At 50.1% G+C, this 461,373-nt stretch carries 355 protein-coding genes, 10 tRNA genes, 3 rRNA genes, 1 other RNA gene and 7 pseudogenes (2 of these 376 cut by a window edge); 164 read left to right on the top strand and 212 right to left on the bottom strand.

Annotated features, from left to right (window positions below; translation table 11 throughout):
- Both HRU79_10220 and HRU79_10215 read left to right on the top strand, forming a co-directional pair.
- Nucleotides 1-1,114: the 3' portion of a hypothetical protein gene (locus HRU79_10220; GenBank protein QOJ26998.1), read on the top strand. 95 nt of this gene lie to the left of the window's left edge; 1,114 of the gene's 1,209 nt are visible here — the last part of the coding sequence; the start codon falls outside the window, past its left edge; its stop codon occupies nt 1,112-1,114.
- A 3-nt stretch (nt 1,115-1,117) separates the two neighbouring features.
- A complete protein-coding gene (locus tag HRU79_10215) occupies nt 1,118-1,357 on the top strand; it encodes a hypothetical protein (protein ID QOJ26997.1) in 240 nt (79 codons plus the stop codon).
- Between the two features lie 23 nt (nt 1,358-1,380).
- On the opposite strand, the gene HRU79_10210 is transcribed toward HRU79_10215, so the two are convergent.
- From HRU79_10210 to HRU79_10190, 5 genes are all read right to left on the bottom strand, one after another.
- Nucleotides 1,381-1,890: a hypothetical protein gene (locus HRU79_10210; protein ID QOJ26996.1), complete on the bottom strand. Its 510-nt coding sequence runs from the start codon at nt 1,888-1,890 to the stop codon at nt 1,381-1,383.
- 68 nt (nt 1,891-1,958) lie between these two features.
- Nucleotides 1,959-5,684 (bottom strand): chromosome segregation protein SMC, encoded by a 3,726-nt coding sequence (smc, locus tag HRU79_10205; protein ID QOJ26995.1) that lies wholly within the window; start codon nt 5,682-5,684, stop codon nt 1,959-1,961.
- A gap of 103 nt (nt 5,685-5,787) precedes the next feature.
- Nucleotides 5,788-6,285: a rod shape-determining protein MreD gene (gene mreD / locus HRU79_10200; protein QOJ26994.1), complete on the bottom strand. Its 498-nt coding sequence runs from the start codon at nt 6,283-6,285 to the stop codon at nt 5,788-5,790.
- A 51-nt stretch (nt 6,286-6,336) separates the two neighbouring features.
- Nucleotides 6,337-7,191, bottom strand: a complete 855-nt coding sequence (mreC, locus tag HRU79_10195) for a rod shape-determining protein MreC (protein ID QOJ26993.1) — start codon at nt 7,189-7,191, stop codon at nt 6,337-6,339.
- Complete coding sequence (locus HRU79_10190; protein ID QOJ26992.1) at nt 7,191-8,216, bottom strand: rod shape-determining protein; 1,026 nt, start codon at nt 8,214-8,216, stop codon at nt 7,191-7,193. The genes mreC and HRU79_10190 overlap by 1 nt, the downstream gene beginning before the upstream one ends.
- A gap of 108 nt (nt 8,217-8,324) precedes the next feature.
- Between HRU79_10190 and HRU79_10185 the strand changes: the two genes are divergently transcribed.
- A complete protein-coding gene (locus tag HRU79_10185) occupies nt 8,325-9,695 on the top strand; it encodes an MATE family efflux transporter (protein QOJ26991.1) in 1,371 nt (456 codons plus the stop codon).
- On the opposite strand, the gene HRU79_10180 is transcribed toward HRU79_10185, so the two are convergent.
- From HRU79_10180 to HRU79_10170, 3 genes are all read right to left on the bottom strand, one after another.
- Nucleotides 9,646-10,215 carry a DNA-3-methyladenine glycosylase gene (locus HRU79_10180; protein ID QOJ26990.1) on the bottom strand — a complete coding sequence of 190 codons (570 nt, stop codon included), beginning with the start codon at nt 10,213-10,215 and terminating at the stop codon, nt 9,646-9,648. The two genes, HRU79_10185 and HRU79_10180, sit on opposite strands and share 50 nt — an antisense overlap.
- A gap of 66 nt (nt 10,216-10,281) precedes the next feature.
- Nucleotides 10,282-11,604: a hypothetical protein gene (locus HRU79_10175; GenBank protein QOJ26989.1), complete on the bottom strand. Its 1,323-nt coding sequence runs from the start codon at nt 11,602-11,604 to the stop codon at nt 10,282-10,284.
- Nucleotides 11,605-11,687: 83 nt separating this feature from the next.
- Complete coding sequence (locus tag HRU79_10170) at nt 11,688-12,731, bottom strand: glycosyltransferase (GenBank protein ID QOJ26988.1); 1,044 nt, start codon at nt 12,729-12,731, stop codon at nt 11,688-11,690.
- A gap of 24 nt (nt 12,732-12,755) precedes the next feature.
- Between HRU79_10170 and dusB the strand changes: the two genes are divergently transcribed.
- The 5 genes from dusB to HRU79_10145 all read left to right on the top strand — a co-directional run bounded on the left by dusB (nt 12,756) and on the right by HRU79_10145 (nt 18,426).
- Nucleotides 12,756-13,733, top strand: coding sequence for a tRNA dihydrouridine synthase DusB (gene dusB / locus HRU79_10165; protein ID QOJ26987.1), 978 nt, complete (start codon nt 12,756-12,758; stop codon nt 13,731-13,733).
- Complete coding sequence (tilS, locus tag HRU79_10160) at nt 13,699-15,093, top strand: tRNA lysidine(34) synthetase TilS (GenBank protein ID QOJ26986.1); 1,395 nt, start codon at nt 13,699-13,701, stop codon at nt 15,091-15,093. Before dusB ends, tilS begins: the two co-directional genes overlap by 35 nt.
- Complete coding sequence (hpt, locus tag HRU79_10155) at nt 15,090-15,662, top strand: hypoxanthine phosphoribosyltransferase (GenBank protein QOJ26985.1); 573 nt, start codon at nt 15,090-15,092, stop codon at nt 15,660-15,662. The genes tilS and hpt overlap by 4 nt, the downstream gene beginning before the upstream one ends.
- A 77-nt stretch (nt 15,663-15,739) precedes the next feature.
- On the top strand, nt 15,740-17,755 hold the full coding sequence (locus tag HRU79_10150; GenBank protein QOJ26984.1) for an ATP-dependent zinc metalloprotease FtsH: 2,016 nt from the start codon (nt 15,740-15,742) through the stop codon (nt 17,753-17,755).
- Between the two features lie 56 nt (nt 17,756-17,811).
- The gene (locus HRU79_10145) at nt 17,812-18,426 is read left to right on the top strand and encodes a hypothetical protein (protein QOJ26983.1); all 615 of its coding nucleotides are present in this window, start codon (nt 17,812-17,814) and stop codon (nt 18,424-18,426) included.
- A gap of 534 nt (nt 18,427-18,960) precedes the next feature.
- On the opposite strand, the gene HRU79_10140 is transcribed toward HRU79_10145, so the two are convergent.
- From HRU79_10140 to HRU79_10045, 20 genes are all read right to left on the bottom strand, one after another.
- A complete protein-coding gene (locus HRU79_10140; GenBank protein ID QOJ26982.1) occupies nt 18,961-19,110 on the bottom strand; it encodes a hypothetical protein in 150 nt (49 codons plus the stop codon).
- Nucleotides 19,111-19,215: 105 nt separating this feature from the next.
- Complete coding sequence (locus HRU79_10135) at nt 19,216-19,977, bottom strand: hypothetical protein (GenBank protein ID QOJ26981.1); 762 nt, start codon at nt 19,975-19,977, stop codon at nt 19,216-19,218.
- Between the two features lie 499 nt (nt 19,978-20,476).
- Nucleotides 20,477-21,097, bottom strand: a complete 621-nt coding sequence (locus HRU79_10130; GenBank protein QOJ26980.1) for a hypothetical protein — start codon at nt 21,095-21,097, stop codon at nt 20,477-20,479.
- Nucleotides 21,098-21,110: 13 nt separating this feature from the next.
- Nucleotides 21,111-21,920, bottom strand: coding sequence for an RHS repeat-associated core domain-containing protein (locus HRU79_10125; GenBank protein QOJ26979.1), 810 nt, complete (start codon nt 21,918-21,920; stop codon nt 21,111-21,113).
- Between the two features lie 442 nt (nt 21,921-22,362).
- On the bottom strand, nt 22,363-22,968 hold the full coding sequence (locus tag HRU79_10120) for a hypothetical protein (protein ID QOJ26978.1): 606 nt from the start codon (nt 22,966-22,968) through the stop codon (nt 22,363-22,365).
- Nucleotides 22,965-24,308: a hypothetical protein gene (locus HRU79_10115; GenBank protein ID QOJ26977.1), complete on the bottom strand. Its 1,344-nt coding sequence runs from the start codon at nt 24,306-24,308 to the stop codon at nt 22,965-22,967. Before HRU79_10115 ends, HRU79_10120 begins: the two co-directional genes overlap by 4 nt.
- A 339-nt stretch (nt 24,309-24,647) precedes the next feature.
- Nucleotides 24,648-25,256 carry a hypothetical protein gene (locus tag HRU79_10110; protein QOJ26976.1) on the bottom strand — a complete coding sequence of 203 codons (609 nt, stop codon included), beginning with the start codon at nt 25,254-25,256 and terminating at the stop codon, nt 24,648-24,650.
- Between the two features lie 13 nt (nt 25,257-25,269).
- On the bottom strand, nt 25,270-26,085 hold the full coding sequence (locus HRU79_10105) for a hypothetical protein (protein QOJ26975.1): 816 nt from the start codon (nt 26,083-26,085) through the stop codon (nt 25,270-25,272).
- Between the two features lie 474 nt (nt 26,086-26,559).
- Nucleotides 26,560-27,102 (bottom strand): hypothetical protein, encoded by a 543-nt coding sequence (locus HRU79_10100; protein QOJ26974.1) that lies wholly within the window; start codon nt 27,100-27,102, stop codon nt 26,560-26,562.
- 368 nt (nt 27,103-27,470) lie between these two features.
- Nucleotides 27,471-28,862 (bottom strand): hypothetical protein, encoded by a 1,392-nt coding sequence (locus HRU79_10095; GenBank protein QOJ26973.1) that lies wholly within the window; start codon nt 28,860-28,862, stop codon nt 27,471-27,473.
- A 200-nt stretch (nt 28,863-29,062) separates the two neighbouring features.
- Nucleotides 29,063-30,001 (bottom strand): hypothetical protein, encoded by a 939-nt coding sequence (locus HRU79_10090; GenBank protein ID QOJ26972.1) that lies wholly within the window; start codon nt 29,999-30,001, stop codon nt 29,063-29,065.
- Nucleotides 29,998-30,855, bottom strand: coding sequence for a hypothetical protein (locus HRU79_10085; protein QOJ26971.1), 858 nt, complete (start codon nt 30,853-30,855; stop codon nt 29,998-30,000). The genes HRU79_10090 and HRU79_10085 overlap by 4 nt, the downstream gene beginning before the upstream one ends.
- A 123-nt stretch (nt 30,856-30,978) precedes the next feature.
- Nucleotides 30,979-31,641 (bottom strand): hypothetical protein, encoded by a 663-nt coding sequence (locus HRU79_10080; protein QOJ26970.1) that lies wholly within the window; start codon nt 31,639-31,641, stop codon nt 30,979-30,981.
- Nucleotides 31,642-31,892: 251 nt separating this feature from the next.
- Nucleotides 31,893-32,738: an RHS repeat-associated core domain-containing protein gene (locus HRU79_10075; GenBank protein ID QOJ26969.1), complete on the bottom strand. Its 846-nt coding sequence runs from the start codon at nt 32,736-32,738 to the stop codon at nt 31,893-31,895.
- Between the two features lie 123 nt (nt 32,739-32,861).
- On the bottom strand, nt 32,862-33,518 hold the full coding sequence (locus HRU79_10070; GenBank protein QOJ26968.1) for a hypothetical protein: 657 nt from the start codon (nt 33,516-33,518) through the stop codon (nt 32,862-32,864).
- 251 nt (nt 33,519-33,769) lie between these two features.
- Complete coding sequence (locus HRU79_10065) at nt 33,770-35,128, bottom strand: RHS repeat-associated core domain-containing protein (protein ID QOJ26967.1); 1,359 nt, start codon at nt 35,126-35,128, stop codon at nt 33,770-33,772.
- 7 nt (nt 35,129-35,135) lie between these two features.
- Nucleotides 35,136-36,146: an IS3 family transposase gene (locus HRU79_10060; GenBank protein QOJ26966.1), complete on the bottom strand. Its 1,011-nt coding sequence runs from the start codon at nt 36,144-36,146 to the stop codon at nt 35,136-35,138.
- A complete protein-coding gene (locus HRU79_10055; protein ID QOJ26965.1) occupies nt 36,143-36,547 on the bottom strand; it encodes a transposase in 405 nt (134 codons plus the stop codon). Before HRU79_10055 ends, HRU79_10060 begins: the two co-directional genes overlap by 4 nt.
- A 102-nt stretch (nt 36,548-36,649) precedes the next feature.
- Complete coding sequence (locus tag HRU79_10050; protein QOJ26964.1) at nt 36,650-37,111, bottom strand: hypothetical protein; 462 nt, start codon at nt 37,109-37,111, stop codon at nt 36,650-36,652.
- Between the two features lie 144 nt (nt 37,112-37,255).
- A complete protein-coding gene (locus tag HRU79_10045; GenBank protein QOJ26963.1) occupies nt 37,256-44,638 on the bottom strand; it encodes a hypothetical protein in 7,383 nt (2,460 codons plus the stop codon).
- 290 nt (nt 44,639-44,928) lie between these two features.
- On the opposite strand from HRU79_10045, the gene HRU79_10040 reads away from it, so the two are divergent.
- The 4 genes and pseudogenes from HRU79_10040 to HRU79_10025 all read left to right on the top strand — a co-directional run bounded on the left by HRU79_10040 (nt 44,929) and on the right by HRU79_10025 (nt 49,074).
- Nucleotides 44,929-45,255 (top strand): helix-turn-helix transcriptional regulator, encoded by a 327-nt coding sequence (locus HRU79_10040; protein ID QOJ26962.1) that lies wholly within the window; start codon nt 44,929-44,931, stop codon nt 45,253-45,255.
- Nucleotides 45,245-46,546: pseudogene (gene dcm, locus HRU79_10035) on the top strand (DNA (cytosine-5-)-methyltransferase). The gene HRU79_10040 and the pseudogene dcm overlap by 11 nt, the downstream one beginning before the upstream one ends.
- Nucleotides 46,522-47,690, top strand: a pseudogene (locus HRU79_10030) (hypothetical protein). The pseudogenes dcm and HRU79_10030 overlap by 25 nt, the downstream one beginning before the upstream one ends.
- Nucleotides 47,683-49,074, top strand: a complete 1,392-nt coding sequence (locus tag HRU79_10025; protein ID QOJ26961.1) for a DNA mismatch repair protein — start codon at nt 47,683-47,685, stop codon at nt 49,072-49,074. Before HRU79_10030 ends, HRU79_10025 begins: the two are co-directional and overlap by 8 nt.
- Before the next feature lie 431 nt (nt 49,075-49,505).
- Here the strand turns inward: HRU79_10025 and HRU79_10020 are convergent, their stop codons facing one another.
- The 3 genes from HRU79_10020 to HRU79_10010 form a co-directional block, all read right to left on the bottom strand.
- A complete protein-coding gene (locus HRU79_10020) occupies nt 49,506-50,141 on the bottom strand; it encodes a hypothetical protein (protein ID QOJ26960.1) in 636 nt (211 codons plus the stop codon).
- An 8-nt stretch (nt 50,142-50,149) separates the two neighbouring features.
- Nucleotides 50,150-51,082, bottom strand: a complete 933-nt coding sequence (locus HRU79_10015) for a T9SS type A sorting domain-containing protein (GenBank protein QOJ26959.1) — start codon at nt 51,080-51,082, stop codon at nt 50,150-50,152.
- An 882-nt stretch (nt 51,083-51,964) separates the two neighbouring features.
- The gene (locus HRU79_10010; protein QOJ26958.1) at nt 51,965-52,285 is read right to left on the bottom strand and encodes a transposase; all 321 of its coding nucleotides are present in this window, start codon (nt 52,283-52,285) and stop codon (nt 51,965-51,967) included.
- Between the two features lie 195 nt (nt 52,286-52,480).
- Here HRU79_10010 and HRU79_10005 point away from each other — a divergent pair, with 195 nt between their 5' ends.
- Complete coding sequence (locus tag HRU79_10005; protein ID QOJ26957.1) at nt 52,481-53,302, top strand: hypothetical protein; 822 nt, start codon at nt 52,481-52,483, stop codon at nt 53,300-53,302.
- Between the two features lie 3 nt (nt 53,303-53,305).
- Here the strand turns inward: HRU79_10005 and HRU79_10000 are convergent, their stop codons facing one another.
- The 7 genes from HRU79_10000 to HRU79_09970 all read right to left on the bottom strand — a co-directional run bounded on the left by HRU79_10000 (nt 53,306) and on the right by HRU79_09970 (nt 59,749).
- Nucleotides 53,306-54,076: an SDR family NAD(P)-dependent oxidoreductase gene (locus HRU79_10000; GenBank protein QOJ26956.1), complete on the bottom strand. Its 771-nt coding sequence runs from the start codon at nt 54,074-54,076 to the stop codon at nt 53,306-53,308.
- Between the two features lies 1 nt (nt 54,077).
- Entirely contained in the window at nt 54,078-55,370 is a 1,293-nt protein-coding gene (locus tag HRU79_09995) for an FAD-binding oxidoreductase (GenBank protein ID QOJ26955.1), read from the bottom strand.
- Nucleotides 55,367-56,245: a UbiA family prenyltransferase gene (locus tag HRU79_09990; GenBank protein QOJ26954.1), complete on the bottom strand. Its 879-nt coding sequence runs from the start codon at nt 56,243-56,245 to the stop codon at nt 55,367-55,369. The genes HRU79_09995 and HRU79_09990 overlap by 4 nt, the downstream gene beginning before the upstream one ends.
- A complete protein-coding gene (locus tag HRU79_09985; protein ID QOJ26953.1) occupies nt 56,242-57,960 on the bottom strand; it encodes a DUF1957 domain-containing protein in 1,719 nt (572 codons plus the stop codon). Before HRU79_09985 ends, HRU79_09990 begins: the two co-directional genes overlap by 4 nt.
- 132 nt (nt 57,961-58,092) lie before the next feature.
- Nucleotides 58,093-58,165, bottom strand: a tRNA-His gene (locus tag HRU79_09980).
- Between the two features lie 38 nt (nt 58,166-58,203).
- Complete coding sequence (locus HRU79_09975; protein ID QOJ26952.1) at nt 58,204-59,274, bottom strand: leucine-rich repeat domain-containing protein; 1,071 nt, start codon at nt 59,272-59,274, stop codon at nt 58,204-58,206.
- Nucleotides 59,275-59,326: 52 nt separating this feature from the next.
- On the bottom strand, nt 59,327-59,749 hold the full coding sequence (locus HRU79_09970; GenBank protein ID QOJ26951.1) for a hypothetical protein: 423 nt from the start codon (nt 59,747-59,749) through the stop codon (nt 59,327-59,329).
- Nucleotides 59,750-59,844: 95 nt separating this feature from the next.
- Between HRU79_09970 and HRU79_09965 the strand changes: the two genes are divergently transcribed.
- The 6 genes from HRU79_09965 to HRU79_09940 all read left to right on the top strand — a co-directional run bounded on the left by HRU79_09965 (nt 59,845) and on the right by HRU79_09940 (nt 68,245).
- A complete protein-coding gene (locus HRU79_09965) occupies nt 59,845-61,632 on the top strand; it encodes a chloride channel protein (GenBank protein ID QOJ26950.1) in 1,788 nt (595 codons plus the stop codon).
- A 136-nt stretch (nt 61,633-61,768) separates the two neighbouring features.
- Complete coding sequence (locus HRU79_09960) at nt 61,769-64,042, top strand: hypothetical protein (GenBank protein ID QOJ26949.1); 2,274 nt, start codon at nt 61,769-61,771, stop codon at nt 64,040-64,042.
- Nucleotides 64,043-64,334: 292 nt separating this feature from the next.
- Entirely contained in the window at nt 64,335-65,762 is a 1,428-nt protein-coding gene (gene rho, locus HRU79_09955) for a transcription termination factor Rho (protein ID QOJ26948.1), read from the top strand.
- Between the two features lie 30 nt (nt 65,763-65,792).
- Nucleotides 65,793-66,308, top strand: coding sequence for a hypothetical protein (locus tag HRU79_09950; protein ID QOJ26947.1), 516 nt, complete (start codon nt 65,793-65,795; stop codon nt 66,306-66,308).
- Between the two features lie 75 nt (nt 66,309-66,383).
- Complete coding sequence (locus HRU79_09945; GenBank protein QOJ26946.1) at nt 66,384-67,259, top strand: cation transporter; 876 nt, start codon at nt 66,384-66,386, stop codon at nt 67,257-67,259.
- The gene (locus HRU79_09940) at nt 67,256-68,245 is read left to right on the top strand and encodes a glycosyltransferase family 9 protein (protein QOJ26945.1); all 990 of its coding nucleotides are present in this window, start codon (nt 67,256-67,258) and stop codon (nt 68,243-68,245) included. The genes HRU79_09945 and HRU79_09940 overlap by 4 nt, the downstream gene beginning before the upstream one ends.
- On the opposite strand, the gene HRU79_09935 is transcribed toward HRU79_09940, so the two are convergent.
- The 5 genes from HRU79_09935 to HRU79_09915 all read right to left on the bottom strand — a co-directional run bounded on the left by HRU79_09935 (nt 68,214) and on the right by HRU79_09915 (nt 72,807).
- A complete protein-coding gene (locus HRU79_09935; protein QOJ26944.1) occupies nt 68,214-68,921 on the bottom strand; it encodes a DNA alkylation repair protein in 708 nt (235 codons plus the stop codon). The two genes, HRU79_09940 and HRU79_09935, sit on opposite strands and share 32 nt — an antisense overlap.
- Complete coding sequence (locus tag HRU79_09930) at nt 68,893-70,071, bottom strand: pyridoxal phosphate-dependent aminotransferase (protein ID QOJ26943.1); 1,179 nt, start codon at nt 70,069-70,071, stop codon at nt 68,893-68,895. The genes HRU79_09935 and HRU79_09930 overlap by 29 nt, the downstream gene beginning before the upstream one ends.
- Nucleotides 70,072-70,144: 73 nt before the next feature.
- Nucleotides 70,145-70,600 carry a tRNA (adenosine(37)-N6)-threonylcarbamoyltransferase complex ATPase subunit type 1 TsaE gene (tsaE, locus tag HRU79_09925; GenBank protein QOJ26942.1) on the bottom strand — a complete coding sequence of 152 codons (456 nt, stop codon included), beginning with the start codon at nt 70,598-70,600 and terminating at the stop codon, nt 70,145-70,147.
- Between the two features lie 115 nt (nt 70,601-70,715).
- The gene (locus HRU79_09920) at nt 70,716-72,284 is read right to left on the bottom strand and encodes a response regulator (GenBank protein ID QOJ26941.1); all 1,569 of its coding nucleotides are present in this window, start codon (nt 72,282-72,284) and stop codon (nt 70,716-70,718) included.
- Between the two features lie 73 nt (nt 72,285-72,357).
- Nucleotides 72,358-72,807 (bottom strand): PaaI family thioesterase, encoded by a 450-nt coding sequence (locus tag HRU79_09915; protein QOJ26940.1) that lies wholly within the window; start codon nt 72,805-72,807, stop codon nt 72,358-72,360.
- A gap of 119 nt (nt 72,808-72,926) precedes the next feature.
- Between HRU79_09915 and HRU79_09910 the strand changes: the two genes are divergently transcribed.
- The 3 genes from HRU79_09910 (at nt 72,927) to HRU79_09900 (ending at nt 75,054) form a co-directional block, all read left to right on the top strand.
- Nucleotides 72,927-74,231 (top strand): AAA family ATPase, encoded by a 1,305-nt coding sequence (locus HRU79_09910; GenBank protein ID QOJ26939.1) that lies wholly within the window; start codon nt 72,927-72,929, stop codon nt 74,229-74,231.
- A gap of 144 nt (nt 74,232-74,375) precedes the next feature.
- Nucleotides 74,376-74,642, top strand: coding sequence for a type II toxin-antitoxin system prevent-host-death family antitoxin (locus HRU79_09905; protein ID QOJ26938.1), 267 nt, complete (start codon nt 74,376-74,378; stop codon nt 74,640-74,642).
- A 1-nt stretch (nt 74,643) separates the two neighbouring features.
- Nucleotides 74,644-75,054: a type II toxin-antitoxin system VapC family toxin gene (locus HRU79_09900; GenBank protein ID QOJ26937.1), complete on the top strand. Its 411-nt coding sequence runs from the start codon at nt 74,644-74,646 to the stop codon at nt 75,052-75,054.
- 207 nt (nt 75,055-75,261) lie between these two features.
- On the opposite strand, the gene HRU79_09895 is transcribed toward HRU79_09900, so the two are convergent.
- The 5 genes from HRU79_09895 to ruvA form a co-directional block, all read right to left on the bottom strand.
- On the bottom strand, nt 75,262-75,762 hold the full coding sequence (locus tag HRU79_09895; GenBank protein QOJ26936.1) for an NADH-quinone oxidoreductase subunit I: 501 nt from the start codon (nt 75,760-75,762) through the stop codon (nt 75,262-75,264).
- Between the two features lie 48 nt (nt 75,763-75,810).
- A complete protein-coding gene (gene nuoH, locus HRU79_09890) occupies nt 75,811-76,860 on the bottom strand; it encodes an NADH-quinone oxidoreductase subunit NuoH (GenBank protein QOJ26935.1) in 1,050 nt (349 codons plus the stop codon).
- A gap of 5 nt (nt 76,861-76,865) precedes the next feature.
- Entirely contained in the window at nt 76,866-78,647 is a 1,782-nt protein-coding gene (locus HRU79_09885; protein ID QOJ26934.1) for a (2Fe-2S)-binding protein, read from the bottom strand.
- Nucleotides 78,648-78,792: 145 nt separating this feature from the next.
- Nucleotides 78,793-79,641, bottom strand: coding sequence for a hypothetical protein (locus tag HRU79_09880; GenBank protein QOJ26933.1), 849 nt, complete (start codon nt 79,639-79,641; stop codon nt 78,793-78,795).
- A complete protein-coding gene (gene ruvA / locus HRU79_09875; GenBank protein QOJ26932.1) occupies nt 79,638-80,231 on the bottom strand; it encodes a Holliday junction branch migration protein RuvA in 594 nt (197 codons plus the stop codon). Before ruvA ends, HRU79_09880 begins: the two co-directional genes overlap by 4 nt.
- Nucleotide 80,232: 1 nt before the next feature.
- On the opposite strand from ruvA, the gene HRU79_09870 reads away from it, so the two are divergent.
- Genes HRU79_09870 through HRU79_09860 form a run of 3 tightly spaced genes read left to right on the top strand, consistent with a single transcriptional unit; the run spans nt 80,233 to nt 82,752 of the window.
- Entirely contained in the window at nt 80,233-80,610 is a 378-nt protein-coding gene (locus HRU79_09870) for a YraN family protein (protein ID QOJ26931.1), read from the top strand.
- Between the two features lie 16 nt (nt 80,611-80,626).
- Entirely contained in the window at nt 80,627-81,709 is a 1,083-nt protein-coding gene (locus HRU79_09865; GenBank protein ID QOJ27316.1) for an ABC transporter permease, read from the top strand.
- Nucleotides 81,706-82,752, top strand: a complete 1,047-nt coding sequence (locus HRU79_09860; protein ID QOJ26930.1) for an ABC transporter permease — start codon at nt 81,706-81,708, stop codon at nt 82,750-82,752. Before HRU79_09865 ends, HRU79_09860 begins: the two co-directional genes overlap by 4 nt.
- Nucleotides 82,753-82,938: 186 nt before the next feature.
- On the opposite strand, the gene HRU79_09855 is transcribed toward HRU79_09860, so the two are convergent.
- The 3 genes from HRU79_09855 to HRU79_09845 all read right to left on the bottom strand — a co-directional run bounded on the left by HRU79_09855 (nt 82,939) and on the right by HRU79_09845 (nt 91,602).
- A complete protein-coding gene (locus HRU79_09855; protein QOJ26929.1) occupies nt 82,939-88,827 on the bottom strand; it encodes a T9SS type A sorting domain-containing protein in 5,889 nt (1,962 codons plus the stop codon).
- An 18-nt stretch (nt 88,828-88,845) separates the two neighbouring features.
- A complete protein-coding gene (locus HRU79_09850) occupies nt 88,846-90,354 on the bottom strand; it encodes a hypothetical protein (GenBank protein ID QOJ26928.1) in 1,509 nt (502 codons plus the stop codon).
- Between the two features lie 777 nt (nt 90,355-91,131).
- Nucleotides 91,132-91,602, bottom strand: coding sequence for a nucleoside deaminase (locus HRU79_09845; GenBank protein ID QOJ26927.1), 471 nt, complete (start codon nt 91,600-91,602; stop codon nt 91,132-91,134).
- A gap of 158 nt (nt 91,603-91,760) precedes the next feature.
- On the opposite strand from HRU79_09845, the gene HRU79_09840 reads away from it, so the two are divergent.
- Nucleotides 91,761-94,169, top strand: coding sequence for a heavy metal translocating P-type ATPase (locus HRU79_09840; protein QOJ26926.1), 2,409 nt, complete (start codon nt 91,761-91,763; stop codon nt 94,167-94,169).
- Nucleotides 94,170-94,200: 31 nt separating this feature from the next.
- Here the strand turns inward: HRU79_09840 and HRU79_09835 are convergent, their stop codons facing one another.
- The gene (locus HRU79_09835; protein ID QOJ26925.1) at nt 94,201-94,779 is read right to left on the bottom strand and encodes a hypothetical protein; all 579 of its coding nucleotides are present in this window, start codon (nt 94,777-94,779) and stop codon (nt 94,201-94,203) included.
- Nucleotides 94,780-95,075: 296 nt separating this feature from the next.
- Here HRU79_09835 and HRU79_09830 point away from each other — a divergent pair, with 296 nt between their 5' ends.
- The gene (locus tag HRU79_09830) at nt 95,076-95,294 is read left to right on the top strand and encodes a heavy-metal-associated domain-containing protein (GenBank protein ID QOJ26924.1); all 219 of its coding nucleotides are present in this window, start codon (nt 95,076-95,078) and stop codon (nt 95,292-95,294) included.
- Between the two features lie 23 nt (nt 95,295-95,317).
- Here HRU79_09830 and pdxH read toward each other — a convergent pair whose 3' ends face one another.
- The 4 genes from pdxH to HRU79_09810 are packed head-to-tail and all read right to left on the bottom strand — an operon-like array spanning nt 95,318 to nt 100,212.
- Entirely contained in the window at nt 95,318-95,959 is a 642-nt protein-coding gene (gene pdxH, locus HRU79_09825) for a pyridoxamine 5'-phosphate oxidase (GenBank protein ID QOJ26923.1), read from the bottom strand.
- 20 nt (nt 95,960-95,979) lie between these two features.
- Complete coding sequence (locus tag HRU79_09820) at nt 95,980-98,022, bottom strand: hypothetical protein (protein QOJ26922.1); 2,043 nt, start codon at nt 98,020-98,022, stop codon at nt 95,980-95,982.
- The gene (locus HRU79_09815; GenBank protein QOJ26921.1) at nt 98,012-98,905 is read right to left on the bottom strand and encodes a S9 family peptidase; all 894 of its coding nucleotides are present in this window, start codon (nt 98,903-98,905) and stop codon (nt 98,012-98,014) included. The genes HRU79_09820 and HRU79_09815 overlap by 11 nt, the downstream gene beginning before the upstream one ends.
- Nucleotides 98,902-100,212 (bottom strand): amidohydrolase family protein, encoded by a 1,311-nt coding sequence (locus tag HRU79_09810; GenBank protein QOJ26920.1) that lies wholly within the window; start codon nt 100,210-100,212, stop codon nt 98,902-98,904. The genes HRU79_09815 and HRU79_09810 overlap by 4 nt, the downstream gene beginning before the upstream one ends.
- 139 nt (nt 100,213-100,351) lie before the next feature.
- Here HRU79_09810 and HRU79_09805 point away from each other — a divergent pair.
- Nucleotides 100,352-100,426 (top strand) — tRNA-Pro (locus tag HRU79_09805).
- Nucleotides 100,427-100,580: 154 nt separating this feature from the next.
- Here HRU79_09805 and HRU79_09800 read toward each other — a convergent pair.
- From HRU79_09800 to HRU79_09790, 3 genes are all read right to left on the bottom strand, one after another.
- Nucleotides 100,581-101,459: an IS3 family transposase gene (locus HRU79_09800; protein ID QOJ26919.1), complete on the bottom strand. Its 879-nt coding sequence runs from the start codon at nt 101,457-101,459 to the stop codon at nt 100,581-100,583.
- Nucleotides 101,359-101,754: a transposase gene (locus tag HRU79_09795; protein QOJ26918.1), complete on the bottom strand. Its 396-nt coding sequence runs from the start codon at nt 101,752-101,754 to the stop codon at nt 101,359-101,361. The genes HRU79_09800 and HRU79_09795 overlap by 101 nt, the downstream gene beginning before the upstream one ends.
- A gap of 5,134 nt (nt 101,755-106,888) precedes the next feature.
- Nucleotides 106,889-107,524 (bottom strand): hypothetical protein, encoded by a 636-nt coding sequence (locus tag HRU79_09790; protein ID QOJ26917.1) that lies wholly within the window; start codon nt 107,522-107,524, stop codon nt 106,889-106,891.
- A gap of 314 nt (nt 107,525-107,838) precedes the next feature.
- Here HRU79_09790 and HRU79_09785 point away from each other — a divergent pair, with 314 nt between their 5' ends.
- Genes HRU79_09785 through HRU79_09765 form a run of 5 tightly spaced genes read left to right on the top strand, consistent with a single transcriptional unit; the run spans nt 107,839 to nt 113,130 of the window.
- Nucleotides 107,839-110,016, top strand: a complete 2,178-nt coding sequence (locus tag HRU79_09785; protein ID QOJ27315.1) for a bifunctional (p)ppGpp synthetase/guanosine-3',5'-bis(diphosphate) 3'-pyrophosphohydrolase — start codon at nt 107,839-107,841, stop codon at nt 110,014-110,016.
- Between the two features lie 22 nt (nt 110,017-110,038).
- Nucleotides 110,039-110,569: an NADH-quinone oxidoreductase subunit J gene (locus HRU79_09780; protein QOJ26916.1), complete on the top strand. Its 531-nt coding sequence runs from the start codon at nt 110,039-110,041 to the stop codon at nt 110,567-110,569.
- A 14-nt stretch (nt 110,570-110,583) separates the two neighbouring features.
- Complete coding sequence (nuoK, locus tag HRU79_09775; protein QOJ27314.1) at nt 110,584-110,883, top strand: NADH-quinone oxidoreductase subunit NuoK; 300 nt, start codon at nt 110,584-110,586, stop codon at nt 110,881-110,883.
- Nucleotides 110,884-110,888: 5 nt separating this feature from the next.
- Nucleotides 110,889-111,392: a hypothetical protein gene (locus HRU79_09770; protein ID QOJ26915.1), complete on the top strand. Its 504-nt coding sequence runs from the start codon at nt 110,889-110,891 to the stop codon at nt 111,390-111,392.
- Nucleotides 111,393-111,423: 31 nt separating this feature from the next.
- On the top strand, nt 111,424-113,130 hold the full coding sequence (locus HRU79_09765) for a hypothetical protein (protein ID QOJ26914.1): 1,707 nt from the start codon (nt 111,424-111,426) through the stop codon (nt 113,128-113,130).
- A gap of 33 nt (nt 113,131-113,163) precedes the next feature.
- On the opposite strand, the gene HRU79_09760 is transcribed toward HRU79_09765, so the two are convergent.
- The 4 genes from HRU79_09760 to HRU79_09745 all read right to left on the bottom strand — a co-directional run bounded on the left by HRU79_09760 (nt 113,164) and on the right by HRU79_09745 (nt 115,063).
- Nucleotides 113,164-113,251 (bottom strand) — tRNA-Leu (locus tag HRU79_09760).
- Nucleotides 113,252-113,259: 8 nt separating this feature from the next.
- Nucleotides 113,260-113,337 (bottom strand) — tRNA-Val (locus HRU79_09755).
- Nucleotides 113,338-113,721: 384 nt separating this feature from the next.
- Nucleotides 113,722-114,015, bottom strand: coding sequence for a NifU family protein (locus HRU79_09750; GenBank protein ID QOJ26913.1), 294 nt, complete (start codon nt 114,013-114,015; stop codon nt 113,722-113,724).
- Complete coding sequence (locus tag HRU79_09745) at nt 113,978-115,063, bottom strand: Mrp/NBP35 family ATP-binding protein (protein QOJ26912.1); 1,086 nt, start codon at nt 115,061-115,063, stop codon at nt 113,978-113,980. Before HRU79_09745 ends, HRU79_09750 begins: the two co-directional genes overlap by 38 nt.
- Before the next feature lie 193 nt (nt 115,064-115,256).
- Here HRU79_09745 and HRU79_09740 point away from each other — a divergent pair, with 193 nt between their 5' ends.
- From HRU79_09740 to HRU79_09725, 4 genes are all read left to right on the top strand, one after another.
- Nucleotides 115,257-117,314 carry a T9SS type A sorting domain-containing protein gene (locus HRU79_09740; protein ID QOJ26911.1) on the top strand — a complete coding sequence of 686 codons (2,058 nt, stop codon included), beginning with the start codon at nt 115,257-115,259 and terminating at the stop codon, nt 117,312-117,314.
- A gap of 66 nt (nt 117,315-117,380) precedes the next feature.
- On the top strand, nt 117,381-118,730 hold the full coding sequence (locus HRU79_09735) for a hypothetical protein (GenBank protein QOJ26910.1): 1,350 nt from the start codon (nt 117,381-117,383) through the stop codon (nt 118,728-118,730).
- 8 nt (nt 118,731-118,738) lie between these two features.
- Nucleotides 118,739-120,121: a hypothetical protein gene (locus HRU79_09730; GenBank protein ID QOJ26909.1), complete on the top strand. Its 1,383-nt coding sequence runs from the start codon at nt 118,739-118,741 to the stop codon at nt 120,119-120,121.
- A gap of 86 nt (nt 120,122-120,207) precedes the next feature.
- Nucleotides 120,208-121,596 (top strand): hypothetical protein, encoded by a 1,389-nt coding sequence (locus tag HRU79_09725; GenBank protein ID QOJ26908.1) that lies wholly within the window; start codon nt 120,208-120,210, stop codon nt 121,594-121,596.
- Between the two features lies 1 nt (nt 121,597).
- Here the strand turns inward: HRU79_09725 and HRU79_09720 are convergent, their stop codons facing one another.
- From HRU79_09720 to HRU79_09705, 4 genes are read right to left on the bottom strand one after another with little or no spacing between them, the layout of a single operon-like run.
- A complete protein-coding gene (locus HRU79_09720; protein ID QOJ26907.1) occupies nt 121,598-122,587 on the bottom strand; it encodes a fumarylacetoacetate hydrolase family protein in 990 nt (329 codons plus the stop codon).
- Nucleotides 122,588-122,590: 3 nt separating this feature from the next.
- Nucleotides 122,591-124,048 (bottom strand): glycosyltransferase, encoded by a 1,458-nt coding sequence (locus HRU79_09715; protein QOJ26906.1) that lies wholly within the window; start codon nt 124,046-124,048, stop codon nt 122,591-122,593.
- A 58-nt stretch (nt 124,049-124,106) separates the two neighbouring features.
- Entirely contained in the window at nt 124,107-124,643 is a 537-nt protein-coding gene (locus HRU79_09710) for a hypothetical protein (protein ID QOJ26905.1), read from the bottom strand.
- Nucleotides 124,640-125,275 carry an MBL fold metallo-hydrolase gene (locus tag HRU79_09705; protein QOJ26904.1) on the bottom strand — a complete coding sequence of 212 codons (636 nt, stop codon included), beginning with the start codon at nt 125,273-125,275 and terminating at the stop codon, nt 124,640-124,642. The genes HRU79_09710 and HRU79_09705 overlap by 4 nt, the downstream gene beginning before the upstream one ends.
- A gap of 59 nt (nt 125,276-125,334) precedes the next feature.
- Between HRU79_09705 and HRU79_09700 the strand changes: the two genes are divergently transcribed.
- The 4 genes from HRU79_09700 to HRU79_09685 all read left to right on the top strand — a co-directional run bounded on the left by HRU79_09700 (nt 125,335) and on the right by HRU79_09685 (nt 128,558).
- Nucleotides 125,335-125,691 carry an NADH-quinone oxidoreductase subunit A gene (locus HRU79_09700; protein ID QOJ27313.1) on the top strand — a complete coding sequence of 119 codons (357 nt, stop codon included), beginning with the start codon at nt 125,335-125,337 and terminating at the stop codon, nt 125,689-125,691.
- Complete coding sequence (nuoB, locus tag HRU79_09695; protein ID QOJ26903.1) at nt 125,682-126,212, top strand: NADH-quinone oxidoreductase subunit NuoB; 531 nt, start codon at nt 125,682-125,684, stop codon at nt 126,210-126,212. The genes HRU79_09700 and nuoB overlap by 10 nt, the downstream gene beginning before the upstream one ends.
- Nucleotides 126,213-126,215: 3 nt before the next feature.
- On the top strand, nt 126,216-127,334 hold the full coding sequence (locus tag HRU79_09690; protein ID QOJ26902.1) for an anhydro-N-acetylmuramic acid kinase: 1,119 nt from the start codon (nt 126,216-126,218) through the stop codon (nt 127,332-127,334).
- Between the two features lie 78 nt (nt 127,335-127,412).
- Nucleotides 127,413-128,558 carry an acyl-CoA dehydrogenase gene (locus tag HRU79_09685; GenBank protein ID QOJ26901.1) on the top strand — a complete coding sequence of 382 codons (1,146 nt, stop codon included), beginning with the start codon at nt 127,413-127,415 and terminating at the stop codon, nt 128,556-128,558.
- A 55-nt stretch (nt 128,559-128,613) separates the two neighbouring features.
- Here the strand turns inward: HRU79_09685 and HRU79_09680 are convergent, their stop codons facing one another.
- The 3 genes from HRU79_09680 to HRU79_09670 are packed head-to-tail and all read right to left on the bottom strand — an operon-like array spanning nt 128,614 to nt 135,847.
- The gene (locus HRU79_09680; protein ID QOJ26900.1) at nt 128,614-133,233 is read right to left on the bottom strand and encodes a hypothetical protein; all 4,620 of its coding nucleotides are present in this window, start codon (nt 133,231-133,233) and stop codon (nt 128,614-128,616) included.
- Between the two features lie 33 nt (nt 133,234-133,266).
- Nucleotides 133,267-134,649, bottom strand: coding sequence for an NAD-dependent isocitrate dehydrogenase (locus HRU79_09675; GenBank protein ID QOJ26899.1), 1,383 nt, complete (start codon nt 134,647-134,649; stop codon nt 133,267-133,269).
- A 25-nt stretch (nt 134,650-134,674) separates the two neighbouring features.
- Nucleotides 134,675-135,847, bottom strand: coding sequence for a thiolase family protein (locus HRU79_09670; GenBank protein ID QOJ26898.1), 1,173 nt, complete (start codon nt 135,845-135,847; stop codon nt 134,675-134,677).
- A gap of 203 nt (nt 135,848-136,050) precedes the next feature.
- Here HRU79_09670 and atpD point away from each other — a divergent pair, with 203 nt between their 5' ends.
- From atpD to HRU79_09645, 5 genes are all read left to right on the top strand, one after another.
- A complete protein-coding gene (atpD, locus tag HRU79_09665; GenBank protein ID QOJ26897.1) occupies nt 136,051-137,460 on the top strand; it encodes a F0F1 ATP synthase subunit beta in 1,410 nt (469 codons plus the stop codon).
- Between the two features lie 3 nt (nt 137,461-137,463).
- Nucleotides 137,464-137,883 carry an ATP synthase F1 subunit epsilon gene (atpC, locus tag HRU79_09660; protein QOJ26896.1) on the top strand — a complete coding sequence of 140 codons (420 nt, stop codon included), beginning with the start codon at nt 137,464-137,466 and terminating at the stop codon, nt 137,881-137,883.
- Between the two features lie 127 nt (nt 137,884-138,010).
- Entirely contained in the window at nt 138,011-139,480 is a 1,470-nt protein-coding gene (gene guaB / locus HRU79_09655) for an IMP dehydrogenase (GenBank protein QOJ26895.1), read from the top strand.
- A gap of 2 nt (nt 139,481-139,482) precedes the next feature.
- On the top strand, nt 139,483-140,583 hold the full coding sequence (locus tag HRU79_09650; protein QOJ26894.1) for an aminopeptidase P family protein: 1,101 nt from the start codon (nt 139,483-139,485) through the stop codon (nt 140,581-140,583).
- A gap of 5 nt (nt 140,584-140,588) precedes the next feature.
- Nucleotides 140,589-141,890: a glycosyltransferase gene (locus tag HRU79_09645; protein QOJ26893.1), complete on the top strand. Its 1,302-nt coding sequence runs from the start codon at nt 140,589-140,591 to the stop codon at nt 141,888-141,890.
- A 44-nt stretch (nt 141,891-141,934) separates the two neighbouring features.
- Here HRU79_09645 and HRU79_09640 read toward each other — a convergent pair whose 3' ends face one another.
- Entirely contained in the window at nt 141,935-143,980 is a 2,046-nt protein-coding gene (locus tag HRU79_09640; protein QOJ26892.1) for a 4Fe-4S dicluster domain-containing protein, read from the bottom strand.
- 73 nt (nt 143,981-144,053) lie between these two features.
- Here HRU79_09640 and HRU79_09635 point away from each other — a divergent pair, with 73 nt between their 5' ends.
- Both HRU79_09635 and HRU79_09630 read left to right on the top strand, forming a co-directional pair.
- Nucleotides 144,054-145,337 carry an acetyl-CoA hydrolase/transferase family protein gene (locus tag HRU79_09635; protein QOJ26891.1) on the top strand — a complete coding sequence of 428 codons (1,284 nt, stop codon included), beginning with the start codon at nt 144,054-144,056 and terminating at the stop codon, nt 145,335-145,337.
- A complete protein-coding gene (locus tag HRU79_09630) occupies nt 145,324-146,658 on the top strand; it encodes a GWxTD domain-containing protein (protein QOJ26890.1) in 1,335 nt (444 codons plus the stop codon). Before HRU79_09635 ends, HRU79_09630 begins: the two co-directional genes overlap by 14 nt.
- A gap of 140 nt (nt 146,659-146,798) precedes the next feature.
- Here the strand turns inward: HRU79_09630 and HRU79_09625 are convergent, their stop codons facing one another.
- From HRU79_09625 to pyrF, 19 genes are all read right to left on the bottom strand, one after another.
- Nucleotides 146,799-149,210: a choice-of-anchor D domain-containing protein gene (locus HRU79_09625; protein QOJ26889.1), complete on the bottom strand. Its 2,412-nt coding sequence runs from the start codon at nt 149,208-149,210 to the stop codon at nt 146,799-146,801.
- A 190-nt stretch (nt 149,211-149,400) separates the two neighbouring features.
- A complete protein-coding gene (gene yidC / locus HRU79_09620; GenBank protein QOJ26888.1) occupies nt 149,401-151,272 on the bottom strand; it encodes a membrane protein insertase YidC in 1,872 nt (623 codons plus the stop codon).
- Between the two features lie 3 nt (nt 151,273-151,275).
- Nucleotides 151,276-151,527 carry a membrane protein insertion efficiency factor YidD gene (gene yidD / locus HRU79_09615; protein ID QOJ27312.1) on the bottom strand — a complete coding sequence of 84 codons (252 nt, stop codon included), beginning with the start codon at nt 151,525-151,527 and terminating at the stop codon, nt 151,276-151,278.
- Nucleotides 151,527-151,922: a ribonuclease P protein component gene (locus HRU79_09610; GenBank protein QOJ26887.1), complete on the bottom strand. Its 396-nt coding sequence runs from the start codon at nt 151,920-151,922 to the stop codon at nt 151,527-151,529. Before HRU79_09610 ends, yidD begins: the two co-directional genes overlap by 1 nt.
- Before the next feature lie 20 nt (nt 151,923-151,942).
- Nucleotides 151,943-152,089: a 50S ribosomal protein L34 gene (rpmH, locus tag HRU79_09605; GenBank protein ID QOJ26886.1), complete on the bottom strand. Its 147-nt coding sequence runs from the start codon at nt 152,087-152,089 to the stop codon at nt 151,943-151,945.
- Between the two features lie 58 nt (nt 152,090-152,147).
- Entirely contained in the window at nt 152,148-152,462 is a 315-nt protein-coding gene (locus HRU79_09600) for a DUF3467 domain-containing protein (GenBank protein QOJ26885.1), read from the bottom strand.
- Nucleotides 152,463-152,489: 27 nt separating this feature from the next.
- Nucleotides 152,490-153,992 carry a hypothetical protein gene (locus HRU79_09595; GenBank protein QOJ26884.1) on the bottom strand — a complete coding sequence of 501 codons (1,503 nt, stop codon included), beginning with the start codon at nt 153,990-153,992 and terminating at the stop codon, nt 152,490-152,492.
- Between the two features lie 67 nt (nt 153,993-154,059).
- The gene (locus HRU79_09590; protein QOJ26883.1) at nt 154,060-154,779 is read right to left on the bottom strand and encodes a hypothetical protein; all 720 of its coding nucleotides are present in this window, start codon (nt 154,777-154,779) and stop codon (nt 154,060-154,062) included.
- Nucleotides 154,780-154,898: 119 nt separating this feature from the next.
- Nucleotides 154,899-155,603: a septal ring lytic transglycosylase RlpA family protein gene (locus tag HRU79_09585; GenBank protein QOJ26882.1), complete on the bottom strand. Its 705-nt coding sequence runs from the start codon at nt 155,601-155,603 to the stop codon at nt 154,899-154,901.
- 174 nt (nt 155,604-155,777) lie between these two features.
- Entirely contained in the window at nt 155,778-157,232 is a 1,455-nt protein-coding gene (locus HRU79_09580; GenBank protein ID QOJ26881.1) for an OmpA family protein, read from the bottom strand.
- 2 nt (nt 157,233-157,234) lie between these two features.
- Nucleotides 157,235-158,605 carry a hypothetical protein gene (locus HRU79_09575; GenBank protein ID QOJ26880.1) on the bottom strand — a complete coding sequence of 457 codons (1,371 nt, stop codon included), beginning with the start codon at nt 158,603-158,605 and terminating at the stop codon, nt 157,235-157,237.
- Between the two features lie 141 nt (nt 158,606-158,746).
- Nucleotides 158,747-159,295: an adenylate kinase gene (locus tag HRU79_09570; protein QOJ26879.1), complete on the bottom strand. Its 549-nt coding sequence runs from the start codon at nt 159,293-159,295 to the stop codon at nt 158,747-158,749.
- A 93-nt stretch (nt 159,296-159,388) separates the two neighbouring features.
- Nucleotides 159,389-160,135, bottom strand: coding sequence for an RluA family pseudouridine synthase (locus HRU79_09565; protein ID QOJ26878.1), 747 nt, complete (start codon nt 160,133-160,135; stop codon nt 159,389-159,391).
- A complete protein-coding gene (gene folD, locus HRU79_09560; GenBank protein QOJ26877.1) occupies nt 160,135-160,992 on the bottom strand; it encodes a bifunctional methylenetetrahydrofolate dehydrogenase/methenyltetrahydrofolate cyclohydrolase FolD in 858 nt (285 codons plus the stop codon). The genes HRU79_09565 and folD overlap by 1 nt, the downstream gene beginning before the upstream one ends.
- 10 nt (nt 160,993-161,002) lie before the next feature.
- The gene (locus HRU79_09555) at nt 161,003-162,463 is read right to left on the bottom strand and encodes an O-antigen ligase family protein (protein ID QOJ26876.1); all 1,461 of its coding nucleotides are present in this window, start codon (nt 162,461-162,463) and stop codon (nt 161,003-161,005) included.
- Nucleotides 162,463-164,469 carry a thioredoxin domain-containing protein gene (locus HRU79_09550; protein ID QOJ26875.1) on the bottom strand — a complete coding sequence of 669 codons (2,007 nt, stop codon included), beginning with the start codon at nt 164,467-164,469 and terminating at the stop codon, nt 162,463-162,465. Before HRU79_09550 ends, HRU79_09555 begins: the two co-directional genes overlap by 1 nt.
- Nucleotides 164,470-165,477: an NAD-dependent epimerase/dehydratase family protein gene (locus HRU79_09545; GenBank protein QOJ26874.1), complete on the bottom strand. Its 1,008-nt coding sequence runs from the start codon at nt 165,475-165,477 to the stop codon at nt 164,470-164,472.
- Between the two features lie 61 nt (nt 165,478-165,538).
- Nucleotides 165,539-166,531 carry a DUF2851 family protein gene (locus HRU79_09540; GenBank protein QOJ26873.1) on the bottom strand — a complete coding sequence of 331 codons (993 nt, stop codon included), beginning with the start codon at nt 166,529-166,531 and terminating at the stop codon, nt 165,539-165,541.
- Between the two features lie 65 nt (nt 166,532-166,596).
- Nucleotides 166,597-167,364 (bottom strand): orotidine-5'-phosphate decarboxylase, encoded by a 768-nt coding sequence (gene pyrF, locus HRU79_09535; protein QOJ26872.1) that lies wholly within the window; start codon nt 167,362-167,364, stop codon nt 166,597-166,599.
- A 333-nt stretch (nt 167,365-167,697) separates the two neighbouring features.
- On the opposite strand from pyrF, the gene HRU79_09530 reads away from it, so the two are divergent.
- Entirely contained in the window at nt 167,698-170,151 is a 2,454-nt protein-coding gene (locus HRU79_09530) for a zinc-dependent metalloprotease (GenBank protein ID QOJ26871.1), read from the top strand.
- Between the two features lie 284 nt (nt 170,152-170,435).
- Here HRU79_09530 and HRU79_09525 read toward each other — a convergent pair whose 3' ends face one another.
- Nucleotides 170,436-170,861: a signal peptidase I gene (locus HRU79_09525; GenBank protein ID QOJ26870.1), complete on the bottom strand. Its 426-nt coding sequence runs from the start codon at nt 170,859-170,861 to the stop codon at nt 170,436-170,438.
- Nucleotides 170,862-170,947: 86 nt separating this feature from the next.
- Entirely contained in the window at nt 170,948-171,394 is a 447-nt protein-coding gene (locus HRU79_09520) for a signal peptidase I (protein ID QOJ26869.1), read from the bottom strand.
- A 78-nt stretch (nt 171,395-171,472) separates the two neighbouring features.
- Between HRU79_09520 and HRU79_09515 the strand changes: the two genes are divergently transcribed.
- From HRU79_09515 to HRU79_09465, 11 genes are all read left to right on the top strand, one after another.
- Nucleotides 171,473-171,922, top strand: coding sequence for a DoxX family membrane protein (locus tag HRU79_09515; protein QOJ26868.1), 450 nt, complete (start codon nt 171,473-171,475; stop codon nt 171,920-171,922).
- Complete coding sequence (locus HRU79_09510) at nt 171,919-173,736, top strand: bifunctional homocysteine S-methyltransferase/methylenetetrahydrofolate reductase (protein QOJ26867.1); 1,818 nt, start codon at nt 171,919-171,921, stop codon at nt 173,734-173,736. The genes HRU79_09515 and HRU79_09510 overlap by 4 nt, the downstream gene beginning before the upstream one ends.
- Before the next feature lie 32 nt (nt 173,737-173,768).
- Nucleotides 173,769-174,356, top strand: a complete 588-nt coding sequence (locus HRU79_09505; protein ID QOJ26866.1) for an RDD family protein — start codon at nt 173,769-173,771, stop codon at nt 174,354-174,356.
- A 72-nt stretch (nt 174,357-174,428) separates the two neighbouring features.
- Complete coding sequence (locus HRU79_09500) at nt 174,429-175,190, top strand: ComF family protein (GenBank protein ID QOJ26865.1); 762 nt, start codon at nt 174,429-174,431, stop codon at nt 175,188-175,190.
- 65 nt (nt 175,191-175,255) lie between these two features.
- On the top strand, nt 175,256-176,572 hold the full coding sequence (locus HRU79_09495; protein QOJ26864.1) for an NAD(P)/FAD-dependent oxidoreductase: 1,317 nt from the start codon (nt 175,256-175,258) through the stop codon (nt 176,570-176,572).
- Nucleotides 176,556-178,043, top strand: a complete 1,488-nt coding sequence (locus HRU79_09490; protein ID QOJ26863.1) for an aminopeptidase P family protein — start codon at nt 176,556-176,558, stop codon at nt 178,041-178,043. Before HRU79_09495 ends, HRU79_09490 begins: the two co-directional genes overlap by 17 nt.
- Before the next feature lie 17 nt (nt 178,044-178,060).
- Nucleotides 178,061-179,416 carry a phosphoglucosamine mutase gene (locus tag HRU79_09485; GenBank protein ID QOJ26862.1) on the top strand — a complete coding sequence of 452 codons (1,356 nt, stop codon included), beginning with the start codon at nt 178,061-178,063 and terminating at the stop codon, nt 179,414-179,416.
- Complete coding sequence (locus tag HRU79_09480) at nt 179,413-182,148, top strand: hypothetical protein (GenBank protein ID QOJ26861.1); 2,736 nt, start codon at nt 179,413-179,415, stop codon at nt 182,146-182,148. Before HRU79_09485 ends, HRU79_09480 begins: the two co-directional genes overlap by 4 nt.
- Nucleotides 182,149-182,220: 72 nt before the next feature.
- Nucleotides 182,221-183,252 (top strand): DNA-protecting protein DprA, encoded by a 1,032-nt coding sequence (dprA, locus tag HRU79_09475; protein ID QOJ26860.1) that lies wholly within the window; start codon nt 182,221-182,223, stop codon nt 183,250-183,252.
- A 106-nt stretch (nt 183,253-183,358) separates the two neighbouring features.
- A complete protein-coding gene (locus HRU79_09470; GenBank protein ID QOJ26859.1) occupies nt 183,359-184,027 on the top strand; it encodes an MgtC/SapB family protein in 669 nt (222 codons plus the stop codon).
- Between the two features lie 49 nt (nt 184,028-184,076).
- Nucleotides 184,077-184,904, top strand: a complete 828-nt coding sequence (locus HRU79_09465; protein ID QOJ26858.1) for a sulfite exporter TauE/SafE family protein — start codon at nt 184,077-184,079, stop codon at nt 184,902-184,904.
- Nucleotides 184,905-185,012: 108 nt separating this feature from the next.
- Here HRU79_09465 and HRU79_09460 read toward each other — a convergent pair whose 3' ends face one another.
- Both HRU79_09460 and HRU79_09455 read right to left on the bottom strand, forming a co-directional pair.
- Nucleotides 185,013-186,143: a hypothetical protein gene (locus HRU79_09460; protein ID QOJ26857.1), complete on the bottom strand. Its 1,131-nt coding sequence runs from the start codon at nt 186,141-186,143 to the stop codon at nt 185,013-185,015.
- A 133-nt stretch (nt 186,144-186,276) separates the two neighbouring features.
- Nucleotides 186,277-187,305: pseudogene (locus HRU79_09455) on the bottom strand (sulfite exporter TauE/SafE family protein).
- 698 nt (nt 187,306-188,003) lie between these two features.
- On the opposite strand from HRU79_09455, the gene HRU79_09450 reads away from it, so the two are divergent.
- Both HRU79_09450 and HRU79_09445 read left to right on the top strand, forming a co-directional pair.
- Entirely contained in the window at nt 188,004-192,332 is a 4,329-nt protein-coding gene (locus tag HRU79_09450; GenBank protein ID QOJ26856.1) for a CusA/CzcA family heavy metal efflux RND transporter, read from the top strand.
- Nucleotides 192,332-193,459, top strand: coding sequence for an efflux RND transporter periplasmic adaptor subunit (locus tag HRU79_09445; GenBank protein QOJ26855.1), 1,128 nt, complete (start codon nt 192,332-192,334; stop codon nt 193,457-193,459). Before HRU79_09450 ends, HRU79_09445 begins: the two co-directional genes overlap by 1 nt.
- Nucleotides 193,460-193,544: 85 nt before the next feature.
- On the opposite strand, the gene HRU79_09440 is transcribed toward HRU79_09445, so the two are convergent.
- Nucleotides 193,545-194,816: an asparagine synthetase B gene (locus tag HRU79_09440; protein QOJ26854.1), complete on the bottom strand. Its 1,272-nt coding sequence runs from the start codon at nt 194,814-194,816 to the stop codon at nt 193,545-193,547.
- Between the two features lie 98 nt (nt 194,817-194,914).
- Between HRU79_09440 and ybeY the strand changes: the two genes are divergently transcribed.
- The 5 genes from ybeY (at nt 194,915) to HRU79_09415 (ending at nt 198,032) form a co-directional block, all read left to right on the top strand.
- Nucleotides 194,915-195,319: an rRNA maturation RNase YbeY gene (gene ybeY / locus HRU79_09435; protein ID QOJ26853.1), complete on the top strand. Its 405-nt coding sequence runs from the start codon at nt 194,915-194,917 to the stop codon at nt 195,317-195,319.
- Nucleotides 195,316-195,774: a DUF494 family protein gene (locus HRU79_09430; protein ID QOJ26852.1), complete on the top strand. Its 459-nt coding sequence runs from the start codon at nt 195,316-195,318 to the stop codon at nt 195,772-195,774. Before ybeY ends, HRU79_09430 begins: the two co-directional genes overlap by 4 nt.
- Before the next feature lie 36 nt (nt 195,775-195,810).
- A tRNA-Arg gene (locus HRU79_09425) sits at nt 195,811-195,884 on the top strand.
- Nucleotides 195,885-196,857: 973 nt separating this feature from the next.
- Nucleotides 196,858-197,148 carry a transposase gene (locus HRU79_09420; GenBank protein QOJ26851.1) on the top strand — a complete coding sequence of 97 codons (291 nt, stop codon included), beginning with the start codon at nt 196,858-196,860 and terminating at the stop codon, nt 197,146-197,148.
- On the top strand, nt 197,145-198,032 hold the full coding sequence (locus HRU79_09415) for an IS3 family transposase (GenBank protein QOJ27311.1): 888 nt from the start codon (nt 197,145-197,147) through the stop codon (nt 198,030-198,032). The genes HRU79_09420 and HRU79_09415 overlap by 4 nt, the downstream gene beginning before the upstream one ends.
- Before the next feature lie 318 nt (nt 198,033-198,350).
- Here HRU79_09415 and HRU79_09410 read toward each other — a convergent pair whose 3' ends face one another.
- The 5 genes from HRU79_09410 to HRU79_09390 all read right to left on the bottom strand — a co-directional run bounded on the left by HRU79_09410 (nt 198,351) and on the right by HRU79_09390 (nt 207,118).
- Complete coding sequence (locus HRU79_09410; protein QOJ26850.1) at nt 198,351-198,797, bottom strand: RHS repeat protein; 447 nt, start codon at nt 198,795-198,797, stop codon at nt 198,351-198,353.
- A gap of 51 nt (nt 198,798-198,848) precedes the next feature.
- Entirely contained in the window at nt 198,849-203,468 is a 4,620-nt protein-coding gene (locus HRU79_09405; GenBank protein QOJ26849.1) for a hypothetical protein, read from the bottom strand.
- A gap of 205 nt (nt 203,469-203,673) precedes the next feature.
- Nucleotides 203,674-205,257 carry a tetratricopeptide repeat protein gene (locus tag HRU79_09400; GenBank protein QOJ26848.1) on the bottom strand — a complete coding sequence of 528 codons (1,584 nt, stop codon included), beginning with the start codon at nt 205,255-205,257 and terminating at the stop codon, nt 203,674-203,676.
- A 166-nt stretch (nt 205,258-205,423) separates the two neighbouring features.
- Complete coding sequence (locus HRU79_09395; GenBank protein QOJ26847.1) at nt 205,424-206,605, bottom strand: alpha/beta hydrolase; 1,182 nt, start codon at nt 206,603-206,605, stop codon at nt 205,424-205,426.
- Between the two features lie 99 nt (nt 206,606-206,704).
- Nucleotides 206,705-207,118: an OsmC family protein gene (locus tag HRU79_09390; GenBank protein ID QOJ26846.1), complete on the bottom strand. Its 414-nt coding sequence runs from the start codon at nt 207,116-207,118 to the stop codon at nt 206,705-206,707.
- Between the two features lie 307 nt (nt 207,119-207,425).
- Between HRU79_09390 and HRU79_09385 the strand changes: the two genes are divergently transcribed.
- Complete coding sequence (locus HRU79_09385) at nt 207,426-208,796, top strand: DEAD/DEAH box helicase (GenBank protein QOJ26845.1); 1,371 nt, start codon at nt 207,426-207,428, stop codon at nt 208,794-208,796.
- A 599-nt stretch (nt 208,797-209,395) separates the two neighbouring features.
- Complete coding sequence (locus HRU79_09380) at nt 209,396-210,340, top strand: DUF1801 domain-containing protein (GenBank protein QOJ26844.1); 945 nt, start codon at nt 209,396-209,398, stop codon at nt 210,338-210,340.
- A 36-nt stretch (nt 210,341-210,376) separates the two neighbouring features.
- On the opposite strand, the gene HRU79_09375 is transcribed toward HRU79_09380, so the two are convergent.
- Both HRU79_09375 and speB read right to left on the bottom strand, forming a co-directional pair.
- Nucleotides 210,377-211,141, bottom strand: a complete 765-nt coding sequence (locus HRU79_09375; protein QOJ26843.1) for a 2,3,4,5-tetrahydropyridine-2,6-dicarboxylate N-succinyltransferase — start codon at nt 211,139-211,141, stop codon at nt 210,377-210,379.
- A complete protein-coding gene (gene speB, locus HRU79_09370; protein QOJ26842.1) occupies nt 211,134-212,036 on the bottom strand; it encodes an agmatinase in 903 nt (300 codons plus the stop codon). The genes HRU79_09375 and speB overlap by 8 nt, the downstream gene beginning before the upstream one ends.
- Before the next feature lie 86 nt (nt 212,037-212,122).
- Here speB and HRU79_09365 point away from each other — a divergent pair, with 86 nt between their 5' ends.
- Nucleotides 212,123-213,415: an MFS transporter gene (locus tag HRU79_09365; GenBank protein ID QOJ26841.1), complete on the top strand. Its 1,293-nt coding sequence runs from the start codon at nt 212,123-212,125 to the stop codon at nt 213,413-213,415.
- Between the two features lie 48 nt (nt 213,416-213,463).
- Nucleotides 213,464-213,694: a hypothetical protein gene (locus tag HRU79_09360; GenBank protein QOJ26840.1), complete on the top strand. Its 231-nt coding sequence runs from the start codon at nt 213,464-213,466 to the stop codon at nt 213,692-213,694.
- 133 nt (nt 213,695-213,827) lie between these two features.
- Here HRU79_09360 and HRU79_09355 read toward each other — a convergent pair whose 3' ends face one another.
- The 4 genes from HRU79_09355 to HRU79_09340 all read right to left on the bottom strand — a co-directional run bounded on the left by HRU79_09355 (nt 213,828) and on the right by HRU79_09340 (nt 218,187).
- Nucleotides 213,828-214,409, bottom strand: a complete 582-nt coding sequence (locus HRU79_09355) for a hypothetical protein (GenBank protein ID QOJ26839.1) — start codon at nt 214,407-214,409, stop codon at nt 213,828-213,830.
- A gap of 260 nt (nt 214,410-214,669) precedes the next feature.
- Nucleotides 214,670-216,121, bottom strand: coding sequence for a cell division protein FtsZ (gene ftsZ, locus HRU79_09350; protein ID QOJ26838.1), 1,452 nt, complete (start codon nt 216,119-216,121; stop codon nt 214,670-214,672).
- Between the two features lie 21 nt (nt 216,122-216,142).
- A complete protein-coding gene (gene ftsA, locus HRU79_09345) occupies nt 216,143-217,417 on the bottom strand; it encodes a cell division protein FtsA (protein ID QOJ26837.1) in 1,275 nt (424 codons plus the stop codon).
- A complete protein-coding gene (locus HRU79_09340; GenBank protein QOJ26836.1) occupies nt 217,414-218,187 on the bottom strand; it encodes a hypothetical protein in 774 nt (257 codons plus the stop codon). Before HRU79_09340 ends, ftsA begins: the two co-directional genes overlap by 4 nt.
- A gap of 779 nt (nt 218,188-218,966) precedes the next feature.
- On the opposite strand from HRU79_09340, the gene HRU79_09335 reads away from it, so the two are divergent.
- The 6 genes from HRU79_09335 to HRU79_09310 all read left to right on the top strand — a co-directional run bounded on the left by HRU79_09335 (nt 218,967) and on the right by HRU79_09310 (nt 225,025).
- Nucleotides 218,967-219,051, top strand: a tRNA-Ser gene (locus tag HRU79_09335).
- A 54-nt stretch (nt 219,052-219,105) separates the two neighbouring features.
- The gene (locus tag HRU79_09330; protein ID QOJ26835.1) at nt 219,106-219,351 is read left to right on the top strand and encodes a hypothetical protein; all 246 of its coding nucleotides are present in this window, start codon (nt 219,106-219,108) and stop codon (nt 219,349-219,351) included.
- A gap of 9 nt (nt 219,352-219,360) precedes the next feature.
- Nucleotides 219,361-219,894, top strand: coding sequence for a hypothetical protein (locus tag HRU79_09325; protein ID QOJ26834.1), 534 nt, complete (start codon nt 219,361-219,363; stop codon nt 219,892-219,894).
- 144 nt (nt 219,895-220,038) lie between these two features.
- Nucleotides 220,039-220,590: an RNA polymerase sigma factor gene (locus HRU79_09320; protein ID QOJ26833.1), complete on the top strand. Its 552-nt coding sequence runs from the start codon at nt 220,039-220,041 to the stop codon at nt 220,588-220,590.
- A gap of 16 nt (nt 220,591-220,606) precedes the next feature.
- Entirely contained in the window at nt 220,607-221,692 is a 1,086-nt protein-coding gene (locus tag HRU79_09315; protein QOJ26832.1) for a T9SS type A sorting domain-containing protein, read from the top strand.
- 15 nt (nt 221,693-221,707) lie between these two features.
- Nucleotides 221,708-225,025 carry a DUF2135 domain-containing protein gene (locus HRU79_09310; protein ID QOJ26831.1) on the top strand — a complete coding sequence of 1,106 codons (3,318 nt, stop codon included), beginning with the start codon at nt 221,708-221,710 and terminating at the stop codon, nt 225,023-225,025.
- A gap of 60 nt (nt 225,026-225,085) precedes the next feature.
- Here the strand turns inward: HRU79_09310 and HRU79_09305 are convergent, their stop codons facing one another.
- The 7 genes from HRU79_09305 to HRU79_09275 are packed head-to-tail and all read right to left on the bottom strand — an operon-like array spanning nt 225,086 to nt 231,754.
- Nucleotides 225,086-226,057 carry a PD40 domain-containing protein gene (locus HRU79_09305; protein QOJ26830.1) on the bottom strand — a complete coding sequence of 324 codons (972 nt, stop codon included), beginning with the start codon at nt 226,055-226,057 and terminating at the stop codon, nt 225,086-225,088.
- A gap of 15 nt (nt 226,058-226,072) precedes the next feature.
- On the bottom strand, nt 226,073-226,777 hold the full coding sequence (locus HRU79_09300) for a radical SAM protein (protein ID QOJ26829.1): 705 nt from the start codon (nt 226,775-226,777) through the stop codon (nt 226,073-226,075).
- Nucleotides 226,731-228,959, bottom strand: a complete 2,229-nt coding sequence (recG, locus tag HRU79_09295) for an ATP-dependent DNA helicase RecG (GenBank protein ID QOJ26828.1) — start codon at nt 228,957-228,959, stop codon at nt 226,731-226,733. Before recG ends, HRU79_09300 begins: the two co-directional genes overlap by 47 nt.
- A 14-nt stretch (nt 228,960-228,973) precedes the next feature.
- Entirely contained in the window at nt 228,974-229,408 is a 435-nt protein-coding gene (locus tag HRU79_09290) for an META domain-containing protein (GenBank protein ID QOJ26827.1), read from the bottom strand.
- Between the two features lie 3 nt (nt 229,409-229,411).
- Nucleotides 229,412-229,891 (bottom strand): hypothetical protein, encoded by a 480-nt coding sequence (locus HRU79_09285; protein ID QOJ26826.1) that lies wholly within the window; start codon nt 229,889-229,891, stop codon nt 229,412-229,414.
- 9 nt (nt 229,892-229,900) lie between these two features.
- On the bottom strand, nt 229,901-230,959 hold the full coding sequence (locus HRU79_09280; GenBank protein ID QOJ26825.1) for a branched-chain amino acid aminotransferase: 1,059 nt from the start codon (nt 230,957-230,959) through the stop codon (nt 229,901-229,903).
- Nucleotides 230,960-230,983: 24 nt separating this feature from the next.
- Entirely contained in the window at nt 230,984-231,754 is a 771-nt protein-coding gene (locus tag HRU79_09275) for a hypothetical protein (GenBank protein QOJ26824.1), read from the bottom strand.
- Nucleotides 231,755-231,805: 51 nt separating this feature from the next.
- Between HRU79_09275 and HRU79_09270 the strand changes: the two genes are divergently transcribed.
- Nucleotides 231,806-232,663 carry a pantoate--beta-alanine ligase gene (locus HRU79_09270; GenBank protein QOJ26823.1) on the top strand — a complete coding sequence of 286 codons (858 nt, stop codon included), beginning with the start codon at nt 231,806-231,808 and terminating at the stop codon, nt 232,661-232,663.
- A 229-nt stretch (nt 232,664-232,892) separates the two neighbouring features.
- On the opposite strand, the gene HRU79_09265 is transcribed toward HRU79_09270, so the two are convergent.
- Nucleotides 232,893-233,348, bottom strand: a complete 456-nt coding sequence (locus HRU79_09265; GenBank protein QOJ26822.1) for a GNAT family N-acetyltransferase — start codon at nt 233,346-233,348, stop codon at nt 232,893-232,895.
- A complete protein-coding gene (locus tag HRU79_09260) occupies nt 233,345-235,405 on the bottom strand; it encodes a thioredoxin family protein (protein QOJ26821.1) in 2,061 nt (686 codons plus the stop codon). Before HRU79_09260 ends, HRU79_09265 begins: the two co-directional genes overlap by 4 nt.
- 56 nt (nt 235,406-235,461) lie before the next feature.
- Here HRU79_09260 and HRU79_09255 point away from each other — a divergent pair, with 56 nt between their 5' ends.
- The 6 genes from HRU79_09255 to HRU79_09230 all read left to right on the top strand — a co-directional run bounded on the left by HRU79_09255 (nt 235,462) and on the right by HRU79_09230 (nt 240,242).
- Complete coding sequence (locus HRU79_09255; GenBank protein QOJ26820.1) at nt 235,462-236,889, top strand: glycine--tRNA ligase; 1,428 nt, start codon at nt 235,462-235,464, stop codon at nt 236,887-236,889.
- A gap of 163 nt (nt 236,890-237,052) precedes the next feature.
- Entirely contained in the window at nt 237,053-237,916 is an 864-nt protein-coding gene (locus HRU79_09250; GenBank protein QOJ26819.1) for a sigma-70 family RNA polymerase sigma factor, read from the top strand.
- A 13-nt stretch (nt 237,917-237,929) separates the two neighbouring features.
- A complete protein-coding gene (rimM, locus tag HRU79_09245) occupies nt 237,930-238,496 on the top strand; it encodes a 16S rRNA processing protein RimM (protein ID QOJ26818.1) in 567 nt (188 codons plus the stop codon).
- Nucleotides 238,497-238,546: 50 nt separating this feature from the next.
- The gene (gene trmD, locus HRU79_09240; protein QOJ27310.1) at nt 238,547-239,224 is read left to right on the top strand and encodes a tRNA (guanosine(37)-N1)-methyltransferase TrmD; all 678 of its coding nucleotides are present in this window, start codon (nt 238,547-238,549) and stop codon (nt 239,222-239,224) included.
- 13 nt (nt 239,225-239,237) lie between these two features.
- A complete protein-coding gene (locus HRU79_09235) occupies nt 239,238-239,819 on the top strand; it encodes a hypothetical protein (protein QOJ26817.1) in 582 nt (193 codons plus the stop codon).
- Between the two features lie 3 nt (nt 239,820-239,822).
- On the top strand, nt 239,823-240,242 hold the full coding sequence (locus HRU79_09230; protein ID QOJ26816.1) for a hypothetical protein: 420 nt from the start codon (nt 239,823-239,825) through the stop codon (nt 240,240-240,242).
- 6 nt (nt 240,243-240,248) lie between these two features.
- Here HRU79_09230 and HRU79_09225 read toward each other — a convergent pair whose 3' ends face one another.
- Nucleotides 240,249-241,586: a T9SS type A sorting domain-containing protein gene (locus HRU79_09225; protein ID QOJ26815.1), complete on the bottom strand. Its 1,338-nt coding sequence runs from the start codon at nt 241,584-241,586 to the stop codon at nt 240,249-240,251.
- Nucleotides 241,587-241,739: 153 nt separating this feature from the next.
- Here HRU79_09225 and HRU79_09220 point away from each other — a divergent pair, with 153 nt between their 5' ends.
- The gene (locus tag HRU79_09220; GenBank protein QOJ26814.1) at nt 241,740-243,161 is read left to right on the top strand and encodes a UDP-N-acetylmuramate--alanine ligase; all 1,422 of its coding nucleotides are present in this window, start codon (nt 241,740-241,742) and stop codon (nt 243,159-243,161) included.
- A 2-nt stretch (nt 243,162-243,163) separates the two neighbouring features.
- On the opposite strand, the gene HRU79_09215 is transcribed toward HRU79_09220, so the two are convergent.
- The 7 genes from HRU79_09215 to HRU79_09185 form a co-directional block, all read right to left on the bottom strand.
- Nucleotides 243,164-247,417 (bottom strand): S8 family serine peptidase, encoded by a 4,254-nt coding sequence (locus HRU79_09215; protein ID QOJ26813.1) that lies wholly within the window; start codon nt 247,415-247,417, stop codon nt 243,164-243,166.
- A complete protein-coding gene (locus HRU79_09210; GenBank protein QOJ26812.1) occupies nt 247,414-250,038 on the bottom strand; it encodes a RecQ family ATP-dependent DNA helicase in 2,625 nt (874 codons plus the stop codon). The genes HRU79_09215 and HRU79_09210 overlap by 4 nt, the downstream gene beginning before the upstream one ends.
- Nucleotides 250,039-250,047: 9 nt before the next feature.
- Nucleotides 250,048-251,037 (bottom strand): phosphoribosylformylglycinamidine cyclo-ligase, encoded by a 990-nt coding sequence (locus HRU79_09205; GenBank protein QOJ26811.1) that lies wholly within the window; start codon nt 251,035-251,037, stop codon nt 250,048-250,050.
- A complete protein-coding gene (locus HRU79_09200) occupies nt 251,037-251,810 on the bottom strand; it encodes a glycosyltransferase (protein ID QOJ26810.1) in 774 nt (257 codons plus the stop codon). Before HRU79_09200 ends, HRU79_09205 begins: the two co-directional genes overlap by 1 nt.
- The gene (locus HRU79_09195) at nt 251,807-252,835 is read right to left on the bottom strand and encodes a DUF2279 domain-containing protein (GenBank protein ID QOJ26809.1); all 1,029 of its coding nucleotides are present in this window, start codon (nt 252,833-252,835) and stop codon (nt 251,807-251,809) included. The genes HRU79_09200 and HRU79_09195 overlap by 4 nt, the downstream gene beginning before the upstream one ends.
- Before the next feature lie 73 nt (nt 252,836-252,908).
- Entirely contained in the window at nt 252,909-254,267 is a 1,359-nt protein-coding gene (locus HRU79_09190) for a DUF1446 domain-containing protein (protein ID QOJ26808.1), read from the bottom strand.
- Between the two features lie 18 nt (nt 254,268-254,285).
- A complete protein-coding gene (locus HRU79_09185; protein QOJ26807.1) occupies nt 254,286-254,846 on the bottom strand; it encodes a hypothetical protein in 561 nt (186 codons plus the stop codon).
- 59 nt (nt 254,847-254,905) lie between these two features.
- Between HRU79_09185 and HRU79_09180 the strand changes: the two genes are divergently transcribed.
- A complete protein-coding gene (locus HRU79_09180) occupies nt 254,906-256,018 on the top strand; it encodes a DUF4115 domain-containing protein (GenBank protein QOJ26806.1) in 1,113 nt (370 codons plus the stop codon).
- A 61-nt stretch (nt 256,019-256,079) separates the two neighbouring features.
- On the opposite strand, the gene HRU79_09175 is transcribed toward HRU79_09180, so the two are convergent.
- The 5 genes from HRU79_09175 to HRU79_09155 all read right to left on the bottom strand — a co-directional run bounded on the left by HRU79_09175 (nt 256,080) and on the right by HRU79_09155 (nt 267,197).
- Complete coding sequence (locus HRU79_09175) at nt 256,080-257,066, bottom strand: KpsF/GutQ family sugar-phosphate isomerase (GenBank protein ID QOJ26805.1); 987 nt, start codon at nt 257,064-257,066, stop codon at nt 256,080-256,082.
- A gap of 107 nt (nt 257,067-257,173) precedes the next feature.
- Entirely contained in the window at nt 257,174-261,943 is a 4,770-nt protein-coding gene (locus HRU79_09170; protein QOJ26804.1) for a T9SS type A sorting domain-containing protein, read from the bottom strand.
- 195 nt (nt 261,944-262,138) lie between these two features.
- The gene (locus HRU79_09165; GenBank protein ID QOJ26803.1) at nt 262,139-262,735 is read right to left on the bottom strand and encodes a phosphoribosylglycinamide formyltransferase; all 597 of its coding nucleotides are present in this window, start codon (nt 262,733-262,735) and stop codon (nt 262,139-262,141) included.
- Between the two features lie 86 nt (nt 262,736-262,821).
- Nucleotides 262,822-266,442 carry a methionine synthase gene (gene metH / locus HRU79_09160; protein ID QOJ26802.1) on the bottom strand — a complete coding sequence of 1,207 codons (3,621 nt, stop codon included), beginning with the start codon at nt 266,440-266,442 and terminating at the stop codon, nt 262,822-262,824.
- Nucleotides 266,436-267,197 carry a hypothetical protein gene (locus tag HRU79_09155; protein ID QOJ26801.1) on the bottom strand — a complete coding sequence of 254 codons (762 nt, stop codon included), beginning with the start codon at nt 267,195-267,197 and terminating at the stop codon, nt 266,436-266,438. The genes metH and HRU79_09155 overlap by 7 nt, the downstream gene beginning before the upstream one ends.
- A 73-nt stretch (nt 267,198-267,270) precedes the next feature.
- On the opposite strand from HRU79_09155, the gene HRU79_09150 reads away from it, so the two are divergent.
- From HRU79_09150 to HRU79_09120, 7 genes are all read left to right on the top strand, one after another.
- Complete coding sequence (locus HRU79_09150; protein ID QOJ26800.1) at nt 267,271-268,047, top strand: Nif3-like dinuclear metal center hexameric protein; 777 nt, start codon at nt 267,271-267,273, stop codon at nt 268,045-268,047.
- A gap of 34 nt (nt 268,048-268,081) precedes the next feature.
- Nucleotides 268,082-268,828 (top strand): hypothetical protein, encoded by a 747-nt coding sequence (locus HRU79_09145; protein QOJ26799.1) that lies wholly within the window; start codon nt 268,082-268,084, stop codon nt 268,826-268,828.
- Nucleotides 268,829-268,841: 13 nt separating this feature from the next.
- An RNA gene (gene rnpB, locus HRU79_09140) (RNase P RNA component class A) lies at nt 268,842-269,236 on the top strand.
- Nucleotides 269,234-269,560 (top strand): Hpt domain-containing protein, encoded by a 327-nt coding sequence (locus HRU79_09135; GenBank protein QOJ26798.1) that lies wholly within the window; start codon nt 269,234-269,236, stop codon nt 269,558-269,560. The genes rnpB and HRU79_09135 overlap by 3 nt, the downstream gene beginning before the upstream one ends.
- Before the next feature lie 30 nt (nt 269,561-269,590).
- Entirely contained in the window at nt 269,591-270,097 is a 507-nt protein-coding gene (locus HRU79_09130; protein QOJ26797.1) for a hypothetical protein, read from the top strand.
- On the top strand, nt 270,094-270,963 hold the full coding sequence (lipA, locus tag HRU79_09125) for a lipoyl synthase (protein QOJ26796.1): 870 nt from the start codon (nt 270,094-270,096) through the stop codon (nt 270,961-270,963). The genes HRU79_09130 and lipA overlap by 4 nt, the downstream gene beginning before the upstream one ends.
- On the top strand, nt 270,963-271,736 hold the full coding sequence (locus tag HRU79_09120; GenBank protein ID QOJ26795.1) for an MBL fold metallo-hydrolase: 774 nt from the start codon (nt 270,963-270,965) through the stop codon (nt 271,734-271,736). Before lipA ends, HRU79_09120 begins: the two co-directional genes overlap by 1 nt.
- Here HRU79_09120 and HRU79_09115 read toward each other — a convergent pair.
- The 6 genes and pseudogenes from HRU79_09115 to HRU79_09090 all read right to left on the bottom strand — a co-directional run bounded on the left by HRU79_09115 (nt 271,726) and on the right by HRU79_09090 (nt 279,665).
- On the bottom strand, nt 271,726-274,050 hold the full coding sequence (locus tag HRU79_09115; GenBank protein QOJ26794.1) for an exo-alpha-sialidase: 2,325 nt from the start codon (nt 274,048-274,050) through the stop codon (nt 271,726-271,728). The genes HRU79_09120 and HRU79_09115 overlap by 11 nt on opposite strands.
- 1,274 nt (nt 274,051-275,324) lie before the next feature.
- Nucleotides 275,325-275,855, bottom strand: a pseudogene (locus tag HRU79_09110) (hypothetical protein).
- Between the two features lie 58 nt (nt 275,856-275,913).
- Nucleotides 275,914-276,759, bottom strand: coding sequence for an SMC-Scp complex subunit ScpB (gene scpB / locus HRU79_09105; GenBank protein QOJ26793.1), 846 nt, complete (start codon nt 276,757-276,759; stop codon nt 275,914-275,916).
- Nucleotides 276,756-277,532 (bottom strand): segregation/condensation protein A, encoded by a 777-nt coding sequence (locus tag HRU79_09100; GenBank protein ID QOJ26792.1) that lies wholly within the window; start codon nt 277,530-277,532, stop codon nt 276,756-276,758. The genes scpB and HRU79_09100 overlap by 4 nt, the downstream gene beginning before the upstream one ends.
- Before the next feature lies 1 nt (nt 277,533).
- Nucleotides 277,534-278,664: an alanine racemase gene (alr, locus tag HRU79_09095; protein QOJ26791.1), complete on the bottom strand. Its 1,131-nt coding sequence runs from the start codon at nt 278,662-278,664 to the stop codon at nt 277,534-277,536.
- Nucleotides 278,664-279,665 (bottom strand): asparaginase, encoded by a 1,002-nt coding sequence (locus HRU79_09090; protein QOJ26790.1) that lies wholly within the window; start codon nt 279,663-279,665, stop codon nt 278,664-278,666. Before HRU79_09090 ends, alr begins: the two co-directional genes overlap by 1 nt.
- Nucleotides 279,666-279,708: 43 nt before the next feature.
- Here HRU79_09090 and HRU79_09085 point away from each other — a divergent pair, with 43 nt between their 5' ends.
- The 3 genes from HRU79_09085 to HRU79_09075 are packed head-to-tail and all read left to right on the top strand — an operon-like array spanning nt 279,709 to nt 283,477.
- Entirely contained in the window at nt 279,709-280,815 is a 1,107-nt protein-coding gene (locus HRU79_09085; GenBank protein QOJ26789.1) for an aminotransferase class I/II-fold pyridoxal phosphate-dependent enzyme, read from the top strand.
- A 44-nt stretch (nt 280,816-280,859) separates the two neighbouring features.
- Nucleotides 280,860-281,957: a 4-hydroxyphenylpyruvate dioxygenase gene (hppD, locus tag HRU79_09080; GenBank protein QOJ27309.1), complete on the top strand. Its 1,098-nt coding sequence runs from the start codon at nt 280,860-280,862 to the stop codon at nt 281,955-281,957.
- A 53-nt stretch (nt 281,958-282,010) separates the two neighbouring features.
- Nucleotides 282,011-283,477 carry a Glu/Leu/Phe/Val dehydrogenase gene (locus HRU79_09075; protein ID QOJ26788.1) on the top strand — a complete coding sequence of 489 codons (1,467 nt, stop codon included), beginning with the start codon at nt 282,011-282,013 and terminating at the stop codon, nt 283,475-283,477.
- 113 nt (nt 283,478-283,590) lie between these two features.
- Here HRU79_09075 and HRU79_09070 read toward each other — a convergent pair whose 3' ends face one another.
- Entirely contained in the window at nt 283,591-284,478 is an 888-nt protein-coding gene (locus HRU79_09070) for an IS3 family transposase (GenBank protein QOJ27308.1), read from the bottom strand.
- Between the two features lie 1,163 nt (nt 284,479-285,641).
- Between HRU79_09070 and HRU79_09065 the strand changes: the two genes are divergently transcribed.
- The 7 genes from HRU79_09065 (at nt 285,642) to HRU79_09035 (ending at nt 288,405) form a co-directional block, all read left to right on the top strand.
- Nucleotides 285,642-285,929 (top strand): transposase, encoded by a 288-nt coding sequence (locus HRU79_09065; protein ID QOJ26787.1) that lies wholly within the window; start codon nt 285,642-285,644, stop codon nt 285,927-285,929.
- Nucleotides 285,930-285,934: 5 nt separating this feature from the next.
- Complete coding sequence (locus tag HRU79_09060) at nt 285,935-286,183, top strand: transposase (protein QOJ26786.1); 249 nt, start codon at nt 285,935-285,937, stop codon at nt 286,181-286,183.
- Complete coding sequence (locus HRU79_09055; protein QOJ26785.1) at nt 286,152-286,376, top strand: hypothetical protein; 225 nt, start codon at nt 286,152-286,154, stop codon at nt 286,374-286,376. The genes HRU79_09060 and HRU79_09055 overlap by 32 nt, the downstream gene beginning before the upstream one ends.
- Nucleotides 286,376-286,720: a DDE-type integrase/transposase/recombinase gene (locus HRU79_09050; protein QOJ26784.1), complete on the top strand. Its 345-nt coding sequence runs from the start codon at nt 286,376-286,378 to the stop codon at nt 286,718-286,720. Before HRU79_09055 ends, HRU79_09050 begins: the two co-directional genes overlap by 1 nt.
- On the top strand, nt 286,656-286,808 hold the full coding sequence (locus tag HRU79_09045; GenBank protein ID QOJ27307.1) for an IS3 family transposase: 153 nt from the start codon (nt 286,656-286,658) through the stop codon (nt 286,806-286,808). Before HRU79_09050 ends, HRU79_09045 begins: the two co-directional genes overlap by 65 nt.
- A 434-nt stretch (nt 286,809-287,242) precedes the next feature.
- Entirely contained in the window at nt 287,243-287,857 is a 615-nt protein-coding gene (locus HRU79_09040) for a transposase (protein ID QOJ26783.1), read from the top strand.
- Nucleotides 287,858-287,883: 26 nt separating this feature from the next.
- On the top strand, nt 287,884-288,405 hold the full coding sequence (locus HRU79_09035; protein QOJ26782.1) for a transposase: 522 nt from the start codon (nt 287,884-287,886) through the stop codon (nt 288,403-288,405).
- Between the two features lie 703 nt (nt 288,406-289,108).
- Here the strand turns inward: HRU79_09035 and HRU79_09030 are convergent.
- The 4 genes from HRU79_09030 to HRU79_09015 all read right to left on the bottom strand — a co-directional run bounded on the left by HRU79_09030 (nt 289,109) and on the right by HRU79_09015 (nt 293,656).
- Entirely contained in the window at nt 289,109-291,535 is a 2,427-nt protein-coding gene (locus tag HRU79_09030) for an immunoglobulin domain-containing protein (protein QOJ26781.1), read from the bottom strand.
- Nucleotides 291,536-291,602: 67 nt separating this feature from the next.
- Nucleotides 291,603-292,250 (bottom strand): YceI family protein, encoded by a 648-nt coding sequence (locus HRU79_09025; GenBank protein QOJ26780.1) that lies wholly within the window; start codon nt 292,248-292,250, stop codon nt 291,603-291,605.
- A 27-nt stretch (nt 292,251-292,277) separates the two neighbouring features.
- Nucleotides 292,278-293,411 carry a cysteine desulfurase gene (locus HRU79_09020; GenBank protein QOJ26779.1) on the bottom strand — a complete coding sequence of 378 codons (1,134 nt, stop codon included), beginning with the start codon at nt 293,409-293,411 and terminating at the stop codon, nt 292,278-292,280.
- Nucleotides 293,408-293,656 carry a hypothetical protein gene (locus HRU79_09015; protein ID QOJ26778.1) on the bottom strand — a complete coding sequence of 83 codons (249 nt, stop codon included), beginning with the start codon at nt 293,654-293,656 and terminating at the stop codon, nt 293,408-293,410. The genes HRU79_09020 and HRU79_09015 overlap by 4 nt, the downstream gene beginning before the upstream one ends.
- A 71-nt stretch (nt 293,657-293,727) precedes the next feature.
- Between HRU79_09015 and secA the strand changes: the two genes are divergently transcribed.
- Nucleotides 293,728-296,883 carry a preprotein translocase subunit SecA gene (gene secA / locus HRU79_09010; protein QOJ26777.1) on the top strand — a complete coding sequence of 1,052 codons (3,156 nt, stop codon included), beginning with the start codon at nt 293,728-293,730 and terminating at the stop codon, nt 296,881-296,883.
- A 47-nt stretch (nt 296,884-296,930) separates the two neighbouring features.
- On the opposite strand, the gene HRU79_09005 is transcribed toward secA, so the two are convergent.
- Nucleotides 296,931-297,998: a methylamine utilization protein gene (locus HRU79_09005; protein ID QOJ26776.1), complete on the bottom strand. Its 1,068-nt coding sequence runs from the start codon at nt 297,996-297,998 to the stop codon at nt 296,931-296,933.
- Entirely contained in the window at nt 297,967-298,806 is an 840-nt protein-coding gene (locus HRU79_09000; protein ID QOJ26775.1) for an FAD-dependent thymidylate synthase, read from the bottom strand. Before HRU79_09000 ends, HRU79_09005 begins: the two co-directional genes overlap by 32 nt.
- A gap of 89 nt (nt 298,807-298,895) precedes the next feature.
- Between HRU79_09000 and HRU79_08995 the strand changes: the two genes are divergently transcribed.
- Nucleotides 298,896-299,339: a D-tyrosyl-tRNA(Tyr) deacylase gene (locus HRU79_08995; protein ID QOJ26774.1), complete on the top strand. Its 444-nt coding sequence runs from the start codon at nt 298,896-298,898 to the stop codon at nt 299,337-299,339.
- Here the strand turns inward: HRU79_08995 and sucB are convergent.
- The 4 genes from sucB to rpsF all read right to left on the bottom strand — a co-directional run bounded on the left by sucB (nt 299,336) and on the right by rpsF (nt 302,964).
- Nucleotides 299,336-301,138 (bottom strand): 2-oxoglutarate dehydrogenase, E2 component, dihydrolipoamide succinyltransferase, encoded by a 1,803-nt coding sequence (gene sucB / locus HRU79_08990; GenBank protein ID QOJ26773.1) that lies wholly within the window; start codon nt 301,136-301,138, stop codon nt 299,336-299,338. The genes HRU79_08995 and sucB overlap by 4 nt on opposite strands.
- Nucleotides 301,139-301,210: 72 nt before the next feature.
- Complete coding sequence (locus HRU79_08985) at nt 301,211-302,083, bottom strand: TIGR01777 family protein (GenBank protein ID QOJ26772.1); 873 nt, start codon at nt 302,081-302,083, stop codon at nt 301,211-301,213.
- 3 nt (nt 302,084-302,086) lie between these two features.
- Nucleotides 302,087-302,533, bottom strand: coding sequence for a 50S ribosomal protein L9 (locus tag HRU79_08980; GenBank protein QOJ27306.1), 447 nt, complete (start codon nt 302,531-302,533; stop codon nt 302,087-302,089).
- The gene (gene rpsF, locus HRU79_08975) at nt 302,533-302,964 is read right to left on the bottom strand and encodes a 30S ribosomal protein S6 (GenBank protein QOJ26771.1); all 432 of its coding nucleotides are present in this window, start codon (nt 302,962-302,964) and stop codon (nt 302,533-302,535) included. The genes HRU79_08980 and rpsF overlap by 1 nt, the downstream gene beginning before the upstream one ends.
- Nucleotides 302,965-303,239: 275 nt before the next feature.
- On the opposite strand from rpsF, the gene HRU79_08970 reads away from it, so the two are divergent.
- The 3 genes from HRU79_08970 to HRU79_08960 are packed head-to-tail and all read left to right on the top strand — an operon-like array spanning nt 303,240 to nt 308,401.
- Nucleotides 303,240-304,805: a 30S ribosomal protein S1 gene (locus HRU79_08970; GenBank protein ID QOJ26770.1), complete on the top strand. Its 1,566-nt coding sequence runs from the start codon at nt 303,240-303,242 to the stop codon at nt 304,803-304,805.
- 8 nt (nt 304,806-304,813) lie between these two features.
- Nucleotides 304,814-305,482, top strand: a complete 669-nt coding sequence (locus tag HRU79_08965; GenBank protein QOJ26769.1) for a hypothetical protein — start codon at nt 304,814-304,816, stop codon at nt 305,480-305,482.
- 30 nt (nt 305,483-305,512) lie between these two features.
- A complete protein-coding gene (locus tag HRU79_08960; protein QOJ26768.1) occupies nt 305,513-308,401 on the top strand; it encodes a S8 family serine peptidase in 2,889 nt (962 codons plus the stop codon).
- Here HRU79_08960 and rlmD read toward each other — a convergent pair.
- A complete protein-coding gene (rlmD, locus tag HRU79_08955; GenBank protein ID QOJ26767.1) occupies nt 308,398-309,822 on the bottom strand; it encodes a 23S rRNA (uracil(1939)-C(5))-methyltransferase RlmD in 1,425 nt (474 codons plus the stop codon). The two genes, HRU79_08960 and rlmD, sit on opposite strands and share 4 nt — an antisense overlap.
- A gap of 40 nt (nt 309,823-309,862) precedes the next feature.
- On the opposite strand from rlmD, the gene HRU79_08950 reads away from it, so the two are divergent.
- The 3 genes from HRU79_08950 to HRU79_08940 are packed head-to-tail and all read left to right on the top strand — an operon-like array spanning nt 309,863 to nt 313,895.
- On the top strand, nt 309,863-310,897 hold the full coding sequence (locus HRU79_08950) for a magnesium transporter CorA family protein (protein ID QOJ26766.1): 1,035 nt from the start codon (nt 309,863-309,865) through the stop codon (nt 310,895-310,897).
- A 46-nt stretch (nt 310,898-310,943) separates the two neighbouring features.
- Complete coding sequence (locus HRU79_08945; GenBank protein ID QOJ26765.1) at nt 310,944-312,038, top strand: N-acetylmuramoyl-L-alanine amidase; 1,095 nt, start codon at nt 310,944-310,946, stop codon at nt 312,036-312,038.
- Between the two features lie 45 nt (nt 312,039-312,083).
- Entirely contained in the window at nt 312,084-313,895 is a 1,812-nt protein-coding gene (locus HRU79_08940) for an ABC transporter ATP-binding protein (GenBank protein QOJ26764.1), read from the top strand.
- A 9-nt stretch (nt 313,896-313,904) separates the two neighbouring features.
- Here the strand turns inward: HRU79_08940 and HRU79_08935 are convergent, their stop codons facing one another.
- Genes HRU79_08935 through rlmB form a run of 4 tightly spaced genes read right to left on the bottom strand, consistent with a single transcriptional unit; the run spans nt 313,905 to nt 318,999 of the window.
- Entirely contained in the window at nt 313,905-315,596 is a 1,692-nt protein-coding gene (locus HRU79_08935; protein QOJ26763.1) for a glycosyltransferase family 39 protein, read from the bottom strand.
- 32 nt (nt 315,597-315,628) lie between these two features.
- Complete coding sequence (locus HRU79_08930; GenBank protein ID QOJ26762.1) at nt 315,629-316,654, bottom strand: site-2 protease family protein; 1,026 nt, start codon at nt 316,652-316,654, stop codon at nt 315,629-315,631.
- Nucleotides 316,641-318,170, bottom strand: a complete 1,530-nt coding sequence (lysS, locus tag HRU79_08925) for a lysine--tRNA ligase (GenBank protein QOJ26761.1) — start codon at nt 318,168-318,170, stop codon at nt 316,641-316,643. The genes HRU79_08930 and lysS overlap by 14 nt, the downstream gene beginning before the upstream one ends.
- A gap of 40 nt (nt 318,171-318,210) precedes the next feature.
- A complete protein-coding gene (gene rlmB, locus HRU79_08920; GenBank protein ID QOJ26760.1) occupies nt 318,211-318,999 on the bottom strand; it encodes a 23S rRNA (guanosine(2251)-2'-O)-methyltransferase RlmB in 789 nt (262 codons plus the stop codon).
- Between the two features lie 51 nt (nt 319,000-319,050).
- Between rlmB and HRU79_08915 the strand changes: the two genes are divergently transcribed.
- On the top strand, nt 319,051-319,497 hold the full coding sequence (locus HRU79_08915) for a hypothetical protein (protein ID QOJ26759.1): 447 nt from the start codon (nt 319,051-319,053) through the stop codon (nt 319,495-319,497).
- 24 nt (nt 319,498-319,521) lie between these two features.
- Here HRU79_08915 and HRU79_08910 read toward each other — a convergent pair whose 3' ends face one another.
- The 3 genes from HRU79_08910 to HRU79_08900 form a co-directional block, all read right to left on the bottom strand.
- Nucleotides 319,522-320,757, bottom strand: coding sequence for a PD40 domain-containing protein (locus HRU79_08910; protein ID QOJ26758.1), 1,236 nt, complete (start codon nt 320,755-320,757; stop codon nt 319,522-319,524).
- 141 nt (nt 320,758-320,898) lie between these two features.
- Nucleotides 320,899-321,423, bottom strand: a complete 525-nt coding sequence (locus HRU79_08905) for a M15 family metallopeptidase (protein ID QOJ26757.1) — start codon at nt 321,421-321,423, stop codon at nt 320,899-320,901.
- Between the two features lie 125 nt (nt 321,424-321,548).
- Complete coding sequence (locus HRU79_08900) at nt 321,549-321,860, bottom strand: hypothetical protein (GenBank protein QOJ26756.1); 312 nt, start codon at nt 321,858-321,860, stop codon at nt 321,549-321,551.
- 527 nt (nt 321,861-322,387) lie between these two features.
- On the opposite strand from HRU79_08900, the gene HRU79_08895 reads away from it, so the two are divergent.
- Nucleotides 322,388-322,744 carry a helix-turn-helix domain-containing protein gene (locus HRU79_08895; protein QOJ26755.1) on the top strand — a complete coding sequence of 119 codons (357 nt, stop codon included), beginning with the start codon at nt 322,388-322,390 and terminating at the stop codon, nt 322,742-322,744.
- 124 nt (nt 322,745-322,868) lie between these two features.
- The gene (locus tag HRU79_08890; protein QOJ26754.1) at nt 322,869-323,558 is read left to right on the top strand and encodes an IS3 family transposase; all 690 of its coding nucleotides are present in this window, start codon (nt 322,869-322,871) and stop codon (nt 323,556-323,558) included.
- A gap of 412 nt (nt 323,559-323,970) precedes the next feature.
- Here HRU79_08890 and HRU79_08885 read toward each other — a convergent pair whose 3' ends face one another.
- From HRU79_08885 to HRU79_08875, 3 genes are all read right to left on the bottom strand, one after another.
- Nucleotides 323,971-326,511, bottom strand: a complete 2,541-nt coding sequence (locus HRU79_08885) for a T9SS type A sorting domain-containing protein (protein QOJ26753.1) — start codon at nt 326,509-326,511, stop codon at nt 323,971-323,973.
- A gap of 404 nt (nt 326,512-326,915) precedes the next feature.
- On the bottom strand, nt 326,916-328,403 hold the full coding sequence (locus HRU79_08880; GenBank protein ID QOJ26752.1) for a hypothetical protein: 1,488 nt from the start codon (nt 328,401-328,403) through the stop codon (nt 326,916-326,918).
- Between the two features lie 100 nt (nt 328,404-328,503).
- Nucleotides 328,504-328,971, bottom strand: a complete 468-nt coding sequence (locus HRU79_08875) for a hypothetical protein (GenBank protein ID QOJ26751.1) — start codon at nt 328,969-328,971, stop codon at nt 328,504-328,506.
- Nucleotides 328,972-329,243: 272 nt separating this feature from the next.
- On the opposite strand from HRU79_08875, the gene HRU79_08870 reads away from it, so the two are divergent.
- The 7 genes from HRU79_08870 (at nt 329,244) to HRU79_08840 (ending at nt 336,533) form a co-directional block, all read left to right on the top strand.
- Nucleotides 329,244-329,459 carry a hypothetical protein gene (locus HRU79_08870; GenBank protein ID QOJ26750.1) on the top strand — a complete coding sequence of 72 codons (216 nt, stop codon included), beginning with the start codon at nt 329,244-329,246 and terminating at the stop codon, nt 329,457-329,459.
- 1,411 nt (nt 329,460-330,870) lie between these two features.
- Nucleotides 330,871-331,266, top strand: coding sequence for an aspartate 1-decarboxylase (locus HRU79_08865; GenBank protein ID QOJ26749.1), 396 nt, complete (start codon nt 330,871-330,873; stop codon nt 331,264-331,266).
- On the top strand, nt 331,266-332,015 hold the full coding sequence (locus tag HRU79_08860) for an NTP transferase domain-containing protein (GenBank protein QOJ26748.1): 750 nt from the start codon (nt 331,266-331,268) through the stop codon (nt 332,013-332,015). Before HRU79_08865 ends, HRU79_08860 begins: the two co-directional genes overlap by 1 nt.
- Nucleotides 332,008-332,415, top strand: a complete 408-nt coding sequence (mce, locus tag HRU79_08855) for a methylmalonyl-CoA epimerase (protein ID QOJ26747.1) — start codon at nt 332,008-332,010, stop codon at nt 332,413-332,415. The genes HRU79_08860 and mce overlap by 8 nt, the downstream gene beginning before the upstream one ends.
- A gap of 17 nt (nt 332,416-332,432) precedes the next feature.
- Nucleotides 332,433-333,044: a 2,3-diphosphoglycerate-dependent phosphoglycerate mutase gene (locus tag HRU79_08850; GenBank protein ID QOJ26746.1), complete on the top strand. Its 612-nt coding sequence runs from the start codon at nt 332,433-332,435 to the stop codon at nt 333,042-333,044.
- On the top strand, nt 333,001-334,737 hold the full coding sequence (locus HRU79_08845) for an acyl-phosphate glycerol 3-phosphate acyltransferase (protein ID QOJ26745.1): 1,737 nt from the start codon (nt 333,001-333,003) through the stop codon (nt 334,735-334,737). The genes HRU79_08850 and HRU79_08845 overlap by 44 nt, the downstream gene beginning before the upstream one ends.
- Nucleotides 334,734-336,533, top strand: a complete 1,800-nt coding sequence (locus HRU79_08840; protein ID QOJ26744.1) for a hypothetical protein — start codon at nt 334,734-334,736, stop codon at nt 336,531-336,533. The genes HRU79_08845 and HRU79_08840 overlap by 4 nt, the downstream gene beginning before the upstream one ends.
- A gap of 9 nt (nt 336,534-336,542) precedes the next feature.
- Here HRU79_08840 and HRU79_08835 read toward each other — a convergent pair whose 3' ends face one another.
- Nucleotides 336,543-337,031, bottom strand: coding sequence for a hypothetical protein (locus HRU79_08835; protein ID QOJ26743.1), 489 nt, complete (start codon nt 337,029-337,031; stop codon nt 336,543-336,545).
- A gap of 869 nt (nt 337,032-337,900) precedes the next feature.
- Here HRU79_08835 and HRU79_08830 point away from each other — a divergent pair.
- From HRU79_08830 to HRU79_08820, 3 genes are all read left to right on the top strand, one after another.
- The gene (locus HRU79_08830; protein QOJ26742.1) at nt 337,901-340,384 is read left to right on the top strand and encodes a hypothetical protein; all 2,484 of its coding nucleotides are present in this window, start codon (nt 337,901-337,903) and stop codon (nt 340,382-340,384) included.
- 47 nt (nt 340,385-340,431) lie between these two features.
- A tRNA-Val gene (locus HRU79_08825) sits at nt 340,432-340,506 on the top strand.
- A gap of 138 nt (nt 340,507-340,644) precedes the next feature.
- Nucleotides 340,645-340,917: a hypothetical protein gene (locus HRU79_08820; protein ID QOJ26741.1), complete on the top strand. Its 273-nt coding sequence runs from the start codon at nt 340,645-340,647 to the stop codon at nt 340,915-340,917.
- A 204-nt stretch (nt 340,918-341,121) separates the two neighbouring features.
- Here HRU79_08820 and HRU79_08815 read toward each other — a convergent pair whose 3' ends face one another.
- Nucleotides 341,122-342,408: an IS256 family transposase gene (locus HRU79_08815; GenBank protein QOJ26740.1), complete on the bottom strand. Its 1,287-nt coding sequence runs from the start codon at nt 342,406-342,408 to the stop codon at nt 341,122-341,124.
- 398 nt (nt 342,409-342,806) lie between these two features.
- Between HRU79_08815 and HRU79_08810 the strand changes: the two genes are divergently transcribed.
- The 6 genes from HRU79_08810 to HRU79_08785 all read left to right on the top strand — a co-directional run bounded on the left by HRU79_08810 (nt 342,807) and on the right by HRU79_08785 (nt 350,620).
- Nucleotides 342,807-343,511, top strand: coding sequence for a T9SS type A sorting domain-containing protein (locus HRU79_08810; GenBank protein ID QOJ26739.1), 705 nt, complete (start codon nt 342,807-342,809; stop codon nt 343,509-343,511).
- Nucleotides 343,512-343,550: 39 nt separating this feature from the next.
- On the top strand, nt 343,551-345,245 hold the full coding sequence (locus HRU79_08805) for a T9SS type A sorting domain-containing protein (protein ID QOJ26738.1): 1,695 nt from the start codon (nt 343,551-343,553) through the stop codon (nt 345,243-345,245).
- A 259-nt stretch (nt 345,246-345,504) separates the two neighbouring features.
- Nucleotides 345,505-345,666 (top strand): hypothetical protein, encoded by a 162-nt coding sequence (locus HRU79_08800; GenBank protein QOJ26737.1) that lies wholly within the window; start codon nt 345,505-345,507, stop codon nt 345,664-345,666.
- Nucleotides 345,667-345,952: 286 nt separating this feature from the next.
- Nucleotides 345,953-346,621, top strand: coding sequence for a hypothetical protein (locus tag HRU79_08795; GenBank protein ID QOJ26736.1), 669 nt, complete (start codon nt 345,953-345,955; stop codon nt 346,619-346,621).
- A 30-nt stretch (nt 346,622-346,651) separates the two neighbouring features.
- A complete protein-coding gene (locus HRU79_08790; protein QOJ26735.1) occupies nt 346,652-347,050 on the top strand; it encodes a hypothetical protein in 399 nt (132 codons plus the stop codon).
- A gap of 192 nt (nt 347,051-347,242) precedes the next feature.
- On the top strand, nt 347,243-350,620 hold the full coding sequence (locus tag HRU79_08785) for a T9SS type A sorting domain-containing protein (GenBank protein QOJ26734.1): 3,378 nt from the start codon (nt 347,243-347,245) through the stop codon (nt 350,618-350,620).
- A gap of 140 nt (nt 350,621-350,760) precedes the next feature.
- Here HRU79_08785 and HRU79_08780 read toward each other — a convergent pair whose 3' ends face one another.
- From HRU79_08780 to HRU79_08700, 17 genes and pseudogenes are all read right to left on the bottom strand, one after another.
- Nucleotides 350,761-352,782, bottom strand: coding sequence for an exo-alpha-sialidase (locus HRU79_08780; protein QOJ26733.1), 2,022 nt, complete (start codon nt 352,780-352,782; stop codon nt 350,761-350,763).
- 90 nt (nt 352,783-352,872) lie between these two features.
- Nucleotides 352,873-353,697 (bottom strand): IS3 family transposase, encoded by an 825-nt coding sequence (locus tag HRU79_08775; GenBank protein ID QOJ26732.1) that lies wholly within the window; start codon nt 353,695-353,697, stop codon nt 352,873-352,875.
- Nucleotides 353,691-353,954 (bottom strand): transposase, encoded by a 264-nt coding sequence (locus HRU79_08770; GenBank protein QOJ26731.1) that lies wholly within the window; start codon nt 353,952-353,954, stop codon nt 353,691-353,693. The genes HRU79_08775 and HRU79_08770 overlap by 7 nt, the downstream gene beginning before the upstream one ends.
- 475 nt (nt 353,955-354,429) lie before the next feature.
- Nucleotides 354,430-356,043, bottom strand: a complete 1,614-nt coding sequence (locus HRU79_08765; GenBank protein ID QOJ26730.1) for a B12-binding domain-containing radical SAM protein — start codon at nt 356,041-356,043, stop codon at nt 354,430-354,432.
- 2,066 nt (nt 356,044-358,109) lie between these two features.
- Nucleotides 358,110-358,376 (bottom strand): helix-turn-helix transcriptional regulator, encoded by a 267-nt coding sequence (locus tag HRU79_08760; protein ID QOJ26729.1) that lies wholly within the window; start codon nt 358,374-358,376, stop codon nt 358,110-358,112.
- A 3-nt stretch (nt 358,377-358,379) separates the two neighbouring features.
- On the bottom strand, nt 358,380-358,916 hold the full coding sequence (locus tag HRU79_08755; GenBank protein ID QOJ26728.1) for a DUF2975 domain-containing protein: 537 nt from the start codon (nt 358,914-358,916) through the stop codon (nt 358,380-358,382).
- 1,139 nt (nt 358,917-360,055) lie between these two features.
- Nucleotides 360,056-360,460, bottom strand: coding sequence for a hypothetical protein (locus HRU79_08750; protein ID QOJ26727.1), 405 nt, complete (start codon nt 360,458-360,460; stop codon nt 360,056-360,058).
- 86 nt (nt 360,461-360,546) lie between these two features.
- On the bottom strand, nt 360,547-360,870 hold the full coding sequence (locus HRU79_08745) for a hypothetical protein (GenBank protein QOJ26726.1): 324 nt from the start codon (nt 360,868-360,870) through the stop codon (nt 360,547-360,549).
- A complete protein-coding gene (locus HRU79_08740; protein QOJ26725.1) occupies nt 360,867-361,250 on the bottom strand; it encodes a hypothetical protein in 384 nt (127 codons plus the stop codon). The genes HRU79_08745 and HRU79_08740 overlap by 4 nt, the downstream gene beginning before the upstream one ends.
- A gap of 261 nt (nt 361,251-361,511) precedes the next feature.
- Nucleotides 361,512-362,819 (bottom strand): T9SS type A sorting domain-containing protein, encoded by a 1,308-nt coding sequence (locus tag HRU79_08735; GenBank protein ID QOJ26724.1) that lies wholly within the window; start codon nt 362,817-362,819, stop codon nt 361,512-361,514.
- A gap of 3 nt (nt 362,820-362,822) precedes the next feature.
- Complete coding sequence (locus HRU79_08730) at nt 362,823-365,084, bottom strand: M4 family metallopeptidase (GenBank protein ID QOJ26723.1); 2,262 nt, start codon at nt 365,082-365,084, stop codon at nt 362,823-362,825.
- On the bottom strand, nt 365,081-366,229 hold the full coding sequence (locus tag HRU79_08725; GenBank protein ID QOJ26722.1) for a hypothetical protein: 1,149 nt from the start codon (nt 366,227-366,229) through the stop codon (nt 365,081-365,083). The genes HRU79_08730 and HRU79_08725 overlap by 4 nt, the downstream gene beginning before the upstream one ends.
- 660 nt (nt 366,230-366,889) lie before the next feature.
- Nucleotides 366,890-367,567, bottom strand: a complete 678-nt coding sequence (locus HRU79_08720; protein QOJ26721.1) for a transposase — start codon at nt 367,565-367,567, stop codon at nt 366,890-366,892.
- A 922-nt stretch (nt 367,568-368,489) separates the two neighbouring features.
- Nucleotides 368,490-369,035, bottom strand: coding sequence for a hypothetical protein (locus tag HRU79_08715; protein ID QOJ26720.1), 546 nt, complete (start codon nt 369,033-369,035; stop codon nt 368,490-368,492).
- Nucleotides 369,036-369,199: 164 nt separating this feature from the next.
- The gene (locus tag HRU79_08710) at nt 369,200-369,511 is read right to left on the bottom strand and encodes a transposase (protein QOJ26719.1); all 312 of its coding nucleotides are present in this window, start codon (nt 369,509-369,511) and stop codon (nt 369,200-369,202) included.
- A 410-nt stretch (nt 369,512-369,921) separates the two neighbouring features.
- Nucleotides 369,922-370,857, bottom strand: a pseudogene (locus HRU79_08705) (IS3 family transposase).
- Nucleotides 370,806-371,096 (bottom strand): helix-turn-helix domain-containing protein, encoded by a 291-nt coding sequence (locus tag HRU79_08700; protein ID QOJ26718.1) that lies wholly within the window; start codon nt 371,094-371,096, stop codon nt 370,806-370,808. Before HRU79_08700 ends, HRU79_08705 begins: the two are co-directional and overlap by 52 nt.
- 598 nt (nt 371,097-371,694) lie before the next feature.
- Here HRU79_08700 and HRU79_08695 point away from each other — a divergent pair.
- From HRU79_08695 to HRU79_08685, 3 genes are all read left to right on the top strand, one after another.
- Entirely contained in the window at nt 371,695-371,985 is a 291-nt protein-coding gene (locus tag HRU79_08695; GenBank protein QOJ26717.1) for a transposase, read from the top strand.
- Between the two features lie 5 nt (nt 371,986-371,990).
- The gene (locus HRU79_08690; GenBank protein QOJ26716.1) at nt 371,991-372,560 is read left to right on the top strand and encodes an IS3 family transposase; all 570 of its coding nucleotides are present in this window, start codon (nt 371,991-371,993) and stop codon (nt 372,558-372,560) included.
- A 152-nt stretch (nt 372,561-372,712) separates the two neighbouring features.
- Entirely contained in the window at nt 372,713-372,820 is a 108-nt protein-coding gene (locus HRU79_08685; GenBank protein ID QOJ27305.1) for a hypothetical protein, read from the top strand.
- A gap of 907 nt (nt 372,821-373,727) precedes the next feature.
- Here HRU79_08685 and HRU79_08680 read toward each other — a convergent pair.
- The 8 genes from HRU79_08680 to HRU79_08645 form a co-directional block, all read right to left on the bottom strand.
- Nucleotides 373,728-373,982 carry a hypothetical protein gene (locus HRU79_08680; GenBank protein QOJ26715.1) on the bottom strand — a complete coding sequence of 85 codons (255 nt, stop codon included), beginning with the start codon at nt 373,980-373,982 and terminating at the stop codon, nt 373,728-373,730.
- A 93-nt stretch (nt 373,983-374,075) separates the two neighbouring features.
- Complete coding sequence (locus tag HRU79_08675) at nt 374,076-375,023, bottom strand: hypothetical protein (GenBank protein ID QOJ26714.1); 948 nt, start codon at nt 375,021-375,023, stop codon at nt 374,076-374,078.
- 780 nt (nt 375,024-375,803) lie between these two features.
- Nucleotides 375,804-375,920 (bottom strand): 5S ribosomal RNA (gene rrf, locus HRU79_08670).
- A gap of 165 nt (nt 375,921-376,085) precedes the next feature.
- Nucleotides 376,086-378,884, bottom strand: a 23S ribosomal RNA gene (locus HRU79_08665).
- Nucleotides 378,885-379,135: 251 nt separating this feature from the next.
- A tRNA-Ala gene (locus HRU79_08660) sits at nt 379,136-379,208 on the bottom strand.
- A 28-nt stretch (nt 379,209-379,236) separates the two neighbouring features.
- Nucleotides 379,237-379,310, bottom strand: a tRNA-Ile gene (locus HRU79_08655).
- 104 nt (nt 379,311-379,414) lie between these two features.
- Nucleotides 379,415-380,908 (bottom strand): 16S ribosomal RNA (locus HRU79_08650).
- Together the 16S, 23S and 5S rRNA genes with 2 tRNA genes alongside form the textbook arrangement of a ribosomal RNA operon.
- 524 nt (nt 380,909-381,432) lie before the next feature.
- Entirely contained in the window at nt 381,433-382,161 is a 729-nt protein-coding gene (locus HRU79_08645) for an SIMPL domain-containing protein (protein QOJ26713.1), read from the bottom strand.
- Between the two features lie 153 nt (nt 382,162-382,314).
- On the opposite strand from HRU79_08645, the gene HRU79_08640 reads away from it, so the two are divergent.
- The 3 genes from HRU79_08640 to HRU79_08630 are packed head-to-tail and all read left to right on the top strand — an operon-like array spanning nt 382,315 to nt 386,230.
- A complete protein-coding gene (locus HRU79_08640; GenBank protein QOJ26712.1) occupies nt 382,315-383,796 on the top strand; it encodes a glycogen/starch synthase in 1,482 nt (493 codons plus the stop codon).
- A 2-nt stretch (nt 383,797-383,798) separates the two neighbouring features.
- Nucleotides 383,799-385,004, top strand: coding sequence for a hypothetical protein (locus HRU79_08635; protein ID QOJ26711.1), 1,206 nt, complete (start codon nt 383,799-383,801; stop codon nt 385,002-385,004).
- Between the two features lie 26 nt (nt 385,005-385,030).
- Nucleotides 385,031-386,230, top strand: a complete 1,200-nt coding sequence (locus HRU79_08630; GenBank protein ID QOJ26710.1) for a hypothetical protein — start codon at nt 385,031-385,033, stop codon at nt 386,228-386,230.
- Here HRU79_08630 and rfaE2 read toward each other — a convergent pair.
- Both rfaE2 and HRU79_08620 read right to left on the bottom strand, forming a co-directional pair.
- Entirely contained in the window at nt 386,208-386,675 is a 468-nt protein-coding gene (gene rfaE2 / locus HRU79_08625) for a D-glycero-beta-D-manno-heptose 1-phosphate adenylyltransferase (protein QOJ26709.1), read from the bottom strand. The genes HRU79_08630 and rfaE2 overlap by 23 nt on opposite strands.
- The gene (locus tag HRU79_08620) at nt 386,672-387,688 is read right to left on the bottom strand and encodes a bifunctional hydroxymethylpyrimidine kinase/phosphomethylpyrimidine kinase (protein QOJ26708.1); all 1,017 of its coding nucleotides are present in this window, start codon (nt 387,686-387,688) and stop codon (nt 386,672-386,674) included. The genes rfaE2 and HRU79_08620 overlap by 4 nt, the downstream gene beginning before the upstream one ends.
- Nucleotides 387,689-387,991: 303 nt before the next feature.
- On the opposite strand from HRU79_08620, the gene folB reads away from it, so the two are divergent.
- From folB to HRU79_08600, 4 genes are read left to right on the top strand one after another with little or no spacing between them, the layout of a single operon-like run.
- Nucleotides 387,992-388,375 (top strand): dihydroneopterin aldolase, encoded by a 384-nt coding sequence (gene folB, locus HRU79_08615; protein ID QOJ26707.1) that lies wholly within the window; start codon nt 387,992-387,994, stop codon nt 388,373-388,375.
- Nucleotides 388,372-388,893: a 2-amino-4-hydroxy-6-hydroxymethyldihydropteridine diphosphokinase gene (folK, locus tag HRU79_08610; GenBank protein QOJ26706.1), complete on the top strand. Its 522-nt coding sequence runs from the start codon at nt 388,372-388,374 to the stop codon at nt 388,891-388,893. The genes folB and folK overlap by 4 nt, the downstream gene beginning before the upstream one ends.
- Entirely contained in the window at nt 388,824-390,794 is a 1,971-nt protein-coding gene (gene dnaG, locus HRU79_08605; protein QOJ26705.1) for a DNA primase, read from the top strand. Before folK ends, dnaG begins: the two co-directional genes overlap by 70 nt.
- Nucleotides 390,761-391,675: a hypothetical protein gene (locus tag HRU79_08600; protein QOJ26704.1), complete on the top strand. Its 915-nt coding sequence runs from the start codon at nt 390,761-390,763 to the stop codon at nt 391,673-391,675. The genes dnaG and HRU79_08600 overlap by 34 nt, the downstream gene beginning before the upstream one ends.
- Here HRU79_08600 and HRU79_08595 read toward each other — a convergent pair.
- On the bottom strand, nt 391,618-392,886 hold the full coding sequence (locus HRU79_08595) for an S-adenosylmethionine:tRNA ribosyltransferase-isomerase (protein QOJ26703.1): 1,269 nt from the start codon (nt 392,884-392,886) through the stop codon (nt 391,618-391,620). The two genes, HRU79_08600 and HRU79_08595, sit on opposite strands and share 58 nt — an antisense overlap.
- Before the next feature lie 74 nt (nt 392,887-392,960).
- On the opposite strand from HRU79_08595, the gene sppA reads away from it, so the two are divergent.
- The 6 genes from sppA to HRU79_08565 are packed head-to-tail and all read left to right on the top strand — an operon-like array spanning nt 392,961 to nt 399,172.
- The gene (gene sppA / locus HRU79_08590; GenBank protein ID QOJ26702.1) at nt 392,961-394,934 is read left to right on the top strand and encodes a signal peptide peptidase SppA; all 1,974 of its coding nucleotides are present in this window, start codon (nt 392,961-392,963) and stop codon (nt 394,932-394,934) included.
- Between the two features lie 11 nt (nt 394,935-394,945).
- Complete coding sequence (queF, locus tag HRU79_08585) at nt 394,946-395,281, top strand: NADPH-dependent 7-cyano-7-deazaguanine reductase QueF (GenBank protein ID QOJ26701.1); 336 nt, start codon at nt 394,946-394,948, stop codon at nt 395,279-395,281.
- A gap of 5 nt (nt 395,282-395,286) precedes the next feature.
- A complete protein-coding gene (locus HRU79_08580) occupies nt 395,287-395,709 on the top strand; it encodes a 6-carboxytetrahydropterin synthase (protein QOJ26700.1) in 423 nt (140 codons plus the stop codon).
- A 55-nt stretch (nt 395,710-395,764) separates the two neighbouring features.
- The gene (locus tag HRU79_08575; GenBank protein ID QOJ26699.1) at nt 395,765-397,225 is read left to right on the top strand and encodes a glutamate--tRNA ligase; all 1,461 of its coding nucleotides are present in this window, start codon (nt 395,765-395,767) and stop codon (nt 397,223-397,225) included.
- On the top strand, nt 397,222-397,698 hold the full coding sequence (locus HRU79_08570) for a hypothetical protein (protein ID QOJ26698.1): 477 nt from the start codon (nt 397,222-397,224) through the stop codon (nt 397,696-397,698). The genes HRU79_08575 and HRU79_08570 overlap by 4 nt, the downstream gene beginning before the upstream one ends.
- Before the next feature lie 31 nt (nt 397,699-397,729).
- A complete protein-coding gene (locus HRU79_08565) occupies nt 397,730-399,172 on the top strand; it encodes a sigma-54-dependent Fis family transcriptional regulator (GenBank protein QOJ26697.1) in 1,443 nt (480 codons plus the stop codon).
- A gap of 36 nt (nt 399,173-399,208) precedes the next feature.
- Here HRU79_08565 and folP read toward each other — a convergent pair whose 3' ends face one another.
- The 6 genes from folP to HRU79_08535 are packed head-to-tail and all read right to left on the bottom strand — an operon-like array spanning nt 399,209 to nt 404,913.
- Nucleotides 399,209-399,997 (bottom strand): dihydropteroate synthase, encoded by a 789-nt coding sequence (folP, locus tag HRU79_08560; protein QOJ26696.1) that lies wholly within the window; start codon nt 399,995-399,997, stop codon nt 399,209-399,211.
- A 12-nt stretch (nt 399,998-400,009) separates the two neighbouring features.
- On the bottom strand, nt 400,010-400,888 hold the full coding sequence (locus HRU79_08555) for a 4-hydroxy-tetrahydrodipicolinate synthase (protein QOJ26695.1): 879 nt from the start codon (nt 400,886-400,888) through the stop codon (nt 400,010-400,012).
- The gene (locus tag HRU79_08550; protein ID QOJ26694.1) at nt 400,885-401,781 is read right to left on the bottom strand and encodes a DUF58 domain-containing protein; all 897 of its coding nucleotides are present in this window, start codon (nt 401,779-401,781) and stop codon (nt 400,885-400,887) included. The genes HRU79_08555 and HRU79_08550 overlap by 4 nt, the downstream gene beginning before the upstream one ends.
- A gap of 42 nt (nt 401,782-401,823) precedes the next feature.
- Entirely contained in the window at nt 401,824-402,516 is a 693-nt protein-coding gene (locus HRU79_08545) for a response regulator transcription factor (protein QOJ26693.1), read from the bottom strand.
- Nucleotides 402,517-402,541: 25 nt separating this feature from the next.
- Nucleotides 402,542-404,491 (bottom strand): NAD(+) synthase, encoded by a 1,950-nt coding sequence (locus tag HRU79_08540; protein QOJ26692.1) that lies wholly within the window; start codon nt 404,489-404,491, stop codon nt 402,542-402,544.
- On the bottom strand, nt 404,491-404,913 hold the full coding sequence (locus tag HRU79_08535) for a hypothetical protein (GenBank protein QOJ26691.1): 423 nt from the start codon (nt 404,911-404,913) through the stop codon (nt 404,491-404,493). Before HRU79_08535 ends, HRU79_08540 begins: the two co-directional genes overlap by 1 nt.
- A 160-nt stretch (nt 404,914-405,073) precedes the next feature.
- Here HRU79_08535 and HRU79_08530 point away from each other — a divergent pair, with 160 nt between their 5' ends.
- From HRU79_08530 to HRU79_08510, 5 genes are all read left to right on the top strand, one after another.
- Nucleotides 405,074-407,896, top strand: coding sequence for a TonB-dependent receptor (locus tag HRU79_08530; protein ID QOJ26690.1), 2,823 nt, complete (start codon nt 405,074-405,076; stop codon nt 407,894-407,896).
- Nucleotides 407,897-407,954: 58 nt separating this feature from the next.
- Nucleotides 407,955-408,028: transfer RNA gene (locus HRU79_08525), tRNA-Pro, on the top strand.
- Nucleotides 408,029-408,909: 881 nt separating this feature from the next.
- Complete coding sequence (locus HRU79_08520) at nt 408,910-409,461, top strand: hypothetical protein (protein ID QOJ26689.1); 552 nt, start codon at nt 408,910-408,912, stop codon at nt 409,459-409,461.
- Between the two features lie 83 nt (nt 409,462-409,544).
- Nucleotides 409,545-412,649, top strand: coding sequence for an N-6 DNA methylase (locus tag HRU79_08515; protein ID QOJ26688.1), 3,105 nt, complete (start codon nt 409,545-409,547; stop codon nt 412,647-412,649).
- Nucleotide 412,650: 1 nt separating this feature from the next.
- A complete protein-coding gene (locus HRU79_08510) occupies nt 412,651-413,082 on the top strand; it encodes a hypothetical protein (GenBank protein QOJ26687.1) in 432 nt (143 codons plus the stop codon).
- Nucleotides 413,083-413,269: 187 nt separating this feature from the next.
- Here HRU79_08510 and HRU79_08505 read toward each other — a convergent pair whose 3' ends face one another.
- The 8 genes from HRU79_08505 to HRU79_08470 form a co-directional block, all read right to left on the bottom strand.
- Nucleotides 413,270-414,451, bottom strand: a complete 1,182-nt coding sequence (locus HRU79_08505) for an alpha/beta fold hydrolase (protein ID QOJ26686.1) — start codon at nt 414,449-414,451, stop codon at nt 413,270-413,272.
- Between the two features lie 20 nt (nt 414,452-414,471).
- Nucleotides 414,472-415,587, bottom strand: a complete 1,116-nt coding sequence (locus HRU79_08500) for a hypothetical protein (protein QOJ26685.1) — start codon at nt 415,585-415,587, stop codon at nt 414,472-414,474.
- A complete protein-coding gene (locus HRU79_08495; protein QOJ26684.1) occupies nt 415,587-416,270 on the bottom strand; it encodes a hypothetical protein in 684 nt (227 codons plus the stop codon). The genes HRU79_08500 and HRU79_08495 overlap by 1 nt, the downstream gene beginning before the upstream one ends.
- Nucleotides 416,271-416,442: 172 nt before the next feature.
- Nucleotides 416,443-416,637 carry a hypothetical protein gene (locus tag HRU79_08490; GenBank protein ID QOJ26683.1) on the bottom strand — a complete coding sequence of 65 codons (195 nt, stop codon included), beginning with the start codon at nt 416,635-416,637 and terminating at the stop codon, nt 416,443-416,445.
- 22 nt (nt 416,638-416,659) lie between these two features.
- Nucleotides 416,660-417,955 carry a hypothetical protein gene (locus HRU79_08485; GenBank protein QOJ26682.1) on the bottom strand — a complete coding sequence of 432 codons (1,296 nt, stop codon included), beginning with the start codon at nt 417,953-417,955 and terminating at the stop codon, nt 416,660-416,662.
- The gene (locus HRU79_08480; GenBank protein ID QOJ26681.1) at nt 417,955-418,338 is read right to left on the bottom strand and encodes a hypothetical protein; all 384 of its coding nucleotides are present in this window, start codon (nt 418,336-418,338) and stop codon (nt 417,955-417,957) included. The genes HRU79_08485 and HRU79_08480 overlap by 1 nt, the downstream gene beginning before the upstream one ends.
- A gap of 806 nt (nt 418,339-419,144) precedes the next feature.
- Complete coding sequence (locus HRU79_08475) at nt 419,145-421,349, bottom strand: hypothetical protein (GenBank protein QOJ26680.1); 2,205 nt, start codon at nt 421,347-421,349, stop codon at nt 419,145-419,147.
- Nucleotides 421,350-421,375: 26 nt separating this feature from the next.
- On the bottom strand, nt 421,376-422,038 hold the full coding sequence (locus HRU79_08470; GenBank protein ID QOJ26679.1) for a hypothetical protein: 663 nt from the start codon (nt 422,036-422,038) through the stop codon (nt 421,376-421,378).
- A 978-nt stretch (nt 422,039-423,016) separates the two neighbouring features.
- On the opposite strand from HRU79_08470, the gene HRU79_08465 reads away from it, so the two are divergent.
- The 5 genes and pseudogenes from HRU79_08465 to HRU79_08445 all read left to right on the top strand — a co-directional run bounded on the left by HRU79_08465 (nt 423,017) and on the right by HRU79_08445 (nt 427,381).
- A complete protein-coding gene (locus HRU79_08465) occupies nt 423,017-423,202 on the top strand; it encodes a hypothetical protein (GenBank protein QOJ26678.1) in 186 nt (61 codons plus the stop codon).
- Nucleotides 423,203-423,212: 10 nt separating this feature from the next.
- Complete coding sequence (locus HRU79_08460; GenBank protein ID QOJ26677.1) at nt 423,213-423,611, top strand: adenylate/guanylate cyclase domain-containing protein; 399 nt, start codon at nt 423,213-423,215, stop codon at nt 423,609-423,611.
- A gap of 1,284 nt (nt 423,612-424,895) precedes the next feature.
- Nucleotides 424,896-426,260 carry a hypothetical protein gene (locus HRU79_08455; protein QOJ26676.1) on the top strand — a complete coding sequence of 455 codons (1,365 nt, stop codon included), beginning with the start codon at nt 424,896-424,898 and terminating at the stop codon, nt 426,258-426,260.
- Between the two features lie 19 nt (nt 426,261-426,279).
- Nucleotides 426,280-426,990, top strand: a complete 711-nt coding sequence (locus tag HRU79_08450; GenBank protein ID QOJ26675.1) for a hypothetical protein — start codon at nt 426,280-426,282, stop codon at nt 426,988-426,990.
- A 190-nt stretch (nt 426,991-427,180) separates the two neighbouring features.
- A pseudogene (locus tag HRU79_08445) lies at nt 427,181-427,381 on the top strand (hypothetical protein).
- Between the two features lie 18 nt (nt 427,382-427,399).
- Here the strand turns inward: HRU79_08445 and HRU79_08440 are convergent.
- The 3 genes and pseudogenes from HRU79_08440 to HRU79_08430 form a co-directional block, all read right to left on the bottom strand.
- Nucleotides 427,400-428,197, bottom strand: coding sequence for a DDE-type integrase/transposase/recombinase (locus HRU79_08440; GenBank protein QOJ26674.1), 798 nt, complete (start codon nt 428,195-428,197; stop codon nt 427,400-427,402).
- Nucleotides 428,194-428,445: a hypothetical protein gene (locus HRU79_08435; protein ID QOJ26673.1), complete on the bottom strand. Its 252-nt coding sequence runs from the start codon at nt 428,443-428,445 to the stop codon at nt 428,194-428,196. Before HRU79_08435 ends, HRU79_08440 begins: the two co-directional genes overlap by 4 nt.
- Nucleotides 428,445-428,755, bottom strand: a pseudogene (locus tag HRU79_08430) (transposase). The gene HRU79_08435 and the pseudogene HRU79_08430 overlap by 1 nt, the downstream one beginning before the upstream one ends.
- A gap of 70 nt (nt 428,756-428,825) precedes the next feature.
- On the opposite strand from HRU79_08430, the gene HRU79_08425 reads away from it, so the two are divergent.
- Nucleotides 428,826-429,215, top strand: coding sequence for a transposase (locus HRU79_08425; GenBank protein QOJ26672.1), 390 nt, complete (start codon nt 428,826-428,828; stop codon nt 429,213-429,215).
- A 76-nt stretch (nt 429,216-429,291) separates the two neighbouring features.
- Here the strand turns inward: HRU79_08425 and HRU79_08420 are convergent, their stop codons facing one another.
- From HRU79_08420 to HRU79_08400, 5 genes are all read right to left on the bottom strand, one after another.
- Complete coding sequence (locus HRU79_08420; GenBank protein QOJ26671.1) at nt 429,292-430,887, bottom strand: hypothetical protein; 1,596 nt, start codon at nt 430,885-430,887, stop codon at nt 429,292-429,294.
- Between the two features lie 510 nt (nt 430,888-431,397).
- Nucleotides 431,398-431,853: a hypothetical protein gene (locus HRU79_08415; protein QOJ26670.1), complete on the bottom strand. Its 456-nt coding sequence runs from the start codon at nt 431,851-431,853 to the stop codon at nt 431,398-431,400.
- Nucleotides 431,854-433,076: 1,223 nt separating this feature from the next.
- Nucleotides 433,077-436,538, bottom strand: a complete 3,462-nt coding sequence (locus HRU79_08410; GenBank protein ID QOJ26669.1) for a T9SS type A sorting domain-containing protein — start codon at nt 436,536-436,538, stop codon at nt 433,077-433,079.
- Nucleotides 436,472-438,418 (bottom strand): hypothetical protein, encoded by a 1,947-nt coding sequence (locus HRU79_08405; GenBank protein QOJ26668.1) that lies wholly within the window; start codon nt 438,416-438,418, stop codon nt 436,472-436,474. The genes HRU79_08410 and HRU79_08405 overlap by 67 nt, the downstream gene beginning before the upstream one ends.
- Nucleotides 438,415-439,764, bottom strand: a complete 1,350-nt coding sequence (locus HRU79_08400; protein ID QOJ26667.1) for a T9SS type A sorting domain-containing protein — start codon at nt 439,762-439,764, stop codon at nt 438,415-438,417. Before HRU79_08400 ends, HRU79_08405 begins: the two co-directional genes overlap by 4 nt.
- 1,169 nt (nt 439,765-440,933) lie before the next feature.
- Between HRU79_08400 and HRU79_08395 the strand changes: the two genes are divergently transcribed.
- From HRU79_08395 to HRU79_08385, 3 genes are all read left to right on the top strand, one after another.
- On the top strand, nt 440,934-443,249 hold the full coding sequence (locus HRU79_08395; GenBank protein ID QOJ26666.1) for a tetratricopeptide repeat protein: 2,316 nt from the start codon (nt 440,934-440,936) through the stop codon (nt 443,247-443,249).
- 773 nt (nt 443,250-444,022) lie between these two features.
- Nucleotides 444,023-444,691 (top strand): hypothetical protein, encoded by a 669-nt coding sequence (locus HRU79_08390; GenBank protein ID QOJ26665.1) that lies wholly within the window; start codon nt 444,023-444,025, stop codon nt 444,689-444,691.
- Nucleotides 444,692-444,894: 203 nt separating this feature from the next.
- A complete protein-coding gene (locus HRU79_08385) occupies nt 444,895-445,752 on the top strand; it encodes an alpha/beta hydrolase (GenBank protein ID QOJ26664.1) in 858 nt (285 codons plus the stop codon).
- A gap of 103 nt (nt 445,753-445,855) precedes the next feature.
- Here HRU79_08385 and HRU79_08380 read toward each other — a convergent pair whose 3' ends face one another.
- Entirely contained in the window at nt 445,856-446,029 is a 174-nt protein-coding gene (locus HRU79_08380) for a hypothetical protein (GenBank protein ID QOJ26663.1), read from the bottom strand.
- A gap of 200 nt (nt 446,030-446,229) precedes the next feature.
- Between HRU79_08380 and HRU79_08375 the strand changes: the two genes are divergently transcribed.
- The 4 genes from HRU79_08375 (at nt 446,230) to HRU79_08360 (ending at nt 456,065) form a co-directional block, all read left to right on the top strand.
- On the top strand, nt 446,230-448,800 hold the full coding sequence (locus HRU79_08375) for a hypothetical protein (GenBank protein QOJ26662.1): 2,571 nt from the start codon (nt 446,230-446,232) through the stop codon (nt 448,798-448,800).
- A gap of 134 nt (nt 448,801-448,934) precedes the next feature.
- A complete protein-coding gene (locus HRU79_08370) occupies nt 448,935-449,372 on the top strand; it encodes a hypothetical protein (GenBank protein ID QOJ26661.1) in 438 nt (145 codons plus the stop codon).
- Nucleotides 449,373-449,583: 211 nt separating this feature from the next.
- Nucleotides 449,584-452,697, top strand: coding sequence for an immunoglobulin domain-containing protein (locus HRU79_08365; GenBank protein ID QOJ26660.1), 3,114 nt, complete (start codon nt 449,584-449,586; stop codon nt 452,695-452,697).
- 245 nt (nt 452,698-452,942) lie between these two features.
- Nucleotides 452,943-456,065, top strand: coding sequence for an immunoglobulin domain-containing protein (locus HRU79_08360; protein QOJ26659.1), 3,123 nt, complete (start codon nt 452,943-452,945; stop codon nt 456,063-456,065).
- A 116-nt stretch (nt 456,066-456,181) separates the two neighbouring features.
- Here HRU79_08360 and HRU79_08355 read toward each other — a convergent pair whose 3' ends face one another.
- From HRU79_08355 to HRU79_08345, 3 genes are all read right to left on the bottom strand, one after another.
- Nucleotides 456,182-456,847, bottom strand: a complete 666-nt coding sequence (locus tag HRU79_08355) for a rhomboid family intramembrane serine protease (protein QOJ26658.1) — start codon at nt 456,845-456,847, stop codon at nt 456,182-456,184.
- 99 nt (nt 456,848-456,946) lie between these two features.
- Complete coding sequence (locus HRU79_08350; protein QOJ26657.1) at nt 456,947-460,024, bottom strand: DUF2723 domain-containing protein; 3,078 nt, start codon at nt 460,022-460,024, stop codon at nt 456,947-456,949.
- A gap of 585 nt (nt 460,025-460,609) precedes the next feature.
- Nucleotides 460,610-461,373, bottom strand: the end of a protein-coding gene (locus HRU79_08345; GenBank protein ID QOJ26656.1) for a hypothetical protein. 772 nt of this gene lie beyond the right edge of the window; only the last 764 of its 1,536 coding nucleotides appear in the window; the start codon falls outside the window, past its right edge; it ends in the stop codon at nt 460,610-460,612.

The raw sequence follows: 461,373 nt of genomic DNA, 5'->3' as shown, positions 1-461,373 counted from the left end.
AAAACTCAGACTGCACGGTCTGCAGGTAGCGGCGCCGGCGGGTGGACGCTTGGTTGTGGTCGTGTCGGCCTTCGCAAATACAACCCGTACCCTGGAAACGGCATGCCGGCTTGCCGAGTTGGGAGACATTCAGGGGGCTTTAAGCGGCTGCTCCGAACTAATGCTGCTGCACCGCAGTCTGGTGCAGGAGCTGATGCCGGAATCTGCTGCAGGCGAAGCTCTGATTACACTTCTGGCGTCGGTGGAAATGGAAATCCGACAGGTTCTGCGCGGTATTGCAACAGTTCGGCAATGTACACCGCGCTCGCTGGACAGGGTGCTGGCAATGGGTGAACTGCTGGCGTTGCATATTTCGAAACATGTAATCTCCGATAGCGGTATCAATGCGGGGTGGGCAGATGCGCGCAGATTCGTGGTAACCTCAGGAACGTTTGGTGCTGCTGAACCACTTGTTGAGAGGACGGGAGCAATGGTGCGCACACACGTATGGCCACTGTTGCAGACGTTTGACTGTCTGGTTACTCAGGGGTTTGTGGGTGCTACAAGCGATGGGATAGTTACAACGATGGGCAAGGAAAGCTCGACGCTGACAGCAACGTTACTTGCAGAACTGCTAGACGCTACGTCCGTAACATTATTTACTGATGTGAACGGTGTACGCAGTGCCGACCCAAAGGTAGTTGACTCCACAATATGTCATCACCGTTTGTCGTTCCAGCAAGCCGAACTGGCAGCACACCATGGGCTGAAACTTCTCTACCCAACAACAATCGGACCTGCGTGGCGTGCCGCGATCCCGGTCAGCATCGTAAACGCATTTCATCCCTCTGGTGAATCAACCACCATAAGTTCAGATGGACCGACCCGGGCACCAATCGTTATTATTAAACACGTTGAGAATATGTTGGCAAGAGTTACACTATGTCTGGCCTCTCCGCGTGAAGCTCTGATCGTACTGGGCCAACTGGCCACTGAGTTCGACACCGCAGGCACGTGGCACGTTACGGCCAACCCTACCGAACCCATTGTTTCGGTTGCCCTCCCACACGATCAGGCGGTATCCGTAGCTTTGCGGATGCATGAAATGATCCTATCACCATTGCGTCAGGACTAAACCATGATACAACACACCAAGATCCCTGTTACCGAATTTGTTCCGGGTGAAACCTATAAATTCAGCATGAATGGTATCGACCTGTACTCAGCTACGGTCACGAAATTCCACGGCGGTTGCTGGGCAACCGTGCGGGTGGAGTCGTGCCTGTATGAACCGATGAGTGCACACTACCAACCGGGAACCGAGCTCGACATCAAGGTGGCAATGTATGAAGTTACACAGTTACCTCAGCAGGTGTAGCACGTTAGGAGCTACTGCAAGACTTATTCGGAAGCTGCTTTAATCTTCTTTAAAATGGCATCCATCATCTGACGGTCCAGAAGACCGTTGCCATACCAGAAGTGAACCTGGTTTGTAATGAACTCCTCAAACCCGCTGAGCTCAGAACGAAGGATGATCTTGGTGTTCCGTACGCCTTCTTCCTTAACGTTTACCTTGAACTGGATGCGTCCAGTAATCCAGATCCCCCCCCGAATTCGGGGTATTTCACCGTACTTCTCCATTCGATAGCGTGTGCTGTCTTCACCGGTTGACAAAATACAGTAGTCGCTCACATATACACCACGGTAAAACCCAGTTTCCTCTACCGGTTCAATGACTTTATCGGTTTGTGGCTGTGGGCATCCGAATTCGGTCATTGACTCCTTAATCGCGTCCCACACCTTCCCAAAGGAAACATCAACTGTTTCGGTAAGCACGATTTGTTCCTGCTCATTCTTGGCAAAAACGGTAACGGCACCAAGGACGAGAAATATTAAAAGTAACTGCTTCATTGCTCTGTATTGATGAATGGAACTTTACTAACAAACAATAACGATGTTCAATGTCCTCGGATATTGCATTACACGGCTACCGGCTGTTTATTTGAGTTGATTTGTACGCTCACAACTTTCGAGACAGCGGGCTCTTCCATGGTAACGCCATACAGCGTGTCAGCAGCTTCCATCGTACGTTTATTGTGTGTAATCATTAGGAACTGCGTGTTTTCCGAAAACTTACGAATGATTTTTAAATACCGGTCAATATTGGCATCGTCGAGCGGGGCATCCACTTCGTCAAGAATACAGAACGGACTTGGCTTAACCAGGTAAATCGAAAAGAGCAGGGCAATGGCCGTGAGGGTTTTTTCGCCACCGGAAAGCATTTCGATGCTGTGAGGACGTTTACCACGCGGCTTTGCAATGATCTCGATCCGTGAGTCCAGCGGGTCGTTATCCTCGGTTTCTACCATCGTCAGATCCGCTTCGTCGTCCTCACTGAACAAGAGCTTGAATAAGTCGCCGAAGTTAGCCCGAATTCTGTCGAACGTGCTTACAAACAGTTCACGTGCCGTCTGGTTGATTTCCAAAATCGTCTGTAGCAGCGTTTTCTCGCTCTCGAGCAAGTCCTGAAGTTGGGCCGACATGAACTGGAGCCGCTCGTTCTCGCGCTGGTGTTCTTCCAGTGCAAGAAAGTTCACGTTACCCATCATTGTTAGCTTCTTCCGAAGTTCCTGACTTTGCTGTACGGTCTCTTCTTTGTTAAACGAGTCGTACCATTCCTGGCTGACCTCTTCGCCTGTGGATGTTTCAGACTTTTCAACGTCCATTTCATCCACCACACCGTTATCACTAACCGGTTGATGCAGCATACCGGTTTCATCACCGGCGGGGCCTGTTCCTTCTGCATCGGAACCCGCTCCATTTTCCGGGATCTCAGCAGATCTGCCGTCGCCATGTACCACCAACTGGGCTCCGGATTCCGGCGTGGTTTCGGCGGGCTCTGTAAGCAAGGCAATATGTTGTTCAAGCGTGTTTTTCTTTAACTCAACTTCGTGAATATCGCGAATGATGCTGTCAGAGATTTTTCGCTGATCGCGAACGATTTCGTTACAACGGAGTACTGTTTGTGAGCTCTCCTGCAATTCTTTCTCAATCTGTACACGACCGGCAACCACGTCGGCAACCTGCGCCGCAATTTTCTCTGCCTCAGCTTCCTTGGTCTGCAACTCTGCGTTAAGAGCGGCGATGGTAGCGATGAGCTGTTCTTTTTCGCGCGAGCGGTGTTCGTTGCGCTGACTGATGGTGAGCTTGTAATCGGTAAGGCGACGTTGCTCTGAGTGTAATGACTGAAGTTCGCCTTCCAGACGCACCACTTCGATATCAGCCTGGCGTGCAGCCAGAATGCACTCAGCATGCAAAGACTCGGCACGCAGTACCTGCTCGTCCGCTGCCGATAGCTCGGAGGCCAGAGCAGTGATTTGCTCATCATGGCTGGCAAGTATCTGAACTGTATGAGCAATGTTCTGCTCCAGAGTAACCATATCATCCTGCAGTGACGCAGCTTCCTGCCCATAACCTTGAGCCGCTGATTCAAGTTCGGCCAGTTGCGCGGAGTACGCATCAATTTTCTGCTGAACCGCATTGCGGGAAACCGTTGCCTGCCGTACAATTTCTGACAATTCAGCCAGGTTGATGGAGGCGTATTCGGAGCGGTACGTGGCTGCAAGACCGGTTGCATCGGCAATCTGTTGATCAAGTGTCTCAATCCGCTTGCCCAACTGTTCAATCCGTTCACGCCGCCCTACTCGTACACCTTCCGTCTGCGTAGTACTGCCTCCACGTACAGCTCCGACCTTATGAACAACTTCACCGGAGAGAGTAACTACACGGTCAGCAACACCATTGCGAATTGCTTCCCATGCTGCACTAATCGTAGAGGTAATCAACGTACTCCCAAGAATGCCACGCACTGCGCTACGCAGCTGATCATCGGCAATCACCAGTTCACTTGCCCAGCCAACCACTCCGTGCTCAGAAGTAATTGTAGGGGGCTGAGGCACAACCGGAATGCTGTCCCGGCACAAGAATGTTGCCTTCCCTACCTTGTTTCGCAGTAGTGCTTCAATTGCCTGGTCGGCCTCCGGCCGGGACGAGACAACAAAGTATCGTGCCGCATCACCCAGCGCTGCTTCGATGGCTACACGGTGTTCATCGGCTGTATTCAATGCTTCCGCCAGTGTGATTTTGTCGGTACTGGGCTTCCACTCCTGGGTTTTCAGCAGGAAGCCGGAGCTTTCGGCGGTATCAACCAGGCCCACAAGAAACTCAAGCGAAGCCTGGGTATGGGCTTTGTCGGCACGGAGTGTATCTAATGAAACCTGAATTTCATCTTGTTTAGTTTGCAACTCATCACGCCGGCTGTGCGCCTGCTTCAGTTGCTTCTCTGCTGCTTCTAAAGCATGTTGCAGGTCAGGCAGCAACCTTCCCTGTTCAGAAGCAACGGCAGTTATCTCAGCAATTCGTGCATGATGTCGTTCTGCCATGGCACGTAGTTCGTGCCGACGGCGGCTGCTGTTTTCGTACCGTACTTTTAAAACGTCGTGTTCGCGCTTGGCAGCCCCGGTTTCACGTTGAAGGTTTTGTTCACGCGCCCGGATTTCAGCAACTGCTCGTCTGGCCTCTTGCACGGTATACAGTGCACTATCGACAATGTTCTGTTTTTCATCCTTTTGATTTCGTGCGTCGCGCAATTGACCTTCAGCCGCTGCAGCCTGCGAAAGAACGTGGTGGAGTTGCTCACTCGTTGTTGACTGCTCGCCGGTGCTTTCATCATGTTCACGGGCAAGACGGGCTACTGACCGTTCGGCGGCAGTGATGCGCTCACGGCACACCGAGAGCTCACCACTAATGGTACCGTGGTATGTTTTCAGATCGCCTTCACGTTGCATAGCCTGCCGTGCAGATTCTTCCGCAGCACCGTGCCGCGTTTCGGCTTCCATCAACGCTGCCTCGGAATTTGTCAGTGACAATGCTGATTCCTGTTGCCGGCCCAGAAGCTGTTCCAGCGATGCAGTAACAACCGCATGCTCGCTACGCAGGCTAAACAGTTCGTACAAAAACAAATCATGCTCCAGTTGCCTGAGTGTACCCGAGATCTCCTGATGCTGCCGTGCTTTTTCGGCCTGGCGTCCAAGGGAGTTAACAGTTTTTTGCACTTCCCGCACAATGTCCTGCACCCGCGCGATATCACGCTGTGCTGCTTCAAGTTTACGTTGTGCTTCCTTGCGCCGAACCTTGTACTTGGTTACCCCGGCAGCCTCTTCAAATAAATGTCGACGCTCATCTGCTTTATCACTGAGAATTGTTTCTATCATCTTCAGCTCGATCACCGAGTAGGCGTTGGCGCCCACACCGGTATCCATAAACAATTCTACGATGTCTTTCAGCCGGCAGACCGTACGGTTCAGTAAATACTGACTTTCACCGCTTCTGAAGAGGCGACGTGTAATGACGACCTGTGAATACTCCGTTGGCAGAACCTGCTTGTTATTTTCAATCGTAAGGCTTACTTCAGCCATGCCCAATGGCTTGCGCGCCTTGGAACCGTTAAAGATGACCTGCTCCATGTTATCGGCCCGGAGCATACTTGTTTTTTGCTCTCCCAGCACCCAACGGATAGCGTCCACGATATTGGTTTTGCCACACCCGTTTGGTCCAACAATCGCTGTAACGCCATCGTTAAATGACAGTTCGGTCTTCAAGCCAAAGCTCTTGAAGCCAACCATTTCAAGTTTACTTAGATACATGACCTACAATTTCGGAATATCGGGTTAGATTCAGCGCAAAAAGCCGAAAAAACGTTTTCATCAGTTATCCACAGGGTGGTTGTCCAAGCCCAGCCCAAGCCCCCTACCATTCCTTTTTTCTGTTTACGTATAGCATGGGGAAGACGGCTACAACCGTGGTATAGAAGGTAGTGGCAAAGCCAAAGGTGATCACGAACTGCCAGAAACTTACCTGCATGGGCTGCACGTAGAGCGTAAAGTAGAGCAGGTTATGGACCAGGCCGGCAGCAAAAACTATGAGCAGAAAGCGGTAGCTGCCAATGGTGGTGCGGCCCATACCCGGACGGTAGAAGTAGCCTGCCGCGAAACCGGCGGCAGTTTTTGCCAGTGCGTTCGACCCCAGCACGTCGGCACCGGCAGCGTCGTAGAGTAAGCCAATAGCAAAGCCGGCGATGGTGGCAGTGAACTGTCCTTCTTCAAGGGCAATCCACACCACAAGAATCATCAGCAGGTCCGGGGTCACGATGCCAAAGGCAACAAAGCCCAGAAAAACAACATGGATCACCGTCAGCACCAGGGCTACGGTGGCGTACAACAGACCGCGCATGGCAGGACTTGCCATTATGTTCCGTTGATGTGTTCCTGCCGTCACAGCCTCTCCTGCATCATACACCTACCTCGAACCTTCCTTGGAAACATGTTCAGTTATAATACTATCTTCAAGAAGTAACCTTTCTGAACTTGGCAACCTGTCAACCACAAACACCTGCTCCAGCGTTCCAAAGTTGACAGCAGGTTTAACCTGAATATTCAGGAAGAGCGAATTTGCTTCCTTCCCAACATGCTGGATGGTTCCGATAATGATATTGGGCGGAAAGAGGACGGAGTATGACGATGTAACCACCTCGTCGCCCTCCTTTACATCAAACGCCAGTGGCACATCACGCAACACCAGGTATTCATCCCCTTGCCACGTGAGCAAACCATCCACATTGCTGCGATACACCTTACTGCTGATTCTGGTATCGCGATTCAGCAGCAACTGGATCACGGCATAATGTTCCGACACACCAACAACATTCCCTACCAGTCCGGCATCGGTAATAACGGGCTGTCCCTCCTTAACACCTTCGGCCCTGCCGCGGTTGATGGTTGCGTAACTGCGCAGTTCAACGGTTGTTTTTCCTACCACATCAGCGGCAATCAGCTTATCATCGGTGTAGGCAGGCAGCTCCAGCATGTTTCGGAGTGACGTGTTTTCAACCATTGCCTGCCGGAACCGCGAGCTCTCGATACTGAGCTGCAAGTTTAACTCTCTCAGGGCTGTATTCTCGCTTTTCAGTGCAATCGGGTTGGGAACCCAGGCGAACATTGACTGAATCCATCCCATTGAGCCAACGATGACGGCGCGAAAGCCCCCAAGCTGTGAGAGCGATCCAATGCTCATCAGTGAAAAGCTCATCACCACCAGGGCTGTCAGGGTGATGTAGTTCTTATAACGAACAACAAAGTCGACAAACCGACGCATTAATGTCGCTTACTTTTTAACAGAGCCGATGAATACGAGGTTAAATCTTCGAGTACCTTACCAGTACCACGGACAACGGCCGTCAGTGGGTCTTCGGCAACCAATACCGGCAGATTTGTTTCGCGGCGCAAACGTTCATCGAAGCCCTTTAACAAGGCACCGCCACCGGTAAGAATAATTCCTCTGTCGTAGATATCGGCAGCCAGCTCGGGTGGTGTTCTGTCCAGCAAGTTCAGAACAGCTTCTACAATGACGGTAACATTCTCGTTAAGGGTTTCCCGAATTTCTTCACTGCTGACCACGATGCTTTTGGGAATACCACTGATCATGTCGCGACCTTTGACTTCAATCTCAAGCTCCTGTTGCAGCGGCCAGGCGCTTCCCACGTTTACCTTGATCAGCTCGGCAGTCCTGTCACCGATAAGCAAACTGTGGTGACGTTTAAACCAGTTCACCACGGCAGCCGTCAGCTCGTCGCCTGCAATTCTAATACTCTCGTCTTCAACAATACCAGACAGGGCGATGATGGCGATTTCGGTGGTACCACCTCCAATGTCAACAATCATGTTGCCCTTAGGCTCGTGAACATCCAGGTTTACGCCAATGGCTGCTGCCATTGGCTCTGCAATCAAGTGTACTTCCTTTGCGCCTGCATGTTCGGCACTATCGCGCACCGCCCGTTTTTCCACCTCGGTAATACCGCTTGGCACACAAATGACCATTTTCCGTGCAGGCTGCCAGTTGGCACTGGTTTTGCGGATGAAGGCGCGCAGCATGCCTTCGGCAATTTCGAAGTCGGTAATCACACCGTCTTTTAATGGACGAACGATACGGATATCGCGGTGAGTTTTCCCAACCATTTCCTGCGCCTCATGTCCGATCGCGATTATTTGCCTCGAGCTACGGTCAAACGATACGATTGAGGGTTCGTTAAGTACAATCCCCTTACCTTTTTGCCAGATAAGGGTGTTGGCCGTCCCGATGTCGATGCCAACGTCGTTAGAAAAAAAGCCGAAGAGAGCCATGCTGGTAATATAGTGTTCTTGACGTGTGTGCAGGACGTTCCTGACCATCAGAGATTCCTGCCTGCACAACAAAGTTAACATGACTCTGCGGTTTCGAACGAACTTTTCATGAAGAGCACAAAATCACATATTCGCCCCCTACTCTCGCTGGCACTGCCGGTAGCGGCTTCGCAGGTGAGCGATATGCTGGTGATGGTGTCTGACGCCATCATGGTAGGCCCTCTTGGGGCAGTACCGCTTGCCGGTGTTTCACTCGCAGGCGCTGTTTCGGCAATCGCAATGCTGTTTGCCGTTGGGTTCACCGTGGCAATCACACCGCTGGCCGGCGAGGCGTACGGACGCCGATCAATGGCCGACGTAGCATTATACGTCCGCATGGGCACCATCTCCAGCATTGCTATCACCATTATCCTCACGGGATTGTTGCTGGTATTCAGTACACGTCTGGATCTGCTTGGTGCTTCGGCCGACGTCACAGCCCAGGCAGTACCGTACTTCCGATGGATAATTGCCTCTGTGTTTTTCAGAATCGTTTTTGGCTGTTTTAAGCAGACCGCCGAGGCAATGGCAAATACACGCGTATCAATGATCATAAATGTTGCTACCAATGTCATCAACATTTTCCTTAACTGGGTGTTTATTTACGGAGAACTTGGGATGCCCGAAATGGGTGCCGAGGGTGCGGGGTTTGCAACCTTCCTTGCCAGAGGGCTTGCCGCCTTTGCCGCTATTGCACTGTTTATCACGATGCCGTTTTTTAAACAGTTGCGCAGTGCCGCACACCAGAAGGTGGGCTGGGCTACACAACGGAAGGCGCTTCTGGAGTGTTTGAGCAACGGATTAGGCATTGGCGTTCAGATCCTGGTTGAAGTTCTTGCGTTCACGTCCGGCGTGTTTATGCTCGGAAGGATAAGTGCTACTGCTGTGGCTGCTCATCAGATTGCCATGAACCTTGCATCAACAACATTTATGGTTGCCCTTGGCTTAGGCAGCGCAGCAACAATCAGGGTCAGCAATTTCCTTGGCAATTCGCGTCCGACCGACGCTCGTCTAACATCGGTCGTGGCTCTGGGACTTGTAACCGTGTATATGGCCTGTTCTGCCGTTGCCTATCTTCTGCTGCGCCATCAGCTGCCACATCTGTTTGTAAACGATGATGCTGTTATTGATCTTACGGCCAGATTACTGCTGTTCTGCGCAGTGTTTTCGGTGTTCGACGGACTTCAGGTGGTAAGCATGGGCATACTCCGTGGGTACAATGATATCCGGGTGCCCGCCATGATCGCCACGGTTGGATACCTTGTTATCTCAATTCCGGTGGGGTATGTGTGCACCTTTGTTCTCAACCTTGGAGCGCAAGGGATTTGGATCGGCTACGTAGTTGGACTGTTCCTTGCCAGTTTCGGCTACCTGCTCCGCCTCCGATCTGTCATGAACCGTCAACCACAAACCGCAGCAAGTGCTCACGTCCATGCGTAATACCAATGCGCGGCGTAGCCTGAATGTGCTGCTGATACGTGTCGGTATGAATATCGCGCTGTACTGAAAAACCCGCTGATCCAAGTACGGATACACAATTCTGCCGTCCGTCCAGCCGTAGGTGTCGGGTAAGCCGTCCGGGCCCGGATATCAGCCGCGTGGCCGCACCAGGCCCCGGTACCAGGTCAGCCAGTGTTGTGCCAACAATTCCTGCACGCAACAGAACTGCCGCACCAAGTCCGGCAGGCTCGGTGACAATATTGCAACACCAATGCAGACCATAAATCAGATACAGGTATAGAATGCCGCCGTCGTTAAACATCGGTGCGTTCCGCCTGGTTATTCCCCGCGAGGCATGGCAGGCCGCATCGTTGGCCGGTAGATATGCTTCGGTTTCAGTGAGGCGCACATGATAGCCCGGGACAGATAGGATGCATCCTATGAGCTGACGGGCAACGTATTCGGTGTTCTGAAGATAGAACTCCTTGGGAAGGGGCTCAGGCATACACAATGTTACCAAACGGCACCTCAGTACGATGTTTAATGGGGAGGAAGCAACATGGTACCGATGTGTCAGAACAGGTAACTAACGGACAATTCGTACAGTAACGGCAGGTGTACCGTTGCGAAATGCAACCAAGTAAACACCCGATGCTAAGCCTGCAGCCGAAAACCTGGATGAGTCTTCAGGAAATTCACCAACAACCGTCCCATGAATATCCACAATGTATGCTTCTTGATTTTCTCGGAGCATAATACTTTCTGTTGACGGATTGTACCATGCCCACTGTTTCGTCACAGGTTCACTGGCAACCTCCGATATTACACTGTTGGCTACAACCTGACAAATGAAATCGCCGGCTTCTGCATCGCTGAGTACCGTTACAGTGGCTGTAAAAGGTCCCACCTGGTTTCCCTGGTAGCACAGATCCGTTACCAACACGGAATCACTCGGCGGAAGCACATACGGGTTTGATGCAGATATTGATGATGTGATTGCAACATCGGGATCGGACGATGTAAAGCCGGTTATGGTTGCAGGTGCCGAACCGCGGTTCTCAATACTAAAACCACCATCCTTACAAATTCGCTGCTGCTGCAGAACCGTCCCTGCATCCCAGTCCTCAGTTTGAAGATCAGCGTACAGGCTCTGTCCGGACAGCGGAACAGTAAAACTTCCACAGTCGGTAGTTACCGAAAGAACTGCCCGCTCGGGGGTGCTTGAGGGGTCCGTCGGTGAAAATGCTATCTCAACCGTACGTGTCTGCCCCGGAGCAATCGTGGTTGGCAGCGGTAAACCACCTGATGCAACCGTAAACACTGCGCTTCCGGTAACTGCGATGTTTGTAACCGTCTGCACCTCGGACGAGGAATTCTTAAGGGTGACCAATGATGCAGACGACTTCCCTACCCGGGCCGTGGATTCAACACTCTGTGGCTGCCACAGGGGCATGGTCGGACCCATCGTGAGGAGCTGTACGGCTTGATTTCCACTATAGTCGGTAACGTAAACGTATGCCCATGCGGGCTTTGATTTGTCAGCCGGTTCAATCCGGAATACGAAACGGTGGTATGGCGTCTCACGGGGGAAATACTGGTCCGTAACCAATGTTAATTTTGTGTTTACGGATGACAGAGTGCCCTGAAGCGATACTGATGCAATACCACGTTCTACCTGATCCATTGGCAGAGGTGGAACGCGAGGCGGGTTCGGTGAATTCCGGTCATCTACTGCGGTAAATTCATAAACGCCGCAGCCAAGGTATTCATACGATAGAACGGGCGGGAGTGTATCAATCCCCGATGGGATATTCATAGCCACTGGTTCATTTTCACCCTCATGCGTGCTGGCACCAGCAAGTACAGAGCATCCCAGCATGATGCCACCGAGCAACATACACTTAAACATAAACTACCCTTTAGTAAAATTTTTGATGGTTGAGTAATGTTGAAGTACTTCACTCTACCAAACAACACTGCGGGGGAAAAGTTTCAATGTTTACGTACTACACGCTGATAAATATTGATAAGCAATCGGGCTACCTCGTCCCAGTCATTTAAAAGGAACGACGGGATTGTTTGCGATCCCCGAGGGGCAGAAAGCTGCCGAACAATTGCCGCCCGTAGCTCGCCAATGCTGGTAGGCTTAGCATAGTCAACAGTGTCGCCGTACAGCGTCCGCTGCGTTGGAATATCACTGACTACAACATTTGCCCCCGCGGCTGCGGCTTCGATCGTTACCATGCCATGCGCTTCAACAACGCTGGCAAGCACGTGAACCTTGGCTGCAGCAAAGGCGCTGGCCAGGAAGGGGTCAGTATGCGGTGTTGTTCTGAACCAGTGAATGGAATTGTTGGCCTTTACTTCGCGTTCAAATGCATCAAAAAACTCCTTTTGTTTACCGTAATATTCAACGCCCGGATTTCCAATAAATACAAGTTCAGCGCCCAAGCCCCTTACAGCCTCTATCACTCGCAGCTGATTTTTCCGTGGTTCGATAGTGCCCACACACAGTACAATATTGTCTGACATGATGCCGGTACGCCGTCTGAACTCGTCTGCTGTTGTCGTAAAAAACTGCGGACTCACTGCATTCGGAACCATGTGAATCACGTCGGCCGGCAACCCAATAAACTGTTGTAGCAGTTCAACTTCCACCGGTGAGATTGCAACGACCGCGGAGCTTTTCTGAAGAAGTTCACGCCTGACGCTCATGGTTGACTTTGTTCGTAGGAGCGGAATGGCCCAGGCAACTTTATACAACCACAGTGGATGGATGGGGGTAAACATTGCCGTGGTTACAACCGGAATGCCGAGTCCGTATAACTTGCTGACAATGTGGGCCACGCCAAGCTCACTTCCAAACACATGAGCCACGTTAGCCGTAAGTTTGGGATTCCAGTAATCAAGCTTTTCAACGTAAACTCCGGCTTTTTCAAGTGACTCGGCAACTCTGTCCTGAGTAACCTCCATTCCCCCGCTCGCCATTGAATAGGGTGCCTGGGGGACCATGAGAATTCGAAGTGGTTGTTCCATTACTAACAAATTTAGTTTTGTACAATGAACATAGGTACCATAACCGTAAATCAAGGTGTTTTGCTGGCCCCAATGGAAGATGTTACCGACCTGCCGTTTAGGTTGATCTGCAAACGCTTTGGTGCCGACATCGTTTATACCGAGTTCATATCCAGCGATGGTCTTATCCGTGATGCGCGCCGCTCCCTTGAAAAACTACAGCTGGCTGCCGAGGAACGCCCGGTGGCAATTCAGATTTTTGGTGGCGAAGTTGACGTTATGACATCGGCCGCACGAAAGGCCGAGGAATTCGAACCGGATTTTATCGATATCAACTACGGCTGCTGGGTTAAAAATGTTGTTGCCAGGAACGCCGGTGCCGCCTTACTAAAAGACCCGCAGCAAATGGAAATGCTAACACGCGAGATCGTAAAAAGCGTTAATATGCCGGTAACGGTCAAAACCCGCCTCGGATGGTCGAAAGACAGCATTGTCATCCTTGACGTTGCCCGACGCCTGCAGGATGCGGGTGCGGCTGCGCTAACCGTTCACTGCAGAACGCGCGATATGGGGCACACCGGTGAGGCTGACTGGAGCTGGATACCCCGGATCAAGGAAGTGCTGTCGATCCCCGTTATTCTTAACGGCGATGTTAAAACCGCCGATGATGTAGTCCGGGCATTTGCCGAGACCAACGCTGATGCCGTCATGATTGGACGGGCCGCCATTGGTAATCCGTTCGTGTTTGCCGAGGCCAGGCAAGCTTTGCTGGGTACGCCCGCACCCGAGAGCACGGTACAAGCGCGAATTCAGGTATGCCTGGAACACTTGTCGCTGGAGCTGCTGCACAAGCCTGAACGACGTGCCATTCACGAATTCCGGAAACATTACAGCGGCTACCTTAAAGGTCTGCCCTTTAACGCACAGGTTCGCCAGGATGTTGTCAGGATGGAATCTTACTCCGAAATCTCGGAACGACTGCACCGGTATGCTGAAGATTCGGAGAATGTACGTTGTGACTAATCTGGAAAGTTCGGCCGCCAGCGTTATCCGCGATAATAAACTTATCAACAGCACCATCGTGGTTGCAGTCAGTGGCGGACTGGATAGCATCACGTTGCTGCACGTTCTCCTGTCGCTACGCACGACGCTTTCGCTGACGTTGATTGTAGCCCACGTAAACCATGGTCTGCGAGGCCCGGAATCAGATGCCGATGAACAGTTCGTTAGAAACATAGCCCACGCCCATGGCCTTCCGATATATTCAACAACACTCAACGTCCTGCTTCAGGCACAGCAGACCGGTTCCGGTATTGAAGCGGCTGCACGTAAACTTCGTTATGATTATTTGATACACGTTGCCCGCCAAACCGGTGCCCGTGCAGTGGCAGTTGCTCATCACGCTAACGATGCCGCTGAATCGTTCCTGCTGCACCTTGCCCGCGGGAGCGGAATTCATGGACTGGCATCACACGCACCGGTCAGAGACCTGACTAACCATGTACTCCTTGTTCGTCCGCTCCACGGAGTACTTAAAACAGAGATTCAGCAGTATGCCATTAGCAACACCCTGCAGTGGCGAACCGATTCGTCCAATACCAACCGACAGTTCCTGCGCAATGAGATTCGTCACACCCTAATTCCTGCTCTTACCAGCGTGTTTGGATCAGATATCTGCACCCGCATCTCACGATCGGCAGGGCTCCTGCGCGAAGCAAACGAAATTGTACAACGAACAACACATGATCTTGTCAGCAAAATAGTTGTTGATGACAACACCTACCGCATCCCAATAGTAATGACCGAGGCGTTGGGACAGGCGCAAACCCATGAAGTATTCAGGGCAGTGATTGCAACTCTCACGGGTAATTTGCCCGGGTATTCAACCATACAGCGGGTGTGGGGCCTGGTTGCGGCAGAACCCGGACACAGTGTTGAAATTTCAGACATGCATACGGTTTGGCGCGACCGGGACCACCTCACATTTTCTAAGAATATTCAGCACCATGAAACGGTGGTAACGATAACTGCCGACGGCGAATATGTTCTTGGAAAGAGAACGCTGCTGGTAGAGACAAAAAACCATTGCAAGGTTACCATTACCCCAAACCCGAATATTGCGTATGTTAATAGCAACGCAATCGTATTCCCCTTGGTTTGGCGCACCTGGAAACATGGCGACCGTATGGTTCCGTTCGCAAAGAACACGTCGGTACTCGTATCGGACTTACTTACGAATGCACATGTACCCAGCTCGCAGAAACCGTACGTCCACGTCATTGCAGACGCTGAAGGCCTGCTCTGGATATGCGGAGTACGTCCGGCCGAACGAACGCGAGTACACCCTACCGATCAATCCATAACTATTTTTACATACCTATGATCCGTCAGGAAACAGACCGTATCAGAGTTGTTGACAAAACATTTAAGCCCCTTATCCCCCCCGAGGAGGTACAACGAATAGTTCAACGCATTGCAGCCACGATCAATCAGACCTTCCAGGGTAAGGAAGTAAGCCTGTTGGTCATTCTGAAAGGGGCTATGCCGTTTGCGGTTGACCTTATGCGGCACCTATCCCTGATGGTTCAGGTTGAAACATTACGGGCCAGCAGCTACCACAACAACCTGACCTCTACAGGTATTGTTACCGTAGAAGACAGTCTCCCCGACATGCGTGGCAAACACATCATCATCGTTGAAGATATTGTTGACTCCGGGAATACCATCCGTGAGCTCATTAAGCGGCTCTCGAGTCAGGAACCGGCAAGTATCTCGATCGCCGCCTTCCTTAGCAAGCCTGCCGTACACGCCAACGATATATCGATTGACTTTGTTGGCAAGGAAATCGGAAGGGACTTTGTGGTGGGGTATGGTTTGGATTATGCCGGGTACGGACGTCAGCTCCCTGGAGTGTGGACGCTTGCCGATGACAATGCCCCCCCCAATACATGAACAACCGAGTAGATACGTCGTATAGCACCGTATTTTGAATCTGACTAACTTCGCTTTCTTATTCTTACGACTGAATTATGCCCCCAACGCAACGCCCTAACGACGACGAGAACAGTGAACTTACCTTAAGCCGTGTTTTACGCAACGTACTGATTTGGGTTGCAATCCTGGTAAGCCTTATCGTTGTTGGCCTTATGATGACCGGCACTCAGCATAATGAGTGGCCGTTAACGTACAATGAGTACCTGAATACCGTCAAGAGTGGTAACGTAAAGTTTGCCCGAATCACGAAGTCTCAACTCAACGACTTTGACTTCCACGCCGAGCTCGAGAAGCCAATAACCATTGAACGTGACGGAAAGGCAATCCCAAACGTAAAAGCTATACGCACCAAACTTGGTGTCGTGGATTCGCAGACAGAAAGTTTCTGGCGGGAAAATGGTATTAACTGGACGTACGAGAGTGCCGATGCCCCCTGGTGGATGTCGGTAATCCAGTTCCTGCCGTGGATTATTCTTCTCGGTGCCTTCCTGTTTATTTCGCGACGTGTTCAGGTTGGGGGCAATGGAACCAAGGGCATATTCTCGTTTGGAAAAAGCAGAGCCCGGATGTTGTCAGAAGGACAGACAAAGGTTAATTTCCAAGATGTAGCCGGTGCTGAAGAAGCAAAGGAAGAACTGAAAGAAATAATTGACTTCCTGAGAGATCCCACAAAATTTACCCGTCTTGGCGGTAAAATTCCGCGCGGCGTACTGCTGCTAGGCCCTCCCGGAACCGGCAAAACTCTCCTTGCCCGCGCCGTTGCCGGTGAAGCAGGCGTACCCTTTTTTAGCATCAGCGGTGCCGACTTTGTTGAGATGTTTGTAGGCGTTGGAGCCAGTCGTGTTCGGGACCTGTTTGAACAAGCCAAGAAACATTCGCCCTGTATTGTTTTTATCGACGAAATTGATGCCGTTGGACGTCAGCGGGGTGCAGGGCTGGGAGGGGGCCATGACGAACGTGAACAAACACTGAATCAGCTCCTGGTTGAAATGGACGGCTTTGAACAGAACAGTGGTGTAATCATCATTGCTGCCACCAACCGTCCGGATGTACTTGACCCTGCCCTGCTCCGTCCGGGAAGATTCGACCGGCAAGTTGTTGTGGACAGGCCTGATGTTAACGGTCGGAAAGGAATCCTTACGGTCCACGTGCGCAAACTCCCGGTTGCCAAGGATGTGGATCTGGAAGTCATCGCCAAGGGTACCCCCGGTATGAGCGGTGCCGATCTAGCCAACCTGGTAAACGAAGCTGCCCTGCTCGCTGCACGAAGAAACAGCCAGGAAGTAACCATGTGGGATTTTGAAAACGCTAAGGACAAGGTGCTGATGGGCGTGGAGCGCAAGAGCATGGTGATGAGCGAAAAGGAAAAAGAAACCACAGCCTACCATGAAATTGGCCATGCCCTGGCAGGCAAACTCATGCCACACAGTGACTCGGTTCACAAGGTTACCATTATCCCACGCGGCCGGGCCCTGGGGGTAACCAGTTACCTGCCGAACGAAGAAATGCATACCATGAGTCTTGACCAGCTTACGTCCCGTCTGGTAGTTCTGCTTGCCGGACGCGCTGCCGAGAAGGTGGTATTTGGCCAACTGAATACCGGCGCATCAAATGATCTGGAACGGGCCACAGCGATCGCCCGCAAGATGGTGTGCGAGTTTGGTATGAGCGAGGTTGTTGGCCCGGTACGCTATGCTGCCCAGCACGATGAGGTGTTCCTCGGACGTGAGATTTCTCAGCCCAGGGATCATAGCGAAGAGACGGCCCGCACAATTGATGCCGAGATCCGGCGGATTATTATCGATGCCGAACACCAAGCTGAAGAACTAATGCGTAACAACCTGGAACTGCTTCATACACTGTCGAAAGCACTCATCGAGCGCGAAGTCCTGGATACCGACGAACTTGACGTCCTGATTTCCGGAGGCGAACTCCCGCCAATGATAAAGGATGTTGACGCACTGCGCCAAAAAATCCATTCCAGCGCTCAAAAGAAACCCAATACCCCACCGGAGCCTGGTACACAGGGGCTAGCGTTGAATCCGTCATAGTTTATTGTATCTTTGAATAAATTACTTCGGATTTCTTCACACTCCAAGGCACAATAATGCGCCGAATCAACATACTCCGTGTACTTGCTGTCCTGATTGCCGTTATATCAGCTCCGCTGTTCATTAATGGCTGTGACTTGCTTGCCGATGCAACAACCATTAATGTCCCAATTACGGTAACCATCAACCCGGCATCGGACAAGCCGTCGCTTCCCAATGTCAGCGAAGATTGTGTGGACCTGAGTACCAACCAGGACTATATCGACAATAAGGATAAGTTTAAGGGCGCCACGATAAAATCAATCGCAGGTATCATCACCAACCTCAACAACCCGGTATTTACTGCGGGTACCCTTGCCGAACAGAAACTCTCCTTCATCAAGGTGCATCTTGTCTTTGATCCGATTTATCAGGATAACAAGGTGTACGAGATAGCCTCTGTCTCCAATGTGGCGCTACGCGATGTTCTGGCGTCCGAAGGTGCCGCACCAATGAATATTGCTGTAACTCCTGACGCCAATTCCGCAGCCCGCCTAATTCTGGAACGCCCCAAATTCTGTTTCCGAATTTCATACGGTACAATGAATACGGGTCCGGTTACCGCCGATTTCATTAAAAGCAAGTTTGATATCATCATCAACTTCGAGGCTGACGGGACAAAGGCAATCTAACAGATTGTACAGTGCTCAGATTCTCATTTCAACGATCATAAAATGAAGGAAGGGTACGATAGCGTACCCTTTTTTCTTTATGCACCAAACTGTCACGAAACCATCTGTACTTGTTTGTATTCAACAATTAGGATGTTAGACAATTCGCTACTCAGAATGGCGCTAACCGATATTTCTTTCGTTTAACCCTCTGCTGACAGTACCGTCTGACTGCTGTAATTCCGTTCGGGTGCAGCAATCATGAGCATACTCATTGTAACCATTACGCCGGTACCGCCTGAGATGTGGCTGCAGGCAGCGTTCCGGGTAGATACCGATATTAACAGGATTACCCATTGGGTTAACGGTTTCGGGCTTGATACAGTGACGGTTTAGAAGCAATTACCTGTCTCCAAGTGAGCAGGGTCGATTATTCTGACCATTCTTATCGTTGAGACAGATGTCTCAACTTAAGACTGGTCAGATTTATTTACCCCACTCCACTCCCACCACCAGAACTATATCACCATTTTTGCTCATCAGACACCAATGCTTCTATGAATGTCTCCAGCGGGAGAACCGATCTGCATCATTATCAAGTTCACGAGTACCCAGCGTAACGATTCTTCCTTCGTCCTGCGTTCCTATACGTGACCTTTCAATCTCGTCATCAAATACTCCAGACTCTCTTCGTTTTTCACTCACTCAATATGATTACAATTATACTGGGCACCATACTGTATCAGCCAATAAACAGCAATCAGAGCCCCTTTCAATAATATATTCACGATATCGGTCAACCTGATATGATTAAGGGACATAATTAACCAGGATCATGCCCACAAGCCTCTCCTTGATAAAATACATTACTACATGATATCCGTAGCTGTTTTCTGCAATTGGTTTATTGTGATGCTGGGCATCCATATCAGCATGAAAGCTCCCGGCAAAGTCCCATTCAAGTTGCTCACCTTCATGTACTATTGCTGACGAATCAGGTGCACCATAAACCCCGACTGCCTTCTGCTTAGTATCACCCAGCCTGAGCTTCTTATCTGTAGCAAAGTAGGACGAATGAATCCTATCTGCCTGCTCAATAAAGCCGCCAATGTCATGCAATTTCTGAGATTCCGATACTAATTCACCTTTCGCATCATGCAGTTCAATTTTCGCAACAAGGTCCGCCGGAATCCCGTTATTGTAAAAGTGATATGTAACCATCCGGTGAAAGTCAGTGTACAGCTCAAAGACTAGGGTTTGTTGAATTGAGTCGTTGGTAAACCACACCTTGTCAAAGGACAGCGTCTGTCCGCTCATCATCTTCAGTGAACTCTTGCGTTCGACTTGCCCGGCAAGCATTGAGTCTGTAACTGGATAGCCGTCCACCGTTATCTTCCGGACAATCCCTACCCTATCAAGGTCCAAACCTAAATTTACTTGTTCATCCTGAAACAGTACAGTGACATACCCTATTTCTTTAGGTTCACTACTACCCGCCAAAGCATCCCCTGGATTACCGCTTACTATCAGTCCGAACAGTACGCTTTGGACAAGAGCTGCAGATTTTATCATGTTGGTCTACCCATCGTTGGTTTGTACGGAACGTGTTAACTGTAGCCGGTGCGCTGTCCCGTGCCTGTGCTGGAAAGCACAGAGCCGTAGGGGGCGTAGGTGGTGTGGTAAGAAGAAACAACCATGATGTAAAATAAGACATAATTGTGCTGGTTGTGAATGATGTGGGCGAATATTCATTCGCCCCTACCGCACATTTGTGTGGTACGTGCTTGAATGTGCGCGCGTCACATTTCACACGCTATGCTTCACCTACCCAGAAAAAACTGGCGGGCGGATGTCACATTGAATCCCCCGGGTGGGGATAGGGGTGGTGTAGGGGGCTGGGGCATGGGGTACGTGTGGTTACGTCCAAGATGTAGTAATGGTGAGTGAATTGCCGTAACACCATGCCAAAGCCCCCTGCATAAGTCTTAACGGATGTCGACCCGAATACCAACATCCTTTGTTGATGCTAGTGGTCCGGGAGTATACAGAAATTATAATATCGCTGCCATGCTTAGTATGAGTATTCAATCTTTTGAAGTCTTAGAACCCCAACACGATGAAACGGCTTTTTCATCCACATAACTGTATCTTGATATTTCATCGATGTGTCGGCTGTTCTCTTATACACAGGGAACTCATAGTCTATTAGAACTTCTTCCGTATATGTTTTTAATATCATGATATTATTATCTTGACTTACGCCCATAGCACTATGTTCGCCCGAAGTAGATTGTTCAAGTACAAACCATTCCTCAAAATAATTTTCTTGATCCTCTCCATGGTAATCAATTGCTATTTCATACCAATTAAGATCGTGCTGTACTGTTGGAAAGAAAGTGCTATTCCATGCCCCTTGTACAGTAGCATATGCATCTGTTGCCATGCATGCAACAGTATCGCCTTGATCAATCATCTTTGGATCAAAAATAAATTGTGGCTTGTACCTTGCCACAAGCAAATTTAAAGCCTCTGCTTCAGAAATATTATAGATAAAAACAGGATCGTTTCTTAGGATAAAGCGTAGTGGATTAAATCCAAGAACACCAAACAAACAATATCCGCCAAAGAGAACCGAAACGATCACCAATGCGATAGTTGTGTACTTGCAGAATGTTGACTTAGATTCAGACATTGCCGTTTGTTAATTAATGAGCACTTATGATTTGGAACGACTCCTCCTTCACGTCAGAACTGTCACCTGACTTGGTGTCTCCTTGAGCTTTCTTCTTCGGATTCAACGTATCAACTGTAACACCGGCTTTATGAAGACTATTTAATATCTGATTTATTCGAATGAGTGGAATATTGGTCCTCCGATTTCCACCCCAGTATCCTGCCGCTTCTAATGTTCCTGATACCACATCTATACATGAGTGCGTGAATATATCGTAGTCTTTAGACTTATCAGTTTCACTTTGAGCACCTGAGCGAAACTTTTCATCTGTAAGCTTATCTGCTGCAATTCTATATGCAATGTCGTATCGTTCTAACTGTTTCTCCTTGCGTCCTTTATCCACGAATTCAGATAAAGTGGTAAATGACAGCGGGGGATCTACCTTCGCCGGACCATGAAGAGGATTCCATCCTTTTGAACCGTCAAGTGAAAAATAATCCCATCCAGTATTATCATTACCAATTAGTACTGCTACATGTCCAAGACTATGAGCCCCTTCTTTATCAACAAGTATTATCAAATCAAGACCACTAGCATCAGTTGATGTAAGTGGCATATTAAGGCAATAATGATACGGATTTGCATAGGCTCTTTTTTCCCACAACACATCCACACTCATAAACCGTCCGTACTCCGGTTCGTAGAGGCGCACGCCGTAGTTGCCGAGGCCAGTTTCGTTGTCGGCTTCACGTCCAATGTAGCCGGTGCGTTGTCCTGTGCCGGTGCTGGAGAGAACCGAGCCAAAGGGGGCGTAGGTGGTGTGGCAAGAAGAAACAACCATGATGTAAAATAAGACATAATTTGGCTGGTTGTGAATGATGTGGGCGAATATTCATTCGCCCCTACTACACATTTGTGTGTTACACGCTTGAATGTGCATGCGTCACATTTCACACGCTACAAATCACCTACCCAGAAAAAACTGGCGGGTGGATGTCACATTGAATCCCCCGGGTGGGGATAGGGGTGGAAGGGGGCTGGGGCATGGGGTATTGGCAGAGTTTTTACCTTGGTGACTCATCATCATTCGTTCTGTTGCGCGCTGTCGTCACTTATTTTAAAATCAATGCAGCTAATCATTGAAACACTTTGTATGGAAGATTTATTGGTTGCACATACTAATGAGCCCCTTACCATTTTGATTGAATGAGCAATTAGGAGTCCTTCTATGGTTAATTGGATGGGTAGAAAGCCGTGCACTTAAATGTTTCTAGTACCTGGATTCAAAGACCTGGCAATTTCGTTATAACAGTAAATCCACCAACTGGATACTTACAATTTGTAATACAGGTGACGACCGTGAAGTACAGATCGTATTTGAAAACGTTCTTATTATATGGGGCAAGGAGGTCAAAGAATGAAACTTCATCATCGTATGGACAGTCCGCAGCTCTTTGCAGGTATTCTCTTGTGAGTGGTCCTCTATATCCAGGTGCGGTGACATCATAGAAACTCCATTTCCTGATAGCAGCATGAACACTATCTGCGCATTGCTTCCAAATTGAATCTGGGCGCACGACGCGCGATATCTCATTCAAGGCTTGAAGTTTATATTCTTTGATCTTTCCTGAAAAGTACACGGTAAGTCTGACTGCAAACACCATATCTTCGTACCACAATTGCTCGTTCACTTTAAATAGTTCCATGGGTATGTTAACAGGTTCAAATGTCTTGAAATCCGCAGTATCTACAAAGACCTCGGTACAGCCAGCATTTAGTACCACAAAAAACTTAGCATAGCAATACTGCGAGCAGAGTGCTATTATAACTGTTAAAGTAAGAAGCTTTGACACATTTACTTGATAGTTATACATTCGTTGCCGCTTCATTTGCTAGCACCCTCCTTTATCTCTGTTCCATAATCCTGAATTTTAACTTGCAGGACTGCCTTCTCTACAGCTGTGAGATGTAATAGACCGGCTTTATACTCCTTGCTAAGCAATGAGTATAGAAGTTTGTGGTCAGAATTGAGTTCATTTCTGATCTCGGAAGTGTAGATCGTTGATACTGCATGAAATAGTTCGTCTATCAAGACCAGTGTTGCTCCTGTTTCTTCACCGTCCATCGAGGTGTTAAACAAATCTTTCTCAAAGACAATATCGGCTAGCATGTCGCACGGCTGTACAGAACTTACTGTTATAGCATTTGAATACCAGCGAACATTAAATTCATATTGTAGGTTAGTTAATTGCGATATGTCGGAGAATACAGCACCTGTCCCTGGATTCTCTAAAAGGTAAAAATGAATCGTTGACTCATTGCCAAGTGCGGCTTCCAATACTCGATTAATGGTTGGAGAGCCGATTGCCCGTGCCCTATCCAATAGTATACCCAAGTGCGAAACCTGCTCATCACTTAAATTCTTAGGAAAGATCTCCCGCCCATTATTGTCAACCATAAACGTTGGCTGATTCAACCCATACTGATACGCCTGCCACCCTTCATACTCCCCCCACAACACATCCACACTCATAAACCTGCCGTATTCCGGTTCGTAGAGGCGCACACCGTAGTTGCCAAGGCCTGTTTCGTTGTCGGCTTCGCGGCCGATGTAGCCGGTGCGCTGTCCCGTGCCGGTAGTTGTTAGCACCGAGCCAAAGGGGGCGTAGGTGGTGTGTTGGAGGATTGCTCCTTGGTCGTTGACGGTGATGCGAGGTGACCCCAAGTGGTCGGCGATAACGTATTCCTTTGTCCCGTTGGGCCTAAGTATTACGCGGGTGTTCGCCGGACCATAGCTGTTGTACTCCACAGGCCACATCCACACAGACGGCTGACCGCAGAACGCGCCTTCGATTCCGTTATACGTAGCCAGTTGCTTGGTGTCTGCACCAAGCAAGGTGTACGTCCATGCAAGTCCGTCACGCACTACATTACCCGAGGTAATCTCTTGCCGCTTCTGCTCTCTCTCTTGCATCGGGTTAAACCTGTAACGCCATACATCGGCAGGCATGGTTGTAGCATCCGGCTCGCAGCCTGGTCCGCCGCCTTCGGCAACAGCATCGGTACGCACAGTAAACTGCTCAAGCAATTTGAATGCATTCCACGCATACTCTTCGATTCGCTGGAATCCCAAGCCCCCTTCCACCCCATCGCGCTTGCGATAGACCATGGCGCCGTCGGGGTCGTAGGAGATGAGAAACGGAGCGAAGATGTGGTGGCGTGCAACCATGACCTAATTTAATACATAATTGTGTTGGTTGTTATCGAGCGTTGGGCATGATTATGCATTCGCGCGTCACATTTCACAAGCTACACATCACCTACCCGGAAAAAACTGGCGGATGGATGTCACATTGAATCCCCCGGGTGGGGATAGGGGTGGTGTAGGGGGCTGGGGCGTGGGGTACGTGTGGTTACGTCCAAGATGTAGTAATGGTGAGTGAATTGCCGTAACACCATGCCAAAGCCCCCTGCATAAGTCTTAACGGATGTCGACCCGAATACTAACATTCTTTGTTGATGCTATGTGGTCCGGGAGTGTACAGAAGGTAGAACAACGTTGCCATGCTTAGTATGAGTATTCAATCTTTTGAAGCCTTAGAACTCCAACACGGTGATATAGTTCTTTACGCCAAATACAAGTGTCCTTATAGTTTGTGAAGTTTCCAACTGTATTCTTATATACAGTGCACTCATAATTTTTAAGAACTGTGACAATACCGCTGTGTAGTTCGTCAACACCACCTCTCATAGTAGTAAAATCACCTGCATCGTCGGGTTCACGTACGAACCACTTGGTTTGATTACCTTTTGCATCACTCTCATACATTTTAACAGTCAAATTAAACACACCTGTATGACGCTCTACTGATGCGAAGAAGGCACTGTTCCATGTTGCTTGCATCGTAATAAATGCGTCGGTTGCTACACATGCAACGGTATCTGCTCTTACTACGGCTATAGAATCGAAAACGAACTGTGGCCTATACCGTGCCACAATTAGGTTTAGACTCTCTGCCTCGTGAATACCTGATAAAAAAACAGGGTTGTTCTTTACTACAATGTGTGTCGGATTAAAACGAAGGACACCGAACAAACAATATCCGGATAGTAATACAGAGACCACCACCAATGTAATCGATGTGTACTTGCGGACCTTTGAATTGGATTCAGACATAGCCGTTTGGCAATTAATGAGCAGTTATGATTTGGAACGGCTCCTCCTTCACGTCAGAACTGTCACCTGATTTGGTGTCTCCTTGAGCCTTCTTTTTAGGATCCAACCGGCTAACTTTAACATCGGCTTTATTAAGACTACGTAATATCTGATATATTCGAATGTGTGGAATATCAGTACTCCGATCTCCACCCCAATATCCTGCGGCTTCAAGTGCTCCTGACACCACATCAATGCATGAGTGTGTGAATATGTCGTAGTCCTTCGACTTGTCTGTTTCAAATTGAGCACCTGCGAGGAACTGCTTGTCTGTTAAAGCATCCTCTGCAATCTGATATGCAATGTCGTATCGCCTTAGCGCTTTCTTGTTTCGTGCCATATGAGCTTTATCTACAAATTCAGATAGCGTAGAAAAAGAACGGGAATCTACATTCGATGGACCATACAATTTATTCCAGCTCAATGAGCCGTCAAGCGAAAAGTATTTCCATCCAGTATCATCATTACCAATTAGCACTGCCACGTGCCCCAGATTTTGTGCCCCTTCCTTATCAACAAGTATTAACATGTCCAGACCGCTTGCATCAGTTGATACGAGTGGCGAGTTAAGGCAATAATGATACGGATTAGCGTAGGCTCTTTTTTCCCACAACACATCCACACTCATAAACCTGCCGTATTCCGGTTCGTAGAGGCGCACGCCGTAGTTGCCGAGGCCAGTTTCGTTGTCGGCTTCACGTCCAATGTAGCCGGTGCGTTGCCCCGTGCCGGTAGTTGTTAGCACCGAGGCAAAGGGGGCGTAGGTGGTGTGGTAAGAAGAAACAACCATGATGTAAAATAAGACATAATTTGGCTGGTTGTGAATGATGTGGGCGAATATTCATTCGCCCCTGCCACACATCTGTGTGTTACGTGCATGAATGTGCGCGCGTCACATTTCACACGCTATGCTTCACCTACCCAGAAAAAACTGGCGGGGGGATGTCACATTGAATCCCCCGGGTGGGGATAGGGGTGGAAGGGGGCTGGGGCATGGGGTATTGGCAGAGTTTTTACCTTGGTGACTCATCATCATTCGTTCTGTTGCGCGCTGTCGTCACTTATTTTGAAATCAATACAGCTAATCATTGAAACACTTTGCGTAAAAGATCGCTGTGTTGCCCACACTCACAAGCCCCCTTCCATTATCATTGAATGGAGATTCAAGCGTACAAATAAAGCTTTACTTGAGGTATAGAAACCCGTAATCTCTTTGTAGATGAATAGAATTCTAACCGAAACACTTTCTGCAGAGAGATTGGCTCTAATCAGGAATCAACACCATTGAAGGGCCAGGTAATATCGGATATCCGTGAGAGATAGTTTTCATGTCGTGGTTAGACAAATCATAGATGACGAAGTACATTTCAGCCACACTGTCCCCTTGGGACTCCATTTGTAACCTTTGTACTGTAATGTCGAGTGCAACATAGCCGTTGACAGCATTACTTACTCCCTCTATGTGCTGAACTACAATTTCGTCTTCAGTTCTCGCAATTGCGGAAGTACTAAGACGAACGTTAAGAGTATCTAGCTGGTAATCTGTCCGCACGATTATCGCCTGCTCATGGACTAGATTACCCACATAGGTAGTCTGATTGTGAAGTTGTCGGTGTACTTCTTTCTGTTTACTGCGCGTAAAACTGTTGTACATTGAATCCAGTACGATGCTATCAGTGGCCGAAGCGATAATGCTGCAGTAATATGGAAGGTATTCAACGTCGATGTCGGTAGCTACAAGACTATCAACAAGTACCGAATCAACTACCATGGCGTAGTTCTCGCCATGTGGACCATGATCACGCATTGGTATTATAAGTGCATCTGTCCCATAAAGGCATGGGCTACGAGTGTTGTGCTGCTTGATAGGAATCGTGATAAATCTTCCAGTGTTCTGTATTATATCGTCGTTAGTAATAAACTTTATCCTTAGGCCTTTTGACTTGCTACTTGTAAGTGCATATAATCCGGATCTAGCGGGTTTAACACTATAAACATACTCATCGTCTGCGTCCAGAACATTGTAATCATTATAGACATTACTTCGTAAATTCAAAAACGCGACTCGGTAATTCTTCATAAATGCCAAGCCTGCAAGACCGGTAAATGCATAGCTTCCCCCAACTACAGAGAAGCAACAGAGTAGAAGAACGAATATCTTTATACAATACTTTGTCATGGATAGTACACGTTAAAGAAATAACTATTTCTAATAACTGTCCGACCAGATAGGGTATTGTCGCGAAATGGATCCATATGCATTTCTAGGCCTTGATATCTTTCTCTAACCCAATTTATACCGGTATAATCAGGATGTGCTACCACTTGATTCTTATATGCTTCATTCTCTAGCTCAATTGAATTATTATAAGTTTTCCATTTACCATCAATGAACGCAAATCCCAAACTGCCATCTTCAAACTGCTCTGCATGTACCAACTCATGTGTTCCTTCTCTTGAGTAGGTAGAGCCTTTGGATCCGTCAATGTCTATAAACACCACTTGCCCGTCTGAGGATAATGTACCGACTCTCTCGATGTTAAGTTGTTCTGAGTTTGATACTGAAACGTTCCGCACTCGGTAGGTAATGTCGCTTAAATTCAGCTTGTCATACCGACGTCTATAATCAACGTTAACAAAATTGCCATCTGTGTTAATCGCCGAATATATCATTGCATGCTCTGCTTGAAATTCCGGATTTTCAAACTCAACAATCAGATCACTCGGATCTTTTGAACTACAAGGATCGCTTAGTGCATACTGATACGGCTGCCACCCTTCATACTCCCCCCACAACACATCCACACTCATAAACCGTCCGTACTCCGGTTCGTAGAGGCGTACACCGTAGTTGCCCAGGCCTGTTTCGTTGTCGGCTTCACGGCCGATGTAGCTGGTGCGTTGGCCTGTGCCTGTGGTTGTTAGCACCGAGCCAAAGGGGGCGTAGGTGGTGCGTTGGAGGATTGCTCCTTGGTCGTTGACGGTGATGCGTGGTGACCCCAAGTGGTCGGCGATAACGTATTCCTTTGTCCCGTTGGGCCTGAGTATTACGCGGGTGTTCGCCGGATCGTAGCTGTTGTACTCCACGGGCCACATCCACACAGACGGCTGACCGCAGAATGCACCTTCGATTCCGTTGTACGTAGCTAATTGCTTGGTGTCTGCGCCAAGCAACGTGTACGTCCATGCAAGTCCGTCACGCACTACATTACCCGAGGTAATCTCTTGTCGCTTCTGCTCTCTCTCTTGCATCGGGTTAAACCTGTAACGCCATACATCAGCAGGCATGGTTGTAGCATCCGGCTCGCAGCCTGGTCCGCCGCCTTCGGCAACAGCATCGGTACGCACAGTAAACTGCTCAAGCAGGTTGAATGCATTCCACGCATACTCTTCGATTCGCTGGAATGCCAAGCCCCCTTCCACCCCATCGCGCTTGCGATAGACCATGGCGCCGTCGGGGTCGTAGGAGATGAGAAACGGAGCGAAGATGTGGTGACCAAGCATAACCCAATCTAAGGCAGGAATTGACTCGTTGTTATCGAGTGTTGAGGGATCAATGTTGTGCATGAATTCACATGTGCGCCTCACACTGTGCATACGCGCGTCACATTTCACACAACTCACAGCACTTACCCAGAAAAAACTGGCGGGCGGATGTCACATTGAATCCCCCCGGGTGGGGATAGGGGTGGTGTAGGGGGCTGGGGAGTGGGGGGCATGGATTTGCTTTAGTTAGATGCCCAACAATTCAGCGGCATATGCACAACCTATTCTTTACGTGTTGAGCGAAGCGTATCGCTGTACTCAATATTTATAAGAAATCTATCGCGCAATGTGCCACTGTATTTGTATTTACCTGCAACTAGGAGGACTCCATCGTCTGTACATCGGACAACATTGTAATGGTATTCTTTCCCCTTTTGGTAAACGTAGGTCGAATCTTGCATCATGCCTTTTGCTATCAGCCCGCTAACGATCTCGTTCACGGTTGGGTCACGAAGAGTTACGTTCAGCTTTGCACTTTCAAATGCTACTGTATCTACACTAACATTGGGGCGGCCGGTTTCTCTAAAGTCTTCACCAACTCTAACCCCTCTTGATTCGTAGTGTTCAATCACCTGCTGGCTCGTTGCTGCATAATCGGTTGAGTCATAGCAATCTACTGTAGTGAATGTGTTTATACTTTCTGTCGCATACGCATTAAGTGTATGGCATTTGTTCGTTGAAAGAAATCTCAGTGACGGCATTTCGAAAATCCACGCCGGCACTGGTCTTTGCTCGCTGATAAATAATCCCAGCATTCTAACGCGTGCTACATGCAGCAACTGACTGCGCATGGAGTCTATACCCGGAAGAATAAGGTCTAGGTCGATAAGCGTTAATGGTCGGTGTAAGGCCGATAGAACTGCGTTTGCTCCTGACTGTGTTTCTCCGGTCAATACCAATGACTCAAGTCCAGTTTGGCGTGATAACAATTCTATCAGTTCGCATGTCGGCTGCCGATCTCCAAGTGTAATGATTAGATCAGCATACTGGTAATTGAGCGCAATGTGTAAGTCGTTGTTTGAGGCGTTTTTTGTTGCATCATATTGATATCCATGCCCATGTGGTCCAACATACTCGTATTTGGGTTTTTCTTGTCCATATAGCCAAAAAGCATCTATTAGGGATAGAAAAAACCAAAATGTCCAAGTACGAACGTTCATTTGGTACCTTCTGCAATGGTTTTTAGGACTTTGAATGTGGTGCTGAATTGGCTGCCGAATTGATTGTAGAAGGTGACAATATTCAAATTCAAATTCACTGGATACAACACAATACCTGATGCGTCCACAGCACCCTCTATGTCTGTATCTGACGGAACGCCACTCGCCTGTATACTGCTCTGCATACCCGAGTAGAGGTCTCCGAAATTCGGGTGCGAGTGAACTTTAAGTGCAGCAGATACTCCATGAAGTTCTAACAACCTAGATGATTCTGACAGAGTCATTTCTGCGCGGCCTGTCTCAGAGTATCTACCTCCAGGTGGTGATGGGTAGAACACTCCATCGGTGCCAACAATGCCTCCGTGTTCTCTATCGTTTTGTATTGGATTTGTCGCCTGATAAATAACATGCCTTTCAATCGCATTCAGAGTTTCCATAGACGGTACTAACAATGCCATTTGGCTCTCGATGAGATAATTGTAGTCTAGTTCAGCCTTGCCTAGGGCAGCATAAAACTCGCGACTGGAGATGTATCTCTTGTCATCATTAACGCCGTCAGTCCCTACTTTCTTTCCATCTTGGTCAAAGAAGTCTGCAAACCCAGAGCCATCTTTACGTACAATTGGGCTGGCGTGTGAGTAATGGTAAGGATTCCAATCTCCCATTGCCCCCCACAACACATCCACACTCATAAACCTACCGTACTCCGGTTCGTAGAGGCGCACGCCGTAGTTGCCGAGGCCTGTTTCGTTGTCGGCTTCACGGCCAATGTAGCCGGTGCGTTGGCCTGTGCCGGTAGTTGTTAGCACCGAGCCGAAGGGGGCGTAGGTGGTGTGTTGGAGGGAGATGGACATTTCCAAACTTATCACATTGTTCTGTGGTGTTGAAGAAATACATCTTCATGATTTGCTCCTACAATATAACAGCCGGTTATGTATTCTATGATTCATTCTTCATTTTGCCAATAAGAATGCTTGTTACGGTCGAGCCTCCCGTTCTGCTTTGGCGGCCGCCTTGTTCACTTCTTCGTTTATTATGTAAGCTGGAGTCACGTGATTCGGGCTGCGTGGCTGTACTTGGCCTTTGGAAACAACCATCATACTTTCTGCTGCTGAGTCAACCACGTTTCCGACTTTCGAAGCTCCCAACCGGTAGAAGTCTTGCTCTGATATTTGGATGGCCCACTTCCACGACTCAGTGCCCACGTTCACCACCCAAGGATCTGCAAACTGAGTACCATTATTGGGGGTGTGTACGCCATCGAACACAAACTCACTGCCCACTAGCGTGTTGGTGGCAATTTGTTGTATGAGAGTATCTTCTGCGTCCCAGGCTGGGAACTCTAGGCCGTGCATGTATCGAATGCTCCGTAATTTCCTCGCTTGATACGCGTTCATCGGCACCTTGTACGTGAATGCTATCATGCTGTCTTTCTTGAATTGCACAAACTGCAATTGGTATTGCCAATCGAAACCAAGAGGATCGTCCCAACCAGCTTTCCAGTGCTGTATCATCCCGTAGAACATTACCCCCATCGCATCAGTTCTTGGTACGCTGAGCGTGCTGTCTCCTACATTTACATCCAACAACGATGGCAGGAGGATAAGGTCTTTGCTAGTTGTATTGCGCATCTGCACCATAACCGAGAGTGTGTCCCTCCAGATATGTGCAGAACTCCGTACGGGTACCTCCAACCTATTCCATTGGGTAAGTCGAGCATCAACCTTGTCCTTTGCCGATGCTTTGATCATCGCCATGTCATCGTTAGAAGCTCGATCTCTGGAACAGCCTGTTGTATGTAGAAAACTGGCAACTATTAGTATCCCAACGATGCCCCTACTACAAGAGCGCAGCCCTGTATGTAGATGCTCTACGGAAAACAACGACGAATTCATGGTGATACGCCTAATTCAGCTGCCCTACAGGCATCATCAACTTGCTTGTTGGGCAAGCCGTCACTTGTTTGATGTGCTGCGCCAACCGCCTTCCCTTGCTTTGCTAACAACAAAAACCTGAAGTGGCCGAACAACTCATGGGCAGTCGTTTGGCCCTTCGAAAGTCCCTTAACTAGGGGGCTCGGATTTATAACGACTTGAGTGACACCATTGGTAGATACTGGCATATTTGACGGCACGTTCGCTGCTTGTCTGTCCTTTTCCGGTAGAAGTGTGATACCGTATTCCGGAACATCACCATAATGATAGCTTGAATTCTCCGAAAACTTCCTCGTCTGCACTTCTCCCGTTTCGACATCCTTCCACTGGAACTCATCGGTGACAGTGACTTGCACCGTCTGCTCATTCTCCGCCAACCTGCTAAGTATCGCAACGTTCGAGTTTACGTCCTGACCCCGCGCCGCAGCTAGGAGTGGTTCCTTAAGAACGACACCACTTTCGCTAAACTGCACCGCTGATCTAAACTTTGCCGGTACAGATTCACGAATTGCTTGGCGCGCCGCTTCATTCATCGCTTGCACCCACATGCCTCCTTCATCACGGAAACTTAACGGTGCATTTAACGCATACTGATACGGCTGCCACCCTTCATATTCCCCCCACAGCACATCCACACTCATAAACCTGCCGTACTCCGGTTCGTAGAGGCGTACGCCGTAGTTGCCGAGACCTGTTTCGTTGTCGGCTTCACGGCCGATGTAGCTGGTGTGCTGTCCAGTGCCAGTGGTTGTTAGCACAGAGCCAAAGGGAGCGTAGGTGGTGTGTTGGAGGGAGATGGACATTTCCATACTTATCACATCATTCTGTGGTGTTAAAGAAATACATCTTCATGATTTGCTCCTACAATACAACAGCTGGTTATGTATTCCATGATTCATTCTTCATTTTGCCAATAAGAATGCTTGTTACGGTCGAGCCTCCCGTTCTGCTCTGGCGGCCGCCTTATTCACTTCTTCGTTTATTATGTAAGCAGGAGTCACGTGCTTCGGGCTGCGTGGCTGTACTGGGCCTTTGGAAACAACCATCATACTCTGAACAGACGCGTCGCCAACATTGCCTGCCTTCGATGATCCCATTTCATAGAAATACTTTTTGGATATATGGATGGCATCGCGCCACGACTCTGTACCTAGATTTATCACAAACCAGTCTCGAAAATGATTCCCACTGTCCGGAATCTGTACGCTAGTAAACTGAAACTCGCTTCCATCCATTGCATACTTTGCAATTCGTTTCACAATAGAGTCGCGAGCATTCCATACAGGAAATTCCAGACCCAACATATACCTAATACCATTCAGCTTACGAGCCGGAAAAAGGTCCATTGGTACCTTGTAGGTAATTGTTAACGAGCTGTCGTTGGGGAAAGAGAGAATTTGCAAAAGATATTGAGCATCGTAAAATGTCACATTATCCCCAGCACCTGCCCTCCAATGTTGTTTCATTCCATAAAACATCACGCCCATGGCATCATAGCTCGGAACGAACGATGTACTGTCAACAATGTTAACATAGAGAAGTGATGGAAGAAGTATAAAATCATGACCCGTAGTGTTACGCATCTTCACCGCAACAGTAAGTGTGTCTCTCCACAAATGGGCGGAACTTTGCGTGGGTATTGTCCACCGTTCCCAAGTAGCGCGTTGCATAGCACCGTTGCCACTCGGGCTTAACCTTGATTCAAAGTCATGTGAGACTTCCTCATGAGAACAACCTATTACCGCGGAAAGTATAATCACAAGAATCCATAATCGTACACCATTATAAGTGTACGTTTTCATGCACACGTGTTGATGATAATACGCTGTTACTTTCATGGATTAACGCCTAGTTCGGCCTTTGCACAGGCGTCATCAACTTGCTTAACTGGTTCCCAGTTTCTATCAAAGTGTCCAGCACCGATTGCTTTACCTTGCTTTGCCAACAGCAACATCCTGAAGTGTCCGTAAAGCTCATGTGCTACTACCATTCCAGGAGTTCTCAAGTGCTCTTGCGGTTCGGGATTTAAAACAATCAGTGTCTTTCCTGTAGTCGAGAACCATGTCTCTGCAGGTACATTCGCTGCTTGCCTGTCCTTTTCAGGGAATAACGTCATACCATATTCTGCAACGTCACCGCCGTAAAAGCTTGAATTCTCCGAAAACTTCCTCGTCTGCACTTCTCCCGTTTCGACATCCTTCCACTGGAACTCATCGGTGACAGTGACTTGCACCGTCTGCTCATTCTCCGCCAACCTGCTAAGTATCGCAACGTTTGAGTTTACGTCCTGACCTCGTGCTGCTGCAAGGAGTGGTTCCTTGAGAACAACTCCACTTGCGCTAAACTGTATTGCTGACCTAAACTCCGCAGGAACAGAATTGCGAATGGCATCCCGCGCTGCTTCGTTCATCGCTTGCACCCACTTGCCTCCTTCATCACGGAAACTTAACGGTGCATTAAGCGCATACTGATACGCCTGCCACCCTTCATACTCCCCCCACAACACATCCACACTCATAAACCTGCCGTATTCCGGTTCGTAGAGGCGCACACCGTAGTTGCCAAGGCCTGTTTCGTTGTCGGCTTCGCGGCCGATGTAGCTGGTGCGCTGTCCAGTGCCAGTGGTTGTTAGCACAGAGCCGAAAGGGGCGTAGGTGGTGTGTTGGAGGATTGCTCCTTGGTCGTTGACGGTGATGCGAGGTGACCCCAAGTGGTCGGCGATAACGTATTCCTTTGTCCCGTTGGGCCTGAGTATTACGCGGGTGTTTGCCGGACCGTAGCTGTTGTACTCCACGGGCCACATCCACACAGACGGCTGACCGCAGAATGCACCTTCGATTCCGTTATACGTAGCTAATTGCTTGGTGTCTGCGCCAAGAAGTGAGTACGTCCATGCAAGTCCGTCACGCACTACATTACCCGAGGTAATCTCTTGCCGCTTCTGCTCTCTCTCCTGCATCGGGTTAAACCTGTAACGCCACACATCAGCAGGCATGGTTGTAGCATCCGGCTCGCAGCCTGGTCCGCCGCCTTCGGCAACAGCATCGGTACGCACAGTAAACTGTTCAAGAAGGTTGAATGCATTCCACGCATACTCTTCGATTCGCTGGAATGCCAAGCCCCCTTCCACCCCATCGCGCTTGCGATAGACCATGGCGCCGTCGGGCGGAATCTGCCAACGAATTTTGGACACGTAGTGCTCATGAATTTACGATGCCAGTTGGTTCATTCTCTGGCCTGTTGATGTAGACCGCTGATGGGAGCAACGGATGCTTGGGAGCACCGTTGACAAATCTCTCAGGATGTCTGTCATATGCTTCTGTTAGGACGACTTGCCGTTGCGCGATGATCTCCGATGCCAGGCCGTGATGAACCATGGCAGGTGTGAGCATGGCAAGCCCCGAATGGTACATGCGGTAGTTGTAGTCCTTGAAGAATTCCTTGCAAAAGCTACGTGCGTGCTCGATGTCCGAGAACCGTGTTGGATACCCGGAAGCATACTTCATCGTTTTGAATTGGCTTTCACTGTAAGGATTGTCGTTGGAGACGTGTGGCCGAGAGTGACTCTTCCTCACATCGAGCTTGTCGAATAGTTCGTAGAGCGTGTTGGACCGCATCACGCCTCCATTATCGGCATGGATGGTGAGTTGGCCGCGTCCAACCGCTTCGCGCTTGCACGCTGTGTCGATCAGTGTTCTTGCGAGATCGTCATTCTCATGCGTGGCCAGCAGCCAACCAACGATGTAGCGACTGTACATGTCAAGAACCACGTACAGACTGTAGACGACGCCTTTCTGAGGTCCCTTGAGCTTCGTGATGTCCCACGTCCATACCTCACGCGGTTTCGTTGCCATCAGCTCTGGCTTGCTGTACACCGGGTGCCTGGCAATGCTGCGGCGCTCCTGTACCATCTCTTGCTCATGCAGCAGGCGATAGAGCGTGCGCTCACTGCAGAGATACTCGGCCCGATCCAACAAGTCGGCCACGATCGCAGCAGGCGCCTTGTCGACGTATTCCTCACTCGTTGCAATCGCGATCACGCGCTCACGCTCTGCTGGGCTGAGAGCACGCTTGGGAGTGGGTCTCTGCACTCGCACGCGCGTGGTACGTGGCCGAAGACGTGCATAGTACGTTGAGCGTCCAAGGCCTAGGCTCTCACACGCACACCGCACGCCTACGTGCTCACTCAATCGTGTGACCTGCTCCATCACGATGGCTCCTCGGTCTGATCCGTCGATCGCAGCAGTAACGCTACTTTTTTTTGAACATCGATGATGATCTCTGCCTGCTCCAGCTTACGCCGCAGACGAGCTATCTCTCGCTCCCGGGCTGCAAGCTCTTTGCGCATGTCGACACTTGACTTCGACCTAGGACCGCGTTTTACCTTGCTGCCACTCTCGCGCTGTTTCCTCCAAGATGTCACTTGTTTGCTAAACAGACCTTCCCGGCGCAGGATCTTCCCTTTCTCTCCATGCGCCGCAGTGTCGAGCTCTTTCAGAATCGCATCAATGTACGCTTCTGAGAACCGTCGTCTCTGTGGCTTGACGATCACTTCTGTGCTGTTCGACGCAACTTCTTTCACCAGACCATTCATTCCAATCTCTGCTCTCATCTCCAGCTCCTCCGCACCCTCGTTTTGTACCTTAAATTACACCACGAATTATGTCCAATGACTTGTTGGCAGAGAGGGATGGACTACTGGCGGCCACAAAACCTACTTCATATCTTGTGCAGGGTTACATATCGCTAGGATTTCACGAGCTAACTGTTCGGGTAGCAAATCTATGAGCCGCTGCAGTTCTTTTTTCGTGTTGCTGACATAAACCGAGCCTTTACAGATCGTACAAGAGTTTCCGGATATAGTTGCAACAACCGCGTAATAGTTGTCACTTCTGACTTTGAGAATCACCAGAATAGGTCGCAGCGGATCGCATGCAACATCCATGGTATCTATGTTGTTTGACCACGACAATATCTTGCCCACTGTAACAGAATCTTTAATAACGTACGTCTCTAATGCCTCCTTCCTTGGGTCAGTCTTAGAAAGTTGAATCCGGAACTCCTTCCATAAATTCAAGTCAGAAAAAAAGGCAAGTTCAATCCATGATTCCCACTTTATCTTGTCATTTGTCGCTGCAGTCTGACTGACTGCGGAGCATGACAGCAGACAAATCATACTAGCCCATAGGGCCACATACATATAAGAGTCGCACCTAGTACACTGCTTCACTACTACCGTTGAACTGTGGTTGATCACTGCATGCAGTTTATATGGATCGGCTACAATCAAACCGTTTTCGGTTTTGTGTATATCAGAACGTTAATTGGGTACTTTGTCTGGTGACGATACTCGGACTGGTTCACCTGAATGATTACTTCTTGAGTACTCATAATCATCATTGTAGAACTCTCCTAGAATCTTAGCTGTTACTGACTCAATGCCCAGAATTGTCCATCGCTCAACTCCGTCACCCCATCCATAACTTTCATATCGCGTATCGTTCAAGTAACCATATACATCGTCATACTTCAAGGAGTAGAACTGATCATGGTCCGGACTTCTGTGATACAGCCAAGCATGCGATACTTCATGCAACAGAACATCGAACGGTGACAATGCAACATTATCACCAATCACTGCAAGGTATGGATCCCAGAACAACGTGTTTCGCAGTGGAACACTAAAATTAGTTTGGGACCTGTAGCCTATTGGAATGAAGCCGGTGGGTGGCAAATCAAAGCATCCATCTCCATCAATGTCAATGCCACCATAGCTATCTTTAGTTAGCATCAAGTTGAATGAATAGTTAGGATTAGTAAGAGCATCAGCCATTATGCAAAATGCCGGGTATGCCCCCTTATCGTAGTATCTGTACATTGCTTGTGTGTATAACTCTTTTGCCCACGCAACCTCCTGATCTGTTCCGACAAACGTTATGTGCAATCCATTTGCATCTTTAACATTAACTGGAGTATTCGCTCCATACTGATACGCCTGCCACCCTTCATACTCCCCCCACAGCACATCCACACTCATAAACCTGCCATACTCCGGTTCGTAGAGGCGCACGCCGTAGTTGCCGAGGCCTGTTTCGTTGTCGGCTTCGCGGCCAATGTAGCCGGTGCGCTGCCCACTGCCGGTGCTGGAGAGCACAGAGCCAAAGGGAGTGTAGGTGGTGTGTTGGAGGATTGCTCCTTGGTCGTTGACGGTGATGCGTGGTGACCCCAAGTGGTCGGCTATAACGTATTCCTTTGTCCCGTTGGGCCTGAGTATTACGCGGGTGTTTGCAGGACCGTAGCTGTTGTACTCCACTGGCCACAGCCACACAGACGGCTGACCGCAGAACGCACCTTCGATTCCGTTATAGGTAGCTAGTTGCTTGGTGTCTGCACCAAGCAAGGTATATGTCCATGCAAGTCCGTCACGCGCTACATTACCCGAGGTAATCTCTTGCCGCTTCTGCTCTCTCTCTTGCATCGGGTTAAACCTGTAACGCCACACATCAGCAGGCATGGTTGTAGCATCCGGCTCGCAGCCTGGTCCGCCGCCTTCGGCAACAGCATCGGTACGCACAGTAAACTGCTCAAGCAGGTTGAATGCATTCCACGCATACTCTTCGATTCGCTGGAATGCCAAGCCCCCTTCCACCCCATCGCGCTTGCGATAGACCATGGCGCCGTCGGGGTCGTAGGAGATGAGGTCGCCACCAGCGGGGTAGGTAACGTTTATTAGTTTGTTACTACCACCTGCACATGTGTAGCCTGCCAGTTGCAGACCGGTGCTAGGATCCCTGAGTTGCGTACGGTTGCCTACAGCATCATAACTATAGCTTTCGTAGGACAGTGGTATATTATTCCCCGTACTCAGATACCAGAATACTAAACGGTTGGCATGATCATAATCGTATGTATCATGTTTCCACGCACCTGCCGATGCGACATGCTGCTCTTTTATTGCTCCATCTAGCCGGTAAGACAGTCGCTGTTCCAGTAGAGGTGCTACGGATGTTATTGACTCAGTAACGCTCTTCATCAGCATCCCCATCCCGTTATACGAATGGGTAGTTGTAAGACCGGCATCCGGATAGGTAATTACAGCAGGAGCATCTGCTACATCGTATTGCACAGTTACATCCAAAGCGCCTGTGGGCATAGTGAGGAGTTGTGGTAATACAGGTGCCATAGATTGGTTAAAACCATCTTGTGAGCGAGCAGACCAGGAGCGTGTTGGTCGGCCACTTCCATCGTAGCCATACCATGTAGCGTTCTGACCCGTTACATCAATGGTACGAACTGAAGTAAGAAGGTTCCGTGAGTTGTACGTGTAATACACAGCATCAAAACCAAGGTTCTCCGTAAAACGCAGTTGCGCCTCAACTCTTCCGCGCTCGTCGTACGAATTTATGATGAAATGGAATGGTTCGCCACCATGCGTTCGATATGCAACAGCAGCCATACGCCCCTTCAGATTCCTTACTGAGCCGTACGGTGCCATTGCATTCCACACTGTTGCAGGTGGCATGGCGCCCCAAACCGAGCCTGCTTGTGGAGGCATATCGTCGTACCACATGGCCTGTAGTGTGAACTCGGGGAAGTCGGCAGCGTTCTCGAACACATTATCGGGTGCCACAACAATTGGTCGCATATAATGGTTAGCTGCATGAGACAGTACTTGGGTGAGATTGCCAGGTGGGGACGCTGGATTAAATCGCGATGAAAGGCTTGCTGATACGGCTTGTGGGCACATTGGCATTTTTTCAACTAGGTTCTGTGGTGACCCCGGCGGCGGATCTTCAAGATTTATCCCCACGTGGTATATAGAGGGAACCAATCGAACCGGTGGGAGGAGAAGCGTCTGGTTGGCGGTTAGCAGTGCGTCAACACCAGTGTGGAGAATTTCCGGATCCAGAAGGGTTGGTAGTGGTGGTTCGGGAAGCGGACTACCCGGTATCGGCAGTAGCTCTGCCTCGCCTACAACGGTCGGTCTGCCTACATCGTCATACTGCCGATATGTTACCCTTCTCTTCTCGAATTGGTCTGCCGTTTGAGAAAAACGCAGATGGCCTAATTTATCATAGCGAAAAGTCGTCGTCTCTTCGTCAACCTGGTATGTCGAAGCAACACGCCCATGCTCGTCGTACGTGTATGACATTTGTTGGCCCTTAGGGTTTGTTACCGATATCACCCGTCCGAGCACGTCGTAAGAATACCAGGTAGCAAGGTTGCGGGCATTTAATTCTGCATCTTGTGGGTTTACCATATCGCTGGCAAACGTCGATTCAACATAGTTCTGCACACGCCCACGTACTCTACCTAATGCGTCTTTAAACGTTGCATTATGGGTTGTTTCAAGCGGAGTACTAATCGTAACAACAGAATTTGTTATGCGCTCGCAAAACCCACCGTATGTGCTAGCTTGTAGGGCAGGTATAGAAAAATCTTGGGGCAATCCAACCGCGTATGAAGCTTCTGACTCTGATACGTCGTAGGCTCCTAGCAGCGGATTCTCTGCATTTATATCTGTCCAATCGAACTGTTCAGATCCGTTAGTCGAATTCGTTACTCGCCCCCTTGCATCATACGTAGTACTAACCTCGTGGCAACGCGGGTCAACAGATGACACCACATGGCCATCTCCATCATACTCGTACGTGCTTACTGATAGACCACCAAGGTTATAGTCAAAAATGCTTGTGGCATTGGAGTTATAGTTTACCGACAACTCTTTGAGCCATCCATCTGTAGTGAACTTTGCTAAGGCTTTTGAATGCCTGGATTTTATAATACTACCGGTTGGATACAAGTCTGCGTCATTGGTACTACTTCTATCGTCAATCTTGGCATACATTGCTGAACATTGGTCTGTTCCATCCTTGTGTACGAACCCAACTGTAAAGTCTTTCGAGGCATCATCGTCAAGGTTTACAAACGTACCGTCCATTTCAAGCCATATACGGGAAAAGTAAACGTTGCCATATGTAGATGATGATGATGTTGGGTAGATATGTATTGACAAAACTCTGTCGTCCATCGTGGTAGAAGATGGATCTGCAGTGAGCAGTGCCAGGTTCTGGGAAAGATCTAAATTGATGACCGAGCAGGTAAGCTCTGTTTGGCTTGGATTAACCTCTAATGGATCTATAATAAAGTCTTCATTATAGATGAGCGTATTGTCTGCGTCACGTACTTCTATTGTAAATGTGAATCCCGCTCCAAACGCTGCAGACACTTGCGCTTTTATTGCTGCTGACTCAACGGATTGATTTTCAGAACGACTATAATGTAAGTACGCGTTATATGCCACATACCACTCATACCTGAATGGAATACGCAATGGATCTGTGTTGAATGGATCATAAATGTTCTGGGTTTGATCTCCTAAATCATCTTTCTTCATGGCGGAGGTTTGATAACAAGGGCACTCAGGAACTTCGTCTCCGCCTACACTAATGGTACCAGGATAGCTATTGCTACCCCAATCGGGGATGTTTATTGGATCTGTATATGGACTGGTGACCTCTCCATTGTCGTCACAATTCGCTCTGCAAACTCGGCTTTTCCATGTTGTACTGATATTCCATATGCCAATGCTTTCAATCTCACGATGGGTCTCCACCATGTCGTACGGTGGCCATTCGTAACCGTCGAAAATGGTTGGAAAATCATGTGGCAGCCATGCCATAACAAGTCTGCCGATATTATCGTATTTGTACTCGCTCAAGAACCCATTCATATCAACGCTGTACATGTTCTCGCCGAATGGCGTGTAAGCAGTTGCAGTCCGCAGACCAATTGATGTTAGCTGTGGAATTGAATTTTCCAGTGTATAACGCCGTACCGTACGTTCGGATTGTGTTGGCTTCTCCCATAGCATGGAACCATTACTAGCCAGGTTTATCGTAGCAGTTTCATGCTTCTCGCTGATACTTTCACCAGGTTGGAGAATCTTGTTAAGAACCTTTGTTGCATCTACTGTATGTTCAGTTGTGACCCAGGTATCAACGGACTCTCCATTAAACCACTGGTACTGTTCTGCGCCGTATGTATCAGTAATCGTTGTTGGTAGCGACTTAAAACCATTTTGAAATCCTGTAGTGAGTGAATATTTAAGTTGACTCACTATTGGAGCTTTGAGGTCTTCGCCATAGACCGTCGTACTTACCTTTTTACCAAAACTTGGGTTAGGTATGTCCGGATCTATTTCATTGAAGGGATTAACAACTTTGGGTTCTAAATCATACGTATATTTAGTCCAAGACTGCAATGCTGATTGCTGGGTAATGTCGTATATGGTCGATGACTGAACTAACTGGAAGTGCGGAGCGGTTTCCTCTGTTGACGTTGTCATGTCGTCATCTGTGGTAGTAGAGTCACCAAATACAATCCATGAGTCTTCCAATTTTGAATTATAATACCGTTGTTCCCAATCTTTGAAATCCCAATTAGAGTCTATTGCACACTCCCGGAATTTTCTCCACGTCGCTATCTTATTTATGGGTGCGTAGTGCCGGGCAAGGTACTCTACCCGATCTAAGTTGAGAAGGGTATCAATCGTAAGAAGCTGCCCAACCCAATTCGTTCCTTCCTTAATGTTTAGTGTTGAGCGTCGTACATGCAAAGGTTTACCGTACACTGCCTCGAAGGATTCGGTTCTACCGGTACTCGGGCTTGCGTATGGTATGAGAGTCTCCGTTTCGAATTCATATTCAAATACTGTTTTTGTTCTCTCTATGTCAATCAAACCATTATTAACCGTTACAAGCTCGTATTCAGGCAACTGCATATTGCCGTGTATCCCAAAGCCGTCTTGTTCGGATGGGTAAACCCTGAGTATAGTTTCCGTCACCCCATCGGCAATTGTCTGTTCCTTTGTTACCGAATAATTTGCGCTACTAGCAGGCTCCCACCGATACGAATTCGGAATTTCGAATCGTGTGGTTACGGTTTTTGAAGTCAGGGTTCTGTTTGTTCTTGCATCCACATGATCTACTGTCGACACCCACTCTAAAGACCCAGTCCCTCCGTTGTTGGCTTTTAGAGGTATATCGTAGTTCTCCGTCCATAACAATGGAGAACTACCATCATCGGATGCGGCTATATCAGCTCTGTCGTACTTCTTTAGGGTGTTGGCAATGGTATTATACTCCGGGTAAACTACTGGTCGGAAATTTGCGCCGACTTCAATCGTAAAATTAATATCATCAATTATAAGTTCGGCGCCAGGCCGAGAATCTAATGTATTCTGTTCAAATGTAACGTCCATTTTGTAGTCCAACGTATAGCGGGAAGCTGGTTCCTTTACTTCTGTCAAAGTCTTTACACTTAATTGCAGTTCAGTATCGCTCGAGTAGGGCTGGGATGGATCAGGAGTACCTGTTGCTTTGGTATAGTATGGGAAATACGACTGAAGGAACACCCTATCGTAATCGGTGTATGCGAAGTTCGTTTCTCGCCCAATTGGATCAGTTATTTTTGTAACCAATCCTGTCCAATTCCAATACTCTGATTGAGCGTTAAATGTGCTGTTCAACCAACTGAGCGGAATCATCTTAGCATTTCTGGCCCATTCGGGAGCGGAACCAGAATACATGCCGTCAGCAAACTCAAAAGTGTGTCTTCGGCCACAAGCATTAATGGTCAGTGAGTTTGCACCCCAATGCAATGTGTGGTTGTCGAACCCAAGGAGGACGTCTCGGCCACGGTTTATCAGCACTCCGTTACTGCCGTCCACCTGAGCAATTTCAGTCACCTTGTTTCCTTCGTCACCGTATAGGAAAGTAACAAGGTCTGTCTTGTTGTATCGTATAGCTACGAGGTAGAAAATTGTTGGTGATGCATCACGCCACCCTATTAGCACTGGCCCCTTGCACTCTGGTGCTGGGTACTGAGTATCAACTGAACCGTCGCCATCCAGGTCGTTCGTATAGGGTTCAACACCATATGGGGCAATGTCTTCTCTAAAAACGTATGAAGTTCCATCCCCCGGGAAATATTCAACTTTCCGAGGGAGCACGTACTTTTTCTGGGCATCACTTAGGTTTCTTACATTTGCATTAATGGCCATACTAACTACTGTGGCAACATTGTCAGGTAGATAATTAGGCTCGGTAGTAACTATGGCATAGGCCATTGAATTTGGCTCTGCCGGCACAAACACACCGCTATAGATATGCTCTTCAGAGTTCGTTGCTCCTGCAGCTTCCTGCTGATTACTAAAGTAGTCGCTCCTATACAGCTCAAGAATGCTGCCGTCTTCGCGAAGTAGCCGTATTACATCTGTTGCCCTTTGAGTATCATTCCAAGGAGTGTTATCGAGGTCGTCTCTCACCGATGGATCCATACTTTGCATCCGATTACAGTAGTCGTACCCATCTAGTACCCAAACTAGATCTGCATCTGTAAACAGAGTTTGCGGATCGCCATTGCCAAGTTTCGCGCTTTCTTCGCGCAGGTCCGGTCTGGCTATGTATCGGGGAGACTTAGTAAGAGCCTGAACAGCAAATCCATTAACACCAAGGATCCAAACCGGCCTATTCATGGTCTTCTTTGTCCAGGTTGCCCCATCGTCCGTTGTACACGCCCAGTTATAGCGAAGAAACGATGTCCATGATGCGTTTTGGTTATACGACATCGAAACCTTTATTGGTACTTGGTTTACCTCGAACTCCGAAATGTCGTAACGATACTGCACGTTACCGTTCATTCGAGAAACAGACAGGTTGTTATGAACATTGCGTGATTTGTCACTCAGATACCCACGTTAGCACTCACCCTAAAAGACCGACACAAACGACAACAAACGAACAGAAAAATCCCAACGCTTCGCAAAATTAAAAGAGCTGTTTTCCCTTCCACAAGCCGACTCAAAACAGCACATTTAATTTTGCCCGACACACCCAAGCCCACCCACCACCCAAACATTGTTGAAAACTTTTTTGGACTTTTTTTGTCCATAAAATTATTCTACTTATTTTTGGACAATATTTGACCAATATGGCGACAATTAAGAAGACAAAATCATTTGGAGAACATCTTAGACATTTAAGAGAGGAAGCAGGTTTGACTTTAAAATTTGTTTCAGAACAAATTAGCATTGACACTTCACTTCTTGCTAAGATTGAACGCAACGAAAGACAGCCGACAAAGCAAATTATTAAGCAAGTTGCCGACTTCTTTAAAGTTGACGAAAAAGAATTGCAGAATGACTTTTTAAGTGATCAAATCGCTTACAAAATTCTTGACGAGGAAGCTGATTTAAGTATCTTAAAAGTTGCTGAGGAAAAAGTGAAATATCTAAAAACTGTTCACAATGGAAAATGAAATTAAAGTCGTAGAATTATTTGCTGGCGTAGGTGGCTTTCGTCTTGGACTTGAAGGATGGAATGGAAAATCTGCATCATCAGGATATAAAAAAACGCTTAAATCACCTTATAAAGTGGTCTGGAGCAACCAATGGGAACCATCCACAAAAACGCAACACGCTTCATTAGTTTATGAAAATCGTTTTGGGAAAAACGGACATTCTAATGAAGACATTGCACAAGTTGATGTTTCTAAAATTCCCGACCACGATTTATTAGTAGGCGGTTTTCCTTGCCAAGATTATTCAGTTGCCACAACGCTAAAAATTCTAAAGGACTAATCGGAAAGAAAGGTGTTTTGTGGTGGAGTATTCACAAAATAATTTCAGAGAAAAGAATAAACCAAAATATTTATTTCTTGAAATGTTGATAGGCTTCTCATTTCCCCATCGGGACAACGAGGACGAGACTTTGCTATTATATTACAAAGTTTAAATGAATTAGGTTATGCAGTAGAATGGAGAGTAATAAATGCAGCAGATTTTGGTATGCCACAAAGACGAAGAAGAATATTCATTTTGGCTTATCTGAAAGGAACTAATATTTATGAAAGCATAAAAGAAGTTGCTCCAACTGAATGGATTTTGGAAGAAGGAACTTTGGCAGAAGCATTTCCTGTAACATCAGAAAAGACATTGTTTCCAACAGAATTCAAACTTAAAGGAGATATTGTTTCAATTTCTGAAAATTTCAACAAAGGAGGAACAGCAGGACTTTTGAAAATACAGGTTTAATGATTAATGGTTCAGTTACAACCCTTAAAACGCAACCAAACTATGATGGAAAGTTCACGATTTTGAGAGACCTTATTCAAAATGGAGAAGTAACATCAGAGTTTTATATTGACAAGAACGACCTTGACAAATGGGCTTATTTAAAAGGTCCTAAAAAAGAAATGCGGACAAACGCACAAGGTTTTGAATACAATTACAGTGAAGGTGGAATGATTTTCCCCGACCCATTAGACAAACCTTCAAGAACAATTATAACAGGGGAAGGTGGAAAATCTCCATCAAGATTTAAACACGTTATTCAAACCCCGAAAGGCTACAGAAGACTTTCACCTGTTGAACTTGAACGCTTAAATATGTTTCCAGACGACCATACAAAACATGAAGGAGTATCTGATACCAAAAGAGCTTTTTATGGGCAATGCATTGGTAGTTGGGGTAATCGAAAAAATTGGTATATCATTAAGAGACAAAATTAAACAAGCAACAAAAGAATGGCAGGATTCCTTTTCAGTTTAGATAGTGAAGAATCCCTGATTGATTCAATCAGTAAAGGAATTTATTCAACTAGATTATCAGCTCCGAATAATGTTTGGCGTATTCATCACGAGGAACTTTTGCAGATTATTGTTCTATGAGAGAAGGCGATAATGTATATTTTTTCATTGATAGGAAAATTTATGGCATTGGCACATTGACCAACATAAATGGAGAGTGTAAGTTTTTAAATTATCCAAATGCAAATTTGCCTACAGTTCAAAACTATGATGCAATTCAAAATCAATTGTTATTAGACATTGGTTTAGAAAGTATTAATATGCGTTTCATTTGCACATTTATTCCATATCCCGTTTTTTTTAGAAATGGAATTGATATGGATGAAATACTTTCTTCTTCACCAAATAGCTTTAAAATATTAAGGGCATTTTGGAAATTAAGTTTTATTAAGTTTTCAGATGAAGAGAATCAAGCTTTCAAAAATATACTGCTAAGAAGAAATATTGAAGCTATTGATAATCCAAACAACGAAAACACTTTCGACACAAACTTTCAAGAGTTTCACAATGTAATCAATGAAAGAACTGCGAATAACGATCTATATTCATTGTCAATTGCACCATTTTTAAACACAATTGTAAATGAAAACGGAAGCTTAAGACACGAAATGGCAGTTGAAGCTGCAATAATTTTCCAACTCACAATAAATCATCCACAAACAACTAATATTTTTGGTAATTGGGATTACTTGACTCATCAAGTTATTGCATCACCATTCAAGCCAATTGATTACATTGATAAAATGGATATTTTTGGTTATCGCTACATTGAGAATCAAAAACCAACATTAAGTAATTACTTGGTAATTGAAATCAAAAGAAGCACTGTTAACGCACAAGATGTGTTGCAATTAATGAAATATGTAGATTGGGTGAAAAATGAATATGCGTTTGGCGACTATGGAATGATTAAGGCATTTATTGTAGGATTTGAATTTACGGATGATGCTTTGGCAGAATTTGAAAATATTGTTGAGAGGAAATTTATTTATGGGGTTCGTCCTTCTGTTTCTGCAACGTGGAATGACGTTAAACTAGTAAGTTATTCATTTAACGCACAAACTAACTTGTTGGATTTTGAAATTGTAGCTGAAGTAAATGGATAAGAAAAGGCAATATAATCCTAAAGATAAAAAATCAGTAGTTGATTACGCTAAACTGCTTGAAGGAAAAACTTTAAGAGAGATTTGTGACCCTGAAGTATTAAAGCATAACTACACAGGTAAAGGTAACTTCGGACAGATACTTGAGAAGTTTTATTTTGGTTATGATCCAAACTCCAAATCAGAAGCAGATTTCTTTGAAATTGGTATGGAACTCAAAACTTCTCCTTTAAAGCAGTTGAAGAACAATGAGTATCGTTCCAAAGAAAGATTAGTATTAAACATCATCAATTATCTTGAAGTTGTAAACCAACAATTTGAGAACAGCGACTTTTGGAAAAAGAACGCAAACATTCTTTTAATTTTCTATTTGCATCAAGCAGGTTATGACATTTTAGATTATCTCATAAAACTTGTTGACGAGTGGAATTTTCCAAACACAGACTTGGAAATAATAAAGAAAGATTGGGAGTTAATTAAACAAAAAATTGCTGATGGAAAAGCACACGAACTTTCAGAAGGTGATACTTTTTATTTAGGTGCTTGCACCAAAGGTGCAAACGCTTCATCAGTGCGGAAACAACCTTTTAGCAACATTCCTGCTAAACAAAGAGCTTACTCACTCAAACAAGGGTATGTAAATCATATTATTGCTTCAATTGCAAATGATGCAACTGGTGTTTATGGCAAAATAATTCCATCTGTAGCGGTTGCAAAAAAACAGACCCTTGAAGAAATAGTAATTTCTAAATTCAAACCATATTACGGTAAGACAATTGAGCAAATACTTAAATCAACAGGAGTCGAGCTAAATACAACTGCAAAAAGTTTTTACGCCAATCTTACAAAAGCAATTTTAGGCATTGAACTCGACAAAGAAATTGAAGAGTTTGAAAAAGCTGAAATCATTGTAAAGACAGTAAGAATAAAGGAAAACAATTTGCCAAAAGAAGATATTTCGTTTCCAAATTTCAAATACGAAGAAATAGTATATGAAGAATGGGACGACTCCAATTTTAAAGACATTTTGGAACACAAATTTTTGTTCGTGTTTTTTCAATTTGAAAACGAGCAATTGGTTTTGAGAAAAGTTAAGTTCTGGAATATGCCATATTCTGACATTCTCGAAGCGGAAAAAGTTTGGGCTAAGACTAAAGACATTGTTTCAAAAGGCAAAATTGTAAAGGAAGTTATTGGGACAACTCGTTACAAAAATTTTCCAAACAAATCTTTCAATTCAGTATCACACGTTAGACCACACGCAACGAACGCAGCAGACACCTATCCTTTGCCAACTAAAGACAAATTGACGAAAGCAAAAGAATATACGAAACATTGTTTTTGGCTTAATAACACTTATGTAAGAGACGAAATTTATTTAAAATAGCCAACGCTTTTGGTGGCACATTTGCAGTTTTTCCAGCCGCACAAAGCCAAGCTAAAAACAACAAAAGAGCCACCAAGACAACGCACCAAGACAGACACGAAATGACAACTAACAAACACGACAGAAAAGAAGGGCGAAGTGCTAACATGCGTTTGGCGTCATGCGGGGTGAAGTGCTTAAATTCAAGTGCAGTTTTTCAAATCAACTTTAGTGCTGGGTTGACAGTTTTGTGCTCCGAAATCCCGCACGAACGCCAAGCGCAAAAACGATAATTGTACATTGCCGCAGGAGACTGATCCGTCAATGTCATATACACTTGAGCATGCAGTGTAGGGACTGCCAGACTATATAACACGAAAAGTAGTACCGTTTTCATACAGCGTTGTATCGGTCTAGTGTAAGTATATACTGGTGTGTTCGTTATGCAACTGCTATTTCCTTAAAATCGGCACCAAATAAGCACATGCACTTGTACATAGTTCGGGTGCCTGCTCTCCACCGCCAGGATCAATTGCAACATCCGGACACACTCGCCATGGTAGCGTGGCAGACTCAGACACGAACTCCCAATAATCGCACCCTTGCCGTTTGCGGACATTGATGTAGTTCACACAGCATTCATCCGAGCATGGGATTAGTGGTCCAGACGGAGGTGACCCAAGCCTTTTCCAGCAAGCATTCCTTGAGATACGCCATGTCCATGACCCCTCGTTGCTGCCTGCATACGGTGGGAAATTCATCTGGTTCTGGGTAACAAGTAACTGCAAGGCAACCTGTAATGCACCAGAGGGCAGCATGTCAGCACATGGGCCTACCACATTTACGGCGTCAACAATCATTTCGGAGATTCCGGCACACACCCTCGTGCGGTACTGTATGGTTACTAGGCATCCGGGCGCAAACTCAATCGTAAAGGCGGCTGTCTCGTATGGGCTGGTTGCTGTATCGCAATCCGTCTCGCACGGCTCTTGAGACCTGACTACAGCTACGCTCACCAACAGTATAGCCATTGCAATGTATGTAACCTTTAGAGCACTGCTCATAATCCGTACTGTGTGCATACTCATACGATTCTCTATCTCACAATTGCAAAGTTTGACGTACCTATTCGCCCACCGTCTTCGATAACAAGTACCCGGTACATGCCCACCGGAAAGTCGAATACGTCCAACATCACATCAGTCTCTCCGGTACCTTCGTAGCTAGTGGTCCAAACCCTTAATACTTGACCCACTTCATCAAACACTCTCACCGTTCCAACTCCTGTTAGATTCTTGACGCCAACTGTCACCTCATCTGCACTGGCAGGATTCGGAAACACCCTAACAAGAATTGGTGCAAGCGCGGTTTCAGGTGTTTCGATTCTTGAGACCACCGTACCTATCAACGCCCCACCGGCATCGTCGTTGAGTGCTACTTGTATGTTCTTACGCTTTATTTTATGGATTACGGTTAGATCGGCACTCGTAGCAACACTATCTAAACCGTTGCTTGCCTTAATCCTTCGCATAACAATAGGGCTGGTTATTAGCCCGCTAAAAACATTAATGTTCAATGTATCAAGCGTATCAATTCCACGCTGCGCAGGTATAACAAAAACAAATGATTTGTTTGCACGGCGCATCTTGCGGCTGTTTGCTGCAGTGTCGGTTGACCACGAAACATTAATTAACAAGTCTTTCGCATCGTCTTGATTGAACCGCAGAATACTATGGCCTGTTGATAGTAGATCAGCTTTGGCGAACCTGATTATTGTTACTGCGTGATATTTTACCGACGTGTCTGAGTAGTAATTTGAATCGCAGTATCCCCTACCAGACCTGCTACCCCACCGTATCTCTCGAAGCAATACTTCCGACCTACCTACACGCTCTACCATGAGTGTGTCGAGTACGCAATCTCCATTGAGATCAACAGTATCACAACGGCGGAGATTTGCAGAGACTACGACGGCACTAACAACCATCAGTATGGTAACTAGCCCACATCGTATAAGTGTCACTGTCATTATTACCTCCTTTTGTGGTTCCGTTTGCAAGCAGTATCCTAACACTGCTGCATGATCGAACGGTCACATGTCCGAGTAAACGATTATTAGTATTCTACGCTGGCCCGCACTAGACATCTACTGCCGTACATTGTGTATTTGCTGCTCCTTCTAGACTGTCATTGTGTAGTGAGCTCAATCATGTATGTCCAATTGTTGTGAGCTGTAGCAATGTTGTCCATTGACTAAACATCAAAGCATATTCGTCGGCTATTTTTGTAAGAACGTTGTCGATATCCTACATGATTAGTACCAACACTCAAGCCTCCTACCCACCCGTGGAATCAAACGTAGTACTGTGGGTATGACAAATACGGTCATACCCAATGCTGAATGAAAATTATTTTTTGCCACTCTAGCAGGCTGTAGAGAATTTTCCCTGCTATAGGGGGATACAGTCTCAGTTCAAGATTTTCCTCTTTGGTATGCGTATGCACGACACATGCGTCAATACGTAGGGGCGAAGCAACATGGGCCCCATTTGCATGGGTGCATGTATGGTACATGCGTCACCACGTAGGGGCGAAGCAACATGCGTTCCCGATTACATGGGCACATGCGTCAACACGTTAGGGCGAATATTCATTCGCCCCTACCACATCCTCCTGACCCAAACGCGTTCCCCACGCGTGGATGGGTTGTAGGGGGCTGGGGAGCGTTAGTCATCACAATACTTCTTTCAATGGCTGGTAGTCCTTGCATGCTGCTGAGGCAAATATGGCGAACAGGTAACCAAGCCGAAGCAAGAACAACACATGATACTACCAATGTAGTAATGCAATGCCTCTGTGATCCATCAATGCAAATGGAGGTATTAGCGTTCGCAGGATTGAGTAGGGTCGATTATTCGGACCAGTTTGTGGTTACAAAACAGTGGTTATCCTGCCTTGTTGTAGAATGCCATTGCAGGTGGTCGGTCGTTGTGTTTGCTGTGTGGACGTTGTGGGTTGTCCATGTGTAGCCACTGGTTTGAAAAAAAAAGCGAGCTTCATTGAGCGAGAAAAAGACTTCTGCATTGAGAACTTCTCTGCGAAATGTGCCAACAAAGCTCTCTGCAAAGCTGTTCTGCCATGGTTTTCCGGGTTGAATGTACGCTCGTGTGATCCAGCGTCTCTGAGCTCGGCGTTGCACCACATGGGCGATGCCGCCGCTTCTGTCCGCCATTGTCGGAACGAATGTACTTCGGAGTTCCGTACTGAGCAACTAGCGTATCCACGACGGTTTCGACATCGACCCCCTTCAACGATCGCTGCACGGTGATGAGTAGCCCAAACGATGTAGCCTGATCTTTGACCAGCAACACCGAGAGTTTTCTTTACTTAAGACTGGTCCGATTTTTCACACCACTCCAACACGAATGTGTCCATTGTTATCGGACTACTCCAACCGTTCTGCTTCTTAATTTTCTACGGTCCGCCCAACGCCGGTACGGCAAAGATTGCTATAATTGCGTCAGAAACCACCATCGTCATTAACGATACAGCAAATGCTGACACTGCGAAAGCTGCAGTTGAAAGGCCACATGGTATGCACACGTTCTTACGGTACAGTTTGTTCAGTTGTTCGCTGCCCCATCTGAGTTGCGCTACATGCTCTTTAATGATTGCGGCTGCTCTTGCGGCTGTTTTTTCAGGGTGTACACCTGCTACACAGCCTTCCACTCCCGTTCCTACAACCTCAGTGCTTGCCTATGTTTCAACCATCTCTTCTGCTCCCAACAGCACGATACCGTGTCAGTTGGCTGACACGGTTGACCTTAATGACAATCCCGTCTATTCAAAGTATGCCGGAAAAATCGCAGGCATAAAACTTGAACGCACCGAGGGCTGGATTGGCAGGCTTACCAGACCGCAGTTTACATCCGGCTTCGCCAGTGACCAGATCCTTTCGTTTGTAAGGGTAGTTGTACAATTTCACCCGGAGTACGGTGACAACAAGTCGTATGAGCTTGCGCACCTGTATTCTGTTCCGATTGCTACCTTCCTTGCCGATAACTGTGCCGAAATGACTCAGCTGCAGGCGTCGCCTGAAGCCCCTTCCATAGTGTCATTGTTTAAGAGTCGTCCACGGTTCACGATTCACGTTCTTTGCGGCGATCTTAATACCGGCCCTGCTACCGTAAACTTTATTAGCACAGAAATCAACCTGCTGCTTACACTGGAAGTTGAAACACCGTTGTGACGGTTACCAGGGAATACGCCGAAAGATCCACTGAGGCAAACTGCGAACTACCATCATGATCCACCGCCAGTACCAGGGGGTGTAAATCACCGATTTTCCCCTTGCAATACCGTGAACGATATCATCTGCAACGGTGCGTACGGAGGCTAGCAACGGCATCTGAATGTGCTTGGTAAATGGTGTTGCTACCGGTCCGGGCTTCACTGTGATTACACGGATACCGTTACGAACCAGTGCGGCACCCAAACCCGATGCAAAGGCTGTTACTGCACTTTTAGCACTTCCATAAGCGTAATTCGTTTTCCGCCCCCGATCCCCCGCTACCGATGATATCACAACCAGGCGTGGTACAAAACCCGATGTGGTGTTCCGGGCGCGCTGTTGCTGCAGTACCAGTGCAAACCGGTGCATAAACGAAATCGGACTCACCGCATTTGTAATAAGACTGTCAAGAGTCAGATTTACGTCGGCCGAAGCAGTTTCCTGCTCCGGATAAACGCCATGCGCAATAAGCACAATATCAATTGACGACAGATATTCCGTTGCTTTGATTACTATTTCCTGGTGCAAATCCCTTTGTCTGAGATCGGCAACAAACACGGCAATATCCTGTGCACCACGGGTCCGCAACCGTGTGCTAAGCCCCGCCAGCCCCTCCTCGTTCCGGCCAGCAAGAAAAAACCGTGATCCTGACGATGCATAGTGGAGGGCAACCTCGCCGGCAATAGCACTTGTTGCGCCGATGATGACAATATTACGCGCCTTTTGCATCATATTAAGCTTCCCTCCATACTCGACGCCAGAATGAGTTTGAATACCGCTTATCGCGATATGTCAGTAATTCATGTAATTTACTACCATACATTCGGTAGAAGGCAGATGAGCTCATTCGGGCATCCTTGGCAATATATACCCTGCCACCTGCATCAGCTACAATGGTATCACAAAGGTCAAGCACTTCAAACAATGATGCGCTGCGGACAGGTAAATCCATCGCAACGGTGAGCCCGCCCATTGGGAACGATAGCAGGCCACCTGATGCCACCGACCCAAACCGTTTCAGTACCGTAAGATACGAGGTGTGCCCTGCCCTGCCGAGCAACTCGCTAACCTGCGTGGTTATCGCAACTCCGGCGTTATGAGGCACCACAAACTGATACTGAATCAACCCCTGTTTGCCGTAAAACCGGTACCATTTTCGTACAACATCTAGCGGGAAGAAAAACGAATTCATCGCCAACCGATGTTGTTTTGGGGCAGCCATCATAGCATAATACGCCCTGTTAAACAATCGTACATTTAACGGTGAATTACCAATGCGCGCAATCCGTGGCATAGTCAGCGTACGCTGTCTCCGTCGCTCATACTCTCCGTCGGCACAATGATCGCCCACGCTGCACAGTCCACGTCCGGAAAAGCTGTCAATCCATGCAACCGAATACTCATGGATAGCGTCTGCCTCAGCCAGCATATCTACAGCATCGGCGGTGCTACGGCAAGGTACGGTGCGGGTATTCAGATATGCCGAGCCCACCCGAAGCAACCGGAGCGTGGCACGAAGGATACAGCCCGTAAGCCCGATACCACCGATAGTTGCATAGAACAGTCCGGGGTTTTCGGACCGGCTGCAGGTTTGAACTCTACCGTTATGAATAATGATGATCTCGTCCACAAAACAGCAGAATGACCCCCGGTGCCAATGGTTCTTGCCGTGCACATCGTTTGCAATAGCACCACCTACAGTTACATGCCTTGTACCAGGAAGTACCGGAACGCACCATCCATGCGGCAAAACGCGGGTCAGAATTTCATCAAGTGAAACACCTGCCTGCACCGTTACGACCCCACGGTCTGCATCGAAATGCTCGATAACGTTTAATTGTCTATTCCAGGCAACGGTACCGCCGGAATTCAAACAAACATCGCCGTACGAGCGTCCAAGCCCGCGAATCATCACCGGTGCCGTTGCCTGTTCCAACTGCTCACAGGCCTCCGTATCGTTCTTCAGAGTTACGTACGATGCCGGATGGGGCTCAGGGAAATGTCCCCATGACGCAACCCTGCTCATAGTGAAGCAACCACCAGGATCATGACGGCCACAGCAAGCACGATATAACTATTTTTATCTTTTAGCGCATAGATTACCGGATCTTCGTGAACAAGACCGCGATGAGCCGACATCCACACGTGACCTATCCAATACAGCAAAACCGGTGCAAGTGCCCAAAGCCTGTCGGGATGGTTGTAGAGCGACGCAACGTTCGGACTGTGCACGTACAATACAAAAACAAGTACCGCCATAAAGCCAATGCTGGGGCCGAGAACAAGGACAAGTGATGCGTCGGACGCCTGATAGCCACGTCCGCTGGATGCAGCCTCGGTTGTTGTTTCAGTAACGTCGCGTAATTCAGTGTACCGCTTCAGGAGCGCCAGGCTCAGAAACAGAAACAACGAAAATGCAAGCAGCCAGGGCGACAGAACAACCGCGACCACGGCACCACCGGCAAGCAGACGTAATGAATACAGCATGCTTAGCACAACCACATCAAGCATGACAATACTGCGTGCCCATACACTGTACAACGTTGTTACTGCGGCATAGAGGGCCAGGTAATTAACGAACTGTACAGAGCCAACAAACCATGCCAGGAGTAACGAAAGAAGCACGAGCACCATCACAAGTCGGAAAGCTGACGGAACGGATAACAGACCCGAAGCGATCGGCCTGTTCTTTTTATATGGGTGCTGCTGATCGTTCTTCCTGTCAGCCAAGTCATTCACAGTGTACACCGCACTGGCAAGAAGCGAAAAGCTGGAAATAGCCAAAAACAGCCTGATCCATGCGGTGGAATCCTGCAGGTCATGTGATAAAAGCAATGGCACGGCAAGAAGCAAATTCTTTACCCACTGGTGAATCCGAAGCTGGCGTAACAGCGTTGTCATTGTACAGTAACGCCCTGTCGTGTAAAGAACTGCTCTAATTCGTGAATAAAGATCCCGTCACGCTCTTCACATGCCGAACAGAGTTGCTCATCGTGTACGGTAACCGAGCCATTGGTTGCATAGCGCTCTGCCGCATCACACAGCTTTAGTGCGTCCGACGCATGACTGTGGAAACGTGCTTCAGCGTATTCCCTCGACGCAAAGGTGCTTATCAGAAACTGCCAGTCTGAGGCCTGAGCCAGAAGCATTTGCCGAAATGCGTTACGTACAAACCTCAGCATGGTTGAATCCCAGCCGGGAGCACTGTGCTTGGTGAGCAGCATTTGCATTCGGTGCTCCAACAGATACTCACGTTCCCACGTCCACTGAACATCCGGGTTCATCCATACCTCGTGGTTTCCGTTTCGACCCCATGAACTTTCGGGCAGGGCTATCTCACACCGAGGCTGCAGCGCATCATACTGCATGCCCAGGGTGGTTGTGCGGAGTATCGGCGACGTATGGATTTCACGGAGCAGATGTTCCAGGAACAATGGTCCCTCGAACCACCAGTGTCCGAACAGTTCCGTATCGAATGGCAGACATATTGTTGGTGGCGGCCCGGTCTCTCCTGTGTCCATCATCCGATGTCGGAGCGTTACTTCCAGAATCTCACAAAAGTGTGCAGCGTGCTGCCTTGCCTTGTTTTCGGCCCACTCGGGAACGTACGGTTGTTTCCACTGCATATCGGCCTTGTTATCGGTAACACGCCAATACCTCAGTGCTGATCGATAATACTTTTTATGAAAATCAAGATAATCCGGATCACCCGGATAGCCTGATTCGCCACTCCACACCTGCAGGGCAATACGGCGGTGCCTGGTAAAAACAGCAGCCGATTCCCTGTGGTTCTCACCACTCACCAGGAACACGTCCATCACTGAACGCTCGTCCAGCTGCTGTCTGATACGTCCATAGGTATCATGATAAGCAACCCGAAGGTTATTGGAATCACGGACACCCAGCGGAATTGCCGAGGTAAGAGCCCCTTCGTCCGTAACAAAATACCGTAGATGGTACTGTTGCAGGAACTGCTCTACACCTTTACGCGGGCGTGCAATGCTGTACGGGGCTACCGGCAGATAGGTACGCCATGAATATGCCGGCCGGTAGGCACACTCCGGAAGCCAAATCCCGCGTGGTGCACGCTGAAAATGACGCTGATAATTTTCGACGGCCATTCCAATCTGTTGTTCTACACTACTGTCTTCGGCCAGCAGTGGAAGATAACCATGAGTAGCACCGCAGGTAATAATTTCAACCAGACCACGGTCCTGCAAACTCCGGAATGCACCGATGATATCCGAATTAAATGTTGATTGGAACTGCTCCCATTTGGTTACGTACCATTCTGACCAAACGCCTGCAAGCTCAGCAAAATCCTGAGCCCCTTCATCAGTAAATTTCTTTCGATCGCCCTCGGCTAGTTTGGCGTGTTCAGTACAGTACGTATGAAACACCTTCGGGAAATCGGGGTGTGCCAGCTGTTCGCAGAGTACCGGTGAAATGTCGAATGTAAGTCCGGGAATAATCCCTTCGGCCGACAGTGTATTACACATCATCAGCAGCGGCAGGTAGCACTCGGCTACTGCTTCACAGAGCCAGTCACTGCCGTGGGGCCAGTTACCGTGGTGCAGCACGTATGGCAAATGTGTATGGAGTACAATGCAAATCACTGGTGATCCAACTGCAAAAGTTTGCCAAAGCTACGATATCCGGAACTTACCCAACCACCTCACCACCAAACACGACCAGTGCCACCTACAAACAAAAACGCCATGGCTATACACCATGGCGTTCATTTACCGGGCGAGTGACGGGGCTCGAACCCGCGACAACCAGAGCCACAATCTGGGGCTCTACCTACTGAGCTACACCCGCCGTTGGAATTACAAGTTTACCGCTTTTTACCGAATTATTTATCTGCGAATGTTTGGCACCACATCCGGAGAGTCAGGAGCCTGCGGATTTCGGGCTATTTTAAGCGTCTGAAGTACCGGCAGGTCCACAAGCTCAGAAACCGGTAAATCCAGGAGGTCATTACCCGAAACGTCGATCAACTGTAGCTGTTTGCATTGCCCGATCTCGCGGGGCAGACTCCGGATTCGGTTATGAGCCATACTCAGCCGGACGAGTTTACTGCACGCTGCGATTGACGCAGGGATAGCCGTAATCTGATTCGTGTCGGCATTCAGACTCAGCAAATCCGGATTGTCCATCCTGGCAGGCAGTGCGGTTAACCCGTTCCCGGCAATCACCAGTTCCTGCAAACCGGGCTTGTTAAAATCAGTGGCACGTAAACTGTCAATGTGATTAAAACTGACATTAATGTTTTTTAGCGATTCAATTCCCGTTAGGATCGATGGATACTCCGTTAGCCGGTTGTGAGCAACCGAAATACTTTCCAGCTTGTCCAACTGCGCAATATCAGGATCAATCCGACCAAGCGAATTGTCGTCAAGGGTGATTTCCTTAAGCTGTCTGCAGGCTCCGATTCCGGATGGTATTCGTTCAAGCCGACACCGATCAAGCGTCAGCCTCTCTAAAGCTGCAAGTTCCGGTATGCTTGCAAATCCACCGTCGTTGTCGGAGAGTATGATCACCTTTAGCTTCGGCAGTTTTGATAATATGGCAGGAACTTTTGTAATTCGGTTATTTCGAAGATCCAGAATTTCCAAAGCCACGCACCGTTCAAGTGATGCGGGTATTTCGGTAAGCCCACACCCCACTAAACGCAGATGCTGCAGATTTACCAGTTGACCCAGAAACGACAAGTCCGTAAAACCTGTCTGTCCTGATAAGTCAAGCCGAACTACTGCTTCGGGGTTTTTGACGGCTTCGTCAACAGTACGAACCGGCATTCCCGGGACCCTGATGGGACGCATTCCATCAGGATGCACCGGTCGCGCCTGACGCAGGCCGGATGGCTGTGCAAATGATATGCTGATTACCGCAAAGAGTCCGGAAAGGACAAGCATGCTTCGTGTCATCCTGCAAAATAGCGGAATTCGCGGTACCAGACCGGACAGATTGCCATCCGCCCTACCTGGTCAGAAGAAACGTAACCCGTTCTGCAATCACACCGTCAACAAGCACCTCCAGCAGGTAGAGTCCGCTGCTTCCGCACCGGTCAAGTCTGCAAAACACGGCTGATGTATCCTTTACGACCAGGGTGGCTTGGAATTCATCTGCAACGCGACCATCCACGGATGAACAGCGTACCTCCGATACCGCACCTCTACGTACGTGCAGACGGATGTTATCGCCACAACTGACGGCAGGCCCCGGGTATCCGGCAACCGGATGCATTGTGAATCTGGCAGGGGGCTTTGGCATACCGATAACAGCCGACACTGACCCCGATGCAGCACGGCCACCCGCAGGCTGCAGTATCGGAGGCACCTGAAGCTGACACCACGCACGAGGAACAGATGCCAGAACAACGAGAATGACGATGTAGCTCATTCATACACTGTACAATCAGAGCAGGAATTTGTGACACTGATGGAAAAAACGTCCAGTACACCATCGCATATCGTTATTTTGAGAATTCAGAGCGTATGACGGGAACTGTACTCCGATATATTATTCTTTTCAACCGGTGGCGTAAGGAGCGGATATCACAGACAACATTTCTGCTTATTGCTGCCGCTGTTGTTGGCGTGCTGGGGGGCGCAGCCGCCTCGGTAATAAAAAAAGCAACTCACCTGGTTGCCGAATCCCTCCAGAATGAAATTGCCGGTACCTATAAGTACGCACTGTACTTTGTACTGCCGATTCTGGGCTTAATACTCACAACAGGGTATGTAAAAATATTTCTCAGAAAGCAGGTTTTTAAACAAGGGATTGTTCCCATTATTCGTAATATTTTATACAATCGGAGCAGGGTTGATTTCCATAACAGCTACAGCCAGATCATCACCAGCGCGTTAACGGTTGGAATGGGCGGCTCCGTTGGCCTTGAATCACCATCGGTAGCCAGTGGTGCCGCACTGGGTTCGAATGTTGGACGACTGTTCGGGTTAAGCTATCGCGACACTACGCTCCTGCTAGCCTGTGGAGGGGCCGCAGGGATTTCCGGCGCCTTTGACAGTCCAATTGCCGGTATGCTCTTTGCCCTGGAGGTTCTGCTCCCCTCGTTTTCAATACCGGCAATCACGCCGCTGTTAATTGCATCGGCCGTAGCCTCCGTGATCTCCTGGATGGTGTACAACCAGCCATTGTTTGTGTATGTAGCGGATTCCTGGACGCAGGACGGTTTCTGGATCTACATTCTTTTTGGCATCCTGAGCGGAGCCTATACCGTGTACTATGCCTCGGCAAACGAACGCATAAACACCTGGCTGGGCGGAATTAAACGTACCTGGGTACGCATTGCCGTTGGTGGCATCAGTCTCGGAACTATGATTGCGCTATTCCCTGCACTCTATGGTGAAGGATATATTAACATTCAGCCACTACTGGATGGTAATTATACTTCGTTAATAGCCAATAGCATGTTCTCGGCGTACCGGGAATATGCCTGGGTTCTTATTGCATACGCAACCCTCACAGTGATTGCAAAAACGGTAGCATGCTCGGTAACGCTGTCGGCCGGCGGGAATGGTGGCATGTTCGGACCAAGCGTGGTGATAGGAGGGCTGTTGGGGTTTATCTTCTCCTACGGTCTGAATCAAACCGGGCTGACCGATGTGAATGTGACACACTTTATTGTAGCCGGCATGGCTGCCTCGATCAGCGGAGTAATGCACGCCCCTCTCACCGGTATTTTCCTGAGTGCAGAAATCACCGGAGGATATTCGCTGATGGTTCCGCTCATGATGGTCTCAGCTATTTCATACTTTATCAACAAACACTTCAGAAAGTATTCAATTTATACCAAACCCATTGCTCTGCAAGGTAACGATTACAAGGATGAAGTTGATGATAACAGGATCTTATCCGGACTCACCGTTCGTGAGGTCTTAGATCATGGCTTTGTAACTTTATTTGCTGACGAAACCGTTGAAAGCAGGCGCACTGACATCATGCAGTCGGCCAGATCGGTATTTCCGGTAACCAACAGGAACGGCAAGCTGGTTGGGACACTTGGTATCGAACATTTGATGGAATCGCTGTTACACACACCCGACAGCAAGAGTCACCAAACCGTAGCCGAAATTGTACAGCCTGTAAAAAACGTTGTCAACATCACGATGCCGATGTCTGAAGTTATGCAGCACATGGACAAGCTGGGTCGGCATTTTCTGCCAGTTGTTGACGATGACGGCATGTATTGTGGTTACGTAACCAAGGACAGTGTGTTTACAGCCTACCGTCAGCGCCTGAACGAGAAACTAACTGTGTAGGAACATGCGCTGCGGAACCAACGTCACAGAGCCCGTGGCACCACATCATCTGACGCACGGAGCTGATGCCTGAAAAACAATTCCTTGGTACATTTGCTTTCAACCTGCTACACGGTGAGTCGCAGAAGAATTACCAATGAAACATCTACTTTTCTGTGGATTATGTGTTGTTGTTTACGTTGGCAGTATCCATCGGGGTATTGCACAACCGGCAGTTATCTATGTCAGGGCCGACAGTCTGGTTACCACAACGGCATCGGGCAGTGTGAACAGTTGGCAATCTGTCTCGGGCCGTGTCACATTCCTCCCTGGTCTGACTGGTGAAGCACCGTTGCTCGTACACGATGCCATGAATGGCAGGCCTGCAGTGCGGTTTTCGAATAACGGATATCTTATAGGTCCGTCGATATTTCCAACCATGTCGGACTACACCCTCTACGTCGTCGCGCGTTGGGATGGCAAGGCAGCATCGAACAATCTTTTTTCTGGTATCAGCCGTGCCCTCTACCTGGCCAACACACCATATCCGCGAGTTCTTCATGGTGGTAATTTCTCGCTGCAGGGAATTAGCAGTATTGCCATGACGGGGCCTTCGGTAATCCGTGTAGAGTATTCGGCAGAGCCTTCCATGGTGCGCATCAGTATTAACAATAAGCTGGCCGACGCTACGGAAATCCCCGTCAACACTGACTCGGTTTGCTATATCGGTGCGTACGCGGGTGCAAACTTTTTTTGGGGCGACATCGCCGAGGTTGTGCTTTACAATCGGCTTCTTACTGAGCAGGAACGAAGCAAACTGGAATCCGATATCCATTCCAGGTACTCCATCCCGCATGCACCCAACCCACCCGCTCCGGTTGTTCTTTGGGAGTGGGAACCAAGGCCGTACGAGTTAATTCCCGTTGGCGAGAATCTTCGTGTTAAGGGCCGTATCATTGATTCTACCATACACAAAATCGTGTTTACTCTTGACAGTACCGGTATTCCGATTGAATCCTGGACATTCGCGTTGGACACCAGTGCCGAATTTGATTTCGAACGCACACTTGCTGCCGGCCTGCATGACTATCACCTGGTAGGCATGGCTGTGGGGTCGGACTCTCTGCAGCGTATCATCGATGCTGATCACATTGTTTGTGGAATTCCGATGGCAATCGAAGGACAGTCGAATTGTATTTATAGTGATCTGACCCAAGTACCCTCGGCCTTTGTGCGCACGTTTGGCATGAACTTTAGCCAACGTCGTGCCGATACACTTTTCTCGGTCAGCCAGTCAGCTTCGAACGGGCGTGGCGGTCATGTAGGATCCTGGGGTTTGCGCTTACAGAACAATATCGCCGGAAACATGAACCTGCCAACATGTGTAATTAACGGGGCTGTTGGCGGTACCCGGATTGAGCAACACTTTCCGAATGAAGAAAACCGCTACAACATGAATACGATTTACGGATCTTGGTTGTACCGGCTTGAAAAAAGCAGGATGCGAAATCACATACGGTGGCTGTTCTGGTATCAGGGTGAGTCAAACAGTGGCTCGGACGACTATTCCGCCCTCTTTAGTAAACTATATGACGAATGGAAAAAGGATTTACCCAATCTGGAACACATCGTTGTTGTACAGATTCACACCGGGTGTGGTGGAACAGAACACGCCAGGCTGCGCGACGATCAGCGGAAGTTGCAGCAGCGTTATTCAGATATCATCGTCCATTCTGCATGCGGGTTGCCAGGACACGACAATTGCCATTACCGCAATGATGGATACTGGGAGCTGGGCGATCAGCTGTTCAGGTTGTTTAGGGACATTGAGAACGGAATTACCAGCCCTGCATCGCGTGCCCCCGATGTACGGCGTGCCGTTATTGACCCCGAAACCAACACTGTTACCATTACCACTGATTATGCCGTCATGCTGGTGCCATCTGTTCCCGGTGCCGACAGTCTTCCATCAGCATTCTTCTTTAACGGTAACGAAGCCGTCCACCCCGATACCGTATGGCTGACCGGTAACAATATTCATTTAGATCCGCCGGACAGTATTCGGGTATCCACTGTAAGCTACATACCGGACAGGTTTAACGATAAAAATGAATACTATCAGGGGCCGTGGATTTACGATGAAACCGGTGTTGGCGTCCTTACCTTCCACAATATACCCGTTATCCCTTCCGGTGTTGATGAAGATGCTGAACGCTCACCAATGGAGTTCGTGCAGGTACGGAGAGGCGGACGTCTAAGCCCCCTACCCACCGGACAGGCATGGCTGATCAGCGCTACCGGTGAGCGCATCGGTATTGGCATGTGTCAGCAAGAATATACCATACCGCCCACTATAGCCGCAGGCCTATACTGTCTGCAAATACAAACCGGCTCAACGATGACCACCCGCTATTTCCTGGTTACGGACTAAGATCCCGGCTGGTTTTCCGGCTCGCCCGTGGCGTGATTTTCCAGGGGGCTATGGCAAAGTGTACAGCGTTATGGGTCTTGTACCCGTGGTTGCGCTATCATGGTTCACGTATCAGTCAACGCCATCAGTAAAATTTTCTTCTTGCAGGTTACACTTCTTCTTGGCATTTTCGTACCGGTCCAAAACGGAGCACCATCAGAGCTGGCTCCGCAAGCAGCAATCCCATACCCTACCCCTAAGAACACTCCATTTTTCTTATTAGTTGTTTTTATTAATTCTGCATTAGGAATGCATGGCACAACGGCAATATCCGTATCGTGGTAACCGTGGACGCGGTTATCGCGACCAGCGTGGCTACCGTGATCAAAGAGATCAACGGGACCAAAGAGAGCAAAAAGAACTGGCACAGGAAACACCTGAATCCATCACCCCCGAGCCCCCTGCAATTGCCATTGATCTGGCAGGCCTCAAATCCAAGAAAATTGCCCAGCTCATCGAGATAGCCGCTCAGATTGGCATTGAATACACCAGTGATCTTCGTAAGCAGGACCTCATCAATAAAATCACTGAGGCTGAGAATGCACGACTGATGAAAGAAGCTCAGCGTGATGCAACACAGGTATTTACCGGTGTTATCGAGGTGCTGCCTGATGGATATGCCTTTTTGCGATCGCCGGCATACAACTACCTACCGTCCACTGAAGATGTGTACGTAAGCCCCTCAGCCGTGCGACGATACGGACTTCGTACCGGCGACACGCTCAAGGCTCATATACGTCAGCCACGGGACGGTGAGCGGTTTGCCGCCATGGTTCGTATTGAGGCAATTAACTACGAACCCTTCACTGAGCAACGCACCAAACGTGTCTTTGAATCACTGACACCGTTGTACCCACAGTCGCGCCTGAAGCTTGAAACAGCACAGAACGAGTTTAGTACCCGCGTAATTGACCTTATTAGTCCAATCGGGAAGGGACAGCGGGGTCTCATCGTAAGCCCCCCAAAGGCAGGTAAAACCATCCTGCTGCAGAAACTCGCAAATGCTATATCCCGGAACCACCCTGAAGTAAAGCTGATTGTTCTGCTTATTGATGAGCGTCCGGAAGAAGTGACCGATATGCAGCGATCAGTAGCTGCCGAAGTCGTTGCGTCCACGTTCGATGAGCCGCCGGAGCGGCACGTGCACGTTGCCGAGATTGTTCTGGAAAAAGCAAAACGGCTGGTAGAAACCAAACAGGATGTTGTAATCCTGCTGGACTCTATTACACGTCTGGCACGGGCACACAATACCGTGATTCCCCAAAGTGGCAAACTGCTATCGGGTGGCGTTGATGCAAACGCACTGCACCGGCCAAAGAGGTTCTTTGGCGCTGCCCGGAACGTGGAAGAAGGAGGTTCGCTAACCATCATTGCAACTGCACTTGTTGAAACAAACTCACGGATGGATGAGGTTATTTTTGAAGAGTTTAAGGGTACAGGCAATATGGAACTTGTGCTGGACAGGAAGATAGCAGACAGGAGGATCTACCCGGCAATTGACGTGAACAGGTCCGGTACCCGCCGTGAAGAACTACTGCTTACGCAGGATGAACTCAATAAGGTTTGGATACTGCGCAAGGTGTTAGGCGACGATCCCCCCGTGGAAGCCATGGAGCGTCTGCTGGAACACATGCGCTCAACCAGGAACAACGAAGATTTTCTAAAGACATTTAATTCCTGATTCGACGAAATTACTTCAGGGGAACTGACAGTGCAACGTTTCTTTTATACCCTGGCCGCATCTGTGCTCCTTTGCCTGGTTACCGCAACCACAGTAATGGCGCAGGGACCTCGCAGAAAGAGCTTTGGAATTGGAATCGTTCTTGGCGACCCGCTTGGACTTACTGCAAAGTATTGGCTTAATCGCGAAGAATCGATTGCTGCCAGCCTTGGAACCTCGTACTTTGGTTGGCCACGAGTACAAGTTGATTACCTGCAACAGATAAACACCTTCCGATCAAGAGTCACAACAACCTACATTGGTGGTGGTGTTGGTGTGGGACTTGGAAGTGGTCATGACTGGTATATCGCCGGTGATGATTCAACTGCCTGGTATAAGCGTGAACAAAGTAAAACCGGCATTGCTGTGCGTTTTGTAGCCGGTATAAACGTTATTCCTCGCAGATCTCATTTTGAGTACTACGTGGAAGTAGCGCCTAATCTTGGACTGCTCTCTGGGTTTGGTTTAGCGCTTGACGCAGGTCTGGGTGTCCGGTATTACCTATAACAACATCCTGTTGCACAGCAAGGCTGTGCACGTCTCTGCAGCGCAGGTAAAAATGTCTTGGTTGTAGTTTGCGTTATGCTGAAACATGCAATGAACATATCACTTGCCGTTGGCGTTGTCATGTTGGTGGCAAAGTGGATAGCATGGATGCTTACCGGATCAAGTGTAATCTTCTCCGATGCTGCCGAGAGCGTGGTTCACATTGTTGCCGTCTGGTTTGCGTGGTATGCGCTTAGGATGACGCTGCGTCCGCCGGATTCTGACCACCACTACGGTCATCAGAAAATGGGTCTGATCAGTGCAGCGGTTGAGGGTGGCCTAATTTGCATTGCCGGCATCGTCATTATTTTTACTTCTGTGCAGCGTATGTTTACCGGCATTCAGCTTGAGAAGCTCGACGTCGGGATTGCGATAACAGCAGGGGCAGGCATGGTGAACGCACTTTTAGGCTTTTTTCTTGTGCATACCGGCAAGAAAAACCATTCACTTGTTGTTGAAGCAAATGGTAAGCACGTGTTAACTGATGCCTGGACGAGTGCCGGTGCGGTCTTGGGGCTGTTTCTGGCATCCGTAACTGGATGGTACATTCTTGACCCCCTGCTGGCAATCGTCTTTGGCGGGAACATCATGCGCGAAGGCATAAAGCTTGTCAGCATGTCGGTTACCGGGTTAATGGACAGTGCCGATCCCGTCATTGAGCAGCAGGCACGGCAGGCACTTTCGGAATTCGTCCGGCAACACAACATTACCTTTCACGAGTTCCGATTGCGCAGTTTTGGCAATCAGGCAAGCGCAGACTTTCATCTTCTGTTTCCGGATACCACACCAATATGGCAGGCACATAAGCTGGCAACAGAGGCTGAGCACATTGTACGAAAAGCAATTGGTTTAGAACAGGTGGACGTTATTTCGCACCTGGAACCGCAATCGCATCCGGCGGACCATCCATGAGAGCGCTGGTGATTCAAACGGCGTTTATTGGTGACGTGGTGCTCGCCAGTGCAACGGTGGAGTCACTCCACTCTGCCGGGTTCGAGGTCCACATCATGGTTCGCAAGGGCAATGAACAGCTTTTTGCAGATCATCCATTTATTCGGCACATTTACGTCTGGGACAAACGTCATAAGTACATCTCGCTACTTTCGAACCTTCGGTACGTTCGTTCAATCGGGTTCGACGTTGTTATCAACCTGCAGCGATATGGAACAACTGCCTGGTTTACTCTTGCATCGGGCGCCCGCATCAAGGCTGGATTTCGAACTACCATTGCATCCCGATTCTACACCCATTCAATTTTGTACTCAACAGCAACGCCGGAACATGAAGTTGAGCGGAACTATCGATTGTTATCATCGGCAGTACAAGCTGACGCGAAACCACCACGCCTGTATCCGTCGGCAGCAGACTACGAGGCCATAGCCCCTTTCACACATCAGCCTTATGTATGCATTGCACCTACATCGGTTTGGTACACCAAACAGCTTCCAATGGAGCAGTGGCACGACGTTATTCGGGCGCTCAACACCAACGTGTATCTTCTTGGCAGCGATGCCGACTCACCGGTATGTAACCAGCTGGCAGCAATGGCCGGAAGTCTGACTACCAATCTTGCCGGCAAGCTCTCGCTGCTGGAGAGCGCTGCTTTAATATCACGTGCATCATGTACAATTGCGAACGATAGTGCTGTAACGCATATCGCATCGGCAATGGACGCTCCAATCGTAACGATTTTTTGCAGTACAATTCCGGAGTTTGGTTTTGGTCCATTGAGTTCCGTAGCGGCAATCGTGCAAACAACGCAGACGCTGTCATGCAGACCCTGTGGTATTCACGGGCTTGCACAGTGTCCGGAAAAACATTTTTTATGTGCCCGCAGTATTGGCACCAGCCAGATACTCTCTGCTGTTAACAGTATTTCGACGCTTCGCGGTATGTGAGGGGGCTAAGGCTTGATTTATTACAATCAAGGAATCCACGTACTGCCTGAGGATTAGTTTTCGAGTATTCCCGCAGAGCCCACCCTGCGGCTTTTCGGAGGAAGAACTCCCGACTGTCCATCACAGCCCGAACAAGTGAAAACAGTAACTCGGCATTCGTACGATCCTTATACGCCAACTGTACAATGAGTGCTGACCTTTGAATCCACATGTTGGGATGCTGTATCCAGCGTCCCGTAAGCGCAGTAAGATTCACCGACGGAGATCGTAGGGCAATGATGCCCGCAACCCGTGGTGCCAGACAATCAACGCTGTCCCACCACGAGTTTGCCTGAATCAGGAGTTCACATCGCCTGAGCAGTATATCGGGATTGGGGATGGACACCGACTTTGAGGCAACAAGACGTTTGAGCATATCCAGTGCTGTGTAATGCAGCTCCCGTTCAGCATACTCCCATAACCGTTCTGCAACGTCGAAACCCGTTGCAACATCGGTGATGCTCCGTACAAAGTGATACTGCAGCTGACGGCGCAGTGATGTTTGAAGACCAAAAAACTCAAACTGATTGCGCATATATGCACTCATGCCAGCCGCAATCTGCGGCTGGCCATGAGTGCGAAATGCTGATCGCAAATCTTTAAGGCTCTTAACCCAGTTTACGTTCGATTGCTGCATGAACCCGGTTCATGGCTTCGTTGATGTTATCCAGGCTGTTTGCATACGAGAACCGTACAAAGCCCTCACCGTAGGCACCAAAAGCAGCACCCGAGAGGCAGGCCACACCTGCATCATTGAGCAGGTACGATTCGATTTCGGCGCTCGTCATGCCAGTTCCTGTGATATTCGGAAACACATAGAAAGCCCCATGCGGCTTATGGCACCGAACACCAGGGATTTGGTTAAGGCGTTCTACAATCAGGTCACGGCGCTGCCGGAACTGATCTACAAAGTATCCCACTCTGTCTAAGGTCCTGTCGCTCAGTGCCTCGATACCGGCAAGCTGCGTAAACGTTGCCGTACACGACGTACAATTTGTTTGCAGTTTAGCAACCTGTGCCGCAACATCCTTGGGGAAGAGGCCGTATCCCAAGCGCCATCCAGTCATAGCAAACGTTTTTGAGAAACCATCCAGAACCATCGTGCGTTCCGGCATTCCCTCGATATTCGTAATTGAATGGTGCTTGAAGTCGCCGTAGGTTACCTGCGAATAGATCTCATCACTAAGCACCATCAGGTTATGTTTAATGGCCAGTTCTGCAATTTGTTCAAGATCTTCGCGGGTAAGGATACCGCCCGTAGGATTTTGAGGCGTGTTAATAATAACCATTTTTGTTTTCGGGGTAATGCGTGCTTCAAGATCAGCCACATTCATCCGAAATTCATTTTCTTCGCGTAAAGGCAGCGGTACCGGCTTGGCACCCAGGAAATTGATGACTGATTCGTAGATCGGGAAGCCTGGATTCGGGTAGATAACTTCGTCACCTTCGTTAATTACGGCCATCATTCCAAAGAACATGATGGGCTTCCCTCCGGGCGTAACAACCACGTTATCCGGTTCGTACACCGAGTAGCCTCTTGTTTTATTCATGTAGTTCGCAATAGCAGCCCGGGCTTCCGGGAGGCCGGCGCTTGGCCCATAATGGGTAAAGCCGTTATCGAGTGCAGTTTTTGCTACATCGATGATGTTTTGTGGAGTATCAAAATCGGGTTCACCGATCTCGAGGTGAATAATGTTTTTACCTTGTGCTTCTAAGGCACGGGCTTTTTGAAGTACTACAAAAGCAGTCTCAGTACCAAGACGCGACATGCGTTGGGCAATATTCATAGCTACAACTGATTACGAAAAAGTTATTGAATGGAGAGTGTGAACTCTGTAACCGTGGCAAACATACGGCTTATTACTCTCCCTTACGGTTAATTGATATGCGTCGCTGTGTTTCTTTATCGGGAACCGTGCTGATAACAATATCCCAGTACTTTGCCGGCATCATAGTTGCGGCATGTTCAGGCCATTCAATCAGTTTCATGGCATCATGGGCAAAAATCATGTCGTCGAATCCAATCTTGGCAAGTTCGTCCGGGTTTTCGATTCTGTACAGATCCACATGGAAGATAATTAAATCTCGACCGTCCGGGCATTTTCCTTTGTACTGATTAATAACGCTGAACGTTGGGCTTGTAACCAGGTCTTCGACCTGAAAATACTGACAGACACCCTTGATAAACTCCGTTTTACCGGCTCCGAGTTCGCCGGTACAGGCTACCACGTCACCCTTAACCAGACCGGCTGCAAATTGTTCGCCTGCCAGTATCGTCTCGGATTCTGAATGAGTAACCACAACCTTTTCCCTCATGTATTCACGACCAGAGTACTGAAACAAAGAACACAACAATACGGTTTTTTGGGTCATAGCGGTATGACATTGGCGCACCCCATTGAATTCCGGTTGGTTTAACGCTTCACCAGTGTTAACGCGGCGTTAAAACCGCAACCGGTAAAACCATTTCCTCGAGTGAAATGCCACCGTGCTGGAACGAGTCGCGGTACTTCTGGAGGTAGTAATTGTAGTCCGTAGGATACACAAAGTACCGATCTTCCTTTGCAATGATACAGTTTGTGGCAACACCGGGTGCGGGAATTCGCCAGGACAGCGCATCACGGATGATCACGGCATCACGTTCGTCGGCTTTAATGTTCCTGCCGATTTTATAGCGAAGGTTGGCCGTCGTCTCTTTATCTCCAAACACTTTTGCGCCGCGCAGACACCGCACGCTGCCGTGGTCTGTTGTTACCACGATCTGCACGTCGGGTATCGTTGCAAGGCTTCGCATAATCCCGTAGAATGAGCTGTGCGTGAACCAGCTCTTCGTTAGGGTTCGGTATGCGCTTTCGTCAGGAGCAATTTCTTTCAGGATCGGATAGTCGGACCGTGAATGGGCTATCATGTCCACAGCATTAATCACGATAGCCGTCAGCTGATTTCTGGCGTACCTCATGATGTCGGCTTCGATCCGTTTACCAAACTCGGTATCAATGATTTTAATGTACTGCAGATCTCCCTTCAGCTTAATCCGTTTTCGTTCAAGGAAAAGCCGGAGTAGATCCTTTTCATACCGGTTTAATACGTGTTCGTCAGAGCCCCTTTCATCAATAGCGTACTCAGGATAATGCCTATTGATTTCGGTGGGATAGAGCCCGGCAAATATCGCATTACGCGCATACGGTGTTGCCGTAGGCAGGATGCCGCAGTAGTAATCGCGCTGGATGGTGTACAGTGAACGCAGGAATTCTTCCATAACCATCCACTGATCAAGTCGCATGCAATCCACCACAATAAAAAAGGTAGGCCGCTTATTCTGCAGCAGCGGTACGAGCCACTGGTCAAGCACATGCGGCGACAGGAAGGGTGCACCGTCGGCACGCGACGCACGGTCAGTGAGCCAGCCCTGATATTCCGATTCAATAAACTTACTGAATTCCGAATTGCATTCGCGCCACTGGTCGCGCAACGACTGTTCCAGACCACTATCGGGATGAGCGTCGAGGGCGATACTGCGTTGAACCATTTTCAGATACACGTCCAGCCATTCTGACCACTCCATTTGGTTGAGCAGCCTTCGCGAGATCTGACTGTACTCCTGGTGAAAATCCTGTGTAAGTTTACTTTCGGTGATGCGACCTTTTTCGAGAAATTTTTTACAGGCTGCCAGAATCTGGGTCGGGTTAACCGGTTTGGTCAGATAGTCGTCGATCTTATTTCCGATGGCTTCTTCCATGAGTGTTTCCTGCTCGTTCTTGGTAACCATCACCACCGGCAGCGTTGGATCCAGATCCTTGATAACGCTCAGGGTTTCCAGACCGGAAATGCCAACCATCATCTCGTCCAGGAAGACCAAATCAAATCTGCCGTTCTGCACCAGTTCAATGGCGTCTTCACCATTCGTTGCCGTAGCAACCTCATAACCGCGCTGCTGCATCAGTATAACGTGTGGTTTTAGAAGCTCGATTTCGTCGTCAACCCAAAGGATTTTTGCCATGTGAGTGTATGTAGTTGGTGAAAACAGAATGTAGTAACGTCTGAACCCGTTGGTGAATTGTTTTAAAACGGGGCTATGACGTTTTCCCGGGTGTAATAACAGCCATCGTGGTTGTTGCTCTTGCCACAAGGACCTCCTCTCCGTCAAACGCGGTACAGAATACGTCGGCTTCGCAGAAGTGCATCGAACGTCCGGCACGCACTACCGTTCCAACGGCACGAAGCCGGGTACCAACGGCCTTACGGTAGTACGATAATTTAATTTCTGCCGTCACCGTCTGATCCCCTTCTGCTACCAGCGTAAAGCCGGCAAAACCGGCTGCAACATCTGCAATTGTTGCAATTACGCCGCCATGCACAAGGCCCATTTGCTGGAGGTGTTGTTCGCTGACGTCGAGGACGGCTTCTACGTAGCCCGGCCGGATGTCGGTGAGGCGGCATCCGATATGCTTCATGAAGTGCTGTCGTTCAAGATGATTGAGGATGATCTGCTTGTAATTGTCGGATTTGGGTATGAACTGCATAGACAGCAAAAATATCCTGCTCTGCCTGAACCAATAGACTTTGGTTGTTACCGCTGTTGTCAAAAGCGATAAACGGGCCCCTTTTTCGTCTATACCGTTAGTTTAAACCGGAGTTTACCATGAACCTTAACAAGCTTACCATTAAATCCCAGGAAGCACTGCAAACGGCTCAGTCAATAGCTGCCAACAGCCAGCACCAGGCTATCGAGCCGCTGCATGTTCTATCTGCCTTGCTCTCTGATGCTGAGGGAATCATTCCGCCTATTCTAAACAAGCTTGGCGTGAACGTTGATTTCCTGAGTACCAAGGTGCAGGATGCGCTCAACGCAATGCCCACAGTTTCAGGTTCAGCAGGAGCACATTTAAGTTCTGACATGCAGCGGGTTCTCCAGGATGCATTTACGGAAGCGGCACAGCTGAAGGACGAGTACGTGTCAACCGAACATATCCTGCTGGCCCTGGTTAACACAACGTCAAAAGCGGCTTCGCTGTTAAAGGACAGAGGTGTGAAGCACGAAGGAATTTTAAAGGCTTTGGCCGAGGTTCGCGGAACACAACGGGTAACTGCACAGAACCCGGAGGATGCCTATCAGTCACTTCAGAAGTATGCCCGAAATCTGAACGAAGAAGCTCGAAAAGGAAAAATCGATCCAGTAATTGGACGCGAAGACGAGATCAGGCGGGTGCTCCAGGTTCTTTCACGACGGACCAAGAACAACCCTGTTCTAATTGGTGAACCCGGTGTTGGCAAGACGGCAATCGTGGAAGGAATCGCCCAACGAATAGTTTCGCAGGATGTTCCGGAGACGTTGCAGACAAAAACTGTGTACTCACTGGACATGGGTGCGCTGATTGCGGGAACACAATACCGAGGTCAGTTCGAAGAACGCCTCAAAGCCGTTGTGAAAGAAGTAGCCGACTCCAACGGCGAGTTTATCCTGTTTATCGACGAGCTGCATACTCTGATTGGTGCAGGAGCTACGCAAGGGGCTATGGATGCCGCTAATATTCTAAAACCTGCCTTGGCACGGGGTGAACTCCGCGCCATCGGTGCCACAACACTCGACGAATACCGCCAGCACATCGAGAAAGATGCTGCTCTGGAACGGCGCTTCCAGAAGGTGTTTGTGGCTGAGCCTACCGTTGACGATACTATCAGCATCCTGCGTGGACTAAAAGAGCGCTACGAGGTCCACCACGGCGTTCGGATTACCGATGGAGCCATTGTGGCTGCTGCCCAGCTAAGCAACAGGTATATCACCGACAGATTCCTGCCCGATAAGGCTATTGATCTGGTGGACGAAGCAGCCTCCAAACTGCGTATCGAGATCGACTCGATGCCCGAGGAACTCGATACCGTTGAACGCAAAATCCGTCAGCTCGAAATCGAACGCCAGGCACTCCTTAGAGAAGTCGGTCTGTAAACTTGTTGGACCTCAGAAAACGCTCCGCCAGAGAAAAAAGTAGTTTATTGTGTATTAGCTAAGTCTGTTTATCCTTGACTAAGCTGGGTAAATTTATTAATTTTGTTTCAACATTAGTCACATTTTCACCACCCGGAGGTACCAATGGCTAAAGTCGTAAACATGCACGAAGCCAAAACTCATCTTTCCAAGATTGTGGAGGAAGCAATGAACGGAATCACCGTTTACTTAGCCCGCAACGGCACGCCGGTGGTACGCCTTGTACCACTTGTATCGGAGCAGCTGGTACGCCCGGTTGGTCTTCACGAAGGTACGTATTCCTGGTCGGAGCAGGACACCAGGGAATTGCTGGCCTCTGAATTCACTACCGAAGACCTCACTGCCCTTGAAACTAAGCCATTGGAGCCATAAGATGGCTGGTGCAAGGCCGCTATTACTGGACAGCCATGTTCTTATCTGGCTTGACTCAGACGTTGGCAAAATACCAATACGCATCATCAAGCTGATTCAGGCTACCGAAGCGGTGTATGTATCAGCGATAACAGCGTATGAGTTAGGCTTAAAGTACCATCGCGGAATGTTACCTGCATTCGAACCCTTTGCTCAGGATTTTGAAAAGGCTTGCAGGATGTATTCAATCAGCATCCTGCAGGTTGATCCTGAGTCGGCTGCACGGGCTGCAGTGCTTGAGTGGGAGAACAGAGATCCGTTTGACAGGGTGATAGCAGCGCAGGCAATCATGTATCGATGCCGGCTCGTTACGTCCGACACTGCATTTACCCGGCTTGTTCAGGGCCCGGAAATCCTGTGGGACAACAGGTAGTGTCGCGCGTCCCAACGCAATTTTCCGGACAGACAAGGGACAACGATTTTTCTGAAGTAGTTTGCGTTGAGTGGATTACGGCGTAAAATTCAGTTTACTCAGGATACTGCACACCATGCGACGGACGAACGAAAACAGTATTCGCCAGACATTGACATCGTTGCATGAATCACATCCGCATCCCATTGTACGAGTTCCTTTGAAGAATTACCGCCACTGACGCAGAAATTCCAGACGATCCTGCAGTTGCGCCATTGGTACAAGGAGTTTTTCCTTACCAAGAATTGCTTCATCCTGAGAACCAAATACCAATTCGTAATCCTTACTCATTACAATTGCCTCTTCCGGGCAGACCTCTTCGCAAAAACCACAGAAGATGCAGCGCAGCATATTAATCTCAAACTTCACCGGGTAGCGTTCTTTTTCCTGGTCGGTTTCGCTGGCACGAACCTCGATTGCCAAGGCCGGGCATACACGGGCGCACAACCCACAGGCTACACAGCGTTCACCCTCTTCCTCTTGCACCAGCACCGGGCGTCCGCGGTAGGATCCCTCCGGCGTCCACCGTTCCTCGGGATACTGCCGAACGAAGGTAGGACGGAACATTTGCCGGAAGGTAAGCCCAAGCCCCCTGGCAATCTCTTTAAGATAAATTCTTTCCCAAAAGTTTAATCGTTGAGCTTCGGTATTAGTGGTAACGTTTGCCATGACTTCGCTGTGAGGTAAGGAATATTAACAAAGTATAAAAGTGTGATATTACTCCAGAAGGAGAACGACGAACCCGGTTACGGCCAGGTTGGCAAGTGCGAGTGGCAGCAGAACCTTCCAGCCCAGGTTCATAAGCTGGTCGTAGCGGAACCGCGGAAGGGTCCACCGAATCCACATAAACACAAACACAAACAAAGCTGCCTTGCCGGCGAAAGCGCCAAAGCCTATCAGCGCCATTGGAACTGAATATGGTTCAAGGCCAAACAGGGCCGCATCATCAACGAATGGAATCAGGTCCCATCCGCCAAAGAACAGTGCAGCGATAATGGCACTGCTGGCCAGGATGTGAGCATATTCGGCAAGGTAGAGTAATCCGAACTTCATACCGCTGTACTCGGTGTGGTACCCGCCTACCAGCTCAGGCTCGGCTTCCGGCAGGTCGAACGGTGCACGATTTGTTTCGGCAAGAGCACAAATAAGGAAAATCACAAACGTCACCGGCTGATAGAAGATATTCCAAGCACCGGCTGTTTGCGTCTGAATAATGCTCACAAAGTTTAGCGATCCGGCAACCAAAACAACGGTTACCACCGACAAGCCCATGGCAAGTTCGTACGAAATCATCTGTGCGGAAGCGCGCAGGCCTCCAAGCAACGAATACTTGCTGTTGCTTGACCATCCGGCAAGAACGATGCTGTACACCGCAACAGACGTCATAGCCAGAACCACCAGAACTGCAATGTTCATGTTGGGAGCCATGGTGAGTCCGTAGCGTTGCCCGTCGATCTCAACAAACGGACCACTCCAAGGAATAACCGCGTACACCGTAATGGCTATTGCGATGGCAATCATCGGGGCAAGCGCATGAAACTTATAGTGAGCGGCCGCCGGAACGATATCTTCCTTGAGGTATAGCTTAAACACATCTGCGAACGACTGGAGGAGTCCCCACCAGCCAACGCGGTTGGGTCCGACACGGTTTTGTATCCACGCAGCTATTTTCCGTTCGGCCAGAACCATGTATGCCGCGCTCAGCAGCATCACGTTTACAAGTATTGCCGCCTGAATAACATAGATGATCAGTTGTGTCCAGTTCATACACTCTATCCTACTTGCGGTTTCATGAAGTTACTAACATAAATTACTTGTTCCGGTTCAGGCTGATCTGCCTTATTGAGAATCAGACCCATGTGTTTATCGAGCAAGGCATACGACATTCCTTTAAAGCCTTCAACATGGGCGGCAATATCGTTAAAAACGTTTTCACTCGAATCGTAGCCCCACTTGAAGCCCATTCCTTCTGCTATTGCCTGCATGACACGCCATGCACTCCTGCAGTCGCGGCGTTCGCCATGGGTCCACCGGTCATTTGGCGCACCAAACTTATCCCACCGGCTCATCTTTAGTCCCATATAACGTTCGTTTTCAGCAGTAACGACTGCCGGACGGAACCGTTGTACCCGATTGTTTATGTTGGTAAAGGTGCCTTCGGCTTCGGCAAACGTTGCAATGGGCAGCAGAACACTTGCCTGCTGTGCAACGACAGTTGTATGGGCAGATAGTACAATCAGATTAGGTAGAGCCGCAAAGGCTTCGGCTAGAGACTGGCTGTGAGATAGTGCATCGTCTTCCAGCACAATAACGGTTTGGATTTCGCCCGACGTGATGCGCTTCGCCAGGTGGTGTACTGATTTCGAATCATTGCCAGGCACAATTCCAACAGCGCGGGCACCGGCGGAGTTCGGAGACACATCGGCTACGCGCAGCATATCATCGGCAAACTCCGGATTGCTGTGTGCAATACAATCAATGTTCTGTGATTTCAGAACTTCACGGGTGAGTTTGGCAAGCACAAAGTTGTCTTCGTTAGAAGCATGCGAACTCCCCAACACATACACCTTTGAAGCCGGCGTATCCCTAATGATGGTGACTGCCGCTTCGATAGCATCGGTCCATGAGGCCGGCGTTAGCTCACCATTAACACGAATCTGCGGACCGGACAACCTGTTTTTGTTAATCAGATCTGGTGTTTGCAGACGTCCGGGATCACACATCCAGTACGTATTTACATGGGGATTCGTACGGGGCTCAAGGCGGAGGACTTCGTTGTTCATTACACCCATGTGGATATTGCATCCGCGGGCGCAGCCGGGACAGATGGTATCGGTAAAGCTCATCTCCCACACGCGGGCACGGAACCGAAAGTCAATGCTTGTAAGTGCACCAACCGGACAGATGTCGATAATATTCATCGAGTACGCATTATCGAACTGCATACCAGGGAAGGTTCGAATCGATACCGAATCACCACGTTGATAAAACGTTAACGCCGGTTGTTTTGCCACTTCGTTTGCAAAGCGAATGCAGCGAGAGCAGCTAATACACCGTTCGCCGTCGAACATAACATTCGGACCAAACGGCAGGCGTTTAATCTTATGAACTTTTTCTTCGTCGAATCTGCTTTTTGCATTACTGTGAGTAAAGGCATATTCCTGGAGTTTGCACTGACCGGCTTCATCACAGATCGGACAATCCAGCGGGTGGTTAATCAACTGGAACTCCACCACGGCATTTTGTGCCGTTACAGCCTTCTCGCCAACCATATCAACAAACATTCCGTCGGCAACCGGAGTGGCGCATGCGATCTGGAGTTTTGGTATCCAGCTAATCACCGGCTTGCCTTCGTCATCAAACACCAGTGTACCATCGGCATCTTTTTTCTGCGAACCTACCTGAACCAGGCACATCCGGCAATTCCCGGCAATACTCAATGCCGGGTGCCAGCAGTAATGAGGAACAACAATGCCGCTGTCCATCGCAGCTTCAATGATCATTTGTCCAGGCTTTGCTTCAACAGCCTTACCATCGATATAAATTATTGGCATGGAATACTACGATAATTTTGGAACAATGCAAACATAACCATGAAGCACGAAGACGTGGCTGAATCAAGGTTCTGAAAAATCAAAGTCATACATTCTTTAATCTTGGAACACGGGGTAACGGGTGGTTGTACGGCAAACACAAATGCTATGTAGGGGGCTGGTCACTGCGTTGAGTACCCGCCGTTTTATCGAGCTTGCTAATCGAACTTTGGCGTCCGTCTTCCAGTTGATTTTGCAAGTCAGGCTCGAGTACGGCCTCAGCACTTCGCCAGATCTGCTGACACGGGAATCTGTTTTCGTACAATGCCCTGCCAATCACGACACTATCCACATTCTGCGGAGCAATACGCTGGAGTTCCCACAGTTGTTCTGAGTTGGCGATACCGCCCGCCATGGTATACCGCGCCGGTGCAGCCGATGCTACCCGTTCGATAACAGCAGGGTCCTGGCCTGCCAAAGCCCCTTCCCACTTCTTCTCGCCGTAGATAACACGGCGGATGCCCAGAGCATAGGCCTGCCGAATCAGTTGTTGATCTTCGACCGAGGCCATATCCCGGAAATGAACAAATCCATTCTCGGCTCTGATACCAAGGGCAACTCTGTTATTGCCGTAATCGGCAACCAGCCGGTGCACTTCCTCAGGGTCGGTAACGATAAGGGCGTTTACGGCAACCCGGTACACACCTGAATCCAGGAGGTGGCGAAGCACTACAGAATCGTACTGCAGTGAGACAAACTGAATAGGGATGTCAACGGCCTGCTGCATGGCAATGGCCGCCTTCACCGATGCGGTATTATCGGCTCCCGAAAATGAATCATTATCGCGGACATGAATACACTTAGCATTTTCCCGCCGCCATAACTGAGCCATCTGAACCGGATTATTGCTCATTCCACGGTACAAATTCTCGGTGCCCGGCTCACCAAGAACGCAACGGGCGCAATGTCCGTCCGACAAGTCAATGGCCGGTATGATCAGCAGAGCCTTGGTCATATTCCACGCAGCGCAGTCCGAATAAGTTGTTCACTGGATTCCGAGAGTTCAGGGCGAGCTGTTATCGCCTGTTTTACAGCCTTTTCGGCCGCCTGACGCGTAAAGCCAAGTGCCTGAAGAGCACTGATGGCATCGGCAACCTGCTGGGTATGGCCAACCGCCGGTATTTCGTGCGGCTGAGCTGCCACAGTTACCATCTTGTCGCGTAGCTCAACTACCATTCTTTCTGCGGTTTTCTTTCCGATACCGGGTAAACGCATCAGGGCGGGGATATTCCCCTGCATGATTGCAGCCTGCAAGTCTGAAATAACTGCTGACGATAAAATGCCCAGTGCTGTCCTGCCACCAATTCCCTGAATGGTGGTAAGCAGTTTGAATGCTTCGCGCTCCGGTTCGGAGGCAAAACCAAAGAGTGAGAATGCATCTTCACGGACAGTAAAAACCGTGAACAGCGTCACGCTTTCACCTACTGCGGGTACAACATCCATGGTAGAGAGTGGTACCATCACGGTGTATCCAAGGCCACCGCAGTCAACCACTACTTCCATCCCTGTCTTGCTCAGCACTGTGCCACGAACTCTGGAAATCATAATGCAAAACTCTGAAAGCTTTCCACTCTCAACAAGACAAATCGGTAAAAAGGCCGAGGAAATTGCAGAAGAATTTCTGTTGAACCGTGGGTACGCCTTGCTTGACAGAAACTATACATTTAAGAAGTACGGCGAGATTGATCTGGTGATGAAGGATGGCCAGACCATCGTGTTTGTAGAAGTCAGACACCGGCGAAGTCTGCAATACGGTACACCGGAAGCCAGCATCGGATACCAGAAAAAACAGAAACTCCGCCGCACTGCCGAAGGGTATTTGCTTACGCATGGTTTGCGGAATGTTATGTGCCGGTTTGATGTGATTGCTATCGATCTTGTTGCCGGGACTCCGGTTCTCCGACATCTGCCGGATGCCATTTAGCCGTTATCTTCGCTGTATGTGGACGTACATACTACGGCGTATCCTGCTGTTTATACCTACCCTGATCATTATCACCATGATCAGTTTTGGTATTAGCAGAATGGCTCCCGGCGACCCCGCGGCAATGAAGGTGGGCGTGAGTGCCGAGGGTGGTATGGGTACTCGTGCAAATCTAAATGCTAAACAAATTGAGATGATACGGGAACAATGGCATCTGGATAAACCAGTATGGCAGCAGTACATGATATGGACAGGTGGCTTACTTGGCTTTAACATGCAGACGGTGTTTGACAAGGATGGGATGCACATGTCGAACATTAGGTTCACCGGGGTTCCGGATCTTGGTAATTCGTTTAAGGATAACCGACCGGTGTTTGACAAGATGCTTGAACGGGTTCCGGTTACCATCATCATGAATTTATTCGCACTGCTGATAGCGTACGGAATTGCCGTCCCCCTGGGCGTGTATAGTGCCACACATCCGGGTACGTGGTTTGACAAATCGTCAACATTTACAGTATTTGCACTATACTCACTGCCATCGTTCTGGGTGGCCACCTTAGCCGTTACGTTTTTGTGTAATCCTGAATTCTTATCGATTTTTCCCAGCGGCGGACTTCGTTCCATGGCAGCTACCATGTCGTGGAATTTCTGGCAGCGGCTGGCCGACTTTGCGTGGCACCTGACGCTTCCCATGATTGTGTACGTATATGCTGACTTTGCGTTTATCTCCAGGCAAATGCGCTCATCAATGCTGGAGGTGATCCGACAGGATTACGTGCGTACCGCTCGCGCCAAGGGGCTCAACGAACGATCGGTGATTTACAAGCACGCCTTACGCAACGCCCTGATACCGTTAGTAACACTTGCTGCAGCTATCCTTCCTCACATGATAGGGGGCTCTGTTATCGTTGAAACGATTTTTAGTATCCCGGGGATGGGCTTGCTATCATACGAAGCATTGCGCGCTCTGGATTACCCGATGATCATGGCTGTATTTACCATCAGTGCTATCCTCACACTGGTGGGGATGCTGATAAGCGACATTTTGTATTCTGTAGTTGACCCCAGAATTTCGTACGGAGCCAAGAAGTCATGACCGACAGCATTACTGCACCCAAGGATGCTCATGCCGGCGAAAGTTATAGCAGGTTTGTGCGACGTCAGTTTAAGAAGTCCACCTTTGGAATGGCAAGCATCTGGCTGGTGATTGTGTTGGTATGTGTTGCTATGTTTGCCGATTTTCTTGCCAATAACAAGCCAATTGCTTGCTCGTACAAAGGGAGCATTCAGCTGCCGATTTTCAAGGAATACCTTGTTGGCCTTGGTTTGTCAAAGTGGACTGCGGAAGAAGCCACCAGGGAATGGTCAGACGTAACGTACGACTGGAGTATATTCCCGCCAGTACCGTACGGGCCAAGCACGACCGACAAAACACTTATTGCGTTAAAAGACCGTGCACCATCGTCCAGACACTGGCTGGGCACCGACGACGTAGGGCGCGACGTATTTGCCGGTATTATTCACGGCTCCAGGTATGCATTATCCATTGGTCTTGTTGCAATGTCGATAGCACTTGCTCTTGGCATCGTGTTAGGTACTCTTGCCGGATATTACGGTGGAACCGTTGACCTGCTGATATCGCGATTAATAGAAATCGTTATAACCATGCCCAGTCTGTTCCTTATCCTGACAATATCGGCAATGGTTGAGGAAAGCTCTATTTGGTTAATCATGTTACTCATTGGTTTAACTGGCTGGACCAGTATTGCTCGGTTCATGCGGGGCGAAGTGTTGCGGGTACGCAACCTTGACTACGTTAGTGCCGCTACCTCGTTAGGTTACAGTACACGGCGGATTATGTTCAAGCATGTATTGCCTAATGCTATTGCACCCGTATTGGTATATGCTGCCTTTGGTATTGTAGGAGCCATCCTCCTGGAGAGTGCATTATCGTTCCTTGGCTTTGGAGTCCCCCCCACCGTTGTCACCTGGGGTTCCGTTCTCTACAAAGCCCGCAGCAGCACCTATGCCTGGTGGCTGGCTGTCTTTCCCGGGTTAACAATCTTTATCACGGTGGTGGCATTCAACTTCATCGGCGATGCGTTACGTGATGCTACCGACCCGCGGCTGAGAGGGTAGAACCTGACCGCACCATCCTCTGATACTTTTTTTAAAGTAAGTGTACATCTATTTTTATAGCATCACTTATTGTAAATGCAAGGGATGTTTGCATGGTATTCACTTCATGTACGGGTTGCAGGGGGTATGCCCCCGGTGACAGCACGCCGATATGCAGAACCGCAATACCCTGGTATTAGGAATGGGTTAGCGTACAACCACAAAGAACCCCGTTGCCCCTACGGTGTTTGGCTGTGTGCCGGCGGCGGTAAGCATGACGCTGTAGCTGCCGGCGGCTAATCCGTGCAGGGTGATCACCTGTCCATCGCGTACTGTCCGTGTTGTCAGGGGACTGCCCAGCGCATCGGTAACGGTGAGCAGTGCCTGATGGTCGGGGTGCTGACGCAGTATGCCGGTGGTCAGGATTGTGACCGTTCCCTCCGAGGGATTGGGGTAGATGTGCAACCGTGCGGCAGTGTCGGCGGCGAAGGCCGTACCGCGGCGGAGGTTGATAACCTGAATGGTGTTGCTGGCACTCTTGCTGTAGGATTCCGCTGCCGGATCAATGTCGGTATCTTCACGCATGACGGAAGAGCTGCTGCCATGATACTGCAGGCGCAGACGATAATAGCGCTCATCGCCTTCGGTAATATAGTACCGGCACTCCAGTGGATCTTCATAGCTGTTATTGTCGGCATCTGCCAGAGTTAACAAAGCTGAGTACCGTGCCCCTGCAGGCGCGGTGGTGTCAGGGTCATGGTTTTTGTTCCGGGCACCAGCGGCTGACTCCACGGCCTCAATCGTTAGCGATATCTCTGAGCGCAGTAACCCCATACTCAGCACCTTGAGTTCTTCAAACGAGCCCACAGTAAAGGGGTCAGACACCCAGCCGGATACCGGAGAGGTCATGGCGGCCATCTGCAGAGCACAGGCTGAGCCTGCACTGCCATCATCAGTTTTGAGAGATTGATAAACAGGTGTAAAAATGATTTGTTTAGTATCGCCACGAAGCCCGCGCATGGTAAAACTGCCGGCAGGCGTCTGGAAACCGCAATAGGTTACCGGTGCGGCGCTCTGTACGTCAGGAGTTTCGTCGGTGCTTTCATCGGTGGCCTCTTTGTAAAATTGCTCGGCCGAGAACAGCAAACTCGGAGCATCCGACGCGGAGTACTGCAGGCTTCGTCGCAGCGTGTGCAGTCCGCCCGTCTCTTCCTTCTGCCGCAGCGACACGTGTGGCCAAGCCCCTTTGCCCCGCAGCACATCGTAGTGATAGGTGATGGCCGGTGAGCCCGGCAGTGCCGGCATCCGGCGCAGGTAGATTTGCTGGCTACTGAGGCTGGCAAACTCACCGAGTCCCGTCCAGTAGGCGGCATAGCTGTTCTGTTTATGCGCTCGCAGCTGCTGGTAGGCGCTTTGTGGCAGGATGCTATAATTGGCAACCAGCGCCGAATCGGACACATTGCCGCTCAGAATGTGCATACTGTCGGCATAGGTTACCAGCGTATCATCGGCCACACCCTGCCAGGTGAGCGAATCCATGCGTACGGCTCCGGAGGCAAGGACAGGATGAAATAAACTGCTGCCACCGGTACTCCCGGTCGTATTAGCCCACCAGTAATGAAGTTCGTTAGCTCCTGATCCGGACATGTCAATAAAATGATTATACCGGATGCGACTACGATTCACCGACGGAACCCATTCGGCCCAGCAGACGGTTTCATGATTGTAATGAAACAGACCGTTAGTGCCGGACGTGTCGTGGTCGCGTATGTAGATCTGCATGGCGCTGTCCTGCAGGCTTCTGACAACCACCGGCAGCTCTGCCTGTTCACCGGGCGAGGTGCCGCCGACAATGGCGATTCTGTTTGCCGGGTCCACGGGTATCGCCGGCGGCGTGTCGGTGGTATATGACAGTTCAACAAAGGTAGGAAGCAGGCGTTCTATCTCTCCATTCGTGCCGGGTCGCTCACGTAACCGCGTGTAGCGGATATGACGATTGGCTGCCGGGCCTTCCTCCCAGACCAGTGTAGAGGTGGTCTGATGCTGCTCCAGGTTGCTGTACACGTTCAGCGACGGATAGAGAGCATCTCCGCCTTCAATGTGGACTGTGTCGCTCCCGCCACCTGGTTGCACGATGATGTTCGGTATCGTTGGCATTGGCACCACAGCCAGGGATTGATCGCTCGGCAGCCACGCCTGTGTACTTGTCTTGGTGGCAATGCCGATACCCTGGCCTGCCGACGACCAGGCATAAAACAGACGGTTCTCGGCCGAAGCATTGACAACCGGCGTACCGTACCGTGCCAGGCTCCCAAGAGTGTCGGCCGGTGAATCCGCAGCTCCCGGCGGCACGTCGTGCCCTATATCTTTATACGCCACCACCAGTGACTTACCGTTCACCTCCAGTGCTGCAGGGTTGAGAATACTGACATCAGGAAAGGCATTCTCAACAATATGAAAGTAATTATTATTTGCATACTGGTTTGTGGCCCACATGTCCTCACAGGCATAGACAACAAATATCATGGGAGTATCCTGTACGGTCTCGCGAATAACGATTGACGGGAAACCGCAGCAGCAGTCCCGCATGTGGCTTGCTGTGTCAGGTACTGATTGCAGGTATGCGTAGGTATCCTGAACACTGAGGCGGGTGCGTTCGACAGGATTCCATTGGTTGCCAAAGGGGAGATGGGCGGTTGTTACTCGGCTTAACCGTACGGGAGGCTCCCACTGCATCTGCTCTATGCGGTAGAGAGAATCCTTGTGGTAGGCATGCGAGCGCCGGTAGTACACCGTCCATGGACCGTTTCTGGCAGGATCGGTATCACGCCGGTGAAACACCATGTGATAACGGACCGAATCACCGTAACCGCCGCCGGCACGCCGTACGGGGTACACAATCATTTTGTTTTGAGTGTTAAAGGCCAGATATCCGCTGCCAACAGTATCTGTTGCCGGCAGGCGCTGCACGCGGAGGTAGCGTGTCTCACCCGGGCGCAAGAATAACGCTAAGGTGCTATTCCAGTTTATGATTGTATCGATGGCATAGAGTGAGTCAGCAGCAGGGTGCATCTCCCGGATATGGAGTAAGTATGGTTTTCCAGGATCTACACTGTAGGCAAAGGGTAGTGTTATGCGCCTGGCGCCTGTCTGCTTGTAGCGCAAATCCGGACGGCTGTTGCGCGTTAGCGTGTCATGCTCGTAGCCGGCGATCCATTCTACCGAGTCCGTCAGTGACGTGTTAAACAGAAAGGGGCTCGTGCGACGATTGGTAACAGCGATAACACAATTATCATCCGACAATCCAGTTTCGGATGTATCGAGCAGCACGATGTCATAGAGCCGCTCACCCGCCGGCTCGGTCTCTAAACGCAGTGTGGTGTCGGTGGGTGATGTGCGTGCCCACCGCTGCACCGCAACAGACGAATCAGAAGAGACGGTGAGCCATTTCCGGAGCCGCGACATGGCACCATTCTCCCAGATCTTGTAGCCATGCGCGTACCAGGCCACAGGACGTGTTTTCATAAATAACGATGCATTCGACTCATGCGGGCCGCGACGTCCGCCAGTAACCGTATCGGTAACCAAATCATGCCACCACCGGGTTTCGCTGCGCACCGAGAGGCGGCCTACATACACATGCGATGCCGGAGTACCGCTGATGAAGCGACTAAGCTCCATTTGTTTTGCTAACGAATCCAACGGTGCCCACGGGTGAATGCGAATACTATCATTTTCTGTATAATAATCGCTGCCAAGATGATCCGAAAAGAATACACTGTCGGCAGTAACCGTACTATCGTCCTCCCATGCCCAGGCGGTACCATCCTCGGTAACATAACCCGGATAGTACTTGTCAAAGTAGACAAGCTTCCCGGCGGCCGTATTCGTGAACGTGTCCGGCAGCGGTGCCGGCGCATACTCATGTTTCCATTTGTCGTAGAGAAAGCCCCGCGTGCCCAGGTTTAGTTGTGTGCCGTGACCCAGGCGCACTTCTTCGGCAGTGAGCGGACGAAACTTCTCGTAGCGCACATACGGGCGCATATTCTTATCGAAGCCGAATTTCGGGTCTAAGTGATAAAAGAAATTACTCCAGAAGTAGCGGCGCCGGGCAAAATACCAGTCGCCATTTTGCCAGATATGGGTATAGACAGAGTGCTCCTGCATTGCCGCAGGGCCTACACCGGCATTGTTGCTGTGGATTAACACTTCGTAGTTTTTTATCAACGAATAGTCACCCGTTAGCGGCAAACCTATCGTCTCCCAACTTTCATGATTAATAACATTGGTTTGGATATCTGTTTCATAACCACGGTAGGGGGCGTTGGTACCAGTGCGGCGATAGCCGTTTTTAATGCTTAGAATCGGAGCCGGGATCGGTTGATTGCCATCAACGTTCCACTCGTCCACATAGGTGCGTGCAAGGTACGGTGCCGCTGTTGCCCGTGACGGCATCGTAGCGCCGGCTGTCCACGGGAATTTCGAGGGAAAGCCATGGAACTTTAAACGTCCATATTCGCTGAGGTCATCGCCCGAAACAACACGCGAGCCGCCATAGCCCGTTTCACTCGTGAGCCGGCCATCTACAAAGTTGCACCGATAGCGCATGCCCCACAGATGGTCCATATCGAACTCATCGTGCAGGTAAAACGACAAGGCGCGGACACGATGACCTGAGAGTGCTTGTACAGTATCGAACCTCTGTTGCATCGCCGTGCGATGTGCTGCAAACGCCTCGTGCCATGACGAATCATACCACCCGCTGGTGGCACGCCTGGTGAGCGGGGTAACAAGCATCACCGACCGTAGTGCCACTGGCGAGGTGCCGTGATACCACAGCGTAACACCCAACGAGTCAATCGCATGGTAGCGCATATTGTACTGCGACGAGTCACGCGTCGTGTCGCCACTACTATTAACAACGATGTTTATCAGCGTACTGTCTGCCTTATCAGGGTTAGGAAACTTGAAAATTCCATTCTTGAGAATATGGGGACGGCGATAAGGGTATGGCGTCCCCCAAACATCTCGCATTTCCCAAATCGTATCGGTACGAAACTCCGCCACAATGGTAATATCCGGTCCGCCGGGGTCGCTGTGGCGCGGCAGCATGGCTCGGGTAATCACAATAGAGTCCACATACTCACTCGCGATATCGATAGCGTGCATCGTCCGCTCCAGGCCTCGGCCATGCGGTAATGTATCAACACTGCCTGCAGCCCCCTGCGGTACGTACCGGAAGGGCATACGAAGTCTTTTAGGCATATAATCATCAGGTTTACTGCTATCTTGGTCCTTCCAGCGCATCTGGTACGGTACCACAACCGAGAGTACCGGCGTAGAGTCACGGATGGTGTCAGTCTCTGAGGTCCGCCGCAGGTTGATTACCAGTTGCAGACGGCGGCAGTCCATGGTGTCATCATGAAATGTGATATGGTTACCATTAGAATCTGCTATGAATGCCTCTTTGTAATACAAATTCCAATCAATATCCCGATGGATGCTCGTGTAGTTGCGCAGCTCAGCCACATCTAACACCCTCTGTGGGTTGGAGTCCATAGCGGCAGTATCCAACACAAAGCGCCGGTAGTTGGTATCGGTCGGCAATGCTGGGACGGTGCCGTGGCTCTTGTAGCCAAAGGTCATCGGCCACGACTGAGCATCGCGGGGCTGCCACTGCCGGTCAACGCCGGCATTCTCTGCCGGATCCCACCGCAGGCCATACCACGGCTGCAGAAAGTACCGCGAGTCCGGGTGGCTGCCACCCATGGTGATCAGCGGCGAACCCCAGGTGAGATACTGCCTCACCGTGGTATCGGTGCCAAGCTTGCACATCAGCTGCAGACTGTTGGGATCCAGCCAGCCCCAATTACTATTGGTAACATTGGTCCGCAAAGCTGCATTCACCTTACTCAGCGGTGAGGCCCCCCACTGGTGTCCCAGCACAAACTCTGGCACCGTATCGGCAAACACATCATTATCCCAAAAGGTGGAATCCCACTGCCGGAGTGACGTGGGCGCATAGGTGTTCTGGGCCGGGCACACGGTTGCAGCCACAAACAACAGCATAATAATGTATATTATCTTGGTATTCATCACTCATTCCTCCCTCTCCTACAGCACAAGACTGAGTGTCACAAAGGTTTCACCGGTCCGTACGCGCAGCAGGTAGGCACCGCGGGGCTGGCGGCTGAGTACTGAGCTGAGATCGTAGCGGTTAAGGCCGGCAGTGCCGGCGCTGGCGGCAAGAACGGCATACGTGCGCCCGTCGGTGGTGACCAGCTCCGCAGATACCGTACACGGATCGTGAAGACGGACCTCGAGAATACTGCCGTGAAGCGTGGCCAAGACAGTATCTGTCAGGAACAGTCCACTTTCAACATTCGTTACAGTTGAATCAAGTGTTAGTACAAGGATTACTCCGTCACCGCCAGATAATACAAATTCTGGCTTACCGTCTCCGGTCTGATCGTTGATGGCAGTATAACCGGCTGCAGGTTGAATGCCCGTACCTTGAGGTTTGAAAGAAGCAAATGGGTGAGTCAGGTCATCGACTAGGCAAAATACCTGTCCGAAGCCTCCAATATGAAAAGCAACGACCGGCTTTTCTGTACCCAGTATGTGCCCGATATTCCAGGGATTATAAAACACCGTCCCTCGCACCCGTTCACCGGAGTGGACAAAGCGGCTGCCGGTAACATCGAACCGCTCTAAAACACCGGTGTTAAGCTCACTGTCGAGCTTGTAGATCAAAAACCAGTCACGCCTGGCTATCGTGTCCTGGACAACGGCTATGCAGGATTGCCCCGGAAAGCCATCGGCACGAATCGAATCCAGGGGCGTATAGCTAATCTCGACGCTGTCGGCAGTGCGATGCACCTGCAACTCACTCATCACCACCCAGGTGCGCCATACATCGGTATATTCATAGCTTACGCGATAGCCGCCGGCCGCCGTGCGCCACAGGGCTACGATACCGGTCACATCATTGCCCTGCGGGTCTTTGACCATCGGCAGGTACAGGATCCGCTCGCAGCCACGGCCCGCAGCAGGGCCACCACGGATCACACGCGCCGTGTAGCCACCTCCGCCAATATCACACACCAGGTCTTCGTAGCCGTCTCCATCGATGTCGCCAGAGAGATCAATGTTGATCCCACGTTCACCAGCTCCCCAGCAATTAATTTTATCGATTTCACGTTCAAGCTGAAATGGATACGTGTCGGAAAGACACCGATCAACGCGACCAGCCCAATCTATGTACTCTTTTGGTGGAATCCCGTCGTAGTCGAATAGGTCGAAGGATGCGCTCCACCCTATTACCGGACGCGTAGTATCAATACGGGGATAGGTAAAACAACCAAACCCACCTGAAGTAGTGGGGACAGCCAAAATGTTCATTCCGCCAACTCCACATGGGGAGACGAGGTATAGTGGTGGTCCAGCATTCCCCCCCACGACTTTTTTCCACAGCAGGGTAAACTCCCGGGCGCGGGATATATCTATGGGGGTAACCGGCTGTGCCACCAATGGCACAAGGGGCAGTAGCACGAGCAGAAAGCCTAAAGCACTACGGCGCAAGCCGTGAATAAAACGTCGGGCGGGAGTGTATCGATAAGTCATAAGAACTCCTGATAGAATATGTACCACATAAAGTAACACATAATTTCCTAATAACACGACATACAAATTTCTTGTCGCCCCACCTCCGGCCCCACCCCCGGCCCCCTCCCAAAACCCCTTCGGGCTTTAGGGAGGGGGAGCCAGATTCATAAGAGTTTTTGATAATAAATGTTGGGGCGCACGGCCGTGCGCGCGATATAAACAGACACATCTGTTCTTATCGTTATTATCGATATTATCGTTATTATCGTTATTATCGTTTTATATGATGTTTCGTAGGGGCGACCACGTGGGGCCGCCCCTACGGCTCATGGTATTGTTTATAATGGTTTGTACGGGCGGGTTTCCCACCCATACGGTATTGTATTGTTTTTTATCGTATTTCGTGTGGGCCACGTGGGAGCGTCCGTTCAATATCGCATCCATGTTTACAGGTTTACACAAACCTCCTGCACCCCCGAACCACGTCATCTTTCCGGGCGGACGCACTTCGGCCCTTCGGGCCCCTCCCCCACCTCCACCACCTTCGTGCTTTACCACCTACCACTGCAGCTCGGCCGGTCGGCTGTGGTGCGCAGCCTACACATAGATCATTTTGGATTTCCGGAGCAATTGCTATTGGGGATAGTACACCTATGCTACCAAAACGTGACCGGTTTTTACACGGTGGGTTGGTACCTGAGCTTGCCGAAAATCAACAGGCTCAATCACCTCTGCTCCCAGCAAATTCTTAAATCCTGTTAATTCGTGCCTGACATACTCCCGTACTCCCAGTCTCTAATACTGCGTCCTATCTTCCTTCTTTCGCCACTCCCCAAACAGGTCTTGTTGAAGGGTCAGATCTATCTTCTCTATTTTAATGCTATGTTCACCTTTCGCCTTCGCGATTTCCTCGTAAATGAATTTATCACTAAAGCCGATTTCGGCGGCATCCGCTTTGGTGTAGTAATAGTACACGGTTTTGATCCGTGCCCAGTAGATGGCGGCAAGGCACATCGGACATGGCTCGCAGGTTGTGTAGATAACGGCATCGTCTAAATGAAAGGACTGTACCTCGGCACATGCATTTCGTATAGCAACAATCTCTGCGTGCGCCGTTGGATCATGGTGTTTCGTGACCATGTTATGTCCTCTGCCTATGATCGTAGTGTTTGCAACTACTATCGCTCCAAACGGACCGCCCTCATTCGCACGCATTCCTGAAAAGGCTTCAGTAAATGCTTCATTCATAAAATGATGGTGGATCATGATGATGTCTCCATGAGTGTATTCATCAAAAGTACACCGGCTCCGCCCTTTGTCCATCGCAAAACACGGCAGTGTTTAATAAGGGGTCGTGAATCCACGATGCCCTACACCTCAAGCCCCCTTCATTCGTCTTTGCGTAGGTTTACAGAAAGACTTGTATGAGTACGAATAATGATCTGAAGGTTTACCTGCCCCTGGAGGGCGTCGACAGTGAGCACTGCGCCATAATTGTTGATAAGGGACTTTCTACTGTTCAAGGTGTAACGGCACATGCGGTTGAATTGAATAACCGTCGTGCGGTGCTTAGTGTGGCGTCGAATGACGCGATTTCTGCTGCTGTGCAGGCTATTACTAATCTTGGTTATGGTGTAACTGTAGTCCACAAGCAGTTTCCGGTGCTCGATCTGAGTTGCGCTTCCTGCGCGGTAAGTGCAGAAACCCTGGTGAAGGCGGTGCCGGGTGTGGTAAGGGCTGCTGTGAATTACGGGAATGCGATGCTCACGGTTGACTACCTGCCCAATATGACTAACCCGAATGCTCTACAAGCGGTTGTTCAGGCAGGGGGCTATGACTTGCTGATAGAGTCCGATGAACCAACGGAGACGCTTGAAGAAATCCACACCAGGAAACTTACAGCGATCAAACGCAAAGCCGTGTGGGCGATGATTTTTGCAGCTCCGGTATTCGTCATTGGAATGTTCTTTATGGACATGCCGTTCGCAAATGAACTGATGCTGCTGTTTACTACGCCGGTAGTGCTGTGGAGCGGACAAAGCTTTTTTACAAACGCATGGAAACAACTCCGCCACCGTTCGGCCAATATGGATACGCTGGTGGCTCTCAGCACCGGCATTGCCTACGTATTTAGCATCGTTGCAATGCTGTTTCCGGAGTGGTTCACGAGCAGCGGGCTCCACGCACACGTGTATTTCGAGGCTGCGGCGGTGATCATTGCATTTGTTCTGCTTGGGAAACTATTAGAAGAAAAGGCAAAGTCGAACACGTCATCTGCTATTTCGAAGCTTATTGGTCTGCAACCGAAAACGGTGACGCGACTCGCTGCCGACGGCTCGGAACAGATTGTTTCGATTGATACTGTTGGAATGGGTGACTTGTTGCGTGTAAAGCCCGGCGAAAGTATTGCGGTTGACGGAGTGGTAACCACCGGTTCTTCATACGTGGATGAAAGCATGCTCAGCGGCGAGCCGGTTCCAGTTCTGAAGGAAACCGATAGTCAGGTATTCGCCGGAACGATTAACCAAAAAGGAAGCTTTATCTTTAAAGCGCTAAAGGTTGGCAGTGAAACCATGCTTGCAAACATCATCAAGACCGTGCAGGATGCTCAGGGAAGCAAGGCACCGGTACAGCGGTATGTTGATAAAGTTGCAGCAGTCTTTGTGCCCGCAGTTCTTGTGATTGCCATTGTAACTTTTTTTAGCTGGTTGATTTTTGGTGGTGCAAACAGTATAACCTATGCGTTGCTCACCTCAATCTCAGTACTGGTGATTGCATGTCCGTGTGCTCTGGGACTTGCCACGCCGACAGCAATCATGGTCGGCATCGGCAAGGGAGCCGAAAATGGCATTTTAGTAAAAGACGCTACTGTTCTTGAAACTGCAACCAACGTCTCTGCAGTCGTACTCGACAAAACCGGTACTATCACCGAAGGTAAACCGTGTGTTACCAACCTCCGCTGGCATTCGGACGATACCTGCGCCGGTATTTTACTTGCCATCGAGATGCACTCGGAGCATCCGCTGGCCACCGCCGTCACCGAGCACCTCTCTGCCATAGCCCCCTCCCCAATCACCCGGTTTGAAAGTATTACCGGGAAAGGGGCTTTGGCATACGCCGATGATGAGCTGTACCTGGTTGGAAACACAGCATTGTTGGAGTTACACAACGTTTTTATTTCAGACGAACTTAAACAGCAGGCGGACGTATGGAGTGCAGACGCCCAAACCGTCATCTGGTTTAGTAATGGCATTATGGCACTGGCTGCCATTGCCATTGCCGACACCATCAAGAGCAGCTCAGGGCAGGCGATTCGCACATTGCAAACGATGGGGATTGAAACCTACATGCTTACCGGCGATGCGCAGGCAACTGCACAGGCAGTAGCCACCGCGATCGGAATCAAACACTATCGGGCCAGCATGCTCCCCGACCAAAAGGCTGAGTATGTAGCAAGGCTTCAGGAGCAGGGACAGGTCGTAGCAATGGCAGGCGATGGCATTAACGATAGTACAGCACTCGCTACGGCCGACATCAGCATCGCCATGGGCAGCGGTAGTGGCATCGCAATGGACGTCGCCAGAATGACCATCGTTTCATCCGACCTAACGAAGATTCCTGCAGCACTTCGCCTGTCGAAGCTCACTGTTAGCACCATCCGTCAGAACCTCTTCTGGGCTTTCTTCTATAACGTCATCGGCATACCTATCGCCGCAGGAATCCTTTACCCATTCACCGGCTTCCTGCTCAACCCAATGATAGCCGGTGCTGCAATGGCCTTAAGCAGCGTCAGCGTGGTAAGCAATAGTTTACGTTTGAAGTGGCGGCGATAACTGAGATAGAGTAAAGAATGTGTGCGGATAACTATTGCAGTCCATTATTCACTGCTATTGAGATTGCTTCGCGAATACCGTCGTATGGTACTGAAATAGCAAAGTCTTCTAACGCTTTTAAAGTGTATGTTTTCTGATCACCTTTCAATCTATATAGTTCGTTTGTTGCAACAACATAGAAACGCCATTGTTCTATTTCCAGCGGGTTTACAGTCGCCTTGTTAGTATGCTGGAGTAAACAAAAAATATACACATCTGAGTCACGCACTACAACTTCGGAATACTCATGAGTTGATTCAATCCATTTACGAGCCGGTTTGATACTGAAGATTACCGAAGACAGGCTGGTCTGTGCCCGCGATTGTAGGAAAGTTGAGCATTTAACCTCGATCCTAACACCCTCAGGTGTCATTAAATCATACGAACCCCATTCATCACGCGGCTTTGCTAAATCAATGCCCATTGCAGTTGCAACGATAAATTCTGCCAGAATGCCCCGCGTAGCATTTGAGACCAGGTCTGATGCACTCCACTTCCAAAAATCAAGCAGGTCATAGCTGATCGGCTTTTGGTTTTTACAGAACTGCTCTTTACCGGTTTTTGCAGTCACTTCAAGTTAAAACAATTCCATTTCTTCACCTGAACTAAGGTTCAAGCACAGTACAATGATACGCCTAATTCGAAGCGGACCACCAACACACTGGTAGCAAACAACTAAATTCGAGTTGACACAATGGCACCTACCTTCCCTAAATATCGTTCAGATGGTTATGCCATGTTTGTTGTGGTGTTTCTGCCCGATATAATCAATCGCTCCACATTGAGTTTTTTTTGACAGCCACAACCGCGGGCAACCTGGTTTACCAGCCTGTCAGAGACTTCCCCACAGTACCGTATTTTTGCACAATGGATTCTCACATCACACTTCAATTCAAAACCAATATCAACTGTGACGGCTGTATTAAGTCGGTAACTCCATTTCTGGACAAGGTGCAGGGCATCACCAAATGGTCGGTAGACACAGATACTGTGGATAAGATTCTCACGGTAAATCTGGAAGGGGCTTCCGGCGATGATGTTCAGGAAGCCGTTAAAAAAGCGGGCTTTACCATCGAGCCGGTGTAGGTGGTAACCTGACCCTGAAGGGATTACGGACTCAGCCGTTCCAGCAGCCAGTCATCATTTTGTTTACGGAAGCGGAGGCGGTCGTGCAGCCTGCTAGGCCTGCCCTGCCAGAACTCGATGGTATGCGGAATCACTCTGAAGCCACCCCAAGTATCGGGTCGGGGAATATCCTGCTGATCGAACCGGGCATGCAACAGTGCGTAGTGCTCGTCGAGCTCTTCACGTGATTGAATAACGCTGCTTTGCGCCGAAGCGTGAGCACCAATCCGGCTATCACGCGGACGGCTATCGAAGTATGCTGTACTCTCTTCTGCTGTGGACTTCTCAACGATGCCTTCGATACGTACCTGACGTTCAAGCTCAGGCCAGAAAAATAGCAGAGCAGTATTGTGGTTGCCAAGAAGCTCAGTCCCTTTTCTGCTGTTGTAGTTAGTGTAGAACACAAAACCATGGTCAACTCCTTTTAGCAGTACCATACGGACAGATGGTGCGCCACCATCATTGACACTGGCCAAAGCCATTGCCGTTGGCTCTGGCAGTGAGGCGGCAACAGCTTCATCAAGCCAGACTGAAAATTGCTCTAACGGATTGCGGAGCACCGTATGCTCATTGAGTAAGGCTTTGGCGTATTCCTTTCGAAGCGCCGCAATGTCTGCCGATTTCATAGGTTGTCCTTTGGATGTTCTTAGTCAACAACAATAAATTTGAGCACCGTTGGCAAGCCCCCTTCAACATACATAGCGTAAACGCCAGGTCTCCATCCACGAGTGTCAAAAACAAGTCTGCCTGTGCTTCCCTTTAGTACTGATATTCTTCGACCGTCAATGGAATATACTGACGCGCTGACATTCCCGTCTGCCAGCAGAACAAGGGGCACGCCGGCCTGATGCGGAGTACTGCCAGCAATGCGCACGTTGGCTTCACGATGCTGGTCATCCCTAATCTTGGTTACAATCTCTACCGTGCTCTCCAGTAACACATCATTGTCCGGGTCAAGAGCAACGGAATCAACCGGGAAAGCAACGGTAACATCAACTTTTTCTTCGCGATTGCGAACGATGATCGTGGTGTCTACAACCTCGGCAACTCCCATAAACCGAAGCCCGAGTGGAAACTGAAAAACCGTTGGAATATTTAATGTATCCTGAACTTGCGTCAGCCACACGGTTGCCTGAGTTGTTCCATGTTGGCTACGTAACTCGGCGGTTGCAAGGACTTGAGGGTGGAATTTCTGGATAAGCCACTGATCAAAGAACGTATCCCATGGAATAATCGGATCAGATATCTGCTGTTTTAAAAAGTTTACAAATTCATAGGTTTGTTTACTTGTTGGTATTGGATGGCTGAGCCACTCCTGAAGTGCTGAAATAAACACATCCCCGTACATCCGGTACAGCATGTGATACACCCAGCCTGATTTGCAGTACGTAGTTCCTTCGTTAAAAATCAGGTATGGTGGCGGATCATAGATGGACGGATCTGTTTTTGAAGTTTTCAGATACCGAATCTTTCGGGCCATCATCTGATTGTTATATCCCGTACGTCCGTAAACTTCGCCACTCCATAGAGCTTCACCCCATGATGCTCCGCCTTCGTTAAGCCAGATATCAGACCATGTACCACAGCTAACGATATCGCCCGTCCACTGATGTGCCAGCTCATGAGCAAGCCCTGCCTCAGCCTGACCGTTCAGCCATTTCCTGTTGGCAAGGGTCATGGTCTGATGCTCCATTGCGCCAATTGTAAGCGGTGCTGCAAACACATGTCCGTAGCTGGCAAATGGATATCTGCCAAAATACTTCTCCAGTCCGGGGATCATCTTGGGCATTGATTTCAAGGCATTCACAGCACTATACGGACTACTGTCCCGATCCATCGGCCAAAAGAAATTATATATCGGTATTATTCTACCATCGATGCTGGTAGCCTGTTGATTCAGCGTATCAAACACACTGGCGGCAACACTGAACAGGTAGGTTGGCATTACATTGTTTTCCTGCCAGGTAAACCATACCGATCCATCGTCTTCATTTTTAACATCTTTCAGGAGTCCGTTCGACACACCGGTGTAGCCTTCGGGTACCCGAATGTGGGCTGTAAACATTGCCTTGTCATGCGGTGCATCGTGGCACGGATATGCATACCGAGAATCCGTGGGTTCGGTAAAAACGTAAGCAATGCCAAACGGATAGGCTGCAGATGTATCGATTTCACCAGGACTATATCCGTACATTCCGCGCCGACTCTGCTCGCCGATAAACACCAGGGTAAGTGTATCAGTCTGACCTGTCTGAAGAGTGTGGCCCAGATTCACCGTCACGCCCCCTGCAGATTTTTCGACTTCGGTAAGCTGATTATTAACAGAGGCTACCAGGACAGAAATTTTCTCAGCGTCCAGGGTAATTCTGTCAACGGGCTTGGTAACCGTAAATACAATATGGACAATGCCGGAGAAGTGCATCTGTCCGCGTTCGGAATGCGGGACAGTTACCAACCTGCGCAAATCAAACCATAGCTCGTAGCTCTTCACATCAAGGGTACTGTCAACCTCCTTTCCCGGGAAGTCAAGTATAGCACCTGAGTGGTCGTGCAATGGGTACATACGTTCGTAGAGTACCGGGTTCTCAAAGATTTTCTCAACGATCTGCGAAGACACGTAGGACGGCAGAAGAGCAAATGCAACAACAAGTACGGAGTAGAACGTGCGTACGGAGAATTTATGCGCCATGGGGTCCGGTTTTAGGTAAAGGATTTTTATGGAAAACATACGTATCTAACCACCAGCGAATATCGGCATTACTTTCTTCACGTCTGCCTGCAAGAACATGGTCGGCATTGTCGTACATGATCAGCTTATACGGATGCTGCAATTTTTGCAGCTCTTGAGCCATCAGCAGCGAATGTTCCGGAGCAACCCGTCGGTCACCCGTCCCGTGCAGAAGCAGCAGCGGCGTTGTCTTGCACAATTGATCGGCAAAGGTCAATGCACTTCGTTTTTGTGCTTCTGCTTGTTGTGTGGCCTCATCGGATAACGATTTAGCCATCATCTTCCAAATGAAACTTTTTTTATCTTCGTGATGCAACGCCGTTGGTGCTCCAAACGTTACGGCGGCTCTGAACCTATTGGTCCTGGTTAACATCATCAGCGTAATCATACCGCCGCGCGAGCCCCCTACCACACCAATCCGGTCTTGATCAACGTAGTTTAACTGTTCCAGGACACGCAGACTGTTCATGGCATCATTAACATCGGCACCACCGAACTCTTCGATGCCTTCGGAGCCGCCCTGACCGCGGTAATTCGACGCAATGCTAACGTAGCCCCATGATGCGTAGAGTGCAACATAGGCGGCAGCACCAACATCGCTGAGCGCACCACGCGGACCTATGCCGCCGCGATTAAACATGACTGCCGGTAACGGATCTTGATATGTCCCGGGTAGTGCCAGATAGCCATGGATCCGAAGACCATCGGATGCATAGACGATACGATACATCGCTACTGAGCGGTAGCGTTCGAACTCTTCGGACGTCATTGCCCTGCGTGCCATATTAAGCGACGTTGCAGGCAGCGCAACTGCTGAACTTTCAAGTATGGTGCCGTTAATCAATGCTGGTATCGGGAGCGGTATTTTTTTGATAAGCGTTTATGCCTGTTGTCAAGGTCCACAGGTCTACCGTCAATCCACGCATGGGTAACCTTGTTACTCCGCACATCCAGTGCATCACCATCGCTAATGAACAACGTGGCACTCTTCCCTACGTCAATCGATCCATACCTGTCGGCAATACCAAGAATATGCGCCGGCGCAATTGTAATGGCAGCAAGTGCTGCCTCGGGCTGCAGACCGTAAGCTATAGCCGTACCTGCCTCGAACGGGAGAGAGCGGACGCTCCAATAGCCCGGTTCGTTGATGCAGAACCGTATGCCGGCAGCCTGTAGGCGGGCAGGGAGTGTGTACGGGTCATCATAGCCGTCTTCGGCACGGCCTGGCAGACGATGTACGCGATCCAGGATCACCGGTACATTCTGCTGCTTCAGAAGTTCGGCAACAGTACCGGCTTCAGCGCCACCCGCAACAATACCATTTATTCCAAATTCTTTTATAAAATCCAATACTGCAAGAATCTGCTGACGCGACTGAGCGCCAAAGATCACAGGGAGTGATCCGTCGAAAACACTGCGCATTGCCTCTAACCGCAAATTCCGTTTAGCGGTATCCAGGCCGGCATCATCCATCACCGCGTACGCACGGGCATCTTCGAATATTCTGCGTATCTCATCCAGTTGTTTTTGCTGATCCTTGCGCTGCTCTTCCGGACTCCGTTTTTCCCACCACGACGTACTTACCGACATTGATGGCCAATTAACCACCAGTGCACACCGCGGTTCGATTGCAATATCTTCTCGCGTCCACCCATCAAGCCGCATCACCGAACACAACCCACTGATCAAGCCCCCTTCCGGACTGACGTTGGCAATCAGGATACCGTTTGACCGTACGGTAGGGATAATGTCGCTGTCGGGATCGTACGCCGTTTCAGCCCGCACATTAGGATTAAACCTGCCCACTTCTGCAGCATCACGCGTAGCACGTACAGCTCCAATTTCATTTAAGCCCAGGGTTGTCTGTGCCCCAATAAAACCAGGGTACACATGCTTGCCACGCGCATCAATGACCGTTGCACCTTCCGGAACATCCACCAGCTCACCCACGGCGGTAATCGAACCATTGGTAAAAACAACTGTGCCATTACGCATTGTGCCCGACGTTACCGTATGTACAGTTCCCCCCGTGATCGCAATCGGGCCGGTAACAACCCGTCCGGGAATCTCGCTTCCTCCATACGCAATGAGGGATGGGAAGGGGCTAAGGCCCACAAGAAGAAATACAACCAGAATGAAACGATGTAGCATATCTGCAAAACTAACTGTTTCGGTGCTACACCAAATGACGCTTCAGCCAGGCACATCACCGTGGTACAACAAATAAATTCACCGAAAATGAAGATATTATTTGGTGCTTAACGCCGTGGTGTCGAACTTTGCACCCCCGCGGGGTGTAGCGCAGCCCGGTTAGCGCGTCTGCTTTGGGAGCAGAAGGCCGCAGGTTCGAATCCTGCCACCCCGACTTTTTTCTTGTCCCCATCCCATGATCTCTCTCCAACCATGTGTGTTTTTCACATAGGACATGAATTCAAGATTTACGGGACTTATTGCTCCCAGACAGTAATTGAATCATGAAATTGCTGATCGGGTGGAGTGGTCCCATAAAAATGGACACATTAGGGTAGGTGTTTTTGGTTACGAAAGTAGTTGTTTTCAAAGTCAACGGGGGTTGTATATCCAAGTGTTGAATGCAGTCGTCTGCGATTATAAATGTTCTCGATGTAGTGTGCTGCCTGACGCTTCAGGTGCTCGAGATCGACGAAGTTGATGTCGTTGAATTCTTCGGTCTTGAGCGTGGCAAAAAAGGATTCTACTGGTGCGTTGTCCCAGCAGTTTCCCTTGCGGCTCATGCTCTGCGTTGCTTTACAGTAGTCAGTCAGAAACTGGCGATAGCCTGCCGCAGCATACTGCGAACCGCGATCACTATGAATGAGCATGCCGGTGGCATAAGAACGGTTCTTCCAGGCCTTCCAGAGTGCCGTGATGGTGAGCTGTTGCGTGATCGTCTCTGACAGATGCCAGCCAATGATGCGACGCGAGAACAAATCCATCACCACCGCCAAGTACACATAGCCAGCGTTGGTCTGTACATAGGTGATGTCGGCAGCCCAGACGGTGTTCGGTTTCGTGACGGTAAAGTTGCGATTGAGCCGATTGTCGGCCACCGGGTGCTGATGTTGCGAGTCGGTAGTTTGCACCAACGCACGCCTGGGCGTGCGCTTGACACGGATGCCGTCTTCCCGCATCAGCCGGCGCATTTTGTGACGGCCTGCCACAAGGTTGCCTCGCCGCAGTTCCTTGTACATCCGGCGGCTGCCGAAGGTATGGTTGGACTTCTCATCAATCTCGCGCATGGCACGCACCAGCTTGCGCTCATCGTCACTAAGCTGAGGTTCAGGTCGCTTTAACCAGGCATAGTAGCCGCTGGCACTCACCTGCAGCACATGGCACTGCAGGCGCACCGGCCAACAGTGCCGGTGGTTGTTGATAAACATGTATTTCAGTCCCTTCCCGGCGGAGCGGCAAAGATCGACATCGCTTTTTTAAAATGGCCAGTTCCATTTCTGCACGCTCAGCGCGCTTACGCAAGGCTCGTACTTCGGCGGCAAGCTCGTCAGGTGTCTTCTGCCCGGCAGCTGCTGCAGCTCCAAGCGTACGCTTCCAGTACGATAGTCGCTTGACGTCGATGCCAAGCTCACGGGCCACCGAGGCCAGCGTACGTCCCGCAGCTACCATCTCCAGGGCGCGACGTTTAAATGCTTCATCATAAATGCGAGGTGGATGTTTCATTGCTCTTTCCTTAGATTTTTGGAAAATTACACCTTCCCCGTAGTGTCCACTTTTTCAGGACCACTCCACGGGTGTACAGAATTTACGTTTCGTGGTTTCGGTATACTGCATGTCTGCTCGGTGTCTGAATATGTCGATCGCCGGGCCCCAACCACCACCGCACGCAGCATGCCCGTCGCTTCGCTCCGGGCCGCCCACCCCGCCTCCACCACCAGACCATTGCCAGGTCGCCACACACCTTTTCTGTTTCGGTCGGCTGGGCCGACCTCTGGTGAGAATGAGTACATCCGGATGCAATTGCTGATAGAATGTATAGGTGTAAGATAGAAATGTGACGCAATCGACAGGCATAATTCTAAAACCAAAACGACGGATTACAACGGTCTTGTCCGAGCCTGCATTGCCATGCCTCCATCGTAACACCGTGCGGACGGTGCCCGTCGCTTCGCTCCGGGCTGCCCACCCCCGCCACCACCACCAGACCATTGTCACCGCATTACACACCTTTCCCGTCTCGGTCGGCTGGACCGACCTCCGGTGAGAAATGAGTAAATCCGAATGCAATTGCTGATAGAAAGTGTGTGGATGGGGTTGGAATGTGACCGAGAATGGTAATTCTTCCCGTCACGTTTATCCTTCGTCGAGGTACGTATTCCGAATGTGATCGCATCGGAATTCCTAAGGTTATTTATGTAAGCTGCGCAACACAGCCGAACGGCCGAGCTGTAGTGGTTGGTGGTGATGCACGATGGTGGCGGAGGTGGGGGTGGGGCCCGAAGGGGCGTAGTGCGTCCGTCCGGAAAGATGACGTGGTTTGGGGGTGAAGGAGGTTTGTGTATAACTGTAAATATGGATGTGATATTGTACAGACGCTCCCACGTGGCCCACACGAAACACGATTAAAAACAATACAATACCGTAGGGGCGGGAAACCCGCCCGTACAAACCATTATAAACAATACCATAAGCCGTAGGGGCGACCCCACGTGGTCGCCCTTCACGAAACCATATATCAATCGATAAACCGCTATCAGAGCGGATGGCATCCGTCCACGCATTAGCAATAAGGTCTGGGGCAGGGCCATGGTCACATATTCTAGGGAAATCCCCACTATACGTAAAAGCAATTGCTCCGGAATTCCTACGGTTCTTTACGTAGGCTGCGCAACACAGCCGAACGGCCGAGCTGTAGTGGTTGGTGGTGATGCACGATGGTGGCGGAGGTGGGGGTGGGGCCCGAAGGGGCGTAGTGCGTCCGTCCGGAAAGATGACGTGGTTTGGGGGTGAAGGAGGTTTGGGTATAACTGTAAATATGGATGTGATATTGTACAGACGCTCCCACGTGGCCCACACGAAACACGATTAAAAACAATACAATACCGTAGGGGTGGAAACCCGCCCGTACAAACCATTATAAACAATACCATAAGCCGTAGGGGCGACCCACGTGGTCGCCCTTCACGAAACAACATAAAAACGATGATTCCGTTAGGGCGACCCCACGTGGTCGCCCTTCACGAAACTCATATATCAATCGATAAACCGCTATCAGAGCGGATGGCATCCGTCCACGCATTAGCAATAAGGTCTGGGGCAGGGCCATGGTCACATATTCTAGGGAAATCCCACTATACGTAAAAGCAATTGCTCCGGAATTCCTAAGGTTCTTTACGTAGGCTGCGCAACACAGCCGAACGGCCGAGCTGTAGTGGTTGGTGGTGATGCACGATGGTGGCGGAGGTGGGGTGGGGCCCGAAGGGGCGTAGTGCGTCCGTCCGGAAAGATGACGTGGTTTGGGGTGAAGGAGGTTTGGGTATAACTGTAAATATGGATGTGATATTGTACAGACGCTCCCACGTGGCCCACACGAAACACGATAAAAACAATACAATACCGTAGGGCGGGAAACCCGCCCGTACAAACCATTATAAACAATACCATAAGCCGTAGGGGCGACCCCACGTGGTCGCCCTTCACGAAACAACATAAAAACGATGATTCCGTTAGGGCGACCCCACGTGGTCGCCCTTCACAAAACCATATATCAATCGATAAACCGCTATCAGAGCGGATGGCATCCGTCCACGCATTAGCAATAAGGTCTGGGGCAGGGCCATGGTCACATATTCTAGGGAAATCCCCACTATACGTAAAAGCAATTGCTCCGGAATTCCTAAGGTTCTTTACGTAGGCTGCGCAACACAGCCGAACGGCCGAGCTGTAGTGGTTGGTGGTGATGCACGATGGTGGCGGAGGTGGGGGTGGGGCCCGAAGGGGCGTAGTGCGTCCGTCCGGAAAGATGACGTGGTTTGGGGGTGAAGGAGGTTTGGGTATAACTGTAAATATGGATGTGATATTGTACAGACGCTCCCACGTGGCCCACACGAAACACGATAAAAAACAATACAATACCGTAGGGGCGGGAAACCCGCCCGTACAAACCATTATAAACAATACCATAAGCCGTAGGGGCGACCCCACGTGGTCGCCCTTCACGAAACAACATAAAAAACGATGATTCCGTTAGGGCGACCCCACGTGGTCGCCCTTCACGAAACCATATATCAATCGATAAACCGCTATCAGAGCGGATGGCATCCGTCCACGCATTAGCAATAAGGTCTGGGGCAGGGCCATGGTCACATATTCTAGGGAAATCCCCACTATACGTAAAAGCAATTGCTCCGGAATTCCTACGGTTCTTTACGTAGGCTGCGCAACACAGCCGAACGGCCGAGCTGTAGTGGTTGGTGGTGATGCACGATGGTGGCGGAGGTGGGGGTGGGGCCCAAAGGGGCGTAGTGCGTCCGTCCGGAAAGATGACGTGGTTTGGGGGTGAAGGAGGTTTGGGTATAACTGTAAATATGGATGTGATATTGTACAGACGCTCCCACGTGGCCCACACGAAACACCATATAAAACGCAATAAAACGATAAGAAACGATAAAAACGATAAGAACAGATGTGTCTGTTTATTTCGGGCGCACGGCCGTGCGCCCCGACGTCCAGTACGTTGCATACATCTGATAAATCTGGCTCCCTCCCTAAAGCCCGAAGGGGTTTGGGGAGGGGGCCGGGGGGAGAGGCCGGGGAGGGGGCCGTAGAGGCGACCCCACGTGGTCGCCCTGTACGAAGCACCATATAAAACGCAATAAAACGATAAGAAACGATAAAACGATAAGAACAGATGTGTCTGTTTATTTCGGGCGCACGGCCGTGCGTCCCGACGTCCAGTACGTTGCATACATCTGATAAATAGGCCCCCCTCCCTAAAGCCCGAAGGGGTTTGGGAGGGCCGGGAGAGGCCGGGAGGGGCCGTAGGGGCGACCCACGTGGCCCACACGAAACACCATATAAAACGCAATAAAACGATAAGAAACGATAAAAACGATAAGAACAGATGTGTCTGTTTATTTCGGGCGCACGGCCGTGCGCCCCGACGTCCAGTACGTTGCATACATCTGATAAATCTGGCTCCCCCTCCCTAAAGCCCGAAGGGGTTTGGGGAGGGGGCCGGGGGGAGAGGCCGGGGAGGGGGCCGTAGAGGCGACCCCACGTGGTCGCCCTGTACGAAGCACCATATAAAACGCAATAAAACGATAAGAAACGATAAAAACGATAAGAACAGATGTGTCTGTTTATTTCGGGCGCACGGCCGTGCGTCCCGACGTCCAGTACGTTGCATACATCTGATAAATATGGCTCCCCCTCCCTAAAGCCCGAAGGGGTTTGGGGAGGGGGCCGGGGGGAGAGGCCGGGGAGGGGGCCGTAGGGGCGACCCCACGTGGCCCACACGAAACACCATATAAAACGCAATAAAACAATAAGAAACGATAAAAACGATAAGAACAGATGTGTCTGTTTATTTCGGGCGCACGGCCGTGCGCCCCGACGTCCAGTACGTTGCATACATCTGATAAATCTGGCTCCCCCTCCCTAAAGCCCGAAGGGGTTTGGGGAGGGGGCCGGGGGGAGAGGCCGGGGAGGGGGCCGTAGAGGCGACCCCACGTGGTCGCCCTGTACGAAGCACCATATAAAACGCAATAAAACGATAAGAAACGATAAAACGATAAGAACAGATGTGTCTGTTTATTTCGGGCGCACGGCCGTGCGTCCCGACGTCCAGTACGTTGCATACATCTGATAAATATATCCCCCTCCCTAAAGCCCGAAGGGTTTGGGAGGGCCGGGGAGAGGCCGGGAGGGGCCGTAAAGCGACCCCACGTAGCCCACACGAAACACCATATAAAACGCAATAAAACAATAAGAAACGATAAAACGATAAGAACAGATGTGTCTGTTTATTTCGGGCGCACGGCCGTGCGCCCCGACGTCCAGTACGTTGCATACATCTGATAAATCTGGCTCCCCCTCCCTAAAGCCCGAAGGGGTTTGGGGAGGGCCGAGAGAGCCGAGGAGGGCCGCAGAGGCGACCCACGTGGCCGCCCTGTACGAAGCACCATATAAAACGCAATAAAACGATAAGAAACGATAAAAACGATAAGAACAGATGTGTCTGTTTATTTCGGGCGCACGGCCGTGCGTCCCGACGTCCAGTACGTTGCATACATCTGATAAATATGGCTCCCCCTCCCTAAAGCCCGAAGGGGTTTGGGGAGGGGGCCGGGAGGTGGGGGTGCCAGAGGGCCGTAGTCCGCCCCCTCGGAAAGATGACGTGGCACGGATGTGCAGGTGGTTTGTGCATAACCGCAATGTGGACATCCGTGGGGGCGACTGGTATGGTTGCCCTCAACAAAACGTCGTTATCAAAACCATGATATCGTAGGGGCGACCCCACGTGGTCGCCATGCACGAAACCATTGTAACGGCGGATGGCATCCGCCCTCCACGAAACATCATAAACAATATCACGAAACCGTTGGGACGGAAACCCGCCCGCACACATCAACGTTGAACACAGCGCATAACTGTAGGGGCGACCCCACGTGGTCACCCTACACCACGTGGTCGCCCTACACATGATCACCCCTCGCACAGCTGAGTGCCAGAATCAGTGCAGAATTTTACGATTACTATGATTCATGAGGAATTTCTGTTTATCCCCAGATCCTGAAAATCCTGATTCTGACATAATGCGCAGATGGGTTAGACTATTGAAGTCCACAATACCCTCTTACATGGCTGCGAGTTTGGCAATCCCCATGTTTTCCGCTACGCTCTTGAGCCAGTCAGTATTTTTCTGTTTCTCCGCCTTCATGATAACGATAAACCTGCCCCCCAGTGCATAGGTGACTTCAGCCTGTCCGGACTGTTTGTAAAACGTCTCGTAACCGTTGATCATCTCGTCGGACGTTTGGAACGTACCCTCCGTTTTCTCAGCATTATCAGTGCGGATTTTAATTCCAAACATCATAGTCTGGAAACCGTATTGAGCCATACTTGCATTGTAGTCGGCAAGCTGAATGTCCACCGTTCCTTTGTCGGGAGAAGTGTAGCTGCGCGAAACCTGGGAGTACGACATCCCCTCAACATTCACTGTTTCATACGCGGGCTCTTCGGCTGTATAGCCCGCTAACGAAGATGGCAGATACTTCATAAGCTCGTCTGTAGAGAGCGCAAGAGTGTCGCCTTTTTCACGGCGCTCCTTTTGCCGCTGTTCTATCTTCGAGATCGTGGTTTGGGCATCTTGAGCAGATTCAGCTATATTTTTAATGTTCTCAACCTGCTCCGACACTTCCTTGAGCTCTCCCCCACAGCCATATAATGCCAAAACACCACTAATACTTGCTGTTAACAGAACCCTACGCATAGTAATCATGTCCTTGCTTTAATATGAAAATGATATTTCGGTGTAATATACGAATGCTACTGTGCAACAACTATGATTGATTTTTGTATTTTCAGATGTTGCCGGGAAGTAAAGGCTACAGGTGCGGAAACAAATTCATGGCTTACTCATTAACAAACAATTGGCTCGGATCCGGACTGTGCATCGCAGCCAAGCACTGAGTACGGATTTCATTTAAACGATGGACATTCAACGTGGCTAGTTCGATATTTCGCAGGTTTACCGGCGACAAAACACAAAAAGACCATGTTTTTGGAGTTGATGTTGAGGCTGACCTGCGCTTGCTCCTTGACGAAGGGAAACGCTCACTGCCAAAGTTTAACAGCTCTGCTGTCGAAAAAGCCTTCCGCTTCTGCGTAAATGCACACATTAACGACTTGCGTGTGTCGGGCGAACCGTATTATACCCACCCCCTTCAGGTTGCGCTCATCGTCATCCGGGAAATCCCGCTTGATGATATTAGTGTTATGGCAGCGCTGCTCCACGATGTTGTCGAAGACACCATGTTTTCGCTGAAGGACATCGAGTCTGAGTTCGGCTCTGAAGTTGCAGCCATCGTTGATGGCGCTACTAAAATCAGTGATGTTTTCGCAAGCCGTGAAATCACACAGGCCGAGAATTACCGCAAGTTGCTTCTCTCCCTTGTAAATGATGTACGGGTTATCCTGGTCAAGTTTGCCGACCGCCTGCACAACATGCGCACGATTGATGTTCTGAGTCCGGAACGTCAAACTCGGATGGCCCGTGAAACCATGGAACTCTACGCACCCTTTGCTCACAGGTTCGGACTTGCCAACATAAAGTGGGAGCTCGAAGATTTAAGCTTTAAAGTACTAAACCCCACTGCTTACAACCAAATTAAATCGGGATTGAACAGCACCCGTGAAGAGCGAACCGAACTAATTGAGCGCTTTGCCCAGCCAATAGCCGAAAAACTCCAGGTCGAAGGCCTGAAGTTTGAAATTAACGGTCGGCCCAAACATCTGTATTCCATTTATCAAAAAATGGTTTCGCAGGGCAAGCAGCTCGACGAATTATACGACCTGTTTGCAGTTAGAATCATCCTGGACACCAACGATGATAACGACTGTTTTCTAGCCTACGGAATCGTTTCTTCTATCTACCGGCCTGTTCCTGAACGGTTCAAAAACTATGTTAGCATCCCTAAAAAAAATGGATATCGCTCTCTGCACACAACCGTCATCAGTAACGACGGGAAGCGTGTTGAAGTGCAGATACGTACCCGCGCCATGCATGAATTCGCTGAACGCGGAGTTGCTGCACACTTCCGGTATAAAGCTCAGAAAGGGGCTACATCTTCGTGGATTAACAGTACCGATTTGGAAGAGTGGGCATCGTGGGTGCGCGACATTTTTGAAAGTGCAGGTGACGATGCTGCGCATCAGATACAGGAAAGTTTTAAACTCAATCTGTATCAAGACGAGATCTACGTTTTTACGCCTACCGGTGAGCTCCGTATTCTGCCAAAGGGTGCCACACCGATTGACTTTGCTTTCGACATTCATTCGCAGGTAGGGGCCCGGTGTATCGGCGCCAAGGTTAACAACCGCATTGTCCCCCTAAGCCATGAACTGCAAACCGGCGATCAGGTTGAGATCCTTACTTCAAAGAATCAAACGCCCGGTAACGACTGGCTGAAAATTGCTGTCACCCATAAAGCCAGAACCCATATCCGACGTATCCTGAACGAAGACCGTCGAGGAATGGTTGCCCGAGGCAGGGAACTCTGGGAAAAGCGTGCAAAGAAACTTAACATCTCCGTTAACGATGATGATCTCGAGCGGATAACTGCTCAGCTGAAATACCAAAACCGATCAGACTTCTTCTATGCCATTGCGTCTGGCGACATTACCATCGACGATGCAGTCACTACCGTGCTTGAGAAGCTCCAGCCCAGGGCTGCCGAGGCGGAAGCTAGGTCTGACCAAGCCCCCTCCTTTGAAAAATTCAGCTCGACTGCTCGAAGTGATGTGGGAGGCGTTTACATCGTTGGTGATAGCAGCCGAAATACGAATGTGCAGTTCAGTTACGCCAGGTGCTGCAACCCGGTTCCGGGAGATGACATTGTTGGGGTTGTCACCGTGGGCAGCGGGATTAAAGTGCATCGGTCCAGTTGCTCAAACATCCAGGATTTAAAAACAAAGCTCGGGTCGCGTATCCTTGAACTGCAATGGAGCATCACAAATCGTGGTGAATTTCTTGCGGGAATCAAAATTACCGGCGATGACAGACCCGGAATGCTAAGTGAAATCACAAGTGCTGTTAACGCTGTTCAGAGTACAAATATCCGGGGTGTTGATATCGATGCCTATGACTCGGTCTTTGAAGGTACCCTGACAGTCTATGTTCAAAACACCGATCATTTGCAAAAGATATTCGATAAACTTCACCGTATCCGGGGAATTCGGACCGTAGAGCGGTTCGAGGGTTAATTTACTCCCCTATATTTGCGATATGATGACTTTAAGCACAAGTACAATTTTGTTCACGCTGTTTGCCGTTGGAGCCGTTACAACCGCGTTACTTACCATCACGCGCAAGAACCCGGTAACCTCCGCAATCAGTCTGGTAGCCCACTTTTTCATGCTTGCCGGACTCTACCTTACCCTGCAGGCACAGTTTGTTGCCGCAGTTCAGGTCTTGGTCTATGCCGGTGCCATCATGGTCCTGGTTGTTTTCGTAATTATGTTGCTCAATCTGGGCAGAGAACAACAGGCACGCGAACGGGGTAGCATCCTGCGAGCTACCGCAGGTATAGCAACCGGAGCCATATTTATCGTATTGGTTGTTATGGCACTGATCGGACGCCCGACGGGAAAAGCTGAACTGGATCCGGCTGCTCTTCAAATTGGTACGGCAGAGTCGATAGGACAACATCTGTTTACCAATTACCTGTTTCCATTTGAAGCGGTAACTCTTCTCCTTCTTGCTGCACTCATCGGTGCAGTGGTTTTAGCCCGAAAACATCAAGCAACCGAAGAATAATTATGCTGCAATCAATACCCTTAGACTACTACCTTATCCTCTCTGCCGTCCTGTTTGTAATTGGAGCGGTTGGAGTTATTACCCGCAGGAATGCAATCATCATCTTCATGTCGATCGAGCTCATGCTGAACTCGGTGAACCTTTCAATGGTGGCTTTCTCTGCATTCTCCGGAGATATTGCAGGACAGTTGTTTGTGTTCTTTATCATGGCTGTGGCGGCCGCAGAAGCTGCAGTTGGCCTGGCCATTGTATTGGCTCTCTTCAGGAATAAGCAAACCGTTTATGTTGACGAAGTAAATATCATGAAGTGGTAAAACCTATGAAACGCATCCTGTCTGCCATTGCCCTCCTTTCCCTGGTGTTTGCTGTTTTATACAGTTGCGACACCACCACGCCAAGTACCGAAGCAGAACGCATCAGCATCAGTGACCTTGGCAATAACCCCGGTTTCTCTTGGTTCCAGGGTGAAGTTGCAGCCTATACACCTGATTCCAATATGGTAAAGGTGGTGGCTTCGGCATTTCAGCCGGACAGACAGAGGGTCTGCATCTTCGTGCGGCCGTCTTGCGGATGCCGCGGCACTCAAAAGCTGTTCCCCCAGATTATGAAAACCCTTATGGCTGCAAACATTGATATGAGCCTGATCGAAGTTTGGGGTATGCGTAATCCTTCAGATAATAACCCCTACACGTCAGTGTACCAGCTGCAGTCGCTGCCAACCATAGTTGTAATGCGGAGTGGCGGAGAAAGCGCCCGCATAATTGATGCAGACTATAACGAGGTCAATGCCGATTCGCTGATTGCTGCTGCTGTTTCACGATAAGGGCATTTCCCTTTTTTACGCAGGAGGAAAAGTGAAGCTTTTTCGTATGGCAGGAGTGCTGGCGCATATTCTGCTTGCCACCATTTGTTCGGCGTCTCCAAGTATTCAGGTTGTTCATAATTGTGCCGACCCATCGCTGCAGACCCTGGATGTGTGGATCAACAATTCACAACTGATAAATGATGTTAAATTCCGCAGTGCTACACCATACACTGAATTCAACGGTACCGGCACGGTAACCATCGGGTTTGCACTTGCTTCTTCTGCTTCTGCTGACGAGTGCCTTGTCCGCTTTGATATTGCAGTTGCCAACAATGAACGCATGGTGGTCGTGTTGAATGGTGTTGGTTCGCCCGACAACTTTCTGCCAAATCCTGATGGAGCCGGTACTGAATTATCCCTGACTACCGTTCACAACATCCCTGAACCGGGTACTGAATCCTCAGCCACCCTCGGTGTGGTACATGGTACAGCCGATGCACCATCGTTTGACATTCGGATTTCTGGTATGGGGCTTATACCTGCCCTTGGTTACACTGCTGTAAGCCCCCTTCGTCCTACCACAGCCAACAACCATGTGCTGACAATTTCACCTGCAGGCAGTCAGCCACAGTTTGCATATACGGCCGACCTGTCTGACTATGGCGGCACTTGTGCCCTTGTAGTCATCTCAGGCTTCCTGTCTCCGCAGTTCAACCAGAATGGTCCTGCAATGGGCCTGTTCCTTGTCCCGACTGCCGGCGGTGACCTTGCAGTCCTGCCTCTCACTGCAGTACAGGCAACAGCAGCAGTGCAGATTATTCATAACAGCCCTGATACCACACTAGGTGTTGTTGATATTTATGCAGCAGGCCAGCTTATTGCCGATGATTTGCCGTTCAGAAATGCTACAGGTTTTCTTGACCTGGATGCTGCGTCAGACGTTCCATTTGCGATTGCACCGGCATCAAGCACCTCTGTTGCACAGGCCGTTGCCACATTCAATGTTAGCATAACCGAAGGCCGGCACGTTCTCATTCTTAACGGTATCGTTGATACCACCGGCGTACAACCCAATCCCGATCACAGAGCAGCAGGTATTTCGCTTTCACTGGACCATGTCAGCGGGATCCGCGAAGTCGCACAGAGTCCGGGTACTGTTGATATCGTATTTGCGCACGGTGTAATTGACGCTCCTGCAGTAGATTTCAAAATCGAAAGCATATTAAATGCAAAAGATATTTATTACCGGACATTCTCTGATTACCTGTCGGCCGAAGCAACATCAACCAGGGTAGCACTTCTCAGTACCGGAGGACATCCCTTAACAAGCGGTACTGCCAACCTTGGTCTGCTATCAGGATCAGCTGTTGTATTCGTTTATTCAGGCATCGAACGTCTGGCGTTCACTCCATACGACGCTGCTCTACTGGTGGCAATACCTGCCGGCGGCAAGCTGTTGCAACTGGGCGAACTCACCGATGTCCGGGAACACGCGGCCAATACACCGATCGGTTTTTCGATTTCACCCAACCCTGCCTCGACCCGTACCCGAATTACATTTTCTGAAAGGGGCTATGCCAGGCATAGCTCTGTACGGATTATCTGCGCCAACGGAGCTGAAGTACCAACACCCATCCGTTGGCTATCAGATACCGAGGCCGAAATTGATCTGCACCACCAGAGTGCCGGAGCATATATGGTACTGATTCAGGACGTCGAAAAGATGGCGGCAATGAAGCTGCTGATCCTACCGTAAAGTAGAAACGGCCCGCAGCAGAGCTCGAGCCGTTGGTGCAAGCGGCGGGAGTCGAACCCGCACGGGGGTTGAGCCCGCCGGATTTTGAGTCCGGTGCGTCTGCCAGTTCCGCCACGCTTGCGGTGGTGGTGGTGGGCGGTGAGGGATTTGAACCCCCGACATCTTGCTTGTAAGGCAAGCGCTCTGAACCAACTGAGCTAACCGCCCCTGTCCGTAAAACGAAGCTTCAAATATACACAGAATTCTGTTACCACGCTATACCTGTGCTATAACAGCGTCGAGACCAATGACGGAGGTTGGCACCGCTTCCGCTATTCCATGTAAAGGCTGCATGGCTTACCTACTCTGTCTTCTCCGCCATCCATACCATAGCCGTGCGTCATACACAACAGATTTCAATATATTTTTTTATATTCAGTGCAGAGGACCATGCACAGACTGTGGCAGTTTACCAATAACTCCTGCAGGGTCAGCCTGCATTCCTGCCATCGCCATGCCGTAAGCCCCTTCTCAGCTTCTTGCATCTATTCGTTATCACAAACATCATTCGTACTGGTCGCACACAAACGCGTACTGTTCCGACACAAACAATTACGGTACTGCTTCAACCCGGCGGACTTCCGGCACAGCCGCGCGCACCGTGCGTTCTACACCGGCGCGTAGCGTCATTGGCAGCATGGCACATCCAACGCACGAGCCCTTAAAACGCACCTCGGCAACGCCAGTTTCGGGATTAAACGACACAAACTCGATATCTCCGCGATCCAGCACCAGATAGGGTCTGACGCTTTCCAACGCTTCCAGGATATGTTGTTCAACCTCGGTCACCGGATACTCTTGGTCAGCATTAAATCTGAATATTAACCGTTGGTTGCAGCTTCTCATGGTTCTGCACCCTGATGGCACTCAGCACGCGGTCGGCCAGCACTTGATACGCTTTTGCCGCTGCATCGTTAAGTGGTTCGAGCACCGACGGAATGCCAGCATCGCTACCCTCGCGGATTCTGATCGTGAGTGGAATTTCTCCAATCAGCTGCACTCCAAACTCATCAGAGACACTAGCTCCGCCGCCTTGCCCGAAAATGTAGTATTTCTTGTCTGGTGCATCATCAGGAACAAAATAACTCATGTTTTCGATCACGCCCAACACGTCCACCTTTACCTTGCGGAACATCTGGATTGACCTGCGGACATCGGCGAGCGAAATCTCCTGTGGCGTTGTAACAATTAGGGCCCCCGTTAACGGTATGCGTTGAGTAAGGGTAAGCTGGATGTCACCCGTACCAGGTGGCAAATCAAACAACAGCACATCAAGCTCGCCCCACTGGATCTGGTCAACCAGCGTTGTAAAATACCCGGCGAGCATAGGCCCCCTGAGAATAGCAGCCTGGTCGCGTTCCATTACAAACCCGATTGATGCAATTTTCACAGCATACTGCTCGTTTGGATAGCCCAGAATCTTCCCGTCCTCCGTCTTCTCGGCACGCATGCCGGCAGTTGTTAACCCAAACATCGTGGGCTGCGACGGACCATACACGTCTGCATCCAGCAAACCAACGTTCAGACCCTTTTGTGCCAGTGCTACTGCAAGGTTTGCAGCGGTCGTGCTTTTACCTACCCCACCCTTGCCTGATGCTATTGCAACAAGGTTTTTAACTCCGGCCAGTGCAGCGCTGCGTGGCGTTTGCGGAATGCCGGTTTCACGAACTAAGACCGAAACCTCGGCATCCGGGTAGCTTGCGTGAATAGTGTTTGTAATGTGATGATCAACACGCCGTGCAACTCCGTGAATAGGCTGTACCAACTGCAGGTACACCCTGACGGTATTACCATCAACCTCTACGGAGTGGATTGCCTTGAGTGAATCAAGTGATTGCAAAATATCGGGATCCTGGATTTCTCCAATCAAATTTTGGATATCGGTAGATGTCATAGTACCAGCAATTGTAACATGTAACAAGATTATAATGTCGTACACCCGGAACGAATCCGGAGCTGAACAGATATATTGTATGAGTGCAAAATTACAGCAGACGGTACCCATGGGGTTCCATGCTTAAATTTGCGCTCTTGTTTTTGACTTAGACACAATTACTTATTCACATTTTGAACTAACGGAGTTCGCGATGAAGTTATCGCTACACGTGCTGGGTGGCCTTCTGTTGGCAGCAACAGTACTGCAGGCTCAGCAGACCTTTAAGTTATTTACGAATCCGGAGGCCGACAATCAGCGTCCCCTGTTTCGTACCATGGAAACCAACATCACCATCCCTCCTGCCGAGGTTCCGGTGATTTCAGCCAAGTCTGGATCGGAAGTACAGGCTCTTACCTACACCGCAATGTATGGCACTGACTTTTACCCTTCCTGGGAAGCTGGCGACAATACGGTTTTCCTGTATGATCATGCAACCAACGCTACATTCCTCTTCCGTCCCCGTCGCGTTTTTAATCCCAGTGGCCAGCTCACCGGCGGTAGAATTGATGCCTACATCACAACCGACGATGGTGCAAACTGGGCAACGATGGAGTTGTATAATAAACCAGACCGGTTCCTAACGTTCCCACGGGTTGGCCTGGTAAACGCTAACAATGCGCAAACCGACCCATCGAAGCTGGAGTACATTGTTTTTTGCTCATCGTTCGAAAAACGCGGTGCAGAATGGCCGCTTATCGGCGGCTTCGGGCTATTCTTCCCGGCTTCAGGCGCGTTTGATTACGAAATGGTGCAGCCTGAAAATGCACCGGCAGACCTGGGTTGGGCCACTACGGGGTCAATTGTCAGTGTTTCGTCGCCTAATCCCGGCGTGTACTATGCGGATCTTTTGGACAAGAAGGACCAAAACGGAAGCAGCCAATGGGGTGCCTATGGTACATGGGGCTACGATTTCGAGGTTAATGACTTTACAGCCAGCACCATGCCTGATGCCTGGAGAATTTCGCAATTCCGTGTACCGTCACCAACAAACCTAAACTCGCGCATGAACAGTGAAACGAGTCTGGATGCCGATGCCGATGGGAAGTTGTATATGGTCGTAAATAACATCCTGACAAGCAATCCGGAAGTTCGTGTTCCAATGGTAAGCACCTCCGAAGATCAGGGTTCAACGTGGACTGAATTCACGGTTATGCCGGAGGCTCTGTTTAGTGACTATCAGCAAACGCAAGGATGGGGATCAGTTGTCATCTTCAGACAATACGATTCGTACGAACTCCTCGTCACCGGAAGAAATCGTTTTTCATACTTCCTGCGCCTGGCTGATTACGGCGTCAATCGCGACAGTCTTACCAATCTCCACATTGTTGAAGTGGGATATGACAACGGTGCATGGTCTTTAACCAAGGTCGCTGACCTCAATGGTATTCCGCTAGAATTCTTCCGCCAGGATTCGGCCTCGGGCGGAGCACAAACGCCTAACTGGATACCGTCATATCAGGTAAATCCTCGCGGACATGAAATTCAGGCTGCTCTAACTGCTGATGGTCAAAATATTCTGCTTAAGTGGATCGACGAAAACCCCGATCTTCTGGAAGATGGATTTTCACAGATTGCACTGTTCAACGCTGGCGGTAGCACGTTTACTGAAAATGAAATCACCGGGCTCTTCTATACCGATATTTACTTCTGTCATCGTCCGGTTAATTCATCGGCATGGAGCTCAAAGGTGAACATTACAAATGACCGCGTTTACGATCACGGTACGTTACTTCCGCCGGTTATCAAGAGCCTTGAGTCTGTCCCGATTGTGAACCTGCTTGGCTTCAAGAAAAACACGATTCCGGCACAAAGTACATGGCGTGCACCATTGAGCAATCTCCCGGAAGTTATCCTGAACGCCACCGTTGACTATCGCACACCCAACGTGGTTCAGACAGCCTTCTTTAATGCTCTTAACCCGTCATCGGTGAACGAACAGACAGCCCCGGCATTCCATATAAACACCATCGCACCAAACCCGGCCACAACAGCCGCGGAGGTTACGTTTACGATGGATCAGCCTGCACCGGTCCGCGTTGAAGTTTACAATGTGAATGGAGAACTTGTTCACACCGCTTATACCGGATCACTTGATGCAGGCATACACGGTATATCAGTGTCAACTGATTCGCTTCCGGCTGGTGCGTATGCCGTTGCCATCACCGTTGGCAGCAAGCGTAGCACACAAATGCTTTCAGTTGTCCGCTAAATTTACTTTTTATAGAAATTCAGCTAAGGGGAGCGCTTAAGGCGCTCCCTTTGTTATTTTCGGGGTATGAAACGCTTTCTCATCCCCATCACGATGGTCATGTTGGCGTGCAGTTCGTTGCATGCTCAGCAATGGACACCGTCAATTGCTAATCGAGCAATCTACTCGGTTGTTACCAACCCTCTAAACCCCGGAACACTCTATGCCGGTAACATGGCCAGAATGTTTTTTAAAAGCACTGACGCGGGTGTCACCTGGGAAGAGCTCACTATTGGTTCCGTTGGTGGCGAATCCCGTATTGTGTTATTGGCAGTTCATCCTAGGGATACAACCGTGGTGTTTGCCGGAGGAATTGGATTAGCCGGTCTGCAACGAAGCACTGACGCTGGTTACTCCTGGGAACCGGTGTTAACAACACCGGATGGATACCGGTTTGAATTGGGCGGTTCGAGTGCACTTGCTTTTGATCCGCAACACCCTGATACTGCGTACTGTATCCGGTACCAGCAGGGTGAAGTGTACTGGTCAACCAACGCAGGCGCAACCTGGGAGTTACGTAGCACAATTCCAGATATCGAGTCATCCGACAATCTTCGCGCGATTACCGTGTGTCCGGATAGCTCAAACATTGTCATCGTTTCCGGCAGAAGATGCAGAATCCATCGCTCTACTGATTTTGGTGTAACATGGACGGTACACGATTCGTTAAATAAGACCCGTGATACCGATGTGGGCAATTTTGTGTGGAGTCCTTCCAATCCCGCAGTTCTCTACGCCACGACCCAGAAATCACTGTTCTATAACGCACAAAATTGCGGACTCTATAAGAGCACAGATCGCGGCATTTCCTGGAATCTCCATGCTCTCACCGATACGTCGGTCTATGCCCTACTGATTCATTCAACACCGAAGGGCGAAGAGCTCTACGTTGGTGGTAATCAAATTGAATATCCTGCCGATGCAGCAGGCAAAATCAAGGGTGACTCGATTGTGGTACGATCATTAGCTGGTCTGGACACTGTCTATACGGATCTCAGTGAAATTCCCTGGATGGAAAGCGAAATTGGCGATACTGTGTACAACGTTTGGGGCTTTGCCGTAACACATCGCAATGGGTTCCCGGTCCTTATCATGGCTACCCAGGGTGGCCTTATGGAGTCCACCCACATCACGGATGTTGCCGACACGAGAATTTTCCCGGGGCCGCAAATACTGCGTACCGGTGTTGATGGCTTTTATGCACCTGACTGCACGGGTAATGCCATGACGTACAGAGTAACCGACCTTCTGGGATGTACGGTTGCTGCCGGTACAGTTGCCGGCGGACAATACACCGAAGTTCCGCGAACTGTCGGACGCCCCCTCTTCATTACTCTGGAATGCTCCGGCATCAATTTTAATGCTGTCCTCCGTTAGTACGTTCTATGAATTCGTCAACCCGTTTACTATTCCTGCTGACCGCTTTCAGTATGGTACCATCTGCTTCGGGCATTGTTGCTCAGCCACTTGGTACATGGAAACTGCTTAATCCGATTCAGTCTTTTACGGTGCGTACCAATCCGCTCGACGGCAAGAAGATTCTTGTTGGTAACTCGGCAAACAGGTTATATCGGTCGGACGATGGTGGAACAACCTGGTACGTAGTTGAAACCGGCTCAACTTCGGCTACCAACTTTTTAACCAGCGTACACATCCCATCACGTGATACCAGCATTGCCCTGGTTGGTGGCTTTGCGTTTACCGGCATAAAACGCGGGATAAGTAACGGCGAATTCGCAACCGTCCTCTCCGATCCATCATTCCGCCGAATGATTTTTGTTTCTGAAGCCATCACCGAAGATGCAGATGGCAATCTGTTTGCTGCTCGTGGTTCTACCTACAACTCCATCTGGAAGTCAACCGATAACGGTGCAACCTGGGACTCAATTGCCGTCATTCCAACCAACGAAACCTCGAAACTCTTAACGATCAGAGCTCATCCCACTATCCCCGGCTTACTGTTCGTTGGTGCCGCCAATGCCCGCATTTACCGGTCATCCGATGGCGGCCTTACGTGGGCTTCTGTTCCGGTACTGAATGGCAAACACACCATGTTCCCGGGTACCGAGGTTTCTCAAATTGCATTTTCAACTATAAATCCTGAGGTTGGATACGCAGCTGTAACTATCATTGACCGCGGTACCACAAACGATGCCGGCATACTAAAAACATCGAACGCCGGATTAAACTGGGACAGAGTGGCTTTTCCAGATACCAGCTTCTGGGCCGTAAGCGTTCGCACGCTGCCGGGTGGCAAGGAAGAAGTGGTTGCAGGGGGCTTCAGGCAACGTACCATCCCGTCAAAAGAATGTGTTGGTGACAGCCTGGTGTTCAGGTCGGTTGACGGTGGTCAGACCTGGGAACGATATCAAAATATACATTGGGTTATCTCCGATCCTGACAGCCCGATTAAAAACGTTTGGTCGCTCCACGTAGCACCTGCAGACAACAAGCTTTACATGGCAACCGAGCAGGGTGTGTATGTAATGGATGATGTTCCCCTCTCGGTTTCTTGTTCAGCCACCGCGAAAGGCGGCTTATCAATATCTCAGCATTCAGGTGCACTGTTTGTATCGGATATGTTCCCATCACAGGAACCACAAGCCTGGTCAATATACACCACCGATGGTACACGTATTGCAGGTGGCAAAGTGCATTGTTCACAGCACCAACAAATCAGCCTTGGTCATTGTGCTACCGGCACCTATATCCTGGTCTGGGGCTCTGGGCGATCATACAGAACAGTTCCGTTCATGTTTACCCGCTAAGCACCCTCAGAGCATCATGTTGTGTTAGCCCCTTACACTCCGTAGCTTTGTGCTGTATAACATCCAACAAGTCGTCAGGAGCTACCATGAATACTACAAACAAGCTTATTGTAATCTATTGTGCTATCGTGCTGACTGCCATTGGAACAAACAGTGGGATTGCGCAGCCTCTTGGACAATGGCGTTTGCTGAATCCGGCTGCTGCGTACACAGTGCGCACAAACCCGTTGGATGGCAATAAGATTTTGGTTGGCAACTGGGCAAACCAGCTGTACCGATCGGACGATGGCGGAACCACCTGGTACATTGTTGAAACCGGTGAAACATCGGCAACGAACTGGTTGTCGAGTGTTTGTGTTACTCGTCAGGACACCAGCGTTGTTATCGTCGGCGGCTTCCAATTCACAGGCCTTAAGCGCGGTGTGAGTAACGGGAAGTTCGAAGTCGTGCTTATCGACTCCAATTTCCGGCCAATGATGTTTATTGCCGAAGCCATTGTTGAAGGTTTAAATGGAACATTCTATGCGGCACGCGGTGCTACGTACCACTCCGTGTGGCGCTCTACAGATATAGGAAACACATGGGACTCAATAGCTGTCATTCCAAAGGACGAAACAACCAGACTGCTGTGCATGGCTGCACACCCAACAATTCCAGACCTGCTGTTCATCGGCGGAACCAAGTGCAGAATCTACCGCTCGTCCGATGCCGGCATCACCTGGGAATCTGTTCCCGTTTTAAACGGTGAAAAAACGATGTATGACGGGACAGAAGTCTCGATGATCCGGTTTTCACCCACCAACCCGATGGTTGGGTATGCAGCAATTACCATCATTGACCACGGTACCAAGAATGATGGCGGAATCTTGAAAACCACCGACGGTGGATTAAACTGGGACAGAGTAGCATTCCCCGACACCAGTTTCTGGGCTGTAAGCGTTCGGACTCTGCCGAATGGGAAGGAAGAGGTCGTGGCAGGGGGCTTTAGACAACGCACCTCGCAACCCGGTGAAGTGATCGGTGACAGCCTGGTATACAGGTCACTTGACGGTGGTGCAACCTGGGAACAATATAAAAATATTGAATGGGTGATTTCTGACCCTTCAAGTCCGATATGTAATGTGTGGACGCTGCATGTTGCACCTGCCGATAACAAGCTGTACATGGGGACGGAGCAAGGTATCTACGTTATGGATGACGTTTCTGGTATCGCCCAGGAACATCGCTCTGCTAAGGCAGGATTATCTCTTTCTTCACTTCCAGGCAAACGCATTCGGATTTCTGATTTGTACCCTCAGGCTTCCGATGCAACGTGGTCTGTATATTCAATGTCGGGCACCAAGGTTGCGGCAGGCACAATCGATGTTGGCCAGGCTCAAACGCTATCACTGCCCAACTGTGCAGCCGGCATGTACATGCTTGTTTGGGGTTCCGACCGTTCATACCGAACGGTACCGTTCATGCTGGAGCAATAAGTCAGGGACGGGTTAGCTCAACAGTGTTGGTAAGCGTGCCCAGCATGCTGATTGAACATTCCACAACATCACCGTTTGCAAGCCACCATGCAGGGTCGTACACCTTGCTACCATTAAGCTCAAGAAAGCACCCTGTCCCGCATGTGCCGCTACCAATAACGTCACCCGGATATAGCGTTACACCGTAGCTGGCACGCTCGATAATCTGAGCAAACGTCCACGTCATATCCTTTACGTTTCCTTCAGAAACCTTGGTCCCGTTTACAAAGGCCGTCATTTCCAGGTCGTACGTTTCGCCGTTTGGCGTCTCAATTCGCCTTGAAGCAAGCTCATCACGAGTAACCATCCACGGTCCAAGTGAGGTTGCAAAGTCTTTCCCCTTTGCCGGACCCAGATTCAGTTTCATTTCCTGCATCTGCAGTTCACGCGCGCTCCAGTCATTCATCACCATGTAGCCGGCAACGTAGTCATCAGCATCTTGTGCCGAAATATCCCTGCCCTCCTTACCAATGACAATGGCGCACTCCAGCTCAAAGTCAAGCTTCCCCAGGTGGAGTTCACGTACCGGTATTGCTCCCGGACCAAATACAGCCTGATGGTTGGTAAAGTAAAAAATCGGGATCTCGTAGAATTCGGGTATCATCTCTACACCGCGGTTCCGGCGTGCTGCCTCTACGTGCTGCTTAAATGCGTAGCCATCGCGCATTGACGACGGCCGGGGTATCGGCGAAACCAGGGTCACCTCGGAAAGTTTCTTGCCTATCTGAACCGTATCTCGGTTACTGGTAAACCACTGTTCAATAAGCCGGGCATCCGCCATGGCAGCCTCGCCCATCCGCAGAAACCGAACCATGTCGGACTCTGCACTGTTGAGCGTGAACCGGACCGAATCTTTAGCTGCATGGTAGGCATGCTCAAGGTCTATCACAATATCATGAACTAACAAGGCAAGGCGGGTTGCCTTGCCCTCTTTATACGATACAAACTTCATAATCTATCTGGTAATCGCGTGATGAAGTGAGAGTGCTCCAACCGTTCCGAAGCCGACCAAAAACATAAGCTGGAACGGTATAGCCGCAATTTCGGAATACGATATCGATGTTGCAATACCAAAAACAAAGTAGGCGGCCAGGGCAAGTTCAACCAGAACCATCCAGCCAATCCGTTTTTGTGAATAGCGCTTTTTACGCCAGTCATCACCGGCTTTTTCGATCTTATATTTTGGCGTACGTTTAAACTCGGATTTCTTTCCAACCAGTGCCTCAAGAACAGCCTTGGTGTTGTTCACAGCCAACCCCATGGAACCTGCCATAAATACAGGGAAGAGCAGCAGCCTACGCTGCCAGTCAGCGTGAATACCGCGCTGTGCGTACATGTAGAACAAGAACGTGCTGATACTTGCCAAAACAAAAACGCTCATCAGACTAAAGTACACATCAAAACCCTGCGTCTGGTTCTTGATGATCACCAGCGGAACGTTCAGGAATGCAACAATGATGATAAACGGAAAAACAATGTTGCTGGTAAGGTGTACCGTGCTTTCTAATTTTGTTGACAATGGGAGGCTGCTGCGCCAAACCTGCGGCAACAGCTTCTTGGCCGTTTCCACAGCACCCTTCGTCCACCTGAACTGCTGTGTTTTCAAGGAGTTGATGTCCGCCGGGAGCTCTGCCGGTGACGTAACGTCGTTCAGGAAGATAAATCGCCATCCGCGCAGTTGAGCTCTGTATGACAAATCAAGGTCTTCCGCCAGCGTGTCGCTGTCCCAGTTTCCTGCATCTTCGATTGTACGCTTACGCCAAACGCCTGCTGTACCGTTGAAGTTAATAAAGAAACCTGCACGATGCCGGATCTGCTGTTCTACAACAAAGTGACCATCCAGAGCCAGAGCCTGTGCGCGGGTTAAAAACGAGTAGTCTTCGTTGAGGTGTTCCCATCGGGTTTGAACCATTCCAACCTTTGTATCGGCAAAATGTGGAATCGTTTTCATTAAAAACTCTTTTCTGGGAACGAAGTCAGCATCGAAAATTGCAATGAACTCACCTCGGGCAACAGCCAGACCTTCCTTCAGGGCTCCTGCCTTATAGCCCGATCTGTCTGTCCTGTGAATATGTTTGATATCAAAGCCCAAAGCCCGGTATTCTTTGGCAAGTGACTTCGACAGTTCAACCGTTTCGTCGGTACTGTCGTCAAGAAGCTGAATCTCGAGCTTTTCCTTGGGATATTCCATTTCGCAGACCGACCGCACCAGACGTTCAACAACATACAGCTCGTTGTAGAATGGTAACTGCACGGTTACAACGGGGAGGGCATCACTGGGGAAGACATCGGCGGCTTTTTTTGCCAGTTTTTGAGTCTTATGCCAGAAATAAATCATCACCAATCCGTGCAGCCCAAATGCAAACAAAACAGTAAGGGCCAAGATATACGCAACAAGTAAAAAAGTCTCCATTGAACCTGAAGAATAACTGACAAAAGAGTTTAGGAATTTTGTTCGCTGCAAATAACTGCTACCAGTCAGACACAACTGCAAGCAGTATGTCATCCACAATGCGGTCAATGGCTACTCGTGCGGCACGGGTTCTGTCTTCAGTGGCGTTTGCCACATCATACACATCGAAGTTTTCGAACGTGCGTGTCCACACGGTACGATGCTTTACAGCATCAGTATATTCAACTTCGACGGATACTATCAGTTTACGCTGGTTTTCCAGGTCGGCCTGCTGAACGTTCAGCATTTGATCCTGAACCCGGATTAAAACCGGTGTAAGCCGTATATCGCCATTTTCGTCCACCAACTGCAACGTATTGTCTGTCCGAAAACGTGATACCAACATCTCATTACAGTATTCACGAAGTGTTGCATCTCCATAACCACTGCGGTCTGTTACCGGACTAATCGATACAGAATGCAGATGATCAGGTATTGCACCCCCCCGGAATGAGTAACAGGCTGTCAGCAGGACTGCCGTTGTCACACAAACAATATGCGAAACTATGGTTCTTAACAATGCAGTATCATGAAGGTTGTATGAATAAACTTTCACTCTGCGAGGAATGGATTGGTCTGTGTTTCGATGTCGATGGTAGAAGAGGGTCCGTGTCCGGGAAGAATGATATAGTCAGGTGGCAGCGACAGCAACTTACTACGGATTGATTGCAGCAACTGCTCGGTATTTCCGCCGGGCAGATCAGTGCGTCCGATACTTGAGTTAAACAGCGTATCGCCAACAAAAACACGTCTGCGCGCTGCGTCGGTATAGCACACGCCGCCTTCGGTATGGCCGGGCGTAAACAACACGCCCAGCTGGATGCCAGCAACGGTTATCGTACTACCATCATCGACCAGGACATCCGGACGAACCGGCTGCAGATCGAACGGGAGTGGCCACACGGTATGGGCATTAGGGGCTTCAATCCGATACGAATCCGCAGGATGCACGTACACCCGGGCACCTGTTCTGCGCTTAAGGTCTGCACAGTCGCCCGTATGGTCCCAATGGGTATGGGTAAGCAGAATTGCGGTAAGGGTACAGTTATGGTGTGTTACTGCCTTCAGGATTTCGTCCATGCTTTCCAGCGGAACATCAACACAAAAAGCTTCCCCAAGCGTAGTATTGCACACCACATACGTATTGGTGGCTACCGGACCGCATTCAAAACATTGCGTTTCTACCATGTGCGAAGATAGTGCTAATGGTGCTTTTTGGTAACTTTGCCCTGAACCGGAAAACAAATATGTTAGAGAACTACCTGCCCTTGATTGTAATGATTGCTGTTGGACTGATTTTTGGTCTCAGCAATATTTTTCTTGCCCAGTGGCTTGGGCCACGGCGCACCACGCGCTCCAAGCTAACAACCTATGAGTCGGGCATGGAGCCAATTAAAACTGCACGCGAACGCTTTACCATAAAGTTCTACCTTGTGGCAATGATGTTCATCCTTTTCGACATTGAAATTATTTTCATGTATCCCTGGGCGGTTCAGTTCAGGGAGTTGGGAATGAACGGCTTTATTGCAATGATCCTGTTTATGGTTTTACTGTTTAGCGGCTATATCTACGTTTGGAAGAAAGGAACTCTGGAATGGGATTAGGAGAAAACATTGCCCGTGACGGCTTTATCACTACAAAACTTGAGGCAGTTGTCACATGGGCACAACGGAACTCACTCTGGCCAATGCCGATGGGCATCAGCTGCTGCGCCATCGAGATGATGGCGTTTGGCGGACCCCGGTCCGACTCTTCGCGATTTGGCTCGGAGCGATTCAGCTTTTCGCCTCGTCAGGCAGACCTGATGATAGTTGCCGGAACGGTAACCTACAAGATGAGCTGGGTTGTTAAAAAAATATGGGATCAAATGCCCGACCCCAAGTGGTGTATCGCTATGGGCGTGTGCGCCAGCGCTGGTGGCATGTTCAGGTCGTACCCCGTTGTTCAGGGGATTGATCAGTTCCTCCCGGTCGATGCATACGTCGCTGGGTGTCCGCCCCGCCCTGAAAACCTCATGAAGGCTCTTCTCTACATCCAGGAAAAGGTTGCCAACTCAAAGCCGGTCCTTGCAAACTTCGGCAAGGACACCGGAGCTGTTAAACGAAGCGACATTATCAGGGTTTAACATGTGATTATTGCCGGCATCATGACCGGCACATCGGTGGATGCCATCGATGTAGCCATTTGCGACATTACTGCTCAGGGAGATCGTCACACGGTCTCCCTGATTCACTATGTACAAGCCCCCTACCCCCCAGACCTCAGCGAGCTGATTCACAAAGCACTGAAGCAGGAAGCGTCAATGGAAGAGCTGTCCGATCTGCCGTTTGCTCTTGCCCAGGCCTACGCAGAGGTGGTGAAAGGGGCTTTGGCCCACGCGGGGCGTCCGGCTCAGGCTGTGGGTGTGCACGGGCAGACCCTGTGGCATCACCCGCCGCACAGTACGTGGCAGGCTGTGTCGGCCCCGGCTCTTGCTGCCCTGCTTGATCTTCCCGTTGTGTCGGACTTTCGTTCTGCCGACGTAGCAGCAGGCGGCCAGGGAGCTCCGCTTGTACCGGTTTTTGATTTTGCGTTGCTTGCCGGACCGGTCAGCCGGGTTGCAGTTAACATTGGCGGTATGGCCAATATTACACTACTGCCGGCAGATGCCACCCGCGAGATGGTCACAGCGTTTGACTGCGGACCCGGCAACATTTTAATTGATGCTGTTTGTGAACGGTGTTTTGGTAAGCATTTCGATACTAACGGGGCAATTGCGGCAGCCGGCGTTGTTCTGGACAGAGTTGTCCGTGAACTTCAGCAGCATCCGTTTTTTGCAGAACACCCGCCAAAATCTACCGGTCGCGAAGTATTTGGCACAGCCCTGGCCGATGCACTGGTACGGAAGTACGCACACCCCTCTATACCGTCAGAAGATCTGGTACGATCCGTTACCAACGTCACTGCCTGGTGCATTGCCGATCATATCATTCGGTTTCAGCCCGATACCAGGGAGGTGATCGTAAGCGGTGGTGGCGTACATAACGCCACACTGATGTCCACTCTATGCGGGCTGCTTCCCGAATGCTCAGTGGAGTCCAGTGCCTCCTACGGGATCGATCCCGATGCTAAGGAGGCCATGGCGTTTGCCTACCTGGCGTGGCTGAGTATCAACGGACTACCCGGGAATCTTCCAACCGTTACTGGTGCACGCTCATCCGTCGTTCTTGGTTCATTAAGTCCTCCTCAAAGCTTTAGGATACCGTAAGTTTGCAGCAGATTTTATTTCTGCAGTTTCACCTTTGTAAACCAACAATTCAATTTCGTTAACATACTGTACCAAGCCATGTTTGATCTGACTTTTTCCGAAACCCATCAAATGATTCGCGATACGGCTCGTGATTTTGCCCAGAACGACGTTTTCCCTACTGCTGTGGAACGTGATAAAAGCGGTGAGTTCCCAGCCGAGATTGTTAAAAAAATGGGTGAGCTTGGTTTCATGGGTATGATGGTAAGTCCGGAATGGGGCGGCTCGGGACTGGATGCCCTAAGCTACGTTATCGCAATGGAAGAAATCAGTGCCGTCGACGCATCAGTTGGCGTTGTGATGAGCGTGAACAATTCACTGGTGTGCTGGGGTCTGGAGGAATACGGGTCTGCCGACCAGAAGGCAAACGTGTTAACTCCGCTTGCTCGGGGTGCGGTACACGGTGCATTCTGCTTGTCGGAACCCGAAGCGGGCAGCGATGCCACACAACAGCACACTACGGCAACACGGGGTGACGGCGGCTGGATTCTGAACGGTACAAAGAACTGGATTACCAACGGTACCACCGCTTCCTGGCATCTGGTAATGGCGCAAACCGACCGCGACCTTCGTCACAAAGGCATTACCTGTTTCATCATTCCTTCCACTGCCGAAGGATACGAGCCAGGGCTGAAAGAAGATAAACTTGGCATTCGTTCCAGCGATACGTCGTCAATTGGTTTAACAAACGTGTTTGTACCTGACTCAATGATCCTTGGTGATGTTGGCCAGGGCTTCCGTATTGCAATGGAGTCACTCAATGGCGGCCGGATTGGTATTGCGGCTCAGGCACTGGGAATTGCCAAGGGGGCGTTCGAGGCTGCACTGGCATACTCAAAGCAGCGGAAGGCATTTGGTAAGCCCATCAGTGACCTACAGGCAATTCAGATGAAACTGGCTGACATGGCCACACGGTTAGAGGCAGCCCGTATGCTTGTGTACAAGGCCGCATGGCTCAAAGATCAGCATGGCAACTATATCAAGGAAGCTGCACAAGCAAAACTTCTGGCGTCACAAACTGCTGTTCATGTTGCACTGGAAGCTATTCAGATTCACGGTGGTTACGGCTATGTACGCGAGTATCTGGTGGAACGATATCTGCGCGATGCCAAAATCACTGAGATCTACGAAGGTACCAGCGAGATCCAGCATATTGTGATTGCACGGGAATTACTCAAGGCATAAGATGCCTGCACCATCACGTTGCCGTAGCCCCTTACAGTCTTAATATTCTTTTTGTTTACTGAATACGCGCGCCAAGCCTGATTTCCCACAATCGGGTTTGGCGCGAAATGTTTCCGGAGTTATTCACCGAGTGCGACACATCGGCCTGGAATAAACGCATTGCCTCGGCGTCACTGAGAATACTTAATGGTATGCTGACGGTGAAGGTGCTGTTGCCGGAAAAATCCGAGAACTGACCGCTGACGCGGTACGAAACATCACCAAAGAGCTGCCCGCTAAGCGTAAGCCGGCTCTGCGACAAGTCGCTGCCAAAATCAACCTGGGCATTTTGCACAAATCCAAGCTCGCTGACAACATCCGATAAGGCACTTGTGGCAACAGCCGAAAATGCCGAGTTCACCTGCCCCACAAGGTCACCCTGACCGGATGACAGTAATTCGTCTGAGGTTCTGCCCAGCAGGATCAGCATAAGTGCGTCGCTGGCAATCTTCGCACTGTCACCAACAGCCTCCCGATCATTACGCCATACCCTGTAGGCTACCTTTGGTTTGTTCTTGGTCCCGGTTATGGTTAGCTCTACCTTATACTCTTCAAATTTATTATCGCCAACCAACCGCCTGTCCTGATACACGGCTGTCAACGCTAATGCCGGGTTAGTAATGCCGGCACCCTGCGAAAATTTCAGCAGTCCACCGGTACGGAAGGGTTTGTAAAACTTGTATGTGCTTGCACCTTCACGCAAACGCAGTGTACCGCGCAAGTCAGTGGAGTTATCCGCAAACTTCCCGGTAAAGGTCAGCGGTTCATCCGGATCTTCAAGCTCAAGGTCGGCTACCAGAATCTCGAACGTCCCAAGGTTCATTGTTATCAGCGTTCGTCCCCGCAGGTAGATTTTAAGGTTGTACTTAATGATGTCAACGAATGAGGGGCTCATGGTTTGAACAACCTGCTTAACAGCATTGGCTGTTGCTTCGGTGGCAGATTGTGCTGTCGCTGCTGAATCCTCATCCGGTTTTCGACGTTTGGTCTGGACAATATCAGCCAGACTTGGGGCGTGCCCATCGGTGGGACGCACATACTCAACGCTGGAAACCGTTACCCTGGTTGCTGACCGCTCCTTGGGATATGTAAGATCCGAATAGTACACCATGATATCACCCGAGAGACTGGGGCGGTCAGGCTTACCCGACAAACGGATGGGATCTCTGCCGGATCCGATGATAAGGTCGCCGTAAACGTTTGGGCTGCGCGCCTGTGATGATGAGTTCATCACCATCAGCCCCCGCTTGTCTTCGGTAACAACGGTAAAATCAATTCGGTCTACATTAAGCCCCTTAAACACTACCACTCCCTGAGCCCGCGCCATACCTCCGCGCAAATCCTTGGTCCGATTCCGAACAAGTATGGTATCCAGCCGGAGCTCATTGCCTTCCAGGCTTACCCACCCTTCGGATTCATAACCAATGTTCGTAGCAGAAGCCAGGAAGAAGCCGTCCAAATATCGTGCGGCACCCTGAAGTTTTATATCGTTCAGCCCAGGACCCGATGCGGTAATTCGTGCATCAGCCTTTCCCCTAACACGCTCTACCGCCGGCAGGAAGGGCTCGGCAACAGTAAGTGACAGGTTGTTGGCCATGAGCGCAATGTCCCACGGTTTACTTTCATCGATGCGCTGAGCAACACTCGTAAATGCAGCGTCAAACGGAATCGATCCGATGTCGAGATTTAAGGCCTGGTAGGTTTCGGTTCCGGCAGATGACGTAACCGTTGCGATCCCTCTGACGGTTTTGTTTTTGTGGTAGAGTTTACTGGAAAGATCGCCGATAATAGCCCTGTTATACGACAGATTCGCAATATTCAGCGATGCATTAATCTCGGGCTTTGTCCACGTTCCATCGATCTGTGCTACCAGTTCAGTAACCAGTCCGTCAGCAAGGCGCAACGGATGATTTGCTTCAAGCTCTACAAAGCGTGGCACATCGGTGAGTGGGAAATTTTCAATGCGGACGGTCAGGCCGTGAAAGATAGAGTCCGAAAGGATGCCGCTGAGCGAGACTGTTTCGCGCCATGGACGTTGGACAACCAGCTTTTCGATGTTCACGACCCCTTTACTTACTGTAGCCAACGCCGGCATGGTTGTACCCCACTCTAACTTCCTGACAGAGTCAACAACAACGTGAGCAGAGTCAAGCCTGATTACCGTTGCATCAGTGTGTGGTGTTATCTCTCCGGCAACAGTAATGCCAACGGTGTTAATCGCTGACCGGGCAGAAAATGTAATCCCGTTACCATTATGGTGAAACTGAAGTACCGGCTGTTTAATCGTAAGCCCGGAGATATTGAGAATACTATCGATGGTAGCACTGAACGTTGCCTCGTGAATGTGTGGTAGTGTAGAAAAATCATCAAAATCAATGTTTCCGTTTGCCACAACAGGATCGATGATGATATCACCACCGGCATTCGACACATGAACCTGGTCAGTCCGTAGAGTGTCAACCAGAAACTGCACATGGTCATCAAGTACAGTCAGTCGCGAATGTAGGACTCCGGAACCCGAGACATACATATCCGGCAAAAGGATATTTAAAACTGAAAAATCTTTAATAGTAGCCTGAAGCAGTACATCCGATTCCAAAAGCGTTGTACCTGTCTGCCGGGTTACATCAGAAGCCGGAACAAAGTTTTGTGCAATGTGCTCGGAGGTTCGGAGTACCGCATTGGCGCTTGCCGATACTGCCTCAATCAGGCTGGACGGCACAAAGCGTCCCTCAAGCAGGATATTGGCAAAGTCAGTGTACAGTCGCAGACTGCTGTGGTGTGTGCTTCTGGAAGCGCTCATGCTGAGTGAGAACGGCAGGAATGCCCTGTCATCCAGCACCATTTCTGAAACGGTCCCGCCAAGGGTTCCCCGAAGACTGTCAATATGGAATCCTTCAGCATGGACCGTGAACTGCGTGGTTAACCGCTGGGGAAGTCCCTGAACACGCAGTGTTCGTTCCAGATCCAATGCCTTTGTGGTAATCTGTGCTGAATAGATGGGGCGCTCGATCTCGGCCAGGTTGAGTGTTCCTGCCACAAGCAACTCCTGAAAATCCGCCTGATCCAGAGTAGCTGATTGGCTGTTTTCGGGCGTAAAGCCGGCGTACAAGGTGTCTATTGTGTACACTCCGCTACCGTCAGCACGAATCTCTGTATTAAGCCGGCGTACACTTCTGCCCAGAATAACAGAATTCTCGAGCGCTACCGACGCCTTTGCCTGCATTGTTCGTGGGTTAAACCCTATTCCTTCTACCCTGACGGTACCGTTTAACAAAACGGGCTCTTCCAGAGCAACGAATGCGGCAACGTCACCAGCCGTAACTCTGAGGTCTGCAGCGTATCCTAATTCCGATTTCGATAAATCCAGGGCTACGTCACCCGCAACTGCTCCCGGTTTGTCGGCACCACGCACGGTTATGTTCAGGATACTGTCTGGTCTGCCCCGTAGCAGGAGGGTATCAAGTGTTGTGAACTGCAGGAACGGCAACTCAGGTAAGGGAACAAACACCAGGCGTCGCCGCACGTCGGAATACTGTGCAACGCTGTTAAACAAAGCTATATCTAACGTTAATGGTTTCCGTCCGTACAGCTCGTCCACACGTACAGCACCACGCAGACGTGTTGCACCGGCTTCCAGGTTCATGTTGGTAACGTGAACGGAATTGCCAGTGTACTCAACATCTGCATCCAGCGAATAGTTATCCGCCATATTCACTTCGGGAATAAAATAATGCAGGTCGGGTCCATGAACCAAATGTCCTTTCACCGTAGCACGCAGCGGGTGATGAACAAGAACGTCATCCGAAAACTCTGTCATGAAATCAACGTCCTGCACCGATGCTTTTAGGTCAATCTGTGTGCGTGGCATCTGCAAACGAAGCAACGGTACGTCTAAACCCTGGGGAGAAAGCAAAACAATGCACTGGAGCATTGTTACGGCAAGTGGTCCTCCGCGGTTATCACGGCACGACAAACCGTTTACGGCTATACTGGCATGGTGACTGTGCAGGTTAACACGTAGCCCCATATCCAGTCGTACATCAGTGAGTGCCATGTGCATTGGATCAAAAATACTGTCGGTGCGCAACGTTGTCTGATCATCCACGGAAATGGTGCCATCCGATATCCGCAGTCGTTTCACGACAACGGTACCCCGCGGTGGCTCAGATCGTGCAGTGTCGGCAGGGGGCTTTGCAATGCGCTCAACATTCCACACACCGTCCGTGGAGCGAACAATTGCGATTGCCGGTTCTTCAAGATTCAGATTTGTTATCGCGGCAACTCGCACAAACAGCGAGGCGGGGTCGTAATTCACCGTCAGCCGTTTTGCGTCAAGAACAGTTGTTCCATTTGCGTATAATCGGGGGTGCTCAATAACAATTCCGCGGAACAAACTCACCTGAATGTCATCAATAACCACCTGCCCCTGAATCTGTTCATTCAGCAGCTCAACTCCGCGGTTGCGCAGCCAGTCACGGAACACCTGTGTTTGTGAGAACACGATGAATGCGGCCGTCGCAACCACGAACACAGCTGCAGCACGCACGGCGTACAGCGCAACCCGCTTAACAAGCCGCAACAGCCATGACTGTGGCACAGGTTCAGAGTTTGCTGTTGGTTGCTGAAACTCCATGGTCAGATGGTATGATTGCAAAGAGCCAAACTATTATTCCCCCTGTGCTTTCGAGTACCGGGGTTCCGAATCCGCAACATGTAGCTGTTCTACATGACGCCACGGAATTCCTGCAGCATCAAGGAATGCCAGTAGCCCTGTGATGTGTGTTGCCGAGATGTCATCTCCGGTGTATCTGCAGTGGTGAACGTCAACAAGCATAACATCTGGCATACTGCCCGGCCACACTTTTGTTCCGCGATTACTAATCATTGTTAGCATCAGTGGACCAACCTGGTCAGGAACGGGGGGAAGCTCCTTTTGCCATTCAACAAACACATCAGCCCCTACTAACCTCCATACTTCCATTCGATGGTCAGGGGCCCGCGGGGCTATTCGCGGTGGCACATCAGGAGAATCTGTAACAACGCTGGCAACATCCGGGCGGAGTTTTTGCGCCACAGCGTTGGCAAACTCCGTAGTGGAAGCCGTACCATGCAGGTCGCGAGTTTTGATACCGGAAGCCAGAGTATTGGCTAACGCTTCGGCAATGGCATCGGCATGAGCCATTAGCCCCATATACTGCAGCATTTGAATACTGCTCAGCAGAAGTGCCGTCGGATTTGCGATACCCAGTCCCGCAATGTCGGGGGCTGATCCATGAACAGCTTCGAATACGGCACAGTCCTTACCGATATTTCCTCCCGGTGCCACGCCCAAGCCCCCTACCAGACCTGCACAGATATCACTCACGATATCACCGTACAGGTTTGGTAAAACCAGAACATCAAACTGTTCCGGACGTGTAACGAGCTGCATACAGCAATTATCAACAATGATATCATCGGCTTCGAGATCTGTATATTCAGCGGCCACTTGCCGGAATACCTCCAGAAACAAGCCATCGGTAAGTTTGTGGATATTGGCTTTATGGACGCAGGTTACCTTCCGGCGTCCCAGTTTCCTGGCCTCTTGAAAAGCATACCTGATTAGTGCCGTGGAACCCTGCCGGGTTATAAGTTTAAGACCCTGTGCAACATTGGCAGACTGGAAGTGTTCAATGCCTGAATACGTATCCTCAAGATTTTCGCGGTACACCAGGATATCCACTCCATCAAACTTTGTCTGGATAGCAGGCATCGTGCGGGCACGCCGCACGTTGGCGAACAACTCAAGTGATTTTCGGATCGTAACGTTGACGCTTTTATGTCCGCCCGCAACCGGTGTGGTGGTCGGACCCTTCAGTGCCACACCGTTTCGTTTAATGCTTTCGATAGTCTCTGCAGGCACACCGCTACCGTACTGATGAATAGCTGTCAGGCCAGCCTGTGCTTCCTCCCATACAATTGGCACACCTGCTGCTGAGAAAATTCTCACTACGGCATCGGTAATTTCGGGTCCAATGCCATCCCCTTTAATCAATGTTACTGTACGCATTCACCATTTCTCACATCAACAACATTTACCCTATCATTTCTACAACAACCGCGCTGGCTTCACCGCCGCCAATGCAGAGCGTTGCCAGTCCACGACGGAGACCGCGGCTTTGTAATGCATATAGCAGTGTAGTAAGTACCCGGGCACCGCTTGCGCCAATCGGATGACCAAGAGCGACGGCACCACCATGAACATTCACCTTTTCGTGCGGAATCCCAAGTTTTTGTTCAGCCACCAGCGTAACAACCGAGAAAGCCTCGTTAATTTCGAACAAATCAATATCGGGTAGTGTTAACCCCGCCTTGGCAACAACTGCGTTGATGGCTTCTACCGGCGATGTTGTAAACCACAGCGGATCGTGGGCATAGGATGCCTGTGCAACAATGCGTGCCATCGGCCTGAGACCATAGCGGCTGACGGCGGAATCCGAAGCTATCACCAGTGCCGCAGCACCATCGTTTATGGTGCTGGAATTAGCTGCCGTAACGGTTCCGTCTTTTTTAAACACCGGCTTCAGCGTGCGGATTTTATCAAACACAACTCTGCCCGGCTCTTCATCTGTGTCCACTACAATATCACCTTTTTTCCCCGGAATCGTTATTGGTACGATCTCGGGCGCAAACTTCCCTTCTGCCTGGGCTGCCTGTGCTTTTTTGTATGAATCAATGGTAAACGTATCCTGCAAATCGCGGGTAATGGCACACTCGCTGGCACAGAGTTCTGCAGCATCGCCCATCGGCACCTGGTTGTACACATCCCACAACCCGTCCCACTGCATCAGGTCAACCATGGCGGTGTTACCAAATTTTACACCCTTCCTGCTGTCGAGCATCGCATGCGGTGCATTGGTCATGCTTTCCTGTCCGCCCGCAACTACAACGTGGGCATCACCGCATCGAATAGCCTGATCGGCAAGCATGACTGCCTTCAGTCCGGAGCCGCAGACCTTGTTGATCGTCATACATGCAGTATGACTGGAGAGTCCGGCATAAATAGCAGCCTGGCGGGCAGGTGCCTGGCCAACGCCACCCGTAAGAACATTCCCCATAATCACTTCGTCAACTGCATCGGTGGCAAGCCCTGCCCTCTCTACGGCAGCCTTGATTGCCACAGCTCCAAGCTGCGGAGCGCTAAAGCTGCTTAGTGAACCAAGGAGTGAACCAATGGGAGTGCGTGCGGCCGAGATGATATAGCTCATAAGTAAGATTACAGTATCATGAAAAAAACCGGAAATAGATGTGCAAAATACCACTTTAACCGACTGTTTTTTGACGACGGACAGCGTTTGGAGACCCAAAATCTGTGCTCGCAGAGCCCACGGACGTAGCTGATTCGATATACATCTGTATTTTTGAAGATTGAAATTCGGAATCTCTTTCACGCCTCATTCTAACAAGCACTATGAATAAAGGAAAAATCGTCCAGGTTGTCGGTCCGGTTGTTGACGTTGAATTTGCCGAAGGTGGAATACCACCAGTACTTTCTGCTCTCCATATTCCCCGCACGTCGATGGATACCGGAAAGGAAGAAATTCTGATTTGTGAAGTCCAGCAACACCTTGGCGAAGATCGTGTCCGCTCGGTAGCGATTGACAGTACCGACGGCTTGGTCCGAGGCATGGAAGTACTTGATACCGGCGGTCCGATTTCGGTGCCGGTCGGGCCCGGCGTCCTTGGAAGACTTATCAACGTAACCGGTGCAGCCATCGATGGTAAGAGCGGTATTAAGGCCGACAAATCGTGGAGTATCCACCGTCAGCCGCCATCCTTTGCCCAGCTTTCTACACAGAAGGAGATGTTTGAGACGGGTATTAAGGTTATTGACCTTATCGAGCCCTTCACGAAGGGTGGAAAAACGGGTCTGTTTGGTGGTGCAGGTGTTGGAAAAACCGTTATCATTCAGGAGCTCATTCACAACATTGCAAAACAGCACGGCGGCTATTCAGTGTTCGCAGGTGTTGGCGAACGTACCCGTGAGGGCAACGACTTGTACCTTGAAATGACTGAGTCGGGAGTGATTGATAAAACAGCTCTGGTATTCGGACAGATGAATGAGCCCCCGGGAGCACGTGCCCGCGTTGCCCTTACGGCACTGACCATGGCTGAATATTTCCGCGATGAAGAAGGCAGAGACGTACTCTTGTTCGTTGACAATATCTTCCGGTTTACACAGGCCGGATCGGAAGTATCGGCCTTGCTTGGACGGATGCCTTCGGCTGTTGGATACCAGCCTACATTAGCAACGGAAATGGGTGTTCTGCAGGAACGAATCGCGTCAACCGACAAGGGGTCGATCACATCGGTTCAGGCAGTGTATGTACCTGCTGACGACTTAACGGACCCCGCTCCGGCAAACACGTTTACCCACCTTGACGCTACGACGGTACTTTCGCGGCAAATTGCCGAGCTGGGCATCTACCCTGCCGTGGATCCGCTCGACTCCACCAGCCGTATTCTTGATCCGCTGGTTATTGGTAACGACCATTACAATACGGCGATGAGGGTGAAGAAAATTCTGCAGGCTTACAAGGACTTGCAGGACATTATCTCGATTCTTGGTATGGACGAACTGAGCGACGAAGACAAGCTCACGGTATATCGTGCCCGCAAAATTCAGCGGTTCTTCTCACAGCCATTCCACGTGGCCGAGCAGTTTACAGGTTTTGCAGGCAGATACGTAAAGGTAGCCGATACCATTGCCGGGTTTAAGGCAATCCTGGATGGCGAGGTTGACAATGTACCTGAAGGATTCTTCTCCTATAAGGGTACGCTGGATGAAGTATTGGAAGCCTACAACAAGTCACAGAAGTAAGATATGACAGAGCACGTTCTCTCCGTTAGCATTGTAACCCCACAGCGCGTTGCCTACGAAGGCAAGGCACTGGCCGTTAGTGTTCCCGGATCGCATAGCCCCTTTCAAATTCTATTTAATCACGCACCCATCATCTCGTCGCTCGACATTGGTGTGCTCCGTATCGAAGACCCCAATAACAACATTACTGTTTTTGCATCGCGCGAGGGTTTCGTTGAAGTGCTGCGCAATACGGTGAATATTGTTGTCGACGAATTGCTGCCCGCCGAAACCATAAGTTCCGAGCGTGCCGCTGCCGAGGTTTCTGTTGCTCGGGAACGCTGGAACGCGGCTACCGAAAAAGCCGAACGCATACAGCGTCTCACCGAACTGCACTGGGCAGAAGCACAAGAGCGGGCTGCCAGGTTGCATCAGGACAAGTAGACCAACACCACTTGGCCTTTCATTAAACATTCATTGCCGGGAGTCTTGTAGAGCGTATCGTGCAACAGGCTACCGGCATCTGTTTTTTTTTGAAAGCACATCAGTGGTTCAGTCTGTATTTTTGCCCATGCCAACGCCTAAGATACTTCAGGAAGGCATCACCTTCGATGATGTTCTCCTTATACCGCGATATTCCGAAACGCTTCCCCGTAACACCGATACCTCAACCAGGCTTACACGTACGCTGCGTTTACGAGTACCAATTATCAGCGCAGCCATGGATACCGTGACCGAATCGGCAATGTCGATCGCCATTGCCCGTGAAGGTGGTATTGGAATCATTCATAAGAATATGTCGGTTGAGCGGCAGGTTGAAGAGGTTGACAAGGTAAAGCGCTCCGAAAGCGGCATGATCCGTAAGCCGATAACATTAAATAAAGATGCTACCATCGATCACGCCCGCGAGCTAATGGCGCGATACAAAGTCAGTGGCTTCCCGGTTGTTGACGAAGCCATGAAACTTGTAGGAATCGTTACTAATCGTGATATGCGATTTGCGGCGAGCGGTACAATGCCGGTAAGTAAGGTGATGACATCCGAGCATGTTATCACTGCTACCCTTGGAACCACACTCGACGATGCAGAACGCGTGCTGCAAGAACACAGGATTGAAAAGCTGCCAATTGTGGATAACAGCGGACGGCTTGCGGGACTTATGACGGTAAAGGATATCCAGAAAAAGAAACGCTATCCCAATTCTGCAAAGGATGACCTGGGCCGGTTACTGGTCGGTGCCGCCGTAGGGATAGCCATTGACACAATAGACAGAGTATCGGCACTGGTTGACGCCGGTGTTGACGTAGTAATCGTTGATACGGCCCACGGCCACCACAAAGGCGTTATTGAAATGGTGGCCAACATCAAGTCAGCCTTTCCCGCTCTTCAGGTGATTGGCGGCAACGTGGCTACATCGGAAGGGGCTCAGGCACTGATTGATGCCGGTGCCGATGGAGTAAAGGTTGGAATCGGACCCGGAAGCATTTGTACTACCCGCATTGTTGCCGGTGTGGGAGTGCCACAGATTACTGCCATCTTAAATGTTCTTGAAGCTGCCGGAAAACACGATGTGCCTGTTATTGCCGACGGTGGTATTAAACAAACAGGTGATATTGCAAAATCAATTGCAGCCGGAGCCGATGCAGTTATGATTGGCGGACTGCTTGCCGGACACGACGAGAGTCCGGGTGAGAAGGTTCAGCTTGAAGGCAGGGTGTATAAAATTTATCGAGGCATGGGATCGCTTAGTGCAATGGGCCAGGGTAGTGCCGACAGATATTTCCAAGACGCCGAAGACGAAATCGCTAAACTCGTTCCCGAAGGTATCGAAGGCAGGGTTCCGTTTAAGGGTACCGTCAGCGATACCTTGTACCAGCTGATTGGCGGGCTGAGAGCAGCCATGGGGTACTGTGGTGCCTCGACGATTGCCGAGATGCAATCCGATGCACGGTTTGTGCGCATGACGTCGGCAGGCCTTCGTGAATCTCACCCCCACGATGTTATCATCACAAAAGAATCACCGAATTATTTCATGAGGTAAGAATGCCATCCCGAGCCATGACAGCAGCAGCAGGGCTGCGCATTGCCGATATCCGTAAGCAGATGAAACGTGCCGGCATTGATGCACTTGTAGTTACCCGTGCAGCCGACATTCGGTACCTTACCGGCTTCAGCGGCTCGTCGGCATTGGTTGTCATTACCAAAAAGCACATCGACTTTGTTACTAACGATCTATACGATGTACAGGTTAAGTCCGAATTGCACCCGCTACACGGATTACGTACCCATATTGCTCGCAATTTCATCGAGGCCATTGCCCAAAGTGGTATTATCACGCGTGGTTTAACCATAGGCTTTGTTGCTGCTCATACTACGGTAAGCGCACTAAAATCCATGAAGAAGGGCTGGAAACCCGCTGTCCTTATAGAGGTCGATGACCTGTGTTCAGGCGTTACCGAAGCAAAAACACCATCAGAGCGAGCCTCGATTTCCAAGGCCGCTTCAATTGCTTCGGCAGCGTACGAGAAACTGCTGGGTACTGTTCGGGCTGGCATGACTGAAATTGACGTAGCCAACTTCCTTGCCACTACAACCCGCGAATTAGGATCTGAGCGGGATGCATTTGACATCATCGTTGTCTCTGGCGTACGCAGTGCCATGCCACACGGCCGGGCATCGAAACAGAAGCTTAAGAACGGCAGTGTTGTTACTGTTGACTTTGGATGCTGCGTTAATGGTTTGTACAGTGACATGACGCGCACCTTTTGCCTTGGTAAACCAAAACCAAAAGTTGAAGGAGTTTTCGCTGTGCTGTACGATGCTCATCACACTGCGCTTGACGTTGTAAAGCCCGGTTTAACAGCCGGTGCATTAGATGCCGCAGCCCGAACAGTGATTGAAAAGGCTGGTTATGGCGGATATTTCCGACATTCACTGGGCCACGGTCTGGGTTATGAGGTCCATGAAAACCCACGCATTGCAAAAGGAAACCCAAGCCCCCTACAGGAACATTGTGTTATCACCATTGAGCCCGGCATATACATACCAGGTGAGTTTGGGATGCGAATTGAAGACGATGTTGTCATTACAAAAAACGGCGCGCAGCTCCTAACAACGGCACCCAGAGAATTGGTGGTGGTGTAATCAGCATGGCACATACCGTCTTAGTTCTGGCGTATTACTATCCGCCAATGGGTCTTAGTGGAGTTCAACGAGTTGCAAAGTTTACAAAGTACCTGCCCCAGTATGGCTGGAACCCAATCGTTGTAACTACCGGGCCAACACTGTACTACGCCGAAGACCAGACACTGTTGCACGAGGTAGAAGCGGCCGGTGTTGATATTGTAAGGACAGAGCCTTCACTGCGTGTAAAAAAACTGCTGGAAAAAGGCGTGATAACCATGCCACGTGAATCTGTCAGAAAGTTTATCAGTAAGTCAAGCAGTGCTCTGTTTGTACCAGACAATAAGAAAAAGTGGGCTGCAAAGGCAGTGGCCTTGGCAAAAGATGTTGTCGCCCGTCATCCTGTTGATGTGATCTTTGCCAGCGGCCCTCCTTTTAGCACGGTCATGGCTGCAGCACAGCTCAGCGCCGAAACAGGAATACCGTACGTTGCTGACTACCGCGACCTGTGGTACGGTAATCAGTTTCATTCGTATCCCACGCTGTGGCATAAGCACCGCCATCAGAAGTTTGAGCACCAGACCCTGGCAAGAGCGTCACGCATCACCGTTACCAACCGGAGGATGAAGGAATTCCTGATTGCCAATTATGAGTTTCTGGATTTCCACGATGTTGTGATCCTTCCACATGGATGGGATCCCGATGACTTTGCACAGCCGATGTCGGCGGAGACGCGTGGCCGCCTGTTCCCTAATGGGAGTACTGATGCGTTCCGGCTCACGTTTACCGGTACGTTTTACGACTCGGTAACGCCCGTTCCGTTCTTTAAGGCAATTAAAAAATTGCGTAAAGAACATCCCGAGGTTAATCTGGAACTTCACTTTGCCGGGATGCTGCGAAAAGAATATCAGGCAAAGGCGCACCGGATGAAATTAGACGACATTATTGTTAACCATGGTTATCTTCCACATGCTGAGTCAGTTGCATTAATCCAACAGAGTGATGCTCTATGGATGATGCTAGGAGACGCGCGCAACGTTGATACCTGGGCTCCTGCAAAACTGTACGAATACTTTGGAACACAGAAGCCGATTCTGGCAAGTACGCCCAAGGGTGCCGCCCGTAACGATGCCATGGCCTACGGTGCTTCGTACATTACCGATCCGTATGACGTACCGGCAATCGTCCAGGCAGTACTCTCCATGTACAACGACTGGCGCACCGGTAGGCACATGACACCCAACCGCGACTTTGTGCTACAGCACCAGCGTACGGTACTTACCGAAAGCCTGGTAAAGGTACTCCAGAAGGCGCTGCGGGTGGTATAACCCGGCAAGCCATCCTTGTCACGTATCAAATAGTCTGACCTCTGTTATTGCTGCTCAGACCTGGCAGACAATACGTTGGCTGCCACAATCTCGGCAACGTCCAGCACCTGTACATCTTCGGCCCCTTCGGTTGCCTTTACACCATCGGTAATCATAGTAAGGCAGAACGGACAGTTCAGAGCTATGGTTTTTGCTCCGGTTTCCAGCAACTGTCCCGTACGAACAACATTCACACGATCACCAACGTTCTCTTCCATGAATACTCTGCCGCCTCCGGCTCCGCAGCAAAAACCACGGTCGTGGTTCTTTGAAGACTCTGCTAACGTCACCCCCGGTAAACGTTCAAGCGTAGTCCGCGGAGCATCGTACTCGTTGTTCATCCTGCCAAGGTAACAACTGTCGTGGTATGCTATCACTGTTTCGTCAAGCTTGGTACGGTCCACCTTCAGCCGCCCGCTTTCGATTAGCTGCGAAATAAACACCGTATGGTGTACAACCTCTGCTTTAAAGCCATACTTCGAGTAGTCATTTTTAAATGTGTTCAGGCAGTGCGGACATGTTGTAACGATTTTTTTAACACTGTACTTATTGAAGGTTTCAATATTAGTTTTCGTTAACATATCCGCAAGGAATTCGTTGCCTGTGCGGCGTGCGATGTCGCCGTTGCAATGCTCTTCAGTGCCAAGAATTCTAAAGTCAACACCGGCTTGCTGCATCAGCTCTGCAAACGAGCGGGTGATTTTTTTTGCTCTGTCATCGTAACTACCCGGACATCCTACCCAGAAGAGGACCTCCATGTTGGCATCATCCGCCGCTGTTTTAATCCCCATTCCTTCTGCCCAGTTGGCTCTGTCGCTCTGAGCAAAACCACCCCACGGCACACCATTGGTTTCCATGTTACCGTACACATCGGGCAGATTGGCACTCTCGTCGGTAAACGATGCTTCCATCATGACCATTGACCGACGCATATCAACAATTGCCGGCACATGCTCGATATTCACCGGACATTCCTGCATGCAGGCACCGCAGGTGGTACAAGCCCACAGCGCTTCGGGTGTAATGTAGTCACCGATAAGTTTTTTATCCCATACTGCCTGTTCTTCGGGCGTAAGCTCAGCCCCCTTCTGTTTTTTAATGATTAAAGGGGCTTTATCCATGGTTCTGTCATGGATTGAAATTATAACCTGGCGGGGGTCCAGTACCTTCCCAGTCTGATACGCCGGGCACACACTGGTACACCTGCCGCAGTGGGTGCACGTATAGCCGTCCAGCAGAGTCTTCCAGGTAAAGTCTTCGATATCGGTGACGCCAAAGCTTTCTACACCCTCTTCTTCAAAATTGATGGGTTCAAGACTGTTGGTTGGCTTTATTGGTCCAAGGAAAACATTAGGAACCGATGTAAGAACATGCAGGTGTTTTGAGAATGGCAGGTAATTCAAAAAAGCCAGGATTAACACTGCATGAATCCACCAGGCAATATGAAAAACAACCGGGGTAGCACTGCCCAACAGCTGACTCAGGCCCGTACCAAGCGGACGCGTGATCGGTCGCAGTGCCCACGACATGTCGGCCCCATACACATGAAGGCGCAGTGAGTTCTGAACCGCCAGTGACGAAACAATAAGAAATATCGTTATTAAAATCAGTCCTGCTTCAAGCCCCTCGCCCTTTACTTGCAGACGCTTGATGTTCATCACATAACGGCGCCACAAGGCCAAAACCGTTGCCACGATGATGAAGGTACAAAACAGATCAGTCAGGAAGGTAATTGCAGAATATACCGGACCCAGAAAATTAAGTGACCACCCCTGGTGCAGTCCTTCCAGAACCGCCTCGATCGCTGAAAACAGGAGTATCAGGAAGCCCCAGAAAATTGCTGCGTGGATCCATCCGGCAACCGGATCTCGCAGTAGCTTACTCTGGCCGAGAGCCACCGTTAGTGTTGTTTTTAACCTGGCCCCTAAATTGTCTAGTCTGTGTGCCGGCTTTGCAACCCTCAAATACGCTATTAACCGCATTGCACTACGCGCAAAAAAGCCAAATGCAACCAATAGAACACACAGGAATACAATCGTATGTATCGTCATATCGTATAGCTCCAAATCAATTCGAAGATAACAAACTCTAACTTTGTTCGATTCTCACAATGTAATGTACTGCATGAACACCTACTATACAGCCGAAGAAGCTATCAGCAAAATTCAATCGGGAGATCGTATCTATCTGCACAGCGTTGCCGCTGCCCCCCAACACCTTATACAGGAACTTGTTCGGCAGGCCGGACGACTGCGGGATGTAGAAATCGTTCACTTACACACCGAGGGGCCGGCTCCTTACGCTCAACCCGAATTCGCCGAGAGTTTTCGCGTTAACTGTCTTTTTATCGGTGGCAATATACGCAGAGCCGTGCAGGAAGGCCGTGCCGACTATACGCCGATTTTCCTGAGTGAAATTCCGCAGTTGTTTTACAGTGGCCAACTAAAGATCTCGGCGGCACTGATTCAGGTATCGCCGCCGGACGAACATGGCTACTGCTCCCTGGGCGTTACCGTCGAGGCTGCACATGCTGCACTTCATAGTGCACGCACAGTAATTGCGCAGGTAAACCCGCGAATGCCCCGCACCCACGGTGATGCCCTTGTACACGTAAACCGAATTACCTGCCTGGTTCCATGGGAAGACGATATCCCCGAAGTTCAGCGTCCAGTGCTTACGGATGTGGAGAAAGCCATCGGACGTCACGTAGCCCAGGTGGTGCCTGACGGTGCCACACTGCAAATGGGCATTGGTGCAATCCCCGATGCAGTACTGGCAGAGCTGTCCGGACACAAAGACCTTGGCGTGCATACTGAAATGTTCAGCGACGGCCTTGTTGACCTATACGACAAAGGTGTCGTGACAGGCCGGTATAAACGAAAACATCCGGGCAAAATCGTTGCAACCTTTGTTATGGGTACTAAACGATTATACAATTTTGTTCACGATAACCCTTGTGTGGCAATGCTGGACGTAGCCTATGTGAACCGGCCAACCGTTATCATGCAGAACCCGAAGGTCACGGCTATTAACAGCGCAATCGAAGTTGATATTACCGGACAGGTCTGCGCCGATTCTATCGGAACATCGCCGTACAGCGGCGTAGGCGGACAAGTTGACTTTATCCGAGGTGCTTCGCTCTGCCCCGACGGTGTGCCGGTTATCGCCCTCCCCTCGCGTACCCGCAAAGGTATTTCCAGAATCGTTGGTATGCTAAAACCAGGGGCCGGCGTGGTAACTACACGGGCACACGTCCACTACGTTGCTACTGAGTACGGCATTGCATTTTTACACGGTAAATCACTGAGGAAGCGTGCAGAAGCACTAATACAGATTGCACATCCAGATGACAGGGAAACACTTGCCAAACACGCCAGGGAGGTATGGAAACTTCATGTTAGCGCGTAATTCATTAACCCGGCTGTTCGGTGCGATCCGTCACAGAACAGTACCCGCAGTAGCTGCCCTTACGGTGCTTACTGTACCGGCACCTCCTCTGCATGGACAAACGCCACAGAAAGGCACTTCGATTATTGTTGATGCAATGGTGTTTCATGCACCCGGGATAACCGGTAAAGAATTTACCGATGTTTATGTAGCAGTGCCCTACCAATCAATACAGTTTCAGCAGCACGACGGACGTTTCGTGGCAGCCTACAATGCACATATCTCTGTCCGCGATCTGCTGGGTCGGACCATAGCCGACACCACGATACGGCGGTCAATGATCGAAGAGTCCTATCAGGTTAGCCAGGGCTCCACCGGGAAGGCTGATAACATTCCCGTCCGTTTTCTTTTGTCCCCCGGCTCATACCGGTACGAGGTCATGATTGAGGATCAGTTCTCGCACAGGGAGTTTACCCGTACCGACACGATTTCGGTCAGGGACCTTTCGTTGACGCCTGCTTTGTCGTCGTTAATGTACGTAAGCCAGATTGAAGAACGCAGCGGACGCTATGCCATCACACCATTTATTGGCTCAGGCATCTGGGATCATTCTCTTCATTTATTTGTTTTTTTCGAGGTATATCTTGAAACAGTACCGGCAGATGTGGCCATTGGATGGAAAATCACATCGGCAGATGATAAGATTCTGATAGGGGGCTTGGGCGCACCCACAGAAATTTCACAACGCACCAGCCAGCACTTCTTCCCGATTACGGCAGTCAGGTTCCCTGCTTCAGGGCGCTATACCATGAACGTTATGTTGCATCCTGTATCCGGTGGGGTTGCCGATACAAGTGTCATCCTTGCGCAGGCATCCCGACCGTATATCATACCACGGACACTATCATCGTCGGTATTAAGTGACCTTACAAAGGCAATTAAACAGTTAGCCTATGTTGCAACTCAGGCCGATATGGATAACATTCTTGCAGGCACAACCGAGGGTGAACGCGAATACAGGTTTGATCAGTTCTGGAAGACACTGGATCCAACACCAAACACCGTTATCAACGAAGCCTTTGATGAATACTATGGCAGAATTGCTACGGCAAACAGACTGTTTAAAACCTATGCAGACGGCTGGATAACTGATATGGGGCGGGTGTACATCATCTATGGCGAACCCACCAACAAGGAACGGGCCCGCTCGGTTAACGGACTTACCGAGTATGAACGGTGGACCTATCCCGACCACACCTTTATGTTCGAGGACTCCGGTTTTGGTGAATGGCGTCTGCGAACCCCCATGCCTGCCGATGCCAAGTACCGATACCACAGATAATAATTATTCACGTTATTTATTTAACGGCACTACCGGGATTTTGTACTGAAGGTCCTCCTCAGGTAACCCGTATAAAGCAATACAAAAGAAAAAAGGCTGTCCGCAAGGACAGCCTTTTATTAACAATGAATTCTGACTGCTTATTGAGCAACAACAAAACTGAGAACAGCCTGTTCAGCACCTGATTGTGCAACAACCATATATGTACCTGACGGCATGTTCAGGTTGGCAAGGGACAGTGCTTGGGGTCCTGACGGTAAACCGGTAAACAATGTTGCCACAACACGTCCGGCAACATCCACAACCGTTACCTGTACGTGTTGCGAAGAGGAAATCTGTACGGCTGATTGTTCTGTAACAGGATTGCTGCCCGTTAATTTCATGGAAATGGCACCCGTCTCGCTAACGGCTTCAGTCTCAACCGAAGCGGTTGTTGAAGAACCGGTAAGCTGAATATTGGGTGAGGAAGCATTCCCGGTAATGGCAAGTGTACCAACAAAACTGGCCTTAACCGTAGACGGTTGGAACTGAACGCGGACGGCATGTGTGCCATTGGGTTTTACAGTTACTTTCTTTCCTCCGTCAATTAAACCTTCGATGATATCAAAGTCTGTCCCGTCCGGGCCACCCAGCGCAGTACCTGTTAGTTCAAGGTCAGCATTCCCTGAGTTTGTAATGGTAACTGTTCTGTTAACGGTCTTGCCAACCTCCACGTTTCCAAACGCAAGCGTGGGGGTGCTCAGCGTGATTTCCGGCTTATTCGTTGTGTTTGTACCTGCCAGCAGGTATTCGATAACGCGCTCGGTAATTGCATTTCTGTTTGCTTCGTTTGCGATATGCTCAGCACCAAAACTGGAGAATACAAATTTTCTCTTTCCTTCTTCAGAGTAAACCCCAACGATGTTGGTTGTGTTCCCGTTGGTGTACACAAACGCCTTGCTCTTATTGTTTTGAATCGAAATCAGGTCTTGTGCTTCCATCGCAAACGGCCAGTTTTGGTGAGCATCATTGGCCTTTGCGGACCATCCATTGCTGATAGGATTATTCGGTGTACCAGCCAGGTCGAATTGTGCATAGTACTGTCCGCTTGTTCTGCCAATTGTTGAGTTCAGACCCAGACCATAACTTTCGAAGAAAGCCTTAGCCTGAGGATAGCCGGCATATTGCTGGTTTTCCGGATTCAATGCTACGGCAAGGCCCACGGGCGCCGTCAGCCACACACCTTTATTAGCTTTCAGCATTTGGTCGGCAATTGGCGTAAGTGCCGGTATTGCAAACCTGCCATCATAGCCACTCGGAAGGATAATGGCGTCGAACGACGTTTCCGGCGGGAATGCCAGCATTACATCCTGGTTAAGGGGCACGTAGGCAACATCGGTGGCAAACTTGGTAGCAATGGCCGCAATGGCCTGCCCAACAGCGCCATTGGATGCACCTGCGTACACTGCGACCCGGGAATTGGTAAGGTAGCCGGTGGTCAGCACTGTTACTTCAGCGATTGCATCTTTTACGATTGGTGTTGCGGCAAGCTCGATAGCGCAGAAAAATGCACGGTTGACGGCAGTCGAGTTAATCGAAATTTCGGTGCTCTCGCCGGGGAGCAGGTCAACTTCATAACTGGACAGGGATGCATTCCAGCCATTCTGGGTCAGGTTTTGCTCATTGTTAATAGACAGCGTGCAAATAAGTTCTTTATCAGTCGGATTGGTAACACGCACCTTTTTTACTGCAGAGGCACCACGATTGATTGGTTCCCATACCGGTGAAACTGCAGCCAGATCGGCACGATAAACAACGAGGTTGGTACCGGCATTCAGAACCCGTTTTGTTGATTCGTTCTGAATGTAGGCAACGATAAACTGCTGATTAGCCGGCCAGGTTTCGCCAACACCTCTTTTATAGGTGAATGTAAATGTCTGTTCTCCGCCTGCCGACAAGTTAAGGCTGGTTCCTGTGGCATTGGGTAGCATCTTATTCATTGCATCATAAAATTCTTCTTCGCCATTAGAGCCCGGAAGACTACTCTTCAACCCCGGATATTCTGCAAACCTGCTTACTACTGCAACGTGAAGCGTATGGCCCGATAAGGCAATATTAGTGTTTACCTTCACCTCAACCTTGTAGTCATTGGTTCCGGTCTTTGTTTCTTTCACCTCGATGCCAACAGGTGAGCCTTCAGCATTGTCGCTGTTTGCCTGTGTTAACAATGCAGAAGCGCTTTGCGGATTAATTTGAATACCGTTCACGCGGGAATATGGGATACCTCCCACATTATAATAGTTCTTGCGCGTTGCATTGTCAGTGGGATTGGCAAGATTCCACGGATCGCCCGGTGCAGGCCAGTCCATGTGGAACCGTACCGAAACAATATTGTTTGACATTTTTACAACTTGCAGCAATGCCTGGCTGGCTGCAACACAGGGTGGACAAGTAGCGCTCGTAAATTCTTCAATAACGGTAAGCCGTTTGAAGCTGTTCTGAGCCATACTATTAAAGGCAGAGAATGCAATTGTGATCGCAATCATGCCTATAAAAAGAATCCGACTTTTCATCGGTGACTCCATGTTAATGGTGACAATGGTGGTTTAATCAGTATTAATTCTGCTGTGTAAGCGTATCCAATTTAACTATCGTTTCTGCATCTACAATGATTACCCTGACCCGGTTTAGTTACAAAATGATGGGGATGGGAATTGCATAGGGCAAACTTAGTCTTTCCGTACCAAAATCTGTACGGTCATTTCACCGCTTTCCGCCCTTTTTCCGGCTAGTGCCTGACGCCTGCTGTCCTGACTGGCGGGCTTTTCCACTGCCTCCCTGCTGTCCGGGCAGGGTGCGCCCCTGCGCAGCTGCCATCTCCTGGGCCTCCCTCATCTTTCGCTGCATCCATGATTCTTTCTTGGGCATTGCCTTTAGATCAGCCAGGGTAAGCTTGTTCTTGCTGTGGTGTTTCATGTACCATTGCTGAATAATCCCAACGATATTAAACACAAAGTAGTACAGGTTCAGCCCCGCCGGCAAGGTTGAGAACATTAATGTTAACATGACGGGCATCATGTACACCAAGGCTTTCTGCCTTGGATCGGTTACCACCTGCTTCTGCTGTATCAGCAGGGTGGCCCCCATGGCAATTGCCAGACCCGAAAATTTATCGATGTTTACAATCGGGAGCTTAAACGGTATCGAAAGAATAACGTCAGGCACCGACAGGTCAGTTATCCAGAATGGCAGGAATGCTGCCTGCCGAAGTTCGATGTTCATGTTCAGAACAGCATACATCGCGTACAGAATTGGCATTTGCAGTAGGAGCGGGAAACAGCCGCCTGCCGGATTGATACCGTATTCGCCATACAGTTTCATGGTTTCCTGCTGCTGGCGTTGCATGTCGTCCTTATACTTTTCCCGAATTTCATTCATGAGCGGTGCAACGAGCTGCATTTTTTGTGCACTCTGGAGTTGCTTGATACTCAGTGGGTAGAGCACGACTTTTAATAAGAGTCCGAATACAATGATTGCTATTCCCCAATTGGGTATGAAGCCGTGAATAAACTTCATGGTGGGCAGCATAAAGTATTCACCAATGGGCTTAACAATCCATTTAAACCCAAAGTTCATGATACCGGTTAAGCCGTAATTCTGAAGAGTATCGTACTGCATCGGTCCGGCATACAAGAGAACATTATGCACCTGGCGTCCACCCGAATACGGCAGTTTATAGGTAAGCGAATATTTCTCTACATGCCCTTCATTTTTAGCACCGTAACGGGTTCCGGCGTAAAACACGGAGCCGTCAAACCCAGCTGACGGCATAAGAGCCACGCTAAAATACTTTGTCCGTGTTGCCAGATACCTGATATGTCCGCTAGCGCTCCGCTCTTCCGGTGTATTGTAGTCAGTAGCATCCAGTTCATCTATCTCGTCTCCGTATGCTGCAATCGCCACTGCACTGTTGCTTTCATCAACCGAGTTATGTTCCTGATACCGAATACCCTGGGCCCACTCCAGGTTAACAAACCGGTTTGTTTGTGGTATTGTTGCTTCCAGGTTATCCAAAACCAGCCGCGTTTGCACACCGTAGCGATTCCCGTAAAACACGTAGTCACGTTCTATCGAACCACCTGAAGGCAAGGTTGCGGTACCACGGATAACAACGCTGTCAGCCCCTTTCACAACAATCGTGCGCTGCCCGGTTCCCCACGTAAATGGGATATCGTATGCGTTAAGCTTGCTGCCATTGGTCTGCCTAAAGCTAAAGCCGAACTCATGGGCACCGGGATGGACAAGGTCAACCATGTCATGTGGTTTTAACGCATGGTACCACGGTTTATAGCCTTTTAATTTCCACGAGCGAATTGTACCTCCCTGTGAGCTCAGCACAACCCTGAGCAAATCAGTTTCTATGGTAATCCTCTCTTCAGGTAAAGGGGCTTTGGCAGGCGTATCTGCCTGTGCAAGAACCGATGTAACAGCCGTTCTACTACTGTCGGCCTTTTCTTTTTTTGCGGCAGTTTGCTGTGGTGTTATATCACGCGAACTAAAGGTGGACTGTATAAAAATCCACGATGCAACAACAACGCCAATAAGAATAATACCAATCAGTGAGGTACGATCCATAGTCTATTTTCCGGTTTCGGTATGATCACAGAGGTGGGCAACTACCCCGGGTACCGGATCGTAGCCACCGGGATGCAGGGGATGACATTTTACAATCCGCCGTATCGAAAGCCAGGTACCACGTACAAGACCATGGTGTTTGAGCGCTTCAACGGCATACTGAGAGCAGGTCGGCGAAAACCTGCATGACGGCGGGAACAGCGGTGATATCAGCTTCTGATATCCTTTAATAAAGATTATGACAATACTGGTTATCATACGTTCTGAGGGTCTGCATGACGGCTTAAACGTTGCATGCTAACGTCAAAGGCAGCTTTTACACAAGGGAATACATCCTGCAGTCGGATGTCGGCCGCCCGGTTCAGGTTTGATTTCCAAAGGATAACGATTGCATCCACACGGATCTTCAAAAGCACCTCTTCATAAACAGGGAGCAACATACGCACACTTTCACGGAGCAGACGGCGCATCCGTGAGCGTGCTGTTGCGCGCCGTGCAAAACGCTTTCCAATGCCAACGCCAATCCGAATACTGTCTGTAGGGCCGGGTGCAATACAAACGGTGAGCCCAACCGGACCCACCGTAGTTCTGATACCGTTTTGTAAAACCGAACGAAAGACGCCAAAACCCGTGATCGGAGTAATGTTCATGGTTCGGTGTTCCTGTAACGCTATCGCGCTGTTCCAACTGCTACGCGGTACCGTCCTTTAGCGCGGCGACGGTTAAGGACCCGACGCCCGTTCTTCGTTGCCATTCTTGCACGAAACCCGTGCGTGTTAAGCCGGCGACGCTTTGATGGTTGATACGTTCGTTTCATGAACTAAGATTCCTTGTTTTTTCGTTCGCTTGTATAAAGAACTGCAAACTTACGAACTTTAGTGGACATTTGAGACGCCCGGTGGAAAAGCCTGTACCTGACCATCAGCATTTATCTCGCCATGCTGGGCTTCGTACTTGCCGATGTTATCTGACAGTGCATGAAGCAACAGTTTTGCGTGAACCGGCGTCATTACAATGCGTGCATGCACCCGTGCCTTAGGCACGCCCGGCAGGACGCGGGTAAAATCAATCACAAATTCTGCCGGTGAATGCGAGATAATCGCCAGGTTGGAATAAATGCCTTCAGCTTCCTTTTCACCCAGTTCAATTGTCATTTGATTTTGCTGTTGGTTTTCTTTCTTGTCTGCCACAAATCCTCCATTAAGGGTGTGATGAAACTACAGTTTTGCGCCCTTCGCAGCTGCAGCCTTCATCTTTTCGATCATGTTGTTTCGGCCGTAAATACCTTCCATGATCTGATAATATGTTTTGTTATCCGCATTCTGTGCTTCAAGAGCTTCCATCTCGGAAATCAGCTCCCGAAGTTTGGATTTTTCCTTGGTAACCTCGTACACGTTGGCCAATTGCTCCAAAACCACAATATCCGTTTTGTATTGTGGTAGTTTCCGGAGCTGCTCAAAATACCCTGCAGATTTTTCAAGATCTTTCAGGTAGTCCTGATTTGGCTGGTACTTCCTGTCCTTATCCATTTTATCGAGCTCCAGTCGCTGTTTGCTGCCGGCAATATTTTTATAGTTGGCAGCCAATCCATAGAGCGCCGTTCCGTTTTGCGGTTCTTTTGTCAGAACAATCTGGTATTGTTCATTGGCTTCGGAGCTTCGGTTTAAGCCAGTGAGCAGTGACGCATATTGAATCCTGTAGGTTAACTGCTCGGGGTTAGTACGGATAAGCTGTTCAAGTTCCTTGACAACAACATCTGTTTGCCCAAGATCCTGGAGAAGCTGGGTTCTCAGCGGGACCAGTTCCTGATCTGTTGGCTTCACACCCAACAAGGCATTACACAGTTCAAGAGCCTGTGCTTTCTTTCCCAAACCATAATTGATAAAAGCCATCGCCTTAAGCGGAGCCATGGTTGTTACTTTCGACCGCCACAGCTCACCTTCCGAGAGTTCAGATGGCGGATTATACGTCCAGCCTTCTAAAACTGGCGGCGTATTGGCCGACCCATTGGCTGAGAACATATACAGAAACCGGCCACCAACATCAAATTTATCCTTGTATAAAACACCGCTTTGCGCTAAACTGTCAGTCCTTGTTTCTGCAGGCTTGCCTAATATGTCCAGCACCTGCTGCCGCGTTGAACCAAGGGTAAGTTTTTTGTCACGAATAACGTCAAAGCCGGGCTTCTCTACCTGCCACCAGTTATCATACGCCTGGTATGCCTGAATTGTATCACCGTCAGCTTCAAGAACAATGCCCAGCAATGCCATTGGCTCGGTACTTGCCGGCTTTAGCTTAATGGCACTGTGCAATCTATTGGCTGCAATTTTCAACGGGGCTTTATCACCGGGATGAGTTGCATAGGTATTATAGGCTGTAATTCCTGCATTGTATGCAACAACCCACGCATTAAACATGCGTACCGAAATCTCCGAGCGCAGCTTCCCATCGCTGCCTTCACACCGCTGTGCAGCCTGATACGAAGCAAGCATCAAACTGTCATCCCCAATATTATTCGCTACATCGCCGAGCAGCATCAATGCTTCACAATCATTGGGGTTTTCGGCTACTGCTTTTACCAACGATTCCTTAGCCCCCTGCCATTCCTGTTTCTGCATTGAACGCTTGGCTGATGTCACGTTCGAAGATGCACATTGAAATCCCTGCAACAGGATAACGGAAAGTGCAAGCGCAATGTATAGAAGCCATGGACGATTCATGGCACAATCTCCCAAAAAAAAACGAAAAAGATAGATACTGCAAACCTACGAAGTACGGACGCTGACCTTAGCCACCCGTTGGCATGTCAAACAGGCTGTCGTCAATAACGGCAGTCGTGTCTGCCGTATCCCACGTTATTGTTACCTGACTCTGCCCATTCATAAACACCTCAATTTTCCGGGGGAGCTGTACGCCTGCAACACTCTGATATTCGCCGAACTGCATAACCATTTTTGCTTTTTCACCCATCATTTCCAGAGTTGATTCAGTTTTTATTGGAAGCCAGGTAATGGCGTCGATATACATCGTCCGTACATCAGCGGAATCACCTTCATCAATGGTTACCGCATAGGCTGTGGCACCGTCCACATCCACAGCATCTCCAACGGTAATCTTTGCCTTCCGCTCGGAGGCACTGATCAGTTCACTTTTAAAATGTGCCTGCTTCTTTAGCGCATCGGCCTGTTCAGGTTGCAGTTTCGTTGCCTTCGTACCTTCCCATGGCGTGATGGCCCAGGCACCCTTCGGGCTGACAGCCTGTATCATTGACGAACCCATCATTTCCATCTCCATGCGCATGCTGGTACCATTTTTAAAGTACTGCGTAAACGGTGCCTCCATCCCCTGGGTCACAATTTTACCGGTGACTTTCAGGTTCGTCAGACTGTTAAGGGCTTTCATTCCTCCCAAGGCATTGATGTGGTTCCGTAGTAACTCATCCGTTGTAATGGCATGCATCGAACCATGCACCAGAACATACAGGCACAACAGGATTAATGATCTCATAGTTTATTATCGAATTGTTTAAAAGATGGGATAAAACGTAATGGGGACGTTGTATCCCCACAACCGGAGTACAAATTTCGACTATTCCCGTCTAAAAAGAGAATTTTGGCGCGATTAAACTATAACGTGCTGTTGCCGGCAATGTCTACCGGAGAACCCTGTGCCCGCGCAAAACTGACCTTTCCGTCAGCACCGGGCAATACAACAACCACGCCGGTTCCGTTTAGACTTTTCATGGCTTCGGAAAAGTTCTTAGCCGGCTCCACCTGCTGTAACGTTTCTGCAGGCCTGATCTGCACGTCCATGTCATCAGTGATTACAAGCACCGTGCTGTCGTTATTGGCATAGTGACGAAATACTTGTTCGGGACGTAGCACTTCAAGAGTAACTGGTGATACAGAAACGCCAATGGCACGTGCTGCGGCCATACTTAAATCAACAATTCGACGACGGATGTAGGGGCCTCGATCGGTAACCTGAACAACAATCGTTTTGCCATTGGCCTCATTCACAACTCTGAGCAATGTACCAAACGGAAGCGTTTTGTGTGCAGCTGTTAACTCATTCATGTTGAATCGGGTACCACTTGCCGTGCGGCGACCATGAAAATCACTTCCATACCAGGATGCCATTCCTGTATCAGCAGTCGGGAACATAACTTCAACGGCTTCCGGCAGGAAGGGACCATACGATTCAGTGGCCTGCAGATCCAATTCTTTGGCACGATCCGGTACGTCACTGGCTTCTACTAAGAAACTCACCGACATCATGGTCAGGAAGACCAGTGCGAACACTAACGATTTGATGGTTACGGATTTCGACATTTCGTGCCTCACCTTTTAATGGGCAGCGAAATTCGGTCAGAATACCGCAACGACCAATGAAGAATTTATGAGAATCTGTTCATACGTCACTAAACCATTACGAATCATTATGTTAACAGTGTTTCCCCAACCCGCATAAATATGGTTGGTACATGGGTCGGCCCGAATGATGACTTAGTGGGCGGCGTCCTGTTCATACCCGTCTTTCAAAACATAAACATCAATCCGACGGTTCTGAGCCCGGATTCGCTCAATCTCTTCAGGTGTCATCCTTTTAGCTTGCTCGGGTGAGGGTTCCAAAACCTTGGGAGCTGACGATCCGTAGCCCACTGTTCCACGAATCTTTTGCGCCTCAACACCATTTTCGATGAGCCACTGTTTTATTTTTCTCGCTCGCATATCACTGAGCACCTGATTGCGTTTGGGGTTACCTTCCGATGAGGCATGCCCCTCGATAATGACTTCGTGGCCGCTCGGGGCCGATTTCATGTAGTCAAGCAGCTCGTCCAGATTGGCCTGTGTTTGCGGAGCACTAAAATCAAATTCATCAGTGTCAAGTTTAAAACGAATGTCCTTCGAAAACTTACGTGCCGGTTTAACAGGCTGTGGAGGCTCGGGCATGGGAGCCTCAGGGCCCGATGTTTCAGGGGGAACCTCAGGTTTGGGATCTGCCGGCTGTGGTGCGGGGGCTGGAGCAGGCACATCGGATTGGCAGCTACAGCAGCAGCAGCAACAGTGACAGCACGAACACCAGCAGGTATGGCAACAACACGGCGGACAGTCAGAGTTACCACAGCACGGAAGGCAACACTCCTCGTTGTCGGCGTACAGGTTCAGCATGCATGCTTCGGACAGTTCACATGGTGTACTGCCGTCGTCAGCCGGCACCGCGAACTGCTCTTCTGCAAGGTCGCCACGATTGCGCAGCGTTGCAGGAGGTGCAGTAAACGAATAACTGAGGCCGACCATACCGGTTGACAAGCCATCATCATGGCTATTGAAGTGTACGCCGTCCAGCCATGGACTTAATACAAAACGGTGTTCGCCACGCACGACCAGTGACACCCTGCTCAGGAGTGGAATTCTAACCATTACTCCCACCGGGAACGATACTGCCGCCGATGGTATTGATGACCACGAAGAGCCATTACGTGGTTTGGGAATGTCTTGTGCATTCCAGTCGAACAGCCCAACACCTCCCATAACTGCAATTGCTGCTGGTATATCGGGTACCACAACGTAGCCAACCATCATGTCGGCCGAATAAAAATCAACTGAGTTCAGATGTTGAATCCTGGTAGCAGTTCCAGGATAGCGCCATCCAATCCGGGCAACAGCACCAAAGTACTCAGGATGAGCAATCAGGTCTGACGGTGCCAGTTTCCAATCGTAGGTACCATAACCGAAACGTGTTTCAAGGATCATCCGCCGGTGCGGCGCATACTGAATTGAGGCTTGTCCGCCAATCCCAAACATATCGCGATTGAACTCACCGTAATACTTGGTAATTCCGCCGGTGAGTACGCCCACAACTTCGTTGGTCTGCACCTGTGCACCAACGTCTCTGCTGCCGCAATACAGCAAAAAACACAGCAGAACTGCTACGTGTGATACGGAAGGATAGCGCATTGCTACTTTTTTGCTTCCTTCATGGCAACATTGACGCAGTCTTTACAGGTATCCGGCTTAAATTGTCCGGCTGCCTTGAAATATCGTCCCGGGTCGGCAATAACATACACATAGTTGCCACCATCCATTTGCTGCTGGAAACAACAGTCTTCACATACGTAGTATGCCGATGAGGTCTGCCGTACCACAATCGTGTAGCACGGTGTTTCTGCTCCGATCGCACCAACTGTTTTATTATGCAGCGGATCTCCTGGAGCATAGACAAACGCATCCTCCCATCGTATCCTGTCGGCGCCGGCATTTGGCGTAAACGGTTCAGCACAAATGCTATGGTCTGCGTCAACACATACACGCTGCGTGCCCGGAGCACAAGGGACTACGGATTGTGCCGTGCCTGCAGCGTCGTTGGTCTTGCTCTGCGTTTCAGTATTGGGGGTGCCGGGCTGGGCAGTGTCTGGAGACGCTGGCTGCTGCCGCGATGTATCAGCGTCAGGAGTACGGCTGTTGGGCCGACTACCATCACTCTGCAGAGACGATGCCTCATCGTGTCCACCGTCGCTGCGCGCTTCCTGCTGTGGGCTACCGGTCTTGCACCACGGACAGTCCCGACCATGCCTGCAGGGCTGATCACACGGACACGGAACACCGCTCCGATGAAAATGACGCTGGCCTGGCAACTTTGGCGGATTGGTAAAACGATAGCTTAGGCCTAACGAAACACTGGTAATCCCGTCATCCGCGTTATTAAAAGCCACGTCATCCAGAAATTTCGAAAACACAAACCGGTACTCACCACGCAAAACCAGTGCGGCACGATAAGAGAAGGGTATGCGAAAGCCCCCTCCCAACGGAATGCTGAAAGCAGTTGTTGTGTACCGCCCGGTAGCCAGGTTTGGGAGTGCCTCGTGATAGTCATTCGTGCTGGGGGCAAAGTCAATCATTCCAACACCGGCACTGATAAATGGTACGGCAGGGATATCAGTTACCAGCGAATAGTTGAGCAGCAGATCAACAGTTGAAATTCTGCTCTCATTCTCCTTGTCAATCGTTGTTGTTGTTCGGGGATACAGTTTCCCAAACCATGAGTGGTATCCGTAATACTGAGGGTACCGGGCCATCATGGTTGGACTTACGTTCCACTGAATCTCGCCCAGACCCACCCGCGCTTCTATACCCAGCCGCCGAATTGGGGCGTACTGCAGTGAAATCATGGCACCGGGGCCCCAGAGCGTACTCGTAAAATCACCGTGAAGCTTGTGGACAACTCCGCTGAAGGTTCCCGTGACCTCACCGGGGATTATTTGTGCAGATACATGTAGATTCAGTATGCACTGACACAGGGTAATTACTAATAAAGTAAACAACTTACGCATGCCGACTTCTCCAGTGTTAAAGAGAAAATCCTTCGTAGCAATTATCATTCCTATTTTCCACACCCGGTGTGGATAACGATAACATTGCCTGGTTCAAACCAGGCAAATGGAAAACGTGAAAGACGATAGGGGTGCGGGAGGTTACTGAACTGCCGACAAGATTCTGGCTGACACTTCCTCAACCGTACCCAGCCCGTGAACATCACGCAATACTCCCCTGTTCTTGTAGAATTCAATAAGGGGTGCAGTTTCGTTTTCGTACACCTGCAATCTATTGTTGATTACCTGCTCAGTATCGTCGGCACGTCCACGAGCTAACAGGCGCTGAGTGATGGTATCATAATCCACGGTGAGATTCACCACGTGGGTTACTGCCATGCCCATTCCGGAGAGGATTGCATCTAATGCTTCAGCCTGGGTACGGGTCCGTGGAAAACCATCCAGGATACAACCGTTGCTAACACCATGCGTTTTCATTGCCTCTTCCACAATCTTTGCGGTTACGTCATCCGGGACCAGGTGTCCGCCATCAACATAACTTTTTGCAACCATTCCAATTTCAGTCTGGTTTTTAATGGCAGTCCGGAATGCATCACCCGTACTTAGGTGAAACATCCCTAGTGTTTTGGCAAGGATTTCTGCCTGAGTGCCTTTGCCTACGCCGGGTGCACCAAATAAAACGATAATCATAGAAAACGAAATTTGTTTATAAGTACCGTGCTACGCTGTGTATAAAAGTACCACACTTGGTCAAAATAAGCAGGGTGACGCTGTTTTTGCCAGCTATTCCCATCTGAATGATGAAACATATGGAGCGGCGTATTTCCGCAGCACCTGGAGTGCCGATGAGAAGTCTTTCGGGTAATCTGAGGTAAACAGAACCTGTTTCCCGGTAGTAGGGTGTGTACAGCCAAGGCTTCGTGCATGCAGGGTTAGCCGGGAAATAATCGGCCGCTCTACTGTACCTTTTTTCAGATTGTACTTACGCTTGAGTGCCGAGACCATGAGTTCGCTACTCGTACCATAGTCCGGATCAACAAGCAACGGGTGTCCCACTGCCGAGCAGTGCACCCTAATCTGGTGAGTTCTTCCGGTAATGAGTTTACACTCCAACAACGTAGCCAGCCTAAACCGCTCGAGCACCGTTATCTCGGTTAAGGCCTCCTTGCCTCGGGCTGAGGGTTTCATCAGCCCCTTTCTGCGCGGATCTGACATAATCGGAATGTCAATCTTAAGCGAGTCCTGTTCAACAATCCCGCTCACTATTGCGTGGTACCGTTTGTCAACGGTATGATGTTCGAACTGGTCATTCAGAGAACGATGCGCCTCTGCAGTCCGGGCTGCAATCATAACACCGCTTGTATCACGGTCTAAACGATGAACAATAAAAATGGCGCCAAAATGTGCTTCCAGCAATGCGCGTACATTGGGAAGTGTAGTGTCGAAACGATCAGGCAGGGACAGAAGTCCTGCCGGTTTGTTTACAACAACGATATCATCATCCTGATACTCAACAGGAAGGCCCTTCATTACCGTCCTCCTTCAATGCTTTGCTGTGCAGCCTGGAGCGTGTTCACCAACAGCATGGCACGCGTCATTGGCCCAACACCACCTGGCACGGGCGTTATTGCGCCTGCCAGCGGAGCCACGGTTTCATAATCAACGTCACCCGTTAAGCGTTCCCGCCCGTCCGCCGCCACAATACGGTTCATTCCAACATCGATGATTACGGCACCAGGTTTTACGTGTCGGGCGGTAATCGTATTCACTCTGCCAACAGCCGCAATAATGATATCTGCATCAATAGTAAACTTTGCGATATCCGGAGTACCTGTGTGGCACATGGTAACGGTTGCGTTTCCCAGAGCAGCTTTCCGGGCGAGCAGGACCGACATCGGTTTTCCCACAATATTGGACCGTCCAACAACAACGGCATGCTTCCCGGCAACCTCGATATTCCCCCTGCGCAGCATCTCCATAATTCCAGCGGGAGTACATGGTGCAAAGCCTTTCTGACCAATCAGCAAACGTCCTGCATTCATGGGATGGAAGCCGTCTACATCTTTTTCCGGTGAAATAGCTTCAATCACCGCATGCTCGTTGATATGCGGCGGTAAGGGAAGCTGTACCAGAATACCGTCAACCGCCGGGTTTGAATTCCATTCGGCAATGATTGCGAGTACCCGTTCCTGCGACGTATCGGTGGGCATGCGTTCCACGACCGACCTGATGCCCACCTGCTCACAGTCACGTGCCTTATTGCGCACGTACACCTCGCTGGCAGCATCGTTACCAACAAGGAGCAGGTGCAGCCCCGGTGAGCGTCCAAGCAGCGGAGCAAGCATACGAACCTCGCCGGCAACTTCACTGCGAATCTCTGCTGCCATCTGTTTTCCGTCAAGTATGAGTGCCAACCCTAGCCCCTTTCAATAATGAATTCCGAAGACGGTCCTTAAGCGATATCGTAAGCACGTTTATTTCCTTGTACGTGCTGGTTCCAAGGGTATCACGAAGCACATTCTGTCCGGCCATGATTAACGCAACGTCAACCCAGTACGAGGTTGATACGATCATGTTGCCGGTAAAACCCAGGAACACAACAAATACCGTCTTAAACGGAAGGTAAAATGCAAACAAATCCGTACGAAGTTTTTCCTTTCCATTCAAACGCTCCCACCGGGCATTATCGCCAAATGTGCCGGTAATCATGAACACGAGGAACAGAATCAGTATCAAAAATCCCACGGCACCTGCCTCGGCAAGGACCGACGGGTAAACCGATGAAAGGAAGGGGCTGTTATAACGGCGTCCTTCAGGCGTGAGGGAGAAACAACCAATACCAACACCGAGGAGCGGACTATGCTGCCATGCCATGACCCCCAGACGATAGTCGGATGTGCGCTGCCGATACGATTCACCCGAGATATCATCAACCGCAATCTGATCAGCAGCCTTCCCGGTGACAATCGACGTAATTCGATTCTGGAATAGGCTCAGCACATTCATCTCAGTCAGATATGTAATAAAAATATTTACCGAAAGAACAACGACGGCTGAGGCCGTGACACCAATCAGCAACCGTACTGGTGCTGTTTTCGGGTACAGCAATACTGCTACGGCCGATCCGCAGAGCAACAGCATTACACCGGTTAAACTGAACGCAAGCAGTAAGGCTATCAGCAAGCATACGATAATCGTCCAGATACAGACTTTCGACGTAAACAGGGCAGCGGATCGTCGGAAGAATGGTACGATCACAAGGAACAAGGCAGACGAGCTGTATGCGGCCAGAGCCGACGGTTCAAAGAAAAACGATGTTGCACGGATAAAATTCCCAAACTGGAGTGCCAGCTGTGTTTCTACCTGTTCATCACCCAGTCCACGGGAAAATGAGGCGTTTGAAATTTCAATCCACCCGAATGGTAAATCCAGGATCCGTGCCGGAAGCTGATACATTGCGTAAACGGCTGCAAGCAGCGCAATAACAAGGTTCACGCGGAAAGCGGTTATCAGATTCTCGGCCGACGGACGCAACAGAACAAGAAGCATGCATCCTATCCAGATGTAGGTAAAATGAAAAAACGACTTCGCTGACTGTATGATGAACTGATCACGCGTGCTCACTAACACAGCAAACGTGGAGGCGGCAAAGGCACACCACAACAGCACAGAGGCCAGCATCTCACGGCTTTGGGGAATGTACAATGGTTTCCCCTGCCATAGCGTACGATATGCAAGAATGATGGCAATAACAATCAGGAGGGCTTCCGAGACGGTAAAGCCGTAACTGCCGATAGCAAACAGGTGGAAGAAGCCCAGCACACCACCAATCTGAATTGCTGCCAGAAGTACCGACACTATTGCACCTCGGCATCTAACCGCTCAGCAAGCTCGGCAATACTTGCAAGCGATGATTCACAGTAAGCAGCAGTGCAGAGATGAACACCTGCACCAGAAGCAGTATCAGAAGCAGTATCAGAATCAGTCACCTGACTCCGTCCTACCTGATGCTGCAGTACGATATGCGGTAAAAACCGTGACCCTACCTCAGCGACAACTGCGGTGCGAAAAGCCGGTGTACCGTTGGGTTCGGTAACTACCTGCAGCACATCGTGCGTTAAAAAATCCACCACGCAAAGCATCATTGCCATGGCATCGGGACTCTGTTTGATTACACCTGAAACGCTTCTCACAATGTCGCGGGCAAAACCGGTATACGTATCATCAGCAAGTACGGCACCCAGCTGCGCAAAGAGGTATGCAGCCATGCTGGTTCCGCATGGATAGGCACCGTCATACACACTGCGCGGTGCCACCGGGATATCGGTAACCGAGTTCGAAACCATTCGCAAGCCACCGTCAGCCATTACAAAACGCTCACGGATCTTTGTTGCCAGTCGAACGGCATCGTGAAGGTACTGATCTTTACCGGTAACCTGATACAACGTTATTGCAGCCGTAGCCATCATGGCACAGTTGTCAAGAAGATGATCAGGCACCTCGGTTGCCGAGTAAGCAGTTTCAGCCATTTTCAGAAACTCCTGTTCCGAAAAAGCCTTTGCCGCGTTTGCAAGTGCCCATATCATTAGTCCGTTCCAGTCTGCAAGCACCTTTGTGTCAGTAAACGGATGTTCACGCCGGCTGCGGTATTCAAGCACTTGCTTCCGGGCGGTACGCCATTCGGGATGCTGCACCAGATTGTCCAGCCACTCAGGCTTTGTGTGCAGCAGGTTCACGTTTGTCTCAGTCCCTTCCAGCACATCATCAACATTGCCCTGCATACGCACGTCGAACATTTCAGCCAGCCATCCGTCAGTGGCAAATAAAGGCGAAATGTGTCCCAGTTCAGTTGCAGAAAAGGCATAGAACGCTCCTTCTGCTCCGCCGCTGTCAGCATCAACAGCCGAGGCAAATGCTCCGCTCTCTACCGTGAGCGTTGTTTGAACAAATTCGGCAATCTCGTACACCGTGTTACGCAGCACGGGGTCACCTGAGGCCTGCCACGCTTCGGCAAAAGCAACCATCAGCATTGCCTGATCGTACAGCATTTTTTCAAAGTGAGGCACATGCCACACTGCATCGGTGCTGTAGCGATGAAAGCCAAAACCTACCTGATCAAAAATCCCGCCTGCCCGCATGGCTCGCAGCGACTGTACAACCATTTGCAGGTGGTGGTGGTTCTGCGTTCTGCGCGCTGTACGCAACAGGAGCATATACAGGTGAGGTGACGGAAATTTGGGGGCATGACCAAACCCGCCGTGATCGGCATCAAACATGCGCTGCAGATTCTCGGCTGCACGCAGCGGAGCTTCGGGGTCAAGGTCGGCACTGTAATCCTGGACAGCAGCCTTTTGCATTAACTCCAGGAGGTCGGCCGCAGTCTTGGAAATCTCAGAGCGACGTGTTTTCCAGACGTGACTCAGGCGAGCAGCGAGGTCAAGAAAACCCAAACGCTGCGGGTGAGTATGCCGCGGGAAATAGGTTCCGGCAAAGAACGGACGCTGATCGGCATCCATAAAGATCGTTAGCGGCCAGCCGCCATGTCCGGTTGTTGCCTGACACACATGCATATACAGCGCATCGATATCCGGACGTTCTTCCCGATCAACTTTTATGCATATAAAGTTATTATTCAAAAACTCGGCGACCTCGGCATCTTCGAATGACTCATGGGCCATGACGTGGCACCAGTGACATGTGGAGTAGCCAATCGAAACCAGTACAGGCTTGTCGTCTGTGCGTGCGCATTCAAAGGCATCCGGACCCCACACCTTCCAGTGAATGGGATTTCCGGCATGTTGCAGGAGGTAGGCCGACGTTTGCGAGCCTAATTCATTACCCCGGGATGCCGATGCTGGATTCACCTATGCGTACACACTCGAGATTATTGGAACAAGGTAGTCAGAAAACGTCCGCCGGAAATCATAGTCAGGCATCCATCCCCAGTCAGCCCTGGCAGCCGTATCATTCACTTCGGCACACCAACTGTCAACAATCCGCTGCCGGATCTCATGCGGCTTATACGTAATCTGCGCATCCGGGAACGATTCCAGAACCATACCTGCAATCTCGGAGGCCGTTGGCGAAAATGCGTTGATGTTGTAAACCCTCCGGCGCAGTGATTCTAAAGGGGCTTGAGCCAATGTGAGTAAAGCCTTCACGCCGTCAGGCATTGCCATAAACGGGATACGGGTATCGTCACGGACAAAGCATTCGTACGACTTACCCTGTGCGGCAGCATGGATCATTTCGGGAGCGTAGTCGCTGGTTCCACCACTGGGGATGGTGGTTGCTGAAATCAACCCGGGGAACCGGAGTGCACGGAAGTCAACACCACGTGATGGATCGGCACCGGTAAGTTGTCCGTACCGATCCGACATATACGCGCCAAGATTTTCGCAGTATAGTTTGTTCACACCATACATGGTGATGGGGTTCAGGAACTCGTCTTCCAGTACCGGCGTGGCTGAGTTCTTCACGACAATGTTGGGCAAACCATACACCGCAATGGTACTGGGAAAGAGAAATTTAACGTTCTTCCCTGTACGGACACCGATCCTGCGAGTCATGGAAAGCAAATTCATGGTGCCGTCAACATTTACATGGTGGGCAAGCTCGGGGTTTCGCTCAGCACTGGTAGAAAGCAGGGCGGCAAGATGATAAACTTCATCATAATCAAATACTTCCAACTGTCCCAGAACAGAAGGAGCTGTAATATCGCCCTGAATAAATTCGGTTACATAGTCGGCTACTGATTCGTTGAGTGGGTGCAGGTCCATACCAACAACTCGAACATTACCTGCCTTATGGAATGCCTCCAGCAGGCTGTGTCCCATTTCTCCGCCTGCTCCCGTGATCAGTACAGTCTTCATAGTGACTCCAAAGTGAATCACAAAGATATGGTGTTACGTTACTCGGATATCGTGAAGTTATTCACGCTACACCGGAGGCTCTGATAAATTCAAGAATACCATCAACACCGTAACTGCGCAATGTTTCGCCACAGGTAGAGATACGTTTGCCATGCATTCGCAAATACTCCAGCATGCCCTGCTGCTGCCATACGTAGTGCTGTGACTGGTTGGCAAAACGCTGACGCAGAATTGCATAGGCGTGGATTGCCGGTGTACTCCAGTACCACTGCAGCAGAACTACGCGCTGTTCCTGAGTGGCTGCGGCACACAGAGCCGGAAGGATAACGTTAACAACAACCTCGCGGCGTACCCCAATTCCCTCGGCTGCAATTGGGTAACGCTCGGCAGACTGGAGCATGAGCACAAGATGCGGGGCAGGTGTTGTTTCGATTTCGGCTACCAGACTGCCGAGTGGCGAGGCAACGATGGCGGTACGAAGACTTCGCATTAGTGCAGTATCGAGCGGACGGTGCCGGCGCGCCATCAACCGGGCCGTCCACCCGGCTACCATGAACTTCAGCGCTTCTGCCTTCCCTACACGCTTAATGGCCTGGCGTGCTGTGGCTGTTTGCCGCATCAGCCGGAGTAGAGCGAAATGTTGGATTTCTTCAACATCAGCAACGGTAGTAACCTTGGAGTGTCGCTGACGCCGGAGAGCATCCGAAACATCGGCAGCGGGTACCTGGAGAGTCCACCGGGCCACTCCTGGAAGCGGCGTATCACGAACCATGACGATATGCAGGAGCAGATGCTCGTAGTCAGGGTTACCGGTATGATTGTGGTTCAGCCAGTCTGATTCGCGAACATGGAACTCGCCGTTGCCAACAACCACGGTACCGTGATGTAGCACCGCCATGTCGGAAAAGTCGGGGCCGGCATACACATTTGGTAAACCGGCCGCTATAACCTGGATGGTATCGCCGTTGGTACACTCCCACGTGCGCGACGGTTCAGTAAGGGCAAGGTGTACTGCCTGCTGCAGCAATCGCTCGGGTAAATCGGTAACTGCCATGACGATAAGTATAGCTCACGGCAAACGGTGTGACGATGAAGCTCATCTGCTCCATGGTGTGTGGACTACGGGTTGGGCGATAACTCTGCAGCAAACTGTTCTGCAGCCGCACATGCAGCCAGACAAAAATCCTGGTCTGTTCCGGCATACAGCACTGCCCGGCTAACATTGAACAATGCCGGTGCACCCCCGTTAGCTTTCTTTACCTCGTCTGCCAAAGCCCCCTGCGCCCCAATACCCGGAATTAAAAATGGCACCTGCCGATAGGCGCTTCGAATCTCGGCTAGGAGCTCCGAATGGGTAGCACCAACAACGAAGCCCACATTTCTGGAGTTAGGCCACTGCAACACGGTATCCATAACACATCGGTAGAGTTCTTGCACCGATCCGTCGGCACTCCGGGTGTGCCGAAGCTGGAAGTTAGCCGATCCCACGTTACTGGTCAGTGCCAAAATATACGTAAACCCGGTATCCAAGAAGGGCTGAATCGAATCGCTCCCCATGTAGGGGGCTACGGTAACAGCATCAGCCCTGAGCTCGGTAAACAATGCTCGTGCATAGGCTCCCGACGTGTTGCCAATGTCGCCCCGCTTTGCATCGATAATGCAGAAGGAACTTCCTACCAGCTCGCGCGTTTTGAACATAGCTTTAATACCTTCAAGACCATACTGTTCAAAAAAAGCTGTATTGATCTTATAGGCAGAAGCTACGTGTTGAGTGGCACGAATGATGGTATCAAGAAACTCCGGGATTGCTGCAACCGACTGATATTTCAGTGGCATACGGTTAATGTCGGGGTCTAACCCCACGCAAAGTCCGCTTGGTGGTATCATACTTCAAAGCTATCAAAGAAAAATTTCATACAATTTTGGTTTTTCTTGTGCGTCGCTCAACTTGTAACTGTAACAATATCATTCTCATGATGTCTTTACAGGTACAATTGACAACTTAGCCTCCCCCGAAGCAGACGTGTGGCATTTCTACCCCGATCCGGCCCTCACAGCTACACGTCGCTTATCCGATGCCCGGCTGCACCAAGTCCCTCCCACCCAAAGCGCCGGGCATCTTTTTTTTACCGTCTAAATTCCATGGTTAATCTTGGCAAACTGGGAGATATGCAGTAGCTTGAGTGTTTTTTTGCGAGACCCCCAAGGCAGATGTCATTCATGAAATTCATTAACACAGCTTCTCTTGCTTCCCTGTTTGGCCTTGCATTTCTGATAGTGGCAGGATGCAGCTCAACCTCAACAATAACCAAAACTTCTGCCGACGGACCTGATTCGGCAGCCAAGAGTGCACGATTCAAGCCGTACGCAAAGGTCATTACCAAGGAAGCGATTTCTACACCTGGATTATTTAGTGTCCACCGTATCGGTGAAAAAATCTTTTTCGAGATTCCGGTCTCCCGGCTGAACCAGGAGTACTTGCTTGTGAGTAGGATTTCAAAGACGCCACAGGTTGGTTATGGCGGTGAAGAGCTGAATACGTCGGTGATTAAATGGGAGCGCAAATTCGATAAGATTCTGCTGCGCACCGTCAGCTATGAAAATGTTGCACCTGATACTGCTGCGATTTACCGGGCAGTACAGGCTGCCAATTTTGGCGAGATCATCGAGGCATTTCCGATACAGGCCTTTAGTACCGATTCGCAAAACGTGGTGATTAACGTTACCGGGTTGTTTACAGACGATGTAAGTCTGCTTACGCCGGGTTCTGGCATACGCAAGCAGTACAAGATTTCGAGGTTGTTTAAGGAGAGGTCATACGTAGATTACGTGCGCAGCTTCCCTGCGAATATCGAAATTGAAAATGTTCTCACCTTTGCTGCATCAGAGCCCCCTCAGAATCCCTCGTCGCAGGTCATGTCATTCTCTATCCATCACAGCATGGTAGAACTACCCCAAAAACCGATGATACCGCGCCTGGCCGATCCGCGTGTAGGCTACTTCTCGCTCTGGCAAACCGATTACGGCAGACCCGAACCGGAAGCTGTCACGCGCCGCTACATCCTGCGGTGGCGTCTCGAACCGTCCGACACAGCAGCCTTTCTGCGTGGTGAGCTGGTCGAGCCAATTAAGCCTATCACGTACTACATCGACCCGGCAACCCCGTATCAGTGGCGTCCGTGGCTTAAAAAAGGAATCGAATCATGGAACCCAGCCTTCGAGAAGGCCGGCTTTAAAAACGCAGTCCGGGTATTGGACCCGCCTTCTCCGGAGGAGGACTCTACGTGGTCAGCCGAAGATGCCCGCTATAGTGTTATTCGTTACTATCCGTCGCCAATCGAAAATGCATATGGGCCAAACATTCACGATCCGCGAACAGGTGAGATCATTGAGAGCGACATTGGCTGGTACCACAACATTTTAAAGTTGCAAACAGGCTGGTTTTTTGCCCAGGCTGTCAGCGACCCGCGGTCGCATACCCTGCCGTATCCCGATAGTTTGATGGGCGAACTCATTGCCACGGTAGCGGCACACGAGTTCGGACATACCATTGGCTTACCCCACAACATGGGTGCCAGCAGTGCTTACCCGGTAGATTCACTTCGATCAAAAACATTCTGTGCCACGTATGGTACAGCCCCCTCAATTATGGACTATGCACGGTACAACTACATTGCACAGCCGGGCGACGATGTGGATGTGTTCCCCAAGGTGGGTCCGTACGACGTTTGGTCGGTATTCTGGGGGTACCGTCCGATTATCGGTGCCACAACCAGCGATGACGAGTTGGATTCGCTGCATGCATGGGCAACGGCGGCAGAAGCCGATCCGTATAAACGTTTTGGCGGACAGCAGTGGATGGTGTTTGATCCTACGTCACAAATGGAAGATCTTGGTGACGATCCGATGAAGGCTGGCGAGTACGGGATAGCAAATCTGAAGCGTGCCATGGGATACGTTTACAATGCCACCTATAAAAACGGCACCGACTTCAAGAGTTTATCGGAAAGCGTGGATGATATCTGGGCACAGTTCTCACGCGAAGTTGGTCATGTAGCAAACGTCCCCGGCGGTGTTGTTGTTTCGCGCCGGGTGTTTGGCTCCACCAGTCCGATCTCGTACACGCCTGTATCACGCACCAAGCAGAAAGCAGCCGTTGCCTGGCTTGGAACACATTTGGTGAAAACACCGCTCTGGCTGCTGGACAGTTCCATCACCAGCATACTCAATCCGATTACGTTGACCGAAAAACTTGCATCAGTGCAAACACGATACATCCGCACCGCCATGAGCAATGATAAACTGGTGCGCATGCTTTCGCTTGAAGCACAGAATCAGGCACCGTACAAAGCCTCTGAGCTTCTTGCCGACATTGAATCGCTGGTATTCAGCCAAGACTTTATGCGTAGTCCGGACTACTATCAACGCAATATGCAGCGTGACTTCGTGGAAGCTCTCATTGCAAAAACCGAAAAAACAGATATTTCAAAGCTCGGGGAGTGGGCCCGCTACTTTTTTGTTGATGTTTACGCAACCGACGTACGCTCCCTTGCACGAACCCACCTCTCGCAGTTAGAAAAGAAGTTGCAAGGGGCTGGGACAGATGCGTTCAGTAAAGGTCACTTTGCAGATCTTCGACTGCAAATACAGCGGGCACTGGCGGTTACCAAGTAGGGTCGGGTTCTTGTATGTACCACCGGCAGCAAAAGAATATCGTTTCTGTCATTACAGTGCTGCGGTGTCAGTACTCTACACTGAGTGAGGGAAGATAAATCAATGAAGAACAATGATGGCATGGGAATCATACTCACTGCCGGGTGCCAGTGAACCCCATAGCCGGAGCTGCACCATGTACCGATATTCCCACGGCGTCGGAATTGAACAAAACGTCAAATCATAAAAAAAAGGTTCTGTCCATTTCATAACAGACAGAACCACTGTATCGAATCTAAACTGATTTAGGACGCAGCTGACTTGGCTGACGGCCCAACGTAGGCTATCTCCTTGCTAAAGGCCATGATTGGCAGCATGATGATATTAAAGAATAGTAGAAGAATCCCCCAAACAACGTCCTTACCATAACTTTTTGCAAAATCAATCCAGAGGATTGCCATAATCACCAACACTGCAATTGAGCCAACGATTGGAATAAATCCCAAAAGGAACAGTGCAAGCCACCAGAGTGGTCTTCCCACAATTTCGAGAAGTATTACGATGTTATAGATTGGTATAAATCCAGCCCATAACGGCTTCCCGGCCTTTTCGAAGCATTTGCCAAGGCAAAAGCCAATAAAAAGGTACACCAGAAGACCAACGATCATTATTGCAGCAAAGGCTCCAGCCAATATTCCGGTTTCCGCTGCACCGAGTCCAATATCATCCATCCTACATGTCCTTCCTGAAATGTGAAAGAAAAAATAACTATTCTAAGTCACAAATGACTTGCATGAGAACGGAGTACTACTCCGTGTTATATCAAATTCGATGTTCCACCCTGTTTGGCCGCAGGACCAATGTATGCAATGTCAGAACTAAATCCCATGATGGGAAGCATAATCGGGCTAAAAAACGTGATCAGAATTCCCCAAGCCATTGTTTTTCCAAAACTCTTTGCAAAATCAATCCAGACGATGGCAGAAAGAATAAGGACCACCAGTGATCCGATAATGGGAATAATAGCAAGGAGGACTAAGGCAAGCCACCAGAGGGGACGTCCAATTATTTCAAGCACAACAACCATATTGTAAACAGGAATGAAGGCTGCCCACAATGGTTTACCGGCTTTTTCAAAACACTTGCCAAGACCAAAACTGACAAGAATATACACCCCGATGGCTACAATGAGATACAGTGCCAAAGCCCCAAATATCAGGGCAAACAGCCCGGTAGTCTCTCCATCAACTCCAAATTCATCCATACGCATCCCTCATGTGCAATGATTGAATTCAAACGTGTTCCATGAACTTGAGAATTAAAATAATACTTTTGTTGCCGTATGCAAGCATTACCAATCATTTTATTTGTGGTTCGGGTTTTTATCGGTGGCTTCTTCCTGTATGCTGCCGTACCCAAAATTGCCGATCCTCTGGCATTTGCCACCAGTATTTCGCACTACCACCTGCTTCCGAACTGGGCTGTCAATGGCACGGCACTGATTCTGCCGTGGCTTGAATTACTTACCGGCACTGCGTTACTTCTGGGTTTTAAAACACGCACCTCTGCCGCGTTGTGCGGTGCAATGCTGGTGGTTTTTACCATTGCCGTAGCCTATGCCGTCATCCAAGGCTTGCAGATAGACTGCGGATGTTTTGGTGACCAGGGTGGCGAAGAAGTGAGCTGGCTAAAGGTGGCAAAGAACACGGCAATGATTGCCGGGTGCGTTCTGCTGATACTCAAACCGGTTACCTTCCTTTCGATTGACGAACGGTTTTCTAAACCTGTATGATATTTAACAAGCGAGGCAGCCGCCCGTTCATTACCGATGGTTCGATGGCTGTGGAGTTGGCAAAAAGGGGCTTTGCCGAGCGTCCGCCCGATAGGTATAATCTGTCGTCACCCACGGTAGTAGAACGTATTTACCACGACTTCATCCAGGCAGGAGCAACACTGCTTCAAACCAATACCCTGTTCTCCAACCGGTTTGCATTGGAATCAGTCATGCTCTCCGCACGGGTTGCCGAACTTAATCGCAAGGGTGTGTGGCTGGCACGGACTGCGTCGGCCGGACGTGTACCGGTGCTTGGAGTGATTGGTCCTACCGGCCGTTTACTGCAGCCCCTTGGTCCGCTTAATGCCACCGATGCAGTGGAGTGCTTCCGGGAACAGGCAGCATCACTACTTTCTGCAGGCTGCGATGCCATTGCCCTGAAGTCATTTATCGATATTACCGAACTGGAGATCGCAATATCAGCAGTACGCGCTGTGAGTACTGATGTTGATGTTATCGCCTTGAAGAGTTTTCCGGAGGACGCTGCCGTCCTCTCGGGACCCTACCCGAAGCTATTTGCCAAACGAATTACCCGGCTGGGTATCCAGGCGTTTGGAAGCAATGGTACCGTGGGTCCGCAAAGAATGGTAGGCATCATTGATGCACTGGCAAACGATACAATCCCACTGGTAGCCATCCCGGATGTGGGTATCCCCACCATGATTGGCGGGACGGCGGTGTACCATGCAGACCCGGAGTATGTTGGTCAGGCTGCCACCAGACTGGCAGAACACGGTGCCAGCATCGTTGGCGCCGATGGTGGTGCTACCGTCGAGCATATCGCTGCAATTGCTCAGGCAGTAGCATCCGCCAGCGTCGGGAGCAAAACACCGGTGGCACAGGTTACGGAGCATAACGCCGTACCTGACTCACATCCCAAGCCCCCTACCCAATGGTACACTGATTTACAATCAAAGTTTGTGCGGACGGTAGAACTTGATATCCCGCGCGGCCTCGATATGAGCTCGGTGATAGAGGGGGCACGATATCTACATACGAATGGGATTGATGCTGTGAATATCAGCGATGGTGCGCGGGCACGCCTGCGGATGAACCCGATTAGTATCTCCCGACTTGTTATGGATGCCGTTGGGATTCAGTGCATCACCCACATGGCTTGTCGTGACCGCAACATGGTTGGCCTTCAAAGCGATTTGCTGGGTGCTCATGAGCTGGACGTGCGTAATATTCTGGCGGTGACCGGTGACCCCACACATATCGGTGACTTCCCGTATGCCTCCAGCGTGTATGATGTGGACAGTATTGGCATGATCAGGGCAATGGACCGGATGAACCATGGGAACGACCTCATGGGTAACCCGTTGGGGTCTGCAACATCGTTCAGCATTGCATGTGCTGTAAATCCCGCCGCCGATGATATTGAGCGCGAAGTTGACCGTCTGGCACAGAAGGCGGAGCAAGGGGCTATAGCAGCGTTTTCACAACCTGTGTTTGATGACGACGCACTGTACACATTCCTGGAGCGGATTAGCAACATACCAATTAAATTTATTGTTGGCATTATACCGCTTCGAAATCTGCGCCATGCCGAATTCCTACATTTTGAAGTCCCGGGCATGCATATCCCTTCATGGGTTCGCAAGCACATGCTTGAAAACAATGAGTCGCAGCAACAGGCCACCAGCGCCGGCATTCATCTGGCAGTCCAAATGCTGTCAGCCGTGAAGAATAAAGTACATGGCGTCTACCTAATGCCTCCGTTTAAAAAATACAGTGTAGCTGTTGAAGTATTACAGCGTGCCGGTTTGTAAATTTACTCGTATCCGTATCGCAGGAATTAACCATGTCAACAAATCCCTTTTTTGTACCGAACGATCAGCCGGTGCTTGAGCGCATCGGAGCGGGTCCACGCATCGTTGCCGCAATTATCGACATGCTGGGAACGATGCTGTTAAGCATCCTACTGATTTTTATTTTAATGAACAGTGATATTGCTGCAACTCAGCAAACACAGGAAACTCTTGACTCTATCCTGGATGTGTATTCTGCTCTTGGCGTCCCTGCCGAGGTATCTGATTTTGCCACGAAGTTCATCCCGGCAATGATGCTGGCGGGAACCATCGCCGCCATCGCTTACAGCTTAATTGAAGGTCTTACGGGAGCTTCGCCCGGCAAGCGCATCATGCGCATCCGTATATGCAATGCCGATGCGTCGGCAGCTTCACTGCCGACGCTTTTGTTTCGGTGGAGTCTTAAGAATATCTCATCAGTCTGCAGTTTTCTGGCCCTGGCACCATTCCTTGCCTTTGTTGGTACCATTGGCTCATTCCTGGGCTTGATAATTTTCTTTGGATACTTTGCCATGCTGGGCGTTAACAGGCAGGCACTGTACGATATCATTGCAAAAACAGCCGTTTACAGGGTAAGCTGAACCTGAGCGTCACACTCCGCACGGCTATCCGCACGTTACGAAGAAACTGTTCACCAGCTTCGTTCACGTGTCATGCTTTCAACATTAGACCTTCTCTTTCGGCGAGTAGCTCAGGCAGGCTGCTCGCTGCTGAGCGCGTTAGATACGGTATTGTATCCGCAACACTGCCTGATTACCGGAGAACCACTGCTGGGTGAATCACCACTTCGGCATGTAAGCACACGGGGGCTTGATACATGCGCACCTGCCCCCGAAAACCACGAACTCATGCTAACGGCTCAGAAGAGAATTGGTGGTGACGATATCGCATTCAGCAGTGCAACATCCCTGTGGGCACTGGAACCGGAATCATCAATTAATGACGTTATTGTCGCAATTAAATATCGTGGCCTGCATTCCCTTGCGGTTGACCTCGGCAAACACCTTGGCGAGTTCCTTAAGGAGCGGGGGCCGGCCTGGCTTCAGGCTAACACGATTCACACCAATACCTATATCAGCTATGTACCCGTACATAAAACCCGTAAACGCGAACGTGGGTATGACCAGGCACAGTGTATAGCGCAGGGTGTAGCACTGGCACTTAACCGCTCTGTTACCCAAACTCTGGTACGCAGGCGGTACACCGGAACACAAACTGCACTGTCTGACGCTGAGCGGGCACGCAATATGACCGATGCTTTTCAGTCGGCATGCACAGCCAGTCTGCGCGGCAGCACTGTCCTGCTGGTTGACGATGTCTTTACCACAGGAGCAACCCTGAACAGCGCAGCTACTGCCCTGCTCTGTGCCGGTGTGCGAAGAGTTGATGTGGCAACACTCTGCGCCACAATCTGAATGGTTCCTCTGCAGGTGGTAGTTTTGTAAACCTGCTGTTGCACCTTTTATCGTCAGTTTACAAGATGTCAACCGGAACAAAACTCAAGGTTGTAATTATCGGCGGAGGCTTTGGCGGACTTGCAGCCGCAAAGGCACTACGAAGTAACCGCGTTCAGGTAACACTGATTGACAGAACCAATCACCATGTATTCCAGCCCCTTTTGTACCAGGTTGCAACCGCTGCATTGTCAGCCGCGGATGTGGCACAGCCTATCCGGTCCGTCCTTAGGGGAAGAGAGAACGTTCACGTCATCATGGACAACGTTGAGCACATTGATGGTAACAGCTCAACGGTGATCGGACAAAACGGCATTTACCAGTACGACAGACTCATCGTGGCGCCGGGTTCCCGGCATTCCTATTTTGCCCATTCGGAGTGGGAACAGTACGCACCCGGATTAAAAACTCTTGAAGACGCCCTGGATATCCGGACAAGACTGCTGATGACGTTCGAGGAGGCTGACCAGATAGTTGAACTGCAGCAGCTACCACATAAGCTAACCTTTGTTATCGTAGGCGGTGGGCCAACCGGTGTGGAAATGGCAGGCGCCATTGCTGAGATTTCTGCCCGCACCATGCTTCCCGATTTCCCTCGCATCAGCAGGGATGATATCCGCGTTATCCTGGTTGAAGCATCGCCCCGCCTGCTTGCTGCCTTTCACCCCGACTTGTCGGAACGCGCACTGGACCAGCTTACAGCATTAGGCGTTGAAGTTCTGCTAAATACTCGCGTCGTCGGCGTTAGCTCATCGCATCTTGATGTAGAAGGCAACGGCACAACACAGTCAATTACCACCCACAACATTATCTGGGCCGCGGGCAACAGCGCCTCGGCACTGCTGACCGATTTGCAGACGCCTCTCGACCGTTTAGGCCGTGCAATCGTACAACCCAATCTGACGCTTCCCGGAAACCCCCATGTGTACGTAATTGGTGATGCTGCGCACTTTGAAGTTGCCGGTGGGACCACACTTCCGGGCGTTGCCCAAACAGCAATGCAGATGGGCGCATTTGCCGCCGAGAGTATCCTTCTTGAAACACAGGGGAAACGAACGTCCAGCCGCGTGTTCCGCTACCGCGATAAGGGGTCGATGGCAACAATTGGCAGGGCCCGGGCAATTATGCAGATTGGCAGATTGCGCGCCTCCGGCTTCATTGCCTGGTTTGCATGGGCTGCCATTCATATCATGGCTCTGATCAGTTTTCGGAACAGACTCAAGGTTCTGATTGAATGGATGTGGTTTTACGTTAGCTTTCAGCCCGGAGCCCGCATTCTGCACCGAATTCAGGAACAGACCAGAACTACTCCGCATCCCTCCGAACATGAGCTTCATTCTTAGCCCCTTCCATGCCCATCGGATTGTGTGGGTTGTCGTCTTCCTTGTTGCCCTGACGGTTGCCGACGGTGCCGCACACCAACATCGTTTTATCATTGAGGATTCAGACGGGATTCCTGCAGAGGTGTATGCACAGCGCCGGCAGCGGCTTATCGACAGCCTGCCCGATAACAGTTTCGCCATCATCCTTGCCGCCGATGTTCGCAACCGTCAGAACGACGTTGATTACGAATACCGACAAAATAGTAATCTTTTATATCTTACAGGCTTCCCGTTTCCGAACTGCGCACTGTTACTGAGTAAAAACCCCTTTTTTGCAGGGGGCTTGGAAACGCGTGAATTGTTCTTTGTCAGGCCACGTAATCCCCAGCGCGAGCTCTGGAGCGGCATTACCGCCGGTGCTGCTGAGGCAGCAACACACTATGGATTGCAGTTTACAGCCCCGTACAGTCAGCTTACCACGGTACTTGCCACCCTCCTTGGCGAGGAAACATCAACAGTTGCCGGTAACCAGCACAATCACGATCGCATTGCCGTTGAATTGCGCTCATCACCACGTCCCGACTCGCTGTACGTTGATGGATGGCCCACTTCGGTGGTTGGGTTACCACTGTTAGACTCTGCCGTTTTCCCGGGCATCGCCACGATCCAAATGCTTCACGACCGGTTCGGATACCTGCCGGTTAAAACCCGGATACCTGCCCTTGCGGCAATGCGCGAAGTAAAGGATACCGCTGAATTACGATTAATGCGCAAGGCGGTTGGAATTACTATTGCCGGTCACGAAGCCGTTATCCGAAATGCCACAGCCCGGATGGCCGAGTATGAGCTTGAAGCTCTGATGGAGTACACGTTTAAAAAAATGGGTGCCGAAGATGTTGGCTATCCGAGCATCGTAGGTAGCAGCTACAACGCATGCGTACTGCATTATACCGCAAACCGGCGGACAACGCTTACGGGTGACCTTGTACTGGCAGACTGCGGCGCAGAATACCATGGCTACACCGCCGATATCACGCGCACCTTCCCCATTAATGGCCGGTTTACGCCAGAGCAACGGGCCATCTACAACATCGTTCTTGAAGCACAGGATAGCGGCATTGCAGCATGCATGAACGGAGCCCCTTTTAAGGCTCCACACAATGCTGCCGTACGCGTGATTACCAAGGGGCTTAAGAAACTGGGTATCATTACAACTGACGACCAGGTTAAGCAGTACTTTATGCATGGTACATCACACTACCTTGGACTCGACGTTCACGATGCCGGAACCGGCGGTCCGCTGAAAGTAAATAGCATTATAACAGTGGAGCCGGGTATTTACATACCCGAAGGCGCAGACTGCGATCCTAAATGGTGGAATATCGGCGTCCGCATCGAAGACGATATCCTGATAACCGAACACGGGCCTGAAAATATGTCGGCAGCACTGACACGTACTGCCGACGGAATAGAACGGCTGATGATGAAATAGACCGTATAACTTTGTACATGCCTCTCATTCAATCCATCTCTGGTCTGCGCGGTACCCTTGGTACAAGTTTGTCACCTCACGTTATTGCCCGGCACGCCGTTGCTGCCGCAGCCGTCTTGCCTGACGGCCATATCTGCGTTGGTACCGACGGCCGGCCCAGCGGTGAATGGATACGTGATATTGTAGTGGGCGCCCTGAGGGCATGCGGACGTACGGTGCATGTGCTTGGCACGGTACCAACTCCAACTGTACAACTCAATGTAGAACAAAGCTCGGCCGCTGGTGGCATCATCATAACGGCCTCACATAATCCGGCAGAATGGAACGGTCTGAAGTTCCTCGGGCCTGACGGCGTCTTTCTCTCTCCCGACAAATGCAGTTTGCTCTGGGAATACGCTGGCACTGATGCCAGTGTACTTAGGCTTGAACAACAGGCCGGCACGGTAAACAATATTACCACTGCAATTGATGACCATATCGGCATTGTTCGGAGACTTCCCGCAACACTCAATCTTCCTCCACTGCAATCTGACGTTGTTGCTGTTGACGCAGTAAATGCATCGGGGTCTGTGATTGTCCCCAGACTGTTACAGCGGTTAGGATATTCGGTTGCCGGCATCAACTGTAACGGCAGCGGAATCTTCCCTCACAAACCCGAACCAATTCCTGAAAACCTTACGGAATTGGCCCAGGCCGTTACCCGCTTTGGTGCATGCATGGGAATTGCCGTTGACCCCGATGCTGACAGGCTGGTGTTGATTGACGAAACCGGTACACCAATTGGTGAGGAATACACCGTCACCTTAGCCACACTGGCTGTCCTTGATGCTATACCCGATCCCGCAAACGCTTCCATTGTTGTAAACTATAGTACTACCCGAATGGTGGACGATGTTGCCGAACTGTACGGCGCTGTGGTTCACCGCTCTGCTGTTGGCGAAATTAACGTTGTAAACAAAATGCGTTCCGTTGGCGCAGTCATTGGCGGTGAAGGCAGCGGCGGCGTGATCTATCCTGAATGCCACAGCGGACGTGATGCTATGGTTGGCATCACACTGATAACGTCCCATCTCCGCCGAAAAGGGATCTCGCTGCGGGGCCTGTGCAACACAATTCCCGCATACCACATGGTTAAGCAGAAGATTGAGCTGCATCATACTACCATGGTGCCAACAATACTCAGAAACGTTGCAGAGATGTTCTCGGATGCCCGGCTGTCGTTTGACGACGGACTCCATGCTGCGTGGGGAACACACTGGGTGCACGTGCGAAGCTCCAATACTGAACCAATCATGCGCATCATTGCCGAAGCCCCCACCAGGGAGCAGGCTCTTGAACTGGCGCGGACTGTAACATCGATTGCCACTGTATGACGAAGCCCGAGCTGTACGTGTTATCTGCATGTTTACACGATGCCGTAAACAATGCAATGATTGATGCAACCGTAACTCTGCACTCATCAATTCAGGGCACATTCCTTGTTGTTAAAGATCCTCATGGCCATCCCATTGCCGTTGCGACGGCTCTTCAGCCCCAGGAACGCCCATTCGTGCAGGAATCGCGCGACAAAGTCCGGTCGGCAGCGTCCCGTATTGGCGCCCAATTGGTAATTCTGTGTACGTTTCGGACAATTGTTGCCTATTCCTCCAAACGAGACTCTGAGGCCGGCACACAGTTTACTATGCATGGGATTTGGGAAGGGGCTATGGTTGCAGATACAGACCAAATGATGGCTCCCGGCAACAAGCAGGCTGTTACCGATGCTCTACAGCGTGCATTGGCATTATCGGCCACACTACGATTGTCGTGGACGGAACACACTCTTGCCGAGCTGGCGCGCTGCTGTCACAACCCGCGTATTGAGGACTTCCCGAATCTGCTGATGCTGGCTGACCTTCCCATGAATCTTCCGGAACCCGGTTGCTCCGTGGGCCTAATGCTGGACGTTGTACAGGCTTATGTTCACGATGCCTATAACCGCGGTGCTAGTGAGTTACAGAAACTTCCAACCTTTGAGGTACGTGCTGAATTTCAGCAGCTGTTTTCAGAACTGGTTCGCGAGATAGTGTTTGCTGGTCAGTGGGAACTGTATAAGGCACCTGACAGACAGAAGGCTCGGATTTGGGCAGCAGCCTACCGCGGCATACCGGTGCCGACATTTGATGCCATTGACTTTGCAGTAATTGCGTCGGATATCCACGCTGGTTCAAAGCCCCCTGTCATCATTGAAAGCGGAAGCTCAATGGGCAGGATTGAACAGCGTGTTCAGCTGCTTGTGCCTGGCGCAACTGTGCGGATAGAGTCTGCTCTGGCTGGAACACCGGAAGAAATTATGGACGCCTTACACCAGATTTCCGGCGTGCCGCACGCCACACTGCTCTGGTTTACACCAATGCAAACACTAAGAAGCCGGCTGTATGCACATGTCCGCACTACGCTGCTGGATAATTTCCGCGTCAGATGGATTCTGTTTGCTGATGCCGAATCATTCACCACTCCTGATGCCGGTGTGTGCTGTGTAATTGCCGAGACAGGTACCACCTCAAAACCTGACATGGTCTCGTTTGCCTGTTTACGAATGCCGCGCAGCACGGTAATTGAACCAACCGAACCAGAGGCATTTGGCCAAAAGCGTATTGAGAGCATTCAACAGTACATCCGCTACCTGCATAACAACGGACGCAACCGCACCAATGCCGAAGTAAGTGTCCGACACGTGCGTCAGCACACCCTGCTCCGGCGGAGCAAAGGTGCAAACTCGTCGTGGGATGATTTAATTATTCCACCGGACGACATCTCTGCCATTATTAACAAAATTTCTAATCGTTTAATCCCTCTTACTTCTCTTGCTGATGTTCACAACGGTATTCGGACCGGAGCTAATGAGATACTTCTGCCAGCGATCGACGAGATTGTCCGCAAAGACCTCGAATCCAGATTTTGGCAGCGGTGCAACGACCATGGCAACCTGATCGACAATACCGTTATCACCTCCGACTCTGAAATTGAAAGTATTTACGGCATCCCTCCGGCTTATCGCAGGCTCCTCGTCCTGGGTACAGAGCGGGATACTTTCTCCGGAAGCAATGTTGGCAAGCACATTACGGAAGCTGAAGAGGCAGGAATCCACCTTAGACCCTCACTTCAGCAACGTACACCCTGGTGGCATCTGGGCGAGCTGATTCAGCCCGACCTGATAATTCCCAAAACCCAGAGTAAACGTTGGATTGTTGCTCTGAACCCTGCCCATGCCTTTGTAACCGACGCAGCAATTGGAATCACCGTTCACCATGCTCCGTATTCCGGTCCCATTGCTCTGTGGTTAAACAGTACGGTTGGACTATTCTACCACCTGCTGTTGCGGAATGATGCTGTTCATACCGATGTTACCGTGCGCGACGCACGGGAGCTGCTAATTCCGGATCGTGCCATACTTGATCAGATTGATGTACAGCGTCACCGTGAGCTCTTGTTCCGTCCGATACGTACCCTTGCCGATGAATACGGCACCGGTAATCCAGACGCTGTACGGTTAGACGGCATCAGGCGCGACCGCCGGCGCTTAGACCGTTGGCTGATGGAACACATTTTTACGCTTACCCCCCAGGAGCAGCTCTGGCTGTACCGCTTAACGCTGGCATGGTTTACTGAACAGACCAATGTTGCCCATATTGCCACGGCACTCGCCTCCAGGCTTGCCGGCACCTGTAAGCTTACGGCTATGTCGGAGTGGTATGACTCCCGCATCAACCAACTGCCCAAGAACACCACACGCACCATGGTAATTGAGGCCGATATAACACACGCCACAAACAACACGGGAATGTTTGGCACTCATGTAACCCTTTGGAAGGGGGCTAAGGTAGGTGGTGTTATTGACTGCTCGTCCGACGCCGAAGCCGAATTAGTTGCATTGCTTATTAACCTCGGAAAAACAGAGATAACGATCCCTTCTGACGAGCCGCTTGTTCAGGAAGTCCTGCCGCTTGTTCAGGCGTTTAGCAATACGTTGGACACCGCATTGCAGGAACTTCGTACCGCCGTCCCTGCCGACTTATTTCCGGCCATCGCCGCAATCATACAACATGACCTTGTACAGATGTAGCTGCTTTTAGTCGTGTCACACCATTGTCTGTAACGCATACAATGGTATATGGCATCACCTGAACCCTGGCCCTTGATTCGACTTGTAGAATTATCGTTAGTTGGAAAACTTACCAATGCACAGCGGTGTTTGCTTGTTGAGAAGTATGCTACGGCCGAAGACGCACTGGCATCTCTTGGCATTCTCCATTTTGAATTGTACCAGGTAGCTGAGAAAATCATCACTAAATGTCAGGAAGCCAACGTCCGCATTCTCAGCCGGTGGCACCCCGATTTCCCGTCGCGTCTGCTGGTGGCTGACCCTATGCCAATGCTTCTGTACGTAGCCGGAAACCTTCCGCCATCATCAGTACCGGCTATTGCCGTGGTAGGCACCCGATCGTGTACGGCATCGTATGGTAAACCGGTAACCGAGAAGTGTGTAGAGTTGTGGACAAAATCGGGCTGTGTTATTGTTAGCGGTCTTGCCAACGGGATCGACACCATTGCCCATGAAGCATGTCTGCGTTCGCGCGGTACAACCGTTGCCGTCATAGCAAGCGGACACCAGCGGATTTCGCCTCAGTCGGCACAACACTTGTCAAAGCAAATTGTAGAGCACGGCGGTGCTGTAATCAGTGAATATCCAATCACCGTTGCAGCCCTGCCGCCATATTTTCCGGCCCGCAACCGCATCATCTCTGCATTGAGTGATGCCGTTGTCATTGTCGAAAGCAAGCTCACCGGTGGTGCACTGATCACTGCAGATTTTGCTCTCCGGCAGGGTACCCCGCTATGGGCAGTTCCAGGCCCCATTACAGGTACACGAAGCGCTGGGTGCAACAATCTCATCAAGACCGGGAAAGCCATGCTTCTGGACTCGGCCGAAAGTGTTCTGAACACGCTGTTTGCAGGTACCATGCACGAACAGTTTGCAACTGATAAACATTGTTACGACTCGATCCCTACCGACCTCGTTAAACTCTTTGGTGCTGACCCAATCTTCACTGAAACGGCTGCTCAGCAGTGGAACTGTAGTATTGCGGAAGCACTTGTAAGGTTATCAGAGCTGGAGATGAACGGCTATATTCGCCAGATCCCCGGCGGCCGATGGCATCTTGCCTGAAATTTCAGGCAATAGTGGAAACGGCTCTGTCCGTACTTTCGTACCATTAGCTACGTTACTCGTGTTGCAACACCACACCGTTTCACGTCAGCAGAGGAGGTACACCATGCTTGAAACATCCGAAATTGCAACCCGCCTGGTTGTTGCTGCCCTGCTTGGCGCTCTTGTAGGAATTGAGCGTGAGCGTAAGCAGTGGACGGCCGGTTTACGCACCCACATGATGGTTTGTGTTGGTGCCTGTTTAATCATGATCGTATCGGCATTTGGGTTTTCTGACATCCTGGGAACGGCAAACGTTAATCTGGATCCCTCCCGGATTGCCGCCCAGGTAGTTAGCGGCATTGGATTTATCGGTGCCGGAACCATCCTGTTTTCCAAGCAAGGAACGGTTCATGGTTTAACCACTGCGTCAGGCCTGTGGACTGTTGCCGCAATCGGACTGGCAACCGGCAGCGGGATGTATTTTGCTGCCATTGCCACAACCATCATCGCACTGATTATCCTGTACGCACTGCGTCCGTTTGAGCACTTCTACTCCAGGAAATTCAAGCGGCGAATGCTCCGTTTAACAACCGCACCCAATGCCAGCAACTCCGGCATTTTCATGTACCTGCTAAACCGCCCCGACATCACGATCGAGAACTACACACTCGACAAAACCGAGCATGAATGTGTATATGATTTAACAATTTCTGGTATTAACGGTAAGATTGCCAATGACATATTACAGGCGCTGAAAGATGATTCAACGATTAAGGAAATTCACTGGACGTAGGGTGTGATCACTACACCATCATTATGAAACCCATGCTAACTAAACATTTATGGTAGTAAGCTACGCACTGTTTATTGCGCTTGGCTTTGGTATTGGTACCGTTGGAACGCTCATCGGAGCTGGGGGCGGTTTTATCCTGGTACCGCTGATGCTGCTCCTCTTCCCGGACTTGTCGGCACAAAGTATCACCGCTATTTCAATGGCCATTGTTGCTATTAATGCCACATCGGGTTCAGTGGCCTACATGAAATCTAAACGTATTGATTATCGTTCGGGCATTCTTTTTGCCATTGCAACGATACCCGGTTCAGTTCTTGGTGTATTAACAACACAGGTTATCCCACGAACGCTGTTCAATATCATTTTTGGTATCATTTTGTTTGTTGTGTCGGGCTACCTGTTTGCATTCGGAGGTAAACGAAAGCCCCTTACCAGAAAAGCTGTTCAATCGGGACATACTGTACGACGTTTTACCGACGGCGACGGACACGAATACACGTATTCGTACAACCTGCGTCACGGCATCATCTTAAGTACCCTTGTTGGCTTCTTCTCGCCCTTGCTGGGCATTGGTGGCGGGATTATTCACGTGCCGGCAATGACAGAATGGTTGTTGTTCCCTGCCCACATAGCCACGGCAACATCTCACTTTATTCTGGCAATCATGGCAACGGTCAGTGTTATTGTGCATTTGGTGGAAGGCAGTTATAGTCAGTACCTGATAACGCTGATCGTACCGCTTGCGATAGGTGTTATACCCGGTGCCCTTGTTGGCGCACGCCTATCCAAAAAAGTCAACGGTATCTTCATCGTTCGTGCCCTGGCTGTCTGTCTTGCCATTGTGGGCATTCGAATCCTGTGGCTGGCATTTCTGTAGCATCGAACCGGGTTACGCCGCATACGCATGTAGAATTTTCTTTTTGCTGATGGCAACGGTGCACCTGCTGCAAGCCCTGAAGCATTGTTTAGTACCGGGAATATCGTATCAGGGGGCTTCAGGCATGGTGCCGTGCTGACCGGGATGAGCCGTTGTACCAATGCCTGTTTGATGTCCACACTTTGCGCAGAATGGTAGGTGGACGAAGTTTTTTTGTCCACACCGTTCACAGCATGCAAATAACTCCAGGCCGCAGTACCGGCAGTAGTCCGTTGCCTGCTTCACGGTATCCTGAGGCTGTGTAACCATTGGTGGATGCTCCCATTTTTTAGGAAGAAAGTCTTTCCCGCACGACGGGCATACATGGTGCTCCAGCGATTTTTCTGCCGTTGACGACTGTATTCTGCCGGCTCTTTCCTTTGTTGATATTTGTAGCTCAGCACGCTTTTTCTCATTATACAACCGGATTCGCTGTATCGCATAGTAACCTATCCCCGCCGTAAGAAAAACGCCGACGGAATAGCGAACATACCCGCCGTAGCTGGGCATATACGGGACTAAGCCAAAAAAGAACGCATACACAGCGTACCACGAAAAGCCAAGGTAGAGCGGCCGAAACTTACTGCCCCGCTTTTTCATGAAGAAGTATAAGCCCAGGCCTAAAATCGGTCCCACAAACAGAAGCCGAATGATAAACACCTCCAGCTCGAAGTACCGATAGGCTGTCTTGTACCGATCTGTTATCCGCTGTTCTATTGCAGATTGCCGTGCTTTCAGCTTTTTCAGCCGTACTCCGGCATCGTCCCGGAGCGATTGCAGTCTGCTCAGCTCAGTATTCCATGACTGTTCAACCCGGTAATAGTCATCAAGTTTTTTTGCTCTTTCCGTAACCTCATGATCTTCGGTTGGCGACCCCAGAGTAGTGCGTGCCCGAACCCAATTATCGAATGAGTTTTTTTCACTCGCGTAATTTTTCTGTGCAGTCGCAATTGTCCGTGAAATCACAGACATTTTAGAGTCAAGTTCTTCAATGGTCTGCTGCTCCTTTTTCAGTTCACTGCGAATGTTTGCCAAAGCCCCAGGGTTGGCATAATCACTCCACCCTGGGTGCGGAACTGCACCGCCCAAATCATCAAGGATTTTGTCGGATAGGAGTATCAGAAATAGGCACAGGACAGCCGTGATGACGTAATTCACAAGCCGGGTTGTTCGCTCCAGCTTCTTACTATTGATTTCCATGATAACTCCGGACTGCAAGTGAAACGACAATATACGGGGATATCATGCCTTGATTACATTAGCTTTGATAATTCGATTTGTTATAGTAGTTTTTCTATTATCACAATATCCGGATTCCACCGGTAGTTCCCACTCATTCAAAATCCAACTTTGTGAGCTCATGGTTTTTGTAACAGTAAAATTCATATGCGGGATGTTCACCTATTTTAAACACCTTTTCAAGTTCGATTGTATCGTACGTGCCACGCAGCGAGTCGTATTTTACGCGCAGAGTGTATGGTAATTCATTCGGTTGAATAGGACGTTCTACTTCCAACCCGTCATCTATTGCAAACTCCAGGACAAAACTGCTCTTGCGCCATTTCATCGTAGTTTCATTTAGAGCATTCTCTGATACAGAAATATGATCCTGCCGGATTATCTGCGCCGATGTGCTCCCCAGTAGAACAACTCCCGAAAGCACCATAGCCCCGTACCCAATTTTGCGGAATACAAAGTCACTTAAATGCGGTAGGATGAATTTTACCGTGTATGCCGATAGCACTGCCCCTACGGCGATTGTAAGACCCAGCCACGATGCAGTTTGAGAGTACAAACCCAATGCAATATACATAGCTAATTTTATCACATGGAGTGAAACCTCGTTAGCAGCTCTGGTAGCAACAATCTCTTCTTTTGTTAGCCCATATTTAAGATAGAACCTGTTAAATAGCAACCCAATTGCACCTGTAATCCCCGATACGAAGCCTGCAAAGAACCCCACCACTGCAAGCACCCACCTAGGATAAGGTTTCTCCTCGGCGTGCCGTTTTTTTCTTGATTTTAGCAACTGAGGGACATTAGTAATTTAAATTAGTGCCACCAGTAGTTGTAGATAGAGCGGATCTATATATTTAATCAGGAAAGCACCAACTAGAACAGTAGGTATTGAGAATGGTACAAACCACAAGAATATCTTCCAGTTGATGTTCTTTTTAAATACTACAATTCTGGAAATTGAACTCGATACTGTGCCAACTGTTAGCGAAAATGGAATTACCGAAACCGGTAGCACCAGATTAAGTGCCGGCAGCATTATCAGGCTTGCGCCCCCACCACATATTGCACTTATCCAAAACGCTAGAACCGTGCCAACGAACAGAAATATTACGTTTTGTGCCATAGAGTAAAAAGAACCACCCCGTTTGAACACTACCAGTAATTATGGTGTGCAATAACTGTAACGTACCATCTATAGTGTTCGTGACTACTTTCTGATTTTAGAATGTTCATTGCGGTTTGTCGATGAAGATGGTCGTTATCTGGATGCTTCGCAATCTAGCTTTATAGGGCATCACTGAATTAAAATTCATAAGTAAGACGTTGTTGGCCATGCATAAGAAATCCGGAAACAAAAAGCGAAACGGCTTACGTAATCGTTTCTACACACATTGCGTATTTTTGCTGTGATGCGGAAAGTGTTAATCATATTGTTGACAGTGCTACTTATACCGGGTAACGGCCTTCCCGAGTTTGAGCATGTTGCGGCTGTAATTCAACACTACCATCATCACATTCAGGTTCATGGCGAGCACAACCTACCGTTTCTGCAATTCCTAGTGGATCATTATGGTTCAAAAAGCCACAAGGATGCAGAGCACGATCAACTGCCATTTCATGGTTGCAGTCACTGCCAGGCAGCACCCATCGTATATATAGCTCACCTGCAAAGTACCAATACAGAGCCCCCTGTTAATATCGTCCGTACTATGCTGCCCGAAAATCAAAAGGGCACATCACACCGATCTGACTCTGTTTTTCAGCCGCCCCGTGCTTGAACTGTTCCGTAAATAGTTTCATTCACCACTTTTGGGCGATTTTATGTTTAACCGAATTATTGCATTCTCGGTTGCCAACCCTTTAATAATAGGCATCGGTGTTCTTGCACTGTGTATTTGGGGCATTGTTAGTTTTTCGGCCTTGCCCATTGATGCGGTTCCGGATATTACCAATAACCAGGTGCAGATTGTTACGCTCTCACCCGCACTAGCACCACAAGAAATTGAGCGTCTGATTACTGTTCCAATCGAACAAACGATGGCCACAATTGATGGTATCGTTGAGCGCCGATCCATTTCTCGTTTTGGACTGAGTGTTATTACTCTCGTGTTCAAGGACAACGTAGATCTCTATTGGGCACGTGCACAAGTGGATCAACGGCTTATCGAGGCACAGCACGACATCCCCTCGGGAATGGGCGTGCCTGCCATGATGCCTATCACCACCGGGTTAGGCGAAATCTACCAGTATACACTAGAGGTCGACAATAGTCATAAAAGTGAATATACACCTATGATGTTGCGTACTCTGCACGACTGGATTGTTCGGCGCAATCTGCTGGGTACTGAGGGAGTTGCAGATGTAGCAAGTTTTGGCGGATTCCTTCGCCAAATAGAAATTGCTGTTGTTCCTGAACGTTTGGCTGCATACCAACTAAGCGTAGCTGATGTTTTGGAGAAAATTCAACAAAATAGTGGCAACTCGGGCGGTGCCTATATCGAACGCGGTGAACGCGTTGCCTTTATCCGTACCGAAGGACTGGTACGCTCAGCTGCCGACATTGAAAACATTGTTCTTAAAAGTACTACTAAGGGCCTTCCGCTTCTTGTACGTGATATTGCCACTGTACATGATGGTTCAGCCGTCCGGTATGGCGCTTTAACCGTTGGTGACTCTACCGAGGGTGTTGGCGGTATTGTGTATATGCTGAAAGGGGCTAACAGCTCGCAGGTAATTGAGCATGTTAAAAAGCGCACTGCAGAGATCGAAAACATGTTACCGCCAGGAATTACTATTGTCCCTTACCTTGACCGGTCTCACCTGGTTCAACGCACGATTCATACCGTGGCAACAAATCTTACAGAAGGCGCACTGATAGTAATTTTTATTCTGGTTTTACTGCTTGGCAACCTTCGTGCCGGCATGATCGTAGCCAGTGTGATACCGCTGAGCATGTTGTTTGCAATTGGTCTTATGAATGTATTTGGCGTTTCGGGTAATCTAATGTCGCTTGGTGCCATTGATTTTGGTCTAATCGTAGATGGAGCTGTGATTATTGTCGAGCATGTGCTTCACATCCTGAGTGGCGTTCGTATTCGTTCGCGCGACCACGCTGTTGGTGTTATTCGAGATGCAGTACAGGAGATTCGGCGAAATGCTGCCTTTGGCGAGGGTGTTATTCTGATTGTGTACCTGCCACTACTAACTCTTGTTGGTATCGAAGGGAAAATGTTTGTACCAATGGCTCAAACAGTAATGTTTGCTATCATCGGTGCCTTTATTCTAAGCTTAACATACGTGCCTATGATTTCGGCACTGCTCTTACGTAACTATAAATACAGTGGTCGCACAATGGCAGACCGGATAATGAACGGTATTCTGCGACTCTACGTGCCACTTCGCAGGTTTGCGCTTAGAAGAACAGCTGCTCTCCTTACCGGAGCCGTAGCTTTACTTGTAGCTGCCGCCGCCGGCTTTATGTCTATGGGAAGTGAGTTTATTCCCACTCTGGCCGAGGGCGACTTTGCAGTAGAGGTTCGTTTGCCCACGGGCAGTTCACTTACTCAAACAGTTCAGGTAACGCACAAAGCGGCACGCATCCTGCAAGAACGGTTCCCAGAAGTGCGCAGCGTGGTAGGTAAGATTGGAACAACCGAAATTCCCCTCGATCCGATGCCTCTGGAAGCTTGCGACCTTATGGTGATGTTAAAACCACGCAAAGAATGGACTACAGCGCATACTCGCGAGGCCCTTGCCGACACTATGCAGCGTGCTTTACAAGAAATTCCAGGAGTGCTATTTGGATTTCAACAGCCTATTCAGATGCGTTTTAATGAACTCATTACTGGTGCACGTCAGGATGTTGTATTAAAAATATTCGGCGATGATATGCAGACTCTTGCCGCTCTCGCGGCAAAGGTTGGCGACAGCGTTTCTCATATCCCCGGCGTTGCCGACCTGTATATCGAGCCGGTAGAAGGATTACCGCAAATCGTTGTTAAAGCAGACCGTGAAGCATGCGCGATGCTTGGCGTTTCGGTCGACGATATCAATACAACTGTACGAGCTGCATTCGCTGGTGAAGTTGCCGGACAGTATTACGAATCCGAACGACGCTTTGATATAGTGGTACGATTGAATCAAACAGACAGAACATCGATTGCCGACATGGAACGCCTTACCGTTAATTCTTCTTCCGGCACATTGATACCACTGCCTCAGGTAGCTCGAATTGATTATGCCGACGGTCCCAACCAAATACAGCGTGAAGATGGAAGACGCAGGATAGTAATTGGTTTTAATGTTCGTGACCGTGACGTGAACACCATTGTAACAGAAGCACAACAGCATCTTGCCGGTTTGTCTCTCCCAGCCGGATACGAAATTCAGTATGGCGGGCAATTTGAAAACCTTCAACATGCATCTGCCCGTTTGCTTATTGCTGTTCCGGCCTCAATGCTGCTGATTCTTTTCTTACTATACCTTACGTTTCATAGTGTTACGGAAACTATCATGGTATTTACTGCTATCCCACTCTCGGCTATAGGCGGTGTCGCAGCATTAGAACTGCGGGGGATGCCATTTAGCATTTCTGCCGGCGTTGGCTTTATTGCATTGTTTGGCGTAGCCGTTCTAAACGGCATAGTGCTTTTGGCAGCATTTCGAAAAATCCGTACGTGCGGCAATTCTTCTATCCTTTCCGTGGTAGTTCGGGGTACAACGGCACGGCTTCGTCCTGTTGTGATGACTGCACTTGTTGCCTCGCTCGGCTTCTTGCCAATGGCACTTAGCACCAGTGACGGTGCCGAAGTACAACGGCCATTGGCAACCGTAGTTATCGGCGGGCTGATTACCAGCACCTTACTCACACTTGTTGTTCTTCCTGCCCTGTATCACGTAATCTATAAACGTAGAACAGAACGCCAGAAAACATCTAAGATCGGTACCTTGGCCATACTACTGCTAACATTGATACCAACAGTAGCATATTCACAGCCAACAATACTCAGCCGCAGCGAAGTGCGGGCACGTGCAATGAACACCAACCTGGATGTTATCATTGCAGCAAGCAAGGCTCTTCAGGCCGACCGGTTAAGGGGAGCAGCATTGGATATCGGGCCAACAACACTTTCATGGAGTGCCGGACAGATGAATAGTTTTGAATTTGATAATTCATTTAGTGTACATCAAAGTATTCCATGGCCAGGCAAGCTAAATCGTACAGTAAAACTATTTACTGAGCAGGCTGCCGAAGCTCGGATCGGTGAACAATGGACGCGTAGAACAGTTACAATCGAGCTGGAGCGCACCATGGACAGAATCGCATTTACACGCGAGCTGATATCGCTATACCGTCACCTGGATAGTCTGTATACACGCAGCGTACTGGCAGCAGAGTTACGACAGCGCACCGGTGAAGCTACTCAGTTAGAGGTAGTTCACCAGCAAAGCCAGCTTCTGGAATTGCGCGCTCGTGAACAACAAACGTCAATGCAACTGCAGAACCTTGAAACTCAATTACAGGTACTGTGCGGAGGAGAACGTATTACCATTGTGGATTCAGTACTACAGCAGCGGTCTCAACCTGCCGACACTACTCTTTCTGAGCTTGCCAAAACACGCTACCTACAGCGTATTCGAACAGCACAGGCAAAATCAGACGCACTTTCCGAATGGCTCCTGCCAAGTATCCTGATAGGATATACCAACCAATCAATGATAGGGATACCATTACACAGCGGACAGATTGCAACTTCAACCGACCGTTTCCATACGCTCAACATAGGTATTGAAGTGCCGCTGTGGTATAGTCCGGAGCAAGCACGGAAACAACAGGCAGACCTCGATCTGCAACTTGCTCACACCGAGGCAGAACGATCGATAACCAATGCGGAATTCGAATGTTTGAAGATTCGAAACAATATCGTTGCTCTCGCCTCTGTTGTGGCATTTTATCAGGGCACTGCTCGCACCGAAAGCACAACCCTCGAAACACAAGGGTATCAAGCCTATCAACATGGTGAGATCGACTGGCTGGAGTTGCAACAAAGTCTTCAGCGCGCTCTAACAATTAACATTAACAGGCTATCCTCTATTCTGGAGTATAACGATGCCGTGTTACAACTTGAATTACTAACAGGACGCAACTAATGATACGCCATTATATTTTAACAATAGCAATCGCTGTACTATTCATCTCGTGCACTAACAACGACACTCCCGCTGACAACCATGGTCACGACCATGCAGGCCCTGCCGTTGGTACTAACTCCGGCATTGACCTTACATCGGCACAGGTCCATGCAGCCGGCATCGAAACGGCTATGCCGTCTTTTAAAATGATGTTTACACCTTTACTGGTCCACGGTATATTAGAAGTGCCACCTCAAAATCTAATCAGCATCCATGCTATACTTGGAGGTATTGTAAAAAAGACTACTATTATCCCTGGTGAACAAGTTCATAAGGGGCAGGTATTAGTGATCTTGGAAAACCCGGAGTTTATAACACTTCAAGAAGAATATCTTACTACTAAAGCACAAACAGAGCAGGCTGAACTAGACTTAACACGTCAGCAAACTTTAGCTGCTGATAACGTGAATGCACGTAAGAGCCTGGAACAGGCCGGAACTCAGGCATCCGTATTACGAATCAGGAAGAAAGCATTGGCCGAACGTCTTGCTTTGATTGGTATAGATGCAACCACGTTAACACCTGAAAGGATCTCACGTCAGATCTCGCTTACAGCCCCTTTCAGCGGTTACGTTACAACACTCAATGTAAACATAGGTACCGCCGTAGAGCCAAATGGTAAAGTGCTCGAACTGGTGGATCCCAGCCATATTCATGCCGAGTTGCAAGTGTTTGAGCGCGATGTGCCGCAACTGCACCAAGGGCAAACCTTTACTGTTGTGTTAAGTGGTGAGCAACGCCAGCGTAGCGGACACATCCACCTGATTGGATCTGAAATTAGTACCGATAAGACCGTATCGGTCCACGGTCATCTTGATAGTCTAGACCCCACCCTTCGCCCCGGAAGAACGATAACGGCAACCATCGCCACCGATCCACACGAAGCTCTCACGGTTCCCGAATCGGCACTAATTCAGTCCGGAGGGAAATCATGGGTGTATGTACAAGATTCGCCGGGTCGGTACAAGATGGTTATAGTCACGGTTGGTAGTAGAGCAAATGGTTACGTAGAAGTGAAAGGTGATGGGTTAGACACAACACACGAAGTTGTTGTAAAGGGGGCTCAGGCACTGGCAGCGCACTAACACATGAACTGTGGGTTTAAACCGGAGTGCGGGTGGTGGATGCAGGCAGCTATGAAACGTTATTAATAGCCGGTTACAGGTTCGATTAGGTCTTCTGCTTCTTTTTTTTTGCAGCAGGAAACAGGATATTGTTTAGGATTAAACGATATCCCGGACTATTGGGGTGGAGCGACAAATCGGTTGGCGGATCGCCGACTGCATGACGGTAGTCCTCCGGATCATGTCCGCCATACCACGTAAACGTCCCTCTGCCCACATTACCGTGGATATACTTCACTTCGTTTGTCCCTTCACGTTCAGCCAGAATGGTAACACTCTTTTTAATGTATTCTTTTCGGAATGCAGTAGTTTGTCCGAGGAAACCACGAAGAACATTAACATGACACTGCGTGAGCATTGTTGGAACAGGATCGTATTTAGCTGAGAAATCGAATAACGTAAAGTAATCAGTTTTTTCGGTTGCAAGAACCCGGTTGATGTCAACATCGATGTTACTGAACTCATACTCATACGGATTCATTTCGAGTGAGAAGTTTTCGAACGCAAACGTCCGCGAAAAGTCGAGCTTATTATTTGCCTGTGGATCGGCGGGGTCACCATCGAACATTGCCTCGCAAATATCAACTCCTTCGGTAGCCAGAGCAATATCGTAGGTGTCGGTAGCGCTACACATTGCGAACATAAAACCACCGGCCGCAACATATTCACGAATCTTATCAACCACGGCATGTTTCAACTCGCTCACCTTTGAAAACCCCAGTTTTCGGGCTGTGTTTTCAAGGAGAGCCACCTGCTGAATGTACCATGACTGACCTGCGGCGCTGGCATAGAACTTGCCATACTGACCCGTGAAGTCTTCGTGGTGCAGGTGCAGCCAGTCGTATTCACCAAGCTTTCCCTGCAGCACCTCTTCGTCCCATAGTTTATCATACTTGACTTCGGCAGATTCCATCACCATGGTAACGGCATCGTCCCACGGACGAAACCCCGGTGGAGCATACACTGCAATTCGTGGTGCTTTTTCAAGGCGGACCACCTCGGTGTTGCTGCCCTCGGCCTGAACTTCTGCCAGTATCGTTGTAGCGGCAGCTCCATCAATGGTTGAAAAGCTCACACCCCGAATTCTGCATTCATTTTCGAACTCGGTACGAGCATCCAGCAAAAAAGAGCCGCCCCGGTAATTCAGCAACCAGTCAACCGGCACGTCCTTAGTGAGTGCCAGAAACGCAATTCCGTACGCCTTTAGGTGATTTGTTTGCGTAAGATCCATTGGGATGAGCATCTTCTGAGCTGTAGCGGTACTTGCCGCCAGGGTCAGCAGAATCGTACATAAAAGGCCAGTCACTCGTGCTCGCATACACGCAATGTACGCATTATGCGTGAGTGTATTTTTGGGACAGCATATTTTTCACAACTGAAGGCTGCTTACGGCAGAAGCCGCGGGCATCACAACACATGGTAACCCTGACAAACGCATCCGGAATCGCATACAAAGGCAGGGACTGCATTATCAGCAGCGTCCAAAACGTCATGCAGGCCGAAGGGCTAATTGGCAGGATTGACATCATCCTGGTCACCGACAGGGAAATCAAAAAGCTGCACAAGCAATGGTTTAACGACCCTACTGTGACTGACGTTATTACATTCCCCATCGAACCTGAGCCCCCTATCCTTGGAGAAATCTACATCTCGGCAGAAACCGCGCGTAGGCAGGCATCAGCCCATAATGTCACACTCAAAAACGAATTATGCAGGCTTGCCGTACACGGAGCCCTGCATTTAGCCGGTTATACCGACAAAACAATTTCGCAGCGGACGCACATGCAAACGCTGGAGAATACGTATATTGCATGCCAATGACCGATCGTTACACTGTTGAACGCATAATGGAAATCATCGCATGGGTTGTGGAAAGTCGCAAACCCATTGTGTCCATTGGTACCGTAGAAGTCACCGAGCTATCTGAAAGGGGCTATACGGACGGTGAAATTTCTGCAGCCCTATCGTGGATTATTGAGCGTGGTGGCAGCCTTACCTCGCACGCCGACTGCGGATCGTTCAGGATGCTTCACGCCGTTGAAGCGGAAGTCATTACAGCGGAAGCATGGGGTTTACTCATAAGCTACCGTAACCTGGGTTTCCTTTCGAATTCCGACATCGAGCAGATTATTGAACGCTGCATGATCATGGCCGGTGAAACGCTGATAGATATTCCTGAAATACGCGCTCTTGTTGCTGTGTTTGTTATGCATCAGGGTCCCCAGCAGTTAGACGGAAGCCGTAAACTTCTATCGGGCAAGGAAACCGTAAACTGATTTACGATACTGCTCTCGTTGAGTACATATCATTACGGCCTCGTAGCTCAGCAGGATAGAGCGACGCTTTCCTAAAGCGTGGGTCGGAGGTTCGAATCCTCTCGAGGCCGCAAACAGGTGAATTCGTGCAAACGCCATCAAGCATGAATAAACCATTTTCACCTGAATTTTATCACACGTGGCTCATCTATTGGACAGCATCAGTGCTTGCACCTGTGCACGCGTGTTTTAAACTTTCGCCCGGTAAATTGTCAGCATTTGGTTTCTGCGGCTGACTTTTGTTACCCCCACTGACGAACATTACAGTGCCAGTGGTTACCTACCCCGACCGGCTGGCACCATCTCAGAGATCAAGGTCAATATGGCTTTTTACAGCAAGAGGTTTCGCTTCTCAACAGGAATCCCGATCGACCCATAGTGTGGGGTGGCAACTGCCAGAAGGCAGATTCAATCGGGCCCCACCCCCTCCGCCACGCATGAATTCGCTGAATTCTGACCCAACCATGCACCAGTTTGTGGCGCAAAAAAGAGGTGGCCTTTACAACAACAAATCCTTATATACGGTTTCACACAAACCACCCCACACAACCGAACCACGGTTTTAATTCCAAACGGACGGACTACGCGGCCCTTCGGGCCCCACCCCCTCCGCCACCACCATCATTCTTCACCACTTACCACTACAGCCCGGCCGGTCGGCTGCGGTGTGCAGCCTACGTAAAATACCTTAGGAATTCTGATGCAATTGCTGTTACGTATAGTGGGTAGAAGACAGGAAAGTGTGACCACGTTCGTACAGTTTAGTATCGGGTTTTACAATGTTTCGTGTGGGCGACGACATGGGGTCGTTCATACGGGGTTTCATACCCACATTACGGTTTAACACAACCGTTCTGCACTACCGAGGCACGTCAATATCTCGAGCGGACGGACTACGGCCCTTCGGGCCCCACCCCCTCCGCCACCACCATCATTCTTCACCACTTACCACTACAGCCCGGCCGGTCGGCTGCGGTGGAGTGGTCCTGAAAAAGTGGACACTACGGGGAAGGTGTAATTTTCCAAAAATCTAAGGAAAGAGCAATGAAACATCCACCTCGCATTTATGATGAAGCATTTAAACGTCGCGCCCTGGAGATGGTAGCTGCGGGACGTACGCTGGCCTCGGTGGCCCGTGAGCTTGGCATCGACGTCAAGCGACTATCGTACTGGAATCGTACGCTTGGAGCTGCAGCAGCTGCCGGGCAGAAGACACCTGACGAGCTTGCCGCCGAAGTACGGGCCTTGCGTAAGCGCGCTGAGCGTGCAGAAATGGAACTGGCCATTTTAAAAAAAGCGATGTCGATCTTTGCCGCTCCGCCGGGAAGGGACTGAAATACATGTTTATCACCAACCACCGGCACTGTTGGCCGGTGCGCCTGCAGTGCTATGTGCTGCAGGTGAGTGCCAGCGGCTACTATGCCTGGTTAAAGCGACCTGAACCTCAGCTTAGTGACGATGAGCGCAAGCTGGTGCGTGCCATGCGCGAGATTGATGAGAAGTCCAACCATACCTTCGGCAGCCGCCGGATGTACAAGGAACTGCGGCGAGGCAACCTTGTGGCAGGCCGTCACAAAATGCGCCGGCTGATGCGGGAAGACGGCATCCGTGTCAAGCGCACGCCCAGGCGTGCGTTGGTGCAAACTACCGACTCGCAACATCAGCACCCGGTGGCCGACAATCGACTCAATCGCAACTTTACCGTCACGAAACCGAACACCGTCTGGGCTGCCGACATCACCTATGTACAGACCAACGCTGGCTATGTGTACTTGGCGGTGGTGATGGATTTGTTCTCGCGTCGCATCATTGGCTGGCATCTGTCAGAGACGATCACGCAACAGCTCACCATCACGGCACTCTGGAAGGCCTGGAAGAACCGTTCTTATGCCACCGGCATGCTCATTCATAGTGATCGCGGTTCGCAGTATGCTGCCACTGGCTACCGCCAGTTTCTGACTGACTACTGCAAAGCAACACAGAGCATGAGCCGCAAGCGAAACTGCTGGGACAACGCACCAGTAGAATCCTTTTTTGCCACGCTCAAGACCGAAGAATTCAACGACATCAACTTCGTCGATCTCGAGCACGTCCAGCGTCAGGCTGCACACTACATCGAGAATATCTACAATCGCAGACGATTGCATTCAACACTTGGATATACAACCCCCGTTGACTTTGAAAACAACGACGTTCGTAATCAAAAACACCTACACTAATATGTCCATTTTTGTAGGACCACTCCAGTTTCGTGAAGGGCGACCACACGTGCAGGCGACCACACGGGGAGGGCGACCACACGTGCAGGCGACCACACGGGGAGGGCGACCACACGGGGAGGGCGACCACACGGGAAGGGCGACCACACGGGGAGGGCGACCACACGTGCAGGCGACCACACGTGCAGGCGACCACACGGGGAGGGCGACCACACGTGCAGGCGACCACACGTGCAGGCGACCACACGTGCAGGCGACCACACGGGAAGGGCGACCACACGGGGTCGCCCCTACGGGTTCACATGTCGGATGTGTTGCTTAATCTTCGCTCTTTACCATTGTGGCAACATATATGGCGGTTCCGTTTGCTGCCCTTACAGCATACACACCCGACGGGATGTTTTCCATGTCAACCGTGATGGTTTTACCTACATTCCCATATTTCTTTGTTAATACAACTTCGCCGGTAACGGAAACAAGCGAAACATTAACGGTACCAGCGGGTAGATTCCTGAGGACCAGTTTGTTGGTAGCGGGTACGGGCATTACTGAAAGCCTCCCGAGGGTTTCAGCTTCAGTAACTGAATTTACTACATCGGTTTTAATCCTGGTGATATTACCATTCTTGTCGTACGTATATCGGGTTTCCATGCTGTTTTCATACCGCACTGCAACCAGACGTCCGGCATCATCATAAATATAGGTTTCGGCATTTATGACAGCCGTGCCGAGAAGAACTGCTGTAAGTATGGTTAGTAATTTCATTTTAGTGTCCTTTGTGTTTTCCTGGTACTAATGTTTTTGATAATAACCGATTTACTCGCCGGTCCAGTATTCTATGAATCCCGTTATAAAGGCTCCCACATATTGGATTGCAAACGGAACGTTCGGATTGTAGGATCCACGCCCTGTAGGGTTGGGACCCAGCGGCTGAGGTTGTGACGTTGCGTTGCCTGAGCCAGGTGCTCCCTGTCCACCGTTGCCCGAACTACCACCGGATGCAGCCTTCGAACCCCCACCGGGGTTGGTTCCTGTACCACGCACACGCGTACCGCCACTTGACGGAGGCTGACCGTTGCCACCTATTGAACTTCCGCCGGATCCGGGAACAGGAGATGCGCTGCCGCCATTTGAAGTACCGGGAGCTGAGGCAATGGGCTCGGGTGCCGGTGGCGGACCAAGTAAAATGCTGTTCAGCCTGGCTAGCTTCTCAAGAGCTTCGTTAAACTTCTGCTGGTCAGCCTGGCGTCTTGCTTGTTCTTCCTCACGCTGCCTCGCAAGACGCTCCTCATCGGCTTTACGTCTTGCTTCGGCTTCTTCGCGCTCGGCACGCTGTTTTGCAAACTTCTCCTCAAGCTTGCGCATTTCGGCATCGTATTTATCTTGAGTTTGTCGCATGCTTTCTTCCAGACGCCGGTTACCTTGCTCAATAAGTTCATCTGCCTTACTGGTAATGGGAGCGGGAGCTCGTCCTGTGAAATCAGCCCAATTAACAGGGTCACAGTATGCATACGAATGCTGGCTAATCCGTTGCGGATGTATGCTTCGGTCAGGATCTGCAGAAATGAATCTGCCAGCTCCAGGAAGGTAGGCCCTGCCCGGCGTGATATAAAGGCTTGTTGTAAAAGTGATCATGCCCCCAATTGCACCAAAACGTAACGGAACAGTATTGTTCCCCTCTGAATTCAATATTGTACCGTAGGCAGAGTACGCAGAGCGACTCGTAATACTTCCACTACCATCAGTATACATGACTGCATTGCCCTGATGATCGAAATGCGGAAATGCTATTTGTCCACTGGCGCTGTCAACAGCATAGGCAAAGGTTCCGCCCGGAGTTGGGATGATATATAAGGTGCCCAAAGGTCCACCAATAGCACAAGGGAATCCGTCTCCAAAGGCATCATTCCATACAAAGTGAGCGGAAATGCCTTCCCCGCGAACCTGAATTAACCGACTAAACCCGTCATACGTTAAATCCAAATCAGCTCCTCCGCCAATCGCAGTTATCTGAGAGGCAGCATTCCAGGTAAATTCGGTGTCTCCAATCTTGGTTGGCCTGCCGGCTGCATCGGGCTTCCATGCAGTAATGGCATTGCCGGCATCAACGTTCAATACTAACTCGCCGGCTTCAGGGGCGGCCGGAAGATGACCAATTCGTTTAGCCGATGCAATTCTGGTACCATTGTACTGGAGCTCGATCAAGGCTTCGGCGCCATCGGCAATAGAAATGAGTCGTCCATCTTCATCGTAATCATAGATAGTTTCCTTGCCGTTCGATCGAATAATTTTCGTTAACTGTCCGTCATCGTCATGTTCATACGATACAAAGCCCCCTGTCCAATCTGAAATCTTAGTCAAACGTCCAACGGCATCGTAAGAATAACTAACAGCCTTTCCTGGCCCCAGAGTTAGTTCCGTGAGCCATCCGTTAGCATTATACTTCATGAGCATACCGTTACTCATGACCATACGTCCATCTTTGTCATAGGCAACGGTATCATGTTCCGTACCGATTACTCTGCCAAGAGCATCCCGCGTAAAATGATACTGCAGGCCATCAGAATATTTCATGCCTGTTAGATTGCCGCCTGCATCGTAGGTGTTGGTGCATGACCCTAATGCTCCGGGCAGGGATACTGATAATAACTTATCTCGAGCCGAATAGCCGTACGATATTTCTCGTTGTGCCGGATCCGCAATGCTGATGCATCGTCCGAATTGATCGTACTTCCAGGCCCAGATTCCACCGTTGCCATCTGTTACGGTGGTAAGTTCACCTGCTGCGTTATAACCATAGTCAACGGCAATGTTGGCACCAATCAACATACGGGCAACATTCCCCCTCTTATCATACTTGAGGGTAGTGTTGCGACCGGATGACTCCGTTAACGATACGATGCGTCCGCACTTTTCATATTCAAATGCCGTAGTGCTCCCCATTTTGGACGTGACGCTGGAGAGAAGGTTAAAGTCATCGTATGAAAACGATGTTTTCCGTTCTTCAGGCGTAGTAACTTCTGTTATGAATCCGGATTCATCGGTTTCAATTTGGGTTACCGAGCCGTTACGGTCTGTGATGCTATTCAGATCTCCATTCTTCCCGTACCCCAGTGTTATGCTTTCCCCCATCGGATCTGTTAACGTTTGTAACCTTCCTGCCTTTGTGTATGCCAGCTGCAGCTTTGATGTTGAAGGAAGCGTAACAGATACAAGCTCACCACCCTTACCATACTTATAAATCGTAGTACTTCCCAGTGGATCAGTAACAGAGCCTATCGTACCATGGGGCGAATATGTTAGTGCGGTGGAATGACTCATCTCATCCGTAAACTTCGTCACCCGTTGCATGGCATCGCGTTCATAGGTACGTACAGAGCCATTATCATCCGCCCTTAGTATGTTTCCAACATCATCGGTCGTAACCGTGATGGTATTGCCGGATGGTGAACTAATACTTTTCGGATGTCCTGCAGTGTTGTAAGCCATTGTCGTTGTCCTACCCTCCGGATCGGTTAACGTGAGGATATTGCCATAATCATCATAGGTTGTTGTCCACACTGCTGCGTTTTCGTCTGTAACGCTGATGCAGAGCCCCCTGTCATTGTATGTATAGCTTCGGGCTGAGCCATCCGGGAGTGTAACTTTCTTTACATCGTAAACGGTAGCGCCATTCCAGGTGCGTTCTGCGTATTCAAGCGTTGTTGTTCCGTCCGACGTTGTAATACTTGCCAGCCGGCCGCCTGCATGGTGTGTTAAGTCGGTACTTGTTCCGTTAGATGATCTAAGTTTTTCAGGCAACCCATTTTCATACTGAATTTCCATCGTTCCGGATCCGTTGGTGCCAATACTGGTGACAAGGCCGTTGGCATTCATCGTATGGATTTCTTTTACGCCATCGGGATCGGTGAGGGTGGCTGTTCCTTCAGTCCAATTATATGACCACAGACTACCGGTTGCATCGATTTGTGTTTTCACTCTGTGATCACCGTCATACGTTAGCTGCAACAGGGGTTCAGTTTTACTGAGGCCGAGGGTTGCGATTTCACCGGGTTGTGACGTGTAACTGTAATACATTGTTTCGCCAACAGCATTCGTCACTGATGCAAGTTCACCTTTCGAAGTATAGGTGTACGTAACTGTTTGTTGCGAACTCGACGCGCTAAGAATCACACCGTTATCATCGGTTTGGAATACGATTGTATGTCCAAGGTCATCATAAACTGAATCAATCCTGCCATTCGACCAGGATACGTGAACCGGTATTCGTCCATTATCTTTCTTTATTAGCCGTCCATGCAGGTTAAACCAGTACTGAACGTGTCCCGGTACGTCGGTCAGCAGCCATCCTGTTACCTGCTCCTGAAGATTAGCAACCGCCTCTCTGCCCACAGCCTTCCATGCACCACCGTCCTTTGTAAAGCCAAGTCGCCTCCCGTCGCTCATCAGAATTATTACATTCAAGGAATCCCCAACCAGCAAATCATTAAACGTGTGCTGCCAGTTTGGGCCCATTCCGTATGGGAATCCTCCGTTAACAAGACCACCATCGTAGCGCCGTGTAAATTGGAGTAAGGGGCTAGAGGCAACCGAAACATCCGTTGGGGCGTCATACACGAACTGTCCGCTCGCTGTGGCAACGGGGTCGCCGAATACCGAATAGTATGAGCATACCGAAGCAGTGGCAGAGCTCCCTGAATCAGCGGGAGCAAGGAAGGGGGTTACAATCACATATTCATAACCAGACGGATGCAGCTTATCGCATTCATTCCATCGGAACTGAAACATCGCTGCCATCGGTTGGGGATCCTTTGCACTAACAGTGAATGTTATGCTTTGTCCATCCGAAACTGTTTGTTTCGTCGTTGGAGAAATTTCGTACCACGAGTTCTGGTTGCCGTACGGATCGATCTCATAACAACAGCCCTTTGGTGCCGTAAATACAATCTGGTTGTTGCCGCCACCGGCGTACAGCAGTATCCCCTTAGGGGATCTGGTAGGAGCGGGACACTCCGGCGGTTCCATAACTGTTACGGTAATCGAGTCTTTCTGTAGCCCCGTCTGATTTACCGGACTATTGGCATCTACAACAATGGTATAGGTACCCGCCTCTGTTGGAACAAACTCTTCTTCTGGCGTCACTGTTACTTCCTGGCCGGGACCAACCGTTGTTGTTCCTGATGTTGAAAACCGCAACAACCGTTGTTTGGCAAAGTAGACATTCAAGTGCCAGTTCACTCCGCCTAATGAATACTGCATATTCAAGTTCAGGAGGATGAAATACATCATCAACCGTTGGCCGACAACTAAATTCTGCAGGTTCTGGGCATAAATCCTGGGTGATCCAAGTTCGCCGGCGCGGACGGTTACCGGACTAACAAAGGCAAAAAGAAAACAGACAAAGGAACTCAGCGCAAGAAGTTGAATCTTCTTCATATACCCTCCGGATACTTATGGTAGATTAAGGAGTAACTCACCAGCCATGATCATCCAAATTCAATTTTCCCCTACCAACGGTGAGCTCCAGCAAACTTCGTGATAATAGTAATACAGTGTACCCGGACAAAAAGGTGACAACTGAAAACCGACCGGGTAGGCCGTATGTGCTGCTATGACAGGCTACATACCTAACTGGGTACGGCTACAGTGACGCCAGATAGACCGACAAGCTGACTTCATTTGTCAGTTGAAGCTTTTTACGAATTCGCTGACGGTACTTTTCAATGCTGCGTGGCTCAACTCCCAGAAGGCTGGCCATATCCTTTGTGGACATTTCGTGGTGGATTAGGACACACACCCTGCGCTCAGTGGGAGTAAGGCCGGGATGCTTGGAAATGAGTGATGGTAACTGATTACCCTGCACGTGCGCAAGCTCTGCCTCCAGTTCAAGCCAATGGTCTTCGGTTTCAGTGACGCGCTTCAGTCTAGCGGATACCTGACGCAGCTTTTCTGACACCTCACGTTCGGTGCTACGACCAGCCAGCGACTGCAACTCGAACCGTGCGGATTGTATGACTGCTGTCTGCTGTGCAACAGCCATAGACATAGCAACCGCCTTCTTATGCTCCTCCTTTAGCGCTAACTGTAGTTCTGCGATCTGAGTTTCAGCCTGTTGTCGGCGGGCTTCCGACTGTTCAACTGCCAGCTGTATTTGCAAGTTTACCACTTGCTGATCGGCACGTGCATTAAACAGCTCTCTGTCAAGCTCGTGCCATCGTCGAAGTGATTGTAAGGCTCCCTTTAAATCGCCGGTGAGCTCCTGAATAATCGACAAATCTCTGTGCACTTGTGCTTCCAGTAATTTTAGTCCTGCCTTCCTTGCGCCGGTTAAACTCCGTTTCAGGTGCTTCATCGCCTGGGTAACATCATGCTGCTTATAGGTGGTTTCACAGAGCACCAGGCCCAGATTGCGCAAAGCAATCGTCATCTGTACTGTTAGCCGATGTTGTTTTGCAAGTTGAAGGCAGAGGGAAAAACGCTGGTGTGCATTCTTGTAATAACTTTGTTTATGGGTGGTATCGGCAAGGTTGAGGTAATCTACACCAATACTTTCAACTATTTGTATCCTAATTTCCACACTGTTATGGGTACAATCATCCAGGAGTTTTAGTGCATTGCTGTACTGCTGAAGTGCTTCATTATACTTTCCAAGCTTACTAAGGCACATCCCAACTCCACGAACTGCCTGTGCTTGTTTTTCCTTATTATCAATCTGCTGATAAATGTCGGCGGTTTTTCTAAACCACTCAAGTGATGTAGTATAGTGCTTCAGGTTAAAAATCACAGTTGCGATATTACCTGAGATTACACCTGTTACATCAGTATCTGCAGACTCAGAGCATGTATTCCACACTTTCATGAAAATGTCAAGGGCGTCATTGTGCATGCCAAGTAGCATCATGCACCGGCCGTGTACAATGCTTAGTGATTGTTTGGTGGAATTGGGAATATCATTCGAAAGGCCTGTGATTGCCCTCAGAACGTCGCGAAGTGCAAGGTCACATTTACCGGAGGATTCGTACAGGTGCGCCCTATATGTTAGAAGTCGCAAGCGGAGATCACGCCATTTACCTTTGTCACGTGAAATGTTTTGTATGTGCCGATCTGTCTGGGCAAGTAACTTGCTCAACTTGAAAAAGGTACGTTCTACTCCGACAGCAGGGTCCGTCTTCAACGATGCAAAGGCAACCTCGGCCCGGGTAAATTCTGATAGTCTGCCTGACATTGATAGTTACAGTTATTGCTAAAATATCAATAACCTGACCATCATCATCATGATACGCAGAAACATGCTTACACTATCAGTACATCGATTGCATGATTTCTTATGAACTGATGGTAAAGCGCTTCGGCTTTCTAAGCTCTTGCTTCGGTCGTTATCTTCCGACCAGCTATCTGCCGATAACGGCAACAGGAATCCTGTGGATAGTGGTATTAACGGTAATCTGAAGGATGTACATGCCTGGTGTACACTCCGGCAGGCGGACAAGCAGAGTTTCACTACCAGCTTGATACACAGTACTGCAGTTAGAGTTTGTACCAGATACTGATATTAAAACAACACTGTGTGGCGGCAGCATATCGGAAATGGGAACATAAACATCTCCACCACTTGATACGGGATGCGGATAAACCGTCGCTGGTATTGCTGATGGAAAGAGGTCAAGAACCTTGGTTGGTGACGATGCAAGATTAGCAAGGTGTCCCACGAAAAATCTATAGCAACTGTCAATCAAGATCGGGTCATCATCCAGAGAGTGGCCAACGCCGGGGAACAGGAGAACGTCGGTTTGAATGCCCTGATTACCGGCTCTACGATTAATGGCAGCGCCTCCGCACAGATCAAATCCGAACTTACTTGGACCACATTCGAACGGTACGGTTTTATCCTTCGTACCGTGAACAGAAAACACTGGCGGGTCACCAGGTTCAATAAAGTTTGTATCAATCGTTGCCCCCCAGCATACAACCAACCCATGCACGGTACTCCGTTCGCCAGGTGTCCCAGAATTCCCTTCAACATTTCTTACCGTTGCATCCAGATTTGGCGGTACCTCATCATCCTGTAGTATTGCTGCCTGCACAATGCCCAAGCCCCCTGCCGAAGTACCAACTAAATAAATATGTGATGTGTCGATACCATATTCCATGGCATGCCTTCGCATAAAGCGTACCGCTGCACGTACGTCCTGTGCGCAACGGATGCTTGCCTCCCACATGAGTTTCGGATCGGACTTGCTTTCTACCCCCAGACGATATTCAACCGACGCTGCCACAAAGCCGCGACGGGCCAGGTCAGTGCCCCAGGTCTGAAAATTCTCTCCTGCCTTACCGCCACCCGTGAAGCCTCCGCCATGCACCAGAATAACCAAGGCTCTGTTTTTCTGGGTATCACCCTCAGGCTGGTAGATGTCCAGCAACAGCGTTGTGTTTGTACCCACATAATCCGGTGCAGCACCGTACACAATATCGCGGCTTACGGTTGATGTGGCAAAAATGGGGCTATGGTACCGCTGTGCGCTGATCCCTAAAGCAGCTATTAACAGTAGTGTTATGATGACAACAATTCGCATCGGTTCTCCATGGTTTCGTCGCCACAAAATCCACAAGTTCGGGAAGAGTTACAGCATTATCCTGCGACCAGACACCGTGGACTCCGGCAGGGATTGCACCTACGACTGATACACGATTTCATGCGTGATGTTTGCCGCCTTAGCAAGCATGGCGCTCACTCCGCAGTATCTGGTAACACTCAGCTCAACGGATCGTTCTACCTTTTCGGCATATTCCTGCGTGGTTCCTACCTCGTACACCACGTGGATATGCGAATACACCTTGGGATGCTCTTCAGTCAGCTCACCGCTTACCCGAATTGCCAGACTGGTGTATGGCACCCGCATCTTGGTAAGCAGCGAGGCAACGTCCATACCTGTACATCCCGCCAGTGCAGTAAGCAAGAGTTGTTTTGGGCTTACTCCATGCTGTGCTCTGACCGACTCAGGGCTTGCCAGCTGTATCTGCTGTGATTGCTGGGTTGCGATAAAATCAATTCCGTCCTGCCATTCGGCTACTACCTGATGCTTCACTGTAATATCCTTGTTTATTTATTAATACACGTGACTTGGTTGGGTTTTCTCTAACGATTGTCGGTTGACTGACATATACCATCAACCATTTGTGCAAATATCAGCTAAATGCCGTACACTTGTTTGGTACCTACATTACACTATTATAGCCTGGTTTTGCGTATCTTTGTCGTGTTGTACAAGCGTACAACCTTTTGCAGCCCCTTTCTCATGCCCGTTTCGTTCTGATTTGTGATCAACGGCAGTAGACGGAGAGTCCGTCGCGCGAAAGAAGTTGCCGTTGTTTACATAATTTATTTTCAGAACTATGTCTTTTTCCTCTATGGGGCTTGCAGAGCCCGTACTTACTGCTGTGCGCAAGGCCGGCTATACTTCTCCCACCCCTATTCAGCAGCAGGCTATTCCGGTAGTTCTTAATGGCAGCGATGTATTCGGCTGCGCACAAACCGGCACCGGAAAAACCGCTGCCTTTGCACTGCCGATCCTTACCCGGCTGTATCAATCCAAACCACGCCGAGGTACAATTACCACCCTGGTACTTGCGCCTACGCGCGAGCTGGCAGCACAGATAGCTACCAGCTTTCGAACCTATTCATTGGGACAAAAACTAACCACCCTGGAAGTGTTTGGCGGAGTGTCTATTAACAATCAGCAACGGATGCTCAGGCGTGGCGTTGATATTCTGGTGGCTACTCCCGGACGTTTGATAGACCTGATGGAACAGCGGATGCTCACGCTCAACAATGTTACTACCTTGGTTCTTGACGAAGCAGACCGGATGATGGACATGGGCTTCATGCCACAGGTAAAACAAATCCTTAAGGCTGTACCTCAGCAAAGGCAGACACTGTTCTTTTCGGCAACCGTACCCAATGAAATCGTACAGCTTGCTTCCACCATCCTTCACAACCCGGTTCATATCTCAGTCACTCCGCCGTCCACGGCTCAACCAACCATCGCACAAGAACGTTTCCGGGTTGAGAAAGAGCATAAACGCGAGCTACTTGCTTACCTGCTGGATAAACGGCTTACCGAGAGTGTGCTGGTATTTACGCGTACGAAGCATGGGGCCGACAAGGTAGCTCACGATCTTGTCAGACGGGACATCCGCGCTGATGCAATCCACGGCAATAAAACTCAGGCTGCCCGGGAAAAAGCGTTGGCTAACTTCCGCAATGGTAAAACCCGGGTCCTGGTTGCAACAGACATCGCTGCGCGCGGCCTGGATATCCAGCAGCTTCCCTACGTTGTCAACTTTGACATTCCGGAGTCAGCCGAGACATACGTACACCGTATCGGGCGAACCGGGCGTGCCGGTAAGGAGGGTACTGCCCTTCTGTTCTGCACGCCAGACGAAGATTCGGCGGTAAGAGCAATCGAGAAACAACTTGGTAAGTCAATAGAGCTTATTAGTGAGCAGCCTTACCACGTGGTTGTTCAGCCTAAGGCTGAACAAGTAAAGAAATCGCATCCTCAAAAGCAGTCGCGTACATCACCTGATGGTAAAACCAGGCCGTCCAAATCGCGCCGGTCAAAGTCAGGACAGCAATCAAAACGCGGTGGCTCCGCTAAGGAAGCACAGGCGGCCAGGAAGAACGGTGCACCTGCCAGTGGCCATAAAGCCACTACAACCCCTTCCAAGAGTAAGCCGGTGTACCTTTCTGCGATATTGCAGTAAGTGGCTCTGGCTATAGAATAGAACTCGGACAGAACAAATAGTGACTATACGATTTTACTGATTTGAGTACAGTGTACGTATTTTGAGTCGTCGCATGAGACTGTTTCAAAAAGTGTGTCAGTACCGTTAGATCAATCTGCGTGAAAACCTGCAGTAGATAGAAACACTTTTGATTTCGAGTCGGTCAAGTGAGCGCTCTCCAGGCACCTGACGTCAGGCAAATCAATAATCGGCAGAGATGGTGTACTGACATACTTTCTGAAGGAATTTGTCGAGGAAGCGCTCGATGGCAAGCTTGATGCGCATCTGGAAGCGGAAAGCAAGCAGTCGATTCGGCCAAACCAGCGCAACGGGTGATTTTTCTGTCGCTATGTCAATACAACTTCTGAATACCTCGCAATGCAGTCTCATTTCCCAGAACATGTGGCGTAGTTCTGCGATTTACTCATGCCCAAGTCCGGACTCCTCACATGCGTACTTGTGGTTTCGACTACTCTTCCACAGTGGGCTTACTCCATAGCCCCCTATCCTATACATTCCCACCTCGGAAGCGTGTTTGGTATATTTGCCGATACCTTTCAATACTGAATAATCGTTTCATGACGCAGCAGAATACTGAATCAACACAACCACAAAAGGCTGAAGGGGGCTCTGAATCAGCGGACAATTCAAAACGTGGACATCGCAGAGACCGACGTCGCCCGCACAGGCGTTCCGGGAATCCGCAGCCATCAGCCGACCGTCAACCAGAGTCACAAGCTGCTCCTGCCGTGCCACCAGAGGTGAAGGGAGCTCAGCCACAAAGGCCCGAAACGCAGGATTCCGAATCTTCCGATAAATCGGGACAGCCACCAGGGCAGCAGGGTGCCCAGCGTCAGTCACGTAGGAATAGAAACCGCAACCGGCAAGCCGGCGCTTCCCAAACACCTGCCGAGGGTGATTCCCAACAATCCATGCAAGGTTCTGTAAAGGGTGGTGGCAAGTCAAACGGGAAAAATGCAGATAAACACCCGGATAAGGCACCCGAGAAAAATGGTGGGAAGTCCGGAACAAAGGGACACAGCAAATCAGAGCAAAAGGAACGTGAACAGCCGGCTTCGATTCTGCAACGCCGGTTGTCGAGAGAATCTAAACAGCATGATACTAACGATGAACCCTTCGTACCTGCTCCGCAGCAACCCGAGGCTGCTACAGTAGATGCCTATATCGCAAGGCTCAAGGGGTGGCAGCGGGAGCTGGTTACCAAGCTACGGACACTTATCAAACAACAGGCATCGGATGCTTCGGAGACGATCCTGTGGTCACAGCCTGTATTTACGCTCAATGGTCCGGTCCTATACATCAAGGCATTTACAGATCATGTTAACCTTGGTTTCTGGCGCGGTAATGAGCTCGACGACTCAGGTAACCGACTTGTTGGCGATCTCCCAACCATGCGTCACGTGATCATCAGGAATTTAAATGAATTTGATAAAGACCTGTTCGAGCATTATATCCGCCAGGCGTTTAAACTGAGTCGTGAAAAAGGCGATCCGACGGCTTAGTCAACCTCCTTCCTTTTCTGTGTATTGGGTAAGGGGCTAACGCAAGGCTGATTCTAATGCGGTTGCTGCATCAGTTTTTTCATCGCGATATTTAATGATGATTGGCGTAGCTATACCAAGACCGTGACGAACAGCAAACGATGAGCTGTGTGTTCGCGTTCCGCTAACAACAACGGCTCCCTCAGGAATTTCCAGCGGTGCATCAGAACTGCTGCGAAGAATTCGCTCATGGACCAGATCGTACACTGGCATTGAGGAGTTTAAAATCACTCCGGTGCCAAGTACCGCCCTACTACGCACAAGCACGCCTTCGTACACGCCGCAGTTACCGCCAACAAGAACATCGTCTTCGATAATCACCGGCCGTGCTCCGGCCGGCTCAAGAACACCACCAATCTGGGCAGCAGCACTTATGTGAACACGCTTGCCTATCTGGGCGCAGGTGCCTACGAGAGCATGGCTGTCAATCATCGATCCTTCGTCCACATACGCACCAATGTTAATGTACATCGGCGGCATACAGATCACTCCTCTTGCAACAAAAGCACCCCGACGTATCGCACTGCCTCCGGGCACAACTCGAACACCGGACTCAAGCGTCAGGCGCTTTAACGGCAACGTATGCTTGTCAAAAAACGGGAAGCCCCCTTCACTAACATCAATCAGGATTCCCTGTTTAAAGATTTCCAGGATACGCTGTTTTACCTCGATGTTTACTATCCACTCACCGTCATCATTACGCTGTGCGGCACGCACCTCACCGGTATCAAGTTTTGTTATGAATTGCTCAATGTCACTCATAGTTTGTAAAGGCAAGATTTAAAATTTTATAAATCAGCCGTGCCGTAGTCAGGTTTGGATGCGATAAACCATCCATTGGCGCCAGCTCCACACAGTCTAATCCAACGATCGTCCGCCCCGTACGCCGAATCTCACGAATAACTGCTATAGCTTCATGGTACAACAGCCCGTCCGGCTCCGGTGTCCCGGTTGCAGGCATGGTCGCCGGGTCCAGTCCATCCACGTCGAACGTAATGTACACCTCGGGACCGAGCGTTCCCACAACATGACGTATCCAGCTGGAGCCGTACATACCACGCTGAATTGCCGACATTGTGTAGGTGTTGATGCCGGATACCTTCATAAACTCGGCTTCTTCCTTGCAGAAAGCGCGGATACCCACCTGGGTAATGCGTCGGGGCGACATGATTTCGCATACCCGTGCCATCACCGATGCATGCGAGTATGCCGAGCCTTCGTAGCTGGAACGCAAATCAGAATGGGCATCAAACTGCAGCACGCTCATATTGGGGTAGTGCTTTAAATGAGCGGCAATCGTTGCCTGGCTAATGGTATGTTCGCCACCAAGAGTAACAACAAATTTGTTCAGGCGCAGCAGCTCGTCTATACTATCGTGGATTACGTCCATTGCTCCGGCATCTACAGCATCCTGAAAAGAAATTGGCTGCATCGTGGCAATTCCAACATCAAAGCACAGCTCACGATCGGTTTCGTCATCATAGAATTCAACAAACTTACTTGCCTCCAGGATCGCCTCCGGACCCCTTGCCGTACCCGAGCCATAGCTAACCGTATGTTCGTAAGGGGCTGAGACGATCGCAATTTTGGAATCCTGAAGATTGCTGTGGACACTTTCGATGCCAAGAAAATTATGTTCTATCCCTAATGTTGTCATAAGTCAATGAAAAACGTTAAACCATGAACGATTCGGTTACAAAGATATCCGTTGCTTGATCCAATACCATATAAGGGTAAACACTAATGGGCAGCCTAGGCATACAGCGGTTTGGATGGTACATGGTGGATTGGGCCAACAGTGCCTTTGTGACCACGGTGGTCACGGTGTTTCTGGGTCCCTACCTTACCAGTGTCGCAGAACAAGCTGCCGTCAATGGTACCGTCCACGTCCTTGGTATTCCTCTTCACCCGGGCTCGGTTTTTGCGTATTCGGTAAGCCTGAGCGTACTGCTCCAGGTGCTGGTGCTGCCACTTATTGGTACGTTAACGGACAGGACTGAGTTCAAACGCAGCATTTTAGTTGCAACCTCGATGGCTGGAGCTGCAGCAACAATGTTAATGTTTAGCATTTCCACTGACAGCGGGAATTTTGTCGCCGGTGCTCTTCTCTTCATTATTGCCAATGTAGCATTTGGTGCCAGTGTGGTAGTATCAAACGCGTTCCTTCCCATCTTGTCGGCGCCGGCTGACCGTGACAAGGTAAGCTCACGAGGATGGGCATTAGGGTACCTGGGAGGAGGATTACTCCTTCTTGCTCAGTTACTCTGGTTTAACAATGCTGAGGCCTTAGGTGCAGACACCGGGTTCGTTGTCCGTGGTATTCTTGCTTCATCCGGAATCTGGTGGGCATTGTTTATGGTGGTACCATGGATAACCCTCCCACGATCGGTTCCCGTACCGGAGAGCATCCGGCAGACACCCTTCCGCCAGTTTTTTGTTACGCTGCGCGATATGCGGTTGTATCCCGTTACTCTAACATTTTTTATTGCCTATCTTTTTTACAACGACACAATTCAAACCGTAATTCAAATGGCCTCGGTCTATGGTCAGGAAGAATTACATCTTGGGCTGGATGTTCTTACCCAGGCTATTCTACTTGTACAGTTTGTAGCTATCCCCGGATCACTGTTGTTTGAGCGACTCGCGCGGTTCATCGGAACCAGAAATGCCATTCTGGTTGGACTTGCCGGATGGGCGGCCGTACTGACGGCTGCCTATGGTGTCGTGAATAACGCTACCGGCTTCTACATCCTGGCTTCTGCGATTGCCATTGTGCTGGGCGGCACACAAGCGCTCTCCCGCTCGTTGTTCAGCACCATGATACCTGCCGGCAAGGAAGCTGAGTATTTTGCATTGTACGAAATCGGAGATAAAGGTACATCCTGGATTGGTCCGCTTCTCTTTGGTATAATGCTGAATCTAACCGGTAGTTACCGTGCTTCCGTATTTTCACTTATTATCCTGCTCATTGTAGGGATAATCCTGTTTTTACGGGTAAAACAAAGCCCCTTACACCCATCAAGCGAAAACTTATAGTATTTTTGCACGTTATTTGCGTCCACTACTTATGAAGTTTAGCTGCCTATGTTACTAAAATTTACTGTTGATGCTGAAAAAACGCTCCTGTGGCATGATGGAACGTCGGGTCAGGTGGGTGTAAAGTCGATTGTTGAGACCGACTCAACCAATATTGTGGTTCTTGGTGGGGTTTCATACGTTGCGGAGGGATCACAGGTTAACGTTTTGTTAAATTCGGCCGGTTCGAAAATCGGGATTGCGAAAACCGAAGAAGACCTGCCTGTAAAATCCTTGTAGTCAGAGCACAACTATCCTACACCAGGAATTCGGAAAAAAAGTAAAGGTTGCCATTTCCATGGCAACCTTTGTTTGTTGGGAGTAGCGATTAAAGAGAAAATCTAGATTTACGCCATACGCACCGTTGATTCCGCTACGGCTTTATAAAAAACGGATTAGTGAAAACTACCCCATGTTGGAAATCCCCCGGACTTCCGGGAGCCTGGCGGTAAATGCTGGTATTGGGCGGAGCCACAATTCGAAGACCATGAAGTACCATCCAGGCAGGATCTGCAATAATGTAGATGGTATCGGCCGGTGTAATTTCGCTTGGTGGTTCTCCATCCCAGGCGACCGAACTTGTTGTTTCCGGCCTCATTGGCAGACCGATTCCACACGGTAATGACATTGCTGCTGGTGGTGGTGGCGGTGGTGGTGGCGGTTCACCTGATAAGATCGTACAGGTAGCTAGCTTTGGCAGATCGCCTCCCCCTTTCCCCATCACCAGATACGGAATCCCCGGGTCTCCTTTAAGCTTGTACGTTTTAGCCCACGTCCCTGCATACAGATTAACCGTCTTGCCTGTTTCTATCGTCTCGGCGGTGCTTAGTAAAAGAAGCGTGTCGCCAGCAACCAGGGTTCCGACATATTCACCGTTTGCTCCTTTCTGATACAGTCGCAGCGTATCGCCAACAATGGTTGTAAGCTTAACCGTAATGAAGGCAGGTGCTGACACAGACGCAGAAACCTCACCTGGCGGAGGTTATTTTGTACAACTGCTTACCATTAGAACAATGGCAAGCACAGTCAGTAAACTCTTATGCATTATAACCCTCTATATGTTATGCAAATATGACTTTCGCGAAAATATTGATATTTATAGGGAGATGGTACATACTTTGCAACACTTTATACATTTTAATTTGACAAATAAAAAGCGGTGACACCCTGGGATGCCACCGCCTGAAGACCGTAACGTATATAATGCAGTGCTATCTAGTCCATTATCTTTCGCAGAAATGACGGCTGATTGGAGCCGGATCCGGCACTGCCTTGCCTTGCCCGTGGCCGGGGGAAGGCTTCGGGCTGACCGCCATCAATATCCGCATCGGGTGTGGGATGCTTTACGGGCTTAAGCGATTGCGAGGGAGGTTCTGCTGCCGCATTTTTACTAAGACCTCCACTCTCTTTTATCGGTATCGGCTGAGTAGTGGTACGCAAGACTGGCTGCTGCCGAGATACTGGTAAAGAGGATGATTCGGAGGTGGAATCACGCCATACAGCCGGAACTTCGATATCTGTCTGATCCACCTTTTGGGGTGGTTTGAGCAAACTATGCCTGTCAGGAGAGTGGTTTCCCGGAGCCTGGGAGGTACGGTGTTCGGCAGTAATGACCGGAGCTTCTGTATCACGGACACCATCGGCAGGCTTTGCAATGTTAATTGTAATCGGTGGCCGCAGATCCTTCAACGAATCGTTTTGTCCACCTGAACGATCGAATCCGGTGGCTACCAGAGTAACTGAAATCTGATCATCCAGCTCATCCAGGTCAACAATTCCATGAATAAGATTGGCTTCTTCGCCGGCAGCCTTCTGGATGCACGACATTGCAATTCGAACCTCGTGCATTGTTAAAGAGCTGCTGCCGGAGATGTTCACCAGGATACCTTTTGCGCCATGGATATGCATATCTTCCAGGATTGGCGAATTGAGTGCGTTTTGTGCAGCCTCGAGCGCCCTGTTAGGGCCGCTTCCATAGCCAATACCAATCAGTGCATCCCCTTGGTTTTTCATTACCGTCACGACATCAGCAAAGTCAACATTCAGTAAACCTTCGCGGGTAATGATATCGGCAATACCCTTTGTGGCATTGTAGAGAACTTCGTCAACCAGTTCCAGTGATTTCTGAAATGGCGTATTCTCATCGGCAAGTTCCAGGATTCTGTCGTTTTGAATAACGATCAGTGCATCTACATGCTCACGCAATGCCCGAATACCATCTTCGGCAACTGCCATACGGTACTTGTTTTCGTAGCTGAACGGTTTAGTAACGATTGCAACAACCAGGGCTCCAAGATCACGTGCTTCGCGCGCAATTACCGGAGCGGCACCAGTGCCGGTTCCACCTCCCATTCCTGCGGTTACAAATACCATATCCGACCCGGCAAGAGCTTCGCGAACTTCACCTATCGATTCTTCGACGGCAGCTCTGCCAACATCGGGGTTTGCGCCGGCACCAAGGCCGCGGGTAATACTGGACCCAAGGTTAATTTTTACCTGGGCCGGATTCTTTAAAAGTGCTTGGTTATCAGTGTTGGCTGCAATAAAGTCCACGTATTCCAAGCCACGTGCAATCATTGTGCGCACGGCGTTCCCGCCGGCACCGCCAACACCAATCACGCGGATTCGAGCTCCGCTGGAATGGCTCATGTCGAGCTCAATCGGCATATTTCCCCCCGATCGGTGACACTATAGGTTCTCAAACCAATTTTTAACTTTTGATAAAAATCCCTTTTGGTCTCCACTATGCTGTTGAGTGGCGGCCACAGGGTGTTGTTGAGTCTCCCGTTCCTCGGCGGGAGTTTCGAATTCATCTTCATGTTGTAGCGCGTAGAGCGCCAGCCCGACTGCAGTTGAATAGGCAGGACTGGTGACTTCCTTCCCCAGCCCGTCCTTACTGATACTGCGCGGTATCCCAATTGCAACCGGCATATTAAACACCCGACGCGCCAGGGTATCTGAGCCTCGTAGCAGACTGCTGCCACCGGTAAGGACAATACCTGCATTCAGCTGGTGCGCCCAGCCGCTGTCCATTAGCCGCTGTAAAACCAGTTCAAAGGTTTCGGCTGCCCGTGGTTCAATAATCTGCGCCAGCACAACCTTGCTAAGCTCGGTAGGTGTACGTCCGGCAACTCCGGGTATCTGAAAAACAGTGTCGTGCATGATGGTCCGGCCGTCAGCATGACCATGATCTTTTTTAATCTGCTCGGCATCAAGATTCCTGATACTCAGCACCGTCATGATATCATCAGTTACTTTTTGTCCTGCCACGGGCACTACACTGGCAAAGCGTAACACATTGCCCTTAAATACCGATACATCCGTAGTCCCGGCTCCGATGTCCACCAAGGCAATGCCAAGGTCTTTTTCGGCTTCTTCAAGGACGGCATATGCGCTGGCAAGGGGCTGAAGCACAAGCGCATCTACATCCACGCCTGCTCGCTCGGCACAGCGGTAAATATTGTCAACCGCTGCTGCCGATGCTGTTATCACCAGACCATTTGCTTCAACACGCTTCCCGCTCATGCCCAGCGGGTCGGTAATGCCTTCCAGGTCGTCTATCACATAATCCTGCGGGATGACGTGCAAAATCCGGCGATCCGGTGTTATCCGTACCTGCGCCAGTTCGTGATGCAGTCTCCGTACGTCGGATGCTGTGATCTCAGCTCCCGAAACGGTCACGATGGCCTTGGTACCGGATGTTGCAATATGATCGCCACTTACACCAACAACAGCACGTGTAATTTCAAACCCGCTTTTCTTTTCGGCTTGCTCAATCGCGTTATTAATTGCTTCTGCCGTCTTACCAATGTTGGTAACAACCCCTCGTTTCAATCCGTCACACGGTGCAATGCCGGAGCCAACAATGTCAATCATTCCGGTGGACGGATCGCGCGTTGCAACAACAACAGCAACCTTCGATGTCCCAATGTCCAAACCAACGTATGGTGTACGATTACTCACGATGCACCCCGCTGCCGGACAACCTGTCCGTCCCACCGTAAATCATAAACTCCGTTACAGAGTGCCTGAGCACCAAAACTGTGTGCAAATACCCTGGCATTTTGAAATGATACTCCTGCTGAGATTCCCCGACTGATGCCGTGACCAGTAGTTGGGTTAACATACCATACCCCATGCGCGGTACGCAATTCAATCCGAGAATTTTTCCTGCAAACCACTTCACTGACTGCAGAGTACAACTCTGTTCCAAGCTGGGCTTGCGCTGCTTGCAGAATTGCGACGATGCCTTGCAAATCCAACTCGCTATAACTCTGCCCGGCCCCCGGCCGTATCACCGGTAAATCCTGAGCAGTCCGCTCAACCGATTCCGGTAAGATTACTCCCTGATCGTCTACATACCTGAGGTTACCGTCACCTATCTCTACATGGGCTACCGGCCGGCACTCTATAATCTCCGCAGCTATGGTCCGTACACCGGTGTAATACACAAATGCGTTCGTAACAAACGGTATGGTTTCTATGCTGTCACGTACTGCCGCTAGAACAATATTCTGCCGCTGCTTACTTATCTCCGCACCAAGGACGGCTTGTACATACTGCCGGCTTAATCCGGTCGCCCCTTTTATGACAACCTGCTCCACTGACTGACGCTCCAGCCAGTGTGTCCCAATAAACGCTGCAAATGCAAGAACCAGAACCGACACCGTTACAGCCGACGTACGTCCGGACCTTGCAACTTCGACCGATGTGTGTTCCCCTCTGCGCTTCACTGATATTCCTGTTTTGTGGATAAGTGCCGTGACAATATCCACATCCTGTGGATAACTATAGTTCGGTCACCTGTTTCCTGTATCTTCACCATTTGAAAAAACTAATTTATCTCAGTTTTTTACAATGGCTTACAACAATGCAAAGGTACAGTCTACACACACCCGTTGCAAGTGCAACAAACCGTTTTTTTGCAGATATTTCCAACAGGTTATCCACATCAAGGGGATTTTTCCAATTTGCAGGCTCTGTGCCCGGGAACTTTTGTGTTTGCGCCCGATGCACAAGCGCTACACAAACACCGAGGTGCATGCAGACTTTAACCAGGTCAGTCGCAACAGCAGGTGCCAGGCTTCGGGTCCTCATTTCGTGATTTAGCTCCAAGCCTACTCCGGTAAAAAACAATTTCTATACAACTCCTTTGCTTTTCCCACAAATGTGGAAAAGCGAAAGTTGACGATCAGTCGCGACGGTGGAAAACCATAACCGTTGAAAAACAATACAGATACGAATTGGCTACAGGAGGATATCAACAGTCTTATTAACAGCTTAACAACAACTCTTTCTGTTATCCACCGTAATATCCACTGCTTGTCCCCATTCTTCTACAATGCTGATTGGCATCGTTTTCATGATTACTCGTACAGTACCAAGCTCGTGAATCCAGATTACGGAGGTACATCGACCTTCATTCATGCCTCAACAATCACTGCCTTATTTGGATTGAATTCAAATTCGTTTGAAATCAACGAACGCTGATTCATATATTTGTGATCCCCACGGAGGGCTCGCATAATGGTATTGCAGCGGTCTTGAAAACCGCCGGGCGCAAGCCTGTGGGGGTTCGAGTCCCTCGCCCTCCGCCATCTACCGTGTCGCTCACGGTTCGGTCTCTTTACCAACCATCCTTAAGGATTAGCATGTTTCGATACCTGGCCATGTTTGCAATCGTAGCGCTCGGGCTATCCGGGTGCTCAGAGAGTACAAACCCTTCCACCCCTACTTCATTCCTTTCGTTCAAAACGGGGACATATATTCTAAGCAACGTTGATGTATTTGGCAAAAGCAGCACCGGAACTGATTCTGTGCTGGCCAATTACTCGGACTCAGTGGCAGTAACCGGGTCGGCTATGATTACGGATTCAAAAGGAAATGCAAAGAATTAACAGTTGTATGTGAAGTTTATTCAAGGGGCTCCGGTTGACACAACGTCTCTCTCGGAGTCGTCCGACAAGTCAAAGCTCTACCGCCTCTACCCAATGGCATACAACATTTCCGGTGTTGGGGTGGTTGATTTTGGTAGTCACTGGACGTTGCTGTATGATAATGCCAGCACAACGTGGACGGCACTCCAGGACTCGGTTAGTGGCATAAAGGCAACCTATATGGGAATGGAGCTAACCTTTGATGCTGCGGTCAAGGTAAATGCCAGCAAAACAGGTACTGAAGACCTAACCATCAATGGTGCTGCCGTAAAAACGACCAAGGTAAAACTGAACTATGTTATCCAGCTGTATATCAGTTCTGCATTAGGTCCAATCCCGGTGGAGCCAATTCTCGTTAATGCAGAATACTGGCTGGCCGAAAATGTTGGTATTGTTAAAACAAAACAGGATCCGTCCGCAATTAAACTGGGTCCGCCTGCTAACCAGGTGATCCCCTTCCCGGGCTTTGTTTATACGCCAACAAAATTCGTCATAGCACAATAATCAAAATACCTATTCTCTTGAAAGGGGCTCTGGCAACAGTAGCCCCTTTTTTTTGTTCTGCCGGTTTTACCACTATTTTGTTTTGTTACGCATGTAACCGGGTACCAACATGCTGACTCTGACGGCCTGAACAAACACACAGCTATGGAACACTCAACTCCGGCAACACGCGAATCCGATTTTCTGCATACACTTCATTCGTTCTACCGTCAGGCAGAACGATTTGCCCTCTCACTTGCTCCAACGCGCGAAGATGCACGCGACTTACTGCAGGATGCCTTGGTCATTGCATGGCAGAAATACGATGACATACACGATAAGGCAGCTATGAAGACATACGTGTTCACTGTCATCTGCAACCTCAACCGACGTCGTTTTCGCAAACGCCGGCTGGAACAGTCACTTCCCGATGAATATGAAGACACCATCCGTGATACCGAACTGCTGCCCGACCGCAAAACAGATTCAGCCTTGGTCCGCGATGCAATTAACCAGCTGCCCGATGCGTACCGAGAAGCCCTGCTACTATACGAGGTTCACGATCTGCCGGTTGCAGAGATTGCCGTTATCCAGCACTGCTCTGTGAGTGCAGTAAAGCTCCGACTGTTTCGTGCACGCAGAACTGTTGCTAAAAAACTTGGTGTGACAAAATCATCTGACTATTCGGTGCCAACAACTCTTCCCATTCGACAATAGACAAACTGAGCGTAACATGAAAACATTCCAGACTCTTCGTGATGCATTCGATTCGCAGCGGGTACCGCCACCAACTCCTCCGCTACTGTCTGATCACGACATCCTGTCCGCAATTCAGTCGGCTCCGCCCACGTCCCCCGATGCTCCGGCCGTTGGCCACAAAAACATCCGCCGTACCATAGCCTTTGCATCAGCTGGTGCAGCTGTTGCTGCCGGCATAGCGTGGTTTGCCTTCGTGGATCGGGCCGAACCCGGTATCACTGAACAGGAATTCGTTGCCGAAACATCTCAAAAAACCATAAATTCCGTTACTACCGATACGGGAAACCAAAGCCCCTTACCATCTGTTGCCTCAACGCTCAGCGATAACAATGCCCCCACGGCGCATGATGCGCACCCTGTACACTTTGCGCAGATTCGTCCTGCAGCGGCGGAATCATTGGGCCTTTCCGTCACCAACGAACGAATCACCTATGTTGAGGATGGGTTTCGGATAACGATTTCACCATCGGGAATCAGCGTCCGCGGAACCCATGATGCAACAGCAACACCGGCTCCAAAGCACATTACACTCTATCGCGATGATACCGTTCTTGCCTCATGGTTCTCGGAAGCACATGCAGAGGTTGGCAGTCTTGTTGCCGTTCGCTATACTTTGAAAAATCCTTCTCAACCACTGTTTCCGTATGCAGATGTCGTACTGTGGTACCAACCTTCTGTTGCATTTCTGGATGCCGTCCCACCCGAGGTTGCCCAACAGATCAGGCAGGAACTAAGGGGAGCAAAGGCGTCCGATCCGCTCACACAACCATTGCATACTCCAAACGGAATTACCTCAGCAGAGATCTTCCCGAATCCGGTTCGAAGCCAGATGGCATCGTTACGGTTAACGGTTGGCAAGAGGCTTACTACAACAGCATCTATCATCAACATCCAGGGGAATACAGTTTTGAACCTATGGAACGAACGCATTCTAACCGAAGGCACCCATACTGAGCCGATTTCCCTGCCATCAGAATTGGCAAACGGAATGTACGTAATCGTCATCACCGATGCACAGTCATCAGAACAGATAGTACAACGAATTCTTATCGAGCGGTAAACCGGAGAACGAACGATGAAAACATACTTTAATATCACTCTGCTTATCGCACTGACTATTGTTTCGGCACTCAGCCTGACGCTGCCACTGCTGCCGCAGGATCCTGATACGCCGACTGCACGTATTCTGCCCAAACCACCGGTGTCAGTGGGCGTGTTCGTGCGTGATTCAAATGGGACCCCGGTTCCAATGATGGTGCAGGAACTGGATGTCAGTGTTGCGATAACCGGTACAATTGCAACAACAACACTGGATATTACCGTGTTTAATCCTCATGACCGAGTGCTGGAAGGTGAGTTTGTGTTTCCGTTAACAAACGGACAAACGGTGTCGCGCTTTGCTTTAGATATTAACGGTAAGTTGCGCGATGCTGTTGTAGTAGATAAAAGCAAGGGTCGCTCAACCTTCGAGGAGGTTATCCGCACCAAGGTCGATCCAGCCTTGCTGGAGTGGACACGGGATAACTCTTTTAAAGCTCGGATCTATCCGCTGCCGGCGAAAGGCATCCGCAGAATTGTAATTGCCTACGAACAGTTGCTGACGTCTGTCCCTGAAGGTCTGGGCTACACAATCCCTTTTTCGTACACCTCTGCGATACCAAAGTTTAATTTCCACGCTACCGTTACAGGGTTTGGCAGCACACCGAGCTTAACGGGTGGCAGTGCTGACACTATGTTTTTCAGTCCGCATGGCAGAAACTACACGATTGGTTTTTCCCGAGCAAACGTGCTGCTTACAACACCGTTTACCATCATGGTTCCTGTGGCGCTTTCCCAACATCGTGTTGTGGTAGAAGAGCACAAGGGTGACGACTATGCGGCTATTTTTCTGAATACCGGTAGCGACGTCAACACCCGCCGGTTACCTGTACAGCCACGCTCTGTAACAATACTCTGGGATGCTTCCATCTCTGGTACTAAACGAAACATTCCCTTGGAACTCGAGTATCTGAAACAGTTGATGAACACAATGAGGCCGGCTTCAATCACGGTACTGACCTTTGCCCATACCATTCTTACCAAGCAAGAGTACAGCCTTGCAGATTCTCAGCTCATTGTAAAAACACTTAGCAGTTTACCGATGGACGGTGCAACTCAGCTTGGTGTACTGCCACTGCGTACTCTTACGTCAGACATTGCGTTTTTGTTCAGCGATGGCATTTCAACCTTTGGGAACGAGCAAATTCAGGATGCCACTGTTCCGGTATATTGCATCACATCGGCTTCACCGGCTGACTTCCCGGTTCTGAATTCAATTGCTGTCCAGAGCGGCGGTGAACTGATTGATCTTACCGTACTGTCACTTCACGACGCTATCGAAACAGCGCTTCAACAGCACCACAAAATCATGTCAGTCAGCGTGATTGACGGCAGAATGACTGACATTCTTCCATCATCGGCAACAGTGAGCAATGGGGTCACAGTCGTATGTGGTCGCCTGCTTACCTCATCCGCAACAGTGCGAATTACCACCGGCTTTGATAACAGCTCACAACAAACTCACACAATCACCATCAGTAAACATGAGCATGGTTCGGAAGGCACCGCAATTCCACGCCGATGGGCCACCATGATGATTGAGAGGCTGAGCATTAACAGGTCAGGAAATGCCGACGCAATTCGTGATTTGGGAACCCGGTTTAACCTCGTAACACCCGGGACATCGCTAATCGTACTGGATCGAATCGAAGATTACCTGCGATTCAACATTAAGCCCCCGGAGTCAGAGCCTGAACTTGTTGCTCTTTTTCAGGAACGAATTGCCGCCTACCGGCAAGACAGTGTGCGTGCCATACAGGAACGGCACACCACTATTGAAAAAACGCTTAATAGTGTGCGTACCGCTGCAAAACCATCATCACTACCTGCTAACTCCGGAACGTTCTGGATATGGCCGGAAGCTCAGCCCCTTCCCAATGGAATATCGGTCCGGGAGATCGGTTCTGTAACAGGGAAGGTAACAGATGAAAAGGGTGTGGCACTTCAGAATAAAAAAGTAACGATATTGAATACCGGTTTTATGGCTGTCACGGATGCAACAGGAACCTATACGTTTACAGGAATTCCGCATGGTGTGTATTCCGTTATTGCTGATCCTAACGGTGGCAGTGGAACAGCCCGCAGCACCGTTATCGTAGAGCCCGGAAAGGTTGTGCGAGGCAACATTATTCAATCCAGGGTCAGAATAACGGACCTGAAGGCGTCTGACGTTGTAGGAAGAGCCGCCACCCGCAATGGTGCCGCCACCATTGGACTCCCTGCACCGGCAGCGTACGGTGGTGCCATGGAACGGCTGAGTGTATCTGACGAGAGCGCTATGGTGTCGGGCGTAGATGCCGCCGTAGTGTCAGACAATTTTCAAATGGAGATGGCAGATGCAACAACACCTGACCGCCATTCTGCGGAGCCATCATCCAACATTAATCTTGTGCCGGGCAAACCTACAGAACATAGTGTATCCCGTGAAGTATGGACGGAGTCGCTTGATCGGGCCACTACGGCTGACCAGGTTTATGCCGTGTACGTACAGCTACGCAACCACTATTTTGAGTCAACCGGCCTATATCTTGATGCTGCAGATGCGTTGATTCAGCACGGCAACAAGCCACTGGCATTACGAGTGCTACTTTCATTGGCCGAGATACAGAGTGAAGACGCACGTACACTACGGATTCTGGCTCACAGGCTATTACAGCTGGGTTATCCGCAACACGCTGTCCACGTTTTTCGTGACGTGTTACGCATTCGTGATGAGGAGCCCCAAAGCTACCGCGACCTGGCACTTGCCTTTGCAGCTACCGGTGAGTATCACCAGGCAGCATCGCTGCTAACATCCATCATAACACGTCCGTGGCACAACCGCTTTCCCGAAATTGAAGTTATTGCCGCTCGTGAATTGGGTCGGCTGGCACTGCAGCCCGGTGCTTCAAACATTCAAATCCCGGCAGAATACCGCATCCCGGTTAACACGGACCTCAGGGTAGTTCTCACGTGGGATGCTGACAACTGCGACATGGACCTGTGGGTTACCGATCCGGATGGTGAAGTGTGTATGTACAACAACCGTGATACAAAACTGGGCGGACATCTGACGCGAGACTTTACAGGCGGATACGGCCCGGAAGAATTTGTTCTTCCAAATGCAAAGAAGGGCGCCTATAAAATCCAGGTTAACTACTATGGCAGCCGGCAGCAAACCATCGAACGTCCGACCACCGTTCAGGTTGATATGTTCACAGGTTACGGTACCGCTGCCGAGCAGCACACGGCAACAACACTGCGGGTTAACCAGGTATCACGGATCATTGATGTTGGCACTATCCTGGTAAATTAAATTACTGCCATGAATTTATGCCGATACCGCTCAGCTCTGGCCGCAGGCCTCTGTTAACGCCTACTGCTTCCGCTTTGAAATCCACAAGTCAAGGAGTCCCTTGCCTCCCGGACGATTTGATGCAAACACAAACGAGCCGTCGGGTAAAATCGCCGGATCGGTTTCGTTATACTCGGTGTTCAGCCAGTCGAGTGGTTCCGGCTCGCCCCACACGCCTGCCTGGAGCACAACCATGAACAAGTCAAAACCACCCTTTCCGCCATATCCATTTGATGCATACACAAGCGTATCGGCCGAAATAAAGAATGGTGTAACTTCATCACCCTCGCTGTTCACGCGCGAACTCAGCAGTACCGGTGCATCCCACTCCTCGTCCCGACGGCGATCACAAACCCATAGGTCCAGGCCCCCTGCTCCACCCTCACGGTCCGAAACAAATACCAAGCGAGTACCATCCAGCGACAAAGCAGGTTGTGCATCGAAACCATTGCGGTGAATCTGAGCTATTGGATGTCCCAAGTTCACTGCATCGGCATCGGTAGGTGCCGTAACGATGGTTGGCCATGCCTGTGCCTCGTGCCTGGTGAATGCAACACCAACAGCCTCGCCGTCCTTACCAAAACTGATAAATGACCTCCAGTGCCCGTCCGCATTAAACGTACCCGGTACGGCTGAAACATCAGGGCTGCTGTTCGGAGCAACAATGTTTTCCGGGAAACGTGCCTGCCACAGCTCTGCATACCCGTTACGCTCACTGGTAAACACCAGCCTGTTCATATTTGTTTGCCATACGGGAGCATAATCATCGTGGTCGCTGTTAACCTCGGCAAGGATAACCGGTGCTGCATAGCCATCGTAAAAATTCGTCCTGCTGCTTAGTGCCTGTGCAAAACTAGTGATAGGTATTGCAAACATCGTTATCATTATCATTACCATAGCAACTGGCAAGGCTGTGGCAGCATACCACACCCTGGGTTGACGTACGGATGTAGTGAGGACAGAGTTTACTGTGTAACAATTGGTACTGTGCATTAAATTTCCTTATCCTTAAACACCCCTCATAGCCGGATCCCAGATATATTTATGAATCTGCAACTGGAAGCGAACCGGAAGAGCATCTTCCAGAATCCACTCCACCAACTGACGATAGTCCTGGACACCGAATACTGCCGACATAAGAATTTCGTTAACTCGTTCTGTAAGACGGTATTCTGAAATAACATCCCTGGCGTACTCATAGTCACCACGTGAGCCAATAACAAACTTTACTTCATCAGGGGGCTTCAGGCAGCCGATATTTTCAAGCCGGTTGAGTGGTGCCATTTTAGAGTCCGGACATTTAATATCAACGATCCGTATAACACGCTCATCAACGCTACTGATATCAACATGCCCTCCTGTTTCTACCGCCACCGTATATCCCATATCGCACAATCTGCGCATCAGGGTCAACACTTCCGGTTGTTCCAATGGTTCACCGCCTGTAAGTTCTACGAACCTGCAGTTGTACTTCTGAACGTGAAGGAGCACCTGATCTACTGTGTACTGCTGTTCAGTTTTCCGATGGTCCAGCGCATAGGTTGTATCGCACCAGGAGCAACGCAGTTTACAGCCCTGAACCCGCACAAACACGCAGGGGAGGCCGGTTCGCGACCCCTCTCCCTGGATCGAATAGAATATTTCGCTGATATTGAGCACACCGAAATTATGCAATATGAACCGAGTTCTGGCCCGAAAGCTGTGCCATAACATGACGGCGGAGTGCAGCATGGTTTGGCTGGACAAGCTCCGGATCGTCTGCCACTACTGCGAATGCATCCGATCGTGCCAGCGTCAGTAAATCACCGTCGGATACGATATTGGCGTATGCAAACTCCGGAATGCCACTTTGCCGCGTACCCATCACGTCGCCAGGGCCGCGAAGATTCAAATCAACCTCGGCAATCGTAAACCCGTTAGTCGTCTCTTCCATGGTCCGCAGCCGCGCTATACTCTTAGCTCGTTCTACACCGGCATCTGCTGATTTCAGGTGATAACGATAATGATCTTTAGTGGCAAGCAGACAGTAGCTTTGATCAGCTCCCCTGCCCACCCGGCCGCGCAGTTGGTGCAACTGTGCCAGCCCGAAACGTTCGGCATTCTCGATTAGCATAACGGTAGCGTTGGGAACATCTACGCCAACTTCGATTACGGTGGTTGCAACCAGGACCTTGGTTCGCGCTTCAAGGAACTCCGTCATGACTACATCCTTTTCGGCTGCCGTCATTCTACCGTGGAGTAACCCCACCGTTAAATCCGGGAACACTGATTTCTGGAAATACTCATAGTGCTCAACCGCACTTTTTACCTCCAGTTTTTCACTCTTCTCAACGAGTGGAAACACAATGTATGCCTGACGTCCGTCCCGCACGTGTTCCCGAATAAAGTCGTAGGCCTGTTTGATTTGCGATTCGAACACAACCTTGGTTTTAATTGGTTTCCGGTGTTGTGGAAGTTCATCGATCACCGACGTATCCAGATCGCCGTACACAGTCATTGCCAGGGTTCGCGGAATTGGCGTGGCACTCATCACCAGCACGTGAGGCCACAACTGATGCCCGGCATGACTTATCCTGCCAAGCCGCTGCAGCTCGGCTCGCTGTGCTACTCCAAAGCGATGTTGCTCATCAATAACAACCAAACCAAGGTTGTTGTAACTGATATTGCCATCAAACAGAGCATGAGTTCCCACTATGATATGTGCCTGCCCCGTTTGCACTTTATCTTCAACCGTCCTGCGTACTTTTTTACCTTGGGCTCCAACAAGCAGCTCAACGCTGACATCCAAACCGTCCAGTAAACGTATAAAATTCCTGTAGTGTTGTTCAGCCAGAATCTCTGTTGGCACCATCAGAGCCGTTTGATAGCCATTGTCAACAGCATTCAGCATACACAGCAGGGCAACAATGGTTTTCCCGCTTCCAACATCGCCCTGTAACAAACGATGCATGGGAATACCCTGCTTCACATCGGCAATAATTTCGTTTATTACGCGCCGCTGTGCACTGGTCAGAGCGTACGGCAAACGTTCCATCAGAGCACGTGCCCGAGGGCTTTTGGGGTGCATGACGATACCCGGTTCACTCCGCTTCAGGGTACCCTGACGTTGGGCAAGCATTATCTGGAACAGGAAGAACTCTTCGTACTTAAGCCTGCGCCATGCTTCTGTTGCTTCGGCCATTGATTCCGGACAATGGATCTTGCGAATGGCCTCGCTTCTCTGCATCAGGTGATGTCGCTCCAAAATCTCATTCGGCAGCACCTCGATCACCGAATTCTGCAACAATTCCAGTGCACTGTTCACAAGACTGCGCAGCATTCGCATTGTAATACCGGCTGACTTCATGCGCTGCGACATCGGGTACATGCTTAACACAGCCCCCTGTTTCATCCGCTCTATGTCATCGTCATCAACTCTGTCCAGCTCAGGGTGAGTAAACGTAAGCCTGCCAAAGCGATCATTGAATTCGGGCATACCGCTAACCAGGAACCGTTCGCCAACCTTAAGCAGCGTACGATAATATCCGATAGCATTCCAGAACACCAACTGTGCCTGTCCACCCATTTGATCGCCTACGCTTGCGGTGAGCATTGAACGACCACCGCGCAATGGGCGTTCGCTGACGTGATCAACGGTCACAAGCACCGACGATTCGCTGCTCACGCTGGCGGGAATGTTACCCGGTGACTCCAGCCATTCGGATTGAGCTTGTAAACGCACTGCAATATCGCGCATTGAGCCTACAAGACTCCGGTCAATATAGCCGCGAGGGACCAGCCGCAGTACGTCATCTGGCGTTACAATACCTTCAGAAGCCAGTACCCGGGCGCGCTGCGGGCCGATTCCCTTTACATACTGCAGTGGCACTGTATCGGCTGCCGTTTGCGAAGCCATCGGCATTGAAAACTTTACAGTGCTGACTTGGCCTGAGCTTTCAAGAGCTCAGTTCCCGTACCGTCGAGCAACATCAGCATATCACCATCAACCTTCATCCGGGTGGCACGATTCAATGCGTCAATAAAAGCCGTTTCAACGCTCATCACATCGGGTTCACATGCTTTCTTGGTAACGGCAAGCGTACCAAACTTGAGCGACGTCAGGTCGTTAGTATACGAACCGCTAAACACATTACAGCCTGTGCTCCCTGATACCATACGCTTGACCGGATCAAACGCCAATGTAGGGATGTGATCAGCACTCATACTTGCCAGACTTTGCGCTCCAATCTGAGTAACCTGCCAGGCGTTTGCGGTTGGATCGGTGCTTACGTTTTTTGAAGATGAACACCCTGCAAGAAATATCACACTAAACACAAAAGCAGAGATTGTAAATATCGTTCTCATCGTTCATTGCTCCTTATGGTAGATATGAGAAAAAGCTATAAAGTCTGTTTGAGGGGGCTCACCGCCACTTATCCGAATGAGTCGCACGAGTTCACCCAGGTGGTGTGTTGAATGGTTTACTACCTGCTCAATGATATCGCACAGCGGTGTGTGGTGGTGGTTGCCTTTTGCGTCGGTGTACAAAATCATGATTTCGAATATACCTGCGTCAAGACCGGTTAAATAATCCACCCACAGCTGGGTAGCGTACGTAAACTGTCGGGGAGTATCTGCAACCGGAAGCAGTGTAACCGATTGTTCGTGTTCAACCTTCGTGCAGCGTGAATGCCACATAAACCGGGACCTCGTGATATGAGGTACAAGCAGTTTAACGCGTTCATGATCCAGCAAATTGGTTTGCTGCAATGCACCGTAAATCCGATCGAACTGCCAGTTACCGTATTGCAGCAGTTGAATAAACCAGTCATCCGATCTAGTATTCATTTTCATTATTTACTCCGGTTCTACAACGGTCATCCATTTATACGTATCCGCCAGAGTACCATAGCGTATGCCATCCAGTTTGGCGCGTACAGCAGTGGCAATGCCGTCAGGGGAGTCCGGGAATTCATACTGAACACCGTCCACAGCAATCATGCCCATCGGCACAACCGAGGCAGCGGTTCCAAAACCAAGCCCCTCGGTCACCGACCCGTCCTTTAACCCCGAGACAATCTCCGCTACTTCGATACTGCGTTCATGGACTTCAACTCCCATATCTCGTGCAAGAGTCAGCACCGAGTCACGTGTTACACCGTCCAGGATTGTGTTTCCAAGTGGAGGCGTAACCAAAGCCCCTTTAATAACAAATGCAACATTTGTGGTACCGATTTCCTCCACCGTACTGTGGGTAAGCGCATCGGTCCACAGCACCTGATCATAACCTTCGCTGTGAGCAATCTTGGTTGGGAGCATCACACCTGCATAGTTTCCCCCGCACTTTGCAAATCCGGTCCCGCCGGGTGCGGCACGCGAGTAATCACGTTCGACTTTGATTTTCAGCTTACCTTTATAAGCAGCCCGAAACGGGGCTCCAAGCACCATGAACATATACTCATCTGCAGGCTTCAGGCCAACATGTTCTTCACTGCCAAACACAAACGGTCGCAGGTAATATGCTGCAGGCGGACCGGGTGGAACCCAGTCAGAATCTACTCCCGCCAGACCAAAAACGCCACCACGAAACAGGTCGGCCGGAACGTCGGGCATACACATGCGGGCAAGCGATTTTAGCAGGCGTGCGTGATGTTTTTCCCACCTGAAAATCCGAATCACACCGTCGGCTCCGCGATAGGCTTTCATGCCTTCGAATACAGTTTGGGCATAATGTAGCACGATACTGTATGGCGAGAGCGGGATTGGGCGATACGGCTGAATTCGGGATTTTAGCCATTGACCGTTTGCATACTCGGCTACAGCCATGTGATCTGATGGCACATTGGAGAGCGTGCCGCGCTGAACAGCCATCATATCCAGGCGTGGTGTTAGCGTCCTATCTATGGGGAAGTGCATGAACAAACTTACAACGCATCATTGTCAGTGCTGTCGTTTAAAGGTTTCAATTCTGTCGGAGATCTGAATCCTTATCTGACTACCGGCAAGAGCAACCTGGGCAGCGGTTTCTTCTGTCATCCACGGCAGTAAAAACTGAATTGGACTGCCCTGTTCAGCCTTCATTTTCGGGATCCATGACTCAAACATCCGAGCAAGCTGAAGGATTCGTCCTGCCGGATCGTACAGAACGAACTTCTCTGAGCGTATCAGTCGGCGTAGCTGTTCCCTGAGTGCTGATTTCACGGTTTTGGCATAAAGAGCACGTGAAGGATACGGAGGGCCTGTGCTGCTGCCGGTACAGAAAAACGCTCTGATAGCCACGCTGCCGGCAATTTTCTCGACGGTATCGGCGAGCTGATGCAACGTAAACCTGCCGCCTGCTACCGTAACGGTATCGCGGGTAAGAAACAGAGAGTCCCATAGCGTTGCACGGTAGCCGGCACGGTAGCTCATTACGTCCATGAGGACGGCAAGGTAGGCGTTCACCCAGAACGCTATCCGCGCCTGCGGATAGAACATGTTGGGCCGGGCTTCTGCAAGTGCTCTGCGGTACGAAGCATAGACTTCTGTGGCAACAGCTCGCGTGTCAAGTTTACCATGCTTCTTGCTGGCACGCCACAGTGAATCAAAACGGCTGTGGTCAATAACATCGTCATTAACATCAATGCCGGTTACGGGTGCCGTCTTCTGAGCAGTAGCAACACCTGAACAGCAGGTGCAAACAAGGATCGCAATACAAACAATTACAGACATACCCTGGAAGTACATGCTACGATTGTCGGCGTGACGTTGTAGCTTTGGATAATGAAAATCGTAAAAACCGTGGCTGAGATGCAGAAAGAATCGGCTGCACTGCGAACCGGAGGTGCCACAATTGGCGTTGTTCCCACCATGGGTGCTCTGCATTCGGGCCATGCCTCACTGATTACAGCTTCGGCGCTACGCCATCCGGCAACAATTGTCACCGTTTTTGTTAATCCAACACAGTTTGGTCCTGCTGACGATTTTGCGCGGTACCCGCGGACACCCGATGAGGATGCTGCGCTGGCAGAACAGTATGGTGCTACCCACCTGTTCATTCCCGATACCTCTGCCATGTATCCGCAGGGTTACAGTACCATGATCACCGTTGGACGTCTATCAACAGTTCTTGAGGGTGCTGTTCGGCCCGGTCACTTTGATGGCGTGGCAACAGTTGTCTGCAAGTTATTTGCTGCTACACATCCGCACGAGGCTTACTTCGGTCAGAAAGATTACCAGCAGACATTAATAATAAAACGTATGACCCGGGATTTGAATCTTGGTGTTGGGATTACTGTGTGTCCGACCATACGCGAAGCTGACGGGCTTGCCTTAAGCTCCCGGAACCGCTATCTAACAAGTGCTGACCGTGTAACGGCATTGGCATTGTATCGGGCACTCCGTGCAGGCAGGTTAGCAGCACACACGGCAGGGGCAACAGGAAAAACAATCGAAGACGCAATGCTGCAAGAACTTAGCGGTCTGCAGGTGGATTATGTAGCTGCCGTACATCCCGATACTCTTGAGCCACTGGAAACCGTTTTAACCGGCGACACAATTGTACTCCTTGTAGCTGCCCGTCTGGGGAGTACGCGGCTTATCGACAACGTCATCGTAACTGTGGGCTCCGATGCCGACTGACGGTAAACGTTGCATGGTTTGCCTTTGTTGACAGTGCTGGCAGGCCCCCGGAATAGCTGTCAGGGACAGAGCATAGGAAGGAACGGCATCCGGCAACACCCGTGTACCTCTACTCCGGTATACATGCCAACCCATTGGTGCAACCACGCCGACACTCTGCCAATACAGACACGCTGTTTAGCTGATGAATGTACCGGATTCCTGAAATCGTGGCTTATTCAGGTAAGCCTTACGGCTCTAACCTACACAACAGCCATTCTTTCATCACCCGAGCCCCCTTCTTTTGATAAAATTCCTGGGCCGATGTATTCCAGTCAAGCACGGCCCACTCCATTCTGCCACATTCACGTTCACGCGCAAGGTTCCGAACAGTATCGAACAACTGACTACCAACACCACTACTACGAAAGTCATGTAAAACAAACACATCCTCCAGGTACATTGTTGGCTTCCCAAGGAAGGACGAGTACGTTTCGAAGGCAATCGCATAGCCAACGGCGCTATCGTTAACAAAAGCTAACCATGCCCAGTAGCGCGGGATTACCGAAAAAGCATCCCGTCGTAACCGTTCAACAGCCTGTGCTGACGGTGGGTCTAACTTTTCGTATTCGGCAAGGGCGCAAATCAGACGAGTAAAGTCACCAAACGTTTCCTGTGTTAGCGGTTCGATGTGTACTGAGCTCATAACGATGCCTGTGCTCCACCCAACGCCTGATCAAGAAACTCTGCAAACGTTGCAGGATCGGCCTGATACTTTGGAAGGTACCCGCTTTTTGCGATAAAACTACCGTCAGGTTTCAGTAGCACATACAGCGGGTTGGCAATCGTACCATATCCGGCAAGGATTTTTTGATTGCTGATATAGGGTTCCTCACGTCGGTCAGTATAGAGCTGTACCAGAATAAACTTTTCAAATCTGTCACTCACAACTGCCTTGGAGAAAACGTATTTCTCCATCAACCTGCAGTTTGTGCAGGTGAATCCGGTAAAGTCAATAAAGATAGGTTTGTTCTCACGGCGTGCACGTACCCTGGCACTGTCCAGATTATCAATCCACGTGTGGCCTTCCTCCCTCCCGTTTTTTTCATCCTTAAGCTCCGGAACGATACCTGCGGATGCCACACCATTGGCCTTATCCATCAGCTCTTTATAGTTTTCGGGTGGCAGCAGTGCTTCAACAAACGATCCCAGTTCACTCCCCATCATGCCTGCGGCAAACCAAAACGTCAGTGAAGCAAAGACGGTAGCAAGCGTAGCACGCCATGCTCCAACTTTCTCAACCTTGGTATCTAACTTCATCTCGAAAACACCAAGGATGTACAGTGTGGTTAGCAGACCAACACCGGCCCAGATACTCAGGAAAACCTCCCTGGGAATTACACCCCAGGCAGCCGCAAGATCAGCATTCGAGAAGAATTTAACGGCTGCTGCAATTTCAAGGAAGCCCATGATAACTTTAAGATTATTCATCCAGCCGCCGGCACGCGGCAAACGGACCAGCAGCGCAGGAAAGAGCGAGAGTATTGCAAACGGAATCGCAAAGGCAGTTGCAAATCCAAGCGTGCCCACTGCAGGGTAGATATATGCATCTGCAGAATCTGCATTCGCCGCACTTAATAACAGGGTGCCAATAAAGGGTACCGTGCAGGTGAATGACGTGAGTGAAAACACAAACCCCATCACCCAGACGGAGGCTGTACTGTTGCCGGTAGCCTTCTTGTTGAGTTTGTTCATAATTCCTACCGGAACCTGAATCTCGTATGCACCAAAAAGATTAAATGCCAGAGCAAGGAATAAAGCCCCAAAGGCAATATTCAGCAACGGGCTTGCTGCCATGTTCTGGATGGCAGCCCCTCCGAAGATGATTGACGTAATAATGCCAACTGCCGTAAATGTAGAAATGATTCCAAGGCCAAAGACGATGCTGTCCGAAAATCCCTTACTGCTTCCTTTGGACTTCTCGTGTCGCTTTGTAAAAAAACTTACTGTTATTGGGATCATTGGAAATACGCACGGCGTGAAAAGCGCAAGGAAGCCAACACCCATTGCATAGAAGAAAAAGTTCAGCAAACCGCCGGATTTCTGCTGCTCGATTTCTTCGTTCACGCTGACGCCATCCGTACTCCCGGCTCTGCCGGTATCTGTTGCAGGTTGTGCAATGGCACCTGCAGTATCGCCAAATTCAGGCGCACCGGCCGAGTCAGCCGGTAAGACGGCAGCATTCTCGGTAACAGTAACCTCAAGGGGAACATCGATGGTTTCCGGTGGCAAGCAGCTCACGGTATCACACATCTGCAGATCAACACTGAGGCGGGTTTTTACCACAGCCCCCTTTTGCAGGCCGGGATGCAACACAATCTTGAACTGATATTCAGCCTTGCCGGAGACTTCGTCTACCTTGGTAGCCCAAACACTGTCATAGTGCGTGTGAAGCCCCTTTGTAAAGCGTGGCATACCCAGCATCTTCACCTGTTTATGTTCCATTGAAAATGTGGTAGGCAGTGGTCCGAGTCCCTCGCTGTTAACCACTTCCCTGGTTCCGTAGGTATGCCAGAACTTGTCTATCTTCAGCGTACCCGTAACCGTTAGTGTGTCACCGGCCCTACCGCTAGCTTTAATCGGTTGGAGCGAAATATGGTCCTTCCCGGACTGCATTTGAAACCCGCTCAGCATAACCAGTGCCGTGCCCAGCATGGCGATGCCTACAAGGCTCCGAAGAGAGAACGTGTGGTGGTGTTGCATAATGTTTCTCACTAACTTCTTGTACGCTAACTTAATTGCAGCGATTTTTGCCAATTATGGTAAAAAACCTCGATACGATACTTTCCCTTGCAAAGCGCAAGGGTTTTGTTTTTCAAAGCTCCGAAATTTACGGAGGATTAAACGGCTGCTGGGATTTTGGGTCACTGGGCGTAGAACTTCTGCGCAACATTAAGGAGTCGTGGTGGAAGAGCATGACCTATCGCCCCGATATCGTCGGGATTGATGCCTCGATCCTGATGCACCCACGGGTATGGGAAGCCAGCGGACACGTCCAGCAGTTTTCCGACCCAATGATTGATAACAAAACCTCCAAGGCACGATACCGTGCCGACAACCTGATTGAAGAACATATTCAACGTTTGCGTGATAAAGGGAAGGGGGCTGAGGCTGATGCTCTGGAAGCCAGACTGCAATCGGCCGGACACAATGACGATTTACATGCCATCATCATGGATGCGGGTATTAAAGACCCTGTGTCGGGGACAACGGACTGGACGGAGGTTCGGAACTTTAACCTGATGTTTAAGACCCACATCGGGCCCGTTGCCGACGACGGCAACGGTATCTTCCTGCGCCCTGAAACCGCCCAGGGCATCTTTGTAAACTTCAAAAACGTCATGGAGAGCGCACGCCTGAAGCCCCCTTTCGGAATTGCTCAAATTGGTAAAAGCTTTCGCAACGAGATAAACACCAAGAACTTCCTGTTTCGCACCCGTGAGTTTGAACAGATGGAAATGCAGTTCTTTATTGCACCGGGTACCCAGGACGAGTGGTTTGAATACTGGCGTGCCGCCAGATGGGAGTGGCTTGTAAACCTTGGACTTACTCCGGAGAATCTGCGTAGGAAGCCACATGAAAAGCTTGCTCACTATGCTGCAGCTGCCGAAGATATCGAATACCTCTTTCCGTTTGGCTGGGGCGAAATCGAGGGTATCCACTCCAGGACCGATTTTGATCTGCTTCGGCATCAGGAGTTTAGTGGTAAAAAACTTGAGTATGTAGATACCGCTACCCGCGAACGATATGTACCGTATGTTATCGAAACTGCTATTGGTGCCACACGCACGTTTATGGCAGTCCTCTGCGATGCCTACCACGAAGAAGAGATACCGGGAGCCGACGGTACAACTGATACCAGAACGGTACTGCGGTTTAAGCCACACCTGTCACCAATAACGGTAGCCGTATTCCCGCTGGTGAATAAGGACGGTATGCCGGAAGCAGCACAGAACCTGTATTCTGAGCTTTTACGGCATTTCCGGGCTGATTACGATACAAGCGGAGCTATCGGCCGCCGGTACCGGCGGCAAGACGAAGTCGGCACTCCGTTTTGCGTTACCGTTGATGGTCAGACGGTATCCGATGGGACTGTTACGCTGCGTGAGCGTGACAGTATGGAGCAGATCCGCCTGACCGCAGACCAGGTTGTTCCAACGATCCTGCAGCGTTTGGCAGCCCGGTAACCATGGTTTGCAGCATGATATACTGCCAGTTCCGGTGTTGCCCGGCAGCATGATGTGTCCTTTTATTGCCGGAAACCTTAAATTTGCAGGTTCGTAGCACTTTATCAAGTCGGGCTGCGTCTATGCACCCCGCTAACGTTTTTATCTCCCTCAACCATAGCTTATGAGAATTACTAAACAGTATACAAACCGGGAAAGCCAGTCATTAGATAAATACCTGCAGGAGATCGGCAGGGTTGACCTGTTAACGGGCGATGATGAGATCACGCTTGCACAGGCCATAAAACGTGGCGGCTTTGAAGGCGGACTTGCCTTAGAGCGTCTGGTAAAGGCAAATCTTCGGTTCGTGGTTTCGGTAGCCAAGCAATATCAAAACCAAGGTTTGTCGCTTGGTGACCTTATCAACGAGGGAAATTTGGGTCTGATTAAGGCTGCAAAGCGATTTGATGAAACAAGGGGCTTTAAGTTTATTTCCTATGCGGTGTGGTGGATCAGACAGTCCATTCTACAGGCTCTTGCCGAGCAAAGCCGTATCGTCCGGCTACCCTTAAATCGTGTTGGTGCCCTGAATAAAATTGGTAAAAAGTTTTCCGAACTGGAACAGCAGTACGAGCGTGAACCTACTGCAGCTGAACTTGCGGAACAACTCGAAATGTCGATTGCCGAAATCTCGGAAACAATTAAAATCAGTGGTCGGCACCTTTCAGTCGATGCACCGTTCGTTCACGGTGAAGACAACCGTCTGCTTGACATTCTTCCAAACGAACAACAGCCACCGCCCGATAGCGAACTGATGCGCGAATCGCTGCGCGTTGAGGTTCAGCAGGTACTCTGCTCACTTAGCGAGCGCGAAGCCGAAGTCATTCGGCTGTACTTCGGCCTCGATGATCAGCAGGCTCTTACGCTGGAAGAAATTGGCGAGAAGTTTGCACTTACCCGCGAACGGGTTCGGCAGATCAAGGAAAAGGCAATCCGTCGTTTGCGCCATGCATCACGCTCAAAAACACTGAGGTCATACCTAGGTTAACGTTGGTACTGCGTTGAATACAACCGCCTCGTTTACTGAGTATCTGGGAGTTATCTCACGATGTGTAGGCACTGACGGCACTGTAGAGCTGGCAGATACACCACCGGGCGAACTCCGCGTGAAGGCTGGCAATACAGTTGGAGTAGGCTTCAGTGCTGCCTTTACCCAACCCTATGGTGTACAAAGCGTTGATACGGGCGTAAACCACATCCGCCTTCGGTTTACCGGAGTAGGTTCACGTGAGCAGGCAGCCGGTTTAGTTGATATGGCTGTTTTCGCCAAACCCGGAAGCCTGCAGGCAGCAGCGGATGCTTTCAGAGTTGCCGACATCATCGGGTGTTGGGTGTATCAGGCTGCTGATAATGAGGCCGGGAAACCCGGTGATGTTCTGGGTACGGTGGAAGACGTGCTTCTTCTTCCTGCCAATGACGTGTGGGTGGTGCGGACTCCTGCCGGCACCGAGATCCTCCTGCCGGTGATCGATGAGGTCATTCAACACGTTGATGTTATTGAAAAAAAAATTATCGTTACGTTATTAGACGGGTTGCTGAACACTTCAGTCCCGGATCCCGATGAGTAACTCTGCCTGTACGGTAGCAGCAGCATTTTAAACAAGATGAGTATTTCATGATACGAATCGATATCGTGTGCGCAGTACCACAGATTTTTGGTAACTTTTTCAGTACCAGTATTGTGGGACGCGCCCAAAATCAGGGCGTGGCAGAAATCCATGTGCACAACCTGCATGATTATGCTACTGACAGGTTCCGTCATATCGATGATACTCCGTACGGCGGCGGAGCCGGTATGGTGCTTCAGTGTGAACCCATCTTTTCCTGCATTGAACGCCTGACGTCCGAGCGACACTACAATGACGTGATTTATCTGTGTCCTGACGGAGAGCCGCTTAACCAGACAATGTGTAACGCACTCTCTACTGCTGAAGCCCTGATCCTGCTTGCCGGACACTACAAGGGTATTGACCAGCGTGTTCGCGATGCTCTGGTAACCAGAGAAATCTCGGTTGGCGACTATATCCTTACCGGTGGCGAGCTGGCAGCCGCAGTCCTTACTGACGCCGTTGTCCGCCTGATCCCGGGAGCCGTTTCAGATTCAGAAAGCGTCCTTGATGATTCGTTTATGCATGGACTCCTGGATGCCCCCGTGTACACACGTCCTGCGTCATTTCGCGGTATGGACGTGCCCGACGTTCTTCTGAGGGGCGATCATGCCCAAATCAAAAACTGGCGTGATAAACAGGCATTACGGAAAACACAGCTTCGTCGTCCGGATCTTTTGCATGACTAACATGCCCCTGATCATGATTCTGCACGGTGCAAACGCCGGACCCTACTGGGGGTTTTTCCCATACATTGCCCGACACTTTGCACAGCTGGGATGGGCTTCGGTACGCCCGGTCATCAAGGGAATCTCACCCACTGAGGATATTGATGCTATTCACTCGATATTAAATTCATTTACCGGCTATACTGTTTACTTTCTCGGACACAGCAGGGGCGGTGCCCTGGCACAGATTGTTGCCGCCGAACGTAGCCACACCCGGGAACGCGTGGCTGTCTGGGCTGGTATCTCTACGTGGATCCGGGGTTCGCGACGTATCCCTGAACAGCTTAAGCACGAAGTCGCGGTATATGCAGACAGACTTGACATTGTGGGTGCAGCACGAAAAATATCGGAGCGATCATTCTACGTCTATACCACAGGCGATCTTGTAGTTTCACCACAGGAAGCCCGGCTACTGTTCAGTGATGTGAGCACTGCCAGTAATGTGCTGATGTTGCCTGCTTCCACTCATACGTTCGGTATAACTCATCCAATGGATAATCCGACTCCGTCATTTACCGCCGCACTTTCATCCACCGTTCGTTTTTTTCAATCGTAGTGTATGATGCGCATAATCCAACTCATCCTTCTCGTTCTTGTTTGCATCACCGGTACCGGATGTGCCGTGTTTGTTATTGGTGACTCCGCCAGACACCCTGACATTATTGAACGCAGCCAGCAAACGGCTGCCGGTGTAGCCCACCTTTGGAAGGCAGAAATTGATAGCGGCAACTATACGGCAGCCAGCGAACTTATGCGCAAAGCGGATGGTACACCAATGCTTGCAATTGAACGCTTTGATTTAACAGACGAGTTGCAGCGATGGAATAAACGTATTGGAGGAAAACCAATCACGTTGACCCGAGTTGATACCGTTAGCAGCACCTCACGCATTGTAACACTCACGATCGATAACTTACGCGCAGTACAATGCTCTACCGTACAGGCCGGAGACCTCTGGTTTATTTCACAGGTGAAGTAACCGTGCCTAGTGGTTTACGACCACAGAGCCAGTCGTAACTCCGTCAGCCGACGTAAGCGTCCACATATACACACCATTCGGCAGAGTTTCAGTAGCAAAGCTTATCGTATGGTGTTGTGCTGCCTGGTGTGACCGATATGGCTCTACCACCGGAATGCCGGTTACGTTAAAAAGCTGAACGGTAACATTCCCGGGAGTATTAAGCGTAGCATGAACATACACCCTGTCACGAACCGGATTCGGTGTCAGGCTGACGGATTGAATTCTGACCTTTGAAGGCAGATCTTCATCAACAGATACACCACCAAGATATCGGTAAACAAAACCACCACTCTGACCAACAAAGACAGCGTTGTTTGGCGTCACGGCAATGCCGGCACCCGCTCCGTCATTGGGAAGGCCCTCATTCCGGTTTATCCATAAGTCGCCACCGTTTGTTGACTGGAAAACACCAGATCCCTTATTCGTGATTGCCCAGACTTCGTCATTAATCCCACAGGCAATCCCGCGAATTTTGTTGTTTGTAATGTCACGCGAATCCCAGCCCTCAGTAATGTACTCCCACGACTCACCGTCATTCTTTGAGCGGAGCACACAGGCATTCTTAAACCGTGCAGATGACGAGAGTGCATTCCTCCCAAGATACAGCCACCCTTTCTTGTTTGCAGTGATCATCGTATACAGGTCATCACTCTCACCTGACAACGGATCGCTGTCGATCCTACGCCAGGAGGTTCCCATATTGTCGGACCTGTAGAGGCCAAGATTATAGGTTATCATCGCAAAAATCCGATTCGAGTTTGGCGACAAATACACATTTTCAATTGAATTCATGGCTTTTGGCAGGTTACCAAGCGGTATCTCACGGAATGTGTCGCCATTGTTATCGGAATATCGGAAGTAAACCTTACGGGGACCACTATGTCCAACAAAGACAGCGGTACTGCCGTTGTCGAGGTTTTTTATTGCAACAAAGAGAATGGCGTTGTCTTCAACTTCCATGCCCAGGTCAAGTTTCGTCCACGAATTCCCGTTGTCAGTTGACCGCAGGATCCCGGTACTTGACACGGCTGCATAGAGAACGTCATTCTTATCTACACAGATTTCGTTTACCATTACAAAGTTCGGACCCCCATCGTCAATCCCCTTATCCAGACGTTCCCAGTTTGTACCCAAGTCAGTTGTTCTGTAGATCGCACTGTTCGGCGTACCACAAAACACATGTCCCTTGCTGTTAGAAACCAAACACATCGCATTTGAGGGGGGCCCGTCGGTGGATTCCCAAAAGGATGCTGTTGCAGTAATCGTTGTCAGTAATAATGCAGTAATAATCGCTCTAATCATGTGATCTCCGATAATTAAATCCCTTCGGTAATTATGGAAATTACAACTTATATTTCATTTCGGGTGCATTTAACTGACCGGCACCCTGACATTATTACCGCCGACCGGCCCCGGTGCCTGAGGCACACCAGTAGAAGATAAAGGATGCATACAATGCATATTCATTTTATGGGCATCGGCGGCACCGCGATGGGTTCAGTGGCTGTGGCAGCCTCCCAGATCGGACATAGGGTAACGGGATCAGACCATGCAGTGTACGAGCCGATGCGCGGAGTGCTGGACCGGCATGGGATTGTGTGGACGGAGTACGCTGACGGTTCTGACCTTGTTGTGTCGGCACCTGATCTGGTAATTGTAGGCAATGCCATCAGCCGTGGTCATCCCGAATTAGAGGCAGTGCTTGATGCGCGCATTCCCATTGCATCGGTAAGCGAATTCGTGGGGCAGCATTTTATTGCCCGCAACACCGGCATTGTTTGCAGCGGTACTCATGGCAAAACCACCACAGCGTCACTTACAACGTGGATTCTCCAGCACGCAGGTTTTGAACCGGGCTTCCTTGTCGGCGGAGTACCCCACGGCTTCACCAACGGGTGCCGACCCGTTCCACCTGCCACGCATAACACCTGCACCGGTGTTTTTGTAGCTGAGGGTGACGAGTATGATACTGCTTTTTTCGATAAGCGAAGCAAATTCGTACACTACCGGCCGAATGTTGCAATAATTAACAATATCGAATTCGATCATGCCGATATTTTCGATAGCCTGGACTCAATTAAGAAATCCTTTGTCCAGCTTACCAGACTGGTTCCCCGCTCCGGGTTAATCCTGGTAAATGCCGACGATGCCGATGCACTCAACGTTACACAACACGTTTTTTGTCCTGTTCAAAGCGTTGGCAAAGCCCCTTCAGCAACCTGGCAGATTACTAACATTGTTGCCAATCCTGATGGGTCACAGTGGTACCTAAGGTCAGAGAGTGCGGTTTTGGGACCGTTCGCACTACCGATGGCCGGTGAGCACAACATCCGTAACGCAAGCATGGCATTACTTGCAGCCATGCACGTTGGTGTAACCGGTGAGGAGTGTATCCTGGCTTTAGAGCACTTTGTTCCTCCCAAGCGACGTATGGAAAAAATCTGTGTGTGGAAAGGGGCTATGGTTATTGATGATTTCGCTCATCACCCTACGGCCATACGTGCAACGCTACAGGCAGTGCAGCAGCAATTCCCTACTGCCGCAATCCATGCCATTTTCGAGCCACGATCCAATACAACAACCCGCAATATTTTCCAGGATGAACTGGCAGAGTGTTTCACCGGCGCAGCCACAGTTGTTATTGGCCCGGTTCACCGTCCGGAGCGCTTTAAACCATCAGAACGTCTTAACACCAACCAATTGATCAGCGACCTTGCGGCACGCGGCATTAACGGTTATGCTTTGACAGAAGCTACCGATTCCTGGGGGAGCAGTGTGATTCCGTGGCTGGAAACACACGTTACACCAGGCGATGTTGTTCTGCTGCTCAGTAACGGCAACGTTGGTGGCCTGAGGTCAATCCTTGCATCAGCCTGAGGTTAGCGCATTATCAATAATTTTAGCAGCGGACTCTGACTGGCTTCACCTTGAGTGTTAATGCCGGAAACGCGATAGTAATAAATTCCGGGTGACAGGCGCACTCCGTTATGGTCACGCAAATCCCAGGTAAGGCCACCGGTACCGCTAAACTCGCTTAGCGTTTGAATCACACTGAACCGCTGGTCAAGAATCTCAATGTCGGCTTTGGCCGGAAGGTTGGCAAACGTAATTTCAGTGCTGGCGTTGAGCCGTACAGGATGTGGATACACAAACACTGAGCCAGCATTGGGCATCGTGAGAACAAAACTCAGCGTGTTGCCCAGCCCCCGTGTTATTGAGATACCGCTTACGGATGCCACATCGCGTACCGTCAGCGAATACGTAACCCCCAAAGCCGAAAGGGGCGGATCCGAGGCAAGGTTCAGGCGGACCTGATTATCGGCGATGCGTTCCACAGTCTCTACCACGCCATACGGTCGGATTGTATATGCCTCAGGTGCCAGAGCGCTTTCGGTTACAGGCATTGAATACCATAACATCAGCTCCGTTGGTTGGACTACATCCAGACGCTCCAGACGCAGCTCAGGGAGCGTTGTATCGGCAATAACCAGCAGTTCGTGGGCTGACGGGTTTGTGGGAATTAGGTGCACATCAGAAACCGGATCTACAACAACACGATATGCTCCGGCAGGAATTTCAATACTACCAAAGCTTACTATCACGGTTGAATCACTGCCCAGCGAAATACTTCGTGCAGCTGCAATGGCGGTACCCTGGCTATTGGTAAGCCTGATTTTGCCTGCATCAAGGCCAGAGTCGCTCAACGGTCCGCTGAATTGAATTAACAGCTGAAGGTCTGACGCTGCCCGGGTGGTGGTAGTCACAGCAGGTGTCAGCCGGACAACGTTCAGCCGGTCTCCGGTGTAAACCGGAACGATAGCAGATCGTTGGCTGTTCTGACCTGGGTCACCTGCAATGGCAACCACCGTAAAGCGATACATCCGGTTAGCGGTTAGTGTATCAACCTCAAAACTCGTCGATTCCGTTGAGTCAGATATTCGGAATAGTCCGCTCCCATCGCTATTCCAGTACACGCGATACCGTACTGCATTGGGTACGGAGCTCCAGGTTATCCGTGCCTTCACCGAATCAAGGCTTACTGCTCGAACGCCGGACGGCGGTTCTAATCTTGAAGCAAAACCAACATATTCGGCAAAATCAAAATTGTCCATTAAACCAAAGCCCTGGGTAGAAACACCATAGCCAAGTTCAGCGATGCCGTTACGATCGAAATCATGAGTAAGAAACCGGGGGGTTACCACACCACTGCGGAACCAGATGGGCACAATGGTCCCGGCATCTGATGTTGTAAAAACGTACATTCTGGGGAATGCACAGATAATCATTTCATCGCCGGGCCTGCCGTCAACATTGGCGATCTCTACCCCGTTGCGGTACCCGTATCCATAGCGAACTCCCGATACACGGTCTTCCCAGGTTACGAGATACGAGTTCGGTGCATCTGACGTAATCAATCTGTATGTCCAGGTCTGTCTGCCATACTCACGGTTGGAGTTGATATACGGATCGTCCGGTACGCCAACCAGAACATCCGGTTTACCATCACCGGTTACGTCGCCGGCAGCAACATAGCCAGAGCCCCCTACCCCGGATCCTTCCAGTGTATAAACTATTTTAAATTCGTTGTTTTTATATTCGGCAATCACCAGATCTCCGTCGGTATCTGAAAACGCAATTTCCATTGCGCCGTCACCGTCAAAGTCGCCGATGCCCACGCTGACTTCGTCAATTCTGTTATCAGCATTGCCTGCAGCTGGTGGAGTTGGATTTTCAATTCTGCCAATTTCAGTCCACGAATTATGACGCCAGCCAACCACCACGCATGCAGAGTTTGACAAAAGCACCAGGTCATCGAGTCCGTCGCCGTCGATATCTGCTACTCCCGCCGGTGTATTGCCTGTTACGGTATCAGCGTAAATGATATGGCCGAACGGGTTATTACCTGAGCTGCTTCGTTCAAACAGCACGGTTTTGCCGGAAATACCGGCAAGCACTTCAGTAATGCCGTTTCCGTTAGCGTCACAAATACCCCGAGGGATCCAGATTTGATCGGTTTTATCTCCGGCAACAAAGTCAACTCCTACACGCTGCATGAGTACGATCGGACCGAATACACCGGTCTGTAAGTCGCTCATTAAAAACTCTTCGTTACCGCTGCCGGTAATGTCCTGCACTGTATTGAGTACGTACCCGGTGAAGTTGCCTGACGATTTTTGCTGCCATCCCAAAACCGGTGCTGATTCCGGGTTAACAGAATACGGGATGGTAATGTCAGCGGTATCACCATTCTGAGCTACACACTGCACCCGGATCGGGCCGTTATTGCCCCATCGTTCAGAGTTAATCTCAAAACTTAACATTGTGGATGCACGTGCATCGAACACTTCCCTGTCATCCGGGTTGGCCGGGCTGCCTGCCAGTGCCACCTGTACTGGTCGGGACGTTTGGACTGTTAGGATGCCAACGCGTTTGTCATCCTTCCACGCCTGCACAACATCGGCATGAATAATCCGGAGAGTATCGGCGGGCTTTACGGCATAGATCCGACGTCGGGACTCGATAACAGCGCCGGTTTTTAACCGAACAACCAGGCGGATAACGTACTCAGTTCCGGTAAACAGCGAGGCCGGTATCGAAGCCAGTTCACCAAAGGCTATGGCATGGTCTCCCTGGGCTACCGTGACCCATTCGTCTGGTTCCACACCCTCGCCCACATCCACGTGATACGAGCTGAACAGCGTGGCATACGCCGATCCCGTTACAGAGATCGGAGTGTTTGCAATTGTTATTTGGGTTTCATTTTCGGGATAGGTAATGTCAACCGCCGACGTCCCCACATGTGTAAGTGCCGCATACGAATCAAGCCGTCCGGTACCATATTCTCTGTCCCACCCGGAGGCGCCAAGGTCCTTGCACGTCTCAAGCAGTACCCCACGTATTTCCTGCGCCGTCAGTTCGGGATGCAGCTCGAGCATCAGGGCAGCGGTGGCTGCAACGTACGGTGCTGAGAACGACGTACCGTTCACGGTACGATAGCGGCTTCCAACGGCGGTGGTAACAATTGCTTCACCCGGAGCAACCATGTTTACAAGTGACCCGGTACTGGAAAATACTGCCCGAACATCTCTGGCATTGGTTGCACCTACGGCCAGAACGTTATTGTAGCCGGAAGGGAACTGGCGCGATACGGTTCCGGTGTTACCGGCAGACGCAACAAGAAAACAGCCCATAGCGGCTGCAAACTGAACAGCATCCCTGAGAACCGGCGAGTCAACACCGTCACCAAAACTCATGTTCACGACAGGTATTTGGTTAAGTGCGGCATACACGATGGCAGCGGCAATGTTACCTTCGTCAGCATTCCCGGTAGCGTCAAACGCACGTAGCGTTACAATGCGGGCACCATGTGCCAGACCCGCAATACCAATGTCGTTGTTGGCCTGAGCGGCTATCACACCTGCTACCGACGTACCGTGTCCCTGCTCATCGGCAGGAATCGGATCACGATCTCGAGTATCGCCGATATTCGCCACACGCTGATGAACAAAATCATAACCAATTACATCATCAGTGTAGCCATTCCCATCATTGTCAGCTCCGTCAAGATCACCTGTGACTCCGTTAATTTCCATTGTTGACGGCCAGGGTTCAAACGTTCCGTTCTTGTTAATGTCTTCGGCCGGATTAACCGCCAGTCTGTTTTTCAGATCCGGATGATCCCAATCGATTCCGGTATCTACAACAGCAACCCTGACACCCTTTCCGGTTGCCAGTTCCCAACATTTCACGGCTTTCAGAATACCAAGGGCATATTGGTCAGCAGAGAGAGAATCCTGCGAATATGGTTCGTTGTGCAACGGTATCGAGCGCAACACCCAGGCCTGCTCTACCGCAGGACTGTGATAGATTGTATGGACGGCTGAGTCGCTGACGCTGACAACAACGTACCGCTGCAGCCGCTCAAACACGGATCGCCCGTTAGCTGCCTGGATAATCTGACGGTGTTTGGAGCTTACAGCTTCAGCAGGGACAACGTATTCCGGATTTGACACCCCTGCTGGCAACACCTGTCGGTTATGCAACAACAGTACCATCTCTGCAGCATGCAGAGGTATCACTGCTAACGCAGCACAGAAAACACCCAGCCAGAATACTACGGAACTGCATTTCATTGTGGCACCCCGTAGAGTTCCCGACGGGCAGCAGCAACAGCAACTCGCAAGACCGGATAATCAACTTCGTTACCAAAGTATTCCCGGACCTGACGTAACCGGGCATAGCGATGGTTACGAACAAACCGCACAACCTGCTCAAAGACCTCAGCTGGAATCAGTGTGGAGAGGTTTACCGATACTCCGCCTTCGATAGCAAGCTGTAGTTGCTGTGCAACCTGTGGCGCAGTTAAACGCAGCCGCTCTGCCAGGTGGGCCAGCGAAGTAGATGTTTCCGCCAATGCTACAACCCTTCGTGTTGTTTCAGTTATTCGTGCTGAAGGGATCCTTCCCGCTTGCTGCATTCGCACTTTATTAAGAACTTGTAGTATCTCATCTGAATAGTGTGCCAGAAAAATACCGTCACCATGCACTGGCGGGACAAGCTCCTTCACCGATTTGGGCATATCTGACGCAAGACGTTCGATTGCAGCCATCGAACAGAGGCTGGAGGGGGCTTTGTTTTCCCTGTCGGCTGTACTGTCCCGAAAATCCAGGAGTGCCTTTACGGCGGCTGCAAACATTTCATCAACGACTGGTGCTCGCAACTCAAGTTGCCGAGGCATCGGACGGTATGCCCGCAGCCCCTTCTCCGACACTCCGAGCAGGGGGAACAGACTCCCCGTGAGCACCAACATTTGTCGGACGACTGAGCCATCGATAACCCGCATAACTTCTGACCTGTTATAGCTTTTCAGTGCTCCCCACGATGCTGCGTGATGCAGATTGTGCTGAATAACCTTAGCGGATGCGGTCCCGGTGAGAACATCAGCAACAACATTACGACCAAACCGATTTCGTAGTTCATACACGCACTGTACGACTGCCCGTTCGGTACCTTTATCACGGGACGAAATTGAAGGAACCTGTTTCGTTTCGGTACAGGAGCTGCAACGTCCGCACCGCGACGAGTGAGTAACATCGCCAAAGTAATTAAGCAGATAGTTACGTTTGCATTCAGCCGTCTGTGCGTAGTTAATCACGAGGTTTAATTTCCCAATTGCGCGATCCCTCCGCTGGTGAACCTGCGGCATATCCACAATATCGCCGATTTGAGAATCGCTTGATGTCAGCAAAATAACACCGGCATCCGATTCCCGCCCTTTATACGAAATCAGGCGGGCAAGCAGCATTGCCTTCAGTGTTTCTCTGAATTCGTGGACCGAAATGCCGTTACGCTGCAAGATCGTTCGAATTGAAATGGTAACACCATCACGTGCATCTGCACCCATCAGCAGGCTGCTGATGGCACGGGCAGCTTCCCGGGTTGTTGCCGGTGCAGCCTGCGCAAATTCTTGCAACCTGTCAGCCGATGCTCTGCGCACGACCTGCACATACCCGTCTGCTGAAGTACGCACTAATGCACCTTCACGTTCAAGCAGGTTCATCACGCCTTTCACGTGTGCATGCGAAAGGTGAAGGGTTACTGCCACCTTTGTCTCATCTGCGCGTAGCAGCTCACCCGGGCGCAACTGAGAATTCTGATAGTGCAGATAGTTTAATACCTTGCTTATCGTTTGTTCATCTGGATAGGTGCACTCGATAAAAAAATCCATGAGTCGCCGATCTGACTCGTGGTACAGCAGCAGGCATACTGCAGGCTTCCCATCGCGGCCGGCGCGACCAGCCTCCTGGTAGTATGCTTCAGGCGTGAGCGTGAGGTCAGCATGGATTACAAACCTGATATCCGGCTTGTCGATACCCATGCCGAAGGCATTTGTGGCAGTCAGGACGGGTACGGTTCCATTTAGAAAACTTTCCTGGATGGTTTGTCGTTCCGTGGGATGCTTCCCTGCATGATACGCTGCTGCCGAAATACCACGTTTACCAAGTTCGGCTGCAAGCGTTTCGGTCGTTCTTCGAGAGCCGGCGTAAATCAGGATAGATTCGGTGCTGTGTTTTATGGCGATTGCTGCTATGGCCTCTACCTTATGGGCCGTTTCGTACACTTTTAGCGACAGGTTCGGACGATCGAACCCACGTACAATAACGGTGGGGTTGATCATCTGAAGCGTGGCCGTAACATCGGTACGCACATCGGGCGTTGCCGTTGCCGTAAGTGCCACAATTGGCACTCTGGCTTTTACCGAAAACAACCGCGGAATCAGTCGGTAGGCAGGCCGGAAGTCATGACCGTATTCCGAAATGCAGTGCGCTTCGTCAACGGCCAGCAGACTAACAGTAACGCCTGCCAGCTGCTGAACAAACTGGGATGAAGACAAACGTTCAGGTGCTACATAGAGCAGTTTTACCAGGCCTTGGCGGGCCTTATCAAAAATCTGTTGCTGCTCAGCATTACTCTGTCCGCTATGTAAGCACTCTGCTTCAACATTCCGTTGCCGAAGTCTTTGCACCTGATCCGTCATCAGTGCAATCAGCGGGCTAACAACAAGCGTACATCCCGGGAACACCAGGGCCGGAACCTGAAAGCAGAGACTCTTACCGCCACCGGTGGGCAGTACGCCCAGAACATCCTTACCCTGGAGGACAGCCGTAACGATATCAACTTGTCCAGTCCGGAAGTCATCAAAACCAAAAACCGTTTTCAGCACCGAACGGGCTGCTTCCATGTTCCTTGCCATGGCACCGTATCATTCGCCAACAACCTCGCCGACAATAAACGGATGGTGAGCCGAAAGACGTTCCAGCACGGCATCAACATTCCCCTTATGTACGACGAGTATGATTCCAACGCCAAGATTAAACACGTGGCGCATTTCGGCCTCCGCAATCGAACCGGCATGTTGGATAATTGTAAATATCGCAGGTATATGCCAGCTTCCCCAGTCAATCCGCAACTGCTGTCCGGGTTGCAGGATCCGTTTTGTATTACCAAGAATTCCGCCACCGGTAATATGCGAGATTGCAGTAATCAGGTTATCATTCAGGAGTGGCGCTACCGGATGCAGGTACGATGTATGAACGGCAAGGAGAGCATCGGCAAGACTGCCGCCAAGTTCCGCCACATGGTCATGAATATCATAACGCGGAAACAACGCCTTGCGTGCAAGGGAATACCCGTTTGTATGCAGGCCTGCCGACGGTAAGCCAATCAGCACATTCCCAACCTCAACCCTGCTGCCGTTCAGGATGCTATCTTTTTCTACAATACCAACAATCGTACCGGCAACGTCATAATCGTCATTTGCGTAAATCGACGGCATTTCGGCTGTTTCTCCACCCAGAACTGCACAGTCATTTTGTTTGCACGCTGTTGCAATTCCGGTTATCACATCTGCGGCAACATCGGCATTTAGAGCCCCGGTAGCATAGTAATCCAGGAAGAACAGCGGTCTGGCACCGCATGCAAGGATATCGTTCACACAATGGTTTACCAGACACTGTCCAACCGTGTCGTGTCGGTTTGCCATAATTGCAATTTTTAGTTTAGTGCCAACGCCATCGGTACTGGCTACAAGAACAGGGTGACGATAGTCGGGAAATCGGGCATCAAAAAAGCCTCCGAACAGTCCGATATCTGAAAGGACCCCCGCAGTCCGTGTTGCTGCCACTGCCGGTTTTATCTTTTCAACCAGCAGCTCGCCTGCTTCAATGTTCACACCAGCTTTTTTATAATCCATTATCGTACCTGTTCCCATTCTTCTGAAGATGATTTTCCCCGAAACAAAACACTAAGAGCATTGACTGACCACCACCATACAATTCGAAGATATCCAAATCTGCGATACCGCCGCGGTGATTCATACATCAGCAGGTCACCGGCAAACATCACTCGTGCACGAAGAGCAATCCTGGCAAACAAGTCAAAATCTTCACCTGCGGCAAGTGCTGGCCGATAGCCTCCGACAGCACGGAACACATCAGTGCGGACAATCTGACACTCTCCGCGGCCGGCACCGATTCGTAGCAAATTTAACAGTGCAATATAGGTGTTGTACAACGGATGAAAAATCGAGTCAAACAGCCTGGCCTCCGATGGATTCACGTGAACCGGACAGGCAAGGGCGGATGCCCTGCCGTACCGTCCTTGCCTATCCGCAAAACAAACAATAGTGGCAAGAAATCCTTCGGCGTTGGCGGGAACCGTGTCGGCATTAATAAAAATCAGCACTGACCCCTGCGCAACCTCAGCCCCTTTATTCCGTCCCTCTGCAATGGTCTGACGATGTTCACCGGAATGTACAACAACATTGGACGTATGTGTTAATGCGATGCTCACCGAGCTGTCAGTACTACCACCATCCGAAACAATGATTTCTGCTTGAAACCTGGCTTGCAGCTCCGGTGTAAAAACGCGAAGGGTTTGCTCGAGCAGTTTCTCCTCGTTCAGCACGGGCACTACAATGCTAAGCGTAATGTCACCTTTGTCAGGGGGCTTTGGTTTAGCAATCACAGTGGTACAGAAATCTGAAATGGGTACAGGAATTTAAACGATGGACCTTCGTCGCCCCACTCCAGGGTTGGTCCCGGAAACCGGATGATGTTCAGGCACTGGCGAAGGTAGTTCAGAAAGCCAACCGACGACGTTGGCAGGATTTTCACCCAGTTATAATCCAGACCAATCATAAACCGCTGAAGAACGGGTAGTGCGTTGCCGGCGGCATCTAGCGTAGCATAGTTACGAATTCCGTAGCCTACCGAAAGCATCAGCCAGTCTGGCCAGTATGGCTTGCAGGAAGCAGGCAGCATATTATGCACGTTGCATGCCAGCCAGAAGGTTGTGCTGCTGTAATCATCGATAAAGGTTTTCGGACGCTCATTGAGTTCACGCCCTCCCGTCCATTCAGAGGGTACATAACTCCATCGCGGCGAAAAATTCTCAAGATAGGGCACGTAATACTGAAGCAGGAAGTAGGTGCACCCGGCAACGTTTGCAATCTCGTCCGACGGCGAGAATCCCCAGTTAGCAGCAAAACCATCCTGAACCTCCACATAGGTTTGATAGAGTAAACCAAGTCCGGCACCTATCCAGCGCGCCTGTTCCTGCTCTACACCGGCTTCCATCAGGATATCAGCCGGCAGGGTGGACATTGCGTACCCTGCGAACAGGTGCCCGTATTTGTCAAGCCATCGGGCGTACTCCAGATCTTCGATCACGTGCCAGCCACCGGTTTTATCCTTCCACCATGCCTGGGTTTGATTGATGTGCAGGGCTGTAAATACCGCAGCATAGGCTACTCCCATACCCACCAACGGCAAAGTCTGAACGTTGGTGTGCCGCAGCGGACGTCCACCCAGGAATGTATACCGCTGGTTATTGGCATACGTGAACTCGCTCCGGGGTACATACAAACTGTCATCTGCCGATTCAGTAACACCTGAAGCATGAACCGTTAGGGTTGTCGGTACGGTATCGGCAAAAACCGTATCCACCACCGGTATTGCATACAAGCTGGTACCGGCCAATATAATAAACATGGTTATTAGTGCAGGGCTGCGAGCTCCGGCTGATGTGCCGGAAGACAATCCCCAACACAATGCACGAATGACGCTATACCCGTGCAACATGCACCTTCATTTTGATTACGGTTCTGTTGATAAGCGCCGGGAAGTATGCCACAACATCGCTGGGTTTTGGTCTGCCACCCGAAAATCCGGTAACGCTGGGTGGGCCGGTCAGGATCAGGGGTGCAAGTTCCATCCCAAAGCGTTCTATCGTTGCCTTGCTACGTGCTCTGGCACCAATACGCATAGTAACTTCATTGGGTACGATTGGCAGGGCTTGCGGACCGTAACATGCGTTCATTCCGACAAATTCAGTACGCAGTTCGTCGAACTCCAATCCAAGCTTGTCCAGGCGTTTGCGTAAAATCGTATCCGCTGCAACTGCTTTTTCATAGGCATCCGGGGCGGCGTATGTAAGTTGTCCGAAGGCTACAAAGCCGTCCAGGTACGATGCGCTTACTTTCAGGAAGGGTGTATTGGGCTTGCCTTTAATGCCAAAAACGCGTACCCGGTTATTGCCAAGGTCTTCGAGTGAAATCGAAGTGAAGTCGGCAACGCAGTCGGGCGTGATATACTCGGCTGGATCGCCAATTTCGTACAGCAATTGTTCCGATACTGTTTCGCGGGTAACCGCACCGCCCGTACCATCATGTTTGGTAACCACGAAGGTGCCATCGGCAAACGCCTCGATGATCGGGAAGCCAACATCGTCCATATCCGGCAAATCCTTCCAGTTCCCCAAAAAGTTTCCGCCCGACGCCTGAGCGCCGCATTCGTTGATATGTCCGGCTACTGTTCCGGCCGCCATTTTATCCCACTCTGTCTCCTGCCACCCGAATTCATGGATCATCGGTGCCAGCGTTAAACCGGTATCGGTTGTTCTGCCGGTAATAACAATCTGTGCTCCTTCTGCCAGGGCCTGAACAATCGGCCAGGCTCCGGTGTACACATTTGCGCTGAGCAGTTTGTTCTGTACCGTTGCAATTGGTTCTCCCGACTCCATGTGGCGCATTTCATGTCCGCCGGCCACCAGATCCGGTATCTCCGCCAGAATATCATCTCCCGTTACCACGCCAATCTTTAGCCCCGTAATCCCCAATTCGGCAGCAACCTGAGCAATCCTGTCGCGTGCCGCCAGTGGATTAACGCCGCCACCGTTGGTAATTAACTTGATGTTGCGTTCTACCAAATATGGCAGGACGTCTCGCACAACGTCAATCAGGTCACGTGCGTACCCCAGTTCAGGATTGCGCATCCGTTGCTTTTGAAGGATCGACATCGTCACCTCCGCCAGGTAGTCCATGACCAGGTAGTCAACCGGACCCCGCGAAACCTGCTGGAGCGGTGCCGACTGGAGATCACCCCAGAACCCCTGACCGGATGCAATTCGAACAGATTTAACCATGGTTGTAACCTCTGAGGATTAATCGTGTATTTGCCTGTCCCGCCGGTACACCGGAACCTTCACCGAAGCACGAATGATACGTTCCAGGCGGGCTGTATAGACCGACAAAATACGGAACTGCAACTCACCATTGGGAAGAATTAGATGAAGGTGGGTTACCGGACCGTGTGGTGCAATTCGTACGGCAAGAATATCGTTATAGTCAACTGCCTTGTAACGCTCCAGGAATACGGGACGAATAAGGATGCCGTGGGTACGGATTCGGGTACGTTGAAAATACACCCTGAGTGCAATCTGCACCAGTTGTACCAGCAGAACCATGGGTATAGCATAGGTGTAGATTGCGGGCTTCATGAATACAAAGCACTGAACGGTGATGGCCAGCCAGACAACCAGAGCTCCCGCAAGAAACACCACACCCCACCCATCTGCAAGGATGAGAAGATCTTCGCCCAGCCTGATCTTGCGTACCGACAAATTATCGATAATCTGCCTGTAAGCAAGGGCGCCCCATAGTAAAAGGGCAAACATCAGGGCAACGTAGAAGGCATGCCAGAAAAACTGTTGATTAAATTCCATTGTTACAAGCTAAAAATGAAGCATGTTTGCAGTTCCGTTGGCGATAACTTTTAAACCGTATGGATCCACTGGCACAGAGACTAAAAGCAGAACGCGAACAACAAGGGTTAAGCATTCGAGACCTGTCTGTTGTTACCAAGGTTCGTGAACCATATATCGAAGCTCTGGAGCGTGGCAGATATGATATCCTGCCGGCAGTGTATATCCGTTCGTTCGTGAAAACAATTGGCTCTGCCCTGGGCATTACACATGCCGAGCTTGAAAAGCTCATGCGCGTTTCTTTCGAGGGCAACGAAGAGTCCGTACGGTTACCGCGTGCTGCAGAGACACCTGCAAAATCATCGGGTCTTGAATCAACAGTCCAACGCGCTACGGCAGCCGTTGAGCAGGGCGTTAGCCGCGCCTCGGAAGTTCTGGGCGATGGCATTAAGAAAATCGGTTCACTGCGTTCCCTGAACAGCATATCACTTGGAAACAGACCCCGCCTTGTAATGGCAGCAGCCGTCCTTGCTGTATTAATTTTAATTATAATTTTTGTGTGGGTAGCAAGTTCGTCGGACGAACCAACTACTGATGCCGGAGTTCCGGCAGCCGATGTTATTACCGTCCCTGACAATGTATCCGGTACGGGCGATGCTGACAGTATCAGGTTAGATGCCGTTGTTTCTGATTCAGCCTGGATTACCATAACGATGGACGGTGAGCGTACGCAGCAGCAGGTTCTGGTACCGGGCACCGAGTATAATTGGTCCGCACATAAAAAATTTGTTCTCAATGTTACGAATGTTGGTGGTGTACGCTTCATTCGCAACGGAGAACCATTGCCGCTCTTTGGCAGGAAGGGCGAAGCCGTCCGCTCTATCGTTATTACGCGTACCGATGTTGTTAGCAGCGCTCAGCCACCGTCACAGCAGGGACTTCCAGTGCAATCCCCTACCCCGCAGGCTCAGCAAAATTCTCAACCGGCAGCACCTATTGCAAAGGCACCTGCGCCAAAGACACCTGCAGCTCAGAAACCAGCAGTGGTTGCGCCTAAACCGCGCCAGCAGCCGGCACAGCGAAATGCCGTGCGGAGTAACCCACGACGTCAGCCACAACAGCAACGCAAGCCTGCACCATCACGCAGATCGATGCCGTTGATTACACCTGCACCAACTGTACCACCACGGTAGTGCACAGCAGCGTACGGTCAGATCAACCCAAGGGCAACGGTTAGACCTGTACCAGCAAACCTCACCGCTGCGACATCTTGACCACATCGTGTATCCGTATCAGCCCCACGCAGATACGTCCGTTGGTAACAGGGAGTACGCCAATCTGGCGTTCCCGCTGTTCCATCAGGACAAGTGCTTCGTGAAGCAGAGCCTCCGGCTGTATGGTTACCGGAGCCGAGGTCATTACCTCGGAAGCACGGGTTTGCTCAACCGGTTTCCCGGAGGCAACAAACCTGCGGATATCACCATCGGTGATGATTCCTTCAAGCCTGTCTTCATCACCAACGATACACACAGCTCCAAGCCCCTTACCGGAGAGTTCCGAGAGCGCCTCGGTAAGTGTTGCCTGCAGCGAAACCTTGGGGAGCTGCCCGCCCGACCGCATAACATCCTGCACCCGTTGGTGGAGCGACCAGCCAATAGCCCCCTGCGGATGCGTGATCAGCAGGTCTTCAACCGTTCCACCGCGCTGTTTTGATGCAAGAAGCGACAGGATGTCGGCAACTACAAGCATGGTGGTTGTGGATGCCGTTGGGATGATACCATTGGAATCCAATTCTGCCGGCACCCGAATTGTAACAGCCACCGAAGCCAGAGCACCAAGCGATGATTCAGGCCTTGCGGTAATTGCCACAACAGGCAATCCAATCGTTTTGGCGTGTTTTGCAAACCCGATCAGCTCAGGAGTTTCGCCGCTCTTCGAAAATGCCACCAGGACGTCGGACGGAGTTAAAAAACCGCAGTCACCGTGTAAAGCGTCAACAGGGTGCATACTTGCCGACTGAATGCGCAGGCTGTTAAGAGTTGCCGACATCTTTTTGGCAATGAAGCCTGACTTACCCAGGCCGGTGGTTACAACTGAGTGTGCCGCCGCGATGTACTGTGCCGCATCAGCCCACGCAGCATCGACACTTTCTGCCGTACGTGTGATTGCATCCTGTTGTTGTTGAAAAGCCCGGCGGACAAATTCCAGTGTTTGGTTCGGCTCTGTGGGATCTGTACTCATAATTGCATTGCTAAACGTTGGTTTACAACATTAACACTGTGGCGCTACAAAAAAAGAAAAGCCCCCTGTTTTTGGCAGGGGGCTTTGGTTAGCGTGCAGGTTTCGGATTAGCGAACTACCGTAAGTGTTTTCGACAAGATGTCGTCACCAGCGGTAAGCTTGTACATGTAGGTGCCAGACTGAACATCGTGGCCATCGGCATTCTTACCGTTCCACTCAACGGCATATTCACCGGTTGAGCCGGCAACTTCGCCATTGTACAGTGTTTGAACCAGGTTCCCAATCATGTCGAACAACTCAAGTTTAACCTTGGAGTTGTTAACAACACGGAAGCGGAACGTAGTCTTGTTGGCAACCGGGTTTGGATAGTTGTTTTCGAGAGCAATACCGAGACCGGTTTTAACAACGCTGACAATGTTCGAGAACGACTCACGACCATCGAAGTCATGCTGACGCAGACGGTATTCGTAGGTATAGCCATTTTCTACCTTGTCATCGAAGAAGCGGTAGTTCAGTGTTTGGGTGCTGTTCCCTGCGCCGGCGATGAAGCCGATATTTTCCCACGGAGCATCGGAGGCCGGGCTGTTATCAGTACAGGTCAGACCCGTTTTGCCAGACGTGAGGTTCGTTGTTTCGCGCAGTACACGACGCTCTACGTTGAATCCTTGATTGTTTTGTTCCGATCCGGTTTCCCAGAACAGGTCAATACCAGCCTGACGTGCCTTGGCTTCGAAGAAGGTGAGCTCTACAGGAATAAAGCAGTCAACGAAGACTGGCGGTGAGGCATAGGAGCGCTGACCGAAGTAGGGACGCAGAAGCGGAATCCATGAACCTTGAGTAAATGTTGGATAGCCAAGGCTCATGCCAAGTGAGTTCAGGTGCGGATAACCCGGGTTGCCGATTGTGGGAGTAAACTGTACCCAGTCTCCGGAGAATCGGGTTAATTCGTATGCAAAGCGGTTGTCATTGATAAGAGCGCCACTCCGGTTGCGAACGCGGAAGTTCTTGTCAACCAGCAGCGTTCTGTTGGCAATACCAAGTGTTGGAACGTCAGAGAACAGTGTGGTAACCATACCCATTCTTGTGGCCGAGGCACCAAGTTCGTAGCCTTCAGTACCCATCTGGGCAACCGACACCCAGTATTCACCCGGTGCAATGACAACAGGCTTTTCAAGCAGATAAGTGACATACTTACCAAACTGGGGTTCCGTCCACTGACCGGTTTCATCTTCACCACGGCGACGAAGGATGGTGCTGTTGGCAACACGCGTGTCACCCGGCACACCGCCTTGGTCCTGATAGAGCGAGAACGAGATGTTCAGATAGTCCTGGTTGAGTTCACCCCAGTAAGCCTGATAACCAATAACTGTATCCTGAGAATACAGGGTAAAACGGGCTGCAATCTGACCTGAAGCGTTACCGGCATCAGCACCGTACTGGTCACTGGCACCAAATCCGCCCGGATACCCGTTCAGGTAACCACCGGTGTACTGAGCACCAAGAGCACCACCGATATAGAAATAACCGCCATCATAGTAGTTTCCTGCTGAACCGCCATTCGATGAACCACGATGGTTAAGCCCCTTACCGGTTACACCGGAGAACTGGAGTTTGGGAACATCGTTAACGGGATTGAGCGGGTTTTCTTCGTAGGCGAATGACGGACCATACAGAATGGTAAAGTCAGCTGCCGTAGAGTCATTGGTGGTATCTAAGTCATTACCCGGGAAGAAGATACGTCCGGTAATCTTGTAACGGCCGGGTGTTGTGTTCCGGAAGTTCGCATCCGGGAACGGGAGCAGAACTTCGCGGTTACCGGCAAGCGTCGGAACGGTAATGGTACGGCAGTAAATCTGTTGTACTTCGTTACCGAAGGGTTTGATTTGCAGGCGTACCGAGAATGCCGGAGCTGCAAGGTTGGTGTTGTTTGAAAGTTTTACACGGATCGGGATACGGGTAACCTGTGAAGCAGGTGCCATGGTGTACGGCCAGATCAGTGAAATGTTGGAGAACTCAACGTCGGTTACTTCATCGGGGAAGAGGATCTTAACGTTGTCAACAAAGAAGTTGTCTTCGTCATCAGCCGGCATTGGCGGTGTTGCGTTCTTCATTGCCTGAACCGACAAGCGGAAGCGGAAGTTACGTCCACCTTCGTTTTTCCAGCGCATAACGGTATCCGGGATCGGGATAGTCACTTTAAAGAACTCAACGTCCTTACCATCGTCGAACAGGTCTTCGCGCAAACCACCGGTTGGCGGTGTGTAGTCGTTGGCAAGCTGCATGTTGTAGTCTTTAATATCGTACCCACGACCGTAACCGCCACCACCCCAAATTGTAAATGGTTGCAGGTAGTCGTTGCCGCCAAGCTTGGCAATATCCAGTCGCCAGTTGTTGGTTGGAATGTTGGTAATACCGTTAATACCATCGTTGGATGGGGTGGCAAATTCAAGCAGCAAGCGGTCGGGTTTACGGTTACCTTTTGCGTTGAAGTTGTTCATTACACGGAGGTTAACGTAATGTTCCGGGCCAATCAGACGGTTATCCGAGAAGCCGCGAGCGATTGATGTAAGCTTACCGGCCCTTTGGTAGGAGAATGACAGAACTGCCTTCTTGCGGTTTGCAAGGTTAATTGGGAATGACCGTAACTGGTCACCGCCAAACTGACCCAGGTTAGGGATATCGTTGTTACCAAGCGTCATCCGGTTCATTCTGATTACCGGTGACTTCAGCGAGAAGATTGCAGAATTGGCAGCAGTATAGGTTCCACGTGGCGGCGGCGGATTGTTGGTTACTTCATCACCGTCAACAACGTCCGATTCAATATTTACCCACTTCAACACAGACGGCATTGGAGCACCGCCAACGATGTGGAATTCCGTAACGTCATCATTAAAACCATTCAGGCGGCGCATCGAGAACAAACGAATACCGGTGGTATCGTCGAACGGCCATTCATCGCCAAGCAGAATGTTGTTTGAGTCTCGTGGCTCGGCAACAACGCTGGTGAACATCCGACCAATTTGAGCATCGATAAACGGGTTGGGTTCAAATGGAGGGAAGGTAACACGTACGAATTCGTACGGCTTTACAAAGTGCTTTGCTGTGTAGGGGACCTCTTTACCGTTGATATCGCACAGTGAAATGTTCGACAGGTCAGGATCCATCAGTGCCGAATTTGTAACAGCCTTGGACGTGTTGTAAACAATTTCACCAGTTGCTTCATTGATGATTCGGAAGCGAACCTTGAAATTAATGCCCTGTTTTACGTAGTTAACGCCCTGCGGACCCTGAATGTCGTTGGTCAGGTTCTGAACAACTGCAACCGGCTGTATGATACCCAAACGTGATTCACCAGCCAGAATTTCGTAGTTGTTGGCTTTGTCGGATGGAATTTCAACCGAGAAGTCGAGCGGAGAGTTTCCGTTCAGCGGGTGTGTACGATAATAGACCTGGATTACACGAAGGATGTTCTTCCATTGCTTGAATTTAACAGCAAGGTAGTCCTTGGGTGTTGTGTTTAAGTCATTCTTTGTTGACGTTGCACGTACACCGCAGGTTCCGCATCCAGGCTTACGGTCATCAAACCAGTATTCAGTGAATTGCGTGTACTTTGGTGCATTGTAGTCAAGCAGTGTTGAGGCCGGCATTGAAGACGGGAAGCCGGACCAGTTCAGCCGTCGTGACGGGCCTGTAACACCAAACGTAGAGTTACAACGCAGCCATACAGTTGCGGGATACTGTTGAAGAGCTCCACGCGGTGCGATACCAAAGAATCGTTCATATTGCACCCGAACCGAACTATCATTCCTGTCAAGCGTAATCTGCACATTAAAGCTGTAGTGCTCACCTTGACCGGGACGGTTGTCAGGTTCAAAGGTTACGGTATAGACCGGACCGCCGCCAACCGATGCAACCTTGGTACGGATTGGGGTAAGATTTACGTAGTAAACAGTGAACTTGTCGTTTGATGGTGAGCGCTTAAAGTACACGCGACCAAAATCGTCAACAGAGCTGAGCTCAGAGTTATAAACCGAAACCTGCATGTCATCCCAGCACGGCGCAATAAGAGCCGGGCGAACAAACTGTCCGCCAACAGTGGTCCATGCGTTAGAGTTAACCAGGCTCCCTTCGTCCAGTTGGGTGTTGGTACGGGTACGAATACCACGTGTTGGCGATGCCACCGAGCCACCCATTGCAACATATTCATAACCCCAGTTATCGGCAGTGTTATCGTTCTGTCCGTCACCGGAACGTGTACGAAGGTCATCAGATGCCGGATCGTAGGCAGAGAATACACCGGGTGCTACTTCCAATGCAGTTTTATTGACAGGATAACCGTTCTGATCATACTCGTAGAAATACCTTCTGTTCGTAAGAGCAAGAAGGCCGTTCGTGGAGATATAGATCGAGTCGTACCGGACTCCGTTAAAATAAAACGGGAACCCGATGGAGATCGGTCCGGCTACCGCGTCGTCGGTAGAGTCAGTGGCCTGCCCGGGATTACGGAAATAGGCAAACCCGCCGTATGTATTCTGCGTGGGGTCTGTCCAATATCCGTCCGGGAACTGGTTTGGGCCAGTAACGATTCTGCGCCAGGTTGCAGACTCGGTAAGCGTGTCTACAAACTGGGTAGGATCCGGCCGCCAGAAGTCTGGCGCTTCGTCATCCGAATCAACAAAGTAGTATCCTGTGGAGATCGCAGGATTGGTGCGGGCGTTCGGTCCACCCTTGGTGAATGGAAGCGGATAAGAGTCAACAGGCACGCTGGCGCCACTCCTCCGTTGTACGTTCTCTCCGTCAGTTCCGCCGGCGGTTACAAGTGCGGTTGCGCTTAGTAATCCTGCAGCAAAAACAAGAAGTAGAATTCGTCGGTTCATGAAGACCTCGGAATGAAACAATGAATAACAATTAAATTGGTTTTCAATTTTTTACATATTACACCCAACCTACTGGGCATAATAATTTCTCAAAATGACTAATTTGAAGCACATAATCAAAAAAAACCGACAAGTTTTTTTTTTGATGTACTCTACAGTCATTAACAATCGTTGTTGTAAAAGGTTACGCAAGGACTAATTTAGCAAATTCCTTTTTTTCCACAACGATTGAGCCAGCTCCAGAATTGCGACGGGCAACCATTCTTTTTCGGTTTGTCTGACGGTTTGTTCGATTGATTCGGGACTCATTCCGGGTTTCAGGGCAACCCGAGCCTGCGCGATTACTGCTCCTTCGTCATACCGGGCGGTAACCCAGTGAAGGGTGACACCGCTTTCAGTATCCCCGGCATGTGCAACGGCACGGTGCACATGTTTTCCGTACATACCTGCACCTCCATACCGCGGTAGTAGTGCGGGGTGGGTATTCACTACCCTGCCGTCCATTGCAGCAATAACGTCCGCCGGCAATAATTTCAGATATCCCGCCAAAACAACCAGGTCAACGCCATGATTTCGCATTTCGCGGACAATGGTCGCTCCATCAGCCGGATCCACCACAACACAAGGAATTCCGGCAGCACTGGCAACAGAACAGATTCCGGCCTTGCTTGTGTTTGTCAGGATCAGCACAATTGCGGCATAGTGAACACCTGCTATTGCGCTCATGATGGCTTGGGCGGTGGTTCCTGCTCCGCTGCCCATGATACAGATTCGGATGGGTGGTTGGGTCACGTACGGTATTCCTTAACTGGTTATCCGGGGTTTGTGTGTTTGAGGAGGGTACAGTTACTGCTAACCTGCAGTGGTGATTCATGAGGTTATACCAGCAGTTGCGATAGCCAGCGGCGTATTTCGCTGATGTCCATGTTTTTCCGTCGGGCATAATCCTCCAGCTGATCTTCTCCAATTTGACTGATTCCAAAATAGCGGGCATGCTCTGAGGCGATGTAATAGCCGCAAACGCTGGCGGCAGGCATCATCACCAGAGATTCCGAGAGTTCAACGCCGGTTCGCTGCTGTGCTCCGAGAAGAGCAAAGAGTTTGTGCTTTTCGGTGTGGTCAGGACATGCGGGATATCCGGGGGCCGGCCGTATGCCTGTGTATGCTTCGGCAATAAGTTGTTCATTCGTAAGGGCTTCCTCCCGCGCATAACCCCAGAGGTCAGTCCGGACACGGTGATGGAGCCACTCAGCGGTAGCTTCAGCAAGCCTGTCAGCCATGGCTTTTACCATGATGGCCTTGTAATCGTCGTTTTCGGCAGTGTACATGGTAACAAGCTCCTGCACTCCGTGTCCGGCAGTTACAACAAAGGCTCCGATATGATCACTGCCGGGAGCAATAAAGTCAGCCAAAGAAAGGTAGGGTGTTCCTGTAGCCCGAAGGGTTTGCTGACGCAGGAAGTTCAGGGTGTAACCTTCGACTTCTACATCATCCTGGGTTCGCCAACACGGGAAGATGCCACATACAGCACGCAAAGTTAGCAGCCGTTTGGCTTCGATTTCATCAAGAATTGCCTGGGCGTCATTGAACAATGCTGTGGCCTCGGCTCCCTTTTCAGGGTCACTGAGAATGGCAGGAAACTTGCCCCGAAGCTCCCACGACAAAAAGAAGGGGGTCCAGTCAATAAACGTTCGTACCTGTCCGATGTCGATGTCGTTATACTGATGGATGCCCGGTAGCCTTGGTGGCGGGGCCGGTTTAACTGGGGTGGGAAAGGGGCTCTGGCGTGCCTGCTGCAGGGGGACCAGTTTGTGGGACTTGTTTTTTCTGGAATACTGTTCCCGAACGGCCGCATATTCCTGGCGGAGTGTCTGTGCAAATTGTCCACGCATGTCGTGGTTTAGCAAGGAGGTTAACACCGGGACGGCCCGGGAGGCGTCAAGAATATGTGCAGTTGGACCCGAATAGTGGGGTTCGATTTTAACGGCGGTGTGGGTGCGCGAGGTTGTGGCGCCGCCAATAAGGAGGGGTACAGTTATTCCCCGACGTTCCATTTCGGTGGCTACGTGAATCATTTCGTCGAGCGATGGCGTAATCAGGCCTGAAACACCGATGGCATCAGCCTGGGTCTCAACAGCGGCATCGATAATTTTCTCGGCTGGGACCATGACGCCCAGGTCGGTAACGCTAAAGCCGTTACACCCTAACACAACGCCTACGATGTTCTTGCCGATATCATGAACGTCGCCTTTAACGGTGGCAAGCACAATCTTGCCGGCCTGGCGTAAGCCCCCTTCCTTTTTTTCGGCTTCGATAAACGGGGTAAGGTAGGCCACTGCTTTCTTCATGACCCGGGCGCTTTTCACAACCTGGGGCAGGAACATTTTACCGGCACCGAACAGGTCGCCGACAACGTTCATGCCGTCCATTAGCGGACCCTCGATAACGGCAAGGGCCGAGGGGAGGCTGGTTCGGGCTTCTTCGGAATCTTGCTCAATGTAGTCGGTAATGCCTTTTACCAATGCATGCACTATGCGGTCGCGTACGGGCTGACTGCGCCATGCTGCATCCTGGGTTGCAGCCGTGGTCTGTGTTTTCTTATAGGCTTCTGCCAACTGAAGCAGCCGCTCTGTGGCATCCGGCCTTTTGTTCCAAACCAGGTCTTCCACATGCTGCATCAGGTCGGGATCAACTTCGCTGTACACGTCTAACTGTCCTGCATTGACGATGCCCATATCAAGGCCGGCCTGAATGGCGTGATACAGGAATGAGGCATGAATGGCACGGCGGACGGGTTCGTTTCCACGGAACGAAAACGATACGTTACTGATTCCACCGCTAACTGACACCGACGGCAGGGTATCTTTAATGAGCTTTACCGCCTTAAAAAAATCAATGGCATAGTTGTCATGCTCGGCCATGCCGGTGCCAATGGTGAGGACGTTGGGGTCAATGATGATGTCTTCAGGCGGGAAGTTCAGCCGGTCGGTGAGGATGCGATAACTGCGTTCGGCGATTTCAACCCGCCGTGCCACGGTATCGGCCTGGCCGGCTTCGTCAAAACACATGACGATGACGGCTGCACCCATGTCCCTGCAGATCTGCGCCCGGCGTATAAATTCATCTTCACCGTCCTTGAGTGATATCGAGTTAACAATGCATTTTCCCTGAATGCACCCAAGCCCCTTCTCCAGCACTTCCCAGCGCGAAGAGTCAATCATGACGGGAACACGGGCAACGTCGGGCTCGGCAGCCACCAGCAGCAGGTACTTCGTCATTGCTTCTTCGGCATCCAGAAGCCCTTCATCCATATTAACGTCAATGATTTGGGCTCCGTTCTCAACTTGCTGACGTGCAACGGTAACGGCTTCTTCGTATTTCTCTGTACGGATCAAGGCAGCAAAGGCACGCGAGCCCGATACGTTGGTGCGTTCTCCTACGTTAATAAAATTGCTGTCGGGACGTACCTCTAACGGCTCAAGGCCGCTCATGCGCAAGCGCTTGGGAACGGTAGGAATGGCACGCGGCGGTAGGGTGCGGACAGCTTCTGCAATCGCTGCAATGTGGTCGGGTGTTGTGCCACAGCATCCCCCAACGATGTTCACATACCCTGCCTGTGCGTATTCACGAACGTTTTCGGCCATGAAGTCGGGCGTTTCGTCGTATCCACCCATGGCATTGGGCAGGCCGGCATTGGGATACAGCGAAGTATAAACCGTGGATGCGGCACTAAGCTCAGCGATGTACGGACGCATCATGGCAGTGCCCAGGGCGCAGTTCAGACCAACGCTCAGCAGGTTACGGGCATGGGCAATACTTATCCAGAATGCCTCGGGGGTTTGCCCGGAGAGCGTTCGTCCGCTTTGGTCTGTAATCGTACCTGAGACCATGACGGGTACTGAACTCCCGCGTGACGTGAATACCTCGGCAATAGCTTTTAACGCAGCCTTTGCGTTCAAGGTATCGTAAACCGTTTCAACAAGCAGTACGTCAACACCACCATCTAACAGTCCCCTAACCTGCTCGGCAAAGGCATCTTTAAGTTCCGTAAATGTTATCGAGCGAAGCCCGGGATCGGTTACCGACGGCGATATGGAGAGCATCCTGTTTGTTGGCCCTATCGCACCCGCCACAAACCGGGGTTTATCCGGGTTCAGGGCTGTGTACTGCCGGGCAAGATCCCTGGCAATGCGAGCCGATTCCACGTTTAACTCGTATGCAATGTCCGCCAGCCCATAGTCCGCCTGTGCAATACGGGTTGACGAGAAGGTGTTGGTTTCAATAATGTCGCTGCCGGCCTTGAGATACGCTTCATGGATATTGCGCAGTGCCTGGGGCTGGGTTAATGCCAGGAGGTCATTATTGCCTTTTACCACCATAGGATGGTCTTGAAACCGCTTCCCACGGAAGTCTTCTTCGGTGAGGGCAAGGGGCTGAATCATGGTTCCCATGGCTCCGTCCAGAACCATGATGCGTTTCCGCAGAATGTTACTTACCATGTCCACCCGGCACTAAGCGTTAAAAAAACACCGCCAAAGTTTGTTATCGGGAAATCACGCATACTTTCCAATCCGTCGCCTCCAAAGGGTATGGTGTAGTAGCGGGCGGTAAATCCCACTACAGACCCTTCGGCTATATTCCCAAACATCGAGCCAACTCCAAATACACCGCCCCAGCGCAGATACGTCCTGGCATACCCAAACGACTGAAAAAACTCATAGTAAATTCCGTCCCTGATGTATGGAGATTGCAGGATCAGCGTGGGTGTAAACCCGGCCATAACAAACGGACGGAACGAGTCCTGCAAGTCGTCGGCAAACAGGCGATACTGAAAGCCGATGGTGGCCGGTATCATAAACAGCCGGTTTACTTTTTCGGCTACAACTGGTATTGGACCCAGCCACGCATTCTCGAACTCATCTGTATTGCGGCGTCCGCTGATATCCACACTCACAACAATCGAGCTGTTGTCGCCCAGCCTGTATGAGTAAAAGCCCCCTGCCCCCCATCCTGACTGCGAAAACAAAAGGTTAAAACCACCCGTATGAACGATGGCTGCTTTTGCGGCCGCTTCGTCAGTGAGCAGAGGCAGTGCAGGACTGAAGACGATAACGCTGTCATCAGGTGGAGGCTGCTCACCGGTTTTCTGTGCCTGCAGCGTTACCTGACAGCAAACAACAAACACCATGCACATCAGCAGCCCCCACATCCGTGGTGATACCGACCAATGCAAAACTGCACTCATGATTTTCATTGAAACAAAATTACGCTGGTTTCAGCCACGCATTGCGCATGAACACCATTCAGTTCCGTAAATTTGCTGTCCGATGCAGGTGCATTCATTCCTAAGCACAATTGAGTCAGTACTCCCATTACACGTAGCCGTTAGCGGCGACCCGGTGGGACTCCAGGTAGAGAATACCCGAAACAACGTTTTGGAGGTCATGGTTACACTCGATGTAACTGATGCGGTGATAGAAGAAGCCGAGGCGCTGGGAGTTGATACTATCGTTAGTTACCATCCGTTGGTGTACAGTCCACTGCACCGCATTGCGTTATCCGACAGAACGGGCAGGCTGGTATCAAAGCTGATTAGGGCAGATCTATCACTGATCTGCGTTCATACTGCATTCGACGTGTATCCGCAGGGAACCAATGCCCTCCTCTGCAGTAAGCTGGGCTTATTGCAGATGCGGGTTCTTCGTGCTGCGCCACAGGAGAATATGGGTATCGTTGCACAGACACGCCAGCCGGTACCGTTGATGGATTTCGTGCATACTGTGGCTACCGTTTGTGGCAATCCGGTACGGTTTTCTGCCGGCAGCCGCGACCATATCCATACTGTGGCAATGGTAGGGGGCTCAGGTTTCTCGTATTACGGTGACGCAGTGGCTGCCGGTGCCGACGTATTCATCACCGCAGATGTTAAATATCATTCGTTTATGGCTGCTAAAGACCAAATAGCCATCATCGACCCTGGGCATTTTGAAATGGAACAATTTGTGCCTCATGCTCTGACCTCTGAGCTTCAGTCACTATGTCCCCACATCAGATTTCACACTTCTCAGATTATCACAAACCCTGTACAGTATTACAGTCCTTAACTACAAACGCTTTTCAACAGTAATCAGGATGTCTATGAACGACCAAATTAAACTCCTTTTCCGCCTCTCGCTAATCGACCAGCACCTTGACGAATTACGAGAAGAGTTAGGCGACCTTCCGGTACAAGTAAAACAGTTGGAGGACGTTCTTGAACAAAAACTGAACGCCTTGTCTGAAACAGTTGAAAAGATTAAGGAGATTGAGCATCTTAACGGAACAGGTCATGTGACCATCCTGGAGCTCAACGATAAGGAAACAAAACTTTCAAGTCAGCAGTTCAAGGTGCGCAACAACAAGGAGTTCGACGCTATTACCAAGCAAATCGAGTTCATCAAGAACGAGCGTGCTGAGCTTGAAGAAAAACTGCGAACGATTGGTGTTACCGACGAGAATCTGCACGCCACACGCGATGCTCAGCAGGCCGAGGTCAACACAGCTCAACAGGCGCTCGACGATAAACGGAAAGAGCTAGAAGTAATGCAAGGCGATACAGGCGAAGAACTAAAGAAGTTTATAAGTCAGCGGTTACAGACAATTGCTGCGATCGATGACTCACTCGAAGCCGAATACGAGCGGATTCGGACGTTTCATCACGAAGCAATTGTTTCGATCCGACGCGATTCGTGCAGCGGCTGCTTCTCGGCAATACCAAGCCAGCGCATAATGGAAATGAAACATAATCACGACAAAATGTACACCTGTGAGAACTGCGGTCGTATTTTGGTCACCGAAGATGTTATCACCGAAGTTGAAACAGCATTTGAAGAAGAGAATGGATGATTGGTTTGACACGGGGGGACAACGGGCAGCCGCGTGGCGCAACACGCCATGAGGAAAGTCCGAACTCCGTTGGACAGCACGCTTCCTAACAGAAAGGCGGTAATGCTGGGAACAGCAAAGCCGACGGAAAGTGCAACAGAAAGATACCGCCCGCCCCGGCGGGTAAGGGTGAAATGGTGGGGTAAGAGCCCACCAGCGGATGGGCGACCATCCGGCTCGGCAAACCCCGTGCGGAGCAAGATCAAGCAGGCATGTGTGTGCTTCGGCACAGGTGACGTCCAACACCGCCTCACGGCAACATTCCGGGTAGATCGCTCGAGGCTGCCGGCAACGGCAGTCCCAGATAAATGGCTGCCTCCTTCACTACGGTGAAGCAGACAGAATTCGGCTTACAGGAGTCTTCCCATGTCAAACCCATCATCTGTTCCATATCGCCTTCCCGATACACTGCCTACTGACCCGGTACTGGCTGACCTGTTGCCACTGTTTACCCAGCAATGGCTGTCGGATTTACACGATGCTCACTCGTTATTCGTAACCAAATCCGATCCGGAAGCGTTGTATCGCCTGGGTCACACCATTAAAGGCTCTTTTGCACAGTTTGGTTTTACCCATCTTGCCCCACTCGGAAAAGATATTATTGAATGCTGTAAATCCGGAGACTGGGAAGGGGCTCAGGTCCTGCTGAAGCACCTTGAAGATCTGCTTGGTGAACTACAAAAACGTTTGTAACTCAGTATCGCATTATGAATAGGTGGAATCATGAATAAAACAATCTGGTGGACACTCCTTGCTGGTATCACTGCAGGTTTTCTGCTCCCCGCTGTTGCTCAAACCAGAGTGGTAGTGCTCCCCTTCCGCAATATGGACGGCGAAGTGAGCCTGAATGTATGGTCGTTCGATCTTGCCGATTCGCTCCGACGTATGCTGGTCAATACCGATCCCGCACAAACTGCCTTCGTGATGATTCCGCAGGATTCTGTTGACCTGGTAACCAGCGAGTTCAACCTGGACCCTACCAATGTCCAGTTTGAAAGCGATGTGTGGCGCGCTGTAGCAAAATTAAAGGCCGACAAGGTGGTTCAGGGTAATTTCTTCCGTCGTGGCGGACGTGTACTCATGAATGCATACGTGTACGATGTTGAGTTTAAGATGGCAGATCCTGAATACCAAGCTAAAAATCTTTATAAAACGCCGGAAACTGTCCTTGATGTCGTGCCCGATATGGCTAAAAAACTGTATCCGGCCTTATTGAAACCATTACCATGAGTAACCAGACAACTGAAACAACTGTCCCCGCTCCCCGACGTCCGGAATGGCTTAAAGTAAAAGCCCCCGGTGGCGAAGACTACGCCCGCGTAAAGGGAATGATGCGCTCTAAAGCCCTGCATACGGTGTGTGAAGAAGCACGCTGCCCAAACATTACCGAATGCTGGAATGCAGGTACTGCTACGTTCATGATTCACGGCGATACCTGCACGCGATCGTGTTCGTTCTGTGCTGTGCGTACCGGACGGCCTTTGCCGGTTGACCTTGACGAGCCACGCCGCGTTGCAGAGGCGGTTGTTGCAATGAAACTTCAGCATGCCGTGGTTACCAGCGTGAACCGTGACGATTTAAAGGACGGCGGTTCTGAAATCTGGGCCGACACGGTTCGTGCTATCAGGGCACTGGCGCCGAAAACCACAATAGAGCTGCTGATTCCTGATTTTAAGAACAATCTTGATAATATGCACAGAGTGTTTCGGACAATGCCCGATATCATGGGACATAATACCGAAACCGTTCCCCGCCTGTACAAGTACGTGCGTCCGCAGGCTCGCTACGATTGGTCACTGAATGTTCTGGCCGAAAGTAAAAAAGCCGGCCTTCGTACGAAAACCGGGATCATGCTTGGTCTGGGTGAAACCTTCGACGAGGTTGTCCGCACGATGGAAGATATTGTTCAAATTGGCGTAGATGTTTTAACCCTGGGACAGTACCTGCAGCCAACCAAGAACCACACATCGGTTGACCGGTATGTTCACCCCGATGAGTTCCGTAAGTACAAGGAAATCGGGTTGGAAATGGGCTTTGGTTATGTTGAAAGCGGGCCGCTCGTCCGCAGCTCATACCATGCAGAACGTCACGTGTAATGAAGGCCGTTATCCTTGGAAGCGGTACCAGTACCGGTGTGCCAACGGTGTCGTGCACATGCGATACATGTCTGAGCACCGATCCTCATGATAAAAGACTGCGAACATCGCTGTTAATACGCTCTAACACAACGACAGTTGTGATTGATACATCGTCGGACTTCAGGCAGCAGATGCTCACTCATACCGTACTGGATATCCACGGTGTTGTTTATACCCACCATCATTACGATCATATCGGTGGGTTCGATGACCTGCGCCCGTACTCGTTCCGCTCCGGCAGCCCTGTGGAAGTGTACGGTACCAACGAAACGCTTGCCGTTATCCGGTCAACCTTTCCCTACGCGTTTGGCTTAGTGCAGCCCACCGGCGCCTCCACGCCGAACGTCCATCTGAACACCATTACCCAAGCCCCCTTCACCATCGGCGATATTCCAATAACCCCTATACCATTGCTACATGGATCGATGAATGTGAACGGATACCGTATTGGTAACCTTGCTTACTGTACCGACACCAACAACATTCCATCCTCTTCAATGGAACTGTTAAGGGGCTTGGACACGCTGATATTGGACGGGTTACGCTGGAAGAAACACCCTACGCATTTTTCAATACCGGAGTCACTCCACATTATTGAGCAACTACAGCCAGGCCAAACCTACCTCACGCATATCGCACACCAGGTACTGCACACCGAAACATCGGCGAGGCTCCCTGTGGGCGTAGCCCTTGCTTACGACAATCTTGAGCTGGACATTACTACGGCGTAACCATAACCTTTGTCAGCCGGGGCTGTTGCGGTGTTTTCTCAACAAGGTAGTACACGCCTGGTGCAAACTGTGACACCGGCACCTCATACGGTACCCCGTTCACTACCGGTATCGTAGCCACTGCTTCACCGGTGTTTGTATAAAGTACCGCTGTAATCGTAGCATTATCAAGCTGCAGCGGCTGATCGCGCTGAATTACGATGCTGCGAACATCACTCTCCTGCTGCGGGTACTCGGATACCGATGTAGCGGGAGCATCAAGATGTAGGTGGTACAGTGCATCGGGACGTGCAACAAACCAGGTTACCGAATCCAATTGAAAGATGTTTATATAAAAACCGGACTCGGGACCGTAACAGCGGGAAATAGAATGCCATTGGGTTTCATACCTTGAACGTACCTTTATTGTCTGACCTATCGTAAAAAACAAATAATCGTCAAATGCTACAAAGTTCGACAGTTGCACAGCCTGATTCCAGGGATCTGTAAGATCAACTTCAGGCATGACATTCTGTTCCGTCACCGTTCCGGATTCAGCATCGAAATCTGCCACATGAAGCTGACCCGATTTTAGATAGATATGCCTATCCGTTACAGTCCATAAAGATACTCTGACAAACGGTTGTAAATTATCAAACCCAAATGGGATCAGGTGTACCTTCCAGTCGGAAACAGGAAGCGAACTTGAGAGTATCCAAGCGTGAGCAACCCTACCATCCTCATCAAACTCGCATACTGCTAGGTATAGAGAGTCTTTGTATATCACAGGCTCACTGACCGATAATTTTTCTGCAAGCTTCGGCAGTTCGATACGGGTACATGTTCCGTCTTTTTGCACATCAAACAGCAACCCTGATTGGATTACCGAGCCGACAGTGTCGTTACTATAGCCTGAGTACCCAATCGTCTGCCGGCCATGCACATCACCCACTATTTTACTCAATAAACTCGTGACCGGTTTGGAGATAGTAAACGTCAAACCGCCGTCGGTAGAAACTGCCAGATAAGGAGGTGACTCACCTCCAGAAGCCAAATACACGTATATATTACCGTCGCCAATATACCATGAGTTAATCCGCAGATCTGTTGTTAATTCACCGGTAGTTATCCATGTCACACCCCGATCGGTACTTTTTTGGATTATATTCAGATACTCATTTTTACTGTAATTATCGGACTTGTCATCTAAAACAGTTATAACAATTACAAGGCGATACAGAGTTCCATCCGTTGTCAACAAATACCTGCCAATATAGGGCAGATTTTTACTATTTGGCACCGGATTCGGATCCATGACGTTCAGATTAAAGAACAGTGTATCAGTGTTTGCTTTATAATTAATCGAAATCCTGGTAATTCGAACAGTACCATCTTCGTCAAAAGCCGGCTCTACGACGTAAACCGATCCGTCTGATCGTGGTAGTATTGCATTAGCAATCTGAAACCGCACCGGAAGCTCCTGCGGGGTTTCCAGTAGCGTTTTCATCTCCCAATTCTGCCCCTGGCTCGTTGAAACGTACAAACCATAACGGTGTGGCAAGTCCATGAGCTTTGCCATCTGGCCAACAGCCATCAGCCTACCACCGGTGTACACGATGCTGAGTATTTTACTATGCTCTATATTTGGAATATCATTTTCATTATAATACATCGAACTTAGAACCGTGTGGTAGGTCATGCTGCGGCCGTTATCATACGAAGTCCACATCCGGGTAGCACTGCCGCCAAAAACAATGGTTGTATCGTCAACCCTGCAGATTGCTGATATCCTGTTCGCACTGTCAGACTGCAGGACTTCCCACGTAGCACCATCATCATGGCTTTGTACAACCTTTCCGGTCATTCCCGCAACGGTAAGTACCTGACCATGCACATCAAGACACGTATATCTGCCCGGCTGATCCTGAAGTACCACGCTTACTTTCTTTGTTTGTGTATCATAGATAAACACGGCATCACCAACCAAACCGTACACCTTTTGGCCGGTTGCGTGAAACACCCATACTCCCATCATTCCTGTATCAAACGTATAAAGTTCCTCCCAGCTTACACCCTGGTTCGTAGAAATAAGCAAGGTTCCGTTCCAGGTTCCTAGATACCATGAGTCGCCATAGGCAGCAAACGATGTCAGTGCCATACACGGTATTTCTGGCAACTTGGTGAAGGTTCGGTCATCTACGTTCCACCGAATAAGCCTCGCATAGCCGGCAGCAATAATGTATTCATTATCGGATATTGGTGTAGTTTGATACCAGTCACCGGTAAACGAGTAGCCGGTTATGCGCTCAAGCATTTGAGCTGGCGTATTAATCACAACTACTGTCATCAATAAAATGCATACAACTAAGCAGAAAGTACCTTGGCTTTTCATAAAACACCTTTCAAGTTGCATTGATGATTATTGATACTCATTACACCAAATTACCTTACAATTCTCATCGTATGGTGGCCGCCAGCAGCTAAATGGATCTCCAATCTGTTCACTGGCAGTAACAATTATTTCATGTTCACTGTCACCGGTTCTACAGACATACACATATCTCATACAGCAACCGCTTATGTTGCATCGTTCCATCACCATTTGAGCATACGCTGTGGGATTGGGCTTTTGCGCTTCGTACCACGACCACGGCTTTGTGGGATCGTACTCAATTCTAATATATCCCGACATCGATCCCGGATCTACAAAATTGTTCGAATTAATCCAGTACACAACCAGCTTTCTGCAAGGTGATTCAACGGCTGTTCTATAAGTCAGCTTCTCGGGACAAAAGGGAATCGCTTGCGGTTTCGTCAGATGGTTTTCCCCTTCCAGTGCAAAAAGCCTATACAATTCTCTTTGAATTTTATCGACCAGGTCTCCCTGCTGGTACTGTTGATGCAGCTGCTGACTTGTCATGCACCCAGGTGGCATGAAATCATTCATCCAAGCTATATCAAGCAGCTCAAAGTCAGCACACCGCTTATTGCCGTAAACTATTACCCTAAAATAACAAGGCGGATTTTGAGAAACAGGCACCCATAACTCTCTGCGGTAACTCCGAAACGGTGCCGGTGAAAACGGAAAATCCGGATCTTCACAACCATCTGTGGGAGGAGGCCAGGCACACCAATAGTTAACCGGCTCCCCCAGCACTCCCGGATAGATTGGGGTGTGGGTTTGCCCCCAAACACCAATACTTATTGCAGGCACCATAAACAACAGCACTACAATTCTTGCAACAATCCTGAGCCATCGCTGGCACGTAAGGGTCTCAGAGAGAGAGAGAGAGAGAGAGAGAGAGAGAGAGAGTTCATAACAAGTCTCCTCAAAAGAATGAACAACAGTTGCGTGCCATAATACAACTATTTTTCTGATTTTCCAATACCTGAGTAGAAATAGTAGTAGGGACGAAAAATTTTTCGCCCCTAGTTTGGTCCGATTTTTTTCGCACCGATTTCATTTCATTGGGCGTAATGTTTTGGGTCGATATGTTTGGGGCGAAAAATTTTTCGCCCCTACGGTTTTTGATCCGGTATTTTTCGCACCGGTTTTGTCCGTCATCATTTCATCGGGCGTAATGTTTTGGGGCAAAAAATTTTTCGCCCCTACGTATGGAATTCATCATCCCGCCAATTGGCAGGGTTGTTTTTGATGTATTCTGCAATACGATCGTACGACTGTTCATCGCGGATGATATGCTCATAATAAATACGTTGCCACACATCATAAATATTTGTGTTTTGCCGCATCCATTTTGTAACACCATTTTTAAATCCGCGTACGATTGAACCTATGGTTTTTGATGTACCATTCGGACGCGACGGTAGGAGCGAAAAGTTTTTCGACCCAACGGTTTTTGATCCGGTTTTTTCAATGATTCCGTGAATATGATTGGGCATGACCACATATTCGTGTAGAACCACATCCGGAAAATGGTTGGGAATGTTTAACCAACATTGATTGGCTATTTTACCAGCATCGTTCTATTTCATTTTGCTGTTCACCACCCTGCCAAACAGACATTTCCTATCCTGAGTACAAATGGTAATAAAGTATAAGCCTTCGTGTGTATAATCGTACCCTTTGAATCGTAAAGACCTGCGGTGGTGGATATCGGAATTGTTTTGGTCCACTATTTCTTTTTTTTTCGTATAGACCCCAAAAATTATAATAATAAAACCGGAAAATTACCAATTACTCTGTAGGATCTGTCGGGACTTCAGGAGTTTCTTCCGAACCGGGTTCTAATGGCTGTGTCCGCCCCTGCTCAAGCAGGTCGGCCAGTTGGCGGCGCAGAAGGCGATGGTCAGGGATTAGTGAAATTGTGTCATCGGCCTCTACTATACTGGTAGCGGTTTTCAACAACTCATCTATTTCGCGCAGTTTGGGCAGGTCCGAGAGTGAGTTTAAGCCAAACAATCGCAGGAATTCTTCGGTGGTGCCGTACAGAATTGGTTTCCCAATTGCTTCGCTGCGTCCTACCATATCAACAAAACCGCGTTCGACGAGCGAGTTCACAACTTCACCGCTGTTAACGCCGCGGACGGCATCGACCTCACTCTTGGTAAGGGGCTGACGGTAGGCGATGATGGCAAGAGTTTCCAGTGCTGCCTGTGTAAGACGTTTCTTATTACGCGCTTTTAACAATCGCTGCACTAACTGTCCGTGCTGTGGTGTGGTGGCAAACTGATAGCCACCTGCAATACGGACCACTCTGAAAGGCCGGTCACCCATCTCTAATTCATCGTTAATTTCATTTATAATTTCATCAAAATAGTCCCTTGGTACCTCAAACGGAACACGCTCCGGCGTGGCCTGCTTTTCCGCCTCACCATCAAGTGGCAGCTGCTGCTGTCCGGGCGATTCCTCCTGTGTGGGATCTTCCAGCACCAGGATTTTATACATCAGTTTTTGTGTCAGCGGTTCTTCGCTGGCAAAAATCAGTGACTCAAGCGCTCTGCGCTGATCATAGCGTTCCAAAGTAAAGAAATATGGAACTGAAAGGGGCTCAGGCGAACCCGAATTTTCGATTTCTGTCATGATGATACTTCTTCCGTTTCTGTTGTTGTTTCTGACTCCTGATCATGAGAATCGGAGCGCTGAACAATGACGATATCGTCGAATTGTTCATCCTGCTGAACGCGTATCCGATGATTTTTTGCAAGTTCTAACAGTGCCAGGAACGTTACCACAATATGCTGCACCGTTAGGTTCCCTACAAGTTCAAAGAAACGCACGCTGGGGCGGGACCGCAGCAGGTGGACAATTTCTTCAGCTTTTTCTTCAACTGTAATTGGATACCGTTCAACAACATGGGTAGTGGTGTTATCGGGTGCCCGATCAATTGCCTTCTTTAGCGCTTTAAGAAGATCAAAAAGTGTAGCATTACGATAGCTTCCGCTCTCGGCTGCATGAATTGCCTCGGCTTCGAACACCTGGCGGTACAGGATATGGCGCTGCTGGTCGGCCTGTGTACCCAGTTGTTCGGATGCTTCCTTAAAACGCTTGTACTCGAGCAGACGGCGCACGAGTTCTGCGCGTGGGTCGGTATCATCAATCAGCGAGTCATCACCGCCAACACGTTCGTCCTTCGGTAAAAGCATTTGAGCCTTGATCTGCACCAGCATACTTGCCATAACAACGAACTCACCGGCAAGGTCTAAGTCAAGCATCTCGATCACCCGAACATATTCCAGGAATTCGGACGTTATTGAGGCGATCGGTATATCGTAGATATCCAATTCATCCCGTTTTATAAAAAACAGGAGCAGGTCTAAAGGTCCTTCAAAATTGTCTAACCGAACATTAAGCACGTTACAGCCCCTTTCCGTCATAAACCAGCAGTCTGGGCACTCTTGCACTTACTGCGGTAGTGATTTCGTACGGTATGGTGCCTGCCCATTCCGCTACATCGGTAGCGTCGATACTTTGCACCTTCCCACTTGCATTAGCCTGTGTTCCGATTAACACCACTTCGTCACCTACGGTAACCTTGGCATTCCCCACGTCAACCATAATTTCATCCATACACACAGTTCCAACAACCGGATACTTCTCACCGCGGATAAGGCACCATGCCTTGCCGGTCAGGCAACGCATGTACCCGTCGCCATAACCGATGGGTACCGTACAGATCGTTGTTTCGGTGGTAGAAATAAACCGTTGTCCGTAGCTCACAGAATCACCCGGCCAGATTCGGCGAATACCAATCACCCTGCTCCGTAGCGACATCACGGGTTTCAGATGGGCAGCAGGATCGGAAGGCTGGGCATAGCCGTACATCGACATGCCGGTTCGGACCATGGTACCCATGTTTCCGGCATGTTGCCAGAGTGCTCCCGTATTGGAAGCATGCACATAGGTGAAGGTTCGTCCATGATCGGCTACTTTTTTTAACAATTCAATAAACTTACTTTCCTGCTCCTGAATAAACGGATGATGCAATACATCAGCCGTGGCAAAGTGCATACAAACACCATCAACCCTAAGCCCCTTGAACCCATCTATCTCCGTCAGAGCATGAAAGGCCTCGTGTACGCCTATCCCGTCACGATGCATTCCGGTATCTACGTACAGATGGGCTGACGCGGTAACTCCGCGTTCAGACGCTTTCTCGGCAAGTAGGCGTGCTTGCTGAACGCTGCAGATCACCGGCACAAGACGATAATCCAGAACGGTTTCAACTTCGTGTGGTTCATGAGGCGTAAGCAGAATAATCGAACCGGTAATCCCGTTGTTGCGCAGAACAATTGCTTCGTCGGCAAAGGCAACGCCAAACCAGGTAACGCCTTCGGCCTGAAGGATACGTGCTACGGTAACGATGTCATGCCCATAGGCATTAGCCTTTACCATTGCGCACACCGTTGCGGGGCCGGCCTTTTTTTTAATGATGCTAAGATTCCACCGAAGTGCATCTGCATCGATCGTTGCCACGGTACAGCGCATTAGTCAGCACTCTCCATCCTGTTTACCCACTCGAAACTCTCCCGAATTTGGTTCATTGTTTTGTTGGCGGCAAGGGCACACATGAGCTTGATACGTGCCTTGGGTCCGTTTAAGTAATCGGCAAAAATCACACCTTTCCGATATAATTGCTTCCCGGCACCTTCGTATGCGTACACGTGTTCCACCCGGCCGATTGGACAGCGTGACACCAGAACCACCGGTATTCCCTGCGCTACAGCATCGGTAAGTGCCTGAGCTACCAAGGGAGTAACATTGCCCACACCAAAGGCTTCAATCACGATGCCGCGGGCACCATGGCGCACGGCTTCATCAATAAACCACCGGTCCATTCCCGCATAGCACTTTAACAACGGCACAAATTCAGGAAGGTGATCTACTGAAAAATGGTCCCGGTGCAGCGGTGAGCGATGCATAAGAACCTGGTTGTTCATTACCCTGCCAAGCGGTCCGAAGTTCATACTTGCAAATGTATTTACATCTTCAGTGTCGGCCTTTGTTGCTTCCGATGCAGCAAGTACCTCGCCGCCGAGCACCACCATCACGCCCTTCTCGCATGCCGTGGGATTGCCACATACCAGAACTGCATCACGGATATTGCGGGGTCCATCCCAGTCCGGTTCCGACGAATTGCGCATTGCACCGATCACCACAACGGGTTTATGGGTGTTTACCGTACAGTCCAAAAAGTAGGCAGTTTCTTCGAGCGTATCGGTTCCATGGGTAACAATGATGCCGCTAATATCGCTGCGTGTGGCATAGCCCCCTACCACCTTCGAAATTTCAAGCATGTGCTGCGGGGTAATGTGCGGACCCGGGTAAGCACCGTATTCATGGGCAATAACGGTGGCAACGGCATCCAGACCTGGAACATGGGCCAGGATTTGTCCGCCCGTTAAACTTGGCACCACGCCACCGAACCCTTCGTCAAGTGTCGAGGCAATGGTTCCACCCGTAAAAACGATTGCAATGGTAGGTAGCATACAACGAAATTAGAGAGAAGAGGTAATTCGTAGTTTTGCAGTTATGATTTCAATCCCCGAGCACCTTCGGCAGGTTGGCACATACACACCGGGTACCAGTGCGGAAGAAATTCGAAAGCAGTACGGTTTAACTCACGTCGTTAAACTAGCGTCAAACGAGAATCCGTTTGGCGCTTCTTCGTTTGCTCTGGATGCGGCACGGCATGCGCTGGAGCAATCGCACCGCTACGGCGATGGTGGTCTTGGTTTACGTATGGCTCTTGCCACGTATCACAACCATCCGCTTGAGGGTATCGTTGTGAACAATGGCAGCGATGCCATCATCCACCAGCTTATGCGTACCCTGCTTCTTCCCGGCGAGACTGCTCTTTCCAGCCGGGGTGGGTTTGTGAGTTTTGGTATTGCCGTGCGCACCGTTGGCAGTCAGCCTGATTATGTGGATTTGGGAGGGGGCTATCGGTTCGATGTAGAGCGCCTTGCCGCGGCAATTACGCCGTCAACAAAAATTATCTACATCCCTAACCCGAATAATCCGACCGGCACCTACATTACGACCGACAAATTACACTGGTTGCTCGAACGGGTGCCTGACAGCGTGGTTGTGGTGTTGGACGAAGCCTACCATGAGTATGCCGTGGCAATGGCTCCGGATACCTATCCGCAGGGCTTGTATGCAACGCACCCCAATGTGATTTCACTCCGAACATTCTCGAAGGCATATGGTTTGGCTGCGTTCCGCGTTGGATACGCTCTGGGCAATCCCGAGCTGATGCAGTGGTTGCTGAAAACCTGCCTTCCGTTTGACCCGAATGGAATTGGCTGTGCTGCCGCAGTGGCCGCGTTATCCGATACCGGCCATGTACAAAAAACCGTTGCATGTGCTCAGCGCGGCATGAACAGGTTACTCGGGGCGTTACGGACGTCGGGCTACACAACATCAGAAAGCATTACCAATTTTGTTTTTATTGATTTACACGATACAGACCGGGCACAGCAGTTTTACATGACACTGCTCCGGGCGGGGTTCATTTCACGACCGCTGACAGGATTCGGAATCCCGACCGCAGTACGTATTACACTGGGCACTGACGAACAAAACGAGCAACTGGAAGAATTTCTAACATCACACACCGAACAATTTGTACGATAAAATCTCCGGAGGACACCGTGACACCTGAAACAGAAACTCAAACCATCACAGATCAGGAATTCCTGCCCATCAACGGAACCGACTTCATTGAATTCTATGTTGGTAATGCAAAGCAGACAACATACTTCTACCGGACCGCTTTTGGATTTAAACTTATTGCTTATGCCGGACCCGAAACCGGTGTCCGTGACCGTGCTTCATACGTGCTGCAGCAAGGTAAAATCAGGCTTATCATCACCACCCCGATGCATCCGGATCATCCGGTCAGTGATCATATTAAACTGCATGGTGATGGCGTGAAGATTCTGGCACTATGGGTTGACGACGCAAAGAAAGCCTGGGAAGAAACTACGCGTCGCGGTGCAAAGAGTGCTATGGAACCAACCATATTAAAAGATGAACACGGCGAAGTAGTTGTTGCGGGCATTCACACCTATGGTGAAACAGTTCACACCTTTGTTGAACGCAAGAATTATAGTGGTGTTTTTATGCCGGGATATAGCCCGGTTTCCGACGACTACGTAACCGAACCTGTTGGCCTGTTGTACGTAGATCACTGTGTAGGCAACGTGGAACTGGGTAAAATGAACGAGTGGGTTGCCTTTTACGAAGATGTCATGGGCTTTAAACTGCTGAAGACATTCGATGACAACGATATTTCAACTGAGTACACCGCGCTCATGAGCAAGGTAATGACCAACGGGAACGGCTACATCAAATTCCCGATTAACGAGCCGGCAAAAGGTAAGAAGAAAAGTCAGATAGATGAATACCTCGAATTTTACCATGGACCCGGTGTCCAGCATATTGCTGTTGCCACGAACGACATTATCCATACCGTTGGCGAACTGCGTCGGCGCGGCGTTGAATTTCTTACCGTACCCGACACGTATTACGAAGACCTGCTGGACCGTGTTGGCAGTATCGAAGAAGATCTTGCCGACATCCGCCGTCTGAACATCCTGGTTGACCGTGATGACGAAGGCTACCTGCTCCAGATTTTCACCAAGCCCGTTGGTGATCGTCCAACGTTGTTCTACGAAGTCATTCAGCGGAAAGGTGCCCGGTCATTCGGCAAGGGTAACTTTAAAGCCTTATTCGAAAGTATAGAACGCGAACAGGAACGCAGAGGGAATCTGTAACCCTATACGGAAACCGTTCATTATATTTTATAATTTTTTTTAGGATTGTATCCATGGCTAAAGTCTCCAAATCCAAGAAGGGAGCATCTGCCGGTAACGCAATACCACTTGGCTCGCAGCCTTTTCTTGACTCGGTGAACCACTATTTTGATAAGGCGGTGAGGTACCTGAATATTCCTCAGGGTATCCTTAACCAGATCAAGGTGTGCAACTCTGTCTATTATGTACGGTTTCCGGTACGCGTCAAGGGCGACGTTCAGGTTATCGAAGCATGGCGTGCCGAGCATAGTCACCACAGAATGCCCTGTAAGGGCGGTATCCGCTATGATCAGGCTGTAAATCAGGAAGAAGTTGAAGCTCTTTCGGCACTGATGACCTATAAGTGCTCTGTTGTTGACGTACCGTTTGGTGGTGGCAAGGGGGGCATAAAGATCAACCCCAAGAACTATACCGTAGAGGAGTTGGAGCGCATTACACGGCGCTATACCGTTGAACTGATTAAGAAAAATTTTATCGGCCCCTCGGTTGACGTTCCCGCACCGGACTACGGCAGCAGTCAGCGTGAAATGGCCTGGATTGCGGATACATATCAAACATTCAGTAAGGATGATATTAATGCGCTTGGCTGCGTTACAGGGAAACCCGTTGGCCAGGGTGGCGTACGCGGTAGAACTGCAGCCACCGGTCGGGGCGTTTTCTTTTCTCTGCGCGAAGCCGTAAACGATCCGAAGCTGATGAAGCATTTAAAAATGTCGGTGGGCCTTGAAGGTAAGCGTATTATCGTCCAGGGATTTGGCAATGTGGGATACCACACCGCCAAGTTCGTGCAAGAAGGCGGTGGTACCATTATTGGGATTATTGAGTACGACGGTGCAGTTGTCAACGACAAAGGAATTGATGTTGAAGAACTTGCCGCTCACCGCAGGAATACTGGCTCAATTACCGGATTCCATGGTGCAAAAACCATTAAGAACGGGAATAGTGTTCTGGAATATCCATGCGACATCCTGATTCCCGCTGCACTCGAAAATCAGATTTACAAAGAAAATGCTCCTAACATTAAAGCAAAGATGGTTGTTGAGGCTGCAAATGGACCGGTTACATCAGTAGCCGACGAAATTTTGCTGAAGAAGGGCATCTATGTTATGCCGGATATGTTTGTAAACGCCGGTGGTGTAGTGGTGAGTTACTTTGAATGGTTAAAAAACATCTCGCACGTCAGGTTTGGCCGACTCGACAAACGTTTTGAGGAAGGCAGCAACCTCCGTCTGGTAGAAACCATTGAACGACTTACCGGCAAAGACCTCACTTTGGCCGAACGCAAACTAATTGCCCGCGGTGCCGACGAAGAGGACCTGGTTAACTCAGGTCTGGAAGACAGTATGATAAATGCATATCATAACATCATGGAAACTCTGCGCGGCGACAAGCGGATGCAACATGACATGCGAACAGCAGCCTTTGTACATTCGCTCAGCAGAATTGGTCAGTCATACGAGCTTCTGGGCATCTTCCCCTAAGGAACACCACAGACATCAACAACACCCATCTGTCCAAGGGCAGATGGGTGTTGTCATTTTATCCTACGCGGTACCCAAATGGCCAGTGGTGTGGTCCTACAAAAATGGACACATTAGTGTAGGTGTTTTTGATTACGAACGTCGTTGTTTTCAAAGTCAACGGGAGTAGAATATTCAAGTGTTGAATGCAGTCGTCTGCGATTGTAGATATTCTCGATGTAGTGTGCAGCCTGACGCTGGACGTGCTCGAGATCGACGAAGTTGATGTCGTTGAATTCTTCGGTCTTGAGCGTGGCAAAAAAGGATTCTAGTGGTGCGTTGTCCCAGCAGTTTCCCTTGCGGCTCATGCTCTGCGTTGCTTTGCAGTAGTCAGTCAGAAACTGGCGGTAGCCAGTGGCAGCATACTGCGAACCGCGATCACTATGAATGAGCATGCCGGTGGCATAAGAACGGTTCTTCCAGGCCTTCCAGAGTGCCGTGATGGTGAGCTGTTGCGTGATCGTCTCTGACAGATGCCAGCCAATGATGCGACGCGAGAACAAATCCATCACCACCGCCAAGTACACATAGCCACCGTTGGTCGGCACAATGGTGATGTCGGCAGCCCAGACGGTGTTCGGTGCCTTGACGGTAAAGTTGCGATTGAGCCGGTTGTCGGCCACCGGGTGCTGATGCTGCGAATCCGTGGTCTGCACGCATGCACGCCTGGGCGTGCGCTTGACACGGATGCCGTCTTCCCGCATCAGCCGGCACATTTTGTGACGGCCTGCCACAAGGTTGCCTCGCCGCAGTTCCTTGTACATCCGGCGGCTGCCGAAGGTATGGTTGGACTTCTCATCAATCTCGCGCATGGCACGCACCAGCTTGCGCTCATCGTCACTAAGCTGAGGTTCAGGTCGCTTTAACCAGGCATAGTAGCCGCTGGCACTCACCTGCAGCACATGGCACTGCAGGCGCACCGGCCAACAGTGCCGGTGGTTGGTGATAAACATGTATTTCAGTCCCTTCCCGGCGGAGCGGCAAAGATCGACATCGCTTTTTTTAAAATGGCCAGTTCCATTTCTGCACGCTCAGCGCGCTTACGCAAGGCCCGTACTTCGGCGGCAAGCCCTTGCCAGGTCGCAACACACCTTTTCTGAATCAGTCAGCTACGCCGACCTCTGGTGAGAATTAGTACATCCGGATGCAATTGCTGGTAGATAGTGCGTGAATGGGGTAGGAATGTGACGGAGAGAAAAGGTTAGTGCATAAATCAGGAAGGAGAATACCGTATGGTGTCACAGTAGCAACGCGCTTCGATACATATTACTAAATGTGGTCGCATTGGAATTTATAGAGTTCTTTACGTAGGCTGCACACCACAGCCGACGGGCCGGGCTGTAGTGGTAAGTGGTGAAGCGAAATGGTGGTGGAGGTGGGGGTGGGGCCCGGAGGGCCGTAGTCCGCCCTCTCGGGATTTATGACGTGGTTCGGCTGTGCATAAGGTTTGTGTAAAACCGTAATGTGGGTATGAAACCCCGTATGAACGACCCCATGTCGTCGCCCACACGAAACATTATAAAACCCGATACGAAACTGTACGAACGTGGTCACACTTCACTGTCATTGACATACTCTCTATCACAACAATTGCTCCGGAATTCCTAAGGTGTTTTACGTAGGCTGCACACCACGGCCGACGGGCCGGGTTGTAGTGGTAAGTGGTGAAGCGAGATGGTGGTGGAGGTGGGGGTGGGGCCCGGAGGGCCGTAGTCCGTCTGCTTGGAATGTTGGCGTGCCTCGGTCGTGTAGAACGGCTGTATTAAACCGTAATGTGGGCACCCGTAGGGGCGACCCTACGTGGTCGCCCGCACGAATAAACATTGAACATACCGCGTAATCGTAGGGGCGACCCCATGTGGCCGCCCCTACAAACCATTATAAACAATACCATGAGCCGTAGGGGCGACCCCACGTGGGGGCCAGTACGAAACACCATATAAAACGCAATAAAACGATAAGAAACGATATAAACAGATGTGTCTGTTTATTTCGGGTGCACGGCCGTGCGTCCCGACGTCCAGTACGTTGCATACATCTGATAAATCTGGCTCCCCTGGAGTGGTCCTGAAAAAGTGGACACTACGGGGAAGGTGTAATTTTCCAAAAATCTAAGGAAAGAGCAATGAAACATCCACCTCGCATTTATGATGAAGCATTTAAACGTCGCGCCCTGGAGATGGTAGCTGCGGGACGTACGCTGGCCTCAGTGGCCCGTGAGCTTGGCATCGACGTCAAGCGACTATCGTACTGGAAGCGTACGCTTGGAGCTGCAGCAGCTGCCGGGCAGAAGACACCTGACGAGCTTGCCGCCGAAGTACGAGCCTTGCGTAAGCGCGCTGAGCGTGCAGAAATGGAACTGGCCATTTTAAAAAGCGATGTCGATCTTTGCCGCTCCGCCGGAAGGGACTGAAATACATGTTTATCAACAACCACCGGCACTGTTGGCCGGTGCGCCTGCAGTGCCATGTGCTGCAGGTGAGTGCCAGCGGCTACTATGCCTGGTTAAAGCGACCTGAACCTCAGCTTAGTGACGATGAGCGCAAGCTGGTGCGTGCCATGCGCGAGATTGATGAGAAGTCCAACCATACCTTCGGCAGCCGCCGGATGTACAAGGAACTGCGGCGAGGCAACCTTGGGCAGGCCGTCACAAAATGCGCCGGCTGATGCGGAAGACGGCATCCGTGTCAAGCGCACGCCCAGGCGTGCGTTGGTGCAAACTACCGACTCGCAACATCAGCACCCGGTGGCCGACAATCGGCTCAATCGCAACTTTACCGTCACGAAACCGAACACCGTCTGGGCTGCCGACATCACCTATGTACAGACCAACGCTGGCTATGTTACTTGGCGGTGGTGATGGATTTGTTCTCGCGTCGCATCATTGGCTGGCATCTGTCAGAGACGATCACGCAACAGCTCACCATCACGGCACTCTGGAAGGCCTGGAAGAACCGTTCTTATGCCACCGGCATGCTCATTCATAGTGATCGCGGTTCGCAGTATGCTGCGGCAGGCTATCGCCAGTTTCTGACTGACTACTGTAAAGCAACGCAGAGCATGAGCCGCAAGGGAAACTGCTGGGACAACGCACCAGTAGAATCCTTTTGCCACGCTCAAGACCGAAGAATTCAACGACATCAACTTCGTCGATCTCGAGCACCTGAAGCGTCAGGCAGCACACTACATCGAGAACATTTATAATCGCAGACGACTGCATTCAACACTTGGATATACAACCCCCGTTGACTTTGAAAACAACTACTTTCGTAACCAAAAACACCTACCCTAATGTGTCCATTTTTATGGGACCACTCCACCCCCTCCCTAAAGCCCGAAGGGGTTTGGGGAGGGGGCCGGGGGGAGAGGCCGGGGAGGGGGCCGTAGGGGCGACCCCACGTGGTCGCTCCTACGCCACGTGGTCTCCCGATGAGCTGCAACAGCATAGCGTAGTAATAATCCTGAATATCCTTGAATTCTATGAATCCTGATTCAGACACTGCACCAGGGGTCAGAGCTGGTGCATGGCCTAGATATGGCCTACATTTAACTTACTATGCCTTTTTAAGGAGATAATGTGGTGTTTAATAGACATAATTTACTATATCATGCGATAGCATTTCTGATCAGGGACGATGTCCGGAAGTTAGTTGAAATAAAAAAGGCTCGCTTTGTGGTTGGTAATTTGGAGAAACTAAACAACCAAACACCAAACAAAGGAGCCCCATGCGGTCCAAGCATACGCATCCAGATCATAATGCTGCTATCGACACACTAGCGGAGTTGGCAGGCAACGAAGTAGCTGCGCTTGTGTTACATCATCTGGAGCTGAGCAGACATGTTGGCTTTCAGTTGATGGAACGGGAGGTGACGCACCTAGCCGGGGAGTGCCATAGCCATGACAAGCCTCACGAGGGCCGGTACAGCCGCTGGGGACGTAATCCTGGCAGTCTTGCCGTAGGAGGACAGAAGCTGCCGGTGGCAGTACCCAGGGTGTATGATGCCGAAACCGGGAAGACGTTTTCGTCACAGATCTACCATGAAATGCGCCAGGCCGCGGAGCCACCGCCCTACGTGATCGAGTCGTTGTTTCGTGGACTCGGCAGCCGTAATCTGGAGCTGGTTACCGAAGCATTGATGGATTCATTTGGACTCTCAAAGAGTCGGGTTTCTGAGCTCTTCGTTGAGCACAGCGCCGCGATCCTGGAAGAGTTTCTTCAGCGTCGCCTTGACGAGTCAACCTATGTGGCTGTCTTCATTGACGGCAAGTGCATACAGGGTCAGAACATCGTCTCGGTTATTGGCGTAACTGAAGCCGGGGAGAAGTATCGCTGGGGCTAACCCAATGTACGACAGAGAACGCCGGTGTGATCACGACCATGTTTCGCGAGATGATCAGCCGTGGTTTCTGCTTCGATGACGGCCTGTTGTTTGTGATCGATGGCGGGCTAGGCCTTCGAAAGGCGATCGAAGAGGTCTTTGGCGAATATGCCGTCATTCAGCGCTGCCAATTGCACAAGTTGCGCAATGTGCTTGACCATCTGCCGGAGAACGCACGTCCAGAATGGCGTAGGCTCCTCAAACAACTGTTTTCCTGTGATGACGACAAACAAGCGCGCGCTGTGGCTGATGAGCTCACAGCACGACTGCAGAAGAGTAATCCCGCCGCTGCTGCATCACTCAAGGAGGGCATCGAAGACGTACTGACCCTGACACGACTCGGCATGCGATCTGTCTTCGGAGGCTCGTTCGGTACAACGAACGTGATCGAATCGGCAAACTCTGTTATGGCACGTCGTACCCGGCACGTTACACGATGGACCACCGGCGATCAGCGATTACGGTGGTCAGCTCTCGTTCTCCTCGACGCAGAACAATCATGGCGATGAGTACACAACTATATAAAATTGCTTATGTTGCAACGAGCGATTGTAAACGAAATAAACAACAGAATCCAAAACAATCAACCCAAAGCTATAGTCTCTCGATTTTCAACTAGGAAACTGGCATAGTCCTAACAACAGCCTGACATATTTAGCGTCGGACGGACCCGTACAAGCCTGCGTACAGGTTCATTAAAGGAAAACACTTGTCCAATAAGCGAACTAACCGATACTTCCGCACGATATCAGCCTGATAGAGCTATAGATCCCCCTGCAGAGCCCGTCAGACACACATTATGAAATATGTTGTGTCATAATTCACCTCCTGCAATAGCGTTGGGACCCGCAATGCTTAACTCCAAGGCGTGACAATCAGAAATCGTCTTTTTTTCTTCCATCGCATGGTGTGCCAACAGCACATTGTTGCGATAAGCTTCAACGAAACTCAATCCAGCCTTATGCTGACAACCATTTTCAACGAGATACTCTGATTCGTTAAACAGCGTGCCTACATGCCTTGTTTGTAAAGAAAGTCGGGATGATCAATATATAAGTCCGATGAACTTACGTATTGTTTATTCATTATTGAGTCAAATATGCGGACTGTAAATACCTGGTTCACCACAACCTGATTGTTTTCTCTGTCTTGTACCATCCAACCATAGGCTGAAGTATGTGCTTCGGTCCCGGAACGGATGAAGTGAAGATACTATCTCTTAATCAACTTTAATAGACCTGCCTTCCCTTGATATTCAAGATTTACCAGATATAATCCGTTCGGGACAGGCTTTCCATTCAAAGCGAGCCCATCCCAGCGCACAACACCAGTTCCGGCAAGCGATGTACAGAGCCGGCCCAACACATCGTAAATGCTAATCCGTGTTGGAGTATCCTCAGGTAGCATAAAGGTTACCTCCGAGCTCATTGGGTTGGGAGCCATGGTGATTCCCGCAAGATACAGTTCGTCTGTAACCGAGTTTACTTCTCCGCGAGTAAGGTACACAGTATCGGCTCCGGCAGTGCTGGATACAACTAAAAATGCTGTTGCATTGGTTTCTGATGTTGTACGGACCTGAACTGTAAATACATCACCCATTTTCAGTGTCTGTGGGAGCTGGAACGCACCTGCAATCTCGAAAGAACTCTTGCCGCTGCCACCCAGGTCAACAGTCAGAACGGTGGCACTGTCACACTCCAGTGGAAAGGTTTGCGCCGTGCGTTCAGTCCCGGGAACCCCCGTGGCAAAATACAGCGTATCGGCGGTAAACTGCAGGTCAGAAACCACAGCCCCTTTCACATTGATTGTTGCCGTACCATCGGTTGTAACAATTGTTATGGTACCACTAAACTTACCAAGAGTTGCAGGTGTAATGGCAACGCTGATCGACGCATACTCACCGGGGTTTAACACGTGCGGAAGCTGTAATCCCTGAACCTCAATCACGGCTGATGGCGTAGTTTCAACCGCCGTAATGGTGATACTGTTTTGCCCGATGTTTGAAATCACGTCATCCAGTTCAACCTCGTAACCTGTGCAGATCCCTATATCGCCGGTACTGAGTTCGGTAACAGCAACTGCCACTGACCCCGGCGCACCATTGATGGTTACGGTGGATTGTTGTGACTGTACGGTATCGCAAACGTTGCTTACTTCGCAGTGGTATTTTCCGGCGTCGGCTTGTGTTGCTTTTGCAATTGAATATAGCTTTTCGGTAGCACCGGGTATTGGTTTTCCGTTCTTATACCACTGATAGCGTAGCTTCTTACCGGAAGCATTTACCATCAGATCAATCCGTTCGCCTACCGTAACGGCAGCACTCGCCGGGTGCAGTGTAATTTGAGGTTCGTTTAAGACTGTGATTTGGACAGGGTCGGAGGTGTCAGACGGTTCACATGCACCGCTGACAATGCAAAAATATTTAGCATCATCAAAGAGTGAGATGGATGGAAATTCAAGGACGGATGTTTCCTGTTCCGGCATCAGCACGCCATTTTTATACCACTGGTAGCGCAGACTGCTGCCATCGGCTTGTACCTGCAGCGATACCGATGCCCCTTCACACGTGTCAATCGGACCTGTGGTTGCCTGCACCACGTGCGGTTTGCGTTTAATGGTGACTTCGGCAGGAGTCGTTTCCAGTTGTACTCCGCATGACGTGATAACGCAGGTATATGTGCCCTGATCAGCTTCGTTGCATGACGGGATATTGTAAACACCAAGAGTTGCACCCGGAATATCGTCACCATTTTTCTTCCACCGATACACGGGATCTTTTCCAATCACACCCGCAACAAGCTCGAATGCCTGACCCTCACACACATCCTGTGACTGGGGCTGGGATACGATCACAGGTTTGTCGCTGATAGAAAACTGCTGGGACCGACCTACCTCTGTAGAAGTGGATACTTCAACAAGACGAAGCTGGTATGAATTGCTGGGATCAACGTTATCCGGAAGTGTATAGGAATACGATCCCAAATTGGCTTCAACCGATCGCTCAACAAGAATGGTATTCTCAAAATCATCATCCGACATCTCGATGCGAACCGCGCCAACCGCGGTTTGCGTCCAACGAATTACTAATACCTCACCACCACAGTAGGCCATTCCGCTCATCGGATTTGTAAACGTAGCCCCTTTAACGGTAATGTCAGTGCTATAGGTTGTAAACGCATCTCCTGCACTGGTATTATCCAAGTTTACTGCCGCACCGGCCGCATACAATGTATAGATGCCGTGATTGGCGGGCGCTCTCCAGCTAAACGAAAAATTCGCACCCTTATTCCGGAATCCGGCAGGTGCTGCGTGAGTAAGTTCGTTATTAAGTCCTTGTAACCCATCGCCGGCAGTTAACTCACCTGCCGTTTGTCCGTCCTGCTCTACCGCCAGATTTACACCTGCGGCATTTAATGTTTGGTGCGCAACCCGAATGGTGAAATTATTATTCGATTGTGCAAGCACGGTTGTTGAACCGGTTAACGTAATCTGAGTACCCTGCCCGGTAACATGGCATCCAGCACCGGCGCATCCCAGTTTGTAAACTCCGATAATACCATCGCGATAGGCGAAAACATCAGTGTTTGACAGTAAGAAAACCAGTGAAATGGCAAACAGAACGGTGTATGAACGTTGCATTGTTTTTCCTAACTCATAGTTGATGCCGTAAAGTAAGGAAAAACATGGTTATGCTGAACCATGCGAATTACGATCGCGCAAAAAGCTTTGCCGTCACCGCAATGGTTTCACCAACGCTGCTACCAATCGAGCCGTCCTTGCCTTTGACGTTATAGTCAGCCAGCCGGACATTAAAGGTTGCAGTAATCATTATAAAGTTTCCCGGTGCCCTCTTCTTTGTGGCAGCGTTTTCGGGCACGTATGTAAGTGTAATCTGTGCTGAAAGGGGCTTTGTTACACCGTGCATGGTAAACGTACCGGTAGCCTGGGCGTTAACAGTGCTCTTACCATTGTCCTGTATAACCGTCACATTAGTTAATCCTGTAACGGTGTACACAATTTCCGGGTATGTGGCAGCATCCAGCCAAACGTTGCTGTACAGATGTTGATCGCGCTTGCTGATATCGGTTTTCATACTTGTAACAACAACCTTCAGCTGTCCGGTCGTTGCTTCCAGATTAGCGGGGTTAAGGGTAAACGTCCCGGAAATGCCATTTGCCGTTCCATGGATATCTTCTAATGGTGCCTGACTAAAAAACTCAATGGTGTTTTTGCCAACCTTGTTGTCGAGCGAAAACTTCTGATTTCCGGCTTTCACGCCGGGAATTGAAGATGCGGCAGCAACCGATACTGCTAGGATTACACAGGAAACAATGCCTATTACTGATCGAATCATAGGGTTCGAAGATTAACGGTGAAATGATTATGTGTTTGCACACATATCACGAATGACCCGATTTAGTATTGCAACAGCATCATCAAGCTCGCGGACAGTTGTCAGATGAGAAAGTGAGAAGCGTACTGTTGCCGAGGCTTCGTTACGGCTGCGCCCCATTGCAAGAAGAACATGGCTGGGCTGCTGGCTTCCGGACACACATGCACTGCCACTGCTAACTGCAATACCATGGATATCCATCATCTGAATAAGTGACTCGCCATGCGTTGCATCCATTTCAGGAAACGAGATGTTCACAATATGCGGTGCACCTGCCGAACTGCTGTTAATGCGGGCCTGCGGAATTACTGCTGAGATCAGATCCCGAAGATGGCTGTTGAGCTCCCGGAGTTTTCCGGTACGCTGTTCAAACTCGTTCATTGCATAGCGGACTGCATGGCTAAAGCCAACAATCAGGGCAACGGCCTCGGTACCTGACCGTCGGTTGCGCTCCTGACCGCCCCCCTGCTGGTATGCCTTAAAGTCGATCCCTTTTCGAATGAAGAGTGCACCGATGCCCTTTGGACCATTGATTTTGTGTGCTGAAAACGATGCAAAGTCGGCACCGAGTTCTGCCATCGCAATTGGCAGTTTTCCGAGTGACTGTACTGCATCGGTATGAATGACTGCATCGGGAGCGTGCTGGCGGACCTTGGCGATATTATGGATACAGCCGGTTTCGTTATTTACGTGCATGACCGACAGCAGGGTATCGGGTGCATTATGCAGTGCCACCTCATCCCAAACCAGTTCTCCGGATTCGGTAACCGGAAGGATGCCTGCCTGAGCCCCCTGCCCCATCATCCAATGAACAGGATCAAGAACGGCGTGGTGCTCCGTAGCACCGCAGTACACCGAATGAGCGATCTGTGAGCGCACAATAGCACCATGGATAACGGCATTGTTGCTCTCGGTGCCCCCACTGGTAAAAATGAGCTCAGCGGGGTGTGCACCAATGGCGTGCGCTATCTCCTGTCGGGCTTCGTCAACCGCAACACGCGCTGTCCGCCCCACCTCGTGAATACTTGACGGGTTCCCAAAATGAGTAGTAAACCACGGTAGCATTGCCTCAGTCACACGCGGGTCAACCGGTGTGGTAGCACTGTGATCCAGGTAAATCATGACTTGCTGAAACCTTTATGGGCATCGAACCGTGCGCTGTACAACACAAGGTTCAGCCTTGAGTCGCGCAAGGTTCCGCCCGACGGGAGATAGTAAAACACTGCCATGGTTTCGGTGACCTCCCGCGCCAGCGAGCCGTCGGCATTCACATAAAAATGAAGCACTTTATATCCAAGGTGATCTTGTGCTGTTGCTGCCTGTTCAAGTAAATGTTCAGGACTATACACGTTCAGATTTGTTTTCACGTCATTAGCTTGCTGATAAAGCACCAAATTAGGGTAATTTCGCCCATATTTATTGAATACCCACAACAATCATGCGCAACATACTACGGACTCTGTTTGGTTCGAAATCGGATAAAGATGTAAAGGCCATGCGGCCAATTGTTGATGAAATCAACCGCATCTTCCAGGATTTACATAGCCTTACAGACGACGAGCTTAAAAGTAAAACCACTGAATTCAAGCAAAAAATCAACGAAGCGGTTGACCCCTTGATTCGCGAAGAAGAGTCAATACGCGAACAGTTGCGTACCGATACGGTGCTGTCACACGAACAGCGTACAGATCTGCATGCCAAGCTGGAACAAAACGGGAAAGAGCAACATGAGGTAATCCAGCAGACGCTGGATGAAATCCTGCCCGAAGCGTACGCTGTGGTAAAAGAAGCATGCAGAAGACTGGTGGGTACCCATTACATGGTTGTTGGTAACGATACTACGTGGGACATGGTGCCGTACGATGTCCAGCTTATGGGTGGTATCGCCCTTCACCAGGGCAAAATATCCGAAATGGCAACAGGTGAAGGGAAAACGCTGGTAGCCACGCTGCCCTTATACCTTAACTCGCTACCCGGACGCGGAGTTCACCTGATTACCGTAAACGACTACCTGGCCCGACGCGACCGCGAGTGGATGCTACCGTTGTTTACAATGCTGGGCGTTGAAACCGACGTTATTCAAAGCAATATGCCGCCACAAACCCGTAAGCCGGCATATAATGCTGATATCACCTATGGAACAAACAATGAGTTTGGCTTTGATTACCTACGCGACAACATGGTCACCACTGCCGATGATATGGTGCAGCGCAGTCACTGGTTTGCGATTGTTGACGAAGTTGACAGTGTGCTGGTTGACGAAGCACGGACACCGCTTATCATTAGCGGTCCGGTTAGTTCCGGCAGTACCGAAAAAGCATTTGTAGACATGGTACCCAGGGTGCGCAGACTGGTAGAAGTGCAGACCCGGTTTATTAATACAATTGTTGCAGAAGCAGAAAAGCTCCTTGCTACAGGGAAAAAAGAAGACCGAGAGCAGGGAGGTGTTAATCTCCTAAGGGCATACAGGGGAATCCCGAAACATGGCAGGCTCACCAAGATGCTTCAGGATCCCGATGCCATGAAACTGATGCGCGACACCGAGCTGGAATACCTGAAAGATCAGGGAACCCGCATGTCGATTATCGACGATGAGCTTTTCTTTACGGTGGATGAGCGTAACCACTCGATCGATATTTCGGAAAAGGGGCGAGAGCTCCTTGCTAATGCCCAGGAAGATGTAAATATGTTCGTTATCCCTGATATTGCCCTGCAAATGAGCGAGTTAGAGGGGAATACCAGTCTTTCAGCCGAAGATCGCGCAAAAACACGAAACGAGCTGCTGCTGGTGTTTTCTGAACGATCCGAACGTATTCACATTATTAACCAGCTTCTGCGTGCATACACGCTGTACGTGCGTGATGATGAGTACGTTGTCCAGGATGGTAAAATTAAAATTGTTGACGAATTTACAGGTCGTATCCTGGAGGGTAGGCGTTATTCAGATGGTTTGCACCAGGCCATCGAAGCCAAGGAAGGTGTGGTGGTTGAACAGGATACCCAGACGTTTGCAACTGTTACGCTTCAGAACTATTTCAGGTTGTACCGCAAGCTGTCGGGCATGACGGGTACTGCCGAAACCGAAGCTGCGGAGTTTTGGGAAATTTATAAACTCGACGTCGTGGTGATCCCTACCAATAAGCACATTATCAGAAAAGATCTCGACGATCTGATCTACAGGACAAAGCGCGAGAAATACAACGCCGTTGTCGAGGCTGTCCGCACCCACCTTGAAGCTAACCGTGCCATCCTTGTTGGTACCACCAGTGTTGAAGTGTCGGAATTGCTGAGCAAAATGCTCAAGCGTGCCGGTATCCAGCACAATGTGCTGAATGCGAAACAGCACCAGCGTGAAGCGGAAATTGTGGCACATGCAGGCCGCAGAGGCTCGGTTACCATCGCGACCAACATGGCCGGCCGTGGTACCGACATCAAGCTGGAGCCCTCCGTAAAAGAGGCCGGCGGGCTGGTTATTATCGGGACAGAGCGGCACGACAGCCGCCGTATCGACCGGCAGCTTCGTGGCCGTGCCGGACGTCAGGGCGACCCTGGTATTTCTCAGTTTTTCATCTCACTTGAAGATGACCTGATGCGCTTGTTCCAGGGCGAGCGTATCGCTTCGATTATGACGCGGTTCAAGGTCCCCGAGGGTGAGCCAATTCAAAGCCCCCTGATCACAAAGACAGTGGAGAACGCACAGAAAAAGGTTGAAGGCAACAACTTTGCGGTACGGAAACGACTGCTTGAATACGATGACGTGATGAACCAGCAGCGCGAAGTGATTTATGACAGACGCAGACATGCATTACAGGGCGACCGCCTGAAATCAGAGATCATGAGTTACGTACAGGAGTACATTTCTGACCTGTACAACACACACTACGAAGCAAAGAGTCACACAGGATTTATTAACGAGCTTCGTTCGTCGCTTCTTGTTGATCCACCGATTACGGCAGATGATTTTGATAAGAAGTCAAAAGAAAACATTGTTAGTATCGCGTACGATACAGCAAGTGAATTTTATCGGCAAAAGGAAGAGTCGTTGGGTAGTACCTTCATGGTGGCCTTAGAACGGTACGCATTCTTGTCGACAATTGATGAACAGTGGCGTGAACATCTGCGCGATATGGATGACTTGAAGGAAGGTATCTATCTCCGCGCTTACGGACAAAAAGATCCGTTACTTGAGTACAAGGCAGAAGCCTACAATACGTTCATGGATTTGATCAAGGAAATAAATAAAGGTACCATTCAGGTGGCCTTTAAATATTTCCCGCGAGTCGTGGAGCAGCCTGATGACTCACAAACCAAGAAGCAGACTGCTGATGTTCCCAAGGTTCGCTCAACCATATCGGCAAGCCGTCCGCTGCAGTTTACGCACTCGTCAGCTACTCCGTATGCCGCGGCAGACAACGGGTCGGCTTCAGACCAGCAACCCGCCGTTACCAATACCATTCGAAATGAAGCGCGCATTTACGGCAGGAACGAGCCTTGTCCGGTGTACCCCGGCCGAAAGTTCAAGAACTGCTGTGGTGCCGAAGGACACCGTACCTGCGTGAAGGTCGGAGCCACGCCCACCAAGGGAAACGGGTAGCATTGTTCAGCAGCCGGGTACTTGAGAGGAATTCTATTCACCAGTCGTTATGGTTTTGCAAACCACCTGTTGGTGAAGATTGTACTATCGGTCAGTGTTTTCAAAAATGCAACCAGGGCACTTTGCTCCTGGCCCGTAAGATTCAGCGGTATAATACGGGGATCCTTATTCGCAAAACTTACACCGCCGTCGTTATATCGCTCGATCGCCTGTTCCAATGTATAAAGCTCACCTTTCTCGTAGTCTCCGCCGGCCATATATGGCGGTGTAAGAGCAACGTTCCGCAGCGTTGGTGTTTTAAACCGGCCCTCATCTTCAGTTTTTTTAGTAACCTCAAATCTTCCTGTATCAAAGTAGTGATGAAACAGTCCGATACTGTGGTAGTCGTCGTCGGTCAGGTCGGGTCCGCTATGACATTCCGAGCATTTGGTACGGTCACTAAAAAACAACTGCATCCCTGCTTTTTCTTCGGCAGACAGTGCCGTTGTATCGCCCAGAACAAATTTGTCGTACCGGCTGTTGGCACTCACAAGGGTACGCTCGAACGTTGCAATTGCCTGCATTACCCTGCGCATTGTCACCACGGTATCTCCAAAGGCTGATACCCAGGCGGGTCTGTACTCGGAAGAGCGCATCAGTGATGCCACCGCAACGGTATCGGCAGCCATTTCTTCCGGATTCAGAAAAGCGGCCATCGCCTGGTCTTCAAGGGTGGCAGCCCGACCATCCCAGAACATTACCTTACGATACCCAACATTGATCAGCGTTGGTGCATTGCGAATGCCCTGCTGCTTCCGTACGCCGCGACTGAGTTGGAACGGCGCATCGGTAAACGAAGCTTCAAGACGGTGGCATGACGCACACGGGACGGTGCCGTCCAGCGACAAGCGGCCTTCGTAGAACAGTCTGCGTCCAAGCTCCGCCTTTTCACGCGTAATCGGATTGTCTGCAGGTACGGGCATTGCCGGGAAGTGTGCCGGTATTACACCAAATGTGTCATCAGGATCGGGATTGGGAATACTGCGTTCACACCCCATCAGTATCACCACGATGAGCACACAGAATGCAGCGTACCTCCCCGTTCTATAATGCCGATATCTTTTCACGAAACTCATGCAATTCTCGCCCTTTCAGCCCAATTTCCTGCAATGCTTCGTCAGACAGTGCATCGGTATTGATCATCCGCTTGAGTGCCTGTACTTCCAAACGTGAAAAGCGGACTGAGTGGACCGCGTAATCTTCGAATGCTTCCCAGGCTACGGGAACAATGTGTCGGACAATTTCAGCAATTGCCTGCGAGTACACCCGAATTTCGTACTGGGCATGACTATCCAGCCGAAGGCGCAAAAAGTGAAACAAATTATGCAGATCAATTTTCCAGTACCATTCCGTGTAGTTGCTAACAGGAAGGTTAATGCGCGCAACTTCCCGTGCCAGGCCTGTATCCAGCAACTGCTGATACTGGCGATAGGTTTCAGTTTGCAGTGCATGCATCTGCTGTGTGATTTCACGTGCTGTTTCTTCCGGGAACGGCTCTGACTCCCTGCCCTGTTTGTTCATCGTGCTCTGCGCACGGATCTGGTCAAGTTCAGGAACATAAAACTCGTCCTTCATCTCGGAATACCGACCACTATATTCGTTTACATTCGCGGTTCGGTGTCGGATCCACTGACGTGCAACAAAAATGGGAAGTTTGACGTGAAACTTAAACTCCACCATTTCGAATGGTGTAGTATGCTGATGGCGCAGCAGGTATCGTATTAAACCACGGTCTTCGTGCACCTTCTTTGTTCCCGACCCGTAACTAACGCGAGCTGCCTGTACAATGGCGTCATCGCTGCCCATTACATCAATAAGGCGGACAAATCCCTTATCCAAACACGGATATTCTTTTTCCAGAATGTTCTCAAGTTCTGTTCCCATACGGCAAAGATACCGTTTCGAATGCCTGATTCATTCATGAGTTGCACCTATAACTTGCCAAATTACGCGGGACTGTCGTAGCTTAACGTATGCGTTGTATTGTACAAAGAGTGGTACAGGCCGGTGTAACAATTGAAGGAAGCCAAATTGCTTCAATCGGAAAGGGGCTTTTGGTTTTGGCAGGAATTACCCACACCGATACTGTGACGGAAGCAGAATGGATGGCGGAAAAGCTGGTAAGCCTGCGGGTGTTTGCCGATGACGAAGGGCGAATGAACAGAAGCATTCTTGATACCGGTGGCGAGATTCTGCTCGTATCACAGTTTACTTTATACGGCACATTAAAGAAAGGAACACGTCCGTCCTTTACACAGGCTGCAGCGCCCGAACATGCGCTGATTATGTTTACTTCGTTGGTAGAGGGTGTTAAAACCAAAGCCCCTTACCTTCCGGTTTCAACCGGAATGTTCGGGGCTATGATGGAAGTTTCGTTAATCAATGATGGCCCGGTGACCATCATTCTGGAACGTTAAATCGTTATATTCTGTTCATTCATGCGTTCCAGCGAACGCACCATGGCAGCAACGGCCTGTGTTGCCAGCGAGCCGTCAATCACACGGTGATCGTAGGTAATCGAGATGTACATCATGCTGCGGATTACAATCAGGTCTTCACCGTCAACTTCGCGGACAACCGGACGTTTGGTGATTGCACCTACACCAATAATTGCTGTTTGCGGCTGATTGATAACCGGTGTTCCGAACAGTGATCCGAAGGCACCAACGTTGGTTAGCGTAATGGTTCCGCCCGAGATGTCATCAGGCGAGAGTTTCTTTGAGCGAGCACGTCCTGCAAGGTCACTCATTGCCCGTGCCATGCCAGTTAAATTCATAACGTCGGCATTCTTAACAACCGGCACTATCAGATTACCATCAGGCAAGGCTGTTGCCATTCCAAGATGCACCTTCTTGTGCTGCAGGATATTCTTACCATCAACACTCACGTTAATGCCGGGGAACTCACGAATGGCATCTACAATTGCAAGACCGAAGAACGGCGTGAATGTAAGCTTGAAGCCTTCGGCTGCCAGGAATTTGCTTTGTACCTTGCTGCGAAGTTTCACGATGCCGGTTACATCGGCTTCGGCTACACTGGTAACGTGCGGTGAGGTATGCTTTGAACGGACCATGTGTTCGGCGATAAGCTGACGCACCCTGTCCATCGGCACTACATCAATATCATCCGTTACCGGAATGCCAATACTTGGGAAGGCATCATACACAACGCGCGTTCCACCTGCCTGAGCCGAAACTGGTGCCGGTGCCGCCGGTGCAGCACTAACACGTGCGGCGGGTGCTGGCTGTACAGCTCCGCTTCCGCGTTGCGCGATGTATCCCAGAATATCTGCCTTGGTTACTCGCCCTTCGATACCAGAACCACTTAAAGCGTCAAGCTCCTGTACCGAAACACCTTCAACACTGGCTATACTGCGCACCAGCGGAGAGTAGAAACGGTTTCCCGATATCCGGGGAACCGAGGTAGGAGCAGCAGCAATTGCAGCAACCGATGGCGCTGCCGCAGCGGGAGCTGATACCGGAGCAGGTGCAGGTGCAGGCGCAGATGCTGCTGCCGGTGCCGATGCTGGTGCTGCTGCCGGTGCAGACGCAGTGGCTCCTGAGCCCCCGCCCAGTCGTGCAATTACCTTTCCGACCTCGACAACATCGCCCTCGTTATATAAAATTTCTGTCAGAACACCGGCAGCGGGTGACGGTACTTCGGTATCAACTTTATCAGTACTAATCTCCAGGAGAGCTTCATCGCGCTCCACCGTATCACCAACTTTTTTTACCCAGCGGAGTATTGTTCCCTCCTGAATACTTTCACCCATCTTGGGCATAACCACCTCAGTACCACCGTGCGAGCCTGTTGCTACAGGTGCACGTGCTGGTGCTGGTGCTGGTGCTGGTGCTGGTGCTGGTGCTGGTGCTGGTGCTGGTGTAGGTGTAGGTGTAGGTGCTGGTGCTGGTGCTGGCACTGGTGCAGGCGCAGGTGCAGGCGCAGGTGCAGGCGCAGGTGCAGATACCGAGGCATTCGCATCGGAGGAAATCACGGCAATAACAGCTCCAACAGCCACAGTGTCGTTTTCGTTAGCACGGAGCTCTATGATTTTACCCGCAGCAGGCGACGGCACCTCGGTATCTACCTTGTCGGTGCTAATCTCGAGTAGAACCTCATCGCGTTCTACAACATCGCCGACGTTCTTTACCCAACGAAGTATTGTTCCTTCCTGTATGCTTTCACCCATTTTGGGCATAACCACTTCGATATTCACAGTAACTCCATTTATAATAATTCTTGGTAAGGGGCTTTACACTTGTCCTGCCAAACGCAATTTATGGAAAGCTTACGAACCGAGGAGATTCGTCAGAGCATCCTGCAGCGCCGGATACCTAAATGAAAAGTGCGGATTATTGAGCCGCATCGGAACCAGATTCTGTCCTTCAACCATCAGCTCAGCCATTCTTCCTATCATCATTCGCAGCGGCAACTCCGGAATCCGAAACCAGGAAGGGCGGTGCAGTACACGACCCAATGTTGCGGTAAACTCCCTAAACGTAACAGACTGCGGAGCCGCAATATTGTAGGGACCAAAAGCATCACTCGTAGCCGCCCACATAAAGGCTTCCACAGCATCGGTTTTATGGATCCAGGGAATGAACTGCGTACCCTTTCCCATCGGACCTCCCAGGAACAGCCGCATCGTTTTTGCCATTGCCGGCAGGGCACCATAACTGGAATCCAGTATCATTCCAACTCTCATGATGGCTACACGGGTAAAGGCATTAGCCTTCATTGCCTCGGCTTCCCACTGTACGCAAAGATTTGCCAGGAAAGACTGTCCATGCCCCATTGCTTCATTCGTCGGCACAAGAGTGTTGCCATAATAATGGCTTCCCGAGACGTTAATCAGAGCCGGTTTAATCGTACATTGTGAGATTGCGTTAACAACGAGCTTTGTAGATTCAACCCTGCTGGTAATATGCTCATGTCTCCGCTCGGCCGTCCAGCGCCCCCTGCCTAAGTTGCTTCCGGCCAGATTGATAACGGCAGCAGCCCCTTCGCACTGTGGCTGAAGGTGACCATAGGTAAAGCCCTGAGCAGTCCGGGTGCCTTGTCCGCTCCGTGAAATGTTAACAACCTGATGTCCGTCGGCAGTAAATCGTTCTGACAGCAGGGTGCCCAGGTATCCTGATCCACCTACTAAAACAAAGCGCATGATTTAGTCCTGGGCAATAACCCAAACCTTAAGCGGAGCAATGATTTCGGTATGAAGTCTAACATGAACTTCAAAAATGCCCAGAGTCTTAATTTGTTCTTCAATCATCACATTGCGGCGATCAACTTTAAAACCACGCAGTTCAAGTTCCTGTGCAATCATTTGATTCGTAACGGAGCCGAACAGACGTCCTTCATCGCCAACCTGCATTGGTATGGTAATCTGAAGTTCAGCAAGCTGCGCAGCCATGTGCTCGGCAGCCATTTTGGTTTTCTCCATCTTAACAGCATACTGTGCTTTTTCGGTATCCAGTGCCTTAATTGCTCCGGGTGTGGCTACGTAGGCCAGTTGCCGTGGGATGAGGAAATTCCGGGCATAGCCGGGTTTAACGGTTACAATGTCACCTATATCGCCCAGGGTCTCAACGTTTTGTCGTAATATTACTTTCATCATTCCTCTCCTATTTCGATATCCTCGAATTCATCAGATTTTTTAAAACCGTTGGATGCAGCCTTACTTTCTTCAGCCATTTGTGCAGCACGGGCTGCCTGAGCTTCTGCTCGCACTTTACGGAACTCATGCAGCTTGCTGTCGAACTGCATCGTAAGGTGGCGCATGATGCTTTCCTCCAGATTGAAGTAACGTTCGAGCTGGGGAAGGACGTCGGCATCTAATTCAAAAACAGAGTGAACATAGAAGCCATTGTACTTCTTCTCGATAGGATAGGCCAGACGCCGTCTGCCCCACTGGTTTTCTTCAACGATTTTGCCACCCTGGTCGGTGATAAAGGAATTAACACGCTGAATGACTGCTTCAATTTCGGCATCCTCCAGCACAGCATTGATGATATAGGTCGTTTCGTACGACCGGCGGATTCCCATGGGTTACTCCTGTGGTTGCTTTCGCAGCCGCCCGACAAATCGTGCGGCAGGGGTTTTTATATTGTTGATTGTGTTTTAGCCTGCAAAGATACGGTAAACGGGGGTTTTTACAAGACGGAATGGTATTCATCGGTCAGAGTCGAAGCAGCGAATAGTGAAGGGGCTCCGGTAACTTTCTGCCTGCAATAGTTGTTGACTGGGTTTTTACCCTTAACTTCGCTGTCCTGTTAAGTTTAACCGTTTCTTTTAATCGTTTATTCACTGCTGGTTCCGACATGTCTGACACCAACAACGCCCTCGGCAACACCGAGGCTTCTGAACACAATGAGCCAACATCCCCCGTTGAGGGAGTCGCTCCGGTTTTAACCGATTTACCTTCTTCACAACCGGCTGATGGCCCCGCAGCAGCAGACGAAACCCCGGCTGAATCCGTTGACGGGAGTACTGCCGACACTCAGCCGCAGGCCGCTCCGGCACCGCCTGCCACCCCGGCAGCAGCGGCAAAGCCCATTATTCAGGCTACACCAACAATCACGACACCACAGATTGTGGGACAGCTTTCTGCTGAAGAGTTTGCAAAAATGCAGGAAGATGAAAAGAAACGTCGTGAAGAAGAACGTGAGCGTAAAGAGCACGAGAAGAAAGTACGTGAAGCCGCATTTGCTAAGCTTTCTGAGTATAAAAACAATAACGAAGCATTCAGTGTTACCATTGCTGAGCGCGTAAAAGGTGGTCTCCGGTGCGACTTTGAAGGGTTGCGCGTTTTCCTCCCGGCTTCGCACTTTTCGGCAAAGAAAAACACAACCGAGGCTGAACTCAACGAGGCAGTAGGTTCGTCGGTCAGCGTGAAAATTCACGACCTGCAGAATGACGAGAATGGGTTGATAACAGCCGTTGTAAGCCGACGTGACATTCTGCTCCATGAGCTGTGGGATTCCATTGTCCCCGGCTCCATTCATGATGCCGTTGTCAGCTCTGTTGTGCCGTTCGGTGCCTTTGTTAATATTGGCGGTGTGGAAGGTCTGATTCACATTTCCCAGTTGTCGAAAACCAGGATTGCAACCGCTGATGAGGTTGTTAAGAAAGGTGACAAGATAAAGGTGACCGTTTTGGAGGTTGACAAGGAAAAGAAAAAACTTTCACTCAGCCATAAAGAACACGAAGCAGATCCGTGGTCCAGCGTTGCGGATGTGTTTAAGATTGGTACCGTAGTAAAAGGTATTGTGCGGCGTATTACTGATTTTGGTGCATACATTCAGGTGGCATCCCGTGTAGAGGGACTGCTTAGAGCGTCGGAGCTTTCGTGGACACGTCGTATTAAACATCCGTCTGACGTTCTCACCGTGGGCCAGGAAATCGAAGTCGTTATTCTTGAACTGAACCTGGACAAGCATCAGATGGCGCTGGGGTACAAGCAAATCCAGCCCAACCCTTGGAACGACATCGAGTCAAAGCTTCCGGTTGGAACCAACATCAAGGGCATTGTCCAAAAAGTTACCCCTCAGGGGGCTGTGGTCAGATTGCTTGACGAGTTTGACGGTTTCATGCCGCGAAGCAAGATGGGTCCGCTAAAGCAAGGCGCAAAAGCACCGTTCGAGGTGAATTCCGAAATTGAGTGTTGCGTTGTTGACCTTAATGCTGCTTCGGCCTCGGTAATCATTGCTGCTCTGGATGCCGACGGGACTCCGTTTTCCGGTGGCTCGCGCGGTGGCAGCGTCCACGAGGGTGGTTCCCGTCACCGCGATTCGCAGGCTGGAACCAAGCACACCGAGCCCGCCGCCTCAGGGGTAACCATTGGCGACCTGCTCCGCGAAACCGATAAGTCAAAGCTTAACAGTTAAGGTGCGGAATGCGCGCACTGATCATTGTAATTCTTCTCGTCTCGAGGTGGAATTTGTATGCGCAGTACGCCGAGCCAAAACTGTATGGAACGGAAACCCAGTTTGGCTATACCACTGCACAAGATAGTGCATTCTCACAAGCATCGAAAACAACTGTCAGCGCACGCATCCGCTTTGCGGATGCGTGCCGGCAGTACTTAGAGCTTAGCACAGCCGTTACCGCAATTCAAACCGAGCTGAGTCCGTGGCAGCAGGCAATGCAGAATATTGCCGCCATCACGCCGGAGATGATAGCACCCACACCTGAAGAACGAACTCAGCACGCCATCGGAATCCGTAATTCCCAGTATGTTCCGGGCGTCCTTCTCTACCCGATGGGCTCGGGTAATTTTCAGATGTCGTTTTCAAGCATTGGCAACCTCCTTGGCCTGACCGAAGATGTATCACCCAGGCTGGTGTACTCCGTACCTGAGCCATGCGAGGTTCGGATAACGATCTATTCACCGTCGGCTTTACAGGTTCGTACCCTTTTTCAGGGTACTCAGCACACCGGTACGTATACGATTGACTGGGACGGGAAGAATAATGCGGGCAGATATGCGGGTAGAGGCGACTACATTGCAGAAATTCATGTTGGCTCGTTCTACATTATCCGTAAAAGGATTTCTCTTCCGTAACCGTTTTCCCCACCCTCAGTCTGTTCAAGCATGATGGTAAAACTCCTCTCGGTTATTCTGCTCGCTGTATGCCTGAACAATACTCTCCATGCTGCCCAGAGCGTTGTAGTACGCTTTGCCGACACGTTGGTTGCCCGTACCTGGATGGCGCAGGGACGCAAGGGGCCGGTTTCACAACTTACATCGCTGATCGGAGCCCACACAACCCGTCCGTACGTGTCCGATGCCGTGATTCGCGCCGTGCATAAACACATGGGATATTCACTGCAGGTAGAGCAGCTTCTAAGCACCCATACCGTTCCGGAAGCAATACGACGTTTGCCCTTGCTGTGCGTTATTGACTACAAGGATCCGGTGCCACCCCATATACTTGCCGGTAAGTTGCATAACCATACATATTTTGACTTTATCGAGCCACTGCCACAATACCAGCTGGCGGACCTGCCGTCCGATCCCTATGTTGCCGAACAGTACTACCTTCCGTTGATTCGGGCGTTCCAGGCCTGGGACTCACTCCCTCCTTCTGCAGCTCCCGTCATCGTTGGAATTGTGGATACGGGAGTAGATACTGCACATGTAGACCTGAAGGGATCAATTGCACGGAATACGGGCGAAACCGGTACTGATGAAACGGGGAGAGATAAAAGGTTTAACGGTAAGGATGACGACGGGAATGGGTTTGTGGATGACTGGTTCGGGTGGGATTTTGTGGGTGCAGACGGGGCATCCCCCGATAATACGCCCCTTCCCGGCAATTCACATGGAACCCACGTTGCCGGTATCGTTGCAGCCCAGGTTAATAACAGCATTGGAATCGCCGGGGTGGCTAAAAATGTTACAGTCCTCCCAATTAAAGTAGGGCGGGATTCTCCCTTTAGCAGAAACGTGGAAAATACTGCAGAGGCTCTCCTGTATGCTGCGGCTGCGGGCTGTAACATCATTAACTGTTCGTTTGGCAGTGCGTCGGCTTCGTTTGCCGATGCCGATATCGTACAGGCAGTAACAGCCATGGGTGCCCTGATTGTTGCCGCAGCCGGTAACGACGGGACCGATCAGGCGTTCTATCCTGCTGCTCACCCCGAGGTGCTGAGTGTGGCTGCTACCGATAGTTCCGACAGACGGGCCTACTTCTCAAATACTCACAGGTCTGTCGATGTTGCAGCACCGGGTGTACACATCTTTAGTACGATGCCAAATAATACGTTCGACTACCAGGATGGAACCAGCATGGCGTCACCGGTGGCTGCCGGCGTGGCTGCTCTGGCCCTAAGCGCGCATCCGGCACTAAAACCCGCACAACTGCATTCACTGCTGAAAGCAAATACAATTAATATCGACAAACTCAACCCGGGGTTCGAGGGCAAGTTGGGTGCCGGACGTATTGATGCCCTGAACGCTGTACGGTTTGCCAACTCCCGGTATGCCGAAGTCGTTAAGACGGTGATTGTGAATGCAAATGGTTCCGACCTGATCGAGCCATTGGATACCGTACACCTGCATGTTGCTGTTACGGCACCACTCGATACGCTGAAAAGCGTACGCGTAGAGGTAGTCCCCGATTCATCGCAGTTTGTGTCCACCGTGTCTGTTACAACAGCGGTGGCCGGACTCATTGCTTCGGGTGACACCGTCACCATAAATGATCCATTCGTGATTTCGCTTCCAAAGCAACTTCCTGTGAACGGCAAACTCCAGGTCGTAATCCGGGTGTACGATGGTAATGACATTGTTGGAACAGCCATTGCCTCGGCTACCGTAAACCCGTCGTACAGAACAATCAACGGGAATAACCTTAAACTTACGGTTACCAATACCGGAACACTGGGATTTAACGACTATTCCGAAAACGTACAGGGTGTAGGATTCTGTTGGAATAACCAGCCAACCCTACTGTTCGAAATGGCACTGATGATAGGCGTTTCACCCACCTACCTGCCTAACGCCGCACGCGGTGCCGACACCCGGTACCGAGATTATTCGTTTATCGGCACCAGCCCTGTCACCGTTACAACCAACAGCGATTCGGCTACCCTGAAGGCAGAAACCACGTTCTCGGATGATAACGATCGATATAATCTTGGTCTGAATATTAACCATACAGTGATTCAGAATACGTCTGACAGTTTACGTGACTGCGCAATTATCACCTACACCATCACCAATACGTCCGACACCGTTCTACGAAACGTTTATGCGGCATCGTTTATGGACTGGGATCTTGGCACAAACGGAGAGGACGATGGTGTAGCCTGGGATCAGCAGCGTGGTATGGCTATCGTTCAGAATACAACCGATCCGGAATTACCCACGGTATGCGTTGCCATGGCCTCGGATCTTCCGGTTAATTTTACTGCTATCGACAATGCAGGCACCAATGCCGTACCAGGTATCTACGACAACTTTCTGCGTTCCGAGAAGTGGCTGTTTATGTCGAGCGGCAAATTCCGGACAAACAGCTCGGTTACAGATATCAGTATGACGCTGGGCGGCGGACCGTTTACGCTGCAGCCGAATGAATCACAGCAGATTGTGTACGTTATCGGCGTTGGGAGTGCTCTGCGCCTGGCATCAGAAGCTACCGAAAGCGGGAGGAATTACGCAGCTGAGCTTGGCCTAAACGCAAAACGGTATGTAGCTGAAAATGAGTCGGACCGGATTGATTACGTTATAAACGGACCCTTTGTGTCGGCCGCCAACCCGGTAAACGTGGCGTTCTCCCTGCTGGCCCCGTCATCCACACGCATCGAAGTTTATGATCTTCTCGGTAATCTGCTCAAGATTTCGCCGGAAACAGAAATCCTGCCGGCAGGTTCGCATCACACCCAGATTTCAATTCCGGATACAGCATCGGGTACCTGCTTTATCGTACTGCGCACCGTACGCGGCATCACTGCTTGTCCGGTGCAGGTGTTGCATTAATCCGCCAACCGCAGGCACGCAACTGCCTCAACGTGCGACGTCTGCGGGAACATATCAATTGTTTGCACCCATTCAAGGCTGTACAAAGGCTGCAGCATGGCAAGGTCACGCGCAAGAGTTGCGGGATTACAGCTAACGTAACTAACACGCGGAGGACGTAATGCAGAAATGTGTTCAACAATCTGGGGGTGCATACCGGACCGGGGCGGATCAACGATAAGAGTATCCGGTTTGGGATATTGTGCCAGGGATGCCAAAGCCCCTTTCGAATGCAGATCGAGAGCATAAAACTCAGCATTAGTAATTTTATTTAGCACCGCATTCTGTCTGGCATCAGTCACCGCACTCTGCACCAGTTCCAAACCGATTACAGCCCTTCCCTGCCGTGCTGCCGGCAGGCTAATCGAACCCGTACCGCAATACAGATCCCAAACTACATCCTGCGTGGTGATACCTGCTGCATCCAGAGCGGCTTGAACCAGCACTTCGGTTTGCCTGCTGTTGGTCTGAAAAAATGAAAACGGACTAATGCGGTAGGTAATACCAAGTACATTTTCTTCAAGAAAGGGTCGGCCTGCCGTTGCCGTAATAATACCAGTTGCAACCGGACTGCGGGTATCGTTTATGGTGTGAAGCAAACCGGAATCCGGAGGCAACAGCTGTAGAAGACCCAAAAACTCGTTCACTATACGCTGCTCATCGTCACCCTGCGGCGTGGTTGTGGTCAGGATACCCAGAACGGCTCCGGATGCCCGGCTGGTTCTGATTGTAAGATGCCGGAGGAAGCCCTCGTGACTGCGCTGATTATACGCAGGGACTGATCGGAGACCCGGAATGGAATGCACCGCACTAAGCAATGTGTTGGCTGTACTGCCCTGGATTAGGCACTGTGAGATGTTGCGGACTTTGTCAAACCGTCCCTTCACATGAAGTCCAAGTGCAAAACTGCGGTCGAATTCCCTGCCTGACTCGATTTCGGCAGTTGTAAGCCATGCGGAGGAAGAAAACGAAAACTCCATTTTATTACGATAGCCATATTGGTGTTCTGACCCAATCGGCACCCGATACTGCACCTCATGAAATCCGCCTATTCGCTGCAATGCATCCTGCACCTGCTGGTGTTTCCACCGGACCTGTTCATCATAGTTACAATGCTGCCACGAACAACCGCCGCAGACGCCGAAGTGCTCACAGGGTGGCTGAACGCGCACCGGTGACGTAGAGTGGAGCAATACAGCCTCGGCTTCTACATACCGCCGGTGACGCCTGCGAATACGAGCCGTAACGTTCTCGCCCGGCAAAGCCCCCTGCACAAAGTACACAACGCCGTCAGCTCGGCCCACGCTTACGCCCTCAGAGCTCATGCCGTGTACTTCAATTTCGATGTGTTCTGTGTCTGCGGATATTTTCCTGCGTGCCATTCGGTAGTTTTGTACGTAAACGAGTGAATACACCAAACGCATGATCTTCATACGTCAGCTACATTTAAACGAATGTAAGGAACCGAACATAGATACGGTCCTGGCAAAACCGCCGGGAGAGTACTCCGCCAACGAGACAGTATGGATTGACATGCAGGATCCAACTGCCGACGAAACGGCAATGATCCTTACCGGATGGCTGGGCGTTCATGATCTGGTGGTGGAAGATATTGCACACTCCGCCTTGTCAGACTCTCATGGTGGCTGGAAGATGCATCCTCCGAAGGCGGAACAGTTTGATGATTACCTGTTCCTCATCTACCGGACAATTGAGCTTCCCAAACACCTCAGTACCGATAGCCATCATACACTCATCGATAGACTTCTGCAGGCCCAGATAAATATCGTGCTGAATAAGGGCGTGTTTGTAACCATACACATCGGATCGCTGAATTCGGTTGATACTGTGCGCCAGTCCATTGACAAAAATCCGCAGTTACTGCAGCGCGGACCTGACTTCCTTGCTGCAATGGTTGCCGATGCAGCCGTAAAACACCTGATTGCCGTTCATGACAGCATTATCAGCCGGCTGTCAGAGCTTGAACGACTTGTGCTGAAATCAACTGCAGAGCGCATAGTTCTTCGGCTTCAGCGCATGAAACGTCACCTGCTTCAGTACCGCATGGCCATCGTTCACATGAATGAAATGATGCAGCGCCTGTCACGCGGTGATTATAAATATGTTGATATTCAGGAGGCCGCCTACTTCAGAGATGTGTACGACAACACCATCCTGGCAGAAGAACAGATCGAGCTGTTACGAGAAGAGATTAAGGGGCTTATCGATTTGCACTTCTCAATTTCGCAGTCACGGCTGAATGAAATCATGCGCAGGCTTACCGCTCTTGGCACGATTTTTCTGCCGGTAATGACAATTGCCAGCTGGTACGGAATGAATTTTGTACACATGCCGGAGCTTGAGTTCTGGTGGACGTATCCTGCAATCACGCTTTTTGTCACGCTTACGGTTGTTGTTTTATTTGTGTTCTTCAAACGTCGGGGCTGGCTTGATTAACACTGCCTTTGTCACACGCATTGTTCAATCAATGCTTGTTCTGAGTATGCCAGCCATTCTCCTGTCGCAAGGGCGCATTACCGCCATTCAGTGCACTGCTTTTGCCGACACTGTGCAGATTGTTTTTGTGGCTACCGACACTATCCGGGAGTATCACCGGCCCGAAGTTACTGCCGGCAAGGCTATCGTCAGATTCCCAAACATGCAGTTTGCCGATACAGCACGGCTTAGCGGATGTAAGGGTGTTACAGTTTCCACAACACAGATACGAACCTTTGCGGTGGCACGGTGCGACGTAGGAAGTTTTGAGGCTGTCAGCATAAAACGAAGCGGCCCCTTCAGAGTAATCGTGCAGTTCACCGGTACATCGGTACAGACACATGCGGTGGCAGGCACAACCACAGCACCTCCCAGGCAAACCGCAGCCTGGGAACTTGATGTTGTAGTCCTTGATCCAGGCCACGGTGGCAAGGATGTGGGAGCAAAGGGCGTTAACGGGGTGTATGAAAAAGACGTTACCCTAAGCATTGCTAAACAGCTCCGAGACCTTATTCAAAAGGAGCTGCCAAAAACCAAGGTTGTAATGACGCGCGATGATGATACATTTATTGAGTTGTACAAACGCACACAAATTGCCAACGAAGCCAGGGGGAAGCTGTTTGTAAGTATTCACTGCAACAGTATGCCTACGATACCTAACCCGGCACACGGATGCGAAACCTACATCCTGCGTCCTGGCCGCAATGCCGATGCAGCCGGTGTTGCCGAACGTGAGAACGCATCAATTCAGCTGGAACAAAACACGGGGAAATACTCACAGTTAGATGCAGACCGGTTAATAGTTGCAACAATGGCACAGCACAGCTTCGTTCGTTTTTCAGAAGAATTCGCCTCGCTTCTTCAGCGCAACGTATCGGCAAAAACCGGTTTGCACAACCGAGGTGTAAACCAGGCCGGTTTCTACGTACTGGTAGGTGCTTCCATGCCCAACGTATTATTCGAAACAGCCTTCCTGAGCAACCCGTCCGATGCCGAATATATTAGCTCCGCCAAGGGTCAGCAGCAACTGGCACAGGCAATGCTAACAGCCATTACGTCATACGCCAACTTCTATCGTAAGTCAATAGACAAAACACATTGATAGCTTTGCACTGCACCGATGTTTAAAAAACCGTAGAACCCTCTGTTGAACAATCACAGTATTAAAGAACTCATTCAGCGTATCCTGCCTTTCGTACAGCCATTCTTTACGCTCATCGTGTTCAGCTTTATTGCCAACATGCTGTTTGCGGCTGCCAACGCTGCTATCCTGGCATCGGTAGAGCCGGTGTTCCGGACACTGTTTAACGCAGATGCTGCATCGGTGATGCCACGGGTAGGAACCGACACCAGCAGCTTAAAATCGTGGTATGATGCATTTATACAAAAGCTGATTATTGGCGAAACATTCTACATCTCGATCCGCAACCTCAGCATCTTCATCTTTGTTCTGTTTGCCATTCGAGGACTGCTTAAATATTTAAGTCGGATTATCAGTGTACGCATGGAAGAAGGGATCATGAAGTCGATCCGTGACACCATGTTTTTACGGCTTACCAGTCTGAGCATGGACTTTTTCGGTCGAAACAAAACCGGCAACATTATTTCACTACTTACCAATGACGTAGGCGTGCTAAACCATTCGGCCATAAACTCGGTTACAGGCTTGTGGCGTGAGGGTATAACGGTTGTTATTTACGTAGCACTGTTAATTGCAATCAGCCCGATGCTAACGGCAATTGCTTTACTCATAAGCATTGGCAGTTTCCTGGCAATACGGCTAAGCACGAAGCTCCTACGCAGGTATGGAGCAAGGATGCAGCATGCCCAGGCTAACTATACCAGTACACTTCAGGAAACCGTTCACGGTATCCGGGTGGTCAAGGCACTTGCCGTTGAGTCAACCATGCTGAAGCGATTTTCCTCGCAAACGGCTCACTATGTTCACACCGCTCTGCGCAACGAACGGGTAAGCGCTCTTGTCCCGGTTGTTAACGATACCTTTGGCATCCTTGCCCTTGTCGGTGTTTTCTTTGCTGGCGGGATGGCTCTTGAAAGCGGACAGATCGTTGCTTCGAATCTTGTCACCTTCCTGTTCCTGCTGTTTGGTTTAATGCAGCCGATAACATCCATTGTTAGCACCATCGCCAGTATGCAGCGCGGAATTGCGGCCGCGCAGAATGTTGCCGGCCTGCTGGACGAACAACCAACCATTACGGACGGCAGCAGCAAGCCCGGTACGTTTTCCACGGAACTCGCCATTAACGATGTAAGCTTTTCATACGGAAGCGGCAATGTACTCCGCAACATCACCCTGAATATTCCACGGGGCGAGACCGTTGCCTTCGTTGGTGCCAGCGGTAGTGGCAAGAGTACTCTGCTGGATCTTGTCTTGCGGTTTTACGATCCGCAGCAAGGCAATATCAGTTTTAATGGTCAGGATATCCGCACGTTTAGTCTGCCGGAGTACCGCTCGATGTTTGGCATGGTAAGTCAGGAAACAATTTTATTTAACGACACAGTGTTTGCCAACATTACCCTGGGAATGGAGAATGTTACCAGTGAGCAGGTAGAGCAGGCTGCTCGAATTGCTCATGCTCACGATTTTATCTCGCAGCTGCCGGATGGATACAACACAGTGATCGGAGATCGCGGGATGCGTCTGTCCGGTGGACAGAGGCAACGCCTGGCTATTGCCAGAGCTGTTGTGCGCAACCCCCAGATTCTGTTGTTCGACGAAGCAACATCTGCTCTCGACACCGAGAGCGAGCGGATAGTGCAGGCAGCCATCGGTAACGTACTGTCAAACCGTACTGCCATTGTTGTTGCACACCGGCTAAGTACAGTAGTGCATGCCGACAAGATTTTTGTTTTTGACAACGGTACAATTGTTGAAACCGGTACTCACAACGAGTTGCTGGCCATGAATGGTGTTTACACCCGCCTGTATGCCGGATAGTATTGAGCTTTAGTTCTTCACCAGATAGGTGTACTCCTCGCTCGTCCACTCAACATTGTACAATGCTGCCAGACCGGCAACAACCTCGGTTTGCACCTCTTTCGAAACCGAAGGGTGATAGTAAACAATTACAGGTTTACCCATTACTGCCAGCTGAGCAACAACGTCCAGCGAACTTTCTGTCTCTGGAAGCGCAACCGGTGTGTAATTCTGTAAAGGGGCTTTGCCATCCGAATATACCTGCAAATACCACGCTATTTGTGGGTTTAGCGAGTCGGCATCGTTATGCCGGTGATACACGTAACCATACGCTGGCATTCCCGAGTCAGTTAACCGCAAGGCTACCTCACGTCCGCCTGTAACGTCTTCCGGACGTCCATTCCAAATCACCTGTGCTGATGATATCGCGCCGGCAGCAATCAGGATTATAATGACCGGCTTAAACATACGGACGGCAAGTGGCGTGGTAATTCTGGCTGGAAGTATCAGCGGAACAATAAGCGCTGCTGCCGCAAACAGCAGCCAGGGCAACATCTCCAGCGGAGCAGAGCGGGCAATATGTCGGATCCCCGGCAGATATGCCCAACAGGCTATCATGAGCAGTATCATAAACACTGCAAGTGTCATGCTGCGTTGCCACCTTCCGATTATTCGTTCAAAATTGACTACTGCTGCAAGTATTGCCGGCGGGAGTATCATCACCGTGTAGTGCGGATTCTTGGTAGCAGCAACTGTTAGTGGGATAAACGTACACACCAGCCACAGATAAATTACAGCCTTGAATCGCTGACGTGACTGCTGCGGGTTACCCGTGGTAAACAGCAGCCGAACCATGCCGGGGAGTTCCTTTACCGGCAACAGCAACGCCACAAGAACAAACGGCTGGGCAACCAGGAGTTGATTCACGTAATACAGCAATCCCAAACTCCTGGAGTTACCCTCTACCGCGGTAGTAACCTGGTGTAGTGACAGTGCCTGCAGAAACGGAGCCCCATGCTGAAGCGCCATTGATACATACCATGGCAATGCAATACCCAGACCCGTCAGCACGACAATTACTGCAGTTTTTCTGGTTTCGGGTAATGCGAATAATGGGATGGTGAAGAGTACAGGAAGTACTCCAACGGTAAGTTTAGACAGCATTGCAAACCCAAGCCCCGTTCCTGCAGCAACAGTAGCAAGCAGCATCTGCCTGTGCCATACTTCGCATCCGCGCTGCCGCAAAACATAAATCCTCATCACCCCCCACAGCGTGAGCAGCGAGAATGCAGCCAGCGGCACTTCCTGCATTGCCTGTCGTGAATACACAACCCAATGCAATGCCGTACCCAGGAAGACGGTTCCGTACACCGCCATTCGTGTGTCGGCAACCATCATCAGTATCAGGTACACCAGCAGCATTGCTGCTGCGGATTCAGCCACAGTAAAGAATCGAACGCCAAGTGCCGTCTTCCCGAAAATTGAAATCCCGGCAGCAGACTGCCACGAGACAAGAGGTGCAGGAATTGCAGAGTAGAGTCCGCCCAACGTATGTTCTGACTGATCTACCACCTGACCTGTCTGCGCGATTGCATTGGCCCGTACCGCATACAACCCTTCGTCCCACGGCTGGATCTCAACTCCGCCGATACGGGTTAGGTATGCCACCGCAATAAGCAGCACTGTGGCGATAATGGTATGCTGCTGCGAGGTTAACTGCATTGCCGGTACGAATAAAACACTGCGACTATACCTTAAGTAACAAAGTAAACAAAGCGAATGGGAAGGCAGAGCACCAAAATCACTAAAGCCAGCCACCCTATCATTGTTCGAACCGGGCCAATCGGCGATGAGTCCGGAAGCTCGGGATGATGAATCCGGACCAGGAAACGCACAAACAGTGCCCACACCAACCATCCTTCACCAGCCTGAAACAACCAGGGTGCGGTTGTAACCATCATGTGAAGCGGCTTCCCTATGCTGTCCTGCAACATCCGTATCCATTCAACGGGTGTTGGTTCCATCAGCACCGTATTCACCTGACCAAGCACCGAAAGAGCTCCGGCAGCAAACATAACCCACCACAGAATGCTTGAAATCCTGCGCTGCATACGTCCACCAACCAGAGCATACAAAACGTGTCCGCCGTCCAAGCTCCCAAACGGCGCCATATTTAACGCCGTAACGAAGAGGCCAAACCAACCAACACATAAAAAAGGATAGTGATATACTTCGTTCATTGGAGGAATCCAGCCGTTAACCTGCAAACCAAACCAACGGAACAGGGTGTATAGCGGCATCTCACCAAAGTACATGCCGCTACGTGGAATTTCCTCGAGCAGACGGTATTCGGGATGATACGTATAAATACTTTCGAATCCTGGAACAGTGCCGTAGCCAATGCCCAGGATCACCAGGCACACCGCAAAGCCGGCGAGTGGTCCGGCAACGCCGATATCAAACATTACCTTCCTGTTTGGTATCACTGAGCGGGTTTTTATCACTGCCCCCATCGTCCCAAACGGAATAATCTGTAAGAATGGCATTGGTATAAAATAAGGGAGTGTGGCATCCACATCATGAATACGGGCCGCGATATAGTGCCCAAACTCGTGGGCCGACAGGAAGCTCATGATGAGCAGCGCATAGGTTATTCCATGACCCCACAGTGTGATATCCGAATAGTCCGCCATAGCCCATGCAGTGCCGGCCATCATGGTGCTAATAAAGGTTATTGCAAACAGCAGGGCATGAAGCCAGAGTTTATCAGGCTTCGGCATTACTACGCTCCGGTTTCATTTGCGGGAAGAAAATAACATCCCGAATACTGTCGTTACCCGTTAGCAGCATCACCAAGCGGTCAATACCAATTCCCAAACCTGCCGTAGGCGGCATACCTGCATCGATGGCGTGCAGGAAGTCTTCATCAACAACCATGGCTTCGTCATCACCCGCCGCACGGATACGTGCCTGTTCTTCCAGCCGTGCGCGCTGATCGATGGGATCGTTAAGCTCCGAGAAGCTGTTGGCAAGTTCCTTACCGTTCACGTAGAGTTCAAAGCGTTCCACCAGGCCCTCCTCGGAGCGGTGTGCCTTGGCAAGCGGACTCATCTCAACCGGATGATCGGTAACAAAGGTTGGCTGGATAAGGTGAGGTTCTACTTTCTCGCTGAAAATTTCATCAAGAAGCTTCATTGCACTCCACTGGGGGTCATGCTCCACCTTTAACTCACGCGCTGCCTGCACAAGCTGCTCGCGCGAAAGCCCACGCAATGGCTTACCGGTGTACTGTTCTAACAGGCTAAACATTGAGGCACGGACAAAGGGTTTGGAGAAGTCGATAGTGGTTGATCCATCCGCAGTCTGTATCGTTGTTGCTCCAACAGTAGCAGCAATCGAACGCACGAGATCCTCGGTGAGATCCATCATCCACAAATAGTCCTTATACGCCACATAGATTTCCATACTGGTAAACTCGGGGTTATGGGTTTTATCCATCCCTTCGTTACGGAAGTTTTTCGAGATCTCGTACACGCCTTCAAAGCCGCCAACGATAAGCCGTTTTAGGTACAGCTCATCGGCAATACGCAGGTACAGGTCCACATCCAGAGCATTGTGGTGGGTAGTAAACGGACGTGCCGTTGCGCCGCCATACAGCGGCTGAAGAACCGGTGTTTCTACTTCAAGCCACCCGCGTTCGTCAAAATATCGTCGCATCGTTGAGATGATCTTTGAGCGAACAACAAACGTTTCCTTAATCTCCGGATTGGCTATTAAATCAAGATACCGTTTCCGATAGCGTTGCTCCTTGTCGGCAAAGGCACTATACCGGTGCACATTCCCCTGATCGTCAGTTTCTTCCTTGGTGAGTGGTATCAGCGTTATGCTCTTGGTTAGCAGGGTAAACTCGCGTACATGGATGCTGATTTCACCCATCTTAGTACGGAAAACATAGCCCCTTGCCCCTACAATATCGCCTATATCAAGGAGTCGCAGATGGTCGTACCAGTCGGGCAGATCGTCCTTTCGCAGATACAACTGAATCTTGCCTTCCTGATCTTGAATATGGCAGAAGCTTGCCTTCCCCATTTTTCGAAAGCTAACTATCCTGCCGGCAACATAGACGTCGGCAAGGAGTTCCGGATGCTCATCGCTAAATGTTGTTAATATCTCGGCGCTCTGGTGTGTTTTTGGAAAATTCACCGGATACGGATTGATACCCAGTTCACGCAGCTCAGTGAGTTTATGCCTGCGTTGTTGTTCCTGATCGTTAAGAGAGAGTTCTGTCATGTTCATTCAAGCTTTCGAAACCGCAAAAATAGAAGATTCACCGGCCTTACGCTGTTCGCTGACGAACGGCCTCGAACAGCACCACGGCTGCTGCCACCGATGCGTTCAGCGATGCGATTCTGCCGTGCATTGGGATTTCCACTACAATCGAGCATTCTTCCAGCACGCGCGGGTGAAGCCCTTCGCCTTCGTTGCCAATCACCAGAGCCGTAGGCCCGCGATAGTCTGCCTGTGTGTAGGGGGCTTGGGCAGGCGTAGCTGTGCCAACAACCGTCCACCCCTGTGTACGCAGGGCACGCACCGTTGTGCTCACCCTTGGCACCTTGCATACCGGCAGCAGCTCCAATGCACCAGCCGATGATTTAACCGCAGCGGGTGTAATCGGCGCACTGTACTGGTCTGGGATAATCAAACCGTAGGCACCGGCACATTCGGCACTGCGTGCAATAGCACCCAGATTATGAGGGTCTGTAATCCCATCGGCAACAACAATCAGGGTGTTGGCAGCGAATGCCAAAGCCCCTTTCACAAACTCGTCAAACCCGAGTAGTGTCCGCGGTGCCCGGAGAGCAACAACGTTTTGTGCGGCATGCTGCTCAAGCGAAAGCTCTTTTTCGAGTGCTGCAAACTTTCGCTTATCCATGGTAGCCACTGCCACGCCGGAGCGCTCGGCTGCGGCCCGAAGCTTGTGAAGCTCGGGGTCAGCAGCACCGTAGGCGAAGAAAATTTTCTCCAGGGTAATGCCACCGGCTAATGCTTCGGCAATGGCGCGCTTGCCTACGATGTATCGCTGGTGGATGCTTGGGACGGAGGATGGGGGTTGCTGGTATGCCATAATGCGGTATGTTTTTTTATGCAGCTACAAAGCTATGCGCTATCTTTGACTATGAGGTTTGTAAGTGTTTTTTTAGTTCTTGTTCTTGGATTACTCTCCGCAGGCTGTTACAACTACCTGGAGCGTCCGCGGCCCATGTACATGCGTTGTCCGGTTGAGAAAAATGAGTACATGCGCTCAGCAATCAACATTTTCGAAAACAACGGCTACAAGATTATTGAAGCCGACACGGCAAGCGGGATCCTGATGGTTCGCGACTCGATCACCGAGGTTGCCTACCGGTACACGGCCCTAACCCGAACGTGGCGGATCAGACATTTTACTGACAGTGTGGAGATTCAGGTTTGGAGTGTTAGCTCACGGATGGATGGCAGTGATGTGACACAAACCTGGGATAAAAAGTGGGGCGATGAGATTGTAAAAGACTGGATGCGTCCGGTGATGATTGCATTGGAATCCACCTGCGGTCTGGGCTCCCCACTTGCTCCACGACCGTAAGGGACTTGGCTACCCTCCACTATCTCAGTTAATAATGAAAAGTTTAACGATTGCAATAATCTGGTTATTCTGACTGAGTTGGCCAACATACATCCCAGCGGGGAGTTCACCGCGCTGGAAGACCACACCTTCACCGTTCAAATGATGCAATTCCCGTACTGTTTGCCCTACCATCGTATGAACTGTTAGTGTTGCATCCCATAGCGGAATATCTGTCCGCAATTCAGTTTGCTGCATAAATGGGTTGGGTTGCACCTCGGAGTTCAGTTTACTTCCCGGAACCTGAGCCGAAGCAACGGATCCGCACAGCATGTGTGCCGAAATAAATGCATTGTTTACGTTTTTCAATACATGCGTGATTGCTCTTGTTGCAAGATTAACGTTTCGGATCTGGAAGTCGTTCACAAAGAGGGTGACGTTGTGATACCAAATCTCGGCGTCATCGCATGACCAGAAGATACTTCCGCCATTTGCGCCATTATCATCAACCAGGGTTGTCAGATTATCTCCGGTGATATCTACTACCTTGATATCTGCATCGGAGTACGCCATGTTCCCGTCGGAAAACGCTATCCTGTCGCCCCTGTGCGAAAAACACGGATCGTGCACTCTGCCGGTCCCGGAGGTGATTTGCACTGGTGTTCGGATCGTATCAGCAGTCCGATCATATTCGGCTACAAAGAGTTCCAGTTTTGTTAAATCAAATGTGGGCGTGTTATTGGGGAAACCGCAGAAAACAATTTTCGATCCATCGGGTGACCATGCAGGGTCAATCATCCACCAGCGTGAGATCTGTTTCGGGTAATGTCCGCCGCTATCCGTTACAAACCCGTACCACCAATCTTGTCCTCCCGGTACGGCCGCCATGATAAGTTTATGACCATCCGGACTATACTTGGCAACACCGTGGGCAGACCAATGATGGGTTTTTTTATCAATCAAGAGGACCGGGTCAGATCCGCTGCTATCGTACTGCCATAGTTCTGCATTCTCATAGTCATTTTGGTTTTTACCGGTGGCAGTATCAGATCTGTACGTTATGAATTTTGTATAATTCGGATGTGCATACACCCACCAGTAGTTGTAGCCTGGCTCCCTGATAAGAAGCTTAGGATTGCTTCCATCGGGTTTACCTTGGTATAGCTGAAACGGTCCTGTTTGGTTGCTGAAGTACAACAGTTCATTGGCTGACTGTGCAACCGCCACCAGTGCAGGAAGCAGAACCGATACCAGTGCGCATCCAACAATGTGGAAAATCATGTGTTCATTATTTTCTGTGGCACGTCACCGAACCAATTACCAAACACCAAACTAAACGATAACAGGCAACCATACAACAGCAAACATCATCAGACACAATAAACGCTTCTATCACTGCTTACCGGCCTATCTGAACCACAACTACTCGTCCAGAATTGCAAATTGTTCCCACCCATTGACATCAAAATGCCACCATTCAGTAGGCAGAACGCTAAAACCGTTGGCATGCATGTACGATGCCAAACGTCGGCGGTTGGCCAGGGTTTCGTCAGGCAGCTCTAAAAAGGTTATCGATGAGCGCTCGGTAAACTCATCGTAGGCCGACCCCATATCCAATTCGGCGCCGGAAGAGTCGCACAATGTTAAATCCACAGCGCAGCCCCGGTTATGGCGCGACCCCTTTGCCGGATCGGCAACATAGCGTTCATCGGGCACGATACTCCACATTAGTTTTTGAACGCTGAGCGGACGGTAGGCATCGAACACCTTGATTTGGTACCCATCCTTCCTGGCTTGCTTTTGTACCTGTGCAAGTCGGACTGCCACAACACGTCGGGCGCGTAGCGTATCATTCGGGTATAAGATCTGTTTAGTAAAATTATTTACCGTTGCATACCGAACATCAGTGAGCAAGTCCGGAATATAATCTTTCAGATTAACCAGCACCGTATCCTCCGGGTTAAATCGTAAAGTGTGGGAAGGGGGCTGAGCCAATGCGATTCCCCCCGCACACAGCACCACCAGCACGGAATAAAGTACCAAACTAAAGTGCAGCCGGCGGGAACACAGTCTCATCCGAAGTCCGGTATCTCCATTTCAAGCATGTAGGTGGCAAGTGTTTTCCCCTGCGCATCCAGCTTCAGGCTAACCGTACCACCTCCACCCAGGGTATTATGGAGCACAAAATTCAATGCCCACAAATTTGGCAGCTCGTACCGCTCTACAGGGCCCAGGCAGATGCCTTCGAAGTGCTGCTTAACACGTTCTGCGGTAACATGTTCGCGAATGTGGGGGTAGTACTCCTCTTTAAAGGCTATCACACCACAATTGGCTGCATCGCCCTTATCGCCTGACCGGCCATGTGCTATTTCACGAAGTTTCATCGTAACACTCACAGTAATGGATGGCAAAATACGAAATATGGGGATGGCCGTCCGCCCCCCCCAAACGCGCAAGCGCCCCCACCCCCCGGCCCCCTCCCCAAACGCGCAAGCGCCCCCACCCCCCGGCCCCCTCCCCAAACGCGCAAGCGCCCCCACCCCCCGGCCCCTCCCCAAACGCGCAAGCGCGTTTGGGGAGGGGGAGGCAGAATCATAAGATTTGTTAGATTTTTAATGGTCAGAACGTGGGGCCACGGCCGTGCGCCTGAAAGAGACAGCCCGCAAATTATTATGGTAATTTTACTTGATACTTCATGTGGGCGACCATGCGGGACTGGGCGACCACACGGGGTCGCCCATACATACTACTGACCGTTCAATTTTCATCTTTTTTTTCGTTGATTCGTGTGGGTGGGTTAAAAACTCTCGGGCTGGGTTAAAACCCTCCCCTACTGATTTCCCTGGAGTGGTCCTGAAAAAGTGGACACTACGGAAAAGGTGTAATTTTCCCAAAACCTTAGGAAAGAGCAATGAAACACGCACCACATTTTTATGATGAAACATTTAAACGTCGCGCCCTGGAGATGGTAGCTGCGGGACGTACGCTGGCCTCGGTGGCCCGTGAGCTTGGCATCGACGTCAAGCGACTATCGTACTGGAAGCGTACGCTTGGAGCTGCAGCAGCTGCCGGACAGAAGACACCTGACGAGCTAGCCGCCGAAGTACGGGCCTTGCGCAGGCGCGCCGAGCGTGCAGAAATGGAGCTGGCTATTTTAAAAAGCGATGTCGATCTTTGCCGCTTCGCCGGGAAGGGACTGAAATACATGTTTATCAAAACCATCAGCACTGTTGGCCGGTGCGCCTGCGGTGTCATGTGCTGCAGGTGAGTGCCAGCGGCTACTATGCCTGGTTGAAGCGCCCCGAACCTCGGCACAGTGCCGATGAGCGTGAGCTAGTGCTTGCCATACGCACGATTGATGAGAACCCAGGCATACAATCGGCAGCCGCCGGATGATCGAGGAACTCCACCGACGCAATCTCGTGGCTGGCCGCCACAAAGTACGCCGGCTGATGCGGGAAGACGGCATCCGTGTCAAGCGCACGCCCAGGCGCGCATCCGTGCAGACCACCGATTCGCAGCATCAGCACCCGGTGGCCGAAAACCGGCTCAAGCGCAACTTTACCGTCACGGCACCGAACACCGTCTGGGCAGCCGACATCACCTATGTGCCGACCAACGGTGGCTATGTGTACTTGGCGGTGGTGATGGATTTGTTCTCGCGTCGCATCATTGGCTGGCATCTGTCAGAGACGATCACGCAACAGCTCACCATCACGGCACTCTGGAAGGCCTGGAAGAACCGTTCTTATGCCACCGGCATGCTCATTCATAGTGATCGCGGTTCGCAGTATGCTGCCGCTGGCTACCGCCAGTTTCTGACTGACTACTGCAAAGCAACGCAGAGCATGAGCCGCAAGGGAAACTGCTGGGACAACGCACCAGTAGAATCCTTTTTTGCCACGCTCAAGACCGAAGAATTCAACGACATCAACTTCGTTGATCTCGAGCACCTAAAGCGTCAGGCAGCACACTACATCGAGAACATCTATAATCGCAGACGACTGCATTCAACACTTGGATATACAACCCCCGTTGACTTTGAAAACAACTACTTTCGTAATCAAAAACACCTACACTAATGTGTCCATTTTTGTAGGACCACACCACCCCGCACTCCGTCCACCATACCTCATCCCGCGCACCCGTTCTGCACTGCCTAACCTCGGCAAATTTCCAAGCGGACAGTTTACGCCCTTCGGGCCCCTCCCCCACCGCCGCCACCATCTTGCTTCACCACCTACCACATACAGCACGGCCGGTTGGCTGCGTTGCGCAGCCTACGATAAATCCATTAGGAATTCCACAGCAATTGCTTTCAGGTATAGTGGGAGAGTGATAGGGAAATGTGACGTTGCCCCCAGCCCCTTTCCCCATATTAAACCCCTGTGGCTCCTGCTCCTGGAGGTTATCTCGAGACGGTCATATTCGATGCCCGTCAGGATCCGGAACGTCATTACCGGGATAAAGGAAAGTAAACTCCTTTAATTCTGACTATTTCCTGATGAATTCCCCTCGGGCTAACACCTTGTTCCCTTGGGTCAATTCGCAGAAATACACGCCCGGCGTTAATTCTGAAACGTCAGCTTTGGTTTCAACAGTTGTCACGGTAATGTTTTTACAGAGAATGCCTGCTGCATTGACGATTCGTAATGTAATTCCTTCCCGGATATCACTGTTTTCATATCGAATGGTAATCATGCTTTCTGCCGGATTAGGGATAATGTTAAAATTCTTTACGTCGGGAATCCATGCCACACTTGTAGATGTCGTTTCTACAGACCCGACCTTGATGCCGTTGCCAAAGCTGGTTACCCACAATTCCTTCTCGTTATATGGATTGAAGAAGACCCTCTCCGGTTGCCTGAACGGATAACTGTCAACAAGATTCCAGTCCGGAATGTCCTGGCCCATGGTTTGAGACATCCAAAGCCCTTGCGTTTCAGTAGTAAGGTAGGCTTCATTCGGCCTCATCGGATTGAATGTCAGAGAAGTTACTCTGTGGAAATTGCTTCCGGTGAGCTTGGTCCAGTTCAAGCCTCTGTCTGTCGTTTTGTAGAGTCCACCCAGATCGTTTGGTGCCCCACCCCATCCGCTGAAAACGCAAACGTACCACGTGTTTTGCGTGGCATCGTTCGGGTCAATGATGATGTCCTTGGTCCAGTAATACATGTCGGTACTGCTGCGGTCAGACCAGGTATTGCTTGCCGGATCATAGAGGAAAACACCCGACGAAGGCGTGAACGCCCCCTGGTCGTCCCTTCTGCCGGAATAGGTACAGAGCACTCTCCCGTCTTCCAGTACTTCGATGCAGGCCGGATGTCCTTCAGTTCGCGGAGGTTCGGGCAATCTCGTCCAGCTTGTTTCACCCATGGCATTCAGGTTTTCCGTCTTGTAAATTCCACCCTCGGATGGCAATGCTGCTGAGCCCGTATGGATGACCGATGCGTACATGGTGTTTGTGTTGTTCGGATCGACAGCCAGCCAGAATACCGGATGATTAAACTGGTGCAACGTTGCCCAGCTTTGCCCGTTATCTGTTGAATAGACAATTTTACCGTCGTTGTCATGGGCGTCCAGCAGTGCATCAGATAACCGGGTGCTCTGGTACATGTCATGTACATCCGAACAGGCAGCGAATATGGTGCCTGCTTCATCCTTCACCATCCTGTACACCGAATTAACCGCGAAGCCGGTATACTGGAATCCCCAGCTTTCACCGCCGTCAGTGCTTCTAATACCGCCTATGTCGCTGTAGCAGCCCATCATGACAGAATCGGTTTGCCAGAATATCTGCCAGCATGTAGTGGGTTCGAGCCCGATGCTGTGATAGGCTTTGTGTTTCGGTGTGGGTTGGCCGGCCGGATTCTCATCTGCCGGGTCAACGTAGGCCTGACGCCAGGTGTTTCCGCCGTCTGATGTCAACTGAATGTTGCTAAAATTCCCAAACATCACTTTCGAAGAGTTGAACGGTGCGACCGTAAGCCCGAAACAACTTTCACTCCACCACCACTTTTTGTCTCCGTCGTCACCTTCCCATCCGGTGATGATGTTCTGGTTTCCCCGTGTATTGAATATTTTCTTCCAACTGGTGCCTCCGTCTTCAGACTTCATTACCAAGGGGCCGCCTGTGAGATTGTCGGTTCCGCCCAGATAGATCGTGTTTATGTCGTTGTGTGCCATTGCCCCATACATGATGAAGTCGGTACTGAAGTCGATTCCCGAAGATTTTGGCAACCAGGTGCCGGATGCATTATCCATCACACAGACGGCTTTGGCGAACTCGTAATTATCCCATGGCATAACACCGTTATACACATCGTTTTTTGACGCCGTGATACAGACAAAACGTAAACTATCTTCTTTTTTGGCTCCCGCAAAGCTCCATAAAACGTGGCCTGGCGGGAATCCGGTTGCGGACATGACAGAAAAACTGTTTCCGCCATCGTTGGATACGATAATGCCGTCGTTAGTGCCTATGTAAATATTGCTGCCGTCCCAGAAAACGCCTCCGAGTATCAGCCCTGCACCGTTATCGTCAGCCTGTTTTATGAGTTTGAAGCTTGCTCCGCCATCGCCTGAGAAAAATATGTGATTGTAAGAACCAACCAGCAGTTGATTGGCATTGTGCGGGTTTGCTTTTAGTCTGTAAACGTCGTCGTATTCGTTAACACCATACGCCGTGAGTACGTTCCAGCTTTTTCCGCCATCCGTAGTTTTTGTCGGGAAATACCCATTGCCATCGTTGTAATTGCAATAGGCAATGTTGGGATTATTGGTGAATTCGTAGGTAGACAGTGCTGCCGTCTGCAATTTTCTGAAATCGACCTGATCATAGCTTTTACCGAAATCGCTGCTGTGGAACATTGCACTCATGTCGCAGCTTACGTAGAATTCGTCGTCGTTGTATGGATTGATTGTAGGGAAAAACAGGGAGCCACCCCCTCCAATGCCGCGAGGTTCAAAGGAAGCCGGCTGACTCATGGCCGATATGGATATCAGCACGGACAATGCGACAAACTGGAGCTTCGTCATAGTATTAAGATTTTAGGGTGAATAAATACGTTCAATGCATGCAGGCACAGATGAGAGTGCAACGAAAATAAAGGGGTCACAAATTGAACCCCACCGCCGCTCCCCACCGTGCTTCACCACATACCAATACAACCAGGCCGGTCGGCTGCGTTGCACAGCCTACATAAAACGTCATTAGGGATTCCACAGCATTTGCTTTGATGTTTAGTGGGAGGCGAAGAGGGATGTGTGACCCCGGTCCCTCTCCATAGTGCAAATCTGGTCCGCCACCAATGCATCAGACGTCTCAATATTCTGTTGATAACCATAATGAGCAAACTTGGAGGCCAAAGCCCCCCACAGAGAAGAAGTAAACCATCAGACTCTGTGTGTGAGATTATCCACATCGCCCTGGAGCTGACTACTTACTCCAGACTAATCGTTACAATCTTTTGTTCTTTCCCTTCAAAGTCAGTACAATACAGTATGTTTCCATCGTAATCCTGGGGCCGAATTCCGTCAGGTAGGAACCAGAAGCCAGTACACTTACCACTGGGTACGTCATGACGGGATACGCAGACAACATGCGTTCCTGAGCGTAAATGGGATATTTGTGGGTAGTGATTCTTTGTTGTTCGTGAAAACACCAAAACCTCATCTCGGCTCCGTGAACCGATAACACGGTAGAGAAGCTGTATTGAATCTGCAGCTTCCTTGACAGCTTCTACTGAACTGTTTCGTGTTATGTGCTTAATCCTTTCAAGTGCATTAATCGAATGGCGCTGCGGGTACTCAAGGTGCACAGTAGTGTAATTCTTCGACGATCTGTCATAAACATTTATCGTTTTCGAGAGACTTTGCAGTTCAACCATGTAGTGTGGTGTTTCGGTAACCCTGGCCCAATAAAAACCGGGGCAGTAGCTTGCCAATACTCCATCTGTAAACCCACCATGATAACTTGGCGTACCATCATTGGCGACACATAAGATGCTGGTTTGCGCTGTGTCGGGATCGGACGGCCAGTAGGCCGGTCTTCTTGCTACCCACAATGTTTTCGTGGAATCATCCCATCCCATACCTGGCAGTGTACGTGTGATACTACCATCGGGCAGGCCAATGACGGTAGCATTCCCAGTAGCCGGAGTATACCAATATCCGTAACAGATGCTGGTCATAAGATCCTGATCTGCGATGAGAATACTATCAGCATTATTTGATACGGCAACCAACATTGGCCGGTGAAGCGTTGGAATGTTGGTTGCCGAATCAAGGTGTTTCTCCCACAACAGTTTCGCTCCTGTCAAAACTGAATACCCATACAGAGTATAGCCTTCATCGCTGAGTACTACAAGAGTACCGGCATCAGAAGCATACTTCATGTCAGAATATGAGGATAGGCGCTTGCCGGCGCTCTGTGATATATCCACTATGGGTGTAACCTCCGGAAGCACAAACGGTTCTGATGGATCTTTTTCAGTTGCAAGACTCACAATTGATGTCCTGCACGCCTGGATATCAAATGTGTTTGTCCCGCCGGGTACGCCTACGTAGCGAACACTACCGTATTTATCTGCTACCATAATCACTGGATAGTTGGTGACATGGTGCAACTGTGCATACGCTCCCAATTCATCATAAATAACTTCTGCGTCCGGGAATTGTGACTTGATTTCCTCGTACTGCGTATACGAGCTTGTTCGTGCGTACACTACCGTTGGAAGACTGTTATCGCCGGCCAGATTCAGAACTGTCCGAACGTTTAGCATACACACTGAGCATGACTCTGTATTCACGTGCACAACCAGTCCGCCGCGCTGCCGTAGTACACGTGGTATGGCAATGCGGTCTGATACTGTTGTTGTGGTATAATACTGCAAACCCGATGCAGAATCTGCTCCCTGCGCTGTCACCATGTATGCTGTACAGCAACATACCAGAACTATCCACAAAAACCGGATTAACAAAACGCAGCCCCCTTCGTTAACGATGATAGCATTATAGCGGCTCGAAACTCTACGGAATATAGGGAAATAGCACTCTAAATGTACCATCCGGTTCAACCACGATGCCATCCAGGCTAACCTGCATATTAACATACGAAGGATATGCCGAGCATGCCGTAATCCGTACCGCGTATTCACCCGGAGCAAACGTGAAACCTGATTTCGGAATCGCCTGAGAGTCCACACCATTGACGTGATACCCGGTAACACCCGACACCTTACCCGTTAGAATCAAACCGCCCGGCAGAACCTCGTCGCACGGACCATCCGGGCCATCAACTGATACGATAACGTAGCATTCATTTCCCCCCGTAGGGCAATAAGCTGTTTGCTTGTCTCCAGCCGTCACATACTGTCTATTCCCTTGGCCGGGTTTCATCCGGACAAGTGTGTACTCAGCAGTAGCCGCCATAACCGAACCAAGATTGTAACAAAAGCCTGCAACAAACAGGAATGTGAGTTTCGTAAAGGCATTCATAGCCCCCTCCCAATTAATGTGTACAAATCAGTATTTATTTTCTAATGTAAAAAAAAAAATAGCATTATTCCAAATCATTGTATCTCATGGTCGCCTGAATCAGGACCTGATGTACTGTCACCATAGACTGAATCTCCGTCCTCAGTCCTCCGATGCGTACACAATAGTTTACAACCTGTCCCTTTCTATCCCCCAAATGACTGTAGAAGGACCCCTGATTGTACAAACAATCTTCACAAGAGACGTTGATGTGAACATACCAGAGCTGGAACATGGAAACCAAACGTGCGGTCCCGGAAGAAGCAGAGCGCGAAGGCACATCCCGTAAACCAGATAAAACGGCAAGTCAGGTCCACAACTGGAAGAACAAGCTCCAGGTATTGGGAGAAGCAGGATTGTCCGGCACTATGCGCAAAGCCGACCCTGAGACCCACCGGCTACGGTTAGAGAATCAGGCCTTCAGGCAGATGCTCGCTGAGCAAGCGTAAGCCTTACAAATCAGCTTTACAGCTCATGAGCCTTTCAATCAACTGACAATCACGAGTCCGCCTACGAAATATCTGGAGTTAGCCCAATATCCACATCGCCCTGGAGCTGACTACTTACTCCAGACTAATCGTTACAATCTTTTGCTCTTTCCCTTCAAAGTCAGTACAATACAGTATGTTTCCATCATTATCCTGGGGTATTATACCGTCAGGCAGGAACCAGAAGCCAGTACACTTACCACTGGGTACGTCATGACGAGATACGCAGACAACATGCGTTCCTGAGCGTAAATGGGATATTTGAGGGTAGTGATTCTTTGTTGTTTGTGAAAACACCAAAATCTCATCTCGGCTTCGTGAACCGATAATCTGCACTATGCAGTACGCCATATTTATCTTGTGACGGAATTCCTTTAAACCGCTGTTTCTCGACAAACTCCTGACTGTATGCCGGCATCCGGAAGGCGAGTAAAGCTAATAGCAACATTCTCACCATTTTATTTATTATGACGTTCATTGATAACCGCAGAGAATACAGGCCTTAAGTGGTGGAAAACATTCGCCAACGGTTATATTTCTATCATTCGTGGCGTTCAATGTTATTGCTGGTCCTGGACATGGCGGCAAACACGGAGGGTTTATTGATGGGCAGACCGGAGATTCACACTTGTAAGCTTCATACCATTCAAAACACGTTGAACTGCCACATGCCTCAATTTCGGTACAGTTGGCGATACCATTCATAGTGCATGAAAAGCACGCTGGGAAGCCTAATCTGTATGCTGTTTTATAACCGCGAATCAGCCACTGAGAAGAAGTTGGGACAAAGTGTTCAGCAGGATTATCACGAGCTATCTCTATAATTAGATTCTGAAGTACTCCGTTCATTTCCACAGAAATGCATGAAGGCAAACACTCCTCAGGGAAGCATACCTTTTGAATCTTATATTCACAAGAAACATCCTAATCAATTTTTCCGCAATCAGTACCGGTTAAATTTCTGCTGCACCAAAAAAAACCATTGCGGTGCATGTATCTTGTTCCGTGACTATTGAAACATGTGTCATACCGGGCTGTACATCAACTGCGGGCAAACAATCATCCCAGTTGCATTGCTGTTGTGGTGGCACACATTCGCATACGTATGCAGATAATGAAACCATGAAGCCCACGATTACAAGAACGGCTATAACACTCGAGGCAATCCGATACATAGGTGCGCCCTTTCGTTACAAAGAAGAGTAGGCTCGACAATATACTCAATTGTAATTCCTAACACAACTAATGCTGGAGTTGTGAGCTATACTCACTGTTTTTTGTGTTGGTGGCAGAAGTCGTTCATGAGACAAATGAAATCACGATGTTGGATGCCCCATTTCGTAACTTTGTGCGATACTGTCAGGATTAGCTTATGCAACGTATCATGTTTAAAAGCAAGCTCCATCGGGCACGGGTTACGCAGGCGAACCTGTATTATGAAGGGAGCCTTACGATTGACCCCGACCTTATGGAAGCGGCCGATATCTTGGCCTACGAGAAAGTCAGCGTTTTAAATATCAACAACGGTGAGCGGTTCGATACCTACGTGATTCCAGGTACGCGCGGTTCGCGTGATATCTGCGTGAATGGCGCCGCAGCGCGTAAGGCACATGTTAACGATGCGGTGATTATCCTTACCTATACTCCTGTTAGTAGCGAAGAAGCTCATGACTGGAAGCCCACGGTGGTGCTGCTGGATGGTACCAATACCATCGTTAGCATTAGCCACTCGGTAGAGCCGTACACTATCGCAGGTCAGCATTCCTGATGTCGGAGATTTTTGTTGTTATTCTGGCCGCCGGCATGGGGAAGCGTATGGGCAACCCCGACCGGGCAAAGGTTCTTACTCCACTCCGCGACAAGCCCCTTCTTGGCTATGTGCTGGAAACCGCACAGTCATTACGTCCAAAACAGATCGTGGTTATTGCCGGACATCAGCGTCAGGCGGTAGCTAACTATGCTACGAGCATTGTCCCTGAATGCCGTGTGGTTATTCAGGAAGAGCAACGCGGTACCGGCCATGCGGTGCTGCAAACTGAGCCGGTACTGGGCGCTCTCAACGGAACTGTCCTGATCCTCTCAGGCGATGTTCCCCTGTTGTCGGCCTCAACCCTCCGACGTCTTTTGGATACACATACCCAATCAAATGCAACGGCAACCGTTCTTACAACGGTTGTGGACGATCCAACGGGATACGGACGCATCATCAGGGATGAAAGCAACACGATGATTGGCATAATCGAACAAAAAGACGCAACCGAAACACAACAAAAGATTCGCGAAATCAATTCAGGTGTGTACGTTGTTCAAAGCACGGCGCTTTTCGATAGTCTGCACAGCGTGCAAAACACCAACGCTCAGAGCGAATACTACCTCACAGATATCATTGCGATTTTAAAGGAAAGGGGCTTGGGTATCGCGTCGTTTTGTACTGAAAAGTCATGGGAAGTCCACGGTATTAACACTCCTGCAGACCTTCAGCAAACCGAGGCAATACTACGTAGCACACATGATTGATGGTGTAAATCATATTGGCATTGCGGTGCGGGATCTGCAACAGGCAATTGAGTTGTATGGCAAGCTATTCAACGTAACCGACTTTCATACCGAGACTGTGGAGGACCAGGGTGTTGCTGTTGCCTCGTTTTCAGTTGGCTCAGTACGAATTGAGCTTACTGCAGCAACCCGACCCGATTCCCCCATTGCAAAATTCATTGATAAAAAAGGTGAGGGGATACATCACATTGCCTTTCACTCTACCAACCTGGATGAAGACCTGCGAGACAAACAAGTGCACGGGGTAGAGCTGATTGATGCCACACCACGTCCGGGCGCGCATGATATGATGATTGCCTTTCTTCACCCAAAATCCACGGGCGGTGTTCTAATGGAACTCTGCTCGGAGAAAAAATCCTGATTGGTAGGACTAAATTTATGTCAACATTAATATTACTGCGCCACGGGCAGTCGCAGTGGAATCTTGAAAACCGCTTTACCGGCTGGGTAGATGTTGATCTCTCGCCACAGGGCCGCAGCGAAGCACAACATGCGGGCGAGCTACTACGGTCGCACCCGGTTGATGTTGTGTTCACATCGGTTCTTCAGCGCGCCATCAATACGGCTACCATTGCCATGGAGGCTGCCGGAATCACCGGCGTACCCGTTCACCGCGATCAGGCGCTAAACGAGCGTCACTACGGCGACCTTCAGGGTCTGAATAAGGCAGAAACTGCCGAAAAATATGGTGCCGAGCAGGTCCACCAATGGCGCAGATCATACGATATCGCCCCACCCAACGGTGAATCGCTGGCGATGACCCGCGAACGCGTAGCGCCCTACTACGAAGCCCATATTAAGCCGCTATTGCTACAAAACAAGAACGTACTTGTTGTAGCTCACGGCAACTCTCTGCGATCGCTGGTGATGATGATTGAGCACCTTACACCCGATGAAATTTTAAAAACCGAAATTGCAACAGGCATACCGATTATTTATAACCTTGATGAGAATCTTACCGTTGAGAACAAAACCATTTGCACTGATTAACCTGTTTCTGACGGGTATTTGCATGCTTGCCGGAGTGCTTCCGATAAGCGCCCAGCCGGATGTTGTGCTTGACGCCATGAGCGCCGAACTTGCACGCTCGTTTAGTAAGCTGCAGACAGCTTCGCCCAATACATATTACCTGTCATACGGTGTTACCGAGGTCCAATCGCATACCATTCGTGCCTCGCTGGGCAAGTTAGAAGCAAACCAGTCTGACAGCCGGCGGATACTCGACGTGGATCTCCGCGTTGGGTCGTATCAGTTCGACAACACTCACAGCATCCGAGGCGTTGCCTTTGAAATGGGTCGCGGAACCCGTGGTGTACAACTCCCCTTCGGCACAGATCAATATGCAATTCAGCACGTAATCTGGCGAGCTACTGACCGCGCATACCGATCTGCCGCTGAACGCTATCAAAAAGTACTCACCAACCTGCAGGTGAAGGTACGCGACGAAGACACCTCGGCCGACATGTCGGTTGAAAAGCCGTTTACCCTTAAACAAGAGCCCCCTCCCTTCCCGTTTGATCAGACGCAATGGGAAGAGAATGTACGGGCAATCTCGGCCGTATTTGCTGAATCACCACTGATGTTCTCCGGATCTGCAAGTATTGTTGCCAAGTATATCGTAAAAAGATTTGTTACCAGCGAAGGTACCGTCGTTCGCACCTACGAGCCTATTGTTCAGCTGATGATACAGTGCGGAACAAAGGCTGCCGACGGGATGAGCATCCCGTTATATCGATCGTTTGCGGCATTTACCGAAGACGGTCTCCCCACAATGAGCGTACTGTTGCACGAAGCACGTACCATCCGCGACCTTGCACTGCAGCTGCGCACAGCTCCACTCGCCGAAACCTATAGCGGCCCTGCCATCCTCTCCGGACGTGCCGCTGGCGTATTCTTTCACGAGATTTTCGGTCACCGCGTGGAGGGTCATCGGCAAAAGGATGTTAATAGCAGTCAAACCTTCAAAACTTTTCTTAACAAACCAATCCTTCCCGATTTCATCAGCGTGATTTTCGACCCCCATAAGCGGTCACTGAACGGAACCGATCTGGTTGGTGCATACGACGTAGATGACGAGGGTGTACCTGCGCAGACGGTAACTGCAGTTGACAAAGGGGTTTTTAAGAGCTTCCTGATGAGCAGATCGCCCATTGAGAATTTTGATCACAGTAACGGACACGGCCGGCGTCAGGCAGGCGCAAAGGCTGTATCGCGCCAGAGCAACCTGATTGTTTCTGCATCGCGAACCATCCCGGTTACGCAGCTGCGCGATTCATTACGCGCAATATGCAGGCAAGAAGGCAAGGAATATGGCTTGTACTTCGAGGACATTGAAGGGGGCTTTACCTTTACGGGGCGTACCGTGCCCAATGCTTTTAATGTACTGCCCCTGGTAGTGTACAAGGTGTTTGCCGACGGACGTCCCGATGAACTGGTTCGCGGCGTTGACCTGATCGGTACACCACTGGTAACGTTTAATAATATCGTAGCAGCCGGCAATGATACCGGTATTTTTAATGGGGTCTGCGGTGCCGAGTCAGGCGGTGTTCCCGTAAGTGCCAGCTCCCCCTCACTGCTCGTCCGCAGCATCGAAGCTCAGAAGAAGCAAAAGTCGCAAGCCAAACTTCCCATCCTGAGCAATCCTGAAACACGTACCACCACATCACCGGAAGCACGGCCATGACTTGTATCGAATTGCCTAACCATATCGGCCGCACAACTCTCATTCTATTGATAACAATTCTTACGGCATCTTCATGGGCAAGTGCCTTTGGTGGTAACAGAGACGATTTGTTTCGTGCGTTAGATGATGAAATCAACCGTGCCATGACTGACCTGCATATTGGTGAGTTGGCACGGCCGTATCACATTGAAGCTCGTTTGGCCATGCGCAGTCACGTAGGTGCACATGCTGTTCTCGGTTCTGCAGAAGATACCGATTCCACCAACGGCAACCTGTTAAGCGTACGGGTTCGCGTGGGCTCTCCGCGTTTTGACAATACCAACTTTTTTGATGTTAGTCTTGGGTTTTTCGGCTCTACGGACCAGGAAGAAGTTTTTACCAATCGCAGGGTGCCGCTGGAACTGGACTACGCAACCCTGCGCCGGGAGTTGTGGCTTGCTATTGACGCGTGTTACAAGCAAGCTCTGGAAGTGTATGCCAAGAAGCAGGCATCGGCCGAAAATCGTACGCGTACCGACACCACCTGGGACTACACACTGATCGGCGCTGATGACCTGGTTGACACAACCCTGAAGGGGCTGACCATCACACAGAAATATATCCAGGATTTAGTTGAAAATGTCAGCAATGTTTTCCGTTCAGCTACCAATCTCCTCTCGTCACGTGTTGCAATGGAGTTTAACACCGAAGAGTGGCTGTACGCAAATAGTGAAGGCAGGCGTGCGCACAGGTTCCATGCGTTTACCGGCTTCGAAATGTACGCGGTTGCTCAGGATCACGATGGGATGCCACTGAGTGACTCGTATGCGGCATACGGATTAAAACCATCTGACCTCCCAACAGCTGATTCGCTGCGCAGTACAGCCAAAGTAGTGATTTCTAACATAGTAAACCTTCAGCTAAGCGAAACCATCGAAGCATATAACGGACCCGTGTTGTTCACCGGTCAGGCTGCTGCCGAGATTTTTGCACAGCAGTTTGCACCGAACCTTACTGCCCAGCGGGCAATGGCAAGCGAAGGTGGTGTTAGTATGTCAGGCGGACCTGCCATGGCATTCCAGAATAAAATCGGAGCTCGCGTTCTGCCGGAGTTCCTGTCTGTTACTGCCACCCCCCTGATCACTCGTTATCATGGAACACCGGTGGCAGGATACTATACGATTGACGATGAAGGAATGCCCGCTCAGAACGTGAATCTTATTGTAAAAGGATACTTGCGTTCGTTACTATCCGGCAGAATACCAACTCGGCGAATCAAGAGCAGCAACGGACACTACCGTAATGGCTCACCGATGATAAGCGTGCTTGAACTTACAAATACCGACAAGTCAAAGCAGTTAACACCGGCCGCCATGGTTAAAAAGCTAATGCAGCTTAGGAAGGATCGCGAGCTGGATTATGTGCTGGTAGTCAGCAGCATTCAGGATAAAAACCTTGGTGCGACGGGTGTATATCCCCTTATGGCTGGTGATATGCCTATGGCAAGCGGACAGAATATTGTTACCCCACTTCAAGTTTATAAACTGTATGCTGATGGCCGGACCACACCGGTCCGCGGCGTAGAGATCGCAGGGATATCTGCAGCATCATTTAAGGATATTCTGGCAACCGGCACAGTATTCAACGCACACAATTATCTCGCACCCGCCATCGGCAATGCGTTTTTAACTGGCGGCTCGGGCTATACAATCGCCACTGTGATTGTACCGGACCTCCTGTTCGAAGATGTCGAGATTCGTCCTACCGAGGCAGATCTACCCAAGCTTCCATGGGTTGCACCGCCAAAAATCAACTAGTACAAATAATTACAGACCAAAACCAACATGCAGGCCGATGCTTACATGCACATCGTCATGCTCGATGGCATATTCACACGCAGGACCAATGTGGAAGCCTCCTACATCAAACTCATAGAGAGCCTCAATATGGAAGGCTCCGTGTACAGACTGCGGTGCGGTATCTTCGATCGTGATACCAGGTGAAACCACCAGGCTGAAATCATTAAAAGGCCGATAACTGAACAATACCCCAAGCGTATTGTGCCCATGGTCATCAAAAATCCTCTCGTAGCCGATGCCAATTCCAAAGGCAGTGTGTGGCAGCATCCAGGTAGAATGAACATGAACGCTTACTCCCCACTCTTCGTCATGAACAAAGTACGTCGGCGCCACTGACAGGCCATATTCAGCTATGTGGTCGTCTTCAGCTGCATTCATAATATCGGCATGAGCAGTACCGTTGCCGAAACCTGACAGGAGCACGATGGCGGCTGTAATGATTGAGAAATGCGTCATATAGTTGCAATATCGGAAGTAAATGCATAACTGCACCGCCGTCAAACTCCTGATAGCCCAATGATCAAACTCCTCGGGAATGCCCTTGATTGTTGTACAGTACTCTTTAGTCGTACATTTATTCCTACCATTGGTTGCTTCTTGTATTTCTGCTTATCTTAGTAATGGACAGATTCCTAGAAAGAATATTCGTATGATTAGAATGTTCGTTTTAACGCTTCTTGGTTGTTTAACACTGACTACTCTTCCCATTTATGGTCAGTGCTATCCAGCTCAAACTCCACCTAACTGCGATGACTGTAAGGAGTGGCATACCAAGGAGATAATCGTCTGCCATGCGGGAATCAACTATTACGCAACCCTTGAGCTATGTACGCAGTTTGCACTTCCGCCAAATCCAATTGACAACCCATGTACGCCTGACTGTAAGCGGGCACTTGACGCTATCACTTGGGTACGGAGAATATGCGTTGATCAAAATTTAAAGAATTTAGGTGAATCTGCATTGCTGCAAGCAATCATTAAAGCAACCAATTTATGTTGCCCTGACGGGAATTTCCTGGGAGCTGTAATACCGATGTGTACCCCCGGTACCGATTGCATTAACTCGCTGAACGCGTACTGTTATATTCTTGCCTTGCCGCGATGCATGAACAAAAACTATATCACGGGTTGCTACGAATCATGTCTTGAATGTAAAGATTTTTGCATGATAGAACGCAGATATTGTATGCTAAACCCCACAACGTGCTGCAAGCAGTGGATCGTTACGTGCGATTTCAAGGAAGACAGTCTAGCCTGTACTCAGTCATGTAATCGTATCTGGGATTGCACTGCCGATTATTTTAAAGGGATCAGTAATGTATGCTGTGATTAAAAGGATAACGCTTTTTACAACGATGGTTGTCGGCATCAGTATAATGGCGCAGCCTAATGACTGGAATTGGTTCTACTTTAATAACAACATTGCAGGTGTATTGCACTATTGCTTAAATGCTGCCGGTGATTCTGTTCTTTCAGTTGGCAACCACGGTGTATATGCCGGAGCCGTCGGCAATGTTGCAAACAGGGTCATCGACCCGGGTGACTTCGTGTACATCGAATTCAGGCCCAGCATAGTCAAAATGCCTAACGGGACGATTTTTGTTCTTGGATCTCAGAGTTCCGGAGGGTATAGCTACATTTTCCGGTACAAGTCTCTTAGCGCGCAACCGGAACGTTTGGACTCTGAACGGATGGACGGTGCTGATATCGGGCTTATAGGCAACAACTATAACTATACGGTTATCGACAGCTCCACCATTCGGTTCGGTAACGTCTTCTCTTTTAACTCAGGGAAAACTTGGTACAACATGACAAACCGTGAAGTACTTTCCGGCAGCCCTGCATTTACACAGCGTTTTGGTGACTCGGTTTATGTTAAGGACAACGTCACAGATTCATGGTTTGTTGTCGATACAGCGGCCAGAAGGTATGTTCCTACTACAACGCTTGGTGCAGATATCTCTACCATTGCTCTACTGCCCGATGGTTCCGGGATGGCAGTTCGTTGTGTTAATGGTGACGAAACGGACTTGCTGGTTCGTTACTCCGCTTCGAATGCATGGCAGTCTGTTCCTGATTTGTTAACGTTGGAAGGAGATACGATTAAGCCACGCTACAATGTTTACGGCAGAACCCGGTACCTCACAAATATTGGCCAGGATAAGGTTTCGTTTTTTCTGGACTCCGGCCGTGTAATTGAGTTCGATGGAACAAGTGTTACCATCCGTCGCCTATCACCAACGATAATACCGGGGAGAATATCAAGAAATTTCCAATACCGGCGCAACGGTGAAGAACATTATTGCCTCGTGTATCAAGGCTTGGCAAATAAGAAGATGTCCACTGTTTTGTTGGATTATTCACTTTCAGCAGGAACCGTGAGCATAGCTGATAACCTTCCGGCCATACCTATTGATATTAGCGAAAGGGGCTATCTACTAACAGGACCGTACTTCGCTGACTGGCTTTCACGTATTCAACGTCCGGCACTAAGGCTTCCCCCGGACGCCGTCAGCACCGAAGAGCAGTGGCCCCTCACTCAAATCGTTCTTGCCGGTCAGACCCCCGTCATGGTTACATCTGCCAACCAGATATTTGTGTTGGACAGCAGCACCATTGTACCGTTACATCATCCGATTATGCTGACCGGGACATTCACAACCAGTACCGATGCAACAAAGGTACTTGACCGTCAGGCACTCTTAGGCCTGACTGATACTTCCTTTGTGTGCCCATCGAAAATGCCGACGCAAAACACGCTATACGGTACGCTGATGCAGTTTCCGCCCATCACTCCAACGGCGGGGTTAGACAACAGTGCAGGCACATGTGCAGCGTATGATGCTGCCGGCCGACTGCTAATTGGTGGTAATGTTTTGCTGCGGCATAACGGTATTGGTTGGGATTCACTTCAATTCCCTGAACGGTTCACCGATTCGTCTGTTGTCATGTCATCAATCATCGCACGTGGTCAGGATACCATTATTGCAGCGGCAAGGGGCTATAGTATCGGGTCAAAAGTTTCCAATGCCCTGCGCCATCGCCGTGGTGGTATTGTAATCACAATGAACAGCGGCGAAACCTGGGCAGAGCTCCCGCTGCCGTTAACAGAGCAGTGGGTTGAAAGCTTAACTCAGGCACCGGATGGCAGTCTGTACTGCTGGGCTACCTCAATGGTGTTTGACCAAGATTATGGCACGCCAAACAACCCGCAGCCACGCTACGGATCGGCACGCATATACCGATCTACGAACATGGGTATAACATGGACCGAGCAGTTTATTGATGATGCTGATGATGATTTACTCCGCAGTGCGGTGGTGCACCAATGGTCAATAAGCTTTCATCCATCTGGATACACCGCCATCAGCACACCAAAAGATGTTTTCGTCGCGGAGTCTGCCAAAGCCCCTTTCACTAAATTTACTGATCTTCCTGTGGACATCCGGATCGGAGGGTGTGTAATTGACCCTGATGGTGTACTATGGATTGCAGGTACGCGCGGCCTGCACCGCCGGGTTCTGCCAATCACAAGTGTGAAAGAAGAAATTGCTCAAAAGCCGGTACTAGTTGCCGAACCAAACCCGGCTCATGATGTGATTACAATCAGAGTATTAAACTCGGCTATTATTGAGACTCTGCCGGACGTTCTGACGGTGTATACAGCAAACGGAACTTCAGTCCTGCAAATTCCCCTGAATGGTACTGCATATATGGCTTCATGTCAGCAGCTTGCCCCGGGATACTATATTGCCCGTGGAATGATTGGCACTACACTGGTACGTATTCCGCTTTGTGTGCTTCGATAACTCGTGTCAAGAATATTCGCACTGGTTTTGCTATGTTTGTCCACCACGGTCGCTTAGCTCAGCTGGTTTAGAGCGTTCGCTTCACACGCGAAAGGTCACCGGTTCAAATCCAGTAGCGACCACTTCGATGGTGCACCCACCGCACGTGCTCGATTACGTCCTGTCGAGATAAAATACCTGCATAGAGAACAGTTTCTGTAAAATTCACATAGTTTCCCAAATAATATTATAGCGTTACTAGTCATTATCATTGAGGTAGTATGTCAGGATTCATCAAGGCATTAACCGTTTGCATTGTCATTATTGCTTCTTATTCAGGACTAATTTCTCAAACTACATATAACCCGAAGATTATAAATAGTGTGATGGGGACCACTGCCAACCTGAATACGAATACACACAATCACACTCCATTCCCTCGCAATATGGTCATAGAGGAGCCAACATGGGATATCGACACCATTATTATGTATTCCGCCTCCAACAGTCTAACTGGCAGAATGGTGTACACATACCGACCTTCAAAAGATTAGAATCTTCACATTATGACTCGTGGGATAGCGAACAATAGAATCCTTCACTGCGAAGTACAGTCAGTTGTAACGATAAGGGTTTGCTTACGGAGTATTTTGTAATGGTGTGGGATCTGGACAGCTGGAAAAATTATAATCGATTTTCGTACACTTACAATGAAGCTATGGATATGCTAACCAATACGTACGAGACCTGGAAAGAGACTATGTCCGTTTCTTAGTTGAAAATCTAGAGACTTTGGCTTTGGGCTGATTGGACTGGATTCTATTGTTGACCTCGTCTTTGATCGCCCGTTGCAAAATAGGCAATCGTTTATAGTTGTGCACTCGCCGCCATGATTGTTCGGCATCAAGAAGAGCTAGTGCTGACCACCGTAGCCGCTGATCACCTGTGGACCATCGCGTAACATGCCTCGTACGACGTGCTATGGCAGAGTTCGCCGACTCGATCACATTTGTCGTGCCGAACGAACGGCCGAACACAGATCGTAAGCCGAGTCTTGTCAGGGTCAGTACGTCTTCGATGCCCTCCTTGAGTGATGCAGCAGCGGCGGGATTGATCTTCTGCAATCGTGCTATGAGTTCATCAGCCATAGTGCGTGCGTGTTTGTAGTCATCGCAGGAGAACAATTGCTTCAGAAGTTTGCGCCATTCTGGACGTGCGTTCTCCGGCAAGTGGTCAAGCACATTGCGCAACTTGTGCACTTGGCAGCGCTGAATGACGGCATATTCGCCAAAGACCTCTTCGATCGCCTTTCGAAGGCCTAGCCCGCCGTCGATCACAAACAACAGGCCGTCATCGAAGCAGAAACCACGGCTGATCATCTCGCGAAACATCGTCGTGATCACACCGGCGTTCTCTGTCGTACATTGGGTTAGCCCCAGCGTATACTTCTCCCCGGCTTCAGTTACGCCAATAACCGAGACGATGTTCTGACCCTGTATGCACTTTCCGTCGATGAAGACAGCCACATAGGTTGACTCGTCAAGGCGACGCTGAAGAAACTCTTCCAGGATCGCGGCGCTGTGCTCAACGAAAAGCTCAGAAACCCGACTCTTTGAGAGTCCAAATGAATCCATCAATGCTTCGGTAACCAGCTCCAGATTGCGGCTGCCGAGTCCACGAAACAACGACTCGATCACGTAGGTCGGTGGCTCCGCGGCCTGGCGCATTTCATGGTAGATCTGTGGCGAAAACGTCTTCCCGGTTTCGGCATCATACACCCTGGGTACTGCCACCGGCAGCTTCTGTCCTCCTACAGCAAGACTGCCAGGATTACGTCCCCAGCGGCTGTACCGGCCCTGGTGAGGCTTGTCATGGCTATGGCGCTCCCCGGCTAGGTGCGTCACCTCCCGTTCCATCAGCTGAACGCCAACATGTCTGCTCAGCTCCAGATGATTTAACACGAGTGCCGCGACTTCGTCGCCTGCCAGCTCCGCTAGTGTTTCGATTGCCGCACTAAGATCTGGGTGCGTATGTTTGGATCGCATGGGGCTCCTTTGTTTGGTGTTTGGTTGTTTAGTTTCTCCAAATTACCAACCACAAAGCGAGCCTCTTTTTTTTCAACTAACTTCCGGACACTGTCTGGAAAGATGACAAATGGATCGTTCAAACGAGAAGCACGTACACATATAACGGTGAAGGGTACCAGGAAAGCTATCTACGAGAAGCCAGCAAGGAGGATATACTTGAAAAGGTATCATTGTGGCTGTATACTTATGACGCTTCAGGAAACGTTGATACCACAATTCGGAAAAACTGGAACAATACTGATTAGGAGTATTTTTCAAAGTTCAATTACACATACGATTCCCTGAATAGAGAAACCTCCAACACTCTTAGCTTTTGGGATAACAACACCTGGAACCCATATTCAAAGGATACACTCTTGTATGATGACAATGGAAATCTGACCAGCAAACAGTCAAACGGTTGGTATGATTTTGGCTGGGACACAGGAGACCAGATATTATATAAGTATGATAACGCCAACAACATGATAGAACAACTCAACCAGGTTTTTCTTAGTCAGAAAGCAAGCTATAAAAACACAACACGATTGCAGTACAGTTACGACCAGCAGAGTCGCTTGTTAACAGAAATCGCCGAAGAGTGGGATGATGGATCAAATGGATGGACCAAAAAACACAAGAAAAGCTATACCTACGACGCGAACGGAAACTCAGTAGCAGGAGTGTATCAGGAAGGGTCGGGCGATACCTTGGTACTCAGTGACGACGGCGAGCTGAATGTTTATTCTGGCAAGGCTGTCCTCAATGACTTTAGCGAAATCTGTCGCTATGAAGCCCACTTCATTCCATTGGATAAACTAAGCGATGTCACCACCGATAGCGAGACAGGCATACATGTTTTCCCGAATCCTGCTTACGATATTGTCCGAATACAGGTGGACAGACCACAGAATCTACAGGTTTCCTTGTACACCATCCAGGGTATCCTCCTGAGCAGTCAGAGCGTGAGCAACCGGGACCTGGTCACCATGAACTTGGCCGCCTTCCCTGGAGGTATGTACACAGTACGTATCACTAATGATTCAGGCCTGGAGAGAAGCTATCAAATCATCAAACGGTAAGGATCTTTTATTATAATTTGTAATTAAAAGGGAGACGATATGTATTATAGATTAATACTTTTTTCTTCTACATTGATACTGCTATTCTGCTTCAATAGTATGCAGAGTCAGGAGATAAAGCACGATGGTGTACGACCTCAACACGAGAACGACAGCCACGTTTCCACTGAACTACTGAACGGGAAAGTCCCCTCCACTCAGGGTGTGTACTGGAGCTATGATACTGTAACTACGTACTCGGAAACCGATCAGCTTCTGCGACAGTATATCCGCACATACGACGAGCGTAGGAACATACTGACTGACTTGGAATTACGCCGGCAAAATGATATATGGGTTAAGTACGAATCAACCACAACCACGTATGATGAGAACAACCATCCAACATTAGTCCTCAGAGAGTCACGCCTGTCAAACGGTTCGTACAATAACTGGCGAACAACAAACAAATATGATGCTGCCGGTAATAATATTTACCAGCTAGTTGAACAGTCTTCATCGAACAACGAAAAGTGGTCACCATCGAGTGTCAGGCAATGGGAATATGACGAAAACCGGAACGTGATAAGAGAATTTGAAACAATCTATTCCGGCAAGACAGCAGAATCCACAAGAACCACGCGTACGTTTAACTCGGGTAACAAAGTGCTGACGGAGATCGTTGCCGAGCCATTCCGTCAGCAGAATGGAGATACTGCATGGATAAACACGAAAAGGTTAACAATCACATACAATGGAAGCGACCTGGTTCTTTCGACGGTGTACGAAGAACACGTTGGCGACATATCGAAAGACATCAGGGAAGTTCAATCAACTTTCAGATACGTTTACGATGCGAATGATAATATCATTAGGAGTACGCATGAAGCCTGGTCAACTAATTTTAACATTCTTTATCTGGCATCGGAAATCAATTACCAATATCAAAACGACGGGAACGGCAGAACAGTAACGAAGATCACTCAAAACTGGACTCCGACACTCACTAGCAGCTACGCCACCAGATTTTCAAGTGAAATCACCTCATATAATAGTGCTAAACAGGTAATCAGGGTTGAAAGAGGATCAAAGAAGGACTCGCTTGGCGAATGGCAGACAACGAGTATTGCGTCATACACATACAACCCTCACAGTACTGTTATAGTCAACGAAAATCCCAGCACAGATAAAAAATCCCGTACAACATATCTGCGTAACGATGACGATTTCTACATCGGTACGGTCGAAGAGTCATGGACTGAAGGCAAGTTCCAGGAAGTAAGAAAAGGTACCTATCAAACCGACGCAAATGGCAATACAGTTCACGGTGAGTCATTTGCAATGGTAAGTGGTTCATGGGCTAAACAAGGCATTAACAGTGGTGTAGCTGCTTTAAATGTTTATGCAAACGGGAAAATTATTCTTGACCTCTATGCACTAACCGGCGACCCCGCACAACGTTTTGAAGCACATTTCGTGACAATCAATCCACCGGTGGGTATCAAACAAGCTGAGAAATCTGAGTCTGTTCTTTATCCCAATCCGACTACAGATGCTTTTTCTGTTCGCACCGGTACTGCAGTGATTAACCATGCATGGCTATACAATAGCATGGGCGTCCTGATGCAGGAACAATCCCCCGTAACTCCCGGCTTTATTACGTTCAGCACCACTGGTTATCCCCCGGGTGTTTATTACCAGCGGATAGACACAGAAAACGGAGCACCGATATTTTGTAGGGTAGTGAAGCAGTAAATTGTACCATGCGATGACCTATCCCCTGGAAGTTCAGAGTATCCCCGTGTTTAACAGCACGAAACAGGATGACCCTCCTCAAGGATAATCATGATCTCTGATGTTTATCTGTGGCGTTTCTGTTACTTACGGAGTAATTATGTTGTACGTTAACAGCCGTCAGATGACAGTGTCCGGAAGTTAGTTGAATAAAAGAGGCTCGCCTTGTGGCTGGTAATTTGGAGAAACTAAACAACCAAACACCAAACAAAGGAGCCCCATGCGATCCAAACATACTCACTCAGATCTTAGTGCGGCAATCGAAACACTAGTGGAGCTGGCAGGCGACGAAGTCGCGGCACTCGTGTTACATCATCTGGAGCTGAGCAGACATGTTGGCGTTCTCATCAGGTTTATACATTGTTCACATTATAGCCGATAATGGAGTGAACGTAATTAGAACAATTTGCAAGGAGTAAGGAGCAACAATCCGTGATCTCCTGCAAGCTCCGTCAGTCGTGGGTATAGGAATCTGTGTTTCGGCCATACGCAAAAGGATGGAGCTTGGCTAATTTTGTCTGTCGAGTTCATCTACCGGTTTCGAAGACTCAGCCTCTGAGCCTTTGTTACCTACTCGATAACAGTTCGGCTTCGGAAGATGTTTCTAATGTTTACCTCCGCACTCATCTGTTTACTATGCGGTACTCCACCCTACTCAAGGAAAAATCATGATCAGGAAATTTTTTTCAATAGCGTTTCTATTGCTTTTTGCAGCACTTATCTTTCCTTCCTGCTCATCTGACTCACCAACAAAACCCGATGACGGTAAAGACAAGAACACCGAGTCTCGTAAACCGTTGGATTACGAGTTCACGATACCCGAGGGTAACAACACATGGAAATTTGTATCCAACGAAAAAGAATACACCGGGAACGTCACTACAATGAGTACTGAGAACAACGACAAGTTCGTCCCTATTCTGTTCGACGGAACCTATCCCATTGGTGGAATTCCATGGCTTCCACAGGCAGCAGGCACATATATTACAGGTGACAGTTTAGGGCAGGGGAAAGGTAGCTCGACAGGGTATTTTTACTTCACCTCATCCGTGACGCTGGATGGTGTGCAGTACTATGCATTCTCAACCAACCCGTATGGCGATCAGGAACTGTTCAGAATCAAGGATACACACGGCAAGGTTACCATTACAAAATTCGATGGGAAGTTCACCACCTACCGTATGGGCACCGTGACGCAGACCTCGTTCATTGGTAAAATTGATGGTCTGTTCGAAGGCACTTTTAAATCGTTCGACAAAACCCAGACTGTTACCGTTACCAGAGGAGAATTCAGGGTGGCGCTTGAGCTTCCCAAAGGCGCAGAAGTCATCAAATAGTATATTTTTCTAATCTTATTTATCATTGCTATGGAAACCATTATTCTCACACACCGATGGATGGAACATTTCATTTACTTACTGGCAGGACTTGCCGTTATCTTCCCTCTCATTGATGTTATCCGTAAAAAATCGTTATCTACTCCGGCAATCTGGGCCGTCAGAATCTACTCAATCGTTCTCACGCTTCAGTTCCTGATTGGACTTATTCAGCTGATACTACGATGGTCTGATTTTGGTGATGGATTGCGCTACCGGATAGAGCATGCCACCATCATGCTCCTTGCCCTCACCAGCGTTCACCTGGCACCACGGTACATGAAACTCGCGGACACCAAGGGGGCTCGCAACACCATGTTCCTCATGGTTGGCTCGATAATCCTGATTGTATTAGGCACAACACTCATCAAAGGAGCTCTGCACGGATAGCATACCATAGCCCCCTACCCTTATCCTTATTGCAAACATTCGTAACCAGTACTGCGTGTACCTTGCATGTTTGCACGATACCGGAACTATGATCGGCTGAAGTATTGTTCAGAAAACGAAAAACTCTTCACGGATTTGATAAAAAGTGAGTAGTTTAGTTCCGTAGTATTTATTGACTTACAAGGAAATGTTATGTGGGCAACCAGACTCTTTCTTTCCGCAGTACTTATGCTTTTTGCTGCCTGTGCAGCAGTTGTTACTGCGCAGTCGTACCTATCGTGGCAGCAGCAAACCGGTAATGGTCCGGTGAATGATCGAGAATCCCGTGAAGTGTTGTACACGTTTGACGGGTCGTCGTTGGTGCTGACAATCACCACGGATACATCTACGCCTGACAGACCGTTATTCATGCAGATTTCACTCCGTAATTACGTCGGCATTGGCACCTACACGCTGGGTACCGGTACATGGTGGAGGTACGGACAGCGTACCGACCAGACGTATCGCTGTCTAAGTGGTACGTTTAATGTTACTCGCGTTGATTCGGTAAAGAACCGGATTTACGGTACGTTTAACTGGTTCGGCGAAACAACCACTCCCAGTGGTATTACCCTTAATGTACGAATCTCTAACGGACAGTTTGATATCCTGGTTAAACCAAAACTGGTAGTGACGGCAAATCCCAAAACCGGAACCAAACTCAAACCAAAGGAGGACGGGAAATTTACCATTACCGTCACCAAGGAAATCACCAATACACCCGTCAGCAATGCAACGGTAGAAATCAAATGGCCGAAGAACACTTTTGAGAATACGCAGACAACCTACAAAACAAATTCATCAGGCGTTGCCACTGTTGAATTTAAGGTGGCCAAGTCAGTGGCAGACGGAGACTATGAAATCACTGCCAAGGCTACTAAGGAGAATTACGATGACAGCAACGAGGAAAAAGTCACTGTCACCATTGATGCGTCACGCCGGTACTGGTATGCAAAATGTAATGGAATCAGCTGGCTGATGTTTGACGCAGGTGAAGATTCGGTTTGGGAAGACATTAATGACCAGATTATTGAGGCAGATGGCCCTTCTATCGCAATCGGAGGCTTTATCAAATGCAACGGTACAATGCGGATTAATAAAGATGCAAATTCGGTCACCGGAAATGGACAACTGTACATCCCTTTATCTGACGGCACACAGTTCACCCTGTACAGCGGCGCTTTCGGCTTTGGCATTTTCCCCTGCGGCGAGCTCCTTGACCTGACAGCGGATGCGTTAGTACAAAAGTTTACCGGTGGAAGGATCAAGGATACTAAGATTTCAATAACGGAAGGCCTCGGAGAAATCTCCGGCGCAAAACTCTCCTTTACCATCGAGGGACCCAAGAATCTGTCATCCGGATGCAACCCTGATCTTAAGGGGGCAATCTGGCAGGCAAACAAGGAGCTCAGTATTCCCATCGAACTGTCATTTACCCGCGAAGGTTCAAACTACTTTTATACTGCCAAGCTTGGGGTTACCGAGCTGAGTCTTGGACCATCCTTCTGCCTAAAAGAAGCCAATATTGCATACGACAGTAAGGCCGACTCACTGTCGCTTGGCGCAACCGCCAAGTGTCCGATGTTCGAAGAAGCAGGCTTTACGGCGTATATGAAGAAACAAACACTGGAAGGGGGCTCTGTCAGCATTAAATTCAACTCCTGTATCCCGTTTCCAGAGACGCCATTCTGCTGGGCAGGCGGCAGTGCTGCTATTGACAACATCAATTCGCTTAACCCATTTAAAATGACGCTTCAGGGGCTGTTTGGCGTGATCGGCAAACCTGAATTATGTGAATTTGATATTCACGGTGGCGTCCAGTTTCCTCCGGTTGTGTTTAAGGGTGGTGCATCGGTAAAATTTATCAATGCTAAATTTCTTTCTGAAAAGAACCCGTGGCAGATGGAGGCTGGTGTTGACTGTGAAATTGACTTAGACAAGCGCTCAATCACCTTTGAAGGGAATGAAAAGATGCTGCACCTTGGAGGTGATTACTTCCTAACCGGGAAAACGGTCCGCAGTCTGGCATTCTTCAATGGTATTAACCTTACAGGCTCAAACTCCGCCACACTGCAGATTCCAAAACTATCACAGGAAAACGCTGAGAAAATTGGAATTGCAGGCAAGTTTATTAACACCTACACACCGTTGCACCTGGGGACGGTTACCGCAGCCCTGCGTTTAATTGAGAATGGTGAGAAAACGCTTTCAGTGGCCTATGACCTAAACAATGCAACCGGAGCACTCTCTGCAGAGGCAAAGGAACTGATGAGCCGGATTGGCAAGGGCACGTTAACGGTTGATTTCACCAAACTGCCTTCAGCATCGGCAGTATCATTTGACGGTGGCTTTACTGCCTTGGTAAAGGCATTCTGGGGCAGGCCCGGAGAGACTGCTAAGGGCGACAACGTACAGAAGACAGTATCACAGGAGGCAGTAGTACCGGCAAACTCCGAGATGCTGATGGTTATGATCGACAGCAAGTCCGCTGATTTAAAAACCACTCTTACCAATCCATCAGGTAAAACGTACAATGGTTCCGACGAAGCAGACAGTGTTCTGTTCTCGCCCGCCCCTGAAGGAAACGGCATCACGGTGTGGGTGGTAAATAACCCAGCGCCCGGGACATGGACGATTAGCGCAGATAACGTTGGCGACTCTGATTCAATTGCCGTTTATATTCGCTCTGCCGCCCGTCCGTTCGCGGTTACTGCGTTACAGGAAGGGAAAACCATAACAGCAACCTGGGATGCTTCAGGAGCCCCTGAGAAATCTACTGTCAGCATTTTTTACTATGAACCCAATACCGATTACCTTAAAGGTATCGAGATCGCCAACGTCCCGGAATCTGATGGTAAGGCCATTATTACTCTGGCCGACAGCACAGCACCGTGCGAATTTCTGCTCTGGGCACGGCGGAACGATCCGACGTCACTGGCAGACGCTCATATTGATGGACGTTTTAGCAATTCAAAAACATATTTACTACCTCCTACCAACGTAACTGTGATAGCTAATCAGCTTGGAGATGCGGTTGTACGCTGGACACCTTCACCTGATCTGAACGTTGCCAGCTATGGCATTATTCTTCGCCGGCTGCCCCTTGCTGATACCATTATTGCATCGGCATATGGTTCTGATACCGTAGCCGAATTCTCATATACGTTAACTGGATCTGAGCAAGTCCTTGTAAAGGCATTCGACTCAAGAGGTCGCGCCGGTTGTGAAAGCCAGGCATCCACGATTACCGTTGGCGTTGGTGAGTATGCGGTCACCGGTGATCATCCAGTTGCTGTGTATCCGAATCCAACCCGTGGGACTGCCACGGTAACGGTATCAAGCGATTTCGGAACCCAGGCTACTGAAATTGTGATCACCGATGCTTTAGGAAGAGTAGTTGCTACGCATTCTCTTCGGGCAGGTGAAACAAGTTTCCGCGTGAATACGGTTTCGATGCCTGTTGGTACATACCACATTGTTGTAAACAACAATACAAACAGTGTTCACGTACCGCTTACTGTGTTACGCTAACCCAGCACACTATCCCCTCCCCAATTATCTTCGGTGTTTGGGGAGGGGTTTCCTTGGGCAATTTTCTTTCTGCAGATGAAGGCAGAATTATGTGTCTCTCTGCCTGATGTTCAAAATTTGTTTAGGAATGTTCTGTCCGGTTATAGATCTGCCAGATACACAAGTCGCAGTTCACCGTTTATCTTCAGCCCGTACAGACATCGCCGGGGAAGCATGTGCGGATCTGTTATCAACCGACTGGCGGCTACCAAAACAACTTCGTTGCCCTGCAGGTCAACGGCTGTCGCAGTCTCCACAGTTGGCTTGGATAGAAGAGAAAGTAACGCATTTGGTGATATCACCTCGGTTTTCGAACAATCAGACGCAACCTTGTCGGGTACGCCTACTGTTTTCTCCAATTTGTAAACCCCATCATTCGCTGAAAGTATCAGGGAACCATCGTCAACTACCGTAAGGCTCACCGGCTCGATCAGTGCGCCTATGCGTTCGTCGGCTTCCCATGTTGCGCCATCATCCGAACTCCTATACACTCCCGGATATAGTGAGGCATAGAGCACCCCATCCTGACCAATCACGATGTTACCGGAATTCTTACGCCATGCACCATTATAGATTGGAGTAAAGACCGCTTTCCAGAATTGACCGTAATTATTTGATCGCATTATTGTCACATTTTTTACCGTGTAGCTTGACTCCTGCGCCGACGTAGTCCCCGGCTCCGGATATGCCGGCGTAGAATCCTCGATCATTTGCACGCAGGTAGCAAGGAGCGTGTTGCCTGGTGTACGCATGATATGTTGTACGTACACGCACTCTGAGTCGGGAAGGGGCTGAGGCATCCAGGTTTTGCCGTTGTCACTGCTGCGCAAAATCCCTCCCCACCGGAACAAGCGTTTTCCGCCTTCCGATCCGTCACGTCGCCACGTCCCCTGGAAGGACGCCAGCAATGAATTGTCGGCACACCGTATCATTGACGACGGGTAGCCCATACTGTCAGCACTCATGCCGGCGGGTATGGTAATCCGAGTAGTATCGGTAATGCCATCTCTTGTAATGCGAAGCGAATTCTTCCAGCCGGTTGCCAGTGCACCATTTGGAAGTACCGATGCAAAACTGGTGGGAGCATTGAGGAGCGTATCGGTACTCATGCCATCCAAACTGATACGGCGTACAACCGGGCCAGCGAAAACCAAGCCCCCTTCCACACTGGCAGGTACAGTCATGCCCCACTCCCGATAGTCAGTTGACGGGAAAAACAACTTGCTATCATCCGCGAACTGCATGTTATCGGGATGCTGCACCCGTCCCCGGCACAGAAAACCACGCTGTAGGCTATCAACGCGGACGATCTGTTCAAGATCGGTCAGAACCATTGTGGTAGTACCGTTCAGCCATGAATATATCATGGGGCGCCACGGGAGGATTGAAATTTCTTTAGTAAGTGACCCAACCATGCAAACACGATTAAACTGTGGCTGCATGATGTATTGCCCCGTTTCATTATCGTCAAGTGAAAGCCCCAAACCGCCTAAGTAGCAACTGAAGAATCCAATCGTACTCTGACTCCGAACTCCCGCAGGCAGAGTCATCAAATCAACATGAATCGGATTTGTTAGCTGTATTCTAAATAGTGTTACTATGTCCCCGGACTTCCATCGAATATAGGTATAACCCTTTCGGGGGGTGTACGATATTACCATACTGTTCTCCGGAACTGAGTACGAAAACGGAAGAATCTCGGCTGTATCACCAGAAAGTTTACATACATATCCGCTTCTGTCAAACAGAACAATTTCACCGTTATCCAGGCTGTAAACACCAAGTGGATTAACCTCGAGTTTTCCCTTTGGGCTTACAATCGAATCAACAGTTACGGATACTGTATCTCCCAGTTTCCCATATCTAAATTCCCGCTTTCTGCCGGCATCTTTGACCCAATACAATACGCTTTCGGAAGAGATTGCGGCCGATATAGGAAGAGAGCCGTATGCCTCCCCCCGAAGCGGGGTTTTCATCCATTGCAGAGTACCACTCCGGTCCATAGCAGACCAGTATTTACTTTTCGTGGAGGCCGCAAACATGTATCCCTTAACAAGACCAACAAGCTGGTGCTGAGCCGAGTCAAGACGCGGCACCTGCAGGAAACTCTCTCCTGCATCCATGCTTATCCAAATAGTGTCAATAGAGTTACTTGGAGCAATGGGACTGAGTAGGGTGGATTTATCGGTCCAGTCACAGGTTATACAAATGTGTTAGGCTGCATGGTTGTTGAATGCAGTGATTGGGGGTCGATAATTGTGCCTGCTGTGAGGTCGCTCATTGTTGTACATGTGCAGCCACATGTTTGAGATCGTTTGCCCCTCGGCTAGTGACATGAAGATTTCTGCATTTAGCACCTCACGTCGGTAGGTTCCGACGAAGCTCTCTGCAAAGCCGTTCTGCCATGGCTTCCCGGGCTGAATGTATGCCAGCGTAACTTTGCGCCGTTGAGCCCATTGCTGCACCACATACGCAATGAATTGTCCTCCGTTGTCGGAACGAATGTACTTCGGCATTCCATACCGAGCTACCTGCTCGTCAAGAACAGCCTCAACATCAGCGCCTTTGAATGACCGCCGCACGGTTATGCTGAGGCCATACGACGTGGCTTCGTCCTTGATCAGCAGTGCCATCATCTTCCGACCGGTCATCAAACGATCCTCAGCAAAGTCCATGCACCATACCTCGTGTGGCTGTATCGCCGTCGGATTGATCCGTACGCTGCGCCGGATCTTGCGTGAACGCTTACGCCACTGAGCCGCATGGCCACTTTGCCGGTAAACGCGGTGAACAGTGCACTCTGAGTAGTCATGCCCCTGCTCCCGCATCCAGCCGAACACCAATCGCTTGCCCCAGGCCGGGTGTTTCGCCACAACGTCATTGATGATCTTCTGTACTGGAGCATCCTTGGCTGGCTGGCGAGGCTTATACGTTACCATTGAACGTGAAACACCCATTAGAACACACGCGCGGCGTTGATCCAGGCCTCGTCGACTGACGTACTCCACTGCCTGAAGTTTCTGTGGGACGCCTACCATTTTTTTGCCGCAATCTCTTTCATCACTTCGATCTCAAGATCACGCTCGGCGACCAGCTTCTTCAGCCGGGCGTTCTCCTGCGTGATCCGCTTGAGCTCGGAGACCTGGCTCGGCTCCATGCTCCCGTACTTCTTGCGCCATATGTAGATCGTGTGTGACGACACCTTGTACTTCTTCGATGTCGCTGCTACGCCATGGGCGTGTGATTCGCGGACGATGCTAACGATCTGCTCCTCGCTATAATGGCTCTTCCTCATCAGTCCTCCTTTGAGAATTCCGTCTCAACTTAAGACTGGTCCGATTTTTTCACACCACTCCATTTGTTGGTACAAAACCGTCTGACCGAACACGAATACCGGCAACCAGAGCAACAAACCAGCGTACAGCATCATCAACCGCATGCGGTGTACACAGGAAATCTGCACAACGGGTAAGGTCTCAACCCCGTGTATGCTATCCGGTTGAATAGTAATAGAACACTCGAGATCACGATTTTTCGATAGCATAACAACTTTTTTTATTTGTTTAGAATAATGGCATCGGGATTTATTTCATTTTACAAATGCACAGGCTTGACGTCATGCCTCTTCGAGTGCAGCACGCAACGTTCTCAATAGCAATATATGAGATTTTGAGACTTTGAGATTTTGAGACTTTGAGACTTTGAGACTTTGAGACTTTGAGACTTTACGATACATCCGCACCTAGGTAACGTGTACTGTAGCGTATCTCTTACACGGTATTCCCACCTAAACCCAATGCCACGGTTGCGTCAAGCTCTTCCATCCGCTGGGCAATCAGCACATTATCCGGGAACAGGCAGTGTAATCGAGAAAACCTTGACCGAAACAACGTCAACTTGGTCGAATCGTCGTGCCGAAGTGCTGCCTTCATATCCTGTTGATACCGTTCGGACGTGTAGAAAGCAACTTCAAGTTCATTCCGGAGTGATTCAACATCATAGCCCAGGTCAAGGGCGCTTTTACTTGCATCAAAGCGTGACCAGTCCAGCGTTCCATCCTGTGAACGTATCAGCTTTCCCGAATGATACACTGATTTCCATAGTGCTGTTCCCGGAAAAGGAGTAAACACCGGCAGATAGGCAACGTGTAGATCACGTAACTGCATAAATTTTCCGAATCCGTTTCGTACCTGTTCAATCGTCTCGTCAAGGTTTCCAATAATGTAATCACCAACAATAATTAGTCCGTGCTGCTGTGCAAATGTGATTGCGCGTTGAACACACTCAAGGTAGTGGTTTACCAGTAGCCGATCCTGGGTGATGGTATCTGCCTGACGGTATTGCTGCTGTTGTTCGCGGCTCATCGTTGGCAGAATCATTAGCTCCTTGTTGTATGTGCGCAGGATATGCGGATTAAACGATTCTATACCAATTGTTAAGCTGTTAAAGCCAACACCTTTCATGCGGTCCAGCAAATCGCCGCAACCGTTTTTTTCCAGTTGATACAAATCATTAACACTTGCAAACGAGTCGAACGATACACCGAATCTATCGTGCAGGCTGGATTGTTCAATGAGTGCTACCAGTTGCTCAACCCATTTTACACTGGCAAAGAAATCCTCATCCGTAAACGTAATAACCTGTGGACGAAATGTCGAAACGACATGCTCGATTTGTTCTACAGCACGATGCGCGCTCATGCGCCGCACACCCCGTCCATACATTGTAGGCGTTGCGCAGAAGCCGCAATTAAAGCGGCATGCCCGGTTAAAGTGACAACTCAGATCAAGCATTCCCGTGCGCTGATCTCGGTATGTATCAACCGGGAGCCCCTTCCAAATCGGATCACTCAGGGTATCAAGATCAAGAACTTGTTCTGCAACGCTGAGCTTCAGTTCGGCTCCGGCAGCATAGCACACGCCCGGGAGATCGTGAGGCTGTCGTCCATCGGAAAGGCATGAACACAAGTCAATTAATATACGATCACCCTCTCCGGCAACAATGTAGTCGAACGGCGAGTTGCAAAAGAACATTTCATGTGCTGATTCGGTTTCCTGATTGTTCAGATACGCCTGAACGCATCCCGTGGCATGCCATCCGCCCAGCACCATGATTGCCTCAGGTAATGAGTGTTTTAGCATCCGCGCCAGCAGCTTCGCCTGAGTATAATTAGCTGTCATCGCAGAAATCCCTACCATTGACGGATTAAACTGCACGATGTCGCGGACAAGGGCTTCGTCAACCCCTGCATGATACATCTGCACAGAATACCCCGCTGTCTGCAGCTGCGCCGCAATAATCTGGATTGACACCGGGGACTTTTCGATACCCAGTGACGGGCCTGCCGGTATATGTGGCTGAACCAGGGCAATACATGAATTCACGGCACAAAAATACCCTATGGTATTTTTTGAGAATATGATAGCCGTCAGTACTGCTTCAATCCTTGGTTTTTTTGAGTTATTTGGAATCGCCCTATCCCCAAACACTCCCCAACCTCTGAATGTTGGAAGAGGGGTTGAGGTGCATGGTACGAGAGGGCCCTGCAGAGTCATCTTGCTATTCGCACTGCATATATGCGCCCTACCACGGGGCAGTTACTTTCCCGACCATTGTGTAATCCCGTAAACCCCGATTCGAACAACCGTGGAGGCAGGGGGCTCACATGCACATAACATCATAAACATCATTATTTTTCTGTTGGGGTGAGCCTAATGTTATCACCGCGAGAACCCGTAGGGGCGATCCCGCATGGTCGCCCTGTACGAATGCGAATACCAATAGATAAACCGTTGTAGAGGCGGTTAGCATCAGCCCTCCACGAAACAACAGAGTAAACGATAGTTCCGTAGGCGCGACCCCGCATGGTCGCCTTGTACGAATGCAAATACCAATAGATAAACCGTTGTAGGGGCGGTTAGCATCCGCCAATACGATACAGCGTAATTTTCGATATGATACCGGAGGGGCGACCCCGTGTGGTCGCCCGGTACGAATCCACATATCAATCGGTAAACCATTGTAGGGGGCGGTTAGCATCCGCCGACACGATACATCGTAATTTTCGATATGATACCGGAGGGGCGACCCCGTGTGGTCGTCCTGTACAATTACGCATACCAATCGATAAATCATTGTAGGGGCGGATGACATCCGCCCTCCACGAAACATCATGATTTTCGATATGATGCTGTAGGGGCGACCCGTGTGGTCGCCCGGTACGAGTCCGCATACCAAACGACAAACCATTGTAGGGGGCAGTTAGCATCCACCGACACGATATATCGTAATTTTCGATATGATATCGTAGGGGCGACCCCGCGTGGTCGCCCGGTACGAGTCCACATATCAATCGATAAACCGTTGTAGGGGGCGGTTAGCATCCGCCAATACGATACATCGTTATTTTCGATATGATACCGTAGGGGCGACCCCGCGTGGTCGCCCTGTACGAGTCCACATATCAATCGATAAACCGTTGTATGGGGCGGTTAGCATCCACCGACACGATACATCATGATTTTCGATATGATGCTGTAGGAGCGACCCCGCGTGGTCGCCCGGTACGAATCCACATATCAATCGGTAAACCGTTGTAGGGGGCGGTTAGCATCCGCCGACACGATACATCGTAATTTTCGATATGATATCGTAGGGGCGACCCCGCGTGGTCGCCCGGTACGAATCCGCATATCAATCGATAAACCGTTGTATGGGGCGGTTAGCATCCACCAATACGATACATCGTAATTATCGATATGATACCGTAGGAGCGACCCCGCGTGGTCGCCCTGTACGAATCCACATATCAATCGATAATTCGTTGTAGGGGGCGGTTAGCATCCGCCCTCGCGAAACAACAGGGTAAACGATAATTCTGTAGGGGCGACCCCGCGTGGTCGCCCGGTACGAATCCGCATATCAATCGATAAACCGTTGTATGGGGCGGTTAGCATCCACCGACACGATACATCATGATTTTCGATATGAAACCATATGGCTGCCCTGCATGTTAATCCACACGGGTACATCACGAACATTAGACACATGGCCGTGCGCTCCTACCTCCTGGAAATCGTGATTTAGACAAAGTGGGCGCGTCACATTTTCTATGATACTCCTACTTTACTACAAAAGCAATTGCTCCGGAATTTCTCAGACTTTAATGTAGGCTGCGCAACGCAGCCGACCGGTTGAGCTGTGTAGGTAGGTGGTGAGGCACGATGGTGGCGGAGGTGGGGGTGGGGCCCGAAGGGCCGTAGTCCGTCCGCTCGGGATTTATGGCGCAGTTCGGTTGTGCAAGAGGGTTGTGTTTTACCGCAATGTGGATGTGAAACCGTGGCGGCGGCCCCGTGTGGTCGTCCACATGGGTAGGTCACGACAATCGGGTGTGTACACCATTACCACGGTCGTACCCAAGATGGAGCGCAAGACTGGTCTGCTTCAAGGTTCAAATCTGGCTCTTGCCCCGTGTTGTCACTGCAGCAATTTCAGAGGTACTGGTTTTATTCTCATTTCTTCTGTATTCTAAAATGTCACCGGGCTGACAGTCCAGTGCATTGCAAACTGCTTCCAGAGTGCTAAATCGAATTGCCTTTGCCTTACCTGTTTTTAAGATGGAAAGGTTCGATAACGTTAAACCAACTCTGTCTGATAGTTCATTAAGAGAGATTTTGCGTTTGGCCATCATTACATCTAGGTTTACGATAATTGGCATTGCTTACACAGTTAAATCGTTTTCGTTTTGGAGATCGACACCTTTTTTGAATATCGTTGCGATGATATATACAACTGCACCCATCAGAATAAACGCCTGACTATCCACCCAAAACTGGTGTAAGTTGTCGGGCACAAAACCATAATGAAGCAAAGAATTGGTTAGCCGTCTGGCGATATAACTTAGAAGTCCAATTGATATGGTACAGTAGCTAATCTGCAAAATCTGTCTTGAAACAAAGCTGTTGAACGGCTTTGATAATTCCATTTTGTGCATCATCCTAATCACAATGTAGAATAAAACGGCTTTGAGGACCGATATAATCAGAATAAAGCCGTACACACCAAAAAACGTCAGCTTGCTCTGTGCAAACATTTCGGATAAGTCCAGCTTTTGATACAGATTCTGGATAGCACTGGGTTCGTACAGACTGAAAAAGAAGTTGACTACCAAGCCTCCTGCTTCTACAGACAGTCCAATAAAAATGAGCCATGCAACAATATAGAGGCCCCAATAAATGAAGTTTGGAGTTATTGACATCGTAAATTCCATATACATCGTTCACAACAAAATTAATCATAATTTATCGTTTATCAATATTTTTTCATGATTATTCGATATATTTTTTCTGATTCATTGTCCTATACACAAAAACAGGGCCTGCCTTCCTTCCCTGTTGCTACCAAGGGGAGCAGTTTGACTACTGAAGTAGATCTGGGCTTTTAATCTCAGGAGATTTGCAGCTCATAGATTCTGCTGGCAAACTGGCCGTACACAACGCGACAATGTCAGATACAACCTATCGGAACACAACGATTTATCGGTTAACAGTACGGCATCACTTCCTTGATAGGAGCGTACAGTTATTGAAAAACTCCCGTGGAACACTCATAATTGGCAAATGCATATCGTGGGTTTGTCCAGTTGTCTGGAACCATGCTTCCCGCAATCTGCGGCCGAGATTGCACTTTTTTTTGGAGTCAGAATCATGTGCATGCCAGGAGCAGGAGAGCAGCACGGAAGAATCGTTCTTAACTGATGTACAGCTACCGCTGGCCCAAACGAATCAGGCTCAGCGTATAGGTGGAACACGCCTCCGGGAAGAAGTAAATATTTTGTTTTCTTCTTTGCTCGCCTGCTGTTTTACTACTGTCTGTCCGCAAGAGGTGTTTCTCCGGATCTTCCTTTGCGCACTGTGCCCGACACCCCTGCTTCTCCCAATCACAGGTATTTCTTCTTTCAGTTATACATCTGATTTGCTGCAATACCGCGTTTACAGCTTGTCTGTGCTATCCCGTATTGCCCTGCTTCTTCCAGGATCGTCAGTTTCAATTCCTTACTTCTGTCCCATTTGTTACTCCTTGCTTGTGTGAAATTACAATTAGGAGCCTACTCCAGCTATTTAGGGGGCTAAAAAGGTGATACGTCACATTTTCTATGATACTCCTACTTTACTACTACAGCAATTGCTCCGGAATTTCTCAGACTTTAATGTAGGCTGCGCAACGCAGCCGACCGGTTGAGCTGTGTAGGTAGGTGGTGATGCACGATGGTGGCGGAGGTGGGGGTGGGGCCCGAAGGGCCGTAGTCCGTCCGCTCGGGATTTATGGCGCAGTTCGGTCGTGCAAGAGGGTTGTGTTTGACCTTAAGAATGCATATGAATTCGTTATGGCTACCCTTCATGGTCGCCCATATGGGTACGTCATGAACATTTGACACGAGGCCGTGCACTCCAACTCCCTGTCACGAACACTGCAGGAATCGGTCAGAATTTGCGCAAGGCTTGAGGAGAGGATACATTGCTCATTCCACCATGAAGTAGCATGTGGATACGCTTTTGGGGGTTCGTACAAGGCACAGGTACATTCCGTTGTTAATATGGTAACATCTAACGGTATTGCCGATGCTCCACTTGCTACTTGCACACCGCCGAGCTGCAGAATTGCACGTGAGCCTACTACGTTATAGACTTCGATATCCACCACTACTTCACCGTTTGTTATGATATCTAACAGGGCTGTGGCATGAGCCGGGTTGGGACGGATAGAGACCGAGGTAAGCGGAGCCCGTGCGGCCGGTGGCACTGTTTTCTTGTATGTCCGTTACCGAAAGCCCCTACGCAAAACAACTCCCCTACCAACAATGTGCAGGTACTTGCCAAGTACATTGCTTATAGAGAGAATTGGCTTCCCGCCGGAGGGGCATTGTCGTTGTTCCAGGTCTGACCGCCATCGGTCGTTACGAATACATTACCCGTAGTGTCACCAACAAATCCAAGTTGCGGTGTGATGAACTCGATGCACGTGATAGCCGAGGGAAAATCATAGTTAGCATGCTGCCACGTAGTACCGGCATTGGTGGTATAAACCAACCGCTTGTTCCATAATGCCGAATCTGTGCGTGAGCGCACATACGAGCCGGCAACCCAAACGGTGGATGTGTCTATAGCATGAATGAGGTTGGCGTAGAAGGCCTTGCCTTTGGATAAATTCAATCACCGAAACGAAGATTCTTTACATCATTACCATTACCTGCAACGCGCACCGTTTCATACACAGCAAAGACACCCTGTATAAACAAAAGGCCAAACCAAGACCCCTGCATGTTGCAGCCGTTCACCTGTGAAACAATAGGGCCACCCGGTTGGACGGTGTCCGAATTCCAGGTTCTTCCTTCATTACTTGATTGATGATGTACAAAGGTTTCCAACACGAGTAGTTTTGCATCCTGTTCGTATCCAAGAGCAACAAAACCTGAATCATCGGGATAACTTGGCTTTAGAATTATCTCCCAGTTGTTACCACCGTTTGTTGTCTTTTTAGTGACTGGCTTGACATGTAAATACCTTGGTGTCCATCGAACATCACCAGCCACTCAGTCGGGGTATTCGATCCATTAGCCACCTGCGACCACGTCCTTCCACTATCAAGTGAGCGATATACACCATTCTGTACAAGAAAGACCGTATCAGCAGAGGTTAAGAATGCATATGAATTCGTTATGGCTACCCTTCATGGTCGCCCATATGGGTACGTCATGAACATTTGACACGAGGCCGTGCACTCCAACTCCCTGTCACGAACACTGCAGGAATCGGTCAGAATTTGCGCAAGGCTTGAGGAGAGGATACATTGCTCATTCCACCATGAAGTAGCATGTGGATACGCTTTTGGGGGTTCGTACAAGGCACAGGTACATTCCCGTTGTTAATATGGTAACATCTAACGGTATTGCCGATGCTCCACTTGCTACTTGCACACCGCCGAGCTGCAGAATTGCACGTGAGCCTACTACGTTATAGACTTCGATATCCACCACTACTTCACCGTTTGTTATGATATCTAACAGGGCTGTGGCATGAGCCGGGTTGGGACGGATAGAGACCGAGGTAAGCGGAGCCCGTGCGGCCGGTGGCACTGTTTCTTGTATGTCCGTTACCGAAAGCCCCCTACGCAAAACAACTCCCCTACCAACAATGTGCAGGTACTTGCCAAGTACATTGCTTATAGAGAGAATTGGCTTCCCGCCGGAGGGGGCATTGTCGTTGTTCCAGGTCTGACCGCCATCGGTCGTTACGAATACATTACCCGTAGTGTCACCAACAAATCCAAGTTGCGGTGTGATGAACTCGATGCACGTGATAGCCGAGGGAAAATCATAGTTAGCATGCTGCCACGTAGTACCGGCATTGGTGGTATAAACCAACCGCTTGTTCCATAATGCCGAATCTGTGCGTGAGCGCACATACGAGCCGGCAACCCAAACGGTGGATGTGTCTATAGCATGAATGAGGTTGGCGTAGAAGGCCTTGCCTTTGGATAAATTCCAATCACCGAAACGAAGATTCTTTACATCATTACCATTACCTGCAACGCGCACCGTTTCATACACAGCAAAGACACCCTGTATAAACAAAAGGCCAAACCAAGACCCCTGCATGTTGCAGCCGTTCACCTGTGAAACAATAGGGCCACCCGGTTGGACGGTGTCCGAATTCCAGGTTCTTCCTTCATTACTTGATTGATGATGTACAAAGGTTTCCAACACGAGTAGTTTTGCATCCTGTTCGTATCCAAGAGCAACAAAACCTGAATCATCGGGATAACTTGGCTTTAGAATTATCTCCCAGTTGTTACCACCGTTTGTTGTCTTTTTTAGTGACTGGCTTGACATGTAAATACCTTGGTGTCCATCGAACATCACCAGCCACTCAGTCGGGGTATTCGATCCATTAGCCACCTGCGACCACGTCCTTCCACTATCAAGTGAGCGATATACACCATTCTGTACAAGAAAGACCGTATCAGCAGAGGTAAATATGCATTGCTTTACAGCTTGCCTGTTCTGATGCTCGTCGTATCCAACTAGTACTGTGTATTGGGCCAACAGTGGTGTTGCCCAACACATCAAACAAAACGCTGCCACGAAGAGTTCTTTTTTCATTGCTCACTCCACCAAGAAGTAGCATGTGGATATGCTTTCGGGGGTTCGTACAAGGCACAGGTACAGTCCTGCTGCTAATGTGGTAACATCTAACGGAATTGCCGATGCTCCGCTTGCCACTTGCACGCCGCCGAGCTGCAGAATTGCACGTGAACCTACTAGGTTATTGACTTCGATATCCACCACTACATTACGGTTTGTTACGATATCTAACATGGCTGTGGCATGGGCCGGGTTGGGGCGAATGGAGATGGAAAGTGGGTATGTTCTATGTGATAGAGGTAAACTCGAATCAAGCTGGCTTTCTAGTACAGATGTTCCACCCACCTTGGCAACCCACGTCGAACATGGCTGCTGAATCCGTGCATGAAAGTATCCTCCGGCATCAACTCTTGTCCCCGTGCGCATGTGTATGTACCTGCCCGAAGTAGTGGTAAGGTGTCCGTTATCCTTTACCCAAAGTCCGTTGCCTAATGGTGGGATACATGTTCGATATGCTCTGGTGCTTACGGCTACCGCAGGACTGTTATAGACATCGAATGTTCCGCAAGCATTTTCGCCCAGGCCTTCGTACACTCCAACGGCATGCCATGCATTAATTACGCTGTACAATGCGGGTGTGCCGTACTCAAGGTCTGTGTAGTATGCCGTAGCAATGCCGGCATCAACAAAGTCCGATGCCGATGTTAGATATCCATTGGTTAAAACAGCGTAACAGATATCCGAGGCGATGGTTGTTCCAACACCATCTACCACAATAAAGTTCTGTTGTGTTATCGGATAACAGCAGTGGTCATTCGAGGCTGTATCGCCCTCGGTAAGTAAATAGAACCACCGCGCCAACACACCCGACTTGGCATACACATCGCCACTCCAGTTGAGTCCGCAGTATGTACGAGCACCCTGGCTGGCCGTGGGCTCTTTTAGGTTTCGCGGATAATTGCTTTCGAGCGATGTACACTCACCACCGGCTTTCCATGTGCCGCACTGGTCCGACTGGCTACCCACATAACACTCTACCATCTCACCAAAGATGTCTGCAAAGCCCTCGTTTAAGACCTTAGCTTCAGAGGCACCTTGATTTTGGAGGTCTGCAAGTGTATTCTCGATAAAACCATGGGTCCACTCGTGTGCGACAACGTCGAGGTTGGTCATGTAGTCGTGGCAATGAGATGTAGAATTATCATCTGAGAAAATAGCGCCATTCGAATACATTGCCCCGACAATATCTGAAGTCAATTTCTGTACCATCACCTTTGTCGTATCCAATGGTCCCCCAGGTCTTCCCAGCCCATGCTGAAAATAGTCGTATGTTCTCATAGCCCCCCAATGTGCTTGGGTAAAGCCATCCAGGGCAGCGTACCACGTGGTGCCCTGGTTAGTAACATCATTGCTTTCATACTTGGTTTGGATTCTTCTGCATGGATCGTAGAGGCGATAGCGTGTTGGATTTGACTGTGGAATTTCTTCAGTGTGTATGGTCTGTTGGCCGTTGTACACAGTATAGACCGTTGCCGTTGTGGGATTACAATTGCCACTGCGCAGGGACGTGCGCCGAAGTTCGTTGCCAGTGGTGGGATCCAGGTAGATGCGGTATGCATAGCTCGGCGTTACGGAGTGGATATCTACCCTGTAGGCAAGGACAAGATTCTTTGCTTCTACGGCAAGTGTATCGGCATTCCTGGTAAACACCAGTGTTGGCGTTGGATAGTAGGTGGCATAGGCATTGCCGGTACTTAGTTTTATCATGGCCTCTTGGCTTTCGTTCTCCCAAGCGTATTCGTCGGAAGTAAGGTAAGCAAGTGCTAGCTCGCGTGCCCGCGCTACCGATACCGATGTTGCACCGGTGGCGGTAAGACCTATTACAAATTTCCCATTAACGCTTTGCACATTCCCCGACTTGTCGGCATGAAACACTACGTCAGCCCCCTCTATTGGTATGCCTTTGTAGTGTTGGAGATACTTGGTATGCGTCCAACCATTCTTGTCTATATGGCTTGCGATTATCTCTAACGCGTCGTTATCGGCAAAACCGAACCGAGAACTGTTCTTGGTAATGAATTTCTGTACCGATGTTTGGGCAGAATCAGCAACGATAAGCCAGCCATGCTTGCGCAGATCCGGTCTGGTGGTTAGTGCATCGGCCGTAGAAGCAAGCTGAGAGTACAGTGGTACTGATAGTACCGGTATCGCGATAACAAACCATGTCACGCGGTGCAGGGCACTGCATCCGTAATGCGCGGCTGCCGGTTGGCGTATAATCACCTTGGTATCCCTTCCAATTTAGCAAGACGTTCCTCCAGCGCTGTATTCTGTTCAGATAATTGAACAAGGTACAGAGTAAGCTCTTCGATCTTCTCCAAGAGCTTTGCATTCATTGTCCCAATGCCAACACCGCTGTGTTGTACATTCTGTGATGTGGGGATTCCCGGAAGGTGACCGTTGTTACTAATAAACCGTTTTACTTCAGCAAGGGACATTAGCTCATACCCCTTCTCGAACACATAGTCCGGCCAATCGTCAAGCGTCACAAAAAACTCCTTTGCTACGGCTGCACCATCAACATGCAGCTTAATGTTTTCTGTGGGAATAGATGTGCTGCATAGATTGTCGCCAATTACAACCTCTCCCATTGAGGTAATGCGCAATGCCGAGCGCTCTACCGAACTCACAACGTGGGTAATGTGCAGCATTGGATAGGTATTGCTTGCTGGGGCATGAATTTGCAACAATGCATCAGGGAAACGCTCGCCAACGCCTACTGTGCCGTTAGACTGAATGGCAATGCCCTTAAAGTCAGACTCGAACACCGTGCCGCTACTAACTGCATCTTGATCTACAGCAAGAACCAACGCTTCAAACGTCTGCGATGGCGGAACAATGTCTTCAGAAACACCGACGGTAGCCGATATTCTTTCACCAACTACGTTACGGAAATTTGCACCATCGTAGTATGCATTAAAGCCAAGGAACTTTCCGCCTCCGTCATGAAACGCTATAAACTCCCCAATCTGCACCAGCTCGTGGGCGTTGGTAGTGCCTATCGCAATTCTTCCAAGGTCAGTGATGCGCATACGCTCCACATCGGGTCCGCCATTTGGATGCGTTGTAGCAAATTTTATAGACGACCCCGGATCGCGCGTAGAAAGAATCAGGTTTGCAGCGCTCTGATCTACTACAATTGAAAAATCATTTACTGCCTCGAGCGACGAGAAGCCAGGGCCACCAGCGTTCAAGCTGAGTGTTGCGTGGACATCGCCAATACACGCTGGGGCCTGAGCTGGTCCGTTTGACGTAAACCGCAGGGAAGGGCTCCCGCTCTCCAGCAGATGCAGTGTGTATGGGAGGGTATATACATTGGCACATGTGCACATGTTATTTGGCTCGGATATACGAAGGCGGTAACCCATACGGTCTCCAGCTATCGCACCAACAGCACAACCCTGACTAGCAGCGGGGATTGGTGATGCCGTGACAAAAAAGACACATGCAGCCCATGGCAACAGTAGAGCGATTATTTTTGACTCTGCCGAAACGAATTCTGTTAGATACATACTATACCCCCGAGAATTGTGGCTAGAAATACACGGTGACCTCACCAAAATAACACCCCAATTGAGAACTGGTTACATTAATTTCTACAACAACTACTAAATAACTTGGACGGTACTGCTTCAGAGGAAACTGGCGATTAAAGAAGGTTGAGGCAAATTTGTGACGTTTTTCAGATGATTGTATGTGATTTTACAAATTTGGATATTCTCAAGAAGCATCATGCATTATTGCTCTGCTGATGTTTGGTCAGATCGTAGTGGCTCCGGAGAACATTTAGTGGCGTGACATATCTCGGTGCGGAGTGATATCTCTGCGTACCGGGCTAACCTCCGCTTTTTCGCAGGCGGATTCCTAATTGTCAGTTAATTGAATATCTCGTTAGTTGTTTCTTCAATGTTGATGATTGTGGCAATGATACGTTGTAGTTAGCTAACTACTCGGCTGTCGACGTATTGCCGATGCCGCTCTGTATGCGTTCGTGGTTGTAGGATAGCACCCATCTGGAAAGAACATTATTAGCATGTCTCAGATCGATAAAGGTGTATTGGCTGCAAATGACACTCTCGACGATGCAGTCGTTGTATCAACTCTTCACATCGAGCACCGCCAGCATCATGGATATGTATGGACTTAATATCGAATTCAAGATGCGTCAGTGGCTGCGTTGGATTCTGCGCCAGCTCCTTGATCCATTGCTTGCTGATCGTGCTCCGCACGGGCTTGCTGTTGAGCAGTCCGTGCTTCGACATCAATCGGTACACCTTCTTCTTGTTGATCAGAAGCTTGTGCTTGTGCTTACGCCGAAGCCACTTGGTGATCGTGATGTAGCCAACATCAACAAACTCCCGTTCCAGTTCCGCAATGATCACGGCAGGAAGCTGTTCTTCTGTCCAAACTCTGCCGGTGACATCCAGCGTCGTTGATGTAGCTCTCCGACCACGGATGCCGCCCTTCGGCAGTAGAATGCGCTCTCTGAGACACCCGCTATCGCTAAGACACTGCGTGTACAGGCTCCCGCGGCTACATACTCGCGGGCAATCATGAGCCGCTCCTGAGCCGTTGTTCTGTTTTTTTAGCAGACTATCTTTAATCCGCAAGGCTAGTGCCTGATCGGCGATCATCTCTTTTAGGGCCTGATTCTCTAACCGAAGTCGGTGGGTCTCAGGATCGTCTTTGCGTACTGTGCCCGACACCCCTGCTTCTCCCAATCACAGGTATTTCTTCTTTCAGTGATACATCTGATTTGCAGCAATACCGTGTTTACGGCTTGTCTGTGCTATCCCGTATTGCCCTGCTTCTTCCAGGATCGTCAGTTTCATTTCCTTAATTCTGCGGCGGTAGGTTCCCATTTGTTACTCCTTGCTTGTGTGAAATTACAATTAGGAGCCTGCTCCAGCTATTTAGGGGGCTAAAATGGTGATACGTCACATTTTCTTTGATACTCCTACTTTACTACAAAAGCAATTGCTCCGGAATTTCTCAGGTTTTAATGTAGGCTGCGCAACGCAGCCGACCGGTTGAGCTGTGTAGGTAGGTGGTGAGGCACGATGGTGGCGGAGGTGGGGGTGGGGCCCGAAGGGCCGTAGTCCGTCCGCTCGGGATTTATGGCGCAGTTCGGTCGTGCAAGAGGGTTGTGTTTGACCGCAATGTGGATGTGAAACCGTGGCGCCTGACCCGCATGGTCGCCCGGTACGAATCCACATATCAATCGATAAATCGTTGTAGGGGGCGGATGACATCCGCCCTCCACGAAACATCATGATGTTCGATATGATGCCGTAGGGGCGACCCCGTGTGGTCGCCCGGTACGAGTCCGCATACCAAACGATAAATCGTTGTAGGGGGCGGATGACATCCGCCCTCCACGAAACATCATGATGTTCGATATGATGCTGTAGGGGCGACTGATCCCGGCCTAATTCGAGGTACGAAAGTTTAAGTACAACATACTGATCGATTGCGTTGATACCAATCAACTTCGAATTGCACGGGCGAGAGTCCACCGATTGACGTGTGTCTGCGGCGTTGGTTGTAGAACAGATGTGTCCATCGATAGATGGCGACCTGCGGCATGTTCGACGTTACGAAATGGAAAGTGATGCATCAACTCGGTCTTCATCGTGGCCCAAAACGATTCCATCGGAGCATTGTCATAGCAGTCGCCTGATGAGCCCATGCTACTAACGAGGCCGTACTTCTTGAGCTCATCTTTGAATGCATATGAGTTGTACCTGCCCTCCTTGGTCGGAGTGGAAGATGATGGCGCAGCTCTAATGTCCTGTGCTTCAGCCGACGCGCGATCACGGCTTGATGGAATGCTTTGAACAACGCTCCAACATGCAAATCATGCGAAACGTGGATACCAAGAATGCGGTGCGATGCTTGATCCTTGATCGCCACGGCGTAGATCTTTGGACCGATCGCCGGAAGCTCAGAATAGTCGCTCAGCCACAGTTCGTCCAGTTCAGTCCTGTGGAACGCGCGCTGCACGAGATCCGATGAGGGGTGATACGTCTCCGATAGATTCGTCGTTGCCATGCATTTCCATGTGTTCTTGCATTGAACAGGCATACCGTTTTGCTTCATGAGCCGACGAACCCGAGTCTCTTCCGACACGTCTCCCGCCTTTCCTGATATCATGAGCGATCCACTCAGCACCATAGCTCCTCTCCGTTGCCTGATAGATCTCATTGATCTGAGCAAGCAGTTCGCGATCTTCTTGCTTGCGCTTCCCTCAACACCCTTGCGCCACTGATAGTAGCCATCACGGAAGCTTGCAAGACTCGACACATCACGTCTAACGGCCACGTTTCGAGCGATGACGCTCAATGAAGTCGTATCTCATCTCGGCCGTTGAGAGAAGATACCGATGGCATTTTTAGGATGTCGCGCTCCTGAGTCACCACCTTCAATTCACGACGCAGTCGGGCGTTTTCCTCGGCGCTCGCTTCCAAAGCATCTGGCTGTGATGATTTGCTCTTCTTATCTGCCTGTATCCAAGCATACAGCGTTTTAGCATCGATGCCAAGGTCACGGGCGATACTGGACTTCTGACGCTCGGGATGGTCCCTTACTAGACGCAGCGCTTCAGCTCTAAACTGAGCCTCTATTGGCTGCCGTGTACGTTTACCTGCCATTGCGGTTCTCCTTTCTTGAATTGAAAAATACAGTTTATCTTTCTGTACCTCAATTCAGGCCGGGTTCAGACACCGTGTGGTCGCCCGGTACGAATCGGCATACCAATCGATAAACCGTTGTAGGGGGCGGATGACATCCGCCCTCCACGAAACATCATGATGTTCGATATGATGCTGTAGGGGCGACACCGTGTGGTCGCCCGGTACGAATCCACATATCAATCGATAATTCGTTGTAGGGGGCGGTTAGCATCCGCCAATACGATACATCGTTATTTTCGATATGATACCGTAGGGGCGACCCCGCGTGGTCGCCCTGTACGAGTCCACATATCAATCGATAAACCGTTGTAGGGGGCGGTTAGCATCCGCCAATACGATACTGGTGTGGTCCTACAAAAATGGACACATTAGTGTAGGTGTTTTTGATTACGAAAGTAGTTGTTTTCAAAGTCAACGGGGGTTGTATATCCAAGTGTTGAATGCAGTCGTCTGCGATTATAGATGTTCTCGATGTAGTGTGCTGCCTGACGCTTTAGGTGCTCGAGATCAACGAAGTTGATGTCGTTGAATTCTTCGGTCTTGAGCGTGGCAAAAAAGGATTCTACTGGTGCGTTGTCCCAGCAGTTTCCCTTGCGGCTCATGCTCTGCGTTGCTTTGCAGTAGTCAGTCAGAAACTGGCGGTAGCCAGCGGCAGCATACTGCGAACCGCGATCACTATGAATGAGCATGCCGGTGGCATAAGAACGGTTCTTCCAGGCCTTCCAGAGTGCCGTGATGGTGAGCTGTTGCGTGATCGTCTCTGACAGATGCCAGCCAATGATGCGACGCGAGAACAAATCCATCACCACCGCCAAGTACACATAGCCACCGTTGGTCGGCACATAGGTGATGTCGGCTGCCCAGACGGTGTTCGGTGCCGTGACGGTAAAGTTGCGCTTGAGCCGGTTTTCGGCCACCGGGTGCTGATGCTGCGAATCGGTGGTCTGCACGGATGCGCGCCTGGGCGTGCGCTTGACACGGATGCCGTCTTCCCGCATCAGCCGGCGTACTTTGTGGCGGCCAGCCACGAGATTGCGTCGGTGGAGTTCCTCGATCATCCGGCGGCTGCCGATTGTATGCCTGGAGTTCTCATCAATCGTGCGTATGGCAAGCACTAGCTCACGCTCATCGGCACTGTGCCGAGGTTCGGGGCGCTTCAACCAGGCATAGTAGCCGCTGGCACTCACCTGCAGCACATGACACTGCAGGCGCACCGGCCAACAGTGCTGATGGTTTTTGATAAACATGTATTTCAGTCCCTTCCCGGCGAAGCGGCAAAGATCGACATCGCTTTTTTTAAAATAGCCAGCTCCATTTCTGCACGCTCGGCGCGCCTGCGCAAGGCCCGTACTTCGGCGGCTAGCTCGTCAGGTGTCTTCTGTCCGGCAGCTGCTGCAGCTCCAAGCGTACGCTTCCAGTACGATAGTCGCTTGACGTCGATGCCAAGCTCACGGGCCACCGAGGCCAGCGTACGTCCCGCAGCTACCATCTCCAGGGCGCGACGTTTAAATGTTTCATCATAAAAATGTGGTGCGTGTTTCATTGCTCTTTCCTAAGGTTTTGGGAAAATTACACCTTTTCCGTAGTGTCCACTTTTTCAGGACCACTCCAATACATCGTTATTTTCGATATGATACCGTAGGGGCGACCCCGCGTGGTCGCCCTGTACGAGTCCACATATCAATCGATAAACCGTTGTATGGGGCGGTTAGCATCCACCGACACGATACATCGTAATTTTCGATATGATACCGTAGGGGCGACCCCGAGTGGTCGCCCTGTACGAGTCCGCATACCAATCAATAAACCGTTGTAGAGACGGTTAGCATTCACCAACACGATACATCGTAATTTTCGATATGATACCGTAGGGGCGACCCCGCGTGGTCGCCCGGTACGAATCCACATTTCAATCGATAAATCGTTGTAGGGGGCGGATGACATCCGCCCTCCACGAAACATCATGATGTTCGATATGATGCTGTAGAGGCGACCCCGCATGGTCGCCCGGTACGAGTCCGCATACCAATCAATAAACCGTTGTAGAGACGGTTAGCATTCACCGACACGATATGGAGTGGTCCTGAAAAAGTGGACACTACGGGGAAGGTGTAATTTTCCAAAAATCTAAGGAAAGAGCAATGAAACATCCACCTCGCATTTATGATGAAGCATTTAAACGTCGCGCCCTGGAGATGGTAGCTGCGGGACGTACGCTGGCCTCGGTGGCCCGTGAGCTTGGCATCGACGTCAAGCGACTATCGTACTGGAAGCGTACGCTTGGAGCTGCAGCAGCTGCCGGGCAGAAGACACCTGACGAGCTTGCCGCCGAAGTACGAGCCTTGCGTAAGCGCGCTGAGCGTGCAGAAATGGAACTGGCCATTTTAAAAAAAGCGATGTCGATCTTTGCCGCTCCGCCGGGAAGGGACTGAAATACATGTTTATCAACAACCACCGGCACTGTTGGCCGGTGCGCCTGCAGTGCCATGTGCTGCAGGTGAGTGCCAGCGGCTACTATGCCTGGTTAAAGCGACCTGAACCTCAGCTTAGTGACGATGAGCGCAAGCTGGTGCGTGCCATGCGCGAGATTGATGAGAAGTCCAACCATACCTTCGGCAGCCGCCGGATGTACAAGGAACTGCGGCGAGGCAACCTTGTGGCAGGCCGTCACAAAATGCGCCGGCTGATGCGGGAAGACGGCATCCGTGTCAAGCGCACGCCCAGGCGTGCGTTGGTGCAAACTACCGACTCGCAACATCAGCACCCGGTGGCCGACAATCGGCTCAATCGCAACTTTACCGTCACGAAACCGAACACCGTCTGGGCTGCCGACATCACCTATGTACAGACCAACGCTGGCTATGTACTTGGCGGTGGTGATGGATTTGTTCTCGCGTCGCATCATTGGCTGGCATCTGTCAGAGACGATCACGCAACAGCTCACCATCACGGCACTCTGGAAGGCCTGGAAGAACCGTTCTTATGCCACCGGCATGCTCATTCATAGTGATCGCGGTTCGCAGTATGCTGCGGCAGGCTATCGCCAGTTTCTGACTGACTACTGTAAAGCAACGCAGAGCATGAGCCGCAAGGGAAACTGCTGGGACAACGCACCAGTAGAATCCTTTTGCCACGCTCAAGACCGAAGAATTCAACGACATCAACTTCGTCGATCTCGAGCACCTGAAGCGTCAGGCAGCACACTACATCGAGAACATTTATAATCGCAGACGACTGCATTCAACACTTGATATACAACCCCGTTGACTTTGAAAACAACTACTTTCGTAACCAAAACACCTACCCTAATGTGTCCATTTTTATGGGACCACCTCAATACATCGTAATTTTCGCAATGTGGATGTGAAACCGTGGCGCCTGACCCGCATGGTCGCCCGGTACGAATCCACATATCAATCGATAAATCGTTGTAGGGGGCGGATGACATCCGCCCTCCACGAAACATCATGATGTTCGATATGATGCCGTAGGGGCGACCCCGTGTGGTCACCCGGTACGAGTCCGCATACCAAACGACAAACCATTGTAGGGGGCGGTTTGCATCCGCCAATACGATACATCGTAATTTTCGATATGATACCGTAGGGGCGACCCCGCGTGGTCGCCCTGTACGAATCCAGATATCAATCGACAATTCGTTGTAGGGGACGGTTAGCATCCGCCGACACGATACATCATGATATTCGATATGATGCTGTAGGGGCGACACCGTGTGGTCGCCCGGTACGAGTCCGCATACCAAACGATAAACCGTTGTAGAGACGGTTAGCATCCACCGACACGATACATCATGATATTCGATATGATGCCGTAGGGGCGACCCCGTATGGTCGTCCGTCCCGTGTGGTCGCCCATTACGAAACATCATAAAAACGATAAACACGCAGGGGCAGGTTTCAAACCTGCCCGCACGAATCACCCTTGAAAACAATGCGAATCGCAGAGGCGCCCTCATGTGATCGCTCACACTTTGTGGTCACCCTACGCGGAACAGAAAAACAATTACCATGTTCATTCGGGATGTATTTCAACCCGTCCCCCCCCTTACATCCTGTTTACCCAAATATTCATGAATCTGGCTCCCCCTCCCTAAAACCATTAGGGGTTTGGGGAGGGGGCTGGGGAATGGGGCCGTAACAGCTACAATAATTAATTACTCTACTTGAATTTTGATTCCCTGAACAACATTGAAGTCCGACGAATCCATGGTAAGAATATACACTCCCTTGGAATCCTGTGGCAGAGGTAATGTTACAGATATTGGGCCACTGCCTTCCCACAGGGTTGCAATACGCCGTCCCTTCAAATCATATAGCGATATACGAGCCCGACACCGGGGACCCGTGATCTCTACTTCAACAGCACTGCCAACTGTTGGTTGAATGATTTTCATTTTCGGTACTGCCATTTCTTGTGTATACTGTTGATTTGTAGCAGCCACGCGGCTGAATGCAGTCACCGGAGGATCCAATGTCATTCCAATAGCCAGTGAGTCCGCCCGCTACACCTCAGCGCATGCCCAGTAATCATTCAGGTAACCCCGACCTTGCTTGTACGACAGATATACATTCATGAGTGGCTCAGGTAGCGACGTACTTTCGAAAAGTACCGGAGCGCATATACGCGCAGAGTCGGATTCATGATATGCAATCAAATCGTCAAGAATCCAGTGCATCAGGGTATCATAAAACGTTGGATGGTTGATCAGCCTTGATGGAGCACTTAATGTTGACGGCATTCCCTTATACAGGGTTGACATAGAGAAGGAGCTATGAATCATCGCCGAAGTCATTCCTAATGGGGAACTGCCCCAGCGGTACGGTACAGCACGGAGATAAACCGAATCGCCCCATGCAGAAGCTGGCAACGCGACAGAAAACATCGTTGATACAGCATCCGTTCCACCCGTTGCAACCAACATGTTTCCCGGGTTGGGCATAATGCAAACACTATCTATCGTAGCAATACTGCTATCCGTTAAATTCACCAATTCTACAATAAAAGATGATGTGTCTGGCAATATACCAGCATCCTGCAGTGATAGTTGCACCTCGCGCCACGTAGTCGGAACGTCGGCATTCGGATCTACTGGGTACGAGGAATTACCTGATTCAGTACATTTTTGTTCCACTGCCACCATGCGATAGAAGCTTACCGCACCGTGTGGCGGAGCAATAAAAGGCTTGGTTACGATAGTATTTTCTAACAAAACATCACGTCCTCTAACCGGACTACCTTCAGTAATTGAAGAAGGCAGATTCTCGTTGCGCCACTGCGACTCTGACAATTGCATGAGAAGGCGATCGGACGTACCCTGGGAAGAATGAATACGGAACTCACCAATCTGATAAATCACTGTAAGGGAATCAAATTTATCTTTAATTTCCCCATACCAGAGATACCGATAGTCCATTGGTTTAACGTATGTAATGTCTGTACTATCCCTCATGCTAAAGGCTATTGATGGCAATAGCAATTGGATAGCGAAAAAGGAACTAAGCAATCGGGTAAACATACCAACCTCACAAGTGTATTTAGTGGATTCTTATTGTGGTAAACAATACACAGTAACAGACTGACCACACTTTGATTCTCCGGAAAGCTTGCAGGCTAGTTCAGCCATTGCATAACATGAAGGGTCATAGATTTCCTTACAACTTGAAATCGGCTGCGTACAAGATTCAGTTGATCCCAGCAAATAGCCATACTTACATTTGAAGACAGGAGGACAAGAAAATGTTGGGCAAGTGAACGTTTCAGGTGTATTCTCATCACAATATGTAGTCGCTCCTACAACCCACGGACAACTTCCAACACAGTTCAGTGTACACTCGAACGGTTGCTCCTTACAGCGATACAATTTTTGTTTAGCACCGTGCCCAGTGGCAGGATCTATGAAATTCATTACTATGCAACATGGGTATTGACAGTCTGGTGTATTGCCGTTACGCACTGTTGCTGCAGTGGCAGTATGTAATACCGGCCACACTTAAATCAATAGCAAAGTCACTATTGACAACAGCGGAGTTTGCATGATCGTATCCCTCATAACGTCACCTTTTTGGTAGTACAAATAATGCGGATTATTGTAACACTGCTGTCAACTTAATAATCATAATAATGAAAAAAAAAATCTTTTTTATAAGTCTATACTTTTTGTCCCAAAATTTAGCCGTAGCCTATAAAAAAAGCCCCCAACCCAATGAAGGGAGGGGGCTAGGGAAAAAGTACCTGGCGACTACCTACTCTGCCACACCAGTTCAGATGCAGTACCATCGGCACAACGGGGCTTAACGACTCTGTTCGGAAAGGGAAGAGGTGTGACCCCCGCGTGATCATCACCAGGAAAGATTTCAAACGGAGCACAGCACGGTAGTGGTGTGCGTGACCTTGTGCCGGCAGTGGTGGTGTGTGTAAACAACGGGGCAGAAGCTGCAGAACAACGCAGGCAAGCGCAAGAGCTGAATGAGTCGGGCACGCGTCCATGGTGACATGAAGCGCGAAGCGTATTATTGGCAAGTCCTCGGACAATTAGTACCTCTCGGCTCCACCTGTTACCAGGCGTCCACCTGAGGCCTATCGACCGGGTCATCTCCCCGGGTCCTTACTTGTTGGGATGTCTCATCTTGGAGTGGGTTTCGTGCTTGAGATGCTTTCAGCACTTATCCTTCCCGGACATGGCTACTCTGCCGTGCCACTGGCGTGACAACAGATACACCGTCGGTCCGGTCATTCCGGTCCTCTCGTACTAAGAACGAGTCTCCTCAAACATCCTGCGCCCGCATAGGATAGGGACCGAACTGTCTCACGACGTTCTGAACCCAGCTCACGTACCGCTTTAATTGGCGAACAGCCAAACCCTTGGGACCTTCTCCAGCCCCAGGATGCGATGAGCCGACATCGAGGTGCCAAACCTTGCCGTCGATATGGACTCTTGGGCAAGATCAGCCTGTTATCCCTAGCGTACCTTTTATCCTTTGAGCGACGGCCCTTCCACGCAGTGCCGCCGGATCACTAAGACCTGCTTTCGCACCTGTTCGGGATGTCTCCCTCACAGTCAAGCTCCCTTTTGCCTTTGCGCGCTGTGCACGATTACCAACCGTGCTGAGGGAACCTTGGTAAGCCTCCGTTACTCTTTAGGAGGCGACCGCCCCAGTCAAACTGCCCACCTAGCACTGTTCCCGCCGATCCACTCGGCCGGGTTAGAATTCGATCACACCAAGGGTGGTATTTCACCATTGACTCGACAAGCCCCGCAAGGCCTGCTTCAGCGTCTCCCACCTATCCTACGCATGGGGTGACCAAATCCAATACTAAGCTACAGTAAAGGTGCATAGGGTCTCTCCGTCCATATGCGGGTAACCGGCGTCTTCACCGGTACCACAATTTCGCCGAGCCCGTGCTTGAGACAGTGCCCAGATCGTTACACCATTCGTGCAGGTCGGAACTTACCCGACAAGGAATTTCGCTACCTTAGGACCGTTATAGTTACGGCCGCCGTTTACCGGGGCTTCGATTCAAAGCTTCGCCTTACGGCTGACCTCTCCTCTTAACCTTCCGGCACCGGGCAGGTGTCACACCCTATACGTCCACTTGACGTGTTAGCAGAGTGCTGTGTTTATGGTAAACAGTCGCCTGGGCCATTTCTCTGCGGCCATCTTGCGATGGCACCCCTTCTCCCGAAGTTACGGGGTCAATTTGCCGAGTTCCTTAAGCACGGCTCACTCGCGCGCCTGAGTATCTTCTACCCGTCTACCTGTGTCGGTTTGCGGTACGGTCGCCATAGCTGGCTTTTCTTGGCAGCGTTCATACAATGCAGGGATAGCCATTAACCCTGATTGCACTACGGCTGCGTCACCTGTTAGTGCTATGGCGGGGCAGGAATATTATAATGTTGCCTGCTTCCCATCAGCTACGCCTCTCGGCCTCGCCTTAGGGGCCGCCTGACCCGGAGTCGACGAACGGAGCTCCGGAAACCTTAGACTTTCGGCGCGGGGGATTCTCGCCCCCGTTATCGCTACTCATGCCTACATAGGCTCTTCCATAACCTCCACCACACCTCACGATGCGGCTTCGCCGGTAATGGAATGCTCCCCTACCGCTCTAGTTTACACTAGAGCCCACGGCTTCGGTGAACTGCTTAGTCCCGAGTATTGTCGGCGCACCGTCGCTCGACCAGTGAGCTATTACGCACTCTTTGAATGAGTGGCTGCTTCTAAGCCAACATCCTGGCTGTCTCTGCAACGGTACATCCTTTCCCTGTGAGCAGTTACTTGGGGACCTTAGCCGGTGGTCTGGGTTGTTTCCCTCTCGGCTGCGAAGCTTATCCCTCGCAGCCTCACTCCCGTGGATCTGTCGTCGGTATTTGCGGTTTATCTGGGGTCGGTACCGTTGTGACAGCCCTAGCCCAATCAGAGCCCTACCTCCGCGACAGTTACCACGAGGCTGTTCCTAAAAACATTTCGGGGAGTACGAGCTATCACCGTGTTTGATTGGCCTTTCACCCCTATCCACAGGTCATCCGAGTAGTTTTCAACCCACACCGGTTCGGACCTCCACGTGGTGTTACCCACGCTTCATCCTGCCCATGGATAGATCACACGGTTTCGCGTCTGCCGCCACATACTAATCGCCCTATTCAGACTCGCTTTCGCTACGGGTGCGGATATCCATATCCTTACCCTGGCATGTGACGAGCAACTCGTAGGCTCATTAAGCAAAAGGCACGCCGTCACCCCAGTAAACTGGGGCTCCGACCGTTTGTAGGCACATGGTTTCAGGTTCTTTTCACTCCCTTCTGAAGGGTTCTTTTCACCTTTCCCTCACGGTACTGGTTCACTATCGGTCACAGAGGAGTATTTAGCCTTGGAGGGTGGTCCCCCCGGGTTCACACAGGATTTCTCGTGTCCCGCGCTACTCAGGATACCCCAGGGCCGTCAGTGATGTCGCATACCGGGCTCTCACCGTCTATGGCCGGCCTTCCCAGGCCGTTCTGCTATCACCTTCGGTCCCCTGGCGGGGTCCTACAACCCCGGCACTACTTGCGTAATGCCGGTTTGGGCTCTTCCCGGTTCGCTCGCCACTACTACGGGAATCTCTGTTGATGTCTTCTCCTCCGGGTACTGAGATGTTTCACTTCCCCGGGTTTGCTCCCTTGCGGGTGGTGGGACATGACTCCCACCGGGTTGCCCCATTCGGATATCCGCGGATCGGTGCATGCGTCCTGCTCCCCGCGGCGTTTCGCCGGTTGCTGCGTCCTTCATCGCCTCTCTGTGCCAAGGCATCCGCCATGTGCCCTTGTCAAACTTGCCTTGCTTCATGCTCCATGTTCTCATGGCGCGTGTGTCTCTCGACGTTCTTCTTTTCTTGTGCTCGCTTAATTGTTTTTTCTTTTCTTCTGTTCCCGAGTTCACGACCCCTGTGCCATTGCCGGCACGAAGTCACGTCCTCTGGAATTCTGTTTGCTCGTGTTTCGGTAATTACCGTGGTCGGGTAATTACCGCCAAGTATTGTTTCTTTCTTTCTTGGAAAAAAATGTTCATGTTGTCAAAGAACGGTGTGTGGACCCAAGCGGGATCGAACCGCTGACCTCCTACATGCGAAGCAGGCGCTCTCCCAGCTGAGCTATGGGCCCTTATGAACACTGCCGTGTTCGGTAAACGTGGGCCGGAGTGGACTTGAACCACCGGCCTCACGCTTATCAGGCGTGTGCTCTAACCAGCTGAGCTACCGGCCCCTATGAGCGGGTTGCGCATTGTCACCAAAGAACACTTGGTGTCCTTTAACAACGGGAAGCTTCAGCGCAAACAGCGCTGAGTAGATGGCTTACGCCATCGAACTCCTTAGAAAGGAGGTGATCCAGCCGCACCTTCCGGTACGGCTACCTTGTTACGACTTAGCCCCAGTCACCGATTTCGCCTTCGACGGTATCACTACCGGCTTCGGGCGCCCCCGGCTTCCATGGCTTGACGGGCGGTGTGTACAAGGCCCGGGAACGTATTCACCGCGGCGTGCTGATCCGCGATTACTAGCGATTCCACCTTCATGGAGTCGAGTTGCAGACTCCAATCCGAACTGAGACCGGCTTTGGGGATTTTCTCTGCCTTGCGGCTTTGCCCATTGTACCGGCCATTGTATCACGTGTGTAGCCCCGGACGTAAGGGCCATGATGACTTGACGTCATCCCCACCTTCCTCTCTACTTGCGTAGGCAGTCTCTCCAGAGTGCCCGGCCTAACCGCTGGCAACTGAAGATAGGGGTTGCGCTCGTTGCGGGACTTAACCCAACACCTCACGGCACGAGCTGACGACAGCCATGCAGCACCTCTGCAGGTTCCCGACTTTACGGGTCCGTCGACTTTCATCTCTGTACTTCCTGCACTTCAAGCCCGGGTAAGGTTCTTCGCGTTGCATCGAATTAAACCACATGATCCACCGCTTGTGCGGGCCCCCGTCAATTCCTTTGAGTTTCAACCTTGCGATCGTACTCCCCAGGTGGTATGCTTAACAGATTCCCTTCGGCACTGAATCATTGCTGATCCAACACCAAGCATACATCGTTTAGGGCGTGGACTACCAGGGTATCTAATCCTGTTTGATCCCCACGCTTTCGTGCCTAAGCGTCAGTGCCGAGCCAGGTGACCGCCTTCGCCACCGGTGTTCCTCCTGATATCTACGCATTTCACTGCTACACCAGGAATTCCATCACCCTCTCTCGGACTCAAGCCATGCCGTATCAAAGGCACCCTCCGGGTTAAGCCCGGAGATTTCACCTCTGACGCACACGGCCGCCTGCGCACCCTTTATACCCAGTAATTCCGGACAACGCTCGGGTCCTACGTATTACCGCGGCTGCTGGCACGTAGTTAGCCGACCCTTCCTTTGACGGTACCGTCCCAGAGCCCTGAAGGCTCCTTTCGTCCCGTCCGACAGTGGTTTACAGGGCTGAGCCCCGTCATCCCACACGCGGCATTGCTGGTTCAGGATTGCTCCCATTGACCAATATTCCTCACTGCTGCCTCCCGTAGGAGTCTGGACCGTGTCTCAGTTCCAGTGTGGCTGTTCGTCCTCTCAGACCAGCTACTGATCGTGGCCTTGGTGAGCCGTTACCTCACCAACTAGCTAATCAGACGCAGGCTCATCCCTATCCGCCCAAAGGCTTTGATCTCTCGACCTCATCAGATATTAGCGCCGGTTTCCCGACGTTATGTCTGTGATAGGGGCAGATCACCTACGTGTTACTCACCCGTCCGCCAGTGATATTGCTATCCCTCGACTTGCATGTGTTAAGCATGCCGCCAGCGTTCGTCCTGAGCCAGGATCAAACTCTCCGTTGGATCGTTTGAGTCCATAGTTAGTTTATCCCGGCTGTTGCGCTGTACATCTCAAACTGTTCAGTTGTATTGACGGGGTAGGTCGTGTGTTACCTACCCATTAAATTTTGCTTCCCGTTGTCAAAGAACACCGCTAAAAAAAGGGCCCGACTCGCGTCACACCCTTTTCCCAAAACGCAGTACTGTGCGTGAGGGATCACAAACATAGGTGATTTGGGGGAACTGACAAAATAAAAGTCAGGAAAAAAACGAAGAAAAAAAACCAACAGTCAGATTGAGTCCAGAGAAAGGACAATAGAAGGGGCTCAGGGCGTGGGGTAATGGTTGCAGATACACGTGGCCTTGAGAACTCAAGGCTGCTGCTTGGCCGGTATTGACGTTGCCCCAGCAATGATGATGCTCGTCTTGCGCTTGTTCGCTAGCTGCTGCTTGGCAAGTATTGATGTTGCCTCAGCAATAATGCACTGATATTCGAACGATTCTCGTGCCGCACGAAACCAAAGCCCCTTACAAAACCAGCAGGGGTTTAGCGGACACCAAATTCCATGCGGACGGTGATACTGGCGGTCTTGAGTTTGTCGGACGTGTTAAAGGCACCGCCCCAGGTGTACTCTTCATCGCTGTTCTGGGCAGTAATCTGGAAGATGCCCATTTCGGCACGCTGCAGTCCGCCTAACGATCCGCCACCGTTCCTAGCGATGGCTTCGGCACGAATCTGTCCATCGGCAGAGGCTCTGGAGAGCAGGTCGATTTTTAAGTCTCCCAGCTTGGTGTAATAATACCGGGGGGCCTGCGATGTAAGCTCCATGCCCCGGTTTAAAAGTTCGGTGATTTCGCGACTGACTTTTTCTACTTTTTCAATGTCCTTGCTCTCCACCGTTATTCGCTGTACCAGACGGTACCCGTCAAACTCATCGGTATATCGGTTGTTCACATACACCGAGCGGTAGGTTTTTGAGATGTTAATGGCTTCGATGGTGACTTCGCTGTCCTTGATTCCATGGTTGTCGAGATATGCCTTAACTTCAGTTGCATCGTTCTTAATCAGCGGGTAGGCTTCCTGGATCTGAAATGCCTTGCGCTCGATGGCGGCTTCCCACACAATAAGATCACTCATGAAATCCTTCTGGGCCATTCCGGTAACCTTGATCTTTTCCATCATAGGATGAGTGCGCTCCCATGCCGTACTTACAAACCAGGCGGCTACAATAACGGCAACACCAACGGCGATGCTGCTCAAGAGCTTCGTTTCCATACTCAACCTTCAGAGTTCGTTGCTGTAATGCAGACAGTACGGTTACCTGTACTGACTACGAAACTTTAAAGATAGAGTGCAGCAAACAGGTTTACAAGCCTATTGTGGTATTTTTGCAGCATCTATACCAAAATTTGACTGAGTGATCTGCCTATGTCTAAGTTTATTTCTGTTCTCATGGTAACACCCGAGGTGTACCCGTTTTTAAAGACTTCCGAACTGGCAGATTTGTGTTACGCCCATGCCCTTGGCTCCAGAGAGGTTGGCCACGACCTTCGTATTATGGCTCCTAAATACGGTTTTATCTCCGAGCGCAAAAACCGGATTCATGATATCAACCGGCTTAAAGATCTGCCCATCACGATCGGTTCAAAAACTTCTCTCGCAACCGTTAAGTCAAGTTCGATTAACAACCCGCGCGTGAAAGTACAGGCCTATATCACCACAAATTCAGACCTGCTGGATGCCAATAAAGGGGTGCTGGTTGATAACACCACAGGGAAAGCTTTTTCAAATAACGATGAACGGTTTATCTTTTTTAACCGTACCGTGGTGGAAACATGCTTACTTCTGGGCTGGTTCCCGGATGTAATTCAGTGCGTGGGCTGGCAAACAGCTCTGCTGCCGGCATACCTGCGGACAATGTATGCCGAGGAATTTAAAAACACCAGGATTATTCAAACCATCGTCAACTTCGAAGAACAGGGCGTTTTTGGTCTGAAAGCAATAACGAAATCCGGTCTGCCCGACAAGGCTGTCAAAATTCTTAAATACAAGGAAAAGGCTAACTTCCTCAGAGCAGGTATTGCCTTTGCCGATGCCGTTACCACCTTGTCACCAGAATACGCAGCCGAGGTGTCGGCTACCAAGGAATGGCAGTCTTCATGGGCACCGCTGCTTAAAAAAGGTACGCAACTTGTTGGAATTCCGCACGGCGTTGACAAAATGCAGTGGAATCCGAAAACCGATCCGTTCCTGCGCTCAAAATTCGATGTAAATCAGAAACAAAACAAGATCCGCATCCACGAACAGCTGCAACGCGCTGCCGGACTCAAGGTGCAGGGCAATTCCATCGTGGCATCATTTATCGGCCCGCTTACAAAGGCCAATGGCTGCGAAATCCTTGCTGCCGCCATCCCCGACCTTGTCAAAGAGGGCATTCAGGTTCTGGTTGCTACCGATGTTCCAACGGGGCTGAGTAAGACGTTTGAGGCTCTCGTAAAAAAATATCCGGGCATGGTGAGCATTAAACATGCTATCGATGAAGAGTTTCTGCATAACTGCATCGCAGGATCCACATTGCTGCTTAAGCCATCGGTTCATGAGGCAAGCGGTCAGTTTCAGCGCTGCGCTCTGCTCTACGGTACTGTGCCGGTAGTACGGAAAACAGGTGGGCTTGCCCATGGGATGACGGATGTTGATGCTTCAGCCGAGCCCTCCGGAAATGCCATCCTGTTTGAAAAAGCAACGGCAGCAGCCTTAACCGAAGCGGTCCTGAAGGCTGCATCACTCTATGCCAATCCGAACACCTGGGATATAATCGTAACTCATGCCATGAATACCGATGTGCGGTGGACGCTGTCGGCCCTACCGTACGACGAGTTCTACCGCAACCTGGTAAAGGATACTAAATAAACGTGTTTTCACTGAGCAACCTATGTCTGAGAGCAGTCTTCATCGGCTGCATCCTCGGTTCGATTCCTGCATGCAACGAACTGCCAACCGATCTGGGCTCCGATATTATTCCGGGTACCGATTCCATCTTTTCCCTTGCGTCTGACTCTGCTGGCGGACTCCTCACAAGCAAGGGTACGCATACAGAACGGCAGCCACTATACAATACGCCCTACCTGCTGTTTGGAAAAACCAAGGATACCGAGGCTCGATTATTCATCGAATTTATAAACTATCCTGCAGTAAAAGATCCGTCAGAATGGGACGTTGTCGAGAGCAGCCTGGAAATGTACCCGCAGCGTTACTGCCTGGGCGATACAACATCGAGTACCTTTCAGGTCCGCGGCTACAACATCACGCAAAGCTGGTCGAGTCAGATTACGTGGGACAGTGTATGGGCGGCTGATGGCTCTACGCCTTACTACAATGCCGCCGGTACTCCGGTATGCGATGCGGTTGGAACTGTTACCCACACCGACTCGGTTGTTCGCATCCCCTTCAACAACGATGAAACAAAGCGCTGGCTGGTTGTCGGTGCAGACTCCGCCCGCCGTAAGCAGGAACTATTTGGCATCGTTCTGCTGTGTCCAACCGTAAGCTCAATCCGCCAGTTTAGAAATTTCGACGGTTCAGTTCAGAAAATGCTGTTGCGTGTTGTTACAAAACATCGTGATAGTACAAGTCCCGACACACTGTTCCTTATGAGTTCGGTGGCTGGATTCGTGAACTCCCCGGCTGCTTCTGAAAACGAAATGGTTATCCAGGGGGCACGCGTCCATTCAACACAGTTCGGCATTAATGTTAATGGTGTACCCGAGCATTCTGTTGTGGTGGGCGCCACATTCAGGGTCTCACTCAATATGGCGCAAAGCGTTGTAGGCAACGAGGGCCCTGATGAAATTTTGGAACTCCGGTACACACCAGCTAACGGACGACAGTTGCGTTTTCAAACCCGGATTACATCGGCAAACGAATACGTTTTCCCAAATATCTCCGCCATTATTCAGCACCTGCGTGCCAATGGAGGAAGCGGAACCATCGAATTACTTCCCGCCGACTCGTATGTAACGTGGCGTACCAATCGTTTAGTACTCCATTCGTTAACCGACCCCGAGGGCGGCAAACCCAAACTCACGATTCTCTACACTGTTCCGACAATGCTCCGGTGATATTCCGACTAATAATATTTTTTAGCTTGCTTCTGCCGGCCTCTGTGTTTGCTCAGGGAGGCAGTACGTACAGTTTTCTGGGTATTGGGGATCGCAGAACAGGTGTTGGTGCGCAATACGATGCAATGGCAGGGACGGCCATTGCCGTACCGTCACCGTACGGCATCAACACCGTAAATCCTGCAATGCTGGGATTTTCAGCCACAACACGACTACAGGCGGGATACCGTTTCAATCAATCATACTCAACCTCGGGAACTGCGTCACTGGCACAGAACAACGGTAATCTGGACGGTATCGTTGCTTTGTTTGCCATCGACACCGGATATGGTCTTGGTGTTTCGCTGGGTCTGCTTCCCTACTCCAGGGTTAACTACCTGCTTAGCCGCACGATTGCCACCAGTGTTGAAGGACAGCAGGTGTATGGCACGAGTGAGCAACAGGGGCAGGGCGGAGTTAGCCAGTTGCAGGTGGGTACGTCGGTCCGCATTCTCCCGTCACTACGCATGGGACTCCAGGTATCGGGCCTTTTTGGCATCATCACCTATTCCGACAAGCTCCGTTTGGATGGTGTATATTCCGAGATTCTCACCAACAATACGCTTGATCTTCGGGGGTTGCTCTTTAAAGGTGGGGTGTATTGTGATGTAACCCGATCAGTCAGTGTGGGTGCCATTCTTGGCTCGGGCACACCTGCGTCGGTAACTACTTCGCGAAGTGTGGCGGGGAATGCATCGGGTGATGTGTTTTATGATTCAACAATCACAACCAAGGCTGAGTCGCCATTGCCACTGCAGACCGGCGTTGGTATCTCTGTAAAAACCAACTCAGGCATCGTTGGTGCCGAAGTGCGCACCGAGGATTTTTCGGCCACAACCATACCCAACGATTCACGCAGTGCCTACACCTCGTCACTTCGGGGCAGCATTGCCTACGCCAATTTTAGCTCAGAGAATCCTGCACTGCCTTTTCGTGAACGTATAGGCTGGTATGCCGGCATTGCAGCCGAGAAACTGTATGTAACATACAATGGAGGCACCCTGCTTGAATACACAGCATCGGGAGGGATCAGCTTTCCCCTGGGCGGCAACGCCATGCTTGATGCCGGTATCGCGGCAGGCATGCGGCAACCACAGGATGTAGGCAGCATTACTGAATACTTCTGCCGGCTTACAGTTAGTGCCAGCATCGGCGAAACCTGGTTCAAGCCTTTTGCACGCGATTAATAATACCGGTTGTTGACCGGCCTTCAAGTAGCGGGATCAGCACAACGGTGCCTCCGGCCTGTTCCACAATATCAGCACCAACAACGGTTTCTCGCGAATAGTCAGCCCCTTTCACCAAAACATGTGGTAGCAGTACGCTGATAAGCTCCAGGGGAGTATCCGTATCAAAGGGAACAACATGATCTACACAGCGCAGGGCCTGCAGTACCGTCAGCCTGTCGGCAAGGCAGTTTACCGGTCGGTCTGGCCCCTTTAATCGCCCAACACTGTCATCGGTATTCACACCAACAATCAGTACCGTCCCCAGATCACGTGCACGTTGCAAATAGGTAACGTGTCCGGCATGCAGAATATCAAACACGCCGTTAGTAAACACGATACGCGCACCGTTCTCTCGCAGTGCCTTGCCTAATGCGGCGAGCTCTCCATGGGAATTTACAGTCATGAGTGTTCTGACCGATAGCGGTGGTTTTCGTAAACAGCCTGCAACAGCATTTCGGTGGTGATGGCAACGATACCCGGTTGTGAAACAACAACGCCGGCGGCAAGATTTGCTACGGCTGCCGCTTCCTTAATTGTGGCACCGCCGGCATTCATTACGGCAAGTGTTGCAATCGTTGTATCACCGGCACCCGACACATCGGCAACGTACTGTGCCATTGTTGGTACTGAGCTTACCACACCTCCGGGTTCAAAGAGCATCATGCCTTCCGCACCAAGGGTAATCAGAACATTTTCACAGTGAATCTGCTCCTGCAGAATGGTGCCTGCCCTGATCACATCCGCCTGGGTGGTAAGTTCAAATCGTACCAGGTCCGATGCTTCTTTTCGGTTTGGTTTAAACACATACACGCCGGTATAGGCCGATGTAGTACGCCGCTTTGGATCAACAAACACCGGAATTGAATTCTCAAACGCAAATGTGTTCACGGCCGCAATCAGATTGTCACTTAAAAATCCTTTGTCGTAGTCTTCCAGTACAATGCCTGCCAGGTGCGGGCGGGAAGCCAGACGCTGAAGGATGGGCTCGATAACGGTGGCGGGGACCTCCGATCGTACCTCGGTATCCAAACGAAGGAGCTGCTGGTTGTTGCCGATGACGCGTGTTTTAACCGTGGTGGGACGGTTGTCCACTTCAATGATGCAGTCAGGATCCATGCCTTCGGCCTGGGCAATGTCTCGCAGCATCCTGCCTTCCGAATCGCTGCCTACAACGCCGAACAATACTGCATTATACTTCAGTCCGCGAATGTTGGCTGCAACGTTGGCAGCCCCCCCCAGGTGATACGAGCTGCGCTCCAGATCTACTACGGGGACAGGTGCTTCTGGTGAAACCCGATGTACTGTTCCCCAGTAATACTTGTCAAGCATCACATCACCCAATACTGCAATCTCGGACTGCGAATCATGCGCCGTCTCCAAAATTGCCTGAACCCTGTCAACCGTTACTTTATCCACATTATTACCCTGATTGCAAAAAATCGATGTGTTTTCGGGCACCGTTCCCCCGAAAGGTGTCTGAACAACATAAGCAAAATACGGCTGGGCCAAACAATCAAAAAAACCTTGTAGATTGCTGCCTCGGTACACGCAGTTCAGGCGGCGGTAGTCCATGCAGCAGGCAGGCGGTTGCTCCACACCATGGTATGGGGTTTGGTTTCTCAAAACCCGTGCACGGCTCTACGCCTGATACAGCCGTACCGGCAACCATCGTTTAGTTTCAGTTAATAACTCTTTCTCTCACACAACCGTAACTGTTTTATGCATTCTCTCGCCCGCAGTACCCGACTCACCCTTTCGAACATCGAATACTATGGCTACCATGGAGTGTATGCCGAGGAGCGACGTCAGGGAGCACGCTACCAGGTGGATTGTGAACTTGAATATGATGCCACCAAGGCGGTGGTGAGCGACGATTTAAGTGATGCCCTGAACTACGAAGAAGTGCTCTTCAGGATTAATGAGCACATGAACAGCGAACCGTGTGACCTGCTTGAAACACTGGCGTTCGACATTGCGGCTTCGGTCCTTGAGTCGTTTTCAAACGTTCACTCCTGCACCATCCGCGTCCGTAAACTCCATATTCCGCTGCAACAGATCATGGACTACGTTGAAGCCGAGATCACCGTTCGCCGCTCATCATGAAAACCTACAGCGTACTGTTAAACCTTGGCAGCAACATCCCGCCTGCCTTTACCCGTATTCGTGATGCCGCACAGCTCATTGCCTTCACGGCGCTCTACAACTGCGTTGCGTCGGCAGCCTACCATACTCCCCCATGGGGATATGAGCACCAGGATCCGTTTATAAACATTGCTATTACCGGAATCAGTACGATGTCGCCCCCGGAACTCCATAAACACCTGAAGGAAATCGAGATACGACAGGGAAGGATTGACAGGGGGCTTTGGCAGGCGCGGGAGATTGATATTGACATCATCCTGATGGATTCAGAAATCATCGAAACACCTGCGCTTTCCATCCCACATCCCCGGTTTCGGAACCGTAGATTTGTACTTCAACCGTCGGCCGACATTGCGGCCGGCTGGCGTGATCCGGTTAGCGGGCACACCATTGCGGAACTGCTGGCGGCGTGTACCGATCCGGCAGTCATAACCCGCGAAACCACACCGGTTCTTTTGGAACAACGGAGTCTGCCATAGCTATCATACCCGACTATATTGTTGAACAGATCCGGGAACAGGTTAACATCGTTGAAACCATCCGGCCACACGTACACCTGGTGCAACGTGGCAGAAACTACGTTGGACTGTGCCCGTTCCATAAGGAGAAAACACCGTCATTCAATGTCAGCGAAGAACGCAATCTGTTCAAATGCTTTGGTTGCGGCAGGAGCGGTGATTCCATTGCCTTTATTCAGGAACACCTGCACCTTGATTTTGTCGAGGCGGTACGCCATATCGCCACATCACTGGGAATCAGTATCCCCGAAAACGTGAGCGCCGAAGAGGTTGCCAATGCCGGTAAACGCGAGGCCGTACTCAAGGTGCTTGCCGAGGCGGTAGAGTTCTACCATGGAGTGCTGTATTCCAGCGATGGCGCACCCGCCCAGAATTTTTATAAAATTCGCAATCTTCTGCCCGAAACCATCGAACAGTTTTCGTTAGGTGCATCACCGGCAGCATGGGATATTGCAACAACATACATGCAGCAACATGGCTTTACCGTGGACCTCCTGGTGGAAGCCGGAATTTCGGTGCAGAATGAGGACGGGAGGGTGTATGACCGGTTTCGTGGACGGGCGATGTTCCCGATCAGAGATCATCTGGGACGTGCGGTTGGATTTAGCGGACGAACACTATCGGCAGACCCGACAACGGCTAAATACATCAACTCGCCGCAAAGCATTGTTTTTGATAAAGGACGGATTCTGTACGGGCTTGACAAGGCCAGAAAGCCCATTGCTGAACGCGGTATGGCACTCTTGGTCGAAGGTCAGGTTGACGTGATTGCAATGCACCAGGCAGGCTTCACTCACTGCGTGGCCACTTCGGGAACGGCCGTTACACCTGATCACGTTAGAATGATAAAGAAATATGCCGGCACCATGGTGCTGGTGTACGATGCCGATGATGCAGGCCGGAAGGCAATGCAGCGGGCAATCGGACTGGCGCTTCCGGAGGGGATGCATGTGCGGTGTGCTACCCTGCCCACTGGGGCCGATCCTGATAGTTTTCTGCGTGAGCACGGAAATAAAAAAATGGAGGACCTGATTGATAATGCCCCGTCGTGGATGCACTACCTGGTAGAGTTCTACGCATCGAATACTGTGAGTGACAACCCGGTGCAGCAAGGAAGGGTTCTCCGCTCGCTCCTTACCCTGATACGCTCTATCCCTGATGCGCTGCAACACCCGTTTCACGTACGGGAACTTGCCGGTCTCTTCCATCTGCCCGAGGAAACCCTCCTGGCCGAACTCGCCGGAACTAAACAACCGGAGAAACCAATGCAGCAACCGCAAACGGCTCGCACCCCACGTTCACCGGTGCCAACGGCCGGGAAGCCGCAGCCTCCGGAAATTCTGCCCGCAGAGCGTGCACTTCTCACAGCGGCACTGACCATTGAAAACGGTCTCACGGATTTGCTCAATGCATTTAACTGTACCGACGAAACATTTATCTCGCCTATGGCGCAAGCCGTGTACCGGCGAATTGTGGTATGCTCCGACGATTATCCGGATTTCCGACAGCATTTGCGTGAATCGGCCATCACCAACAGTGCCGAAGACAAGATTATCCAATCCATCCTGTCGGCCACCGGCGAACCAAGCTCCAAGTGGTCTTCCTTCGATGTGGATATTCCCGAGAAAGAAACAGCCCGATTTCTGCGCGATGCCATCGGTACGATGCAGGTGTACAAAATCGACGCTGAGATTAGGGCGCTGAAGGAACAGACTACTGTTGCGCAGACGGAATCCGACAGGAAGGTTATTTTGCACTCGATCAGTAAGCTGCTTCAGCAGCGTTTTGAAATTATCACTGCCATTCAGAATAACACCGGCTCCGCTCTATGGCCAGACGCAGATTCCGCCTCGGTATCGTAGCGGCATGCATTGTGCTTGCTGCCATCCTGTGGGGCTTTGTTACGCTTACACGGTATTACGAAACCGACGTCAGGGTGCCACTGCTGGTTGAGCCCCCTCCCAACCATGCTCTGCTCAGCACCATCCCCGAGGAAATCATCGTGCGCGTGCGAGGTACCGGGCTGCAGATATTAAACTTACTGTATTTATCGCAAACGGCAGAGTGCTCGATTAACCTGAGAGAGGTGCAGGGTACATCGCAGGGTGTGTACACGATTGAACGCGATCAGTTTATCCGTGGCATTTCATCGCCTGAGGCTGTTCGGATATTGAATATCTGGCCGGCAACGGTGGTTATTGCAACCGGTGATGTGTTCGAGAAAACCGTACCGGTACGCCTGACAACCAGTATTGCTCCGCGCAGCGGATTTACGATTGTTGGCCAACCCACGGCCGAGCCCACATCTGTTGTGTTGCGCGGCACCAGGTCAGTTGTTGAGGGTCTGAACGAATGGCCCTCCTTAAAGTACTCTGCAGAAGATGCGTACGGTCCGATCGACGATGTTGTAGGCATGAGCGATTCGCTCAAGACGCTTCTCAATGTTGTACCACCGCGGGTACGGGTTCATGCAGATATTCAGCAGCTTGTAACGGTAACGATCGCCGACATTCCGGTCACCGTCACCGGAAGCCCGGGTGCCCTTGTCATCCCGTCGCGGTTTGCCGTAACCGTCCGTACCGGTGTAAACGAAGCAGCATTGCTCAGTCCGTCCGATTTCCGTGTGCTTGTGTCACCCGATCCATCCGGCTACGCTCATACAATGGCTATTGTGCCGCAGAATGTTCAGCTTGTTGGTGTATCACCGCGCTGGGTTCGTACAATCAGCATGGCATCGCCGTAACTCAGAAAACGATATTGGTGACGGATGGCTTCCGCGTACGCATCTCTCCATAACGGTCCCATCACATCGGCAACAAGCAGCAACAGCGAGCTTGAGGGCAGGTGGAAATTGGTGAACAATCCATCGGTTAGCCGAACCGGTGCTCCCGGTGCAAGCATCAGGGCAGTGGTTGCGTGCAGGCAATCAAGGGCATTAGCCTGCATGAACTCCTGTATTGCCGCCAAACTATCGGCCGCCGAATATTTATACAATTTTTTATCAAATGCGATAAACTGCGGAATGGTCGGCTCTGCATCAGTGAAGTTCACCCTGCCTTCACGCAGCATGCATCCCAGCCAGTGCACGCTCTCGATTGTACGCAACGAAGTGGTCCCCACGGCTACGACCGGCATACCGTTCGCAACAGCCGAGGCCAGCCCCTGAAGCGTTTCAGCATCAAGACTGATGCGCTCGGTGTGCATGATATGATTGCGTGCATCATCTGCCTGTACCGGCATGAACGTACCCATGCCTACATGCAGCGTACTGAACAGCACCGAATTCCCGCCAACGCGTAACCGCCTTAGAATATCCTCCGTGAAGTGCAGTCCTGCTGTAGGTGCCGCAACACTGCCATCGGCATGCGCATACACCGTTTGGTACCGCTCTGCGTCGGCACCCGTATCAGCACGCTTGATATACGGAGGCAACGGAACACTCCCCGCATGGTCCAGGATTTCTGAAAGGGGCTTTGGCTCAGCCGGCAGAATTCTAACATGGGCTTGCATCCCATAACGGTGCAGTACCCGGATGCTCAGGAGCCCTGACGGGTGTGTGAGCACCATTGACTCATGGATATTTCTGCCACCAATCATCGCTGACCAATCGGACTGACCCCGGGCGGCAAGAACCACCTGGGGATCGGTTGAGGGTATGAGAGGCTCATGCAGAAGCACCTCGGCATGTCCGCCGGTAGGCTTCTGCATCCGAAGCCGGGCACGAACAACCCGTGAGTTATTAAAAACAATGGCCGCTCTACCCAGGTAAGCAGCCAGCAGATCCGGGAATTCACGAATACTGCGGTGCTCATATCTGCCGTTGGGCAAGCACACCAGCAAGCGTGACGCATCGCGCACGGCTTGTGGCACCTGAGCAATTAAATCCTCAGGCAAATCATATCGGTATTCGTCCATCAACAACGAAAAAGCCGGTTTATCGTTATAACAATCCATAATTTTGCACCACTATACACCTGCAGAACTGCGATGATTAACATGGATCGCAGTCACACAACCGGAGAACAACTATGCAAGATACCGTACCGCCCTCACACGAAATGTCATCACACGGCTCCGGCCACCTTCCTCCGCCGCCGCTATCGGCCACCAGAAAAAAAACCCGCTGGTGGATACCGGTAGTTGTAATCGTCGGCTTATTTGTTGCGATTCTCGGCGCAATAGTAATCGGAATTATGATATTCGTTGCAAGCCTTGGAAGTATGGCTGACTTTGGAGGATCGGGAAAATCGAAAACGATCCACAGCAATACGGTGCTGCTTCTTAACCTTCGCAACGGCGTGGAAGAATACAGTCAGACAACACCATTCTCGTTTGATGGCTCCGGACAGCCTGCCGACCTGCTGTCCTTGCTGAATGCTATCAGGGATGCAAAGGATGACGATAAGATTGCCGGCATCCTTATCGAAGCAGGAGGTATCACCGGCACTACCAAGCTTGCCGAATTGCGCGAGGCACTTGCCGATTTTAAAACATCAAAGAAGTTTATTTATGCCTATCTGGAGAACGCCTCACGTCAGCAATACCTGCTGGCAACCGTAGCCGACAGTATTTTCATGCACCAGGAAGGTATTCTTGAGTTTAATACCATGGGCACCACGGGAATGTTTTTTAAACGTCTCAGCACCTCACTGGGCGTTGACTGGCATGTTGAACAGTTCGAAGAGTACAAATCGGCCGCCGAACAGCCCAGCCGCGAGAACTGGTCGGAACCTGCAAAACGCGAACTGCGTGCTATTATCGAACAACGTCAGCGCTCGTTTGTGAATACCGTGGCTTCGGCCCGCAGCATGGATACCACCGCCGTGCTTTCACTCATGAATACCGGCGTATTTATTCCGGATTCAGCACTGAAGTATAAACTTATTGATGGTCTGTCGAGAAGTGAAGACATTCGTGAACACATCGCACGGATTGTTGATCCTTCCGACACCACCAGGCATCCCAAACTCCGCACCCGCACCCTTGCCGATTATGCAAACCGAGACGCTTCTGGCGATCACACCGGCACGGATGACGGTATTGCAATCGTCTATGCCTCGGGGCCCATCTCCTCTGGCTCCAACAGCGGAATGAATGCAGGCATTTATTCAAAGTCTCTGATTAAGCAGCTCCGAAAAGCGGCCGAGAACAAAAACGTAAAGGGAATTCTGCTTCGCATCGATAGTCCAGGGGGCTCAGCACTTGCTTCGGACGAAATTTGGGAAGCAATACGGGACATCAGAAAAACGAAACCGGTTTATGCATCGATGAGTGACGTTGCCGCCTCCGGCGGTTATTACATTGCCATGGCATGCGATACCATTATCGCCCACCCCTCCACAATCACCGGAAGTATTGGCGTGATCATGGCGATTCCAAACATTTCGGGGACTCTTGGCAAAATCGGTATTACGGTTGACACCATTTCGCTCGGTGCGTCATCGCAGTTTATGAACGGTGCACTACCCCTTAACCCTGCAGACAAAGTGCAGTTGCGCGCATTTGGAGCCGGTGTGTACCACCGGTTTGTTGATCGTGTTGCCCAAGCCCGGCACAAGGAATTCGAGGAAACCAGAGCGCTGGCCAAGGGAAGAGTATGGACCGGTACCGATGCACACAGGAACGGTCTGATTGATGCCGTAGGGGGCTTGTACACAAGCCTGGACATGCTCAAAAAGCGGATCGGCGTTGAAGCCGGTAAGAAAGTAAAAATTTATATCTACCCCGAAAAAGTTGAGTTCATACAGGCACTGCTGAAGGCGTTTAACATTGGCGGTGCTGACGATGATGACGAAACGTCGGCCGCTGCTCCCAAACTGCTCACCCGCATGGTGCAGCACCTTGCCGGCACTAACACCGTTGCACAGGAAGTGTGGAAGTCACTATCGCCCGCACTGCAGCAGCAAATCAGGCACATGGCATCCATCGGTGCAATTGCCGCTCAGGGGAACAATGAGAACGTCATGCTTATGATGCCCGACCCGATTCCCTATTTACCGTAAATTTGTCGTCTATGGAACTTGACGTCTTCCCAAATCCGAATCCGGACCGTGATTATGTCATCACGCATGCAAATCCGGAGTTCACCTCGATGTGTCCGAAAACCGGACTGCCGGACTTTGGTACCGTAACGGTGGAATACATTCCCGACGCGGTATGTGTAGAGCTGAAATCTCTGAAATACTACTACCTGGAGTACCGCAATCAGGGCATTTTTTACGAAGCAGTTACCAATAAAATTCTGGATGATCTGGTTGCTGCATGTAAACCCCGGTGGATGAAGGTAACAACGGAGTGGACAACCCGTGGCGGACTGCACAGTATTATCCAGGTAGAACATACTGCCTGACCCCGATGCTTACCACAATTTCAAAACGGTTTCGCTGGGAGATGGGCCACCGCCTGCCTAACCATCCGGGCTTGTGCCGGAACATCCACGGACACAGCTACGCCATGGAAGTCAGGCTTGCCGGCATACCGAATGAAAACGGTATGGTGATGGACTATTTTGACCTCACCGAACTCGTGCGCCCGCTTATCGAGCAGTTGGATCACTGCTTCATCATCAATGCAGCCGATGCTGAACTGCTCATGTTTTTACAGCACCACGGCATGAAAACCGTTGTTGTTGACTTTGCTACGACGGCCGAGAACCTGGCAGAATACGCTCTCCGGTTTGTTGTTAACGCACTGCCACAGTCACACGCCATACAGCACGTTACTGTGAGCATTCACGAGACCGAAAAAACATCCGCCCGCGTGGAACTGCAGCTGTAAGCTGTGTACTGCGGACATCTCTTATAGCAATTTTATTTACGAATAATCCCCAATAATGACACGCGTACGTTTTGCACCCTCACCTACCGGTTTCCTTCATATCGGCTCGCTTCGCACCGCACTGTACAACTACCTGTTTGCCCGGCATACCGGTGGCGTGTGCATCCTCCGTGTGGAAGATACTGACAGGACCCGGCTTGTGGAGGGCGCAATTGAAGAACAGACCGCATCGCTTGAGTGGGCCGGCATTACCTTTGACGAAGGACCCCATGTTGGAGGCAACTACGGACCCTACGTTCAGAGCGAACGCTTCCACATCTATCGCGAGTATGCCGGGAAGCTGCTAGATTCCGAAAAAGCATACTACGCCTTTGATACTGCCGAAGAACTGGATGCTATGCGGCAGCGTCAGCAAAATGCCGGCATAGCCCCACGGTATGACCGCAGCACCATGCGAAACCAGTTTACGCTAGGCCCGGCTGAAACCAAACGACTTCTGGAAAGCGGTGCCCATCACGTTGTACGCTTATTTGTACCCCTCCACCACGAGGTCCGCTTTCACGATTTGGTGCGCGGCGACATGGTGATTAACTCACGCGAAGTTGATGACCAGATCCTGCTTAAAAGCGACGGCTTCCCCACCTATCACCTTGCTAATGTTGTTGACGACCATTTGATGGCCATCACCCACGTGATACGCGCAGAAGAATGGCTGCCCTCTACTCCAAAGCATGTGCTGCTGTACCAGGCCTTTGGCTGGGACATGCCCGCCTTTGCACACGTGCCGCTCATGCTTGATTCACAGCGTAAAAAACTCAGCAAACGCTTTGGTGCCGTTATGGTTCAGGAATTCCGCGACCAGGGATACTTCCCCGAAGCTTTGATTAACTACGTGGCATTATGCGGATGGAACCCAGGTACTGAACAGGAAGTGTTCTCCATGGAAGACCTGATACGCCAGTTCTCACTGGATCGGGTAAGTAAGAGTGGCGCCATTTTCGACTACCAAAAACTACAGTGGATGAACGGACAGTACCTAACCGGTAAAGACCCTCGTGCACTTGCCGACGCTATTAAACCTGCTCTGGATGCCCGCGGTTATTTGCATACAGATATCAGTTTTGTTACGAACGTCACTGAACTCCTGCGGAGCAGAATTCATTTTTTAAACGAACTTGCCGACTTTGGCGATTACTTCTTCACTGACGCACTCAGGGAGTTTGACGCCGAAACAGCAGCAACGCTGACCACCGATGCAGCACTGGTAACAGCATGCCGGTACCTGACAGAGAACCTGACGCCGGACACACTTGCCAGCGCCGACGCGTTTAAAACGCTCATCGGCAACGCGGCAGACCAGGCAGGCACCAAGGCCGGGAAACTGATGAAGCCATTACGCCTGATTATTACCCGCCATCCTGTTGGTGCCGAGATGTACGATACATGCGCACTTCTTGGCTCCGACCGTATTGTACGCAGACTATCGGATTTCTTACTGTTGGCGAAAACATCATGAACTATCAGATAACAGTAACAAGGGGGCTTTGGTTATTGCTCATGACGCTGGTTTGTGCCTGTTCAACGGTTCACAGACCATCGGCTTACGCACCCTGCATTTCCGAACAACAGCGGTCACTCAGCGTACGGTGGGGCGAAGATGACGCAGCCAACCGGCAGAGTTTCTGGTACAAGCTGGATGCACGCGGACAGTTGTTCAGGACGTCCGTTCGCGGTACTGACACTACTGATTCGTATCTTACGGCCATTGATCACGGAATCTACTGTACCGCCGTAGCCGACGTCAGCGCATCATTCATAAAAGTTCAGGCATTGCACAGTGGTGGAACCCGATCACGGTATATTGAGTATGCAAACCCTGCAACCGGCGTATTTTTACGTGCTGTCTGGAATCCCGAACTGCAGACTTTTCAAAGCAGAGAGATGCGGGTTCGGTATGACTCGTTAATGAAACTGGTTCCGAACGAATAACAACACCATAGCGAAAGCCCCCTACCATACCATGCATGTATTGATTGTTGACGATAACAGAGACTTTTGCAGTACCCTTGCCGATGTAGTATCCACGCAGGGGTGGAATCCTGATGTGTGCTTTAGTCCGGAATCAGCCCTTACACGCCTGGAAAATGATGCATCAAAGGTCAGCCTGATGCTGCTGGATATCGAGTTCGGCAGCGAGAGCTCATTGTCGGGTCTTGACGTTCTGGAATATAGCATCCGCAATTACCCCTCTGTACCAATCATAATGATTTCCGGCAAGGGTACTATTGAATCCGCAGTCCGCGCTACCAAGCTGGGTGCTATTAACTTTATTGATAAGAGCACGCTAAACAATGACAGGCTGGTAGGTATCCTTACCAGCGCTATGGAGCGTTTACGGGCAGACCAGAGCAACGATGAGCTCCGGAAAATCATGGAGGCTCATGGTATCGTTGGCTGTAGTACAGCCATGATGGATGTTGCCGACAAGGTCTTACGTTACGGCCGTACGGGCCTCAACGTGCTGGTAACCGGTGAAACCGGTACTGGCAAAAAACTGGTTGCACAGGCCCTGCATGCCGTCAGTCGGCGTTCCAAGCATCCCTTCATCACAGTTGACATCCCAAACATCCCGCGCGACCTGTTTCAGAGCGAGCTGTTTGGTCACGTACGTGGTGCATTTTCCGGTGCCATGGAAAACAAGCGGGGGTTGTTTCACCAGGCCCACAAGGGAACTCTGTTTTTTGATGAAATTGGCGACATGCCCATGAACCTGCAGGCCAACCTGTTGCTCCCGCTTGAGCAGAAGGCTGTCCGCCGCGTTGGTTCGGTTGAGACCGAGGAGGTTGATATCCGGTTTGTCAGCGCTACTGACCGCGACCTTATCGCGTCGATGGCCGACGGACGATTCCGGGACCAACTGTATCACCGACTACGGGAGTGCGAAATATACATCCCGGCACTCCGGGAGCGCACTGATGATATTCCGCTGATTGTTGACCACTACCTGCAAAAACACAACAAGGAGATGGAGGACAAAAAAACTATTGCGCCTGCGGCAATGGAGTATCTTGCCGAATATCAGTGGCCGGGCAACGTCCGCGAACTGGCAAGCGTCCTTCGGGTTGCATTACAGACACTCGCTACCGATCAGTTAGAGGTTACGGATCTGCACCGGATTTTATCACGGGTACCATCGGCTGCTGTTCCATCGTCCGCCGCCATGCATGCGTCCAAGCCGGCTGGGAATGGCACTACGCCGCAGCCGCATACAACAGAGGCTCTCTCCAGCGATCTTGGGCTGAAAGATGATCTGGCCCGGATGGACCAGCTGAAGGTTGAACGCACACTGGAGAAAACAAACGGCAACGTCAGCAAGGCTGCGGCAATCCTTGGCGTCAGCAGAGAAACACTGCATAATAAAATTCGCAAGTACGGTATCGACGTGCAGAAGTACCGTGCCTGAAACAGGCACACGTTCTGTAGGACAGATCGTCCCGGGTTAGGAATTCACACCACGTAACGCTGACCGAATTTGCAGCAGCGCCCGCAGGTTTTGTACGTTATGAACGCGGGCGATGGTGACCGGTGCATCAATCAGGAGGGCATGCAGCACTGCTGTTGCCGGATCGCGGTCAGCCCCATGCTCTATACCGGTAATCTCGCCGATAAAACGCTTTCTGCTGATGCCCAGTACAATGGGAGCAACGTCCGAAAGCCTGTGAAGGTTACGAAGCAACTCAAGATTGTGTGCAGTGGTTTTACCAAAACCAATACCCGGGTCAACATAAACCGGCGATCCGGTATCACCAAGTTCACGTATCCTGCTCACCAGGAAGTTACTAACTTCTGAGACAACATTGATGTAGAACGGATTCTGTTGCATTGTGCGCGGTACGCCCTGCATGTGCATCATGATGTACGGAACACTCAGCTTCCTGATGAGTGAAAACATTGCTGTATCGCCCTGACCGGCAGTAACATCGTTTACCATCGTAGCCCCGGCAGCAACCGCTTCTGCAGCAACTTCAGCCTTGTAGGTGTCAATCGAAATTGGAATGTGGGGGTTGAATTCACGGATTCTGGCAATCACCGGGACAATGCGCTGGACTTCTTCAGCAACCGGGAGCGGAAGAGCTCCGGGGCGTGTGCTCTCACCTCCAACGTCAACAATATCAGCGCCATCGGCAATAAGTTGCATGGCATGACTAACGGCAAGATCGGTAGTGGCGTACTTACCGCCGTCACTAAACGAATCAGTGGTTACATTCACGATGCCCATGATTTTCATGCACAACTCCTGTTAGTCAGGCAACGAATCCCACAGTGCGTCAATACGACCAGTGGTAGCAGCAGACGGTGGTACCAGCGGCAAACGATACGTTAGCGAAACCCCATACTTGCGATGCATGATGTACTTCACCGGAATGGGATTGCTTTCAAGGAAGTTCGCCGTGTACCACGGTATCAGTTGTTTTTGAATACGCTGTGCAGAGCTGAAATTACCGGCGAGTGCGTTGTTCACCAACCGTCCAAACGTAACCGGCGCATAATTGCTGATAACGGCAATCACGCCTGAGCCCCCTACACCAATAATCGGCAGCGTAAGGTCATCATCGCCGGCAAGCACGCTAACATGCTCCGGGACCTGAGCAGCAAGTCTGGAAATCTGGGAGAGATTGGCGCTGGCTTCCTTGGACCCAATAACCAGGGGAACGGCATCCATAACGGCAAGCTGGACGTCCACACCAAGGTTGGTAGCCGTCCGGCCGGGCACATTATACAAAATCTGAGGCAGGGGGCATGCATCGGCAATTGCGGAATGGTGTGCTACCACACCGGCAGGGGTTGGTTTGTTATAATATGGCGTTACAATCAGCAGTGCCGCCACACCGGCTTCAGCAGCCTGCCTGGAGGCCTGAACCGAATCGGCCGTGTTGTTGGAGCCGCTGCCTGCGATTACCGGTACACGTCCGGCCGACACCTCAACAGCCGTACGCCACAGCGTTGCTTTTTCTGCGGTCGTGAGTGTGGCAGCTTCACCGGTTGATCCGGTAACAACCAATCCGTTAACACCAGCAGCAATCTGCTGCTCCGTTAGCATAGTAAATTTTTCTACATCCAGACTGCCATCAGCGGTAAATGGGGTAATGACGGCAGTGTACAGCCCTTGAAGTTTCATATCCGTTTTGCTCGTTTCACGATGTACTCACGCAATGCTACATCGAAAGGTTTGTTCGTTGTAATGCGAATGTAATCAACATTCAGTGCCCTGCATCCCTTCTTTATGTCGGCACAAAAATCCTGAACCGCCTTTTGGTAACTGTTCCGGAGTTGCAGCGGGTGGGTGGGCAGCTCCTGTCCGGTTTCCATGTCCTTGAACACTGCAGATGATTGAAAGTCGAAATCCACTTCGCGTGGATCCAGCACATGCATGACCAGAACCTCATTCTTGTTATGCCGGAAGTGTCGGAGTGCCTTAAAAATCTCTTCTTTCTCATCGAACAGATCACTAATCAGCACCACCAGCCCCCTCCGCGTGAGCCGCTCTGCCAGCGAGTTCAGCGCGGCAGCAGTTCCGGTTGTGTTATGTGGCGTGGCAGCCTCGAGAGCCCGTATCAACTCACTGATATATGACTTCTTGCTGCGCGAGGGCAGGTACTGCTCTACAGTGTTCGTGTATAGGGTAAGGCCGGCAGCGTCACGCTGCTGAAGGATTAAGTAGCTGAGTGCCGCGGCAAGATAGCTGCCGTAGGTAAACTTAGACAAGTTCCCGGGTGCTGCATACCCCATACTGGCACTGCAGTCAAGAGCGATCATGCACCGAAGATTGGTTTCATCCTCGTACTGTTTAACGTAGAAGCGGTCACTGCGACCATAGATTTTCCAGTCAATATGCTTTAACTCGTCGCCCGGGCGGTATTGGCGGTGTTCGGAAAACTCGGCAGAGAAACCATGGAACGGGCTGCGATGCAGGCCTGTAATGAAGCCTTCAACAACCAGCCGGGCACGCAGTTCCATACTACCCAGCTTGGCCACTACATCGGGGTTCAGGTATTGGCTAACGGTTTCCATCTGTGGTATTTCCTAATACAGGAATAAGGTGCCGACCTAGACTTACTCCTCGGGGAGTTCAACCTTTGAGTCGAAATAGGTTGAATGCAGTAATGCAAACCGCACCAGCCCTGCCGTGTTATTAACGCCAAGTTTATCCATAATCCGCGCACGGTGAGTTTCAACGGTTCGCGGACTAATATACAATTTTTTAGCAATTTCCTGACTGGTGTGTCCCTTAGCCACCAGCGATACAATCTGTTCTTCACGTTTTGTTAAACTAACAGCGGGCTTACCTTCACTGCCTGATGCTTCTTCGGGCGACTGAATTTCGCCGTCGAGCATATTTAAAATCCTGCGGCTGAACACCCGTTGTCCCTGCAACACACTTCTAATTGCAGAGATAAGCTCCGGTGCCGATACATCCTTCGTCAGATACCCATCGGCCCCCGTGTACAGCGCCTGATGAACGGCATTGGAATCGTCAACCGAACTCAGCATGATTACATGACATTTATGACTGTCGTTCTTAATTGCCTTTGCGGCATCAATACCGGTTGATTCCGGCATATACACATCCAGCAGGACCACATCAGGTTTTGCAGCACGAACTTCCTCAATTGCCTGGTTGCCATTCGAGGCCTCGGCAACGACTTCAATCTCCGGGGCACTTGCAAGAAGCCGTCGTATTCCCAGACGTGAAATTTCATGGTCGTCGGCAATGACCATCCGTATGGTTCGTGTTGTGTTACTCATAAGAATCCGTGGGTCAGTCTAATCCTTAGGGCAAAAATACAATACAGCGTGAAAGCTCACTAACCCACAGCTCGGCCGATGTATCGCTGGGCATGCGCCAGTCGGTTCGTGGTGAGAGCGACACCGGACCAATTTTGATACCATCCGGAGAACAGTTCCGTTTAAACTGATTGGCAAAGAACCGACGCAGAAATATCATAAACCAGTCGTGCAGTTGCTGCGCATTGTACAGCCCCTTAAAAACAATGCATGCAAGGTAGTAGGTGTTGGTTACCGGACGCTGGAGCCCGACAAAATGGTAGAGGAAGAAATCGTGAACGGCGTATGGACCCAGAATTTCTTCGGTGTGCTGTGTTGCTGTGGCAGTGCCGGTAGCCGGTAACAGTTCGGGCGACACCGGGGTTTGCAGGATATCGCGTAGCACCGTGGCCAGTTGTGGATCTCCGGTTTCGGCCCACCATTCAACCATTGTACGAATAACGCTCTTGGGGATACCGCTGTTAACGTGATACATTGCCATGTGATCGGCATTAAACGTAGCCCAGCCCAGTGCAATCTCGCTCAGGTCAGCCGTACCTACTACGATTCCGTTTACCTGATTTGCAACGTCCATCAGGATTTGAGTACGTTCCCGTGCCTGTGCATTTTCGAAAACAACATCATGAATATCGGCATCATGTCCGATATCGCTAAAATGTTGGTGTACTGCCGTATCAATCGGAATCGAGCGTAATGTAATGCCCAGTACCTGGGCCAGCAGATCCGCATTGGTACGGGTACGGTGGGTGGTGCCCGGACCCGGCATTGTTATGGCCAGAACAGCACCGGTATCCAGACCAAGCTGCTGTACCGCCTTCACGCATACAAGTAAGGCAAGTGTACTATCCAGTCCGCCCGACACCCCAATAACCAGCTTTTTCGCGCCAGCCCGCTTCATGCGTACGGCAAGCCCTGTTGCCTGTATTGCGCTGATTTCTGCACAGTACTGCGAAACAGGCTCGGACAGAAACGGGTTTTGGGAAGGGGGCTGAAGCAATGCGGAGGGCACGGTGAACGGACGTCCGTCATACACCATACGGTGCATAGGCTGACCGGAATGCTGGTAAAACGTTCCCGAGTGGCGGCGCAGACACAGCAAACGTTCAACATCGATATCGGCAACAAGTATGGCCGATGCCATTGACAGCGGCTCGGTCTCGGCGACTACATCACCGCCGGCAGCAATGATGCAGTGGGCACTGTACACGGTATCGGTTGTACTTTCCCACGGGCCTGCAGAGGCATAAATGTACCCCGTAAGCGTACGGCGGCTATGCTCAGTGACAACCGCCCGCCGTTTATTGGTCTTACCGGCCAACTGATTACTTGCCGAAAGATTAAGGAGCAGCGTTGCGCCCTGTCTGGCAAGCCGGCCTCCGGGCGGCTCAACCGCCCACAAATCCTCACAGATTTCAACTCCAAATACAACGTCGGAATTCTCTGTATCGGAAAACAGCAGGTCTGTACCAAAGGGTACCGGCACCCCCGCCAGCGATACTGAACTTCCGGCAATGGTATGTCCGGATGCAAACCAGCGCTGCTCGTAATACTCACCCGACGTAGCCAGATAGGTTTTAGGAACAACGCCCAGCACCCTGCCCCCGCCAATGACGGCAGCGCAGTTATACAAACGTCCCCCGTGCATGCATGGGAAGCCAACCACAAATACACCGTTAACGGTGCGGCTCCAGCCTGCCAGTGTGACAACGGCATCCCTGGCAGCCGATAAAACAGTAGCCGACCTGAAAAGGTCGGCTACCGAATAACCTGTGACCGAAAGCTCCGGAAACACAACAATGGATGAGCCACGGTTGAGAGCTTGGACTACACTTTTTTGAATTTCTGCAATATTGTAATCAATACCACAGACGTCAAGCACCGGAGAACACGCTGCTACTCTGCACCAACCGGTTAGCACAGTAGAATCGGTGCTCATTAACCCCAGCCAAGAGCCTGTACAAGTGGCTTATACAGCTTTTCGCTTCCACCCTTGCCAAACGTATTGGATTCAATTTTACCAAGCTGTTTGGCAGCATTCTTAAGTGTGGCTGCACCTGACTTTGTCAGCTTTACTGACCATGCACGCGAATCTACCGGGTGAACACGACGCTCGATGAACTTGTTTTCTTCAAGTGTGCGGATATTTTTTGACACAAGCATGGCGTCGGCGCCTACCAAACGGCCAACCGCTGCTTGTGTTACGTGCTCTTGGGTCTCGCTAATGATTTGCACACCGCTCAGCAACAGGTACTGTGTTGTTGAAAGCTTAAGAGGGGTTAAAACTTCATGAGCCTGGTTATGCCATCTGAATGCGAGGCTGGCAAGAGCAACTCCGGTATTAACTGATGATTCTGCCATAGCAAATAACTAATTGTGAAACAAAACTGTACTAATAGATACTCAAATCTACGAGATTTTTTTCTAATTATAAACAGGTTTCCTAATGCACAATAAAAAACGGGATACACGTCACAGACCAACCTCATTTATAAATTTCACACCAAAATACCGTTCCTGCATGACACGGCCAATTGCTTTTTGTTCACTGGTTTTCCTTACATTTATTTCAATTTCTGACGTATTAGCAAATCACAGCGTACGCGGCCGTATCATCAATCGCGACGGGGAGCCCCTGCAGGGTGCTACGGCTAGGTTAACCAACACAAGAGATACTACAAAAATACTTGGCGGTATATCAAATCGCCGCGGTGAGTTCAGCATCGCAGATGTACCTCAGGGAGCGTACACGATTAATTTAACATTACTTGGCTACGCTCCTCTTGCCATGCCGGTAACGGTTGGCAGTTCCGATGTTGAACTTCCGGAAATTACATTGAACGCAGATACTTTAACACTGAAAAATATTTCGGTGGAGGCCGATGCCATCGCGGTAGAAATGAAGGGTGACACTACCCAGTTTAATAGCAAAGCTTATAAAACAAATGCCTATGCCAGCAGTGAGGACCTGGTAAAGAAAATGCCGGGCATCAGCATCGAAGATGGTACGGTAAAGGCCCAGGGCGAAGAGGTGAAACGGGTACTGGTTGATGGGAAGCGGTTCTTTGGTGATGACGCGCGGCAGACGCTGCAGAATGTCCCGTCTGACATGGTGGACAACGTCCAGGTGTACGATGCCCGCTCAAGCACGTCGATGTTCAGCGGCTTTGATGATGGCGGCACCGAAAAGACAATCAATCTTGTCACCAAAAAAGATAAACGCAAAGGTTCTTTTGGTTCTGTGTACGGTGGCTACGGCACTGACGACAGATATTCCGGAGGCCTTACCTACAATGCGTTTAACGATACTCAGCGTCTTACGGTCCTGGGTATCTCGAACAACATTAATCAGCAGAACTTTAGCGTGCAGGACATTCTGGCCGGCATGGGTATTACCGGTGGGCGTGCCCGAATGATGGGTGCCATGGCAAGCCGGATGGGTCCATCGCGATTCATGGGCAACAGCGGTTTGTTTGTTGGCCAGCAGGATGGGATCACAGCCACTCATGCTGTAGGCGTTCAGTACAGTGACAGCTGGTTTGACAAATTCGATGTTAGTGGAAGTTACTTTTTTAACTATGCCGATAACAACAACAGCTCCGTTACTGACCGGCAGTATGTAGATCCCGATACTCAAACGTATTCGGAAACCAGCAACAACAACTCGATTGGACGGAACCATCGTTTTAATTTACGGATGTCGGGCCCTTTAAACAGCAGGTCACAGATTCTTATCGAGCCTAAACTTAGTTATCAGCAGCGTTCGGATTACAATGCGTTCGACGGTTTAACGATGAATGCCGATCTTCCGCTTTCACAGTCGGTCACAACTTCCTACAATGCACCGGGTGCCCTTACTGCCGGTATCGATGCCAACTATAGTTTGCTCCTGAATACCAGCGGACGTACGCTTGCTGTGGAAGCATCAACCGAACTGCGTGCGTCGAGCGCGGAGGGTACTCAGCAAGCCACTAACACATTTGGTCCTGCCGACTCACTGTTTACTCTGAACCAGCAGACCAGGCAAAACCAGGATGGAACCACACTACGAGGAACGATCAGTTTTACTGAGCCTCTTGCCCCCAAAACAACCCTCATGGTACAGTATTCACCTTCGATACGATATACGTCATCCGACAAAGGGACCAAGGAGTACGATTCTGTCACCGCGGGTTTCACCCAGGTGGTACCCGACCTTACTAACACCTACAGCAACACCTACACCGTCCATAACGCGCAGGTGCTGTTCCGTCAGCAGTTTATCAACACGATCGTAACTGCGGGCGTAGCATACCAGCTTTCCGCTCTCGCCGGTGACGTAACCTCTCCAGCGCACACTACTGTGCGCAGGTCGTTTTCCAACCTGCTACCGAACATGATGGTGCGACAGCGGTTTTCAGAGCAGACGGAACTCACGCTTCGTTACTCCATGCAGACTGACGCCCCGAGTATTACTGACCTGCAGAACGTGATTGACAACAGTAACTCACTGCAACTGCGAACCGGTAACCCTGATCTGGATGAAAGTACCACCCACAACGTTCGCCTGCACTTCCGAGATGCAAACTGGATGGCGGGGAAAACCATGTTTGCCTTTGCGTCGGCTGACTTTACAAACGATTACGTTGCATCCAGTACGATTGTCACCACTGCGGATACTACGATTAGTGGTGTTTTTCTGCCAAGGGGCTCTACCATCACGTCACCGGTAAACATGGACGGGTATATCGGAGTACGTTCTTTTTTCTCGATCGGACGTCAGCTCTCCGATTTAAAAATCAACCTGAACCTGAACGGTGGCGTTACGTACGCCCGCACACCATCACTGGTAAACAATCTTACCAACTACTCCAACTCAAGCACCCTGCGTTTAGGCACCTATATCAGTTCAAACATTAGTGAAGATATTGACTTTAGTGTTGGGTATAACGGAAACTACAACATCATTACCAACAGTGTGATTGCTGATCAGGATGCCAACTACTTTACGCACAGTGCCACTGCCCGAGTTATCTGGAACTTTGGAGTCCTGGCCTGCAGCACCGACGTTGCCCACAGTTACTACACCGGTCTTGGTGAAGGTTTCGATCGCACGTTTACCGTCTGGAACGCTGGCCTTGGCTATCGTTTCTTAGGCAACGCAGCCGAGTTGCGGTTTTCTGTGTTCGACATCTTAAAGCAAAATGCAAGCATCAGCAGAACGGTAAACCCAGTGTCAATAGACAACATCAGCACCACCATGCTCACCCGCTACGCCATGCTCACCTTCAGTTATCAGCTTCGGAACTTTGATGCCGCCAACATGCCGCAGGACCGCAGTCGTCCGCCATTTGGCCGTCACTAACCCCTGGTCCCCGCAGCTTAGCACCAACCATTCGCAGATTTCCGTACTTTTGTGGTTTCGGCGTATAGCGCAGCCCGGTAGCGCGCCACTTTGGGGTAGTGGAGGTCGTGGGTTCAAATCCCGCTACGCCGACGTTCACCCGATTAACACATCCGTTAATCGGGTCTTTTTTTTTTAAAGGATGTAGGGGGCTTGTGACATTGGCGCGCCAGGGTAACGGCATGGTTATCGAGTAGTGCAGTAGTAAACCCCAAGGTGTGATAACTACGTCTTCGCTGCGCAACACACGTTACCAGCAAAGACTGTGGCACACTCAACATACTCACCGTCCCGAACCTCTTACTCCTCTACCACAGCAACGTCCGAACCTCTTACTCATCTACCACGACAACGTCCGCACGTTCTGCGCATTCCAAGCCCGTCGCTTCGCTCCGGGCCCCACCCCCGCCGCCGCCACCGCATACTACACCTCTATCCACGCACTCCTTCCAGGCCGCGAGCTGACGGCCTCTCCGTGCGTTTGTGTAAACACCAGAGCAATTGCAAAGGGATAGTGGTGTGATGGACAAGGTGTGTGACACTTAACGCAATACTCGTGCTACGAAAATGATCAAGCATCCACAGTCCTACGTACCTACCACAGCAACGTCCGAACCTCTTACTCATCTGCCACGACAACGTCCGCACGTTCTGCGCATTCCAAGCCCGTCGCTTCGCTCCGGGCCCCACCCCCGCCTCCACCACCGCGTACAACACCACTATCCGCGCACTCCTTCCAGGCCGCGAGCTGACGGCCTCTCCATGCGTTTGTATAAACACCAAAGCAATTGCAAAGGGATAGTGGTGTGATGGACGAAGAGTGTGACAAAGCGAAGGTAGTGTTATACCTCCACTGCTATTGTATCTACAATTGAATCATACCTGTGATTGCGTCTGAACTTGACGTTCTCATCGGTGTCCGAGTGACATTCTTGAAATGCAAATTGGACGCTGCATTTACTGTATCTTAGCCTATGTTCAATTCCATCTACAAGATTCTTGTTGACTTGGGTATCACCGCTTGGGTAATATTTGCATTAGTCGCATTATTTGTTTTTCGGAAATCCTTAATGGATTTGATTAGCAACCTTCATACGTTTAGGTTTAAGGACTTTGGTGTTGGATTCCTTAATCGAAGTGATTCAGTAGCTGAGAGTACAGTAAAAACCACAGGCACGCTTGAAAATGGAAGGACTCAAAACGGTCGAAACTTCTTAGAGTTCTATTGGCTTGGGCATGACCTTAGCTGGACACAGACTGTTGTCCTTACCCAGGGCCGCGCAGTAGACATTGCATACGGTCTGCGTCAGTCTAGTTTACATATGACTAATACACTTGGTGTTGATTCGCCTACATCAAAGCGCCTATCAGATATTGTCAGCCAAACATCATCGTTTTCAAACATAGACTGGACCCCAATACAACGTAAAGCATTATTGGAAGATCTGGAGTGTATTAAGCACGCGGCTGCAAAAGAGATTCAAACGATAATGGACACTCTTCAAGAGTCCGGCAACAAGTTGTGAGTGTTGATTGACGCTTCGATTTCAAATGCACTTTCCCATCCAAGTTGTTAAATTCTCGTGTTCATTCATAAGAACTATCCCCCATGCTCTCACTAAAACCCACTCACAAGCCAATACAAGACTACTACGCAGAACTTGAACGGTACGAACACCACGGACACGACAATGAAATGACTGTCCGCAATGCCTTTCAGAACCTCCTAGAGTTCTATGCCCGCAAGATGAACTGGCAGTTTATCGAAGAGTTTGCAATCAAACGCGGGGGGCGGCGCGATGCATCGGTGGATGGAGCGTTGCTCGATCAGTTCTCGCTGCCACGGGCGTTCTGGGAGGCAAAGGATTCAAAGGACGATCTGGCAAAAGAGGTACAAAACAAATTCTCCGATGGATACCCTACCACGAACATTTTGTTCTGGCAACCGGGAAGGGCTATCCTATATCAAGATGCACGGCTGATCTTAGATGCCGATATCACCGTTCCTGCAAAGCTTGTAGAGGTGCTGGAGGCATTGTTCAACTTCGACCTGCCGTACATCAAGGAGTGGGAACACGCCGTCGAGGAGTTCAAAGAGAAGATTCCCACACTTGCCGAAGGCGTACTCAAGATCCTTGAAGAGCAGCGCGTCAAGAACCGTGCGTTCAGCTCCGCCTTCGACAAGTTCATGCAACTGGCTAAGGAAAGCATCAACCCAAACTTGAGTATCGAAGCCGTCGAAGAGATGCTGATCCAGCACCTGCTCACCCGACGCATCTTCCGGACAATCTTCCATAGCGAGAGCTTCCTCCAGAAGAACGCCGTCGCACGAGAGCTCGAAGGGGTCATCACGCACATGGTTCAGGGCTACGGCTCTGTAGATCAGTTCCTAAAACCACTCGACCGTTTCTACCGCGCCCTAGAGATGGCCGCCGAGAGCACTGACGACTACGCGCAAAAGCAGACCTTCCTAAACACTGTCTATGAGAAATTCTTCCAGGGCTATGCCGTCAAGGTTGCTGACACCCATGGCATCGTATATACACCGCAACCTATTGTAGACTTTATGGTGAAGTCTGTGCAGGGGGCTTTGGAGATGGATTTCGGTAAGAGTCTAACAGACGAAGGCGTCCACATCCTTGACCCATTCGTCGGCACCGGCAACTTCATCCTCCGTGTGATGCGCGAGATTTACGAAAAGAACCCTGCGTCGCTACGGCACAAATACCTGCACGAGCTTCACTGCAACGAGGTGATGCTGCTGCCATACTACATCGCCTGCCTCAACGTCGAGCATCTGTACATGGAGCTGACGGGTGAGTATGAACCCTTCCCCGGCATCTGCCTGGTGGACTCCTTCGAACTCGTTGAAGAACTCCAGCTTGGCATGTTCACGAACGAGAACTCCATGCGTGTGCAGGAGCAAAAAGAAGCACCAATCTTTGTGGTCATCGGCAACCCGCCCTACAATGCCGGTCAGGTGAACGAAAACGATAATAACAAAAACCGTAAGTATCCCGCAATAGACAAGCGCGTTGCAGAAACGTATGCAAAGGACTCCAAGGCGTCGAATAAAAATGCGCTGAGCGACCCGTACGTTAAGGCATTCCGTATGGCATCTGATAGGATATTGGTAAGGGGCGAAGGCATGGTGTGCCTAGTAACCAATAATGCCTACCTTGATGGTATTGCTTTTGATGGCATGCGCTCGCACCTCGGCAGGGACTTCGACCTCATAAGTTTGATAGACCTTGGCGGAAACGTACGGAAGAACCCCAAATTATCAGGTACCACTCATAACGTTTTTGGGATACAGGTCGGTGTTGCAATCTGTATGATGGAACACCATGCAGATGGGTCTGACAGCCAATTGCGATATGCGCGAATGGATGAGTTTTGGACTAAGACCGAAAAGTATCGTCAGTTGCAGCGCTGGGGGGAGGCAGCCTCGGTTGGATTCACCAATATTCAAACACAACGCAACAACGTCTGGCTCACCGACGGCATGGCCGACGACTGGGAGACTTTGATTCCCCTTGGCAGCAAAGAGGCTAAAGCTGGAAAGGCTGATGCCGTGTTCAAAGTAGTGTCTAATGGCGTGAAGACCAATAGAGACGTGTGGGCATACAACTTCAATAAAGATGTTCTTTCGAGCAACATGCGCAACCATATCAACGAGTACAATTCCTGGGTCGGTCGCCTGAGTGTTGCACCACCGGGAACGATCATCGATTCATTTATCGAAGTGGATGATACGAAGCTGAGTTGGTCTCGAGATCTCAAACTAGATCTCAAGCGCGGGCGCACATGTGGGTATAACGAGGCGTCGCTTAGGCCGTCATTATACCGTCCATTCACAATGGAACAACTATACTTTGATCGTATTATGAATGAGGAGGTGTACCATTTCCCAAAAATCTTCCCCCTCCCCTCCACCGAGAACACGGTGGTATGCGTGAGTGGTGTCGGTAGCTCAAAGCCATTCCAAACTCTTGTGTCGAACACAATCCCGTGTCTCGACATGCTGGAGAAGACTCAGTGCTTCCCGCTACACGTGTACAACGAAGACGGCACCAACCGCAGGGACAACATCACTGACTGGGGCATGCAGCAGTTCCAAGAGCACTACACTGACGCAACGATCACAAAGATTGACATCTTCCATTACGTTTACGGCATTCTGCACGACCCCGCATACCGTGAGAAGTATGCCGCCAACTTGCGTCGTGAACTACCTCGCATTCCCTTTGCCGATGACTTCCGTACGGTAGCAAACATTGGCAAGCGGCTCATGGAACTGCACGTGCACTACGAAGACCAGCCCGAGTATCCGCTCGACGAGGTCTGGACGCTTCCCAAAGGGTATCGCTCTGCGTATGGAAGCGAAGTCTCTAAAGTCGAGCAGGTACCAATCAACGAGCGGTATTACGTTACCAAGATGAAGCGGGATAAGAAGGACCCCACCCGCCTAATCGTAAACGACTTCCTCACACTCACAGGAATTCCATCAACCGTAGATGACTATAAACTCGGAAATCGCTCAGCATTAGATTGGGTGGTGGACCAATACCAAATCAAGACGGACAAGCGTTCGGGCATTACCAACAACCCCAATCGCGATACTGACCCCACCTACATCGTGCGCCTGATCAAGAAGGTGGTGACGGTGAGTGTGGAGACGGTGGGGTTGGTGGGTGAATTGAAAGGAGTGTAGTATGTCATGGGAAGCACTGGTCGGCGGTACCATAGCATCGCTTCTTGCCGTGTTCTTGGTAGAGGTGGTCTTACTGCCGATCATTCGGCGCTGGCGGTTGCGCTCCACCACAGGCACATACCACATATATCGTATAGATGGCGTCCCCATCAGAGATCAAGCCGGTAGGACCAACTATGCAAAGCTCAGGATGAAGGGGTGGTACTCACCAAAGATCATCATAGACGCGTTTGATTACGACACCGACCGATCATGGTCAGCAACGGCCCACTTTGACGAATTGGGTTTCCATGGTTACGGATTCTATCGGTATGCTGATCAGGTGGACGGTGGTGCGATCGACCTTATAGCGCTTGCCGACGACAAGTGGGCATGTCGTACGTATGCGTACCATACCAATGATGTCACCGTTTTTCACTGGCATAGACAGTAGCCACCGGTTACCTCATTCTATTCATTCGGTAACGTAATGTGATTGGAGATAGAATACATCCATCCCTGCGTCCCGAACCTCCCCTTTAACCATGTGGGCACCACTTCATGTATACCTGATTGTGCTGATGTCAGCACGTGACATAACGCAAATGCAATGAGAAGATGAAGGGATTTCATTAATGGCCCTATGGCGTTGTATTATAATTTACAAGTCGCCATACATTGGGGTACATCTTGTCACCTTGTCGAGGCCTACTGGGATCGCTCTGTCGAACCCCATGGATAGTACGCCGAATATCGTCAAGCGGCTTCCCGTTCAGGAAGTAGCTGTGCTCCACGATACCATCTTCGACAACACCGGTACAATCGATCTGGTGAAATGTTCGGTCGATCGCTTCGGGACGAGCAGCGCCGGTTCTGCCTAATCGTTCTCGTGCGTTTTTAGTCGCCATCGATGTAAGCAACGGCATATCTTCCTTGTTGAAATACACCGAAACATTCTTCGCGATCGATGCAAGTCGTGATAGGGGGCGCCCTGGCTCTAGGGCATCCGTGTTGACATCGGGTGCAGCCAGGATCACATTATCGAACATCCGCTCGGACAGTACATACTCCGGATCTTCGTCGGCCAAACCAAGGGCACATTCCAGAACATAGTTGCCCATGCTGTGACAGACCAGGTGAAGGCCGCTGCCGCACAGCCCCTTGTTGGCATCGATCGCACGAGATTCAACAGCTTTCAAATACTCCCTGCGTGTCCGGTACTCCGTTCCAAGGGCGCTGATTCGAATATCTGCTAGGCGTTTCTGTAGGATCAGCAATGCACGGATCGTCGCGAATCTGCTAAGACTGGCATCATGTCGTTCCGAGAAATACGGAGTGACCAACAAGATCTCTCCATCTGATGGCCAGCTAAACAGCACCACCGCAACCTCCTTGCCTCCATTGGCATTGAGCATAATCTCCAATGCCGCCACCGTGGACACTGCCTCCCACCAGTCGGTGTTATAGCCGTGAATGAAGACAACAACATCTTTACTACTCCGCATGAGTTCTTGGAGTTTGTCGAAGGATTCCGTCGAGCCCTTGCGGGTGCCATCGGAACTCTCTTGGTAGGCAAAGATCTTACGCTTCGAGGCATCGACGCCATTAATGATGTCTGCAATGGCTGAGCCGTTTCCGTCGCCACCATCCGTAGGCTTCTTGATCGTCTCATTGATCTGATCTTGGACGCCGCTAAGATCCAGCTCAACATGCCCATATCGCAGATTATGAGCTCCATCACCACTCGGCTGCTTGGTATATCCGTCGGGCTTCCATCGGTCGCTACCGGAATGTGCCCGGTTTGTTACGAAGTGAAGATTCATGGTTACTCCTCAGTTGCCAATTATTTTGCCTTCTTTATGACTTTCGATGATTGCGACGTGTCGCTTAGGAATCCTTTTTTGATCAAGTACTGTTCCAGACCCTGATCAAAGTACTTAGCATTCGGAAACAATGATATATATGCGGGTTTTGCTTTGTCGCCGTGCTGAACGATGATGATCTTTGGCTTCTTCTTACCCGCGCCATGATACGCCCTCATGAGCAGAGAACGAATCGCGAGATCTTCTTGTGGCATGGAATAACCGATGATCACCCACTCGTTTGCTGTTCTGAGCGTTTCAAGTGCACTTCGCCATACGCTCAGGAGATTCGCATCACGAATATCTCTAACGAGTGACATTGACACAATGTGTACACCAAGAATATCCCTGTCGTTACACTCACACATGTTGTCTTCATCGCTGTCTATTCGAAACGCCTGCCAAGCGATCGTGCCGTACGGATTGAAGTATACATGACCACAGTACGGGCAGTGCAGCGTATCTAAAGACCCATGAAGTTTTAGGACTCTCAACTCTGGCTTTGATGCTCTGGTTTGCACCTTTCCCGCAACACTTCTCCAGTCGTATCCCAAATCGACTTGTTTAGCGATATTGCTATCTTGAAAACGGTAATATAGGCGGGACTCCAACGTGATATCATAGTTGGTCGAGATAAGATTAATCGGTCCCTTGGGTGTTGCTTTCAGATACCTTACCATCGCATTGAACACGTCAGCCTGACGTCCTTCTGTAGGATCATTTCGATCCCAGTCCACCTCGAAGTCACTCATGATGATATCGGTGATGGCGAGAATCAGGAGATGCCTGAACTCTCTATGATCAGCGATTGTACCGATCGGCAGTAATTCTTCGGCGTTGATGGCGTAATCAACCATGGAGAAGACCTCTGTGACCATTGGCATTGTCTCAGGGGCGATCAACTCGATCCCAGGCAACAATCGCATAAGGTAGTTAGACAGAGCCCTCCGACTCCGCTTGCACCATTTGGGGTTGTTCTGCCCCTCGAAAAGCGTCGCCTCCTTTATACCTTGAAGTATAAGTCCAAGCAGATCACCAGTTAGTGGCAGTCCAAATGATTTTGACGCTCCCGCACCAGTAAAGACGACTCTTGACATCACTTTTCTCCTTCGTGTTGATCACTCGATTTAGCAGGTTTCATGTTATCGCCACGATCGTCGTTGCGCTTTGTGTTCAGAAGTACGTTAAAAACGTCTTCAAGCTTGTCCAATGCTGATCTTGAAAAGAGACCCGCCAGTCCGGCTAAGAAAACGATCTGGAATGGAGTACTTCCGTCAAGGGTTACAGACTCTAGAGGTAGTCCCCCTTGAATGCCAACTACGAGGAACAGACCCAAGACAGCTCCGATCGGCATTCGCAACAGATACCAGACGGTCCATCGCTTTTCAAACGTTCCATTCCCAAGGTACCCACCGATTGACGTAAGCACCTGGATCGCCGCACCAAGAGCTCCAGCCAGCATGGCCAGAATGACAGCTCGAACGTCAGGGGTCATTTCCCCACTTAACTGGATCGGAGTCCACCACATCGAATCACTACCGGTCCAGGATCTCCGGATGATGGTGGAGTCGGCATCAGAGCCGCCGCCCATGGCCGGAACAGCCTTTACGAGCTCCTGATTTACCTCAGGCCATAGCGCGATCAGGTTCATCGCACACCACAATGAGGCGAATAGGATTACGGCAACAATGTTAGCACTAACGGTGATCGTAATTAGCAGTTTCTTGTTCTTCAGTCGTTTATCTTCTTTCAGCTGCTGCTGCGTTGCGTCATTCTCCACGGAGTCTTCTCCTAGTATAAAGGGACATGATCCATTGTTCGATTAGAGTGGCCTCTAACACACGACTTCCTTAGTCCTCATTAATTACTGCTCCAAGTTGTCCGGCAATTAGTGAAAGTAACACTGCCCGAACATCAGGCGTCATCCGAGAACTCAAAACAACCGGTGTCATCTACATCTGTTTGTTACGATTCCACGAGCGGCGTAACTGTGTTACTGCTGTAACAGAGCTGTCACTTTTAATGGGCGTTACCTTAACTTGCTCTGTCGTTACAATTGGATATAATGCTACCAAGTTCATTACCGCCCAAAGGGCTGCTTCAGATACGACGGCAATAACTATCACGGCCGTGATTCTTGTTTTCATATCCATAAATACCTTTATGTTCCTAATCGAATATAATTGACGGTGCGTAGCGTACGCCATAGTCTGCAGACCATACATCATCACTATATGATAACGAGCGCTCTTTACCTGCCGAGAAGTACAGCCACATACTATTACTTACTTGCAATTCGGCTCCAACCGCTACTCTCCACTCATTACCTTTCTTCCCTAGTAAATCACCGTTAATTGCCGATTTAGAATATTCTATACTTTGAAAGCCGGCAGATAGAATACCATGTAAACTAACGCTGCCAGCCATCAGCTGCATACTACCTTGTACCTGTGAATTTGGTCTGTATGCAGAGCCATAATCCGTACTGGTCTGTGCTGAAATCATGGTCGTAAGCATTAACCAGTCACCATTGCCGTACGTAAAAGACAAATATGCTCTACCGGTTTCTGCGTTGAATATGCTCCTCTGTAATTGATTTACAGTATCTGCCCGAAATGTGGCCCCTACACCCACAGCCAATGCAGTACTAGCCCAATTACTTTTTCGGTACGATTCTTGCGCGTCTCTAATCATCTGGCTTACGTCATTGGGGAGGACTATTCTTGCTTTTTTCGCAAGCGCACTAACAAGCGCAGTTTCCAATTTGCCTTTCACTGAGTCCGGTATTGGTTGACCCTTGAGGTTACGGTAAGCGGTATCCAGTAAATTTCTCGCCACACTATTCAGCTCACTTATACTACTATTTACGACACTGACTTTTGTCAGTTTCGGCAGCATCACATCTTCAATTGCGTCAAGTTGTTCTGTACATTCGGAGTTTTCGTCTTTAACTTTCTTCACCAGTTCACTCCACAAATCCCTAACCGGTCCCAAGGCGGTATGTTCACTCCACATCGCCCGAGTTATCTGAGATAGCTGGTTTTTCAGAGTATCTAACACAGTGGAAGTTGCTTTGTCGTATACTGTCCACTTAAAGCCAACCCCAAATAGATTTGCATCGTTGTTTGGCTTCCAGGCTATTGATACCGATAACCGATCAAATATTCCTGGTTCTGAGATCGGGCTATTTTGATTGATAAAGTACCATGGATTACATTCTACAGCAAATCCCGGTACCTGACCGCCACCAGCAGTAGCGTTATTTATCAACTGCACAACTAACTCTCTTACACTACCTGGACGAATAATATTATCCGGACTTACACCCAACAACTCACCAGCCGTTACGTTCGGTGCTGCCCAGTCAACCATGGTGTTCTTGAGTATTTCTACAGATTGGCTGTGTGTAAGACTGGGCACCGCTAATAGTACAATTACTGCGATGATACTAATTCTGTCGAGCATTATTGCCTCCAGTTAATGTATACATCCTGAGACCAACGAATATTTGACGGTACAAAATGATACGTTTCTGTAGCGATTACCGTCGGGGAGTCCAAAACACGAACAATCACTGTAAACAGATTACCAGACATACCACCGGCGACATTTACATAAGCTAGAAACAGTGAATCACGCGAATTAGCTAAGTTGGTTGTCGGAACAGTATTTACAGAATTGAGTGTCAACAACGTACCATCCTGCCCATCATCATAACGATCATATATTACATCGAGCCGTGCGCCTGTTGGCAGTACAACCTGATTACCGTTGGCATCTAACAACTGTACTTCGATCTGCGGTTGATACGATGCAGAATTGGGAATTTGAGCTAAGTAGATATTCATATTATGGCCCTCCGTTGAATTTTGGAGATATCAGACCTTCTGATAGCTCCGCTAGTCATTAAATTTAGTATACGGTAAAGTTTTTTCTCAGTATTGTGCCCTCGAGTAAACAAGTTCACATAGTGAGTGATCACTATATGTACCCGCCACACATGCTTACTATACCTACATCTCTACATCACATAGCCAGTACTTTGCACACCATTAGAATTTCACTCAGCCCCCCGGCATTGATTCCCCCTCCGATACCACCTCTGCACTCCACCATTACTTGTTCATCCGTGCATAGTACAATCTGGCTAACTCACCTAAATGGTTGTCAGACTGTACGTAGTTTACGTGTCTCTAGAAACCTACCCCATCAATTACCAAGCGCCCATTCTACTGCCATCAATCTGGCATCAGATATTTCAGTCTCTCTCGGCCCCCACAACCTACTTGCATTACGTACTGCCCTCATCAAATCATCCCCTAAGTGATTGTATGCATACGTAACAGTCTCGTTTTAATGCAATATATGTATAATCTCTTTCGATTGTACCTCTTGGTTAAAAAAATCTGACTTTCTTTTTCTATGGCTTATTTGTCGAACCCGTGATAGTTCTTGGATACTGTGGGCTAAATCCGTTATCTCGTAGGCGAATTCCTGGATGTCAGTTAGTTAATCAGCTCGTAAGCTGTGTTGTAGAAATTTGTACTTATAGCAATGTTACGACAACGTGCGAGCGTTCTGTTGCGGCGTTTAATGGCGTGTACACTCACGCTCCATGCAGTGCAGCTTGAAGTGTTCGCGCACCAGATGTGGCTTACCGAGTAATAGTAAACTGTTTACACTCGGAGTAGCCACGATTCTTAACAGCTAAGAAATACACTCCACATTCAAGATCTGTCACATCTGCACTGATGCTAAACGTGAATTCGTCGCTGCGCCAGTTAACGGCAGAGGAGAGGTCTTTCAGAATTCGGCCTAGTTGATCAATGATGTGCACGGATACAGTGTTTCGGTCAGCAGAAAGCAGCCTTCCAAGTTGACATTTCAGATGTGTTGTGGCTGGATTGGGGTAGATGCTTTGAATATACACGTGAGGAATGTGCTCCTGCTGCACAGACGTAACATGATCTGGAAACAACCCAATTCGATCTCCACGCAGCAATGTGGTGATATTTGAATTCCAATGGCCAATAATGGTATTTGTTCCGCCACCAATAGTACCAGGCGTTACGTATGGCTGGTCTGTAACCAACCCTGTAGAGGGAGTGATTTGGTAGATCATTGTATCTGAAAGGACAACAATGTTCCCGTCAACTATTGGATTGAACAACAACGCAGGTACAGTCTTGCTGCTCAGACTAATACTGTCTGTAGCAGTTGGAGCTGTCCATGGAAACTTATATATCAAGGTAAGGTTGCCACTCGGTCCGGCAATGCCGTAGGTAGTATCGGATACAGTACCTACAAGCTCTACGTACGTGAGCCTGCTCTGCAACTGTGTAAGCTCAACACTGTCATTCGTAAGGCGGGCATGCAAAATCAGACCAGTAAACGTGCTAAGTAGTAACGAACCATCTCGATATTCTGCGATACTTCCGAGAAGTCCGGTTGGACTATACTGTTGCGATATGATTGAATCTCCATTGAATGACCACACATGAACATCACGAGTCGAAAAGCCCCATATCAACTCTCTAGTTGTATCTACATAAAACTTCTTAAAACTGTCATTGGGTTTGGGAATCCGATATGAGTACACCTCCCCGTGCTTGGTGATCCTACATAGAACCTTTGTCATTCCTACGAAAATCTCTCCATTCTTTTCCATTACGGAGAATATGGATCCCGTTGAAACAACTGGAATCGTTCGGATAACTACATTGTGCATCCCTGAATCTGTTACCGTACCAAGATCAATGAAACTACCTGATCTGCGAACTGCAAATATTCCATTTGCAGTTGCAGTATATGCCTCCCACGGATACGCACCAATGGGTTCTCTATAGGCGAACCAGCCCCAGCTTGTGCCGGTGTATGCTCCCTGTATTCCTTGTACCCCGGAAAAATGTACATCGTCTTTAAACGGGACGACTGAAGTAAGATACTCGTACTGGGTGCTGTCAATGGCTAAATTGCGAATGTAAAATTTTTTGTCGAGTGCCTTGCCCACACAGACTCTGGTAATTGGCTGTTCATACTGTGACTTGCTCCTTACTACGAGCCAGATAGAGTCCTTAAATCTTCCGGCACCGAAAACACGAAATCGTACAGTTTCCGGATTTACATACCGTTGAGCAAAATCAGGAATGGTGAGTAACGAAGCCTGAAAATTATAGTCCAGAACATACGACCCCTCCGCTGAAGTAGTAATAATGCGATCGTCTAAATAGAAAAGACCTTGAATCCTGCCGATATCACTCTGGAAGGACTGTTCGACGGCGAGTGTGTCTGCCTCTAGGCTCATTCGATACACTTTTCCCGTCGTCGTAGATATGGCAAAGCGACTATTCTGAATTTTCAGAATCCTGTCTGCTGCACCAAAAACTTCTGGAAGTTTATAGCCCGTATGTTGTTGTTCACCTCTTACAACGGCAAAGATGGAACTATTACCAAGACACCAGAGTGTGTCGGCACTCGCACACATGTTCACCACTCCATCCACCGCTATTCGTACAAACTCTGCGTCGGCCTCCTTCTTCATATATACGGTGCCGTCCGCAACTTGCGCGTAAACGGCACCGTTCACTGTGTCAACGTCGAGATCAACGATCTGTGCATTATTCTCTAGTTCGAACTTCTGTACTATCATCCCTGTTGAAACACTCCTATACTCGATTGTTCCGTTGGCATTTGCTATCACAAGGATTGTATCCAATCTCGCAGCAGAAGCAATGGTGAGCAGTGAGTCTGGAAGCATCACTTTAGTTGCGATCGAGATTACCTGTCCCGAAGCTTGTTGTGCAGAAAACAAGACAACAGCGGCTAATACAGTGATCGTTTGAACTAGTGAAATAGGCATCGTAATCCTCATAGTGTTTAGTCGAGCTATGGCATTGGACGTAAATCAACACATACCCCAATGGGACACGTTCCTTGGCAATTTGGAGGAGATGGTTGGTTCTCGCAATCGAAATAAATGTATGGCTCCTCATTACCACATGCATCTTGTACTGTGCTAATACAAGCCACACAAGTCTGCTCGCATGTCGTAAATGCACAAGGGAAGAAGTAGCGTCGAATCTGAATCTGGTTTTCGTGACTGTAAGGTACCTCCACCCATGCTCCACAGGTAGCAGCAACCGTTTTCATCGTCCACGAAGACGTCTGTGGGCAAGCAGGAAGAACTGCATTACCCGTTATAGTTCCAACATGATTATACAAAGCGATTTCAAAACCTCGCTGTACAACTGCAGCATAGATAGATGGTGCTGTATTCACATCAAAGTCAAAACAGCTCTGGTCAAAATCAAGACCACTAAATTTAATCTCACCAAGTTTAATGCACGAGTGGAATACAACAGCACAACAACGTCTATCATACTGAAAAAGAAAGGTGTCGGCAGCCGCTATATATCCGGAATCACACGGCGTAAACTGTGCGCAGGCTTTCTGTCCACTTACAGCAATACCAACAAGCATAACTACCACACCAAGCATTCTCAAACGGGCTGGGAATCCCCAGTCAGTACAGTTCTTCAAGGCAATCATTGCAATTCTCCAACATGGTTGTTAAATAATGATTACGGTCAGATCTGGTCCGTACGTAAATTTACGCAGGGGGGGGGGGATAAAGTCAAGTGAAAAATCATATTTTTCACAAAAGACTGCCTCATTTCCTTGATTGACATGGTCGAGCGTGTTCATCATGCTTGTTACGCACGGCAACACCTGTTATACCGGAGCTACGGATGCACAACCTGCAGTCCGGCTATCAGTGCAAACCCACCCTGTTCTTTGTGAATTGAAACCCCAGGCACTACTCGTAGAGTGCATCGTGGTGTTCTTAGGTTAGCACCAGCGCCATTGTGTGCCGAAGTTGTCGCGCACCAGATGTGGCTTACCGAGTAATAGTAAACTGTTTACACTCGGAGTAGCCACGATTCTGAACAGCTCAGAAATACACTCCACATTCAAGATCTGTCACCTCTATCCGCACACTCCTTCCAGGCCGCGAGCTGACGGCCTCTACGATGATGCAGTTGAACTCTCGAAGAATTGCGTAAAGGGTAGTGGTGTGAGGGACAAGGAGTGTGACATCAAACGTAATACTTGTTTTGAAAAATCAAATCAATAAGAGTACTACGCCCTACCACGGCAACGTCCAAACCTCTTACTCACCTAGCACGGTATAAACCGAACATACCTCACCCACATCCGCACGTTCTGCGCACTCCACGCCGCTACGCTCTAAGGCTACCCTCGCCTCCACCACCGCATACAGCACCACTATCCACCTCCCTTCAGACCGTGAGCCGCGTGGTGCGCTTATATAAACGAGCCAATTGCTAAGGGTAGTGGTGTGAGGACGAGAGTGTGACACAACGGATGTTGTTCACAATTTCCTACGTCCTTATGTGCAAGCGGTGACCGATGTTGCATTTGCGTCAATGCGATATTTGCATAGTGCCTTGCCAACCGCAAGACAGTAACTTGCTCTTGTACCACCATGCCCAAGCCCCCTACCCAATGAGAGCACTGGAAGAAATTATAGGCGAGATAGATGCAGCAACAAAGAAGAATGATGCTGCAGCGTTGCAACGTCTTGCCGATGAGTTAGAAGGAGGTAGCGAGCCGGCAGCCATTGCTCTATGGTACTTTGCCGGAGAGCATCGTCAACCGTACGCTCAAGGGCGAAGATGTGTCCGGCGATGAGCATGCACAGGTGACAGTACTGTTTATGGACATTGTAGGCTTCACCTCGCTCTGCTCAAAGATTCCACCTGCCCACGTAGTGCATTTGCTTAAGGCAATCTTTGCTGTCTGCTACAAAGTAAGTGCAGAGCACGGTCTAACAAAAATCAAGACCATTGGCGATAGCTACATGGCTGCCAGTGGTGTACCGGAATACCAAGCCGACCATGCAGTGCGTGCTGCCCGTGCAGGCCTGACAATGCAAGAGCAGTTACAGGCATTGCAACTCACCATGGATCAAAAACTTGGCGATACAACGTGGACAAAGGATGTTGGCGAAATCCGCGTCCGCATTGGCAATTCTGTCAAGGAGATGTTCGAAAGTAAGCCGTCACTTCTTGGAGTTCCATTCCCACAACAAACTGGTTGAAGCTCTCATTCGTTCTGAAAAGGGGACATTGAAAAATGGCTGAGCAGCTTGTTTCCCCGCATTACCACCTTCGGCACGTCGTATGTAACAAATATCGATTTTCAGGTAAGCCAATCTGACGTTGTTACGCGTTTGTAATGAAGCTCGCAGATGCTGACAGTCGATCACTCAATACAACAACTCTGAACCTAAACTATGGTTTTTACTGCACTTAATGCAACAATGGTTTGAGGGTGCTGGAGTCGAAAATAGACCACATTGGTTTCCCGAATCGCTTGTTGGTAATTTTATACGTTTCAAGAAACTGTGATTGATATCAACGGTGACAAACGTAACATTAGTATTGAATTTGTAACTAACGTTGTGTACAGTAGTTGATAGAATTGCGCTTGATGACTTGGTGGCCTTGTTCATTAATAAAAGACGTTAGAAATCGACTTAGAAATTAGTTCTGAGGGAGTAGAAAGTCGTTTTCGTTGGTGCTTTCTTGCTGAAGATTTGTACGGTCAGCATAGAATCTATCTGTCTGTATTTGACGTTTTTTCTCTTTGTCACATTTACCGTGAGGCCACGATGCACGTGAAGAATAACGATATGTCGATACGTCGCACATTTCTCATGTCTCTTCTCATTTTGGTTGGGTCGTTACTGATGTTGTCCCCGAGGATTAGTTTCGCACAATGTGACGCGATTCAAGGATGCAGTAACTGGTCTAATCCCATTCCAACAAGCATCTCTTGCGGAACGTGCGTGTTCTACTTCAAGTACCAGACACGAACTTGTCCCGATGGCGTTCAATACAGATTCATAGACATCACGCTTAGAGGTCCTTGTGCGGATATCGAATGGGAGAAGTATCAGTATAAGAGAAACGCTGATTTGGAAATGATGATCGAATGCTTCCTTGACGGTCCGCATCCGGCGCCATATTGCGGCGGACAACCTCCGACACCAAATGCTCCGCAGTATGCCTATATATACACGGCTGGTTGCGGTGTATGGCTTTCCTGTACTTATGAACTGAATTCAGAGAACAAGACGTGCGATACAGACTTTCCAGCGCCGTACCCAGAATTCGACGACAACGGTACAAAGAAGATCACCATTACGAAATATCAACCTTGTGGTGATGCTTGTTGCGTACGGAAGTATGAAGTTTGCAGACAATTCCCGTCAGGTCGTGTCCAACACAGGTTGCTTCAAGGTTTTCCTGCCAAGGTTGGCGATTGTGAGGACCAAGCAGACTTTGACAAACCATGTCAGGCTGGTTGCTAGGAGACAATAATGAAACGTATAATAATCACCTTCGCATCAGTAATGCTCTGTTGTGTACCTGATATAGATGCGCAACAATGGATTCAAAGTGATGAGCTTGGTGGATACATTGTTACTGACGCCGCATTCGGTTCTAACGGAACTCGCTATGTGGTTTCGGGCGACGCAAATTCGACCAAATACAAGTCATTCATTGCTAAATCAGTAAACAACGGACCGTGGAGTATTGTTCACAAATACTCCAATCCTGATGTTGGTGTTGGTACTACACAAAACTCGATCGAGTTGAATGGCAACGAATATGTTGTTACGAGTGATCGAGGCATTTTCATTTATGACCAAACTACCGATGAATTGAAGCGGAGAATGGTAGTTGGCGACACGTTGGACTCTGTTCGTGTGTTCTGGGATATTGCGCGTTCGTCTATCGGCACTATGTGTATTGCTGCTACTGTCGGCCCGTATCTCGTTACCAAGGATGTAGGTGGTCAGATGATGACGTTTTATACTCGTCGTCTGGAAGTATGGGTGCTGAATCAATCGAATGACCAGTTGACCCAAGTTTACGAGTACGAAGATGACAACATTGTAGGAAATATGACGAACTGGTTAGAAAACGGTCCAGATAGTTTTTCCACTTGCTTTGCTCTTCGTACGGGTGATACGCTGAATGTTGTCTTTGTCAATGCTAACACGAGCACACCATCGGCAAGCTTTCAGTCACGTACGTTGTCATTTTTAGAACGAAGACAAGTAAACAGCGTTGCAAGGTTGCCAGATGACAGTTTAGTGCTTGGCCTTTCCCAAAGTACTGAAGGATCGGATAGTGAAGAGTTGAACTCGTGTATCGTTTCCTACTCTAAGAACAGCTTGAGTTTCTCGCGTCTATTCACTTTTCACTACAAGGTTAGAATTGTTAGCGGACTATTCGTTGATAACAATGATCGCATCCTCGCTTGTACAAATGAGGGGTTGATCAATTGTCAGACAGGAGAAGTTTTCAATCCTAAAATTATTTTTCCTGAGTACGACGTTGTCACCAATCTTTCAAATGTCAATGGAATGAGGCAAGTCGAAAACGAGTACTACATATATACTCATGCCGGGCTAATGATCATTCCTGTCAACGTGTTATTGGGTGTGACGAACGACATTTCTTTATCAGGAAGTGAATCTATCTCTTCTAAACTCCTGTTTGACACGAAATCCATTGAAGGATACTGTGTTGCTCATTCGATTGTGCTGGGTGATTGTTTGTTTTTTGATTCGACTGGGCGTCGCGTGAACCTTTTGAATGGAGACACTGCCGGTATCATCTCAGTCGTATATGAGGGCAAAGTTGTCGCTTGGGTTTTGTCAGAGACAGATAATTAGAAACACAGAGGAAACAAAAATGAAGGCATTGATTGTTAGTCTGTTAGTCGTTGCAAATGCTCTATCAATGTATGCGCAAGATCCACCACCGTGTCCGCCAACCACAGGTGACTGTACGCCTTGGTCGGCTAATACAACGGCATACCCGCAATACGCTTCGGGATGCCAGGCGGAAGTTGTCTACAAAATGCGAGATTGCAACGGACAACTAGAGGTTTATGTTGTGAGTGTGACTTTGCTAGGGCCATGCGCTAATCAAAACGGTCAACAAATTGAAGAGCATGTTTATAATGGTTATGCTGAGATGATGGTGAGAGAGCTCATGCGCACTCTTTTGTTCGGTCCGAGTTTAACAAATATTCCAGATTGTGACGGCACGGATCCGTTGGTTACTCGATTCTTCACAGCATCTTGTGGTTTGTGGGTGAAGTGTACTTATGAGGTCGTGCCACCAAATGTGTCTGAAGATTGTGATCGAGGAGCCATCCCTACTTTTTACACGGACCCTGTTTCTGGCAAATCTTATGTAGATTATTGGAAGTGGCTCTCCTGTGGTACAACGTGTTGCAAGCGCGAATACAAAGTGTGTATGAAGAACGAGTTCATTATTGACAGTTGGGTATCGAACGTGGTAGTGGACCCAGTTGGAGCTCCGGTTCAGATGGGAAATCGTTCGGATCAATATTTGTATTCGAAGCAATGTTCAACTGGATGTGGTACTTGGCATTGATGGGAGGACCAAGACAAGCGTTCTGACACGAAGAACTGAAGTAATTTAGTTAAGTGTGCATTCTGATTGATAGGACCGAGCTCATTTAGGAGCATTTAAATTGCTTGCAACGCTTTGTTTGGCAACCATCGAGGGCATAGTGATAGCCAGTGGTAAGACGACAGAAACGTAACAGAAAAACAAACAGACAATGACAATAAAAGAAGCGATTTTAAAAAGCCTTGACGAGATTAACGACCTGACAACTTATATGGACGTTTACAATCATATTGTAAAAAACGAATATTACGACTTTGGGACAGCTAAAAGGACTACTTCGACAATTTCTGCATCGCTTGGCGACTTTATTCGCAACGGAGACACAAGAGTAAAAAGAATAAAACAAGAAGGTGTATCAACCCCCAATAGATTAGACAGAATTGTTGTCAAAGATATGTAGTACGTGCCGATTATTCTCCTTCTTGTTTGAGCAGCGGCGAGTAACAGCATCAGTTGTTGGGTCGGTGATGCCTGACAACTGAAATTGTGTTTGATGTTCTGTGAACTCCTTCGAACCGAGCCTGGCTCGTTCCGACACATGAGCGAACTCCGGAGTGGACGTAGTGAGCAGACCAGTTTCCCATTTCTGCTGTGGAGTTATTGGGCCGAGTTTTCTGTGTTTGCGCTCATAGTTATACCACTGCATGTAGTGTTGAAGATGCTGGTTAGCTTCGTAGAAGCTGCTAAACTCAAATCGTTCAACCAGCTCCCGTTGAAGAATGCTGTGGAATGCTTCGATGTAGGCATTTTCTTCGGGTGTAGCCACATGGGTAAATTCCTGCTTGGCTTCAAGTTCAGCGAGATAGCTTCTCACCTGATTGGCCAGAAACTGGGAGCCGTTATCATTTCTGATGAGTACTCCCTTGAGGTTGTACTGTGTATGCAACCTGCGAAACATCACGATCACGTCATGCTTGCGGACACTCCTCTGGAAGATCCACTGGATAATCTTGCGGCTGAACACATCCATGATCGAGAGTAGGTAATACCACCGACCTTCTCCGTGTACCCAGACATACTTAATATCAAGACATAAGTACTCCATCGGCTGATGAGCCGATATCTGCCTATACTGCACCCACGTGCGTTTCCCACGGCTACGGATAACTTTCCCAAGAAGAAGCTTCTGCTCATCCATGAGGCGATACGTCTTCTTGTGATTAATCACCCTAATTGGCGTAAATCATCATGAACAGATTGGTACCCATAAGCATTGTACGGACCACTGATAAGTTCCTTTATCTTGTCAACAACCTCTTCATTAGGGACCATCGAGCCGTGATACAGCGTATGTGTGCTGGGTTTTTTACCACGTTTTCCCGGGCGAGGCGTATAGTATAACGTACTCCGTGGCAATCCTAGCCACTGCGAAAGAACCGTAACGGCGGCTCGATCGGAGTAACGCTGGATGATCATCACTTTCTCCTTGGTTGGATAGGTGTTTTTTTAGCAACTCTCCTTTGACCTCAAGCTCTAATGCTTGTCGGGCGATGATACGTTTCAATCGCTCATTCTCTTCTTCTAACGCTCGTACGGCCGGATCTATCCGCCTATACGAGGGGTTCAGCCCTGCGACACCCTTGCATAGATACCGTTGCTTCCACTTTGCCAATAAAGATGGGGATAAATTGTACTTGCGACAGGTAGCCAAATATCCCTCCCGCTCCGCTTCCTGCAGAAGACTCAGCCGGTCTTCCGGTGTAAATGTTCGCTTTGTTCTTGACATGGTTCCCTAAGTTAACTGGTACAAATCTGGTTCGTGATTTCTGTCCAGTCTTTTAAGGGGCTAATACACTATGGCTGATGAACTCATAACACGATTGCAGAAGATCAATCCCGCCGCTGCTGCATCACTCAATGAGGGCATCGAAGACGTACTGACCCTGACAAGACTCGGCTTACGATCTGTGTTCGGCCGTTCGTTCGGCACGACTAATGTGATCGAGTCAGCGAACTCTGCCATCGCACGTCGTACGAGGCACGTTACACGATGGTCGACAGGTGATCAGCGGCTACGGTGGTCAGCACTAGCTCTTCTTGATGCCGAACAATCATGGCGGCGAGTGCACAACAATAAAAGATTGCCTATTTTGCAACGGGCGATCAAAGACGAGGTCAACAATAGAATTCAGTCCAATCAGCCCAAAGCCATAGTCTCTAGATTTTCAACTAAGAAGCGGACATAGTCCAACGGCGTTTCGATCAATAGGAACTTACGAGTCTGACTACGAAAAGATAAGAGTTAACCCACTACCGTATGAACTATTCGAAATTGGGAATAAGAATGGTTGCGATAGAAATCCTACCGTGATCAACCAAGAAACGACGCACACGACCATCGGCGAACTGAAATGGAGAGTATCCAATTGGGAATTGCCAAAGTCCAATTTGTTTCCATTTTTCCAAATCAATGAACAGCGCTACACATTGATATGAAGAATGACTTTCGCCAGGAACCGGTTCTTTTAATGAAGCAACTTTGAACGCAAGAGTCAAACAGGCAATACTTGAATGACTATCAGCAAATATCTGATTAGCAAGCAGACTAACAATAATACCTGACGTTTTGTTTGAGCTAGTAGCCTCTCCATTTAACTCTTCGAAAGCTGGGTTAATCTGTGTAGTTATAGAATCAGGGAAATCAATTGATAGTCTTCGTCTGTGTGCGCCGTTGGTAGTGTACTCGTCTATGTAAGATGTTAGATTCTGGTAAATCAATAGAAGGGTGTCATAAGCGGCTACCGTTAACCACGAATACTTGGCTAAAATTGAATCGTAAAACATTGGGTCTCTACGACCAAGAGACTGCCAGTATGCACCCCTACCGTAAAACAACATCGTTGTATCGGACAGATATGGGTCGAAGCCGTCATCTATCCTTTTTGTGATTACGATTGGAAGCGAGTCACCCAAATACTCTATTCTCCTATTCAACCTGGTCCAGTCGTCGGGTAGTTGTTCAACTTTATACGTGGTGTCGGTAGGATGTAGTTGAACTATCCATGGCTTCGCACATCTCAAATCGGTGTCCCACAGCACAATTGATTCGCCATCATCAGAGCGTCCCTTAATCATGGATGTGGCCGGTGTATAGGGCAAGTGATACGACTTAAGTGGTGGCAACAAGTGGCAACTGCCATCAGCTTCTACTTGTAACATCTGCTTAGAGTAGTGATTCAAGACTACGTAGTTGTTCTTTCGCTTGGAGTAAGCACCAGACAAAGCAATTGAAGTGTTTATAGAATACTCCTTGGGAATCTTAACTACAGACTCTACCTCCATAGCGGGTACACCCTTAAGTGAGTACCTAAACGCTTGGGCATCTTGCGTTGCTACATCTTTTAGACGAGAGATAAACTCGTCGTCGTCGAACATTACTTTACCCGGGATTCCTTTAAACAGCAACCTCCCCGATTTATCTAGTACAAGCAACATTGGTACTTGCTCTAGCTCGAAGACTGCATCGTAAACATAAAACTCGTCATATACAAATGAGGAATCTGCTCCGAAATCACGGTCAATTAATTCGCGAGTTCGCTTTTCGTCGGCTCCAAGGACAAATAGAACGAATGGTACCGATGCTTTTGCTGCCTGAAGCTTTAGAGAGTGTAAATGCTTATTGCAAACAAAGCATGAACTCTCGTCAACAAATGCATATACGGCACCTTTGCCAGCCTCTCGTGAGCGCAATGGATAGGTCTTGCCAAGAGATTGTGAGAATGAACTTTTTACTGCTAGTAGTACCATTAACGACACCATTAACAGTGGTACGAGTCTTTGTATCGACGGAGATGCACGATTTACCCTATCATCACAACAGGCACGCACAACACCAAACTTTCGCGAACCATTCTTCATAATAGTGCAATAGCTGGTCTTTCAGAGTGGAATGAGAACGTGTACTGTATTTGCCGAGGTAACCGTTTTACCGTCTAGGGACACTTGCACACCTTCGTATGCTGGGTTCTCTGGCCATGAATTGATTCGAATATGGTACTCGTCTCCTACGAAGGTGAACCCAGCAACATTTGCAATCGTCACGCTTTGCGACCCTCCAATCTGATTAAACTCTAGTGCACCAACCGGAAGAGTGATTTCCCAACCGATTCCCGGTATGGGAGTGACGGAGATCGAAGAAACGACGCTGTTCGATTCTTTTAACCAGCAAGAGTTGCCACCAGTTGGACACGGTATACCCCCCGACTGAGGCGTCCAATCAACGTCCCATATTCTTGTGCACATGCTCATTGGAGTCGGACACTTAATATACTCGGCAGTCAATGCCATCGCGTGACTATAAGCTGCAAAAGTTAGCAATACGATGAGTAGTGGTTGCCAATGGTTTTTCATAGTTGAATGCCTCTGTTACTATGGATGTGGAACAAAAACGTGAATCCAGCCTTCTGAATCTGCGGTAACTCCATTTAAAGAAACCGTTAGCGAATTGTACGCAGGGTCTGTTGGACTATGAGTGATTTGCAGGGTGTACTCGCCAGGAAGAAAGGTCATGTTTGCAAAAGAGCCAAATCCACTTTCCTCCACTCCTATCCATTGAACCGAACCAACTGGCACATGAACTAAGATTCCACATGGATACACAACATCCGTCGTGTACGATCCATCTGGGTTCTCGGTAGTTACTACCATATCACAGTCGGTACCTGAACTTGGGCAGTACATGCCACCATTAAAGTCAGTCGTCATATTCCTACTACCGTTGGAATTCACCTTATGGTAAGCCACATTAATTATGCCGCCGATCAAAATTGATGGTGTTACATGGCAAATGGCTGAGGTCAAAAACACAAACAAAATCCTACGCATTGCAAACCTCCAAAATGTTTTAGGTTCGATACTTCAAACACTAATCTACACACACACACACACACAAGCGAAAGTTATCCACACGCTGCTATGCCGTTGTGTTTATAGATTGCCAAACGCATACAACGCAACTGTTTCAACGGTTTGGTTGGTGAAGGGGGCTTATGAGTGTGTGGATCCGTACCTGGGGATCGACATGGTCACTGAGATTCTACAAGCGGCTCCCAGGCTTTGACAAGCTCAATCACCAAGCTTAACAGAAGGGCAGCCACCAAGCTAGGGACAACATTGTGTCGGTATTCTACTACGTACGCACAACAATAGCAACCGAACATTCTGTTGAACAAGTTAGCAACGTCCAAGCGGTCCACTATACAGCATGGCCACGACCGAACCTCTTACGTATCTAACACACTAACAACCAAGCGTTCGTACTCCGTTGCCACGGCAACGTCCGCACGTTCTGCGCATTCCAAGCCCGTCGCTACGCTCCGGGCCCCACCCCCGCCGCCGCCACCGCATACTACACCTCTATCCACGCACTCCTTCCAGGCCGCGAGCTGACGGCCTCTGCATGCGTTTGTATAAACACCAGAGCAATTGCTAAGGGATAGTGGTGTGATGGACGTGGAGTGTGACGCAACGGAAGTTCATTTCGCAATTTCACTACGTCCTTATGTGCAAGCGTTATGCGATATTTGCATAGTGCCTGCGTACCTACCACAGCAACGTCCGAACCTCTTACTCATCTGCCACGGCAACGTCCGCACGTTCTGCGCACTCCAAGCCCGTCGCTTCGCTCTGGGCCCCACCCCCGCCTCCACCACCGCGTACAACACCACTATCCGCACACTTGTTCCAGGCCGCGAGCTGACGGCCTCTACGTGATGCGTTGAACTTCGAAGAGCAATTGCTAAAGGGTAGTGGTGTGAGGGACAAGGAGTGTGATGCAAATGCAATACTTGTGCAATGAATATGATCAAACATCCAATTGTTCCACGCACCTAGCACCGAACGGATCATAACCACTAACACTAACAGTGATGAAACAACTAACTAACTTTTCAATCGACTGACAATTAGGAGTCCGCCTAAAAAACGGAGGTTAGCCCAACCTATACTCACAAAAAACAAATTATGTCAACATCCAGTTCCAGCCCCTTCAGTCAGTATAGCCACGCACTCTGGCAAAACCAAAGGATGTGGTTCGTAGTAGCTACTTGCTATCGCACGACACTAAAACTCGAAGTGAGGACGACACCATTGGAAGTATTGACTAACACAAGGTAAGTGCCGACGGTCCACGTTTCAACATTGACTGTAAGGACATCAATGTTGCGGCATGTAATTCTCGCTTGCGTTGCTCCAATGATACTCGAAATCACGACTTCTACCTTAGCATCTCTGTCATCACTTCGGCCATTATTGATCACCATCGTTACCATGTTTTGTGCTGGGTTGGGATATACGATAAGATCTGCTTCGTCTGTTGCAGAAAACTCCTTCATCTTTCGCAAATCAATGATTGTTCTGTTGGCACTTCCTTTGTTCTTGCTTTCACGTTTTGCGAATCTGATTTCGATGTCCTCTGCTGGTGAAGTGTGTTGTTTGTTCGGTTCGATGAAGAACCGGTATCGCTCATCCGGAGACGACAAAAGAGTAAATTCTCTTCGCCATGTTTCACCATTCTGATTCGTTGCCATAGTGTTCATGTTAATCACTTCGCCGTCGCTCTCACGCTGCACCCACAATTCTGCTTCGAGTTCTTCGCCAGCGGCTTTCGTTGAAACGGTGATGTGACCGACATCCGGTAAGCCAAGCCAATCGCAGGAGTATTCCAGCGGTGCCTTTTGATCGTCGAACTTTGAAGGTTTGAACGCTAGCCAATCTTCCTTGTTGTGCAAATAGATAGGACCTGTGAGCGGCGAACCTTCTGGACCTCTGAAGCCAACGTAGCGTAAGGCTTGTGGTGTTCGTTGTGTGCCCTGCTTGTAGAAATACTCAGATGATGTTACGAGTGAAGGGGCATGTACATAAGCAGGCCATGTACCGTCGGTTCGGTTGAAGATTCTACGGTTGCGTTGCCAGCCACGGTTGTTCACTCCTGTCATGGAATACCGCGACGCTAAATGTGGATATTTTCCGATGTGGTTGAGGAGTCGTACCGAGCCGTCTGCTACGAGATCTGCATGATCGTAATCCGTATCCGTTCCGTACAGCTCCCAGCTTAGCGTCATACTCCATAACATGGGCATTAGATCCGTGTCTGATGTCTCGGACCAAAACTCCAGTACCGATGTTGAATCGTCGTAATCCCAAGAGGCATACTCAGGATCAGATCCCCACTCGCCCCATTGTTCTCCCTGTGTTGCATCAGGACCGCGAAGGTGATAATCATCAGAGAAAATGAAGTTAGCCGTACGAGACCAAAGTGTGTCGTTACCTCCAAACCAACTGCTCGTCCACTCGCGGACGTCAAACACACGCCTTGCGATTACCCATCTTGGGTAATTAATTGTGGGTAGTGTTTGCCAATACGCTCGTTCGGCTTTGATGTTGTTGATGCCGAGATAGTAGAACTTGTTCTCGCCTGTCAAGTCCCAATCCGACATTTGCCTGTACAGCAGCGGGAACGCATGATGAGCAACGTCGTTTGCTTCTTCTATGTCGATATAGATATCGGTCAGTTGTGCAATCGTCCCATCCGTCGGAAGAATGATATTGTTTTCTTCTTCAGTGGGCGTTGGGTCTGCGCACAGCTCGTGATAGATGTTGTTGTTAGCGTCATGCTTCAATCGTGTGTACAGAATGAAGTTGCCGAACAGAGGATCTGCCCCTTCTTGCCATACAAGTCCTGCATCATCCTCACCGATGTGCAGGCGCGAGTAAGAATGCATTGAAGGGTGCGTGCAAATCATTCCGTTATAGGCACGGATATATTCTGTTTGGCCACCTAGAAACGTCCTTCGATGTGGTTCCTTTAAGCCAGCACCGATACCGTTGGCTTCGTGCGACCAGCAGTAGTAGTTACCTGACTGCGAGGCATTGATCATCGGAGTTCCCCAGTGTTCAAGGAAATTTGCCTGTGTAACCATTCCGACAAACGTTACGGGTGTTACATCGAGCACGGCAGAGTAATCATTAGCATAAAACGCAGCCTGCTCATCACTCGTTGCGTCGGCAGGAATAACGCTTTCGCACACAAGAACCTTGGGATTTTGTTCAGTGGCATCATACTCACAGCCAAACACAACATACACTTTTGCGATACGAGTCATTGCAAAGGTGTCAACCCTAACAACGAGTGCAGGAAAGCCACAACTCAAATCCATTATAGTAGCCGAGTCTGCGCCGGGTGGCTGATACAGAACACGGCTGCTTATGTTCACGGGATTCTCCCACGTAACGGTTGATGCGTCGAATGCATAACGAGCTGTACCTGTTGGCAGAGTATCTGTATGAACTAACGGGCTGCTGTGCTGATACCAAACGGTCAATGGCCCGCCTTCAGGTAGAGTCGTATCCTTGCGTTTATGATACACTCTGTGATATCGCATAGTATCTCCAACAACCATACGCAACCATGTGCGAACCGTATCACCGTCGTCTTCCAGTTCCGCCGCAGTTACCATCGTGTCTAGAACCGGAAACGCAACGATCTTACGCTGGTTGGAATGAGCAAGGAAGCCTGTGCCTTGCGTGCTGGATGCAGGAATTGGTACGACCCGGAAAAACTTTGCCTGCCCGGGTCGAAGTCGTATGGCCAGCGTTGCGTGTGCTCCAATTACTGTGTCGATGCCGACCGCAGTATCAGGGACAAGTTCCGTGACATGCAGATTAATCGCGGTGCCACTCCCCTGAGCTTCGTAATTGAATGGAAGCCTAATCTCGCGAGCGCCTCGTTGGTCGTACTCGCCGATGCTGTTTGCTGCAAGCAAATCTTCATATTCTGTTTCGGAACGAAACACCCAGTCACCACTTTCCAGTATGCGCGGATCAGACCTGCGATTCATGACGGAAAAGAACCATCGTGCCGTCAGTGCCGTATCTCTGTGCTTGTGGATCATCACGTCGCAAAACACAGAATCGTAATCTTCGGCATCGATTGAGCCAAAATCTCCCACTCGGGAAGGGTGAGCGACCTTGAGATTTGTATCCAGCTTGAAATAATCGTCGATATCGACACTATCTTCCAAACGCCATTGCCTGTATCCCTTTGCCCACCATCCCCTCAATTCCAGATTTGCGAGCGTTGGGCCAACGTCGTGCAGATAACGATAGAGCCTGTACGTCGCTAACCTCATGGACGCACGACCAGCATACAAACGATCAGGATCGACTCCCAGATTGTTAGAAAAGAGGTCCAAATTCACATCACCGTTGTCATCGAGAAAATAGTATGTGAGCCGTGTAGGTTCATTTGCAGTATCTGCGTCAAAGAAATCCGTTCCCAGACCCGGGTCGCGAATGAAATCGTAGCCAGTGGTTGTCGGTACTGTTTGAATACCAAGATTGACATTTGCAAGGCTGGTAACTCCGATGGGGATGTCACCAATGTCAGGTGATGTTGGCGGGAGAGGCGTAGTGCACTGGAAGCGGGAAACACAGTAGAAGGTCATCAGCCCCTTGGCACCAAGAGCCAGTTGTTCAAAAGCATGGAGGTACACTTCCGAACCGGTTGGCACGCGTTGCTCCTGAATGACGGCATTGCGTGCTGTATCGCGCTGTGTCCAGTAGCCATACGTCCACAAGTTGGCAATCCACGGAATTTCATGTAGAAAAAGATGATCCGAATGAAGTAGCGCCAGAGATAGGCTTCAATATTGGTTAGCGGCGAAGTACCAATCGGATGTAGATTTGCGCTTACAACTGCATCGTCATAGAGCGTGTCTGGGATTGGCAGCTCAACGGAGAACTTTCCGGGTTCTGACGCAGACGGCTTGTCGCCCCAGTGGGTATCATAGTCCACGTGCACGAATTGTGCAGTTCCTCCCTCATGTTGTTGGGGCCAATGCTCTTCTTGCATTTCGGTTCCGAGACGGTACCCAAGGAATTCGTTCGGAATAAATGGATTGCCACCGTTGTCCATATACCCGAAACGATAATATGGCGTTGCTGCGGCCGTTGGACCGCCGGTAGTTCCTTGCCACAAACGCCGAACGCCAACCTTGTGCACAAGGTGTCGGGCATAGTCGCATCCGATTTCGGAAATGGAATTGGAATCGAGGAGTCGGTTAAAATGACGCCATCCTTCCCAGTACATCATCATGGCTTCGTCGTGTGCATACCACGAGTCAATTCTGAATGTTCTATTAGCCTCGGTGTTAAACCTGTTGAGATCCTGCATGAATTCAACATGCTCATCCAAAAACGCTGCTGAATCCAGTCCCGACAGGTAATCCCGCGCATGCGGTGTTTCAAGTTTGATCCAATCAATTTCAACGTCCGTGTCCGATGTGTCGTTAGCGTTCGTCACATAGTACACTTCTATATCAAGTGTTCGAATGTAATCGCTTGTCTCTGAATTGTCCCTTCCATATAGGTGAGTCAGAGGGCGATTACCTGTTGGCTGTCGCTTAAACGGAAAATTTATCCACGCACTCAGGTTTCTGTCTCCTGTGGCAGGCAGGTGGTGACGTCTGATTGTAAATGTCGTGTTCAGTGCCGGCGCAGCGACATAATCGCACGTTTGTCCGTACGATGGATCGTTGGCATTCAATAGAATAACATCGTTCGGATCGAGCAGCGAGTCGATGAACACGTACCCCGAATCAACGATACCCTGAGCGTCAGCGAATGTGTGGTATTTCAGCCTGAGGATGGCGATCGGCATGGTGTCTTGCGTTGAAGAACTACCTGCGGCACGTCTGAGATTAACAGAGAGGAGCATCTGACGGCCGGAACGATCCTGATCTTGTGTGCCGTTAAAATCTCCATTTTGAAAACGTTGCATCATGGCGCTGTCGGGCCACACATCAGCCAACACCAGTGTTGTATCGTCATCCAGATAATCAGCAGCTTCAAGGGAAATGCGAGAGTTCGCATTTGTTACGCTTGCGTTCTTGTATCGGAATCCGAACACCGCTCCGGGACTGGCACTTGCCGTAGGAGTGAAGTTCGTCAGCGACACGTTGATCTCTGGGTCATACCGCAGGCACTTTACCTCTTCTGCGCCACCAGCGCTGTTCTCAGCAAGTTCGCCGTTTGAACCATCAACATGAGGATACAGCCAAACTGTCTGGTTCGGGTCGTTGGTAGAAGAGTCTCTGAACCTAGTGCCAAAGCCGTTTATCAGTCCGTTTGCATCGGTCCATGGATAGCGGTATCCGACATGCAGCGTATGGGCAAACGAAAGATCATTAAACTGAGAGATTGGCGTGTCCCAATTCCAGCCTAATGCCGGTAAGGAGCGTGTATTAAACAAGTCAGCATAAGTGATCCCAGGAATTGAGGCAGCCAAAACCGTCGTCATGCGAGCGCGGGCATTACCGATTTCTCTGTCCTGCGCTGAATCGCTGGCAATGATGCTTATCATCACTATGGTTACTATGATAAGCGTTTTCATTTCACGGCGCTTCCCTTCTCGATCATGAGCGGAAGCGTTGTTGTCTCTGAGCCAATAACCAATCGCACAAAGCAAATTCCAGCAGGCAGTGTGCTGCAATCGATATTAACAACGTGATTTCCAGACTCAAGCATACTGTCGTATTGTCTGCTAAGTAGTCGGCCCGAACTGTCATGCACGGTTATGAGCACAGGTTGTGCAGCAGCCGTCGAAAATGTTACGTGCGTTTCGGTGTTGCAGGGATTGGGTGAAATCGTTTGCCGAACGGTGTCGGTGGTTTCGTTTACTCCTACGGACCAATCAACGTTAACCTTATACAATCGTCCCATGGCTTGTATTGTGGCAACATACATTTGATTCCAACTCGGCACTGCCGTCAACAATACACCCACAGAATCAAGTGTCTTTATGTCTCCAGTTTCAACACGTAAAGTCTTTGTGCCTGTTGTCACGCCGAAACGTAGCAGAATCAGTGACCCGTCATCATTTGGTATGAAATCTCCTGCATCAGTATCCGACCGGTACAGTGTGGTGAGTTCCGGGTAGGTGTACACTCCGAGGTGACCGGAGTAGTTGACAACTATTCGTTTGCCATCATTCGTGAATTGGTTGTACTCTTTAAATCTCGATGTAATAACTTTCTCCCACAACATCGTATTTGTAATCGGATCCCAACAGCTCACACTCGTTCCCCCTTGGTTGAAAACATACTTCGAGATCATCAAACGATTGCTGTCGCGAGTAAACGATGCACCGAGCTGTTCCTGTTCCATGCCCTCATGCATCCATACCATTTCTCGAGTGTTAAGGTCATAAACATAGATTCTGTTAATCTCGTGACGGCCAGTAATTGCGATGTACCGTTCATCTGAGCTAATGCAAGATGGACCGGTTATAGAACCTTGATTTGAATACGGCCACCATTTCGGAATGAGAATTGAACGATTGTGTCGCATCTGTGGGACATCATAGATCTGAATCATCCCGCGAACCTTATCATCATAGCGTGGTATTCCGTCACCGACAGCAATCAACTGTGAGCGCGTACGCAAATGAAAGAGTCCGTAAGTCTCATCCATGTTGATCACCGAGTCGTCAGGAACCAGTATGGAGTCGAGAAACATACCATCGGAGGCTCGAACCTGACCGATGAAGTTTCTGTACTTATAGTACACAAATTCATCATCGGGGTTTGCCACGACTTTCTCGCAGCACCATGGCAACTGGGAACTCCAGATGATGGGCAGGGTGGGCTCCTGTGCGCGGCTTACGACAACGCATGCCACAACAAGGAACAATGTGACGAAGCGTGAAATGGTCGTGCGGGTGGAAGAGTTTTTATTCATGACTGCTCCTACTGAGAAATGGTATGTGGGATCCTTGAATTGGAAAGCAGATTGAAGACCATTACTAACTTATCGCAGATTTTGCAACGATGTACCTATACAATACCTTGACAGTCGAGTGCTGCCTAATCAAATCATCGTCAGATCACGCGACAACACCCAAGGTTACCGTTGACTAGGATCAACACACACACAAAGTGTTACGTTTTTGCCGCATGACGAATCTAAAAATTACCTAACTAATTGATATAACTGCACTTACGTCGGCGTAGAGGGATTTGAACCCAGGATCAGCATCAACTTTGTGCACGGCTATTATGAGTGCTTGAGGTACGCCTCCCATGGCACATGCCTCAAAGAACGTGTTAAAATCGAACCTAGTATGCGTCCAAAGAGTATCAACAATGGGTGTTAGGTCTGCTTGAACCTGTGGACCTGTGTCCGGTTCTTGCGCATACACTGCCACAGCAACAATTCCAATACATGGCATGAACACCGTGCGGTTAAACACTAAGCGCAAATGAATGTGTACGGCTCGAAGGAGGTCGGTGATACTCACGATATTCAACATAGCATGCTCCTTATCAGTAGCACGTAGATAAATTGTAATGGTGCATAGGTTTGTTGCAATCCAACACCATATATCACCGGTAACATACGGTCTTGTGGGAGTGAAGCAATGGAGCTACTTGCACAAAATTCGCCTAGCTGTATGTTGAGAAAAAAGTCTTTAGGGAGTACTTATGCTAAAGAGTCTTTATATCGATGCCACAATCTGATAAATCGTCAGCGTCCATGTGCACTTTCTCATCTACCACGGCAACGTCCGAACCTCTTACTCATCTGCCACGGCAACGTCCGCACGTTCTGCGCACTCCAAGCCCGTCGCTTCGCTCCGGGCCCCACCCCCGCCGCCACCGCATACTACACCTCTATCCGCGCACTCCTTCCAGGCCGCGAGCTGACGGCCTCTCAATGCGTTTCTGTAAACACCAGAGCAATTGCTAAGGGGTAGTGGTGTGATGGACGTGGAGTGTGACGCAACGGAAGTTCATTCCACAATTTCACTACGTCCTTATGTGCAAGCGTTATGCGATATTTGCATGGTGTCTTGCCAACCGCAAGACAGTAACTTGCTCTTGTACCACCATGCCCAAGCCCCCTACCCAATGAGAGCACTGGAAGAAATTATAGGCGAGATAGATGCAGCAACAAAGAAGAATGATGCTGCAGCGTTGCAACGTCTTGCCGATGAGTTAGAAGAAAGAAGCGAGCCGGCAGCTATTGCTGAGCATTACTTTGTTAGAGGAACAGTATGCCAACTTAAAGGCAACAATGCAGAGGCACTTGAGCATTATGGGCGCACTTTGAAGCTATACGAAGGGTTGGGGAATTTAGCCCGTGTGGCAGAGGTTGCCAATAGTCTCGGCAATACACATTACTATCTTGCCGACTACCCCAAGGCCTTACAGTACTACGAGCGAGCATTGCAACTCTATGAAGAACTTGGAGAGAAGTCTGGTGTGGCAACTGTTACCAGCAACATCGGCAATGTACACTCAAGTCTTGGCGACTACCCCAAGGCCATACAGTACTACGAGCGAGCATTGCAACTCCATGAAGAACTTGGCAAGAAGTACGGTATTGCAAATGTTACCGGTAACATCGGTGTTATTCATGCCAATCTCGGCAACTACCCCAAGGCTTTGGAGCACTACGAGCGAGCATTACAACTCCGTGAAGAACTTGGAGCAAAGTCCGACGTGGCATTTGTTACCAGCAACATCGGTAATGTACACTCATGTCTTGGCGACTACCCCAAGGCCGTACAGTACTACGAGCGAGCATTGCAACTCCATGAAGAACTTGGCCAGAAGTCCGGTATTGCAAGTGTTACCGGTAACATCGGTGTTATTCATGCCTATCTCTGCGACTACCCCAAGGCTTTAGAGTACTTCGAGCGAGCATTACAACTCCGTGAAGAACTTGGAGTGAAGTCCGGTTTGGCCGTTGCTACCGGTAACATCGGCGATGTACACTCAAGGCTTGGCGACTACCCCAAGGCATTAGAATACTACGAGCGAGCATTGCTAATGCATGAAGAACTTGGAGAGAAATCTGGCATGGCCAGAGTTACCGGTAGCATCGGTGCTATTCATGGCTATCTCGGCGACTACCCCAAGGCTTTGGAGCACTACGAGCGAGCATTGCTAATGCATGAAGAACTTGGAGAGAAGTCCGGTGTGGCAACAGTTTCCGGCAACATCGGCGATGTACACTCAAACCTTAACGACTACCCCAAGGCCCTGGAGTACTACGAGCGAGCATTACAACTCCATGAAGAACTTGGGGAGAGGCGGGGTCTTGCAATTGCTGTAGCAAACATTACTAACAACCTGGTGGCAACTAACAACCGTTCGGAAGCTCATGCAATGGCGGAGCGGCTGGCAAGCATAGATATTATTGATGCTGAGGTTCGTTATATAAGAGCAACGGCAATGGCAGGCTTAGCAGAGGCAGAATCTGACTATGATACAGCCCATACCACATACTTAGCGGCACTTGAACTAGCCGATAAGCACGGCCTCCGCAAGCAAGAGTCTGATGCACACCTTGAACTTCGCGACCTTGCGCGTAAGCGTGGTGACTTTGAGGGCTACATCAAACACAACAACGAATTCACTCGCATCAAGGAAGAGATTGCCGGTGCTGAAGCCAAGCTCAAGATGGCTGCTGCCGAGGTAGAACAACGTATGGCACAAGAACGACGCGAGCGTGAGAAAGAGCGCGCATTGTTGTACGGTGCATTGCCGGAGAGCATCGTCAACCGTATGCTCAAGGGCGAGGATGTGTCGGGCGATGAGCATGCACAGGTGACAGTACTCTTTATGGACATTGTAGGCTTCACCTCACTCTGCTCAAAGATTCCACCTGCTCACGTAGTGCATTTGCTGAAGGCAATCTTTGCTGTCTGCGACAAGGTAAGTGCAGAACACGGTCTAACAAAAATCAAGACCATTGGCGATAGCTACATGGCTGCCAGTGGTGTACCGGAATATCAGGCCGACCATGCAGTGCGTGCTGCCCGTGCAGGCCTTGCAATGCAAGAGCAGTTACAAGCATTGCTACTAACTATGGATCCAAAACTTGGCGATACAACGTGGACAAAGGATGTTGGCGAAATCCGCGTCCGCATTGGCTTGCACACAGGTGCCGTAGTTGCAGGCGTTGTAGGCGAGGAGCGCTTGCAGTACGACATCTGGGGCGACACCGTTAACGTAGCAAGCCGCATGGAATCAACCAGTACTCCGGGGAAGGTACACGTTAGCCAGAGCGTTGCCGAAGCATTGCAACGCTACGCAACTCAAGTACAGAACAATGCGCACGACGTTGCATCACTAATATCTCCACGGTTAGTAGGGCGCGACAGCGTACAAGTAAAAGGCAAGGGAACCATGAAAACGTATTGGTTGGAGGGGATGTAGGGGGCTTGTGGCATTGGCTACAAAACATTATAAATAATAACACGAAACCGTGTATGGGCGCATGGCATCCGCCCCCTACAAAACATCATAAATAACAACACGAACCCGTCGGGGCGACCCCACGTTGTCGCCCACACGAAACCGTTGTAATGGCCCATGGCATCCGCCCCCACAAAACATCATAAATAACAACACGAAACCGTGTAGGGGCGACCCCACGTGGTCGCCCACACGAAACCGTTGTAATGGCCCATGGCATCCGCCGACACGTATCAACATAAAAAACGATACTAACCCGGCGGGTATGTCGGGCGACCCCACGTGGTCGCCCACACGAAACCGTTGTAATGGCCCATGGCATCCGCCCCCCACGAAACAACGTTGAAAACAACGCATAACCGTAGGGGCGACCCCACGTGGTCGCCCACACGAAACCGTTGTAATGGCCCATGGCATCCGCCCTCCACAAAACATCATAAATAACAACATGAAACCGGTGTAATGGCCCATGGCATCCGCCGACACGTATCAACATAAAAAACGATACGAATCCGGCGGGTATGTCGGGCGACCCCACGTGGTCGCCCACACGAAATCCCGTCGGGGCGACCCCCCGTGGGGTCGCCCCGACAGGTTATCGGCCAGGCATTATCGCTATTTTTTCGTATCTTTGCATACAATTAATTCACTCATTTCGACGGTCTGAGGGATGTGGCCCTATAACGACCACCAACCGGTAAAACCGGTGGTAATGCCACAAACGATGAGGTGTTATGATGAATACGTTCCCTATTTATGAAGTCGTCCTGACTTCGTTCAATTCTGCCCTCCGCGATTACTTGAAGGCACACGGAATTCGACGCTCAATGCTTCCTGCCGTGCTGGGCTTTAATAACACAACTAACCCGTCGAAACTCCTTCGGCGGTTCGATGAAGTCTGTAAGGGGCTTAACGCCGACATGGATCTGGTTGAGCGCTTCAGAAATTCTGAACTGGGCACCCCCGAGATTCTCCGTCTCCTGAATGATCTCTTTGAATGCGTACGCCTGAGGAACGAACAGAACCGGTTTCTGGATGAATGCGTCGACGTGATCGAGTTTGTGCCCCACCTCCATGCGGTGCACGAGCACACCAGACCGTCACATCCGTTCTTTCACATAGCTTGGTATGGGATCGACACGTTTAAACTTGCTGCGCTCCCTGACGTTATCCTCGATCTCCCTGAAGGTGAGGCCAGGCTCACGGCTGTTGCCGATTTCTGCAAGCTGGTTTGCACCCATCCGGATTACACGCTTCTCCGCGGCAACTCTTTCGGAAGTCTCATGCAGCTGCTCTACCGAGATACGTACACACACGCATACGTGTACAGCGTAGCCGATAAAAAGTTTGTGGGCGAGTACCACGGCGTCCCACCCTCATATGTGGCTACACTACGCTTCTGACGCTGCGTGCCGCACGGATAGTCCGCAAAACCCATACAATGGAGCATTGGTCTTGCCAACCACGATTCCCTCTGCGATTCTTGCAGGGGGGGCGTACGCCAGCACCCGTAATCACGGGTGTTGGTTGTATTTTGCCTTCGGTACTGGGTGAACTCCACAGAACTCATATTTACAATGTATTCCACATTACTTCCTGACCCCGTATGAAGCTCATTGCTACCCTCTGTCTGCTTATTCTCGGGTTGTGCACCGCTGATGAGCTATCAGCTCAGCATGCAACGTATCCCTTTACCGTAAAAACGATCGGACAAGGCACCCAGCCAATCATTCTGATACCGGGCTTCGGTTCGTCGGACGAGGTATGGAACGAAACAATACAAGTGCTTGCCCAAACCTACCCCTGCTACAAAATAAATATGGCCGGCTACGGCGGCACCAAGCCGGCACCCGATCCGGGGTTCGAAAACTGGGTGCAGGCACTTGCCGGGTTTATCAGAGATAATAATATTGTAAAACCAATTATTATCGGACACAGTATGGGCGGTATGATGGCGATGAAACTGGCATCAGAATTTCCGGATATCCCGCTCGCCATTATCGATGTGGACGGCTACCCAAAGGATGATTTTGAAGAAGTTCCGGCATCAGGCACACAGAATATTAACTGCGACGGCATGGTGAAGTTTATGAAGTCACTCACCGATGAGCAGTTCACCGCTACTGTCATGAAGGGCATGGCGGCAAATATGATTGAAGACCCCACCAGTATTGCCCGGGTGATAGAGATGGCACAGAATTCCGATCGCGAAACGTATGCGCGGACATACTGTGAACTGCTAACGGTTGACTTTCGAGCCGATCTGGTGAACATCACCTGCCCGGTCCTGGTACTATCAAATGCAATAATCAAGGATAAATACCGGGCTCGCGCAGAAGGCCTGTTCAAGAACCTAAAGCAGGCATCCATCCGGTATGCTCCCAGCGGAGGTCACATGCTGATGTGGGAGGACTGGGACTGGTACATCAGTTCCATCACCACATTTCTGGGCACCATCAAATAGTTCACCCGGCTCACCTTTGTCCGCACGAACGCTGCAACCGCAAGAGTGCACAATCAGTGTTGCAGATCTGCTCTGTTGCGGCTGCGCGTTATGGCAGGTTTTGTTACGAAGCTTTTGCCTCGGCAACACTGGCCTGATTATACGGCGTTACCAGCTTCTTGAGCCCTGAGGCTGCCTTGCGGGCTGCAACCGCATCTTTTTTCTTGGTGCTGTTATGTGCTGCCTCGAACTCGGCCCACAGCTTTGCCATCTGGGTGTAGATTTCTTGTTTGGTCATTACTCCACGTACCTTGTATTGGGAAAAAGAAAACAAGATAATACACCGGGATGTTTCTGCCCAAGCCCCCTAACACACACCCCGCAACAACGTACGTTCGGCAAAGAGAACATTGTGCCGTTTTTATCGTTAGATTGCAGAGTTACCCGATTGGTACGGTTCCGTTCGCTAATTCTTCCCAATATCTGCTTGGAGGTTTTATGAACCCGATTTTTACACTAATCTTCCTGACTGCTACCGCTACCGCACTTTCGGCAGGCACGGTACATAACCATGACCGGGTGACGGTGCCCGGAAATTCCATTATTACGCATGATCATGCATTTGGCAGCCCGCTTGCCGATGCAACCACGTGCATGAAAAGGCTGGCTGACGGACGGTATGTGTTAGGGGGCTCAACATCATCGGATCTGTTTAACACCGGTACCAAAACAACAGCCGATGAAGACGGCTTTATCGCTATTGTGTCGGCCGATTTCAAAACCATTGAGGCTGCCGCCTACATTGGTGGCAGCAAGAGCGACCGTGTTCTGGATGTGGCCGTTGCCGAAGGACCCACGTTCTATGTGGTTGGCAGGACAGAGTCGGCAGACCTGCCCGTGCATGCCGGACAGTTCGGCGCTACGATGAACGGAACGGTTGACGGCTTCCTTCTAAAATACAGTCTTACATCCGGCGGCCTTCAGCCGAAATCCGGCATGTTTGTGGGCGGCCCGGGTACTACCATCGCATCGGGTGTTGCCGTTACCACCATCGGCACCATCGTGATTGCCGGTACCACCAATACCAGAAATCCGTTCCCTGCACTTACGATGGGCGATGATACCGCCAACGGAAATACCGACGGGTTTGTATATATCGTTAACAACAGTATGCTGTACGCCGAGTTCTTCTCGTTCCTGGGCGGATCACAAAACGATGCCATCGCAAAAGTTGCCCTGGATACACAAAATGCAATTTTCGTGTGCGGAACCACATCGTCACAAGACTACTACACCTATCCAAAGAAAATTAAAATTGGCAGCGACGGCGGCGGTGATGGTGGCGATGTAAAAGGCGGCGGTGGAGGCGGCAGCGAGGAAATTGGTAAAAATCCGTACAGTCACATCTTTAACGGCGGGACCTCTGATGTGTTTGTGGCTAAATTTACGTCGGCAGGCAACCTGGAGTTCAGCACGTACTTTGGCGGCTCCGGCAACGACGAGGCTGCCGACATGTTTATCGACTCGGATGGGGCCGCAACCGTGGTTGGAACCACAACCTCGCCAAACCTGCCAACCCAGACATCAGCAACAACGTACAGCGGTATGGCTGACGGGTTTATTGCAACCATTACGGCGGACGGATTACGGCTGAGCGGCGCTGCTTACTTTGGCGGCTCCGGCAATGATGTTGTGGCGGCTGCAGTACAACGTTCCGATAAAGTCGGAGCCATCGTGGGTACAACCACGTCGGCCGACTTCCCGGTCCGCGGAATCGGCGCGGTTCCGTTTATTGGTGAGGGCGGACCCTTCCTGGTGCTCGCCTCAGTTTCCGAAGTCCCGTTTTCTACGGCAGTAAATATCACCAACAGCTCAACACGGATACCCGTATCTGTTACCGTTGATGCCGACAGCGATATTATTATCACCGGTAACGAACTGCACGGAAATACCGAGGCAGGTGACAATACCTCCGATATTTTCGAAGCAAAGTGGACATTCGGAGCACTGACGTACCAAAGCCCCCTGCCAACGGAATCGTTATGTTCAGGAAATACCGTGACTGTCCGGTGGACAGTTCAGGGTATCGATGCTCAGCAACGTTACAATGTTGAGTTCAGCTCTGACGCCGGTGAAACCTGGGCCAACGTTGCCTTGAATGTGAATTCAAAAAGTGTCACCCACACCCTCCCCGCCCTGCTGCCGGCAGATGCACGGTGCGCATATCGTGTTACGACTACAAGGGGACACCACGCCGTCACCCCCTCTCCACTGACTGTTGGCGTGACTCCCGTAATCACCGCCAATCCCGAAGATTCCTGGCCATGCGTGAACACAGCCGTTACGCTCACGGTGGAAACAAATGACCCCACCGCTACAATTCAGTGGCGTAGGGATGCCACCCCCATCCAGGGTGCTACCACTGCAATATTGACAATCAATAATTTTACTGCTGATAACAACGGCTCCTACGATGCCGTTGTCACCAATGCGTGCGGACATATCACGTCCGATGCGGCGCAGTTAACCGCAACCACGCAACCATTGATAGAACAGCAGCCACAGTCTGTTGCCGCTGACCTCAACTCTCCCGTCACGCTCTCGGTAATTGCCCGCGGCTCCAACCTGCACTACCAGTGGAACCATGACGGAGCGGCCATTGCCGGTGCCACGCAGGCAGCCTATTCAGTAGAAGCCGTAACCCAGTCCGATGCCGGTGAGTACACCTGCACCATAACATCAGACTGCGGCACCACCACCAGCCAGCCTGCCAGCGTTACCATAAACGGCATTAGTGAGGTTTGGGAAGGGGCTATGGCAGGCGCTATACACACATGGCCGGTACCGGCAGCGCAAAACGTCAGCCTGTCCCTGCCAGAACTTGCCGGACCCGTTACCATCATGATATACACGCCGCACGGCAGTCTGGTACAAAACATTGGTATTGGCGGCAGCACCGAACCACAGGTTGTTTCGCTACCCGTCTCCAACCTGTCCGCCGGGTACTACCACCTTGTAGTGCGGAATTCTACCCAAACCATGGTTGCACCTCTGATAATTGCCAGGTAGCCCCCTACGGTTTCAACGTGTCAATGAACAGTGCATCAGGCTCCCGTCCGGCGGGAGCCTTTTTTTATGACGGTACCGGATCCCCTGCGCTTCAGTATATTCGTTTACAGTACCACAAACGGAAGACACAGTACATGACAGAAAAGGTGAACACCGCCAACCCATCAGCCGGACAACTCTCAACCAAAGCCTATCGCCTGGCATTTCTCCGACAATCGGTATTTGTCACCATAACCATCCTCTTTGTTACATCGGTTCTGGTCCCCTTTTTAACATTTACCACCATACCCGGCTTTTTTATTGCCTCCGTCATCTTGTCACTGGCATCCGCCGTGGCACATTTGCGATTCCGGAGCGGTCAACCCTGGGTTACCGCAGCTGCAATTGCACTGACGACCGGTGTACTTGCGGTCCTGAACGCTGTATTTGCCGGAGCATGGTTTTCGTGGAATGCCTTGTTTGGCCTGCCCACCATCGTCTCGGCAATCCTGGGTACGGTTATCACCGCGCTTCTAACGGCTGTATGGCTGCATCAGTGGGCATTGGTCCATCAGGAACACAACAGAAAATGACAACTTGACGCATTCCTCACCTTTAATTACGAAAAATTACGGTCAGAGCGAGTTCAATGATGTGATTTTTTACCTATTTTGGAATACTGAAAAGCTGCATTAGCGGGTACTCCGTTTACCCTTGTCATATTATTGATCGTTCATCTGCAACCTGCAGCAAGACAGTTTAGTTACGATCTCTAACCTCATGTTACATTCCAAGGACGACATCATGCGATCTGTGATGACATTTTTACTGGTTACGTTGTGTGCCGGGGTGCATCTAACTGCATTGCCACAGGCCAACGTCTTTATTAAGAACAGCGGACAGTGGTCTGAATCTGTTCTGTTTGGAGCCGTAATCCCGAACGGCATGTTTTGGATTACAACAACGGGGATGACGGTTGACGTGCGCACACCCGATGCCAATGGCAAAACCGCATCGTCGGCAATCACCTATTCCGTAATTGGTTCGCGCGGATCCAGCACTGTTCAGGAACTTCGGACCGGTGCTGAGCCCACACTATCGGTTTACGGTGGAACCATGAATGGCCAACTGCATACAGCAAGTGCCGTTACTGTGAAAAACGTGCTGCCCGGGGTTGACGTGGAGTACCTCTGGGACGGCGGGTCAGTACGGTACAATGTGCATGCAGCAGCCGGCATTACACCGCCAAACCCACTCTTTAGTGTAGCCGGTGGAACGGTGCGTTCCAACGGCAGCTCGATTACCACCACCGGTGGCAACGGCTCTGTGAGCATGACCAGTCTGGCTTCGTTCCAGGGTGATACCAGGCAGCCGGTACCCACATCGGTTCGTGTTGTGGGCAACACCTTTGGCTTTTCCACGCCGCAGCGCATTGTAAATAATAGCCTGCTGGTAGATCCCATCGTCCAGGCAACAGGCATTACCGGTAATGCTGAAAGCAAAATCACCTGCATGCGCAGGCTGCCAAACGGTGGAATTGTTGTAGCCGGATGGACATCGGCAACCTCGTTTACCGGCCTGCCTGACGGCATACCCAGCACGCGGACCGGTGCAGGTGAAGACGGCTTTATTATCGTGCTTGCAAAGGACCTACACACTATTCAGCACATAGCCTTCCTTACCGGTGCCAAAACCGACAAAATCCTGGATGTAACCGTAAACTCAAAGGGCGACATCTTTGTAGTTGGCTCAACAAATTCAGCCGACCTCCCGGTCTCAACCATCAATGTTGGCAAGAGCTACGGCTCCGGGACCGACGGCTTTATTGCCGGTTTCAAAGGCGACCTCTCAAAGCAAATCCTTGGTATGTACCTGCCCGGCAATGGCGATGATGTTGCATCGGGTGTTACCGTTAATTCGTTCGACGATGTTGTTGTTTGCGGCACCACCTCGTCCACCAGCGGCATTCGCGCCGAGAAAAACCTGAATACCGAACACAAGGGCGATACTGACGGCTTTATTTATGTGGTAAATCACTCGCTCATGTATGCCGACTTGTTTACGCTGCTTGGCGGCACCGGCACCGACTCGTTCGCTCGCGTTGCTATCGATAAATACAATGCCATAGCTGTCTGCGGGACAACTACTTCTCTCGACTTCCCCACCTTCCCTAAAAAAGTTGACGATGGTGGCGATGATGGCAAAGGAGGCGGAATTGAGCCGGCCATGATGGATCAAGGCAAGGACTGTTTTGGCCCGGAACCATACGGAGGGAAATCAGATGCACTCGTGGCTCGCCTCTCCGCCGCCGGTGAACTGCAGTTCTCCGGGTATTTTGGCGGTAGTGGAGCCGACGAAGCAGTAGATTTATTTAGCGACGCCGACGTTGGTGTTTACATTGTTGGTAGAACAAAGTCGCCCACACTCCCCTTCCAGGATCCAACCACCGCATACGGTGCCGGATGGGACGGATTTGTGGCGCTCATATCGTCTGACGGACTGCGCGTTAACGGATCAGCATTCATCAGCGGTTCCGGTGACGAGCTTGTAACCGCATGCGTACAAACCAACGGAACCATCGGCGCCGTTATTGGCACAACATCATCACCCGATTTCACTGCTACCGGTTCCGGTGCTACCGGCAACCCCACGGGGCAGACAATGGGCTTTGTTCGTATCCTCTCGGCCAGCCTCCTCAAATACAGCTCTACACTGGCTGTACCAAACAAACAGATGCAGCCAACCGGACTAATTGTTGACGCCGTGGGCGACATTGAGTTTGCAGGCAATATCATTGACCCCAATTCTGAAACCACGACCGAGGTGTTTGGTGCTAAGTGGGCCTTTGGTCAGCTAACTTACCAGGGACCAACCTCCAAGGAAGCAATTTGCGCCGGACAGCAGGTAACTGTTCGCTGGGTTACCCAGGACCTGGACCCGCAGGTTAATGTGTTTGTGGATTTCAGTACTGACAACGGGACCACATGGACTGAGGTTGGCACTAAACTGAAAGGTAAAAATTTCAACTATACCATTCCGCCTACCATTCCGGAAAATTCCGTATGTAGGTTTAGGGTTCGGACCGAGCGCGGTCATACCGCTTCAACTACCGACCCGCTGACAGTAACCATACCACCGGTTATCACAACCCAGCCGGCAGGTAAGTCGGGATGCCCGGGTGACCAAATCTCCCTTGCAGTACAAAACACGGGTAATAATGTCACGTACCAATGGCGTAAAAACACACAGCCGATTTCCGGAGCCACGTCAGCCACGCTTACACTGCAAGCAGTGTCTGCCAACGATAACGGTTCGTACGATGTGCAGCTCACCAACGAATGTGGAACCACCGCCAGCCAGGTTGCAAAAGTTACAATTGCCAACGAGCCGGTGATTGATCAACAACCGCAGTCCGCTACCGTTGGCCTTAATTCAACAGTGGTGCTCAGCGTGGGCCTGAGCGGTACGGGTTACACCTTCCAGTGGAAGAAGAATGGTACCGAGATCGAAGGTGCAACCGAAGCAACCTACACTATCGCATCAACAACTGCCGATGACGCCGGAAGCTATACGTGTACGATTACATCGTCATGCGGCACCACAACCAGCAATCCTGCCACCGTAACAATCGATACATCTGTTGGCGTGAGTGAACAGCTTGCTGACGGCAGCACGCTTAGCATCCGTCCAAGCCCGGTAGCGGAGAGCGGTTACGTTCACGTGCCTGCACTTTTACAGCCGGCCGATCTCGTGGTGTACAACATGATGGGTGCAGAGGTGATGCGCATTCACCTTACACCTATGAATAATACGCAAACTGTGGCCATTGCAACGGCAACGCTGCCGGCCGGCAACTACACCCTTGTCCTGCAGGGCGCAGCCATTATGCGCACTGCCACCATGGTTGTGGTTCGCTAACTGTTGTTGAATTGTAACCCTTTGCAAAGGGGCTTGGGTTTCGGCCTAAGCCCCTTTCTCTTTATGTCCGGCATGGTACCCACAACCTGATACACAGCTATAGCAGAGTTTTTTCGTAAAATGTCCCCAGTGCTGTAACCCAATTAGGCATAACGGAGTTATGACTCGTAATCAGATGTCGTGCATCCTGTCACGATGTTGTTACCGGTTTACAGAAGCATATCACATTATTTGGGAACGTGTACATGAAACGACTACAACTACTTGGTTTACTGTTCACCATTGGCGTCATCCAGGCTGCTGCAGTACCAAGAGCAGAGGTTTTTATCAGGAACAGCGGGCAGTGGCCAGCATCGGTTTTGTATGGTGCCATGGTACCGAATGGTATGGTTTGGATTACTCCAACCGGACTGACGGTTGACGTGCGGACACCCGGTACCGATGGCGTGGCTATTTCCTCGCCCGTTACTTACACCGTGATTGGCTCAAGGGGCTCTGCCAGCGTTATTGAAAAACAGAACCCTCAGGGTCCCACCGTATCTGTTTTTGGCAACGGCATGAACGGCAGACTGCACACTGCCGAATCAGTAACCATTACCAACGTATTGCCCGGCATCAGTATCGAATATGTCTGGGATGCCGGCACCATCCGGTACAATATTCACGCACAGGCCGGCATCACGCCGCCCGTACCCTTCTTTTCCGTTACCGGCTCCGGTACGCTGGGAGTACACGGAACCGTCACCACTACGCACACACCAAACGGGAGTGTGGCAATGCAGGGTGTTGCATCGTTCCATAGCGGACACAACACCCTGCTGCCCACCACCACAAAGGTCAATGGGAATACATTTGGTTATTCGGTGTCCGGACGCTCCCCTGCCAAGGCGCTAACCATTGACCCGCTGGTAATTATTACCGGCATTGCCGGCAATGCCACCGAGCAGGTTACCGGATCGGCACGGATGCCCGACGGCTCGCTTGCTATTGCGGGGTGGACCACATCGACCTCCTTCAGCGGTTTACCCCAAGGCGTTACTGCTGACCGCAGCAATGCTGCCGCCGAAGATGGTTTTATTGCCATCCTCTCTCCTGATTTGCGCACACTTACCCATATTGCGTTTCTTGTTGGCGACAAAAGTGATAAAATAAATGATATTGCCATCCGCAAGGATGGAAGTATCTATGTTACCGGGGCCACAACATCGCAAACCTTCCCGCTTGCCGGAACACCCGTAGGTCAGCTTCGTGGCAAGGATGTGGATGGCTTTATCGCCGGCTTTTCGGCTGACCTTTCGCAACAGAAACTTGGTATGTATCTGCCCGGAAACGGTAACGATGTTGCCACCGGCATTACTGTTTCGTCAATGGGCCATATTGTGGTTGTAGGCACAACAACATCAACACAGGGGCTCACGGCTGCCAAGGTGCTTGTGGATTCCAACTCAGGCGGTACAGACGGTTTTGTGTACGTTCTGAACAGCAGCTTGCTGTACTCTGAGTGGTTTACCTACGTAGGTGGTACCGCCGATGACTCTTTCTCGAAGGTGGCGCTGGACCGGTTTGACGGCATCTACGCCTGCGGTACTACAAAATCAGCGAACCTGCCTACCTATCCACGAAAGCAACTGATATGGCAGGGTGAATATGACGATAACGGTGAAGAAATCTGGGTCGAGGTCGGACGTGACTGCTTTGGTCCGGTTGCGATTGGCGGGAATAGTGACGTGATGGTTGCTAAATTTAATTTCTCCGGCCTCATGGAATATTTGGGATACTACGGAAGTCCCGGTGCTGACGAGGGTGTTTCGCTCTATGCTGATTCTGAGGTTGGCGTGTACATCGTTGGCACCAGCGATTCACCTGGACTGCCGCAGCAGAGCCCCAAGCACCCGTACACCGGCAAAATTGATGTGTTTGTGGCTGTGATCTCGGCAGACGGATTCAGAGTTTCCGGTTCTGCCTATCTTGGCGGTAGCAATAACGATTATCCAACGGCATGTGCCCGCGTAAATGGAGCGATTGGCGCGGTTGTCGGCTATACCGAATCAAATAATTTGGAACCGTTCGGTCCGGGTGCTGTGGTACCATCAGGAAAACCCGGCGGATTTGCCGCAATTCTTTCTACCAGCGAAACCTCGTTCATCACCGGAATCAACGATATTCAGGGCTTAACGGTGCCAACAGGAGTTAGCGTGGACGGGTATGGCGATATTACCATTGCCGGTAATCTGCTCCCGCGAAGCCCCGGAACCGATCCGTCCAATATCTTTGCGGCAAAGTGGGCGTTTGGTGTTCTGAACTACGTTAGTCCGGATGGTAATGATGTTGTATGCGCCGGGAATCCGATTACGGTGAAATGGATTACTGAAAGTCTGGATCCCACATTGCCAATGGAAGTTAGTATGAGCACCGATGCGGGCTTAACATGGTCAGTAATCGGTTCAGAGGTCATCGGAACGTCATTCACCTACAAGGTCCCCGATAATCTGCCGGCATCAGCACTCTGTAAGTTCCGTGTACGCAGTGCCCGCGGTCACTCTGTAGAAACGGTCGAATCACTGCCATACCAACAGCCTGCCCGAATTGTATCGCAGCCTCAGAGCTCATATCCGTGTCCGGGTGCAAAGGTGTTACTGCAAACAGAATCGCTTGGTGATAACGTGCAGTACCAGTGGCGCAAGAACAAGCAACCCATTATTGGAGCCACCGGCGCCACCTACGTAATCCCAACAATGGAAGCTCAGAATAGCGGAACCTACGATGTGCTTGTCATTAACGGGTGCTCGTCGCTCACATCCGATCCTGCCGTTGTAGAAATGCTTGACAAACCGGTTATCGACGCACAGCCGAAGTCGGCAACCGTTACGGAAGGACAACCCTTTGAGTTGTCAGTTATGGCAAGGGGCTCTAACCTTACGTACCAGTGGTATAAGGATGGCCAACCGCAAGCCAACCTCACCGAACCGGTGATCATTATCTCGGAATCAACACCGGAACAGTCAGGCTCGTACACGTGTACCATCACGTCGGACTGCGGCGAGGTAACAACGGATGCTGCCGTTATCGTGATCGAGAAAAAAGTTATTGACCATGTTGCCGAAGCATGGCCTGCAGGCAGCGTCCTTACCGTACGTCCGATGCCGGTGGGTAATGCCGGTGTTGCCGAAGTTCCGGCTCTTGCGCAGGCGGCCCGGCTTTCAGTGTACACGCTTCAGGGTACCTGTCTGTTACAGATTCCCGTCCCTGCAGCCGGTACCCCGCAACTGATTCACATCCCTGTGGCATCGCTGCCCGCTGGTTCGTACACGCTGGTCCTTACCGGCATGTCGCAGACCCTTACCACTCCGCTGATCGTTATCCGCTAAGCACGCAGCTTTCCCTGATCACTAAGCGTGCGGGCAATTGCCCGTACGCTTTTTTTTGTGACGTTGCCGTGCGTTTACATCGGCAACCTGCGTGTGCAACAAGCATCACAATGTATCTACCGACCGATGGTTTGTCGGCGCACATACAGGTACGCTATGCCAACGGCGGCTACCATCGGAAGAAAGTAAACCCACTGCTGCACAAAAACATGCGGATAGAACGCGACAGCGAAGCCCATGCCGAACACGGTTCCGCCAAGGTGTGCCGCATGACCAATGCTGCCCTGCATCTTTTGCGCACCAATCACGCTATAAGCCATGAAGGCGGCAGCCGTTATCCACGCCGGAATTGCGATCGGAATAAAAAACACATACATGCCAAGCGTCGGAAACAGTACAGTTACTGCGCCAATCACGGCACTTACGCCACCGCTGGCACCCACCGCACGATAGTCAGCAAGATTACGATACATCACCACCGATGTAAACGATGCCACAAGCACGCCGATTACATACAGCATTCCAAAGCGCCAGGTACCGATCATCGTTTCAAGGAAGCTGCCAAATGACCATAGCACAAACATGTTAAGCAGCAGATGCATCCAGCCGCCATGTACCAGTGCCGATGAAAGCAGTCGGTACCATTCGCCGTTCAGGATTGCAGATGTACTGAGCAGCAGGCGCTCAAGCACAGCGTAGTTACGGAATGCCATTGCTGTTACAATAGACGTAGCCGCAATAGTGAGCACCGTAAATGGCGCCGCTTGGAACAACTCATTCATGTGCAATAATAACCACCCCGCCCTGCCGTGCTTCCGGTACACAATGGGAGGTGCCCCCTTACGGTTGCACCTCCCGATTTCCTGTTGTTGTTTCCTTGGTTATTCCGAAATGCTGAACGGCAGCACAGAGGCCTGGTTAATACCCATCTTCTGTTGTAATTCGGTGATCCTGCGCTGTAGTTCGGCGGCAGCCTGCTGCATACCCTGGTCAGCATTCATCGGATACTTGCTTTGCAGCGCCTGAGCAGCCGCCAAAGCCCCTTTCAAATCACCCGACTTTTCAAGACGGGAAACCTCCACATCATCGGCAAGGTAGGCAAATACCGGCTGACGTGTGGTGGTGGCAAGCTGGTTATAGTAGTTCTTGGCTTCTGACCACTGCCGAAGAACCATGCACGCCTCGGCCGCATACCGTCCGGGCTGCATATCCTTGTCGGCCTGCGGCTCAACGGCAATCAGCATCGGCTTATCAAGCAGTACCCTGGCACTTGTCAGCGCCCGTGTTGCAAGGGCACGAGCTTCCGATGTATCGTTACACAGTTCGGCAAACTTTGCCATTTGCAGTTCGAACGCTACGCCCATCGGGAACCTGTCAAGCGACAGTTTCTGATTCATGGCTTTCAGCACCTGTCCGGCACGAAGCGTATCCTGTTCATCGTACAGCAAGTAGGTTGCATATTTATAAAAAACATTACGGTAGTTCAGAACGTATCCGCGATGCACATCGTCATAATACGTTGGTCCGCCACCCAGATTTCTGAATTTCAGCCCCTGATGTGGTTCTTTAAAGTACTCGTCGCCATCCAGGGTTTTCATGATAGCGGCTTCCATGCGTTCGCGGCTGACGCCCTCGCCCACCGACGAGCGCTGGGGTACGGGGCAAACCCGCAGGCACATACCTTCCAGGCGCAGGAAGTCACCCAGACCTACAAACTCATCGGCCCATTCCGGAGATCCAACCGATGTACTGAAGTACACCGGACGTTCGAACTTCGTTTGCTCGATGATATCGCGGACCAGCTTATGCTGTACGCCGATAAAGTACATCATCCTGCCCTGGTCGTCCTGCTGCCGCCGTGAACCGCGGAACGTCCACCGCATCACACCGGCATTAATGACAGACGGATCCTTGGTGTACTGTGCCAAGATCTCGGGTTTTACCGGAACTTCTACAACCTGCTCGTATCCGAACTCCATGCCAAGCGCCTTGGGATCTTCCTCGCTCACCCTCAGCGATTCATCGGAGAACGACAGTGGGATTTTCTTCGTGCCGTGTGGCGTCTGATTTTTTAACTGATCAACATACCACGTAGTTTGTCCAAGCGACAGGTTAACGATGCGGACATCCTGCCGGACGCCTGCAACATCCTGCAGGTACCACACCGGGAAGGTGTCGTTATCACCGTTTGTAAAGATGATTGCATCTTTATCAGCGCTTTGCAGGATGTTATATGCGTAGTCGAACGCCATGTAGTTACCGGCGCGGGAGTGTACATGCCATTCCTGCCAGGCCATGTTCAGCGGGAGAACGGCCAGGAGGACGGCAAACACGCCGCCCTGGAGGGCAACGTTCTTGCGGACCTCGCTCAGCAGGCCAAATGTGCCGATACCAATCCACATTGCCCATACAAAGAACGACGCCACGTAGAAGTAGTCGCGCTCCCGTGGCTGCGGATTCTGCTGGTTCTGTTGCAAGGCTGCCAGGATGCCTGTCATTAAGAACAGGACAAGGAAGATACTTGCCATCCGTGGATCGCGTTTAAAGTGAACGATCAAACCATACAGGCCTATCAGTAATGGCAATGCCCACAGGTTCACCGGCCAGTCCTGACCGAACCCTGTTTTATGCGTCCAGTACTCTACCGTACTTGCCGACGTTGCCAAGGGAATATATGCCGGCGCATCCTGCCTGTCACTCACCCTTCCGCTGAAGTTCCACAGGAAGTACCTCCAATACATGTGATACGCCTGATAGTCCCACATATACTTGAGTTCGCCCGCTGTATTCACCTTGGTCTTGGAGTAATCGGGCATGCGCATTCTGGTACCATCCTTACGCGTAACCACCTTGGTAGCAATCTCATTCCATTTTCCAGCCTCAAGGTACGCCTTGCGGAAGCGCGGATCGGTTTGGTAGCGGCGGGGCCACATTGGCGCTTCGCCGTACTGTTCACGTCCAAGGTACGACACCAGACCCGAGAAATCCTTTGGATTATTTTCGTTCATCGGAGGATTACTGTTGGCCCGGATCATGATGTGGGCATAGGTGCTGTAGCCGAGCAGGATAAGCAGAATACTGGTTGCGCTGAGCGACACCATGCCCTTGTTCCGGCGATGTCCCCACCATGCCAGCCACGCCGTCCCGGCAATCAGCAGGAGTCCAACTACCGGCATCAGCGCGTTATCTGAAATCGGGAATTCGCGTGCTTCGGTACGGAAGAACGGGAACGTGCCGGCAAAGAAGGCCGGGAAGCGCATAATCACAAAGTAATAAACAATAACAAATGCTGCAACACCTACCAGACCCGTCAGCACAAGCCCCTTTACACTCCATTTGTACTTACGCAGATAAATCAGCAGTACCAGCGAGAAAATCGCAAGGATAGAGAGCAGGTGTACACCTACCGACAAACCAATAAGGTAGGCAATTAACAGTAAATATTTTTCATTACCGGGATCGTCGGCCCTCTCACTCCAAATCATCATCAGCCAAACGATGAGGGCCACGAACAGTGACGACGAGGCGTACACCTCGCTCTCCACGGCATTAAACCAGAACGTATCGGTAAAGGTGTAGGCAAGAGCCGCCATTGCACCTGAGCCCAGCACCAGAAGCTGATTGCCGAAGGTGTCAAGGGGCTCCAGGAAGAAGTGCCGGATCACCTTTACGGTAATCAAATACAGCAGTAGCACCGTCAGCGCACTTGCCACCACACTGAGCATATTCACCCGCCATCCTTCGTCGCCAATCGGAATCAGGTTGAATAGCTTTCCAACCATTAAAAAGAGTGGTGCTCCCGGTGGGTGCGGTACCTGTTGCTGTACCGCGGCGGCAGTAAACTCACCACAGTCCCAAAACGGTACCGTTGGCTGCACGGTCAGCGTATAGGTTGTAAAAGAAACTACAAACACTAAGGCTGCAAAAACATAGTGCAGCATTCGGGAATTGTTCTGCATAGTCAGAATTCTGGGTTTAAATGAAGTAGCGAATTTAGGCATTTCTGGTGGAATCGGCCCCCCGGCCCCCTCCCCAAACGCGCACGCGCGTTTAGGGAGGGGGAGATTCACAAAATTTTGTATATGCAACCCGTAGGGGCGGCCCCACGTGGCCGCCCGTCCCATGTGGCCGCCCGCCCACGTGCCGCCCACCCATGTGGATGTCCATTCCACGTATCACCCATTATGCGTGATTGCCAATTTTGGGTGGTGCATTTTTTCCCACATTGATTCGTACGTGCGGGTTTCCCACCCATACGGTTTAATGTTTTTATGATGTTTGCGGACGACCATATGAAACCGCCATTTGGGTGGGCGGCCACATGGGGCCGCCCCTACGGTTTGCATTTTTTTCGTTTCGTTTTTTTATGATGTTTGCGGACGACCACACGGGACCGCCATTCGGGTGGGCAGCCACGTGGGGTTGCCCGTACGGACCTGTGGCCCAGCAACAGCCTGCAAAAAAAAAGACGCCCGATGTGGCGTCTTTTTGATTTTTCTTTGTTTCTTATGCAACTCAGCATGGTGCATGAAGCAGGAAAGGAGTTAGTCACTAATCATATAATTCAGGTACTTGTCAGTACCCACACCCAGCGCATTATTAAATGTAACCTCGAATGATACACCTGCATCTCGGTCGGTAATATGGCATCCTGTAATGTTGACATTTGTTCCGTTTTCCGGGTTAACAATGATTGCAGAGGTTGCCGTGACAGCAGGCTCATTGATTACATACACTGCACCCCCGCCGACGTTTACCAGAACACGCTTTGTTACAGCCGTCACACTCGATGCTTTAACCCACGAGAGATTACCACCGGTGGTGCTACTCAGCACATAACCGTTTGCACCGGCTGCTGCTGCAGGCCATGAGTACGGCACATTGTTAATTCGACTCAGGTTACCGGTGGAGTTAACCCGGAATTCCTGACTGGAGGTTCCTACCGTGAACTTCTCTAAAGGATTTGTATGGCCAATTCCAACGTTACCCGTTTCAAATGATGTTGCACCTGTACCCATTCTGGTAGTATAGGTTGGTGTTGTCCCATTTGTATTAAAGAACCAATTGAATTCACCAAATCCAGTATTGTAACTATTGTTACGTATGGTACTGGGACGGAACTCCAGGCGCAGGTTATTCTGAACATGCGCCCCCACCTTTAAACCCAGGTCAGCAAGATTAACAGTAGGGCTGCTGGGAACTGTTGTGATAAGGGCTCCATGAACACCGGGTCTATTTTGAACCGTAAAACCAGAAGTACCGTGCATGTCGCCTGTTTCGCGAATTTCACATGCGGTGGCACCTGCAA

Source organism: Ignavibacteria bacterium (genome assembly GCA_015709655.1).
GTDB lineage: Bacteria > Bacteroidota > Ignavibacteria > Kapaibacteriales > Kapaibacteriaceae > OLB6.
The sequence above is the reverse complement of the archived record's forward strand: the minus strand, read 5'-3'. Positions and strand labels throughout refer to the sequence as shown.

Bases quoted from the DNA above. Each gene is read 5' to 3' on its own strand.
- HRU79_10215 (QOJ26997.1), top strand. From the start codon at position 1,118: ATGATACAACACACCAAGATCCCTGTTACCGAATTTGTTCCGGGTGAA.
- HRU79_10210 (QOJ26996.1), bottom strand. From the start codon at position 1,890: ATGAAGCAGTTACTTTTAATATTTCTCGTCCTTGGTGCCGTTACCGTT.
- smc (QOJ26995.1), bottom strand. From the start codon at position 5,684: ATGTATCTAAGTAAACTTGAAATGGTTGGCTTCAAGAGCTTTGGCTTG.
- mreD (QOJ26994.1), bottom strand. From the start codon at position 6,285: ATGGCAAGTCCTGCCATGCGCGGTCTGTTGTACGCCACCGTAGCCCTG.
- mreC (QOJ26993.1), bottom strand. From the start codon at position 7,191: ATGCGTCGGTTTGTCGACTTTGTTGTTCGTTATAAGAACTACATCACC.
- HRU79_10190 (QOJ26992.1), bottom strand. From the start codon at position 8,216: ATGGCTCTCTTCGGCTTTTTTTCTAACGACGTTGGCATCGACATCGGG.
- HRU79_10185 (QOJ26991.1), top strand. From the start codon at position 8,325: ATGAAGAGCACAAAATCACATATTCGCCCCCTACTCTCGCTGGCACTG.
- HRU79_10175 (QOJ26989.1), bottom strand. From the start codon at position 11,604: ATGTTTAAGTGTATGTTGCTCGGTGGCATCATGCTGGGATGCTCTGTA.
- HRU79_10170 (QOJ26988.1), bottom strand. From the start codon at position 12,731: ATGGAACAACCACTTCGAATTCTCATGGTCCCCCAGGCACCCTATTCA.
- dusB (QOJ26987.1), top strand. From the start codon at position 12,756: ATGAACATAGGTACCATAACCGTAAATCAAGGTGTTTTGCTGGCCCCA.
- tilS (QOJ26986.1), top strand. From the start codon at position 13,699: ATGCTGAAGATTCGGAGAATGTACGTTGTGACTAATCTGGAAAGTTCG.
- hpt (QOJ26985.1), top strand. From the start codon at position 15,090: ATGATCCGTCAGGAAACAGACCGTATCAGAGTTGTTGACAAAACATTT.
- HRU79_10150 (QOJ26984.1), top strand. From the start codon at position 15,740: ATGCCCCCAACGCAACGCCCTAACGACGACGAGAACAGTGAACTTACC.
- HRU79_10145 (QOJ26983.1), top strand. From the start codon at position 17,812: ATGCGCCGAATCAACATACTCCGTGTACTTGCTGTCCTGATTGCCGTT.
- HRU79_10135 (QOJ26981.1), bottom strand. From the start codon at position 19,977: ATGATAAAATCTGCAGCTCTTGTCCAAAGCGTACTGTTCGGACTGATA.
- HRU79_10130 (QOJ26980.1), bottom strand. From the start codon at position 21,097: ATGTCTGAATCTAAGTCAACATTCTGCAAGTACACAACTATCGCATTG.
- HRU79_10125 (QOJ26979.1), bottom strand. From the start codon at position 21,920: ATGGTTGTTTCTTCTTGCCACACCACCTACGCCCCCTTTGGCTCGGTT.
- HRU79_10120 (QOJ26978.1), bottom strand. From the start codon at position 22,968: ATGAAGCGGCAACGAATGTATAACTATCAAGTAAATGTGTCAAAGCTT.
- HRU79_10115 (QOJ26977.1), bottom strand. From the start codon at position 24,308: ATGGTTGCACGCCACCACATCTTCGCTCCGTTTCTCATCTCCTACGAC.
- HRU79_10110 (QOJ26976.1), bottom strand. From the start codon at position 25,256: ATGTCTGAATCCAATTCAAAGGTCCGCAAGTACACATCGATTACATTG.
- HRU79_10105 (QOJ26975.1), bottom strand. From the start codon at position 26,085: ATGGTTGTTTCTTCTTACCACACCACCTACGCCCCCTTTGCCTCGGTG.
- HRU79_10100 (QOJ26974.1), bottom strand. From the start codon at position 27,102: ATGCGTGATCATGGTCCACATGGCGAGAACTACGCCATGGTAGTTGAT.
- HRU79_10095 (QOJ26973.1), bottom strand. From the start codon at position 28,862: ATGCACAACATTGATCCCTCAACACTCGATAACAACGAGTCAATTCCT.
- HRU79_10090 (QOJ26972.1), bottom strand. From the start codon at position 30,001: ATGAACGTTCGTACTTGGACATTTTGGTTTTTTCTATCCCTAATAGAT.
- HRU79_10085 (QOJ26971.1), bottom strand. From the start codon at position 30,855: ATGTCCATCTCCCTCCAACACACCACCTACGCCCCCTTCGGCTCGGTG.
- HRU79_10080 (QOJ26970.1), bottom strand. From the start codon at position 31,641: ATGGTGCAGATGCGCAATACAACTAGCAAAGACCTTATCCTCCTGCCA.
- HRU79_10075 (QOJ26969.1), bottom strand. From the start codon at position 32,738: ATGTCCATCTCCCTCCAACACACCACCTACGCTCCCTTTGGCTCTGTG.
- HRU79_10070 (QOJ26968.1), bottom strand. From the start codon at position 33,518: ATGCGTAACACTACGGGTCATGATTTTATACTTCTTCCATCACTTCTC.
- HRU79_10055 (QOJ26965.1), bottom strand. From the start codon at position 36,547: ATGAGAGCAGAGATTGGAATGAATGGTCTGGTGAAAGAAGTTGCGTCG.
- HRU79_10050 (QOJ26964.1), bottom strand. From the start codon at position 37,111: ATGATTTGTCTGCTGTCATGCTCCGCAGTCAGTCAGACTGCAGCGACA.
- HRU79_10045 (QOJ26963.1), bottom strand. From the start codon at position 44,638: ATGAACGGTAACGTGCAGTATCGTTACGACATTTCGGAGTTCGAGGTA.
- HRU79_10040 (QOJ26962.1), top strand. From the start codon at position 44,929: ATGGCGACAATTAAGAAGACAAAATCATTTGGAGAACATCTTAGACAT.
- HRU79_10025 (QOJ26961.1), top strand. From the start codon at position 47,683: ATGGATAAGAAAAGGCAATATAATCCTAAAGATAAAAAATCAGTAGTT.
- HRU79_10020 (QOJ26960.1), bottom strand. From the start codon at position 50,141: ATGAGTATGCACACAGTACGGATTATGAGCAGTGCTCTAAAGGTTACA.
- HRU79_10015 (QOJ26959.1), bottom strand. From the start codon at position 51,082: ATGACAGTGACACTTATACGATGTGGGCTAGTTACCATACTGATGGTT.
- HRU79_10010 (QOJ26958.1), bottom strand. From the start codon at position 52,285: ATGGCGGACAGAAGCGGCGGCATCGCCCATGTGGTGCAACGCCGAGCT.
- HRU79_10000 (QOJ26956.1), bottom strand. From the start codon at position 54,076: ATGATGCAAAAGGCGCGTAATATTGTCATCATCGGCGCAACAAGTGCT.
- HRU79_09995 (QOJ26955.1), bottom strand. From the start codon at position 55,370: ATGAGCAGGGTTGCGTCATGGGGACATTTCCCTGAGCCCCATCCGGCA.
- HRU79_09990 (QOJ26954.1), bottom strand. From the start codon at position 56,245: ATGACAACGCTGTTACGCCAGCTTCGGATTCACCAGTGGGTAAAGAAT.
- HRU79_09975 (QOJ26952.1), bottom strand. From the start codon at position 59,274: ATGACACGAAGCATGCTTGTCCTTTCCGGACTCTTTGCGGTAATCAGC.
- HRU79_09970 (QOJ26951.1), bottom strand. From the start codon at position 59,749: ATGAGCTACATCGTCATTCTCGTTGTTCTGGCATCTGTTCCTCGTGCG.
- HRU79_09965 (QOJ26950.1), top strand. From the start codon at position 59,845: ATGACGGGAACTGTACTCCGATATATTATTCTTTTCAACCGGTGGCGT.
- HRU79_09960 (QOJ26949.1), top strand. From the start codon at position 61,769: ATGAAACATCTACTTTTCTGTGGATTATGTGTTGTTGTTTACGTTGGC.
- rho (QOJ26948.1), top strand. From the start codon at position 64,335: ATGGCACAACGGCAATATCCGTATCGTGGTAACCGTGGACGCGGTTAT.
- HRU79_09945 (QOJ26946.1), top strand. From the start codon at position 66,384: ATGCTGAAACATGCAATGAACATATCACTTGCCGTTGGCGTTGTCATG.
- HRU79_09940 (QOJ26945.1), top strand. From the start codon at position 67,256: ATGAGAGCGCTGGTGATTCAAACGGCGTTTATTGGTGACGTGGTGCTC.
- HRU79_09935 (QOJ26944.1), bottom strand. From the start codon at position 68,921: ATGCAGCAATCGAACGTAAACTGGGTTAAGAGCCTTAAAGATTTGCGA.
- HRU79_09930 (QOJ26943.1), bottom strand. From the start codon at position 70,071: ATGAATATTGCCCAACGCATGTCGCGTCTTGGTACTGAGACTGCTTTT.
- tsaE (QOJ26942.1), bottom strand. From the start codon at position 70,600: ATGAGGGAAAAGGTTGTGGTTACTCATTCAGAATCCGAGACGATACTG.
- HRU79_09920 (QOJ26941.1), bottom strand. From the start codon at position 72,284: ATGGCAAAAATCCTTTGGGTTGACGACGAAATCGAGCTTCTAAAACCA.
- HRU79_09915 (QOJ26940.1), bottom strand. From the start codon at position 72,807: ATGCAGTTCATACCCAAATCCGACAATTACAAGCAGATCATCCTCAAT.
- HRU79_09910 (QOJ26939.1), top strand. From the start codon at position 72,927: ATGAACCTTAACAAGCTTACCATTAAATCCCAGGAAGCACTGCAAACG.
- HRU79_09905 (QOJ26938.1), top strand. From the start codon at position 74,376: ATGGCTAAAGTCGTAAACATGCACGAAGCCAAAACTCATCTTTCCAAG.
- HRU79_09900 (QOJ26937.1), top strand. From the start codon at position 74,644: ATGGCTGGTGCAAGGCCGCTATTACTGGACAGCCATGTTCTTATCTGG.
- HRU79_09895 (QOJ26936.1), bottom strand. From the start codon at position 75,762: ATGGCAAACGTTACCACTAATACCGAAGCTCAACGATTAAACTTTTGG.
- nuoH (QOJ26935.1), bottom strand. From the start codon at position 76,860: ATGAACTGGACACAACTGATCATCTATGTTATTCAGGCGGCAATACTT.
- HRU79_09885 (QOJ26934.1), bottom strand. From the start codon at position 78,647: ATGCCAATAATTTATATCGATGGTAAGGCTGTTGAAGCAAAGCCTGGA.
- HRU79_09880 (QOJ26933.1), bottom strand. From the start codon at position 79,641: ATGACCAAGGCTCTGCTGATCATACCGGCCATTGACTTGTCGGACGGA.
- ruvA (QOJ26932.1), bottom strand. From the start codon at position 80,231: ATGATTTCCAGAGTTCGTGGCACAGTGCTGAGCAAGACAGGGATGGAA.
- HRU79_09870 (QOJ26931.1), top strand. From the start codon at position 80,233: ATGCAAAACTCTGAAAGCTTTCCACTCTCAACAAGACAAATCGGTAAA.
- HRU79_09865 (QOJ27316.1), top strand. From the start codon at position 80,627: ATGTGGACGTACATACTACGGCGTATCCTGCTGTTTATACCTACCCTG.
- HRU79_09860 (QOJ26930.1), top strand. From the start codon at position 81,706: ATGACCGACAGCATTACTGCACCCAAGGATGCTCATGCCGGCGAAAGT.
- HRU79_09855 (QOJ26929.1), bottom strand. From the start codon at position 88,827: ATGAATACCAAGATAATATACATTATTATGCTGTTGTTTGTGGCTGCA.
- HRU79_09850 (QOJ26928.1), bottom strand. From the start codon at position 90,354: ATGACTTATCGATACACTCCCGCCCGACGTTTTATTCACGGCTTGCGC.
- HRU79_09845 (QOJ26927.1), bottom strand. From the start codon at position 91,602: ATGATCCACCATCATTTTATGAATGAAGCATTTACTGAAGCCTTTTCA.
- HRU79_09840 (QOJ26926.1), top strand. From the start codon at position 91,761: ATGAGTACGAATAATGATCTGAAGGTTTACCTGCCCCTGGAGGGCGTC.
- HRU79_09830 (QOJ26924.1), top strand. From the start codon at position 95,076: ATGGATTCTCACATCACACTTCAATTCAAAACCAATATCAACTGTGAC.
- pdxH (QOJ26923.1), bottom strand. From the start codon at position 95,959: ATGAAATCGGCAGACATTGCGGCGCTTCGAAAGGAATACGCCAAAGCC.
- HRU79_09820 (QOJ26922.1), bottom strand. From the start codon at position 98,022: ATGGCGCATAAATTCTCCGTACGCACGTTCTACTCCGTACTTGTTGTT.
- HRU79_09810 (QOJ26920.1), bottom strand. From the start codon at position 100,212: ATGCTACATCGTTTCATTCTGGTTGTATTTCTTCTTGTGGGCCTTAGC.
- HRU79_09800 (QOJ26919.1), bottom strand. From the start codon at position 101,459: ATGTTTATCAACAACCACCGGCACTGTTGGCCGGTGCGCCTGCAGTGC.
- HRU79_09795 (QOJ26918.1), bottom strand. From the start codon at position 101,754: ATGAAACATCCACCTCGCATTTATGATGAAGCATTTAAACGTCGCGCC.
- HRU79_09790 (QOJ26917.1), bottom strand. From the start codon at position 107,524: ATGCGTAGGGTTCTGTTAACAGCAAGTATTAGTGGTGTTTTGGCATTA.
- HRU79_09780 (QOJ26916.1), top strand. From the start codon at position 110,039: ATGATGACTTTAAGCACAAGTACAATTTTGTTCACGCTGTTTGCCGTT.
- HRU79_09770 (QOJ26915.1), top strand. From the start codon at position 110,889: ATGAAACGCATCCTGTCTGCCATTGCCCTCCTTTCCCTGGTGTTTGCT.
- HRU79_09750 (QOJ26913.1), bottom strand. From the start codon at position 114,015: ATGAGAAGCTGCAACCAACGGTTAATATTCAGATTTAATGCTGACCAA.
- HRU79_09745 (QOJ26912.1), bottom strand. From the start codon at position 115,063: ATGACATCTACCGATATCCAAAATTTGATTGGAGAAATCCAGGATCCC.
- HRU79_09740 (QOJ26911.1), top strand. From the start codon at position 115,257: ATGAAGTTATCGCTACACGTGCTGGGTGGCCTTCTGTTGGCAGCAACA.
- HRU79_09735 (QOJ26910.1), top strand. From the start codon at position 117,381: ATGAAACGCTTTCTCATCCCCATCACGATGGTCATGTTGGCGTGCAGT.
- HRU79_09730 (QOJ26909.1), top strand. From the start codon at position 118,739: ATGAATTCGTCAACCCGTTTACTATTCCTGCTGACCGCTTTCAGTATG.
- HRU79_09725 (QOJ26908.1), top strand. From the start codon at position 120,208: ATGAATACTACAAACAAGCTTATTGTAATCTATTGTGCTATCGTGCTG.
- HRU79_09720 (QOJ26907.1), bottom strand. From the start codon at position 122,587: ATGAAGTTTGTATCGTATAAAGAGGGCAAGGCAACCCGCCTTGCCTTG.
- HRU79_09715 (QOJ26906.1), bottom strand. From the start codon at position 124,048: ATGGAGACTTTTTTACTTGTTGCGTATATCTTGGCCCTTACTGTTTTG.
- HRU79_09705 (QOJ26904.1), bottom strand. From the start codon at position 125,275: ATGGTAGAAACGCAATGTTTTGAATGCGGTCCGGTAGCCACCAATACG.
- HRU79_09700 (QOJ27313.1), top strand. From the start codon at position 125,335: ATGTTAGAGAACTACCTGCCCTTGATTGTAATGATTGCTGTTGGACTG.
- nuoB (QOJ26903.1), top strand. From the start codon at position 125,682: ATGGGATTAGGAGAAAACATTGCCCGTGACGGCTTTATCACTACAAAA.
- HRU79_09685 (QOJ26901.1), top strand. From the start codon at position 127,413: ATGTTTGATCTGACTTTTTCCGAAACCCATCAAATGATTCGCGATACG.
- HRU79_09680 (QOJ26900.1), bottom strand. From the start codon at position 133,233: ATGGAGTTTCAGCAACCAACAGCAAACTCTGAACCTGTGCCACAGTCA.
- HRU79_09675 (QOJ26899.1), bottom strand. From the start codon at position 134,649: ATGCGTACAGTAACATTGATTAAAGGGGATGGCATTGGACCCGAAATT.
- HRU79_09670 (QOJ26898.1), bottom strand. From the start codon at position 135,847: ATGAGCTATATCATCTCGGCCGCACGCACTCCCATTGGTTCACTCCTT.
- atpD (QOJ26897.1), top strand. From the start codon at position 136,051: ATGAATAAAGGAAAAATCGTCCAGGTTGTCGGTCCGGTTGTTGACGTT.
- atpC (QOJ26896.1), top strand. From the start codon at position 137,464: ATGACAGAGCACGTTCTCTCCGTTAGCATTGTAACCCCACAGCGCGTT.
- guaB (QOJ26895.1), top strand. From the start codon at position 138,011: ATGCCAACGCCTAAGATACTTCAGGAAGGCATCACCTTCGATGATGTT.
- HRU79_09650 (QOJ26894.1), top strand. From the start codon at position 139,483: ATGCCATCCCGAGCCATGACAGCAGCAGCAGGGCTGCGCATTGCCGAT.
- HRU79_09645 (QOJ26893.1), top strand. From the start codon at position 140,589: ATGGCACATACCGTCTTAGTTCTGGCGTATTACTATCCGCCAATGGGT.
- HRU79_09640 (QOJ26892.1), bottom strand. From the start codon at position 143,980: ATGACGATACATACGATTGTATTCCTGTGTGTTCTATTGGTTGCATTT.
- HRU79_09635 (QOJ26891.1), top strand. From the start codon at position 144,054: ATGAACACCTACTATACAGCCGAAGAAGCTATCAGCAAAATTCAATCG.
- HRU79_09630 (QOJ26890.1), top strand. From the start codon at position 145,324: ATGTTAGCGCGTAATTCATTAACCCGGCTGTTCGGTGCGATCCGTCAC.
- HRU79_09625 (QOJ26889.1), bottom strand. From the start codon at position 149,210: ATGAAAAGTCGGATTCTTTTTATAGGCATGATTGCGATCACAATTGCA.
- yidC (QOJ26888.1), bottom strand. From the start codon at position 151,272: ATGGATCGTACCTCACTGATTGGTATTATTCTTATTGGCGTTGTTGTT.
- HRU79_09610 (QOJ26887.1), bottom strand. From the start codon at position 151,922: ATGAACATTACTCCGATCACGGGTTTTGGCGTCTTTCGTTCGGTTTTA.
- rpmH (QOJ26886.1), bottom strand. From the start codon at position 152,089: ATGAAACGAACGTATCAACCATCAAAGCGTCGCCGGCTTAACACGCAC.
- HRU79_09595 (QOJ26884.1), bottom strand. From the start codon at position 153,992: ATGAATCGTCCATGGCTTCTATACATTGCGCTTGCACTTTCCGTTATC.
- HRU79_09590 (QOJ26883.1), bottom strand. From the start codon at position 154,779: ATGAGATCATTAATCCTGTTGTGCCTGTATGTTCTGGTGCATGGTTCG.
- HRU79_09585 (QOJ26882.1), bottom strand. From the start codon at position 155,603: ATGTCGAAATCCGTAACCATCAAATCGTTAGTGTTCGCACTGGTCTTC.
- HRU79_09580 (QOJ26881.1), bottom strand. From the start codon at position 157,232: ATGCGCTATCCTTCCGTATCACACGTAGCAGTTCTGCTGTGTTTTTTG.
- HRU79_09575 (QOJ26880.1), bottom strand. From the start codon at position 158,605: ATGCGTAAGTTGTTTACTTTATTAGTAATTACCCTGTGTCAGTGCATA.
- HRU79_09570 (QOJ26879.1), bottom strand. From the start codon at position 159,295: ATGATTATCGTTTTATTTGGTGCACCCGGCGTAGGCAAAGGCACTCAG.
- HRU79_09565 (QOJ26878.1), bottom strand. From the start codon at position 160,135: ATGAAGGGCCTTCCTGTTGAGTATCAGGATGATGATATCGTTGTTGTA.
- folD (QOJ26877.1), bottom strand. From the start codon at position 160,992: ATGGCAGCAGAGATTCGCAGTGAAGTTGCCGGCGAGGTTCGTATGCTT.
- HRU79_09545 (QOJ26874.1), bottom strand. From the start codon at position 165,477: ATGAAGACTGTACTGATCACGGGAGCAGGCGGAGAAATGGGACACAGC.
- HRU79_09540 (QOJ26873.1), bottom strand. From the start codon at position 166,531: ATGGCAGTTACCGATTTACCCGAGCGATTGCTGCAGCAGGCAGTACAC.
- pyrF (QOJ26872.1), bottom strand. From the start codon at position 167,364: ATGATACCACCAAGCGGACTTTGCGTGGGGTTAGACCCCGACATTAAC.
- HRU79_09530 (QOJ26871.1), top strand. From the start codon at position 167,698: ATGAAATTCATTAACACAGCTTCTCTTGCTTCCCTGTTTGGCCTTGCA.
- HRU79_09525 (QOJ26870.1), bottom strand. From the start codon at position 170,861: ATGGATGATATTGGACTCGGTGCAGCGGAAACCGGAATATTGGCTGGA.
- HRU79_09520 (QOJ26869.1), bottom strand. From the start codon at position 171,394: ATGGATGAATTTGGAGTTGATGGAGAGACTACCGGGCTGTTTGCCCTG.
- HRU79_09515 (QOJ26868.1), top strand. From the start codon at position 171,473: ATGCAAGCATTACCAATCATTTTATTTGTGGTTCGGGTTTTTATCGGT.
- HRU79_09510 (QOJ26867.1), top strand. From the start codon at position 171,919: ATGATATTTAACAAGCGAGGCAGCCGCCCGTTCATTACCGATGGTTCG.
- HRU79_09505 (QOJ26866.1), top strand. From the start codon at position 173,769: ATGTCAACAAATCCCTTTTTTGTACCGAACGATCAGCCGGTGCTTGAG.
- HRU79_09500 (QOJ26865.1), top strand. From the start codon at position 174,429: ATGCTTTCAACATTAGACCTTCTCTTTCGGCGAGTAGCTCAGGCAGGC.
- HRU79_09495 (QOJ26864.1), top strand. From the start codon at position 175,256: ATGTCAACCGGAACAAAACTCAAGGTTGTAATTATCGGCGGAGGCTTT.
- HRU79_09490 (QOJ26863.1), top strand. From the start codon at position 176,556: ATGAGCTTCATTCTTAGCCCCTTCCATGCCCATCGGATTGTGTGGGTT.
- HRU79_09485 (QOJ26862.1), top strand. From the start codon at position 178,061: ATGCCTCTCATTCAATCCATCTCTGGTCTGCGCGGTACCCTTGGTACA.
- HRU79_09480 (QOJ26861.1), top strand. From the start codon at position 179,413: ATGACGAAGCCCGAGCTGTACGTGTTATCTGCATGTTTACACGATGCC.
- HRU79_09470 (QOJ26859.1), top strand. From the start codon at position 183,359: ATGCTTGAAACATCCGAAATTGCAACCCGCCTGGTTGTTGCTGCCCTG.
- HRU79_09465 (QOJ26858.1), top strand. From the start codon at position 184,077: ATGGTAGTAAGCTACGCACTGTTTATTGCGCTTGGCTTTGGTATTGGT.
- HRU79_09460 (QOJ26857.1), bottom strand. From the start codon at position 186,143: ATGGAAATCAATAGTAAGAAGCTGGAGCGAACAACCCGGCTTGTGAAT.
- HRU79_09450 (QOJ26856.1), top strand. From the start codon at position 188,004: ATGTTTAACCGAATTATTGCATTCTCGGTTGCCAACCCTTTAATAATA.
- HRU79_09445 (QOJ26855.1), top strand. From the start codon at position 192,332: ATGATACGCCATTATATTTTAACAATAGCAATCGCTGTACTATTCATC.
- HRU79_09440 (QOJ26854.1), bottom strand. From the start codon at position 194,816: ATGCGAGCACGAGTGACTGGCCTTTTATGTACGATTCTGCTGACCCTG.
- ybeY (QOJ26853.1), top strand. From the start codon at position 194,915: ATGGTAACCCTGACAAACGCATCCGGAATCGCATACAAAGGCAGGGAC.
- HRU79_09430 (QOJ26852.1), top strand. From the start codon at position 195,316: ATGACCGATCGTTACACTGTTGAACGCATAATGGAAATCATCGCATGG.
- HRU79_09420 (QOJ26851.1), top strand. From the start codon at position 196,858: ATGAAACATCCACCTCGCATTTATGATGAAGCATTTAAACGTCGCGCC.
- HRU79_09410 (QOJ26850.1), bottom strand. From the start codon at position 198,797: ATGAAATTACTAACCATACTTACAGCAGTTCTTCTCGGCACGGCTGTC.
- HRU79_09405 (QOJ26849.1), bottom strand. From the start codon at position 203,468: ATGAAGAAGATTCAACTTCTTGCGCTGAGTTCCTTTGTCTGTTTTCTT.
- HRU79_09400 (QOJ26848.1), bottom strand. From the start codon at position 205,257: ATGTCAGGCAGACTATCAGAATTTACCCGGGCCGAGGTTGCCTTTGCA.
- HRU79_09395 (QOJ26847.1), bottom strand. From the start codon at position 206,605: ATGCGAATTGTTGTCATCATAACACTACTGTTAATAGCTGCTTTAGGG.
- HRU79_09385 (QOJ26845.1), top strand. From the start codon at position 207,426: ATGTCTTTTTCCTCTATGGGGCTTGCAGAGCCCGTACTTACTGCTGTG.
- HRU79_09380 (QOJ26844.1), top strand. From the start codon at position 209,396: ATGACGCAGCAGAATACTGAATCAACACAACCACAAAAGGCTGAAGGG.
- HRU79_09375 (QOJ26843.1), bottom strand. From the start codon at position 211,141: ATGAGTGACATTGAGCAATTCATAACAAAACTTGATACCGGTGAGGTG.
- speB (QOJ26842.1), bottom strand. From the start codon at position 212,036: ATGACAACATTAGGGATAGAACATAATTTTCTTGGCATCGAAAGTGTC.
- HRU79_09365 (QOJ26841.1), top strand. From the start codon at position 212,123: ATGGGCAGCCTAGGCATACAGCGGTTTGGATGGTACATGGTGGATTGG.
- HRU79_09360 (QOJ26840.1), top strand. From the start codon at position 213,464: ATGTTACTAAAATTTACTGTTGATGCTGAAAAAACGCTCCTGTGGCAT.
- ftsZ (QOJ26838.1), bottom strand. From the start codon at position 216,121: ATGCCGATTGAGCTCGACATGAGCCATTCCAGCGGAGCTCGAATCCGC.
- HRU79_09330 (QOJ26835.1), top strand. From the start codon at position 219,106: ATGTTTCGATACCTGGCCATGTTTGCAATCGTAGCGCTCGGGCTATCC.
- HRU79_09320 (QOJ26833.1), top strand. From the start codon at position 220,039: ATGGAACACTCAACTCCGGCAACACGCGAATCCGATTTTCTGCATACA.
- HRU79_09315 (QOJ26832.1), top strand. From the start codon at position 220,607: ATGAAAACATTCCAGACTCTTCGTGATGCATTCGATTCGCAGCGGGTA.
- HRU79_09310 (QOJ26831.1), top strand. From the start codon at position 221,708: ATGAAAACATACTTTAATATCACTCTGCTTATCGCACTGACTATTGTT.
- HRU79_09305 (QOJ26830.1), bottom strand. From the start codon at position 226,057: ATGCACAGTACCAATTGTTACACAGTAAACTCTGTCCTCACTACATCC.
- HRU79_09300 (QOJ26829.1), bottom strand. From the start codon at position 226,777: ATGTTATGGCACAGCTTTCGGGCCAGAACTCGGTTCATATTGCATAAT.
- recG (QOJ26828.1), bottom strand. From the start codon at position 228,959: ATGGCTTCGCAAACGGCAGCCGATACAGTGCCACTGCAGTATGTAAAG.
- HRU79_09290 (QOJ26827.1), bottom strand. From the start codon at position 229,408: ATGAGAACGATATTTACAATCTCTGCTTTTGTGTTTAGTGTGATATTT.
- HRU79_09285 (QOJ26826.1), bottom strand. From the start codon at position 229,891: ATGAATACTAGATCGGATGACTGGTTTATTCAACTGCTGCAATACGGT.
- HRU79_09280 (QOJ26825.1), bottom strand. From the start codon at position 230,959: ATGCACTTCCCCATAGATAGGACGCTAACACCACGCCTGGATATGATG.
- HRU79_09275 (QOJ26824.1), bottom strand. From the start codon at position 231,754: ATGTCTGTAATTGTTTGTATTGCGATCCTTGTTTGCACCTGCTGTTCA.
- HRU79_09270 (QOJ26823.1), top strand. From the start codon at position 231,806: ATGAAAATCGTAAAAACCGTGGCTGAGATGCAGAAAGAATCGGCTGCA.
- HRU79_09265 (QOJ26822.1), bottom strand. From the start codon at position 233,348: ATGAGCTCAGTACACATCGAACCGCTAACACAGGAAACGTTTGGTGAC.
- HRU79_09260 (QOJ26821.1), bottom strand. From the start codon at position 235,405: ATGCAACACCACCACACGTTCTCTCTTCGGAGCCTTGTAGGCATCGCC.
- HRU79_09255 (QOJ26820.1), top strand. From the start codon at position 235,462: ATGGTAAAAAACCTCGATACGATACTTTCCCTTGCAAAGCGCAAGGGT.
- HRU79_09250 (QOJ26819.1), top strand. From the start codon at position 237,053: ATGAGAATTACTAAACAGTATACAAACCGGGAAAGCCAGTCATTAGAT.
- HRU79_09235 (QOJ26817.1), top strand. From the start codon at position 239,238: ATGATTCTGCACGGTGCAAACGCCGGACCCTACTGGGGGTTTTTCCCA.
- HRU79_09230 (QOJ26816.1), top strand. From the start codon at position 239,823: ATGATGCGCATAATCCAACTCATCCTTCTCGTTCTTGTTTGCATCACC.
- HRU79_09225 (QOJ26815.1), bottom strand. From the start codon at position 241,586: ATGATTAGAGCGATTATTACTGCATTATTACTGACAACGATTACTGCA.
- HRU79_09220 (QOJ26814.1), top strand. From the start codon at position 241,740: ATGCATATTCATTTTATGGGCATCGGCGGCACCGCGATGGGTTCAGTG.
- HRU79_09215 (QOJ26813.1), bottom strand. From the start codon at position 247,417: ATGAAATGCAGTTCCGTAGTATTCTGGCTGGGTGTTTTCTGTGCTGCG.
- HRU79_09210 (QOJ26812.1), bottom strand. From the start codon at position 250,038: ATGGCAAGGAACATGGAAGCAGCCCGTTCGGTGCTGAAAACGGTTTTT.
- HRU79_09205 (QOJ26811.1), bottom strand. From the start codon at position 251,037: ATGGATTATAAAAAAGCTGGTGTGAACATTGAAGCAGGCGAGCTGCTG.
- HRU79_09195 (QOJ26809.1), bottom strand. From the start codon at position 252,835: ATGTTTATTATATTGGCCGGTACCAGCTTGTATGCAATACCGGTGGTG.
- HRU79_09190 (QOJ26808.1), bottom strand. From the start codon at position 254,267: ATGGTTAAATCTGTTCGAATTGCATCCGGTCAGGGGTTCTGGGGTGAT.
- HRU79_09185 (QOJ26807.1), bottom strand. From the start codon at position 254,846: ATGGAATTTAATCAACAGTTTTTCTGGCATGCCTTCTACGTTGCCCTG.
- HRU79_09180 (QOJ26806.1), top strand. From the start codon at position 254,906: ATGGATCCACTGGCACAGAGACTAAAAGCAGAACGCGAACAACAAGGG.
- HRU79_09175 (QOJ26805.1), bottom strand. From the start codon at position 257,066: ATGAGTACAGATCCCACAGAGCCGAACCAAACACTGGAATTTGTCCGC.
- HRU79_09170 (QOJ26804.1), bottom strand. From the start codon at position 261,943: ATGAACCGACGAATTCTACTTCTTGTTTTTGCTGCAGGATTACTAAGC.
- metH (QOJ26802.1), bottom strand. From the start codon at position 266,442: ATGGTAAGTAACATTCTGCGGAAACGCATCATGGTTCTGGACGGAGCC.
- HRU79_09155 (QOJ26801.1), bottom strand. From the start codon at position 267,197: ATGAAAATCATGAGTGCAGTTTTGCATTGGTCGGTATCACCACGGATG.
- HRU79_09150 (QOJ26800.1), top strand. From the start codon at position 267,271: ATGCAGGTGCATTCATTCCTAAGCACAATTGAGTCAGTACTCCCATTA.
- HRU79_09145 (QOJ26799.1), top strand. From the start codon at position 268,082: ATGAACGACCAAATTAAACTCCTTTTCCGCCTCTCGCTAATCGACCAG.
- HRU79_09135 (QOJ26798.1), top strand. From the start codon at position 269,234: ATGTCAAACCCATCATCTGTTCCATATCGCCTTCCCGATACACTGCCT.
- HRU79_09130 (QOJ26797.1), top strand. From the start codon at position 269,591: ATGAATAAAACAATCTGGTGGACACTCCTTGCTGGTATCACTGCAGGT.
- lipA (QOJ26796.1), top strand. From the start codon at position 270,094: ATGAGTAACCAGACAACTGAAACAACTGTCCCCGCTCCCCGACGTCCG.
- HRU79_09120 (QOJ26795.1), top strand. From the start codon at position 270,963: ATGAAGGCCGTTATCCTTGGAAGCGGTACCAGTACCGGTGTGCCAACG.
- scpB (QOJ26793.1), bottom strand. From the start codon at position 276,759: ATGACAGAAATCGAAAATTCGGGTTCGCCTGAGCCCCTTTCAGTTCCA.
- alr (QOJ26791.1), bottom strand. From the start codon at position 278,664: ATGCGCTGTACCGTGGCAACGATCGATGCAGATGCACTTCGGTGGAAT.
- HRU79_09090 (QOJ26790.1), bottom strand. From the start codon at position 279,665: ATGCTACCTACCATTGCAATCGTTTTTACGGGTGGAACCATTGCCTCG.
- HRU79_09085 (QOJ26789.1), top strand. From the start codon at position 279,709: ATGATTTCAATCCCCGAGCACCTTCGGCAGGTTGGCACATACACACCG.
- HRU79_09075 (QOJ26788.1), top strand. From the start codon at position 282,011: ATGGCTAAAGTCTCCAAATCCAAGAAGGGAGCATCTGCCGGTAACGCA.
- HRU79_09065 (QOJ26787.1), top strand. From the start codon at position 285,642: ATGAAACATCCACCTCGCATTTATGATGAAGCATTTAAACGTCGCGCC.
- HRU79_09060 (QOJ26786.1), top strand. From the start codon at position 285,935: ATGTTTATCAACAACCACCGGCACTGTTGGCCGGTGCGCCTGCAGTGC.
- HRU79_09050 (QOJ26784.1), top strand. From the start codon at position 286,376: ATGGATTTGTTCTCGCGTCGCATCATTGGCTGGCATCTGTCAGAGACG.
- HRU79_09040 (QOJ26783.1), top strand. From the start codon at position 287,243: ATGCGGTCCAAGCATACGCATCCAGATCATAATGCTGCTATCGACACA.
- HRU79_09030 (QOJ26781.1), bottom strand. From the start codon at position 291,535: ATGCAACGTTCATACACCGTTCTGTTTGCCATTTCACTGGTTTTCTTA.
- HRU79_09025 (QOJ26780.1), bottom strand. From the start codon at position 292,250: ATGATTCGATCAGTAATAGGCATTGTTTCCTGTGTAATCCTAGCAGTA.
- HRU79_09020 (QOJ26779.1), bottom strand. From the start codon at position 293,411: ATGATTTACCTGGATCACAGTGCTACCACACCGGTTGACCCGCGTGTG.
- secA (QOJ26777.1), top strand. From the start codon at position 293,728: ATGCGCAACATACTACGGACTCTGTTTGGTTCGAAATCGGATAAAGAT.
- HRU79_09005 (QOJ26776.1), bottom strand. From the start codon at position 297,998: ATGAGTTTCGTGAAAAGATATCGGCATTATAGAACGGGGAGGTACGCT.
- HRU79_09000 (QOJ26775.1), bottom strand. From the start codon at position 298,806: ATGGGAACAGAACTTGAGAACATTCTGGAAAAAGAATATCCGTGTTTG.
- HRU79_08995 (QOJ26774.1), top strand. From the start codon at position 298,896: ATGCGTTGTATTGTACAAAGAGTGGTACAGGCCGGTGTAACAATTGAA.
- HRU79_08985 (QOJ26772.1), bottom strand. From the start codon at position 302,083: ATGCGCTTTGTTTTAGTAGGTGGATCAGGATACCTGGGCACCCTGCTG.
- HRU79_08980 (QOJ27306.1), bottom strand. From the start codon at position 302,533: ATGAAAGTAATATTACGACAAAACGTTGAGACCCTGGGCGATATAGGT.
- rpsF (QOJ26771.1), bottom strand. From the start codon at position 302,964: ATGGGAATCCGCCGGTCGTACGAAACGACCTATATCATCAATGCTGTG.
- HRU79_08970 (QOJ26770.1), top strand. From the start codon at position 303,240: ATGTCTGACACCAACAACGCCCTCGGCAACACCGAGGCTTCTGAACAC.
- HRU79_08965 (QOJ26769.1), top strand. From the start codon at position 304,814: ATGCGCGCACTGATCATTGTAATTCTTCTCGTCTCGAGGTGGAATTTG.
- HRU79_08960 (QOJ26768.1), top strand. From the start codon at position 305,513: ATGATGGTAAAACTCCTCTCGGTTATTCTGCTCGCTGTATGCCTGAAC.
- rlmD (QOJ26767.1), bottom strand. From the start codon at position 309,822: ATGGCACGCAGGAAAATATCCGCAGACACAGAACACATCGAAATTGAA.
- HRU79_08950 (QOJ26766.1), top strand. From the start codon at position 309,863: ATGATCTTCATACGTCAGCTACATTTAAACGAATGTAAGGAACCGAAC.
- HRU79_08945 (QOJ26765.1), top strand. From the start codon at position 310,944: ATGCCAGCCATTCTCCTGTCGCAAGGGCGCATTACCGCCATTCAGTGC.
- HRU79_08935 (QOJ26763.1), bottom strand. From the start codon at position 315,596: ATGCAGTTAACCTCGCAGCAGCATACCATTATCGCCACAGTGCTGCTT.
- HRU79_08930 (QOJ26762.1), bottom strand. From the start codon at position 316,654: ATGCCGAAGCCTGATAAACTCTGGCTTCATGCCCTGCTGTTTGCAATA.
- lysS (QOJ26761.1), bottom strand. From the start codon at position 318,170: ATGAACATGACAGAACTCTCTCTTAACGATCAGGAACAACAACGCAGG.
- rlmB (QOJ26760.1), bottom strand. From the start codon at position 318,999: ATGGCATACCAGCAACCCCCATCCTCCGTCCCAAGCATCCACCAGCGA.
- HRU79_08915 (QOJ26759.1), top strand. From the start codon at position 319,051: ATGAGGTTTGTAAGTGTTTTTTTAGTTCTTGTTCTTGGATTACTCTCC.
- HRU79_08910 (QOJ26758.1), bottom strand. From the start codon at position 320,757: ATGATTTTCCACATTGTTGGATGCGCACTGGTATCGGTTCTGCTTCCT.
- HRU79_08900 (QOJ26756.1), bottom strand. From the start codon at position 321,860: ATGAAACTTCGTGAAATAGCACATGGCCGGTCAGGCGATAAGGGCGAT.
- HRU79_08895 (QOJ26755.1), top strand. From the start codon at position 322,388: ATGAAACACGCACCACATTTTTATGATGAAACATTTAAACGTCGCGCC.
- HRU79_08890 (QOJ26754.1), top strand. From the start codon at position 322,869: ATGATCGAGGAACTCCACCGACGCAATCTCGTGGCTGGCCGCCACAAA.
- HRU79_08885 (QOJ26753.1), bottom strand. From the start codon at position 326,511: ATGACGAAGCTCCAGTTTGTCGCATTGTCCGTGCTGATATCCATATCG.
- HRU79_08880 (QOJ26752.1), bottom strand. From the start codon at position 328,403: ATGGTGACAGCGCAGGGAGCAGATTCTGCATCGGGTTTGCAGTATTAT.
- HRU79_08875 (QOJ26751.1), bottom strand. From the start codon at position 328,971: ATGAATGCCTTTACGAAACTCACATTCCTGTTTGTTGCAGGCTTTTGT.
- HRU79_08870 (QOJ26750.1), top strand. From the start codon at position 329,244: ATGGAAACCAAACGTGCGGTCCCGGAAGAAGCAGAGCGCGAAGGCACA.
- HRU79_08865 (QOJ26749.1), top strand. From the start codon at position 330,871: ATGCAACGTATCATGTTTAAAAGCAAGCTCCATCGGGCACGGGTTACG.
- HRU79_08860 (QOJ26748.1), top strand. From the start codon at position 331,266: ATGTCGGAGATTTTTGTTGTTATTCTGGCCGCCGGCATGGGGAAGCGT.
- mce (QOJ26747.1), top strand. From the start codon at position 332,008: ATGATTGATGGTGTAAATCATATTGGCATTGCGGTGCGGGATCTGCAA.
- HRU79_08850 (QOJ26746.1), top strand. From the start codon at position 332,433: ATGTCAACATTAATATTACTGCGCCACGGGCAGTCGCAGTGGAATCTT.
- HRU79_08845 (QOJ26745.1), top strand. From the start codon at position 333,001: ATGAGAATCTTACCGTTGAGAACAAAACCATTTGCACTGATTAACCTG.
- HRU79_08840 (QOJ26744.1), top strand. From the start codon at position 334,734: ATGACTTGTATCGAATTGCCTAACCATATCGGCCGCACAACTCTCATT.
- HRU79_08835 (QOJ26743.1), bottom strand. From the start codon at position 337,031: ATGACGCATTTCTCAATCATTACAGCCGCCATCGTGCTCCTGTCAGGT.
- HRU79_08820 (QOJ26741.1), top strand. From the start codon at position 340,645: ATGTCAGGATTCATCAAGGCATTAACCGTTTGCATTGTCATTATTGCT.
- HRU79_08815 (QOJ26740.1), bottom strand. From the start codon at position 342,408: ATGCGATCCAAACATACGCACCCAGATCTTAGTGCGGCAATCGAAACA.
- HRU79_08805 (QOJ26738.1), top strand. From the start codon at position 343,551: ATGTATTATAGATTAATACTTTTTTCTTCTACATTGATACTGCTATTC.
- HRU79_08800 (QOJ26737.1), top strand. From the start codon at position 345,505: ATGCGATCCAAACATACTCACTCAGATCTTAGTGCGGCAATCGAAACA.
- HRU79_08795 (QOJ26736.1), top strand. From the start codon at position 345,953: ATGATCAGGAAATTTTTTTCAATAGCGTTTCTATTGCTTTTTGCAGCA.
- HRU79_08790 (QOJ26735.1), top strand. From the start codon at position 346,652: ATGGAAACCATTATTCTCACACACCGATGGATGGAACATTTCATTTAC.
- HRU79_08785 (QOJ26734.1), top strand. From the start codon at position 347,243: ATGTGGGCAACCAGACTCTTTCTTTCCGCAGTACTTATGCTTTTTGCT.
- HRU79_08780 (QOJ26733.1), bottom strand. From the start codon at position 352,782: ATGGATGCAGGAGAGAGTTTCCTGCAGGTGCCGCGTCTTGACTCGGCT.
- HRU79_08775 (QOJ26732.1), bottom strand. From the start codon at position 353,697: ATGGTAGGCGTCCCACAGAAACTTCAGGCAGTGGAGTACGTCAGTCGA.
- HRU79_08770 (QOJ26731.1), bottom strand. From the start codon at position 353,954: ATGAGGAAGAGCCATTATAGCGAGGAGCAGATCGTTAGCATCGTCCGC.
- HRU79_08760 (QOJ26729.1), bottom strand. From the start codon at position 358,376: ATGCCAATTATCGTAAACCTAGATGTAATGATGGCCAAACGCAAAATC.
- HRU79_08755 (QOJ26728.1), bottom strand. From the start codon at position 358,916: ATGTCAATAACTCCAAACTTCATTTATTGGGGCCTCTATATTGTTGCA.
- HRU79_08735 (QOJ26724.1), bottom strand. From the start codon at position 362,819: ATGAAAAAAGAACTCTTCGTGGCAGCGTTTTGTTTGATGTGTTGGGCA.
- HRU79_08725 (QOJ26722.1), bottom strand. From the start codon at position 366,229: ATGGGTTACCGCCTTCGTATATCCGAGCCAAATAACATGTGCACATGT.
- HRU79_08715 (QOJ26720.1), bottom strand. From the start codon at position 369,035: ATGGTGCTGAGTGGATCGCTCATGATATCAGGAAAGGCGGGAGACGTG.
- HRU79_08710 (QOJ26719.1), bottom strand. From the start codon at position 369,511: ATGGCAGGTAAACGTACACGGCAGCCAATAGAGGCTCAGTTTAGAGCT.
- HRU79_08700 (QOJ26718.1), bottom strand. From the start codon at position 371,096: ATGAAACACGCACCACATTTTTATGATGAAACATTTAAACGTCGCGCC.
- HRU79_08695 (QOJ26717.1), top strand. From the start codon at position 371,695: ATGAAACATCCACCTCGCATTTATGATGAAGCATTTAAACGTCGCGCC.
- HRU79_08690 (QOJ26716.1), top strand. From the start codon at position 371,991: ATGTTTATCAACAACCACCGGCACTGTTGGCCGGTGCGCCTGCAGTGC.
- HRU79_08680 (QOJ26715.1), bottom strand. From the start codon at position 373,982: ATGGCAGTACCGAAAATGAAAATCATTCAACCAACAGTTGGCAGTGCT.
- HRU79_08675 (QOJ26714.1), bottom strand. From the start codon at position 375,023: ATGAGGGATAGTACAGACATTACATACGTTAAACCAATGGACTATCGG.
- HRU79_08645 (QOJ26713.1), bottom strand. From the start codon at position 382,161: ATGGAAACGAAGCTCTTGAGCAGCATCGCCGTTGGTGTTGCCGTTATT.
- HRU79_08640 (QOJ26712.1), top strand. From the start codon at position 382,315: ATGTCTAAGTTTATTTCTGTTCTCATGGTAACACCCGAGGTGTACCCG.
- rfaE2 (QOJ26709.1), bottom strand. From the start codon at position 386,675: ATGACTGTAAATTCCCATGGAGAGCTCGCCGCATTAGGCAAGGCACTG.
- folB (QOJ26707.1), top strand. From the start codon at position 387,992: ATGCATTCTCTCGCCCGCAGTACCCGACTCACCCTTTCGAACATCGAA.
- folK (QOJ26706.1), top strand. From the start codon at position 388,372: ATGAAAACCTACAGCGTACTGTTAAACCTTGGCAGCAACATCCCGCCT.
- HRU79_08600 (QOJ26704.1), top strand. From the start codon at position 390,761: ATGGCCAGACGCAGATTCCGCCTCGGTATCGTAGCGGCATGCATTGTG.
- HRU79_08595 (QOJ26703.1), bottom strand. From the start codon at position 392,886: ATGGATTGTTATAACGATAAACCGGCTTTTTCGTTGTTGATGGACGAA.
- sppA (QOJ26702.1), top strand. From the start codon at position 392,961: ATGCAAGATACCGTACCGCCCTCACACGAAATGTCATCACACGGCTCC.
- queF (QOJ26701.1), top strand. From the start codon at position 394,946: ATGGAACTTGACGTCTTCCCAAATCCGAATCCGGACCGTGATTATGTC.
- HRU79_08580 (QOJ26700.1), top strand. From the start codon at position 395,287: ATGCTTACCACAATTTCAAAACGGTTTCGCTGGGAGATGGGCCACCGC.
- HRU79_08575 (QOJ26699.1), top strand. From the start codon at position 395,765: ATGACACGCGTACGTTTTGCACCCTCACCTACCGGTTTCCTTCATATC.
- HRU79_08570 (QOJ26698.1), top strand. From the start codon at position 397,222: ATGAACTATCAGATAACAGTAACAAGGGGGCTTTGGTTATTGCTCATG.
- HRU79_08565 (QOJ26697.1), top strand. From the start codon at position 397,730: ATGCATGTATTGATTGTTGACGATAACAGAGACTTTTGCAGTACCCTT.
- folP (QOJ26696.1), bottom strand. From the start codon at position 399,997: ATGAAAATCATGGGCATCGTGAATGTAACCACTGATTCGTTTAGTGAC.
- HRU79_08555 (QOJ26695.1), bottom strand. From the start codon at position 400,888: ATGAAACTTCAAGGGCTGTACACTGCCGTCATTACCCCATTTACCGCT.
- HRU79_08550 (QOJ26694.1), bottom strand. From the start codon at position 401,781: ATGGAAACCGTTAGCCAATACCTGAACCCCGATGTAGTGGCCAAGCTG.
- HRU79_08545 (QOJ26693.1), bottom strand. From the start codon at position 402,516: ATGAGTAACACAACACGAACCATACGGATGGTCATTGCCGACGACCAT.
- HRU79_08540 (QOJ26692.1), bottom strand. From the start codon at position 404,491: ATGAGCACCGATTCTACTGTGCTAACCGGTTGGTGCAGAGTAGCAGCG.
- HRU79_08535 (QOJ26691.1), bottom strand. From the start codon at position 404,913: ATGGCAGAATCATCAGTTAATACCGGAGTTGCTCTTGCCAGCCTCGCA.
- HRU79_08530 (QOJ26690.1), top strand. From the start codon at position 405,074: ATGACACGGCCAATTGCTTTTTGTTCACTGGTTTTCCTTACATTTATT.
- HRU79_08520 (QOJ26689.1), top strand. From the start codon at position 408,910: ATGTTCAATTCCATCTACAAGATTCTTGTTGACTTGGGTATCACCGCT.
- HRU79_08515 (QOJ26688.1), top strand. From the start codon at position 409,545: ATGCTCTCACTAAAACCCACTCACAAGCCAATACAAGACTACTACGCA.
- HRU79_08510 (QOJ26687.1), top strand. From the start codon at position 412,651: ATGTCATGGGAAGCACTGGTCGGCGGTACCATAGCATCGCTTCTTGCC.
- HRU79_08505 (QOJ26686.1), bottom strand. From the start codon at position 414,451: ATGAATCTTCACTTCGTAACAAACCGGGCACATTCCGGTAGCGACCGA.
- HRU79_08500 (QOJ26685.1), bottom strand. From the start codon at position 415,587: ATGTCAAGAGTCGTCTTTACTGGTGCGGGAGCGTCAAAATCATTTGGA.
- HRU79_08490 (QOJ26683.1), bottom strand. From the start codon at position 416,637: ATGAAAACAAGAATCACGGCCGTGATAGTTATTGCCGTCGTATCTGAA.
- HRU79_08485 (QOJ26682.1), bottom strand. From the start codon at position 417,955: ATGCTCGACAGAATTAGTATCATCGCAGTAATTGTACTATTAGCGGTG.
- HRU79_08480 (QOJ26681.1), bottom strand. From the start codon at position 418,338: ATGAATATCTACTTAGCTCAAATTCCCAATTCTGCATCGTATCAACCG.
- HRU79_08475 (QOJ26680.1), bottom strand. From the start codon at position 421,349: ATGCCTATTTCACTAGTTCAAACGATCACTGTATTAGCCGCTGTTGTC.
- HRU79_08470 (QOJ26679.1), bottom strand. From the start codon at position 422,038: ATGATTGCCTTGAAGAACTGTACTGACTGGGGATTCCCAGCCCGTTTG.
- HRU79_08465 (QOJ26678.1), top strand. From the start codon at position 423,017: ATGAGAGCACTGGAAGAAATTATAGGCGAGATAGATGCAGCAACAAAG.
- HRU79_08455 (QOJ26676.1), top strand. From the start codon at position 424,896: ATGAAACGTATAATAATCACCTTCGCATCAGTAATGCTCTGTTGTGTA.
- HRU79_08450 (QOJ26675.1), top strand. From the start codon at position 426,280: ATGAAGGCATTGATTGTTAGTCTGTTAGTCGTTGCAAATGCTCTATCA.
- HRU79_08435 (QOJ26673.1), bottom strand. From the start codon at position 428,445: ATGATCATCCAGCGTTACTCCGATCGAGCCGCCGTTACGGTTCTTTCG.
- HRU79_08425 (QOJ26672.1), top strand. From the start codon at position 428,826: ATGGCTGATGAACTCATAACACGATTGCAGAAGATCAATCCCGCCGCT.
- HRU79_08420 (QOJ26671.1), bottom strand. From the start codon at position 430,887: ATGAAGAATGGTTCGCGAAAGTTTGGTGTTGTGCGTGCCTGTTGTGAT.
- HRU79_08415 (QOJ26670.1), bottom strand. From the start codon at position 431,853: ATGCGTAGGATTTTGTTTGTGTTTTTGACCTCAGCCATTTGCCATGTA.
- HRU79_08405 (QOJ26668.1), bottom strand. From the start codon at position 438,418: ATGAAAACGCTTATCATAGTAACCATAGTGATGATAAGCATCATTGCC.
- HRU79_08400 (QOJ26667.1), bottom strand. From the start codon at position 439,764: ATGAATAAAAACTCTTCCACCCGCACGACCATTTCACGCTTCGTCACA.
- HRU79_08395 (QOJ26666.1), top strand. From the start codon at position 440,934: ATGAGAGCACTGGAAGAAATTATAGGCGAGATAGATGCAGCAACAAAG.
- HRU79_08390 (QOJ26665.1), top strand. From the start codon at position 444,023: ATGATGAATACGTTCCCTATTTATGAAGTCGTCCTGACTTCGTTCAAT.
- HRU79_08385 (QOJ26664.1), top strand. From the start codon at position 444,895: ATGAAGCTCATTGCTACCCTCTGTCTGCTTATTCTCGGGTTGTGCACC.
- HRU79_08380 (QOJ26663.1), bottom strand. From the start codon at position 446,029: ATGACCAAACAAGAAATCTACACCCAGATGGCAAAGCTGTGGGCCGAG.
- HRU79_08375 (QOJ26662.1), top strand. From the start codon at position 446,230: ATGAACCCGATTTTTACACTAATCTTCCTGACTGCTACCGCTACCGCA.
- HRU79_08370 (QOJ26661.1), top strand. From the start codon at position 448,935: ATGACAGAAAAGGTGAACACCGCCAACCCATCAGCCGGACAACTCTCA.
- HRU79_08365 (QOJ26660.1), top strand. From the start codon at position 449,584: ATGCGATCTGTGATGACATTTTTACTGGTTACGTTGTGTGCCGGGGTG.
- HRU79_08360 (QOJ26659.1), top strand. From the start codon at position 452,943: ATGAAACGACTACAACTACTTGGTTTACTGTTCACCATTGGCGTCATC.
- HRU79_08355 (QOJ26658.1), bottom strand. From the start codon at position 456,847: ATGAATGAGTTGTTCCAAGCGGCGCCATTTACGGTGCTCACTATTGCG.
- HRU79_08350 (QOJ26657.1), bottom strand. From the start codon at position 460,024: ATGCAGAACAATTCCCGAATGCTGCACTATGTTTTTGCAGCCTTAGTG.